470 protein-coding genes, 6 tRNA genes, 1 other RNA gene and 5 pseudogenes (2 of these 482 running past the window's edge) are annotated in these 461,373 nt (G+C 41.2%); 243 read left to right on the top strand and 239 right to left on the bottom strand.

Features of this window, described 5'->3' with window-relative positions:
* The 5 genes from LS71_RS02660 to LS71_RS02640 form a co-directional block, all read right to left on the bottom strand.
* On the bottom strand, positions 1-1,014 hold the 5' portion of the coding sequence (locus LS71_RS02660) for a phage terminase large subunit family protein (protein WP_052058019.1). It extends 702 nt beyond the left edge of the window; the window shows 1,014 of its 1,716 coding nt (coding positions 1-1,014); the start codon lies at positions 1,012-1,014; the stop codon falls past the left edge of the window.
* Complete coding sequence (locus LS71_RS02655) at positions 1,011-1,544, bottom strand: hypothetical protein (protein WP_052058021.1); 534 nt, start codon at positions 1,542-1,544, stop codon at positions 1,011-1,013. The genes LS71_RS02660 and LS71_RS02655 overlap by 4 nt, the downstream gene beginning before the upstream one ends.
* Positions 1,541-1,978 (bottom strand): hypothetical protein, encoded by a 438-nt coding sequence (locus tag LS71_RS02650; RefSeq protein WP_238700279.1) that lies wholly within the window; start codon positions 1,976-1,978, stop codon positions 1,541-1,543. Before LS71_RS02650 ends, LS71_RS02655 begins: the two co-directional genes overlap by 4 nt.
* 61 nt (positions 1,979-2,039) lie before the next feature.
* Entirely contained in the window at positions 2,040-2,225 is a 186-nt protein-coding gene (locus LS71_RS02645) for a hypothetical protein (RefSeq protein ID WP_034354818.1), read from the bottom strand.
* An 845-nt stretch (positions 2,226-3,070) separates the two neighbouring features.
* Complete coding sequence (locus LS71_RS02640) at positions 3,071-3,745, bottom strand: XRE family transcriptional regulator (RefSeq protein WP_034354825.1); 675 nt, start codon at positions 3,743-3,745, stop codon at positions 3,071-3,073.
* Between the two features lie 182 nt (positions 3,746-3,927).
* On the opposite strand from LS71_RS02640, the gene LS71_RS02635 reads away from it, so the two are divergent.
* The 10 genes from LS71_RS02635 to LS71_RS02595 all read left to right on the top strand — a co-directional run bounded on the left by LS71_RS02635 (position 3,928) and on the right by LS71_RS02595 (position 8,431).
* Positions 3,928-4,122 (top strand): helix-turn-helix domain-containing protein, encoded by a 195-nt coding sequence (locus tag LS71_RS02635; RefSeq protein WP_034354828.1) that lies wholly within the window; start codon positions 3,928-3,930, stop codon positions 4,120-4,122.
* A gap of 92 nt (positions 4,123-4,214) precedes the next feature.
* On the top strand, positions 4,215-4,466 hold the full coding sequence (locus tag LS71_RS02630; protein ID WP_034354831.1) for a hypothetical protein: 252 nt from the start codon (positions 4,215-4,217) through the stop codon (positions 4,464-4,466).
* Between the two features lie 9 nt (positions 4,467-4,475).
* Complete coding sequence (locus LS71_RS02625; RefSeq protein WP_034354833.1) at positions 4,476-5,435, top strand: antA/AntB antirepressor family protein; 960 nt, start codon at positions 4,476-4,478, stop codon at positions 5,433-5,435.
* 17 nt (positions 5,436-5,452) lie between these two features.
* The gene (locus LS71_RS02620; RefSeq protein ID WP_034354836.1) at positions 5,453-5,698 is read left to right on the top strand and encodes a hypothetical protein; all 246 of its coding nucleotides are present in this window, start codon (positions 5,453-5,455) and stop codon (positions 5,696-5,698) included.
* Positions 5,699-5,707: 9 nt separating this feature from the next.
* Complete coding sequence (locus LS71_RS02615; RefSeq protein ID WP_034354839.1) at positions 5,708-6,250, top strand: sigma-70 RNA polymerase sigma factor region 4 domain-containing protein; 543 nt, start codon at positions 5,708-5,710, stop codon at positions 6,248-6,250.
* Positions 6,247-6,417 (top strand): hypothetical protein, encoded by a 171-nt coding sequence (locus LS71_RS09420; protein WP_194145646.1) that lies wholly within the window; start codon positions 6,247-6,249, stop codon positions 6,415-6,417. The genes LS71_RS02615 and LS71_RS09420 overlap by 4 nt, the downstream gene beginning before the upstream one ends.
* Positions 6,418-6,425: 8 nt before the next feature.
* Positions 6,426-6,659: a hypothetical protein gene (locus LS71_RS02610; RefSeq protein ID WP_034354842.1), complete on the top strand. Its 234-nt coding sequence runs from the start codon at positions 6,426-6,428 to the stop codon at positions 6,657-6,659.
* Positions 6,660-6,750: 91 nt separating this feature from the next.
* Positions 6,751-7,623 (top strand): hypothetical protein, encoded by an 873-nt coding sequence (locus LS71_RS02605; RefSeq protein WP_052058023.1) that lies wholly within the window; start codon positions 6,751-6,753, stop codon positions 7,621-7,623.
* 102 nt (positions 7,624-7,725) lie between these two features.
* On the top strand, positions 7,726-7,962 hold the full coding sequence (locus LS71_RS02600) for a hypothetical protein (RefSeq protein ID WP_034354845.1): 237 nt from the start codon (positions 7,726-7,728) through the stop codon (positions 7,960-7,962).
* Positions 7,946-8,431, top strand: a complete 486-nt coding sequence (locus LS71_RS02595) for a hypothetical protein (RefSeq protein WP_052058025.1) — start codon at positions 7,946-7,948, stop codon at positions 8,429-8,431. The genes LS71_RS02600 and LS71_RS02595 overlap by 17 nt, the downstream gene beginning before the upstream one ends.
* On the opposite strand, the gene LS71_RS02590 is transcribed toward LS71_RS02595, so the two are convergent.
* From LS71_RS02590 to LS71_RS02570, 5 genes are all read right to left on the bottom strand, one after another.
* Complete coding sequence (locus LS71_RS02590; RefSeq protein ID WP_052058027.1) at positions 8,412-9,485, bottom strand: tyrosine-type recombinase/integrase; 1,074 nt, start codon at positions 9,483-9,485, stop codon at positions 8,412-8,414. The two genes, LS71_RS02595 and LS71_RS02590, sit on opposite strands and share 20 nt — an antisense overlap.
* A 285-nt stretch (positions 9,486-9,770) precedes the next feature.
* A tRNA-Ser gene (locus LS71_RS02585) sits at positions 9,771-9,858 on the bottom strand.
* Positions 9,859-9,892: 34 nt separating this feature from the next.
* A tRNA-Cys gene (locus LS71_RS02580) sits at positions 9,893-9,967 on the bottom strand.
* 26 nt (positions 9,968-9,993) lie between these two features.
* Positions 9,994-10,081 (bottom strand) — tRNA-Leu (locus LS71_RS02575).
* A gap of 93 nt (positions 10,082-10,174) precedes the next feature.
* Positions 10,175-10,249, bottom strand: a tRNA-Gly gene (locus LS71_RS02570).
* A 105-nt stretch (positions 10,250-10,354) separates the two neighbouring features.
* Here LS71_RS02570 and LS71_RS02565 point away from each other — a divergent pair.
* Positions 10,355-10,552: a hypothetical protein gene (locus tag LS71_RS02565; protein ID WP_138109800.1), complete on the top strand. Its 198-nt coding sequence runs from the start codon at positions 10,355-10,357 to the stop codon at positions 10,550-10,552.
* Here LS71_RS02565 and LS71_RS02560 read toward each other — a convergent pair.
* Entirely contained in the window at positions 10,486-11,412 is a 927-nt protein-coding gene (locus tag LS71_RS02560; protein ID WP_034356031.1) for a hypothetical protein, read from the bottom strand. The two genes, LS71_RS02565 and LS71_RS02560, sit on opposite strands and share 67 nt — an antisense overlap.
* A gap of 224 nt (positions 11,413-11,636) precedes the next feature.
* Here LS71_RS02560 and LS71_RS02555 point away from each other — a divergent pair, with 224 nt between their 5' ends.
* From LS71_RS02555 to LS71_RS02530, 6 genes are read left to right on the top strand one after another with little or no spacing between them, the layout of a single operon-like run.
* Entirely contained in the window at positions 11,637-12,791 is a 1,155-nt protein-coding gene (locus LS71_RS02555) for a succinyldiaminopimelate transaminase (RefSeq protein WP_034356034.1), read from the top strand.
* Between the two features lie 8 nt (positions 12,792-12,799).
* The gene (gene murC / locus LS71_RS02550) at positions 12,800-14,119 is read left to right on the top strand and encodes a UDP-N-acetylmuramate--L-alanine ligase (protein WP_034356037.1); all 1,320 of its coding nucleotides are present in this window, start codon (positions 12,800-12,802) and stop codon (positions 14,117-14,119) included.
* Entirely contained in the window at positions 14,119-14,490 is a 372-nt protein-coding gene (locus LS71_RS02545) for a hypothetical protein (RefSeq protein ID WP_034356040.1), read from the top strand. The genes murC and LS71_RS02545 overlap by 1 nt, the downstream gene beginning before the upstream one ends.
* 6 nt (positions 14,491-14,496) lie before the next feature.
* Positions 14,497-16,725 (top strand): endonuclease MutS2, encoded by a 2,229-nt coding sequence (locus tag LS71_RS02540; RefSeq protein ID WP_034356043.1) that lies wholly within the window; start codon positions 14,497-14,499, stop codon positions 16,723-16,725.
* A 48-nt stretch (positions 16,726-16,773) separates the two neighbouring features.
* Positions 16,774-17,505 (top strand): hypothetical protein, encoded by a 732-nt coding sequence (locus LS71_RS02535; protein WP_034356046.1) that lies wholly within the window; start codon positions 16,774-16,776, stop codon positions 17,503-17,505.
* Positions 17,506-17,516: 11 nt separating this feature from the next.
* Positions 17,517-17,813 carry a DUF3240 family protein gene (locus tag LS71_RS02530; protein ID WP_034356050.1) on the top strand — a complete coding sequence of 99 codons (297 nt, stop codon included), beginning with the start codon at positions 17,517-17,519 and terminating at the stop codon, positions 17,811-17,813.
* Positions 17,814-17,925: 112 nt separating this feature from the next.
* Here the strand turns inward: LS71_RS02530 and galE are convergent, their stop codons facing one another.
* The 5 genes from galE to LS71_RS02505 form a co-directional block, all read right to left on the bottom strand.
* Positions 17,926-18,960 (bottom strand): UDP-glucose 4-epimerase GalE, encoded by a 1,035-nt coding sequence (galE, locus tag LS71_RS02525; protein ID WP_034356052.1) that lies wholly within the window; start codon positions 18,958-18,960, stop codon positions 17,926-17,928.
* A gap of 8 nt (positions 18,961-18,968) precedes the next feature.
* Positions 18,969-20,558, bottom strand: a complete 1,590-nt coding sequence (locus LS71_RS02520; protein ID WP_034356055.1) for an anaerobic C4-dicarboxylate transporter — start codon at positions 20,556-20,558, stop codon at positions 18,969-18,971.
* Between the two features lie 186 nt (positions 20,559-20,744).
* A complete protein-coding gene (locus LS71_RS02515; RefSeq protein WP_034356058.1) occupies positions 20,745-21,554 on the bottom strand; it encodes a polysaccharide deacetylase family protein in 810 nt (269 codons plus the stop codon).
* The gene (locus LS71_RS02510) at positions 21,544-23,331 is read right to left on the bottom strand and encodes a Na/Pi cotransporter family protein (RefSeq protein WP_034356063.1); all 1,788 of its coding nucleotides are present in this window, start codon (positions 23,329-23,331) and stop codon (positions 21,544-21,546) included. The genes LS71_RS02515 and LS71_RS02510 overlap by 11 nt, the downstream gene beginning before the upstream one ends.
* Positions 23,332-23,550: 219 nt before the next feature.
* The gene (locus tag LS71_RS02505; RefSeq protein WP_034356065.1) at positions 23,551-24,456 is read right to left on the bottom strand and encodes an AEC family transporter; all 906 of its coding nucleotides are present in this window, start codon (positions 24,454-24,456) and stop codon (positions 23,551-23,553) included.
* A 180-nt stretch (positions 24,457-24,636) separates the two neighbouring features.
* On the opposite strand from LS71_RS02505, the gene LS71_RS02500 reads away from it, so the two are divergent.
* Positions 24,637-25,740 (top strand): Mrp/NBP35 family ATP-binding protein, encoded by a 1,104-nt coding sequence (locus LS71_RS02500; RefSeq protein WP_034356068.1) that lies wholly within the window; start codon positions 24,637-24,639, stop codon positions 25,738-25,740.
* Between the two features lie 248 nt (positions 25,741-25,988).
* The gene (locus LS71_RS02495; RefSeq protein ID WP_034356071.1) at positions 25,989-26,459 is read left to right on the top strand and encodes a tRNA (cytidine(34)-2'-O)-methyltransferase; all 471 of its coding nucleotides are present in this window, start codon (positions 25,989-25,991) and stop codon (positions 26,457-26,459) included.
* Here the strand turns inward: LS71_RS02495 and LS71_RS02490 are convergent, their stop codons facing one another.
* Complete coding sequence (locus LS71_RS02490; RefSeq protein WP_034356074.1) at positions 26,460-27,341, bottom strand: DMT family transporter; 882 nt, start codon at positions 27,339-27,341, stop codon at positions 26,460-26,462. It abuts the gene before it with no gap.
* 204 nt (positions 27,342-27,545) lie between these two features.
* Between LS71_RS02490 and LS71_RS02485 the strand changes: the two genes are divergently transcribed.
* Positions 27,546-29,732, top strand: coding sequence for an LTA synthase family protein (locus tag LS71_RS02485; RefSeq protein ID WP_238700278.1), 2,187 nt, complete (start codon positions 27,546-27,548; stop codon positions 29,730-29,732).
* Here the strand turns inward: LS71_RS02485 and LS71_RS02480 are convergent.
* The 6 genes from LS71_RS02480 to LS71_RS02455 all read right to left on the bottom strand — a co-directional run bounded on the left by LS71_RS02480 (position 29,729) and on the right by LS71_RS02455 (position 34,667).
* Entirely contained in the window at positions 29,729-30,277 is a 549-nt protein-coding gene (locus LS71_RS02480) for a thiamine phosphate synthase (protein ID WP_034353379.1), read from the bottom strand. The two genes, LS71_RS02485 and LS71_RS02480, sit on opposite strands and share 4 nt — an antisense overlap.
* On the bottom strand, positions 30,264-30,944 hold the full coding sequence (locus tag LS71_RS02475) for a F0F1 ATP synthase subunit A (RefSeq protein WP_034353381.1): 681 nt from the start codon (positions 30,942-30,944) through the stop codon (positions 30,264-30,266). The genes LS71_RS02480 and LS71_RS02475 overlap by 14 nt, the downstream gene beginning before the upstream one ends.
* Positions 30,945-31,019: 75 nt before the next feature.
* Positions 31,020-32,096, bottom strand: a complete 1,077-nt coding sequence (locus LS71_RS02470) for an LptF/LptG family permease (protein ID WP_034353384.1) — start codon at positions 32,094-32,096, stop codon at positions 31,020-31,022.
* A 90-nt stretch (positions 32,097-32,186) separates the two neighbouring features.
* Positions 32,187-32,780, bottom strand: a complete 594-nt coding sequence (gene pth, locus LS71_RS02465; RefSeq protein WP_034353386.1) for an aminoacyl-tRNA hydrolase — start codon at positions 32,778-32,780, stop codon at positions 32,187-32,189.
* A complete protein-coding gene (locus LS71_RS02460; RefSeq protein ID WP_034353389.1) occupies positions 32,780-33,316 on the bottom strand; it encodes a 50S ribosomal protein L25/general stress protein Ctc in 537 nt (178 codons plus the stop codon). Before LS71_RS02460 ends, pth begins: the two co-directional genes overlap by 1 nt.
* 67 nt (positions 33,317-33,383) lie before the next feature.
* Positions 33,384-34,667, bottom strand: a complete 1,284-nt coding sequence (locus tag LS71_RS02455; protein ID WP_034353392.1) for a citrate synthase — start codon at positions 34,665-34,667, stop codon at positions 33,384-33,386.
* 274 nt (positions 34,668-34,941) lie between these two features.
* Here LS71_RS02455 and LS71_RS02450 point away from each other — a divergent pair, with 274 nt between their 5' ends.
* Positions 34,942-35,292, top strand: coding sequence for a hypothetical protein (locus LS71_RS02450; protein ID WP_034353393.1), 351 nt, complete (start codon positions 34,942-34,944; stop codon positions 35,290-35,292).
* Positions 35,293-35,392: 100 nt separating this feature from the next.
* On the opposite strand, the gene LS71_RS02445 is transcribed toward LS71_RS02450, so the two are convergent.
* Positions 35,393-36,040, bottom strand: a complete 648-nt coding sequence (locus LS71_RS02445; RefSeq protein ID WP_238700308.1) for a LysE family translocator — start codon at positions 36,038-36,040, stop codon at positions 35,393-35,395.
* Between the two features lie 121 nt (positions 36,041-36,161).
* On the opposite strand from LS71_RS02445, the gene gyrA reads away from it, so the two are divergent.
* Genes gyrA through LS71_RS02430 form a run of 3 tightly spaced genes read left to right on the top strand, consistent with a single transcriptional unit; the run spans position 36,162 to position 40,475 of the window.
* On the top strand, positions 36,162-38,651 hold the full coding sequence (gyrA, locus tag LS71_RS02440) for a DNA gyrase subunit A (RefSeq protein WP_034353398.1): 2,490 nt from the start codon (positions 36,162-36,164) through the stop codon (positions 38,649-38,651).
* Positions 38,652-38,672: 21 nt separating this feature from the next.
* A complete protein-coding gene (locus LS71_RS02435; RefSeq protein ID WP_034353400.1) occupies positions 38,673-39,146 on the top strand; it encodes a hypothetical protein in 474 nt (157 codons plus the stop codon).
* Between the two features lie 3 nt (positions 39,147-39,149).
* A complete protein-coding gene (locus tag LS71_RS02430) occupies positions 39,150-40,475 on the top strand; it encodes a sigma-54-dependent transcriptional regulator (protein ID WP_034353403.1) in 1,326 nt (441 codons plus the stop codon).
* 6 nt (positions 40,476-40,481) lie between these two features.
* Here LS71_RS02430 and LS71_RS02425 read toward each other — a convergent pair whose 3' ends face one another.
* The 15 genes from LS71_RS02425 to LS71_RS02355 all read right to left on the bottom strand — a co-directional run bounded on the left by LS71_RS02425 (position 40,482) and on the right by LS71_RS02355 (position 53,603).
* Entirely contained in the window at positions 40,482-41,849 is a 1,368-nt protein-coding gene (locus LS71_RS02425) for an MBL fold metallo-hydrolase (protein WP_052057885.1), read from the bottom strand.
* On the bottom strand, positions 41,834-43,012 hold the full coding sequence (locus LS71_RS02420; RefSeq protein ID WP_052057887.1) for an alpha-D-ribose 1-methylphosphonate 5-triphosphate diphosphatase: 1,179 nt from the start codon (positions 43,010-43,012) through the stop codon (positions 41,834-41,836). Before LS71_RS02420 ends, LS71_RS02425 begins: the two co-directional genes overlap by 16 nt.
* The gene (gene phnL / locus LS71_RS02415; RefSeq protein ID WP_034353405.1) at positions 43,009-43,695 is read right to left on the bottom strand and encodes a phosphonate C-P lyase system protein PhnL; all 687 of its coding nucleotides are present in this window, start codon (positions 43,693-43,695) and stop codon (positions 43,009-43,011) included. The genes LS71_RS02420 and phnL overlap by 4 nt, the downstream gene beginning before the upstream one ends.
* 19 nt (positions 43,696-43,714) lie before the next feature.
* Entirely contained in the window at positions 43,715-44,560 is an 846-nt protein-coding gene (locus LS71_RS02410; protein WP_034353407.1) for an ATP-binding cassette domain-containing protein, read from the bottom strand.
* Positions 44,557-45,396 carry an alpha-D-ribose 1-methylphosphonate 5-phosphate C-P-lyase PhnJ gene (locus tag LS71_RS02405; protein ID WP_034353409.1) on the bottom strand — a complete coding sequence of 280 codons (840 nt, stop codon included), beginning with the start codon at positions 45,394-45,396 and terminating at the stop codon, positions 44,557-44,559. Before LS71_RS02405 ends, LS71_RS02410 begins: the two co-directional genes overlap by 4 nt.
* On the bottom strand, positions 45,389-46,483 hold the full coding sequence (locus tag LS71_RS02400) for a carbon-phosphorus lyase complex subunit PhnI (RefSeq protein WP_052057889.1): 1,095 nt from the start codon (positions 46,481-46,483) through the stop codon (positions 45,389-45,391). The genes LS71_RS02405 and LS71_RS02400 overlap by 8 nt, the downstream gene beginning before the upstream one ends.
* Complete coding sequence (locus LS71_RS02395; protein ID WP_034353410.1) at positions 46,483-47,022, bottom strand: phosphonate C-P lyase system protein PhnH; 540 nt, start codon at positions 47,020-47,022, stop codon at positions 46,483-46,485. The genes LS71_RS02400 and LS71_RS02395 overlap by 1 nt, the downstream gene beginning before the upstream one ends.
* A 25-nt stretch (positions 47,023-47,047) precedes the next feature.
* Positions 47,048-47,482 carry a phosphonate C-P lyase system protein PhnG gene (locus tag LS71_RS02390; protein ID WP_034353413.1) on the bottom strand — a complete coding sequence of 145 codons (435 nt, stop codon included), beginning with the start codon at positions 47,480-47,482 and terminating at the stop codon, positions 47,048-47,050.
* A gap of 9 nt (positions 47,483-47,491) precedes the next feature.
* Positions 47,492-48,373, bottom strand: a complete 882-nt coding sequence (gene phnE, locus LS71_RS02385) for a phosphonate ABC transporter, permease protein PhnE (RefSeq protein ID WP_034353414.1) — start codon at positions 48,371-48,373, stop codon at positions 47,492-47,494.
* A 25-nt stretch (positions 48,374-48,398) separates the two neighbouring features.
* Positions 48,399-49,253, bottom strand: coding sequence for a phosphonate ABC transporter substrate-binding protein (gene phnD, locus LS71_RS02380; RefSeq protein ID WP_034353417.1), 855 nt, complete (start codon positions 49,251-49,253; stop codon positions 48,399-48,401).
* A gap of 46 nt (positions 49,254-49,299) precedes the next feature.
* Positions 49,300-50,031 (bottom strand): phosphonate ABC transporter ATP-binding protein, encoded by a 732-nt coding sequence (phnC, locus tag LS71_RS02375; RefSeq protein WP_238700277.1) that lies wholly within the window; start codon positions 50,029-50,031, stop codon positions 49,300-49,302.
* A 126-nt stretch (positions 50,032-50,157) separates the two neighbouring features.
* On the bottom strand, positions 50,158-51,072 hold the full coding sequence (locus tag LS71_RS02370) for a hypothetical protein (protein WP_238700276.1): 915 nt from the start codon (positions 51,070-51,072) through the stop codon (positions 50,158-50,160).
* Positions 51,062-52,300: a replication-associated recombination protein A gene (locus tag LS71_RS02365; protein ID WP_034353421.1), complete on the bottom strand. Its 1,239-nt coding sequence runs from the start codon at positions 52,298-52,300 to the stop codon at positions 51,062-51,064. Before LS71_RS02365 ends, LS71_RS02370 begins: the two co-directional genes overlap by 11 nt.
* A 6-nt stretch (positions 52,301-52,306) precedes the next feature.
* Positions 52,307-52,669 (bottom strand): heat shock protein transcriptional repressor HspR, encoded by a 363-nt coding sequence (locus LS71_RS02360; RefSeq protein WP_034353423.1) that lies wholly within the window; start codon positions 52,667-52,669, stop codon positions 52,307-52,309.
* Positions 52,670-52,685: 16 nt separating this feature from the next.
* On the bottom strand, positions 52,686-53,603 hold the full coding sequence (locus LS71_RS02355; RefSeq protein WP_034353426.1) for a DnaJ family protein: 918 nt from the start codon (positions 53,601-53,603) through the stop codon (positions 52,686-52,688).
* A gap of 165 nt (positions 53,604-53,768) precedes the next feature.
* On the opposite strand from LS71_RS02355, the gene LS71_RS02350 reads away from it, so the two are divergent.
* Positions 53,769-56,672 carry a RecB-like helicase gene (locus LS71_RS02350; protein WP_034353428.1) on the top strand — a complete coding sequence of 968 codons (2,904 nt, stop codon included), beginning with the start codon at positions 53,769-53,771 and terminating at the stop codon, positions 56,670-56,672.
* Positions 56,673-56,781: 109 nt separating this feature from the next.
* On the opposite strand, the gene LS71_RS02345 is transcribed toward LS71_RS02350, so the two are convergent.
* Complete coding sequence (locus LS71_RS02345) at positions 56,782-57,621, bottom strand: hypothetical protein (protein ID WP_052057891.1); 840 nt, start codon at positions 57,619-57,621, stop codon at positions 56,782-56,784.
* A gap of 204 nt (positions 57,622-57,825) precedes the next feature.
* Between LS71_RS02345 and metK the strand changes: the two genes are divergently transcribed.
* From metK to LS71_RS02310, 7 genes are all read left to right on the top strand, one after another.
* Positions 57,826-58,986: a methionine adenosyltransferase gene (gene metK / locus LS71_RS02340; protein ID WP_034353431.1), complete on the top strand. Its 1,161-nt coding sequence runs from the start codon at positions 57,826-57,828 to the stop codon at positions 58,984-58,986.
* A 320-nt stretch (positions 58,987-59,306) separates the two neighbouring features.
* Complete coding sequence (gene flgB / locus LS71_RS02335; RefSeq protein ID WP_034353434.1) at positions 59,307-59,741, top strand: flagellar basal body rod protein FlgB; 435 nt, start codon at positions 59,307-59,309, stop codon at positions 59,739-59,741.
* Positions 59,742-59,751: 10 nt separating this feature from the next.
* On the top strand, positions 59,752-60,243 hold the full coding sequence (gene flgC / locus LS71_RS02330) for a flagellar basal body rod protein FlgC (RefSeq protein WP_034353437.1): 492 nt from the start codon (positions 59,752-59,754) through the stop codon (positions 60,241-60,243).
* Positions 60,244-60,292: 49 nt separating this feature from the next.
* Positions 60,293-60,598 carry a flagellar hook-basal body complex protein FliE gene (gene fliE / locus LS71_RS02325; RefSeq protein ID WP_034353440.1) on the top strand — a complete coding sequence of 102 codons (306 nt, stop codon included), beginning with the start codon at positions 60,293-60,295 and terminating at the stop codon, positions 60,596-60,598.
* An 8-nt stretch (positions 60,599-60,606) separates the two neighbouring features.
* Entirely contained in the window at positions 60,607-62,400 is a 1,794-nt protein-coding gene (locus LS71_RS02320) for a peptidoglycan D,D-transpeptidase FtsI family protein (RefSeq protein WP_138109799.1), read from the top strand.
* 142 nt (positions 62,401-62,542) lie between these two features.
* Positions 62,543-63,139, top strand: a complete 597-nt coding sequence (locus LS71_RS02315) for an NAD(P)H-dependent oxidoreductase (protein WP_034353446.1) — start codon at positions 62,543-62,545, stop codon at positions 63,137-63,139.
* 30 nt (positions 63,140-63,169) lie between these two features.
* A complete protein-coding gene (locus LS71_RS02310) occupies positions 63,170-64,102 on the top strand; it encodes an arginase family protein (RefSeq protein ID WP_034353447.1) in 933 nt (310 codons plus the stop codon).
* An 85-nt stretch (positions 64,103-64,187) separates the two neighbouring features.
* Here the strand turns inward: LS71_RS02310 and LS71_RS02305 are convergent, their stop codons facing one another.
* The 4 genes from LS71_RS02305 to LS71_RS02290 form a co-directional block, all read right to left on the bottom strand.
* On the bottom strand, positions 64,188-64,970 hold the full coding sequence (locus LS71_RS02305; RefSeq protein ID WP_034353450.1) for a carboxymuconolactone decarboxylase family protein: 783 nt from the start codon (positions 64,968-64,970) through the stop codon (positions 64,188-64,190).
* A gap of 87 nt (positions 64,971-65,057) precedes the next feature.
* Positions 65,058-65,372: a DMT family transporter gene (locus tag LS71_RS02300; protein ID WP_034353452.1), complete on the bottom strand. Its 315-nt coding sequence runs from the start codon at positions 65,370-65,372 to the stop codon at positions 65,058-65,060.
* Entirely contained in the window at positions 65,369-65,911 is a 543-nt protein-coding gene (locus LS71_RS02295) for a DMT family transporter (protein WP_081946237.1), read from the bottom strand. Before LS71_RS02295 ends, LS71_RS02300 begins: the two co-directional genes overlap by 4 nt.
* A gap of 50 nt (positions 65,912-65,961) precedes the next feature.
* Positions 65,962-66,981 (bottom strand): hypothetical protein, encoded by a 1,020-nt coding sequence (locus LS71_RS02290; RefSeq protein ID WP_238700274.1) that lies wholly within the window; start codon positions 66,979-66,981, stop codon positions 65,962-65,964.
* Positions 66,982-67,064: 83 nt separating this feature from the next.
* Between LS71_RS02290 and LS71_RS02285 the strand changes: the two genes are divergently transcribed.
* The 9 genes from LS71_RS02285 (at position 67,065) to LS71_RS09780 (ending at position 74,093) form a co-directional block, all read left to right on the top strand.
* Positions 67,065-67,577, top strand: coding sequence for a peptidylprolyl isomerase (locus LS71_RS02285; protein ID WP_034353454.1), 513 nt, complete (start codon positions 67,065-67,067; stop codon positions 67,575-67,577).
* Between the two features lie 4 nt (positions 67,578-67,581).
* A complete protein-coding gene (locus LS71_RS02280; protein ID WP_238700273.1) occupies positions 67,582-68,904 on the top strand; it encodes an MFS transporter in 1,323 nt (440 codons plus the stop codon).
* A 97-nt stretch (positions 68,905-69,001) separates the two neighbouring features.
* The gene (locus tag LS71_RS02275; protein ID WP_052057893.1) at positions 69,002-69,805 is read left to right on the top strand and encodes a tRNA 2-thiocytidine biosynthesis TtcA family protein; all 804 of its coding nucleotides are present in this window, start codon (positions 69,002-69,004) and stop codon (positions 69,803-69,805) included.
* Positions 69,806-69,858: 53 nt separating this feature from the next.
* Positions 69,859-70,119, top strand: coding sequence for a tetratricopeptide repeat protein (locus LS71_RS02270; protein ID WP_034353458.1), 261 nt, complete (start codon positions 69,859-69,861; stop codon positions 70,117-70,119).
* Complete coding sequence (locus tag LS71_RS02265; RefSeq protein WP_034353460.1) at positions 70,101-70,442, top strand: CiaD-like domain-containing protein; 342 nt, start codon at positions 70,101-70,103, stop codon at positions 70,440-70,442. Before LS71_RS02270 ends, LS71_RS02265 begins: the two co-directional genes overlap by 19 nt.
* A 355-nt stretch (positions 70,443-70,797) precedes the next feature.
* Positions 70,798-71,478: an acid response regulator transcription factor ArsR gene (arsR, locus tag LS71_RS02260; protein WP_034353463.1), complete on the top strand. Its 681-nt coding sequence runs from the start codon at positions 70,798-70,800 to the stop codon at positions 71,476-71,478.
* 3 nt (positions 71,479-71,481) lie between these two features.
* Positions 71,482-72,762, top strand: a complete 1,281-nt coding sequence (locus tag LS71_RS02255; protein ID WP_034353466.1) for an ArsS family sensor histidine kinase — start codon at positions 71,482-71,484, stop codon at positions 72,760-72,762.
* Complete coding sequence (gene hemB, locus LS71_RS02250) at positions 72,763-73,728, top strand: porphobilinogen synthase (RefSeq protein ID WP_034353468.1); 966 nt, start codon at positions 72,763-72,765, stop codon at positions 73,726-73,728.
* A 239-nt stretch (positions 73,729-73,967) separates the two neighbouring features.
* The gene (locus LS71_RS09780; RefSeq protein WP_275050978.1) at positions 73,968-74,093 is read left to right on the top strand and encodes a hypothetical protein; all 126 of its coding nucleotides are present in this window, start codon (positions 73,968-73,970) and stop codon (positions 74,091-74,093) included.
* Here the strand turns inward: LS71_RS09780 and LS71_RS02245 are convergent.
* Positions 74,090-74,722, bottom strand: a complete 633-nt coding sequence (locus tag LS71_RS02245) for an NAD(P)-dependent oxidoreductase (RefSeq protein ID WP_034353726.1) — start codon at positions 74,720-74,722, stop codon at positions 74,090-74,092. The two genes, LS71_RS09780 and LS71_RS02245, sit on opposite strands and share 4 nt — an antisense overlap.
* 296 nt (positions 74,723-75,018) lie before the next feature.
* Here LS71_RS02245 and LS71_RS02240 point away from each other — a divergent pair, with 296 nt between their 5' ends.
* Genes LS71_RS02240 through LS71_RS02230 form a run of 3 tightly spaced genes read left to right on the top strand, consistent with a single transcriptional unit; the run spans position 75,019 to position 77,421 of the window.
* Entirely contained in the window at positions 75,019-76,224 is a 1,206-nt protein-coding gene (locus tag LS71_RS02240) for an NAD(P)-dependent alcohol dehydrogenase (RefSeq protein WP_034353729.1), read from the top strand.
* Positions 76,225-76,233: 9 nt separating this feature from the next.
* Entirely contained in the window at positions 76,234-76,902 is a 669-nt protein-coding gene (locus LS71_RS02235) for a sugar O-acetyltransferase (RefSeq protein WP_081946242.1), read from the top strand.
* Positions 76,903-76,944: 42 nt separating this feature from the next.
* A complete protein-coding gene (locus tag LS71_RS02230) occupies positions 76,945-77,421 on the top strand; it encodes a cyclophilin-like fold protein (protein WP_238700272.1) in 477 nt (158 codons plus the stop codon).
* A gap of 89 nt (positions 77,422-77,510) precedes the next feature.
* On the opposite strand, the gene LS71_RS02225 is transcribed toward LS71_RS02230, so the two are convergent.
* Positions 77,511-78,437, bottom strand: coding sequence for a D-2-hydroxyacid dehydrogenase (locus tag LS71_RS02225; protein ID WP_034353731.1), 927 nt, complete (start codon positions 78,435-78,437; stop codon positions 77,511-77,513).
* A gap of 65 nt (positions 78,438-78,502) precedes the next feature.
* Between LS71_RS02225 and argB the strand changes: the two genes are divergently transcribed.
* The 4 genes from argB (at position 78,503) to LS71_RS09620 (ending at position 81,610) form a co-directional block, all read left to right on the top strand.
* Positions 78,503-79,396, top strand: coding sequence for an acetylglutamate kinase (gene argB, locus LS71_RS02220; protein WP_052057923.1), 894 nt, complete (start codon positions 78,503-78,505; stop codon positions 79,394-79,396).
* A gap of 23 nt (positions 79,397-79,419) precedes the next feature.
* Positions 79,420-79,881, top strand: coding sequence for a hypothetical protein (locus LS71_RS02215; RefSeq protein WP_034353734.1), 462 nt, complete (start codon positions 79,420-79,422; stop codon positions 79,879-79,881).
* A gap of 68 nt (positions 79,882-79,949) precedes the next feature.
* On the top strand, positions 79,950-81,347 hold the full coding sequence (locus tag LS71_RS02210) for a hydrogenase small subunit (protein WP_238700270.1): 1,398 nt from the start codon (positions 79,950-79,952) through the stop codon (positions 81,345-81,347).
* Positions 81,344-81,610, top strand: coding sequence for a hypothetical protein (locus LS71_RS09620; protein ID WP_238700269.1), 267 nt, complete (start codon positions 81,344-81,346; stop codon positions 81,608-81,610). The genes LS71_RS02210 and LS71_RS09620 overlap by 4 nt, the downstream gene beginning before the upstream one ends.
* Before the next feature lie 27 nt (positions 81,611-81,637).
* Here the strand turns inward: LS71_RS09620 and LS71_RS02205 are convergent, their stop codons facing one another.
* Positions 81,638-82,426, bottom strand: coding sequence for a purine nucleoside phosphorylase YfiH/LACC1 family protein (locus tag LS71_RS02205; protein ID WP_034353737.1), 789 nt, complete (start codon positions 82,424-82,426; stop codon positions 81,638-81,640).
* A 144-nt stretch (positions 82,427-82,570) separates the two neighbouring features.
* Here LS71_RS02205 and nrfH point away from each other — a divergent pair, with 144 nt between their 5' ends.
* The 4 genes from nrfH (at position 82,571) to LS71_RS02185 (ending at position 86,473) form a co-directional block, all read left to right on the top strand.
* Positions 82,571-83,047 (top strand): cytochrome c nitrite reductase small subunit, encoded by a 477-nt coding sequence (nrfH, locus tag LS71_RS02200; RefSeq protein WP_420810247.1) that lies wholly within the window; start codon positions 82,571-82,573, stop codon positions 83,045-83,047.
* Between the two features lie 23 nt (positions 83,048-83,070).
* Positions 83,071-84,924 carry an ammonia-forming cytochrome c nitrite reductase subunit c552 gene (locus tag LS71_RS02195; RefSeq protein ID WP_034353743.1) on the top strand — a complete coding sequence of 618 codons (1,854 nt, stop codon included), beginning with the start codon at positions 83,071-83,073 and terminating at the stop codon, positions 84,922-84,924.
* A gap of 114 nt (positions 84,925-85,038) precedes the next feature.
* Complete coding sequence (locus LS71_RS02190; RefSeq protein WP_034353744.1) at positions 85,039-86,073, top strand: hypothetical protein; 1,035 nt, start codon at positions 85,039-85,041, stop codon at positions 86,071-86,073.
* A gap of 4 nt (positions 86,074-86,077) precedes the next feature.
* The gene (locus LS71_RS02185; RefSeq protein WP_034353746.1) at positions 86,078-86,473 is read left to right on the top strand and encodes a diacylglycerol kinase; all 396 of its coding nucleotides are present in this window, start codon (positions 86,078-86,080) and stop codon (positions 86,471-86,473) included.
* Positions 86,474-86,529: 56 nt separating this feature from the next.
* Here LS71_RS02185 and LS71_RS02180 read toward each other — a convergent pair whose 3' ends face one another.
* From LS71_RS02180 to LS71_RS02125, 11 genes are all read right to left on the bottom strand, one after another.
* The gene (locus LS71_RS02180) at positions 86,530-87,303 is read right to left on the bottom strand and encodes a M15 family metallopeptidase (protein ID WP_081946243.1); all 774 of its coding nucleotides are present in this window, start codon (positions 87,301-87,303) and stop codon (positions 86,530-86,532) included.
* Positions 87,304-87,350: 47 nt separating this feature from the next.
* Positions 87,351-90,419 (bottom strand): efflux RND transporter permease subunit, encoded by a 3,069-nt coding sequence (locus tag LS71_RS02175; protein WP_034353748.1) that lies wholly within the window; start codon positions 90,417-90,419, stop codon positions 87,351-87,353.
* 9 nt (positions 90,420-90,428) lie between these two features.
* Positions 90,429-91,133, bottom strand: coding sequence for an efflux RND transporter periplasmic adaptor subunit (locus LS71_RS02170; RefSeq protein WP_034353750.1), 705 nt, complete (start codon positions 91,131-91,133; stop codon positions 90,429-90,431).
* A 35-nt stretch (positions 91,134-91,168) separates the two neighbouring features.
* A complete protein-coding gene (locus LS71_RS02165) occupies positions 91,169-92,500 on the bottom strand; it encodes a TolC family protein (RefSeq protein WP_034353753.1) in 1,332 nt (443 codons plus the stop codon).
* Positions 92,501-92,635: 135 nt separating this feature from the next.
* Positions 92,636-93,412: a formate dehydrogenase accessory sulfurtransferase FdhD gene (fdhD, locus tag LS71_RS02160; protein WP_081946248.1), complete on the bottom strand. Its 777-nt coding sequence runs from the start codon at positions 93,410-93,412 to the stop codon at positions 92,636-92,638.
* A 13-nt stretch (positions 93,413-93,425) separates the two neighbouring features.
* Entirely contained in the window at positions 93,426-94,421 is a 996-nt protein-coding gene (locus tag LS71_RS02155; protein ID WP_034353755.1) for a formate dehydrogenase subunit gamma, read from the bottom strand.
* Between the two features lie 10 nt (positions 94,422-94,431).
* Positions 94,432-95,064, bottom strand: coding sequence for a formate dehydrogenase FDH3 subunit beta (gene fdh3B, locus LS71_RS02150; RefSeq protein ID WP_034353758.1), 633 nt, complete (start codon positions 95,062-95,064; stop codon positions 94,432-94,434).
* 11 nt (positions 95,065-95,075) lie between these two features.
* On the bottom strand, positions 95,076-97,895 hold the full coding sequence (locus LS71_RS02145) for a molybdopterin-dependent oxidoreductase (protein WP_081946244.1): 2,820 nt from the start codon (positions 97,893-97,895) through the stop codon (positions 95,076-95,078).
* A 20-nt stretch (positions 97,896-97,915) separates the two neighbouring features.
* Positions 97,916-98,131, bottom strand: coding sequence for a twin-arginine translocation signal domain-containing protein (locus tag LS71_RS02135; protein WP_034353769.1), 216 nt, complete (start codon positions 98,129-98,131; stop codon positions 97,916-97,918).
* A 67-nt stretch (positions 98,132-98,198) separates the two neighbouring features.
* Positions 98,199-98,852 carry a molecular chaperone TorD family protein gene (locus LS71_RS02130; protein ID WP_034353772.1) on the bottom strand — a complete coding sequence of 218 codons (654 nt, stop codon included), beginning with the start codon at positions 98,850-98,852 and terminating at the stop codon, positions 98,199-98,201.
* Complete coding sequence (locus LS71_RS02125; RefSeq protein WP_034353775.1) at positions 98,849-100,390, bottom strand: 4Fe-4S dicluster domain-containing protein; 1,542 nt, start codon at positions 100,388-100,390, stop codon at positions 98,849-98,851. Before LS71_RS02125 ends, LS71_RS02130 begins: the two co-directional genes overlap by 4 nt.
* A gap of 308 nt (positions 100,391-100,698) precedes the next feature.
* Here LS71_RS02125 and LS71_RS09415 point away from each other — a divergent pair, with 308 nt between their 5' ends.
* Positions 100,699-100,977 (top strand): hypothetical protein, encoded by a 279-nt coding sequence (locus LS71_RS09415; RefSeq protein ID WP_034353778.1) that lies wholly within the window; start codon positions 100,699-100,701, stop codon positions 100,975-100,977.
* Positions 100,910-101,524, top strand: coding sequence for an FkbM family methyltransferase (locus LS71_RS02120; protein ID WP_194145645.1), 615 nt, complete (start codon positions 100,910-100,912; stop codon positions 101,522-101,524). The genes LS71_RS09415 and LS71_RS02120 overlap by 68 nt, the downstream gene beginning before the upstream one ends.
* Before the next feature lie 27 nt (positions 101,525-101,551).
* Here the strand turns inward: LS71_RS02120 and LS71_RS02115 are convergent, their stop codons facing one another.
* The 41 genes and pseudogenes from LS71_RS02115 to rplI form a co-directional block, all read right to left on the bottom strand.
* Positions 101,552-102,130, bottom strand: a complete 579-nt coding sequence (locus LS71_RS02115) for an anthranilate synthase component II (protein ID WP_034353782.1) — start codon at positions 102,128-102,130, stop codon at positions 101,552-101,554.
* A 28-nt stretch (positions 102,131-102,158) separates the two neighbouring features.
* Complete coding sequence (locus LS71_RS02110) at positions 102,159-104,060, bottom strand: bifunctional chorismate-binding protein/class IV aminotransferase (protein ID WP_034353785.1); 1,902 nt, start codon at positions 104,058-104,060, stop codon at positions 102,159-102,161.
* Between the two features lie 25 nt (positions 104,061-104,085).
* Positions 104,086-104,439 (bottom strand): 50S ribosomal protein L17, encoded by a 354-nt coding sequence (gene rplQ, locus LS71_RS02105; protein WP_034353787.1) that lies wholly within the window; start codon positions 104,437-104,439, stop codon positions 104,086-104,088.
* Between the two features lie 13 nt (positions 104,440-104,452).
* On the bottom strand, positions 104,453-105,457 hold the full coding sequence (locus LS71_RS02100; protein ID WP_034353790.1) for a DNA-directed RNA polymerase subunit alpha: 1,005 nt from the start codon (positions 105,455-105,457) through the stop codon (positions 104,453-104,455).
* Positions 105,458-105,481: 24 nt separating this feature from the next.
* The gene (gene rpsD, locus LS71_RS02095; protein ID WP_034353793.1) at positions 105,482-106,108 is read right to left on the bottom strand and encodes a 30S ribosomal protein S4; all 627 of its coding nucleotides are present in this window, start codon (positions 106,106-106,108) and stop codon (positions 105,482-105,484) included.
* Positions 106,109-106,117: 9 nt separating this feature from the next.
* Positions 106,118-106,510: a 30S ribosomal protein S11 gene (rpsK, locus tag LS71_RS02090; RefSeq protein ID WP_034353796.1), complete on the bottom strand. Its 393-nt coding sequence runs from the start codon at positions 106,508-106,510 to the stop codon at positions 106,118-106,120.
* 11 nt (positions 106,511-106,521) lie between these two features.
* Positions 106,522-106,884 carry a 30S ribosomal protein S13 gene (gene rpsM, locus LS71_RS02085; protein ID WP_034372387.1) on the bottom strand — a complete coding sequence of 121 codons (363 nt, stop codon included), beginning with the start codon at positions 106,882-106,884 and terminating at the stop codon, positions 106,522-106,524.
* Between the two features lie 3 nt (positions 106,885-106,887).
* Complete coding sequence (gene rpmJ, locus LS71_RS02080; RefSeq protein WP_002956266.1) at positions 106,888-107,001, bottom strand: 50S ribosomal protein L36; 114 nt, start codon at positions 106,999-107,001, stop codon at positions 106,888-106,890.
* A 104-nt stretch (positions 107,002-107,105) separates the two neighbouring features.
* Entirely contained in the window at positions 107,106-107,324 is a 219-nt protein-coding gene (gene infA, locus LS71_RS02075; protein ID WP_034353798.1) for a translation initiation factor IF-1, read from the bottom strand.
* A gap of 3 nt (positions 107,325-107,327) precedes the next feature.
* Positions 107,328-108,086: a type I methionyl aminopeptidase gene (map, locus tag LS71_RS02070; protein ID WP_034353801.1), complete on the bottom strand. Its 759-nt coding sequence runs from the start codon at positions 108,084-108,086 to the stop codon at positions 107,328-107,330.
* A 3-nt stretch (positions 108,087-108,089) separates the two neighbouring features.
* Positions 108,090-109,337, bottom strand: a complete 1,248-nt coding sequence (secY, locus tag LS71_RS02065) for a preprotein translocase subunit SecY (protein ID WP_034353803.1) — start codon at positions 109,335-109,337, stop codon at positions 108,090-108,092.
* The gene (gene rplO / locus LS71_RS02060) at positions 109,334-109,735 is read right to left on the bottom strand and encodes a 50S ribosomal protein L15 (RefSeq protein ID WP_034353806.1); all 402 of its coding nucleotides are present in this window, start codon (positions 109,733-109,735) and stop codon (positions 109,334-109,336) included. The genes secY and rplO overlap by 4 nt, the downstream gene beginning before the upstream one ends.
* A 10-nt stretch (positions 109,736-109,745) precedes the next feature.
* Positions 109,746-110,186, bottom strand: a complete 441-nt coding sequence (rpsE, locus tag LS71_RS02055; RefSeq protein ID WP_002956261.1) for a 30S ribosomal protein S5 — start codon at positions 110,184-110,186, stop codon at positions 109,746-109,748.
* 10 nt (positions 110,187-110,196) lie between these two features.
* The gene (gene rplR / locus LS71_RS02050; protein WP_034353808.1) at positions 110,197-110,553 is read right to left on the bottom strand and encodes a 50S ribosomal protein L18; all 357 of its coding nucleotides are present in this window, start codon (positions 110,551-110,553) and stop codon (positions 110,197-110,199) included.
* A 16-nt stretch (positions 110,554-110,569) separates the two neighbouring features.
* Entirely contained in the window at positions 110,570-111,106 is a 537-nt protein-coding gene (gene rplF, locus LS71_RS02045; protein WP_034353811.1) for a 50S ribosomal protein L6, read from the bottom strand.
* 9 nt (positions 111,107-111,115) lie between these two features.
* Positions 111,116-111,511 (bottom strand): 30S ribosomal protein S8, encoded by a 396-nt coding sequence (gene rpsH, locus LS71_RS02040; RefSeq protein ID WP_034353813.1) that lies wholly within the window; start codon positions 111,509-111,511, stop codon positions 111,116-111,118.
* 9 nt (positions 111,512-111,520) lie between these two features.
* On the bottom strand, positions 111,521-111,706 hold the full coding sequence (locus tag LS71_RS02035) for a type Z 30S ribosomal protein S14 (RefSeq protein WP_011115058.1): 186 nt from the start codon (positions 111,704-111,706) through the stop codon (positions 111,521-111,523).
* Between the two features lies 1 nt (position 111,707).
* Positions 111,708-112,253, bottom strand: a complete 546-nt coding sequence (gene rplE / locus LS71_RS02030) for a 50S ribosomal protein L5 (RefSeq protein ID WP_034353817.1) — start codon at positions 112,251-112,253, stop codon at positions 111,708-111,710.
* Positions 112,253-112,489 carry a 50S ribosomal protein L24 gene (gene rplX, locus LS71_RS02025; protein WP_034353820.1) on the bottom strand — a complete coding sequence of 79 codons (237 nt, stop codon included), beginning with the start codon at positions 112,487-112,489 and terminating at the stop codon, positions 112,253-112,255. Before rplX ends, rplE begins: the two co-directional genes overlap by 1 nt.
* On the bottom strand, positions 112,489-112,857 hold the full coding sequence (gene rplN / locus LS71_RS02020; RefSeq protein WP_034353822.1) for a 50S ribosomal protein L14: 369 nt from the start codon (positions 112,855-112,857) through the stop codon (positions 112,489-112,491). The genes rplX and rplN overlap by 1 nt, the downstream gene beginning before the upstream one ends.
* The gene (gene rpsQ, locus LS71_RS02015) at positions 112,854-113,120 is read right to left on the bottom strand and encodes a 30S ribosomal protein S17 (protein ID WP_034353825.1); all 267 of its coding nucleotides are present in this window, start codon (positions 113,118-113,120) and stop codon (positions 112,854-112,856) included. Before rpsQ ends, rplN begins: the two co-directional genes overlap by 4 nt.
* A gap of 2 nt (positions 113,121-113,122) precedes the next feature.
* Positions 113,123-113,311: a 50S ribosomal protein L29 gene (gene rpmC, locus LS71_RS02010; RefSeq protein ID WP_034353829.1), complete on the bottom strand. Its 189-nt coding sequence runs from the start codon at positions 113,309-113,311 to the stop codon at positions 113,123-113,125.
* Positions 113,298-113,723 carry a 50S ribosomal protein L16 gene (gene rplP, locus LS71_RS02005; protein ID WP_034353832.1) on the bottom strand — a complete coding sequence of 142 codons (426 nt, stop codon included), beginning with the start codon at positions 113,721-113,723 and terminating at the stop codon, positions 113,298-113,300. Before rplP ends, rpmC begins: the two co-directional genes overlap by 14 nt.
* A gap of 3 nt (positions 113,724-113,726) precedes the next feature.
* Positions 113,727-114,437: a 30S ribosomal protein S3 gene (rpsC, locus tag LS71_RS02000; protein ID WP_034353835.1), complete on the bottom strand. Its 711-nt coding sequence runs from the start codon at positions 114,435-114,437 to the stop codon at positions 113,727-113,729.
* A gap of 230 nt (positions 114,438-114,667) precedes the next feature.
* A pseudogene (rplV, locus tag LS71_RS09615) lies at positions 114,668-115,027 on the bottom strand (50S ribosomal protein L22); the annotation flags it as partial.
* 9 nt (positions 115,028-115,036) lie between these two features.
* Positions 115,037-115,318 (bottom strand): 30S ribosomal protein S19, encoded by a 282-nt coding sequence (gene rpsS, locus LS71_RS01990; protein WP_034353840.1) that lies wholly within the window; start codon positions 115,316-115,318, stop codon positions 115,037-115,039.
* Positions 115,319-115,328: 10 nt separating this feature from the next.
* Positions 115,329-116,156 (bottom strand): 50S ribosomal protein L2, encoded by an 828-nt coding sequence (gene rplB / locus LS71_RS01985; protein ID WP_034353843.1) that lies wholly within the window; start codon positions 116,154-116,156, stop codon positions 115,329-115,331.
* 10 nt (positions 116,157-116,166) lie between these two features.
* The gene (locus LS71_RS01980) at positions 116,167-116,448 is read right to left on the bottom strand and encodes a 50S ribosomal protein L23 (RefSeq protein WP_034353847.1); all 282 of its coding nucleotides are present in this window, start codon (positions 116,446-116,448) and stop codon (positions 116,167-116,169) included.
* 1 nt (position 116,449) lies between these two features.
* Positions 116,450-117,073 carry a 50S ribosomal protein L4 gene (rplD, locus tag LS71_RS01975; RefSeq protein WP_034353850.1) on the bottom strand — a complete coding sequence of 208 codons (624 nt, stop codon included), beginning with the start codon at positions 117,071-117,073 and terminating at the stop codon, positions 116,450-116,452.
* Between the two features lie 9 nt (positions 117,074-117,082).
* On the bottom strand, positions 117,083-117,661 hold the full coding sequence (gene rplC / locus LS71_RS01970) for a 50S ribosomal protein L3 (protein ID WP_034353852.1): 579 nt from the start codon (positions 117,659-117,661) through the stop codon (positions 117,083-117,085).
* Between the two features lie 21 nt (positions 117,662-117,682).
* Positions 117,683-117,994: a 30S ribosomal protein S10 gene (rpsJ, locus tag LS71_RS01965; protein ID WP_034353855.1), complete on the bottom strand. Its 312-nt coding sequence runs from the start codon at positions 117,992-117,994 to the stop codon at positions 117,683-117,685.
* Between the two features lie 255 nt (positions 117,995-118,249).
* A complete protein-coding gene (locus LS71_RS01960; RefSeq protein WP_238700268.1) occupies positions 118,250-119,029 on the bottom strand; it encodes a beta-1,4-N-acetylgalactosaminyltransferase in 780 nt (259 codons plus the stop codon).
* Positions 119,019-119,339, bottom strand: coding sequence for a hypothetical protein (locus LS71_RS01955; RefSeq protein ID WP_138109796.1), 321 nt, complete (start codon positions 119,337-119,339; stop codon positions 119,019-119,021). The genes LS71_RS01960 and LS71_RS01955 overlap by 11 nt, the downstream gene beginning before the upstream one ends.
* Positions 119,340-119,391: 52 nt before the next feature.
* Complete coding sequence (locus LS71_RS01950; RefSeq protein ID WP_034356951.1) at positions 119,392-122,883, bottom strand: acyl-[ACP]--phospholipid O-acyltransferase; 3,492 nt, start codon at positions 122,881-122,883, stop codon at positions 119,392-119,394.
* A 337-nt stretch (positions 122,884-123,220) separates the two neighbouring features.
* Positions 123,221-124,069 (bottom strand): hypothetical protein, encoded by an 849-nt coding sequence (locus tag LS71_RS01945; protein ID WP_052058194.1) that lies wholly within the window; start codon positions 124,067-124,069, stop codon positions 123,221-123,223.
* 20 nt (positions 124,070-124,089) lie between these two features.
* Positions 124,090-124,956, bottom strand: coding sequence for a hypothetical protein (locus tag LS71_RS01940; protein WP_034356679.1), 867 nt, complete (start codon positions 124,954-124,956; stop codon positions 124,090-124,092).
* A gap of 91 nt (positions 124,957-125,047) precedes the next feature.
* Positions 125,048-126,055, bottom strand: coding sequence for a L,D-transpeptidase family protein (locus LS71_RS01935; protein WP_034356676.1), 1,008 nt, complete (start codon positions 126,053-126,055; stop codon positions 125,048-125,050).
* Positions 126,056-126,080: 25 nt separating this feature from the next.
* Positions 126,081-127,004 carry a GTPase Era gene (gene era, locus LS71_RS01930; RefSeq protein ID WP_138109795.1) on the bottom strand — a complete coding sequence of 308 codons (924 nt, stop codon included), beginning with the start codon at positions 127,002-127,004 and terminating at the stop codon, positions 126,081-126,083.
* A 9-nt stretch (positions 127,005-127,013) separates the two neighbouring features.
* The gene (hslU, locus tag LS71_RS01925) at positions 127,014-128,330 is read right to left on the bottom strand and encodes an HslU--HslV peptidase ATPase subunit (RefSeq protein ID WP_420810246.1); all 1,317 of its coding nucleotides are present in this window, start codon (positions 128,328-128,330) and stop codon (positions 127,014-127,016) included.
* A 22-nt stretch (positions 128,331-128,352) separates the two neighbouring features.
* The gene (hslV, locus tag LS71_RS01920; protein WP_034356670.1) at positions 128,353-128,895 is read right to left on the bottom strand and encodes an ATP-dependent protease subunit HslV; all 543 of its coding nucleotides are present in this window, start codon (positions 128,893-128,895) and stop codon (positions 128,353-128,355) included.
* Positions 128,895-129,347 carry a 50S ribosomal protein L9 gene (gene rplI / locus LS71_RS01915; protein ID WP_034356668.1) on the bottom strand — a complete coding sequence of 151 codons (453 nt, stop codon included), beginning with the start codon at positions 129,345-129,347 and terminating at the stop codon, positions 128,895-128,897. Before rplI ends, hslV begins: the two co-directional genes overlap by 1 nt.
* A 20-nt stretch (positions 129,348-129,367) precedes the next feature.
* Between rplI and LS71_RS01910 the strand changes: the two genes are divergently transcribed.
* On the top strand, positions 129,368-130,078 hold the full coding sequence (locus LS71_RS01910; protein ID WP_238700267.1) for a M48 family metallopeptidase: 711 nt from the start codon (positions 129,368-129,370) through the stop codon (positions 130,076-130,078).
* A 457-nt stretch (positions 130,079-130,535) separates the two neighbouring features.
* Here LS71_RS01910 and LS71_RS01905 read toward each other — a convergent pair whose 3' ends face one another.
* The 7 genes from LS71_RS01905 to napA all read right to left on the bottom strand — a co-directional run bounded on the left by LS71_RS01905 (position 130,536) and on the right by napA (position 137,689).
* A complete protein-coding gene (locus tag LS71_RS01905; protein WP_069723523.1) occupies positions 130,536-131,138 on the bottom strand; it encodes a YiiX/YebB-like N1pC/P60 family cysteine hydrolase in 603 nt (200 codons plus the stop codon).
* A 9-nt stretch (positions 131,139-131,147) separates the two neighbouring features.
* Positions 131,148-131,516, bottom strand: coding sequence for a chaperone NapD (locus LS71_RS01900; RefSeq protein WP_034356359.1), 369 nt, complete (start codon positions 131,514-131,516; stop codon positions 131,148-131,150).
* Between the two features lie 16 nt (positions 131,517-131,532).
* Positions 131,533-132,513 (bottom strand): WD40 repeat domain-containing protein, encoded by a 981-nt coding sequence (locus tag LS71_RS01895; protein ID WP_034356365.1) that lies wholly within the window; start codon positions 132,511-132,513, stop codon positions 131,533-131,535.
* Positions 132,514-132,576: 63 nt separating this feature from the next.
* Complete coding sequence (locus LS71_RS01890) at positions 132,577-133,110, bottom strand: nitrate reductase cytochrome c-type subunit (protein ID WP_034356356.1); 534 nt, start codon at positions 133,108-133,110, stop codon at positions 132,577-132,579.
* Positions 133,107-134,033 (bottom strand): quinol dehydrogenase ferredoxin subunit NapH, encoded by a 927-nt coding sequence (gene napH, locus LS71_RS01885; protein WP_034356354.1) that lies wholly within the window; start codon positions 134,031-134,033, stop codon positions 133,107-133,109. The genes LS71_RS01890 and napH overlap by 4 nt, the downstream gene beginning before the upstream one ends.
* A complete protein-coding gene (gene napG, locus LS71_RS01880) occupies positions 134,030-134,866 on the bottom strand; it encodes a ferredoxin-type protein NapG (protein WP_034356351.1) in 837 nt (278 codons plus the stop codon). Before napG ends, napH begins: the two co-directional genes overlap by 4 nt.
* A 9-nt stretch (positions 134,867-134,875) precedes the next feature.
* On the bottom strand, positions 134,876-137,689 hold the full coding sequence (gene napA, locus LS71_RS01875) for a nitrate reductase catalytic subunit NapA (protein ID WP_034356348.1): 2,814 nt from the start codon (positions 137,687-137,689) through the stop codon (positions 134,876-134,878).
* 264 nt (positions 137,690-137,953) lie between these two features.
* On the opposite strand from napA, the gene LS71_RS01870 reads away from it, so the two are divergent.
* From LS71_RS01870 to LS71_RS01835, 8 genes are all read left to right on the top strand, one after another.
* Positions 137,954-138,619, top strand: a complete 666-nt coding sequence (locus LS71_RS01870; protein WP_034356345.1) for an HAD family hydrolase — start codon at positions 137,954-137,956, stop codon at positions 138,617-138,619.
* Between the two features lie 67 nt (positions 138,620-138,686).
* The gene (gene greA / locus LS71_RS01865; RefSeq protein ID WP_194145644.1) at positions 138,687-139,172 is read left to right on the top strand and encodes a transcription elongation factor GreA; all 486 of its coding nucleotides are present in this window, start codon (positions 138,687-138,689) and stop codon (positions 139,170-139,172) included.
* 9 nt (positions 139,173-139,181) lie between these two features.
* The gene (gene dut, locus LS71_RS01860; protein WP_034356342.1) at positions 139,182-139,622 is read left to right on the top strand and encodes a dUTP diphosphatase; all 441 of its coding nucleotides are present in this window, start codon (positions 139,182-139,184) and stop codon (positions 139,620-139,622) included.
* Positions 139,623-139,644: 22 nt separating this feature from the next.
* Positions 139,645-140,295 (top strand): tetratricopeptide repeat protein, encoded by a 651-nt coding sequence (locus LS71_RS01855; RefSeq protein WP_034356339.1) that lies wholly within the window; start codon positions 139,645-139,647, stop codon positions 140,293-140,295.
* Positions 140,296-140,305: 10 nt separating this feature from the next.
* Entirely contained in the window at positions 140,306-141,361 is a 1,056-nt protein-coding gene (locus LS71_RS01850) for a hypothetical protein (protein ID WP_034356337.1), read from the top strand.
* Positions 141,361-141,981 (top strand): type III pantothenate kinase, encoded by a 621-nt coding sequence (locus LS71_RS01845; RefSeq protein WP_034356334.1) that lies wholly within the window; start codon positions 141,361-141,363, stop codon positions 141,979-141,981. The genes LS71_RS01850 and LS71_RS01845 overlap by 1 nt, the downstream gene beginning before the upstream one ends.
* Positions 141,982-142,000: 19 nt before the next feature.
* Complete coding sequence (hisG, locus tag LS71_RS01840; protein ID WP_034356332.1) at positions 142,001-142,609, top strand: ATP phosphoribosyltransferase; 609 nt, start codon at positions 142,001-142,003, stop codon at positions 142,607-142,609.
* On the top strand, positions 142,606-142,926 hold the full coding sequence (locus tag LS71_RS01835; protein ID WP_034356329.1) for a hypothetical protein: 321 nt from the start codon (positions 142,606-142,608) through the stop codon (positions 142,924-142,926). The genes hisG and LS71_RS01835 overlap by 4 nt, the downstream gene beginning before the upstream one ends.
* On the opposite strand, the gene LS71_RS01830 is transcribed toward LS71_RS01835, so the two are convergent.
* The 8 genes from LS71_RS01830 to LS71_RS01795 form a co-directional block, all read right to left on the bottom strand.
* Complete coding sequence (locus LS71_RS01830) at positions 142,916-144,445, bottom strand: hypothetical protein (RefSeq protein ID WP_194145643.1); 1,530 nt, start codon at positions 144,443-144,445, stop codon at positions 142,916-142,918. The genes LS71_RS01835 and LS71_RS01830 overlap by 11 nt on opposite strands.
* 10 nt (positions 144,446-144,455) lie before the next feature.
* Positions 144,456-145,223 (bottom strand): energy transducer TonB, encoded by a 768-nt coding sequence (locus tag LS71_RS01825; RefSeq protein ID WP_138109793.1) that lies wholly within the window; start codon positions 145,221-145,223, stop codon positions 144,456-144,458.
* A gap of 1 nt (position 145,224) precedes the next feature.
* The gene (locus LS71_RS01820) at positions 145,225-146,166 is read right to left on the bottom strand and encodes a flagellar biosynthetic protein FliO (RefSeq protein ID WP_138109792.1); all 942 of its coding nucleotides are present in this window, start codon (positions 146,164-146,166) and stop codon (positions 145,225-145,227) included.
* A 17-nt stretch (positions 146,167-146,183) separates the two neighbouring features.
* Positions 146,184-146,540: a flagellar motor switch protein FliN gene (fliN, locus tag LS71_RS01815; RefSeq protein ID WP_034351980.1), complete on the bottom strand. Its 357-nt coding sequence runs from the start codon at positions 146,538-146,540 to the stop codon at positions 146,184-146,186.
* Between the two features lie 45 nt (positions 146,541-146,585).
* Positions 146,586-146,990 (bottom strand): chemotaxis protein CheX, encoded by a 405-nt coding sequence (locus LS71_RS01810; protein WP_034351982.1) that lies wholly within the window; start codon positions 146,988-146,990, stop codon positions 146,586-146,588.
* Positions 146,991-147,041: 51 nt separating this feature from the next.
* Positions 147,042-147,728, bottom strand: coding sequence for an endonuclease III (nth, locus tag LS71_RS01805; RefSeq protein WP_238700266.1), 687 nt, complete (start codon positions 147,726-147,728; stop codon positions 147,042-147,044).
* Positions 147,715-147,963 (bottom strand): FeoA family protein, encoded by a 249-nt coding sequence (locus LS71_RS01800; protein WP_238700265.1) that lies wholly within the window; start codon positions 147,961-147,963, stop codon positions 147,715-147,717. The genes nth and LS71_RS01800 overlap by 14 nt, the downstream gene beginning before the upstream one ends.
* 114 nt (positions 147,964-148,077) lie before the next feature.
* Positions 148,078-151,251 carry a DUF3971 domain-containing protein gene (locus LS71_RS01795; RefSeq protein ID WP_069723490.1) on the bottom strand — a complete coding sequence of 1,058 codons (3,174 nt, stop codon included), beginning with the start codon at positions 151,249-151,251 and terminating at the stop codon, positions 148,078-148,080.
* On the opposite strand from LS71_RS01795, the gene mltG reads away from it, so the two are divergent.
* From mltG to waaC, 15 genes are all read left to right on the top strand, one after another.
* Positions 151,199-152,128 carry an endolytic transglycosylase MltG gene (gene mltG, locus LS71_RS01790; protein WP_034352208.1) on the top strand — a complete coding sequence of 310 codons (930 nt, stop codon included), beginning with the start codon at positions 151,199-151,201 and terminating at the stop codon, positions 152,126-152,128. The two genes, LS71_RS01795 and mltG, sit on opposite strands and share 53 nt — an antisense overlap.
* A 106-nt stretch (positions 152,129-152,234) precedes the next feature.
* The gene (locus tag LS71_RS01785) at positions 152,235-153,191 is read left to right on the top strand and encodes a malate dehydrogenase (protein WP_034351986.1); all 957 of its coding nucleotides are present in this window, start codon (positions 152,235-152,237) and stop codon (positions 153,189-153,191) included.
* A 39-nt stretch (positions 153,192-153,230) separates the two neighbouring features.
* Complete coding sequence (locus LS71_RS01780; protein ID WP_034351987.1) at positions 153,231-153,542, top strand: 4Fe-4S dicluster domain-containing protein; 312 nt, start codon at positions 153,231-153,233, stop codon at positions 153,540-153,542.
* 10 nt (positions 153,543-153,552) lie between these two features.
* Entirely contained in the window at positions 153,553-154,677 is a 1,125-nt protein-coding gene (locus LS71_RS01775) for a 2-oxoglutarate synthase subunit alpha (protein WP_034351990.1), read from the top strand.
* The gene (locus tag LS71_RS01770; RefSeq protein WP_034351993.1) at positions 154,678-155,508 is read left to right on the top strand and encodes a 2-oxoglutarate ferredoxin oxidoreductase subunit beta; all 831 of its coding nucleotides are present in this window, start codon (positions 154,678-154,680) and stop codon (positions 155,506-155,508) included.
* Between the two features lies 1 nt (position 155,509).
* On the top strand, positions 155,510-156,070 hold the full coding sequence (locus tag LS71_RS01765; RefSeq protein ID WP_034351996.1) for a 2-oxoacid:acceptor oxidoreductase family protein: 561 nt from the start codon (positions 155,510-155,512) through the stop codon (positions 156,068-156,070).
* Positions 156,071-156,421: 351 nt separating this feature from the next.
* A complete protein-coding gene (locus tag LS71_RS01760; RefSeq protein WP_138109791.1) occupies positions 156,422-156,790 on the top strand; it encodes an aldo/keto reductase in 369 nt (122 codons plus the stop codon).
* A gap of 355 nt (positions 156,791-157,145) precedes the next feature.
* On the top strand, positions 157,146-157,409 hold the full coding sequence (locus LS71_RS01755) for an ATP-dependent Clp protease adaptor ClpS (protein WP_194145655.1): 264 nt from the start codon (positions 157,146-157,148) through the stop codon (positions 157,407-157,409).
* A 10-nt stretch (positions 157,410-157,419) separates the two neighbouring features.
* Complete coding sequence (locus LS71_RS01750; RefSeq protein WP_034352005.1) at positions 157,420-159,666, top strand: AAA family ATPase; 2,247 nt, start codon at positions 157,420-157,422, stop codon at positions 159,664-159,666.
* Positions 159,647-160,426 (top strand): DUF815 domain-containing protein, encoded by a 780-nt coding sequence (locus LS71_RS01745; RefSeq protein ID WP_034352008.1) that lies wholly within the window; start codon positions 159,647-159,649, stop codon positions 160,424-160,426. The genes LS71_RS01750 and LS71_RS01745 overlap by 20 nt, the downstream gene beginning before the upstream one ends.
* A gap of 62 nt (positions 160,427-160,488) precedes the next feature.
* A complete protein-coding gene (locus LS71_RS01740) occupies positions 160,489-161,139 on the top strand; it encodes a DUF305 domain-containing protein (RefSeq protein WP_034352011.1) in 651 nt (216 codons plus the stop codon).
* Positions 161,102-162,010 carry a CvfB family protein gene (locus LS71_RS01735; protein WP_238700264.1) on the top strand — a complete coding sequence of 303 codons (909 nt, stop codon included), beginning with the start codon at positions 161,102-161,104 and terminating at the stop codon, positions 162,008-162,010. Before LS71_RS01740 ends, LS71_RS01735 begins: the two co-directional genes overlap by 38 nt.
* A 27-nt stretch (positions 162,011-162,037) precedes the next feature.
* Positions 162,038-162,793 (top strand): SDR family NAD(P)-dependent oxidoreductase, encoded by a 756-nt coding sequence (locus LS71_RS01730; protein ID WP_034352017.1) that lies wholly within the window; start codon positions 162,038-162,040, stop codon positions 162,791-162,793.
* A gap of 21 nt (positions 162,794-162,814) precedes the next feature.
* Positions 162,815-164,155, top strand: a complete 1,341-nt coding sequence (locus tag LS71_RS01725) for a class II 3-deoxy-7-phosphoheptulonate synthase (RefSeq protein ID WP_034352021.1) — start codon at positions 162,815-162,817, stop codon at positions 164,153-164,155.
* Between the two features lie 159 nt (positions 164,156-164,314).
* The gene (gene waaC, locus LS71_RS01720) at positions 164,315-165,442 is read left to right on the top strand and encodes a lipopolysaccharide heptosyltransferase I (RefSeq protein WP_034352024.1); all 1,128 of its coding nucleotides are present in this window, start codon (positions 164,315-164,317) and stop codon (positions 165,440-165,442) included.
* A gap of 193 nt (positions 165,443-165,635) precedes the next feature.
* Here waaC and ruvB read toward each other — a convergent pair whose 3' ends face one another.
* The 4 genes from ruvB to LS71_RS01700 are packed head-to-tail and all read right to left on the bottom strand — an operon-like array spanning position 165,636 to position 169,966.
* Complete coding sequence (gene ruvB, locus LS71_RS01715; protein ID WP_034352026.1) at positions 165,636-166,679, bottom strand: Holliday junction branch migration DNA helicase RuvB; 1,044 nt, start codon at positions 166,677-166,679, stop codon at positions 165,636-165,638.
* An 8-nt stretch (positions 166,680-166,687) separates the two neighbouring features.
* Positions 166,688-167,482: a 3-methyl-2-oxobutanoate hydroxymethyltransferase gene (gene panB, locus LS71_RS01710; protein ID WP_034352029.1), complete on the bottom strand. Its 795-nt coding sequence runs from the start codon at positions 167,480-167,482 to the stop codon at positions 166,688-166,690.
* Positions 167,483-167,491: 9 nt separating this feature from the next.
* Entirely contained in the window at positions 167,492-168,724 is a 1,233-nt protein-coding gene (locus tag LS71_RS01705; RefSeq protein WP_034352032.1) for a sugar transporter, read from the bottom strand.
* Complete coding sequence (locus LS71_RS01700) at positions 168,725-169,966, bottom strand: glutamate-5-semialdehyde dehydrogenase (protein ID WP_238700263.1); 1,242 nt, start codon at positions 169,964-169,966, stop codon at positions 168,725-168,727. It lies immediately after the preceding gene.
* Between the two features lie 121 nt (positions 169,967-170,087).
* Here LS71_RS01700 and LS71_RS01695 point away from each other — a divergent pair, with 121 nt between their 5' ends.
* Positions 170,088-170,567 (top strand): MerR family transcriptional regulator, encoded by a 480-nt coding sequence (locus LS71_RS01695; RefSeq protein ID WP_052057736.1) that lies wholly within the window; start codon positions 170,088-170,090, stop codon positions 170,565-170,567.
* A 40-nt stretch (positions 170,568-170,607) separates the two neighbouring features.
* Here the strand turns inward: LS71_RS01695 and LS71_RS01690 are convergent, their stop codons facing one another.
* The 4 genes from LS71_RS01690 to ispG form a co-directional block, all read right to left on the bottom strand.
* Positions 170,608-171,429 (bottom strand): ferritin-like domain-containing protein, encoded by an 822-nt coding sequence (locus tag LS71_RS01690; RefSeq protein WP_034352033.1) that lies wholly within the window; start codon positions 171,427-171,429, stop codon positions 170,608-170,610.
* Positions 171,430-172,638, bottom strand: coding sequence for a phosphoglycerate kinase (locus LS71_RS01685; protein WP_034352036.1), 1,209 nt, complete (start codon positions 172,636-172,638; stop codon positions 171,430-171,432).
* Positions 172,639-172,740: 102 nt separating this feature from the next.
* Complete coding sequence (locus tag LS71_RS01680; RefSeq protein ID WP_034352039.1) at positions 172,741-173,391, bottom strand: DNA-methyltransferase; 651 nt, start codon at positions 173,389-173,391, stop codon at positions 172,741-172,743.
* Between the two features lie 27 nt (positions 173,392-173,418).
* Positions 173,419-174,489 (bottom strand): flavodoxin-dependent (E)-4-hydroxy-3-methylbut-2-enyl-diphosphate synthase, encoded by a 1,071-nt coding sequence (ispG, locus tag LS71_RS01675; protein WP_138109790.1) that lies wholly within the window; start codon positions 174,487-174,489, stop codon positions 173,419-173,421.
* A gap of 73 nt (positions 174,490-174,562) precedes the next feature.
* On the opposite strand from ispG, the gene hypA reads away from it, so the two are divergent.
* The 8 genes from hypA (at position 174,563) to LS71_RS01630 (ending at position 182,137) form a co-directional block, all read left to right on the top strand.
* The gene (hypA, locus tag LS71_RS01670) at positions 174,563-174,919 is read left to right on the top strand and encodes a hydrogenase/urease nickel incorporation protein HypA (RefSeq protein WP_034352044.1); all 357 of its coding nucleotides are present in this window, start codon (positions 174,563-174,565) and stop codon (positions 174,917-174,919) included.
* A 12-nt stretch (positions 174,920-174,931) separates the two neighbouring features.
* The gene (locus tag LS71_RS01665; RefSeq protein WP_052057738.1) at positions 174,932-175,384 is read left to right on the top strand and encodes a hypothetical protein; all 453 of its coding nucleotides are present in this window, start codon (positions 174,932-174,934) and stop codon (positions 175,382-175,384) included.
* Positions 175,385-175,404: 20 nt separating this feature from the next.
* Positions 175,405-176,586, top strand: a complete 1,182-nt coding sequence (gene lpxB / locus LS71_RS01660) for a lipid-A-disaccharide synthase (protein WP_034352218.1) — start codon at positions 175,405-175,407, stop codon at positions 176,584-176,586.
* Positions 176,587-176,697: 111 nt separating this feature from the next.
* Entirely contained in the window at positions 176,698-177,462 is a 765-nt protein-coding gene (locus tag LS71_RS01655) for a glycosyltransferase family 2 protein (protein ID WP_138109789.1), read from the top strand.
* A 46-nt stretch (positions 177,463-177,508) separates the two neighbouring features.
* Positions 177,509-179,356: an LIC_10190 family membrane protein gene (locus tag LS71_RS01650; RefSeq protein WP_034352046.1), complete on the top strand. Its 1,848-nt coding sequence runs from the start codon at positions 177,509-177,511 to the stop codon at positions 179,354-179,356.
* A 9-nt stretch (positions 179,357-179,365) separates the two neighbouring features.
* A complete protein-coding gene (locus LS71_RS01645) occupies positions 179,366-180,022 on the top strand; it encodes a class I SAM-dependent methyltransferase (RefSeq protein WP_034352048.1) in 657 nt (218 codons plus the stop codon).
* A gap of 30 nt (positions 180,023-180,052) precedes the next feature.
* On the top strand, positions 180,053-180,505 hold the full coding sequence (locus LS71_RS01640; protein ID WP_052057740.1) for a GtrA family protein: 453 nt from the start codon (positions 180,053-180,055) through the stop codon (positions 180,503-180,505).
* 600 nt (positions 180,506-181,105) lie between these two features.
* Positions 181,106-182,137: a hypothetical protein gene (locus tag LS71_RS01630; protein ID WP_194145641.1), complete on the top strand. Its 1,032-nt coding sequence runs from the start codon at positions 181,106-181,108 to the stop codon at positions 182,135-182,137.
* A gap of 9 nt (positions 182,138-182,146) precedes the next feature.
* Here LS71_RS01630 and LS71_RS01625 read toward each other — a convergent pair whose 3' ends face one another.
* Complete coding sequence (locus LS71_RS01625) at positions 182,147-183,025, bottom strand: EamA family transporter (protein WP_034352056.1); 879 nt, start codon at positions 183,023-183,025, stop codon at positions 182,147-182,149.
* A gap of 209 nt (positions 183,026-183,234) precedes the next feature.
* Here LS71_RS01625 and LS71_RS01620 point away from each other — a divergent pair, with 209 nt between their 5' ends.
* From LS71_RS01620 to LS71_RS01610, 3 genes are all read left to right on the top strand, one after another.
* Positions 183,235-184,695, top strand: coding sequence for a sodium-dependent transporter (locus LS71_RS01620; protein ID WP_194145654.1), 1,461 nt, complete (start codon positions 183,235-183,237; stop codon positions 184,693-184,695).
* Positions 184,696-184,780: 85 nt separating this feature from the next.
* Positions 184,781-186,517 carry a dihydroxy-acid dehydratase gene (ilvD, locus tag LS71_RS01615; protein WP_034352060.1) on the top strand — a complete coding sequence of 579 codons (1,737 nt, stop codon included), beginning with the start codon at positions 184,781-184,783 and terminating at the stop codon, positions 186,515-186,517.
* 128 nt (positions 186,518-186,645) lie between these two features.
* The gene (locus LS71_RS01610) at positions 186,646-187,428 is read left to right on the top strand and encodes a carbon-nitrogen hydrolase family protein (protein WP_034352062.1); all 783 of its coding nucleotides are present in this window, start codon (positions 186,646-186,648) and stop codon (positions 187,426-187,428) included.
* On the opposite strand, the gene recJ is transcribed toward LS71_RS01610, so the two are convergent.
* Complete coding sequence (gene recJ / locus LS71_RS01605) at positions 187,418-188,986, bottom strand: single-stranded-DNA-specific exonuclease RecJ (protein WP_034352064.1); 1,569 nt, start codon at positions 188,984-188,986, stop codon at positions 187,418-187,420. The two genes, LS71_RS01610 and recJ, sit on opposite strands and share 11 nt — an antisense overlap.
* Before the next feature lie 18 nt (positions 188,987-189,004).
* On the bottom strand, positions 189,005-190,627 hold the full coding sequence (gene pyrG, locus LS71_RS01600; protein ID WP_034352067.1) for a glutamine hydrolyzing CTP synthase: 1,623 nt from the start codon (positions 190,625-190,627) through the stop codon (positions 189,005-189,007).
* 144 nt (positions 190,628-190,771) lie between these two features.
* On the opposite strand from pyrG, the gene LS71_RS01595 reads away from it, so the two are divergent.
* Complete coding sequence (locus tag LS71_RS01595; protein ID WP_034352223.1) at positions 190,772-191,995, top strand: M48 family metallopeptidase; 1,224 nt, start codon at positions 190,772-190,774, stop codon at positions 191,993-191,995.
* The gene (gene prmC / locus LS71_RS01590) at positions 191,979-192,809 is read left to right on the top strand and encodes a peptide chain release factor N(5)-glutamine methyltransferase (protein WP_034352069.1); all 831 of its coding nucleotides are present in this window, start codon (positions 191,979-191,981) and stop codon (positions 192,807-192,809) included. Before LS71_RS01595 ends, prmC begins: the two co-directional genes overlap by 17 nt.
* A gap of 6 nt (positions 192,810-192,815) precedes the next feature.
* Here the strand turns inward: prmC and LS71_RS01585 are convergent, their stop codons facing one another.
* Both LS71_RS01585 and rpe read right to left on the bottom strand, forming a co-directional pair.
* Positions 192,816-193,595 carry a 3'-5' exonuclease gene (locus LS71_RS01585; RefSeq protein WP_034352072.1) on the bottom strand — a complete coding sequence of 260 codons (780 nt, stop codon included), beginning with the start codon at positions 193,593-193,595 and terminating at the stop codon, positions 192,816-192,818.
* Positions 193,596-193,600: 5 nt separating this feature from the next.
* Positions 193,601-194,251 (bottom strand): ribulose-phosphate 3-epimerase, encoded by a 651-nt coding sequence (rpe, locus tag LS71_RS01580; RefSeq protein ID WP_081946202.1) that lies wholly within the window; start codon positions 194,249-194,251, stop codon positions 193,601-193,603.
* Here rpe and LS71_RS01575 point away from each other — a divergent pair.
* From LS71_RS01575 to LS71_RS09610, 9 genes and pseudogenes are all read left to right on the top strand, one after another.
* Positions 194,220-195,155, top strand: a complete 936-nt coding sequence (locus LS71_RS01575) for a hypothetical protein (RefSeq protein WP_238700262.1) — start codon at positions 194,220-194,222, stop codon at positions 195,153-195,155. The genes rpe and LS71_RS01575 overlap by 32 nt on opposite strands.
* 75 nt (positions 195,156-195,230) lie before the next feature.
* Positions 195,231-196,070, top strand: a complete 840-nt coding sequence (locus tag LS71_RS01570; RefSeq protein WP_034352078.1) for a class 1 fructose-bisphosphatase — start codon at positions 195,231-195,233, stop codon at positions 196,068-196,070.
* Complete coding sequence (locus LS71_RS01565) at positions 196,063-196,269, top strand: hypothetical protein (RefSeq protein ID WP_034352080.1); 207 nt, start codon at positions 196,063-196,065, stop codon at positions 196,267-196,269. The genes LS71_RS01570 and LS71_RS01565 overlap by 8 nt, the downstream gene beginning before the upstream one ends.
* Before the next feature lie 21 nt (positions 196,270-196,290).
* A complete protein-coding gene (metG, locus tag LS71_RS01560; RefSeq protein WP_034352082.1) occupies positions 196,291-198,273 on the top strand; it encodes a methionine--tRNA ligase in 1,983 nt (660 codons plus the stop codon).
* A 21-nt stretch (positions 198,274-198,294) separates the two neighbouring features.
* On the top strand, positions 198,295-199,335 hold the full coding sequence (locus tag LS71_RS01555; RefSeq protein WP_034352084.1) for an alpha-amylase family protein: 1,041 nt from the start codon (positions 198,295-198,297) through the stop codon (positions 199,333-199,335).
* On the top strand, positions 199,319-200,239 hold the full coding sequence (gene cmoB / locus LS71_RS01550; RefSeq protein WP_034352087.1) for a tRNA 5-methoxyuridine(34)/uridine 5-oxyacetic acid(34) synthase CmoB: 921 nt from the start codon (positions 199,319-199,321) through the stop codon (positions 200,237-200,239). Before LS71_RS01555 ends, cmoB begins: the two co-directional genes overlap by 17 nt.
* 11 nt (positions 200,240-200,250) lie before the next feature.
* Entirely contained in the window at positions 200,251-200,706 is a 456-nt protein-coding gene (locus LS71_RS01545; protein ID WP_034352090.1) for a thioesterase, read from the top strand.
* 156 nt (positions 200,707-200,862) lie between these two features.
* Positions 200,863-201,492 (top strand): annotated as a pseudogene (locus LS71_RS09860) (PDC sensor domain-containing protein); the annotation flags it as partial.
* Positions 201,493-202,545: 1,053 nt separating this feature from the next.
* Positions 202,546-202,956 (top strand): annotated as a pseudogene (locus LS71_RS09610) (methyl-accepting chemotaxis protein); the annotation flags it as partial.
* Positions 202,957-203,008: 52 nt separating this feature from the next.
* Here LS71_RS09610 and LS71_RS09410 read toward each other — a convergent pair.
* The 3 genes from LS71_RS09410 to cysK all read right to left on the bottom strand — a co-directional run bounded on the left by LS71_RS09410 (position 203,009) and on the right by cysK (position 205,038).
* Complete coding sequence (locus LS71_RS09410; RefSeq protein WP_194145640.1) at positions 203,009-203,146, bottom strand: hypothetical protein; 138 nt, start codon at positions 203,144-203,146, stop codon at positions 203,009-203,011.
* Between the two features lie 70 nt (positions 203,147-203,216).
* The gene (locus LS71_RS01535) at positions 203,217-204,182 is read right to left on the bottom strand and encodes a dioxygenase family protein (protein ID WP_194145639.1); all 966 of its coding nucleotides are present in this window, start codon (positions 204,180-204,182) and stop codon (positions 203,217-203,219) included.
* On the bottom strand, positions 204,133-205,038 hold the full coding sequence (gene cysK, locus LS71_RS01530; RefSeq protein ID WP_034352099.1) for a cysteine synthase A: 906 nt from the start codon (positions 205,036-205,038) through the stop codon (positions 204,133-204,135). The genes LS71_RS01535 and cysK overlap by 50 nt, the downstream gene beginning before the upstream one ends.
* A 256-nt stretch (positions 205,039-205,294) precedes the next feature.
* Here cysK and LS71_RS01525 point away from each other — a divergent pair, with 256 nt between their 5' ends.
* Positions 205,295-206,500, top strand: a complete 1,206-nt coding sequence (locus tag LS71_RS01525) for a glycosyltransferase family protein (protein ID WP_034352102.1) — start codon at positions 205,295-205,297, stop codon at positions 206,498-206,500.
* Here the strand turns inward: LS71_RS01525 and LS71_RS01520 are convergent.
* From LS71_RS01520 to LS71_RS01510, 3 genes are read right to left on the bottom strand one after another with little or no spacing between them, the layout of a single operon-like run.
* Positions 206,456-206,671, bottom strand: coding sequence for a hypothetical protein (locus LS71_RS01520; protein WP_034352105.1), 216 nt, complete (start codon positions 206,669-206,671; stop codon positions 206,456-206,458). The genes LS71_RS01525 and LS71_RS01520 overlap by 45 nt on opposite strands.
* Positions 206,672-206,691: 20 nt before the next feature.
* Complete coding sequence (gene lon / locus LS71_RS01515; RefSeq protein ID WP_034352108.1) at positions 206,692-209,136, bottom strand: endopeptidase La; 2,445 nt, start codon at positions 209,134-209,136, stop codon at positions 206,692-206,694.
* A gap of 8 nt (positions 209,137-209,144) precedes the next feature.
* Complete coding sequence (locus tag LS71_RS01510) at positions 209,145-209,786, bottom strand: outer membrane protein assembly factor BamD (RefSeq protein WP_034352110.1); 642 nt, start codon at positions 209,784-209,786, stop codon at positions 209,145-209,147.
* 129 nt (positions 209,787-209,915) lie between these two features.
* Here LS71_RS01510 and fliW point away from each other — a divergent pair, with 129 nt between their 5' ends.
* The 13 genes from fliW (at position 209,916) to LS71_RS01445 (ending at position 222,446) form a co-directional block, all read left to right on the top strand.
* Positions 209,916-210,356 carry a flagellar assembly protein FliW gene (gene fliW, locus LS71_RS01505; protein ID WP_138109786.1) on the top strand — a complete coding sequence of 147 codons (441 nt, stop codon included), beginning with the start codon at positions 209,916-209,918 and terminating at the stop codon, positions 210,354-210,356.
* Positions 210,353-211,204, top strand: coding sequence for a pyrroline-5-carboxylate reductase (locus LS71_RS01500; RefSeq protein ID WP_034352114.1), 852 nt, complete (start codon positions 210,353-210,355; stop codon positions 211,202-211,204). The genes fliW and LS71_RS01500 overlap by 4 nt, the downstream gene beginning before the upstream one ends.
* A gap of 10 nt (positions 211,205-211,214) precedes the next feature.
* Positions 211,215-212,357 (top strand): tRNA guanosine(34) transglycosylase Tgt, encoded by a 1,143-nt coding sequence (gene tgt, locus LS71_RS01495; protein WP_034352117.1) that lies wholly within the window; start codon positions 211,215-211,217, stop codon positions 212,355-212,357.
* Positions 212,347-212,706 (top strand): 30S ribosome-binding factor RbfA, encoded by a 360-nt coding sequence (gene rbfA / locus LS71_RS01490; protein WP_034352119.1) that lies wholly within the window; start codon positions 212,347-212,349, stop codon positions 212,704-212,706. Before tgt ends, rbfA begins: the two co-directional genes overlap by 11 nt.
* 45 nt (positions 212,707-212,751) lie before the next feature.
* Entirely contained in the window at positions 212,752-213,225 is a 474-nt protein-coding gene (locus LS71_RS01485) for a ribosome maturation factor RimP (protein ID WP_034352121.1), read from the top strand.
* Complete coding sequence (ribD, locus tag LS71_RS01480) at positions 213,215-214,243, top strand: bifunctional diaminohydroxyphosphoribosylaminopyrimidine deaminase/5-amino-6-(5-phosphoribosylamino)uracil reductase RibD (protein ID WP_034352123.1); 1,029 nt, start codon at positions 213,215-213,217, stop codon at positions 214,241-214,243. Before LS71_RS01485 ends, ribD begins: the two co-directional genes overlap by 11 nt.
* Positions 214,231-214,989 carry a tRNA1(Val) (adenine(37)-N6)-methyltransferase gene (locus LS71_RS01475; protein ID WP_034352126.1) on the top strand — a complete coding sequence of 253 codons (759 nt, stop codon included), beginning with the start codon at positions 214,231-214,233 and terminating at the stop codon, positions 214,987-214,989. The genes ribD and LS71_RS01475 overlap by 13 nt, the downstream gene beginning before the upstream one ends.
* A gap of 120 nt (positions 214,990-215,109) precedes the next feature.
* Complete coding sequence (locus tag LS71_RS01470) at positions 215,110-216,537, top strand: hypothetical protein (RefSeq protein WP_034352129.1); 1,428 nt, start codon at positions 215,110-215,112, stop codon at positions 216,535-216,537.
* A gap of 241 nt (positions 216,538-216,778) precedes the next feature.
* Positions 216,779-218,968 carry a TonB-dependent receptor domain-containing protein gene (locus LS71_RS01465; RefSeq protein WP_081946210.1) on the top strand — a complete coding sequence of 730 codons (2,190 nt, stop codon included), beginning with the start codon at positions 216,779-216,781 and terminating at the stop codon, positions 218,966-218,968.
* Between the two features lie 42 nt (positions 218,969-219,010).
* Positions 219,011-220,054: an alpha/beta hydrolase gene (locus tag LS71_RS01460; protein WP_052057746.1), complete on the top strand. Its 1,044-nt coding sequence runs from the start codon at positions 219,011-219,013 to the stop codon at positions 220,052-220,054.
* Positions 220,055-220,147: 93 nt separating this feature from the next.
* Positions 220,148-221,047 (top strand): SPFH domain-containing protein, encoded by a 900-nt coding sequence (locus LS71_RS01455; RefSeq protein WP_034352133.1) that lies wholly within the window; start codon positions 220,148-220,150, stop codon positions 221,045-221,047.
* A gap of 6 nt (positions 221,048-221,053) precedes the next feature.
* Entirely contained in the window at positions 221,054-221,479 is a 426-nt protein-coding gene (locus tag LS71_RS01450) for an NfeD family protein (protein WP_034352136.1), read from the top strand.
* Positions 221,463-222,446 (top strand): lipid A deacylase LpxR family protein, encoded by a 984-nt coding sequence (locus LS71_RS01445; RefSeq protein WP_034352137.1) that lies wholly within the window; start codon positions 221,463-221,465, stop codon positions 222,444-222,446. The genes LS71_RS01450 and LS71_RS01445 overlap by 17 nt, the downstream gene beginning before the upstream one ends.
* Before the next feature lie 120 nt (positions 222,447-222,566).
* Here LS71_RS01445 and LS71_RS01440 read toward each other — a convergent pair whose 3' ends face one another.
* Both LS71_RS01440 and metE read right to left on the bottom strand, forming a co-directional pair.
* Positions 222,567-223,478, bottom strand: coding sequence for a methylenetetrahydrofolate reductase (locus LS71_RS01440; RefSeq protein WP_034352140.1), 912 nt, complete (start codon positions 223,476-223,478; stop codon positions 222,567-222,569).
* 46 nt (positions 223,479-223,524) lie between these two features.
* Entirely contained in the window at positions 223,525-225,789 is a 2,265-nt protein-coding gene (gene metE / locus LS71_RS01435; RefSeq protein ID WP_034352143.1) for a 5-methyltetrahydropteroyltriglutamate--homocysteine S-methyltransferase, read from the bottom strand.
* Between the two features lie 302 nt (positions 225,790-226,091).
* Here metE and LS71_RS01430 point away from each other — a divergent pair, with 302 nt between their 5' ends.
* The gene (locus tag LS71_RS01430; RefSeq protein ID WP_034352145.1) at positions 226,092-228,677 is read left to right on the top strand and encodes a hypothetical protein; all 2,586 of its coding nucleotides are present in this window, start codon (positions 226,092-226,094) and stop codon (positions 228,675-228,677) included.
* Between the two features lie 3 nt (positions 228,678-228,680).
* Here the strand turns inward: LS71_RS01430 and LS71_RS01425 are convergent, their stop codons facing one another.
* Positions 228,681-229,709: a phospholipase A gene (locus LS71_RS01425; protein ID WP_081946205.1), complete on the bottom strand. Its 1,029-nt coding sequence runs from the start codon at positions 229,707-229,709 to the stop codon at positions 228,681-228,683.
* Positions 229,710-229,815: 106 nt separating this feature from the next.
* On the opposite strand from LS71_RS01425, the gene glmS reads away from it, so the two are divergent.
* Positions 229,816-231,606: a glutamine--fructose-6-phosphate transaminase (isomerizing) gene (gene glmS, locus LS71_RS01420; protein ID WP_034352147.1), complete on the top strand. Its 1,791-nt coding sequence runs from the start codon at positions 229,816-229,818 to the stop codon at positions 231,604-231,606.
* 185 nt (positions 231,607-231,791) lie between these two features.
* On the opposite strand, the gene LS71_RS01415 is transcribed toward glmS, so the two are convergent.
* The 3 genes from LS71_RS01415 to fliI all read right to left on the bottom strand — a co-directional run bounded on the left by LS71_RS01415 (position 231,792) and on the right by fliI (position 235,678).
* Entirely contained in the window at positions 231,792-232,772 is a 981-nt protein-coding gene (locus tag LS71_RS01415) for an iron-sulfur cluster assembly scaffold protein NifU (protein ID WP_034352150.1), read from the bottom strand.
* 156 nt (positions 232,773-232,928) lie between these two features.
* The gene (locus LS71_RS01410; RefSeq protein WP_034352152.1) at positions 232,929-234,095 is read right to left on the bottom strand and encodes a NifS family cysteine desulfurase; all 1,167 of its coding nucleotides are present in this window, start codon (positions 234,093-234,095) and stop codon (positions 232,929-232,931) included.
* A gap of 236 nt (positions 234,096-234,331) precedes the next feature.
* Positions 234,332-235,678: a flagellar protein export ATPase FliI gene (gene fliI, locus LS71_RS01405; RefSeq protein ID WP_034352155.1), complete on the bottom strand. Its 1,347-nt coding sequence runs from the start codon at positions 235,676-235,678 to the stop codon at positions 234,332-234,334.
* 72 nt (positions 235,679-235,750) lie between these two features.
* On the opposite strand from fliI, the gene tig reads away from it, so the two are divergent.
* The 17 genes from tig (at position 235,751) to LS71_RS01325 (ending at position 252,857) form a co-directional block, all read left to right on the top strand.
* On the top strand, positions 235,751-237,094 hold the full coding sequence (gene tig, locus LS71_RS01400) for a trigger factor (protein ID WP_034352158.1): 1,344 nt from the start codon (positions 235,751-235,753) through the stop codon (positions 237,092-237,094).
* A gap of 10 nt (positions 237,095-237,104) precedes the next feature.
* A complete protein-coding gene (gene clpP, locus LS71_RS01395; RefSeq protein WP_034352160.1) occupies positions 237,105-237,695 on the top strand; it encodes an ATP-dependent Clp endopeptidase proteolytic subunit ClpP in 591 nt (196 codons plus the stop codon).
* Between the two features lie 19 nt (positions 237,696-237,714).
* Complete coding sequence (locus LS71_RS01390) at positions 237,715-238,875, top strand: GGDEF domain-containing protein (RefSeq protein WP_034352163.1); 1,161 nt, start codon at positions 237,715-237,717, stop codon at positions 238,873-238,875.
* Positions 238,844-239,362, top strand: coding sequence for a peptide deformylase (gene def / locus LS71_RS01385; RefSeq protein WP_081946211.1), 519 nt, complete (start codon positions 238,844-238,846; stop codon positions 239,360-239,362). Before LS71_RS01390 ends, def begins: the two co-directional genes overlap by 32 nt.
* A complete protein-coding gene (locus LS71_RS01380) occupies positions 239,363-240,877 on the top strand; it encodes a YifB family Mg chelatase-like AAA ATPase (protein ID WP_034352168.1) in 1,515 nt (504 codons plus the stop codon).
* A 9-nt stretch (positions 240,878-240,886) separates the two neighbouring features.
* A complete protein-coding gene (locus LS71_RS01375) occupies positions 240,887-241,162 on the top strand; it encodes a metal-sensing transcriptional repressor (RefSeq protein ID WP_034352170.1) in 276 nt (91 codons plus the stop codon).
* A 176-nt stretch (positions 241,163-241,338) separates the two neighbouring features.
* A complete protein-coding gene (locus tag LS71_RS01370) occupies positions 241,339-242,763 on the top strand; it encodes an SLC13 family permease (RefSeq protein WP_138109785.1) in 1,425 nt (474 codons plus the stop codon).
* 232 nt (positions 242,764-242,995) lie between these two features.
* Positions 242,996-243,859 carry a substrate-binding domain-containing protein gene (locus LS71_RS01365; RefSeq protein WP_034352173.1) on the top strand — a complete coding sequence of 288 codons (864 nt, stop codon included), beginning with the start codon at positions 242,996-242,998 and terminating at the stop codon, positions 243,857-243,859.
* A gap of 432 nt (positions 243,860-244,291) precedes the next feature.
* The gene (gene pstC, locus LS71_RS01360) at positions 244,292-245,167 is read left to right on the top strand and encodes a phosphate ABC transporter permease subunit PstC (protein WP_034352175.1); all 876 of its coding nucleotides are present in this window, start codon (positions 244,292-244,294) and stop codon (positions 245,165-245,167) included.
* Between the two features lie 22 nt (positions 245,168-245,189).
* On the top strand, positions 245,190-246,053 hold the full coding sequence (gene pstA, locus LS71_RS01355) for a phosphate ABC transporter permease PstA (RefSeq protein WP_052057748.1): 864 nt from the start codon (positions 245,190-245,192) through the stop codon (positions 246,051-246,053).
* A gap of 9 nt (positions 246,054-246,062) precedes the next feature.
* The gene (gene pstB / locus LS71_RS01350; protein ID WP_034352177.1) at positions 246,063-246,818 is read left to right on the top strand and encodes a phosphate ABC transporter ATP-binding protein PstB; all 756 of its coding nucleotides are present in this window, start codon (positions 246,063-246,065) and stop codon (positions 246,816-246,818) included.
* Positions 246,818-247,393, top strand: coding sequence for a phosphate signaling complex PhoU family protein (locus LS71_RS01345; protein ID WP_034352179.1), 576 nt, complete (start codon positions 246,818-246,820; stop codon positions 247,391-247,393). The genes pstB and LS71_RS01345 overlap by 1 nt, the downstream gene beginning before the upstream one ends.
* Positions 247,394-247,444: 51 nt before the next feature.
* Positions 247,445-248,110 carry a response regulator transcription factor gene (locus tag LS71_RS01340; protein ID WP_034352182.1) on the top strand — a complete coding sequence of 222 codons (666 nt, stop codon included), beginning with the start codon at positions 247,445-247,447 and terminating at the stop codon, positions 248,108-248,110.
* Between the two features lie 251 nt (positions 248,111-248,361).
* Positions 248,362-250,062: a sensor histidine kinase gene (locus LS71_RS01335; protein ID WP_034352185.1), complete on the top strand. Its 1,701-nt coding sequence runs from the start codon at positions 248,362-248,364 to the stop codon at positions 250,060-250,062.
* A 53-nt stretch (positions 250,063-250,115) separates the two neighbouring features.
* Positions 250,116-250,316: a hypothetical protein gene (locus tag LS71_RS01330; protein ID WP_034352186.1), complete on the top strand. Its 201-nt coding sequence runs from the start codon at positions 250,116-250,118 to the stop codon at positions 250,314-250,316.
* Positions 250,316-250,426, top strand: coding sequence for a type II toxin-antitoxin system YafQ family toxin (locus tag LS71_RS09605; RefSeq protein WP_238700261.1), 111 nt, complete (start codon positions 250,316-250,318; stop codon positions 250,424-250,426). The genes LS71_RS01330 and LS71_RS09605 overlap by 1 nt, the downstream gene beginning before the upstream one ends.
* A 184-nt stretch (positions 250,427-250,610) precedes the next feature.
* On the top strand, positions 250,611-252,857 hold the full coding sequence (locus LS71_RS01325) for a TonB-dependent receptor (RefSeq protein WP_081946206.1): 2,247 nt from the start codon (positions 250,611-250,613) through the stop codon (positions 252,855-252,857).
* Positions 252,858-253,154: 297 nt separating this feature from the next.
* Here the strand turns inward: LS71_RS01325 and LS71_RS01320 are convergent, their stop codons facing one another.
* The 5 genes from LS71_RS01320 to prfB are packed head-to-tail and all read right to left on the bottom strand — an operon-like array spanning position 253,155 to position 258,590.
* A complete protein-coding gene (locus LS71_RS01320; protein ID WP_034352192.1) occupies positions 253,155-253,832 on the bottom strand; it encodes a hypothetical protein in 678 nt (225 codons plus the stop codon).
* On the bottom strand, positions 253,832-255,124 hold the full coding sequence (locus tag LS71_RS01315; protein WP_034352194.1) for a glycosyltransferase family 39 protein: 1,293 nt from the start codon (positions 255,122-255,124) through the stop codon (positions 253,832-253,834). The genes LS71_RS01320 and LS71_RS01315 overlap by 1 nt, the downstream gene beginning before the upstream one ends.
* Before the next feature lie 56 nt (positions 255,125-255,180).
* Positions 255,181-256,530, bottom strand: a complete 1,350-nt coding sequence (gene ilvA, locus LS71_RS01310; protein ID WP_081946207.1) for a threonine ammonia-lyase — start codon at positions 256,528-256,530, stop codon at positions 255,181-255,183.
* Positions 256,531-256,533: 3 nt separating this feature from the next.
* Positions 256,534-257,460 carry a DMT family transporter gene (locus tag LS71_RS01305; protein WP_034352196.1) on the bottom strand — a complete coding sequence of 309 codons (927 nt, stop codon included), beginning with the start codon at positions 257,458-257,460 and terminating at the stop codon, positions 256,534-256,536.
* 17 nt (positions 257,461-257,477) lie between these two features.
* Positions 257,478-258,590, bottom strand: a complete 1,113-nt coding sequence (prfB, locus tag LS71_RS01300) for a peptide chain release factor 2 (RefSeq protein WP_034352199.1) — start codon at positions 258,588-258,590, stop codon at positions 257,478-257,480.
* Positions 258,591-258,720: 130 nt separating this feature from the next.
* Here prfB and LS71_RS01295 point away from each other — a divergent pair, with 130 nt between their 5' ends.
* A complete protein-coding gene (locus LS71_RS01295; RefSeq protein WP_034353214.1) occupies positions 258,721-259,263 on the top strand; it encodes a porin family protein in 543 nt (180 codons plus the stop codon).
* On the opposite strand, the pseudogene LS71_RS01290 reads toward LS71_RS01295, so the two are convergent.
* The 8 genes and pseudogenes from LS71_RS01290 to LS71_RS01255 form a co-directional block, all read right to left on the bottom strand.
* Positions 259,260-261,464 (bottom strand): annotated as a pseudogene (locus tag LS71_RS01290) (TonB-dependent receptor domain-containing protein). The gene LS71_RS01295 and the pseudogene LS71_RS01290 sit on opposite strands and share 4 nt — an antisense overlap.
* Positions 261,465-261,609: 145 nt before the next feature.
* Positions 261,610-262,200 (bottom strand): YqiA/YcfP family alpha/beta fold hydrolase, encoded by a 591-nt coding sequence (locus tag LS71_RS01285; RefSeq protein ID WP_034353212.1) that lies wholly within the window; start codon positions 262,198-262,200, stop codon positions 261,610-261,612.
* The gene (locus LS71_RS01280) at positions 262,200-262,937 is read right to left on the bottom strand and encodes an RluA family pseudouridine synthase (protein WP_034353210.1); all 738 of its coding nucleotides are present in this window, start codon (positions 262,935-262,937) and stop codon (positions 262,200-262,202) included. The genes LS71_RS01285 and LS71_RS01280 overlap by 1 nt, the downstream gene beginning before the upstream one ends.
* 18 nt (positions 262,938-262,955) lie before the next feature.
* On the bottom strand, positions 262,956-264,233 hold the full coding sequence (gene waaA, locus LS71_RS01275; RefSeq protein WP_081946231.1) for a lipid IV(A) 3-deoxy-D-manno-octulosonic acid transferase: 1,278 nt from the start codon (positions 264,231-264,233) through the stop codon (positions 262,956-262,958).
* Positions 264,234-264,239: 6 nt separating this feature from the next.
* Positions 264,240-264,989, bottom strand: a complete 750-nt coding sequence (locus LS71_RS01270; RefSeq protein WP_034353208.1) for a zinc ribbon domain-containing protein — start codon at positions 264,987-264,989, stop codon at positions 264,240-264,242.
* A 25-nt stretch (positions 264,990-265,014) separates the two neighbouring features.
* Positions 265,015-265,833 carry a Nif3-like dinuclear metal center hexameric protein gene (locus LS71_RS01265; RefSeq protein ID WP_052057861.1) on the bottom strand — a complete coding sequence of 273 codons (819 nt, stop codon included), beginning with the start codon at positions 265,831-265,833 and terminating at the stop codon, positions 265,015-265,017.
* A 36-nt stretch (positions 265,834-265,869) separates the two neighbouring features.
* Positions 265,870-266,751: a homoserine O-succinyltransferase gene (locus LS71_RS01260; RefSeq protein WP_034353207.1), complete on the bottom strand. Its 882-nt coding sequence runs from the start codon at positions 266,749-266,751 to the stop codon at positions 265,870-265,872.
* 182 nt (positions 266,752-266,933) lie between these two features.
* Positions 266,934-268,223, bottom strand: coding sequence for an O-acetylhomoserine aminocarboxypropyltransferase/cysteine synthase family protein (locus tag LS71_RS01255; protein WP_034353205.1), 1,290 nt, complete (start codon positions 268,221-268,223; stop codon positions 266,934-266,936).
* 213 nt (positions 268,224-268,436) lie between these two features.
* Here LS71_RS01255 and LS71_RS01250 point away from each other — a divergent pair, with 213 nt between their 5' ends.
* Positions 268,437-269,480: an AI-2E family transporter gene (locus LS71_RS01250; RefSeq protein WP_238700307.1), complete on the top strand. Its 1,044-nt coding sequence runs from the start codon at positions 268,437-268,439 to the stop codon at positions 269,478-269,480.
* Positions 269,481-269,641: 161 nt separating this feature from the next.
* On the opposite strand, the gene LS71_RS01245 is transcribed toward LS71_RS01250, so the two are convergent.
* Positions 269,642-270,499 (bottom strand): menaquinone biosynthesis family protein, encoded by an 858-nt coding sequence (locus LS71_RS01245; RefSeq protein WP_034353199.1) that lies wholly within the window; start codon positions 270,497-270,499, stop codon positions 269,642-269,644.
* A gap of 95 nt (positions 270,500-270,594) precedes the next feature.
* Between LS71_RS01245 and recA the strand changes: the two genes are divergently transcribed.
* From recA to LS71_RS01210, 7 genes are read left to right on the top strand one after another with little or no spacing between them, the layout of a single operon-like run.
* Positions 270,595-271,632 carry a recombinase RecA gene (gene recA / locus LS71_RS01240; protein WP_034353196.1) on the top strand — a complete coding sequence of 346 codons (1,038 nt, stop codon included), beginning with the start codon at positions 270,595-270,597 and terminating at the stop codon, positions 271,630-271,632.
* A gap of 33 nt (positions 271,633-271,665) precedes the next feature.
* Positions 271,666-272,943, top strand: coding sequence for a phosphopyruvate hydratase (eno, locus tag LS71_RS01235; protein WP_034353192.1), 1,278 nt, complete (start codon positions 271,666-271,668; stop codon positions 272,941-272,943).
* 8 nt (positions 272,944-272,951) lie between these two features.
* Positions 272,952-273,218 carry a hypothetical protein gene (locus LS71_RS01230; RefSeq protein ID WP_034353189.1) on the top strand — a complete coding sequence of 89 codons (267 nt, stop codon included), beginning with the start codon at positions 272,952-272,954 and terminating at the stop codon, positions 273,216-273,218.
* Positions 273,215-273,811: an AMIN domain-containing protein gene (locus tag LS71_RS01225; RefSeq protein ID WP_238700260.1), complete on the top strand. Its 597-nt coding sequence runs from the start codon at positions 273,215-273,217 to the stop codon at positions 273,809-273,811. The genes LS71_RS01230 and LS71_RS01225 overlap by 4 nt, the downstream gene beginning before the upstream one ends.
* A gap of 2 nt (positions 273,812-273,813) precedes the next feature.
* Positions 273,814-274,311, top strand: a complete 498-nt coding sequence (locus LS71_RS01220; protein ID WP_034353183.1) for a shikimate kinase — start codon at positions 273,814-273,816, stop codon at positions 274,309-274,311.
* A gap of 54 nt (positions 274,312-274,365) precedes the next feature.
* Positions 274,366-275,460, top strand: a complete 1,095-nt coding sequence (locus LS71_RS01215) for a DegT/DnrJ/EryC1/StrS family aminotransferase (RefSeq protein WP_034353178.1) — start codon at positions 274,366-274,368, stop codon at positions 275,458-275,460.
* Positions 275,453-276,430, top strand: a complete 978-nt coding sequence (locus LS71_RS01210; RefSeq protein ID WP_034353175.1) for a Gfo/Idh/MocA family protein — start codon at positions 275,453-275,455, stop codon at positions 276,428-276,430. The genes LS71_RS01215 and LS71_RS01210 overlap by 8 nt, the downstream gene beginning before the upstream one ends.
* An 82-nt stretch (positions 276,431-276,512) precedes the next feature.
* Here the strand turns inward: LS71_RS01210 and LS71_RS01205 are convergent, their stop codons facing one another.
* From LS71_RS01205 to LS71_RS01190, 4 genes are all read right to left on the bottom strand, one after another.
* On the bottom strand, positions 276,513-276,791 hold the full coding sequence (locus LS71_RS01205; protein WP_034353172.1) for a type II toxin-antitoxin system YafQ family toxin: 279 nt from the start codon (positions 276,789-276,791) through the stop codon (positions 276,513-276,515).
* Positions 276,778-277,044, bottom strand: a complete 267-nt coding sequence (locus tag LS71_RS01200) for a hypothetical protein (protein WP_034353169.1) — start codon at positions 277,042-277,044, stop codon at positions 276,778-276,780. Before LS71_RS01200 ends, LS71_RS01205 begins: the two co-directional genes overlap by 14 nt.
* 178 nt (positions 277,045-277,222) lie before the next feature.
* Positions 277,223-277,429 (bottom strand): hypothetical protein, encoded by a 207-nt coding sequence (locus tag LS71_RS01195; protein WP_138109784.1) that lies wholly within the window; start codon positions 277,427-277,429, stop codon positions 277,223-277,225.
* 43 nt (positions 277,430-277,472) lie between these two features.
* Positions 277,473-278,495 (bottom strand): glycosyltransferase family 4 protein, encoded by a 1,023-nt coding sequence (locus tag LS71_RS01190; protein WP_138109783.1) that lies wholly within the window; start codon positions 278,493-278,495, stop codon positions 277,473-277,475.
* Between the two features lie 212 nt (positions 278,496-278,707).
* On the opposite strand from LS71_RS01190, the gene LS71_RS01185 reads away from it, so the two are divergent.
* From LS71_RS01185 to LS71_RS01175, 3 genes are read left to right on the top strand one after another with little or no spacing between them, the layout of a single operon-like run.
* Positions 278,708-279,235: a hypothetical protein gene (locus LS71_RS01185; protein ID WP_034353166.1), complete on the top strand. Its 528-nt coding sequence runs from the start codon at positions 278,708-278,710 to the stop codon at positions 279,233-279,235.
* 7 nt (positions 279,236-279,242) lie between these two features.
* On the top strand, positions 279,243-280,712 hold the full coding sequence (locus LS71_RS09600) for a UDP-glucose dehydrogenase family protein (RefSeq protein WP_052057857.1): 1,470 nt from the start codon (positions 279,243-279,245) through the stop codon (positions 280,710-280,712).
* A gap of 30 nt (positions 280,713-280,742) precedes the next feature.
* Complete coding sequence (locus LS71_RS01175) at positions 280,743-281,648, top strand: toxin-antitoxin system YwqK family antitoxin (protein WP_034353164.1); 906 nt, start codon at positions 280,743-280,745, stop codon at positions 281,646-281,648.
* A 3-nt stretch (positions 281,649-281,651) separates the two neighbouring features.
* On the opposite strand, the gene LS71_RS01170 is transcribed toward LS71_RS01175, so the two are convergent.
* From LS71_RS01170 to LS71_RS01130, 9 genes are all read right to left on the bottom strand, one after another.
* On the bottom strand, positions 281,652-282,059 hold the full coding sequence (locus LS71_RS01170) for a hypothetical protein (protein ID WP_034353162.1): 408 nt from the start codon (positions 282,057-282,059) through the stop codon (positions 281,652-281,654).
* Positions 282,056-283,729: an AAA family ATPase gene (locus tag LS71_RS01165; RefSeq protein WP_034353160.1), complete on the bottom strand. Its 1,674-nt coding sequence runs from the start codon at positions 283,727-283,729 to the stop codon at positions 282,056-282,058. Before LS71_RS01165 ends, LS71_RS01170 begins: the two co-directional genes overlap by 4 nt.
* Positions 283,716-284,987 carry a tRNA (N(6)-L-threonylcarbamoyladenosine(37)-C(2))-methylthiotransferase MtaB gene (gene mtaB, locus LS71_RS01160; protein WP_034353158.1) on the bottom strand — a complete coding sequence of 424 codons (1,272 nt, stop codon included), beginning with the start codon at positions 284,985-284,987 and terminating at the stop codon, positions 283,716-283,718. The genes LS71_RS01165 and mtaB overlap by 14 nt, the downstream gene beginning before the upstream one ends.
* A gap of 18 nt (positions 284,988-285,005) precedes the next feature.
* Positions 285,006-286,619 (bottom strand): mechanosensitive ion channel domain-containing protein, encoded by a 1,614-nt coding sequence (locus LS71_RS01155; protein ID WP_138109782.1) that lies wholly within the window; start codon positions 286,617-286,619, stop codon positions 285,006-285,008.
* Position 286,620: 1 nt separating this feature from the next.
* Positions 286,621-287,667 carry a 3-dehydroquinate synthase gene (gene aroB, locus LS71_RS01150; protein WP_034353231.1) on the bottom strand — a complete coding sequence of 349 codons (1,047 nt, stop codon included), beginning with the start codon at positions 287,665-287,667 and terminating at the stop codon, positions 286,621-286,623.
* A 196-nt stretch (positions 287,668-287,863) separates the two neighbouring features.
* A complete protein-coding gene (locus LS71_RS01145; RefSeq protein ID WP_034353155.1) occupies positions 287,864-289,291 on the bottom strand; it encodes a COG3400 family protein in 1,428 nt (475 codons plus the stop codon).
* Positions 289,292-289,353: 62 nt separating this feature from the next.
* Positions 289,354-290,037 carry an MqnA/MqnD/SBP family protein gene (locus LS71_RS01140; RefSeq protein ID WP_034353152.1) on the bottom strand — a complete coding sequence of 228 codons (684 nt, stop codon included), beginning with the start codon at positions 290,035-290,037 and terminating at the stop codon, positions 289,354-289,356.
* 8 nt (positions 290,038-290,045) lie between these two features.
* Positions 290,046-290,303, bottom strand: a complete 258-nt coding sequence (locus LS71_RS01135; protein ID WP_034353151.1) for an HP0495 family protein — start codon at positions 290,301-290,303, stop codon at positions 290,046-290,048.
* Between the two features lie 35 nt (positions 290,304-290,338).
* On the bottom strand, positions 290,339-290,758 hold the full coding sequence (locus tag LS71_RS01130; RefSeq protein ID WP_034353149.1) for an acyl-CoA thioesterase: 420 nt from the start codon (positions 290,756-290,758) through the stop codon (positions 290,339-290,341).
* A 250-nt stretch (positions 290,759-291,008) separates the two neighbouring features.
* On the opposite strand from LS71_RS01130, the gene LS71_RS01125 reads away from it, so the two are divergent.
* Positions 291,009-292,394: a sodium-dependent transporter gene (locus tag LS71_RS01125; protein WP_034353227.1), complete on the top strand. Its 1,386-nt coding sequence runs from the start codon at positions 291,009-291,011 to the stop codon at positions 292,392-292,394.
* Between the two features lie 22 nt (positions 292,395-292,416).
* Here LS71_RS01125 and carA read toward each other — a convergent pair whose 3' ends face one another.
* The 4 genes and pseudogenes from carA to LS71_RS09775 form a co-directional block, all read right to left on the bottom strand.
* The gene (gene carA, locus LS71_RS01120; protein WP_034353147.1) at positions 292,417-293,553 is read right to left on the bottom strand and encodes a glutamine-hydrolyzing carbamoyl-phosphate synthase small subunit; all 1,137 of its coding nucleotides are present in this window, start codon (positions 293,551-293,553) and stop codon (positions 292,417-292,419) included.
* A complete protein-coding gene (locus LS71_RS01115) occupies positions 293,550-294,095 on the bottom strand; it encodes a DUF507 family protein (protein WP_034353145.1) in 546 nt (181 codons plus the stop codon). Before LS71_RS01115 ends, carA begins: the two co-directional genes overlap by 4 nt.
* A gap of 62 nt (positions 294,096-294,157) precedes the next feature.
* Entirely contained in the window at positions 294,158-296,167 is a 2,010-nt protein-coding gene (locus tag LS71_RS01110) for a penicillin-binding protein 1A (protein ID WP_476702752.1), read from the bottom strand.
* 340 nt (positions 296,168-296,507) lie between these two features.
* Positions 296,508-297,648: pseudogene (locus LS71_RS09775) on the bottom strand (methyl-accepting chemotaxis protein); the annotation flags it as partial.
* A gap of 264 nt (positions 297,649-297,912) precedes the next feature.
* Between LS71_RS09775 and fur the strand changes: the two are divergent.
* Complete coding sequence (gene fur / locus LS71_RS01100; protein WP_034353222.1) at positions 297,913-298,368, top strand: ferric iron uptake transcriptional regulator; 456 nt, start codon at positions 297,913-297,915, stop codon at positions 298,366-298,368.
* A 336-nt stretch (positions 298,369-298,704) separates the two neighbouring features.
* Positions 298,705-298,780, top strand: a tRNA-Lys gene (locus LS71_RS01095).
* 57 nt (positions 298,781-298,837) lie between these two features.
* On the opposite strand, the gene hemW is transcribed toward LS71_RS01095, so the two are convergent.
* Positions 298,838-299,926, bottom strand: a complete 1,089-nt coding sequence (gene hemW / locus LS71_RS01090; RefSeq protein ID WP_034353141.1) for a radical SAM family heme chaperone HemW — start codon at positions 299,924-299,926, stop codon at positions 298,838-298,840.
* Between the two features lie 76 nt (positions 299,927-300,002).
* Here hemW and LS71_RS01085 point away from each other — a divergent pair, with 76 nt between their 5' ends.
* Positions 300,003-300,479 (top strand): RNA pyrophosphohydrolase, encoded by a 477-nt coding sequence (locus LS71_RS01085; RefSeq protein WP_034353139.1) that lies wholly within the window; start codon positions 300,003-300,005, stop codon positions 300,477-300,479.
* 140 nt (positions 300,480-300,619) lie between these two features.
* On the opposite strand, the gene LS71_RS01080 is transcribed toward LS71_RS01085, so the two are convergent.
* The 9 genes from LS71_RS01080 to alaS form a co-directional block, all read right to left on the bottom strand.
* Positions 300,620-303,685, bottom strand: a complete 3,066-nt coding sequence (locus tag LS71_RS01080) for an efflux RND transporter permease subunit (RefSeq protein ID WP_034353138.1) — start codon at positions 303,683-303,685, stop codon at positions 300,620-300,622.
* Complete coding sequence (locus LS71_RS01075; protein WP_034353134.1) at positions 303,685-304,761, bottom strand: efflux RND transporter periplasmic adaptor subunit; 1,077 nt, start codon at positions 304,759-304,761, stop codon at positions 303,685-303,687. Before LS71_RS01075 ends, LS71_RS01080 begins: the two co-directional genes overlap by 1 nt.
* A complete protein-coding gene (locus LS71_RS01070) occupies positions 304,758-306,068 on the bottom strand; it encodes a TolC family protein (RefSeq protein ID WP_034353133.1) in 1,311 nt (436 codons plus the stop codon). Before LS71_RS01070 ends, LS71_RS01075 begins: the two co-directional genes overlap by 4 nt.
* 98 nt (positions 306,069-306,166) lie before the next feature.
* Entirely contained in the window at positions 306,167-307,153 is a 987-nt protein-coding gene (locus tag LS71_RS01065) for a hypothetical protein (RefSeq protein ID WP_034353130.1), read from the bottom strand.
* Positions 307,150-308,280: a dihydropteroate synthase gene (gene folP / locus LS71_RS01060; RefSeq protein ID WP_034353128.1), complete on the bottom strand. Its 1,131-nt coding sequence runs from the start codon at positions 308,278-308,280 to the stop codon at positions 307,150-307,152. Before folP ends, LS71_RS01065 begins: the two co-directional genes overlap by 4 nt.
* Positions 308,277-308,897 carry a DNA polymerase III subunit delta' gene (locus tag LS71_RS01055; RefSeq protein WP_034353125.1) on the bottom strand — a complete coding sequence of 207 codons (621 nt, stop codon included), beginning with the start codon at positions 308,895-308,897 and terminating at the stop codon, positions 308,277-308,279. The genes folP and LS71_RS01055 overlap by 4 nt, the downstream gene beginning before the upstream one ends.
* Before the next feature lie 7 nt (positions 308,898-308,904).
* Complete coding sequence (locus tag LS71_RS01050; RefSeq protein ID WP_034353122.1) at positions 308,905-309,468, bottom strand: HobA family DNA replication regulator; 564 nt, start codon at positions 309,466-309,468, stop codon at positions 308,905-308,907.
* 7 nt (positions 309,469-309,475) lie between these two features.
* Positions 309,476-310,681: an aspartate kinase gene (locus LS71_RS01045; protein ID WP_034353119.1), complete on the bottom strand. Its 1,206-nt coding sequence runs from the start codon at positions 310,679-310,681 to the stop codon at positions 309,476-309,478.
* Between the two features lie 81 nt (positions 310,682-310,762).
* Positions 310,763-313,522, bottom strand: coding sequence for an alanine--tRNA ligase (gene alaS, locus LS71_RS01040; protein ID WP_081946230.1), 2,760 nt, complete (start codon positions 313,520-313,522; stop codon positions 310,763-310,765).
* A 90-nt stretch (positions 313,523-313,612) separates the two neighbouring features.
* Between alaS and hsdR the strand changes: the two genes are divergently transcribed.
* From hsdR to LS71_RS01025, 3 genes are read left to right on the top strand one after another with little or no spacing between them, the layout of a single operon-like run.
* Complete coding sequence (gene hsdR / locus LS71_RS01035; RefSeq protein ID WP_034353117.1) at positions 313,613-316,021, top strand: EcoAI/FtnUII family type I restriction enzme subunit R; 2,409 nt, start codon at positions 313,613-313,615, stop codon at positions 316,019-316,021.
* An 11-nt stretch (positions 316,022-316,032) separates the two neighbouring features.
* The gene (locus LS71_RS01030) at positions 316,033-317,505 is read left to right on the top strand and encodes a class I SAM-dependent DNA methyltransferase (protein ID WP_034353114.1); all 1,473 of its coding nucleotides are present in this window, start codon (positions 316,033-316,035) and stop codon (positions 317,503-317,505) included.
* Positions 317,502-319,751: a restriction endonuclease subunit S gene (locus LS71_RS01025; RefSeq protein ID WP_138109781.1), complete on the top strand. Its 2,250-nt coding sequence runs from the start codon at positions 317,502-317,504 to the stop codon at positions 319,749-319,751. Before LS71_RS01030 ends, LS71_RS01025 begins: the two co-directional genes overlap by 4 nt.
* On the opposite strand, the gene LS71_RS01020 is transcribed toward LS71_RS01025, so the two are convergent.
* The 8 genes from LS71_RS01020 to LS71_RS00985 form a co-directional block, all read right to left on the bottom strand.
* Positions 319,748-320,023 carry a type II toxin-antitoxin system YafQ family toxin gene (locus tag LS71_RS01020; protein ID WP_034357146.1) on the bottom strand — a complete coding sequence of 92 codons (276 nt, stop codon included), beginning with the start codon at positions 320,021-320,023 and terminating at the stop codon, positions 319,748-319,750. The two genes, LS71_RS01025 and LS71_RS01020, sit on opposite strands and share 4 nt — an antisense overlap.
* A complete protein-coding gene (locus LS71_RS01015; protein WP_034357149.1) occupies positions 320,020-320,232 on the bottom strand; it encodes a hypothetical protein in 213 nt (70 codons plus the stop codon). Before LS71_RS01015 ends, LS71_RS01020 begins: the two co-directional genes overlap by 4 nt.
* 36 nt (positions 320,233-320,268) lie before the next feature.
* On the bottom strand, positions 320,269-320,736 hold the full coding sequence (locus LS71_RS01010) for a restriction endonuclease subunit S (RefSeq protein ID WP_069723527.1): 468 nt from the start codon (positions 320,734-320,736) through the stop codon (positions 320,269-320,271).
* Positions 320,737-321,022: 286 nt separating this feature from the next.
* Positions 321,023-321,604: a phosphatase PAP2 family protein gene (locus LS71_RS01005; protein WP_034356640.1), complete on the bottom strand. Its 582-nt coding sequence runs from the start codon at positions 321,602-321,604 to the stop codon at positions 321,023-321,025.
* Positions 321,605-321,713: 109 nt separating this feature from the next.
* Entirely contained in the window at positions 321,714-322,643 is a 930-nt protein-coding gene (pdxA, locus tag LS71_RS01000; protein ID WP_034356643.1) for a 4-hydroxythreonine-4-phosphate dehydrogenase, read from the bottom strand.
* Positions 322,637-323,431 (bottom strand): pyridoxine 5'-phosphate synthase, encoded by a 795-nt coding sequence (locus LS71_RS00995; protein ID WP_034356646.1) that lies wholly within the window; start codon positions 323,429-323,431, stop codon positions 322,637-322,639. Before LS71_RS00995 ends, pdxA begins: the two co-directional genes overlap by 7 nt.
* 118 nt (positions 323,432-323,549) lie before the next feature.
* The gene (ilvN, locus tag LS71_RS00990; RefSeq protein ID WP_034356649.1) at positions 323,550-324,023 is read right to left on the bottom strand and encodes an acetolactate synthase small subunit; all 474 of its coding nucleotides are present in this window, start codon (positions 324,021-324,023) and stop codon (positions 323,550-323,552) included.
* Complete coding sequence (locus LS71_RS00985) at positions 324,016-325,722, bottom strand: acetolactate synthase large subunit (RefSeq protein WP_034356652.1); 1,707 nt, start codon at positions 325,720-325,722, stop codon at positions 324,016-324,018. Before LS71_RS00985 ends, ilvN begins: the two co-directional genes overlap by 8 nt.
* A 67-nt stretch (positions 325,723-325,789) precedes the next feature.
* On the opposite strand from LS71_RS00985, the gene LS71_RS00980 reads away from it, so the two are divergent.
* From LS71_RS00980 to LS71_RS00970, 3 genes are all read left to right on the top strand, one after another.
* Positions 325,790-327,067 carry an MFS transporter gene (locus LS71_RS00980; protein WP_238700259.1) on the top strand — a complete coding sequence of 426 codons (1,278 nt, stop codon included), beginning with the start codon at positions 325,790-325,792 and terminating at the stop codon, positions 327,065-327,067.
* Positions 327,068-327,142: 75 nt separating this feature from the next.
* Entirely contained in the window at positions 327,143-327,544 is a 402-nt protein-coding gene (locus LS71_RS00975) for a DUF4878 domain-containing protein (RefSeq protein ID WP_034356659.1), read from the top strand.
* Positions 327,522-328,139 carry a C40 family peptidase gene (locus LS71_RS00970; RefSeq protein ID WP_052058190.1) on the top strand — a complete coding sequence of 206 codons (618 nt, stop codon included), beginning with the start codon at positions 327,522-327,524 and terminating at the stop codon, positions 328,137-328,139. The genes LS71_RS00975 and LS71_RS00970 overlap by 23 nt, the downstream gene beginning before the upstream one ends.
* Before the next feature lie 210 nt (positions 328,140-328,349).
* Here the strand turns inward: LS71_RS00970 and LS71_RS00965 are convergent, their stop codons facing one another.
* From LS71_RS00965 to LS71_RS00950, 4 genes are read right to left on the bottom strand one after another with little or no spacing between them, the layout of a single operon-like run.
* Positions 328,350-329,744 carry an FAD-linked oxidase C-terminal domain-containing protein gene (locus LS71_RS00965; protein ID WP_034354711.1) on the bottom strand — a complete coding sequence of 465 codons (1,395 nt, stop codon included), beginning with the start codon at positions 329,742-329,744 and terminating at the stop codon, positions 328,350-328,352.
* Between the two features lie 2 nt (positions 329,745-329,746).
* On the bottom strand, positions 329,747-330,493 hold the full coding sequence (locus tag LS71_RS00960) for a plasminogen-binding N-terminal domain-containing protein (protein ID WP_034354708.1): 747 nt from the start codon (positions 330,491-330,493) through the stop codon (positions 329,747-329,749).
* Positions 330,494-330,505: 12 nt separating this feature from the next.
* Entirely contained in the window at positions 330,506-331,147 is a 642-nt protein-coding gene (locus LS71_RS00955; protein WP_034354706.1) for an NUDIX hydrolase, read from the bottom strand.
* On the bottom strand, positions 331,144-332,373 hold the full coding sequence (locus LS71_RS00950; RefSeq protein WP_034354703.1) for a peptidoglycan DD-metalloendopeptidase family protein: 1,230 nt from the start codon (positions 332,371-332,373) through the stop codon (positions 331,144-331,146). Before LS71_RS00950 ends, LS71_RS00955 begins: the two co-directional genes overlap by 4 nt.
* A 240-nt stretch (positions 332,374-332,613) precedes the next feature.
* On the opposite strand from LS71_RS00950, the gene LS71_RS00945 reads away from it, so the two are divergent.
* The 7 genes from LS71_RS00945 (at position 332,614) to pseF (ending at position 337,894) form a co-directional block, all read left to right on the top strand.
* Positions 332,614-332,802, top strand: a complete 189-nt coding sequence (locus LS71_RS00945) for a hypothetical protein (protein ID WP_034354700.1) — start codon at positions 332,614-332,616, stop codon at positions 332,800-332,802.
* A 79-nt stretch (positions 332,803-332,881) separates the two neighbouring features.
* The gene (locus tag LS71_RS00940; protein ID WP_034354697.1) at positions 332,882-333,094 is read left to right on the top strand and encodes a flagellar biosynthesis anti-sigma factor FlgM; all 213 of its coding nucleotides are present in this window, start codon (positions 332,882-332,884) and stop codon (positions 333,092-333,094) included.
* Positions 333,095-333,148: 54 nt separating this feature from the next.
* The gene (locus tag LS71_RS00935; RefSeq protein WP_034354694.1) at positions 333,149-333,574 is read left to right on the top strand and encodes a hypothetical protein; all 426 of its coding nucleotides are present in this window, start codon (positions 333,149-333,151) and stop codon (positions 333,572-333,574) included.
* An 8-nt stretch (positions 333,575-333,582) separates the two neighbouring features.
* The gene (flgK, locus tag LS71_RS00930) at positions 333,583-335,403 is read left to right on the top strand and encodes a flagellar hook-associated protein FlgK (RefSeq protein ID WP_034354692.1); all 1,821 of its coding nucleotides are present in this window, start codon (positions 333,583-333,585) and stop codon (positions 335,401-335,403) included.
* On the top strand, positions 335,400-336,104 hold the full coding sequence (locus tag LS71_RS00925; RefSeq protein WP_052058015.1) for an EI24 domain-containing protein: 705 nt from the start codon (positions 335,400-335,402) through the stop codon (positions 336,102-336,104). Before flgK ends, LS71_RS00925 begins: the two co-directional genes overlap by 4 nt.
* A 344-nt stretch (positions 336,105-336,448) precedes the next feature.
* Positions 336,449-337,186: a flagellar basal body L-ring protein FlgH gene (flgH, locus tag LS71_RS00920; RefSeq protein WP_034354689.1), complete on the top strand. Its 738-nt coding sequence runs from the start codon at positions 336,449-336,451 to the stop codon at positions 337,184-337,186.
* Positions 337,187-337,195: 9 nt separating this feature from the next.
* On the top strand, positions 337,196-337,894 hold the full coding sequence (gene pseF / locus LS71_RS00915; RefSeq protein WP_034354686.1) for a pseudaminic acid cytidylyltransferase: 699 nt from the start codon (positions 337,196-337,198) through the stop codon (positions 337,892-337,894).
* Between the two features lie 23 nt (positions 337,895-337,917).
* Here the strand turns inward: pseF and LS71_RS00910 are convergent, their stop codons facing one another.
* The 4 genes from LS71_RS00910 to LS71_RS00895 form a co-directional block, all read right to left on the bottom strand.
* Positions 337,918-338,790 (bottom strand): FkbM family methyltransferase, encoded by an 873-nt coding sequence (locus LS71_RS00910; protein ID WP_034354683.1) that lies wholly within the window; start codon positions 338,788-338,790, stop codon positions 337,918-337,920.
* A gap of 112 nt (positions 338,791-338,902) precedes the next feature.
* A complete protein-coding gene (gene dnaK, locus LS71_RS00905) occupies positions 338,903-340,777 on the bottom strand; it encodes a molecular chaperone DnaK (RefSeq protein ID WP_034354679.1) in 1,875 nt (624 codons plus the stop codon).
* A gap of 21 nt (positions 340,778-340,798) precedes the next feature.
* On the bottom strand, positions 340,799-341,323 hold the full coding sequence (gene grpE / locus LS71_RS00900) for a nucleotide exchange factor GrpE (protein ID WP_034354677.1): 525 nt from the start codon (positions 341,321-341,323) through the stop codon (positions 340,799-340,801).
* A 15-nt stretch (positions 341,324-341,338) separates the two neighbouring features.
* Positions 341,339-342,133 carry an HrcA family transcriptional regulator gene (locus tag LS71_RS00895; protein ID WP_034354674.1) on the bottom strand — a complete coding sequence of 265 codons (795 nt, stop codon included), beginning with the start codon at positions 342,131-342,133 and terminating at the stop codon, positions 341,339-341,341.
* Between the two features lie 290 nt (positions 342,134-342,423).
* Between LS71_RS00895 and LS71_RS00890 the strand changes: the two genes are divergently transcribed.
* The 8 genes from LS71_RS00890 to LS71_RS00855 all read left to right on the top strand — a co-directional run bounded on the left by LS71_RS00890 (position 342,424) and on the right by LS71_RS00855 (position 351,322).
* Complete coding sequence (locus LS71_RS00890) at positions 342,424-343,053, top strand: class II aldolase and adducin N-terminal domain-containing protein (protein ID WP_034354671.1); 630 nt, start codon at positions 342,424-342,426, stop codon at positions 343,051-343,053.
* A 20-nt stretch (positions 343,054-343,073) separates the two neighbouring features.
* Entirely contained in the window at positions 343,074-344,450 is a 1,377-nt protein-coding gene (locus LS71_RS00885; protein ID WP_034354669.1) for a M20/M25/M40 family metallo-hydrolase, read from the top strand.
* A gap of 1 nt (position 344,451) precedes the next feature.
* The gene (gene argC / locus LS71_RS00880; protein WP_034354666.1) at positions 344,452-345,504 is read left to right on the top strand and encodes an N-acetyl-gamma-glutamyl-phosphate reductase; all 1,053 of its coding nucleotides are present in this window, start codon (positions 344,452-344,454) and stop codon (positions 345,502-345,504) included.
* Positions 345,461-346,426 (top strand): metallophosphoesterase, encoded by a 966-nt coding sequence (locus LS71_RS00875; protein ID WP_052058013.1) that lies wholly within the window; start codon positions 345,461-345,463, stop codon positions 346,424-346,426. The genes argC and LS71_RS00875 overlap by 44 nt, the downstream gene beginning before the upstream one ends.
* A gap of 45 nt (positions 346,427-346,471) precedes the next feature.
* The gene (locus LS71_RS00870; protein WP_034354726.1) at positions 346,472-347,401 is read left to right on the top strand and encodes a chemotaxis protein CheV; all 930 of its coding nucleotides are present in this window, start codon (positions 346,472-346,474) and stop codon (positions 347,399-347,401) included.
* A gap of 43 nt (positions 347,402-347,444) precedes the next feature.
* Complete coding sequence (locus LS71_RS00865; protein WP_034354664.1) at positions 347,445-349,820, top strand: hybrid sensor histidine kinase/response regulator; 2,376 nt, start codon at positions 347,445-347,447, stop codon at positions 349,818-349,820.
* A 1-nt stretch (position 349,821) separates the two neighbouring features.
* Positions 349,822-350,316: a chemotaxis protein CheW gene (locus LS71_RS00860; RefSeq protein WP_034354662.1), complete on the top strand. Its 495-nt coding sequence runs from the start codon at positions 349,822-349,824 to the stop codon at positions 350,314-350,316.
* 232 nt (positions 350,317-350,548) lie between these two features.
* Positions 350,549-351,322, top strand: coding sequence for a carbonic anhydrase (locus LS71_RS00855; RefSeq protein WP_238700258.1), 774 nt, complete (start codon positions 350,549-350,551; stop codon positions 351,320-351,322).
* A 70-nt stretch (positions 351,323-351,392) separates the two neighbouring features.
* On the opposite strand, the gene LS71_RS00850 is transcribed toward LS71_RS00855, so the two are convergent.
* Positions 351,393-352,247, bottom strand: coding sequence for a methylenetetrahydrofolate reductase (locus LS71_RS00850; RefSeq protein ID WP_034354659.1), 855 nt, complete (start codon positions 352,245-352,247; stop codon positions 351,393-351,395).
* Between the two features lie 64 nt (positions 352,248-352,311).
* Here LS71_RS00850 and serB point away from each other — a divergent pair, with 64 nt between their 5' ends.
* The 16 genes from serB (at position 352,312) to LS71_RS00770 (ending at position 368,925) form a co-directional block, all read left to right on the top strand.
* Positions 352,312-352,944, top strand: coding sequence for a phosphoserine phosphatase SerB (gene serB / locus LS71_RS00845; RefSeq protein WP_034354657.1), 633 nt, complete (start codon positions 352,312-352,314; stop codon positions 352,942-352,944).
* A 9-nt stretch (positions 352,945-352,953) separates the two neighbouring features.
* Positions 352,954-354,387 carry a mannose-1-phosphate guanylyltransferase/mannose-6-phosphate isomerase gene (locus LS71_RS00840; protein ID WP_034354655.1) on the top strand — a complete coding sequence of 478 codons (1,434 nt, stop codon included), beginning with the start codon at positions 352,954-352,956 and terminating at the stop codon, positions 354,385-354,387.
* A complete protein-coding gene (locus LS71_RS00835) occupies positions 354,368-355,201 on the top strand; it encodes a DNA ligase (protein ID WP_052058011.1) in 834 nt (277 codons plus the stop codon). The genes LS71_RS00840 and LS71_RS00835 overlap by 20 nt, the downstream gene beginning before the upstream one ends.
* 85 nt (positions 355,202-355,286) lie before the next feature.
* A complete protein-coding gene (gene ndk, locus LS71_RS00830; protein ID WP_034354654.1) occupies positions 355,287-355,700 on the top strand; it encodes a nucleoside-diphosphate kinase in 414 nt (137 codons plus the stop codon).
* Positions 355,701-356,054 carry a YceD family protein gene (locus tag LS71_RS00825; RefSeq protein WP_034354652.1) on the top strand — a complete coding sequence of 118 codons (354 nt, stop codon included), beginning with the start codon at positions 355,701-355,703 and terminating at the stop codon, positions 356,052-356,054.
* Positions 356,055-356,073: 19 nt separating this feature from the next.
* Positions 356,074-356,223: a 50S ribosomal protein L32 gene (rpmF, locus tag LS71_RS00820; protein WP_034354651.1), complete on the top strand. Its 150-nt coding sequence runs from the start codon at positions 356,074-356,076 to the stop codon at positions 356,221-356,223.
* Positions 356,224-356,260: 37 nt separating this feature from the next.
* Positions 356,261-357,259 carry a phosphate acyltransferase PlsX gene (gene plsX / locus LS71_RS00815; RefSeq protein ID WP_034354649.1) on the top strand — a complete coding sequence of 333 codons (999 nt, stop codon included), beginning with the start codon at positions 356,261-356,263 and terminating at the stop codon, positions 357,257-357,259.
* A gap of 10 nt (positions 357,260-357,269) precedes the next feature.
* A complete protein-coding gene (locus LS71_RS00810; protein ID WP_194145637.1) occupies positions 357,270-358,256 on the top strand; it encodes a beta-ketoacyl-ACP synthase III in 987 nt (328 codons plus the stop codon).
* 38 nt (positions 358,257-358,294) lie between these two features.
* Positions 358,295-359,131, top strand: coding sequence for a metallophosphoesterase family protein (locus tag LS71_RS00805; RefSeq protein WP_069723508.1), 837 nt, complete (start codon positions 358,295-358,297; stop codon positions 359,129-359,131).
* 261 nt (positions 359,132-359,392) lie between these two features.
* Positions 359,393-361,612, top strand: coding sequence for a heavy metal translocating P-type ATPase (locus tag LS71_RS00800; RefSeq protein ID WP_138109779.1), 2,220 nt, complete (start codon positions 359,393-359,395; stop codon positions 361,610-361,612).
* Between the two features lie 159 nt (positions 361,613-361,771).
* Positions 361,772-361,984 carry a copper ion binding protein gene (locus LS71_RS00795; protein ID WP_034354481.1) on the top strand — a complete coding sequence of 71 codons (213 nt, stop codon included), beginning with the start codon at positions 361,772-361,774 and terminating at the stop codon, positions 361,982-361,984.
* Complete coding sequence (locus tag LS71_RS00790; RefSeq protein ID WP_052058000.1) at positions 361,968-363,710, top strand: ABC transporter ATP-binding protein; 1,743 nt, start codon at positions 361,968-361,970, stop codon at positions 363,708-363,710. The genes LS71_RS00795 and LS71_RS00790 overlap by 17 nt, the downstream gene beginning before the upstream one ends.
* Positions 363,711-363,830: 120 nt before the next feature.
* Positions 363,831-364,604, top strand: coding sequence for a fumarate reductase cytochrome b subunit (locus LS71_RS00785; RefSeq protein WP_034354477.1), 774 nt, complete (start codon positions 363,831-363,833; stop codon positions 364,602-364,604).
* Complete coding sequence (locus LS71_RS00780; RefSeq protein ID WP_034354475.1) at positions 364,601-366,577, top strand: fumarate reductase flavoprotein subunit; 1,977 nt, start codon at positions 364,601-364,603, stop codon at positions 366,575-366,577. Before LS71_RS00785 ends, LS71_RS00780 begins: the two co-directional genes overlap by 4 nt.
* Positions 366,577-367,326 (top strand): fumarate reductase iron-sulfur subunit, encoded by a 750-nt coding sequence (locus tag LS71_RS00775; RefSeq protein WP_034354473.1) that lies wholly within the window; start codon positions 366,577-366,579, stop codon positions 367,324-367,326. The genes LS71_RS00780 and LS71_RS00775 overlap by 1 nt, the downstream gene beginning before the upstream one ends.
* 39 nt (positions 367,327-367,365) lie before the next feature.
* Positions 367,366-368,925 (top strand): phospholipase D family protein, encoded by a 1,560-nt coding sequence (locus LS71_RS00770; RefSeq protein WP_034354471.1) that lies wholly within the window; start codon positions 367,366-367,368, stop codon positions 368,923-368,925.
* Here the strand turns inward: LS71_RS00770 and LS71_RS00765 are convergent, their stop codons facing one another.
* The 3 genes from LS71_RS00765 to glmU are packed head-to-tail and all read right to left on the bottom strand — an operon-like array spanning position 368,926 to position 370,876.
* Entirely contained in the window at positions 368,926-369,318 is a 393-nt protein-coding gene (locus LS71_RS00765; protein WP_034354468.1) for a hypothetical protein, read from the bottom strand.
* Complete coding sequence (gene thiS, locus LS71_RS00760) at positions 369,318-369,521, bottom strand: sulfur carrier protein ThiS (RefSeq protein WP_034354466.1); 204 nt, start codon at positions 369,519-369,521, stop codon at positions 369,318-369,320. Before thiS ends, LS71_RS00765 begins: the two co-directional genes overlap by 1 nt.
* On the bottom strand, positions 369,521-370,876 hold the full coding sequence (glmU, locus tag LS71_RS00755) for a bifunctional UDP-N-acetylglucosamine diphosphorylase/glucosamine-1-phosphate N-acetyltransferase GlmU (protein ID WP_034354464.1): 1,356 nt from the start codon (positions 370,874-370,876) through the stop codon (positions 369,521-369,523). The genes thiS and glmU overlap by 1 nt, the downstream gene beginning before the upstream one ends.
* A gap of 106 nt (positions 370,877-370,982) precedes the next feature.
* On the opposite strand from glmU, the gene fliP reads away from it, so the two are divergent.
* Complete coding sequence (fliP, locus tag LS71_RS00750) at positions 370,983-371,792, top strand: flagellar type III secretion system pore protein FliP (RefSeq protein WP_034354461.1); 810 nt, start codon at positions 370,983-370,985, stop codon at positions 371,790-371,792.
* An 18-nt stretch (positions 371,793-371,810) separates the two neighbouring features.
* Entirely contained in the window at positions 371,811-372,968 is a 1,158-nt protein-coding gene (locus tag LS71_RS00745) for a tRNA (uridine(54)-C5)-methyltransferase TrmA (protein WP_034354460.1), read from the top strand.
* Between the two features lie 33 nt (positions 372,969-373,001).
* Here LS71_RS00745 and LS71_RS00740 read toward each other — a convergent pair whose 3' ends face one another.
* Positions 373,002-373,274, bottom strand: a complete 273-nt coding sequence (locus LS71_RS00740; protein WP_052057998.1) for a helix-turn-helix domain-containing protein — start codon at positions 373,272-373,274, stop codon at positions 373,002-373,004.
* A gap of 130 nt (positions 373,275-373,404) precedes the next feature.
* Between LS71_RS00740 and LS71_RS00735 the strand changes: the two genes are divergently transcribed.
* Together LS71_RS00735 and LS71_RS00730 are read left to right on the top strand one after the other, a co-directional pair.
* The gene (locus LS71_RS00735) at positions 373,405-374,301 is read left to right on the top strand and encodes a hypothetical protein (RefSeq protein ID WP_034354457.1); all 897 of its coding nucleotides are present in this window, start codon (positions 373,405-373,407) and stop codon (positions 374,299-374,301) included.
* A 12-nt stretch (positions 374,302-374,313) separates the two neighbouring features.
* Positions 374,314-374,517 carry a superinfection immunity protein gene (locus LS71_RS00730; protein ID WP_034354454.1) on the top strand — a complete coding sequence of 68 codons (204 nt, stop codon included), beginning with the start codon at positions 374,314-374,316 and terminating at the stop codon, positions 374,515-374,517.
* Here the strand turns inward: LS71_RS00730 and LS71_RS00725 are convergent.
* Positions 374,514-375,680, bottom strand: a complete 1,167-nt coding sequence (locus LS71_RS00725) for an MFS transporter (RefSeq protein ID WP_034354451.1) — start codon at positions 375,678-375,680, stop codon at positions 374,514-374,516. The two genes, LS71_RS00730 and LS71_RS00725, sit on opposite strands and share 4 nt — an antisense overlap.
* Before the next feature lie 154 nt (positions 375,681-375,834).
* Between LS71_RS00725 and LS71_RS00720 the strand changes: the two genes are divergently transcribed.
* From LS71_RS00720 to LS71_RS00675, 10 genes are all read left to right on the top strand, one after another.
* Positions 375,835-376,668 (top strand): peptidylprolyl isomerase, encoded by an 834-nt coding sequence (locus LS71_RS00720; RefSeq protein WP_034354448.1) that lies wholly within the window; start codon positions 375,835-375,837, stop codon positions 376,666-376,668.
* Position 376,669: 1 nt separating this feature from the next.
* Positions 376,670-377,752 (top strand): hypothetical protein, encoded by a 1,083-nt coding sequence (locus tag LS71_RS00715; protein ID WP_034354446.1) that lies wholly within the window; start codon positions 376,670-376,672, stop codon positions 377,750-377,752.
* Positions 377,727-378,149 carry a ribonuclease HI gene (gene rnhA, locus LS71_RS00710; protein ID WP_034354444.1) on the top strand — a complete coding sequence of 141 codons (423 nt, stop codon included), beginning with the start codon at positions 377,727-377,729 and terminating at the stop codon, positions 378,147-378,149. The genes LS71_RS00715 and rnhA overlap by 26 nt, the downstream gene beginning before the upstream one ends.
* A 9-nt stretch (positions 378,150-378,158) precedes the next feature.
* Positions 378,159-378,866, top strand: coding sequence for a ribonuclease III (rnc, locus tag LS71_RS00705; protein ID WP_034354442.1), 708 nt, complete (start codon positions 378,159-378,161; stop codon positions 378,864-378,866).
* The gene (aroC, locus tag LS71_RS00700; RefSeq protein WP_034354437.1) at positions 378,863-379,942 is read left to right on the top strand and encodes a chorismate synthase; all 1,080 of its coding nucleotides are present in this window, start codon (positions 378,863-378,865) and stop codon (positions 379,940-379,942) included. Before rnc ends, aroC begins: the two co-directional genes overlap by 4 nt.
* A gap of 198 nt (positions 379,943-380,140) precedes the next feature.
* Complete coding sequence (gene gatA / locus LS71_RS00695) at positions 380,141-381,481, top strand: Asp-tRNA(Asn)/Glu-tRNA(Gln) amidotransferase subunit GatA (RefSeq protein ID WP_034354436.1); 1,341 nt, start codon at positions 380,141-380,143, stop codon at positions 381,479-381,481.
* A gap of 31 nt (positions 381,482-381,512) precedes the next feature.
* On the top strand, positions 381,513-382,958 hold the full coding sequence (guaB, locus tag LS71_RS00690; RefSeq protein ID WP_034354433.1) for an IMP dehydrogenase: 1,446 nt from the start codon (positions 381,513-381,515) through the stop codon (positions 382,956-382,958).
* A 43-nt stretch (positions 382,959-383,001) separates the two neighbouring features.
* A complete protein-coding gene (xseB, locus tag LS71_RS00685) occupies positions 383,002-383,280 on the top strand; it encodes an exodeoxyribonuclease VII small subunit (protein WP_052057996.1) in 279 nt (92 codons plus the stop codon).
* A gap of 5 nt (positions 383,281-383,285) precedes the next feature.
* Positions 383,286-384,062 carry a flagellar biosynthetic protein FliR gene (gene fliR / locus LS71_RS00680; protein ID WP_034354432.1) on the top strand — a complete coding sequence of 259 codons (777 nt, stop codon included), beginning with the start codon at positions 383,286-383,288 and terminating at the stop codon, positions 384,060-384,062.
* On the top strand, positions 384,031-385,143 hold the full coding sequence (locus tag LS71_RS00675; RefSeq protein ID WP_034354427.1) for a metallophosphoesterase: 1,113 nt from the start codon (positions 384,031-384,033) through the stop codon (positions 385,141-385,143). Before fliR ends, LS71_RS00675 begins: the two co-directional genes overlap by 32 nt.
* Positions 385,144-385,215: 72 nt before the next feature.
* Here the strand turns inward: LS71_RS00675 and LS71_RS00670 are convergent, their stop codons facing one another.
* On the bottom strand, positions 385,216-385,782 hold the full coding sequence (locus LS71_RS00670; RefSeq protein WP_034354423.1) for a phospholipase D-like domain-containing protein: 567 nt from the start codon (positions 385,780-385,782) through the stop codon (positions 385,216-385,218).
* Positions 385,783-385,862: 80 nt separating this feature from the next.
* On the opposite strand from LS71_RS00670, the gene LS71_RS00665 reads away from it, so the two are divergent.
* The 6 genes from LS71_RS00665 (at position 385,863) to LS71_RS00640 (ending at position 391,747) form a co-directional block, all read left to right on the top strand.
* Positions 385,863-388,190 carry a midas domain-containing protein gene (locus LS71_RS00665; RefSeq protein WP_034354420.1) on the top strand — a complete coding sequence of 776 codons (2,328 nt, stop codon included), beginning with the start codon at positions 385,863-385,865 and terminating at the stop codon, positions 388,188-388,190.
* A complete protein-coding gene (gene gmk / locus LS71_RS00660) occupies positions 388,187-388,795 on the top strand; it encodes a guanylate kinase (RefSeq protein WP_034354418.1) in 609 nt (202 codons plus the stop codon). Before LS71_RS00665 ends, gmk begins: the two co-directional genes overlap by 4 nt.
* 85 nt (positions 388,796-388,880) lie before the next feature.
* On the top strand, positions 388,881-389,120 hold the full coding sequence (locus LS71_RS00655) for a twin-arginine translocase TatA/TatE family subunit (RefSeq protein ID WP_034354415.1): 240 nt from the start codon (positions 388,881-388,883) through the stop codon (positions 389,118-389,120).
* Positions 389,120-390,709, top strand: a complete 1,590-nt coding sequence (argS, locus tag LS71_RS00650; RefSeq protein ID WP_034354412.1) for an arginine--tRNA ligase — start codon at positions 389,120-389,122, stop codon at positions 390,707-390,709. The genes LS71_RS00655 and argS overlap by 1 nt, the downstream gene beginning before the upstream one ends.
* On the top strand, positions 390,709-391,413 hold the full coding sequence (locus LS71_RS00645) for an AzlC family ABC transporter permease (protein WP_034354410.1): 705 nt from the start codon (positions 390,709-390,711) through the stop codon (positions 391,411-391,413). The genes argS and LS71_RS00645 overlap by 1 nt, the downstream gene beginning before the upstream one ends.
* Positions 391,403-391,747 (top strand): branched-chain amino acid transporter permease, encoded by a 345-nt coding sequence (locus tag LS71_RS00640; RefSeq protein ID WP_034354408.1) that lies wholly within the window; start codon positions 391,403-391,405, stop codon positions 391,745-391,747. The genes LS71_RS00645 and LS71_RS00640 overlap by 11 nt, the downstream gene beginning before the upstream one ends.
* Before the next feature lie 260 nt (positions 391,748-392,007).
* Here LS71_RS00640 and LS71_RS00635 read toward each other — a convergent pair whose 3' ends face one another.
* Positions 392,008-392,505 carry a flavodoxin gene (locus tag LS71_RS00635; protein WP_034354405.1) on the bottom strand — a complete coding sequence of 166 codons (498 nt, stop codon included), beginning with the start codon at positions 392,503-392,505 and terminating at the stop codon, positions 392,008-392,010.
* Between the two features lie 229 nt (positions 392,506-392,734).
* Positions 392,735-393,079: a hypothetical protein gene (locus LS71_RS00630; RefSeq protein ID WP_138109778.1), complete on the bottom strand. Its 345-nt coding sequence runs from the start codon at positions 393,077-393,079 to the stop codon at positions 392,735-392,737.
* On the opposite strand from LS71_RS00630, the gene LS71_RS00625 reads away from it, so the two are divergent.
* The 4 genes from LS71_RS00625 (at position 392,967) to LS71_RS00610 (ending at position 397,289) form a co-directional block, all read left to right on the top strand.
* Positions 392,967-395,255, top strand: a complete 2,289-nt coding sequence (locus tag LS71_RS00625) for a TonB-dependent receptor domain-containing protein (RefSeq protein WP_338034449.1) — start codon at positions 392,967-392,969, stop codon at positions 395,253-395,255. The two genes, LS71_RS00630 and LS71_RS00625, sit on opposite strands and share 113 nt — an antisense overlap.
* Positions 395,256-395,320: 65 nt before the next feature.
* Positions 395,321-396,112 carry a MotA/TolQ/ExbB proton channel family protein gene (locus LS71_RS00620; RefSeq protein ID WP_034352514.1) on the top strand — a complete coding sequence of 264 codons (792 nt, stop codon included), beginning with the start codon at positions 395,321-395,323 and terminating at the stop codon, positions 396,110-396,112.
* A gap of 9 nt (positions 396,113-396,121) precedes the next feature.
* Positions 396,122-396,517: a biopolymer transporter ExbD gene (locus LS71_RS00615; RefSeq protein ID WP_034352517.1), complete on the top strand. Its 396-nt coding sequence runs from the start codon at positions 396,122-396,124 to the stop codon at positions 396,515-396,517.
* 7 nt (positions 396,518-396,524) lie between these two features.
* The gene (locus tag LS71_RS00610) at positions 396,525-397,289 is read left to right on the top strand and encodes an energy transducer TonB (RefSeq protein WP_052057788.1); all 765 of its coding nucleotides are present in this window, start codon (positions 396,525-396,527) and stop codon (positions 397,287-397,289) included.
* A 49-nt stretch (positions 397,290-397,338) separates the two neighbouring features.
* Here LS71_RS00610 and LS71_RS00605 read toward each other — a convergent pair whose 3' ends face one another.
* From LS71_RS00605 to rnpB, 10 genes are all read right to left on the bottom strand, one after another.
* The gene (locus LS71_RS00605) at positions 397,339-398,193 is read right to left on the bottom strand and encodes a toxin-antitoxin system YwqK family antitoxin (RefSeq protein ID WP_052057790.1); all 855 of its coding nucleotides are present in this window, start codon (positions 398,191-398,193) and stop codon (positions 397,339-397,341) included.
* A 13-nt stretch (positions 398,194-398,206) separates the two neighbouring features.
* Entirely contained in the window at positions 398,207-398,800 is a 594-nt protein-coding gene (locus tag LS71_RS00600) for a toxin-antitoxin system YwqK family antitoxin (protein ID WP_034352518.1), read from the bottom strand.
* 16 nt (positions 398,801-398,816) lie between these two features.
* A complete protein-coding gene (gene murA / locus LS71_RS00595) occupies positions 398,817-400,082 on the bottom strand; it encodes a UDP-N-acetylglucosamine 1-carboxyvinyltransferase (RefSeq protein WP_034352521.1) in 1,266 nt (421 codons plus the stop codon).
* A 16-nt stretch (positions 400,083-400,098) separates the two neighbouring features.
* Positions 400,099-400,512, bottom strand: coding sequence for a hypothetical protein (locus LS71_RS00590; RefSeq protein WP_034352523.1), 414 nt, complete (start codon positions 400,510-400,512; stop codon positions 400,099-400,101).
* Positions 400,512-401,336 (bottom strand): UTP--glucose-1-phosphate uridylyltransferase GalU, encoded by an 825-nt coding sequence (gene galU / locus LS71_RS00585; RefSeq protein WP_034352525.1) that lies wholly within the window; start codon positions 401,334-401,336, stop codon positions 400,512-400,514. The genes LS71_RS00590 and galU overlap by 1 nt, the downstream gene beginning before the upstream one ends.
* A gap of 10 nt (positions 401,337-401,346) precedes the next feature.
* Positions 401,347-402,975, bottom strand: coding sequence for a lytic transglycosylase domain-containing protein (locus LS71_RS00580; RefSeq protein WP_034352530.1), 1,629 nt, complete (start codon positions 402,973-402,975; stop codon positions 401,347-401,349).
* Positions 402,975-403,271: a YggT family protein gene (locus tag LS71_RS00575; RefSeq protein ID WP_034352533.1), complete on the bottom strand. Its 297-nt coding sequence runs from the start codon at positions 403,269-403,271 to the stop codon at positions 402,975-402,977. The genes LS71_RS00580 and LS71_RS00575 overlap by 1 nt, the downstream gene beginning before the upstream one ends.
* An 8-nt stretch (positions 403,272-403,279) precedes the next feature.
* Positions 403,280-404,611 (bottom strand): glutamate--tRNA ligase, encoded by a 1,332-nt coding sequence (gene gltX, locus LS71_RS00570; protein WP_034352536.1) that lies wholly within the window; start codon positions 404,609-404,611, stop codon positions 403,280-403,282.
* Entirely contained in the window at positions 404,611-405,123 is a 513-nt protein-coding gene (locus tag LS71_RS00565) for a flagellar FLiS export co-chaperone (RefSeq protein ID WP_034352698.1), read from the bottom strand. Before LS71_RS00565 ends, gltX begins: the two co-directional genes overlap by 1 nt.
* Before the next feature lie 125 nt (positions 405,124-405,248).
* An RNA gene (gene rnpB / locus LS71_RS00560) (RNase P RNA component class A) lies at positions 405,249-405,667 on the bottom strand.
* Between the two features lie 67 nt (positions 405,668-405,734).
* Here rnpB and LS71_RS00555 point away from each other — a divergent pair.
* Positions 405,735-406,187, top strand: coding sequence for a MarR family winged helix-turn-helix transcriptional regulator (locus LS71_RS00555; RefSeq protein WP_034352539.1), 453 nt, complete (start codon positions 405,735-405,737; stop codon positions 406,185-406,187).
* 267 nt (positions 406,188-406,454) lie between these two features.
* On the opposite strand, the gene rny is transcribed toward LS71_RS00555, so the two are convergent.
* Both rny and LS71_RS00545 read right to left on the bottom strand, forming a co-directional pair.
* Complete coding sequence (gene rny, locus LS71_RS00550) at positions 406,455-408,029, bottom strand: ribonuclease Y (protein ID WP_034352540.1); 1,575 nt, start codon at positions 408,027-408,029, stop codon at positions 406,455-406,457.
* A complete protein-coding gene (locus LS71_RS00545; protein WP_052057809.1) occupies positions 407,941-408,567 on the bottom strand; it encodes a 5-formyltetrahydrofolate cyclo-ligase in 627 nt (208 codons plus the stop codon). The genes rny and LS71_RS00545 overlap by 89 nt, the downstream gene beginning before the upstream one ends.
* Positions 408,568-408,620: 53 nt before the next feature.
* On the opposite strand from LS71_RS00545, the gene LS71_RS00540 reads away from it, so the two are divergent.
* Genes LS71_RS00540 through radA form a run of 3 tightly spaced genes read left to right on the top strand, consistent with a single transcriptional unit; the run spans position 408,621 to position 411,516 of the window.
* Positions 408,621-409,280, top strand: coding sequence for a TlpA family protein disulfide reductase (locus LS71_RS00540; RefSeq protein ID WP_034352545.1), 660 nt, complete (start codon positions 408,621-408,623; stop codon positions 409,278-409,280).
* Entirely contained in the window at positions 409,277-410,170 is an 894-nt protein-coding gene (gene ftsY, locus LS71_RS00535) for a signal recognition particle-docking protein FtsY (protein WP_034352547.1), read from the top strand. Before LS71_RS00540 ends, ftsY begins: the two co-directional genes overlap by 4 nt.
* A complete protein-coding gene (radA, locus tag LS71_RS00530) occupies positions 410,170-411,516 on the top strand; it encodes a DNA repair protein RadA (RefSeq protein WP_034352549.1) in 1,347 nt (448 codons plus the stop codon). The genes ftsY and radA overlap by 1 nt, the downstream gene beginning before the upstream one ends.
* 156 nt (positions 411,517-411,672) lie before the next feature.
* On the opposite strand, the gene LS71_RS00525 is transcribed toward radA, so the two are convergent.
* Positions 411,673-412,950 (bottom strand): glycosyltransferase family 2 protein, encoded by a 1,278-nt coding sequence (locus tag LS71_RS00525; RefSeq protein WP_238700256.1) that lies wholly within the window; start codon positions 412,948-412,950, stop codon positions 411,673-411,675.
* 309 nt (positions 412,951-413,259) lie between these two features.
* Between LS71_RS00525 and LS71_RS00520 the strand changes: the two genes are divergently transcribed.
* The gene (locus tag LS71_RS00520) at positions 413,260-415,134 is read left to right on the top strand and encodes a glucosyltransferase domain-containing protein (protein WP_034352551.1); all 1,875 of its coding nucleotides are present in this window, start codon (positions 413,260-413,262) and stop codon (positions 415,132-415,134) included.
* Positions 415,135-415,188: 54 nt separating this feature from the next.
* Positions 415,189-415,959: an NAD(P)-dependent oxidoreductase gene (locus LS71_RS00515; protein ID WP_081946220.1), complete on the top strand. Its 771-nt coding sequence runs from the start codon at positions 415,189-415,191 to the stop codon at positions 415,957-415,959.
* Positions 415,960-415,974: 15 nt separating this feature from the next.
* Here LS71_RS00515 and LS71_RS00510 read toward each other — a convergent pair whose 3' ends face one another.
* Together LS71_RS00510 and LS71_RS00505 are read right to left on the bottom strand one after the other, a co-directional pair.
* Positions 415,975-417,813: a dynamin family protein gene (locus LS71_RS00510; protein WP_034352554.1), complete on the bottom strand. Its 1,839-nt coding sequence runs from the start codon at positions 417,811-417,813 to the stop codon at positions 415,975-415,977.
* Positions 417,814-420,141 (bottom strand): dynamin family protein, encoded by a 2,328-nt coding sequence (locus tag LS71_RS00505; RefSeq protein WP_034352706.1) that lies wholly within the window; start codon positions 420,139-420,141, stop codon positions 417,814-417,816.
* 175 nt (positions 420,142-420,316) lie between these two features.
* Between LS71_RS00505 and LS71_RS00500 the strand changes: the two genes are divergently transcribed.
* Genes LS71_RS00500 through cydB form a run of 3 tightly spaced genes read left to right on the top strand, consistent with a single transcriptional unit; the run spans position 420,317 to position 423,283 of the window.
* On the top strand, positions 420,317-420,580 hold the full coding sequence (locus LS71_RS00500; RefSeq protein WP_194145636.1) for a DUF4492 domain-containing protein: 264 nt from the start codon (positions 420,317-420,319) through the stop codon (positions 420,578-420,580).
* Between the two features lie 16 nt (positions 420,581-420,596).
* Positions 420,597-422,156 carry a cytochrome ubiquinol oxidase subunit I gene (locus LS71_RS00495; protein ID WP_238700304.1) on the top strand — a complete coding sequence of 520 codons (1,560 nt, stop codon included), beginning with the start codon at positions 420,597-420,599 and terminating at the stop codon, positions 422,154-422,156.
* On the top strand, positions 422,156-423,283 hold the full coding sequence (gene cydB, locus LS71_RS00490) for a cytochrome d ubiquinol oxidase subunit II (RefSeq protein WP_034352563.1): 1,128 nt from the start codon (positions 422,156-422,158) through the stop codon (positions 423,281-423,283). Before LS71_RS00495 ends, cydB begins: the two co-directional genes overlap by 1 nt.
* A 215-nt stretch (positions 423,284-423,498) precedes the next feature.
* Here the strand turns inward: cydB and LS71_RS00485 are convergent, their stop codons facing one another.
* Complete coding sequence (locus LS71_RS00485; RefSeq protein ID WP_238700255.1) at positions 423,499-424,872, bottom strand: YncE family protein; 1,374 nt, start codon at positions 424,870-424,872, stop codon at positions 423,499-423,501.
* 208 nt (positions 424,873-425,080) lie between these two features.
* Here LS71_RS00485 and LS71_RS00480 point away from each other — a divergent pair, with 208 nt between their 5' ends.
* On the top strand, positions 425,081-428,425 hold the full coding sequence (locus LS71_RS00480; RefSeq protein WP_138109774.1) for an efflux RND transporter permease subunit: 3,345 nt from the start codon (positions 425,081-425,083) through the stop codon (positions 428,423-428,425).
* Positions 428,426-428,521: 96 nt separating this feature from the next.
* On the opposite strand, the gene tsf is transcribed toward LS71_RS00480, so the two are convergent.
* The 3 genes from tsf to LS71_RS00465 all read right to left on the bottom strand — a co-directional run bounded on the left by tsf (position 428,522) and on the right by LS71_RS00465 (position 432,275).
* Positions 428,522-429,589 (bottom strand): translation elongation factor Ts, encoded by a 1,068-nt coding sequence (gene tsf / locus LS71_RS00475; RefSeq protein ID WP_034352566.1) that lies wholly within the window; start codon positions 429,587-429,589, stop codon positions 428,522-428,524.
* Position 429,590: 1 nt separating this feature from the next.
* Positions 429,591-430,385: a 30S ribosomal protein S2 gene (gene rpsB / locus LS71_RS00470; protein WP_034352568.1), complete on the bottom strand. Its 795-nt coding sequence runs from the start codon at positions 430,383-430,385 to the stop codon at positions 429,591-429,593.
* Positions 430,386-430,580: 195 nt separating this feature from the next.
* A complete protein-coding gene (locus tag LS71_RS00465) occupies positions 430,581-432,275 on the bottom strand; it encodes a cation:proton antiporter domain-containing protein (RefSeq protein WP_034352711.1) in 1,695 nt (564 codons plus the stop codon).
* Between the two features lie 307 nt (positions 432,276-432,582).
* Between LS71_RS00465 and LS71_RS00460 the strand changes: the two genes are divergently transcribed.
* The 7 genes from LS71_RS00460 (at position 432,583) to LS71_RS00430 (ending at position 438,721) form a co-directional block, all read left to right on the top strand.
* Entirely contained in the window at positions 432,583-433,830 is a 1,248-nt protein-coding gene (locus LS71_RS00460; RefSeq protein WP_052057816.1) for a metallophosphoesterase, read from the top strand.
* The gene (locus tag LS71_RS00455; RefSeq protein ID WP_034352571.1) at positions 433,830-434,600 is read left to right on the top strand and encodes a sulfite exporter TauE/SafE family protein; all 771 of its coding nucleotides are present in this window, start codon (positions 433,830-433,832) and stop codon (positions 434,598-434,600) included. Before LS71_RS00460 ends, LS71_RS00455 begins: the two co-directional genes overlap by 1 nt.
* 285 nt (positions 434,601-434,885) lie before the next feature.
* Positions 434,886-435,707: a HugZ family heme oxygenase gene (locus tag LS71_RS00450; RefSeq protein ID WP_034352574.1), complete on the top strand. Its 822-nt coding sequence runs from the start codon at positions 434,886-434,888 to the stop codon at positions 435,705-435,707.
* A gap of 189 nt (positions 435,708-435,896) precedes the next feature.
* The gene (locus tag LS71_RS09585; protein WP_238700254.1) at positions 435,897-436,025 is read left to right on the top strand and encodes an EamA family transporter; all 129 of its coding nucleotides are present in this window, start codon (positions 435,897-435,899) and stop codon (positions 436,023-436,025) included.
* 72 nt (positions 436,026-436,097) lie between these two features.
* Entirely contained in the window at positions 436,098-437,087 is a 990-nt protein-coding gene (locus tag LS71_RS00440; protein WP_034352579.1) for a FecCD family ABC transporter permease, read from the top strand.
* Positions 437,088-437,867, top strand: a complete 780-nt coding sequence (locus LS71_RS00435; protein ID WP_034352581.1) for an ABC transporter ATP-binding protein — start codon at positions 437,088-437,090, stop codon at positions 437,865-437,867.
* Positions 437,867-438,721: an ABC transporter substrate-binding protein gene (locus LS71_RS00430; RefSeq protein WP_052057798.1), complete on the top strand. Its 855-nt coding sequence runs from the start codon at positions 437,867-437,869 to the stop codon at positions 438,719-438,721. The genes LS71_RS00435 and LS71_RS00430 overlap by 1 nt, the downstream gene beginning before the upstream one ends.
* 17 nt (positions 438,722-438,738) lie before the next feature.
* Here the strand turns inward: LS71_RS00430 and LS71_RS00425 are convergent, their stop codons facing one another.
* The 7 genes from LS71_RS00425 to ribE form a co-directional block, all read right to left on the bottom strand.
* On the bottom strand, positions 438,739-440,406 hold the full coding sequence (locus LS71_RS00425; protein WP_138109773.1) for a methyl-accepting chemotaxis protein: 1,668 nt from the start codon (positions 440,404-440,406) through the stop codon (positions 438,739-438,741).
* A 135-nt stretch (positions 440,407-440,541) separates the two neighbouring features.
* Complete coding sequence (locus LS71_RS00420; protein WP_034352586.1) at positions 440,542-440,859, bottom strand: thioredoxin family protein; 318 nt, start codon at positions 440,857-440,859, stop codon at positions 440,542-440,544.
* A gap of 173 nt (positions 440,860-441,032) precedes the next feature.
* A tRNA-Phe gene (locus tag LS71_RS00415) sits at positions 441,033-441,108 on the bottom strand.
* Between the two features lie 41 nt (positions 441,109-441,149).
* Positions 441,150-442,199 carry a hypothetical protein gene (locus LS71_RS00410; protein WP_034352588.1) on the bottom strand — a complete coding sequence of 350 codons (1,050 nt, stop codon included), beginning with the start codon at positions 442,197-442,199 and terminating at the stop codon, positions 441,150-441,152.
* A complete protein-coding gene (locus LS71_RS00405; protein ID WP_138109772.1) occupies positions 442,192-443,343 on the bottom strand; it encodes an ABC transporter permease in 1,152 nt (383 codons plus the stop codon). Before LS71_RS00405 ends, LS71_RS00410 begins: the two co-directional genes overlap by 8 nt.
* On the bottom strand, positions 443,340-443,621 hold the full coding sequence (locus tag LS71_RS00400; protein WP_034352595.1) for an EscU/YscU/HrcU family type III secretion system export apparatus switch protein: 282 nt from the start codon (positions 443,619-443,621) through the stop codon (positions 443,340-443,342). Before LS71_RS00400 ends, LS71_RS00405 begins: the two co-directional genes overlap by 4 nt.
* A gap of 27 nt (positions 443,622-443,648) precedes the next feature.
* Positions 443,649-444,290 (bottom strand): riboflavin synthase, encoded by a 642-nt coding sequence (gene ribE / locus LS71_RS00395; protein ID WP_034352598.1) that lies wholly within the window; start codon positions 444,288-444,290, stop codon positions 443,649-443,651.
* Between the two features lie 112 nt (positions 444,291-444,402).
* Between ribE and LS71_RS00390 the strand changes: the two genes are divergently transcribed.
* From LS71_RS00390 to LS71_RS00320, 15 genes are all read left to right on the top strand, one after another.
* The gene (locus LS71_RS00390; protein ID WP_034352718.1) at positions 444,403-445,173 is read left to right on the top strand and encodes a TatD family hydrolase; all 771 of its coding nucleotides are present in this window, start codon (positions 444,403-444,405) and stop codon (positions 445,171-445,173) included.
* Between the two features lie 55 nt (positions 445,174-445,228).
* On the top strand, positions 445,229-446,395 hold the full coding sequence (locus LS71_RS00385) for a lytic transglycosylase domain-containing protein (protein ID WP_081946222.1): 1,167 nt from the start codon (positions 445,229-445,231) through the stop codon (positions 446,393-446,395).
* Between the two features lie 35 nt (positions 446,396-446,430).
* Entirely contained in the window at positions 446,431-447,330 is a 900-nt protein-coding gene (locus LS71_RS00380) for a septal ring lytic transglycosylase RlpA family protein (protein ID WP_238700252.1), read from the top strand.
* Positions 447,331-447,371: 41 nt separating this feature from the next.
* A complete protein-coding gene (gene hisB / locus LS71_RS00375) occupies positions 447,372-447,959 on the top strand; it encodes an imidazoleglycerol-phosphate dehydratase HisB (protein WP_034352727.1) in 588 nt (195 codons plus the stop codon).
* Positions 447,956-448,450: a KdsC family phosphatase gene (locus LS71_RS00370; RefSeq protein WP_034352601.1), complete on the top strand. Its 495-nt coding sequence runs from the start codon at positions 447,956-447,958 to the stop codon at positions 448,448-448,450. The genes hisB and LS71_RS00370 overlap by 4 nt, the downstream gene beginning before the upstream one ends.
* On the top strand, positions 448,431-448,964 hold the full coding sequence (locus LS71_RS00365; protein ID WP_034352603.1) for a hypothetical protein: 534 nt from the start codon (positions 448,431-448,433) through the stop codon (positions 448,962-448,964). The genes LS71_RS00370 and LS71_RS00365 overlap by 20 nt, the downstream gene beginning before the upstream one ends.
* Complete coding sequence (lptA, locus tag LS71_RS00360; protein ID WP_034352605.1) at positions 448,964-449,440, top strand: lipopolysaccharide transport periplasmic protein LptA; 477 nt, start codon at positions 448,964-448,966, stop codon at positions 449,438-449,440. Before LS71_RS00365 ends, lptA begins: the two co-directional genes overlap by 1 nt.
* Before the next feature lie 5 nt (positions 449,441-449,445).
* Positions 449,446-450,081: a ribosome biogenesis GTP-binding protein YihA/YsxC gene (gene yihA, locus LS71_RS00355; RefSeq protein WP_034352607.1), complete on the top strand. Its 636-nt coding sequence runs from the start codon at positions 449,446-449,448 to the stop codon at positions 450,079-450,081.
* Positions 450,069-450,539: an N-acetyltransferase gene (locus LS71_RS00350; protein ID WP_034352610.1), complete on the top strand. Its 471-nt coding sequence runs from the start codon at positions 450,069-450,071 to the stop codon at positions 450,537-450,539. Before yihA ends, LS71_RS00350 begins: the two co-directional genes overlap by 13 nt.
* A complete protein-coding gene (locus LS71_RS00345) occupies positions 450,503-450,955 on the top strand; it encodes a hypothetical protein (RefSeq protein WP_034352612.1) in 453 nt (150 codons plus the stop codon). Before LS71_RS00350 ends, LS71_RS00345 begins: the two co-directional genes overlap by 37 nt.
* Positions 450,952-452,739 carry a penicillin-binding protein 2 gene (gene mrdA, locus LS71_RS00340; RefSeq protein WP_034352614.1) on the top strand — a complete coding sequence of 596 codons (1,788 nt, stop codon included), beginning with the start codon at positions 450,952-450,954 and terminating at the stop codon, positions 452,737-452,739. The genes LS71_RS00345 and mrdA overlap by 4 nt, the downstream gene beginning before the upstream one ends.
* Positions 452,740-452,763: 24 nt before the next feature.
* Positions 452,764-453,753, top strand: a complete 990-nt coding sequence (gene pseB, locus LS71_RS00335) for a UDP-N-acetylglucosamine 4,6-dehydratase (inverting) (RefSeq protein WP_034352730.1) — start codon at positions 452,764-452,766, stop codon at positions 453,751-453,753.
* Positions 453,754-453,828: 75 nt separating this feature from the next.
* Entirely contained in the window at positions 453,829-454,320 is a 492-nt protein-coding gene (locus LS71_RS00330) for a ferritin (RefSeq protein ID WP_034352616.1), read from the top strand.
* Positions 454,321-454,378: 58 nt separating this feature from the next.
* Entirely contained in the window at positions 454,379-455,668 is a 1,290-nt protein-coding gene (coaBC, locus tag LS71_RS00325; protein ID WP_034352618.1) for a bifunctional phosphopantothenoylcysteine decarboxylase/phosphopantothenate--cysteine ligase CoaBC, read from the top strand.
* Positions 455,669-455,670: 2 nt separating this feature from the next.
* On the top strand, positions 455,671-456,399 hold the full coding sequence (locus tag LS71_RS00320) for a hypothetical protein (RefSeq protein WP_034352620.1): 729 nt from the start codon (positions 455,671-455,673) through the stop codon (positions 456,397-456,399).
* A 17-nt stretch (positions 456,400-456,416) separates the two neighbouring features.
* Here the strand turns inward: LS71_RS00320 and LS71_RS00315 are convergent, their stop codons facing one another.
* The 8 genes from LS71_RS00315 to ccoP all read right to left on the bottom strand — a co-directional run.
* The gene (locus LS71_RS00315) at positions 456,417-457,697 is read right to left on the bottom strand and encodes an adenine-specific methyltransferase EcoRI family protein (protein WP_034352621.1); all 1,281 of its coding nucleotides are present in this window, start codon (positions 457,695-457,697) and stop codon (positions 456,417-456,419) included.
* A gap of 133 nt (positions 457,698-457,830) precedes the next feature.
* Positions 457,831-458,220, bottom strand: coding sequence for a hypothetical protein (locus LS71_RS00310; RefSeq protein ID WP_034352624.1), 390 nt, complete (start codon positions 458,218-458,220; stop codon positions 457,831-457,833).
* Positions 458,217-458,906 carry a hypothetical protein gene (locus LS71_RS00305; RefSeq protein WP_138109771.1) on the bottom strand — a complete coding sequence of 230 codons (690 nt, stop codon included), beginning with the start codon at positions 458,904-458,906 and terminating at the stop codon, positions 458,217-458,219. Before LS71_RS00305 ends, LS71_RS00310 begins: the two co-directional genes overlap by 4 nt.
* Positions 458,907-458,962: 56 nt before the next feature.
* Positions 458,963-459,322: a hypothetical protein gene (locus LS71_RS00300; RefSeq protein ID WP_238700251.1), complete on the bottom strand. Its 360-nt coding sequence runs from the start codon at positions 459,320-459,322 to the stop codon at positions 458,963-458,965.
* The gene (locus LS71_RS00295; protein ID WP_052057802.1) at positions 459,285-459,863 is read right to left on the bottom strand and encodes a hypothetical protein; all 579 of its coding nucleotides are present in this window, start codon (positions 459,861-459,863) and stop codon (positions 459,285-459,287) included. Before LS71_RS00295 ends, LS71_RS00300 begins: the two co-directional genes overlap by 38 nt.
* Positions 459,864-459,875: 12 nt before the next feature.
* Positions 459,876-460,421 carry a hypothetical protein gene (locus LS71_RS00290; protein WP_238700250.1) on the bottom strand — a complete coding sequence of 182 codons (546 nt, stop codon included), beginning with the start codon at positions 460,419-460,421 and terminating at the stop codon, positions 459,876-459,878.
* Positions 460,422-460,620: 199 nt separating this feature from the next.
* Positions 460,621-460,818 carry a DUF4006 family protein gene (locus tag LS71_RS00285; protein ID WP_034352627.1) on the bottom strand — a complete coding sequence of 66 codons (198 nt, stop codon included), beginning with the start codon at positions 460,816-460,818 and terminating at the stop codon, positions 460,621-460,623.
* Positions 460,819-460,828: 10 nt separating this feature from the next.
* Positions 460,829-461,373 carry the 3' portion of a cytochrome-c oxidase, cbb3-type subunit III gene (gene ccoP / locus LS71_RS00280; protein WP_034352629.1) on the bottom strand. Its footprint extends 325 nt past the window's final position, so the window shows 545 of its 870 coding nt (coding positions 326-870); its start codon lies off the right edge, out of view — the gene reads right to left on this strand; its stop codon occupies positions 460,829-460,831.

The following is a 461,373-nucleotide window of genomic DNA, read 5'->3' as shown; positions in this document are numbered from 1 at the left end:
CTCAAACTTCACACTGGGCGGCTCAAAGCTCTGTGCCTTTATGGTATTTACAAACACTTGAAACTTCGCTGGATTATCTTTAGAATCTAAAAAATCTTTTACAATATCGCGCAGCGTAAAAAATGGTGAATAAAGTGCGTTAAGATGAAAGCCTATTTTTAGATTTTCGCCCTCTTTGGTCGCGCGCCACTCTCCAGTATTCACAGCTTTATTTTTTTCTATCTCACTCCACAGCGCGCCACACTCCACGCAGGCATATCGCACAGAATCTAAATCATGCGTCCCATCTTCTTTTTGCTCCCATTTGATAAATTCAAAACTTAAAACCTGCATAAAACCACAATGCGGACAAGGCACAAAATATTTGCGCTTATCGCTTAGCTCATATTCTGCCTCAATCACGCTGTGTCCTTTGATTGTGGGTGTGCTTACTTTGATTATCTTTCTATCATAATAAGTATTAGTGCGCTTTTGGGCTAAATCAATGCTGTGCCCCTCTTTAGTATTCTCGCACCTATCTACCTCATCAACAATCAGCACTTTTATGGGCTTACTTGCTAGCTTACTTGGGCTGTTACTCCCTACAAGCGCGAGATTACCGCCCTTAAAGTTTTTAATCAAAATAGTATTATTGGATTCTCTGTCATAAATTAAATTGCCTAGCTCCTTGCAGTCCCTAAACATAGGCGTTAATCGCCGCTTTGAATAATCCTCCGCCATATCCTCTGTGGGCAAAAGAAATAAAATAGTGCTAGGATTTTGGTGGATATAATAGCCAATAGTGTTATTTAAAATCTCGCTTTTGCCCAGTTGCGACGCCCACATCAGTATAATTTCGCGGTTTTTCTCATCGCTAATAGCACGCATTGGCTCAATTTGATAGCTTAGCGCCTCAAATCTCCCAAAAAGCGCGCTAGATTCTTGGCTTAAGATTCTATATCTCGCGCTCCATTCATATAAATCAAGCTTTGGTTTTATAAAAATATTTTTAGCAAAGATAGCTCTTAGCTTCATTCTTGCCCTTGTGTGTGAGAGTGTTCTTTGTTACTTTGTGCTAAATCCTGCTGTGATTCTCTTTTAAGCTTAGATTCTAATTCCAGCGCTAAATTAGTGTAGATGTTGGGGTCTTTAAGCTCTTTTAGCGTATTTTCAATCTGCGCATTTAAATCCGCATAGATTTTACTTGATAATTTATGCTTGCGCTGCAGAATTTGTGGCAGTGCGTAGAGCTTATTACTCACCACTATGGCAATATCCTCCAGCTCCCGCGCGATATGCTCCAGTGGCAGCAGCAAACCCATACGCTCTTTATACTGCAGCTCTTTGAGTTTTGCCTCTGCTAGCTCTTTGCGCGCACGTATTTTGCCCAAATCACTACTACTTGCCTCCAAATCTATCTTGTAAATGGTGTAGCTTTGTATGTTTTTAGCCGCGTCCCACGCGTTTTTATCCTCTTTGCTTAAAATGCCTGCTTTTTCTAAATTATAAATATGCCGCTCGGTTAAGCCCAAAAGCTCGCCTAGCTCCGCAGTGGTAACAATCATTTTGCCGCTTTCACTTTCAAACTTACATCAGCGTGCGGCGCACCTGTAAAAGCGCACACGCAAGCGCCTGTTACCACACCCAGCGCACCCTCCCCGCCAAGCTCGATAGAATCTGCCTCAATTTTAGCACTTGTGCATTTGATGTTAAGCTCTTTTAGGCTCTTAATCTCAATCACGCCATTTTTGTAAGAAATGCTTGTGCCGTCCTCGTATGTGATAACTTCGCTTTGCGTATCAATTTGGCTTTGCAAACTTGTTGGTAAAATCGAGCCTAGCACAAAGCCTAGTTTGCCTAGCTTAAACAAAACTACTACCTCATCAACTTGCGGCGGTGTGAAATGCGTTTTAAATCCGCTCGCTGTCTGTAAATATGGCACAAAATCGCTTTGCGTGTCGGTGTATTGCACCTTTACAAGCGCGCCTTTAACTTCCACTATAGTGCCTAAATAGATTCGTGCTTCTCCATGCATGATGTTCCTTTATTATTTAATCATCTTATTTAATCGTACCCACCTGCGCGCTAGGACTGCCCTTTGTCTCCACAAGCGCATTAGTTTGAATGTGTGTAACAATGGCTGTGCTTAAAGATTCTATAAAATCTTTATTTGCCTGCGTCTCCTCAAAGCCTTTTGCTTGAATGAGCATAAGTATTTCTTGTGCAAGTTTTTTAGAATCTAACATATAAACTCCTTATATGAAATGCCTATTTTGCGGATTTCATATAGGATTTTAGTATTTTTAAGAATCACAAAATTTACAAAATGCAATCACACAAAATCACATATTTGCTTACTTATCCCCGACCAATCACAAAGGATAATAAATCTCCAAATAACGCATTTTGCGCTTTTTTATTAGATTCTATATGAATATGAAATGCCCAAATCTTCCTCAAAAATCCCCCAAAATCGCGGTCGCCAACCGCAAAGTGGGATTTTCTTGGAAAGGACCCATAGAGGTTAAGCTCTAGCAATCTTACATAATTTTCCACAAACTCATAATCTCGCACATTCTTATAATATTAGGGCTTATGCAAAATACATGCTATAAAAGTGTTGTCTCCATAAAAAATTAATATTCACTTAAAAGCGCGTTACAAAGCGTGCTATTTTTTGGATACAGATTCTGCAATTAAGAGTTAAGCTTTGCAAAACTCCCCCGCAAAAGCGCGCCATATTTTTGCATTTACTTCGTGCGCTTATATATGCTCACTCCCCCCACACCTCGCGCCTGTAAGCCTGCTATGCAAGATACTAGATTTGTCGGAATTATGCGCGGGTTGTATCTTGTAAATTCAGCGGAGTTTAAGCGTTTGTATCCTGTAAATTTGTCGGACTTTAAGGTTTGGATTCACCCTCTAATTACGCCGATTGTATATGCCATTTTAAGCGGATTTTAAGCATAATATTCCACATAAATAAGTGCCAAAATGAGCATAAAAAGTACAAAATAATCACGCCACAAAACAAAAACAAAAGATAAAAAAGATTTAAAAATAAGAGAGATGAAAAATGAAAGGAGAGAAGTTAGATGATAGCGCGGAGGACTTTGCCAATGATGCACACGATAGTTTGTGTGTCGCACTCTATGCGATAGCTCCTGTAGTCTTTATTGGCGCTAATAATGTCAATGTCGCCATTTGGGAGCTTTTGGAGAAGCTTCACCATAAGTTCATTATCATAGTTAAGCACATAAAGCCCATCGCCTTTCCATGCACTATCCTCCTCAAAAATCACCCAGCTATCGGGCAAAAGCATTGGTATCATCGAGTATCCATCTACTTGAATGATACGCATTTTGTTGATTCTATTCCCTATGCTCTGCGGCGTCTTAAAAAAGGCTTTATCAATGCATATCACCTCCCCGCTCTCATAAGATTCTAGCTCGATAATCTCATTGCCTCCGCCAGCACTGGCTTTAATATTAAGCTTTGGGATAGTGTAGAAGTCGTGCAAATTTTGGCTATTTGCTTTTATAAGGCTACTGCTTGGGAATTCTTGGTGCGTATGTTTATCGGTTTCCGCTAAAAAAACATCTTTGACGTCATTTGCGTTGAGTGCTTTTAAGATTTTTTTCAAAATGCCTATTTGTATAATGTCCTCCTCTTGCTCATATCTACGAATAGTGCGCTCTGATACGCCTATCCTTTCGGCAAGCTCTATTTGAGTGATTCCCCTTTCCTCACGCAGTTCTCTTATCATGTTAATCCTTTCGGCTAAATTTTTCTTATAGCTTGACAATAGGCAAAAAATATCCTAAAATATATAATGATTTGTTTATACTCTACCATAAAAAGAGTAAAGTAACAATAAATCAATGTTCTGTATCGGCTGGGCTGTGGGTATCATACCTCAAAGGATTAACGATAATAAAGGAGTGTGGAATGACACATCAAGAGAGTCTTAGTCAAGTAATGTCCAAAAAAGGTATAAAACTGCGCACTTGGGCAAAAGCCAAGGGCTTAAGTGAAAAAGACATAAGGATACTTAATCAAATATCCTTTGGAGCTATCAAGGGTAAGCGAGGCAGAGCGAGAGAGCTAAAGAATTTGCTTATGCAAGAGGGTTTTATAGCCTAAAAAAATTTGCAAAGTAATAGGACAAAAATAACCTATTAATTAGTCTCACAAAAAACAGGTCAAAATTTTCTTAAAGCCACAAAGGAGCAACAATGAAACACATCGCATTAGATGAATTCACAAAACTTAAGCTAGAGGTGTGCGCTATGGACAAAAAAAGTGTGCAGCTAGAGCATACGCTGCTTATAAGCGCGCTAAGAATGCACAAGCAAAGCATAAAAGTGCTTTTCCCGCACAGGCATTTAAGCACACAGATTGCGCAGCAGCTCAAGCAGCACTTATACTACGCGCGCGCCATACAAAAGCAGCAGAGCTTTCTGCGTGCAAATGAAAATCATAAGTAGGAGGCAAACATGATAAGTTTTTTTAACATCACGCAAGTAGATTTCCAAAATGAGCGAGCAAATGCCATAAATGCGCGCGAGCTGCATGAGAGGCTAGGCATTAAGCGGGATTTTAGCCACTGGATTAAAAGCCGCATTGAGGATTGTATCGCGGTGCAAGGGCAGGACTATATCATCTTAAAGGGTGCGGAGAGCGCAGGGCAAAGCACGCGAAACACACAAGGCACACATGAGCGCATAACACAGGTAACACGAGCGCAAACAATGGAGCAAATCACGCCCAAAGAGCGCACGCTCCCGCGTGTAGTGCCGCTCAAAACACCCCTTAGCGATATGATAAAAGCAGCAGCAAGCCCTCATAAGCACTACGCGGGGTTAGGCAAAAATAAAGCAGATGCCAAAGATTTGCTCGCCAAAAAAGACGAGCAAATAAACAATGAGGCAAAAAGCAATGTGGGTGGTAAAAATAAGATTGACTACATCATCACGCTCGCTTTTGCTAAACACATCGCCATGCTTGAGCGTAATGAAGTGGGCTATGCCATTAGGCAGTATTTTATCGATTATGAGGTGCAGAGTGTGCGCACAAAAAGCTTGGGTGCGAATATTGGCGGGATTTTAGAGCTTATAAAGAGCCAAACGCAAGCCCTAGAGCGAGCAAATGCCCACCTCATCGAGCTTAAACAAGAGGGACAAGCCTTTGATGAACGCATAAGCTTTTTAGAATCCACAAAGCGCCTTGAGGCGTGGCAAGAAAAGGCTTTGAGCGATGAGGTAAAAAGCAAAGTTTATGAGCTGACCGCCTCCTTTGCGCCCACACAAAAGGAAATTTCTATCCACTATCGCGCTATTTATCGGCGCTTGAAGCAAAAATACTATGTAGCGCGCTATAGCGAGATACCCAGCATTAAGTTTGATGAAGCACTGCAGTTTGTGCGCAATCTTAGCATTAGTGATTTAGTGCATTAAATCTTAAAGGAGTGAAAATGAGTAGTTTAAATTTTAATCAGCAGCTTATTATCGCGGCAACACAGAGCATTATTGCGCGCTATGGCATAGCACTAAGCGAGGAGGATTTAGGCTCTATCTTTGGGCTAAATCCCCAAACCATACGCAACAAATTCACACAAGGTGCAAGCGATATGCCACGCTACACACAGCTAAAGGGCAAGCGTGTGGTAATGGCGTGCGATTTGGCAGCCTTTATGGTGGATAATGAGCGTAAATTCTAAGGCAAGCTTATGCGTGAGCCACACAAAGCACTAGAGAGGCTTAAGAGCCTTTATCCAAAAGAAGTAGAGGTGGTGCATACCTTTAATGCGTGGGATAGAAAAATGTATTTTATCTATATTTTGCGCACTCAAGGGGAGTTTTTATCCCCAAGTGATTGGATTTTGCGTAGGGACTGCGCGCAGATGAGCTTTGAGCAAATCGCGCAAAAAATGCACCTAAATCCCAAAGAAGTGCGCAGAATCTACAAAGAAGCCATAGAAAAAATAAGGAGCAATTTAATGGTGAGATATGTCATTATAGCTCATTCGCTCAAGGGCTGGAAGCTCTTTGAATGCGAAGTGAGAAAGGATATTGAGCAGGGAGATTTCAAGGCAGTTTTGCGCAAGAAATGCGATGAGGTCTTTGAGAGGATTGGCGAATGCAATGTGAGCTTTGTGCCAAATGCTATGGGGTTTAATGTGGAATCTTACGCACTTTTGGCACTTTCTACGCCCTCCAATGTCGTAGTGTGGGAAAATAAGCAAAAGGGCTACAAAGGAGCGCTAGTATGAGCAAAATAGGGCTAAAGCGTATAAAGATGATACGAGGGCAAAATGCAGACTATAGCCCGCGATTTTATTTTGTAAGCGGGGGAGCAATCTTTGCGCGCGCTGGCTTTGAATGGGCGTATAAAAATGGCTTTACATATAAATTTGTAGATGTGCTTAAAGATTATTAGGAATAAAAATGATTTTAACAGCGAGACACAAGGAGAATGGCAGAGGATTTAGCGTGATTGTGAGCTATACGGACAGAAAGATTGATTTGCGTGAGCTAAAAAAGATTTTTGCACTAAAGCACAAAGAGCGGAATCTAGAAGCAGGCGCATATGCGATGGTGCTAGAGAAAAGCTGCGGGGATATTGTTTGTAAGCTTGATGCGTGCGAATTTTATTTACAAGATACGCCCATGCTCTGCTAGTTTAGCATTTAGCTAAGCTAGCTCCCGCACGGACATTAGTTTAGCCAATGTGGCAATACATTTAAGACAAAATATAGAAAAGTAGGGGATTATGCGTAAAAAATACAGCATCGGTATAGATTCTTATCGCTTTTGTATTCCCAAGAGTATAGCGCTTAAGTTTCTAAAAAAGCTTGAGCTTTACTCAAAACTACGCAAAACCACACGCAATGCGCAGGTTGATATGTATGTGAAAGATAAATTTAAATCACAAAATCCTAGCGAGCTAAAATATCCGCTAAATATTCGCTATATCAACCTTAAACGCGGTGTTAAGAGCTTGTCAAACACTATTTTAGTGCTAGAAAACACTAAAGAGCTGCACGAGTTAGCGCGCAAGCACAAAAAGAAGCTAGATTATTATGTGATGATTGTCTTTGCGGGGCTACATCAGCCAAGCAAGGATATAGAAAGTTATGTTTTTAGCGTGCTGGCTAAGTTTCTAAGGCGTTTTAAGACTTATAGCTTTGATTTGGCTATGGATTTTGAAAGCGCGCAGGAGGTGAGCTATAAGGCAAAAGAATGGCTCTCTAGCAAGCTTTTAAAGTGGAGCAATGGCAAGATTATAAGCGTGGGCAAGAGTTTGTATGCTAATCACATTCTAGATTCTAGTAAATATTTTAAGCTAAATAAAATTTTGCTCTATGATAAATTCCATAAGCAAAGATTCTATCATAAAGAAAATATCCCGCCCGAGCTTTCGCAGTGGCGCAGGCTGGAGCTTACCTTTAATATTAAGAGCAAATTTACGGCACTTATTGAAAATGAGGGCATAAATGAGGCGATTGATGTGATTAATGACATTGGGCGTGCCATTGGCGCATGCTCTCTTGTGGGCTGCAATATCAATATACTCTCAAAACAAGTGCGTATGCTGCTAGATTTGCGCCATAAATATGTGTTTAAGGCGTGGATTAAAGGGTAAATTATAAAATCAAGTAGCACGGGATTGGGCTATTGCGGCTTATTGTTTATAATGTGTTATTATGCGGTATTTTGTAGTATTAAACTAAATGCGAGGTGTCAAATGGGTAAAAATATAGACCTTGAGCAAGACTTTAGTAGCCTAGACACAAGAGAGTTGGTAGAACAAGCTATAGATGAAGCCTTTGGCGATGATAACGCTAAAAATGTAGGCTCTATTGAGAATCATTGTGATGAGGCGTTGAAAGATTATTACATTAAGCTAGCGGATAACGATTGTAAAGCTAAAGAAAGGCAACGGCATATGTTAGAGAGCTTTAAAAATGATGCAAGATTCTAAAAGCAGAAAAGAGCAATTTTTAAGCCAAGAAAATGTTAAGCTCCTTGAAGCGCAAATCTGTGAAATTTGCGAATTTTATAAAGGCAAATATGGAGCAAGCATCGTGTCTGGTAAATATGTGAAAAACGCCCTCATAGAAACGATAAGGTATTATATAAGGTATCTCAAAGAGTTTGATTGTAGGGTGAGTAGCCTTGATTTTTACAAAACTTACACTTGGCTTGGGTATTTTTTAGCAGAGCAGCTAAAATCCCAAGATATGAGATACAGGGTGCTTTGCGTGGTGGTGTGGAGGTGTGAGCAGGAGTTTAAAAACCACTTTGAGCATAATGAGTTTTTACACAAAATGCTTAAGCTCCTGCAAAATGAGCTTGATGGCAATAGTGAGTTTGGTATAGGCAAAAATGGATTTTATATGATTATGAAAGCCATATCCCTTGCCAAATCCCCTACGCCTCCCACAGCTTAGCCACATACTCCGCGCCACTTTGGGGTAAAAGATGCGCATAACGCATAGTCATTTTTATATCTTTGTGGTTAAGAAGCTTTTGGATAATGTGAATGGGCGTGCCTGCTATGGCAAGATGTGAAGCAAAAGTGTGGCGCGTGCTGTGGATTACGACCTTATTTTTTCTATCATTTGGTGCAGTGTGTTGATTAAAGAGCGTGTTAAGCAGCCTTTGTGCGCGGCGTCTAAAGGTGCGCTCGGGTGTGGTAAAAATCTCATTTTGTGCGCGTTTTTGATATACCTCTAAAGCTTTGCGCGCTTGGGTGTCCAAAAAGCCGCTGTATTTGGAATTATTCTTAAAATCCTGCAGCGCGATAGTGCCGCTTTCAAAATCAATATGCTCTAGCTTGATATTTCTCAGCGTGTTTAGCCGCCCACCAGTGCAAAATGCCAGCGCAAAAAATGCATACATCTCATTATCTATCTTTTGTGCTTCTTTTAAAACCGCACTCACCTCGTCTTTAGACATAAACCGCTCGCGCGCATTATCGACTTTGAGACGCTTTACAGCTTGAGTGGGATTTCTAAAAACCAAATCATACTCATTCTTTGCCCACTCTATGAGATTATTAAGCCTATCGATAAGCTTATTTATGGTTTTGTTGCTTTTATTTTGCGCTAGATGCAGCATAAAATCATTGATATGCTTTGGGCTAATATCTTGGATTTTATACGCACCAAATGCAGGTAGGATATGCAGCTCACACTGCCCTTTGTAGTCTCTATAAGTCTCACTTTTTGTGTGCAGCTCCAAAATGCGCAAATATCGCGGCATAATCTCTTGTATAGTTGGATTTTGCATATTTTTCGCCTCTTTTACTTCCTGTAAAAGCCTAGCGCGCTCAATACTAGCTTTTTTCTCACTGCACCCCTCATTTTTTGTGCCTACCTTGACTTCTTGTCGCTTACCCTCTTTATCCATAAATCGCACATAATAAGCTATATCGCCATTGCTTAGGGCTTTAGAGCGCACGCCCTCATATTTTTTACTAGTTTGATTTTGCTGTTTTTGCATTTCTGTCCCCTTTTGTTTTATAGGGTTTGCTGGGGTATGAGCTTGGAAAGCCCTTAAATATGTGAGTTTGTGACTCTTTTTGGGGCTAATCCTGTCCCCACTCTGTCCCCACTCTGTCCCCAAAACCTTATTTTTTTGCATTATTTTATGTTATTTTAGATGATTCTATGAGAATTTACAAGCCTAGCATTAAAACTTTGAAAGCACGATGCTATGGTTATTTGGTAAGATTTATATTCTGAAAATGATTAAGGGGGATTTTGTAGAAAATGTGTAGAATCGTAATGGCCGGGAGAGAGGGATTCGAACCCCCGGAGGTGTGACCCTCAACGGTTTTCAAGACCGCCGCTTTCAACCACTCAGCCATCTCCCGTTTAGCTTTCTCTCAATTTAATGATAATGCACATTGGAGGCGACACCCAGATTCGAACTGGGGAATCAAGGCTTTGCAGGCCCATGCCTTACCACTTGGCTATGTCGCCGCTTTAGGATAAATGAGAATCTAAGGTGGTGCCCGAGACCGGACTTGAACCGGTACAGACGCAATGTCCGAGGGATTTTAAGTCCCTTGTGTCTACCAATTTCACCACCCGGGCTTTATCATAACACTCAAATAACACTAAGCCCTTATCAAAACAACCAACACACAATGAATAAGATTAAGGGATTTAATAGATTCTATAACAAGTTGGAGCGGGAGACGGGGTTCGAACCCGCGACCCCAACCTTGGCAAGGTTGTGCTCTACCACTGAGCTACTCCCGCATCACTCAAATGTAAAGAGTAAAAGCTGCCATTATAACAATGCTTTACTAAAAAATCAAGCTTTGCGCACTAATTTAAGCATATTTTGCGTAAAAATAGCGCTCAATGCCTACTAAATCCCCCCTAGATTCTGTAAAATATATAGAATCTCGCGCTAGATTCTGTGCAAAAGCTCTGCTCACAGAATCTAAAAAAAATGAAAAAGTGGATTGTGTAAATTTTATAGAATCTAAAGCCTATGGCAGCGTGCCATCAGGCATTCTAAGCAGATTATCGCCCGCATCTATTCTGCCTCTGTTATAGAGCCTATACACAAATCTTTTAGTCCCCAAATTAAAAGCATTTATCAAGCGATAGAGCACAAAATAGCACAGCCACATTATTATAATGACCAGACTCACGGGATTTATAGCAATGGTTAGAGCCAGCAAAAACGCATGCAGCGCAAAATCTACCACTCCATCAAAGAAAATATCCCACAAAGCGCCACAAGTCTTGCTAAAAGACTTTGTATCTTTGGTGAAAAGCTGCACAGATTTATCATACAAAAATATAGAATCTTGCTTAATCTCAATGCCATATTTTTTTAATCCCTCCCAAACGCCTTTTGTATTTTTTACAAAAACGCTCTGTGTGCGCTCAAAAGTTTTAGTCTTATACTCGTAGTTTGCATAAAAATAGCAGGCAAAATAGGCAATCACAAAAGGCAGCACAAAGACAAGAAAAAGTATCAATCTTTTGAGATAAATGGTAGTGTAGAAATAGGCTTTAGCGTATTTTAGAGAGGCTATGCCTAAAGTTCTTGCCCTAGCAAATGTAGAATCTAAAAATTCTTTGCTTGCATATTGCGGCTCTAAGCGACTATGAAAATCCCTCTCCACCACATTTATAGCCTCATTAACCTCGCCTCTTTTTAAAAGAGAATCTATGCCCGAATACGCATCAAGCAAAATCTTAGAATTATGATGCGAGCCGTCCTCACTACTTTCGGGCTGAGCTTGCGGAAAGGTGATAATGCGATACAAAAAGATAAAAAAACTCAACAAAACAAGCACATATTTTTCAAACACAAAGGCAAAAATACTAAGAGAAAAGCTCACCAAACCAAGTCCAATGAGCGCCATAAAAATAAAAACCGCAATGGCAAAGATAAAAGTAAGCATACTACTCCTAAGTAATTTTGATAATGGCTTGTAACGACTTTTTGCTTAATTTTGACTGAGTGAGTATCAAGTGAGCAAATTTATAGAATCTAACCTTAAGAAATGAAGTTGATAGATTTGGCTTATGCCTCAAAGATAGAATCTAAAGCTAAAATATGGTTATTTTGCTATATAATCCCACCTTTGCAAATCTGCAAACTTCCCAAATATTTTAAGGACATATTGTGCTAGATACATTTCAATCCTATCCCTTTGAAAAGCTGCGCGCGCTGCTCTCACAAAGCACAGCACCCAAAGAAAAGCAACTTTTTACGCTCACCATTGGCGAGCCGCAATTCCCCACACCGACAAATATCATTAAAGCTTGGCAAGATAGCGCGCCTTTACTTAATAAATATCCCAAATCAAGCGGCGAAGATGAGCTAAAAAGAGCGCAATTAGACTTTATTCGCGCGCGCTTTGGGCTTGAGCTGCACTTAGGGCAGATTATCCCTACTTTTGGCACGCGTGAGGTGCTTTTTAATTTTCCGCAATTTTACTTATTTGGCAAGCAAACGCCAACTATTGCCTATCCTAATCCTTTTTATCAAATCTATGAGGGAGCTGCCCTTGCGGCAAAAGCGCGCATCGTGCTTATGAATCTTACTCAAAAAAATAACTTTAGCCCACTTCTTAGCGAGCAGGAGCTTAAAGAAGTAGATTTAGTCATTCTTAATTCTCCTAATAATCCCACAGGCAGAATCCTTGATTTGCCCTCTTTGAGTGAATGGGTGCAAAAGGCGCTAGAGTATGATTTTGTCATTATTAATGATGAGTGCTATAGTGAGATTTATGAGCACACTAAGCCTCCTAGCATACTTGAGGCTTGCATTCACGCGGGCAATCCTACTTTTAAAAATATTTTAGCGCTTAATTCTATTTCTAAGCGCTCTTCCGCGCCGGGCTTGCGCAGTGGATTTATCGCTGGTGATGAAAGCATTTTGGCAAAATACAACCTTTACCGCACATATTTGGGCTGTGCCTTGCCCCTGCCATTGCAAAAAGCCGCTACTATCGCGTGGAGCGATATGCACACGCCAGAATCTATACGCCACATTTATGCGCAAAATCTCTCTTTAGCGCGCGAAATTCTAAGCTTGAATAAACAGCAACTCTGCCCTTATACTTTTTATGTATGGCTTGAAGTGGGCGATGATGAGGACTTTTGTAAATTTGCGTATGAAAAATATGGCGTGCTTACGCTGCCGGGCAGTTATTTAGGGCGCAATAGTGAGGGCAAAGGATTTGTAAGAATAGCCCTTGTGTATGATAATGACGCTACTAAAAAGGCACTACTTGCCCTAAAAGATGCACTACATCACTACAAATCATTAAAATAGGGGAATAAATGAAAATACATTTTATAGGCATTGGTGGCATTGGCATTTCGGGTTTGGCAAAGTATTTACGCGCGCAAGGTGTAGAGATTAGCGGTTCAGATATTGCGGAGGGCAATGCCACTAAGTATTTGCGCGCGCAAGGTGTAGAGATTAATATCCCCCATAGCGCGCAAGCTATCACTAATCAAGATTTAGTCATACACTCCGCTATCATTAAGCCAGATAATATCGAAGTGCAAGAAGCGCACAAAAAAGGCATTAAAGTGCTTTCCCGCAAAGAAGCGCTAGCCTTTATCTTAAAAGAAAAGCGCGTTTTTAGCGTATGCGGCGCACATGGGAAATCCACCACAAGTGCGATTTTAAGCAGTCTTTTCCCTCAATTTGGCGCTATTATTGGTGCAGATTCTAAAGAATTTGGCTCAAATGTGCGCGAGGCAAAGAGTGAATGCATTATTTTTGAAGCTGATGAATCTGATAAAAGTTTTTTAAATTCTAACCCCTACTTTGCCATTATCCCTAATGCCGAGCCAGAGCATATGGAGAGCTATAATCATAATTTAACAGAATTTTACGGCGCGTATGATGAGTTTATAAATAAAGCCAAAAAGCGCGTATTTAACCTAAGCGACCCATATTTAAAAAATCTTAAAAATATAGAATCTATCGCCCTTGAGCCGAGCACGGATATTAAAAATATACAATTTTATCTCCACAATGATGAGCCACAAACCAGCTTTGAGCTTAAAGATTATGGCTCATTTCATGTATGGGGCTTTGGCGAGCATACAGCTCAAAATGCGGCTTTAGCGATTTTGTGCGCCATAGATGAGCTAGGCTTAAAAGCACTAGATTCTATAAAGGCAAATTTGGCGCATTTTAAGGGCATTAAGAAGCGTTTTGATATTTTGTGTAAAGGGCAAACGACTATCATTGATGATTATGCGCATCACCCTACAGAAATTACTGCTACGCTTAAAAGTGTGGCTATTTATAATGCGCTTAAGCCTCATGCAAAAGTGATTGCCATTTGGCAGCCGCATAAATATTCGCGTGTGCTAGATAATTTAGAATCTTTTGTGCGCTGTTTTGAAAATGGCTGCGATGAATTGGTGATTTTGCCTGTGTGGAAGGCGGGAGAGGCGCATATTGATATTGATTTTGCTACACTTTTTGCCAAATACAACCCCACATTTGCCACACATCTTAAACTCAATAATGGACATATCGAGCTTTATAATGATAAAGAACATATTAAAACTCTGCAAGATGCGCTTATCATAGGGCTTGGTGCAGGCGATATTACCTATCAATTAAGAGGAGAAAAGTAATGGGCTATGTGATTTTCATACTGACTTTATTGCTTTTTGTGCTAATAGGGCTGTTTATTGGCAAAAACAAAGGGCAATTTTCTAAAAAAACAAAAATAATCCTTGGCATATCGCTGCTTGGCATTGCGCTGCTTATTGGGCTTTATAATATGCTACAAGATACAGAATCTAAAAAGCTAGATTCTATAAAGAATGCTTTTTTAAATCATATGCCCCTGCAGTGCAAAAATGGCACGCAAAGCTTGCAGGTGAGTGGAGAGCATTTCACGCTAAGCTATGGCACGATGAGCTTTCAGGGCAAGGCAGATTCACCCTTTGCGTATGTGATTATCCCGCTGCAAACATGTGAGATAAAAAATAATAAAGACTAATATGCAATGCACTATGAAAATCTCATCTCAAGGCTTGATATATATGATTTTTTAGCGCATTTTGGCTCATATTTTGCGCGCGAGAAATCATTTGTTTTTGAGGGCGATAGGCAGTTTTATGCCACGCTTTTACAAGAGCTTGATAAAGGGCTTAATATAGAGCTTGCTCCACCCCCACTGCTTCCAAAGCTTGACACACCCCTTGTGCATTTGCAAAAATATGGCACTTTAAGGCTAGAAGAGATTTTTGCCTTTGTGCAGCTTGTGGATTATTTTTGCTACCTTAAAAGGACGCTCTTAGAATCTACGCCGCGCGCGCAGGCGTGGCTTGATAAAATCATTATCCCCAAAGCCCTAGATGAAATGCGCGCTATTTTTGATAGTAATGGGCAGATTAAAGATGGCATTTACGCGCAGTTAGATAGCCTAAAGTTGCGCATTAAGCAAAATAAAATACAAATTGATGAGCAAATCTCACGCCTCCTGCACACAAACGCGCTTGCTCCTTATTTGGTGGATAATAACCTGCACTACATTAATCAAAATGAATGCCTTTTGCTTAAAGCTGGCTATAATCACGCTATTAAAGGTATGGTATTAGAGCGCTCAAATAGCGGCTTTTTCTACCTTATGCCAGATTCTATAATCGCACTTAAAAAAGAGCAGAACACCCTAAAAGACACACTAGAGCTTAGCTTGTATGATATATGCAAAGACTTTTCGCAAATGCTTAAAAAACATCATGCATTTTTAAAATTTCTAAATATGGCTTTTGATACTTTTGACCATATTTATGCGCGGCTTAGCTTTGCTAGGGCGAATAATCTCTCATTTATCTACCAAATGGAGCATAAGCAAAAAGATATTATTTTGCATGAGTTTTCACACCCTGCCCTACAGAATCCAAAACCTTTAAGCATTGCCTTTAAAGGCGATGTGCTAATGATTACAGGCGTGAATGCTGGTGGGAAAACTATGCTTTTAAAATCTATTCTTAGTGCTTGCTTTTTATCAAAATTTCTCCTGCCATTAAAAATTAACCCCCACCATTCACAAATCCCCTATTTTAAGCATATTGTGGCTATTATCAGCGACCCACAAAATAGCAAAAATGATATTTCAACCTTTGCTGGGCGTATGCTTGAATTTTCACGCATTCTTAATACGCAAAATCTCTTGCTTGGCATTGATGAAATTGAGTTAGGCACGGACGCTGATGAAGCCGCGAGCCTGTATAAAGTGCTGCTTGAACATTTGTTGCAAAATCAAGCAAAAGTGCTGCTCACCACTCACCACAAGCATTTAAGCGCACTTATGGCGAGCAATCCACGCGTGCAGCTCTGTGCGGCGATGTATGATATACAAGCCCAAAAGCCGCTTTTTAGCTTTCTTGATGGAAGCATTGGGAAAAGTTATGCCTTTGAGAGCGCGCAAATCTATGGCATTCCCTCTTCACTCATCGCGCAGGCTAAGGCGGCTTATGGAGCGGACAAAGAGCGGCTTAATGAACTCATTGAGCGCTCAAGCGAACTAGAGCTTAGTTTGCAAGCCAAACAAAAAGAGCTGCAGGCAAGCATTGCATCTTATGAGCAAAAACTAGAGGGACTTAAAGCACAAGAGTATGCACAAAAGCGCGCCTTTGAGGAGCTAAAACATAATTTAGAATCTACCTACCACAAAGCTACGCAAGCCCTTAAATCCGCGCTTAAGACACAAGATTCTAAACAAATGCACAAAGCCTTTAATAACGCACATCATATTTTAGCCCAAACGCCCAATCCCACGCCACCAAAGCCGCCAAAAAAGCTTAAAGTCGGCGATAGGGTGAAGTATAAAAATACCAAAGGACGCATTCTTAGCATAAATGGCAATATGGGCGTAGTGGAGCTTGATAGTGGCTTTAAATTAAAAGAAAAGTTAGAGCATTTAAGCTTTTCTAGCGCGCCTATAATCACGCCCAAAACGCCACAAATCAAAGTCACCCACAATAAAAGCGCACACATTAAGCTTGATTTGCATGGAATGCGCGGTGAAGAGGCGATTGAAAAACTTGATGAATTCCTCTCAAGCGCGCTCATTGCCGGATATGATGAAGTGCTAGTGTATCATGGCATTGGCTCGGGAATTTTAAGCAAACTCGTGCGAGATTTTCTAAGCACTCACCCAAAAATTTTAAGCTTTGAGGACGCGCCAGCTAATATGGGCGGCTTTGGGGCAAAAATTATTAAACTCTAAGATTTTTGTGCTAAAATCGCTGCTTTATTTTAAAAAAAAGGATTTTTTATGGCACTTTTTCAAGTCAATATGCCGCCACTTCCTGAAAATCAATTTCCCATTCACTATATACACAACACCCCTACATTGCGCAAGGCAAAGAGATTATGGATAGCCTCATTTATTATTATGCTTATAGGAATGTTTGCTATAGGTGCGATGTATGGCGCATTTGCTACAATGGATATGTATGATTATACCGAGCTTAAAACACCTGATATGCTTGGGTATATCATTAATTTTATTAGCACAATATGTATGTTTTTTGCCTATTTTTATATCTCAAAGCTCGCTCTAAGGGCGCGCCTTTTTAAGCTCTGTATCGCGCAGCTTGTCTTTTCACTCATTGGCACTCTTTGCCTAAGCTTGGTGGATACGCCTTATGAACCTGTGGGTGCGCAAGACTGGTTTGTAGGGCTATTTTGTCTCATTGCGCTACCTGTTTTGATATATATTTTTTATCAAATGAATAGAGAATTAAGCTTTATCACCGATGAAAAATGGTTTTTGAAATCCACAAAAATGATGCTTTTTGGTCTAGTGCTGCTGCTTATCATAGGCGTTGGCGCGATAATATTGGCTACCTCTGTGGGAGCAAGCAGCGTGATTGCGGTCATACTTTCACTGGCATTTACTGCCACACTTATTTTTATATTTGTCGCAATTGTTATGTATATCGTGGCTATTTTTAAACTGCGCTTAGTGATTGCCTACGGGCAGAATGTGCCTAATCCACTCTAAAGGATTCTATAATGGGCGAGCCAACTTTTAGTATTGATATTTATTTTAAACATACCTTAAAAGATTCTATCGTCGATATGTTGCTAGAAGATGGATATGATGATTTTTTCTATATCCATTGCGCTAAATACGCCTCAAGCTCGCTTTTAGAGAGTGCCTCCGAGCAGGTAAGCGGCAGGCAAGAATATGGGCTGTTTAAGCTATTTTTGAGTGATGAGCAAAAAGTGCAGTTTATCACCAATAAACTTCTGCAAGCCTTTGGGAGAGAACATATTAGAATCTACGCACATTCTGTTAATCTTTTCTAATCATCTAGCCTACGCCTTGAACGCTTGCTTTAAATACTCAAATACCTCACCACACTAAAAAGCTTTAAGCATACAAAATTTTGCGATGCGAGCGTTTAAGGTAAAACTTCTCTTATGCGAGCGAGCGCTCCCAGTCATACGCACTTTGGACAATTTGCCTAAGATTATTAAAGCGCGGCTTCCATTGTGTGAGGGATAGAATCTTATCATTTTTAGCACTTAGCTCTATGGGGTCTCCCTCACGCCGCGCAGATTCTATCACGCAAAAATCCACCCCACTCACTTCCTTGACTACCTTAATCACCTCTTTCACACTATACCCTTGTGAATAGCCTACATTAAAAATATTTGACTGCCCACCATCTAAATACGCCAAAGCCTCCAAATGCGCGCTTGCCAAATCATCAATATGAATATAATCACGAATGCAAGTGCCATCTTTAGTAGGATAATCCACACCAAAAATACTCATACGCTCCCTCTTGCCACACGCACATTCACACGCGACTTTTATGAGATGAGTGGCATTTTTACTACGTTGCCCTAAACCCTTTTTTGCCTTTAAAATGGCTTGTGTATTATCCATACTCGCGCCAGCCACATTAAAGTAGCGTAATATCACAAACTTAAAGCCCTCATAAGCAAGCGCGCTATCTTTTAATACACGCTCACTCATCATCTTTGAAGCGCCATAAGGATTGATAGGCAAAAGCGGGGCATTCTCATCAATGGGGATAAGCGATATATCAGGCTCGCCATACACAGCCGCTGTGGAGCTAAAAATAAACTTTGGCACTTTATGCGCCACACATGAAGCAATTAAACGCGTGGTATTAAGCGTGTTATTAGTGTAATATTTAAGCGGCTCTAGCACAGATTCGCCCACCACAATGGAGGCAGCAAAATGTATAACCGCCTCAAACTTATAGCGCTCTAATACAGAATCTACTGTGCTAATATCGCTTAAATCGCCCTCTACAAAGCTTACACGCCCTGCAAAGCATTCCTGCAAATAAGCTAAATTCTCTCTAAAACCCGTGCTTAGATTATCAAAAATCACTAGATGATAATTTGTATTTTTTAAAAAACAATAAGCCGTGTGCGAGCCGATATAGCCCGCTGCACCTGTGAGTAAAAGATATGCCATACTGCTCCTTAAATGTATCCTGCCACTTTTGCAAGCACATAGCCAATACAGCAGGAGCTAAACACGCCAATTAGTCCGGGTAAAATAAAACTATGATTAATCACAAATCGCCCAATATGCGTAGTGCCTGTCCTATCAAATTGAATAGTTGCTAAATCGCTAGGATAAGTAGGCAAAATATAATACCCATAGCAAGCCGCCGCAAAGGCTACGATAATGCCCGGCTCCACGCCAATACCCAGAGCGATTGGCACAAATGCCGCAAGCGCTGCTGCTTGAGAATTAACAAATTTTGAAATGATAAGCAGCATAATCGCATAAGTCCAAGGATAGGCTTTCACCACATCGCCTAGTGCCGCTTTCATCATCGGTGTATGCACCGCAAACATAGTCTCTGCCATCCATGAAATCCCAAACACAGCCACAAGCGCTATCATACCCGAGCGGAATATCTCATTTGTGCCAATCTTTTTGGCATCTGTGTTGGTAAAAATAATGATTAAAGCCCCAGCAAGCAGCATAAACATCTGTATGATATGCACCATAGAAATTTTATCCATTTCAGGATTGCCTAGCTTGTCTTTTTTATACAGCTTTTCTGCCTGTCCAGATTCTATAGCCCTCTCTAGCGCGCTCTTGCCATCTTCGCCTTTTTTAGAGCCAAGCCCTATAGAGTTTAAATCTAGCGTGCCTTTATTATCCCCAGCAGGCGTCCATTTAATGCTAATATCACCGCCATTCACACTATGTAAGGTCGCTTTATAATCATACTTTTGTCCCCAAGTAGGTTTTAAGGCATCAAATGCACCAATGAGCGCAACTGCAGCGATTGCGCCTAAAAATATCCACATCGCTACCCAATCTTTTTTAGGCAATTTCACACCGAGCAAAGTTTTAGAATCCCCATACACATATTGTCTAAATTCGGGGTCTTTGAGTTTGGCTTGAAACTCCTCATCTTTATCCAAATCCTTACCCCTAAACCAGCTAAAAATCCCAATCATCAGCACGCCAAAAAGTGTGCTAGGAATAGTGATTTGCAATAAATTTATATACCCATCAAAGCCATGCAGGGGCTTTGGGGCATTAAGCAAAAGCGCTGTTAGACTGACCACCGCCACAGATACAGGAGAAGCGATAATGCCCATTTGAGAGGATACAGAAGCCGCCGCCATAGGTCGCTCTGGGCGTATGTTGTTCTTAATAGCAATATCATAAATAATTGGCATAATTGTATATACCACATGCCCCGTGCCGCACAAAATAGTGAGGAAACAGGTTACAAATGGAGCTAAAATCGTTAAAAATTTGGGATTTTTCCGCAAGATTCTCTCTGCAATTTGTAGCATCACATCTAGCCCCCCGCTTGCCTGCAAGGTCGCACTTGCCACCACCACAGCCAAAATAGTAAGCATCACATCAATAGCGGGCTTTCCGGGCTTTATATGAAAAGCAAAGACAAGCACAATAATGCCAATCCCACCCAAAAGCCCTAGCGTAATACCACCTTTCCTAGCGCCATAGAACAAACACGCCAATACTACAACCAGCTGAATGGCAAACTGCGTGCCTTCACTTAAATCTGTGAGAAAACCCATAAGAACCCCCTTATAAAGCAAGATGGTAGGATTGTATCTTAAAATATGTGTTGTTTAGTTTAAATATCTCATTTTAAATACACAATGCGTATGCAATGTAATTTTAAGAAACAAAATCGCGCTTGCATTTTTCATCACGCTCACTTTGCAGCCCAAAATAAGGCTAGATTCTATAAAATACAGAATCTAGGGTAGCTTTTTAAAGGTAAAGCCCTTCTCCCTAAGCAATGGCACAACCTCTTTAATTCCCTCAAATGTCTCGCTTTGAGGCTGATTTAAATGATAGATAATAATAGAGCCATTACGCGCTTTTTGGGCTTGGTGGATAATGTGCTTTTTAGAAAATGTAGCGCCGCCATCGCCTAGCACATCAAATCCCCCGATTTTGTATCCTAAATCTTTAGCAATGCTCACTGCCACTTCATCATAATATGCCGTGCCAGAGCGGAAATAGCGCGCCCTTTTGCCAGTAAGCTCAAAGATTTTTCTATCATTATCCATAATCTCCTCATACACGCCCTGTATAGAATCTGTGCCTTTGATGTTATAGATAGATTTGCCATTAACGCTTAATGGGCGATGCTTTGTGCCGTGATTTTGGATAGAAAAAAGCGGATTTTGCGCAAGGATTAAAAAATCCTCCAAATGCTTATCAATCCAGCGCGAATTAATAAATAAAGTCGCCTCTACTTGCTGCTCAATTAAATAATTGATTAAATCCCTATCATACGCGCCACTACACGCATCAAAGGTAAGATACACCACAGGCGTTTGGCTATCTGGCAAGAGAGAAGTAATGCCCTCAAAATGCTCGCCCCACTGCTTGGGGCTAGCGTTGGCGTATTTATGCTTAAGCCACTCTAGGCTTGGTAAGACTACCGCTTGACCTACTTGGTTTTCTTTAGGTAGCGCCGATAAATAGGCTCTAATGCCTAGTATAAGCACTACTAATGCAATAGCAAAAGCGATAAAAAAGATAATGTATTTACTCCTCATCAATGCTCCCGCTATCGCTTATAGTATTTATGGCTTCTTCTTCCTCTAAATATGTTTTTTGGATACTAATAATCGCACTAGCTAGCTCTTTGGCGATATTGTGGCTAAATCCTACTGCATTAAGCAGTGAAGTGCCGCTTGGCACGCCTATATCTTTTTTGCTTAGTAAAGATTCTATATGCACGATAGAATCTTTATCAATTTGTTTGAAAGCCTTTTTTTGCGCTTTAAGTTTAATAATAGCCTCTTGAGGGTGGATATTTGTATTATTTATAATCTCCTCAATACTGCGCAAAAGCAGCGCCAAATTCGCCCTTAGTGCGTTATATTGGCTAGAGAGTATTTCATTTGTGGAGAGGCTATTTTTTTTGAGATTTGGCTGCAAAAGCTCCATATTTTTAATCGCCTCCACAATGTGGCGCGAAGCAAGTGTAAGCAAGGAAAATTTATGAATATAAGCAGTATCTTGCGTGTGGGCTTGGACATTGGTTGAAAAATCAAGTATGGCATTAAAAAGCACTTTAATTTTTTTAATATAAAAAATTTCAATATCTATATCCTCCTCTGCCCATATACGCGCTTTTAGAATCTCATTTATATCTGCTTTACTTTTAATATCGGCCCTAGAAAATCCAAGCGCATGCGCGATAAGCTCAAAAGCATTGGCATAAAGATGATATACCTCGTGAGTGAGCGCTATAAGCGATGTATCGGGGTATTCCACAATGGTATTATTAACATAGAGAGGTTTATCAATTTGCCCATCTTTTTGGGTGATATATTTATCCAAAAATAGGGCAAGCTTATCGATAATAGGCAGGGAAAGGAGAATACCCACAAGATTAAAAAGCGTATGAAAAAGTGCAATACGCAGCACACTATGCTCATCTAAGCCTATAAGCATAGCTAGCATATTATTCACCCATATGAAATACTCAAACCCCACAATCACAAGCGCAGCTATGGCAAAATTGAATAAACAATTTGCAATGGCTAAGCGCTTCCCATCAATATTAGTGCTAAGAGAGGCGATTATAGCCGTCATCACGCCACCTATACTCGTGCCAAGCGTGGCTGCTAGTGCGTTTTCATAAGTCATACTCCCAGCAGCAAAGGCAGAAATAATAATAGTAAGTGTGGCATGCGAGCTTTGCACAATGGCTGTCATAAGCGCACCAAGTCCCACAAATAGCAGCACTCCGCGTATGCCCTCCAAAGAATATTTTGAAAAGTCAATCACTTCCTTATAGGCTTCAAATCCCTCCTTAATGTAGCTTACGCCCAAAAAGAAAAATCCAATTCCAATAAGAATCTGCCCCACACCCTTGGCAGATTTAGCATTTTGAAAATTAAATAACACGCCGCCTACGATAAGCGGCAGGGCAAAAGCAGAAATTTTCATACCACTCACCCCAGCAATGAGCCATGAGCCTGCGCTATTGCCCAAATTTGCGCCAAAAATCACACCAATGCCCTGCCCTAAGCTTAAAAGTGAGGCTGACACAAAAGAAATGGATAAGACAGAAACTAAAGAGGAGCTTTGCATGATGGCTGTGGCGATAGTGCCAAAGGTTACGCTTTTAAGCGCAGTATTTGTGGAAGTGGTGAGCAAATTCTCTAAAAATCCGCCATTAAACGCACGAAAACCATTACCAAGACTAAGCATACCAAAAAGCAAAATAGCAAGCCCAGCACTCACGCTTGTAAGCGCATCGCTTGTAGAAATAACATAAATTAATGCAATAATGCACAAAGGTATCAAGTATCGTTGAAACATTTACCCTCCAAATTTATAGAATCTAGCCTTGTAAAACTATACATTGGCTTTTAAAGTGCGCAAACTTTAATTTATAGAATCTAGCCTTTAAAAATCAAGTTGATAGATTAGCTAAAGCTTAAGCTATAACTTTATACTTTAGGCGCACAAATGGGCTTTGCTCATTTGTGTAAGATGCGCGCGGCAAGCTTGCTTGCAATAGCGCGGAATTTATAGATTCTATGTGAGCAGGAGCCACAAAGGCACGCTTATGAAACTAATCAAAATACCAAAAGCCACCGCGCTTACAGCAAGCTTAGCATTTAGTCCAGCGCGGATAACAATAGCCCCAGCGCTCACCACAGGAGGCATTGCCACTTCAATAAGCGCCATACGCCATAAATCATTAAATGAGCCAAAGCACATCAATACCACAACGACTAGCAAAAGCGGCGCAATACACATCTTACCAAATAGCAAAAGCAAAGTAGGCTTCCACGCTTGTTTAATATTTTCTAAACTCATCTGCACACCAATGGCAAAGAGCGCCACAGGTGTGGCAGTTTGGGCTAGGCTTTTTAGCGGAAGGAATAGCTCATCAGGGATACGCACGGGCAGGGCTTTTAATACAAGCGCGCAAAGCAAGGCTAGAAAAAGTGGGCTTTGAAAAAGCCGCATGCCAATGGCTTTAAAGCTAAAGCTCCCCTTCCCCCCAAGGCTCAAAATAAGCGGCGCAAGAAAAGCAATGGGAATGCCTGTAACGATTTGGTCATAAATAATCACTTTGTTTGCATACGCCTCGCCAAGCGCGCCATTTACGATAGGCAAGCCTAGAAAAAGCGTATTTCCAAACGCACCCATAAAACTCATAGTAATGATAGTATTGCGCTCAAGCTTAAATATTTTCCCTATGATAAAAAGCACTAGCCCCCCGCTAATAGAGCATAGAAAGCTCACCAAGCATACATAAAAAAAAGCTAAATCTAAAGTCGCATGATAAGTGCCATTAAAAACTTGCGCGGGCAAGGCAAAATTAAGCAAAAAGCCAAGCAAAATGCCGCTTTGCTTATTCCCCACAAGCCGCAAAAGCTTTGCGATGTAGCCAATACAAATAAATACGCATACACTATAAATAGCAAGAAGCATCGATATGTCCTAGATTCTATAAAATAACAATTAAAGGCGATTTGCGCGCATTTTAGCATATTTTAAACAAGATTTCATATACTTGCGCGGCATTATATGCCCTTAAAGTAGATTCTATAAGCCTTACATTAACCTAAATATGGCTAAAACTCTAACATAACTTCAAATAAAGGATAGAAAATGTCGCCAACTAAAGAGCAAATCACAGATACGCTAAAACAGGTAATTTACCCCAATTTTTCAAAGGATATTGTAAGTTTTGGCTTTGTCAAAGAAGTGAATGTAAGCCCAAATGAAGTATTCATACGCGTAGATATACCCTCAAGCGCCAAAGAAGTACTTGAAAGCCTGCATAATGAGATTACAAACAAACTTGCTCCCCTTTTACAAAATATAAACCTAAAGCTTGAGATTAACCCTCCAAAGCCAGCTCCACAGCCAAAGCCTCAAACTAAAAATCTCGCCCCGCACATTTCGCATTTTGTAATGATAAGCTCGGGCAAAGGAGGTGTGGGCAAATCCACTACAAGCGTTAATCTCGCCATTGCGCTAGCTCAACAGGGCAAAAGGGTGGGATTGCTTGATGCAGATGTGTATGGACCTAATATCCCGCGTATGCTAGGATTAAACGCTAATAAAGCCCAAGTTGATGAAGCGCGAAAGAAGCTTTTGCCGCTCAAAGCCTTTGGTGTGGAGATGATGAGTATGGGCGTGCTGTATGATGAAGGGCAGAGCCTTATATGGCGCGGACCGATGCTTATGCGCGCCATTGAGCAAATGCTCACAGATGTGATATGGAGCAAGCTTGATGTATTAATCATCGATATGCCTCCAGGCACAGGCGATGCACAGCTCACACTAGCCCAAAGTGTGCCTGTGAGCGCAGGTGTGATTGTAACCACACCACAAAAAGTGAGCCTAGATGATAGCGAGCGCAGTTTGGATATGTTTGACAAGCTAAAAATCCCCATAGCAGGAATTATTGAAAATATGAGTGGGTTTATTTGCCCATGCTGTGGGGAAGAATATGATATTTTTGGCAAAGGCACAAGCGAGCAGTTAGCAAACCAATATCACACAAGCGTGCTAGCCCAAGTGCCGCTTGAACCAAAAGTGCGCGAGGGCGGAGATAGTGGCAAGCCCGTTACATTTTTTGAGCCAGATTCTAAAAGCGCAAAGGCTTATATGCAAGCAAGCATCAAGCTCCTTGCATTTTTAGATAAAGTCAAATCAGAACACCTTGCGGATAATAAGGACATTCAGCCCACGCAGATGAAGCATTAGCTTTATAGAATCTAGCCTTAAATGTGAGGTGAGTGGCTTATCATTTGGGCAAGACCGCGCGGGGCTTTAACTCAACAGCATTAGGAAATACAGAATCCAACCTCAAAAAACAAGTTTATAGATGCGTAAGCAGCTATAACTTTATACTTTAGGCGCAAATGCGCGGCTGTGCCGAGCTTATGACAAGACCGCGCGGCTTTTTGTTAAAAAAGCAATAGCGCGGAATTTATAGAATCTACGGAGGGATTATGACATCATTTCATATCGTGCTTGTAGAGCCGCAAATTCCGCAAAACACAGGCAATATCGGGCGACTTTGTGTCGCTACAGACTGCGTATTGCACTTAATCCACCCGCTTGGCTTTAGCACAAATCAAAAGGAGTTAAAGCGCGCGGGGCTTGATTATTGGCAGCACTTGCAAGTATATGAGTGGGAGCATTTAGAGGCATTTTGGCAGCACTATCCGCTTAATATGCAACATTTTTTCTTTAGCACAAAGGCGCAAAAACTACACTTTAGCGCGGACTTTTCACAGGGGGGATTTTTATATTTTGGCAGAGAAGATGCGGGATTAAATGCACAGATTCTAAAAAACTACGCACACCAAACCTACAAACTGCCCATGAAGCGCGGCATACGCAGTATAAATCTTGCCACAAGTGTAAGCGCGGCACTCTATGAGGGCTTAAGACAATCAAGATTCTATGAGCAATTTTAATTAATAATGCTCTCGCTTTGCCAAATACACGCCAAAAATAATAATGCCAATGCCTAGTATTTCAAATATGCCCAAATGTTCGCCTAAGAGGAAAAATCCCATAAGTGCGGCGATAATGGGAGAAAAAAGCAGCAAAAGCGAAGCCATTTGAGAATCTAGCTTGCCCAAAATAAAGCTAAAAAATCCCTGCCCAATAACTTGCCCACAAAGTGCGATAAGCACGATTATCCCCCAATCTTTAGCACCCTTTGGCAGCACAAATCCTTCAAACACACACATCAAAATAAAAAGCATAAAACTTGAGCCAATGCAGGCAAAAAACATAATTTGTAAAGTCCCATATTTACGCCTAAGTGAGTAAATCACCGCAAGAAAGCCGCTATAGCACAGCACGCTTAAAAACGCCATAAAATCACCATATCCGCTTGCCACGCTTAGTTCACCCTTGCCACCCACCAGCAAACACACACCCAAAAATGCCACAATGCCGCCAAAAAGCAGGCTTTTTTTAAATTTTTCTTTAAAAAATAATATACCAATAGGCATAAGAATGAAGCACGCCAAAGAGGCAAAAAGATTGACATTTGCTACACTTGTGTGGCGCAGCGCGATATTAAAAAACAATAAATCAAAGGCAAAGAAAACCCCAGCTAGCAGCATTAACGCCATATCTTTAAGCGGCAAGCTAAAGAGATTGCTTTTACTCTTAGTCTGCGCCATAAGCCAAAAAATGGGCAAGGCAAACATTATCCTATAAAAGCCAAGATTAATAGGAGGCATATCTGTGAGCTTCACAAGCACGCTCGCATAGATAATAAAGCATTCAGCAAAAAGGGCAAGGGCTATAAAAGTAGCGGTATTTTTCGCAGGCTGCGGAGGCATAAAAATCCTTGCGTGTGAAATTTGCGTATGCAATAAAAGCAGATTCTATCACAAGAAATACATAAACATAGCTTAAGCCCTTATAGTGCCTTAAAATCAGCTATCTGCTTACATATTTTAAAAAGTCTTAAAAAATTTTAAGCTACAATGGCGGCTTTTATTTTTTACTTTTTTACATAAATTCATGCAAAGGATTCTATAAGTATGCCTCAACTTACGCCCACGCAATCACTCTTACAACCACTGCCCTTGCCTATTTCGCCCTTAAGGCTTTTAATCCTGCGTGCGCTCATACTAACTGGCGCGCTACTGCTGCTTTGTGAATGCTCAAGATATATTATGCTCACACATTATGTGCCTAAAGACATACAGCAATCGCACTTAAAGGATATCTCCGCAATGTGGTTTATGGGCTTAAGGCTTGATATGCGCAGCATTGGCATCGCTATGCTTATTTTTATAATCATTGAGTATATATCAAATGTATGTCGCAAAATCTTTTTACAATTAACGGGGGGGGGGGTAGAGAGAAAATATAGAATCTGCTGGCATCTTTGCGTAAAGTGCTGCACTTTTTTGCCCAAATGCTATGCCTTTTTACTAGGCTTTGTGTTTATGGTGGCAAGCATTGTCAATTTTTACTACTTCCGCACCTATGGGAGCAAGATTGATGTGTTTATTTTTGGGTTTAAAGATGATGATACTCTAGCGATTATAAAAATTATATGGCAGGATTATCCTCTTATAATTGGTATCATAAGCGCGGTTGCAAGCGGCATAGTAACGCTTTATTTATATAGCATTTCGCCCCGCATTTATCGCTATATTTGGCGTATTTTCCCTTTTCACCGCTTTTTAAGTAAAGCAAATGTGCCTTTACAGATTATTGGGCAATTGCTTTTAATCATTGGCTTTATCATTAGCGCGCGCGGCTCGCTTGGCACTTTTCCATTACGAGAAAGCGAGCATTATGTCTCCACGCTCCCTATTTTTAATCACCTTGCCACAAATCCGCTTATAGCACTCAACTGGGCGTTCAATAACTACAAAGCCGATGCACACTTTAGCCCACCTTCAGCACAAGAGGGACAAAGGCTACAAAATGCGCTTTTCCCACTCCTAAGGCAAAGTGCAGATTCTGTATTTTTGGAGCAAAATCCCCCGCATGTGGTGCTTAACCTTATGGAGAGCTTTGGGAGTAATATGCTTATGTTTGATGATGAGCAGCACACAGATTTGCTTGGCTCATTAAGAAAGCATTTTGAAAAAGATTTTGTATTCTTTCGCTTTTTGAGTGGAGCAAATGGCACAGCGCCTTCATTTGCTGCACTTTTCTTTGAAAGCCCAAATGCGCAAATCTCGCTTGGCACTTCTAAAAATATCAAACTCCCCTACAATCCTTTTGCCATTTATGCAAATGCGGGCTATGAGGTGATTTATATCACATCAGGCTATGGTGCATGGCACGGGCTTGGAGCATTTATCACCACTCAAGGAGCGCATCATATTTATGATGCGATTTATCTTTTAGAGCATTTCCCGCAAAGCAAGGCAGATAAATCCACTTATGGCGTGCCTGATGAATACGCCTATAAACTGGCTTTTGAGATTTTAAAAGAGGCTACAAAGCCCACATTTATCGCTATTCTCACCACGAGCAATCACCCGCCCTACCACCTGCCGCGCACCTACACGCCAAAACCCCTTTCACTCCCGCAAGCACTTGAAAGTAGGATTGAGGATACATCAAGACAAAAATTTACCCTTGCTATCACGCTCTATCAATACGCTAATAACGCCTTTGGGGACTTTATGGATAATATTAAAGATTCTATATTAAGTGAAAATACCATAGTAGCAGCTAGCGGCGACCATCGCTTGAGGGATTTGACTGAAAATCCACATACCGACAAAGCCCTCTTTTATGCTGTGCCACTTTATATGTATGTGCCGCCAAAATACGCCACACAAGCGCATTATGAGCCTTTGCGCGTAGGCTCGCATAAGGATATATTGCCCACACTCTATGAGCTTAGCCTCTCAAATGCGGCATATATGAGCATGGGCGGACGCAATATATTGGCTAAAAATGATAATCCGCTTTATGCTTTTGGATATAACTCATCTGTATGGATTGATGAAAAGGGCATTTATCCAATCCCCACGCAGAGCGGCTATGAGTGGGCAGATTCTATACAGAATCTGCCTTCACCCTTTATGCTGCTCTCCACAGATAAAACATTTGCCCTTGATGAAAAACACAAAGATTTTGCCACGCTTTATAAGGAATTATTTAATTACGCCATTGCCTCACGCGTTTTTAAGGTAGATTCTAGTGCAGATTCTGTGCAAAATATAGAATCTAATGTATTAGATTCTATAAAGCCTTAGAGCTTAAAATAGCTAATAGCTCCAAAGCCTTTGAGATGGAGGGCTTTAAGATGGGGGATATGCTCTGCTTTAATGCCGCCTAACGCAATAGTGCGCGCCCTTAAGGCAGGGGACATACGCTCTAGCACCCCTAAACCTAGCGGTGTGCCTTTGTTTGGAGTTGGAAAAATAGGGCTAAGCGTGCAATAGTGCGCGCCATAAGCAAGCGCAGATTCTATCTCCTCCACACTATGCGCGCTATATCCAATGATTTTATGCGCAAAACTATCGCTAGCTTTAAGTTGCGGGATAGAATCTAGCAAGTAAGATTTTAAATGCACGCCTGCGCAATCTCTAGCTAGCGTGCATATCTCTTGCGCATTTTGAAAGGGCAAATTAAGTAGCAGTTTATGCGCAAACAATCGCACAAAAGCCTCAAGATACTCACTATCTCTATGGCGATACATAATCCAATCTGCAGTGGGGGGAGTTTGGGCTAGATTCTCAACATACGCCTTAGAAATATCTGGCGTAATGAGAAGGGAAATAAATTTAGTGGTCCTCATCGACGACTACTGCGCCGTGAATATAAACATAAGTAAGAATCATAAACACAAAAGCTTGGAGCAGTGCCATAAAAGTCAAAATCGCAAAAGGCGCCACAGGCACAACCCACGGCGCTAGCATAAGCATAACGAGTAAAAACATATCATCGCCCTTAATATTTCCAAACAAACGGAATGAAAGCGAAATGATGCGCGAGAAATGCGAAATAATCTCAACAGGGAGCATAAGAGGAGCTAGCCACCACACAGGACCCATAAAGTGCTTAAAATACTTAAACACACCTTGAGTGCGAATACCTTCAAAGTGATAGTAAAAAAACACTACCAAAGCCAAAACAAGCGTAAAACTCCAGCTTGAAGTAGGGGCTTCAAAACCCGGTATAATGCCTATAGCATTGCTAAAAAAGACTAAAAATGCAATCGTTGCCGCTAGCGGGAAATACTTGCGCGCGATGTCCTCTCCCACGATGTCCTTAGAGAAAGACACAATGCCAGCGATGATATACTCAAATACATTTTGTATGCCACTTGGCACTACTTGCATTTTGTAGGTTGCATATCGTGCAAGAATGAGCAAAATCACCGCTACAAGCAGTGTATGAAAGCCTATGATAAAATCGTGGTTGCCATTAATTAAACCCGCAAGGGTAAAAAGTCTATTGTCCATAAGCGACGCCCCTAAATTGTGATAATGGGCGATTATGCCCACTTTTTCGTAAAATACACTTTAAAATTTACTTTTTTATGAAAACTTTTGATTTAAATGCCAAATATGCCACAAAAATACTAAAAATAATATCCCCATAGGCAACAATAAGCCAATTTCAGGGTATGCAAGCCCAGCGACACTAAGTTGAGATAAAGAGAAAAATACACCCCAAATAGCTAGCGCGCCGATAATGCACACAAAACTAATAAGCGTGAGATTCCCATACCTGTGCAAAGAGGGGATATAATAAGCAATAATAGCAATGCACAAAGGCACAAAAAAGGGGACAATAAGCAATCCATAGAGAATTCCGCGTATTTTATCCGAACTCACGCCTTGCTTTTGGGCGATTCTTAACGAAGCAAACGCATCAATAATCGAAGCGGTGGGCTTATCTTGCGCAATGGTTTCAAGCACTTTTGAGCTAAATCCTTTAAGGATTCTTAGCTCATCACTCAAACTTGTGTGCAAAGCCTTCTTGCCAAGCATGAGATTAGGGGCTATATCAAGACTTTTAGCATTTTTTAAAATCCATTCATTATTTTCAAAAAACGCCTCCTTAGCCTCATGGTAGCCTATCAGTTTACGCTCATCATTTAGCACAAAAATCTTAATCCCCTCCGCCCTTGCCTCGCCATTAAGCAGGGGATAAAGCTTGCGTAAGAAAATGTATTGATTATCACTTTTTAGCAAGAGATTTTCTCTAATATTTTGGGCATTTTGATAAATAATAGCCTCCGCATACTCGCGCGCATACGCAAATGATGTCGTATTTAGCCCAATAAAGCCAAGCGTGAGCAGACTTGAGATAACAAGCAATGGCGCAAGAATCTGCCTTTTAGAATAGCCTAACGCCATAAGTGCGGTGAGTTGCGAGCTTTTAAGAAAAGCCATATAAAACATAATAGAGCAAAGCACAAGTGAAATAGGTAAAGTATAAGTGAGCGCAAAAATCCCATCGTAAAATAAAAATAAAATTAATAAATTGGCAGAATCTGGCAGCTCATCGACATATTTAAGCGTATCAATGGCTAAAAAAAAGCCCTCCAAACCCAAAAAAATAATGAAAAAATATTTTAAATAATAAAATCCCACAAAGCGAAAAACCATTCATCTCCCTTGAAATTTAGAATCTACCCCGCTTGCAACGTAGATTCTGTAAGCCTAAGGCTTTAAAGCCTAAATTTGTGGCTTATCTTATCACCGCGCTTTTAATGTAAAGTTATTTTGCAGCCTTGATAGAATCTGTGCGCTACTCTCTCCACTACACGCCATGTAACAAAAGCTCATAATCGCCTCTTTTGCGTGTGCAAATAATACATCTAGCTCCTCCTGCTCTTTTGGGCTAAAATCACTCAAAACATACTCCACAACCTCTTGAGTAGCGCTCCTGCCGATACCAAAGCGCAGACGCAAATACTCATTCCCCATAACCTTATCAATGGATTTTAAGCCATTATGCCCACCGCTTGAGCCACCGCATTTAAAGCGCATAGAGCCAAAGCTAATATCTAGCTCATCATGCACCACAAGCATTTCTAATATGTCAAAATAGCGTGCAAAAGGTGCAATGCACTCGCCTGAGCAATTCATAAAAGTGTGAGGTTTTAAAAAAAATATTTTATGAGAATCTAGCGTTATAGAAGCAATTTGAGCGTTGAACTGCTTGTTGAAAGTAAAGCTAAACTGCAAAGCTTGTGCCAAAAAGTCTAATACCAAAAAGCCCGCATTATGCCGAGTATTTTGGTATTTGACACCCGGATTGCCAAGCCCTGCGACAAGAAAGCAGGACATTATTTAGCTTTAATTACTCCAACTACGGCTACAGATGAGCCATCAAGCACGCTTACGCCTTTGATTTCTGGCAAATCTCGCACAAGGATAGAATCTCCCACATCTAAATCACTCACATCAAGTTCGTATGCGTTAGGGAGATTTTCCGCTGCGCACTTAACGCTTATGCGCTTTGTGGAGATAAAAAGCACACCTTTGTTTTTAAGCCCTTTAGCACTGCCCTTAATCACCACAGGCACTTTATATTTTGCCACTATGCCCTTTTGTGCAAGCAGTAAATCCACATGCAAAATAGTGTTTGTAACAGGGTCTTTTTGATATTCTTGAATCACCACATCTAAGGTCTTTCCACCTACTTTCACAGGAAAAATCAAAGTTTTTTTATGCTTGACTTCCTTAATGAAATCATTAATCTTAAAAGCGCAGTGGATATTCTCCTGCCCTCTCCCATAGATGTTTGCAATTAGATAACCATCATTCCTCAAAGCCTTTGTTTGAGATTTTGAAATACTCTCTCTAATTTGTCCTTCTAGCATTATTGCAGTCCTTTGAATTAAAATTTAAGGGCGATATTATAGCCAAAAACGCTTAAATGCACTTGAGTTACTCGCCCACATACACTTGACGAGGGCGGGTAATTCTAGTGGCTGGGTCTTTGATATGCTCTAAAAGCTGTGCGCACCAGCCGGGCATACGCCCAATAACAAAAATAGGTGTAAAAAGCGTAGTGGGAATCTTTAACGCTGAAAGAATAATCCCTGAATAAAAATCAACATTAGGATACAAATTTCGCTCCACAAAATAGCTATCATGTAGCGCCACCTCCTCAACTTTGTGTGCTAAATCACTCAAGCGTGCGTCCATTTTAATCCCTTTCGCATCAAGCTCATCTTTAAGCTTTTTTAGAATTTTCGCGCGAGGGTCGTAGTTTTTATACACACGATGACCAAAGCCCATAAGTCTAAAAGGGTCGTTTTTATCCTTTGCTTTATTAATATATTTATCCACATTTTTTACATCGCCAATTTCATTAAGCATATCTAGCACTTTTTCATTTGCGCCGCCATGTGCTGCTCCCCATAGCGCGTTAATCCCCGCACTCAAAGCCGCATAAGGGTGCGCGCCTGTTGAAGCGACATTGCGCACGGTGGTTGTAGAGGCATTTTGCCCATGGTCTGCATGGAGGGTGAAAATTTTATCAAGGGCTTCTATCTCTAAAGATGTGATTTCAGTGGGACCATTAATAGTCTGCTTCATTTTCCCGCCCGGATACGCGCGCAGCATATAAAGAAAATTCTCCACATATCCACGCTCCACATCAGGATAAATAAAAGGTATGCCCAAAGAATGCCTATACGCAAATGCCACAAGCGTAGTGATTTTAGCAATAGCGCGTCGCGCCATCACTTGCTGTTCATCTTCATTACTCATATCTAAATGATGAAAATGAAAAGTAGAAAGCGCAGAGAGCGCAGCGGAGAGATTTGCCATAGGGTGAGCTGTATCGGGAAAAGCACTAAAAATATTAATAAGCCCCTCATGCAAGAAACTACGATGCATAAGCTCAATCTCAAATTCTTTAGATTCTGCGCCATTACTTGGAGCCTTGCCGGTGATAAGTAGCTTGCACACATCTGTAAATTGATATTTTTCCACCAACTTATCAAGCGGAATACCCTTATAAAGCAGCTCGCCCTCTTTGCCATTAATGTAGCTAATAGTAGATTTGCAACCTGCTGTTGAGCCATAGCCGGGGTCATAAGAAAAAATATTGGTGCGCTCAAAAAGTTTAGAAAAATCAACTGCTTTTGGTCCCCTTGTGCATTCAATCAAGTCAAAATCAAAGCTCTCATGTGTTTCATTATTTGTTAGAGTGATGGTTGCCATTAACGCTCCTTTGTGTTTGATAGAATCTAGCGGCTTTCATTATGCACAAACAATTCTTTAAAGTCAAAGAAAAATTAATTTTTTGTATAACTTTAAGCCTAAAAGTGCCAAATGATACATTTTGCGCGCGTGCATAAAAATTATGCCGCATCTTAAATAAACTTAATTTATTCTTAAATTAAGGCTTTTTGGGGCATTTTGCAGATTTTTTTGTATAATGTGCCTCATTCCTTTTAACACCTCATACACTTTATCTTTATTTTAAGGAGCGTCTATGCCAAAGTATAAAATTGTCCTTACCGCGCAAGATAGGGAAGAGCTAGCCCCTTTGCTCAATATCTCAAAGGCTGAAAGAGAGCTTATGCCGCAAGAAATTTTAGACAAGCTTGAGATTCTCGCAAAAGAGCAGGAGGAAGGAGCGTTTCAAGACCTTGAAGAAATTATTACAGAATCTTTGCATATTGTGCAATCACTTGAGCCAAGCACTAATGCTAACTCACTTTATCAAACGCATTCACGCAGGCGTATTAAGCATTATTTGTGGTGGAGGACAAATCGAGAAATATTTTTAGCACGCAGAAAGGCTGCTCGAAGCAAACATAGAAAATCGCTAAAAAATCGCTAGGCAAGTAACAATCCTCACGCTATAAGGATTTTACGCCAAAACTATCCTAAAATGAATTTTCTTTTAAACCGCATTTTAATCATATAGCCTGCGCCATGCTTTACAAAAAGAGTTTCGCACCTAGCTGCCCACACTCAAAGTAAAGTAACCATGCAAAGCCCACAAACAATACACCGCAGATTCTATCAATAATCCCAAAAGTGCGCGCATTAATGTATCCCCTAGCCACATTAGCGCACAATATCACACAAGCAAATGCCATAAAAAGCGAACACCATAGCGCAATAAGCCCTATTTCCATACCCTCATCAATAAAAGGCGTTACCAAAAAGATAAAAAATAAAATTGCCTTAGGATTAGAAAGATTGATAATAAGCCCCTGCATAAAGCCATCTTTAGAATCTAGATTCTCTAAATCCCCTAAAATAGGCTTAATGGTGAGCATGATAAAGCCCAAATAAAGCAAATATCCTCCGCCTACAAGGCTTAGTATAAACTGCACCATAGGCGTATTAAACCAATGGCTTAAGCCCGCATAAATAAGTATCAAATACAAGCACCACCCGCACGCAATCCCGCTAAGCACTTTAAAGCCCTGCCATGCGCCAAAGCGCAAGGTAGTTTTAAGCGTGAGTAAAATGTCTGGTCCGGGAGTAATTGCGCCAAAAAATCCCATAAGGCAAAGCAAAATGCTCTTTTCTATCATATCCATTTGCATATCCATTCGTATCGTTCCATTTTTCGGCACCTCCAAATCTTGAAATATCCTATTTTACGCGATTATACAATATTTTTTGCAAGAAGTAAGGCTATTTTTAGTCAATTTGAGATACAATCCTAAGTTTAATAAAAATAGCTTGGGAGCGACAATGGATAGCCTAATAGAAGAGAGAAATATTGAAGTAAAAATTGATGATTCTATAAAGGAGAGTTATCTTGATTATTCAATGAGTGTGATTGTGGGGCGGGCATTACCAGATGCAAAAGATGGCTTAAAACCCGTGCATAGAAGGATTTTATATGCAATGAATGAGTTAAGTCTCTCTCCACGCCGCCCTTACAAAAAAAGCGCTAGAATCGTAGGCGATGTGATTGGTAAATACCACCCGCACGGCGATACTGCTGTGTATGATGCGCTTGTGCGAATGGCGCAGGATTTTTCTATGCGGCTTGAGCTTGTCGATGGGCAGGGGAACTTTGGCTCTATTGATGGCGATGGAGCAGCGGCTATGCGCTATACTGAAGCGCGTATGACCAATGCAAGCGAGGAAATGCTCCATGATATTGATAAAGACACAGTGGAGTTTGTGCCAAATTATGACAATACCTTGCAAGAGCCTGATGTCCTACCGACTAGGATTCCAAACCTTTTGGTAAATGGCTCAAGCGGCATTGCTGTGGGTATGGCAACTTCTATTCCGCCGCATAGGCTTGATGAGATTGTTGATGCGCTTATTTTTGTGATTGAGCATAATACGCAAAGTGTGGAAGATGTGCTTGATATTATTCAAGGTCCTGATTTCCCAACAGGCGGGATAATCTATGGCAAAGCTGGAATTTTAGAGGCGTATCGCACAGGGCGCGGCAGAATCCGCGTGCGTGCAAAAGTGCATATCGAAAAAACAAAGACAAAAGATATTATTGTCATTGATGAGGTGCCCTATCAAGTTAATAAAGCCAAGCTTGTGGAGCAAATTTCAGAGCTTGCAAAGGAAAAGATTATTGAGGGCATTGCAGAGGTGCGCGATGAGAGCGACAGAGAGGGCATTAGAGTAGTTATAGAGCTTAAACGCGATGCGATGAGCGAAATTGTGCTTAATCATTTATTTAAATCCACCACTATGGAATCTACCTTTGGCATTATCCTGCTAGCCATTAATAACAAAGAGCCAAAGATTTTTAATCTCCTTGAATTATTGCAGATTTTTATCGCTCATCGCAAAACTATCATTATCCGCCGCACTATTTTTGAACTTGAGAAAGCCAAGGCACGCGCGCATATTTTGGAGGGCTTAATCATCGCCCTTGATAATATTGATGAAGTGATTAAAACTATTCGCGCCTCAAAAGATACGGAAAGCGCCAAAGATGCGCTTATGAGTAAATTTAACCTAAGCCAATTACAGGCTAAGGCTATTTTAGAGATGCGCTTGCAACGCCTAACAGGTTTAGAGCGCGATAAAATTAATGAAGAATATGCCCAACTCCAAGAGCAAATTAGCTTTTTAGAATCTATCCTAAGAAGCGAAGACAAACTCAAAGAGATTGTTAAAAATGAGCTATTAGAGATTAAAGAAAAGTTTAGCTCCAAAAGGCGCACGCAGATTGAAGAGGATTATGATGCTATTGATGTTGAAGATTTAATCCCTAATGAAAAAGTCGTTATTACTATGAGCCATCGCGGCTATGTAAAACGCGTGCTTTTAAAGACTTATGAAAAGCAAAATCGCGGCGGCAAGGGCAAGATTAGCGGGAATACGCACGATGATGATTTTATAGAATCTTTTTTCGTGGCAAATACGCACGATACGATTATGTTTATCACCAACAAGGGGCAGCTGTATTGGCTTAAGGTATATAAGATTCCAGAAGCGGGCAGAACGGCTATTGGCAAAGCAGTGGTTAATCTCATAAACCTGCAGCCTGATGAGAAAATTATGGCAAATATCACTACCACAGATTTTAACGAGGATAAATCGCTCGTATTTTTTACCAAAAATGGCATAGTAAAGCGCACTAATCTTAATGAATACAGCAATATCCGCAGCGTTGGCATAAAAGCCATTAATCTTGATGAGCATGATGAGCTAGTGAGTGCGCACATTGTAGATTCTCATGTAAAAGAGCTATTTATCGCCACATATCAAGGTATGTGCATTCGCTTTGCTATTGAAGAGCTGCGCGAAATTGGGCGCGCGAGCCGCGGGGTAACGGGCATTAAATTTAAAGCAAATCAAGATTTTGTCATTGCCGCAACCACTATCACAAGCAATACTGATAAACTCCTAACGGTAAGTGAGCAGGGTATTGGCAAGCAAACGCTAGCGGGCGAGTATCGCTTGCAGTCGCGCGCAGGCAAAGGCGTGATTGTGATGAAGCTCACAGAAAAAACAGGCAAGCTTGTGAGTGTGGTAAATATTAATGATGAAAATGTGGATTTAATGGTGCTTACAAGCTCTGGCAAAATGATACGCGTGGATACAGAGGCTATTCGTGAAGCAGGACGCAATACAAGCGGAGTGAAAATTGTAAATGTGGGCAATGACAAAGTCGCATATGCCAATATCTGCCCTAAAGAAGTAAAAGATGATGAAGACACTGATGAGAGTAGCGCGGAAAATGGCTTAGTGCAGGATTAAAACTCTAGGAGGATTCTATACATGAGAATCTTAGCCCTGCTTTTGTGTATCAATCTTAGTATAAATGTCCTTAAAGGCGCAAATGCACTTGATATGCAGCCCTATAATGATAATTTTGAAAATAAAGAAGTAGAGCTACTCATCTCCTACAAACTTATTAGCAAAGATAATCTCGCGCAAGGTGAGCGTTACCGCGTTTCGCATGTGATGAACTATCAGCATCAAAATGGCTATGAAATCGTAGGAGAATGTGAAATTGATGCGAGCAAATATGCCATTATGGACGATATGCCCTATTTTATTACTTTTATTTTAAAACGAGAAAAAGAGCAGGTGTTAGATTGCCTATATGCCTATGAAGTGCGTGTGCGCGAAAATACGATGAGTAAAAATAATACCACTACTTCGCGCGTGAGCCTTGAGATTACGCCTACAAGGGTGAAAGCAAAGCTTGTAAATAAAAGCATTCTATTATATATTTTATCTAAGGAGTAAGATATGAAAATTGCCATTATCGAAGATGATATCAACTATCGCAAGTCCTTGGAAACAGCATTTGAGGACTATGCGCAATATGAAATTGTGAGCTTTAAAAATCCAAAAGAAGCGCTAAAAAAGCTAGATTCTAGCTTTGAGCTTATTATTACAGATATTAATATGCCTCAAATGGATGGGCTAAGCTTTTTGCAAGAGCTTAATGGACAATATGAAGCCATCGTCATTACCGGCAATGCCTCTGTGCAAAATGCCATAAAGTCCATAAGGCTTGGCGTTAAAGACTTTCTCATCAAAGGTTTTGAGATAGAAGAGCTTATAAAAGCCATACACAGAAGTCACAAGGTGCGTCAAATCACGCAGCAATCCACTAAATCAAATTCGCAAGTAAAGCCACAGCCTACAGATTCAAAAGATTTTATCGCCTCATCGCCCAAACTTGAAGAGCTTAAAACACTGGCTTTAAAAGTGGCAAAAACTGATGCAAGCGTGCTGCTTTTAGGGCAAAGCGGTGTGGGCAAAGATGTATTTGCAAATTTTATCCACAAGCACTCTCACCGCGCAAATGCGCCTTTTATTGCTATTAATATGGCAGCCATTCCTGAACATTTATTAGAATCTGAACTTTTTGGCTATGAAAAAGGAGCTTTCACAGACGCTACAAGCGCAAAACCGGGCATTTTAGAGGACGCAAATGGCGGAAGTGTATTTTTAGATGAAATTGGCGAAATGCCCCTTGCACTGCAAGCCAAGCTCCTGCGCGTCTTGCAAGAAAAAAGCCTCACAAGACTAGGTAGCTCAAAACCTATTAAAATTGATGTGCGCTTTATCTCCGCCACAAACGCCGACATAGAAGCAAAAATTGCCAAACACGAATTTAGAGAGGATTTATTTTTTAGATTACAAACCATTCCCTTACTCATTCCTCCGCTTAAAGAGCGCAAAGAGGAGATTTTGCCACTGAGTGAGTGGAGGCTAGCAGCAGTGTGTGAGCAGTATGGCTTAGAATCTAAGCAATTTTCTAAAGCCGCAAAAGAAGCACTGCTTGCGTATGAATGGTATGGCAATGTGCGCGAGCTGCTCTCCGTCGTGGAGCGAGCGGGGATTTTAAGTGAGGGTAATGAAATTAGCGCGGAGGATTTATTTTTACAATCGCGTGCGCAGGCTTTAAGCGGCAATGTGAATAAAAATAATAGCATTGCTGAATTAGAAAAGCAGCTCATCACGCAAACGCTTGCCCAAACGCGCAATGACTTGCAAAAGGCAAGCGATATATTAGGTATGAGCCTTGAAGTGCTGCGGCATAAAATCGCGCGCTATGGGCTATGACAAAGCTTATAGCACATATTCATAGCGTAAATTTTGGGTAGATAAAGATTGCAAAATACGATGTGAAATATGCATTAGTCGTGCGGTTTTGGGCTTTAGGGTATCGATGATGTGCTGGGCTTCAAGATAGCTTAAATGATTTGGTGAATCCTTTTTTGGCTTTTGTGATAAATCATTAGATTCTATAAATGCGCCCGCGTCAATGTAGCAAATATCGATATTTTTGCTTTTTAAAAAATCCATTGAATCTTTTTTCAAACCAGCGCAATCTGTAAGATACGCGATATTTTCGCTTTTAGATTCTATAAAATAGCCAAAAGTTGGCTTTGAGTGGATTAGTGGCAGTGCAGTAAAAGTTATATGCTTAATTTTCACACTCTCAAATGGCTTTAGGGCTTTATAAATAATATTTTTTTTATGCTTAAATAAATCGCCAAAGCCTTGCTCATCGCTTGGGTGATAGCAAATAATTTTATCTTTACTATACCGCAGTCTTAATAGCCCCAAAGCGTGGTCAGCGTGGAAATGCGTAAGAAAAATCGCAGCAATTTTATTACCATCAAAAATATTACTAATCTCATCAATGCCACAATCAAGCAAGATAAACTTAGAATCTAATGTTAAAAAAGCACAGGTTGAAAGGTTTTTTTTATTTTCTTTTCGATATTTTTCACACGCTTTGCAGTTGCAATTATGCACAGGAATAGCCCCGCTATCACTTGAGCCTAAAAAATATAGAATCTTTGAAGGATTATTGCTTGGTGTAAAAAAATTAAAAGGATTTTTAGAATCTATAAAATCTTGCAAATTAGATTCTATATAATCTTTGCTAAAATCGCTACTAGCGGCAATAGATTGTATTAAATCGCAAAATTTCTTGCCACATTGCGTAAAATTTCTTGCGTTATTAAAGCGAGTTAGATTGCGCGCTTTAACCTTTTTTTTAGCCATTTTTAGCCTGTGTTCTATTTGGTTAGAATCTTCTCGCCCACGCGCTTCAAGTCGCTGTTTAAGAAGTGATAAAGGCACATAAATTTCAATTACATACACATTTTTAAATTTAGATTCAAAATCCTTAATTGCCTCGCGTGAGATAGAAATAATATTTATGCAATTAGGCTTTATAAAATGCTTGGGTATGCCGTAATGATGAGCATTTGCCTCCCATTTACTAATAAAAAAATTATCCAAAAGATTAAAGCTCGCTGTATCTATAAAGAAATTTTTCTCATTATTATCAGGGATTCTATCAATAAATCGCTGCACAAAATTAAAGCTCGCATTATCTTTAAAATGTTTTTTAGCAACATTTAAAAGGCTATCTTTACCAGCGCCACTGGCACCGACAATAAGTATAATTACGCTATTTTGCATGGTTTAGAATCTACTTTGAAATCTTTAATCTTAAAATCAAGTATGCTATATACACTTTTGCCATTTTTTATACACCATAGCACTTCTGGGACTTCGCCCTCTTTTACTACCAAAATATCGGCGTTTTTCCCTTCTTTAATCTCGCCTCTGTCATTTAGCCCTACTGCTTTTGCAGGTGTGGAGCTAATCATTGCATAAGCCTTTTCTAGTGGAATATGTGCATTGTTTTTTGCCACGATAAAGGCACTAAGGAGCATTGAGCTTGGGTGATAATCTGAGCAAAGATAGCTACACGCGCCCTCTTTTATTAAATCTTGCGCGCTTACATTGCCACTTTGAGAGCCGCCGCGCACGACATTTGGCGCGCCCATACCTGTGATGCTGCCTTTTAGTTTAGCGTATTTTGCGACTTCAAGGCTAAGTGGAAACTCTGAAATGCGAATGCCCCATTCTATAAGCATATCAAGCTTTTCTTTGCAGTCATCATCATGGCTTAAAAGCGCTATATGCTTTTCCTTAGCTTTTTGCAATAATGTGTTTATACACTCCCAGTCTTTTTCTTTTATACGCTTTTGCATAAGTTCATTAATTGTATCCTCGCTCCAGCCGTGATGTTTGCGGTAATAATTTGCCAAAGATTCTATACTTTTAAACTGCCCTTGCCCTGGCGTGTGGTCCATTATCGATAAAATATCAATAAGATTAGATTTAAAGCATTCATATAAATCATCTAAAGATTCTAAAGAGCTAATCTCAAAGCGCGCATGGATTAAGTTATCCACTAAAAATTCATTACTTCTTTGCATTTTTGCAAGCAATTCTATTTGCTCTCTTGCAAGTTTTGAATTTCTATGCTTGCTTGGATTTTCCTCAAAGCCTATGGCGTGATACATAGTAGTAATGCCTGCCATGGCTAGCTTTTTATCAAGATTTTTAAATGCAAAAGCAAGCGGGAAATTCGCATTTGGGCGTGGCTCAATTTCTTTTTCTAATGCATCAGAGTGTAAATCTACAATGCCTGGAAGCACCAGATTTTCACCTACATCAATTGCTTCTTTAGCATTATCATAAGGCTTTATAGATTCTATAATTTTGCCTTTAATCTCTATATTTGCTGGGATAAATTTATCATTTACCAATACTTTTTTACTACGAATTATCATTTTATCTCTCCTATATCATAGATATTATCACTAATTGCCTCCATGCTCTCTTTATCATGGAATATGCCTATCATGCTAATGCCCTTCTTTTTAAGCACGCGTAATTGCTCTAGCACTTTGGCGCGATTTTCTTTATCAAGTGAGGCGGTTGGCTCATCTAATAAAAGTAATTTTTTAGGCGCGATAATGCCTTTTGCGATATTAACTCGCTGCTGCTCACCACCGCTAAAAGTAAGGGGCGAAATATCAAATAAAGATTCTTTAATGCCAAAAAAGCTAAGCATTTCTCTAGCCTTTTCTCTAGCCTTATTTTCACTCTCACCTTGCATAATAAGCGGATTTGCTACGATATTTAGCGCAGAGATTCTAGGCAGCACTTGCAAAAATTGCGAGACATAGCCAATGTAGCGCTCGCGTAAATCTAGCACCTCGCTATCACTTGCTTTTGTGATTGAGGCGATAAATGTGCCATTATCATAAAAATCTATATCCCCGCCACTTGGCAAATATGAGCGATAAAGCACCTTTAAAATCGAGCTTTTCCCACTCCCACTTTTACCTGCAATAGAGAGAAACTCGCCTTTTTTCAATGTAAAATTAATATTTTTAAAGCCGCTAATCTCCACGCCCCCGCGTGTGTGTGCGATAAAATGTTTGCTTAGATTTTTGACTTCTAATACCATTGCTTCTCCTTAAAAATACTTACAAAATGCTTGAAACTAAAAGCTGCGTGTAAGCGTGCTGCGGGTCTTGCAAGATTTGGTCGCTTAAACCTTGCTCTATAATTTGCCCATTTTTCATAACAATACATAAATCCGTTAAGTGCTTTATTACGCCTAAATCATGGCTTACTACAATCATTGCAAAGCCAATTTGCTTTTGCAAGGCTTTAATTAAATCTAAAATCTTTGCTTGCACGGATAAATCTAAGCCCGTTGTAGGCTCATCTAATAATAATAATCTAGGATTTGCCGCTAGGGCTTTAGCAATTTGGATTCTTTGCTGCTGACCGCCGCTAAATGTATCAGGATAATCATCAATGCGAGAAGGCGGAATTTCTGTTTTATGCAAATAATTTAATGCTCCATTTCTAATTTCTTCAAAATTTTTACACCCGCTCATAATAATTTTTTCTGCGATATTCCCACCTGCGCTAAAGTAGTAGTTTAAGCCAAGTCGTGGATTTTGATAAATCATTGATAGAATCTTATTGCGTAAAAGGCTTAATTCATTAAGATTAGATTCTAAAATATTTTTATTGCCATCATAAAAATCGCTTAAATAAATCTCTCCGCTACTTGCTTTGACATCTTGATAGAGCAGTTGTAAAAGTGTGCTTTTCCCACTCCCACTCTCGCCTACAATGCCTAGCACCTCGCCACTTTTTAAATCTAAATTGACATTATTTACACCCACCACACTGCCACAATGCGAGCAAATAGAAGAGTTAAAAGCCGCGCCACTTAAATCTAAACAATGCCCACAGATGCCCTTAGCAGAGGGAAATATCTTACTTAAATTGCGGATTTTTAAAATATGCTTTTTCATAATAATCCCTTTTTTTGCAAAGTCTTATCACAATAAGAAGTATCGCTGCAAAAATACTGCTTTTTCCCGTAAGCATCTAAAATCACATCTAAAAATACATCAGTATTTCCACATCTTTGACACGCATGCCCTCCAAAGCTCTCCACTCTAAATGCCCTATCATCAAATTTTAGCGGCTCTACTTTAGTATATGGCGGAATGGCATAGATTTTTTTCTCCCTACCTGCGCCAAAGAGCTGAAGTGCTGCGGAGTGATTTAGCTTTGGCGTATCATATCGCGGAATAGGGCTAGGGTCCATAGCATAACGATTATTTACTATCACAGGATAGCGATTTGAGATTCTACTATCGCCTAAAATGGCAGTATCTTCATATAAAAGCACCCATAACTTAGCATAATCCGCGTGCGCGTGCATTTCCTTAGCCTTAGCGGTATTAGATTCTACAATCTCTAGCACATCAGGGGTTGGCACTTGAAATATTAGAATCTGCCCTTGCTTTAATCGCTCCTCTGGGATTCTATGTCGCGTTTGTATAAGTGTGGCTTGTGTGGTATCTGTGGTAGTTTGCACATCAGTGGTAGCCACGATAAAATTTTTAAGATTTAGCGCATTTACGCTCTCATCGCTACCTTGGTCGATTACTTTAAGCGTATCATTTTCATTAATAAGCGATAATGTAAGCTGCAAGCCCCCAGTCCCCCAGCCCTTTGCCATAGGCATTTCACGCGAGGCAAATGATACTAGATAGCCAGGGATTGCTATGGCTTTAAGTATGCTGCGGCGGATTTCTTTTTTTGCTTCTTCATCTAAAAAGGCGTATTTTGTGTTATTCATCGCTATCCTTTGTTGTGCTAGATTCTATATTTGTGTTATTAGATTCTCTAAATTTCTTAGCATTTTCAAATACTTGCAAAATCGCTTGAAATGTCACATAATGCGGCAGTTTGTAATGATTACTAAAGCCCATAGAATCTACGCCATCAATATGATGTAATATCATCTCGCAGCTTGAGGCAAAGTGCGTGTCATTTTCTCTATGCTTTACCGCATAAAGATTTAAGTCCAAAATCCCCATACAAATTGCCTTTGTCTCATTAAAGCCAAAGCAAAAGCCAAAGCCAGTATTAAGCTTCACACTCCCATCAAGCTGCTTTTCTACCTCGCCCACGCACTCAACCGCACTCACTTCAATTTCACCAATAATTACTTCATTATTAGTAAGTGGGTGGGTAAATTTCACCTCCACACTCCCTAATCTTAAATCACCAATCGTTGGGTGTATATCGCCATAGCCACGCATAGAAGTATAAGCAAAGCCTAGCATTGAGCCACACTCTCCTCTACTCATTGCCTGCATCATCGCACTACGCGAATAAGGAGGATTTGGAAAAGTGCGTGTAATATCATCAGGCTGTTTATCTTTTTGCTGTTTTTTAATAAATCCTAGCTCACGCAGTGCGTCCATAGCGGAGCGTATTTTTTTATCTTTAGAATCTAAATTGCTAGATTCTAACTTAGTAGAATATTTTAAATCTATAGAATCTAAAAGCTTTATTTGATAATCATTACTAGGTCCTAGAATCTGCCCGCCCTCAATATCCTTAAACGCCGAGCTAATACGTCTAACAAGTCGCATATCATTAGTATCAATCATCTTTGCCTCGCCAATTCGCTGACAAGAGCTACGATGCGCACGCAGGAAAAAAGCAGCATTTAGCGTATCGCCACTTGATTTAATTAATGCCTTAGCCGCTAGCTTTTTACTATATAAACTCCCCTCACTCATCACTCTATCCACGCCTAAGCGCATAGATTCTATAATTACATCAATATCTAACTTCTCATTCACAAAGGTATTATTAAAAAACTCTAGTGAATGTCTAATAGCATTCTCACCGCCCTTAATTGCTACAAATCCCATTACACAGCCTCCAGTTTTGTCGTGCGCGATAAGGCTAGTATCTCGCCATTTTGCGTATTAAGGCAATATAGCTCAAAGCCCATAGGAAAATTTGCATTATGCTTTAGAATCTCTTTTATAATCTCATTATCTAATGGATATTTTTGCATACTCTCACCATCAATGCCAGCACCTTTTAGTCTATACTCAAATAATGGCGTATTTAAACCATAGCAATAAATAATACTCGCACTAAACTCAGGGTCTTTAAAACTCCCTTTTTTAATGCTGCTAATCATATTAGAATCTATATTGTGCGTAAATATATAATCTGCATTTTCTATATTTTCTAACTTTGCATTACAAATATTATTTAATAAATAAAAGTCAGAATCTGTCAAATTTATAAAGCTTACCTCGCTATATAAAAGCGTGCTAGCAATTGCTAAAGTGTAAGAATCAAATGCTTTTTGTATCTTATGACTTGTGCCAGGCATCGCTAAAGCATTGCAAATTGCCCTAAAATTATGCCTATTTAAATATGTCAAATCTTTACTCATTTTATTCCTTTTGCCACTATAGAATCTACATTAATTCAAACTGCACTTTTGTAGAATCTATTTTTTTATTTTCCTCTTGTTGTGCTAAATTTATACTCTCTTTTGTTGCCTTTGCTAGATTAAAGATTTCTTTGCTTAAATTATCTTTTAAATCCATTCCTATATATGAGTCAATAATGGCAAGATTTAGTGCGTATTGCGCGTTATCATCTAGCACCATAGCCCAGCCTTGCGCTTTTATAGAATCTTTATGCAAACAAATAAGGCTAGTAGTAACTAGCACCTCCCCACCATAAAAGCTACCATCACTAATAGGGTCTTTTACCGGCAAAAGTAGCATTTGCTGCGTTGGAGCTAATAGTATTTCTACCTTAAAATCCTTTTTTATAGAATCTACAATCTCTAGTATAGAATCTAAACTCGCATTTTGCAAAATAAAATTTAAATCCTCCCTTTTCATTCACACTCCTTAAATATATCTTTTGCGAATAATTGCAGAGATTTTATCCACGATAAATACCACTGCTACGATAATGATTAAAATCGTGCAAACACTGCCATTCTCAAAGGCGCGAATCTTATCAAAAAGATAAAATCCAATCCCACCAGCCCCAACAAATCCTAATATAGAAGCAGAGCGCACATCGCTTTCAAATCGATATAAAATCATGCTGACATAATGCGGCATAGTCTGTGGCAATATCGCATAAATTAGCACTTTAAAAAAGCCAACTCCCATAGATTCTAAAGCCTTAATAGGACCGCTATCAATGCTTTCATTTCCTTCACTTAAAAGCTTTGCTAAAGTCCCTGCAGTATGCACGGCTAGTGCTAAAATCCCAGCCATAGGACCAAGTCCCACAGCAGAGACAAATATTAACGCCCACACGATTTCATTAATGGAGCGGCACACATTTGCAAACAAAGTCGCACAAAAATATAGAATCTTTTTTAGCGCAATAAACACAAAACTTTGCTGAGGGAACATAATCTCTAAAATATTTCTTGAAGCAAACCAAGAGAGCGGCACAGCGATAATAACAGATAGCACAAGCGCAATCACTGCCATTTCCAACGTCTCAAGCATCGCTAATAAATATGTCTTAATCTCACCTAAATCATAGCTAGGGCTAAAATATGAGCTATTTGGTATATCTTTATTCCCAGATAAATAGCTAATCATATTTCCCCAGCCATGAATTAGCGCACTAAAGCTCATCTGCGTATCTATCCAGCTTTGCGCGATTATATAAAGCACCACGACGGCAATAAGCAGATTAAGCGGCTTAAAGGGCGAGGAGCTTTTTTGCAATTCCTTAACATCAGGCAAGAGTTTTGGCTGATTTGACATAGTGCTTTCCTTAAAATGTTTAAGACTATTTGCCCTTAGCTTTCATAAGCTCTCTAATCACATCATAATCGCTGTCTTTACCCACGATAAAGCCACCATTTTTAATGGCATCAAGCGTTTGCTTGTCTTTAATGTTGATAAATGTATTTTGAATTTTATCTTTCAAATCTTGTGGCAAGTCTTTGCGTGCGGCAATAGCAGCGCCTACGATTAAATCTGAAGTCCATATTACATTAAAATCATCTTTTTTCCAGCCTTTGCCTATGCCTTTTTGGAAATCTAAATCATTAGTTGCAGCGCCATCAAGCCTGCCTGCTTTCACGCTAAGGATAGAAGCCTCATGCCCGCCTGAATAAATCACTTTTGAGAAATATTTTTGTGGGTCAATGCCTATTTTTTTGAAATACACGCTTGGCACGAGTGTGCCGCTTGTAGAGTTAGGGTCTGTAAAAGCAAAAGTTTTACCCTTTAATTGCTCTAAGGTAGTAAGCTTACTATCTTTTTTGGTGATGATAATGCTGTGATAGCCCGCTATGCCTTGTGTATTCACTTCTGTAGCAAGCACTTCTGCATTTGCCCTTAGTGCTGCTTGCACATAAGATTCTGGACCAAAATATGCTAGCTGCACATGGTTATACTGCATAGCTGTAATCACGCCCGCATAGTCATTAACAAATTTTAAATTAACTTTCATACCCAAATCTTTCTCTAGCCTTTTTACCACAGGACCCCACATAGCCTCCATAGAGCTAGAGCCAGCCACAGGGATAACAGCAAAGTTTAGCTCCTTTATCTCTTTAGCGTGCAGCGTGCAAGCAAAAAGCATTAAAGCCACTATTTTTACTAAGCCAAAGCCTACATTATAGAATCTAGCAAACATATTTCACCTCACTTGTTAAATTTTAAAATCCACACAGATTCTAAGCCTATTTCTTAGAATCTGTATAAATTCTCTCAATAGCAGCCTCGTTTAAATCCTTAGGCTTCCCATCAAAGATAAGTCGCCCATTATTTAGCCCAATAATGCGTTGGCAATATTCCTTTGCATAATCTAAATGGTGCAAATTTGCAATGATATTAACATGATAGGTTTCATTCACTTTTTTTAGAATCTCCATAACCTTTGTCGCACTTTTCACATCAAGTGCAGATATTGGCTCATCAGCTAAAATAATCTTAGGATTTCCCATAAGTGCCCGTGCAATCGCTACGCGCTGCCGTTGCCCTCCACTTAGCTCATCGCAACGCTTTAGCGAGTATTTTTCAATATCCACAATATCCATAAATTCTTTAGCGCGTTTAATCTCTTTTTCTTTATAATATCGTATGAAAGCGCGTGGCATAGGCAATTCTTTTAGCATACCGCTAATGACATTATCAAGCACACTTAGCCTATCCACAAGACAATATCCTTGAAAAATAATGCCAATTTCCTGCCTTATATGCGTTAGTTCTTTTTTCTTAAGCTTTTTCATATCATGCTTTAAGACATAAAAGCTACCATCAAAGACTTTAATCCCTCCAGCAATGCTCATCAAAAGCGTGCTTTTCCCCGCACCACTAGGACCAATGATGCCAACAAACTCACCTTTTTTGATTTTTAGATTAAAATCCTTTAGAATCTTTTCTTTACGATAGCCTAAGGTTAAATCTTTCATTTCGATTATCATTTGTTGCCCTAAATGTAGGATTTTGGCAGGCATTGTAAAGAAAAGTTGTAAGATAGAATCTATGATTTTGTAAAATCAATGTAATGTTAAAAAGCTCTATTAATGGGTTTAATTTTACAAATTTTGCAGCGGCTCAAGTTCTTGTTTTTTAGTCGCATCAAGGAATACATACCCAAATGAAAGCGAAAATCCCACAAACACATTGCTTCCTAGTTGGTCAATATGTCGCCCCTGCAGCGCGTAATATTTAATAAAAGGCGCTAGAGAGAGCTTTTTATACAGCTTAGTATCCACACGCACTTCAAATTCAAGCTGATAGAGCGGATTATACAAATCATCAGCAGTGCTATGCAGATAGTGGCGGAAGTTGGTGTAATAATAAAGTTTAGAATCTGGACTAAAAGCATACTCAAATCTTATGCCACCCTCCCAACCATAATTCTCCGCACTTCTTTGTAAGCCAAAATCTTTTTCAGTAAAAGCATTCAAATGCAAATCTTTAACATAAATGCCATCAAAAAGCTTCATACCCATATTTAAGCGTGTAATTTGGCGTCTATTTTCAAAGCCTGTTTGATAATTTGCTCGAATAAAAGGACCCACTTCAAAGCCTCCTACAAGTGTAGGCACATACCAGATTCTATGCGTGTAGTCTGTGGAAAGCAAGATTCTATCAATAGTAGTGTTGCTAATGCGCTCATTCCCCCTTACAAGCGTCGTGCGCCCATATTCTGCTAGAGCTGAGTTAAAAAATACAAAGCGTGCTGAGTAAAAATCAAGCCCCATATCAAAATACCCCTGCCCGATAAGTTGAGAATCCCCGCTAATGCGGCTATCTGAAAAACTTGCGTATGCTGTTTGCCCCTCCACCGAAGTAGAGCTAAGATTGATTGCTACGCGCTTAAGCTCGGCATTCCAACCTCTTTTATCTGGATTTATATCAATGCCTACAGGTGCGCCATACACGCCCACTGCGCAGCACATCACAATTAAGCATTTTTTTATGCCCTCACTCATTTTATTTTTCATCTTCTCTCTCATCTTGGGCTTGTTTGGCTTGCTGTGTGATTTTAATAAGCCACTCATTAAGCGTTTTCTCAAAACCTTTTGGGCTAGATTCTATAAATGTTAAGGGCTGCGTGAGATAATCCTGCTGCACCCACCCGCCAAAATCATGCGGATACAAATAATGTTTGCTATCTGGCATAATATGCTCTGGCACATCTAACACACAGCCATTTTTTACAGAATCTAGCGCCTTATTTATGGCATTATACGCGCTATTGCTTTTAGGTGAAGAAGCAAGATAAATCACGCATTGAGAAAGGATAATGCGAGATTCTGGATAGCCAATTTGTCCCACTGCCACAAGCGTGCTAGTAGCGAGATTAAGCGCGTTTGGATTAGCATTGCCAATATCTTCACTAGCCAAAATCACTAGCCTGCGTGCGATAAATTCGGGGTTTTCCGCGCCTGCGATGAGACGCGCTAAATAATAAATGCTCGCATTCACATCACTGCCGCGTATAGATTTAATAAGCGCGCTAATAAGGCTATAGTGCGTCTGCTCATCGCTCGTGCCATCATGGAGCGCATATGGGCGCAAAGCACGCACACACTCAAGCGTAATATGCTTATACCCCGCACTTATAGCCCCATCAAGCAAATTAAGCATAGCGCGTGCATCGCCACCGCTTGAGCTAATGAGATAATCTCTAGCCTTAGATTCTAAAGTGATGTGTTTGTTAAAATGATTTGCCACATACAAAAGTGCGCGCGTTAGAATAGAATCTAGCTGCTTAGCTGGAATGGGTGTAAGCTCAAAGATAAAGCTGCGCGAGCGAATAGCGTTAGTTAGAGTATGAAAAGGGTTATAAGTGCTTGCCCCAAAAATAATCGCGCTATAAGATTCCATAATGGGCAAAAGCACTTCTTGCTGATTTTTGCTTAATCTATGCACCTCATCAATAAAAATAAGCGGCTGATACAAGCTGCCCTCATAGCTTTTTATAAACTGGCGCAAATCCTCGATTTTAAAGCTTGTAGCGTTAAATGAGGCAAATGGCTTATCGCATTGTTTTGCCACAATTTGCGCAAGTGTAGTCTTGCCACTACCCGGAGGTCCATAAAAAAAGCAATGCGCTAGGGCATTATTTTTTAGCATATTAAAAAATGGGCTTTTATCGCATAAAATATGCTCCTGGGCAGCAAAGTCCTCCAAAGTATGAGGACGCAGCAAAGCAGCTAGATTGAGCAAAATATCCTACTTTTTTTGAAATAAAATAATCTCATAAGAGCTTTGATGTGTCTTTAACACATTGCTACTGCCCTTGTGCTTGGCAAGATTTTCTCTTAAATCCCCTGTCATTTTATCAAGCTCATCAAGCCTCTCTTTAAGGCGCAAAATAATATCTACGCCTGCTAGATTAACCCCCATATCGCGTGTGAGGCGCAAAATAGTCTTAATCTTATCAATATCGCGCTGCGAATACAGGCGCATTTTCCCATCTGTGCGACCGGGCTGTATAAGCCCCTCCTTTTCATACTGGCGCAGGGTTTGAGGGTGGATTTCAAGTATTTTAGCCACCACACTTATAAGATACACAGGTTCATCATAGCTATACATTGGCACTCCTTTTATTTCATAGTTGCTCTTGGAGCATTTTTTGAAGTTCTGGACTTAGAGAATCTAAACTTGGCAAAATGATATTTGCCCTCACATACAAATCCCCCATAACTCCGCTTTTGCGATTTTTAATCCCCTTACCTTTAATGCGGAATTTTTGGTTATTTTTGGTATTTGGAGGAATGGTGAGCGTTACTTCTTTATCAAGCGTGGATAATGCCACTTTACCGCCAAAAAGAGCTGTTTTTAGCGGTATGTCAATATTTTTATACAAATCATCTCCATCGCGCTCATATTCTTTAGAATCTAGCACCTGCACTTTTAAAAGTAAGTCTCCACTGCGCCCATTTTGTGAATTTCCCTTGCCTTTTAGGCGAATAGTCTCTCCATTTTTTAATCCTAGCGGAATTTTAATATCAAAGCTCCCACTGCGCCCGCTGTAATGATAGCTCCCGCCTAGTGCTGCGCTCTCAAATGGAATTTGAATGCTCTCTTGCACATCAAGATTTGGCTCATCAAAGCCGCCAAAGCCAAAATTATCCCAACTACTGCCAAACATACCGCCGCTTTTGCCTCCAGCGCCTTTACCACCACCAAAACTAAAACTCCCGCTGCTGCCCGCGCCAAAGCCACCTTGCCCAAAGATAGATGATAAAATATCATCAAGATTGACATTGCTGCCTTGCGCGCGAGAAAAGTCATGGAAATTCTGCCCGCCAAACATCGCATCGCCAAAGCGGTCATACTGCGCTTTTTTGTTTTCATCACTTAGGACTTCATACGCGGCATTAATTTCTTTAAACTTCTCCTCCGCGCCGGGGTCTTTATTAATATCTGGGTGATATTTACGCGCTAATTTGCGATAAGCCTTTTTAATCTCATCGCTTGAGGCATTTTCACTAATTTGTAATGTATCATAAAGACTTTTTGACATATTTGCTCCTTTTGCATCACTTAAGATTCTAAAAATAAATAAATTTAAGTGTTATTCTATCATAAAAGTTTAGCAAAGTGTAATCAAGGTTTAAAATTAAAATTTCATAGGCTATACTTAGAATTTTACTTTGGCATTTTATTTCATTTATTTTAAGGTTTAAATGTGCAAGATACTCACTCACAAAACACACAAGAGCAGTTTCTAGCCCTCAAGGCTTCAGCAGGTAGCGGCAAGACTTTTAGCCTCTCTTTGCGCTTTATTTATCTTTTATTCCAAGGGGCAAATCCGCATCAGATTCTCACCCTCACATTTACCAAAAAAGCTTCAAATGAAATGCGCCATAGAATCTACTTTCATCTAAAAAGCCTTTATGAAAGCATACAAAGGGGGGATTTTGCGCAAAATGATGTATATCAAACGCTTAAAAGCAAAGGCTTAAGCGATGAGATAATGCAACAAAATATCGCGCGCATTTACGCGGAGTTTAAGCAAAGTAATCCGCGCATAGAGACTATTGATGCCTTTTTTAATGCTGTGCTTAAAAAATTTTGCTGGTATGTAGGCATTTCTGCTTATTTTGAAATAGGTGAATTATCCAATCAAGCGCTATATGAGCAGTTTTTAAGCATGCTAAGCGCGCAGGATTTAAGCGATTGCGCGCAACTGTGCTTTTATGATGGGGCAATAAGTTTAAAAAAATTTTTAGAAATGCTAAGCGAATTTTGTTTTTTGCCCCATGAAGTCGCAGCGCAGTTTGCAGATGTAGATTATGATGTGCAAGAGCTAGCACAAATTGAAGCGCAGATTCTAGAAAAAATGCAAGTCATTCATAATTTTATTAATAAGCAGCCTGATATTCACGGGAGGGCTAGAAATTTATTTAATAAATCCTCTGTAAGCAAGATTTTAGAATCTACGCCCAATATGCTCCTGCAGTGGAGAAATCACACCTATTTACAAAAGCTTGCCACATCAAGTTTGCTTGATGACACACGCGATGAGATATTAAATCTTTTAATGCGCTATTTTACTATTAAAGAGGGGCAGCTCTTTGCACGCTATGGCAAGTATCTACAGACTTTTAAACGCGCCAAAACGCATCAAATAAGAAGCCAAAATCTCTTAAGCTTTAATGATGTGATGATACATAATTATGAATTGCTTAAAGTCCATACCGATAGGGATTTTTTCCACTTTCGGCTTGATGATAAAATCGCGCATATTTTGCTTGATGAATTTCAAGACACAAGCATTATGCAATATCAGATTCTAACGCCCATAATTAAGGAGATAACATCTGGTGAGGGGCGCATAGGCGATAGAAGCGTGTTTATCGTAGGCGATGAAAAGCAGAGCATCTATCGATTTCGCGGCAGTTTTTTGGGTGTATTTGAAGCAGCCACAAAAAATATGCACATACAGAATCTGCCCTATAACTACCGCTCAAAACCGCGCGTTATTGACTTTAATAACGCCACATTTGAGCCATATTTTAATCACTACATTCATCAGCAATATCCCTCTAAGCAAGAACATCTAAATGATGGCTATGTGCGTATATTTGAGGCAAGTTTAGACAATCAAGCCCTGCAAGAAAGGGTATATACCGAGCTTATGGCGCTATTAGATAAGGGCGCAAACCCAAATGATATTGCTATTTTAACTTTCAAAAATGATGATATACAAAGCATTAAAGAATATATCCAAGCCAAAAGCGCACATTTAAGCATCATCACAGAAGAAAGTTCCTCACTTTTTGATAAAACAGAAGTAAAAATCCTCCTTTGTGCGCTTGAATATATCACACTGCGCGCTAAAATGCTAGCAGATAATCCCTCATTACATCTTAGTAAAAGCGACATACAAGCCGCGCTAAAACTTTGTGAAAAAAAAATAATAAAGCTCTTAGGTAAGCCCTACGCGCAAGATGTGGCATTAGCCCAGCAATTTCCCTCTCTCACACTGCCTAGCACCACTTTGCCTGCAACTGCTTTGCTTGCTTTGATTGAAGAGTTTAATATCGCGCAAAGCACTTCGCTTAGGCTTTTAGAATTAAGCTGCGCATATAATAACATTGCAGATTTTTTAGATATGTGCTTTTCATCAAGAATTAGCGCGCCTAGCTCAAGTAATGAGGGCATAAAGATGATGACTATTCATAAATCAAAGGGCTTGGAATTTGAATATGTCATTTTGTGCGATAACCTAAGTGGGCAAAGAGGCGATACGCAATCGCTTATTTTTGCCTATGATGAGGCAAAAATCGCGCGCATTTATCGCAAAATTAAAAATCGCGAGCATTTTGATAGCGCATACAAGCAGGCTCTAGAGGAGCATAAAATACATATCCAGCAAGAAAAATACAATCTACTCTACGTGGCATTCACCCGTGCAAAGCATGGACTAAGCATTATAAAAAAGCATCAATCCAGTATGTTTGATATACTTAATCTCTCTCCGCGCTGTGATGAGATAAGCATACTAGATTCTATACCTGCGCAAACTCATATACAAAATCCTCCTCGCATAATTCTTGAGCAAATGCACTCACTTGGCACACAAAGTGATTTCATTAAACAAGATGAGCTTTTGCATAAAGACATCACTACACCGCAGCAGTGGCGCAATATTATCTTTGGATACGCCTTGCATAGCGCCTTTGAGCTATATTTGGGCTATGATATGCCGCGTGTAGATATAGAGCATATTTTATTCAATCGCTATGGCTTTGCACTCAATGCCAAAAGCATAGCTCAAGCCCTACATTACGCAACAACATGCATACAAAATGCTTTTTTTACGCAGCTTAGAAGCGCAAAGGATATTATGTGCGAAGTGAGATTTATCACGCAAGGGCGCTTGTATCGTATAGATACGCTTTTGTGTGGGGAGAAAGAGTGCATTATCCTTGATTATAAAAGTAGCGCAAATGAGCAAGCCCTGCAAGCAAAACAAGTGCAAATGTATATGCAAGTTTTAGAATCTATCTATCAAACAAAGGCTATACGAGGCTTTATTGTCTATCCGCTTAAACATACAAACGAGCAATTCTATGAGGTGCATTAGTCCCGCATTGACACAACTTGGCGTAAATGGATATTATTTGGATTCTATAAAACACGCGAAATTGCATAGATTTACAAAGCCTAAGCCTTGCAAATCTTAAAAAAGCCGCTTATTTCTGTAGTTCTTTTGCTACATCAGTCACCTTACCAGTTTTTAAATCAATGCGATAAATTTCCCTTAGCACATTCCCACTAAAGCCAATCTCCACGATAGAAACGCTATTAAAGCTTGCCTTTATGCCATCTGTAATAACGCCATTTAGCTCATTTGCCAAATCTGTAAGCTCATTTTCAATATTTGCATTTAAATCCATCATACTATAGCTAAGCGTAATATGCGGGCGATACATGCGCTCCTCTTTGCCATTTTTGGTGCGATTAAGCCCACTCACGCCCAATTCTTCAATTTGTGATTTTGCTTCTGGGCTAGAATCCTTATAAATGCTCCCACTCACGCGAGGCAATGGAGAATCTCGTAAAGGTGTTAGAGCCTTAACCGCTTCTGCGTTAAAGGCAGCAATCGCCTCATAGCCCGCATTTTTATCCACATTTATATCAAACCACCAAGGCATACTTGAATTTTTTGATGCTTTTATAAAAGCAAATTTTTTCAGAGTGAGATTAAAAGGTTTTGGTGGCTTTGGCAGGGCTTTAAGCATTTTTTGCGGCAAAGTCGTATCTTTTGTATGCAAATGTAGCACGGTAATATGCGGGATATTTGTGCGATTTAGCGCATCAAAAACCTTGTTTTGCACCAATATTTCACGCAATGGACCATTTGAGACTGAAAGCACCTTTGACATAGGCGCTTCAGGCACTACATAAACAAGCCCATAAGTCTTATAGTGTTTGCCCAAATCACTGCCTTTAAGACTTGAATTATCTACAGCATCTGCACTAAGCGCAAACACACCAAAACCAAATAGGAAAGACAAAAATCTTTTTTTCATAAATGCTCCTTGACTAAAGTGAATGCCACTCTAAGACATTGTGGCTTGCGGGATTGTAGGGCAGCTATGTAAAATGCGCTAAATTTAAACATTAATAGAATGTAAAAATTAATAAAATTCAAAAAATCAAAATTACAATATGTATATTTAAAATTTTGTGCTAATCTTTTCAAATTATTTTAAGTAAAACAAAAGGGCAAAACTATGCAACAATCATTTCTTTTCACTTCGGAATCTGTGACAGAAGGGCACCCAGACAAGATGGCAGACCAAATCAGCGATGCCGTGCTAGACTACATTATCGCGCGCGATAAAAAGGCGCGTGTGGCGTGCGAGACGCTTGTGAGTAATGGCTTTTGCGTGATTGCCGGCGAGCTAAAGACTAGCGTGTATGCGCCTATGCAGGAGATTGCGCGTAAGGTCGTCCAAGAGATTGGCTACACTGACGCGCTGTATGGCTTTGATTATCGCTCTGCTGCGGTTTTGAATGGCATCGGGGAGCAAAGCCCTGATATTAATCAAGGCGTGGATAGGGAGGATGGCGAGATTGGCGCAGGCGACCAGGGCTTGATGTTTGGCTATGCGTGTCGCGAGACGCCAGAGCTTATGCCGCTGCCTATTTGGCTTTCACACCGCTTGGCGGAGGGCTTGGCTAAAAAGCGTAAAGATGGCAGTCTCCCATTTTTGCGTCCTGATGGGAAAACGCAGGTTACCGTGCGATACGAAAATGGCGCGCCAAAAAGCATTGATACGATTGTGATTTCTACCCAGCACAGCCCTGAGACGCAGCAGTCGCACTTAAAGGAAGCCGTGATTGAGGAAATCGTGCAAAAAGTCCTGCCGCCGCAGTATTTAAGCGATAATATCCGCTATTTTGTCAATCCCACGGGCAAGTTTGTAATCGGCGGTCCGCAGGGCGATGCGGGGCTAACCGGGCGTAAAATCATCGTGGATACTTACGGCGGGAGCTGTCCGCATGGCGGCGGTGCGTTTAGCGGGAAAGACCCTAGCAAAGTGGATAGGAGTGCGGCGTATGCGGCGCGATATGTCGCCAAAAATCTTGTGGCAAGTGGCGTGTGCGATAAGGCAATCGTGCAGGTGGCGTATGCTATCGGCGTAGTCGAGCCAGTCTCGATATTTGTAAATACGCAAGGCAGCGGACGCATAGAAGATTCTGTGCTAACAGAGTGCGTGAAACGCGTCTTTCGCCTAACCCCTAAAGGCATTATAGAATCTTTAGATTTACTGCGCCCCATATATCAAAAGACTGCAGCCTACGGACACTTCGGACGCGAACTACCTGAATTCAGCTGGGAGAAGACAGATAAAGTCGAGGAGATAAGGGAGTTTTGCGGCGTGAAGTAAGCAAGCCGCAAAATAACTTATGCCATAGTAGATTCTATAATTTCCACGCTGTTGCTTTTTATAAAAAGCCGCGCGGTCTTGCGTGAGATAAGTAAAGCTCATTTCACGCGCCTAAAGTATAAAGTTATAGCTGCTTAAAGCATCTATCAACTTGTTTTTTAAGGTTAGATTCTATAACTCATATTCATTTGTAATCACATTGTCACAAAAAAGCATAGCAAAGAATAATTTAAGGAAAATGAGTTTGGGTAATATATGCCACTTTGGAATATATTTTGCTTATATCTGTCATATAAAACTCCAAAAGAAAAGGGTTGCAAATGGCTATTGCAGATATCTCAAAAGTTTATCCTGTAGTTTATAAGGCGCTTGACTATCGCTCAATCCGCCAAGATATGATTGCCTCAAATATTGCCAATGTCGATACCCCATTCTATCGCCCTAAAGATGTGAATTTCGAGCAGTATTTGGCGCGAGAAAATAAAAAGATTTTTGGAAGCGGTGAGCGCAGCTATAAGCTTGAACTTGCAAAAACTTCAAGCAAACACCTCGATAGCAGGCGTATTCATAAGGATAGCGCGACTATGTTTTGGCGCGATGGGCATTTGGCAAAAAATGATGGCAATAGCGTGGATTTAGATGTAGAGACAAGTGAAATGGGCAAAAATAGCACCATGTATCAAGCCCTAACAAGCGCGCTCAAGCGCCACAAGGGCATTTTTGCCTACGCTTTAGATTCTGGAAGAAATATTTAAGGAGTGAATGATGTTTTTATCAAGCTTTGATATTAGCGGCTATGGACTTTCTGCGCAAAGGGTGCGCGTTAATACCATTTCGTCAAATATTGCTAATGCCAACACCACGCGCACTGATGAGGGCGGACCATACCGCAGGAGAGAAGTGGTATTCCGCGCGTTTGATTTTAATAAAGTTCTCAACGAAAAATTGGGAAAAAATAACCAACAGCTTAAATACGAAGACCCATTAAATGAGGGCGATTTGGGAAAAGAACCAAAACCTGCTATAATGAGCGTTTATATCCAAAAAATCGCGCGCGATGATAGGGAGCCACTTATGAAATACGACCCAAGCCACCCTGATGCTAATTCTGAAGGCTATGTCGCTTATCCTAATGTTAATCCCGTTGTCGAAATGGCCGATTTGATAGAAGCGACAAGGGCTTATCAAGCCAATGTTGCGGCGTTTCAAAGTGCAAAAAATATGGCAGGTAACGCCATTACGATGTTTCAAGCATAAGGCTTAGAAGCAAAAGAGCGAGATTAAAAGAGTTAAAGAGGAGAGGCAGATGGCTAATCAATTTGGTGTAATCACAAACAACATTCAAAGCATACAAAATAAAGGCGTCGAGCAAGCCCAAAATAAGCAAGATGGGCTTGATTTTATTAACACGCTTAAAAGCTCCATTGAGGAAGTCAATACAGAACAGCAAGTATCTGAAAAGGCACTAGCAGATATGGCAAGCGGGCAAGTGAAAGATTTGCACCAAGCAGCCATCGCCATTAATCGCGCAGAAAGTAGCATGAAAGTAATGCTTGAAGTGAGAAATAAAGCCATTAACGCCTACAAAGAAATCCTAAGAACCCAAATCTAAGGGCGTTTGTGGCATATTATGCAAAAAAGACAGGTGTGCTTATATCTGTCTTTTTGTTAATCCTCCTATGTTTTGTCATTTTCCTAAGTATTGTGTATGTGAAAATGATAACCCCCCGCAAACTCCCCGCTATAAATGCCACCAAGAGCGATACATCAGTGCGCGGCAGCCTTTATACCAGCGATGGTTTTGAGATTGCCTATAGCGATAAGCTCTATAAAGCCAGCGTAAATACCCAAAGTATCGACCCAGATAAAAAAGAGCTATTTATCACACTTTTTTCCATTTATAGCGGCATTCCAAAAGAAGAGATAACTAAAAAACTAAGCCAAAAAGGCTATGTCGTGCTATCCTACACGCTTAATTCTACCGCTGCTACAAATCTAAAAAACCTCAATCTAATCCTTATTCGCTATGATGTATTTCGCGAGTATGAGGACAAAAAAGGGCGTGTCATTCAAAAAATGGGCTTAAGCATTGAAGTGAGCGGAAATAATAGAATCTACACTTACAAAAATATCCTTGAGCCGCTCATTGGCTACACACGCAAGATTGAGAGCCAAAATATCACGCGCGTTGATGGCGTAAAAGGCGTGGAGAAATACTATAATGACATACTCTCAGCCAAACAAGATGGCGCTATCACGGGCAAGCGCGATGTGGGCTTTAACATCATTGCTAACAAATCTGCCAATATCCAAACGCGCCAAGATGGCTTTGACATCACGCTTAGCATTCCGCTTAATTTGCAAAAAAAGATAGAATCTACCCTCGATGAGGCAAAAAAACGCTACAAGGTGCGTGAGATTATCGCAGGAGTTATGGATTCTAAAAGCGGCAAGATTCTAGCCCTTGCCACCTCAAACCGCTTTGACCCCAAAAATATTCAGCAGAGGGATTATCCCCACCTTAACCTTAATGCCATTGAATATTCTTATGAGCCCGGTAGCACCATTAAGCCCATTATTTACGCTATTTTACTCCAAAAGGGCATGATAAACCCAGATGACATAATCGAACTAGATAATGGATTCTATAAGCTTAAAAGCTACACCATACGCGACACGCACCCACTGCAAAGTGCTAGTGCGGAAGATGTCATCGTGCGCTCAAGCAATATTGGCATGGTTAAAATCTCTAAAAATCTAAAACCCAACGAATACCATATCGCCCTGCACGCCTTTGGCTTTGGGGAATTAAGCGGCATTGATTTACCCTATGAAAAAACAGGCTTAGTCCCAAGCCCAAAAACCTTTAATAATGAAGTGTATCGCGCAAGCGTGAGCTATGGCTATGGTATGAGGGCGACTTTTATGCAGCTTTTGCGCTCTTATGCCATTTTTAGCAATGGCGGCTACCTTGTAACGCCGCGTGTGAGCGAGTATGTAACCTCTCCTAGCGGAGAGAAATACCTCCCCAAACGCTTTGAACCCATTGCTATCATTTCGCCTCAAACCACGCAGCAGGTGCGGCACGCGCTTATTGAAGTGGTGAAAAGAGTGATTAAAGTCGCGCAGGTTGAGGGCATCATCACAGGGGGCAAGACAGGCACAGCGCGCATAGCCCTTAATGGCAAGTATGATAGCAAATATAATGGCTCATTTTTTGGCTTTGCCCAAGATGAAAAAAATGCCTACACTATCGGCGTAGTCGCCTTTGAATCAGATATAAAAGATGATTATTATGGTGCGCGCACAGCAGCGCCTATCTTTAGGCGCATTGTAGAGCTAATGCTTGAAGATGGCTATCTCACGCCTATTACAGAATCTGCCCCGCAATCCTCTTTAGAATCTGCACAATAATTTTACTCCCACTATTTTACACACTCCTTTTGGAGAGTATCTTTCTAAAAGGTAAGTATCTTACCTAAATTTCCGTATTGTGCTTTTTTTATATTTCATTTATAATGCGCACTTTCAATTCAAACCCAAAAAAGGAGAGTATATGTCAAAACAAGTGTTATTAATCAACGGCGCTAAGGCATTTGGCGAGTCTAGTGGCAGACTAAATGAGACGCTACAAGGCGTAGCAAAAGAGTTTTTAGAATCTAGTGGCATAAAAGTGGCAGAAACGCATATAGATAGCGGCTATGACGCGGCTAAGGAGGTGCAAAAGTGGCTAGATTCTAACATTGTGATTTGGCAAATGCCAGCGTGGTGGATGGGCGAGCCTTGGATTGTCAAAGAATACATCGATAAGGTGTTTATGGCGGGCTTTGGCAAGTTTTTTAAAAGTGATGGCAGGCATCGTGATAACCCGAATGTGAATTACGGCAAGGGCGGGCTTTTGGGCGGTAAAAAGGCGATGATTAGCGTGACTTGGAATGCCCCGCTTTATGCATTTACTGACAAAAATGAGTTTTTTGAAGGGCTTGGTGTGGAGATGGTGTATTTTCATTTTCGTAAAATCCATGAGTTTATAGGAATGAGTAATCTGCCCACATTTATGTGTAATGATGTGATGAAAAACCCGCAAATACCGCAGTTTATCGAAACTTACAAAGCACATCTCAAAAAGCATGTATTACCGAATTTGAACTAGATTCTAAGATAGAATCTGAAAAGGAAAAATATGCAAGAAAATAGCAAAATTTTGCGTTTAATTTATCCGCAATGGCAGGGCGGCGATATAGCGGGGTGGTTTAAGGATATGGATACTAAAAGTGCGTCGCAAGGCTATATTTTGGGCGCACAGATTCTAAATTTGCTAGTAGATTCTATTAAAGATTCTAAAATGCAATTAGAATCTAAATCGCCTCAAAATATCGTTACTATCGATATTTCACGCGACTTTATAGAATCTAGAAAAGACGCAAAAGAAGGCATAATCGATAAAGAAATTTTGCAAGTCCAAACCCGCCTTGCTTTGGAGATTCTAAACGCAAAAAAGCCACAAAAAATTCTTACACTTGGGGGCGAATGTAGCGTTTCCATCGCGCCTTTTAGCTACTTAGCGCACATTTATAGTGGCGAGTTAGCAGTGATTTGGCTTGATGCACACCCTGATATTGGGCTGCCACACGACACTTTTTATCAAGGCTATCACGCAATGGCGGTAAGCGCGCTGCTTGGCAAACGCAATAAAAACGCGAGATTTGACTTGCAAAAAGACTTTGGGCTACCTACGATTATAGAATCTAGCAAGATTTTACTAGCCGGGCTAAACTCAAATGAGGCTACGCATTTTGCAGAGCGCGTAAAGGACTTTGGCTTAAGCGCGCTAAGTGCCAAAGATGTGAGCCAAGATTCTAACAAAGTGCTATCCTGGCTCCAAAAAAGTGGCGTAAAAAAAGTGGCTATACACCTTGATTTAGATGTGCTAGACGCCAAAGAGCTATATGTGGCGGTGGGCAATACTGGCGCGCTTAGCACTACGCAAGTAGCAAGGCTTATTAATGATGTGGCGAGCGAATGCGAAATTGTGGCACTTACAATTGCGGAGCATTTCCCAAAAGTAGAGATAATGCTAAGAAATTTTTTAGCTAAATTACCGCTAATTAAATAAATATAGAAATTCTATATTCTTTAAATAGGGTGGTGGGAGGCGTAGGTAAAAGTATAAAAAACTTATAGAATTCTTGATTCTGTAATTACCCTTTTGTTACTTCGTTTACCACACTTAGGGCATTGAGCGTGCGTGGATAGCCGATGTAGGGGCAAATAGCAGTAAGCGTAGCAATAAGTATCTGCCTATCATTTTTCATATTCAAATTGCCCTGTGTGTGGGCTTTGAGCTGGTTTTCACACCCACCAAGCGAGGCGATAAACACAAAAGTCAAAAGCTCCCTAAGCCTCAAGCTAAGCCCATTTCGCGTGTAATAATCGCCAAAGCAATTGCTACTTAGAAACTTAAAAATATGCTGCGTATCAGCACTAGCATTCGCACTAGCCCTCCTAAGCGCCTCGCCAAAGATTTGCACCTGAATATCTAACCCTTTTTCATGGCGATTTGCTCTATTTGTGTTGCCCTGCGGCGCCAAAGGCAGCGCGATTTTAAGCTCATTAAATGCGCCAAATATCGCCTCAAAGCCACTATACGCCCTGCCAAATCCCACATAAGGCACACTTTGATACAATATCTCGCGCACCTCAATGGCATTTAGCGCACTACTCTGCATACAATCTTTCACAAACTCTTTAATATACGCACTTTGAGCTGCTATGAGTGCGCCCAAAATGCTTGCTGTGCGCTGTTTGGGATTTAGAATCTGGCTGCTAGATTCTATCTCGCCTAAAAAATGCGTGAAAATCTCGCTAAATTCGCTATCTAGCTTATCTTTTGGGGGTTCAAACGCACTAAGCCTCTGCCCGGAAATACCCATAATCGCGCCTATCATTAATGATTTGCCTAAAAATTTTCGCCGATTTTTCATGACCGCTCCTTAAACTTAGAATCTAAACGCAAGTATAAAGCATGAGATTTACTCTAAGTCAAGGGGTTTTATTAAGAAATATAGAATCTAACTTATAAATTTCAGCCCCACACTTGAGGCTAAAATCAAAAATAAAAAGAAAAGTTTCGCCACACTCGCACTTTCCTTAAAAAATAAAAGCCCCACAATCACGCCTCCGCCAGCGCCAATCCCTGTCCATATCGCATACGCCGTGCCCATCGAAATGCCCTGCATGGCAAGCGAGAGCAACCCAAAGCTTAGGGCAAACTGCGCGATTAGGGCTAGTATGAAAATTTTGCGGCGCGTTTGGGTAAATTTTTTCATTGCAATGACGCCAAAGATTTCCATGCAGCCCGCAAGTAAGAGGTATATCCAGCTCATTTTTGCCCTCCATTTTTGCGCTCACAGGCTGCATTTTTAGATTCTATAGAATCTGTATTTTTAGAATCTATTTGGGCTAATTTTTGCTCTATTTCATCAAGTCCAAAGTCTTTTTCTAAAGTGTCTGCAAGCACGCTAGTATCGGCGTTTTCACTCTCTTTGCTCACTAATTTTAGCCCGATTACCCCAGCTATCAAAATGGCAATCAATCCTACTTTTAAGCTCGAAAACCTTTCATCAAAAAACGCCATCTCGCCTATAACCACCCCAGCCGTGCCAATGCCCACAAACACCGCGTAGCACACGCTAACCTCAATGCGTTTTAACGCCAAAATCATGCAGCAAAATGACGCCGCGATGCCTAGTGCCGTGAGCGAATACTCTAAAAAATTGCTTGAATATTTTAGCCCACTTACCCAAAAGCACTCAATCATGCCGCCTAGTAGCACCATAGCCCACGCAAGATTTGTAGAAATTTTAGGGCTTTTAGATTCTGTATTTTTAGATTTTATACTATTAGAATCTTGCAAATTTTGCATATTTGCTCCTTAAGGATAGGCTAGATTCTATAAACATTACAGAATCTAGCCTAATAAAAGCTAGCGCGTCCATGCATATCTGTAAAAAATCGCTGCCTTTTCTCACCAAGCCTCTGGCAGGCACTTTGCACAAAATTATCATGAATGATTTCTTTATCCTGCACATCACACAAAAAATCTTGTATTACGCTGCGATTGACAAAAACGGGCAGATATTCCACCCCAACCCTGCTCATTATGCCCAAAAACACGCCATTTTTATCATAAAATGCCCGCCCATAGGTGTATTCCTCATAGGAGTCACGCTGTATTTCAAAGCCATAAATCTGCTCTTTTCTGCTCTCAAAATCATAATACGAGGCAAATTTAGCTAGCTCCAAACTCTGCGCGCTAAAGACAAACATACTATTAAGATAGGGATAATACGCCTGCGTGTGCAGCGGGATATTGGCATTTGAGGCAAAAACATCAATACCAAATCGCTTATAGATTCTATCATGATAGTAGCTCTGCGCGCGCGCATTGCAATAACTATCTGCGGATTTTGCAACCTTTAAAAGTGCTAAGCCCGCGTCCAAATCAAGCGCTTTAATATGCAGCTGCGCTACACACATCATATTTTCATGCATATCATCTTGCATTTTTACATAAATGCTCTTAGGGGTGATTTTGCCATTATAGATAACCTCTGAAGAAGTGATGAAAAAGCCATTTTTAAGCAGTGTGGCTAAACCTTTTTTAAAAGAGCCATCAATAAAGTGAGATTCTATAATCGCTGTGCTGTAAATCCACGCGGGATTTATGGGGGGCTTCATATCGCGCGGGCTTAGAGGTCTTGCTGGTGTAGAGGGCAAATCTTGCGTGGGCGCACTAGATTCTATGCTAGATTCTGTATTTTTAGCATTTATAGAATCTGCTAAATCTCCTTGTGGCGCGGCATTATTGGCATTAGATTCTGTAGTAAAAAGCCTCTGAGGACTTTCATAGCCCTCAAGGACTGCCTCTATAGAATCCTCTGAAGCATACAGCGCCACTGCTATGCATAAAATACTAAAGCCCACTCTTAACACGCGCCAAACCCTTTTAAAAAATATTAAATTAATATCGGTAAAATCCGCCAAATTTTTTATTATACAATTTTAAGGAGTGTGCTATGGAAGAGCTTAAAATTTATGAAATTAATGAGCAGGAGCTAAATAAATATAAATATGCCATTATTCATGTCAATTCAAAGGAGGGCAAGCCGCTTGGGGCTATCACGCTTAAACTCTTTGGAGAAAGCGCGCCCCAAAGTGTGATGAATTTTGCTACATTGGCACAAAGTGGATTCTATAATGGATTAAATTTTCATCGCGTGATACCTAATTTTGTGGCGCAAGGTGGCTGTCCTATTGGCAATGGCACGGGCGGTCCGGGCTGGCGCATTAAATGTGAGCTAAGTGATAATAAGCATAAGCACAAAAGAGGTGCGCTCTCTATGGCTCACGCTGGGCGTGATACGGGTGGCAGTCAGTTTTTCATCTGCTTTGCCCCACAACCTCATCTTGATGGGGAGCATACGGTCTTTGGCGGCATTGATGAAAATGATGCACAAAGCTTTAAAGTCCTTGATAGTATCAAAGAAGGAAGTGTTATAGAATCTATACAAATTTGTGAAAGCCTCTAGCATAATGATAAAGCGAATTTTCCCTCTAGCGCTGATTACAAGCCTGCGATTTTTTGGGCTTTTTATCGTATTGCCAATTATTGGGCTTTATGCTGATGCATTTCATACAAGCGCGTTTCTTGCGGGCTTAGCCGCTGGAGGATATGCCATTACGCAAATCATCTTTCAAACGCCCTTTGGGATATGGAGCGATAAATATAATCGCAAGCATATTATTGGCATTGGTTTAGTGATTTTTCTTATCGGCTCGCTGGTGTGTGCGTTCTCTAGTGATATTACTATGCTTATTATTGGGCGTTTCTTACAGGGTGCTGGTGCCATTGGCGGTGTGGTGAGCGCGCAAATTGCAGATTTAGCCAAAGAAGAAGAGCGCAATAAAGCAATGGCGGTGATGGGTGGGGGAATATTTTTAAGCTTTGTGCTAGCTATGCTGCTTAGCCCTATGATTGCTAGTCATTTTGGGTTGAATACGCTTTTTTTGATTACAAGCGTGCTTTGCGTGATTTCACTCATTATCCTTTACTGGAAAGTGCCTAATACGCCAAATGTGCAGTATCACTTCTTTGATGATAGCCTGCAAAGCGTGGTGAAAGATAAAAATTTATTGATTATGAATCTCAGCGCATTTTTGCAAAAGTTTTTGATGATTTTTGCCTTTGTGTGCGTGAGTTTAGCCCTTACACATCATTTTGGCATGAGTGAGGGGGAATTGTGGAAAGTCTATACGCCAGCGGCACTTTTAGCTATTTTGGCTATGGGTCCCTCATCTGTCTTTGCGCAGAAAAAGGGGCAGTTTAAAGCTGTCATGCTCTTTGGTATTTTTGCATTTATGCTAGCGTATTTTCTTATGGCTTTTGCCACAAAGCAGCATAGTCTTGCGCTCTTTGGCTGTGGGGTGCTGGTGTTTTTTGTGGGGTTTGCCATTCATGAGCCTATTATGCAATCACTTGCAAGCCGCTATCCAAAGGCACATCAAAAAGGTGCGGCATTAGGGATTTTTACCACGCTTGGTTATGTGGGTTCAGCACTTGGAGGCGTGTGCGGCGGGTGGCTCTATGATAGAGTTGGGCTGCTTCATTTATCACTTATTATTGGCGTTGTGTGCGTTGTGTGGGCGATATTGCTTGCTGTATTTTTAAGTAATCCCAAAAATCATAAAAATATTTACCTGCCCATTGAGGAGGCAAAAAATCTTAATAATCTTGATAAAGTTCAAGGCATAATCGAGTGGTATATTAACCAAAGTGAGCATATTGCTATTATTAAATATGATGATACTTGCATTCATAAGGCGCAGATTCTATCTTTGCTAAAAGGAGGGGCGTAATGGATACATACGAAAAAGTCATTATTGCTTCTGTAATGGGCTTATACCTTTGCTTTTTAATTTATCAAAATAGAGATTATTTTAAGCGTGATAAAAAATGAATGCACAAGCTCCTATCACTACGCCTAAAGCCACTAAAAGCGCGCCAACTATTAGCAAAAAAATTTTAAGCATTGTGGGCAGATGCAATGCGCAATATGGGCTTATAAAAGAGGGTGATAGCATCTTGCTAGGCTTAAGTGGAGGGAAAGATTCTATCCTTTTGGCTACTATTTTTGCCTATATGCAAAGACATGCGCCTTTTAAATTTACTTTCAAAGCGCTAACGGTGGATTATGGCAGGGGTGGAGAATATGAATATATTTTTGAGTATTGTGAGCGGCTAAAAATCCCCTATGAGCTGTATCGCACAGATATTTATGAGATTTTAGAGCAAAATAAACGCGAGGGGACGATTTATTGCAGTTTTTGCTCGCGTATGCGGCGTGGAGCGCTGTATAGCAAGGCTTTGGAGGGTGGGTTTAATAAACTAGCCCTTGCCCATCACCTTGATGATGCAGCGGAGAGCTTTTTTATGAATCTTACTTATAATGGCAGCCTGCGCTCTATGCCGCCTATTTATCGCGCGGAAAATGGCTTGGAGGTTATTCGTCCGCTTATTTTTGTGCGCGAGCGGCAAATTATTGATTTTATCGCAAGTAATAGCATCTACATCGCGCCAGATTGTAACTGCCCTATTAATTGGCTAGATTCTGATAAAAGACCTTATGCGCGGGAGGCTACAAAGACATTTCTTAAAAATATGGAGCTAGAAAATCCTAATTTTTTTAAATCACTTAAAAATGCTTTTAGCAATCTGCACATTAGCAGCTTTTGCGATGAGCGCTATATAGAATCTTAAACATATTAAGTTTATAGAATCTGCAAGATGACATTTAAAAAAGGAGTGGTAAAATGAGTATTAAAACCACCTTGCTAGCGCAAATCTATGAAATGCAAGGCTTAAAAGAAGATGCACTTAAGATTTATCGCGATATACTTTCAAGTGAGCCTGATAATAGGGAGGCGCAGGCAGCTATTGAACGCCTTTTATCCACAAAAAGGCATTTTCCTTCGCCCAATCTGGCGCAATTAGAGCTTTTTAGCAATCCTCGAAATGAAGAGGATTTACTCCAATTTCAAAGGTGGCTACTAGAATGGACCTCAAAGATTTAATACTTGAAACGCTTAATGAACTCTCTCCAAGCGATACGCCAAAGGAGGCAAATGCCGCGCCTTTGCACATTAACCATAGTGGCAATATCACGCCCATCACACCCGCACAGCTCTCCAATATCCAAAGGGTGAATAAAAGCCATGAAGCACTGCGGGAGGAATGTGAGTTTTTAGAAATGCTCCAAGAGCGGCTTTTGGTGCTTTTTGAGGGATTGAGCGTGGCACAAAATAAAAATATAGAATCTGCTCTAAATATTACGATAAATTTTCTTGAATACGAGCTTAGCATTATTCAAGAACGCTTAGATGATATAAGAGGGTAAATTTACACAGCGTAAAAATGTGCTGTTAAATCTATATTTAAAAATATCTCTTACAATGCCTCCTAGCCTTTGACCCGAAATGAGATAGGGCGAGGTGATGGATTAACCCATTGTGAGCGTCATCTCAAAAAGGAGGTTATCCCCCTCCAACTTCCTCCTTGTTTCCTCTAAAGATGCTCACACCGATAACCAAACTTTTATTGATACCGCTTGAGACCCCCACTTGAGCGGTTTCTTTCTCCATCTCCTCTTTATCTCACTCTCTTTTAGCACAAGGGCTTTAAGCTATCTAAAAAGTGTTTTATTATACAATCCTTGACTTTTTTACATAACACAATGACACAAAGGCTGGGCAATGCTAGAAGTTTTGATGATTGAAGATGATGTTGAGTTAGCAGAGATTATCACAGGCTACCTCAAGCAATATGATATGAATGTAACCAACTATGATGAGCCATACACAGGTATGAGCGCGGTGAATGCTAAACATTTTGATATTTTACTCCTTGATTTGACCCTGCCAAATCTTGATGGCTTAGAAGTGTGCAAGCGCGTAGCTAAGCAAAATAGCATTCCCATCATCGTATCTTCTGCGCGCAGCGATGTTGATGACAAAGTAGAGGCGCTAAAATCTGGCGCAGACGATTATATCTCAAAGCCTTATGACCCAAAAGAACTAGTCGCCAGAATCCAGTCACTGCTAAGGCGCTACAATAAAAAAAGCATTAAAGAGCAAGATAAAGAAAAAGATAGCGTTTTTAGGATTGATAAATACAGCCGACAAGTGTTTTTTAAAGATAAAAAGCTTGAGCTTACGCGCGCAGAATACGAGATTCTTACTTTACTTATTAGTAAAAAGGGGCATGTATTCTCCCGCGAGGCAATTGCTATAGAATCTGAATCAATTAATCCTGAAAGTTCAAATAAAAGCATTGATGTGATTATCGGGCGTTTGCGCTCTAAGATTGAAGAAAATCCAAAGCAACCCCAATACATTATTTCCGTGCGCGGTGTAGGCTATAAACTCGAGGCATAGCCAATGCTGCAATTTCGGCATTCAATCTTTTTTAAAATCATTATTCTTTTTCTATGCGCGCTTCTTAGTTTTTTTGCTATTTCTTATTATTTCATTGAAGACCATATAGAGAATGAAAATCTCCTCTCTGAGCTGCGCTACAAGCAATTTACCGCTACCATTAATGAGATTATGCAATATGGGGGCAATATTGATATTATCAAACAATATTTAAAAAGTATGCAGTTTATTCCAGTTGAAGAGCAAGAAATAAAAAGAGTGCTGCAAGAGATTAATAAAATTCCTAATAATTTTAATGGGCTTTTTGCAAAGGCTGTCAATACCCAAAATGGCATTTATATTCTACTTGAAACACACGATGAAACCACGCTATATAAGGATAATTCACGCCGCTCTTATGAGGATTTTTATGTGATTACTTTTATTGGCATTGTGCTTTTGACTTTTGTGTTTTTTATCGTGCTAAAGAGCCTTATGCCGCTTAAAGTCCTCAAAGGGCAGATTAAGCAATTTGCTGAGGGCAATTTTGATACACAATTTAACCACAACACCAAAGATGAAATTGGTGAATTATATGCCGAATTTCACAAAGCATCAAATAAAATTAAATCCCTAAACGAATCGCGCAGCCTGCTTTTGCGCTCTATTATGCACGAGCTTAAAACGCCCATAACAAAAGGGCGCATCGTGGCTGAAATGGTGCAAGATAGTATGCAAAAGCAGCAGCTTTGCTCGGCTTTTATGCGCCTTAATGAGCTTATTAACGAATTTGCCAAGTTAGAGCAAATTAATTCCAAAAACTACCACCTCAACAAGCAAGAATTCCTCCTAGCAGATTTGATTAGCCACACAGAGGATATGCTGCTCATCGATGGCAATAGCCCCATTACACTTCTCTCGCCAGATGCACTCATCAAAGCAGATTTTGATTTATTTTCTATCGCGCTTAAGAATCTGCTTGATAATGCCATAAAATACAGCAGCGATAATAAAGTGTGCGTATATGCCAAAAATGACAAACTCTACACCAGCTCAAAGGGCGAAATGCTACAATATCGCTTGCAAGATTATTTCAAGCCCTATTTTAAAAATCCCAATAACCCCTCATCACAGGGCTTTGGGCTTGGCATGTATATCATTAAAAATACCCTTGATAATCAAGGCTTTAATTTTAGCTACAAATACGAGGATGGCTGCAATATTTTCATCATTCATCACTGCGTGGTGGAAAATTACTGCCTCATTGATAAAAAACCAAAATTTTATAAAGCAAAAGGAGAATAAATGTTTAGACGCCTTAAACGCACGCGCCTAAAATCTAGCCTACGCGATTTGGTAAGAGAGACGCAACTTCATAGGCAAGATTTTATCTATCCGCTTTTTGTTATGCATGGCACAAATATTAAGCACGAGGTCCCCTCAATGCCGCAAGTCTATCAGCTAAGCATTGATAATGTGTTAAAAGAATGTGAGGAATTATCGAAGCTTGGGCTGTATCATATTTTACTTTTTGGACTGCCTAAACATAAGGATTCTTTTGGCAGTGAGGCTTTGAGTGATGAAGGCATTATCGCGCGCGCGTGCCAAGAAATCAAAAAGCATCACCCACAAATGCTCATAAGCGTGGATTTGTGCTTTTGCGAATACACAGAGCATGGGCATTGCGGGATTTTAGATAAAAAGCTTGATAGCGTGGATAATGATGCCACGCTTGAGATACTTGGGCAGCAAGCCGTAGTGCTTGCCGCAAGTGGCGCAGATATGATAGCTCCAAGTGCGATGATGGACGGTATGGTGACTACTATTCGCCGCTTTTTAGACCAAAGCGGATTTGCGCATATTCCTATTATGAGCTATTCTACAAAGTTTGCAAGCGGCTACTATGGACCATTTCGCGATGTAGCAAACTCTGCGCCTAGCTTTGGAGATAGAAAATCCTATCAAGAAGACCCCGCCAACCGCAGAGAAGCCATTTTAGAGAGCCTAACTGATGAGCTTGAGGGCGCTGATATTTTAATGGTGAAGCCAGCCTTAGCGTATTTAGACATTGTGCGTGATATTCGTGAGCGCACCTTGCTGCCTTTGGCTGTGTATAATGTAAGCGGGGAGTATGCTATGCTCAAATGCGCGCAAAAGGCGGGCTTAATTGATTATGAGCGTGTGCTGCTTGAAACGCTTGTAGGCTTTAAGCGCGCCGGAGCTGATATTATCATTAGCTATCACGCCAAGGAGGTAGCGCAGATTCTATAATACCGCGTTGGCTTTTAGGTGAAAAACGGCGATGTGTTCGCAAAGTGTTTGGTCATTTATATTTAATAAACTCCCTGCACACTTTGCTCCAAAACCCCGTTTTTAACTCTAAAATCCTGCCGCTATTTTCTTATAGAATCTAACCTAAAAATAAGTTGATAGATGCTTTAAGCAGCTATAACTTTATACTTTAGGCGCAAATGTGAGCTTTGCTTACATTTGTAAGACCACGCGGCTTTTTGTTAAAAAAGCAACAGCGTGGAAATTATAGAATCTGCATCACTATCCTGCTTTCTGTCCATATCACTCAATTTATAGAATCTAAGACTAAATTTTATAATACCGCGCTGCTATGCATTCCCTAAATCTCGCTCACTATGCTTACTCTTTGTTTGTTGTGCGTATTAGTATGCGCCATATCCACCACAGCAAGGGCTAAATCAGCATAGCTCCCCTTGCTCTCGCCTTTGGAGTTAGTGAAAAGCTCCTCACCCCCAATAGTATATTTCCCACTTCTTGCGCCATCTGCGACATAGTCAGCCGGCGGACTTACATAAGTCCAGTTAAAATCCTGCTTTCTCAAAAAGTCTAGCGCATCTGCTGTAGCTTGCGCTACGCCTAAGTATTCTTTGGGGAATGTGGGCAAATCTAAAAGACGGGTTTTATGCTCCTTATCCACATACAGGCTGCCCGCACCGCCAATAACTATAAGCCTTGTGTGCGAGAGATGGCTAAATACTTGCGCCAAATGCTGTATATGTTTTAGGTGTAAAGAGAGATTTACCCACTCGCCAAAGGCATCTACGACCACATCAAAGCCAGCCAAATCGCTAGATTCTATATTAAAAATATCTTTTGTAATAATTTTTGCTCCATTTGGCACATTTTGCTTGTTTTGCCGCACGAAGGCGCTCACCTCATCACCCCTTGCCAAAGCCTCTTTCACAACGAGACTGCCACTTTTGCCATTTGCTGATAATACTGCTATTTTCATAAGAATCCTTTCAAAATAAATCAAATCTGCCTCTGCATATTGCAAGGCTTGATTTGTCGTTTGGAATGCTAATAGATTTAGTTAATAAAATCAAGTAGGTATAAAAATATAATGTAGTAATAAATTTATAACTAATACGTATTTTACGATTAAAAATGATATGAAAAAATCTAAAATTCTATAGAATCTAAATTATTTTATGTAGCATTTTTCATAAAATCTACCCAATCCCCCTTGACTTAGAGTAAGTCTCATCTTTTATACTTTCAATTTAGATTCTATCAAAAGGAGAAATTATGAAAAATCAACATCGCAGAGAGTTTCTAAAGCATTCAGGGAAATGGACATTAGCTGCTGTGGCACTAAATGCTGGAGTATCAAATCTTTTTGCAAATACTACAAATGCTACAAGCACTGCAAACGCAAGCACCACAAGCACCATAAAATCCAAAGGCTTAGCTGCCTTTGATAATAGTGGCATTTTGCGCCCTTTTGAGTTTTTTCGGCGCGCCCTTAGCGATAATGACATTTTGATTGACATAAAGTTTGCAAGTATTTGCCATAGCGACATTCATCAAATTAAGGGCGATTGGGGCGCTCAACAATATCCGCAAGTCCCCGGGCATGAAATCGTAGGCATAGTGGCAAAAGTGGGCGCGAAAGTCAAAGGCTTTAAAGTGGGCGATAGAGTGGGTGTGGGCTGCATGTGCGATAATTTTAAGCTGCATAGCGCGCCAAATAGCCTAAAGGGCGGAGAGCAATACGACAAGGACACGCTTTTTACTTATGGCTTTAAGGATTTGCGCGAGCCTAGTGGCATTTCGCAGGGCGGATATTCGAGTAATATCGTGGTAAATGCGCATTTTGCGGTGAAAATCCCTGCGAATCTGCGTTTTGAGGAGGCTGCGCCCTTGCTTTGTGCGGGGGTTACGACTTATTCGCCTTTGATGAAATATAATATTAAAAAGGGCGATAAAGTCGGTGTGGCGGGCATTGGCGGCTTGGGGCATTTGGCGGTAAAACTTGCTGTAAGCAAGGGCGCGAAAGTCTATGCTTTCACTACCACGTCTCTTAAAAGTGCCGATATTAAGGGCTTTGGGGCAAGTGAGGTGATTGTAGTTAAAGACGCGCTAAAGGATACAAGCGCGCTAAATGCGTATAAAGGCAGCCTTGATTATATGATAAGCACGATACCTGCAGCCTTTGATGTGGGGGCGTATGCGGCGTGTGTGAAGCCCTTTGGGACTTTCACGCAGGTGGGTATGCCGCCTAAATTTGAGGTGAGTTTGTCAAATCTAGCCCTTAGTCAATCGCGCGTGAATTACACCGCATCGCTTATTGGCGATATGAAAGAAACGCAAGATGTGATAAACTACTGCGCAGCGCATAATATCCGCCCACAAATTGAGATAATTAAGGCAAATAGCGTAAATTCTGCGTGGCAAAATGTGCTAAACAAACAAGCGCGCTACCGCTATGTCATCGATAGTGGAAGTATTTAAAGGACAAGCATGGATACTAAGAGATTACAGAATCTAGAGCTAGCACAAAGTCTGCCTAGTAAAATTGGGCTTGATAGGACGCATAAAAAGTGGCGCAGCACGCCTGCTCCTACAAGCAAAAGAGATATTTTCACGCGTGATAAAGCAGGCGAGCTAGTGGATATGAATGACCCTGAATGCGAGCAGATTCTAGAAATCATTCGCCGCGCAATGGGCCTTACACATATGCTAAATAGCGTGTGGCACAGCGAAGAGGAGGTGCGCGAGATTTGGAGTGAGATTACAGGGCAGGAGCTAGATTCTAGTGTGTGGATTATCCCGCCATTTTACACAGATTTTGGGCGTAATATCCGCGTAGGGCGCGACTTTTTTATGAATCAAAACTGCACTTTTATGGACCGAGGTGGCATAAATATTGGTGATGGTGTGTTTATCGCGCCAAACTGCCGCCTAACGACTATTAATCACGACTTTGACCCACAGCGACGCAAAGCGACTTTTTGCAAGCCCATAAATATCGGCAATCGCGTGTGGATAGGCATTGGCGCGATTATTTGCCCGGGGGTAAATATCGGTGATAATGCTATTATTGCCGCAGGGAGCGTAGTGACAAAAGATGTGCCAGCAAATGTGATAGTGGGTGGAAATCCTGCAAAGCCGCTAAAAAGGCTTGTATAGGGCGCTAAGTTAAATGCAAAATACTAGATTCAAGGAGAGTATATGAGCTATAGAATCTTAATGCTAACTTTTCTATTTTTAGGTGTGAATGTGCCTGCGCAGGGTGCAAAGATAAATGTAAGTGCAAAAGCAGTGACAAAAGGAGCTAATATGAGCGTGAAATTAATCCTAGAGGCAAATGGTGAAAAACTAAGCACAAATGTGGCGCTAGATTCTAGCCCTGCAGCGTTAGAGTTTGCAAGCCTGCTGCCTTTAAGCTTAAACTTTAGCGATTATGTAGGAAAGGAAAAGATAAGCCCAGCCTTGTCTAAGCGGCTCACAAAACAGGGAAAAAGTGGTTATATCCCGCAAATTGGGGATTTATTTTACTTTTCACCTTGGGGAAATTTAGGCATTTTTTATGAAGCGCAGCCACCACATAGCGGGCTTGTGTTTTTGGGCAAGCTAGAAGATAGTGCGTTTTTAGAGACACTAAAAGCCCAAAGGGGTGATTTTATCTTGCATATTCAGGGGCAATAATTTTACTAAAGCGCAAAATGCGCGGCTCTGCTGCGCTTTGCAAGATGCGCGCGGCTTTTACAAAAGCAATAGCGTGGATTCTATAGAATCTAGCCTAGAAACTCGCGGATATTTTGCGCAGTGAGTGAAAGAAGCTTTGCCCTAGCCTCTTCATACGCCCACGCGATGTGTGGAGTGAGCAGGATTTTAGGCGCGATGGCTTTGTCTAAAAATGGGTGATTTGGTTTCATAGGCTCATTCTCTAGCACATCTGTGCCAAAAAACATAGATTTAGTGCGCAAAAACGCCGCTATATCACGCTCATTCACAATCCCTCCGCGTCCGACATTAATGAGTATGCAATTATCTTTTAATAATGGCAAATTCGTGGCATTAATGAGATTATGCGTATGCGTATTAAGCGGAGCGTGGATAGAGATGATATCACTTTGGGATAGAATCTGCTCTAAGCTTTTATGTGTAATGCTCTGCTGCGTATTTTTGCCGCTTGTGGAGTGATAGCTCACATTCGCGCCAAAGCATTGTGCGAGCCTTGCGACCTCTTGCCCAATATTCCCAAAGCCAATAATGCCCCACTGCAAGCCCTTAAGCTCCCTCATACCGCTATGGATATGCGCAAATACCTTGCTTTCACACCACTCCCCACTTTTGCAATAATTATCATAATAGCTAAGATACGCCAAAAAATGCAGCACCAAGCTCAAAGTATGCTGCGCTACAGAATCTGTAGAGTAGCCCGCGACATTTTTCACCACAATCCCCCTTTGTGCGGCATAATCTAAATCTACATTATTAGTGCCTGTAGCGGTAATGCAAATGAGCTTAAGCTTATTAAGCTGCTTTAAAAGCGCCTCATTAAGGATAACTTTATTAGTAATAATAATATCAGCCTCCCTGCAGCGCTCCAAAGCCTGCGCAGATTCTGTAAAGCCATAGCTCACTACATCGCCCAAAGCCTCTATCTGGCTTAAATCACATTCCCCCAAAGTATCCGCATCAAGAATGACTATATTCATATTCACCTCCTTGCCTTAGAAATTAAGATATAATACATTTCAACTTTGAATAAGGGGTTTAAGTTATGCAGAAAAATGCAAAAGTTGTGAAGATATTGCTAGATTCTCTGCCCTTTATTAGAATCTTTCGCGGACAAATTGTAGTGATTAAATACGGCGGCGCAGCGCAAAGCAGTATTGAGCTAAAAGAAAAATTCGCCCTTGATATTGTGATGATGTATATGCTTGGTATTAAGCCTGTAATTGTGCATGGTGGGGGAAAGCGCATTAATGAAATACTTGAGAGTATGGGCATTGAGAGTAAATTCATAAATGGCTATCGCGTGACCTGCGCAGATTCTATGCGCGTTGTGGAAATGGTGCTAAGCGGGGAGATTAATAAAGAACTCACAGCATTTTTAAACTTCTATGGCGCAAAGGCAGTGGGCATAAGCGGTAAAGATGCGCAATTATTGCAAGCTAGGGCAAAAGATAATGGTGCATTAGGCTACACTGGAGAAATCACAGCGGTAAATCCTAGCTTTTTATTGGATATTATAAATGATGGTTTTGTGCCAATTATTGCGCCCATTGCCACAGGTGAGGGAGCTAGGCATTTGGGCTATAATATTAATGCCGATATAGCAGCCTGCCACATTGCAAAGGCATTAAAGGCAAAAAAGATTATATTTTTAAGCGATATTGCCGGCGTGCTAGATAAGAATAACGCGCTCATCTCCTCCCTTAACCCTTCGCAGATTAAGCAGCTAGAAAGAGAGGGCGTAATTAGCGGAGGTATGATACCAAAGCTTGAAGCCTGCGTAGATTGCGTGGAAAATGGCGTAGAAAAAGCGCATATCATTGATGGGCGCGTGGAGCACTCGCTTTTATTAGAGCTTTTTACTACACAGGGCATTGGCACAGAGATTTATAATAATAATGCAAGCACAGATTCTATAAATGCTACAGAATCTATATGAATCTACATGGGAGGGGGAAGCGCATGGATTTGCAATCTTATCATTATGGATTATTTGAGCGATTGTGGCTTAAGTTTGAGCTGCGCTCTGTGGATAAATATACAGAATCTATAATGAATATTTTGCCCGTGCTGCTTTTTATGCAAAAAGAGCAGCTGCCCAAATGGCTTGATAAGCTACCTAGCATACTTTCACAATACATTAAGCCGCATTTAGTGGCGCGCGTTTTTTCCGCCATTGTGCTAAAACTGCAAGAATACACCAAAAATGAGCAGCTCTTTATCCAAAATCGCCATAAAGCACTTGAATGCATCGCGCAAAATATTCAGCTCTATGGGCTTGTGCTTGATATGCTTAGCCAAGATTCACACAGCCTTAATATCATCGAACAAGTCGTGCGCAAAAAATTTGATAAAGACTATGAATTAAGTAAAGAAAATCTAAGGCTTTTAGCCTATCAGGAGAAGCACTGCGGCGGGGGCTAAAAAGCGTAGATTCTATAATTTAAGTCATACTTTAGTGAAGTATGGAATCTAGAAAAAGGGAGAGATAAATGGATAAAATAGCCATGCTAGAGCGATTGCAAACGCACTTAGATGAGGTAAAAGCAGCTCACCCTACGCCGCGCTTTGAAGCAAATAAGGAGTGGGTATCACAGATTTGCTCCCTGCTTGGAATTCCAAAAGAGGGCGCGGAGATGTGCGCACAGATTCTCACACATAAGCCTCCAACCAACCTTGTATGGCTGCATATGGCAGAATGCACAGGCTGTAGTGAAAGCCTCCTAAGGCTTGATAAACCCGGGCTAGAATCGCTTATTTTTGAGTGCATATCTATAGAATATCACGAAACGATTATGGGTGCAGTGGGCTTTGGCGCGAAAAAGTCCTTGCACGATGGATTAAAGAAGGATTTTATTTTAGTCATTGAAGGCGGCGTGTCTTTGGGCGAAAACGCATACTTTTTAACCTCTGGCGCAGAGAGTATCACAGGCGAAATGGAGTGCAAGGAAGCAGCAGAGCAAGCTCAAGCCATTTTTGCCATTGGCACTTGCAGTAGCTTTGGCGGTGTGCAGGCAGCCTACCCTAATCCCACGCATGCAAAAGGTATAAGCTCGCTCCTTAAACAACGCGTGATTAATATCCCGGGCTGCCCACCTAGCGAAACAAACATCATAGGTAGCCTTATGTATTATATTTTGCTAAAAACCCTCCCGCCTTGCGATGAGCTTAATCGCCCTTTGTGGAGCTATGGCAAAAATTTGCACGATTTATGCGAGCGCAGGGCGAGATTTGAAGCGGGCGATTTTGCCCAAAGCTTTGATGATGAGCGCTTGCAAGATGGATATTGCTTGTATAAAGTGGGCTGCAAGGGACCTTATGTCTCAAATAACTGCCCTAAGGTGAAATTTAACGCTAAAACAAGTTGGCCTGTGCGCGCCGGACATGGCTGTATCGCGTGCAGTGAGCCTGATTTTTGGGATAGTTTTGGGCATATTGAAGAGCCGCTAAATAACGCAAATGCCTATATCACAACGCCAAAAACTTTTAAAACACTCCCCTTTATCCATGATATGAACGATGATTTAAGCACTGAAACGCTTTGCCTTGAGCTTGATACGCATTTGCCCACACGCATTTATAAAACAGAGGGCGAAAATTTACTGCATTGTAGCTTTTCGGCGCATTTGCCTATATTATTACAGAATCTAAGAGGCAGAAATAAGCTTGGCGCGCGCCTTGTGGAGAATTATGAGCAATGGCGCAAAATGCAGCCACATATAGAATCTGTAGATTCTATAAATCACGCACAAGCGGAGATATCGCATAATATGAGCGATATCTTAAAGCTCATAGGCGAGATGTTTGGCGAACGCAAGCCTTGCGCACTTGATACGCTTAAGGCAGCGCAATCATATTTATTTGCGCATGTAAGCAAGCTTGATATATGAAATTAAGCGGGAGCGAGATATGCAGTATTGATGTGGAGAAATCCCTGCGCTTGCCGCTTTGCTACCTGCTTGGAGGGCTAGAAATAGAGGGCGTAGCTTATGGCGCAGTAAGCTCGATATGCGAGATTCTATCCCTAAGCCTTGTAGAGCTTGCAAAAGCCCATAATGTGGAGAAAGTGGTATTCAAAGGCAATCTTATGCACCATAGCCTTATACAAGATAGATTTGTAGCCTATTTGCCAAAATGGCTGCAAATTATCTAAAGTCCTAAGCACAATGGCACGCAGAATCTAAGATTCTATCATCGCTAAAAGCCCAAAGCGCCCAGTTATGCGCTCCTTTCGATATGAATACAACAAAGGCTCACAGCATGAGCAATGCGGACTTATCTCGATATGATTATCCATAATGCCTAGCGCCCTTGCCTGCATTGTGAGACACATAATCAAATCAAGCCTATTGCGCTGCAACACATCGCGCCCAAAGAGTGCTAGCGCTTCATTTTGTATCTCTTTGCCCACCTCATAGCAGCAAGCACGAATAGATGCGCCCACATACATCAATATATCCTGCGCGCGCGTGGCAAAATGTGTGTGCAAATGCTCTAGGGTCGCTTGCAAAATATTGCCAAACACGCCCTTGCGCCCAGCGTGTATGAGCGCAAGGGCGCGGTGGATTCTATCATAGAGCAAAATGGAATTACAATCTGCCACCATAATGAGGGCGAGCTTATGGGGTGTATGCGTGATAATCCCATCAGCCTCGCCCAAACACACGCTTGCGCCACTTATATTTTGACTAGCAAAGGCATCTTCTAATATCAAGCTATGCGTGCTGTGTATTTGATTACAATAATGCACTATGGGCGCTTCTATAGATTGCACATTAAAGCAATTATAGAATCTATGCGCGATAAGTGCGTGATTTTGCGCTACATCGTGTGCCGCATCGCCCACATGATAACCAAGATTAAGCGTGCTAAATGCGCCTTTACTCACACCTCCTAAGCGATGAGTGAGCGCAAAACGCACAGGTTCACTAGCAAAAAGTGCGCTCTCCAAACTTGTATAAAAAAACATATTTCCCCTTTATTTGATATTTATCAAATCATTTTTATAGCAATAATAATAAAATTCTAGCGAGTGTTTTCTTATAGATTCTCACTCGGCAACACAAATAAGGAGGGTTTATTGAGACGAGATAGACAAAATCAGTCGTCCTCTCTGCTGTCAAATATTTTCACCTTTCTCATCATTGCCGTTGTTGTGCTTGCGGGCTATACATTTTACCATGCCAAAGGCACATCATATCTTAGTAATGATAGCGAAGCGTGCAATAATTGCCACATTATGAACGAGGTGTATAACGACTATCTTAGCGCCCCTCACTCTCAAAAAATCGCAGGACAGCCAAGAGCGACTTGCAATGATTGCCATTTACCGCATAATTTTGTATCCAAATGGATTGCAAAGGCTAAAAGTGGCGTTGGACACGCCTATGCCTTTACTTTTGAGCTTGAGACATTGCCCACTAACCTTAGCGCCAATGCCTCAAGTAAGCAAATGGTGCAAGATAATTGTGTGCGATGTCATATCGATTATGTGCAAAATGCGGTTAATCCCACGACCACACCCGGACATAATAACGCTTTAAGCTGTGTTTCGTGCCATGAGGGCGTAGGACACAAGCGAGGATTCTAAAATAAGACTTTAAGGAGGACAAGATGCAGAAAAAAAGAGGAATGCTGCCTATACTGATTGTTGTGGCTGTTGTGGTTATAGTGGCACTTTTGTGGCTTAATCAAGATATTTCATCAAAGCAAGCGGGCAATACTGGCGTTATCTCCAAACAGCTTGTAGAGCTTACAGATGAGAATCCAACATTTGATTTTTGGGGTAAAAACTTCCCTGAATACCTTGATATGTATCTCAAAGTAGAGACAGACACCCCAAAATATACAAATTTCGGGGGGAATTTGTCGTATTCAAAACTTATCCGCTACCCGCAATTAACGATTTTGTGGGCAGGCTATCCATTTAGCATTGATGCAAATGAAGAGCGCGGGCATTTTTGGATTCAAGTAGACCAAATGGACACAGCAAGGAATAATAAAGATTTTCTTAACGCGCATGGTTTTGCAAAATTTGGCGGACAGCCTGCTGCTTGTATGAATTGCCATAGCGGCTGGACTCCGTGGCTTATTAAAAATGCGGCCAAAGGGGATTTTTCTGTATTTAATAGCACAAAATATTGGACTATGATAAAAAATATTCCCGCACGAAATGGCATTCAAGAGGGTTCAGCAGAGCATAGCGGGCCACATGGGGGCAAAAGAATGGGTGTAACCTGCGCAGACTGCCATAATCCTGATGATATGAGCCTAAGAGTAGTGCGCCCTGCGCTCATTAACGCCCTTGTAGGCAGAGGCTATCAAGCCGACCCTGTGCAAGGCGTAAAAGCGGATAGAAAAGAGATGAGAACGCTCGTATGCGCGCAATGCCATGTGGAATACTACTTTAAGCCCACAGGTCAAAAGGTCAAAGTCATGGGTGAATCTATCGCTACTGATACAAGCAAAAAATGGTGGAATGGCACGCAAAAAACTTATGATGAATACGAGCATTGGAGAGAAGGTAATAAGGCTACAGAAATTGAAGTTGATGGCATTAATCTCACATTCCCATGGAGTGCGTGGAAAAAGGGTGAAAACTTTAGAATAGAAATGCTTGATGAGCATTATGATGCTGTCCGCCCTGTATTTAAAGAAGACTGGACGCATAAAGAAACTAAGGCGCCTATGATTAAGATTCAGCACCCAGAATATGAAATGTTTAGCGGCGGCGTGCATGCGGCAAATGGCGTGAGCTGTGCAGACTGCCATATGCCCTACATTAAAGGTGCTGGCGGGAAAAAAGTCACACAGCACAATATCACTTCGCCACTTTTTGATATTAACTCTGCGTGCAAAACCTGCCACGCTCAACCTGAGGAGTATCTAAAGCAACAAATTGCTGATATTCAAAAATCTGTAGCCTTTGATTTAAGAAGTGCGGAATATGCGACTGTTAGCCTTATTTTTGATATTAAAAAATTGCGCGAAGAGCTTGGCAAACTCCCTGCTTACCAAACAGATGGCAAGCCAGATGATGCTAAGATTTCAAAAGCCCTTCAAGAGCCACTAGAGCTTCACCGACGTGGGCAAATGAGAGGCGACTTTGTAGGTGCGGAAAACTCCACAGGATTCCATAATCCTCGAGAGGCGAGCCGTATGCTACTTCAAGCAGTTGAAATGGCAAGAATGGGACAAACTAAACTTGTAGAAATCGCTAACCAAAATGGCATCAAAGGCTTTAAAACCTCAAATCTAGGCTTTGATGATATTCAAAAGTTTAATCCCGGCGAAATTGTCTATAAGATTGATTTAAATGGACATACTGCGGGAGAGCGCTATTACAAACATAAAGAAATCAATGGCGAAGCGCCAAAAGAACTCTTAGAGCTTGATAAAAACACTAAGCCCTATAACTTTAGTGAAGTAGATAAGGTCTCTGCAAGCGCTACTAGTATGAAACAATAAGCCTCGTTTACTAGCCTATCTGCACAAGATGGGCTAGATTCTATACACATCAATAATTATGAATTTATGCTATAATCCCTCCCTTTACTTATCCCATTTCTCCAAAGGACATTTATGAAAAAACTCATCGCCCTTATCTTAGGAATTGGCGCGCTTATCGCCATAGCACTAGGTATTTTTGTTTCATCAAAAACTAAAGAAATGAAAAGCCAAATGGAGCAAACGCTCAACAAACAAATGGAAAATATCACAAGCAAAGTAGCCGCTATTACTAGCTGGGAGCCTTTTGTATGTGAGGGTATCTTGCAAGTGGGCTGTTATAGCAAGCAAATTGTGGTCAATATAGATGATTATGCCAACTTTATCTTGCGCGGTGTGGGCTTTGATATTAATTCACTTGATGAACATTCGCTACAAGCTTTGCTGAATGTGAAAGAAATGAAGCTAGAAACACAAGAACCAGAAGCACAAGAGGATAAGCAAGCTTATGAGCAGATTATGAATGTTGTCCAATCGTTTATCCCTCAAAATGCAGCGTGTGATGTTGCACTAAACCAAAGTGATGATCAACTCATTGAGCAAGTGCATTGCAACATTAAAGCCTCAAATGCCGATTATGAAGTGCAAAATGAGGAGACCTACCAACGCAGCCAATTTAGCACGCAAAACATTGCGCAAATTTTAGAGGAATTTTATGCCAAAATCATGCTCCAAGACACTTTTAATGCGGGCGATGGTGCGGTAGATTCTGTAGATGATATGGGATATAAATACGCTATCAATAAAAGTATGATAAAGACTAGAGATAGAGGCTTTAGCAATGATTTGTATAAATATTTTGAGCTTACTAGCGCGCTGCAAGGTATGCCTGCAGATAGAGAGACTTACGCCCAGTATGCAAAGCAAATAAATACGCTTTTTACCATTGGCGCGAGCCTTATGCTTAATGGTGATTTTTATCAAGATGCGCTTATAAAATTTGGCGATGCCTTAGAATCTTACATGTTAGGCAATACGCACGAGCTAGGCTTTTTATTCTCACATAAAAAAGATAGAGAGCTGCAGTTTGTCTCACCAGAAGTATTTATGGAAGACCCAAATATATCCCACTTTTTTGAAAACTACGAACTTGAAGTGATTTCAAACTAATCTTATGCAAAAAAAGCCAGAGCGCAATGACAAGAAGGGCAAGAGGGGCTTTAAGCGTCTTTATAATGCCTTTTTTTTCTCACTTGATGGCATAAGGGCTGCGTGGCAAGAGGAAGAGGGCTTTAGGCAAGTGCTGCTTATAGGCATTGTCTTAAGTCTTATAGCCTTTTTTCTTGCGCAAAGTTGGGTAGAGCTTGTGCTGCTCGTACTGCCTTGTGTGATGTGTGTTTTAGCCGAGCTTATTAACTCTGCGATTGAAAATGCCATTGATTTTACAAGCCTTGACATTCACCCACTTGCCAAAAAAGCTAAAGATATGGGCAGCGCCTTGCAGCTACTTTCTTGCCTTTTTGTCGCTTTTGTATGGGGCAGCTACCTCATATGGCGCTTTATTTTGTAAATAATAAAATCAAGGCTTTATAGAATCTAGATTCTATAACCCTCTGCATTTTGTCCCTAGTTTTGCGATTTGGTAGCTATGCCTTTGGCGTAGCAGATAATCTCTGGACGATACTCAAAATGCATTGTATCATAATGCCACCATCGCCCACCCCATATAAAGCCCTCCTCCTCAAACGCCCGCACAATCTCTAGTGGGATTTCATTTTCATAATGATACATATCGTGCTGCTTTTTATCCCATAGCCAATATTTAGAAAATTTAGTATTAATATCTAGCGCAATGGCAAAGCTATGCGGGCTAAGATTAGGAGAATCTGCTATATTGCGCCAATAAAATGTATCTTGATACATCAAAAATTTATGATACTCCTTGGGCAATTGTTTAAGCCTTGCTATCACGCGTGTTAAGGCTTTATCCACGCCATTTGCTGTTGTTATTAGCACAAAGTTTTTAGGGAAATTTTCAAACCACGCAAGCGTTACTAGCTGCTTTTTTACTTCAGATTCTGTATGCCCATAAATTTGCTTATAAAACCCCAAATGTCGTATGCGCGAGGTATCCTCATCACGCTTTGTTACAAAGCCGCTTAGAGGATAAGGAGTGCCAAAAGCATCATTCATATCAGGATTTGAGAGCTTTTGCTCATAGCTTTTATCCAATCCATCGTCCCACACAAAGCGGCTGCCATCTTTTAGTATCACTTCATTATTGGCAATCTTAGCTACCTGCGCGTAATGCTTTTTAATGCAAGTTTGAGCTAAAACATCATTTATAGAATCTGCCCTAAGCCCCATACAGAGAGCCAAACACATTATCATCTTGTGCATTTTCTACCTCGCTTTAAATGCCACATTATAACGCGCTTTAGGTATGTTTAAAATTTATCCTCCGCCTTTGGCTTATAGAATCTTTGTATCCAATCATCAAGGGGCGCTAGCAACCTATACATAGCTGGCACAATAAGCAGGCTCAAAAACATTGAAAAAAGCAGCCCGCCGATGATACAAACCCCCATAGGCGACTTCATACCCGCTCCAGAACCACTAGAAATAGCCAGCGGTATCATACCAAAGACCATAGCAATGGTGGTCATAAGAATAGGGCGCAGGCGCGATTCACCTGCTAATATAAGTGCTTCATCGGTGCTATACCCCTCCTTGCGCTTCTCATTTGCTACATCAATGAGTAATGTAGCATTTTTACCAACTAAGCCCATAAGTATCATAAGTCCCATAAGTGAAAACATACTAAAAGGCTGCTGCACCACAAAAAGGGCGATAAACGCACCAGAAAAGCTAAAGGGCAAGGTCATCATAATAATCACAGGCTGCAAGAATGATTCATATAGTGCGGCGAGTATAAGATAAATAAGCACTACAGCCGTTAAGACCGCTACTAAAAATGCTACCATCATTTCTTCTGCATTTTCTGCCTCACCCTGAAGCTTAAAGCTTGAGCCAGGAACTAACCATTGGCTCGCCTTTTGCGCCGTTACATTCATCATATCGCCCAAAGAAATGCCAGAATTTTTCTTAGGATAAGCATACACAATCACAGAGCGTTGCCTATCAAAGCGCGTAATCACCGATGGTGCGCTTGTAGATTCTATCTCTACAAGCCCTTCTAAAAACATTAAATCCCCTTTTGCATTACGCACTTGTAATTTTTTAATATCATTAAGTGAGATTCTATCCCCACTAGGTGCGCGGATAGTAATATCATACTCCTTGCCATTTTCTTTATAATAAGCAATTGCCGCCTCACCAGAGAATGCCCCGCGCACTACCTCGCCTATATCTTTTGAGCTAACGCCGTAGCGATTGGCATTTGCTTTAAGAATTTTTAGGCGGTATTCGGGTGAATTTGGTGCGGTATTTAGGTGGATATTATCTACCTTTCCAGCGAGTAACTCATCATTATTAAGTAACGCAATAAGATTATCTTTAGATGTTTGTAATGCCTCTTCATTAGGGGCTAAAATTGCCACCTGATAGGGCGAATCGTCCCCACCAGCAAAATCTGATACTTCTGATAAAGATAAAATAAACTCCTTGCCCACTGCGCTTGCTTTGAGCCTATCACCAATTTGCTCCATAATCACAAATTGCGATAATTCGCGCTCTTTTATGGGTTTAAGATGCGCATAGATTTGGGCTTTAAAAATATTTCTCTCCGAGTTGTAACCAATTTGCAAAGTGGTAAAATCTACATTTTTATCCGCCATTACAATATCTTGCAAAATGCCCGTTTTTTGCTTCATAGATTCTATGCTAATGCCCGGCTTTGCCTCCATAAACACCTGAAATTCGCTTTTATCATCGGGCAGAATAAACTCCATACCAAGCTTTGCTAGTAGCATTAAAGACAAGAAAAACACGCCAAAAATACCAACAACCACCTTTAATCTATGTCGCAGCACAAAGCCTAAAGTGCGCACATAATAGCTATCAAGGGCTTTAAAAAATGGCTCTGTGCGATAATAGAATCTTGAATGCGTAGGATTTACCACAATGGCAGAAATCATGGGGATTATAGTAATAACAACAATATAAGAAATCCCAATAGCCGCTGCCACAGTAATCCCAAAGCTTTGAAAAAATCTCCCCACAATACCACTCATACTGCCCACAGGGATAAAAACAGATAGTAGCATAGCCGAAATAGCAATGAGCGCAAAGCCTATTTCGCGCACACCCTCATAAGCTGCTTCACGCTTACGCATACCGCTTTCAAGCTTTTTATGAATATTTTCAATCACCACAATCGCATCATCAATAATAATTCCAATGGCAAGGGCTACAGCAAGCAGTGTGAGCATATTAAGCGAAAATCCAAAGAAATTCATAAGTGCAAAAGTGCCAAAAATAGACACAGGAATACTCACAGCCGAAACAAGCGTAATAGTCGCACTACGCAGAAACAAAAACACCACAGACACAGCAAGTATTACGCCCAAAAATACATCAAATTCTACAGATGAAATGGCTGCGCGAATGTGCTGTGTGGTATCTTTAAAGGGCTTAATCTCATACTCTGGGCTTATAGCCTCAATTTGTGGCAAAACTTTCATCACCTCATCAGCAATAGCAATTTCATTTGCACCTGCAATCTTTTGCACTTCAAAAATAACGCCCTGCGTTTTATTGAATGCAGCAAAAGTCCTATCCTCCTCTATGCCATCTTCGATAGTGGCAATATCCCCTAGCCTAACGCCCTCTGCTACGCGGATATTACTCACATCATCTAAATTGACACTTTGCGCATCAGTCACCACAGACCATTCTTGCAGCGCGCCAACGAGCCGCCCGCCATCAATTTCTAGATTCTCTAATCCAATTTTATTCGCAATATCTACATAAGTGAGTGCGTATTTATTAAGCATCGTAGGGCTTACATAGATTCTAATCTGTCGCTGCCTATATCCCCTTAGCTCCACCCCGCCTACACCTGATATTTTTTGCAAAAGCGGCTTAATATTATCCTTAGCATGCCTCATCATTTCTGAAGACTTAACCTTATCGCTAGTCAAAAAAAGTGAGATAATAGGCGAAGATGAGCTATCAAATTTATTAATGCTAGGCGTTTTCACTCCAGAATCTAGCTGCACAGAGCCAACTTTGTCGCGCACATCATTCACAGCCACATCAAGGGGCTTTTCTAGCTCAAACTGCACAATAACCACACTTGTATTGCGCACAGAATTGGAAGTTACACGCTTAATGCCATCAATGCCCATAATGGCTTCCTCAATTTTATCTGTCACTTTTGTCTCAACAATCTCCGCACTCGCGCCCGGATAGCTAGTGATAACAACCACAATGGGAAAATCCACATTAGGAAATAGTGAAGTTGGCATTTTAAACACACCCAAAAAGCCAAAAAACAAAATTGCAAAGGCAAACATAAGTGTAGTTACAGGACGAGTAATGGCAAATTTATACATATTTATGTCCTATTTTGCTTCTGTTACATGGATATAGCCATCGCCAAATGTGCCGGGTATAACATTAGACGCTAAAGCTTCTGCTTTCACCTTGCGCGTGCTAGTGCTAGCGGTGGGATAGATTTTTGATATTTTTACTTCTAGATTCTGTGGCTTACCATCAATCCTAAAGCTAAATAAATCACCCACTTTGACCTTACTTGCGTATTTAAAATCAAACTCAAGCACCAGTTTTACATCTTTGCTAATAATGCGAAACAAATCCGTGCTATTAGCACTCACGCCATCGCCTAGCTCGATATTTTTCTCCGCGATTATGCCATCAAATGGCGCTTTGAGCTGTGTTTTACTAAGCATGGCTTGCTGATAGGCATAATCTGCCTCAAGCTTTTTATACTCAAAATAGTATTTATCAAGCGTATTTTTATCCACAGCCCCGCCAGAGCGTTGGTAGCGCTCATATTGCTTTTTAGCAAATAAATATTGCTGCTGTGTGGATTGCATTTGAGATTGCACATCTTTATTAAAGAGGCTTAAAAGCACATCATTTTCTTTCACCTCACTCCCCACATCTACAAAGATTTCCTCCACAATGCCACTTGTAGCTAGAGTTAATTTAGCATCTTTTATCGCCTCTGCGTTAAAAATCGCATACACATCTTCTGCCCACATATTTACCGCACATAGCAGTGCTAAAAATATTTTATACCGCATAATATCTCCTAAAATTATAGAATTTAATAAGCCTTCTACTCGATATGCGCGCGCAAATCCTGTCCGCTGTAATAAATATAATACGCCTTTTGCATTTCATAATTATTCAAAGCTTGGTTGTAAGTGGCTTCAGCTTCAAATTTTTTGGTGAGTGATTGTAAATAATCTGTGAAATTGAGAATCTGCGCATTGTATTTTTTAGCAATAGATTCAAAAGCAATATTTGCCGAATGTAGCGCGGCTTCAGAGGCTTTAATCTTAGCCACAGCTGTTTCTAGTGCCTTACGATAGAGCTTTTCATCTTTTTTCTGCTCCTCTTTTTTATAGGTCAGCTCTTTTAAAGATTTCAAATAGCCTAATCTTGCGGCTTCATTTTGATGATAAGTGCTAAGCGCATCAAGATGAAGAGTAGCATTAATCATAATTTGATTTTGATTTAAAGGAAATTGCCGTGACATGACACCTAAAAATTGGCTTGTTTCAGCTTGTGAAAGCCCCTTAAATGTGAGCGCACCGCCCTTAGTAATATCACTATTTAGCACATAAGTATCGCTTATACTCACTATGGGCAAGTAGGTATATTGCCGCGCTTGGTATTTTGCGCCCTGTGCTTGAAAATTTAACATATTTAAATCATGGCGATTTTCATCAAGTTTGAAAAGTGGGGCTTTGAGAGTTTTACGCTCTAAAGACTGCACCTCTGTGTTTGATAGGAGTGAAAGCATAAGCTTATTTTTCTCAATCTCCATTTTGATATTAGCAATCTCATGCTCTGTAGCTAGCACTTCTGCGCGCAAAGATTCTACATCATCAATAGTAGTAAGCCCAGAATTGAAAAGCCGCTCCACGCGCTTAATATTAGAATCTAGCTGCAATCGCTTCTGCTCTAAACTTAGAAGCTGCGCGCGATTAGTAAAATAGCCATAATATTGCTCAATCACATTTAAAAATAACTGGTCTCTAGTATTTTCTCTATCCTCGATGCTCGCGCGATAAAGCGAATTTTTCTCTAAAGTTTTATTATAAGTTTTTAAACCGCTAAAAATCTCCCAATTTGCCTTGATGCTACCCGTTCTAGCCTTTAAACGCATATTTGGATTATCAGTCTCTTGATATTGATATGTTCCATCAAGTGTGGGCAAAAACTCGCCATATGCGGCTCTTTTGGTCGCTTGAGCCTGCAAAATGGCTAAGTCTTTAGCCTCGATATTATAATTTTTCTCCGCCCCTTCGATGAGTTCTATTAGGCTAAAAGTCCTCCCACCAGATTCTGTAATCTCTTCTTGTGGCGTGCTTACTATGAAATTAATCTCATCATCTGCGTAAAATACAGAGATTAACGCTAATAAAAGAATGACTTTTTTCATACCCACTCCTTAAAATTTATGAAAATTAGGTTAAAAGGTGGGTATTGTAGCCTAAATGTGTAAATAGTTGCATACGCAACTATTTTAATGTGCTAAGCCTTGCTGTAGATTCTGTAATATCAGTAAAAACAGAATCTATACAATGCGTGAAGGGTGTGTATAAACATTAAATGTATCGCCGCGTGCAAAGCCCACGAGCGTAACGCCTAAGAGCTGCGCAGAGCGAATGCCTAAATTTGTCGTAGCAGAGCGCGAAACCACCATAGGTATATCGCTCATCGCCGCTTTAATCACCATTTCCATAGACAAACGCCCACTCACTAGCAAAATCGCATCGCGCATATCCGTGCGGGAGAGCCTTGCATTGCCAATAACCTTATCAATAGCGTTATGCCGCCCGACATCTTCGCTAATAAAAGTGCGCTCGCATACTAACATCGCCTTATGCACGCAGCCTGTTTGCAAAAAAAGCTCACTAGGTTTAGAAAACTCATCAAGCAGCGCAAAAAGCTCCTTAGCGCTTATACGCATATTTGAAGCGATAAATTTCTGTGTAATCTCGCCATCAAAGTTTGCGCTCACCCCCACGCAGCAGCCTGTTGTAAGCGTTTTTTCCTTATGCAGATGTGCAAGCTTATCTTCTTTAATATGAGCTTGCATATACACACTTAAGCCATCGCTAGCAATTTCTAGGGAGATAATATCATTTATAGAATCTAGCACACCCTCGTTCATCAAAAAGCCCACAAAATGCGCATCTTGATGATAGGGCAAACTCATTACTGATAAAAGCTTTGTGCCATTGAGATAAAAGGCTATGCGCTGCTCCTCAATGACACAATCTTGCGTCATTTGAGATGAGCCATCGCGCGAAATTTTAAGCATACGCAAATTATGCACAAAGTCGCTCAATGCCAAACTCCGCTTAATGCTTTACGCGCATAGAATCTAGCTTGCCTTGAGCTTTTAAATCCTTATAATAAAGGCTATGTAGCATAGAGAGTTCTTCCTCGCCCATTTTGCCATTCAAAATAGATTCTATAGCGCCCTCAATAGCAAACACTGCCATATAAATATGCGTAATCAGCAGTGCCACCACCGCAAATCCTATGACATTATGCAAAATTGCCATTAAACGCAGGGTATTAATATCTGCATATTGAAAAAACATCATAGCTCCGGTAAATACCATAAACGCTCCGCCAACTGTGGCAACCCAAAACCACATCTTCTGCCCTGCGTTAAATTTATGCGCGGGTATTTCGCGATTAACCTTATCAAGGTAGCCGCCAAGGATAAGCATCCACTTAATATCCCATATTCGAAACAAGCAATCTTTCACCCACATGAAAAACATAAGTGTGCCAAATACGGCAAAAAACAAAGTAGCAAACCCATGCACATCACGCGCAAAGCGAATGAGCGCGCCGCCACCTAGTTTATCACCAAAAACCATCATAAGTCCTGTGATACAAAGCATCACAAAAGGCACAGCCGCACACCAATGCACGATGATATTGTATTTAGTAAAAACGACTAAAAAACTATCATGTGAATAGTGGCGCTTGCCTATAATCTTATAATGTCCAAAAAATGCCATTGGCACAAAAATAACAATGAGTAAGAAGATTAGTGCAAAATATTGCCCTTGCAAAATAGTGAAAAGCTCGCCAAAGCCATTTGTCCCGCGGATACCGCCAATTGGCTCACCATTTGTAAGTGGCTGTATGCTTAAGCCTCTATCTGCATCATCTTTAGGTGCGTTAGAATGCAGCCTATCCTCGCCAAAGCCCCAAGTTTTCATCGCCTCAATTTGTGCTGTGCCATAAATGTGCTTATTGACATTAAAATTTACTTCTTCATCTTCGTGCGCATAGGCAAAACCCAAAAGCAAAGCACATACTAATATAATATTTTTCATACTCCCTCCTTTAGATAGTATCGCCATAAGCTTCACGCCACTCAAAAGGCGTTTTTGGCTCTATCTGCTTATGAGATGCCCTATCGCGCACAATAGATTTAAGCTCATCGCTTCCGCCTGCAATCAACGCCTTTGTAGAACACATCGCCGCACATGCAGGCACTTTACCTTCTGCGATACGATTTTGCCCATAGAGTTTGTATTCTTCAGTACTATGTGTTTCTTCAGGTCCGCCAGCGCAGAATGTGCATTTATCCATTACCCCGCGAGAGCCAAAAATATCACTTTTTGGAAATTGTGGAGCGCCAAAAGGACAAGCATAGAGGCAATATCCACAACCAATGCAAGTTTTTTTATTATGCAATACAATGCCATCAGCACGGATATAAAAGCAATCCACAGGGCATACCTGCGCACAAGGTGCATCTTCGCAATGTTGGCAAGCAATGGAGATAGACTTCTCTTTACCCACCATACCTTCATTAAGCGTAATCACGCGCCTGCGGTTCATACCCACAGGTAAGTGATGAGCCTCTTTGCAAGCCACATCACACCCATGGCAATCAATGCAGCGACTTTCATCGCAGTAGAATTTAACGCGCACGCGCTCGCCTATTGCTGTTTGTGTTATATTTTCGCTCATATCCTGCCTCCCTATGCCTTCTCAATGCGGCACAATCCGCACTTTGTCTCTGGACAAGCCGAGTTATAATCAAAGCCATAGCTTGAAATCATATTCGCAGACTCACCTATTGCATACGCTGCTGTGCCTTCTGGATATTTATCTAGGCGGCTTTGTCCCTGCTCCATACCTGAAAAGTTCTGCGGCACCCACACACTATTGACATCTACACGATATGAAAGCTTCGCTTTAATAAGCGCGCGTGTCCCCATTGTGCCATACACCCATACCATATCACCATCTTTAACATTGAGCTCTTTGGCTTTTTCGGGGTGAATTTCTATAAACATCTCGCTATGCACTTCAGCAAGATATTTCGCACTCCGCGTCTCTGTCCCTGTTCCCATATGAGAAACTAAACGCCCGCTTAGCATATTAATTGGAAATTCCTTTGTCCAATCTTTCTCACTCTGGCGCGATTGATACTTAATATTTGCCCTATAGTGATTTGGCTTATCTGGGAAAGTAGGATACTTAGCCACCAAATCAGGTCTTATAGAATGCAATGGCTCTCTATGCAATGGAATCTTATCATACCAATTCCACACTACAGCACGCGCCTTGCCATTACCATAAGGACAAAGTCCCGCTTCTAGCGCTTTTTCAACCAAAATATTATTGCCATAGCCTAGCGCAAATGTACTGCCCTCAATGGCTTTTTTCTCTTCACTTGTAAGTTTTATACCTAAAGATTCTGCATTCGCCGCACTCACAAATGAATGCCCGGCAATTTTCGCATTAGGTAAAGTCCGCGCGGAGAACATACTTTGCCCATCAGGTGAAGTATCACCCCAATTCACCCTAAAGCCCATACCGCCTTTCATAACAGGAATGCTATCATTGTAAAATACAGGTGTGCCGGGGTGTTTATCACTCCAGCAAGGCCAAGGAAGCCCATAATACTCGCCTTCAAATTCTCCTTTGCCTGCTAGAGTTACTTTGTCAAACATATGCCAATTTTCTTGATGAGCCTTTAAGCGTTTAGGACTCATACCTTGCAAGCCTATGCTACGCACCGCTTGAGTAAGCTCTGTGGTCGCATCTTCTGGCCAAATAAATTCTTTACGCCCATCGGCCTGCGCAATTTTATACAAGCTGCGTTGCAACTCCTCTAAGAATCCAAATCGCTTTGCGAAATCAAAGAGTATCTCTTGGTCTTCGCGACATTCAAAGAGCGGTTCCATAACTTTAGAACGCCACTGATAGCTACGATTAGTCGCTGCAACCGAGCCAGAGCTTTCCATTTGCGAAGCTGCAGGCAATAAAAAGATATTATCTGTCTTATCGCTATAAATGGCTAAATCATTCACATATGGGTCGATAAATACGACTAATTCAAGCTTATCCATTGCCTTTTTTTGCAATTCAAGCAAAGATACAGAAGTCATACCTGTGCCAATCACCACAAGCGCGCGAATCATCGTGCCACCATTATTTGCTGCATTCTCCTCATCAATCACGCCAAATTTCCATGTTGAGTGCGCAAAGCCCGGAGATTCCATCATCTTTTTATCTTTAAAGCGTGAAAGCAGCCATTCATACTCTACCTGCCAATGCTTTGCAAAATGTCGCCATGAAGATTCTGCTAAAGAATAATATCCGGGCAATACATCAGGGTTTGCTGCCATATCTGAAGAGCCTTGCACATTATCATGCCCACGCAAGATATTCACGCCTCCACCATTTTTACCCATATTACCCAAAAACATCTGCAAGATTGGCATTATACGCGTGTTGCTTGTGCCAACGGTGTGTTGAGTAAGCCCTTGATTCCATATAAGTGTCGCAGGCTTTGCCTTTGCCATATCCTCTGCAATGTGGCGAATCTCATCAGCTGGGATTCCAGTAATATTTGCTGCTTCTTCAGGTGTGTATTTCATCGCTTCTTTAATGATTTCCTCATATCCATACACACGCTCTTCTAAGAATTTTTTATCATGCAAATCATTACTAATGATATGATGGAGCATACCATACACAAGGGCAATATCTGTCCCACTGCGGATTCTATGATATTCATCTGCTTTGGCTGCAGTTTTACTAAAATGCGGGTCAATCACTACAATCTTTGCTCCAGCCTCTTTAGCGCGCAAAATATGCACCATAGACACAGGGTGATTTACTGCAGGGTTTGCGCCGATAATAAAGATGTATTTTGAAAACATCATATCAGCGATGTGATTTGACATTCCACCAAACCCAAATGTATTCGCCACACCGGCGACTGTTGGGGAGTGTCAAACGCGATTGCAGTGGTCTAGGTTATTTGTGCCAAAAAATGCCGAAAACTTCCGCAAATAGTAGCATTGTTCATTTGAAAGCTTCGCACTTCCTATCCACATTACCGCATCAGGTCCGCTCTCATTACGAATTTCAAGCAATTTTTTGGAGACTTTATCCATCGCACTATCCCAATTTGTGCGCTGCCATTGCCCGCCAACCTTTTCAAGCGGATAGCGCAAACGCGTTTCACTGCGCGCCCTATCGATTAAGTCCGCACCCTTGCAGCAATGCCCACCTTGTGAAATGGGGTGGTCTTGCGCTACTTCTTGTCGCACCCATACACCATCTTGGACTTCAGCAATAATCCCACAGCCCACAGAACAATGCGTGCAAATAGTTTTCACGCGCTTTGCATCAGGAAAATTCTCCCTTAACTCCGCTTCACTAGCTTTTTTAATAACTCGCTCTCCCTCATTTCCAAAAGCACTGCTTACACCAGCCACAGAAGCCAGCGCAGAGAGTTTAAGAAATGAGCGGCGAGCATTGCGTCTGTTATCTGCCTCACTCATCTTTACTCCTTAGAATCTACTTATTTGGCAACTGAAAAATAAGTCTGCCAATACTTTGTATCACCACGATACAGCACTTCTTGCTTTTTGCTTTTGCCCTTAATGACTTCCTTTTGTGTGTGTTCTCCAGAACAACCATTCAAACTAAGCGAGCCTATTGCAACCACAGCACCACCAACCCCAGCAGCTTTCAAAAACTTCCGCCGAGATTGAATTTCTTCTTGCATATTCGACATAGAGCCTCCTCTTGTTTGGACTTTGGGATAAACCCATTTGAGCCTTTTAAAAAAAGCTCAAATCAATCTAGCCTAAAGCGCGCTCTACATTTAAAAAACTCTGCAACAAACTCCCTACACTCGCATAATAGCTTAAATCCTCCCTTTGACTTAACACATTAGTCACAAAATCACCCAAAGGAATGACTAGCTCTTTACTCACTTCAGCACATAATGCTTTGTCCGCCTCATCTTGTGATAGCAGCAAATGCCGCATTAAAAGCAATAAAAAACCCAAATGCTCCTCACTCTCTTTGCATTCTTTAGTATTTAGCCTAAAAGTGCTTTTTTTAGTGAGCTGCCGCGCTTTAAGCAAAGCCTTGCCATTGAGGCAGCCCTCAAGGTAATGCGAAAGATAAAGCATAACTTGCGTATTTTTACGGGGCTGCTTGCCCTTTTTGCGCTTCATTGGCATTTGCTCATGGGCTTTTGGCACACTAAAAGATAAAAGAAAGGTATTGGTGTATTCACGCAGAATCTGCTCCACTCCCCTACGCTCTAGCTCACTTTGCAAAAGTTCAAAATGCACGCTATCATGCTCATTAAAAGCATTTTCTTTTAAGATTTTCACTTGATTTAATAACACGCTAGAGCGCTCGCAAAGCAATTCATACAAGAATAACCCCGCAAAAAAATCATAATACAATGCCCGTGCGCGCGACAAAGAATCTAATGCATTCATGAGCGCGCCTCCTCAAACATTACTTTCACCTTGCAATCCGCACAGCATTCTAAAGTCTTTAGCTTAAGCGGATTTTTGCCAAAGGCTGGGGCTAGAATCTGCTTAATTTTCTCAATGCTTCTGCGTGTGGCAAAAATCTTATCACACTCTACACATCTAAATGGTTCATCTTGCGCGATTTGCGTATATTCAAAACTTTCTTGGGCAAGATTTAGGCTGCTAGATTCTATACTTAGCACATTTTCCGCGCAGCTTGCCACACAATAACCGCAATCTGTGCAAAGCGAAGGCTTATAGAGTAGCTCAAAGCGCGTTTGATTGCTAATGAGTGCTTGCGTATTGCACGCCTCTACACAGCTTAGACACAATGTGCATTTTTGCGCATTAATGCCCAAAATACCAAATCCATTTATGCCCACCTTGCCATAATCCTCTTGCTTTACCCAAAAGCGCATACGTTCAGAAAATATATCCTTGCTTGTTTCAGCACTTGTAGGCGTGTAAATATAATGCGTCTGCGCTATAGGCGCTATGTCCCCTGCGCATATTATAGAATCTGCATAAGTATAAATAGCCTTTTTGCCAAAAATACGATGATAAATACCATTTATAGATTCTATATCCTTGTGTGTATGCTCGCCAAGTGGTGTATAAAGCGCAATGGGCGCTCCACTCTCTTGCAAAAGTGTAAGCAAATAAGTGCTATTTAGCATATCAGGCACAGGCATAACAAAAGGCAAAAATAGAGCATTTTGCGCCCTTAATGCCTTGAAATCTTGCGCAAACTCATCTGTGTTAAAGGCTTGCTTTGAGACAATAAGGGGTATATAGCCCTTATAAAGCCTTGATTTATAGCTAAACGCCTCTAGCCCATCGCCCTCCCTCTGCACGCTCCCTGTAGGGCATACGCTCACACACCTGCCACACGCGATACAATCAATCGCAGAAAGCTCTAGAATACTTAAAGTTTTATCGCTACTTATACCTAAAGTTGGGCATATATCGGCACAGGCATGGCATACACTGCTTCCATCTGCAAATGGGCGGCGCGATTGAAATTGACAATGCGTAGGGTCAAAAATAATATTGCGCGTATATTCATAATCGCCGCATAGGGATAATATAGAATCTAGCATCTCTCGCGCGCTACTATAGTTACTTGGCAAATGCACGCCCTTAAACGCGCGTAGATTCTGTAATGGGGAGAAAGACACCACTTGTGCAGTGGATAGACTTTCTACCCTACCATTAGCATTTTTAAAAGTCAGCTCAAATGCTCCTAAATGCCCTTTAAGACTTACAAAATCCTGTGGCAAAAGATGTAAAAGCTCAAGCTTTGGCGTATGCTCATCATTAATACACATTGCCAAAAACTCATCACATAACTCGCCATAGCCAATCACCACGCATTGAGGCGCCACTACGACTAGCCCATCTTTGCTTAGCGAAGTAAAATCAAGCGTAAGCTCATCATATTCATGTAAAATTGCTCTTTCCTCATCGCTTAACAAAGCTAAGACGCCTACATGTTGCTCCATTCCGTGCCTCTTTTGTAATAATTTGTTGTTTTGTAATTCTTAATTTGGCGCAATAATACAATAAATCGAAAAAATAAAACTATTTTTTAACCAACTCGCAATTATATAAATTTATATATATCCTTTTTGGTAACATTTTACTTAACCAAAGCTTAAAATATTGCACACTATAAACAAGGCAATTTTAAGCCCTTGCTTTGTGTTATATTTTTGCGCCATTTTTAGCCTAAACAGCGCGGATTTAAAGGCAATTCACAGGATTGTATCACTACAATACGCCCACAAACCCCAAAGCCTCAAGGATACATATGCAAGATTCTATACACCCACAAGCGCGCCTATGGCAAAGGACTTGGCGATATGTGAAAGATATATTGCGCCGCGCTAAATATGCCTATGTAGATTCTATAAATAAGCGCGTATCGCTCTCCGCGCAGGTTAAACGCATTAAGGCTGCCAAATATATCCTTAATCTTACGGGGGGGGGGGAGCTATGCACAATATGGGCAAGATTTATTTGTGCAAATCTTCTTTTCACGCCTACCACGCAAGGAGTCATACTTCTTTGTCGATGTGGGCGCAAATGATGGCATAAGCTTTAGCAATACCCTAGCCTTAGAGCAAAGCCAAATTCAGCATTGGCAGGGCATACTCATCGAGGCAGATTCTCAAATGTTTGCCAAATGTGTAAAAAATCGCCCTCACACGCCCGCATACAATGTCGCACTATGCAATAAAGATGAAATGGTGCATTTTATGGCAATTGAGGGCTATGCGCAGATGCTAAGCGGCATTGTGGAGGATTATCACCCAGCTCACCTTGAGCGTATAGAGCGCGAGATAGCGCAATATGGCGGCTCATATAAGATTTTTGAAATGCAGGGCGCGCGCTTTTGTAGCATAATGTCGCACTCCCAACACAAGCATATTGATTACCTCTCCATTGATGTTGAGGGGAGTGAAATGCAAATCCTGCAAGGCATTGACTTTGAGCGCTATGATATCACACTTATTGGCATTGAGGATAATTACCCCACACGCTCTAAGATTCAGTCATTTTTAAAGCAAAAAGGCTATGTGAAGGTAGCAAAACTAGGCGCAGATGTGTTTTTTGCTAAAACACAGAATCTATAAGCGCGCCAAAGTAAAATCACAACAAAATCATAATCTAAGAAAATTGCGCATAATGATTTTGCCTTGCGCTTGCAGGATAGATTCTGGGTGGAACTGCACGCCATAGGTATCAAAAGCGCGCGCTTTAAGCGCCATAAGCACATTTGCTTCACTATATCCTAATGGCTCACAAGCGCCCAATTTAGAGACATATAAAGAATGATACAAGGCTATTTTCACGCCTTGCTTTACGCCCTTAAACAAAGGATTTGGGCTAAAAAATAATCGCCCACTTTTAGCGTGTATGGGATTTTCTAATGGGATAACCTCCCCGCCAAAGGCTTGAGCTATGCATTGATGTCCTAAGCATATGCCTAAAATTTTTTTAGAAGGTGCAAAATACCTAATCGCCTCCAAGCACACGCCAGAATCTAGCGGGTGGCTAGGACCAGGCGAGATGATAAGATGAGAAAATGTATGCTGCTGCAATGTGGCTAAATCTACATCATTTGTTAGCACAATGGGCTGCAAGCCTAGATTCTGTAATAAATAAATGATGTTGTAAGTAAAAGAATCATAATTATCAATCACTAGCACTTTTGCCCTAAATGCGCACTTTTGCCCCATTGCCTGCCTTTATATAGAATCTACAATATCATACAGAATCTGCCAAAGATACTTCTATCACGCCACGCACGGAGTTTATGCACCATATTCGTTGCGCATTTTGCAAATCTGTTAATGTTAAAGACGCCTCCCGCGCTAAATGATTGTCCAACATTAGCGCGCGCAGTGTCCCCCCAAGCAGCCCGCATTTAAGCGCTGGCGTATAGAATCTGTGGTTAATTTCACACACTACATTGCTGCGCGAACCCTCCGTGATAAAGCCCTTATGATTGTAAAAAATCATATCAAAAATACGCGCTTCCTTAATGAGCTCACTTGCCTTAGCAAAATGCGCACGGCTTGTGGTTTTGTGATACACAAGCATATTTTTCGCCTCTTGTGCGGGGGAAAGCACAATTTTGCGTGATTGCACCTCTTGAATGGGCAAAATCGCTACAGCAAGCTTGCCATCAAAAGAGAGCATAAGCCTAATAATGGCGCGATTTGTGGGCATTTGTGTATTAAGATAAGCAAAAAACGCGCTTGCATCTTGCCACAAAGCACTATCTGCCCTATAAGCAAGCGTAGTGTATCGCGCCAAAAAATCATTAAAGGATAGAATCTGCTCGCCCACAGGCGCAATACGCTCGTGCAACGCAGAAAGATAGGCGCAATTAAAGCCTAAATCTTGCGCGCTTTTTAGCATACGCGCGATATGAGCGTGCAGCAAAAAAATATGCCCATGCTCATAAAGCATAGTCTCAAACAATCCATAAGATTCTAAAGACGCACCCAAAAACTGCGCCTTAAGCAAAAGCTCTGCAAATTCATCTTCGCATACAGAATCCCACACCACGCCACTGCCCACACCATAGCGATAAAATGATTCGCTGTGATGTTTAAAAAGCGTGCGAATAGGCACGCATAAGCATGTGTGATGCGCAGAAATCACGCCCAATGCACCACAATACACGCTCCTTGTGCGAGATTCTAAAGCGCTAATAATCTGCATGGTTTTTAGCTTAGGCGCGCCAGTAATGGAGCCGCAGGGGAAAAGCGCTTGCAAAAGTGCCTTTATGGTAGTGTGCTTTTCAAGCCTGCCTTGCAAGGTAGAGACCATTTGATGAAGGCTAGGATATGAGTGTATCGCGCATAACTCCTTTATGCGCAGGGAATGGGGGGCGATAATCTTGCTTAAATCATTGCGCAATAAATCTACAATCATCATATTTTCGCTGCGATTTTTAGCATCTATGCGCAAGAAGGCTTTAAGTTGTTTATCACTTTGCGTGCTTTTATTTATAGAATCTGCACGCCTTATAGTGCCTTTCATAGGCTGGATAGTAATTTTTTGATGTTTTATCTCAAAAAATAGCTCTGGAGAAAAACACAGAATCTGCAAAAAAGCATTGCGCATATAAGCCCTGTAGGGAGTTGGCTGCTTGCATAAAAGCCGCTTGAAGAGCTGCTTTGGCTTTAGCATAGAGTGCAAAAGCAGCTCATTTGTGTAATTGACCTGATAAGTATCACCCTTTGCAATGTGCGCTTTAATAGCATTAAAGCCATTTGCATAGACTTTAGAATCTAAACCCTGCAAAAGTGAGAGTAGCGGGAGAGACGAAGGATTTTTATATTTATTTTTGAATGTGATTTTCACCCGTTGGCTAAAAAGCACAAAATAAAGGAGCGGTTCTCTTTTGCGAGTGATGAGGGCTTGGGTGCGCTGAAAAAGCGTTTGATAACTTTTTGCCTGATAAGTTTGCAGCAACACACCTGCTTCATAGGTGATGTAGCCTACAAAATATAACTCTTTATGATGTTTTTTTAGATGTTGCTTTTTTTGAGAATCTAGCACGCGCTCTATAGAATCTAACGCGCTTAAGACACCCTCCAAATCAAAGGCTACAAGCCTACGCAATGGCTTTTTATAACTAAAAGAGCCATAAATCATTTAGATTCTCTGGCTCACTGTGCGCTTAATCCACAAGCTCGATAATCGCCATTTGTGATGCATCACCCCTGCGGAGTCTTGTGCGGTGGATTCTGGTGTATCCGCCATTGCGCTCTTTATATTTTGGAGCAATTTGGGTTACAAGCTTTTTGGTAGCAGACTTATCTTGCAAGAATGAAAATACATGCCGGTGTGCGTTTAAATCACCCACACGCGCTGCGGTAATAAGTCGCTCAATATAGCTTTGCAATTCTTTTGCCTTAAACACGCCTGTCTCAATCTTGCCATACTCAATGAGCGCGATAGCAAGATTTTTCAATAAAGCCTTACGATGCGCCGATGTGCGCCCTAATTTTCTATATCCGTGTTTATGTCTCATATCTCACTCCCCACTAATTATTTTTTATCTTAGCCATTTTGCGATTAAGCAGCTGCACAATATCATCTGCAAGCTCTGAACCCACAGGATATCCAAGCTCTTCAAGCTTTTCTGCAATTTCATCATAAGATTTTTTGCCCATATTTTTGATATTTTTAAGCTCATTTTCAGTCATTGTAACAAGCTCACCTACATATTTTAAGCCTGACCTATCAAGGCAGTTAAAGCAGCGCGCGCTAAGATTTAGTGTATCAATCTTAATCATTAAAGTTTTAAGCTCGCCAGAATCTTCGGCAATATTTTTAGCCCCGCTAGATGCAGCATTTAAATCCACACCAAAAATACCCATTTGTTTATGCATAATCGCAATCGCCTCTTTAAATGCAGTGAGAGGCTCTATCTGCCCATCTGTCTCAATGTCAAAAACAATCTTTTCATAATTTGGATTATCCTCGACAAGTACATTTTCAATCTCATATACTGCCTTTTTTACAGGCGTGAAATACGCATCAAGTGGGATATAATCTTCTGCTATCTTGCCACGAATGCTCTCACTTGGAACATATCCTATGCCCTTTTGCACGATGAGCGAAAAGCTAATAGTGGCATTTTCATTGATTGTCGCTAAATATGCTTCAGGATTTACAATGCCCACCGCATCATTAGCCAATTCGCTGGCAGTCAAAACCATTGGACCCTTAAAATCATACTGCAACTGCACACTATCCAACTCTTTGTCCTTAATAAAAAAGCGGATATTTTTAAGATTGCTAATAAAATGAGATACATCTTCTACAATGCCACGAATAGAATCAAACTCATGCGTTACGCCTTGAATCTTAAGCGCAGTAGGCGCATAACCAACTGAACTTGAGAGCAGCAGGCGACGAATAGGGTGAGCTAATGTAATAGCGTAGCCTGCCTCAAAAGGAAAGGCACTGATTTTAATTCTATTAGTTGAAATCTCATCAATCTTTATATCCGTGGGGATATAAGGTTCAATTTTAATCATATTCATTTCACAACCCTTATCTTTTATTTCTTACTTAGAGTAAAGCTCAACTATCAATCTCTCCTCGATAGGAATAGCTACCTCTTCTCTTTGTGGAAAGCGAGTAAAAATACCAAACTTCTTATCCTTATCCACATCAACCCAAGGCACAATACCTGTTTGCGCGGTTAAATCAATAGCGCGAATGACTTGAGGATTATTTTTAGTTTTCTCACAAACTTCAACCTTTTGTCCGGGTTTAAGCAGAAATGAAGGGATATTCACACGCTTGCCATCAACAAGAATATGCCCATGAGTAACCAGCTGACGGGCAAAACGACGTGTAGTAGCAAAACCCATACGATACACAACATTATCAAGTCTTTGCTCAATAATGCGCACAAGATTCTCTCCCGTGTTACCATCTTGACGATTTGCCTCCCTAAAGAGTGCGCGGAATTGCTTCTCGCTCACGCCATACATAATCTTAGCCTTTTGCTTTTCGCGCAATTGCAAGCCATATTCAGAGATTTTTCCACGCTTTTGTCCATGCTGCCCGGGACCATAAGGACGCTTATCAAGCGCACTTTTCCCAGCCAATCGTCTCTCACCTTTTAACGCAAGAGATACGCCAAATCGTCTCTCCAATTTCTCAACAGGTCCTCTATATCGTGCCATATTACTCCCTTACACTCTTCTTCTTTTTGGCGGTCTGCAGCCATTATGTGGCAATGGCGTAATATCTTTTAGCCATAACACTTTAATCCCTTCCACTGCGCCCACGCTCTTCACGGCTGTTTCGCGCCCACTTCCAGGTCCTTGCACCTTAATACCCACTTCCTTAATGCCATGCTCCTTTGCTTTCTCCATAGCAGATTCTACGGCTTGCTGCGCGGCATAAGGAGTAGATTTTTTACTTCCTTTAAAGCCTAAGCCCCCAGCAGTAGCCCAGCAAATCACATTACCCATTTCATCAGTAATCGTTACATTTGTGTTATTAAATGAAGCAGATATACACACTATGCCCCTAGCAATATTCTTTTTGATATTTTTTTTCTTTGTTACAGGTTTTTTTGCCATCTGCCCACTCCTTACTTACTACCAACTGTTTTCTTTTTACCCTTGCGTGTGCGAGCATTATTTTTCGTAGTTTGCCCCCGCACAGGTAAGCCCTTTCTATGTCGCAAGCCACGATAACTTCCTAAATCCATTAATGCCTTAATGTCCATAGTTACCTTTTTGCGCAAATCGCCCTCTACCATGTAACTTTCCTGAATCTTCTTTGCAATAGATGACACTTCATCTTCGCTGAGATCATTAACTCGCTTATCAAAAGAAATATTTACGGCATTTAAAATGTCCCTTGAGCTTTTAAGCCCAATGCCATAAATATAAGTGAGTGCGTATTCCACTCGTTTCTTTTTTGGCAAATCTACACCAGCAATTCTAGCCATATTCTATCCTTGTCTTTGTTTATGTTTTGGGGTTGAGCAAATCACTCTCACCACGCCCTTACGCTTAATAACCTTACACTTGTCACACATTTTTTTGACTGAAGGTCGAACTTTCATACCTACTCCTTTTTGCTTCTAACTTTTTTAAGTTGAAACCGAACATTCTATGAAAAAAATATTTAAAAACTACTTATGCAATGCCAAAAACACCGCTAAAAGAACTATTTGTGTCGATAAGTAATCCTCCCTTTATCCAAGCTATATGGCGTAAGCTCAATTTTCACCATATCGCCGGGTAAAATCTTAATATAGTGCATGCGCATTTTTCCTGCAATATGACACAGCACTACATGCCCATTTTCAAGCTGGACGCGAAAAGTCGCATTTGGCAAAGCCTCAATAACTTTGCCATCAACTTCAATCACATCATCTTTTGCCATTTTTTACACCTCCGTTAGAATCTCTGCCTTGCCATCAATAACAGCAATAGTATGCTCATAATGACTGCCATTTAGCCCATCTTTAGCCACCACAGACCATTTATCCTTAAGGATTACTGGCTCACCATCACTATGGGCAATCATAGGCTCAAGGCAAAACACCATTCCCTCTTTAATTTTTGGACCTTGCTTAGGATTAGCAGATTCTAAATAGTTTGGAATTTCTGGCTCCTCATGTGGTTGCCTCCCAATGCCATGCCCACAGAAGCCACGCAAAGGCACAAAGCCACGCTTGCAAATATTCTCCTCTAGCACCAAACTTAGCTCTTTAAAGCGCATACCCACTCGTATTTGCGAAATAGCCTCATATAAAGTATCTTTGGCACAAGCAATCAAATCTTTATCTGCCTTGCTTATTTCACCAATACCAATAGTAACAGCCCCATCACCATACCACCCATCATACTCAACGCCAATATCAATACCAAGCACATCGCCATTCTTAAGGCTATAATCCGTGGGAATGCCATGTATGATTACTTGATTGACAGAAGTGCAGATAGATTCTGGAAATCCATAAAGTTTATAAAATGCCGCGCGCCCACCCTGCGAGGTAATAAAATCTCTTGCCATTGCATTAAGCTCAAGCAAGCTCACACCCTCCTTAGCCTCATGAGATACAAGCTGCAAGGTTTGAGCGACAATTCTATTAGGAATACGCAAAGATTCTATATCTTTTTTACTCTTAATGTTAATTGCCATATGCTAGAGCCCAACGGCACTTAATGTTTGATATTTACTCATATAAACTTGAGCCTCAATGCGTCTCATTGTATCAATGGCAACCTGCACTACAATAAGCACCGCTGTCCCACCAAAGTAAAAAGGTATGCCTGTGAGTTTCACAAGTACCCAAGGTAGAGTTGATACAAGCGCAAGATAGAGCGCACCCCAAAATGTCAAATTGCTTGCAACATTATTAAGAAAATTCGATGTCCCCTCACCCGGTCGTAGCCCGGGGATAAAGCCACCCTGTCTTTTAAGATTATCGGCGATATCTTTTGCATTAAATACAATAGAAGCATAAAAATAAGCAAAGAAAATCACAAATAAAAACATCAATAAATTATAAATATACCCATCAGGCTTTAAAATATCCGCCACAGCTTGAATAACACTATTTGAAGAAGCCTGCAAAATAGTTGATGGAAAAACAAGCAGCGCAGAGGCAAAAATAGGCGGGATAACACCACTTAAATTCATTTTCACAGGGATATAATTCATAATGCGCTTGTTTTGATTTTGCATAACCACCTTACGCGCATAAGAAACGGGTATGCGCCGCTCTGCAAGCTCGATATAAATAATCACCCAAATGGTAACTGCAATGACCACAATAAGCCCTAAAAGCACAGCAACATTAATCTGCCCCGTATTGACAAGATTAAAAGTCTTGCCTATGCTTGAAGGAATAGCTGAAACAATCCCTCCAAAGATGATAAGACTAATTCCATTACCCACGCCGCGTTGAGTTATCTGCTCACCAATCCACATAAGCAACATCGTGCCAGTAAGCATAGAGAAAACAGATACCGCAATAAAAAGATTTAAATCAATCTTAATGGCATTGCCCATACTATTAAGTCCTATACTCACACTCACCGCCTGAATGATAGTAATCCCAATGGTTACATAGCGAATAATTTGCATATACTTTTGCATACCATCGCGCTCTTTTTTCATCTTTGCCAAATTAGGAAATGTAGCAGCAAGAAGCTCCATAATGATAGAAGCAGTAATATAGGGCATAATACCCAGAGAAATAATGCTAAATCGCTCCACAGCGTTACCACTAAACATATTAAATAAACCAAGCGCATTATTGGCATTATCATCAATAAATGATTTAATCACCCCAACATCCACGCCAGGCACAGTGATATAAGCCAAGATTCTATAAACAAATAAAAATGCAAGTGTAATGAGAATCTTATTTACAATGCTTCGTGTCATTCTTTACTTCCACTTGTCTTAATGCACTCATCTTTAATCTTTGATTTTAAAGTTCGCGCTTTCGTGCCAATAAGCTTTACGCTCACCGCATTTTTAGGAATACTAAAATGCTCGCGCAATACTGACATATCAATATGAGCTAGAGAATCAAAAACCTTTGACTTATCGACATTGATTACCACAGGTTTTTGCACATTAGAAGTAAATCCAACCTTTGGTAAGCGCCTCTGGAGCGGCTGCTGCCCACCTTCGAAACCTCTTTTTGCCTTATAGCCTGTTCTAGCAGTCTGTCCTTTGCCTCCACGAGTGGAAGTCTTGCCCATACCGCTACCTTGTCCGCGCCCTACTCGCTTAATATCTCTCGTGCTACCCTCTGCTGGCTTAATCTGCTCTAACATAAAAAACTCCTTAAGCTTTAATTCGCGCGAGCGCGTCGATAGTTGCGCGCACGACATTGTAGGGATTGTTTGAGCCAAGCGATTTTGTCAAAATATCCTTAATCCCCGCAAGTTCAATAACAGGGCGTGTAGAACCGCCTGCGATAACGCCTGTCCCCTCACTGGCTGGTTTTAACAAAATCTTACTTGCGTTATACTTATGCTCAATATCATGCGCAATGGTCGTGCCTTTGATATTTACTTTAATAATATTTTTAAACGCATCATCAATGGCTTTTTTAATCGCATCTGGCACTTCTTTAGCCTTGCCAAGCCCAAAACCAACAAGCCCATTCTTATTGCCCACAACCACAAGCGCGTTAAAGCGAAATCTACGCCCACCTTTAACAACCTTTGTAACTCTGCCAATATTCACCACCACTTCGCTAAATTCTTCTCTATTGATTTCCATAATATTCCCTTTATAACTTTATGCCATTTTCACGCAATGTATCAGCAAAAGCTGCTACAACTCCGTGGTAAAGGTATCCATTTCTATCAAAAACTGCTTCCGTAATGTTAGCTTTCTTAAGTGCGCTCACAAATTCTGTGGCAATTTGTTTAGCATGCTCTTTATTATTTCCTAAGCCTAACTTCCTACCATCTACGCTTGCAAGCGTTACACCCGCTGTGTCATCAATAGCCTGCGCGTAAAGATGCTTATTAGATTTAAACACACTTATCCTTGGCTTATTCGCCACGCCAAAAATTCTGCTCCTTGCACGCAACTTACGCTTTGCTCTTAGAATCTGCTTTTGTTTTAATACTTTATCTGTCATACTTCACGCCCTTACTCTATTTTTTAGAAGTTTTACCCGCTTTGCGAATAATAACTTCATCGCTATACTTAATTCCTTTACCCTTATAAGGCTCTGGCGGTCTAAACTCGCGAATTTCTGCGGCAATCTGCCCCACCTGCTGCTTATCAGTGCCTTTAATAGTGATAGTATTCTTATCAACGCTCATTTCAATCCCCGCAGGAATAGGATACACCACAGGGTGTGAAAAACCCAGAGCCATTTCGAGATTTTTCCCACTCACACTTGCCTTATATCCTACCCCATTAATCTCAAGCACTTTTGTGAAGCCTTGACTAAGCCCAACTACAACATTATTTGCCAAAGCTCGATATGTTCCCCAATATGCACGCGACTGGGCTTGAGAATCTATACTTTCAAAACTCAACAAACCGTCTTGCACATGCACCTTTACTCGCCCATGGGTTTCAAGCTCTTTTTGCTCTTTGGCTCCCTTGAATACAATCTTACTGCCCTGTATTGATACTTCAACGCCCTTAGGAATGCTAATAGGCTTTTTTCCAACTCTTGACATACTTCACTCCTACCATATACTACAAAGTGCCTCACCACCGACATTAGCCCGATAGGCTTCATCGTTGGCAATCACTCCTTTGCTCGTGCTCACTACTATCGTGCCATATCCATTTTTAAAGCGTTTCAGTTCACTTTTACCCTTATACACGCGGCGTCCGGGTTTGCTAATACGCTTAATCTCATTAATTGCGCTTTTACCATGCTCATCGTAAGCAAGCTGCACCATAATAGACTGCTTACCATCTTTATCATTTATCTTATAATCTTTAACAAAGCCTTTTGTCTTAAATACTTCTAAAATTGAAACAACTATTTTGGCATAATACAGCGTTGTAACCTCTAGTCGCCTCATTGAAGCATTACGAATTCTTGTGAGAGAATCTGCAATAATATCATTTACCATACTTTCTCCTTACCAACTTGCTTTACGAAGTCCGGGTATCAACCCCTCATTGCCCATTTTGCGCAGGCACACCCTACAGAGACCAAAATCCCTATACACAGAATGCGGTCGCCCACACACTTGACAGCGCGTATAAGCTCTAGCGCTAAATTTTGCCTTTCTCTTTGACTTTGCAATAATAGATTTTTTTGCCATTTTATCGTCCTTTCGCAAAAGGCATACCAAGCAGCTCAAGCAACTTAAACGCCTCTTTATCACTTTGAGTAGAAGTTACAAAAGTAATATTCATACCATGTGTTACCATAATGTCGTCATACACCACTTCAGGGAACATAAGCTGCTCATTTAAACCAAAGCTATAATTGCCGCGCCCATCAAAACCATTACGCTTTACACCCCTAAAGTCTTTCACGCGTGGCAATGCAATGACGATAAGCTTTTCCAAAAAGTTATACATCATCTTCCCTCGCAGCGTTACTTTCACGCCCATAGGCATACCCTCGCGCATCTTAAAGCCTGCTACAGATTTTTTTGCTATGGTAATCACTGCCTTTTGCCCCGCAATAAGCGAAATAGTATCAGCAATATTTTGCATAATCTTAGAATCTTTAGCATAATCACCAGCGCCCACGCTAATGATAATCTTCTCCAGCTTTGGTAGCAACATAGGATTGCTAATATTAAGCTCGGTTTTGAGCTGTGGGATAATCTCATTTTTATATCTATCTCGAAGAGCAAACATTAGCTATCTCCTTTTGCTTTTTTCACATTTGAAATACTCATAGGCATCTCTTTTGCCACAAAGCCGCCTTTGGGATTTTTCTCACTCACCTTAACCGCCTTTTTGCTCATCTTGCAGCCCTCAACAATCACTTGAGCGGACTTAGGCAATACTTGCAGCACTTTTGCTTCCTTGCCCTTATCATCACCCGCGATGACAATCACCATATCGCCTTTTTTAATCTTAAACTTTGCCACTATAACACCTCCGGGGCTAGGGATACGATTTTCATAAAATTTGCATAGCGCACTTCTCTGCTCACCGGTCCAAAAATTCTCGTACCAATAGGCTCTTTTTTAGAATCTAATATCACCGCTGCATTATCATCAAATCGAACTAAAGAGCCATTGTCGCGATGAATCTCTTTTTTTGTGCGCACAACAACAGCTTTGACAACCTGCCCTTTTTTCACCTTGCCATTTGGAATAGCCTTTTTCACAGATGCGACAATCACATCTCCAACATGCGCATATCTCCTATGACTTCCGCCTAGAATCTTAATGCACATAATCTCTTTTGCACCGCTATTATCTGCAACGCTTAAGCGTGTAAAACTCTGTATCATAGCTCTACTCCTGCGGTAATAATTTCTTTAAATGTAAAAGCCTTCGTTTTAGAAATAGGCTTACACTCTATCGCGCTCACCACATCACCAATTTTGGTGCTATGATTTTCATCGTGGATAGTATATTTTTTAAAGCGTTTAACAATCTTGCGATATTTGGCATGCACGACTTTACGCTCTACCAAAATCACTACACTCTTTTCCCCTGCCCTACTGACTACTTTTCCTTGTATTACTCTTTTGTGTGCCTGCTTTTGCTCCATTTCTAATCCTTCTTCGCGCTTAAGGCTGTGTTAATTCGTGCAATATCCTTACGGATTAATTTAATCTCGCTGGGATTAGTAATTTGCATGGTCCTTAGTTGCAATCTCTTTTCAAAAAGCAACGACTTTTTTTCCTTCAACATACTTTGCAATTCTGCAATATCCTTGTCTTTTAACTCAGTAAATTTCATTTTCACTCTCGCTGGTTATGATTTTAGTTTTAAAGGGAAGTTTGCTTTGGGCTAGTGCTAAAGCCTCTCTTGCTAAACTTTCATCAATGCCTGTCATTTCATAAATCATACGACCGGGCTTAATATTCATCACCCATTTTTCGACGCCCCCTTTACCTTTACCCATTCTTGTTTCAAGCGGTTTGGCTGTGAGAGGCTTATCTGGGAATACTCGTATCCACACCTTCCCTGCCCTTTTAATATGCCTTGTCATTGCAATACGCGCAGATTCTATCTGGCGAGAATCTATCCTGCCATGCTCAACAGCCTTAATGCCAATATCACCAAAGGCTAAAGCATTGCCACGAAAAGACTTTCCGCGGTTGCGTCCTTTCATTTGTTTTCTATATTTTGTTCGCTTTGGCATTAACATAATTTATTGCCTCCCTCTTCTTGTTCTTGTGCGAGCCTCTTTGTCTGCACCTTTGCCCTCATCTTTCTTTTCGGGCAATATACCCTTATGAAGGACTTCGCCTTTAAAAATCCATACCTTAACGCCAATGATTCCATAAGTCGTCATAGCTTCAGCAAAGCCATAATCAATCTTGGCGCGCAATGTATGCAAAGGCACACGCCCTTCCATATACCATTCTGTCCTTGCCATTTCAGCCCCTGCCAAACGCCCAGATACCTTGACTTTTATACCCTTTGCGCCTGCTTTCATAGCCGCTTGCATAACCTTTTTCATAGCGCGTCTAAATGCAACGCGTTTTTCAAGTTGTGTCGCAATATTTTCAGCTGCCAACTGCGCATTTGCCTGTGGGCGCTTTGCCTCTTTTATATTGATAAACACTTCTTTATGTAAAATAGCCTTCAATGCCTCTTTATGCTTATCAATATCCACACCTTTTTTACCAATAATTAACCCCGGACGAGAAGCGATAACAGTCACACGAATCTTATTTGCCGCACGCTCGATAACAATCTCACTCACGCCAGCATAATACATTTCGCGTTTTAAAAATTTGCGTATTTTATGGTCTTCTAAAATATTGGAAGGTGTTACTTGTGATACAGAAAACCATCTCGAAGACCAGTTACGATTGATACCTAATCTTAAACCTATTGGATTGACTTTTTGACCCATTGTTATTTTTCCTCACCTTCAGTTTTTTTCTTAGCTGCTGCCTTTTTTGTAGTCTCACTTTTTGCGGTTGTAGGCTTTGACTTGGGCGTTCTCTCACTTTGGCTGCTGACCTTTGGTTTTGGAGTTTTCGCCTTTGTCTCTTTAGTGCTAGATGCTTTGCTTGCTGGCTTTCTTTGCTGATTAGATTCTGTATTTTCTGCTTTTATTTGAGAATCTTTAGTGCTATTATCCTTTGTCTCCGTTGTTTTTTGAGGATTTTGTGCCTTTTTGACTTTTTTAGAATCTACTTCTACCAAAATATGTGCTGTTGGCTTACGAATGGGGGTAGCCCTACCTTTAGCACGAGGCATAAAACGCTTTAGCACAGGACCGGCATCTACACGACAAGAAGTGATAATAACATCTTGGGCATCATAGCCCCCATTTGCCACCGCAGAAGCTATTACTTTTGAAATAATGCGCGCTGCCTTATTTGGCGTAAATTCTAAACTTGCAATAGCAAGCTCTGCATTCATTCCCTGCACCTCTCTAGCGATAAGGCGCGCCTTTGTCGGAGATAATCGAATATATCGTAATAATGCTTTACTCATCTTAGCCCCTTACTTGCCAATTTTCTTTTGGACACTTCCTTTGTGTCCCTTAAAAGTGCGCGTAGGAGCAAACTCGCCAAGCTTATATCCCACATGATTTTCCGTGATATACACAGGCACAAACGCTCTACCATTATGCACATTAAAGGTAAGTCCTATCATATCAGGTAAAATCGTGCTTCGTCTTGACCAAGTTTTGATAGGCTTATTGTCCTTGCCCTCTTTTGCTTTCTCAACTTTTTTGATGAGATAATCATCAATGAATGGACCTTTTTTAATCGACCTTGCCATATTTCCTACCTTATTTTTTCTTTCTTGAGATAATCAATCTATCACTCGCTTTTTTCTTACGAGTTTTAAAGCCTTTTGCAGGAGTTCCCCATGGAGATACGGGGTGTCCGCTTGAGCCGGTTTTACCTTCACCACCGCCGTGGGGGTGGTCTACTGGGTTCATCGCACTACCTCGTGTTTGTGGGCGAATGCCACGATGACGATTGCGCCCTGCCTTACCAATGGAGATATTAGCATAATCCTCATTACCCACAACGCCAATAGTCGCCATACATTCCTCTAAAATATATCTCATCTCACCGCTTGGCATTCTAAGGATAATGTATTTGCCCTCGCGCCCCATAATCTGCGCGCTCGCACCCGCACTTCGGGCGAGTTGCCCGCCAGCTCCGGGATACATCTCAATATTATGCACAATCGTTCCAATAGGTATGCTTTTGAGCTTCATAGCAAAGCCTACTTTAATATCAAGCCCAGATTCTGCAGAAGAAATAATATCTCCCACTTTTAAGCCGCTAGGTTGAATAATGTAGCGCTTTTCACCATCAACATAATGCACAAGAGCTATGCGACAATTTCTATAAGGGTCATACTCAATAGTAGCAACCCTACCTTCAACATTAAATTTATTGCGCTTAAAGTCAATAATTCTATAAAGTTTTTTTGCTCCACCCTCTTTGTGACGGCTTGTAATACGCCCTCTATTATTCCGCCCCGCACTCACAGGCAATTTTACAAGTAGGCTCCTCACACTTGGCTTACTTGTAATGTCGCTTGAGCTTAGATTGCTCATAAACCTGCGGCTTGGGGTATAGGGCTTATAAGTTTTAACTGCCATATCCTACTCCTTATACAGATAGCGCGTCAAGTTTCGCGCCCTCTGGAACTTTTACATAAAATTTCTTAGATGAAGCTCTCTGCCCTATTTTGCCTCTAAATCGCTTTACTTTGCCCTCTTGTCGTAAAGAATTAATCCTAACAGGCGTAATTCCAAAATATTCTTTAAAAATCTCTTTAAGCTGATTCTTGCTCACATTTGCTGCTGTTTGCACGACCAAAACGCCGCTTTCTTTAAGTGCGAGAGATTTTTCTGTATAGAGGATTGATTTTATATCTGTAATATCTGCCATCTTACTCCCCCTTCTTTTCTGCAATAATTTCATCAAACACAGCCTTTTCAATCACAACAGAGCGAAATGCTGCCACCAAATACGCATTAAGCTCGTTTGCATCGGCTAAATAACACTCTTGCAGATTTCTAAAGGCTAAAAATGTTCGTTCATCGCTCATCTGTGTAACAAATAGCGTGCTGCGTTGTTTAAGTCCCTTAAACAGTGCATACGCATCTTTTGTCTTGCCACTTGGCATAGCAAGCGATTCTATAATGAATAATTTACCCTCTTGTGCCTTTTGATGAAGCGCACACTCAAGGGCTAAACGCTTTTGTTTTTTATTAATCTTAAGGCAATAATTCCTATCATTACCTGGACCATGTGAAACACCGCCGCCAACAAATACTGGAGAAGTAATGCTCCCTGCACGAGCGCGTCCGCCACCTTTTTGATTCCAAGGCTTTTTGCCCCCACCACTTACTTCACCGCGTTTTTTTGCTCGCGCAGTATTTGCTCGAAGCGATGCAAGATAAGATTTCACATACAAATACAAATTATGCTCCTTGATTTGTGCGTATCTCTCTGGCAACGCAATCTCACTGCTATGCTGGAGCTTTTTATCTAACAAAATTGCTTTACTCATATTGCTGCCTTACTTTATGATTTGTATTCTACCAAATGCGCCATTAAAGCCTGCCACAGAACCCTTAAGCACCAAAATAGCACTCTCTTTATCAAAAGAGATAACATCATTTTTTGCACTCACCAGCTCGTTGCCATAATGTCCTGCCATTTTCTTGCCCGGCTGCACTCGTCCCGGCCATTCGCGGTTACCGATAGAACCCACGCGCCTATGGAATCTACTCCCATGCGCGCCTGGACCACCTTGAAAATTCCACCGCTTCATCGCACCGCTAAAACCACGCCCCTTTGTTTTAAGCCTTACTTGCACGCGCTTTGCCTCATTAAGTGCGCTCATATCTAGCTCACCTACTTCTTTATTGCCAACTTTAAGTGTAGCAAAGCGGTTAAACTCTTTGCTTAGGCTATATTTTTTTTGCTGTCCAGCGATTGCTTTATTCATGGCTTTTCCACGCACATAAGCCACCAAAGCCTTCCCATTATCGTGCAGCTCGCACACCTTTGCCCCAAGCACACGCAGCAGCGTAACTGCCTCGCTCTTAGTGCCTATGGTGCGGCTCATACCAATTTTTTCAACTATAAATTCCATAACTCAAATCCTTAAACACTTCTATTTGCTCATAGACATTACTTCAACATCAACCTCTGGAGCCAAATCAAGCTTCATAAGGCTATCTACCGTATCGGGAGTAGCCGATATAATATCAATGATACGATGATGCACTCTAATTTCAAACTGCTCGCGAGAATCTTTATTAATATGTGGCGAGCGCAAAACAGTATATCGCTTCTTTTTGGTAGGAAGTGGCACGGGACCCCTTATTTCTGAACCTGTCCTCTTAACTGCTTCTATGATAGACGAAACTGACCTATCAAGAACCCTATGGTCATAAGCTTTAAGCCTAAGTCGTATTCTTTCCATAACTCTTATCCTCACTTAAAGAACACATCAACTTTGATGTTTTTAGCGCGCCATTATAATCAATTTTAAAAAATAAAGTCAAGAGTTTCGCCTATTTTTCGACATTTTTTATATTTTTAATATCCTTTTAAAAAGGATAAAAATATTTCCAATGACAGAGGTAGATTCTATAAAGTTTTACACATTGATATATAAAGATTATAGAATCTGGCCCCAAAATTCCGCTAGATTCTATCTTTTCAATCCACTGCGCTTTTAAGCCTTTTCAAACTCACTCACAAATCCCCTAAGCACACTATTATGCTCATCAAGCATTACAGAATCTACACGCACGCCCCTTTCATCGCTCTGCCAAGCAGAGAGTTCTATCCATTGTTTTTTCGCGCTCAAAGCCCTGCGAGAACACTTTTCGTAGGGAAAATGCCAAGAGGGCATTTCTGTGGATATTAAATGATTTGTATGCGGCACCAGCTGCTCATATTCAAGCCACTCAATAAATTTTAAACCAAAATTATTTACCAGCCAATGGTCGCCTTCAAATACACCTTTGCAAGCATTATCAATATAGATTCTATGATTTTCATACAAAAAATCTATACGCGAATGCAGCACCATATCCCACACTTTTTGCGCGAGATAAAAGCTCTTAAAAAGCTTGCCTGCCTCATAAATATGGTCAATATCAATTTTTACAAGCCACTGATGTTTGGGGATAACTTTAAGCACATATTCATAATATTTATAGAGCTTATTCTCCTCCCTTGCAGGATTATGAATATCCACATGGTAGGGATATTTCACGGGTATAAAGCTAGGAAAAGCCGCGCAAAACTCTAAAATTATTTCTTCGCTCCCATCATCACAATCATTGTAGCCTATCACACCCCTTTGCACAGCTGGCAAAATCGAATATAAACTGGCTCTAAGCGTGTTTGCTTCATTTTTTACGCGGATATAGCCCCACGGATTGCGCGGGCTAAAAATATCTTGAGCTTCTTTGTGGGCGCTAAAATATCCTGTATGTTTAATATGCAAATGTGCTTTTTGAGCAAGATTCTGTAATACTTCTAGCGCAATGGGGGGGGGGGGCAGAATGATTTTGCGCGCGCAAAATATGCAGTGGCGCGGGGTGTAAAATGGCTTTGTATGAGGGGAGAAAATCTAGTGGCGAGCGAGCCTTTATAGAATCTAAAACTGCTTGTGGCACATATTTATCCACATCTTGTAGCAATACCATTTGCTTGCCAAATCCTAGCTCACTCCGCAGCGCTAATCGCCATTTTTTGCGCGGCACAAAGCAACAAAGCACTTTTACTAAAAATCGCTTTATATAAAATTCAAACATTTACTCTCCTTAGATGGCACCAAAAAGATTCTATCATATTTGTGCATCTACACTATTGCGCACTTAGGAGACTTTGGGCTAAATCTTTTGCGCCCTTTAAATCCACCTTGCCCGAGCCAAGCAGTGGTATAGAATCTACGCGCAAAATTTTAGAGGGCTTAAAGAGTGCAGGAATTTGAGCTTGTTTGATACTAGATTCTAACTTTTGGCATTCACCCTCATCGCCGCTTACTAAAAGCACTACCATTTCGCCCTTTTTGCTATCCTCCACGCTCACAGCGCTATATTTTAGCCCCTCATCAATCTCGCTTTTTTTAATAATTTTAGCAATTTCCTCTTCAATGCCACCCAAGCTCACCATTTCGCCGCCAATTTTAGCAAATCGTGAATATCTATCCACAATATGTATAAAGCCATCAGCGTCTAAATGCCCCTTGTCACCGCTCTTATACCACCTAATGCCATCAATTTCTACAATGGCATCTTTGGTTTTTTGCTCATCATTGAGATAACCTAGCATGACTTGATGTCCGCCAATAAGAATTAAGCCATCTTCGCCCACAGGCAGCTCCTCTATAGTGTTTGGGTCAACTATCCTTATAGCACTTCCGGGCAGAGGCATACCTACACTGCCTTCTTTGCTTGCCTTATGCAGCTCCCAATTGGCTGAATCAAACTCACTAGGCAAATTCACACTTGCCACAGGGGTGGTTTCTGTCGCACCATAGCCCTCATAAATCTCTTTATTAAACTTCATCACAAAAGCTTCTTTGACATCTTTTTTAAGCTTTTCTGCTCCAGCTACCACTAGCCGCAAAGAATCAAACATCATCTTATCCACCTTAGGGCTGCGCGCGTAAATGCCTAAAAATGTCGAAGTCGCGCACATCACACTTACTTTATTTTTTGCTACCGCTTTTGCCACACCTAGCGCGTCTGTTGGGTCGGCGTGCGTTACACAAAGCATACCATCTATGAGCGGCATAAGGGTCGTTACGGTCAATCCAAAGGCATGGAATGGCGGCAAAGACGAGAGAATAGAATCTCCATTGCGCGCGTGGATTACATCTGAAATCTGCAAAATATTGCTCATAATGTTAAGATGAGAGAGCATAACACCCTTTGGCTTGCCCTCACTGCCGCTGCTAAAGAGAATTGCGGCTACATCTGTATTTTGCTGTGGCTTCACATACAGCCATTTAAGTATAAACGCAGGGTATAAAATCGCCTCCACCATAGCATAAACAAAGCCTAATTTATTGCTCTTCACACGCTCAATTAAATCTTCCATATAAAAGATATTCACACTATCAGGAATGGCTAGCTCCACGCCCTTATCTGTGAGCTTTTGCATAAATTGCTTTGAAGTATAAATGCTTTTAATCTCTGCAGATTCTATAGCAGCATTAATAGCCCGTGCGCCTGCGGTAAAATTAAGATTTACTACACTTTTTGCCGCTAGGAGCAAAGAGATATTGCAAAGCGCACTAGCCAAGCTAGCAGGTAAGATAATGCCTACATTTTTCTCCCGCGCTTGATGCTCAAATATTTTTGATAAAATAAATGTAAGGGCTAGCATTCTAGTATAGCTCATAGAGCCGCTTAGGCTATCTACAATCGCTATTTCACTATTCCACTTTTTTGCACTATCTATCCACGCCGCACCAATAGTTGGCAATGCCTCACATTGTGCTTTCCACGCACTAAAAGAAAGCTCAAAGACTTTTGCTTTGACACGCTCCGCACTTGAGTGAATATCAAGACACTCGCCAAAAGCAATAGTAATATTACGCTTTGCAAAGCTTTTGCGTCGCTCTTGAAATCCCTCATGACTGCGAGAAAACGCGCTCCCCCACAGCCCGCGAATATAAAAGGGCAAAATCACAGCTTGATTACTTTGGAGCTGCTTTGCTGCTAGCTCAAAGCCACCCTTAAAGGTATTTAAATGCCCATGTCGTGAGATAGCGCCCTCTGGAAAAAGACAAACCATATGCCCCTCTAAGAGTTTATTGGCAATAGATTCTAAAGCCTTTTTACTCCCTGCATTTGAAACAGGAATAACGCCAAACATATCTAAAAATATGCGGATATACCACCTATCATAATAGCTGCGCTCCATAACAAAATACACCTTTCGAGGTAGCGCTAACTGAATCATTGCCCAATCAATAAAAGAAATATGATTCCCAAGTAATAGCACACCGCCCTGCTCTGGCACATTTTCAAAGCCTTCAACATTAAGGCGATAGCGCTGAAAAAATGCAAGCGTTACAAGCATTCTAACAAGCGAAAAAGGCAAAAGTCGCACGACATAAATCGCGCCTACAAACGCCACAATCATGCAAAAATAAAATAAATAGCTGACATCAATATCCCACAAAGATGCCAAAGTGCCAATGCACAAAAAGCCTAGCATACCGACATTTTGCACAAAGTTATTGCCCGCTAGCACTTTACCTAGCTCGCCCTCTTTAGCGTGAAACTGAATGAGGGCATTAAGCGGAATAATAAAAAGTGCGCCGCCTAAACCAAATAAGAAAAACACTATCGCATAAGGCATAAGACTTGAGAAGCTTAAAAGCAGCAAACACATAAGGCACACAAGCGCAGCGCCCAAAGGGATAAGCCCTGTTTCAATATAATTTTTTGAGAATCTACCCGCAATAATTGAACCCACAATAATGCCAAGACCCGAACAGCCAATGACCATTTGCACCTTAAAAGTATTTAGCTCAAAAAATGTCGCCTTTGCATAAGTAGGAAAAGAGGCTAAAAGCAGTTGGGAAATAGACCAAAAGATAGTAATGCCCACCACCGCAAGCCAAATATTTTTATGCGAAGTAAGTATGCCTAGATTCTGTTTTAATAGCGTGCCTTTCATGTAGGCGTCTTTATCAAACACTTCTTGTGTGCTTTTTGTGAGTGTGGGAAGTCTGTAGCAAAAATACAGCTCACACACCGCGCACAGCACTAGCACAAATCCTAAAGGTGCGACACTTTGCAAAATCTCATCTTTTTGGGCTAAAAACCCTAAATTGCTACTAGCATATATCATTTCAAAAAATAATGAAAATACGCTCATTCCGGCTAAAATAGCCACAATCGCTGTTGCTTGCATCGCACCATTACCCCAAGCAAGCATATCTTTGCCTACTAAATCCTTAATAAAGCCATATTTTGCAGGCGAATAAATGGCTGATTGCATAGCCATAAGCAAAGTGGCTATAAATGCTAGCCAAAACCAGCCCATAAAGTAACAAAATGTGATAAGTAATGTAAGAGCCACACCAACCCATGCACACACACGCATAACGATATTTTTAGGATATTTATCTGCTAGAAATCCAGAGGGCGTAAAAAGCAGAATAAAAGGCAGTAAAATAAGTGCATTAACAATGCTAACAAGCAATGTCAAATCACTGCCATCATAGACTTTATACAATGTATTTTGAATGGTAATTTTATGCCCCAAATCCACAAAGGCATTAATAAAAGCCACAATAATAAAGGCGCTAAAGCCTTGAATTTTCCATAATTCTCGCATTTACACTCCTTAAAATCTTAAAAACAATTTGCTAGATTCTATAATTCCGCGCTGTTGCTTTTTTAACAAAAAGCCGCGCGCATCTTGCAAATGCAAGCAAAGCTCACATTTGCGCCTAAAGTATAAAGTTATAATCTGCTTACGCAGCTTATCAACTTATTTTTTAAGGCTAGATTCTATAATTTCTACGCTGTTGCTTGTGTGTCTATCAACTTCGTTTCTTTTCTTAATGCTAGATTCTATAATACTTTAGATTCCTATATATTGTAACACAGAATCTAAAATCCACTCATTTAAGAGTTTCTTGCATTGATGCTAAGATGACGCGCATACGGGCTTAAAAAATAAAGCTATATTGTAAGAAGATTCTATGCGTTGCATTTTGCGGCTCGTGAATGCCCACTGCATTGCCGCTATTTGTAGCTATGGTGCGCATAGTATCACCCTCGCCAATACGCCAATACTCATACACAATGCGCGCTTGTCTAAAGCCGCCATCTTGCGCCCTAAAGTTTGCACCTATAAATGCGCTCACGCCAAAGCCTTGCCTTTGTGTAGTAGAATAGTCATTTTCCACGCCATATTTACTCGCTGCGGAGAAGTGATTGCCAAAAATCAAATGCCGATAGCCTCCGCCATAATTTAGGCACACTTTTGGATTAAGCACTAATTCGCCCTCTATTTCAAGCGGCACATACAAATAGCCCTGCAATCTATCCATAGTAATAAATTCTGTGCGACTAAAATAATAGCCCACACCTGTTTGCACATAAAAGCTTGCCATTTGATTGGCGCGCAAAAAATTATAACCTGCCTTTAGCTCACTATCAGTGTTAAACGCTCCTGTTAGGCTCTGCACTCTTTGACCAAGTGAGCCATCATATCTATCAGGATTATCCACCTCTAGCACATGCCCTGTATAAACGCCCATCGCAAAATTTGTGCGCAAAGTCCCCTCTAGCTTAATTCCACTGCCATAAACCGCGCCAAGCTGCCCTGTAAGCCCAAAAAATAAGGTATCAAAGTGCATAAAATGCGCGCCATTATTGTCAAACTCACCATAGCGATAATAGCCCATCATATAGCCAAGCGATTTATACACGCCTTTTTTAAGTAAGCCTAGATTCTCATTAGCTAGGGCATTTGTAAGCATTAAACTTATGCAAATAAAAATAAATTTTCTCATAACATTATCCTTTATAGAATCTAAAATCCATAGCCTATGCGAATACCCGCCTGCGTGGTGTGGCTAGCAGGATAATATACATCTGTGCTTACATTAGGGAGGATAACCTGCTCTGTGGTGGTGGGCGCGGTGGTTATGCGCCCGGTACTTGATTGTCCCCAATGTGTGTAAGAAGCAATGATTTGGGCAAAAAAGTAAGCCTTATTGCTCACATAATAACGCGTGCCAAGTGCGAGGCTAATCCCATAGCCTTCAGTAATTTTAAGCCTTCTGCCCTCTAAGATATTATCTGTCTTTGGCACATTTACGCTTGCATTTAGTAAGGGACTAAAGGCGATAAAATACTCAAAATCAAGCTTTGGCTGAAGCGCGATTAGCCCACTTGCCTCGATATTTGCATAAAAGCTTGTAAGCTGCGGAAATGTAGGAGAGAGGCTAGATAGCGTGCTATTAGTTAGCATACGAATGCCAAGACTTAAAGCAAATGGCGTGTCATACTCCCTTCTTAGCACATCATAGCCTAGCCGCAGCGTTAAATCTATGTCAAGATTTGTCCCTCCGCGCGGGCGGTAGGTGGTGAGATTATTCATACCTACAAGATGATAAGCGTGATTAATATTTGATGGCGAACTCCCCACACTCGCGTTTGAGCCATAAAAGATATGATTAGAGAATATATTCTTGCCCTCATAATAAAACGCTACCGCAGGGCCGGAGCTATTTGCACTCACAGCCAAATGAGTAGCATGCGTATAAGAGAGTATATTTATGCCTACTTTTGTGTCAAGCTCATTTTTTTCAGCACGGCTCAAAAAGCCTTCCGCATGGGTAAATTGCCATAAACCAAATACCCATAAATAAAGCAAGTTGCGTATAAATCTTTTCATAATGTCTCCTTATATTCCACACCACTAGTATAGAATCTAAATGCCAGATTCTATAAATTCTATGTGGCTGCATGCTACAGGGGCTTTACAATTATTTTTCGCTTAGAATCCTTATATGTGCGTTTTCAAGCACTACATACATATCTTTTTTGCCCATAGAGCTAAAATTTACCTTGCCATTAAGATAGGCTTTATAATCTTGCACAAAACTAATGCGATACATATTGCGATTTGCCTCATTTGGGTAAATTGAAACATTAATATTTGAAATGCGTATGACCTTATCTTCATTTTTAGCAAATATATTTTTCTTATACTCCTTAAATGCCTTAAAGCTCATACCATCGGGACGATAGAAATCCTTTTCATCATAAAAATTTAAATAACTTGCTAAATCACTCCTTTGCCACGCATCTTTCCACTGATAAAGCTGTGAAAGCACGATAGATAGCTCCTCTATGCTTGCACTCTTAAATGCGCCTTCATAAGTGATAAGCATAGTTTTTTTCCAGTCAATGAGATTATCATATTTTTTAAGCAGCTCATTCTCAATGGCTATGCAGCCGCGCGTATTCAAATCCTGCCGATTTCCATTAAGCGGCAGCCCGTGAATCCAAATACCACTGCCTGTTTTTTTGAGCGATTTATCATACACATTAGGATAGTCTGTAGGAAAAGCAAGCGGTCCATAGTATTGGTCTAAACCTGTAAGCCGCCCGGTTAAATCATAGCTGCCAATGGGTGTGGTCAAATCACCCTCTTTTCGCTTATTACCCTTGCCCTTTGCCACAAGAGCTGGCGAATCGCCAATGAGCGTAAGCTTTAAATCCGCGACTTTATAGAGCTTAAGACTAGGCGCACTTTTATCTGCGACAAATAAAAATGATAAATCCTCAAAATATCCATATTCTGTGGCATTTTCTTTCAAATAATCCGCCCAATACGCGCTACTTGTTAAATATTTATCAAATGTAGATTCTATAGATTTTATACCATGTTTTCTGTATTCATTTACTAGCTCCACGACCTGCGCATCAAGTGCGTAAAGTCCGCTTACACTCCACACCACGCACAAAAGCCACTTTCTAAATCCGCTCATAGCCTCTACTCCTTGAATGCTTGCTTTACTGCGCAAAATCATACCCTATTTTTTTCAACACATCTTTGTGTTTGCTCCAGCCTTTATGCACCTCTACATCAAGCTTTAAAAATATATCTTTGGGGCTAAGTGAGGCAATTTTGTGCCTTGCACATTGACTAATGCGCTTAATGCTACTCCCGCCTTTGCCGATAACTACTCCCTTTTGGCTTTGCTTCTCTACAATAATATGCGCATAGATTCTATCACGCCGCACACCCTCTTCAAAATGCTTAATCACCACATCGGCTTCATAGGGGATTTCATCACTTAGATTCTCAAATAGACTTTGTCGTATCATTTCTTTATAAATCTCTTTAAGCGAAGCGGGCGTAAGTAGCTCATCATCGTAAAAAAAAGGCGCATAGGGCAAATGTGAAGCAATACACGCTAGCAACTGCTCCCTTTGAAAGCCTTTTTTAACGCTTATAGGCAAAAGCGCTAGAAAATATTGGCTAAAAGCTTGATACTGCGCTATTTTTGCTAGTAGCTCACTTTGCGTGCATGTGTCAGTTTTAGTCAAAAGCAAAATATGCGCTTTATGCTCATAGAGGCGCAAAAATGCCTCATAATGCTTTACATCATCACTCACTGGAGCTAAATACATTGCCAAATCACAATCACTCATTGCCTTTAAGGCTTGGGAGAGCATATATTGATTGAGTAATTTCTCTTGATGATGAATGCCCGGCGTATCTACAAAAATAATTTGCGCCCTAAGCGGCGCGTAAGGCACGATAAGCTGTAGCTGCTTGCGTGTGGCATTTGCTTTGTGCGACACGAGCGCGAGATGCTCGCCTAAGAGATGATTAAGAAGTGTTGATTTGCCAGCATTTGGTCTGCCAAGTGTCGCCACAAATCCCGCTCTAGTTGGCTCATGGCTTTGTTGCGTGTCTTTATTTTCTGCCATAATTAACATTTATAGAATATAGCGCGCCAAATCGATATTCTCCACCAAATCCCCTAGCCGCTCGCGCACCATTTCTCCTGTCACCTCTATTTCCTTACCCGCGTAAGTATCCACATCAAAGCTAATATCCTCCAGCACGCGCTCAATAGTTGTATGCAAACGCCTAGCGCCAATATCCTCTGTGCGTTCATTAGCACTATGAGAAAGCCTAGCAAGCTCCCTTATAGCCTCATCGCTAAACTCAAGTGTAATATTTTCAGTATGGAGCAGTAATTGATATTGACGCAAAAGCGAACTTTTAGTCTGTGTAAGAATTTGATACAAACTCTCTTCATTTAAGCTTTGTAGCTCTACACGCAGGGGAAATCGCCCTTGTAGCTCGGGGATTAAATCACTAGGCTTGCTAAAGTGAAACGCGCCCGCTGCGATAAATAAAATATAATCTGTTTTAATCTGTCCATATTTTGTATTCACCACACTGCCCTCAACAATAGGCAACAAGTCGCGCTGCACGCCCTCTTTACTGGGGTCTTGACGCGAGCTATCTTTGCTCCCAACGGCTACTTTATCAATCTCATCAATAAAAATTACACCATTTTCCTGCGCGCGCCGCAAGCCCTCCGCGCGTATAGAATCTGCATCTAGCACAGATTCTGTAGCCTCAAAGGTAAGAGCTTCTTTTGCCTCTTTGACGCTCATTTCTTTTTTAATTTTATCTTGTGTGACATTTAACACTTTAAAAATAGATTCTTGCACTTTTATCATATCAGGCGGGAGGTTTTCATCATTAACTTGAGGCTTTTTGCTCACTTCTACTTCAATTTTTAAATCATCAACCTCGCCTTTTATCACGCGCTGCTTCATTTTGGCAAAACTTATATCATACTCATTTTTCTTTGCCTCACTCACGCCACTTGGCAGAGGTGGGAGGAGCTTTTGAGTGATTTTTTCAATAATATAATCATTAATTTGTGCTTGCGCGCGCGCCCTATGCTCATTCTCTACCAAATTTACACTTGCTAGCACCAAATCACGCACCATAGATTCTACATCGCGCCCCACAAAGCCCACTTCAGTATATTTGCTCGCCTCTACTTTCACAAAAGGCAATCCCATCATCTTTGCCATACGGCGAGCGATTTCAGTCTTTCCTACGCCCGTTGAGCCAATCATCAAAATATTTTTGGGCGTAATCTCATCTTGCACCTCTTTATCAAGCCTTAAGCGCCGATAGCGATTTCTAAGCGCAATTGCTACAGCCTTTTTAGCCTCATGCTGCCCGATGATATAGCCATCAAGATATTCCACAATCTGCTTTGGTGTCATATTTTCTTTCATTCCCTCTCCGTTATAATGCTAAAATTTTAATATTTGTATTAGTGTAAATGCATAGCTCACCAGCTATTTTCAAAGAATGCTCTACAATTTCGCGCGGTGAGAGCTGGCTATGGGCGTCCAAAGCACGCGCTGCACTTAGGGCATAATTTCCTCCGCTGCCAATAGCGGCAATCTTACCATCTTCTGGCTCCACCACATCGCCCGTGCCGCTTAAAATATAAATATGCTCGCTATCTAGCACAATCATCATCGCTTCTAGTTTGCGCAAATACTTATCTTTGCGCCATTCTTTGCTAAATTCTAGCACGCTGCGCACTAAATCGCCCTTGCGCCCTTCTAAAATACGCTCAAACATATCAAATAAACTAAACGCATCTGCTGTGCTGCCTGCAAAGCCGCTTAAGATTTGCCCATTATAAAGCGTGCGGATTTTAGTGGCGTTATTTTTTAGCACGCAATTGCCAAATGTTACTTGCCCATCACCACCAATAATAGCACACTTTTTGCCCTTATACTCGCCCTTGTAGCCTAGTATGGTTGTCGCTTCAAACATTAAGCTTCCTTTAGCGGCTCTATAGTGAGCTTCAAAGTCGCATTAATGCCGTGCCCTAGCTTTATTTGCACATCAAATGCACCTATGTGCTTGATAGCATGTGCGATTTCAATATGCTTTTTGTCAAGCTCGATTTTATGCTCCTTAAGCACTTGGGCGATTTCCTCTTTTGTGATTGAGCCAAAAAGCGTATCATTTGCGCCCACTTTTTTATGCAAAGTAAGATGGATAGATTCTATATTTTTTTTCATTTGCTGCATTTGAGCAATCTCTAGTGCGGCTTGCTCCTCTGCCTTTTTTTGCTGGGCTTTATATTTATTAATCACCTCATTTGTAGCGCGCGCGGCTTTATTTTTAGCGATTAAAAAATTCTGCCCATAGCCGTCTTTGACTTCAACAATCTCACCCTTTTTCCCTAGCCCCTGCACATTCTCCAAAAGCAACACTTTCATATTTTCTCCATTGCGTTATAATGGCTGAAATTATAACTAAAAGTGTCAATATAATGTTAAAAACCCTGCAAAAATCTTATGCAAAAGCCTCTAGCATTTCTCTTGAGCGCAAAAATATCAAATATCCGCGCATTGTGATTAAAGCAGATTTATCCCTTTTTGTGCGCGTGCCAATGGGCTTTTCTAGCACTGAAGTGCAGCAATTTATTAACACACATCATTTGTGGATACAATCTCACCTTGATAGGCTATCCAAGCACACTTCCTCCACGCATTCGCTCCTGCAATCTCATCATAATGAAATACTTATCTTTGGCGTATGGCAGCATTTAGATTCTGTGCGTATAGAATCTAGCACGCTTTTTACCCCTACGCTAAAAAAGGCGCTTCAGCAAAGGCTTTATGATTATATTATCCCGCGTGCGCAGGAGTTTAGCGCGCGTATGAATTTAGCTTACAAAGCCATTAAAATCACCAACGCCACTTCGCGCTTTGGCAGCTGCACTTATGATAATCGCCTCTTTTTTTCATTTATGCTTATTTTTGCGCCGCATTCACATATTGATTATGTTATTATCCATGAACTAGCGCATATTAGGCATAAAAATCATTCATTTAAGTTTTGGAATCTTGTCTTGCAATATTGCCCAAATGCTAAAACTATCCGCAAAGATTTGCGCGAGCAGGCTAGAATCTACCCATTTTTGCTTGAAAAGTTATCTCCACGCTAAAGCGTGTAGCCCAATTTATAGAATCTAGGTTAGATTCTATCATGTCCGCGCTGTTGCTTTTTTGACAAAAAGCCGCGCGCATCTTGCAAATGCAAGCAAAGCTCACATTTGCGCCTAAAGTATAAAGTTATAGCTGCTTACGCATCTATCAACTTGGTTTTTGAGGTTAGATTCTATCATGTCCGCACTTGTTGCGCTTACGCGCGGTGCGGTCTTACAAATATGAGCAAAGCTCACATTTGCGCCTAAAGTATAAAGTTATAGCTGCTTACGCATCTATCAACTTGGTTTTTGAGGTTAGATTCTATCATGTCCGCACTTGTTGCGCTTACGCGCGGTGCGGTCTTACAAATGCAAGCAAAGCTCACATTTGCGCCTAAAGGATAAAGTTATAGCTGCTTACGCATCTATCAACTTAGTTTTTGAGGTTAGATTCTATAAATGCCACTAGCAATGCTCAATCTTTTTTAAGCATTACAAGTGCGCTAGATTGGGACATATCGTTTGGATTTGTGCCTAGCTCTCCTTGTGGCACGCTTTCTCCAAGTTTGGCAAATAAATCTTGCCAATATTTGGGCAATGAGCCATCGGGCGCGTAAAAATTCATAGGCTTTGCCTCAAAAATATGCCTGCCCTGCTTATCAAGATAGGATTCATACACCAGCTCGCTGCAATACATTCTGCCATTATTCACGCCATAATAATCATCATAAGGCTGCCCTAAAAATGTCTTTGCCCTGCGAATAATGGTATTTATATCTTGAGGCTGCTTTAATCGCATCACATCATAAGAGGGATTTTCTGCCTTAAAATCGCTCCATTCGCTCCTTACTACGCCTTTTTGCGGGTGGGCTTCTAGCACATAGATTCTATGTTTATCCACTTCGATAATGCCCACATGCGTGTAGTTTGTCATCTTTTTTTGCGTGGCTGCCACAATGGCATCATCAAATACAGAATCTGCTGCATGCACAAAGACCAAATCCCCGCTTTGCACATTCTTTTCATTCCCATAGCTTAAGCCACACAGCATACACACGCACAATAAAAGACATCTCATCTTTGCTCCTTAGTGTTTATGCTTTAGGCTTTCTGCCATAATGTGCGCAATAGAGCCAGAATATGCGATATGTTCAGCTGGGATAGAATCATCATTCAAAAATTCATATCCACCATCTTGCATAGCCCTTAGCTGCGCATTTAGCTCATTTTCCTGATAAGTGTAGTGCATATTAGCACTCATGACACCCTCTAGAGTCTCTAAATATTTATTTAACGCCATTTCTTCGCCTGCATTGGCTGCTTCAATCACTACAATAATATGGCTAGATTCTCTATCTTTAAGGTAAATTTCACAGCCCTGCAAACCCATAATCGCGCGCTCCACATCATCAAATGCCGCTTGTGTAGTCTTTACCACAATGCTTGAAATATTCATATCCTAACTCCTTAAGTTAAAATCGCCAAATCACAAAACTCTTATCATCATTGCCCGAAATGAGTGTATGCTCATCATAAAACAGCAGTGTATTTACAAGCGAGCTAGAGCCTTTAAGCACAAAATACTCTTGCATATTATCAAGTCTTACAAGGCTTATATCATTTTGCTCATTTTTTGTAAAAGCCGCCCACTGCGCTTGTGGCGAAATCCCCACCGCATAGATGAGAAATTCACTCCTTAAGCTTGTGGCACGCTGCAGGGTAAAACCTATTGTATCTTGTTTTTTAGAATCTGCAAAGGTAAAAATTGCCATTTGTTTATCCACGCCAGCGGTTAAAATGGTGTGCTTAGCAGATACTACTTGATAGTTATTGTCTTTATTTATCGCAAGTCTTTGCAATAAAGCACCACTTTCTGCATTGAATACATTCACAATGCCAGATTCATCAGTGCTAAAAATATAGGGCATATTCACGCATAAGTCCGAAAATCGCGCCACACTTGCATGCGCAGTGTAGAGAAAGGTTTGTTTATTTAAATCATAAAGCTTAATTTCATTACTTAAAAATCCCAAAACAAGCCTATCTTTACCCGCTGTGCGCATACGCTTAGGCGCGCTTGTGGTGGTCAAAACAACTTGCACATTTTTAGTATCCTTAAGATTAAGCTTTAGAATCTGCCTTTTGCCTAGTGAAGCCTCACATAGGATAAATAGCTCCTTACCATCAAAAGTAGCCACATCATACACACGCGAGGGGTGTTTATTCCCAAAATAATCCTCAATTAAAGGTAAATTGATACTAGCAACTTTGCGCGCGTGCTCGGCACTATTGAGTGTAAAAATATCTATGCCACCCTCTGCATTGCCTGCAAAAATCTTATCATCAAATAAACTAATATGCGTAAGAATGGCGTCTATATGGATAACTTGCGCATCTTTAGCATAAATGCTAGTAGATTCTATATTTTGCGCTACAACATCTTGCGCCCCCAAAAATGGGCTTAGAGCGCATATAAAACATAAGATTTTTAATGTGTGCCAATACGCGTGCAGCAACTATTTCACACCTTCATTAAGCACATCAAGCAAATTTGAAGCGCTCTTGCCATCTTGTGTGCGGAAAGTGGGCGAAAAAGTATTGGCAATAGCTGGAGCTACATTGGCTTGAGGCGTGTGGCATAGCACGCAGTTAAAGCGCGCATGAGCCACTTCATTTAATTTCTTATCTGTGCGCAAATCATAAGTATGCGAAGCAGGCACAGGAATTGCCCCAATGTCTGCTGCAATAGCGGGGTCATGGCAGGCTAAGCATTGATTATTATCCGCTGTAATAGGCAGCATATCATCAATATTGTGCGGTATCATGGGCGGGGCATTCTCATAAGAGCGCTCAATTCTAGTGCTTTCGCCTGCTGATGCGGTAGGATACTCATACTGCAGCAATTTCACATCTTTTTCATCTTCTAAATCTACCTTTCTTATCCCAATATCCGTATCTGCTACCTCCTCTTTTGCAGATTTAGAATCTGAACAAGCAAACAATGCTAACCCAAGCAAGCCAATCATCAAACCTCTAGCGTATTTTTTCATTTTCTCTCCTTAAGTGTCAAATTTAAGATACTAAATGTTAGTGCATTATCATCGCACGCCTCAATACATCTCCCACAGCGCAAACAAGTCATCGTCTTAAACGCGCCACTTTCCTTGCCAATAGGCTTTAACACCTCTGGTTCTGGGCAAATCTGCACACATTGCATACATTTTGTGCAATTTGCTACATTATGAGAAACGCGCAAAAGTGCAAATTTCCCTATAAGCGAATACATCGCACCTAGCGGACAAATATGCCCACAAAAGCCATTTTTCACCATAAATAAATCAAATAAAAACACCGCCACAATAGCAAATACACCAAATCCCATACCAAAAACTACGCCACGATGCAGCATAGAAATAGGGCTAAGTAGCTCAAAGGCTGCCACACTAAAGATAGCACTTAGCGCTAAGCCCAAAGCTAAAATCACAAATCGCGTTAAGCGCGAGAAAAACAGCTTACGCGGGGCGCGGTTTAAGCCTAGTTTTGTGCGCAAAAAACTAGCCAAATCTGTAACTAAATTAATAGGACACACATACGCGCAATACGCCCTACCCAAAAACACACCATAAATAATTACTACAAGCGCCACGCCCAAAAGCACATCAAGGGCTAATCCACCTCCGGCTAGAAAAATTTGCAACGCACCTAGCGGGTCTGCTAGGCTAAAAAGCCCATTAAACCACTTTGAATAGCTTAAATTCCCTTGCACAATGCTACTTATCGCACTTGGTGTTTTAGCCAAAACAGAGCTAGAATCACCGATGTAAGATTCTATATCACCACCAAAAATGCCTATTTCCTCCACATTTTGCACATTTTTAAATGTAGCGATAGAATAATTCCCTAGCACAAACAAAATAAGAATAGCAAACTGGCAAAAGCGTCTCAAAAGAAGATATTTCATCTTTCTCATCATAAATCCTCTAATGAGTTATTAAGATAATCTAAGCCACCGCTTGCTGGTGTATTTTGCGGCTTTTGTTGAGAATCTTTAACCTCAAAAAGGCGAGATTCATCACTTTTATCCCAACCTTTAATGTAGTTTGTCCCCATTTTGCCTAGCGCCACACTACGCGGCAAGACAATAATCGTAGGAAGTTCTGTCACGCAAGCCTTTTCGCACATACCGCAGCCCGTGCAGTAATCACTATCCACCACAGGGAGCAAAAAGCCATGTTTGCCTGTGCGCTCATTACGCTTATACTCAAGCTTAATAGCCTTATCTAAAAGTGGGCAAGCGCGATAGCACGCATCACACTGAATCCCAGCATACGCGATGCAATGTTTAGAATCTACCACAGCCACGCCCATTGTGGCATTATTAATATCTGCTTGCGTGTAATTTACGCCCTCTTCGTGCTTTTTAGGCTGATACAATCGCTTTAAATCAAGTGCATTCGTAGGGCAAGCCGCCGCGCAAGGAATATCCCTGCACATATAGCAAGGCACTTTGCGCGCTTCAAAAAAAGGTGTGCCAATGACTGTGTCATCATTTGGTGTAGCAAGCTTTAGCGTATAAAATGGGCAAGCCTCCACGCAAAGACCGCATTTAATGCAGCTAGCGATAAACTCCGCATCATTTTTACTCGCCCCAGGTGGACGCAAAATATTTGCATTGCCTGCTTTTGCCACATTGATATAAGCCCCCCAAATAAGCGCGCCAAAGAGAGCAAAGCCTGCGTTCTGCCCTATTTTTACTAATGCTTCGCGCCTTTGTGGGTTAAACAATGTCGGTATTTTATGTGACACATATTATCCTTATGCTTTATAGACTTTCACGGCACATTTTTTAAAATCTGTCTGCTTAGAAATGGGACAAGTCGCATCTAAACAAACTTTATTAATAAATACATTTTCATCAAACCAAGGCACATAAATAAGCCCTTTTGGCGGACGATTTCTACCACGCAAATCAAGCTTAGCCTTAACTTTTCCGCGCCTAGATTCTACCCAAACTACATCATTTTGCGCAAAACTATGCGCATTTGCATCTTCAGGGTGCATATAGCAGAGCGCTTCAGGCACAGCGCGATAAAGTTCAGGCACACGCATAGTCATTGTCCCGCTATGCCAATGCTCCAGCACACGCCCTGTGCAAAGCCACATAGGATATTCCTCATTTGGCATTTCGCAAGGGTCCATATAAGGGCGTAAAAAGATTTTTGCCTTATTATCAATGCTCACTTTTGCTTCACTAGGCGCATTAAGCGAACCAGATGGCATATCTTTGCCTTTGTTTCCATAGAATGCAAATGCCTTGCCATTGCCATATTTTTGGGCGTAGTAATCATACTTTGCATTAAATCGCCATTGTGTTTCTTTGCCATTCACCACAGGCCAGCGCAAACCTCTTACTTGATGATAGGTATCAAAATCTGCCAAATCGTGTCCATGCCCTAAGCCAAACTGACGATACTCCTCCCACAAATATTTTTGAATAAAAAATCCATAGCCCTTAAATGTCTCTCCACTGCCATCTGTAACATTGCGGTAATCGCCAAACACCTCTGTATTTAGCTCATCTTTCAATACAGAATCTTGCGCACTAAAAGCCTTTGCGCTTTTATTTGCATACAGCACATCATAGAGCGTATCATCGGCTTTATAGCCCATAGCCTTAGCAGATTCTAACACAGGCTTTAAGCCAAGTTCGCTATATTCTTTCCCCCATACTTCGCTTAATTTAAAGCGCTTAGCAAATTCCATCATTTGCCAAATATCAGGCATAGCCTCACCGGGCGCTACAACTTGTTGCTTCCAATGCTGCGTGCGTCTCTCCGCATTGCCATACGCGCCCCATTTTTCATAAATCATAGCACTAGGCAAGATTAAATCCGCTACTTTAGCACTCACGCCCGGATAGCAATCACTCACCACGATAAAATTATCTAATTCTCTAGCTGCGGCAATCCAGTGATTTGCATTGGCTGTATTTTGCCATGGATTATTTACCTGCACCCACGCCCATTTGATTTTGCCATCTTCTAAATCGCGCATAATTTTAAGATAAGGCGAGCCAATTTTGCCATTTAATGTGCCAGCGGGCAAATTCCATATTTTTTCAGTAACTTCACGATGTTTTGGATTTGCCACTACCATATCTGCGGGTAATCTATGAGCAAATGTCCCCACTTCTCGCGCTGTGCCGCAAGCACTTGGTTGCCCTGTGAGTGAAAATGCACCATTGCCGGGCTTTGCCTGCTTGCCAAGTAGCATATGCACCATATAGCTTTGCTCATTCACCCAAGTGCCTCTTTGGTGTTGGTTCATACCCATTGTCCAAAAGCTCACTACCTTGCGATTTTTATCGATGTAATAATCAGCTAGATTCTGTAATTTTTGCTTAAAAGACTCCAAATCCTCATCAGGATTGCCCTTTGCAAGCTTTGCGACAAAATCAAGCGTATAAGGCTCTAAGCCCTTCTTAAAATCCTCAAAGCTAATGCCCCAGTGATTACCAGCAGCGCCTGCTTTGTCCATTTTCATTTCATCGCCTGCTTTTATGCCTAGATATTGCAGCGTTACGCCCTCATCATCACTCATAATTTTTGATACCTCTTTAGCGACAATATCGCGCTCTTGAGGTTTAAACTTGGGGTGATTTGGATTATTTCTCATACCATAGCCAATATTGACAAAGCCTGTGCTAAAGACACAATTTTCTTGCACAAACTCATTATCAATAGCATTGCGCTTCACAATTTCGCGCGCAATAAAGTTCCAAATGGCTAAATCTGTGTGAGGTTTAAAAATAATCTCAATATCGGCTAAATCCGAGGTGCGGTTGGTGTAGGTTGAGAGATTTATGACTTTAATTTTATCATGGCTTAATTTTCTATCTGTTACGCGACTCCAAAGCACAGGGTGCATTTCTGCCATATTTGCTCCCCAAGTGACAAAAGTATCAGTAAGCTCAATATCATCATAGCAGCCCGCTGGCTCATCAATACCAAAAGTCTCCATAAAGCCAACAACCGCGCTTGCCATACAATGCCGCGCATTAGGGTCGATGTTATTGCTTCTAAAGCCGCCTTTAATAAGCTTAACAGCTGCAAATCCTTCAGGGATAGTGTATTGCCCAGAGCCAAATACGGCTATGCCCGTTGGTCCTAGCTCATTGTAAGCTTTTTTAAATTGCTTTTCCATCTCATCAAATGCCCTTTTCCAGCTCACAGGCGCGAACTTGCCCTTTTTATCAAACTCGCCCTTGCTATTTACGCGCAAAAGTGGTTGGGTAAGCCTATCTGCGCCATACATAATTTTGGCGCAAAAATACCCCTTAATGCAGTTTAAGCCACGATTTACAGGAGCTTCTGGGTCGCCTTTCACGGCTACGATTTTGGCATGCCCATTACTATCTTTTTGCGTGGCTACCATAATGCCACAGCCCGTCCCACAGAATCTACACACTGATTTATCCCACTTCCAAAGCTTTTGAGCATTTTGCGCTTCTGCGCTCATCACGCTTGGAACGCTTAATCCCACGCTTGCTGCTGCTGAAGCGGCGGCTGCGCTTTTGATAAAATCTCGGCGCGAAAGTGCGGATTTGCTTTTTTCAATCTTGCTTGTCATAAAACCTCCTTAAAGTTGTAGCGCTAAAACGCTGTAGATTCTATAATTAATTCTCATTTTGGCGTTTTGATAAAAATCAATCCAAGTTAAGTAAAAATTGTCTTTATACCCCCAAGCCTTTATACTTTAAAATATATAAGCAGCGATGTTTTGTCGGCGTGTTTTGTAAAGTTTATCTGCCAAATTGTTGGGGCGCTATTGTGCAATTATGTAGAAACATCTGCCATAATGGCTCTTAGATTCTGTGCTACTTCAAGGATATGTATGAAACAACACATTGTGCTTTTTGATTTAGATGGCACGCTTATAGATTCTACGCAAGCCATTTATGAGAGCTTTTGCAAAGCCTATGAAGCAATGGGGCAAACCCCGCCATCATTTGAGCAAACAAAGGCTTGTATCGGGCATACTTTAGAGAATATGTTTTTGCAAAATAATGTAACAAGTTTCAATGTAGATAAATATGTCAATCACTACAGAATCTACTACCGCGCGCTTATGGAGAGCGGCACACATTTGCTCACCCACGCAAAAGAGGCAATCATAGAGGCTTATAATTTTGCATATCTTGGGATTGTAACCACAAAGCGCGGAGATTTCTCGCAGATTCTGTTAGAAAAATTAGGCGTATGGGAGTATTTTGAAACCATTGTCGGTATAGAATCTGTAAGCAGCCCTAAGCCTCACCCACAGCCTATTTTAATGGCATTGCAGCAGTTTCCTCAACAAGCGCGAAACATTCCCAAAGATAGAATCTACATGATAGGCGACACGCCCCTTGATATACAAGCAGCACAAGAAGCGGGGATTAATCCCATAGGCGTGCTATGTGGCTTTGGCAAAAAAGAGGATATGCAAGCTTTTGGCATACCTCTGTATGAGCATACATTGCAGGCAGTGCAGGCTATTGCGCAAAAATGCAGCATTTAGCCCTTGTTTATTTTACTTTAGCTATGATTAGCAATTTTGTTTGAAATCACTATTTATAGGGAGACAAATGGCAACAGAACCCATGACCAATTACGGCTATGAAAAGCTTGTAGCAGAATTAAAAAATTTAAAAGAAGTGCAGCGTCCAAATATCGTAGTAGAAATCGATGTGGCACGCTCGCATGGAGATTTGAAAGAAAATGCAGAATACCATGCTGCGCGCGAAAAACAGGCTTTCATAGAGGCGCGCATTAATGAATTAGGGCTTATGCTAGCAAATGCGCAGGTGATTGACCCCTCCACGCTGCCCCATGATAAAATCAGCTTTGGCTCAAGTGTTAAAATCCTTAATCTTGATACGGATAAAGAATTTATCTACACGCTTGTTGGCTCAATGGAGAGCAATCCATCGCAAGGCTTAATCTCTGTGTCCTCACCTATTGCTAAGGCTCTCATGGGCAAAAAGCAAGGCGATGAAGTGAGCATTATGCTGCCAAATGGCGAAAATGAATTTGAAATCCTTGAAGTATTTTATAAAGATATTGTTTTTTAGGATTATATTATGAAATACGTCACGCTAAAGATTAAAAAACTGCATAAAGATGCCATAATCCCTGCTTACCAAAGCCCGCAATCAGCAGGCTTTGATTTGCATGCTATTGAAGATTATGAGCTTCAAGCTGCACAAAGAATGCTAATTAGCACAGGTTTAGCCTTTGAGATAGAATCTGGCTTTGAAATTCAAGTGCGTCCAAGAAGTGGGCTAGCGCTTAGAAATGGCATAAGCGTGCTAAATACGCCCGGCACGATTGATAGCGACTATAGGGGTGAAATTAAAATTATCCTTATTAATCATTCAAATGAGACATTTTTTATTAAAAAAGGCGATAGAATAGCCCAAGCTGTGATTAATGAGATTTATCAAGCTGTGTTTCAAGAAGTGGTAGATTTAAGCGATACAGAGCGCGGAAGTGGGGGCTTTGGCTCTTCTGGCGTGAGCTAAAATATCAATAAAAGGAGATTGTATGGATTTGCAGACAAATCTTAAAGGCATTAAAGAATCATTTGACAATGACGAAAAAATGCTAGAGAATGCCTTTAGGCTAGAGCGATTATGGAGGAAATACCGCACTTTTATTATCGTGCTAGTGCTGTGTATTATTGGCGCGCTCATATACTGGCAAGTGGCGCAATATCTAGATTCTAAACGCGCGCAAGAGGCTAGCAGTGCTTATGATAAGCTCACACAAAATGCAGAGGATAAAGAGGCTTTGCAAACCTTAAAGCAATCTAGCCCGCAGCTGTATGATTTATATCAATATTTTAATGCACACGGCGATAGGGCAGTGTATGAGGGGCTTTTAGATTCTCAAAATGACTTTGTGCGTTTGCTCGCGCAATATGAAATGGCTTCTTTGCAAGCAGGTGCGATACTAGAGGCAAACGAGGCGAGCAAGCCAAATGAGGATATAAATGCGCTCTTGCAGCCTCTAGATTCTATAAAATCTGCAAATCTTAAAGATTTAGCCACTCTGCAAGCAGCCTACATACTCTTTAAAGCCAACAAAATAGACCAAGCCCACCAAAAGCTTATGCTTATCCCTCAAGATTCGCCACTAAGAAATGAGGCAACTATGCTTAAGCATTATGGCATTGATAATAAGCCATCATCATAGCGGAGCGTATATGAGAGAGCAAAAATATGTGTTTTTATGGATTATCTGCGCGCTATTGCTCATAAGTGGCTGTAGCTCAAAAAAGCATTTTGAGCCAAAGCTCATAAGCGGTGAGATGCCCTTTAAAGGCACACTTAGCGCGCCTCTGCAGAGCGTAACAAGACAGGGAGCTACGCTTAAGGATAATACACTTATAAGCTTTTGGCAAGGCATTACGCCTTTAGTGCTGCAGAAAGGCTATACTTTCCTCACGCAAGATAATCACACTTATGTCGTGCAGAAAGCTTGCGGCGAAATTCTCATTATAGAATCTAGCACGATAGAATCTAGTGCGCAAAATGCGCGTAATGCACCGCAAAGTCATCAAAGCATTTTGCACACGCTGCCTTTTGATAGCTGTGTGATTTCTGCAAGCCTAAAGGGCGATAAACTCGCTCTTGTGATGATTGATAACACGCTTATTTTTTATGATATAAGCGCGCAAAAAGAGATTTTTTCACAAAAATACCCCCAAGCCATTGCCATTAACGCCTACCTTGCCGCGCCTCAAATCACTAATGAATATGTGATTTATCCCGACTTAGAAGGGAAAATCCTCATATATAGCATCGCGCAAAATAAAATTATTAAAGATATTCTCATAAGCAGTGATAAATTTTTTAATAATGTGATTTATATGTATGCGCAGGGTAATTACTTGCTAGCGGCTACTGCAAAGCGTGTGAGCGCCATTATTGATGATAAGAATTTCAAATATGATGTGGATTTGCGCGATGTGCTGTTTGCTAATAACAAAGTGTATGTGCTAAGTATTGAGGGCGAAATTTTAGAGCTTGACCATACTTTAAAACTTTTGCGTAAAACGCGCCTGCCTTTTGCGGTGCTAAGTGGGCTTATTATCCATAATGACACGCTTTATACGCTTGAAAAAGGCGGCTACACTATCGCTATTAATCTTAGCGATTTTACGCCATTAGTGTATAAAAATAAGCTCCCTAAGAAAAAAAGTCTTTTTTATACCAAAGATACTTTTTTCTACGATAGGGCATATACAAGGTTTGAATAATGCTTTTGTGCGATGTGGGCAATACTTTTTTGCATTTTTATCATAAAGGGCGCATTTGGAAAGAAAAGCCCTACGCACTCACAAAAAAAAAAGAGAATCTGCCCATTTATTACATAAGCGTAAATGAGCGATTTGAGCGATGTTTGCTCGCTTCGCACCCTTATTGCATTAATGTGGGAGAGTATATTGAGCTAGATACGCCCTATGAGGGCTTAGGTATAGATAGAAAGGCCGCTTGCAAAGCCATTAGCGATGGTGTAATTATCGATGCAGGCAGTGCTATTACTGCTGATATTATGCATGAGGGTATCCATATGGGTGGCTACATTATGCCCGGGCTTGCTGCGTATAAAAAAATGTGTGCTGATATTTCGCCCGCGCTCAATAAAGAGCTAGAGCCGGGCGTAAATCTTTATGAATTGCCCAAAAACACCACAGACGCGCTAAGCTTTGGCGCGATAAAAAGCGTGATATTAATGATTAAAAATACTTCGCGCACTAAAAAGTTATATTTTACTGGCGGTGATGGCAAATTTTTTGCGCGTTTTTTTGAAAATGCCATTTATGATAATACACTGGTATTTAAGGGCATGCAAAAAGCCCTAGAAAAACATATCTAGATTCTATAAAGGAGGCGATATGATAAAGGTAGCCTTACCCAAAGGGCGCATAGCAAATGAAAGCCTAGCATTATTTGAGCGGCTGTATGATACGCAATTTGTCTTTGATGATAGAAAGCTGATTTTAGAGCATAAACATTTTACTTTTATGCTAGTGCGTAGCCAAGATGTGCCTACTTATGTTACTCACAAAGCCGCTGATGTAGGTATTGTAGGGCTTGATGTGATAGAGGAGCAGCAGGCAAATGTAGTAAGATTATTAAACCTAAACATTGGCAAATGCAAGGTAGTAGTAGGCTCTGAAGTGGGCAAAAGCCTAGATTATCAAAAGCCTCAGCTTAAAATCGCTACCAAAATGCCTCATATCACGCGCCAACACTTTGCGAGCAAGGCTGTATCTATCGAGGCGCTAAAGCTTTATGGCTCTATTGAGCTAGCTCCGCTTGTGGGGCTAAGCGATGGAATTGTGGATATTGTGGAAAGTGGCAATACGATGAGGCAAAATAATCTTAAAATCGATGAAGTTATTATGGAATCTAGCGCATATTTAGTCGCCAATAAAAATAGCTTTTATGAGAAAAAAGAGCTTATCTTAAGCCTTTATAATCGCCTAAAGGAGATAGTATGAGATATATAAAAGTAGCATTATGCGCATTATGTGTGAATATCGCGCTTGCTGGTGAATGGGTGATGTTTAGCGATGGGAAAGATACTTATATTTACTCAAGCAATACAGGTGAAATCTACATTCGCCACAGTATGGGCAAGAAAAATTATGAAGATGTCTTTGTGAAAATGCCGCGCGGGCAGCAGCCCACTGAAATAAAAGGCAAAAGCGCAGCCAACATTCCCCAACCGCAGCTACCCGATAGCCAAGCATTTAAAGATATGCAGCTAAACGCCCTTAAAAAATCACAAGAAATGCTAAACACCGCTATTGAGTAGATTCTGTTTGTAAAACATACACTTGCGCGGGGAGTTTAAAAATATTGCCCTTGTTGCTTAGATGGTGTTTTACACCTGCATTTTGCAAGCCCCACGCGCCAAGACTTAAAAGATTATAATAAGGCATATATCCCCAATTATCACTAGCAAATAACACCTTATGCGAGGCAAGTATAGAATCTACAAAGGCGTTATCAATAAATATATCCGCATAATTACTAAGCACCAAAATATCCGCGCCATTTATAGAATCTACAATCTCAAAATTACGCACATTATAAAAAGTTGGCAAAACACTATACCAATGCGGATACATCCATTCATTATAGCCACCCTTTACAAAGCCCACAAAATGTATTTTGTAAGTTTTCTGCGGGGATTGCTTCAAAAAATCAGCCAAAAAGTCCATAGCCTCATTATAGCTATATGTTTGAATTTTATTTTGCCCATAGTAGTGCAAGCCCTGCGGAAAGGTGCTTGTAAGCCAAATAAATCCCATAACTGCCACACTTAGCTTGGTAATCCACGCTTTTTTAATACGCTCCCTATAAGTGCGCCAGAAAAATATCCCATATAAGCATACAAGAACGCTAGGCGGGACAAAATAATGAAAGCTTGCCATACCTAATACCAAATACGCTATCACATACAGCGCCGCTATGCATAAAATACTATCCCAAAATGCGTTTATGGCATCTTTACGCACTAATACGCCATAGATTCTATAAATAAGCATAAGCGGGAGGGCAATACTTACAAAAGGCAGCGCAAGCAGTAGCACCACAAGCGTGCGCAGCGGGGAGAAAACACCATTTTCTGCATAGCTACTACTTGCCTCGCGCGTAAAATACATATACAGCACTAAAAACAAAACCGCACACAGCATGCATAGCAGAGAAAAAATAAGCTCTTTTTTACTTAATGTCTCTTTGGCATATATTTTAAACGCGCAATAAAAAAATCCAAATCCACCGATAAAAATAAAAGATACTTCTTTAAGATAAAGGCATGCATTGGCGCATACTAAGCCAAAAATTGCATAGATTAAACTTTGTGTAGAAAATAATTTATACGCGCAAAGCAAGAAAAGCATAAGAAATAGAATCTGCGTAGTTTCAGGGAAAGTAATTTGTGTCATAATTTTGACAAAGCCCACACTTAAAGCCACCAAAGCAAAGCTTATAAGTATATAGTGGTGCGGCACATCTAAGCTTTTAGCCAATATATAAAAACTTAAAGCAATGCCAAAGACACTTAGAGCATTAATAAACATAAGCGCATAAGGGTCAATAGATATATATGCCATTAAAGTCAAAGCCCAGCCTGCTAGAGGGAAAAATCGCCCATTGCCAAAAGCTAGCCCATGCCACGCGCTTTTATCCTGCACAAGCTGCGTATAAATGCTCATATCATCGCCACCCATAAGAGGCATGCTCGACTTATACACAATGGCTATGATATAAAGGCTTACAAATAGCCAATACCCCCCCCCCCCTCGTAACAATATCTTATCTATCATTTTTACTCCTTTAATATCCATAGTAATAAAGCCCATAGGTCACAAAAATACGAATTTTTGTCTTGCTCACTGGGCGCGGATAGTCTTTATATGCAATCTCAATCGTGCGCTCGCTATTGCGGTCTAAGAGCATATATTGCGATGAAATGATAATCTTTAATCCGCTAATATCGCCATTTGGGTGTAGATAAAACTCCACCGCACTCACACCCTCTTGCCCTAAGCGCGCCGCACTTGGTGGATAGCGCAAGTATCTTTGCGTAATGCGCCCAATATCGCGCAAATTATTCACTAAAAATTCTTGCTCCGCTAGCCCATAGTCCCCAAACTCCGCGCCATAAAGCTCCTCAATATCTCTTCTTGCGATATTATCAATGCCCGGAAATTTAGCTAGCGCCTTAAGGCGGCTTTTGGGCTTTTGATTTTGCTTAGCCTTGCCGGTGTTATTATACAAGCTTAAGGAGCTTAAATCAAATGTGGGCGGGCTAGATTTGGCACTTGGCGTTTGCGGTTTGGGAGGGGTTGGCTGTGTGAGATTACGCAATGGCGCGGCGACTTGAGTTTGGGCATTATCACTCTCCTGCACCTCCCCACCTCCTAGAATCTGAAAGCCTGCAACTTTCATCTGTGGATTACTCGAAGTGCCTTTTTTAAACTGCAAACCCTGAAATCGCACAAAAAGCAAGGCCAAAATAAGCAGATGAATGATTAAGGAGACAAGTAGCCATAGCCGCAAATGCGAGTGAGTCTGCGCATTAAGCCCTATATTTGCTTGCATACTATTTCTCATCATGGATATATTGAGAAAGTCGCTCTTGCTTTTGCTCTAAGAGTTTGGCAAACTGGTCATCAAGGCGCAATTGCTCCTCTTTGCTAATACTTTGCGGGATAGGATAGCGGTCAATAAGCGTAGTGCCCGATAAACCAATAAGGATTAAATACCGATAGCCATTAGATTCTATAGTTAAGATTCTGTGTTTAGAATCTAGATTTTTCTGCGAGATAATCTCTATCTTTGTGGGGTCAAATGCCGCTTTTTTGGGCGTGGAAAAATAATGCCCAAACTGCTTTTTATGCACTACATATCGCTTGACTATCCATAGCACCAACACAAGCACGCCCATAACGCCTAGCACAGCCACATATCGCCAAGTATCAATGCTTAAATCATTTTTAAATGGCAGGAGATTCTGGTTTGTTTGCGCAGATGTGGGCTGTGTGGAAGCGGACTGCATTGGATTTGGCGTTTGGGCAAGCGCTGCTTGCGCGGGGTTAGATTGGCTATTTTGTATCTCAATAGTTGGGATATTGGCATTATGGGGCGTTTGGAGCAATTTATCAAGCTCACTTTGGGGTGGGGTAGCGCGACTAAATGTGATTTTTAGCGCATTGGGCGCTCTACCCACATTCACACTCATAAAGCGCGAATCGCCTATCCCTAGCACATAGAGCTTATCTTGGACATTAAACACTTGTATTTGACTGATAAAAGTTTGCTTGAAGTTTTCATTTTTAGAATCTGCTTTAAGATTCGGGAAAATCACACCTTTATAGCCCTCATCTTCTGTCAAACTAGGGGCTTTATCATACGCGCTATCAAGCGTGAGGATAAGCTCAATGCTTTGACTTGTTTGATTAAAAGTAAAATCCTTTACTTTTACATTAGCCCAAAGCACACTAACACACAAAGGCAGCAAACATACAAAAATTATCTTTTTCATATTTGTGATAGTCTAAACTACTTTTCATTCTCACGCGTGAGATAATACACAATGGCATTAGAATCTAAAATTTCATTAATACGAATAGCCAAATTGCGCTCATACACCATAACTTCACCCTTACCTATAACGCGCCCATTAATAAATGTCTCAATGCTCTCCCCTGCAGGCTTTCCTAAATCAATAATAGAGCCTTTCTCAAAGCGCAAAATCTCGCCAAGCGGTATTTTGGTATTACCTAGCTCGGCATTAAATAGCACTTCCATATCTAAAAGCCCGGTATAGTTTTTCATCATATCCTCAAGATATGTGGCAAGCTCTATTTCTTTGGCTGTGTGAATGCGCTGTTTGTCTAAAATAGTCTCTCCAGCCATAAGCCGCTCCTTTTATAGAATCTGATACACCATAGAATCTACAGCCTACCTCACGCGGCGCATATAAATACTGCATCGCCCGCGCGATAGCCTAAAATGTAATCCATGGTCATAATTTTTAATCAAACGATAGCCTAAATACTCCGGTGTTGAGATATTAAAATTTTTGCCTAATTCTTGCGTCATCACCTTTGCCCTGCCTACGACAAGATTAGCAAGTTCCCTTGCCATATCCTCCAAAGATTGCTCGCTAGGATTCTTATCCCCTAAAAAATCGGCACAAAAAATACGCAAAAAAGCCTTATTAAATAACAAAAACACATCATTATGCGTGCCAAGCATACTAATCTTGCTCAAATACCCCTTTTTAAGCGGCATGATAGAATCATGAGGCGTCTTACTAATGCTATTTTGCACAATATCAAAAAAACTACTATGAATGATGTCCATAACTCACCACCTTTTTACAGAATCTAGCGCATATTATATAACATTTTGCGGCTAAGTGGGCTTGAAATTGCACTTATTTTGACAAAACGCACTCACAAAGCAGCTTTCACACATAGGTTTTAGCGCCTTGCAAGTATAGCGCCCAAACAGCACAAAAGCTTGATGAAGCGTAGAAAGCTGCGTTTTAAAGAGCTTTGTAAGCTCCTTTTCCGTCTCTAAAGCACTTTTTGCTCCACTTAAGCCCAAACGATGTGAGACGCGAAACACATGCGTATCCACCGCCATATAATTTTGCTCAAAAAACTCAATAAGCACCACATTAGCTGTTTTCTGCCCCACCCCTGCTAGGCTTTTTAGCTGCTCTTGCGTGGTGGGGATTTGCCCATTAAAATCCCTCATCACTTGATTTGCCATAGCATGCAGGTGCTTGGCTTTATTATTAAAAAATGACACAGATTTAATAAAGCCCTTTATCTCCTCAATATCAGCCCCTGCTAGGCTTGCGACATTAGGATAGGCTCTAAAAAGTGCTGGAGTAACGATATTTACGCGCTTATCTGTGCATTGAGCGGAGAGCATAACGCACACAAGCAATTCATATAGATTATGATAAATAAGCTCTGTTTTTGCATCTCCAAAATGCTCCAAAAACAATGCCTTAATGGCTTGCACATCTTTTTGCTTGCATTTTTTAAACTGGGGCGCGCTTTTAGAATCTGCCATTTCAATTTGGCTCATGCCTAAGCGGCTCAACTACGATAAGTCTGGCTTCAGAATCTCTTAGCGCCACTTGCGTGCCATCTATCATTATTGCCACCGCTAGCCGCCCTAGCGAGTAGCGCATGACCTTACATATTTTATCTTTTACAATACCAAAGGACATAAGCCTATCTTTAAGCGCGCTATCTTGGCTCTCGCAGCGCACGATTTTGCACACATCTCCCAATGAGCAATCACAAAGCGTCATTTTCATATCCTTAATGTTGGTAATAATTTTTAAGGAGCGCAAGTATAGCGGAGTTTAGATAATAAGATTCTATCCCACTGCGCTATAAATTTTATTAATTAATCTCATACAGGCTCGTACTTATGGCGCTTCCACTTGCGGGAGGTTTGGCTCATTTATAGAATCTGGCTCTTGTGCGGGGCTTTGGGCAGATGGGCTAGATTCTAAATTCTCTTGTATTCCTTGCGGTGTTTGTGATGCTGGCATCTCTTGTGATTGAGATGTTATAGAATCTGGCGCGGGAGCGGGTGCGGATTGTGTAGGATTAGATTCTGTAGTGTTTGCAGATTCTGTAACATTTGTAGATTCTATAGCATTTATAGCATCTAGCTCCTCGGATAAAGCTGGCTCAAAGTATGGCTCTGGCTTCTTTAATGGACTAGATTCTACACTTTCATTAAGCGCGTTTGATAAGCCGCTAAGTAGCGTATCCACAGGCTTTAAGATTCTGCCTACCATTTCAAATGGGCTAAGCAAAATATCCTCTGCAGTATTTACCTCACTCTTTGGATTATCTAGCGTGCCTTTGAGGGCGATTCCGGTGGTGAATTTGCCATCACTGCCCAAAATCACATAGCCCACAAGCGGGATTTTATCAATAATATCCGCCAAAGTTTTCAAAGTAGAGGCTTTTAAAATCACATCAATTTCTTTTGATTGTAGCCTAATAAGCCCTCCGCCCTCCACATCAATAGAGCTTCCCACTAAATCGATATTTTCAAGCACTAAATATTCGTCATTTAAGACAAAATCCACTTTCCCTTGCTTAATCTCATAGCCATTTGCGCCAAGTCCGGGCTTGCGGAAAGTAAGCAAGGCAGGGATTGTATCAATAAGGGCTAAAATATTTTGCACAATGGCTAAGTCTTTATAAGTGGTATTTTGCATACTTATTTCGCCCTTAAGCACGCCCTCATCATAAATGCCCCTAAAATTAAACAAGCCGCCACTCACAATATCACGCTTCCACACGCGGTTTAAAAACACATCGCTAAAGTTATTGAGCCGCACATTAGCACGCGAATACGCCACATCGACATTAGCCACACCATTGCCATAAGTAGCATCAGCGCGTATTAAGCCATCGCGCATAGAAACAGATGCCATATCTGTGGGAATAATATAATCATTTAAGTAAAAATCCATATTTCGCGCTTCAAGGTAAGTAATATGCGGGGAGAGCTTGTGCTGGCGCTCGTATTGTTGCTTGGCTTTAATGAAAGCTTCTTGTGCTTGGCGCTCTTGTGGGCTTAGGGCTTGACTGGTTTTACTCTCTTCATTAATTTGCGCAAGGGCTGGGATTTGACTATTTAAAAGCTCATCAATGTTTAAATCATAGCCATTAAGCATAAGCTTTATTACATTGCCTTCTTTCACAAATAAAAATTTTCTATTTTGTGAGCCGATAAAAATACCCCGCTCATCGATTAGCCCCTCAAGCACAAAGCGCGCTAATTGATTAGATTCTTTATCATAAAGCGGATAGGTAAGATTACTCACCTCGCCACTTAAGCCAAACTTCTTAAAATCTTTAGTAGAGAGCCTCATATATCCATTTGGTATGCCAAAATAGCGCAATATGGGAGAATATGGATAAATTTTTGCAATATCACTTAGCTCAAAGACACTTTGCTCACCTATATAAACATTTAGTCCAAAATCTGGCAAGGATATGACTTTATCATCTTGGCTTAAATGCCCTTTAAAGTGGATTTTTTTAAGCTCATTAGGATTAATTTTTAAAATCTCCTCGCTAAATCCTTTTTGAGAATCTGCATAAATAGCTTCAATAATGCGCTTTGTAAGCTCATCACTCCCCTCTGGCACAGCAGGCATACCTGCATTTTGTGATAAAGCCTGCGAGCTTAGTGCAAAATGCTCAATGAGCAAATCCCCTTGTAGCGAAGAATCCTCTAGATTCCATATTGCATTAAGGATACCTTGTATATTTTTCGCATAATCAATCTTAGTATTTAGTAGCTGCACATAGCTTTTAGAGGGCTTTTGAGAGAGAATTACATTAACATCGCTCATATCTAATCTTAAGCCTGCGATACTAAGGCTAAGTGTGGGCGCGCTTATATTGCCATTAGCTAGGATAGACATTTGCTTATTTTTATCCTGCTGCATATCCACATCAACTTTTAAGCGTAATTTAGAATCTACGCTGCGCACCGGTATATTGATGTCATAAAAACGAAGTATATCCGCTAGCTCATCACTAAGCGTGGCATTATTAGAGCGAATGGCGATTTTTATACCCATAGGCTGCGTGAAAACATTGCTTATTTGCACTTCAGAGCCTTCAAGCTTAGTGTCTGTAAAAGATGGCTCTTTAAATAAAAAGCTTAGATTCTCTTCGCGCATATACACAATCACGCGCGTGGCTTCAATGGGCTTAAGGTGGGGAGCAAAATAGACTTTAGGAGATTCTATAGCTAAATCAAGGGCTAAGCTCTGCTGGAGCTTGGCAAAAAAATTCCTATCAAGCGTGCTTTGAAACCTTAGTGAATGCACTTTCATCACATCATATTGCACATTTTTAAAAAGCCAATTATTGAGCATTTTATTGTTGAGCTTTAGCACATAGGGCTTAATTGTATCAAGGTTGTAAAGGTGTGTGGAGGAGGCCTCCATCTCGATGCGATAAAAATCTGTAATACCCTTTATATAAAGTGTGGGCTGCTCTTTATCGTTTGTAGGCTCTTTGGGAGAGAGTGAAATATCCATTTCGAGCGTTTTTTTCACATTTTGATACACAAACTGCCCTTGTATCTGCAAGCCAAATCGCAAAATCTCAAGCTCATGGATAAGCAGCTGCGTATTTTTGTGATTATCCTCAACGCCAAATTTAGCCACAAACTCTGGCGCAGAAATCTCATATTCTCTGCCATCATAATGCACACTGCGCTTTAAATTATCGCTAAAGACGATGTTTTGTATATCAAGCTTTTCAAAATATGAAATCACAAATAAACATCGCTTAATCCAAGTGAGGATTTCATCAGCACTTATAGAATCTGCCTCATCATCTTGCCCTTTATTTTGAAGCGCAGAGACATCAAGGCTTTGTATCTCTAAAATGAGCTTGTTATTTAATCTAAGATACAATCCATCGATATGGATTTGTCCAATGCTAAGAGATTGGCTATGAATGCCATTGGATAGAATCTTATATCCCATAAGAGAAAGTGTGAGTAAAATGCCTAAAAAGATGATGATACTTGCGATATTTTTAGATTTTGTTTTCCTCATTACAATAACCATTTTATTTTATTTACTCCAGCCTATGCAAACTGAACGCATAATCAACCTGCCCAAAGGCTCATTGCCCAAAATTATAGCATACTTAAATGATAATGGTGCGCATCTTAATAAGCTTGATGCGCTTTTTATACGCTTTTTGGGGCAGCCTCAAAGTGGGTTTATTGATATGGGAGCGCAGAGATTGCCAAAGGGTGCGTTTTTAAAAGCCCTAACAAGCTCCAAAGCCGCTACCAAAGAAGCCACACTGATACCGGGCGAGACTTTGTATTATTTTATCCGCATACTCGCAGAGCGCTTTAATCTCTCACCTGATATGCTCCAAAGTGCCTATGATAAGTATTTCCCATATCCTGATGGCGTAATATTCCCTGATACTTATCATCTCCCGCTAGGTATTAAGGAAGATGAGATGATGAAAATGCTCTATGAACTCTCCATAGAGCGCCACAAGCAAAGTGCCATAAAACTGCTTGGGGAGTATAATCAAGAAGTATGGTTTAAACATGTCGCCACTGCCTCCATAGTGCAGAAAGAAGCGGCAAATAATGATGAAATGCCTCTCATTGCTGCTGTTATCTTTAATCGTATCAAGCAAAATATGCCCTTGCAAATGGACGGCTCACTTAATTATGGCGCATACTCGCACACTAAAATAACACCAGATAGAATCCGCAATGACAATAGCCCTTATAATACCTACAAGCATAAAGGTGTGCCACCCTATCCTGTGGGCAGTGTGAGCTTACCAGCTATTGAGGCAGTGCTAAAACCTGCCAATGTAGATTATTTGTATTTTGTGCGCGATAGAAGCACGGGGACGCATAAATTTAGCAAAACTTACGAGGAACACCGCAGTCATTTTTAATTTTAATTCATTTTTAAGTTAAATTGTTTCATAGTTAGCAAGTTAAAATTTTTGTTTAACTTTTGCAGATTTTAAGTTAAAAAAGACAAATTTTATCGAGGGAAAAATGCTACAAAAAATCGCTATCATCGGTGGTTCTGGGAATGTTGGCTCGCATATTGCGTTTTTGGCGGCTATGGGCAAAATGGCTAGGGAGATTTTGCTTTTTAGTATTGACTTGCCACGCTGTAAAGGTGTGGGGCTTGACATTTCTCAAGCAGCCGCTGTGTTTAATCTCCCCGTTTTTGTCAAAGGCTGTGAATCTTATGAGGAGTTAAGCGGAAGCGAAGTTGTTATCATCTCTGCAGGATTCCCACGAATGCCAGATATGAGCCGCGATGATTTGCTCCTAAAAAACGCTCACATTATGAAAGAAATTGCCCAAAACATTGCTAGGGTAGCGCCGCAATGCTTAATGATTGTAGTATCAAATCCACTTGATGTTATGTGCCTTGTAGCAGAGCATTGGAGCGGCTTTCCTAAAAAGCGTGTAATGGGAATGGCAGGCATACTCGATGGCGCAAGGCTTGCGTATGAAAGCAAAATAAGGCTTAATAACCCCGCACATCATATAGAATCTTATGTCATAGGCGCGCATAGTGATTTTATGCTACCCCTGCTTAGGCACTCTTTATGCGATAATAAAAGCTTAATGGAGCAATTTACGCCATTTGTGCAAGAAGAGCTGATTGAGCAGACCAAAAATGGTGGCGCAAAGATTGTGGGCTACTATCAGCAGGGCTCGGCATACTTTGCTCCAGCAAGTGCAGTTATTAAAATGCTTGAACTTATTATGAATGATACAGATGAAATAGTCGTATGCAGCGTGTATGCGCAGGGCGAATATGGCATTAAAGATATCTATATTGGCTTGCCCATTAGGCTTAATCACAAGGGAGTGAAAGAGATTATCACATTGCCGCTTAATGACCAAGAACGCGATATGCTCCACATGTCTGCTCAAAGCATTAAAAAACAAGTTGAGATTCTCAAAAATAACGAATTGTTAAATTATAGAATCTAAGATTGTGCATTTTCAATTAAACACAAGAAAGGATAAGGAATGGGAATAAAAAAAGCGCCACAGAATGTGCCTGTGTGGGTTGATGAGAAGCGTTGCAAAGCATGCGATGTGTGCGTTTCACTCTGTCCCAGCGGTGTGCTAGGTATGAAAAAAGATGAGCATAAAATACTAGGTAAAATTATTTCTGTGGCTCACCCAGAGAGCTGTATAGGCTGCAGAGAGTGTGAATTGCATTGCCCTGATTTTGCTATTTTTGTGGCTGATAAAAGTGAATTTAAATTTGCAAAATTAAGCAAGGAAGCCCAAGAGCGCGCTATAAAAATTAAAGAAAATAAATTTATGGTGATATGAAGGAGAGAAGATGCGTGAGTTAATTACAGGAGGAAATGAGCTTGTTGCGCTTGCTGCGATAGAATCTGGCTGCCGGTTTTTTGGTGGGTATCCTATCACTCCATCAAGTGAAATTGCGCATGAAATGAGTGTGGAGCTGCCAAAAATTGGGGGGAAATTTATCCAAATGGAAGATGAGATTAGCGGGATTGCTGTAGCCTTAGGCGCTTCAATGAGCGGCGTTAAGGCTATGACTGCTACTTCTGGTCCGGGCATATCGCTTAAAGCTGAACAAATCGGCTATGGCTTTATGGCAGAAATTCCGCTTGTGGTGGTTGATGTTATGCGAGGAGGTCCATCTACAGGACTGCCCACGCGTGTTTCGCAAGGCGATATCAATCAAGCCAAATCACCAAGTCATGGCGATTTTTGCTCTATTGCTATTGCTGTTGGCAATCTTGAGGAGGCTTATACACAAACTATCCGCGCTTTTAATATTGCTGAAAAGTATATGACGCCTGTTTTTCTCCTCCTTGATGAAACCGTTGGGCATATGCATGGCAAGGCGCTTATCCCTGATTTGGAGGATATTAAGCCCACTATCATTAATCGCCAAGTGTTTCAAGGTGCGCCAAGTGATTATCAACCCTATGGCGTGCCTCAAGATAAGCCCGCTATCCTTAATCCGTTCTTTAAAGGCTACAAATACCACATCACCGGGCTGCATCATGGCGCAAGCGGCTTCCCTACAGAAGATGAAAAGCTCTCACAAAATCTCATCGATAGATTGTTTAATAAGATAGAGTCTCACCTAGATGACATTGTAGAGTATGAAGAATACATGCTAGAAGATGCGGAGATTCTCATTATCGCCTATGGTTCTGTCTCACTAGCGGTTAAAGAAGCTATCCATACTTTGCGCAAAAATAATATAAAAGTGGGACTTTTCCGCCCCATTACGCTATGGCCAAGCCCAGCTAAAGAGCTTAAAACCTTAGGACAAAAATTTGAAAAAATTTTATTAATTGAGCTTAATAAAGGGCAATACAGGCAGGAAGTAGAGCGCGTTATGCAAAGAGATGTGCAATTTTTAGGCAAGGCTAATGGTCGCAGCATATCGCCCACAGAGATTATAACGACAATTAAGGAGATGTAAATGGCTTTTAATTACGAAGAATATTTGCGAATGGATAAAATGCCCACACTTTGGTGCTGGGGCTGCGGCGATGGTGTGATTTTAAAAAGCGTAATCCGCGCTATTAACTCACTAGGCTGGAATATGAATGATGTGTGCATTGTGAGCGGTATTGGCTGCTCTGGGCGCTTTTCATCTTATGTTAATTGCAATACCGTGCATACTACGCATGGCAGGACTATGGCGTATGCCACAGGCATAAAGCTAGCCAACCCCGATAAAAAAGTCATTGTCATTTCAGGCGATGGAGATTCTATGGCAATTGGCGGTAACCACACTATCCATGCCTGCAGGCGCAATATTGATTTAAATTTAGTGATGATTAATAATTTTATCTATGGGCTTACTAACTCTCAAACTTCGCCCACCACACCAAAGGGCTTTTGGACGGTTACAGCTCAATATGGCAATATCGACCCTAATTTTGACCCCTGCGAAGTGGCAAGCGCTGCGGGAGCAAGCTTTGTAGCGCGTGAAAGTGTGCTTAATCCTAAAAAACTTGAAAAAGTGCTTATGGAGGGCTTTACGCATAAGGGCTTTAGCTTTTTTGATATTCATAGCAACTGCCACATCAATCTAGGGCGCAAAAACAAAATGGGAGAAGCCACCTCTATGCTTAAATGGATAGAATCTAGACTAGTGTCTAAAAGCAAATTTGAGACCTTGCCTCCAGAAGAGCGCGTAGATAAATTTCCAACAGGCGTTTTAAAACACCAAACCGATAAGATTGAGTATTGTGAGGCGTATGATGAAGTGATTAGAAAAGCCCAAGCCGCGAAAGGAGGGCATTAAAATGATGCACCAGCTGCGATTTACGGGTGTGGGGGGGCAAGGCGTGCTTTTAGCAGGTGAAATCCTAGCCGAAGCGCAGATAAAAGACAATGGCTATGGTGTCAAAGCCGCTACATACACAAGCCAAGTGCGCGGAGGACCTACAAAGGTGGATATTTTGCTAAGTGATGAGGAGATTTTGTATCCTTATGCCAATGAAGGGGAAATTGAATTTATGCTTTCAACCGCGCAAGTGAGCTATGATGCATTTAAAAGCGGCGTGAAAGAAGGCGGCGTGATAGTCGTAGAACCTAATCTTGTGCAGCCTAGCCCAGAGGATTTAAAGAAATTTAAAATCTATGAAATCCCAATTATTACCATTGCTAAAGAAGAGGTGGGCAATGTCGTAACGCAATCTGTCGTAGCCCTTGCTATCACCACAACACTCACACAATGCGTAAATCGCGACCTAGTGTTTGAAACCATGATAGAAAAAGTCCCGCCAAAGGTGCGAGAAGCTAACAAAAAAGCTTTTGAACTAGGGGAAAAATACGCCAAAGAAGCCAAAGTGATAGAAGCCTAGATTCTATCACCCCTACTTTTATACTCCCCACTCCCTCATCACACCACTTTTACAAATAAGCCAACCCACACACATTTGCACTTAAATTCTTAGTTATAGAATCTAGATTCTATATTTTAATCCCAACGCCCACCTATTGCCCTTTTTCAACATTTTTTGCAAAAAGCTCTTGACTTAGAGTAGCTATCATCATTTATACTTGCATTTAGATTCTAAGAATCTAAGTTTAGTTTAAGGAGATTGAATGTTTGATTTGCAAAAGATTTTGAAAAGGCACTGGAAAATCCTGCCTTTTGTTTGCCTTAGCATTATTGGCGGGCTAAACGCACTAAAAAACACAAAGGAGGCAAAATGAAAACGCGCAAATTAGGCAATTTGGAGGTTTCATCACTAGGGCTAGGCTGCATGGGGCTAAGCTATGGCTATGGCAAAGGCTTGGAGAAAAGTGAGGCAATAAAGCTCGTGCAAAAAGCCTATGATAGCGGCATCACGCTATTTGACACAGCGGAAGCCTATGGGACGCTAAATGAGGAAATCGTAGGCGAGGCGCTGCAAAGTGTGCGCGACAAGGTAACCATCGCCACAAAGTTTGGAATCTATATGCAAAATGGCACTCAAGTGCTAGATTCTAAGCCAGAGCGCATTAATAAAAGATTAGATTCTATAGAAATAAAAGGCGATAGATACCCGCCAGAGCTAGCCAAACGCGTGGGGAAATAAGGAAGCAAAATAAAAACGCGAGAATTTATAAAGACAAGTGGACTAGGAATCTAAACGTAGGAAACGATAGGCAAACCCTCCTTGCAGTAATCACTGCTCTAATCCCCTGCATCGGCTACTTCCGCGCCATAAATGCGCTAAATGAGGTGAGCAAGGGATAAGTTTTCTAAGCCTTTAGACTTTGCAGCAGGGCTATATGGGCTTTTTAAAGGCTAGATTCTATCATTTAACGCAAATTTATCTCGCGCGCTTATAAGAGTATGTTTTATTATTTTTGCTAAAATGCGCAAATTATTTATTTTTATTTTAAAGGATTCTCTTGGCGCACACAGCATTTGAAACAAGCATAGAGAGCATGCTTGAAGAACCAAAACTCTATCGCGTATTAATTTTAAATGATGATTGGACGGCTATGGATTTTGTCGCGCAGATTCTTATGGAGGTCTTTGATAAGACTTCTGATGAAGCCACTGCTATCACGCTCAAAGTGCATAACGATGGCAAAGGCGTATGTGGCATTTACCCCTATGATATTGCCGAGCTAAAAACGCAAATCGTAAGCCAAAAGGCAAAGCAGCACGGCTATCCCTTACGCGTCATTACAGAGGAAATGCCCTAAAGGAGTATGAATGATAGGACAGAATCTCACGCTTATTTTTAATGAATCTATCGACATCGCGCGCGAAATGCGCCATAATATTCTCACCACCGAGCATCTTTTCTTAGCCACACTTAACAACACGCAAGGCATAAGTATCTTGCAAAAATGCGGGGGCAATATCCAAGAAATGCGCCGCGTTATCAATCTCTACTTGCAAAAATATGTGCCATTTTCCCATGAGCTTACCCAAAAGCCACGCCAAACCCCAGCGCTTGATAGAATCATCGAAACTATGGTCAAGCATGCCGAAAATAGCAATCGCCAGAATATCGATGTGGGCGATTTGCTCGCCTCGATTATGGAGGAGAGCCAGAGCTTTAGCACGCAGATTCTCAAATCGCAAGGCATTAATCGCTTAAATGTGCTTGAGGTCATCACTCAACAAGAGCAAGACTATAAAGAACAAGAGCAGCAGGATACAAAAGAGGCAGGAGAGAGCTACCTAGCCAAATACACTAAAAATCTATCTATGCTTGCAAAAGAGGGTAAAATCGACCCAGTTATTGGGCGTGAGGAGGAGATTTGGCGTGTGAGTGAAATTCTTGCACGGCGCAAGAAAAATAATCCTATCCTTGTGGGCGAACCCGGTGTAGGAAAAACAGCTATTGCCGAAGGGCTAGCACTTGAGATTTATCATAAAAAATTGCCAAAAGCCCTGCATAATGCGCAAATTTTTGCCCTTGATGTGGGGGCTATGATTTCAGGAAGTAAGTATCGCGGGGATTTTGAAAAACGCCTTAAGGGTGTGCTTAAAGAAATTACACAAATGCCTCATGGCGTGCTTTTCATTGATGAAATTCATACCATTGTAGGCGCTGGAGCGACTTCTGGCTCAAACCTTGATGCATCAAATCTGCTCAAACCTGCCCTTGCTAATGGCTCACTGCGCTGCATTGGTGCGACTACATTTGCAGAGTTTAAAACGCATTTTGATAAAGATAAAGCCCTCTCACGCCGCTTTAGCAAAGTAGAAGTAAAAGAGCCAAGCCTGCAAGATTGCTATCAAATTTTGCAAGGCTTAGCCCCAATTTATGAAAAATATCATCATGTCAAATACAGCAAGGGCGCACTTGAAGCCTGTGTCAATCTCTCTGCAAGATATATTAGTGATAAATTTCTGCCCGATAAGGCGATTGATTTGCTTGATGAAGTGGGCGCAAATATGCGAATCTACCGCGCAGATTCTGTAAATCACCCCACCATCACCATTAAAGATATAGAATCTACCCTAAGTAAAAGTGTGCATATCCCCAAAAGCTCTATTAGCAAGGACGAGGGCAAGGCGCTTATGCATCTTGCCTCAAAACTTAAAGAGCGTATATTCTCGCAGGATAAGGCTATCGATGAGCTAAGTAATGTGATTAAAACCAATAAGGCGGGCTTGAGCGAAAGCAATAAGCCCATAGGCAGCTTTGTATTTGCTGGACCAAGCGGTGTGGGGAAAACAGAGCTAGCAAAAGAATTAGCAAAGATTTTAGGCATTGCATTTATCAAATTTGATATGAGTGAGTATATGGAGCCTCATTCTATATCTCGCTTAATTGGCGCGCCTGCTGGATATGTGGGCTTTGAGCAGGGTGGGCTGCTTGTTGATGCGGTGCGCAAAAGTCCTCATTGCGTGCTGCTGCTTGATGAGATTGAAAAGGCTCATCATGATATTTATAATATTTTGCTGCAGATTCTAGACGCGGCGAGCCTTACGGATAATGCAGGGAATAAGGCTGATTTTAGAAATGTTATTGTGATTATGACAAGTAATGCTGGCAGTCAAGAGGCAAATACGCTAGGCTTTAATGCCAATATGCAGGGCAAGAACGCCACCGCGATAAAATCACTTTTTTCACCTGAACTCCGCAGCCGCATTGATAGCATTATCCACTTTAATCCACTAGGCTTGAAAGAATATACTCTCATTGCCAAAAAATACATTAATGACATTGCCACACTGCTTAAGGCACGCCACATTAGCCTAAGCATTGATAATCAAGCATTGCAATTCCTCGCCTCACAAAGTATGGATAAAGCACTGGGCGCAAGGGAGCTAAAAAAGATTATTGATAGCCAAATTAAGCTTGCATTGAGTGATGAAATTCTCTTTGGCGCGCTTAAAAAGGGTGGCAGCGTGAAAGTAAGCCTTTTACAGAATCCAACTCCGCACATCACGCTTAAATACAAAAGCGCACAGAGCAAGAAAAATGCCACCAAAGCTCTTTAATTTTTCATGGGAAGAGCATTTAGCCTGCGTCTATCGCCCTAAATTTGAGGACTTTGGCGGGTATTTTAAGCCTATTAAAGCACTGCAAGCGCCTACCAAACTCATTGGCTTAGAAAATGAAATGAGCGCACTTACTCACAATACAAAAGCCCTCATACAAGGTAATAGAGCCTCTCACGCGCTCCTTTGGGGTGCTAGGGGCTGTGGGAAAAGCTCATGTTTGCAATATGTGCTAAGCTCGCTACTTGCTTTTGATAGCCCTTTGCGCGTGGTGGAAATTGCTAAAGAATCGCTAAGCCTTTTGCCTATATTGCAAGATGCCTTGCGCGAGCTGCCTTATAAATTTGTCATTGTATGCGATGACTTATCATTTAACGCTTTTGAGGATGGCTATAAGGGGCTAAAGAGTTTGCTTGAAGGCTCGCTTGAGGCAAAGGCACAAAATATTGCATTCTACACCACTTCAAACTATCGCCATTTGATTATAGAATCTTACCCACAAGACACGCTGCACATGAATGATATGCAAGATGAGATTCTATCCCTTAGCGATAGATTTGGGCTTACTTTGGGCTTTTATACTTTGGGACAGGCGGAGTTTTTAGCATTTTTACAAACGCTTTTTAAAAAGCCTTTGAGCGAAGCGCTAAAGCTCCAAGCAGTGCAATTTAGCACGCGCAAAGGCTCTTATAATCCGCGCATAGCACATGAATTCTACACCCTCTGCCAAAACGCCATTGTGCGAGATGAGAATGGCTAATTTACACAAATTGCAAACTTTTTTGTTATGATTGTAATCCACTTAATTTATAAGGAGATTTTATGCATATTAAGCTCTTACTTAGCGCGCTAGCCCTTAGCTTTGCCCACCTCTTAGCACAAAATGCCCCAGCCCACACCATGCAGCATCACCAAGAAATGCTAGATTCTAAAGCGCCTTCGCTCTCTACGCAAATACTTAACGCCATGCATGAACCAATGATGAAAGCGGTATTTTTAGAAGATGATAATTTGGATTTAAATTTTTTAACCAATATGATACCTCATCATCAAGGCGCTATAGATTCTGCAAAATTACTCCTTGAACATTCTAAAAATAAAAAAGTGCGTGCCATTGCACAAAATATTATTAAAGCGCAAGAGGCTGAAATCGCGGAATTTGAAGCCCTCTTACCGCCGCTCAAAGAGCAAAAAAAGCTCTATAGCCCAAAAGAAGTTACGCTTTTTAATAATCAAGCCAAAGCCGATATGGAGGCTATGGGCAAAGATATGAGCAGCATTAAGCTTACACACAAGATTGATAAAGATTTTTTATTAGGTATGATACCTCATCATCAAGGCGCGGTTAATGCCTCTAAGCAGATTTTGCAATATACGCAAAATGAGGATATAAAAGCTATCGCCCTGCGCATTATTAAAGACCAAGAGCAAGAAATTGAGCAGTTCCAAACCCTCCTTAAAACCATGCACTAACACAGAATCTGCCATTATTATAGGCAGAGTGCAAAAGCTCTATATCGCCAGATTTAGCGCGCATGGAGCGTATTTGCGCGCGAAAGAGGCGCAGATTCTATCATCACATTTATCTTATACGCACGCTACAGAAGTGCTTTTACCAAAGAAATTTCTAACCCCCACGCACGCCATAAATGATGAAGTAGAGGCATTTATCCTTACAGATTCTAGCGATAGATTAGTGGCAACCACACAAACCCCAAAGGCACAATATGGCGATATAGCACAACTTGAAGTGGTAGGCTATGCGCCTTTTGGCTGCTTTTTGGATTTAGGCTTAGACAAACATATTTTTATGCCAAGCAAAACTCCTCATAAATTTAGCCTAAAGCAAAAAGTCTGCGTATTTATCACCCTTGATAAGCAAGGGCGGCTCATTGCTAAGCAAGGCATTAAATCTTACCTTAAAAGCGCACGCCCTGCACTCTATGCGCCGCATACGCTTACTAAAGCCTTTGTCTTTGAGCAAACACCTCTTGGCTTTGGCTGCGCGATAGATAATGCCTATTATGGGCTTATTTATAAAAATGAATTGCCCAAAAGTGCTGAAAATCTTACCTTAGGCGCATCTATTAATGCCTACATTAAAGCCGTGCGCAAAGATGGCAAGATAGACTTAACACTTTATCCGCCAAGCAGCCATAATCAAAAGGCGATATTGCTTGAGAGTATGCCGCTTTATCTTAATTTTTCCTCCTCACCGCAAGCCATTTTTGATGCCTTTAAAATGAGCAAAAAGCTCTTTAAGCGCCTCATTAATGAGCTTGTGAGAGAGGGGAAAATAGAGTTTGTAGCGCATAGGCAGACTTTTGAGCTTTGCACACATTAACATCACACTTAAACTAAAGGAGTTCATATGACAGCACTTATTACAGGCGCATCTTCGGGGTTTGGAGCAGATATTGCAAAGATTTTTGCTCATAATGGGCATAGGGTGATTATTCTAGCGCGCAGGGAGGAGAGGCTCATAGCTCTTAAAAACGAGTTAGGCGCGCTGTGTGAAATGATTGTGGCTGATGTGCGCGATACACAATTTATAGAATCTGCCCTAAAAGCCCTGCCCGAAGCATTTCAAAATATTGATATGCTAGTCAATAATGCAGGATTAGCTCTAGGCTTAACAAGCGCAGATAAAGCCGATATGGCCGACTGGCAACAAATGGTAGAAGTAAATGTGCTAGCTCTAATTAAACTCACTCACCTGCTTTTACCTCAAATGGTCGCGCAGGGCTATGGGCATATTATTAATATCGGCTCTATTGCTGGGACTTATCCTTATCCGGGTGGGAATGTGTATGGCGCGACAAAGGCATTTGTGAAGCAATTTAGCCTGAATTTACGCGCGGATTTGTATGATAAAAATATTCGCGTTACAGATATTGAACCCGGACTTTGTGATGGGAGCGAGTTTTCACAAGTGCGATTTAAGGGCGATGTGCAAAAAGCCAAAAGTGTATATGCAGACACCACGCCGCTTATGTCAGCAGACATCGCTCAATGCGTGTTTTGGGTAGCAAGCCTGCCTCATCATGTAAATATTAATCGCCTTGAGATTATGCCCACCACTCAAGCCCCCGCTGCACTCAATGTGTATAAAAATCACAAACAATAACACAGCATTTAAGGAGGATTTATGCAATGGAATGCAAAAAGTTGGCGCACTAAGCCCATTAAGCAGCACCCTACTTACAAAAATACAGCACTTTTAGAATCTGTAGAGGCGCAGCTTAAATCTTATCCGCCGCTTGTCTTTGCTGGCGAGGCACGAGCTTTGCAAGAGAGATTGGCTAAAGTGTGTAGGGGAGAGGCGTTTTTACTACAGGGCGGGGATTGTGCGGAGAGCTTTTCGCAATTTAATGCTATCAATATCCGCGATTTGTTTAAGGTGATTATGCAAATGGGCGCAATCCTCACATTTGGGGGATTATGCCCTATAGTCAAAGTGGGGCGCATTGCGGGGCAGTTTGCCAAACCACGCTCAAGCGATACAGAATCTTATAATGGCGTGAGCCTGCCTAGCTATCGCGGCGATATGATTAATGATATGGCTTTCACGCAAGAAGCGCGCGAGCATGACCCTAGTCGCCTACTGCAGGCGTATAATCAAAGTGCTGCTACGCTTAATCTCTTGCGTGCGTTTGCACAAGGAGGATTTGCCGACTTGCATCAAGTGCATAAATGGAATCTAAGCTTTGTGAAAAACAATGCCTTTGGGCAAAAATACGAGGAGCTTGCCTCGCGCATCACGCAAGCACTTGATTTTATGAAAGCTTGCGGGATAGATTCTAAGCATACGCCTACTTTACGCGAAACAGAATTTTACACCTCTCATGAAGCCCTTGTGCTAAATTATGAGGAGCCGCTCTGTCGCGAAGATTCACTCACTGGAGAATGGTATGACTGCTCGGCGCATATGCTGTGGATTGGCGAGCGCACAAGGGGGCTTGATGAGGCGCATATCGAATTTTTGCGCGGGGTGAAAAATCCTATTGGTGTAAAAATTGGACCAACGGCTACAAAGGCTGATATTATGGGACTTTGCGATATCCTTAATCCCCATAATCAAAGCGGTAGGCTAAACCTCATCGTGCGTATGGGCGCGGATAAGATTAAGGCACATTTCCCCAAACTTTTAGAATCTATAAACCGCGAGGGGCGCGAGATTCTATGGAGTTGCGACCCTATGCATGGCAACACCATAAAAGCGCATAATGGCTACAAGACACGCGTGTTTGATAATGTGCTTGATGAGGTAAAGAGCTTTTTTGAAATCCATAAGGCATATGGTAGCTACGCTGGGGGCGTGCATTTAGAGATGACAGGTATGAATGTAACAGAGTGCGTGGGCGGCTCGCAGGACATCACAGAGGAGGGCTTGGCGTGCAACTATAACACGCAGTGCGACCCGCGCCTAAACGCCACACAAGCTATGGAAATGGCATTTCTCATAGCCGATATGATAAAAAATCGCTAGGGGTTTTTACAAAATAGATAGCATTTATTTTATTATGGTTTTTTTGTATTTTATGTAGTCATAATAGGAATATTTTATTATTTTTAGTATTTCATAGATACAATCACAATAAAGGGTTTTAATCTGATTTTTTACAAGTTGAATAGTTAAAGAGGTAGTGTGAAAAGGGTGGCGATTGTGCGTCTTAGTGCGCTTGGCGATGTGATTATTAGTGCGAGTTTTTTGGGCTTTTTAGGCGAGATAAAAAAGGCTTTTTTGACGCATAAGGGCGAGACGCTTAGAATTGAGTGGTTTATTGATAAAAGATTTGCGGATATTTTGGTGGATTCGCCTGTGATTGATTGTTTGCATGTGCTTGATTTTAAAAAAAACTTAAGAAGTATTAGCGGACTTTTGAGCCTTAAAAAATATTGTAAAAATTGCGGGGAGTATGATGTTGTGCTTGATTTGCAGGGTCTTATTAAATCTGGGATAGTTACTAAAATGCTAGATTCTAAAGAATTTATCGGTTTTAGCTTTAAAAGCGCTCGTGAAAGCCTAGCTAGTTTTTTTTATTCTAAAAAAATTCATATTAGTTATCACGCTAATATTTTGGAGCGAAATTTTAAGCTTATTATAGAATCTATTAAGATTTTAGAGCCTGAAAATGGGCATTCAAATCTTTTGCAAAGCGATTTAAAAACTGCGTTAAGACTGCGTAAAAATGGCTTTTCTTACAATAAAAATACGCTAGATTCTACCCTTTTTAAAATACTAGAAAACAAGTGTTATAGAATCTTATTTGTGCTTGAGGCATCTATTAAAGAGAAAATTTATCCAGCTAAACAATTTATTGAATTAGCTAGGAAAATTAATACTTTAGATTCTATAAATACTACATTTTTCCTAACTTTTAAGGATAATATTGATAGTGCCAATGAAATTTTTAATGCTTTAAAGTTAGAAAATATAGAATGTATAAAGCTTCATAACCTTGATTTTAATAGCTTAAAATATATGCTAAGCAATATGAATTGCGCTATTGGCGGAGATACGGGGCTAACTTATCTTGCGTGGGCTCTTGGTGTGCCAACTATTAGCCTTTATGGGAATAAAGATTCTAAAAATACAGAATCTAAAGATTCTAAAAAAAATAAAAAAAGCTCTAAGAATATGCGAAATACAGAGCTTTCACGCATACTTTTAGGCAACCCTTACCTTGTCTCACAAAGCGATAATTTCGAGATAGAATCTATTAGTCCAAATGATATTTTTAATGTATTCAAAAATGAGATTTTAAAGATTTAAAGCGGAATTAAAAGATGTATTTAAAAGCGCACAAATAGCCATTTACCTATTTCATTGCATAAGGTTATAAAAAGCATTGTTTTGTAGCTTCAGCTGGAGCCGCACAATTATGCCTAAAATATAAAGTTATAATCCACTTGTACAGTCTATCAACTTCATCTCTTAAAGTTAGATTCTATAATTTCTACAGAACCTACTCAAAAAGTCCCTTTTGCTCCAAAAAAGGAATGCGCAGGAGTTCATAAGTCTTTGGGCTTGCTATGCGCCCTTTTGCCGTGCGCTCCAAATAGCCATTTGCCAGCAAATAAGGCTCAATCACATCTTCAATAGTCGCCTCGTCCTCGCTCATCGCCGCAGCAATGGTATTTAAGCCTATTGCCTTCCCCCTAGATTCTGCCAAAATGGCCAAATAGCGCAAATCCAGTTCATCAAAGCCAAGTTCATTCACACCAAGTTCATTAAGCGCGTAATTCACGCATTGCAAATCAATCTCCCTATCAATCCCCCCATCACTCACATCAGCAAAGTCCCTCACGCGCCTCAAAAGCCGCAATGCGATACGCGGTGTGCCACGCGAGCGGCGAGCAATCTCATCTGCTCCATTATGCGCAAGATTTCTCCCAAGCTTTTTAGCAGCGCGTAGCACGATATTTGCAAGCTCTTTAGGCTCATAAAACTGCAGACGAAAACTCATACCAAATCTATCGCGCAGTGGATTTGAAAGCATTCCCGCGCGCGTTGTCGCGCCAATAAGCGTAAATGGCGCTAAATCAATCTTAAGCGTCTGCGCAGCAGGTCCTGAACCAATAATAATATCAAGCCTAAAATCCTCCATCGCAGGATACAAAATCTCCTCAATAGCAGGGCTTAAGCGGTGTATCTCATCGATAAATAAAATATCCCCCGCGCTAAGATTAGTTAAAATCGCTGCTAAATCGCCAGATTTTTCAATCATGGGCGCAGCACTTACTTTGATATTGCTCCCCATTTCATGCGCGATAATATGGCTAAGCGTCGTCTTTCCAAGCCCGGGCGGTCCAAAAAATAAAATATGGTCGAGGCACTCTCCACGCTTTTTGCTTGCCTCAATAAACACTTTTAGATTTTTCTTAATTTTTTCCTGTCCGATATATTCCTCCCACACACTCGGGCGCAGTGAGGCTTCTTGCGCGGATTCAAAACTAAATTTCTCTACCTCTACGACGCGATTGGTTTCTGCTAGTGTGAGCTTTTCCATTGCTAATCCTAATAACTCTCGCTCTCACTTGGAAAAGCCCCATTTTTCACATCTCTCACATAAGAATCTAGCGCGCCTTGCAGCAGCTCTTTGCCATTTAGATAATGGCGCACAAATTTTGGCTTAAAAGTATCAAAAAATCCAAACGCATCGCTCCACACTAGAATCTGCCCATCACAGCCGCCCCCAGCGCCTATGCCAATGGTAGGAATGCTAACGCTTTGCGTAATTTTACTTGCCACTTCACTTACCACGCCTTCAATCAGCAAGCCAAACACGCCCACTTCCTGCAAATTTCGCGCCAAATCAATGAGACTTTGCGCCTCTGCCTCACTTTTGCCCTTCACCTTAAAGCCCCCATCAAATCGCATAAACTGCGGCTTTAGCCCAATGTGCGCCATTATCGCCATTCCCTCATCGCACAGCGCACGCACGACTTCAAGTTTATCCGCCCCCACCTCGAGTTTTAGCGCGTCAATCTCGCAAGATTTATAGAATCTAAGCGCGTTTTTTAGCGCGACTTCCTTGCTAGAATAGCTGCCAAAGGGCATATCCGCGATAAGAAAGGACTTTTTTACCGCGTGACTTACCGCCTTTGCGTGATAAATCATCTCGCCCACACTCGCACCAAGCGTGCTGCACTCCCCACCAAAGCTCATTTTTAGGCTATCGCCAACCAAAATCATATCCACGCGCCCATCAAAAATATGCGCCATAAGAGCGTCATACGCCGTGATAGCCGCGATTTTTTCTTTATTTTTTTTCGCTTTAAAGGCATTTAGTGTGAGTTTTTTATCTAGCATTTGCTCTCCTTAATTCTCATTTGTCCATCTATTAAACACCCTTGCAAAGGGCATTTTAAACACAAAATAAAGCCCAGCTAATAAAGCCAAAAGGCTGGCTGCTAAGCCCACATACGCTATGCCAAGGTGATTAACCACAGCGCCGCCAATCATCGCTCCGCTAGCTATGCCGACATTATAAATGCCAGAGTAAATTGACATAGCTATCATGCTTGCCTCTTTGGATATGGCAATGGTTTGAGACTGAAACACCAGCCCAAAAAACATAATACACATTCCCCAAAATGCACAAAGCATAATTACTGCTATTTTATAAGATTCTATCAAATATAGCCCACCAAAGCTAATCCACAGCCCAAACAAACAGCCAAAAACAAAATATTTATGGAATCTATCATAGTATTTTGAAAAAAGCACGCTAGATATTATGCCCATAAGCCCAAAAAGCACAAGCACAAAAGTGATAGCACCATCGCTAAAGCCGCTTACTTGCGCTAAAAGCGGCTCTATGTAGGTGTAAGCTGTAAAATGCGCAGTGATAAAAATCATAGTCAAAAAGCAGATTCTTAAAAACTTTTCATTTTTAATAAGCATTAAGAGATTAGCCGCCCACGCAGCATGCCTATGTTTAGAATCTAGCGGATTTTGCGTAGGGTGCGAAGTCTGCAAAGGCTCAATAGTAGGAAAAACGACATAAAACAAAATACCAATGAGCAGCGCAAACACGCCAATAACGCCAAAAGTCGTGCGCCAATCAATATATAGCCCAATCACTCGCCCAAGCGGCAGCCCAGCAACCATAGCAAGCGAAGTGCCAGTAATTATAAAGCCTAGAGCCATACTTTGCTTGCCTTTTGGCGCGACATTCACAGCCATAGGCGAGGCAATAGACCAAAAAAGCGAATGAGAGAGTGCTACGCCAATACGCGAAACCATAAGCATATAATAGCCGCTAGAAAACGCAGAAAGAAAATGAGAAAGCGTAAAAAGTGCAATCACGCAAAGCATAAGCCTTTTTAACTCCACACGCGAGCATAAAAGCATTAAAGGCAAAGAAAACAAAGCCACCACCCACGCATAAATGCTAACAAGCAGCCCTGCGTGCGCCTCACTCATATGAAAATCACTCGCAATAGCGTTCAAAAGCCCAATAGGCACAAATTCCGAAGTATTAAACACAAACGCCGCACATGAGAGAGACACTACAGGCAGCCAAGTTTTAAAAGGCGCACTTGCTCGCATTTAACGCACCTGCCCATTACCATAGATACAATATTTATAACTTCGCAAGGATTCTATCCCCATAGGACCGCGCGCATGAAACTTAGAAGTAGATATGCCAACCTCCGCGCCAAAGCCAAACTCCCCACCATCACTAAAGCGCGTAGAAGCATTAAGATACACGCATGCCGCATCAACTTCTTGCATAAAGCGCGTGGAGGCTTGCTCATCACTGGCAATTATAGATTCTGAATGCTTTGAACCAAAGCGCGCAATATGGGCTAATGCCTCATCTATGCCATTCACCACCTTAAGATTAATAATCTTATCGCCCCACTCTTTTTCATATATGGCTAAATCATCGCCCTGCGCGCCATATTTAGTAAGCCATGTCGCATCTTCAAACATCACGCGCACATCGTTTTTATGCAGCACATTAAGCAAATGTGGTAAAAATGTCTCAACCAATGCTTTATCAAGTAGCACACATTCGCACGCATTACACGCCGCAGGATAGCCTAGCTTTGCATTAAGGATAATTTCCTCTGCCATGCGCAAAGACGCGCTTTTATGGATATAAGTATGGCACACGCCTTTATCGTGCTTGATGATAGGAATAGTGGCATTGTGCTTCACAAACTCAATAAGTCCCTCACCCCCGCGAGGTATGAGCAAATCCACATATGCGTCCATTTTAACAAACTCCAACACCGCCTCGCGCGAAGTATCCTCTATCATGCTTATGCAGTGCTTTGGAAGAGCATGCTTCTCTAGTGCGCACTGCAAGGCTTTATAAATAGCCAAATTTGATTGATAAGCCTCTTTTCCGCCTTTAAGCACACACACATTTCCGCTTTTAAAGCACAGCGCGGCAACATCGCTTGTAACATTAGGGCGAGATTCATAAATCACGCCAATTACCCCAAGTGGCACGCTTATTTGCTTAATCTCTAAACCTGCTTTATTCGTCCATTGCCTCATCACCTGCCCTACCACAGCGGGCAAAAGCGCAATATCGCGGATAGAATCCGCCATAGCGCGCACTTTTTTGTCATTTAATTCAAGTCTTTTTTGCATATTTATGGGCAAATGGTGGGCTTTTTGCACATCTTTAGCATTTTGCGCGCAAATAAAGGCACTTTGAGCCTCAATCTCATCTGCCATACTCCTAAGCACAGCATTACGCCTATCCTCGCTTAAAGTAATGAGCGCATTTGAGCTTTCTTTGGCTCTGTTAAGCATATCTTTCATCATTTGCTTCATTTTCCAATCCCAGCGTTATTTTTAAGCGCATTATAGCATAAACCCTTAAGCTGATACTATTAACGCTTTTTTGCCATAATTTCGGACTTAAGAACTACACTTGAAGCACAAAGGAGTAAGTATGGCTTATACGATTAAAGAAGTGGAGAAAAAAACAGGTATTTCAGCCCATACGATTAGATTTTGGGCTAAAGAGGGGCTATTTCCTTATGTTGAGCGTGGTGGTGCAGCGAGCGTGCGCTACTTTAGTGATAAAGATTTAGAGTGGGTGGCTATCGTGCATTGCTTGCGCAGAGGTGGGCTAAGCATTGAGGCAATCAAACATTATGTGCATTTGTGCCTTATGGGCGATGAGACTTTAGAGCAGCGGCTTGAAATTATGCAGGCGCAACGGGAGGAGACATTAAAAATTATAGAATCTTACCAAAATGCCCTTGATAAGCTTGACTGCAAGGTGAGATTCTATAAAGATGCTATCGCAAAGCGTGATAGAGATGTCTATAATCCTGCAAAGGATAATAACGCGCTAAGTGATTACTTTGAGCGAGTGCAGGGCTATGAAAATTTTGATAAAAATATGGCAAAAAAGATTGCCAACTAAGCCTACAAGCACACTTTTGGGCTAAGGCTACTTAAAAGATTTAGCCCTGCCCATGAGATTTAACTCCACTTATAAGATTTAATTCTTCTAAACTAAATCCCGCGGCAAGCCTTGCGTCTATGTTTAGAATCTTTGGCATTTGACATAGATAGTTAAACTTTTTAAGAATGGCTATAAACTTTTCTGGCGTGGCATTTGAGCTAGCATATCTCCACCATCTATCGCCTTTTTTGACATGCTCTATCTCATCGCGCAAAATAATATGTAAAGATGAGAGGATATGAGGCGTTACACTATGCTCAAAAGTGGCTATTTTACTCGTAACAAAGGGATTAGCATCAAGCCCATTTGCCTCTAAACCACGATGCAAAAGAGCCATTCGCTCGTACAAATGAGGTGTAGCCACTTGCGCGTCAAAAAGCTGCGTATGCACAGGGAAATCGCCATACTCATAGCCAAGCGATTGCAAGCAAGTGCGCAAAAGCTCAAAATGCTCTGCCTCCTGCAGTGCCACACTTAGCCAATCACTATAATACTCCAAAGGCATATGTCTAAAACGATAGAGCGCATCAAGGGCTAAATCAATCGCGCTATACTCAATATGCACGATAGAATGCAGCACTTTTGCCACAGATTGAATGCTTTTAAGATGTTTAGGGCGGCGGATTTTAGTGGGGTGAGTGATAGTGCAAAATGTAGCATAGGATGGCATTTTGGGCGTATGGAGCGATTGAGAATCCACAAAAGTTATGCGCTCTAGCAGCATTTGCCCATTTTGGCGCAAAACTTGCATTAAAGCAAGCTTAGATTCTATATTGCTTGCTTCTTGAGCCTCAAGGCAAAGGGTAAAAAAATCATTCATTTATTTGCGCTCAAGCACCTCAAATGCAGGCAAAACTTTCCCCTCAAGCAGCTCCAAACTCGCGCCCCCACCTGTTGAGATAAAGCTCATATTATCGCGCTCCCCTGCTTTATCAATCGCATCAGCTGTATCCCCTCCGCCAATGAGACTAAAAGCATAGGTATCGCTTAGCGCGTGGGCTAGATTAAATGTGCCACGTGAAAAGGCTTGAATTTCATAAACCCCCAAAGGTCCATTCCAAATAATAGTTTGAGAATCTCTCACCACTTCACTAAATAGCTTACTTGTCGCAGGTCCCATATCCACTGCCATAAAGCCCTCTGGCACATCTTGAGCGGGCGTGATTTTAATATTATGATGCTCTTTTATATTATCTGTGCTTACCACATCAACGGGCAAATAAATTTTGACATTTTTTTCTCTTGCATGCTCCAAAATCTTGCGCGCTTCGGCTACGAGATTATCCTCTACAAGCGATTTTTGCATATCAAAGCCACAGGCTTTAAGGAATGTATTGCTCATCGCCCCGCCGATGATAATTTTATCCACGACATTAAGAATATTATATAAAAGTGCGAGCTTTGAGCTTACCTTACTCCCGCCAACGATAAGCAGCACAGGCTTCAGCGGATTTGTCATTGCCTTAGCAAATGAATCAATTTCTTTTTTTAATAATAGCCCCGCTACGCGCTCTTTGGCAAATTCAGCAATGCCACAAGTGCTAGCATGCGCGCGGTGGCTTGTGCCAAAGGCATCATTAACATACACATCGCACAAAGAGGCAAGCTTGCTGGATAGCTCTTTGCTATTTTTTTCCTCACCCTCATAGAATCTAATATTTTCTAGCAAAATCACCGCCCCATCGCTGCTTTGCTCTTGGAGTTTTTGCACATCTTCAATATTTTGCCCAAAAGCTATATCACGCCCCAAAAGTCGCTCCACACGCTTAAGCACATGTTTGAGTGAGAATTGCCAATCGCGCTCCTTTGGTCGCCCTAAATGGCTTACAAGCACAATATTTTTAGCGTGATTATCAATGCAGTAATTAATCGTAGGCAATGCCTCGCGAATACGCGTATCATCGCTTATGTCAAAATCCTCGTCCATTGGCACATTAAAATCCACGCGGATAAGCACTCTTTTACCTTGAATATCAATATCGCGCACGCTTTTTGTGTTTTTCATTAACTCTATGCCAGCCTCTTTCATGCCTGCTCCTTTGGATAATTATTTAGATTCTATAAAAGGGATTTTAGCACACATAAAATAACTATTATTCCTGCATTGCTACTCCTATGCTGCTCTTTGCGCTTATTTGGGACTTAAATCACAGCCTATAAAGTTGCGCTCTAGCTCAAGGCAGCATTCAAGCACGCTAAAGCTCCCACTAGCTGGGTCTAGCACTAGCTCACCTTTATGTGTGCAAGATTCTATCAGTGCCTTTTGCAATCCCTTTGGTTTCGCGTGTGGGTGGAGTTTTTGCACATCTGTAGGAATTTTTTCACTCCACACATCACGGATATTATGCGCATACCAAGTGCCTTTAGCCTTGCACGGGGATTTTTGGAGGATTAAGAGATATTCGCTTTGCTTTCTTGTGCGATAACCCATACCCATTTTGCCCTTATCCCAAGTGATTAAATCCACAATTTTTAGCTCTAGCCCATCTATCCACGCTCCAACACCCTCGCACAAATGAAATTTATCAATCCATAGCATAAGATAGCTGCTAGATTCTATCACGCGATAAATTTCTTTTATGAATGCTATAATCGCCTCTTGGCTCATTTGAGCTAGCTCGCTTCTACCCTTTTGCCGCTTTCCCTCATTGCCATATCTCATTTTATCAAGCACACCGCGATACTGCGGGTCAAAAAAGCATAACTTCACGCTTTGAGCAGGCAGATTCTGTAATAAATCTAAGCCATTCATTTTTAGTCTTTTATTATATAAGTGCTGCATGCTTTTTGCCCTGTAAGCCTTAGCCCTTTACGCCTCCTCGCGCTCTTTAGCAAGTGTTTCCACTTCAGCAATAAAGCGCTCCAAAAGCGCATCTTCTTTTAATTTACACAGCACCTTGCCGCCTTTAATAATAAGCCCATCGTGATTGCCAAAGGCAATGGCAATATCAGCGTGCTTCGCCTCACCTATAGCATTAACCGCACAACCCATAACGCTCACTTGTAGTGGGATTTTGATATGCTTTATGCGCGTTTCAACTTCTTGCACCATTTTGACCAAATTTGCCTCTATGCGCCCACAAGTAGGGCAAGAAACAATAGTAACCCCGCTTTTTTGCCGCCCAGAATACTGCAAAATCATACGCGCGACTTTGATTTCCTCTTCTAGCTCGCCAGTGATTGATACCCGCATCGTATCGCCGATGCCCTCCATAAGCAAACCACCTAGTGCCATAGCGCTTTTTACCATAGAATGCGGCAATGTCCCAGCCTCTGTAACGCCTAAATGAAAGGGGTATTCAACCAAAGGGCGCAGCATTCTATACGCCTCCATTGTGCGCAGCACATCGCTTGCTTTTAGTGAAACTTTTAAATTTGTAAAGCCAAAATCTTCTAACAATTTAATATTATAAAGCGCAGATTCCACCATTCCCTTAGGTGTTGCGCCATATTTTTCATCAAATTGCTTCTCCAAACTCCCGCCATTTACACCGATGCGAATGGGTATGCCGCGCTCTTTGCACGCATCTGCCACTGCTTTAATCCTATCTTTTGAGCCAATATTTCCGGGATTAATGCGGATACAATCCACACTTTCAGCCGCGATGAGCGCGTAACGATAGCGAAAGTGAATATCTGCAATTAATGGCAGAGGCGAGATAGCCTTTAGGTCTTTAAGCGCATTAGCATCTTCACCGCAAGACACCGCCACGCGCACCATATCCGCTCCAGCAAAATACAATCTATCTAGTTGGGCTTTTGTCGCTTCAATATCGCGCGTTTTGCTAAAAGTCATACTTTGCACAGAAATGGGCGCATCTCCACCCACAGGCACAGAACCGACAAAAATTTGTTTTGTTTTTACTCTTTGCACAATCAAACCTTTATGAAATTTTTGCTTATTTTATCACTTCTTAGGTAAAATTCCACCCATAACTTGCGCAAGGATAAAAATGCACGAATATTCTATTATCACCTCTTTAATTGAAATGTGTGAGAGCCACGCTAAAGCCAATAATGCTATCTCTGTGGCAAAAGTATGTGTTGCCATAGGTGAGCGCAGTGGCGTGGATAGCGCACTTATAGAAAGTGCGTTTGAAACTTTTAAGCTAGATTCTGTATTTATGCAGCAAGCCAAACTTGAGCTAAGCTATCAGCCAGTGATATTACAATGCCAGCAGTGTGAGCAAAGTTTCCAATCTAGCAATCTTTCCTACAGCACTTGTCCGCATTGCCAAAGCCAAGATGTGATTATTACACAGGGCAAGGAGCTGCATCTTTTAAGCCTTGAGCTTGATATACCATCTTAAAAAAGGACAATTATGAAAAAGCAAGCAAAGCCACTAGCCCAAAAGCTCGATGAGCAGGTGTTTGAAAAACTTTTGAAATATGATGCTAATACACAGAATCTATGGGATATTGTGGGCATTTTTGAGCATGAGCGCGCCAAGCTAAGGCTTGAAGTCGCCCAATATGAGGAGGACATCACAAATTGCAAAACCACGCTTAAAACACTGCGAGAGCAGATTAAAGCCGCTCAAGACATACTAAAAGGCCTTGAAGAGAGGCTTTCCTCAATGCCCACTTTGCCAGCAGATAGCGAGGCTTTGGGGCTAAAAATCACCGAGCTTGAGCTTGAAAATTCCAAACTACGCGTGGAGATAAGGGATTTAAAAAGTGAATTTCAGCTTGAAGAAAATCTCGCGCAAGCGCGCGTAGATTCTAAACATACAGAATCTAGCAAGCCTTCATCTAAAAATGCGCCCAAAGCTTAAAGGCATAAAATTTGAAACCTATAGAATCTACAGAATCCACACTCTCTACACCAGCGCAAAAATCGCTTTTTGTAAGCGCATGCGAGCCTAGCGCAAATGTGCATTTAGCCTATCTTGCAAAGCACCTTGATACATCATTGCGCATTTGTGGAGTGTTTGAACCTGAAGTATTTGCCGATTTTAAACATGCGCAGCCCTCATTTACGCTTAAAGACTTTGCTATTATGGGATTTTTTGATGTGTGCAAAAAGCTTTTATTCTTTAAGCGCGCTGTGCAAGAGATGAGCGAGCTTGCAAAGAGTTGTGATGTCGTGCTTTTGCTTGATAGCTCAAGTTTTAATCTGCCCATCGCTAAGCGCGTGAAACAATCTAACTCCAAAGCGCGCGTGGTGTATTATATCCTGCCTCAAGTGTGGGCGTGGAAAGCGTGGCGCGCTAAAAATATAGAATCTAGCTGCGATTATTTGTGCGCGATTTTGCCTTTTGAGCTAGATATGTATCCGCGCGCCCTACAGGAGCAGCGCATAAAGTATGTAGGACACCCGCTCCTTGATGAAATTACGCATATGAAATCTAAGCCGCTAAGTCTCAAAAATGGCAAAATAGCCTTTATGCCCGGCAGCCGCAGGGGCGAGATTAAGCGAATTTTTCCTATCTTTGCCGCACTAGCAAAAAAGCTTAATAATCCAAAAATTTTAATCCTGCCAAAGCATTTTCAAAAGCTTACCCCGCAAGCGCTCACAGAGCTTTATGGAGAAGCGATAAAGGATTTTGAAATAAGCTTTGATACTAATAGCGCACTTATAGAATCTAGCTTTGCTTTTGTGTGTTCAGGTACTGCCACGCTTGAGGCCACACTCATTGGCACGCCGCTTGTTCTAGGCTACAAGACACGCGCACTTGATGTGCTTATCGCACGTGCATTTGTGCGGCTTAAACACATTGGGCTTGCAAATATTTTTTATAATGCGCTGCATTTTGGGAGTCCAAAAGTGGGCAATATGCAAATTCACCCTGAATTTATCCAATCCCAGCTCACTACGCAAAATTTGCTCAAAGCCTATGAGCAATATGATGTGGAGGATTTTTTCAATAAGGCTATGCAAATCCGCGCGTATCTCAAGCATGGCAGCGCCAAAGAAGTGGGTGCGCTACTTACAAAACTGCTCAATGAAAGCATTGCGCGAGATTCTTATGGCTAGATTCTATAAAATTACAGAATCTACAAGTTTGCAGCACTTGCGCGAATAACTATTTTTAAGTTTATTTTTATTAAAATCGCGCATTTTATTTTATATATTTTAGGAGTTTTAATGGATTCACAATTAGCTAATGGGGGGGGGGCAAAGCAAGATTTATCGCCACATTTATCTGGCGCGAATACACTTCATAAACTCTCAATCATCATTCCTTGCTTTAATGAAAAAGCCACGATAAAAAATATTTTACAAGTGGTGGATAATGTCGCGCTGCCCTATGAAAAAGAAATCATCATCGTTGATGATTGCAGCAGCGATGGCACACAAGACATTCTTAAATCCTTAGAATCTACATATAAAATCATCTATCATACTAAAAATCAAGGCAAAGGTGCAGCCCTTAGAAGCGGCATAGCACAGGCTAGCGGGGATATTGTGCTTATCCAAGATGCGGATTTAGAATACGACCCAAACGAGTATGCAAAGCTATTGGCGCCATTTGAAAAGGGCGTGGCGGATGTGGTCTTTGGCTCACGCTTTGTGAGTGGTGATTCTCATCGCGTGCTGTATTTCTGGCACAGAATGGCAAATGGTATGCTCACCTTGCTTTCAAATATGATGACAAACCTTAATTTGACTGATATGGAGACTTGCTACAAAGTCTTTAGGCGCGAAATCATTCAAAGCATCACGATAGAGGAAAATCGCTTTGGCTTTGAGCCTGAAATCACGGCAAAAATTGCAAAAATTAAAGGCATTAGAATCTATGAAGTGGGCATTAGCTACTATGGGCGCACTTATGAGGAGGGTAAAAAAATTGGCGTAAAGGACGGCTTTCGCGCACTTTGGGCGATTGTGAAATATAGGTTTAAGGATTAATAACTACACAAACTTAGATTCTAAAAATATTTAAGGAGAATAAATTATGGGCTGGTTTATTACCAACTTACTTATTGCTTGCGTGCTTTTAGCGTGGATTGCAAGCGTATATGGCTATGGTGGGTTGGCACTGCATTATTTTACGCGCTATGTAAAGGGAGGGGATATATTTAAAAGCATTTTACCTTTAAAACTACTTGCAAGCGCTCTTTTGGGTGTTTTCTTTTTAAGTTTTATAGTGCAGATTCTAAATTTCTTTTTGCCTATTTCATCATTTATTTCAATTGCCCTCCTTGTGTGCGGTATAGGACTTTTTATTTATTTTTATAGAATCTACTGGCGTGATGTGTGGCTTATTGCGAGTGCGGCTTTTGCGTTTTGTATGGTTGCACCACTTAGTATGATAAGTGATTCTGTGGGTGATAGTGTGAATTATCATATACAAATTGTTACTTGGATACAGCAAAGCCCTGTGATTTTCGGACTTGCAAATATCCATAGCCGACTAGGCTTTAATGGGCTTATTTATAATTTTTACGCACTAAGTGATGTAAGTCAAATTATCCCACATTTAAGGGCATTTATTGGCAATGAAATCGTGTATTTTGGCTTAGCTTTTAGTGGGATTTACATCTTTTTAAAGCGAGAATTTACACATTTTTATTATGTATTTTTGGGCTGCTGCTTATTTGCTTTGCCTTTTTTGATGATGTGGGGTGAGTTTCAAGGGCTTTATTGTGAGGGTATTGGCGCGGTTATGGGTATTTGTGTATTTTCTCTGCTTTTTGCTGGTTTTGAGCGTAAAAATAGCGCAATATTTATCCTTTGCTTTTTTATAAGCCTATTTGCCATAATGGTAAAAATTGCTAATGCCGCGCTCATAGTTAGCGTGATATGCTGCTTTATTGTGCTTTTTAGGGCTTATATTTTTACAAAATCTTTTATAAAAACTTATGTGATTATAGGCATTTGTGCGCTTATTTTGGTGCTACCTTGGGCGATAAAGGGCATAATGACTACAGGCATGATAGCCTCTCCTGCGCCCATTGGCTTTATACAAAGTCTGCCTTGGGCGATGAGTGAGAGTGTAAGGCAAAGTGATGTGTGCTGGATTATGAGCTGGGCGCGCGCACCGGGTAAAGACTGCAGAGAAGTGCTAGCAGATTCTATGTGGCTTATAGATTGGCTTAAAATGAAGCCGCATTATTTTGGCTATTTTAAACATTTTTGCTACGCGCTTTGTGTGTCCTTAATCATTTTTGCACTTGTTAGATTCTGTAGAATCTATGGCGCAAAAGTTTATATAAACGCAAATAGCGCACTAGATTCTATGCCTCGCTTTGGATTTGTGAGTGTGTTTTGCTCTATTTGCATAGGTATTATTTTTTGGTTTCTCACAGGTCCTGACCCACGCTTTGGAATGGTGTATATCGTGCCTTTACTTGGATTTTTCTTTGCCTATAATGTTTGCGCGATAAAAGGGTTTGATGATGGCTTTGTAAAATACGCACTATATTTGCTTTTTCTTATAAGTGTGATATGTTTGTTTAAGTCCGAACGTGCTGCTTTTGTGCTTGTATGGGCGGTTTTACTGCTACTGCCTAAAGGCATAAATTATAGAATCTATGTATCTCTTGCCATTATCTCACAACTGTTAGCTATTCCAAATCTCTATCGCAATCAATATGTTGCTATAAAAGAAATACCAAAGGTGCGCCCTATTTTTATAGAGGAGCAATTTACAGATTATGGCGTTAAAATATATGTGCGTCGTGACAATCCCACTGATAAAACTACACCATATGACTATGAGCCGCGCCCTAGCGGACCTTATCTTATGAAAAATGTAAAAGAGAGCAGCATTGGTGGCAGAAAGGCATATATTATTAAATAAAGGACACAAATGAAAGAAGCGATTTTAGAGCCGCTATTGCGAAAAATGAGACTTGCTAGAGTGCTGCCTTACATACAGAGCTTTGCAAATCCAAAAGTCTTAGATATTGGCTGTGGGTGGGAGGCTAGACTTTTGCGCGAGATTGAGCCTTATATTTCAAAAGGTGTGGGCATCGACTTTAAAGCCCCAAAAATTAGCACACCAAAGCTTGAGACTTTTGCCTATTTTTTTGAACAAAAAGAAGAAATTACAGAATCTAGCCAAAATGCTTTCACTTTTAACGGGGGGGGGGGCAATGCAAATTTATCAACCAAACATTGCCACTTACCTTTTGAAAATGAGGAATTTGATGTGGTAACGCTTTTGGCAGTCTTAGAACATTTAAACCACCCCAAAGAAATGCTGCAAGAAATTGCACGCGTGCTAAAACCAAATGGCATTTTGCTGCTCACTGTGCCTAGCCGCGCGGCAAAACCTGTGCTAGAATTTTTATCTTATAGGCTTAAAATTGTAAGTGAAGCGGAGATAAGAGACCACAAACGCTACTACAACAAGGCTGATTTAGCAAATCTAGCTCACCAAGTGCCAAACCTTTGCTTACAAAAGCATAAATATTTTCAATGCGGTATGAATAATTTTGCCCTCTTACGCAAGGTGCAAGCATAATGCCGAGCATGCAACACAATTGAGCATACTATGAAGCCCGCGCTATCACACAAATGCTACGATTTGCTTACGCACATACGCTCAAAGCAATTTCTTGTGAAATTTGTTAAATACCTGCTTGTTGGCGGGTCGGCAGCACTTATTAATTGGCTTATTTTTTATACTGCCATTACATTTAATATGTGGTATATCTATGCGGGGTTATTAAGCTTTGTGCTAGCAACTTTGTGGAATTTTATTTTAGCTAGACTTTTTATTTTTAAAGCCTCACAGCACTCATTGCTTAAAGAAAGCACGCTAGTGTATTTGGTAAGCCTTGGGGGATTATTAATTGATATAGGCATTTTATTTGTGGGCGTGGATTTACTTGAATGTAATGCCATGCTAAGCAAAATCATCGCCACAGGTGTGGCTTTTATCTTTAATTTTAGCCTGCGCTATGGCGTGATTTATAAATCTCACATCTCACATAAAGGAGCATAATGCAAACTCACCCTACACAAACTTATCAGCGCCTTATAATTTGGGGCTATTTTTTGGCGCTATTTGGCGCACTTTTGTTGTTTTATGGTTATATGTATCCTGTGGTGGTCTTTTGGGGTGATGATTGGCAAATGCTAAGCGGCGAGCCTAGCCTTAGACCAAAGCCGCATTCGTGGATTCCCGCTAGAATCTTGCCCGTGTATTTACAAAGCTTTATAGGCAGCTTTGGCAATTACATAATAACGCCCATTGTAAGCCTTTTTACGCCTATTAGCTTTCTAGATTCTATAAGCCTTAGTGTCGCGCTTATTTGCGCAAGCGCGTTTAGCGCGCTAAATTTTGCACTCTATATACTTACGCGCGCCCTTACACAAAGGCATATATTTAGCCTGCTTTGCCCCACACTTTTCACACTTGGCATTTTTGTGGCTATGCGCGCGCATTTAATGCCACTTGCCTATCCTGCAGATTTAGAAGCAGAGGGAATGGGCTATGTGCTAACTGTTATGTGCTTTTACACACTGCCTTATATCCTTAATCTCTGCCTTGTGATATTTTTCCTGCTGGTGTTTTTGGGATTTGTTACACAAAGGCAATTAGTTGTATTTATTAACGGGGGGGGGGGCGATACTCATATTTTTGAGCCAATTTTCAATGACCACAGCAAGTTACATTTTGGCAAGCTTTGCTGGGCTTTTGCTTTGCTTTACGCTCTATCAACGCCTAAAATTAAAGATTATAGAATCTAGCCCTACAACATCGCGCACTATAGAATCTAGTGTGCCAAAACGCCCTATTACAAAGCACTTTGCAACATTTTTAAGCACTTTTAAGCACTTTGGCGCGCTTGAATACACGCTCCTTGCTATTATCGCACTTTGGGTAAGTGCTGCTATTCTTGATATGGGTAGCGGGAGGGCGCAATATTGTGGTGATTTTCATCTATCAAATGGACTAGCATACGCCACGCATTCACTTCAAAGCACAACAAGTGGCTTTAAAATATTGTGTTTGCTCTGCTTTGCTATTGCACTTTTTGTGGCATTTAGGGATAAAAAATATCGAGTTTTGCTCTATGGTGGCGTGATTTGGCTTGTGCTTATGCTTATTTTTTATACGCTGGTAGTCTCAAAATGCGGCGCGAAATACTACCTTATGAGCGGCTTTTATTTGAGCGTGCTTTGCGTAATGTGCGTGTGGGTGAGCATAATTATTGCTAAAAGTCGCACTTTGGGCTATCTTAGCTTATGCTTTACTCTCATTGCTGCCTTGCAAAGCTCAAATTATTATAAGGAGCGTCCAAGGGTGGCATATCATCATATTAAAAGCTACTCTAGCGCGTGGGTTGCGCAGGCTCAAGCCTTTGACAAAGCCCTAGATTCTAAAAAAGCAGCATCTCATAGCGCAGATTCTATAATTACAGAATCTAGCGGCACACCCTCCGCACAATCCATAGAATCTAGCACACAAAATAAGCCCACAAAGCCAACACTTACAATCACTATCCCCGCCTCCTTTCCGCATTGGCGATGGGAGAGCTGGTTTTTCCCGGGCTTTACGCATACATTGCGCGTATATGGGCTAATCAAAAATGATTTTGACATAATCTTTATGCCAGAGCCTGCGCCATAAATGTAGCCCTTATTTGCGCCCCTGTCGCGCTATAATCTTATAATGCCACCAAAGCGAGATAAGAATAAGGCTAGAGCCTGCGCAAAATTGCCCAAAATGCTCGATTTTCTCACCCCACACCAAATAATTTGCCACAATCGCTAAGGGGATAAGCACATTATTCATAATCGCCAAAACTCCGCTATCCACCGCGCAAGCACCCCTATTCCATAAAAAATATCCCAAACCTGAGGCAATTACGCCAAGATAAATAAGAATAAGCCACTGATATAGCTCTCTTGGGAGATTCTGCGCGTTACCAAAGATTACAAAACTCACTATCCCCACGCACAGCGCGCCCACATAAAAGTAGCCAAAAATATGCTCCTGCTTTAAATGTCCATAAGATTGCATCACATACTTATACGCGCTCTGCCCTATCCCAAAGCACGCATTCGCGCCCTGAATCCACAAAAACCCCACCAAAAAATCATCGCTCACATCACCCATTTTAATAATATACGCCCCAAGAACAGCTAGCGCGATACTTGGCAAATATCGCCAACGCATATTACGCATACATAAATCATAAAATACGCTCACATAAAATGGCGTAAAAATCGTAAATAGCGCCACTTCGTGAATACGCAAATATTTAAATGATTGATAATAGCACACATACATAATGCCAATTTGCACTGCGCCTATGGCAATAAGCGAACATTTAAGCTTCATATCCACGCCCCTCCAGCGCATAAATGGCGCAAATACCAATAGCGCTAGTCCAAATCTTACCACAATGATAAAATAGCTATCCACAGGGTGCGCTACACTGCGCCCAACTAAATAATGTCCAATAAGCGGAAATGAAAACGCCCAAATAATGCTCACAATAACTAAATACCGCACCTATGCTCCTTTTAATATCTGCTATAAATAATTCCAAAAATTTCCATGCATTTAAAACAAAATCCTAGCTTAATTCAGTAATATTTAATAAATCCTTAAGTAATATGCCTTTTTTAAGCGCAGCCTTCATACTCTTATATGCGCTCTTATGGCAAATAATGGACAATCTTTGTAGATTCTATAAAGACACAATATGCAAAAAGGTTAAGATAGTGAATAATTTTAGTAAAATCGGCTTTATCCTTGCCGCTCTAGGCAGCTCTATTGGTTTGGGACATATTTGGCGATTCCCCTACATTGCTGGGACAAATGGAGGCAGTGCTTTTGTGCTGCTGTATTTGTTTTTAGCCCTAACTATAGGCATTGCTATGCTTATTGGCGAAATGCTCATCGGCAATAAAGGTGGGGCAAATGCAGTCAAAAGCTATGAGAATCTAGACCCAAATCCCGCCAAAAGATGGCGCTGGGCTGGGCTTAGCTTAATTGGCGGTCCTATTATTCTTTCATTTTACTCTATCGTGTTAGGCTGGGTGTTTTACTATCTCTTTGTCGTAAGCTTTAGCCTGCCGCACAATATGGCAGATTCAGATGCTATATTTAACGCTCTCTATGAAAAAGGCTTTGTGCCACAACTGCTAGGATTATTGTTTGTTATGGGCGCAACGGCGTGGATTATCTCACGCGGTGTAAAAAAGGGCATTGAAGCGCTAAATCTTATCCTTACGCCATTACTTTTTCTTATCTTTTTTGGCTTATTGCTCTATGCAATGAGTATGCCCTCTTTCCCTAAGGCTCTAAATTTTATGCTAAACACCGACTGGGCAAAAGATAGTATCGCAAGCCTTACGCTTGGCGATATAGCGCAAGCTAAGCAAACCTTAAAGCAAGTATTTAATCTTAATGTCTTAATAGATTCTCTAGGGCAGGTATTTTTCTCACTCTCCCTTGGTATTGGCATTATTATCACTTATGCAGCCTCCTCCGCACCCAATCAAAATCTCCTTAAAAGCTCTCTATGGGTGGTGCTTTCTGGCATTGTAATTGCTATCATGGCAGGGCTTATGATTTTTACACTCGTATATGAATACGGCGGCGAAGTGGGCAGCGGCACAGGACTTATTTTTAAAACACTGCCCGTTATGCTCTCTCACCTCGGCATTTGGGGAAATATCATTGCATTTCTTTTCTTTGCTGCATTTAGCTTTGCAGGCATTACTTCGACCATATCGCTTTTAGAACCTGCTGTGATGTATGTGTGTGAAACCTACAAATGGAGCAGAGCAAAAGCCACTTGGACGCTTACTCTTGCCATTGTCCTGCTTGGTATAGTGATTATTTGCTCCATTTGCACGCCTGCAAAAGATTATCTCACCTTTAAGAGCAAATCACTTATGGATATTATTGATTTTCTCTCTGCAAATGTGATTATGACGCTAGGGGGTCTTGTAGCAGTGATTTTTGTGGGCTGGGTGATACCAAAAACGCGACTAAAGGAATTTAGCGCTTCATTTTTTAATAATTTTGGCTTTAGCGTGTGGTATTTTATCGTGCGCTATGTTGCTCCATTTATTACAGCCATTATCCTTATAGCCGTGTGCGTGAAGTTTTTCACAGGGCAAGATGTGATTTCACTCCTGTTTGAAGATGCTCCAGATTCTCTCTCACAATAATTTGAGCCATTTATAAGAATCTCAATAAGTTAGCCTATAATACGCGCTTAGCACAAAATAAGGGCAACGACATAAGGAGGAGTGTATGCGAAGTGATATTATTAAAAAAGGCTATCAAAGAGCGCCGCACAGAAGCCTTTTGCGCGCCACAGGTCTAAACGATAGCGACTTTGAAAAGCCCTTTATCGGCATTGCAAATAGCTATATTGACATAATTCCGGGGCATTTTTTCCTAAATCATTACGCAAAAATCGTGAAAGATGAAATCCGCAAGGCTGGCGCTGTGCCTTTTGAATTCAACACGATTGGCGTTGATGATGGCATTGCGATGGGGCATGATGGCATGCTGTATTCGCTGCCTAGCCGCGAGCTAATCGCTGACTGCATAGAATCTGTGATGAACGCGCACGCGCTGGACGCCATGCTGTGCTTGCCAAACTGCGATAAAATCGTGCCCGGAATGCTTATGGGCGCGCTGCGTGTGAATGTGCCTGCGATTTTTGTAAGCGGCGGTCCTATGAGGGCTGGGCAGCTTAGTGATGGCACAATTTTGGATTTAAGCTCGGCTTTTGAGGCGGTGGGCGAGTTTGCACAGGGCAAAATCACAGAATCTAGACTGCATGAAATCGAGTGCAAAGCCTGTCCGGGCGGGGGCTCTTGCAGTGGCATGTTTACTGCAAACTCGATGAATACGCTATGTGAAGCCATGGGCGTGGCACTCCCAGGAAATGGCACAATCCCGGCTTTAACGCCTGAGCGCGAAGAGCTACTGCGTCGTGCGGCAAGGCGAATCGTAGAAATCGCGCTAGATTCTAATTTAAGCGAAAAATTTAGATTTCGCAATATTTTAACCAAAAAAGCCGTGCATAACGCATTTGTCGTGGATATGGCGATGGGGGGCAGCACAAATACCGTGCTACACATGCTTGCAATCGCTAAGGAGGCAGAAGTTGATTTCAACTTAGAATCTATCAATGAAATCGCCCAAAATGTCGCACATATCGCTAAAATCGCCCCGGCGTTAAGCACTATTCACATGGAAGACATTAATCGCGCGGGGGGCGTGTCTGCCGTGATGCACGAAGTTTCAAAGCGAAATTCGTCTCGCACGCACGAAATTTCAACACCAAACACAGAATCTAATCCCATAATTCACCTAGACGCCCTTACCATTACCGGCGAGACTTTGGGGGAGCGCATAAAGGAAGCGGCGATTTTAGATTCTAATATTATCCATAATAATGAGAATGCTTACTCGCAATTTGGCGGCTTAAAGATTTTGTATGGCAACATCGCAAAACAGGGCGCGGTTTTGAAAGTCGCCGCCGTTGATGAATGTATGAAAGAGTTTAGCGGCAAGGCAGTGTGCTTCAACAGCCAAGATGACGCGCTTAAGGGAATCGCAGGGGGCAAGGTGAAAGCCGGGAATGTCGTAGTCATTCGCTATGAGGGACCAAAGGGCGGTCCTGGAATGCAAGAAATGCTTGCGCCCACGAGCCTTATCATGGGCATGGGGCTAGGGGATAGCGTGGCGTTAATCACTGATGGGCGATTTAGCGGGGCTACGCGCGGGGCGTGTATTGGGCATATTAGCCCTGAAGCGGCTGAAGGTGGCGAAATCGCACTTATTGAAGATGGCGATATTATCGATATTTCGGTATCTCGTGGCACTTTGGAATTAAGAGTAGATTCTAAGATTCTAGAAAAAAGACGCAAAAATTGGCAGCCAGTGAAAAAAAACATCAAAAGCAAATGGCTAAAACGCTACTCCCTATTAGTCTCAAACGCCTCTAGCGGCGCCATTCTAAAAACGGAGCTTTAGATTCTATAATTTAGTGCAGGGCAAAACTTATGCTACAATAACGCCCTTAATAAGCTTAGCTATTGCAAATAGTTATCACAAATTTAGCGCATTGCGCGCTTAAATGTTTTAAATTTTAAGGATATTGTATGAATATTGCCCTCCTGCAGCTTCCAGAACTTACAGCGCCATGCACACCGCTACTTGAGAAATATTTTCAAACTTGCAAAAAGCAAAAAGTGCAGATTGTGGCATTTGGCGAGTATATTTTTAATCCCTTTTATCACAAACTTTGCGCGCATAAGCCAGCTGCTCAAATTGCCCACACAAGCGCGCATACGCTTGATATACTCCATACGCTCTCCAAAGCACATAAGCTTGATATCATCGCGCCCATCGTGCTTGAGAAAGAAAATAAACTCTACAAAACTATAGCGCTCATTCAAGGCAGCAAGTCGCGCTTTTACTATCAGCAGAGGCTTATAGCCTATCCGCATTGGAATGAAAAGGCATTTTTTGCTAACCCCACGCCAAAGCACCCCAAAACGCCGCTTATTTTTAAGAAAAATAACTTTAAAATCGCTGTAATAGCAGGATTTGAAGTGCATTTTGATGAAATATGGCTTAAACTTAAACAATCCCAAGTGGATATAGTGATTTTGCCTTGCAGCAATACTTTTGCCTCCAAAATACGATGGCGGCGATTGTGTCAAATGCGCGCCTTCACAAACTCTATGGCGATTTTGCGCATTAATCGCATAGGCAATGAGCATTATGAGAAACTTGATTGGCAGTTTTATGGCGATAGTCTTTGGATTGACGCAAATGGCGATATTGAGGAGAGTTTAGGCGATAAGGAGGGCATGCTGCTTGCAAGCCTTGAGCTTAAGCACCTTAGAGCATTGCAGCAAGAATGGGGCTTTAGGGCATAAAATCCTTAATTTTTAGCGTTGGCATACCGCTAAAATCATCGCGTATAAGCTCAAAACTCACATTTGCGCTTTGCCCTATTTGGCGCGGGTGTGGTGCGAAAAACTCTATGGCGCGCAAAGTGATATTATTGCGCTTATCTTTTAATGTGTAGCTAAAATGCGCACCTGCTTTGCCTAGAGGCTTTATAGATTCTATATTTAAATCCTCACACACAAAAATAGGCTTAGGATTCCCACAGCCATAAGGCTCAAACGCCTCGCATATATCTAATAGCTCCATATCAATATCACAACTCTCAAGCACGCCCAAAGCCGCGCTCTCCTGTGTTTCCTCTGCATACACAAGCGTAGATTCTAAAGCCTGCACAAAATCTTGTATATGCTGCACCTCTAAACTCAAACCCACAGCGCCGCTATGCCCACCAAAAGTGAGCAATATCTCACTAAGTGGCGTAAGGCTTGCGATGAGATTAAGCTCGCCATTACTGCGCCCGCTACCTTTTAGAATCTGCTCATCTTGGCTTAAAACAAACGCGCTTTTCCCCATCTCTTGAGCAAGTTGCGCCGCCACAATGCCTAGCACGCCCTCATGCCAGCCTCTAGCATAGCTTATAACAAAATGCTTAGATTCTATAATATTTGCGCGCGCGGATTCTAAAATCATCGCTTGCAGTGCCTTGCGCTCACTATTTAGGCTACTCAAACGCTCATAAGCAAGATTAGCCGCGCTTATACTTGGTGCAAGCAAAAGCTCTAAAGCAAGATTAGCATGCGCTATGCGCCCAGCGCAGTTTAAAAGCGGCACAAGGCTAAAGGCAAGATTTTGAGCATTTAACATTTTGCACTTTGCGCGTGTGAGGCTAGCAAAAGGCGTAGATAAGCTCTTAAGGCGCTTTATGCCACTTTTTACAAGCATACGATTAACCCCTACAAGCGGCATAACATCGGCAATCGTGGCAATGGCTAAATATTCTAAAAATATGCTCATATCTATGTTGGCTTTTAGAATCTGCTTGAGTGCGGCGCAAAAATACCATGCCACCACTGCGCCACAAATTGCCTTTGGCTCAAAGGTGCATTGTGGCAAATAAGGATTTATAATCACGCTCGCTTCAGGCAAGGTATCTGTGGGCGTGTGATGGTCAGTAATAATGAGCGCTACACCCCTTTGCTTACACCAAGTAGCCGCGCTTAGCGCGGTTATGCCATTATCTACGCTTATGACCACAGCGGCATTATGAGCGTATTTGTCTAAAAGCGCGGCACTCACGCCATAGCCATCTTCAAAGCGATGAGGGATAATAAGCCTAAAATGCGCATAGCCTAAATGCTCAAAAAACTTTATCATCACCGCACTCGCGCACACACCATCAGCGTCATAATCCCCAACGACTAGAATTTCTTGCCCTTTTTGCATAGCCTCACTCACTATCTGCGCGCCTTGTAGGGCAAAGGTAAGGCTTGAGGGCAGTGGCAAATCGCGCAAGGAGTGAATGCCAGATTCTATATCACGGCTTTGTAAAAGCGCGCGCAGGCTTTGTTTATTGAGCTTTTGCATACTTACTTTTACGCCGCTTTAAGCTTTTTTATGGGCTAAAGTATGCTTCACAAAATCTAGGATAATGGGATTTGGATTTTGCAATCTTGAGGTAAATTCGGGGTGAAACTGCACGGCTACAAACCACGGGTGATTTTTAAGCTCAATAGATTCTATAAGTCCATCGCTTTCACCGCTAATAATCATACCTTTATCCTCAAAAAGCGTGCGATAGCATGGATTTGCTTCATAGCGATGGCGATGTCGCTCTCTAATGAGTGATGTGCCGCCGTAAGCCTTAAAAAGCTTAGTATCCTTTTTAATGTGGCATTCATATTCGCCTAAGCGCATAGTCCCGCCCATAGGGGAAATATGCGTGCGTAGCTGCTTATTGCCCTGTGTGTCGATAAAATCCTCAATCAAATACACTACCGGCTCTGTGGTATGGGGGTCAAACTCTGTAGAATTTGCCTCTTTTATGCCAAGCACATTGCGCGCAAACTCAATGAGAGCAAGCTGCATACCTAGACAAATGCCAAGCATGGGGATATTATGTATGCGCGCATACTTTATGGCCTCTAACTTACCAGCAATGCCGCGCTCACCAAATCCGCCGGGGATAAGGATAGAATCTACATCATGTAAGAGTGAAAGATTTTCGGCTAACTCCTCACTATCAATCCATTTGATATTCACGCGTGTATCGGTATTTGCCCCTGCGTGAATAAGAGATTCTATAAGGGATTTATATGATTCTTTTAAGCTTAAATATTTCCCCACAAAGCCAATGGTGATTTGAGATTTTGGAGCGATAATTTTTTTAACCAGCATATCCCAATTATCCATTTTAGGTTTTAGCTCGCCTAGCTCCAAAAATCTCGCAATAGGCGTTAAAATACCCTCCTCTAAAAAATTAAGCGGGCATTTATAAATACTTTCTGTATCTTCAGCCACAATCACGCTATCATCATCTACATCGCAACTCATGGCTAATTTGCACTTTAACTCCTTATCAAGTCCCCTCTCACAACGCGCCACTAGAATCTGCGGTGAAATCCCTATACGACGCAACTCCTGCACAGAATGCTGCGTGGGCTTAGTTTTTAGCTCACCAGCAGCGCGCACAAGGGGAATAAGCGTTACATGAATAGAAATGACTTGCTTGCTGCCTAGTTCATGCTTCATTTGCCGCATTGCTTCTAAATAGGGCATTCCCTCTATATCGCCAACCGTCCCACCTAGCTCCACGACCAAAAAATCACTTTCACTTCCTGCGAGCTTAATGCGAGATTTAATCTCATCAACAATATGTGGCACGATTTGAATGGTTTTGCCCAAATACTTGCCCTTGCGCTCATTTTCAATCACAGACATATAAATCTGCCCTGTAGTAAAATTATTAGTCTTATAAAAATTCTTATTCAAAAATCGCTCATAATGCCCTATATCTAAATCTGTTTCCGCGCCATCGCAGGTTACAAACACTTCTCCATGCTCTAAAGGACTCATTGTGCCTGGGTCTACATTAATGTAGGGGTCAATTTTAAGAATAGACACGCTATATCCGCTGTGCTGAAGTAAAGTAGCAATTGATGAAGAGGTAATGCCCTTGCCAAGCGAGCTTAGCACACCTCCTGTTACAAATATATATTTCACTGACATCATGCAATCCTTGCTCAATTTTTGCTCTAATGATAATAAATGAGTGGTTAAAAGCTCGTTAATTTACCTTTTTTTGTGATTTCTGCCTTATGATTTTGCCGCGTAATTCATAAGTTTATTACATATCTTAAAGGAGTATAAGTGATATTATTTATATTTATTGGATTATTTGTGTGTTTATATGCGCTACCAAGCATTACACTCGCACTTTTGCAAATAAGACACATTAAAAAAGAATTACAAAAACCAGCCATTTTATTAGAATCTGAAGATTATTTGCAAGCAGGGGCGTATGCCATTGCCTCACTACGATTAAATATCATCTCCACTTTGCTTGAGACTATCCTTTTTAGCGCGTGGGTGTGCTTTGGCTTAAAGCTTTTAAATCATGAGCTCACACTGCTCTTTCCCCAAACGCTTAATCCCCTATGGCAAGGTGTGGCTTTAATTTTAAGCTTTGTGCTGCTTGGGAGCATTATCGAGCTGCCTTTGTCTATTTATAAAACTTTTGGACTAGATAAAAAGTTTGGATTTTCAAAGCAAAGTCCGCAGCTTTTTATGATTGATTTATGCAAACATCTGCTTTTAAGCCTTATTATTGGCGGCGTTATTGCGGCTTTGCTTATTCTTATTATCGAAAATGTCGCGCTGTGGTGGATTGTGGGATTTATTGTTTTACTTTGTATAGTGATTTTAGCAAATCTCATCTACCCCACACTTATCGCCCCACTCTTTAATAAATTCACTCCCCTAGAAGATGACAATCTCAAAGCTCGCATAGAATCTTTACTCAACACCATAGGCTTTAAAAGTAATGGCGTGTTTGTCATTGACGCAAGCAGGCGCGATGGACGATTAAATGCGTATTTTGGCGGCATTGGCAAAAGTAAGCGAGTGGTGCTATTTGATACTTTGCTAGACAAAATTAGCGCCGATGGGCTTATTGCTATTTTAGGGCATGAGTTAGGGCGTTTTAAACACAAAGATATATTAAAAAATATTTTAATCATTGCTTGCTTGCTTTTTGTGCTATTTTTTGTGGTGGGGCATTTGCCTGCAAGCCTTTTTAGCGCACTTGGGCTAGCGCAAAATGGCGCGGGAGTGATTATTGTCATGCTGCTTATATCGCCTGTGCTTACCTTTTGGTTTATGCCATTGGTGGGATATTTTAGTCGCAAAGCAGAATATGCTGCAGATGCTTTTGGTGCGAGCTTATCAAGCAAGCATTGCCTTGCAAATGCCCTTGTGCGCCTTGTGAATGAAAATAAAAGCTTCCCAAGCTCTCACCCTGCTTATATTTTCTTTTACTACACGCACCCTCCACTTTTGCAGCGCCTTAAAGCCTTGGATTATGACATACAGCATTGATAGAATCTTATTAGATTCTATTGCTAAGCTGACTAAAGCGCCATTTGCGCTTAAAGCGCGCTATGAAAGCGAGCTACTCCTATCCTTTGTCTTAAATAAACCTCGCGTGTTTTTGCACGCCCATAGCGAGCAAATTATAGAATCTAGCCTAGCAGAGCAGTTTTTTTTACTCATTAATGAGCGCGTAGAAGGCAAGCCCATTGAGTATATAACGCAGAGTGCGAACTTTTATGGGCGCGCATTTTATGTAAATCCCTCCGTCCTAATCCCGCGCCCTGAAACAGAAATATTAATCGACACAGCAAGCCATATCATTAAAAAACACAATATTAAATATATCGCAGAAATAGGCATTGGTTCGGGGATTATTACTGCTACATTAGCGCTCCTGCACCCACAATGCGTATTTTTTGCCACAGATATTTCAAGCGCTGCCCTTGAAGTAGCGCACAAAAATATTGCTACACACGCTCCAAATGCACAAATTGAGCTGCAGTGCGGCTCGCTGCTTGCAGATTCTATAAAAAAATGCGAACTTATTGTGAGTAATCCGCCCTATATTAGCACAGACTATCCCATAAGCCTGCCGCTTTCTTTTGAGCCAAAAATCGCGCTTTTTGCAGGGAGTGAGGGCTTAGATGTGCTGCAAGATGTGATTATAGAATCTAAAGCCCGCCGCGCTAGGCTTATTTGCGAAATAGGCTATGAGCAAAAAGACAAGCTCTTGCCCCTGCTTAAAGACGCCAAAGAAGTGCAATTCTATAAAGATTTGAGCGGTTTTGATAGGGGATTTAGTGCGAATTTTGGGGATTAGCGCGATTTATATTGAGTGCTGTGCATAGCCAATGCGCCCTTTTGAAAAATCAAGCAAATCCTGCACGCTTTTAACATACAAAGGCAGCATACAGCACGCCACTTCAAATACTTTAAAGCTTGTGAGCGCATCAGCATACGCGCGGTGGGCAATGGGTGTATTAATACCCAAAAATGTATTTAAATACGACAACGCATAGCGCGTAGTAAGAATGGTCTTTCTAGCCAAATCAATCGTGCAAAGCTTAGGATTTAATAGCCCAAAAAGCCCGCACTGACGCAAATGATAATCCAAAAAGCCATAATCAAAGCTCACATTATGCGCCACAAACACCCCATCATCTAAAAAATCTCTAAAACGCCTTAATACCACTTGCTTAGGCGGCGCTAGGGCAATATCAGCTTGCGTAATACCTGTGAGCTGCGTGATATTCTCTGGCACGATGCTAGCATACACATAGCTTTCAAATCGCTCAATAATTTCGCCATTGCGCACTTTAAGCGCGCCAATCTCTATAATCTCGCAGCTTTGAGGCTTTGCGCCATTTGTCTCAATATCCACAAATACCAAATCACACTCCTGCCATAGCCTGTGCGTGGTATTAAGGCTAAAGTAAATCTTGCCATCATATTCTTGCTTGCATATAGGCGCACCCGCACCTTTGAGCAATTCTAATTCAGATTCTATATCTGCATAAAGTCCGCCAATATTTTTCACATACATATAAAATTGCTGCTCGCTTAGGGGCATTTCACGCATTTTCTCAAACAGCTGGGAATAAGTCATAGAATCTAGCGCAAAGACGCAATAGCTTTGGCGTAATCATTTGAACTAAAAATAAAGCTCCCCGCCACCACCATATCAATCCCTGCATTTTTTAAAGCAGCAATATTTTTATCACTCACCCCGCCATCAATTTCTAAAAGGCATGCAGGATTAAGCCTATCGCGCATAATTTTTAGCCTTTTTAATTTCTCTAAACTCTGCGGGATAAAGCTCTGCCCACCAAAGCCCGGATTTACGCTCATAAGCAATACTAAATCAATATCTGGCAAGATATATTCTAATAACTGCTCGCTCGTGTGGGGATTAAGTACCACGCCTGCTTTTATGCCATTATCTTTAATATGCCAAATAAGTCGGTGCAAGTGCGTAACTGCCTCAATATGCACGCTTAAAAATGCTGGCTTTATATCCATAAATAAATCCACAAAAAATGGCACATTTTCTACCATAAGATGCACATCAAGCGGCTTAGTAGCGTGATTTGCGATACTTTTTACAATATCAGGTCCCATGGTTAAATTTGGCACAAAATGCCCATCCATTACATCAATATGCACAAAATCACAGCCCGCCGCGCAAACGCGCTCCACCTCATCGCCTAAGCGCGCAAAATCCGCTGATAGCATGCTAGGAGATACAAGCACTTGCTTTGCCATTATTATCCTTCAAATTATAGAATCTAGCCTTAAGAAAAAAGTTGATAGGCTGCATAAGCAGATTATAACTTTATACTTTAGGCGGCGCAGGGCAATTCACTTGCCCAGAGATAAGACCACGCGGCTTTTTATAAAAAAGCAGCAGCGTGGCGTTATAGAATCTAGCCGCCATTGTAACACAATCATTTTGTATTGCACTTTAAGGAATGCTATGCGCGCTTATAAATTCTATTGGCTGCTTTCTCCCTTTGTCCCTACTCTCATCTATCCGCGCGCACTTTTGCCAAAGCCGCCCGCTCTTTTTAAACCCTATGGGATTAATATCCCCGCACAAAATACAGAATCTAAAAATATAGAATCTAGCCTAGATTCTATAAAAAATTATAAAGCCATTGTGATTTTTGTCGGTGGATTTTGTGATACGATTATTAGGGCTGTGTATAGGGAGTTTGCGCATTTTGATGAAGCACATGTGATAAAAATCTATGTAAGCTTTAAATGCACGCATCTCTTTACTTCTTCGTGGCTCTCTATGCTCAATCAAACGCAGTTGCCGCTTTTTATTATCGCGCATTCTTGGGGGGCTAGCAATGTGCATAAAGCCTTGCAGAAAAATCTTTTTGCTCCTACCCTGCACTACTTACTTACCCTTGATGGCGTGGGATTAATAAAGCCCAAAGCGCGACTTTTAAATGTGCAAATATGGGAAAATGTATATATTCAAGATAAGCTTAATAATCCGCGCCGCGTAAATCTCATAGCCCTACTTGGTAGAGCGTGGGATAAACTAAATGTGAGTGATTATAATGCTAGCCTCTCACGCCCTTTTCACCATGCAAGCATTCATCAAATGATAGCCCACTCGCATTTTTACAAAGAGCTAGCAAAAATATGCAAAGCTTAATCCTAAAATGTTATAATCGCGCTTTAAAAACACAACACATCACAAGCCACGCATTTACCACTACAAGGAGCATTTATGATTAGCGTTATTTTTGATACTCTAAAAGAATCTGCCCTCCGCATAGATTCTCTACTAAAAAGCACGTCCGCGCAGTATTTGCAAAGCACCAATACTAGCGGAGATATGCAGCTTGAAGTTGATGTGCTAGCCGATAAATTATTGCAAGAAAGCCTGCTTATGCTGCCTTGTGTGAAAGGCATTTGTAGTGAGGAGCAAGCAGATATAGTGTATTCTAGCCACACGCAAGCGCCTTATATGATTGCCTATGACCCACTTGATGGCTCTTCGCTCATTGATAGTAATCTAAGCATTGGAAGTATTTTTGGTATCTACAATCACAGCCTGGAGGCAAAAAACCTCATCGCAAGCGCGTATATCATTTATGGACCAAAGCTTGAAATGCTTATCGCTCAAGAGCAACCCCTGCACTATCGCTATAATGGGCAGACTTGGCATAATCTAGGCGCACTGCAGCTTAAAACTAAAGGCAAGATTAACGCACCCGGCGGCACGCAAAAGCATTGGGAGGGTAAGCATAAGGCGATGATAGAATCTTTATTTGCTCAAGGCTATCGCTTACGCTATTCGGGGGGAATGGTGCCTGATTTGCATCAGATTCTTATTAAAGGTGGAGGGCTTTTTAGCTACCCTGCGACTAGTGATGCGCCTACAGGAAAGCTGCGCAAACTCTTTGAGGTATTCCCTTTTGCATTCATTTATGAAAAGGCTGGAGGCTATGCAACTAATGGCACACAAAGGCTTTTAGAACTTGAAGTGGCACATTTGCACGATAGCACGCCCTGCTTTTTTGGCAGCGAATATGAAATTAAGCTAGTAAAGGAAGTCTATGAGTGAAGTATTACATGAAAATGACATCTACACACAGAATCTAGATACGCAAATCACGCTTTTGCAGCAATGCCAAAGGGATAAAGGCTTCACTTCTTGTCTAGCTTGTAAGCAGCTCATTGGCTGTGAAGTGCGGCAAGCCTATGTCAAAGCCGTGTATGAGAGTATGTCAAAAGGGCAGCAAGGCGGCTTTGACTTTAACTAGATTCTATACCAAAGGAAATATATGCAAGAAAAAGTATTTATCACCTCCCCTATTTATTATGTCAATGATATTCCCCATATTGGGCATGCCTACACGACTATTTTATGCGATATGCTGAAAAAATTCTATGCACTGCAGGGTAAAGATGTGCTATTTCTTACCGGCACAGATGAGCATGGGCAGAAAATTGAGCAATCTGCCAATAAACACCACCAAAGCCCGCAGAGCTATGCAGATTCTATAAGCTTGCGTTTTCGCGAGTTATGGGATAATTTTGGGCTAGATTATGATATTTTTGTGCGCACCACTGATGCAAATCACTGCCTATGCGTGCAGAAAGCCTTTGCATTTATGTATGATAAGGGCGATATTTACAAAGGTAGCTATGAGGGGCATTACTGCATATCGTGTGAGAGCTTTTTTACCCAAACGCAGCTAGGGAGCGGTAATACCTGCCCAGATTGCGGCAAACCTACGCAGGTTGTGCAAGAGGAGAGCTATTTTTTTGCCCTAAGCAAATATCAAGAGCGCCTTTTAGCCCATTATGAGGCTAATCCCCATATGATTGCGCCCTCATTTCGCCAAAATGAAGTCATAAGCTTTATTAAAGAAGGGCTAAATGACTTATCTATCACACGCACAAGCTTTGAATGGGGTGTGCCGCTGCCGCAAAATATCGCGCAAAAAAATGACAAAAAGCATGTGATGTATGTATGGCTTGATGCGCTTTTAAGCTACATAAGCCCGCTAGGCTATATGCAAGATAATGCACAAATGGCGTATTGGCACAATGCTACGCATTTTGTGGGCAAAGATATTTTGCGCTTTCATGCAGTCTATTGGCTTGCATTTTTAATGAGCCTTGAGCTGCCCTTGCCGCGCCATATTTATGCGCATGGTTGGTGGACAAAAGATGGCGCAAAGATGAGTAAAAGCATTGGCAATGTGATTAATCCACAAGAAGTTGCTAGCGCGTACGGTATAGAATCTTTTCGCTATTTTCTTATGCGTGAAATGCCCTTTGGGCAAGATGGTGACTTTAGCCAAAAGGCATTGATTGAGCGCATTAATGCCGAACTTGGCAATGATGTGGGCAATCTGCTTAATCGCTTGCAAGGTATGAGTGAGAAATATTTTAACTTGCAGCTAGATTCTAAAGACATACCTGCTTATTTTAATGATGAGCTTAAAAAGCTTTATGCGCTCACTCAAAGCGTGCAAGAGAAAATGCCCCAAATGCAGCCACACCGCTACATTGAAGAGCTATGGAAAATCTTTAAATTGGGCAATCATATCATTACACAATATGAGCCTTGGGCGCTAGTCAAAGCCAATAAAGATAAAGAGGCTATGGCGCTACTCGCGCTTGTGGCAAATATCTTAGCGCAAGGTAGCCTTTTGCTTTATCCTATTATGCCAGAGACGGCTAGCAAAATCGCACTCGCGCTAAATATTGAGATAAATGCTAAAAACTTCGCGCACTTTATCACGCATAAAGCACTGCTTGAGCCTTTTAGCCTAAATAAAACACCCATGCTTTTCCCGCGCATAGAATCTCCGCTCATTATAGAATCTAGCGCGGATTCTAAACTAGATTCTATAAACGCCAAAACCCCTAACACACAAGCTGCGCGCCTAGATTCTATAAATACCTCCCATACGAGTGAAGAGGGCGCAAATATTGTAGATATTAAAGATTTTAGCAAGCTTGATATACGCATAGGCACGATTGTAGAATGCACAGCCCTAAAAAAAAGCCAAAAACTTTTAAAGCTTTTAGTCGATATTGGTGAAGCAAAGCCGCGGCAGATTCTATCAGGCATTGCGCAGTATTATTCGCCAACTTCACTCATAGGCAGGCAAATATGCCTTATTGTAAATCTCAAACCCGCCAAGCTTATGGGCGAGCTAAGTGAGGGAATGATACTTGCTAGTAAAGATGAAAATGGCTTATCCTTGCTAGGTATAGACAGCCCAAGAGCCAATGGGAGTAAGGTGAGCTAAATTCTTAAACAAGGACTTTATGTGAGAGTAAATGAAGTCGTAGAAATCACCAAAGGGGCATTGCTCACCACGCCTTCTATCACTGCCTTTTTGCGCATTGTGTGCGATGCAAGGGTGGTGCAAAAGGGTGATTTATTTATCGCCAAAGATAAATCCCAAATCCCCCACGCTATCGCTGCTGGCGCATATGGGATTATTTGCACTCCTCATACTGAAGTGAGTGACGCAGAAATTGCGTGGATAGTGGTTGAAAATATGCAAGAGTGCTTAACGCGCCTCATACGCTACAAACTCCTTGCTAAAAACATTACTACCATTTATGTAAGCGCCATTGAATACGCCATAGCAAAAGAAATTGTGTGCGATGAGCGGGCTAGATTCTGTAATGAGGATTTGTATGCTTTTATTGAGTTATTAAATGATGAGATTGCTTTTATTTTTACGCATAATGAGCAGATTTTAGAGCTTAGTTTTGAAGCGCTAAAAGCTCATATACCCAACAAACGCCCATTTTTAGTGCTATCGCATACGCTTTTTGATAGCACGATTTTTTATAAAAGCGCGCACTATCGCATTAATCTACCCAAATTATTTTTTAATGAATTAAGCGCTGTGCTTAATGTATGCGAAAATAAGCAAATCCAATACGCCCTAAGCCACTTTAAACATATCCCATTTTTTAAACCTAATTTTTTAAACAGCTTGGGGCAAGTTATTGAATATGGGCAAGCCTCAAAAGTCGCCATTGCTGAAAAAGATATTGAGCAGTTTAAAAAATATATGGCTTATATTGCTAATAATGCCACTTGGGGAAGGATTTTATTCCTTGTGCCGCTTGTGTATTTGGAGCTTTTTAATCAAATCGGGCAAACTTTTGCTTACAAAACAGATGATGAATTATGTGAATATATCCATAATGAAAATTTTAATTTTGCTTTGATTTTAGGCATTGATGATACAAGCTTAATGCACGCCTTAAGCACGCACCGCAAGCAAGTTATTGAGCCAAATTTATTTTCAAATATGCTAGAAGATGCCCCAGTTTATGAGCGACTTTTTTAAATACGCAAGAGAGAAATCTGCGCGCATTCAAGGGGCTAAACATATTGCTAGATTCTATGAGCAGCTAGCCCTTTTGCCGCGCATTCCTGCGACTTTTTATGCCAAAGATGGAATCCACATTCAAGCACTTGCAGCAGATATGGTAGCAACACACCATGACATGCTTTATGATATGGCTATACAGCTAAAACCATGGCGCAAGGGACCATTTTTTTTATTTGATATACACATTGATAGCGAGTGGCAGAGCTTTATGAAATGGCAGCTGCTCGCTCCGCATTGTAATCTTAAAGGCAAGCATATAGCAGATGTAGGCTGCAATAATGGCTATTATATGTTTGAAATGCTCTCCCACGAGCCAGATTCTATAATAGGCTTTGACCCAAGCGGGCTGTTCAAGGCGCAATTTGATTTTGTTAATCACTTTATAAACGCGCCTATTAACTTTGAGCTACTAGGTGTAGAGGATTTATTAGCCTACACGCAAGCGCATAAGCACAAATTTGATGTGATATTTTGTTTGGGTGTGCTGTATCATCGTCTTGAGCCTATAAGCACGCTAAAGATTTTGTCGCAGTCTTTGCAAAGCGGGGGAGAAGTGATTTTAGACACACTTATTTATCAAAGTGAAGAGGAAATTTGCCTAAGCCCTGCTAAAAGCTATGCTAAAATGTCAAATGTCTATTTTATCCCTAGCATTAGTGCGCTTAAAGGTTGGTGCGAGCGGGCAAAGTTTAGCCATTTTGAAATCCTAGCCCTAAGCCCCACCACCACTAAAGAGCAGCGCGCGAGCAAATGGGTAGATTCTCAAAGTTTGGCTGCATTTTTAAATGAGAGCCAAACCCTCACTATAGAGGGCTATCAAGCACCTATACGAGGATACTTTAAATTGAGAAAAGATTGAAGGAGCAGGCCATGCCAGATGATGGATTAAATGAAGAAGTAGTAAATATCCCACTTGAAAATAGTGATTTAGAAGTCTGCACAAGTATGCCTGCAAATATTGTGGGCGAGCTTGTGGAGCTGTATCGTCATAAAGCTGTTGTGAAATTTGTCCCCAATGAGCGTATGATAATGGATGAGAGTAAAATGATACACGCAGGCTTTGTCTTTAACTCTGCAAGCTATGCTGCAATGGCTGCGATTAATAAAAAATATAGCGTGCTTATTGCCTCTGATGTGAAGTTTCTAGCGCCTATTGAGCTAGGGCATGAGGTTATTTTTAAGGCCGAAGCCATTCAAAGCGATACTAAAAAATGTGAAGTTAAGGTTGAGGGCTACTTGCTTGATATTAAAATTTTTGATTCTATCTTTCACATTGCTGTTTTTGATAAAAAAATATTTAAACTTCGCTTCAAAGATGATGAGTGATTTAAGTCCCATAAATACGCTCATCTAATCTCCAAATCCCCCACAGCACTTCCCTAAAATCCGCAAAAATAATGGATAGGCTTAAGCTTATATTTCTCATTATTTTGCTAAAAATGCGCTTTGTTTTTGTTGATTTAAGCTCAAACTAAGGAAGGTATGATGCTAAAACATTTTTCACTTGGGACAAAGTCAATTCTTAGTATTGTGGGTATATTGGCAATATGTATGGCGATTATGATATCTGTGCTAGTTACGCAAAGCACAGATATTGCCAGAGAAGATGCAAAAGTGCTTATCTTTAATGCTTCCCAGCGCGTGGCAAATGAATATCAAGGGCGTATCCATGAAAGCCTAGTCGCGCTTAAGTTTTTACAGCAAAATATTTCAGGACTTATCCAAGAGAAAGCCGATATGGGCTTTATGGCACGCACAAGAGCAAGGCTTAGCGACGCACTAGATAGCACTGCATACATTGAAAATGGCTTTTTACTCATTAAAAAAGAGGCACTAAGCAAATTTCAAGTAGAACCAGAGCATATCGTAAATGGCGATTTATTTTTATACGCCCATGATGAAAATCCACTTGCTAAAGGTGGCATAACATTCACTCCAGAAGATACTTCCGTGCTTTCACTAAATCAAATATCCCAAGCTATGCAAAATGGCAAGATTGCTATCAGCAAGCCCTACCCCTCAAAGCATAGCGGCGCGAATACGGCTGTATTTGATATTATCCTGCCTATTTTTGATGAAAACGGTAAAGCTCAAGGGGTCGTAGGTATGGGCATAAATCTTGATTGGGTGGGCAAGGAGCTTTTGAGTGAGAATTACTCTGTGTTTGAAGATGACTATCGCTGGGCTATGGATAATGAGGGCGTTATCGTAAATAATACCGATTCATCGCGCCTATTCCACAAACTCACAGATATTAATCATAATGAAAATGCTAAAATCATCACCGCGCTTGCTGCTAAATGCCAATCAGGCGTGTATGGCTATGAAAATGTCAATGGCATAAGCACCACTTCGGGTGTGGCGAGCTTCCGCATTGATGAAGATAGCGATGTATGCTACACCACACTTGTTACGGCTATTGATGATTCTGTATATGCCTCTGCTTCAAAGATTGCTACGATTGCTATTGTGGGTGTTGTTTTAACGCTTATTGTATCGGCTGTTTTTATCGCGCTGTATGTGAGAATTAGCATTCTTAGGAGGCTGCATAATATCTCTAGGACGCTCTTTGGCTTTTTTGATTATCTTAATCACAAAACAGATACTAGCCCAAAGCCGCTTAAGATTCTGGCCAATGATGAGCTAGGCAAAATGGGCACAGCCATTAATGAAAATATCGCCCGCACGCAGGAGGGCTTAAAGCTTGATAGCGAACTTATTAGCGAAGTGGTGCATATTGTTGATGAGGCAAAAAAGGGGCGCTTTGGTAAAAACATTGAGCAAAATAGCTTAAATCCGCAAATTAATGAACTCAAAAAAGTGATTAATGAAATGTCTTTGGCATTATTAAACTTAGTGGGCGATGATTTGAGTAAAAATAGGCGCGTGTTTCAAAGCTATTCTAAAAATGATTTTACAGATAGGGTAGAAAATCCGCGCGGTATGGGCGTAGCACTCAATGAATTAGGAGAATCTATTACCAAAATGCTCCAAGATTCTATGCATTATGCCAAAGAGCTTGATAGTAAATCAAAGGCTTTAGAATCTGCAGTAGATGAGCTTACACAAGGCTCAAATTCGCAAGCTGCAAGCCTTGAGCAAACCGCTTCTGCCATAGAGCAAATCACAAGCTCTATGCAAAATGTAAGCGGCAAAACTAATGAAGTTATCAACCAAAGTGAAGATATTAAAAATGTAATAGGCATTATTAATGACATAGCCGACCAAACAAATTTGCTAGCGCTCAATGCCGCCATTGAAGCCGCGCGCGCAGGCGAGCATGGGCGTGGCTTTGCGGTGGTGGCAGATGAAGTGCGCAAGTTAGCCGAGCGCACACAAAAAAGCCTAAGTGAGATTGAGGCAAATACAAATTTATTACTTCAAAGCATTAATGATATGGGAGAATCCATACGAGAGCAAACCACAGGCGTGGCGCAAATTAATGAGGCTATCATGCAGCTTGAAAGCCTCACGCAGCAAAATGTAGAAATCGCCCACCATTCTCAAGAAATCAGTAATGCCCTTGATAATGTGGCAACTACTATTCTAGAAGATGCCAATAAAAAGAAATTCTAGATTCTATCGCGCGGACTTTGGAGCTTTGTAACGGGGTATTAATGGCGTAAAGCTAGTCAAAGTTATAGAATCTAGCCCCAGATTCTATAATTTCCGCGCTGTTGCTTTTGTAAAAGCCGCGCACATCTTGCACAAATGAGCAAAGCCCATTTGAGCCCTCAAAGTATAAAATTATAGCTGCTTTAAGCATCTATCAACTTAGTTTTAGAGGTTAGATTCTATAAATGCTGCAGCTACTTTTAAGCATAAACTTGCGCGCATTAGCTTAAAAACACCCCCTCAAAAGCGCTAGATTCTGTAAAAATATATGAAGTCATAGCAAGTGCGCCAAAATTATATGCCTCATTAAAGACAATTATCTTATCTTGCGCTTCACTCGCCCCAAGCGCAATAAGCAGCGGAATAAAATGCTCTAGTGTAACAAAGCTTTTATTGCTGCCTTTAAGTGTCTTATAATCCACAACCGCATTAAAATCGCGCCTTAAGATACAATGCTTAATGCCCACATCAAATGCCCTAGCCCACTCATAGCCCTCATTTTGCGCCGTCCAAGACAAAAGCGCTAGATTATGCACGATATTTCCACTTGCCAAAATTAGCACACCCTTTTGGCGCAAAAAGCGCAACACCTCACCAAGCCTTAATTGCTGCGCTAAGCTTATATTAAGATTTATACTTAGCGGAATGATGGGCGGTGTGTGAATATTTATAGAATCTAGCGTATGCGCAGACTTGTGTGAGGGCTGTGGATAGATTCTGCATAGCACACTCCAAAGCCCATGGTCTAGTCCCCAAGTATTATCAACGCGTATTTCCCAATCCTTAAGAGAGTGCATAATTATCTGTGCGATTTGCTCATCGCTACTTGCCTCGTATGTGAGGTCATACAACGCCTGTGGGAAGCCATACATATCATAAATTTGCCTAAGGTGTGGGCTATTATTGATAAAAAGCCCATTTGTAGCCCAATGCGCGGATATACCAAGTATAGCACGTGGCGCAAAATGCTGCCTTAGAATCTGCCCCAAACGCTCCCAATTCTGCGTGGTAAGATGAGATTCTATAGCATTCATAGGAGAGCCATGCCCTATGAATACAACGGGCATTTTTTGTGTAGATTCTATCATTACACATGCATCGCTGTTTTTAAGAACTAACGCGAAATGGCGATAGAATCTAGAGCGTATTGAAAAGGTCGGTTGATAAATATCGCTCAGCTGTGTCATTAAGCACGGTAAGCACCGTTTTATCAGGGTGGGCTTTAGCAATTTTGCGCGCGATAGCCACATTGCCACCGCTTGAAATACCAACCATTATGCCCGCTCTCCCTAACTCCTGCGCTGTAGCGATAGCCTCATCATTTTCCACGCATTCAATAGCGTCTATCACATCGCGATTTAAAATACCCGGGATAAAATTCGCCCCGATACCTTGAATCTTGTGCGGTCCTGCCTGTCCTTTGCTCAAAAGCGGTGAAGCCGCTGGCTCTATGCCAATGATTTGAATGCCTTTAATCTTTTCTTTTAACACTTCGCCAACGCCGCTAATCGTGCCGCCTGTGCCAAATCCTGCCACAAAATAATCAAGTTTGCCCTCAAAGCTCTCATAAATTTCAATAGCTGTCGTGCGCTTATGCATTTCTTTATTGGCTAGATTTTCAAACTGGCTTGGCATAAAGGCATTTGGCGTAGATTCTAAAATCTCTTGAGCGCGATTAAGTGCGCCTTTCATTCCTTCACTTGCGGGTGTTAGCACAAGATTTGCGCCAAAAAAGGCTATCATTTTGCGCCGCTCAATACTCATAGATTCTGGCATGGTGATAGTGATTTTTAGCCCAAGCGAAGCACAAATCATCGCTAGCGAAATACCCATATTCCCGCTAGTGCATTCCACAATAAGCGTATCTTTATTAATTTTACCATCATCAAGTGCTTGCTTAATCATACCAAATGCGGGTCTGTCTTTAACTGAATGGCTAGGGTTTAAAAACTCGCATTTGCCATACAAATTAGGTGCGAACTGATGAAGTCGTAGGATAGGGGTGTTACCAATAATGTCTGTGATGTTACTTGCAATTTTCATAAGCAATCCTTTGTTGTTAAATAAACGCCTATTTGTCTGCCTGCGGGCTTACTCGCGAGCAATTTAGGCGCGCAAAGAGTAGCAATATTTTTATTTAAAGTCAAGCATATTTTTATGGCGCGCTCTATTTATTTTGCCGCTTGCTGCGCATTTATATAATCATTTAACACACTTTTTTGTCTTAGATTCTATAAGGTAAAATAGGGCAAAATGCGGCGATGAATTTATAGCAATAATTATAAATGAGAGGATTATTATGTGCGAGATTTGCGTGATTTGTGACCATGATATTACTAAAAAACCCCGTTCAAGTCGTATGCTAAAGCTCCTAGATATGCTACGCCACAAGCATAGAGCGAAGATGCACCTTAATGTCATCTCCAAAGCCTGCGAGCAAGGCGATTTTAAAGCCCTCCATATACAAGCCCATTTGTTAAATTTCCCTAGTGATAAATCAAGCAAGCAGCGCACAAAAGCAGAAAATGAAATGATTATAAAATATTGCGAAATAGGTGATTTTAAGCCACTTATTTTTACCCAAAATCGCCAAATCCTGCCTACATTGCTTGATAGTCTAAATCCCCAAGATGTGCTGATTGTAGAGGATATTACACTTTTGCCCTTTGCAGTATCGTATAAAAATACGCATACATCTTGTAAGATTTTAATTGATTTGCGCGAATTTTATCCGCTTGAATATGAGAATGATACAGAGTGGCTGCGCTCTTTTGGGCGATTTTTTAGCCATTTGTGCCAGACATATTTGCCCTATGTAGATTTAGCCATAAGTGTGAGTGAAGGGCTGTGCGAGCGATATAGGAGCGAATTTCACATTATATGTGATATTTTCTACTCCCTGCCGCCTTTTTTTGACATAACACCCAAAATCCTCCAAGATACAAAGGAGATTAAAATTTTATATCATGGCTTTATAAGTCCAGATAGAAGCAGTATGGAGCTTTTAGAGCTAGCAGAGCTGCTGTGCGGGACGCATTATAGGCTTTACATAATGGCTCTTAGCAATCAAAGGGGCTTTTTGGAGGAGTTTTGCAAAAGGGCAGATTCTATCCCCACGCTCACCATGCTAGCGCCTGTAAGGCTGCCAGATATTATCCCAACTAGCGCGCAGTATGATATAGGGCTTATTCCCTTTAAGCCTACGACCTTTAATCTTGCTCATTGTATGCCAAATAAACTCTTTGAGTATATTCAATCAAGGCTTGCTATACTCACTACCCCACTGCAAGATGTAAGTGCATTTGTGCAAAGCCACAAATGTGGGGTAATTACTCAAGGCTTTGAGGTGCAAGATATAGCGCAATCTTTGCTTAATTTATCCATAGAAGATATTAATATATATAAAATGCAAGCGCAAAAAGCCGCGCAAAAATGGCATTTGGAGGCAAATTTAAGTATATTAGAGAATCTGCTTTGCAATAAATTGGGCATTAGCATAGAGTGAAAGGCTAAATCCTGCGACATTAATAATTACCAAAAACACAAAAAGCGCATAATGGTATTTAGCACGCATAATAAAAAAGAGGCTCAAAGGGAAGAGCAGCACGCCTAAGCCGATAAATATCCAGCCTAGTGCGCATAAAATAATGCCTATATAGAATCTAGCTTGCACCATGCAATCTCATCTTGCGCATTTCACACCACAAGGGCAAGATGAAGCACCTCTTTAATATCACTCACACCAATAATTTGTAGTTTTTCAAGCACCTCTTTTGGTATATCTTTCAAATCCCGCTCATAGTTTTTCTGCGGAATAAGTGCTGTTTTAATGCCTGCTTTATGTGCAGCGATAAGCTTTTCACGCAAGCCGCCAATAGGCAACACATTACCTTGTAATGTCAGTTCGCCCGTCATTGCCACACTTGCATAGATTTTAGATTCTGTCAAAATAGAGGCTATCACGCAAGCCATAGCAATGCCCGCACTTGGACCATCTTTTGGCGTAGCACCCTCTGGCACATGCAAGTGAATATCATAATTTTGATAAATAGGTGTTTTGCCATGCTCTTTGACTTTTAAAATCTTTTTATCAATCAGCACTTTTACCACAGAATGCGCGATGTGTGCAGATTCTTTCATCACATCACCAAGGCTGCCTGTGAGTGTGAGCGCACCTTTACCTTTAATCTTAATGGCTTCAATCTTTAGCACATCACCACCCACACTCGTCCAAGCTAAGCCATTGACTATACCGATAAGATTTTTCTTATCCGCAGGCGAGATTTCAAAGACAATTTTATCAAGGAACTCCCCAAGATTGCGCGGCGTGATATGCACAGATTGACTTCCTTGCAAGATAAGTTTGGCACTTTTGCGCATAATTTGAGCAATTTTGTGGCGCAGATTTCTCACGCCCGCTTCACGCGTGTATTTTTCAATCACTTCTTTAAGCGCACTTACACTTAGCTTTATATCCTGCGCGCTTAAGCCATGCTTTTGCAGCTCTTGTGGGATAAGATATTTTTTAGCAATTTCTAGTTTTTCTTGCGGCGTGTATGATGAAACGGCAATAAATTCCATTCTATCGCGCAAGGGTGCGGGGATTGTAGATATATCATTTGCTGTTGCAATAAAAATTACTTGCGATAAATCAATATCAAAATTTGTGTAATAATCCCTAAAAGCGTGATTTTGCTCCGGGTCTAAAATCTCAAGCAGCACGCTTGTAGGGTCGCCGCGATAGCTCCTGCCTACCTTATCTACCTCATCAAGCACAATGACAGGATTCATCTCCTTTGCCTCAATTAAGCCCTGCACGATGCGCCCGGGCATAGCGCCAATATAAGTGCGGCGATGTCCGCGTAATTCATTTACATCTTCTAAGCCGCCAAGTGCTATGCGCACAAGCTGGCGCTTAATGGCTTTGGCAATGGAGTTTGCAAGGCTTGTCTTACCCACGCCCGGCGGTCCATAAAAGCATAAAATCGTGCCTTTTTCATATTTGCTTATGTCTTTAGATTCTATATGTTTTTTATCCGCGCGTTTTCTAGATTCTATAACGAATTGGGCTTTAGATTCTGTATGTCTCTCATTTATAGAATCTGCGCGCTTAGCGATAAGCTCGCGCACGGCAAAATACTCAATAATGCGCTCTTTTGGCTTTTGCAAAGAATAATGGTCTAAATCCAACTGCTTTGCCACTTTTTGAATGGATAATTTTTCCTTAGCATATTTATCAAAGGGGATTTCAAGCACCCATTCGATGTAATTTTGCAAAATATTAGCATCACCACTATCTTGATGCATGCGAGAGAGACGCTTAATCTGCTTATGCACTTCTTTATAAGCATTCTCGCTCATATAGGGCTTTAGGGCATTTAATTTTTCTTGATACTGCTCCATTTCCTCATCGCGCACATTGTCTGTGCCAAGCTCTTTTTGAATCTGCTTGAGCTGCTCTTTTAGGAAATATTCCTTATTGACTTGCTCCATTTTATTATGCACTTTATTTTTAATCTCTTTTTGCAACTTTTGGGCTTGCGTCTCCTCGATGATATACTCAATAAGCCCTAGCACGCGCTCTTCTACATCATCTTTAGCAAAAAGCTCATAGGCTTGCTCTTTTGAGAGGCGCATAGCAGAGGCGATTAAATCAACAATGCGATTAGGCTCGTGATTTTCCTCAATGCTTTTTAATAAATCTGGCGGGAAATGCCCATCAAGATTAGCCAAATGCCGCACTTTCTCGCGCAAAACTTGCAGGAGCGCATTCATTTTATTAGCATCATATTCTTTATAGCGAATCATATCCACTTCCACCTGCAGCGGCTCTTTGGGCGATTGGATAAGTTTTAAAATCTTACCTCGATATAAGCCTTTAAAGAGCAGCTTCACGCGCCCATCGGGCAAAGCAACTTTGCGCATAATCGAGCCTATCACGCCCACATTATAAAAAGCCTGCGCATTGTCGCTGCGTGTGGAGCTAATAAATACAAGGCTATTGCCCTTTATGGCTTTATCCGCAGCCTTTATATTACTATCATCATTAATAAAAAGCGGCGCAATCATAAAAGGATATATAAATAGCTCATCTTCTACGAGAAGCGGTATAGTCATGGGAAAATTATCATTCAAATTCATTTATGCTCCTACCAATTAAAGATTCTCACATACCACGGAATGTGCGAAGGTCTAGGTTTAAGATTATCATACAAATCCCCATCGATGCGGCTTAAATACTCCTCTTGCGCTGCAATTTTGCCTTGACGCTTATACACATTGGCAATGGAGCGATTAAGCTCGATTTGCCCTAATTGGAATTTGAGATAAATATACTCTACATAAGGCTTATAGCGGCTTTTAGGATAAGCCTGCAAAAAAGATTGTGTATCTGCTATGCTTTGGGCGATAAACTCTTGGTCTTTGCTATAATTTTTAAACCCATAAAAATTTGTTAAAATCTTTAAAAAACGCACATAATCTTGATTAGCAAGTGAAGAATAACGCTTTAAATATTCATCAAAATAAAAGGCTGCCAAAATATATTCATCTTTCTCCATATGCGCCTGCCCTAAGATAAACATCGCCTCTGGCACAAGCGGGGAGTTAATATGCTCACTTTGCAGCGATGAAAAATATCCATCAGCGCCCTCTAAATTACCAAAATTAATCTCTTTGATAATAGACTCATACCAATAAGCAGCGGGTTTATTGTATTCTACCTCCTTTTTTGCACAGCCAAAAAACATAAAAAATGCAAATAAAAGACACACTAATGCGCGAATTCTCATTAAAAACCTTTAATTTTTGAAAATAAAAATGTATTATACACATTACATTTTACGATTTAGTATAAAAATACGGATTTGTGTTATAATCTATAAAGTTATGTTTTATCTAGCTAAATTTTGGAGCAAAATATGATTTTTGAAGTCAAGTCGCCGATTTTAGGATTTGAGCAGGTCACAAAAATGAAGCTTGAAAAAGTTGATGATTTGTTTATGAAACTTTATAATGTCGATGATGAAGTGCCGCATTTCACGCTTGTAAATCCATTTTTGTTGCGAGAATATGAATTTGATGTCCCCTCGAGCATTAAAATCCTGCTTGATTTAGATAATGCCAAAAACCTGCTCATTGCCAATATTATGGTTATCCAAAAGCCTATTGAAAATTCTACCATTAACTTTCTTGCTCCACTTATTTTTAACTTTGATAATCACACCATGGCGCAAGTAGTGCTTGATAGCACGCAATATCCTATGTATAGCCTAAGTGAATCCATTGGCACATATTATAACAAAGAAGAAGCCCAAAAAGGCGAGCAAGCCGCGCCGGTTAGAGATAATTCAGCCCAATGAAGCGCGATTTTGTCGTTGTGGGCTATGGCAATATGGCTCAAGCCATACTCGCACACAATGATTTTTTAACCACACACTACAATCACATTTTCATCATCGGTCGCCATTTAGAAAAAGCCAAAGCCTGCATAGCAGAGCATAATCTTAAAGCCAAAGCGCTGCAGGCTAGCCTTGTAGATTCTAAAATATGCATTGATATAGAGGGCAAAGATGTGCTTTTATGCATTAAACCTAAGGGGTTAGAGAGCTTTATATTCACAGGTGAAGCCCATAGCGTCTATAGCGTGCTAGCGGGCGTGCCTACGCTTAAGCTTACAGAGCATTTAAAGGCACATTTTTATGTGCGCCTTATGCCTAATATCGCAGCATGGAGCAAAGCCTCATCAACAGCATTTTATTGCCTAAATGCCAAGCCTTGCGCAGATTTTGCCGATGTAGTCCAAAAACACATTCTCCCCTTTATTCAATCCTTTGGCGAGGGCGTGCAAGTTAATGATGAAGCACTTATAGAATCTAGCATAGCTACTAGCGGCAGCAGTATCGCCTTTCTAGCCATTATTGCAGAATCTTTAATCGATGCAGGCGTGCTTGAGGGACTTAGCCATGAGCAAAGCGCGGCGTTAGTGCAGCAAACTTTTGCAGGCTTTGCTAAGATACTTGCCCACACAAGCCCAAGCGAGCTAAAATATGCCATTTCAAGCCCAGCAGGCACGACTATTAGAGGATTAGCACTCTTAGAAGAACGCGGCTTACGAGGCATTTTGATAAAGGCTGCTCACACTTCAGCGCAATATGCGCGAGATTATATGAAAAACATAGCAGAGCAAACAAAGCCGCATAAAGCCTAAGGCAGATTCTATGCAGGTTACTCTCAAGGCGCAAGATGATAGAGCCAGAGTGCTTGAGCTTACACTCCCACACAGCACGATACAAACGCCCATTTTTATGCCCGTTGGCACGCAGGGCTGCGTAAAAGCGCTAGATTCTATAGATTTATCACATATTTTGCACACAAAGCTTATCCTTGCAAATACCTACCATATGTATTTGCGCGTGGGATTAAAGCGGCTTAAAGCCTTTGGCGGCGTGCATAAATTTGCTAACTTTCATGGCAGCTATCTTAGCGATAGTGGAGGCTTTCAAGCCTTTAGCCTTGGCAAACATGTAAAAATTATAGAATCTGGCATAGAGTTTAAATCCCACATTGATGGCTCAAAGCATTTTTTCTCGCCCGAATTTGTGCTAGATATTCAATACGCGCTTAATAGCGACATTATGATGGTGCTTGATGATTTAGTAGGGCTGCCAGCAAGCACAGAGCGCATTGCAGATTCTATACAGCGCACTAGTGCTTGGGCGCAAAGAAGTCTTTTATATCATGAGGCGCAAAAGGCGCAGGGCAAGGGCTTAGACAATAATCTTTTTGCTATTATTCAAGGCGGCACAGATAGGCATTTCCGCGCGCTCTCCTGCAGGCAGCTCACAGAAATGGGCGATTTTGATGGCTTTGCCATTGGGGGCTTAGCTGTTGGAGAGGACACACAAGAAATGTATGATACAATTAATCACCTAACACCGCTTATGCCCCCCCACAAGCCGCGCTATCTTATGGGCGTAGGCACGCCGGAGAATATTATAGAATCTATCGCGCTAGGGGTGGATATGTTTGATTGTGTAATGCCTACTAGAAATGCGCGAAATGCGACACTTTTTACGCATTTTGGTAAGATTAATATTAAGGCTGCGAGTTTTATAAACGACACAAAGCCCATTGATGAGGCGTGCGACTGCTACACCTGCACACACTACACGCGCGCGTATTTATGTCATCTTTTCCGCGCGCAAGAAATCACCTATCATCGCTTAGCGACTTTGCATAATTTGCATTATTATCTTACTCTAGCAAAAGGCGCAAGAGAGGCGATTTTAGCAGGTAACTTCAAAGATTATCGCGCCGCATTTTATGCCAAAAGAGCAATGGAGGTGCCAGATGAATATTAAACAGCAGCGGCTAGAATCACTCCTGCAAGAAGTACTAAGCCAAGCGCTTGCCGAGCTTGCAGATTCCCACATTAATCATCTCACTATCACAGGCGTGAAAGCAAGCAGCAAGCAGAGCGCGGAGGTGTTTATCGAGGGGACAGATATTCCCCCACAGGAGCGCAAAATAATTTTAGAGCGCCTTAAAAAAGCGCAAAATATTCTTAAAGATTATGTGCTAAGCGCGACAGAGTGGTTTCGCGCGCCAGAGCTTAGCTTTAGCTTTGATGATAGCTTGCAAAACGCCAATAGGCTTGAGCATATATTCGCCCAATTAGCCAATGAGCAGAAAAATCAAACCAAAAAATAAAAGCAAATAATTGCTAAAATATAGAATCTAAATCAAAGGAATGCCATGCTTTCGCCCGCCACACAAGGAAAAATCGAGCAGCTCGCCACAAGTTTAGGGCTATATGTGTATGATATTGAGTTTTTAAAAGAGAATAATCACCCAATTTTGCGCATTTCTATCACGCGCAAAGCCCCTATGCAAATACTAGATTCTAAACAAAACATGCTAAGCCTGCAAGATTGCCAACATTTAAGCGAGCTGCTCTCTCCTCTGCTTGATGTGGAGGATATAAATATAGAATCTTACGCACTTGAGGTAAGCTCACCCGGGCTAGAGCGCGTGCTTAAAAAGCCTAGACATTATGTATTCTCACTCGGCGAGCAAGTAAGCATAAAGCTTATGGATAAAAGTGTAATTGAGGGTATTTTGCAAGATTTTAGCGAGCGTGATGGGCGCGTTGAGATAAGGCAAGATAATCAAAATATTAGCCTAAACATAGCAGATATTAAAAAAATAAAGGTGATATTTGAATTGTGATGAAATTTTACTCAACCATTGCTGCAATCTCGCGTGGCAAACGCAGAGCCTAGCGCTGCCAAATCCTAGCGTTGGCGCTATGGTGGTCGATAAAAATGGCAATATCTTAGGGCAGGGCGTGCATAAAATCGCAGGCAGCCCGCATGCTGAAGTGCTAGCCCTGCAAGAAGCCTACTATACGCTAAGCCGTGATGAGCGCATTTTAGCCCTTAAAAAGAGTGATGATATTCACGCTTTTCTTTTGCAAAATCATAATCAAATGTTTAAAGAATGCGCGCTATATGTGAGCCTAGAGCCTTGCAATCATAAGGGCAAAACACCTCCTTGTGCGCATTTGCTTGCGCAATTAGGCTTTGCAAAAGTGTGCATTGCCGCACTTGATAATCACGCGCTTGCCGCAGGTGGCAGGGAATATCTCATCTCGCATGGCATTAATGCCATTTTTGTGCAATCCCCCGCACTACAGGAGGCTGCGCATAATTTGCTTTTGCCTTTTGAGACACTTAGGCAAAAGGGGAGATTTGTGCTTTTTAAACTTGCTCATCGCCTTGATGGTAGCTACACGCAAGGGCGCATTTCATCACAAATCTCACAAATTTTTACGCATAATCAAAGGAGTGTTTGTGATTGGCTATGTATTTCGGGCAAGACTTTAAACACAGACAATCCTAAGCTTAACGCCCGCTACGCTCTGCCGCCTTATGATAAAACACATTTGCCCCAAATTGGCATTATCTCGCGCCATGTAGATTCTATAAGTGAACATTTAGCCTCGCGCGCGCGTATTATTAAGGATATAGAGGCATTTAGGGCTTTAGGTGGATTTATCATTGTAGAGGGGGGCTTTAATCTGCTCTCTATGCTTAAAGATGAAATAGATATGCTACTCATTCACGCAGCCTTTTGGTGTGATGGCGCGCATAATAATGCGCATTTTATCCCGCATAATCTCAAAGCACATTTCAAACTTATCCACACTATGCCGCTAGGCGAGGATTTAGCCATATGGCTGCGCTAGAGATTTATCAGCTTGAAAATGGCTATTGCTACAACACAGATAGCTTAATCCTTGCCTACTTTGCGCGTAATTTTTTAAAAAAACATATGCGCATACTTGATGTAGGCGCGGGAAGTGGGATTTTGGGGATATTATGCGCTAGAGAAATATGCAATCTAGGCGGTAAAGCCGAGCTGCATTTGGTAGAAAAAGATGAAGCTATGAGCATATTGGCGCGCAAAAATGCACAGAGTTTTGGTGGCATGGTGCATTGCGTTGATTTTTTAGATTTTGAAACACCCTCTAAATTTGATTTTATCATCACTAATCCTCCATTTTATACCAAAGGCGCGCTGCATGGGCAAAATACGCGCAAAAATCTCGCACGCCAAAGCTGTTTTTTACCGCTGCATGATTTACTCACACACATAAAAAGAGTGCTTAAGCCAAATGGCGTGCTGTGTATGTGCTATGATGCAAGGCTATGCTATGAGCTTTTTTGTGAATTTGGCGCGTGTGGGCTGCATATTGATGAAGTGTGCTTTGTGCATTCTTTGCCTAGTAGAGAATCTACACTTGTTGTGCTTAAGGCTAAGATTCAAAGCAAATCTCCCTTGCGCATTTTGCCGCCTATTTTTACCCACCAAAGCTCTAAACAAAGCGACAATACTAAAGAGCTAAAAGCTATTTACGCATGGGCAAAAACAAAAAGCATTAAAATAAAAACACTAAGTGCGCTAGATTCTATCATGCCCCTACAAGTATGACTTAAGGCGAACTTAAAATGCTAGATTCTATGCTAGATTCTCTATCAAACAAGTTGCCATTGCATTTAAAGCTTAGCAAGGTATAATAACGCCTTAAATTTTAGATATTTAGGATAATTAATGCTATATGGAAAGATTATTAGTGTAGATTCTCAAACGCAGCGCGCGCAGGTGGAGCAGGATTTAAATAAGCGTGTGTTTGACTTTCCCTTTGATGTGTGGGAAGATGAGCTAAGCGATTTAAAAAAAGGTATTGAAGTAGAATTTATCGTAGAGAGCAAGCTTGTTACTAAAATCCATGTAAAGCCAAAGCCCATAGACCCCGATGAAATCCCTGTAACAAAGCCCGCAAAAGTGTGTATTGAGGAGTATTTCGCGCATGAAAATGAAATTTTAAGCGCGTATAAAGACTTTGTCTCAGGGCATTTGAGCCTTGATTTTATCCGTATGCGCCGCTTTTTGCTCACTGCCTATAATGATTTATGTGCCATGGACGCTAATATTGAAAATGATGTGTTAAAAAAGCTAAAAAGAGAGATTATTTATTTATCCAAAGAATATGAGGGATACTACAAAAAGACGCAATACGCGCTTAACTACGCCTTTGAAATGATATTTCTCGCCCGACAAGTGGAATATAATAAAACTGTTACGCATATTGATGAGATTCAAAGCTCACTTGCAAACGCTCAAGCCCAAACAAATGCCCTAAGCGGCACGCTCGCTGCAGAGGAGAAAAATCTAGGAAAGCGCGAGGATAGAGGCAGCAAGGAATTTGCAGAGGCTGAAAAAGAAGTCAAGCAAATGCGCAAGCGCTATGTAGATTTGCTCAACTTTATTGGCAATCAAAAAGATGCGCTAGTTACTGAAAATGCACGCTTAAAGCGATTTAAAGAAGAGCATTTTGAAGCCTTTAGCAAAGTATATACGCCCATGACGCAGGATATTAAAACGCGCTTTATTGCCCTGCTTGACACAAAGGCGTATGATTTTGACACTACTTTATGGAGTAGAGCAAAATATAGCCAAGCAGTGAAGCAGTTTTTTCGTAATTCGCGCATTGAGGGGAGCTTTAGCTCAAAAACATTTTTGCGATATTTTTTACGCGGACTTGATAAATCTAAGCTCTCCGCGCGCTCAAAGGAACTTTTTGACCTGCTGCATTATTTAGAAACCACCAATCGCAAGAGTCTGCTTATCGTGCGTGAAACCATGGTAAATATCCTCAAATACCGCCAAGTGATTGAGAAAATTGACTCAAGCCTGCTTATCACTATGAATAATGACCCCATTGATGCGCTAAAGAGCCTTATGCAAACGCCGCAAGATATTATTGTCATTGATGAAAAAATAGGCAATGTCACCGCGCTAGGCTTTATTAAAACCTACAAAGAAATGCCAAAAGCCAATCCAAAAACCGTCTTTTGCGTGATTGTCCATGAGCTTCCCGCTTCAGAAATCATCTCTAAGGGCAAGTTTATGGGCGTGGAGTTTGTGCCAGAGCAGAATATGGATATGCTCTATGATTGCATTCGTATGGCGCTGTAAGTATGTGGGTAGGTATGTAGATTCTATATCGCGCTAGGTTTTAAACCAAAATAAACCCTACTAGATTCTATAAATACACATAGCGCGCTTTGGCAATATCTTAGCTTTTATGTTATTTTTAGTTTTATTTATTATAATCGCAAGTCGCTCTCATTATTTTTATCTTAAGGATATGCTATGAAATATTTACTCGCATTTGGTTTGGGTTTAGCACTTCTCTCCTCTCATGCGCTTGTTGCTGATGAGGCGAATAATTCTACGGGGGGGGGGGATAAGTCAAACATCTTTAGAATCTAGCGCAGATTCTAAGGTGAAATCTTCCTCACAATCTCCCCGCAAAGTCAATCTCACTCGCTCTGTGGTAACCGCTGCAGGATATGAGCAGGATATTAAAAACGCGCCCGCTTCTATTGCTATTGTTGAAAAAGAGGAGATTCTCACTCGCCCTGTGCGCGACATTGGTGATATGGTGCAAGATGTGCCGGGCGTGTATATTGAAAAAACGCGCGTGGGCAGTAGCGAAATCTCTATGCGTGGGCTAGGCTCGGTCTATACGCTTATTCTCATTGATGGCAAGCGCCAAAATGTGGATAGGGATTTTGACTACACTGGCTGGGGTGGGACATTCTCAAGCTTTATGCCACCACCCTCTATGATAGAGCGTGTGGAAGTCATACGCGGTCCTGCCTCCGTGCTGTATGGTAGCGATGCAATGGGTGGGGTGATAAATATCATTACTAAAAAACATAGCGATGAGTTAAGTGGTGGCGTGCAGCTAGATTCTCAAATAATGAGCGATGCGCGCTTTGGCAATATCTTTGGAGGCAATGCCTATATGAATATCCCACTCATTAAAAATATGCTTTCTCTTAATCTACGGGGGAGTTATAAAGCCGGTGGGCGCAATGCCTATGAAAAACCTGCAGGCTTAAAGCAGTGGCGCAATGGGCAAATCATAGACCAAGATTATAGTAATCCCTACACTGGCTCTACTGCTTTTACTAACTGGAATGTTGGTGGGCGATTAAATTTTACACCAAATAAGAATAATTATATCTATTTAGATTCTGAACTCTACTTTGCGCGCACAGGCTCGTTAAGCGGCTTTGGTGGTGGAGCGAGTGCGCGAGATTTTTATAAACTCAATAATGTACTTAATCACGAGGCAGATTATGACTGGGGTAAGCTTACAAGCTATGTGCAGTATTCATATATGACTTGGGGCAATCATAAACAAAATAATGGCAGTAATATCCCTATCGGTGGAAGCAAGGGTGATAAAGTATTATGGGGAAATAAAGGTGATGGGCGAACAGATAATATGCTAATAGCCCAAAGCAGCTATTTTAAAGATTTTAGCTTGGGCAATGCTGGAAATATCCTTTTTAATGGCGGCGTGCATTACATCTTTGAGCAATTAGCTATTCATGCCATAAGCCCTGATAATCGCATTACCGAGCACACTAATCAAGCCGCTCTCTTTGCTGAGGGAGAATATTTGATTAATGAATACATAAGTGCAACTTTGGGAGGGCGATATAATTATAGTGATAAGTTTAAAACTACACCAAATCCACGCTTTTATGTCAATATTAACCCAACAGAGTGGCTCACATTCAAAGGTGGCATTACAAGTGGAGTAAAAATCCCTGCAATAACACAGCTCTATAATTATGTTAATGTTTTTGATGTAGCGTATTTTGGAAACCAAAATCTACAAACAGAAAAAAGTTGGAACTATGAGTTAAGCGCGGTTTTAGACTTTGAGCCTACTATGCTTATCCTCACAGGCTACTACACAGATTTTAAAGACCAAATTATATCCACATCAACACGAATGGCAACCGACCCCACCTGTGAACACAATTTTTGCTGGCGATACAACAATGCCTCAAAATCCTATATGAGCGGCGTAGAACTCTCACTCAAAGTAAAGCCTATGTATGGATTTTCCCTTGATGCAAACTATGGCTTTACCCACACAGAAGTGCTAAAAGCCGCGCCGGGCTATGCCTACCAAGAGGGAGAAGCAGTAAATAATATCCCTCGCCACACTTTTACACTCACCCCACGCTATGCGTATAAAGATTTTAGCGCGTATCTGCGCTGGAGCGGCAAGTATCAAACACCAACAGACGCAGCAAGCACAGCTAATGCCATAAGTTACGCTACAAGCACACGCGGATTATTAGGGAAATATTATAAAGACTATCAGCTAGTAGATATTGGAGCAAGCTATAAATTCAAGCAATACACGCTCACACTAGCGGTAAATAATGTGCTTGATGTAGATTTTTGGGACCCGATGCTCTATACAACCTATGGAGCTAACAACATCAATAATCCTGTGGCAAATGGTGGCTATATCAACCCCTATCAACGCGTTATGCCAAGCCGCAGCTATTGGCTTAGTGTAAGAGCAGATTTTTAAAGGTTAGATTCTATAAAATACAATTTATTTGAAAGGTCAAAAATGAAAAAGATTGCCATAATTTTTAATGCCAATATGATGTGGATTCTTGCTGCCCTGCTAGCGCTTTGCACGCAAAGTTTTAGCGCACCAAGCCTTGAAATCCCAAAAATTGACAAGCAAGCGCAAGAATTATTTAAAATTGAGCGCATAAAGCTAAAGAGCGATTTTAGTAAAGAGCGCAGTTATTATCTCTATATCGCACTCCCAAAGGCAGCATTAGAGAGAGTAAAACAAGACCCAAAAGTCCTAGCGCGCGAAAATGGCGTGTATTACACCCTTGATGGCAATGGATTTTTTCCGCGCTTACTTAATTTTATCGCAGCAGATTCTAGCCTGAATAACACGCGCACCTTAGAATCTATGCCTATTTTTGTAAGCATAGGACACGATAGCGAGCTAGCCTATGATAGGGCGCTGCGCACTTATGATTATCTGCCAAATATAGATACTAAGCTAGATAAAGATTTGCAAGATACTTTTCAAGGCAGCGGCGGTGTGGAGGCGTTTTTAGACTTTATCACAAAGCAAGTGCAGCCCTTTATCCATAAAAAATTTGACAAACCTCGCAAGGAGCTGCTCTTAGGGCATTCATTTGGCGGTATGTTTGTGCTTTATACGCTTTTAACAAAGCCTGATAGCTTTAGCCACTATGTGTGCGCTTCGCCCTCGCTTTGGTGGGGAGAGGGGCGCTTTGTCGCGCGCGGGATTAAGAATCTAAAGCCTCATAGTCTTAATGTGCAAATTGACTTCACGCGCGGCGCGCTAGAAAATCCTGCCAATCAAAAAAATGCGCAAACCTCACCGAAAAGCACGCCAAAGCAAGCAAACCCCACAAATACAGAATCTAAAAAATCTGCACAACCCGCGCAAGCCCAAAGAATGCCGCGCAAATCCATAATAAATATAGAATCTATCGTGAGTGCTTTCCAAAATGCTGCGCTAGATTCTAAAAATGTGCGCTTTACAGAATTTGCTGGGCAAAGTCATGGCAGCTCCGTGCCTTATGCAATGGAGCTAGGGCTTAAAAACTTTATGCACGAGTAGCTCCTAAAATCAATTTAGAAAAAAATGCTACAATCGCGCGGTTTTAGTATTTAGATTCTATAAGCGCGATTGCGCTTATCGCAAGGAGCATAAATGGTAGGGCTTATCTTTGCAATAGTGGTGCTAGCGCTCTGCGGCGTGGTGCTGTTTTTTGGTATAAAGATTATTTCACAAACTGACATTGCCATTGTCGAGCGGCTTGGTAAATTCCACAGGGTGCTTGATGGGGGGATTGCATTCATCGTCCCTGTGATTGATAGAGTAAGCGCAGTGGTGAGCGCGCGCGAGCAGATGATAGACATCGGGCGACAGCAGGTTATTACCAAGGATAATGTAAATATTAATATCGATGGTATCGTGTTTTTAAAAGTATTTGATGCAAAATCTGCCGTGTATAGCGTAAATGATTACAAACAAGCTATTGCAAATCTCGCTACAACCACACTTCGCGGAGAAATAGGGCGCATTAATTTAGATGATTCACTCTCTTCACGCGATAGGCTCAATGCCGCGCTGCAAGCAGCACTTGGCGATGCGGCAAATAATTGGGGAGTAAAAATTATGCGCGTGGAGATTAGCGAAATCTCTGTGCCCAAAGATATTGAAGCGGCGATGAATTTACAAATGAAAGCTGAGCGCGAAAAAAGAGCAGTAGAGCTTAAAGCTCAAGCTGAAAAAGAAGCCCTAATCCGCAATGCCGAAGCCCTAAAGCAAGAAAAAGTCTTGCAAGCTGAAGCCATTGAGCGTATGGCAGATGCGAAAAAATATGAGCAAATCGCGCTCGCTCAAGGGCAGAGTGATGCTATTGAGCTTATTGCCAAACAAATGGCGCAAAATGCCAATGCTGCGGAGTTTTTGCTAGTCAAAGAGCGTATTAACGCCTTTAGTGAATTATCCAAAAATCCTAGTAAAGATAAAGTCATTATCCCCTATGAAGTGAGCGAGTTTATCGGCGCACTAAGCGTAGTGGGCGATTTTTTGAAAAAGCAATAAAACTCTATGTCCGCGCTTATATTACTTATCGTTGGCATTTTTGCTGTGGTGGTGGAGATATTTTTTGCTTCATTTTTTCTGCTTTTTATCGGTATAGGATTTTGTATCACTGCCCTTTTAGAGTATTTTTTGGAGTTTGAGCGTTTTGGAAATCCGCTTATGTGGCAATCTGTGAGCATTTGTGCATTCTCGCTTATCTCTTTAGTCCTCTTACGCAAGCCTATTAAATCTTGGTTTCACCGCTCGCAGCACTATAAAGATAATCTTTTTGATGAGGGTGTGGGCGAAATAAGGGAAGGTATGGTGTATTTTAAAGGCACTTTATGGGCGTATGAGACAAGCTCTCAAAACTTTACGCCAAAAGAGGGGGATAAAGTTAAAGTTGTGGCAATCAAAGGAAATAAGGCAATTATTGATGCGAAAGCACCTTAGATTAGCGTGCTTTCTGGCTTTTGTGTGGAATATCGGCTATGCGCAGCCCTATGGAAAGCATACACTTTCATTTATCCATGAAAATGATGTATTTACCATAGAATCTGCTGATAGATACTATACTGCCGGCTCTGTGCTGGTGTATGCCTCAAAAGAATATGATTTATGGCGCAATAAGCATTTACTATCTTTTATGCGCTTTTTAGACCCGTTGGCGCTAAGTGGTGATAACAGCAATTTCACGCGCTTTCAGCTTGGCATTACACAAAAAATTTACACACCCTCCATACGCTCCAATGGTTTTTTACGCGATAATAGACCCTTTGCGGGTATGCTTGCTGGATTTTTTGATGTGCAGCATCGCAGGGCGCACTCTTTAGAGAATCTAGCCTTATGGATTGGCGTAGTGGGCGAGCAGGCACTGGGTGGGCAATCGCAAAACCGTCTTCATCACATTATTGGCGCGCCCATATGGAGTTGGGAACATCAAATACCAAATGATTTTTACTTCCTGCTTTCATACAGCTATATGCACCGCCTGCACGCAATGTCAAGGGCATTTTTTGATGTGGATTTGCTGCCTTTTGGTCATATTGATGTAGGTAATTATAATGGCAATGCGCAAGTCGGGAGCTACGCGCGCATAGGCTATGGCTTAGAGCAAAATCTCATACCCTCAAGGCTTAATTATGGAATTTTAAGCGCAAGTGTGGGAAATGGATTTTTTATGTATGGATATGCTAGCGCGCGGGCGATGTTTGTAGGCTATAATAGCCTCATTACAGGCAAACAAAGCAGCTTTAATGATTTGCACTTAAGGCATATTAACTATGCACTTGAAAGTGGCTTTGCACTAGGATACAGGGGCTTTGCGCTTATGGTAAGTTGGGTGTATCAGGGCAGGGAGTTTAAAGAGCAGGCGCAAAATAATACCTATGGGAGTATAAGCCTAAGCGTAGCATTTTAAAGGCTATCACTTGCGCTGCTTGCATTATTTGCACTATTTTTATTATTTGTGCCACATTTTGCACGCGGCTTTGCATTGGCTTTTTGCTCAAGGTTTTTGTAACAAACCTAGTTACAGAATCTAGATTCTAAAATACTCCAACAAGCTAGGCTTATTAGCGCTCATAAAATGGAATTTGTTGTGCAATTTTTTTAAGGATTCAAAAAGCGACAAGGACATCTCTAAGCCCACTTTTTGCTCCTCTACAATGCCTTTGGCGTGAGCAGTATGAAGCTTATCTACCCATGTATCAGGGATATACACACCCGGCAGTTTGTCGCGCAAAAAAAGTGCGATTTTATAACTCATAACGGGGAAAAATCCAAGCACCAGCGCGCAATCTAGCTCATATTCAGCATTAATTTCTTCAAGACTTTTAAGTAAAAACTCCGCGCCCTCAAGCGAATAAACAGGCTGTGTAAAAAGCGCACTTAGCCTATTTGAGCTTAGCTTTTTGCGGATTTTGTGCTTTAAAGATTGCAAATTATTAGCATAAGAATTTATAACTTGAAAGTTATAAATGCGCTCTATTGGCTCTTTTAGTGGCTTGCCATTAACCGCGATGCCATTATTTAGCCCATCAATAATAGCGCCAAGTTTTAGCGAATTATCCTCAAAGACGCCCTTTGCGCCCACGCAATCACCATTTTTTATAGAATCTCCTGTGAGTGTCAAAAACGCGCGCAAGCCCATTTCATTAGCGGCTAAAATATCGCCGCACAAGGCAAGCGAGTTTCTATCTCGCATGGAGAGGGTGCAAATTACTGGCTTTTGCAAGGCATTTTGAAACTTAATGGAGCTAAGGATTGATGAAGGCTTAAAGCGCGCCAAAGGCGAATCTGTGCATACAAAGCCATCTACGCCTTTTAGGCTTTTTAGCTCATTAATAAACTCCACATCAAGCCTACTGCTAAGACTTGGAGAGATTTCTAGGCTTAAAAACGCCTCCTTAGAGTGCAGTTTTGCCACTAAAGATTCTATATTTATCTCCATATTTGCCTGCCTTGCTTGTTTTATGTATCGCCAATGCGTTTAAGCCCTACAAGCTAGCGCGCACCTTTTTGACAGCCTCAACAATATGCTCAAGGCTAGGTTTGACTTCTTCCCATTTTCTAGTTTTTAAGCCACAATCTGGATTAATCCACAATTGCTCCTTAGGCAGAACTTCAAGAAGAGCCTTGATTTGACGTTCTATCTCCTCCACACTTGGGATTCTAGGACTATGTATGTCATACACGCCCGGTCCTACTTCGTTTGCGTAGCCTACTTCTTTAAAGATTTTAAGCAATTCATTACCGCTTCTAGCTGTTTCAATGCTTATCACATCAGCATCAAGGGCTTCGATAGTTTTAATAATATCATTAAACTCGCTATAGCACATATGCGTGTGAATCTGCGTTTGCGGCTGGGCTATGGCAGTTGATGTCTTAAAGCATTCAAGCGCCCAGCGCTCGTATTCTTTAATATTTTCAGCCCTTAGCGGATAGCCCTCTTTAAAGGCAGCTTCATCTACTTGAATAATCTTAATGCCTGCCTTTTGCAAATCATCAATCTCATCAGCAATACACAAAGCCAATTGCTCACATACCGCACTTCGTGGCAAATCATCGCGCACAAAGCTCCAATTTAAAATCGTAACTGGACCCGTGAGCATACCTTTCATCACCCTGCTTGTAAGGCTTTGCGCATAAGTAATCCAATCCACAGTCATAGGCTTAGGGCGCGCCACATCACCAAAAATAATAGGTGGCTTCACACAGCGGCTACCATAGCTCTGCACCCACGCATTTTGGCTAAATACAAAGCCCTCCATTTGCTCGCCAAAATACTCCACCATATCATTACGCTCTGGCTCGCCATGCACAAGCACATCAAGCCCGATTTCATCTTGGAACGCCACGCAATCTTTAATGTAGGCTTTTATGCCCTCATCATATTGTGCTTTATTAATTTCACCCTTTTTATACCCTAGTCTAAGAGCGCGGATTTCGCTTGTTTGCGGGAAAGAACCAATCGTAGTAGTGGGCAAAATAGGCAAATTAAGCAACTCTTTTTGAATCTTAATGCGCTCTTTAAACGACTCTGCTCTTTGCTTGTGCGGATAGTTTTTCACGCGCTCACGCACGGCTTTATTATTTGTCTTATCTGAATTTTTACGCGCTGCATTAATGGCTTTATTTTCTTGCAAAAACGCTAGTGCGGCGCTATCTTGTCCTCTAAAGAGTTTATCCAAAAAAGCAATTTCTTGCAGTTTTTCACTAGCAAAACTAAGCCATAAGAGGATTTGAGAATCTATTTTGCTTTCGCCTGCTTTACTAAAAGGCACATGCAAAAGTGAGCAAGATGCACTTATTTTAATGCGCTCTTTTGGCACGAATTTATTTATAGAATCTAAAAGGGCAAGCTTAGATTCTAAATCCGCCACCCAAATATTGCGCCCATCAATTACACCTGCATACAGCACTTTATCGCTTTTACCAATAGCTTCTAGGCTCTGCTCATTCTTGCTGCCCGCGACAAAATCAAGCCCAATGCCATACACCTTAGTGCGCAAAAGCAGCTCTGTAAATTCATTGCTATGCTCAAAAAATGTGCTTACAATGGTCTTTATGCCCTTTTCTGGAATCACATTATAAATACACTCAATGGCTGAAGTGCCAAGCAAACAGCGCAAATTGCCCAAAGTCTCATCATTTCCGCGCACAAAAATAGCCTCGCTAAATTCAATCACCACTTCATCATCAATTTTTACTAGCTCATCAATTAAATCAAGATACGCGCTTTTAACCTTTTTAAACACATCAGCTGGCTCGCCCTTAATAATCTTACTTAGTCCAAAAAATGTAAAAAGCCCAACAAGGCTAATCTTAGGCTTATAGCCTAGCGCTTTTGCTTCATTATATTGCGCGATAATATTGCTCGCATCGGCTTTATATTCATCATCAATGCTAAGTTCTGGCACGACATAGTGATAGTTGGTATTAAACCACTTTGTCATCTCGCAAGCTACGCCATTTTTATGCCCCCTCGCCATAGCAAAGTAACCCTCCAAACCGCTTAAATCTTTAAATCTTTGAGGCTTTGCATTAATGGCATACGCCACATCTAGCACATTATCATACAAACTAAAATCATTTACACACACATAATCAAGGTGTTTTTGTAGCTCCCAATGCTTTGCACGCAAATCTTTGGCTACAGATTCTAACTCCTGCTGGCTACACTTACCGCTCCAATAGCTTTCCAGCGCCTTTTTTAGCTCTCTATTTTGTCCAACGCGTGGAAATCCTAAAATATTACTCATACAATGCTCCTTTAAAATATTTTTTCGTATTTTTGCATAAATTTATAAATACAATATGTAATTTCATTTTTTTATCAATATTTTTGCGTGATTTTAGATATTATGCGACATGCATCGTAGGCAAAGGAAATTTAGGGTAGATATAAAATAACCAAAATGCAATATGAATTTGCTTCGTGGAAGTTTGTTCGATAATTTTAGGCAGGATTACTTGTTAACTTGATTGTGATCCGTTACGTAATTTTTATTGATTAATCATTTTTTTTTGATAGGCTTTAAAATATCTAAATTGGGAAGGCTGTATGAGTTTGATAGCATTAAAGATTTTAGGATTTTTAGTAGTATTATTTTTGCTTTGTGTAAAATTTCTAAGGATCGGTAAAATTTTATTTATATTATTTATTGCTGTATTTGTGTGGAGTATATACGATAGGGAAGGCCTGAATGCGAATTTTGTTTGGTTATGCGGTATTTGGTTACTTATAGTACTATCGTTTAGCGCAGATAGATTGGCTATAAGGATTCGCAAATGGGGTAAAAATAATTTTGCACATAAAGCATTGTTTAGTAATATTTACAAGTTTAATTTCTTATTTTTAGTTGGCCTTGTGGCATATTTGTATGTACGAGAAGAGTATCGTGATTATGATGCATATGTTGCCTTTGGGGTATTCTGTATTCTTTATGATGTATATGTACGGTTAAAATTTATTACAAATACAATTAATATCACTACGGGCTGGGCCAAAAATATTGAACCAAATACTTATGTACTTGTTGGCGCTGTGCTTGAGAAATTTACAAAAAAACAAAGTGAAAAAAAACTAGAAAAACTTATGGAAATTGCTCAAGCTTCACTTGATGCTTTGGCTGAAAATGGAGAAATCCATAAACGTAGGCTCGGTAGTTTAGAATATATTTTTGGAGAGGAGTATTTTAATAGACTGATAGCGTATGCAATCAGTCTAGCACATAGCAGTGATAGAATCTCTGCCAAGAATGCTTTAAGTAGACTAAAGGAAGTCATAGAAATAGAAAATATGGGTGTTGAGGATTTATTTATTTTAACAGATTGTGTGGGTAAGTATATTTTCGGCACAAATGAGTATTATATACATAGCGTTCATTTGGATAAATTTATGTTTTGTGAATGTTGCGGTGGTGCAACGAGACGCACAGATAAATATGAAGAGATTGAATGGTATTGTAGTGATATGTGCAGAGATATCGAGTTTAAATGCTTGGCATTAAGTGAGGCCTTAAATCCTTTCATGCTAGAAAGTGAAAGTAAAGAAGAGTATAAAAATAGAGCTATAATGCAACAAGAAGAATTCATTAGGTTATTCAAACACCGAGAACACTACAACGAAAAATATTCACTACAAGAAGCACTCAATGATGTCGCAAGGCAGTATAGCAAGAAAATATCGAGAAAAAATATCACACAAAACGAACAAGTGAGTAATGCAGCTACTGCTACGATTGCGAGTATGGATATAAGCAAGACTTGGGGAGAGAATTATAAGGCATTATCTAATCCAGCAGCAGGACATGGAGATATGGCAGAATTACTTAATCATCAGACAGATTCGTTGAATCCTCTTAAAAAAGCGGAGCTCATAGGCAAAGATAATGCGTCAAGTGGTGCAGATAGAATCGTCAATGGACAAGAGATTCAGACAAAATATTGTGCGACGGCCACACGTTCTGTAAATGCAGCATTTGATAATGGACAATATAGATATTATGACAAAAATGGAAAACCAATGCAACTGGAAGTTCCAAGTGATCAATATGAGAAAGCAATTAGCGTCATGGAAAAAAAAATAAGCAATGGCGAAGTTCCTGGGGTAACCAATCAAGATGAGGCTAAAAACATCATAAGGAAGGGTAGCTACACATTGCAAGAAGCAAAAAATGCTTGTAAATTTTTTACAAAAGAGAGCTTAGAGTATGATGCTGTAAATGCCTCGATAGTAGCACTTAAAACTGCTGGAATTTCATTCGTATTAAATACTGCAATGTGCTATTATAGAAACGGAAATATTAAGGAAGCTATAAGACAATCATTTATAGTTGGGTTACAAACAGGGGGCAAGACATTTGCGGTATATATGATAGGGGCACAATTACAAAGACTACCTGCTTTCAGTAACTTCATGCAAAGAATAATAAACATTAATTTTTCAAAAGGTAGCTATATAGGTGAAGGATTGGCAAAAATGGCGGGAAGGCAAGCAGGCGATAAAACTATAAGTGTAGGCAATGCTGCAAATAGCACGTTGCGGGCAACAGTAATAACAGCAGCAGCGACAATAGCTGTTACTTCAAGTATAGAAGTAATTCAAATGGCGAGGGGCAAAATTTCCAGCATGCAATGTGTAAAAAATATTTTCGTTAACACTGGGGGTATAGTAGGGGGTGCGGCCGGTGCTGTAGCCGGGGCTATTGCATTGTCATTTATTCCTGTGGTCGGTACTTTTGCGGGTGGCTTACTCGGCGGTATGGTAGGCGGTATGTTGGGCGGTGGAGCTACTAAAAAAGTAATGGATAACCTTATAGAAGATGATATAAGCAAAAAATATAGAATTTTTTATGGGCAAATGGCACGCTTGGCTATGCTTTTTAAATTGTCAGGTGAAGAAATGGATGAATTTAGCAAGATGGTAGATTCCATGATTAGTGGGGATTCTGAATTTTTTGGCAATGAATTTAGTGCTAAAGAAATGCTGCCATACGCAAATTCAATTTTGAAACCGCTTGTGGTGATGGTAGTTTCAAAGCGACCAAAATTGCTACCAAGCGAATTTAATAATGACTACATACAAGAAGTGATACAGCAAGAAGTGCAAGAGATAACAGAAATAGAAGAACTAAAAAGTGCTTAAAGCTTATTTATTCCACAAGCGGAAGCCCACGCCTATGCGCCTTGCGTATTGCTGATATTCAAACATATTATCCCCATAGCCGTTAATGTATTGGCAGTATAGCCCTAGATTCTCACTCACCCTTAGCGTGTAGCCTAGCTCAAAAAATGGATAATACCTCGCCGCAATGGGCGGACGCGCGTAAAATTCAAGCAAATGGCGATTACTCTTATAATACAGCCCTATATCATTATATCCGCGATACAAGGGCAAGTCGCCATTATCATGGATAAAGCCCGGCACATGCTCGCCTATATACGTCCACACGCCAAGTTTTATGCCAAATGTGCCTATATGCTGCGTCTCATATTCCCAGCGCATATTGAGCAAAATGCGATTTTGCGTGCGTGAGCGCAACTCTCTTTCGCCATTTGAGATGTGATTATACCCTAGTGTGATTTCTTTAAATGCCCCGCCTAGGAAGCTTAGAGGGTATTTATAGCTATAAAAAAATTCTGGCTGATAATCAAAGTCCCTAAAGGGGCGCGAATCCATTTTATTGTAGTTTTGAAACCATGCTGTTTGCGTGTAGGCAAAGTATAGTGCGCCATAGGGCGAAAATAGCTCTTTTATAAGGCGCATTCTAAAGCTAAATTGGAATTTAGATTCTGTATCTTTATCGCCTAAAGCGGGCTTTGTAAAGCTATGGTAAAGGGGGAGAAAATACACTGATTTATGTGGATAGAGCGCCATATAAGATTCTGCAATAGCAGGCTCTGTGATAGCTTTGGGCGGCTCTTTTGGAGCATTTATAGAATCTAGATTCTGTATTTGGCGAGGATTTATAGAATCTGCTTGAGCGGGCGATACATTTGGAAGGTCTGTAGTTTCTGTATTTGTAGATTCTGTATTTATAGAATCTAGCGCGGGGGATTGTGCATCAAGTGGCGCATTTTGTGCTATGGGCGAATTTATTTTGGCTAAGTCTTGCTTTACTTCTTGCGCGCACAATATATGCACGCATAATCCTAACGCAAACCCCACATAACGCATTATCGCTCCTCTTAAAGTAAAATGATTAAAACTTGTAAAATATGTGAATAATTTTATAGTAAAATGTGCAAATTTTACATTAATCCTTAAATCAAGGAGTTATCTTATGTGCGGAATTGTCGGCTACATCGGGGATAAAGAAAAAAAGCAGATTCTATTAAATGGCCTAAAAGAGCTAGAATATCGCGGCTATGATAGTGCGGGCATTGCGGTATTAAGCCAAAATGAGTTGCAGACATTTCGTGCTGTGGGCAAATTAGAGAATCTAGCATCTAAATGCAGGGATTTTACTTCAAATGGCTTTGGTGTGAGCATTGGGCATACGCGCTGGGCGACACATGGCAAGCCCACAGAGGCAAACGCCCACCCACACATCGCCGCTTTTAGCAATGTCGTGCATAATGGTATTATTGAAAATTATCAAGAAATTAAAAATACTCTAGAATCTAAAGGGCATACTTTTCTCTCACAAACTGACACAGAAGTGATTGTGCATTTATTTGAGGAATACACAAAGCAGCACAAAGATTGCCTAAGCGCATTTAAGGCTACTATCGCAGATTTAAAGGGTGCATTTGCGATTTTGCTCATCACCAAAAAAGCGCCAGATTCTATATTTTATGCCAAAAATTGCTCGCCTTTAATTATTGGCGCAAGTAGTGATGGTGAGATTTATTTTTCAAGCTCTGATGCGCCGCTTATTGGGCTAGTTGAACATGTCGTGTATCTGCAAGATGGCGATGTGGGCTGTATGAAAATAGGCGCTTTTAAGGCGCTAAAAGGCGCTAAAAAGCTTGATAGTACAAGAGGTTATGCGCAAAAAGAGGGCTATCGCTACTTTATGGAAAAAGAAATTTATGAGCAGCATAAAGTGCTACTAGAAACGATGATGGGGCGCGTAAGCGAGGGTGATATAAATTTAAGCGAGATAGAATCTAGCTTTTTTGATGATGTGCAAAGCCTGACTATTTGTGCGTGCGGGACGAGCTATCACGCGGGATTAAGTGCGAAATATCTCTTTGAGCGATTGGCAAAGATTAAGACAAATGTGGTGATTGCAAGCGAATTTCGCTACGCGCAGCCGGTTATGAATACAAATGAGCTTTTTATTGTCATTTCCCAAAGCGGCGAGACTGCCGATACGCTTGAAGCCCTGAAACTCGCTAAAAAGCATGGATTAAAAAGTTTAGCAATTTGTAATGTCGATAATAGCTCCATTGTGAGAGAATCTAGCGCCTCACTGCTCACGCGCGCAGGCATTGAAAAGGGTGTGGCAAGCACAAAAGCCTTTGCTACGCAAATGATGCTTTTGTGGATTCTAAGCGTGTATATTGGCAAAATACGCGGGCATATTCGCAAAAATGAGCTTAAAGCGCATATCGCGCAAATGGTAGATTCTGTAAAAAGCACGCAGGTGGATATTCACTTGCATGAGCATATCAAACGCCTCTCCAAGCGCTATTTGCATGGGCATGGATTTTTCTTTATCGGGCGGGATATTTTTTATCCCCTAGCACTTGAGGGCGCGCTCAAGCTTAAAGAGATTAGCTACCTGCATGCGGAGGGCTATCCAGGCGGAGAAATGAAGCATGGACCTATAGCATTAGCCGATGCGGAGCTTTTTACCCTAGCACTTATGCCAAAACACTTGCTTTTTGATAAGATTAAGAGCAATGTAGAGGAGCTAAGCGCGCGTGATGCGACTATTTGCGCAGTAAGTGAGGAGCAGATTAAAGGTGTAGATGATATGATTATGATTGCGCCAGCGCAGAGCTATATGGAGGAGTTTTTTGCCATGATGGTAGCACTGCAGCTTTTTGCACTTGAAGTGGCGGTGCGCTTAGGCAATGATGTGGATATGCCGCGCAATTTGGCTAAAAGCGTCACGGTGGAGTAGATGTGGATAAAGTGTATTTCTATCCACCTAAAATAAAATCGCACAAAGTGCAAACCTTAAAGGCATCGTCGGAGCGGAGGTGAGCGGTATATCTGGCGACTTCACCTGATGTGGCGAAGCAAACTCACACTTACACATTCAAGCTCCTCCCCCTTGCGAAAAAAGAACAGAACCTAGATTCTAAATTATATCGGCAAAACACGAATGTGAGAATCTAGTCGCTCTTGCAGCACAGATTCAATGGCAAAAAGCGTGCCAGTCGCAGCAGACGCACAGCCATTGCACGCGCCCATGTAGCGAATATACACATCAGTAAAGCCATCGCTTGTATCCTTAATATCCAAAATCTCCATATCGCCGCCATCCATCATCAGCATCGGGCGAATGTTATCATCGATAGTCTTATCGATTAGCTTCACTTTCTGCACGGTCGTCATATCCTTAAACGCTAGAATGCCGCTAGCCGCTTCCGCAGCTTTTGCTTTCAAAGTCTCAGCCTCCATTTCAGCGCGCACATCAGCCAAAATATCCACTAAGTAATACTCGCGTTTCTCATGCCCGCCAGGACGCACGCAGCTTTTGCAAAAGCCGCCAGCCTTCGTGTATTGCGTGATTTCCTCCACGCTTTTCAAATCATTTAGCCGTATCACTTCCTTAATCGTAGAAAGGCTCACGCGCGCGCACTCACACACGATAATCTCGTCCTCAAAATCCTCCGCACTCTTGCCAAGATACAGCCCTGCCGCCTTTTTAATGACATCATACGCCATCACAGAGCAGTGCATTTTCTGCCCAGGCACTGCAGGCGTATTAGGGTCGTCACGCAGGGCGTGTTCCACATCTAGATTTGTGATTTTTACGGCATCTTGCACCTTTTTGCCAAGGCAGAGTTCCACCATCATATCGCTGCTCGCAATAGCCGTGCCACAGCCAAAACTCTTAAACTTCGCATCGATAATCACATCGTTATCATCGACAAGCCAATACAGCCGCACAGCGTCCCCGCAGGACTCAGCGCCGTAGTCTGCCACGATTAGCTTTGCATTTTTCGCGTCTGCGTCCTTTTGCGTTAGGACGCCCAAATGCGTGGGATTATCCATTCGCTCACTTACTTTTTTTGAGTAGGCGTCCCATAACGCCCCGCCGATTAAGTCATTCTTTGCCATTTTTTATCCTTTTTGTTGTTAAAATGTAGCGTTTATCACTATTTTGCTTTAAGTTTTCTTAAAAACGCTTACATTTTTAGAATCTACATATCAAATCACTGCCCACCCTACCACCATAGATTCTATAAATTTTAATTTTGGCTAGGATCAGCTCTACTAAACCTCATACGAACTTGAAATATTCCTTAGTCTTTTCACGGCTTTGTTAAAAATCTCGATTGTGTAGTCAATCTCTTGCTGCGTGGTAAAGCGGCTAAGTGAGATTCTAATCGCTGTGTGTGCTAGCTCCTTATCCGCGCCAATTGCCACCATCACAGGATTTGCCTCCAAATCCTCACTCGCACACGCACTGCCCGTACTCGCCGCAATGCCAGCCTTATTCAAATCCCACAGCATCGCCTCGCCCTCAATCCCACGCACGCTAATCAAAGTCGTGTTTGGCACGCGATTTTCACGCGTCCCCACGACAAACACATCAGGAATCTCAAGCAGTTTATCCTCCAAATAATCACGCAGCTTCTTTACCATAGACAGCTCAAAGTCCAAAAACTCATTTGCTAGCCGCATAGCCTCGCCCATCGCCACGATATAAGGCACATTTAGCGTCCCGCTACGCCGCCCACGCATATGCTCCCCACCATGCAGCAGCGGAGTAAGCTCTACGCCCTTGCGAATATACAGCGCGCCAATGCCCTTTGGTCCGTGAAACTTATGCGCGCTAAAGCTCAAAAAATCCACGCCCGCAGCCATCACATCAACGGGAATCTTGCCAATCGCTTGCACCGCATCGGTATGGAAAAGCACGCCACGCTCCTTGCAAATCGCGCCAATCTCATGAATGGGGAAAATTAGCCCAGTCTCATTATTCGCCCACATCACGCTTACAAGTGCGGTATCATCACGCATAGCCTCCTTTACTTGCGCGGCACTTATATTACCCTGCGAGTTTATCGGCAGCCTTGTCACCTCCACGCCAAGCGTCTCTAAAAAGCTACAAGTCGCCCCAACGGCTGGATGCTCGACCTCAGTGGTAATAATGTGCCTCTTGCCCTTACGCACAATCTCATCAAAATACACGCCTTTTAGCACCCAGTTATTCGATTCAGTCGCACAGCCTGTGATGATAATATCATCGTTGCTATCCGCATTTATGCCGTTATATAGCTTCTCCAAAGCGTCTTGTATAGCAGGGTGCGTCTCCGTGCCAAACTTATGCAGGCTATTTGGATTGCCGTATTTCTCGCAAAAAAACGGCTCCATAAGCGGCAGAATGCTTGGGTCTAGCATCGTTGTCGCGTTATTATCAAGGTAAATTCGTTTCATATTTTCTCCCTTAAAATTGTCATTTTTGTGTTTGTTGCGATTTGCAATTGTAAAAAAGTAAAGTTTTTATTGACTTTACTTGCTAAAGCACTGGATTGTATCATTTTATAATTAATTAATATGTTTAGAATTTTGGGAATGTAAAAGAATTTGCTAAAAATTACAAGAAGCAAGGGGCATAAAATGGCAGGCTGCTAGGCTATTTGGTGAATGCTAGATTCTATAAATTTGTAAAGTCACTCATTCATAATGTGCAACAGCTCATTCACAGAGCGTTGAAAGTCCCATTTTTCTGTGCTTTCTTGTTTTAAAAACGCCTCCATTTGTGGTTTTTTAGCAATGGCTTCATCTAGCTGCTCATCAGCACCCCTTTGATACGCACCAATGCGGATAAGCACCTCGTTTTCTTTAATAAGCGCGTATAATCGGCGGAATTTTCTCACAGCCTGCAAATGCTCGGGTGTAACAATATCATTAATAAGCCTTGAAGCGGAATCAAGAATATTAATAGGTGGATAAATACCCATATCAGTCAAATCTCGATTAAGCACAATATGTCCATCAAGGATAGAGCGGCTTTGGTCGGCAATTGGGTCGCTTAAATCATCGCCCTCAACAAGCACAGTAAAAAACGCTGTGATAGAGCCTACACCATCTTCTTTGCCCGCTCTCTCCATAAGTTGGGGCAAAAGTGTGAGTGTCGAGGGAGGGTAGCCCTTGCTAGTTGGCGGCTCGCCTAGCGCTAAGCCGATTTCTCTTTGCGCCATAGCAAAGCGCGTTACAGAATCCATAATAAAAAGCACATCATTGCCTAGAGATTTAAAATACTCTGCAATCGCCATAGCGCTAAATGCTCCATATTTACGCATAAGCGGAGAGTCATCGCTAGTAGCCACGACAAGAATGGTATTAGTCAAATCATTATTGAGATTTTTATAGATAAATTCAGGTACTTCGCGCCCACGCTCGCCGATGAGTGCGATTACCTTAATTGGCGCATTTGAGCCACGCACTATCATACCCATAAGCGTTGATTTGCCCACGCCTGAACCAGCAAAAATGCCCATTTTCTGCCCCTTGCCACATGTGAGGATTGCATCAATGGACTTCACGCCTACTTCAAACACCTCATCGATTAGCCCTCGCTTTAGCGCCCCTATAGGCATACGCATAAGCGGTGTGCTGTGATTTGTATGCAACACGCCCTTATCATCAATAGGCTCTCCCAAAGGATTTACCACACGCCCAAGCAATGCCTCGCCCACTGGAATTTGCAATCCATGATGTAATATCTGCACTTTATCGCCTGATTTATGTCCCTCCACAAAGGAAAATGGGCTAATAAAAAAATGCTCTCCCTCAATGCCAATCACCATACCCAAGCTGTATTCTAACCGCGTAGATTCTGTATCTTGTTCAGAATCTAGGAGGCTTGATTGTGGCAAGATTTTCACAATATCGCCCACAGAGGGCTTTACGCCATTAGCCACAAGCATATTTTGCATAACCTTCACCAAATGCCCATAGCTGGGGGAAAGGTTTATATTATCTTGAAGTTTTTGCTTGATTTGGGATAATGACATTACAAAACCTACTTTTAAGATTTTTTTTTATAGAATAGCAAATTATACTTTTTATTTTATTTAAGGATTGGTATGAATTTCACGACACAACGCACAGATAACGCTAATGCCCTAGTCAAAGGAAGCATTGCACTTCATAAAATTGAGGAGAAATTTGATAAAGCCATTAAAAAAATTGCAAAAAGTGTGAAGCTTGATGGGTTTAGAAAGGGCAAAGTGCCAGCGCAAGTGATTAAAACACGCTACAAAGAGCAGGTGGAGCAAGAAGCAGAACAGGAGGCTATACAAGACTTGCTCAATAGCGCGCTAAAAGAGCTTGGACTTGAGCCAAATAGCCTTGTGGGCAGCCCTATCATCTCCAAATTTGATAAATCAAATGACAAAATCGAACTTGAAATTAAGCTTGGCATTACGCCGCAATTTGAGATTGAAAATATAGAATCTTATGTGCCAGAAGTGAAGCTTAAAGCCATAAGTCAGGCTCAAATTGATGAGCGTTTGGAGGAAATTGCTAAAAGTCGTGCGCCATTAGTTGAAATAACGCAAGATAGGGCATTACAAAAAGATGATACAGCAAATATTGACTTTGTGGGCTTTGTCGATGGGGTAGCGTTTGAGGGAGGCAAGGGGGAGAATTATAACTTACTTATTGGCTCAAATCAGTTTATACCGGGCTTTGAGGACGCACTCATCGGTATGAAAAAGGGCGAAAAGCGCACTATTAAAGTTACTTTCCCTGCAGATTATCAAGCGCAGCATTTAGCGGGCAAAGAGGCGAGCTTTGATGTTACACTTCATAAGATTTTGCACAAAGATTCTGTAAAAATTGATGATGCCTTTGCTCAAAGCATTGCCGGCACAGAATCTAACCTCCAGTCGCTTAAAGATATGGTCAAAGAGCAGCTTGAAATGGAGCAAAAAACCGAGCTTTACAACAAAGAATTGAAAGAAAAGCTAGTGGAGGCGCTTTTAGCACATATCACTTTTGATTTGCCTCAAATTATTGTCGAGCAAGAAATGGATATTTTATTTAGAAACGCTCTAAGCAAACTAAGTAGGGAGGAATTTGAAAAAATAAAAGATAATCAAGATGAAGCCAAAAAAAGCCGCGAAACTCATCGCGATGACGCCCAAAAAAGCGTGCAAATTACCTTTATTATGGACGCATTGGCAAAAAAATATAATATTGTCATTCAGGATAATGAAGTTATGCAGACTATTTATTATGAAGCGATGATGACAGGACAGGACCCGCGCGCGACTTTGGAGCATTATCAAAAAAATAATCTTATCCCCGCCATTAAAATGACTATGATTGAAGATAGAGTGCTGCAATACTTGCTTGATACAAAATTTGAGCAAAATAAAAAGTCAAAGCCCGCTACAGAATCTACGCAAACTACATCATCTCATTAAAAGGATACAAATGAGCAGTTATATCCCTTATGTTATTGAGCGCACAGGGCGCGGGGAGCGCAGCTATGATATTTATTCGCGCCTTCTTAAAGACCGCATTATCCTCCTAAGCGGCGAAATTAATGATTATGTCGCCTCCTCCATTGTCGCACAGCTCCTATTTTTAGAAGCTGAAGACCCCGAAAAAGATATAAATTTTTATATCAATTCACCCGGTGGCGTGATTACAAGTGCTTTTAGCATTTATGATACGATGAATTATATCCGCTCAGATATTAGCACGATTTGCATAGGACAAGCCGCTTCTGCAGGAGCATTTTTACTAAGCTCTGGCACAAAAGGGAAGCGATTTTCCCTCCCTAATTCGCGCATTATGATACATCAACCACTTGGCGGCGCGCAAGGGCAGGCGACAGATATTGAAATACAAGCAAAAGAGATTTTGCGACTTAAAAAAACGCTCAATGACATTATGGCGCAAAACACAGGGCAAAATATTAAAAAAATCACGCAAGATACGGAGCGCGACTTTTTTATGAGTGCAGATGAGGCTAAGGCGTATGGGCTTGTTGATGAAATTCTTACTAAAAGTTTAAAATAAAGGCAAAGCGAGGTGTGATGTGGATTTAAGCGGCTTAGACTTAGACCTTGGGAATAATGATTTTTTTGGGAATCTCGATGTTGCAGGGCTTGAGAGTGGCGATAAGAAGCAAGATAAGCCAGTAAGCAAGGCAGAAACTCCCTCCACTGATACCACGCAAAAACTAAATTCCATTTCAAAACAGGCTATGGAGGCTCTTGAAAAAGATGCGATTTTGCCTCTGCCGGAAAATTTTGAAGCCTATTTTGAAAAAACGCTCTCACAAGAGCAAGATGAGCATATGCGCGAAAAAATTAAGGCTATGGTTGAGAGTGCTAATCACGATTCAAGGCTTATTGCGCTGGAAAAAACTTTTAATGATAATTTTGCCATGCTTAAATCTGTGCTAGAGCATTTGCTCATACTCTGCAAGCAGCTCTCTGCTATGGAGAGCAACACCGATAAACGTCTAGCAGAAATCTCCTCTATCACTAACCCGCTAGGGGCGCAAAATGCCATTAAGGTGCTGGTAAATGAGCTAAAAGGCTTTCATAAGCAGTTTGTCACGCAGGCTGATATTATCTCGCGCGCCTATCGCCAAATGTATGAAAAATCCTCCATAGCAAAGTCTGGGGCGATGTATGATACAACACTTGGTATTCATAGCAAATCATTTTTCACGCACGCGCTAGAGTTAGAATGCAAAAATGGTAAAGATTTCCCTAGACACTGCGCGGTGGTTGTTTTCTCGCCCTCAAAGGAGCTTGGTGCGCAACTCAATGAGCAAAATAAGCTTGTTACTACCTTTAAGAATATCGCTAGAATTGTGTCAAAAAATATTGGCACAAAGGACATTGTCTCATATTTGGGTGGAGGGCGCTTTGGTATGCTGCTCAAAAATGTGCAAGAAGATGCGGCTATCGCGCTTTGCGAAGAGGTAATCAAAAAATGCAAAGCGACTAATATTTTTATTGGCGATTTGGAGCTGCATTTAAGTATCGTAATGGGCGGCATTGTGCTAGATGTAAATAAAACGCCAGAATCTATGCTCCAAGAAGCAAAAAAAATGCTAGATGAAGCCTTTAGTGAGGGTAAATCGCTTAAATTTGCTAGCGCAAGCAGCGCAGATTCTATAAATACAGATGATAAACTCGATGGGGGAGATGATTTTGGCAGTCTTGACGATTTTGAAATATCCTAATGCCAAGCTGCGCGAAAAATCCACGCCTGTGGAGGAGTTTGATTGGCATCTCCACCAATTCCTTGATGATATGTATGAAACGATGATGCAAAGCGGAGGTGTGGGGCTAGCGGCTATCCAAGTGGGCGAACCAAAGCAAGTGCTTATCATTAATATTCCCCGCGAAGAAGATAATACGCAGCATAAGGCTGATTTGTTAGAGATTATAAATCCTACTTTTCTCTCTCAAGAGGATAGCATTGAGTGGGACGAGGGCTGCTTGTCTGTGCCTGATTTTTATGAAAGCATTAAGCGATTTGATAAAGTAAGTATCGCTTATAAAGACCGCTATGGGAATGATAAAATTCTAAAGGCTCAAGGCTTTTTAAGCGTGGCTATCCAGCATGAAATCGACCATTTAAATGGTATTTTATTTGTTGATAAACTCCCCATTTTAAGGCGCAAAAAGTTCGAAAAAGAGCTTAAAAAACTCAAAAAAGAATCTTAAATGGTCAATACAATCCTAACTGCTACCAGCTTTGGCACAAGTGCAAAAGTGATTGAGGTTGAGGCTGCATTCATACGAGGCTTGCCGGGCTTTAATATCACAGGGCTTGCGCATAGCTCTATTCAAGAATCTAAGCAGCGCGTGCAGTCCGCGCTTGCTAATAATAATATCACCCTCCCAGCCTTAAAAATTAATATCAATCTTTCCCCCTCTGATATGCCAAAAAGCGGCGGGCATTTTGATTTACCCATTGCGCTCGCCTTGCAAAAGTCTATGGATAACACGCAAGAGTGGTTTGCCTTTGGTGAATTAGGGCTTGATGGAAGTGTGAAATATGTAGATTCTATATATCCGCTTTTGCTTGATATTGCACTCCTACACCCGCAGGCAAAGGCTATTGTGCCTTCCTCTGCAAAGGCTCTGCTAAGCCCTATTCCCAATGTGCAGCTATATTTTGTGCAGCATTTGCAAGAAGCCATTGAAGTGATAAATAATCCCTCTCCCCCAACTGCTCATATAGAATCTACTAGCCAAACGCACTTTGGCTTTAAATATATTGAAATTGAGGGCGAGCAGTATTTTTATGATGATAGTTTTTTGAATGATTTTAGCGAGGTTTTAGGACAAGATATGGCTAAAAGAGCCGCACTCATCGCTGCTGCAGGATTTCATAATTTCCTCATGGAGGGTTCTCCGGGCTGTGGAAAAAGTATGATTGCCAAAAGGCTTTTGTATATTTTGCCTCCTAGTTCGCTGCAAGAAATGCTAGAAAATGTCAAACACCAAGCCTTAAATAAGCAAAGCACGCATTACACGCCATTGCGCCCTTTTAGAAACCCTCACCAAAGTGCGAGCAAATCAAGTATATTAGGCTCTGCGACACAATTTGAAATAAGACCGGGCGAAGTGGCACTAGCACATAATGGGATTTTATTTTTTGATGAATTGCCTCATTTTAAAAAGGAGGTTTTAGAATCTTTGCGCGAACCTTTGGAGAATAATCGCCTAGCCATTTCGCGCGTGCATTCTAAGCTTGAATATGATACGAGTTTTTTATTTGTTGGCGCGCTTAATCCCTGCCCATGCGGAAATTTGCTAAGTAAAAGTAAAGAATGCCGCTGCCAAGATAGAGAGATTAGCTCTTATAGGGCGCGTTTGAGCGAGCCTTTGCTTGATAGGATTGATATTTTTGTGCAAATGAATGAGCAAGAAGAGCAAAAAGCTAGTCTAGATTCTAAACATATGCAAGATATGGTCTTTGACGCGTTTAAAATGCAAAAGCAAAGGGGGCAAGCTATGCTAAATGGCAAGCTTGATGAGAGAGGCATTGAGACATTTTGCGCCCTTGATAATGAGTGTGCAAATTTGCTTAATCAAGCCACGCAGCGATTTTCACTCTCCTATCGCGCGCAAAATAAAATTAAAAAAGTCGCGCGCACGATTGCGGATTTGGCGCAGCAAAGCCACATTGATAAAGCCCATATCCTTGAGGCTTTAAGTTATCGGCGCATATAAGGAGGCAGTATGCTTGAGATACAACAAAGGCAGAATATCCACAAGCGGCTTAAACGCATTATCGGGCAGCTTAATGGCATTGATAAAATGATAAATGATGACGCGCCCTGCACTGATGTGCTAATCCAGCTTAATGCTGCAAAGTCTGCCCTGCATAAAGTGGGGCAAATCGTGCTAGAAGGGCATATCAATCATTGCGTGCGCGATAGTATTAAGGCAAATGATATTGATGAAAGTCTAAATGAGCTAGCAAGTATGATTGAGCATTTTGCGCGCATGAGTTAGGTTAGATTCTATAATTTCCACGCTATTGAGCTAAAGCTCCGCGTGGTCTTACAAATGCAAGCAAAGCTCACATTAGCCCTCAAAGTATAAAGTTATAGTTGCTTACGCATCTATCAACTTGTTTTTTATAAGGTCAGATTCTATAAATGGTCGCAAAGCAAACATAAAGGAGAAGTGTGCAGAAGCATATAAACGAACTAGATTCTATAAATGAGGCAGCAGATACGCCAAAACCAGAGCGCGCGCTAAAAATCATCATAGGCGTGGGCTTGGCTATTATTTTGGGATTTATTGCGGCAATTTTGGCGCGATTTTATCTTGAGGCTTCATTTAAGGTATCAGCCCTACTTGGCATTATTGCGCTACTTGTTACACTTTGGACAAATAAAGCCTTGCCGCTAGGAGTTGTCTCGCTTTTGCCCATAATCCTTTTCCCTAGTTTTGGAATCCTTGACACCAAAAGTGCCACCGCCAATTATGCTAATCCTATCATTTATTTATTTTTGGGCGGCTTTATGCTTGCCACCGCTACTGAAAAAATTGGCTTGCACCGCATTATTGCCAAAAAATTTCTAAGCCTTTTCCCCGCCACGCCAAAGGGTGTTATATCCGCGCTAGGGCTTGCCTCTGTAGTGCTTGGCACAGCTCTTTCAAACTCCACCACAGCCATTTTGCTCCTGCCTATCGCGCTATCAATCACGCAAGATTATTTTTTAAAAATGCGCTTTTTGCTTGCTGTTGCCTTTGGTGCAAGCATTAGCGGGATTACCACGCCTATTGGCTCGCCGCCTAACCTTATCTTTTTGGGCTTTTTAGAATCTCAAGGGATTGAGGGCATTAGCTTTACGACTTGGATTGTGATGATGGCGCCGCTTACTTGCCTTATGCTCTATGCGATGATTTATATCCTTTCACGCAATACAAGCGAGCATTTTTTGGAAGTGGGCGCGTTTGATGATGTAAAGATTACGCCTGCGCATAAAAGGTTATTGTGCTTTATCGCGCTTTTACTAGTTGTGCTTTTTCTTAATTCGCCCATTAAGCCCTTTTATAGCGGGCTTGGACTTAATGAAAATGTGATTTTGCTTGCCTTTGGACTGCTTATGTTTGTGCCAAAGATTGGCTTTTTGGATTGGGACGATTCTAAATCTATCCCTTATGAGCTAATCTTTTTGTTTGGTGCGGGCTTTTGCATTGCTATGGCTTTTTCGCAATCTGAACTTGGTGGGGCTTTTGAGGGATTTTTCAAACAATTTGAGGGATTGCCTTTTATTGTATTTTTGTTCCTTGCGTGTATTTGTGCGATTATTGCTACTGGTTTTTTAAGCACTACCGCGCTTATAGCCATTTTACTGCCTATTATTTACACAGCCACACAATCATTTTTAGATGTAGATGAATCTGCTATCACTATGCTTGCTATCACCATTTGTGCAAGCTTTTCATTTATGATACCCATATCCACGCCGCCTAATGCCATAGTCTTTGCCAAAGGCAATATTAAAGCATGGGATATGGTGCGCTTTGGCTTTTTGCTCTCCATTGTTGGCATTGTTGCAGTTACGCTATTTGCTTTTATATACTGGCGCTGGTTTTTGTAGATTCTATATGCCCCGCTGTTACTAGTGCCATATTAACGCTCCTTTAATTTTTTATACTTACTCTCCGCGCTGTAACTTAAACATTTTACAAATTTCATAGCCTAAAAGCCCGCAAAAAAGGGCTGCAAACCGCTTTACATTTATTTTACTTTACACACAAATGCTTTTTACATATCTCTACTAAACTGCGCGTTGTCAAATATTGACAATATCATTCTGTAAGGAAGACACTATGAAAACTGCATCACTCACAAACAGAATCTTAGCCTTATGCTTCGTTGCTTTGGCAGTAGTTGGCGTGGCTGTTGGCTCTATGAGGGCTGATGATAATATCCACCCCATTTCACGCGAAGATGGTTCTGGCACAAGGGGCGCATTTGTCGAGCTTTTTGAAGTATTTCAAAAAGTAAAGGATAAAAAAGTGGATAATATCTCTAAAAAAGCAGAGATTACTAATTCCACAGCGGTTATGCTAACAACCGTTTCTAAAGATGAAAGCGCTATTGGTTATGTTTCACTTGGCTCGCTCAATAAGTCTGTAAAGGCTGTTAAAATTGATGATATTGAGCCAAATGTAGCGAATGTGAAAAGCAAGAAATACGCTATTTCTCGTCCTTTCAATGTTATCACAACAGGCAATGAAAACGAATTAGCAAAAGATTTCCTAAGCTTTGCAACATCTAAAGAAGCTCAAGAAGTCATCACAAAAGCAGGCTATATTCCTCTTGATACAAAGAGCTTTAAACCTGCTAAACCTGCTGGAAAAATCGTTATAGCTGGCTCAAGCTCTGTAACTCCGCTTATGGAAAAGCTCAAAGAAGCCTACCTCAAGCAAAATAAGCAAGCTAAAATCGAAATCCAACAATCAGACTCAACTACAGGTGTGAATTCTACACTTCAAGGCATTGCTGATATTGGTATGGTGAGCCGCGAGCTTAAAGAAAGCGAACTTAGCAAAGGCTTAAAAGTGCAAGTGCTTGCTATTGATGGACTTGCAGTGATTGTAAATCCAAAAAATAGTATAAACTCTCTTAAACCTGAGCAAGTAAAAGCGATTTTTGAGGGCAAAACAACTAAATGGAGCGAAGTCAAATAAGGCTTTGCCCAACCTTTACACTTAAAAACACTCTATCAAATTCTTCTCCTTAAACTTTCACCCTCTTTAGATTTTACATAAATTTAAAGAGGGAATTCTCCTAAAATACGAGCTTTCTCATACTTTTTACATTTTTTTTACATTTGAACTTGTGTGATTTTACATAGTGGCTTTAAGATTTCATTTATCCGCACTATTGCACTTCGTGCCGTGCGGTCTTGTCTAGGGCAAGTAATTGCCCTAGCCGCCTAAAGTATAAAGTTATGGCTTGCTTCGCATGCAGTCGCTTAAGCGACAAGTCCATGCTCGCAAATCCATAAACTTAAGCTCTAAGGTGAGATTATCCGCAACCATTGCGCTTCGTGCGGTCTTGCAATCAACTAAGAATCTAAGCCGCTAGCTTTAGATTCTATAAATTTTAAAGGATAGCTCGTGGAGATGATAAAAGCCAAAAGCTTAAAATCTGTTTTTTTAGAGAGGTTTATGCAAGCACTTTTTGCGCTGTGTGCGCTTGTGTGCGTGCTAGCCGTGGCAATGATATGTGTCTTTTTGTTTGCAAATGCTATTCCTACCATCGCAGAAATAGGCTTTGTGGATTTTGTCTTTGGCAAGGAGTGGAAGCCAAATTCAGGGCTATTTGGTATTTTCCCTATGATTGTGGGCAGTCTGTATGTAACAGCTCTTGCGATTTTGTTTGGTGTGCCGCTTGGGATTTTATCAGCTATTTATCTTGCGTTTTTTGCAAGCAAAAAGGCTAAAGCCCTAATCACTCCAGCTATTGAGCTATTAGCTGGTATTCCTAGTATTGTGTATGGATTTTTTGGGCTTATTGTGATTGTGCCTTTTTTAGCCCCTATTCTTAATACAAGTGGTAAGGGACTTTTGGCAGCTTCTTTACTGCTTGGCGTAATGATTTTGCCAACAATCATTCTTGTGTCTAAAACAAGCTTGGAGAGCGTAACGTCCACATATTTAGAGGGTGGTTTAGCGCTTGGAGCGAGTAAAGAGCGCGTGGTCTTTTTTGTTATGCTGCGCGCGGCGCAAAGTGGCGTGTTGGCAAGTGTGATTTTGGGCGTTGGGCGCGCTATTGGTGAGGCTATGGCTGTGATTGTCATAGCGGGTAATCAGCCTATCATTCCAGAATCTATTCGCGATGGCGTGCGCACACTCACTACTAATATCGTGCTTGAGCTTGGCTATTCTGCGGATTTACATAGAGAAGCCCTTATCGCTTCAAGCGTAGTGCTTTTTGTCTTTATCTTGCTCATCAACCTCTGCTTTAGCGCGCTTAAAAAAGAGCAACAATAGAATCTAGACACAAGGAATAACAATGAGCCAAACTATTCGCACTTATTTTGAGGAGCTTTCCCACAAAGACAAGCTCTCATTGTTTCTTTACTGCATTGTGCGCTTAGCTATTTTTACAAGTGTGGCGATGTTTGCTTTTCTCATAGGCTATATTTTATTTAATGGCGTGCAGTATCTCACACCTAGCCTATTTGAATGGCAGTATAATAGTGAAAATGTCTCTATGATGCCCGCCATTATAAATACTATCACTATGGTGTGTGCCTCCTTGCTTGTGGCTACGCCTGTGGCTATTTTTGGCGCGATTTTCTTAGAGGAATACACTAATTCTCAATCATTTGTCGTGCGTGTGATTGTGGTTGCTGCTGAGACGCTAACAGGTATTCCTAGTATTGTGTATGGGCTATTTGGCTATTTAGCCTTTACGCTGTATTTTGGTCTTGGGACAAGCATCATTTCAGGTGTGCTAACCCTTGCGATTATGATTTTACCGCTCATTTTGCGCAACACACAAGAAGCCATTAAAGCTGTGCCGCTCACTTATAAAGAAGCTTCCTTTGGTTTAGGCGCTGGAAGATTGCGCACGGTGTTTGTTATTATTTTGCCCTCCGCCATTAGTGGGATTTTAGCCGGTGTGATTTTAAGCGTTGGGCGCATTATAGGGGAGAGCGCGGCTCTGCTCTATCCTGCTGGCACAGTGGCGCAAGTGGCTGGGCTATTTGATTCTGGGCGCACATTGAGCGTGCATATGTGGTCGCTCTTAAGCGAGGGGCAGTTTATTGAGCAAGCGTATGCAACAGCGGTAGTGCTGCTTGTGGTGGTGATTGGCATAAATCTCATCTCTAATCTCATCGCGCGCTATCTCAATCCAAACAATCTTAAATAGGGGATATGTATGAATGATGTAACATTTGATATTAGCAATATGAACCTTCACTATGGGGATTTCCACGCGTTAAAGGATATTAATCTAAGCTTACTGCGCAACGAAGTGAGCGCGTTTATTGGACCTAGCGGTTGTGGGAAATCTACTTTGCTCAAAAGTCTTAATCGTATGAATGATTTAATCCCTGATTGCAAAATACAGGGGCGCATTTTGCTAGATGGGCAAGATATTTATCAAAACTGCGATGTGAATGCACTAAGAAAGCGCGTAGGAATGGTGTTTCAAAAGCCTAATCCTTTCCCTATGAGCATTTATGATAATATTGCCTTTGGTCCCCGCACGCATGGCATTAAAAAGAAAAGCGAGCTAAATGAGATTATAGAATCTTGCTTGAGGGGCGCAAATATCTGGGAAGAGGTAAAAGATAGATTGAATAAATCAGCGCTTGGGCTTAGCGGTGGGCAGCAGCAGCGGCTATGTATCGCGCGCGCGCTAGCTGTGCAGCCCGAAGTGATTTTAATGGACGAGCCTACAAGTGCGCTTGACCCTATTTCAACGCTTAAAATTGAAGATTTAATTAATGATTTAAAATCAAAATATACTATCATCATCGTTACGCATAATATGCAACAAGCTACGCGTATATCTGATAAAACAGCATTTTTTCTTATGGGAGAGGTGATTGAATTTGACACAACTGATAAGATTTTTACTTCACCCAAAGAGAAAAAAACTCAAGACTATATTACAGGGAGGTTTGGCTAATGCGTGAAGTATATCTTACTCAACTTGAGGAGTTACAAACTCAATTTAATACCATGCTCACACTTACAGAGGATTGCCTACATTATGGCGTTTGCTTTGGTAAAGTGCAGAAAAAACTAGAAGAAATCCAACTCATCGTAGAACGATTAGTTACCCTTGAGAAAGATATTTTTCACTCTTGTGAGATTCTTATCCTTAGGCAACAGCCTGTAGCGCAGGATTTGGAGTTTATTACACGCACTATTAAGCAGATTCTAGACTTACGCCGCATAGGCGAGCTTTCACTCAATAGTGCCAAAATTATTTTCCAAATGCCTAGAGAATGTATGCTAGAGCTTTTGGAGCAAATGGCGAAGCTACTTTTTGAGATGTTTGATGCCTTTAAGCAAAATAACCTCAAACGTGTGCAAGAAATTGAAAATATTATGGATTCATGTTTTAAACAAATTAAAGAGCAAATCGCCCAAAGGCTAGAAGATTCTTATCAAAATGCACATTGGTGGCTTGAAATTTTAATGCTTTCAAAATATTTTGAGAAAATAGCTGACCATATCATAGCCATGGCACACGCTTAAGTTATGATATAATTTATAGTATTTATTTTTATTTTTTATAAAGGATACGAAGTGATTTTTATACTTGAAGATGATGAGGGTATTTTAAGTCTTGTAATGTATGCGCTAAGCTCTGCTAACCTCAAAGCAAAGGGCTTTGGCACGCCAAAAGAATTTTGGGACGCTATGAGTAAAGAGCTGCCCTCCTGCATTGTGCTAGATGTGATGCTCCCTCAAGAAGATGGCTTAAGCATTCTGCGCAAAATCCGCACCAATCATAAAAGCAAAAATATCCCTATAATCCTACTCACTGCGCTAGGAAGCGAGTTTGATAAAATTAAAGGCTTAGATAGTGGGGCTGATGATTATCTCACAAAGCCATTTAGCGCACTAGAGCTTATCGCGCGCATTAAAGCACTTTTGCGCCGCAGCAACACAAATGGCAATTTAGAAATTAATTTTCTTGATTTAAAATACTCCAAACTAAGCCATAGCGTAAGTATCAAAGATGAGCCTATACATCTTACTTTGAAAGAATTTGAGCTTTTAGGGCTGCTTATGAGTTCGCCAAATCGTGTCTTTAGCCGCGAAGAGCTTTTAGAAATCATTTGGGGATACAATATTTCTGGCACGCGCACTATTGATATTCACATAAACACCCTGCGCAATAAGATTAAAGAGTATAGCTCATATATCAAAACTATTCGCGGCGTGGGCTATCAATTTAGCGCCAACTAAGTCTGCGCGTTACTCATTTTATAGAATCTAGCCTCTCACAGAATCTGCGCTGCGCACTCATCGCACTTTCAAAGCAAAAACGCAAAAGCTAGATTCTATAATTTCCGCGCTGTTGCTTTTGTAAAAGCCGCGCGCATCTTGCACAAATGAGCAAAGCCCATTTGTGCGCCTAAAGTATAAAGTTATAGCTGCTTTAAGCATCTATCAACTTAGTTTTTGAGGTTAGATTCTATAAATCAAAGGAGCTTTACTTGAAAAAAAAGATTTTTTATGCGATTTTTCTGGGCATTTTTAGCGTGCAGATTCTAAGTATGTTAAGCATTATTTTTATGCTTGATAATGTAATAAAAAATCTCGCTTTCTCACGCCTTAATCACGCTCTAAGCGAGCTTACCTCGCAAGATATTGCCAATATTTTGCTGCATAAAGATAGCATTATCCCCCTCACCTATCGTCTAAGCCTCATTTCCACGCAAGGTGAAGTGCTGTATGATAGTCAGGCTGATATTAATAAGCTTGATAATCACCTCTCCCGCCAAGAAGTGCAAACTCTCCTTAAAGATTTTAATAAGTCCAAGAGTGAAAGCGTGCGCGTGCAGCGAGAATCTAGCACATTAAATGAGCAAACGCTCTATGTGGCAAATATGACTATTATAGAATCTACGCCCATTATCGCGCGCCTAAGTGAGCAGAAACGCGCTATTGGCGTGCTGCTCGTTGATTTATTGCCTTATTTGTGCGCGCTGCTATTCTTTGGCTTTATTTTAAGCATTGTCCTTGCGCTTATTTTGAGTAAAAAAATCATTACCCCCATTCAAAATATCGATTTATCCCACCCTGTGAGGACAAACCCCTACCCCGAATTACAGGTGTTTATGGAGCGAATTGCTAAGCAAAAAAAGAAAATTAAAAAGCAAGTCGCCCTAATCCAAGCGCGCCAAAGGGAAAATGAAGTGATTATCCAAAGTATGCACGGAGGCTTTTTGCTTATTAATAACCAAACGCAAATCCGCTCTTGCAATCACACCGCACTTGAGTATCTACACATCACCGCCCAAGATTCACTTTTTAAAATCCCGCATTTAAAGCCGCTCATTAATGAGCTAGAGCGCATTAGCAAAGAGCCAGCCGAGCAAGCAAATGAGCAAGATTATAGCTTTGAATGCGAGATACAAGAGCGTAATTTATACTTTATCGCCCTACCCGCGTGGGTAAAAAACCAGCTCCAAGCCATTGCGCTTATTATTTTTGACAAAACTACTCAAAAGCAAGCCCAAGATTTTAGAAAAGAATTTAGTGCTAATGTTACCCACGAGCTAAAAACGCCGCTATCTATTATCCTAGCAAGCAGCGAAATGCTAAAAAGCGGTCTAGTCAAAACAGAGGATAGAGCGGAGTTTGTTAATAAAATTTATACAGAATCTCAACGCCTTTTAACGCTTATTGATAAGATTTTGCGCCTTTCATTTTTTGATGAAAACTCACTAGAGCTAGAGAAAACGCCGCTTGATTTGCTAGAGATTTTGCGCAGAGTGAGCAAAAATGTAGCCCCGCTAGCGCTTGAGAAGCATATAAAAATCGTTATTTCCCCCCAAACGCGTGAAGGCAAGATTTGGGGCATTAGCTCGCTTATTGAAGATATGGTATATAACCTCATCGAAAACGCCATAAAATACAGCCACGATAACTCCACCATCACACTATCTATCACGCACAGCGGGCAAAATATCATTATGAGTGTGAAAGATGAGGGCATAGGCATACCCAAAAATGAGCAAGAGCGCGTGTTTGAGCGCTTTTACTGCGTGGATAAAAGCCATAGTAAAAAGCTCGGTGGTAGTGGGCTTGGGCTATCTATAGTGAAGCATATTGCTAAAATCCACAATGCAAAAATCCGCCTTGTCAGTCAAGTGGGCATAGGGACGACTATAAGCGTGGAGTTTAGAGGGTAGATTCTATAAATGCGTTATAATGACGCAAAATTTACACGCAAAAGGAGTAAAAAATGACTTTAGTTGTAAAAAATGCTAATAAAGATTTAGAAAAGCTAGTCAAAGCTGCTGCAAAACTTGCAAATGCAAGTGTGAGCGTAAAAAGTGAAAAAAATGACAAGCTAAAAGAGGCGATAAGTGAATATGAGCGCGACAAGAAAAATGGCAAAATCACGCGATACACAAGCTTTGCAGCCTTTGAAAAAGATATGTAATGTATAGTTTTGAGCCTTCAAATCGCTTTAAAAAGCAATACAAAAAGCTAAGCAAGAGCGATAAAGTCAAGGCAAAAGAAGTTATAAATAAGCTTTTAAAAGACAAATAAAATTTGCATAAATTTGATATTTATCAATTACTATCACGCTATAAAAACACGCATTTTAAGCATATTTTGCAAAAATCCTGCCGCAATTTTTATCATTTAAAAACAATTCTCATATTTTTTATAATACTTTAAGTGTAAAGGCTTTATGCTTGCAGGCGTAAATTTTCAATACAAAGGATACAAAATGAGGAAATACGCACTCTTTTTCCTAGCTTTGGGTATGGTGCAAGGAGTATTTGCCGATGAGCCAAATACCCAAACCAACGCCAGCCAAGTCAATGCCGACCAAGAAGTCGCCAAAAGCATAAGGCTTAATAAATCCATAGTTACCGCTAGTCAAATGAATACGCGGCTTGATGAGCTTAATCGCAATGTATATGAGATTGATAAAGAGAGCATTATCGATAAAGGCTACCGCTCAAGCGAGGATATTTTCCGCTATACGCCTTTTGTAGGGCTAGCAAATGTCGGGCTAGGGAGCAATTTAGACTTACGCGGTCAGGGCAATCGCGCCAATACCTCCGTGCAGGTGCTAATAAATGGTATATATTCAAATATGCTAGATTCTAGCCACGGCGTTACGCCGCTAAATACGCTTGACCCAAATAGTATAGAATCTATTGAAATCCTGCCCGGTGGGGGTGCAGTGATGTATGGTAATGGCACGCGTGGGGGCGTGGTCAATATCATCACACAAAGACGCTATGAGCAGCCATTTTTTAGCGCAGGGCTAGGATATAGCAATATTTTGGCAAGTGAGGGGGATAATTATAATGCAAATGCAAAGTTTGGTGGCAAAATCGGTGAGGGCACATATCTATCACTCGGCGCGGCGTATATTAATCGCGGGGGACCAAGAGTTGGCGATAAAACTAGCGGCGCACAAGCAAATCTCGGGTTAATTTATGACATTACAGCGGGGGGGGGGCAGAGTATAAGCTTTGATGTGGATTACTTTAATGGTGTGATTGACACAAGTCCTAATAACTCTTTTCAAGATATTGCTAACCCTAGTAAAGATAATAGAAAGACTGCAGGTAATGGCGATTATCATAATAAACAACAACGCCTTGATGTGAGCATGGGATACAAAGGCGAAGTGAGTGAGAATAGCACCTTTGATGTGAAATTGTTTTATCATTTAAATAAAATTAAGTATGTGGATTCTGTAACGCGACTTAGCAGCTATATGTATAATGGTATGGTAAATCTAGCCAATACCGATGCCGACCAAAGCGGCTCACTCTTTGATGACCAAAAAGCTGGATTAATAGCTAAATATGATGCTAAGCATACAAGCGGGCGATTTTTGCTTGGCTTTGAATCTATTTGGAATCGCGGCAAGCGCGTAATGGACCAACATATCACATGGACTGGTAGTGTAACGATGATGGGGCAGCAAGTAAGAGGCTATGACCACAGAATGTATATCCCAACTATTGGCACAAAATGGACAAACTCTATTTATGCTATAGAGAAATATGATTTTACTAAAAGCTTTTCTATCACAGGTGGCGCGCGCTATGAAAATGCACAATATGATGTAGATATGACTTATGCTAATGATATGACTATCACTATGCAAGGTTTCACACCGCCATCTACGCCCTACACTAAAAACGGCACGCTTAAAGATTCGCTTAATAACTTTGCGCTAGAGGTAACGCCTAATGTTAAATATTCAGATTCTGGAAATGTGTATGCCAAATATGAGCGCGGTTATTTCTCCCCTGCACCAAATAATATGATGAGGCGATACAACCCCGCAAATGGGTCATCTTCTGGCTCTGCAGCCGAATACATACCTACAAATCTAAAGCAAGAAACTTACCACACCTTTGAGCTAGGGTTAAAAGACTATATAGGCGATGTGGCAAGCTTTAGCGCGAGTGCGTATTATACTTTGACAAATAATGAATTTTACACTATTGGTAACGCCCACTCTGCTAGCGGCGTGCAGTATGGGAATTATGATAAGACACAAAGAACAGGCATTGAACTCTTTAGCGAGCAATTCCTCTTTGGCGGCACGCTAAGCTTTAGCGAATCTTTTACCTACATTGATGCAAGAATCCTACGCAATAATGGCTCAAAGATAACAAATAACAACCATATCCCCTATGTGAGCAATTATAAAGGCACCATTGGCGCTAATCTCTCCCTTGGCAAAGTCTTTAGCCTCTGGACGCAAAATACCTTCTATGGCACAAGCTATGACATCACACAAGAGAAAATCGACCCCTATAGCCTAACAGACATCGGCGTTAATGCGCGCTTTGGTGATTTATCACTTAGTGCTGGGGTAAGAAATGTCTTTGATACATTCTATTATAGCTACTATAACCACGATGCAAGCGATGTTATCGCGGGCTATGCGTTTTTGATTGGGCAGGGGAGGTCAGCGTTTATTGAGGGGCGCTACACTTTCTAGCCTTGTCTGCGTAGCAAGCTTTTGCGCGTTGGCTTTTTGGCTAAAAACGGCGATTCTGCCGGCGCGTGTATATCGCGCTAGCGGATTCTATACTCTTGCGCTCAAAATCGCACTCCACGCCTCTATCACAAACTCCTTGCGCCGCTAGATTCTATAAATTCCGCGCTATTGCTTTTTTGACAAAAAGCCGCGCGCATCTTACAAATGCAAGCAAAGCTCACATTAGCCCTCAAAGTATAAAGTTATAATCTGCTTACGCAGCTTATCAACTTGTTTTTTAAGGTTAGATTCTATATTTCAACACTCCACAAGTGCGCCGCTCTGTGGCAAAATACATAGGCTTTTGGTGTTTGCATTTTTTACAAGCGTGATTTTAAAAGCAGAGCGCAAAGGTGTGGGTATCTTGCCACAATGTGGCGCGCCATATCTGTCAAAATAAATGCGCGCGCTCTCACGCTCCTTGCAAAAGCTATCAGATTCTATAAATATATTTTCTATGCCAAAATGCTCGCCCAAACGCACTTGAGAGAGGGCATTATTCCTGCATTCTATGGCGGTATTGGTATTATTATACGCGCTTAGGCACTTTCTATCCATATTTTTAAAGATAATATCCCCCGCCATTGGGCGACTATCAAAATGCGTGCTGCTCGCACTTCTTGGCGTATCCACATAAATGCTATAACTATGCGTAGTATAGACCTTGCCTAAATGAAATTGCATTTGCCACAGCGCGTTTGGGTGGTGTGAAAGTAGCTTTTGCGCACTTATAGCCGGATAGACACTAAACATATCGCGCGCAGATTCTAAATGCACATACGCGCTATCATCGCTTAGCGATAGAATCTGCAGCATTTTAATATGCGCGCTTAGGCTATTTAAGGCAGATTCTAAAGTATGATTAGTTTTAATAGGCGCAAATAAAAATAGCACAAGCACTAAGCCTAATGCCACAAGCATTTCTAGCAGTTTCATTAAGGGCTAGGCTTTGACTTTGGCTTAGACTTTTTGACTTGTGCGGCTTGCGTGGTAGTCATAGGGCTTGTGCTACTTGTTGGCACAATGGCAAAGGAAGCCACCTTTTTGCCCAAATATATTACAGGAATTTCATTGACATACTGCTCATTAAGATTAGTGAGCGGCTTTAAATAGGGCTTATCCCCCTCGCTAATGCCATAAAATTTTAACGCCAAAGCAAGCTTATGATTGCCCACTTTGATAGAAGTGATACCCTCCTCTTTAAGCTTTTGGGCTACATCTTTGCTAATGTAATATGAGCTTGCGAAGTGATTTTCCACGCCAAAGAGATATAAAATCTTATTGGCATATAAAATAAAAGTTTGCATAAAAAGTAGCGCCAAAACAAGCCCAAATCGCCACACATAGCCTAGCCTAAACATAGGCAGCCGCACGCGCATATCGGAGAAAAACTGCCTAATCGCCACAGGCAGCGCCACCACGCTCATAGGGAAAAATGTCTGCAAATCCACATCTTGCCGCAAAGAAAGCAAAAGCACAAAAAATAACGAAGTCGCACCAATATCCACTAGTATATTATTTTGCTTTTTTAGTCCATTATAAAGCGTGTAAGTGTAGTAAATAAGCAGCAGCGGGGAGAAATAAAGCGCCATTTTGCCTAAATTTGGTAAGAAATGATTGCGCGGAACGCCTGAAATATCAAGCCCGCCCACATACATACTCAGCGCAAAAAACAATAGACAAATAAACATTCCTAGCGTATTTTTATTTTTAAGCGTGTAAAAGAAAAGTGCAAAAAATAAAATCGCAAAGCTCTCATCAATAAACACCGCTATAAACATAATAAGATAGGGCATTTTGTGATATTTCATTTGAAAATAGCAGCACAAAAGCGTGATACAAATAATTAAGCCACTTTTCACCACAAAGAGCGCGCTAAACATCACTCCGGGCAGCAGCGCATACACTAAAATCACCACAAGCGCATCACGAGGCTTTTTAAGGTAGATTCTAGAAATCCTATACAATAAAAACATATTGCAAATATGAATGAGTATAAAAGGCAGGCGCAGCGCATAATCATTCTGCCCAAATAGCTCTATACTAAAGCGCGCGATTTTAAAGGCTAAATCTTTGGAGTAAAACACCCCAAAGGCTTCTTTAGAATGAATGCTCATATCGCCGCACGCTAAGAGCAATAAGCCCACATTCACGCATAAAATAACGCCAAAAAGCACATTGGTGCGCAGATTAGAATCCCTATATGCCTCCCAAAATTGTTTTAGCATTGGCTAGCCTCTCTTTGTTTTATTTTACGCCAGCTATTCCTGCAATGCGCAGCACTTTAAGTGATTTCATTAAAATGATAATTATGCGCGCTTAACTGCTTGCGGATAAGCTCCTTATGCTCTGCTCCCTTAGTCTCTAACGCCATAGTAACTAGCGCATCGCCATATTTAAGCATAACAGAAGTTCTATCATACTCAATTTGCACAATATTTGCATCTACTTTGCTTAAAATATTTGTAAGCCCCTGCAGGCTGCCGGGCTTGTCGATAAGCACCACTTCAAGCCTCATTTTGCGATTAGATTTAAGCAAACCCTTTTCGATAATGACATTAAGCATAGTAATGTCAATATTCCCCCCGCTTAGCACTAATGCGACTTTATCCTTAGGACTTAGGCTAAATTTTTGATGCAGCACGCTTGCCACACTCGCCGCTCCAGCGCCCTCTACGACAAGCTTTTGCCGCTCAAGCAAAAATAAAATCGCATTAGCAATCTCCTCATCATCAACGCTCACAATCTCATCAACACACTGCTGCACGAGCTTAAAATTATCCATATTCACATCTCTTACAGCAATGCCATCAGCAATAGTGCGCACAGATTCTATCTTTTGAATTTTAGCGCTATCAAATGAAAGCTTCATCGCATTTGCACCACTTGCCACCACGCCAATCACGCGCACATGCGGACAAAGATGCTTATACACGCTCCCTATGCCATTAATCAGCCCGCCCCCGCCAATAGGCACGACCACCACGCTTATATCCTTATACTCCTCAATCATTTCAAGCGCGATACTGCCCTGCCCAGCGATAACTTCCCTATCAGCAAATGGGTGGATAAAGGTTAAATCCTGCTCCTTGGCTAACTCTAGCGCTTTTTTATACGCCTCATCATAATTATCCCCACTTAGCACGACCTTTGCGCCTAATGCTTTTGTCGCGCTTACTTTTAGCAATGGCGTGGCTTCAGGCATAACAATCACAGCCTTTATGCCAAAGTGCTTTGCCGCGTATGCCACGCCCTGCGCGTGATTCCCCGCACTTGCAGCAATCACACCTTTGATTACAGAATCTAGCGCTTTATGTTTTGGCGCGCTAGATTTTACAGCGGATTTTGTAGCACTAGATTCTATATTTGCAGATTCTGTAGCGGCTTCTACAAGAGCGGCGATTTTATTAAACGCGCCGCGAATTTTAAACGCGCCTGTGAGTTGGAGATTTTCTTTTTTTAAATAAATCTCTGCTTTGCTTATGTGAGAGAGTGTAGGCGCATAACTTAGCGGAGTGGGGATAAGGATAGATTCTAAACGAGATTTTGCCTTGAGGGCTTGTGTGTAAATGTCTTTTAGCTTTTGTGGCGCTAGATTCTGTGTTTTTGTATTTTTGGAGCTTTGCTTTTTCATTCCTTAATCCTTTGTGTTGTTGTGGCTCATTTGTTTGTGGCGTCTAATGTCTGCTAGCAGCACGGGCAAGCCAACGCCTATGCCGGAGAGGATAATAAGCATTATGCCCACACTTGTAGGCGCATTTGGCAGGCTATCACCTAAAAGCACGCCCAAAAATACGCTAAAAACTAAGCGCGTATAATCAATAGGCGCGACAATCCCCGCAGGTGCTATCATATAAGCCTTTGTCAAATACTGCTGCGCGAGCGTGCCAAACACGCCTAGCAGCACCACATGCAGCCATTGCATACCTTGAGGCACAACCCAAGGCGCGTCAAAAAATGGCACATCACACCAGCTTGCCACAAGTGAAATAAGGCTCATCGCCACGCCTGTGGAGAATACAGCCACCCATGAACTAAAATAATCCTTTAATGCGCGCAAATTTAAAAATGCAATCGCCATAAATAGCGCGCTTGCGATACCAAAGATAATATTTTCTATGCCCAAATTATTAAGGCTAGGATTGCAAATAAGTAAAATTCCCACAAATCCCACAATCGTGGAGATAATTACACTTAAGCGCACGCGCTCTTTTAGAAAAATAATTGATAAAACCACCACATACAAAGGCATACTTTGTGCAAATGCGCTCGCTGTGCCTAAAGAAATACTAGCAATATTATAAAAAAGCGCCACAAAACTAAGCCCTCCGCACATTGCGCGGCTTATGAGAATCCACCAGCCGCCCTTTTTGTGATAGGGCATTTTAAAAGGTTTGCGTATGAGAATGGGCAGCAAAATAAGCACCATAAGGAATGCGCGAAAAAAGGCTATCTCCATAGAGGGCATATCTGTGGATAGAATCTTAGCTTCAGCATTCATAAGCGCAAACAAAAAAGATGAGAGTAGCATAGCCAAAATGCCACGCGTGAATTGCTGCTTCATTTATAAATTACTCCAAATTAATTTTGCTCCTGCTTTTGGGCGTTCTGCCATATCATCACAGATTCTATAATAGAATCTATATCGCCATCAAGCACAGCAGTAGTGTCGCTTGTAGCAAAATTACTGCGCAAATCTTTTACCTGCCGATAGGGCGCTAAAACATAGCTTCTTATTTGATGTCCCCAGCCGATTTCGCTTTTATCTGTATTAGCATTAGCATCTTCAAGCTTGGCGCGCTCTAGCTCATAGAGCTTTGATTTTAGCATTTTTAGCGCGGTAGATTTATTTTTATGCTGACTTCTATCATTTTGGCACTGCACGACAATGCCAGTGGGGGTGTGCGTTATGCGGATAGCAGATTCTGTCTTATTCACATGCTGCCCGCCTGCGCCACTTGCGCGATAAGTGTCAATGCGAATATCTTTATCTTCAATCACAATATCAATATCATCATCAAGTTCAGGGCTTATCTGCACGCTAGCAAAGCTCGTGTGGCGATTAGCATTTGCATCAAAGGGCGAAATGCGCACAAGCCTATGCACGCCATTTTCACTCTTAGCATAGCCATAGGCATTCTCTCCCTTTATCAAAAACGCCACGCCTTTAATGCCCGCCTCCTCGCCATCTTGATAGTCTAAAAGCTCCACTTTATAGCCCTTACGCTCACTCCAGCGCAAATACATTCGATAGAGCATACTTGCCCAGTCTTGAGATTCTGTCCCGCCTGCGCCGGGCTGAATGGTAACTATGGCATTTGCGCTATCATGCTCGCCATTAAGCATGGTGGAGAGTTCTACACTTTGAGTGTGTTTCTCTAAAAGTGCGCTTTGCTCAAAAAGCAGCTCCAAAGTTTTAGAATCTGCCTCATCTAGCGCGATTTGGTAGAGTTCTTGCGCGTCATCTAACTCATTTTTGAGATTGGTATAAGTCTCTAGTGTGCGCTCATATTGGCGCTTTTGCTTAGTGATATTAGCAGCATTTTGCGCATCTTGCCAAAAGCCTTCATCATTTTCTAGTGCTTCAATCTCAAGCAATCGAGCTTTGAGCGCGGTGGGATTAAGAATTTTTGCAATATTCTCGCATTTTGTCTGCAAGGTTTTAAGCAATTTGCTATATTCATAAGAATCCATTCAGCGCGCCTTATCGTGGAAAAATAAAGCCAAAATTGTAACACATATTAATAACTATCCCTTGACTTTACAAAAAAAAAAAAACGATACCATACGCGCTTACTTTAAAAAAGACAAAAAAGGAGTTTATATGAAACATACGCGCTATTTTGGAGCGTTATTGCTAGGGGTTTTTATGGCCACAGCGTCGTTAAATGCTGCAGAAAAAAGCAAAGATGATAAAATCTTTATAGGAGGCGAAATTGGACTTGGTGGCTTAGGAGATTATGGCGTTGGCTTTATGGCGGGCTATCAGCATTATTTTCCAAAAGAATATTATATTGCAAATCAATTTAGACACGGCGTTCGCGGATTTTTTAATGCCAACTACACTTCCATTGGCTATAGCTATTTTGGTCGCTCATATAATTATGGTGGGTTTTTTGCTTCCATTGGCGCGGATTATTTATTTGATTTTAATCCACAAGATAAAGTCGTGTGGGGCGTGTTTGGCGGGCTTGGGCTAGGATATGTAAAAGTCTTTAGCAATGATTGGTTTTACACAGCTCCTGCAAGCATTGGCTTTGATGTGCGGCTAGGTGGAAGTGTGGTGATTGATAATACACATCGCTTTGAGCTAGCGCTAGGCAGTGGATTTTCAACCCTTGCGCTGCGCTATTTATTGTTATTCTAAAAGTCCATATTAAGGCTTAGCCAATATCGCCTGCCCTCATAAAGCAGGGCATACATATTTTGGCGATTGGTATCTGTGCCATTTACATTATAGTATTCCCTAAAATCTGCAAAGTCTTTATTTAAAAGATTATATACGCCAAAGTTTAGCTTCCACTGCTCATTAAAGCGATAAGTCGCGCCCACATCAAGCAAGAAAAATGGTTTATAATAATTACCCATTACAGCAATGCTACGATAGTTTCTAACCGGGTCCCAACCGCGGAATCGCTCCCCTTGCCACTCACCGCGCACATACATAAATAGATTCTGTGCGTTTTTAAATTTAATGTTATAGCCTAGTCGCGCATTCACTCTATGCTTTAGCACATCGCTTAATGGATAGCCTTTTAGGCTTGGCGTTTGCGTATTTTCTAGCTGTTTAGAATCTATAAAAGTGTAACTTGTATCAAGGCTAAAGTTATAAATATTTTTAAGCGAAGTGAAAAGCTCCACCCCTTGCAAGTAGCTTTCATCTACATTTACCGCTTATGAGCAGGAGGTAACATTGCAGAGTGTGGAAGCTTGGTTATTTGGCAGCCCTTTCACATCAATTTTATCCCAAAAGAATGTGTAAAAATAAGTCGCACCCGCATCATAGTAATCATTACCGCTTAAGATACTAAACTCGTAATTCCAGCTCTGCTCGGGCTTTAGGTCTGGATTCCCATAGCGCGCGCCTGTGCCTGTGGAATTCACGCCATACACGCCTTCTACGAGTTGATTTAGCCCCGGATTTTTATATCCCATAGCAAAGCCTGTTTTAAAAATCAAATAATCCTCAATAGCCTCATACATCAAATGCGCCTTAGGCGAAGTATGATAGCCAAAGCGCGCACTCCAGTCCTCTCTTACGCCAAGAGTGAGCTTTAAAGATTCTGTAATATCCCACTCATCTTCTGCAAAAAGCGCGATGATATGGTTATTAAAGGCATTTGGCGCGATTTTATCCGAAAACCAAGTAAAATAATAGCTCCCACCAACGCTTAGCGAATTATGCTCGCCCATATCGATAAATGCCTTAGATTCTAAAAGCACATCTTTGCCCTGTATGTCGCGGTTTTGACCTACATTAATAGGGCTTATGTATGACACTCTGCGCCCATAATTCCAACTTTGGTTAAATTGAATAGAATTATCTACGCTAAATTTATCATATATCCCCTTGTGCGCAAGGATATAGTTATTACGATAGACGACATAAGTGGGCATATTACTCGCAGGACCGCGATATCTGCCATTATTCGCGTAAGATTCTATCTCGCCTAGCTGCCCTTTACTATTATCATACCACTGCTGCCCGCCCTGCACATCAAAATAGATATGGTTATTTGCGTTAGGATTATATAAAATCCGTCCGCCCACATCGTAAGTATGAGCCTTTGTAGGGCTACCTGTGTAGCGTGGGCTGCCTGTTTGTGGCACGCCTTGAATGTCGATATAACTATAAGTTACATCGCTTGGCTCGCGGAATAAATACCGCCCGCGCAATTGCAATCCTAGAGTGTCTTTAATAATAGGAATCGTGCTAAAGGCATTGGCGATGTAAGTGCCGCCAAAGTCGCGATTTTCATTTTGTATCGTCTCTAAACCTAAGCTTAGCCCATATTTATCGATATTTTTCTTAGTAATGATATTAATCACACCACCAATGGCATCGCTCCCATAGAGCGTGCTCATCGGTCCTCGTATCACCTCAATGCGCTCAACCGCGCTTAAAGGCGGCATAAAGGCATAATCTGTCTGCGCCCAGCCGGGATTATCTGTGTGCATATCGCCTGCTGGATTCTGTCTTTTGCCATCAATAAGGATAAGCGTATATTGGCTAGGAAGTCCGCGTATAGTTACCTTTAATCCCCCTACTTTGCCCTGCTCGCTTGATATATCCACCCCGGGAATATCGCTTAAGGCTTCGGCTAAATCGCGATGTGGCTTATTCTCCAAATCCTCCCTACTAATCACCGTAATAGACGCGCTCGCGTCCTTTAATAACTGCTCTGTCCCCTTAGCAGTGGTTACAATTTTCCCCAATGTGTAAGTGCGCTCCACCCCATCATTTTCCGTATTTTCTTTTAGCGGGGGGGGGGTAATACTATCCGCTAGAGCAAAAGTTGCTAACACAAAAGTTGTTAGCGCAGTTTGGGCTAAATTTTTCACTTTCATTACAACTCCTTTACGAAAATCTTACTTTTTAAAGATTTAAAGTGCGAATTTTTTCATAAAAAAGATAAGAATGAGTATTGAAAGTCTAAAAATTTAAAATTTTTTTGTATTTTGTTACAAATTTTCCTTAAAATATGCTGAATTATTATTTTGTAAGTAATGGTGAAAGTAAGTGCGAAAATGGCGCAAAATCTGCAATCACATGCCCACCCTCATGCTCTATGATATGCGCATACTGCTGCCAATAAGCGCGGGAGAGCTCTACATCGATAAGTTCATCGTTTTTAGATAACACCACATAGCATTGTATGCTTTTAGGCAATGGCGTGCGCAGGGCAAGTGCATAGCTCTCCCACCGCGCGCGCGATAAAGTAAAGGGCGTGTGTGTGGTGGCATTCATTTGTGGTTTGTCAATGTATTTTTTAAGCTGGCTTAGTGGCTCTAGCACGGGGTTAAAAAGCACTAAATAGCGAGGCAAAGGCAAATTTAACGAATTAGCAAATAAACTTAGCTGCCACAAATAAAATGCGCCCAAGGAATTGCCAATGAAGCCAAAATCGTTGCGCGCATTAAGCACGGATAGAATCTGGTGCGCGCAATGATTTAAATTTAGGCTAAAGTCTCCGCCATTATCATAAATAACTTGCTTAGGCGCAATGTTTAAGCCCACACATAAGCGCTTATATGCCTCGCAATCAAGGCTAGAGTGAAATCCATGCGAATAAAATAAAAGCATTAATCAAACTCTTTGGGCAATGGCGCGCTAAACTCATACCCTAAAAGCGCGATTTTGTGCGCGTGTAGCATAAGGCGTTTGGCGCTATCAGGCTTGCCATAGATTCTATCGCCTAAAATGGGGTGATTGATACTTTGACAATGCACACGGATTTGGTGCGTGCGCCCAGTGTGGATAATAGCTTGCAAAAGCGTTTTTTTACCTATAATGCTAAGGGGAGTGAGCTGCGTGCTAGCGCTTAGCCCATTTTTATCAATGCGCGATTTGGCAAAGCCCTTTTTTATGGTGGAAATGGGTTTATTAATCGTTATAGAATCTGCAAGCATACCATGCACAAGGCAGATATATTCTTTATACACAGCTTGATTTTTAAAGGCTTGCTTTGCTTGTTTTTCAAACTCACTTTTGTCTTTAATGAGTAAAATCACTCCGCTTGTCTCTCTATCAAGCCTGTGCAGTAAAGTCCAGCCCGCAAACATATCGCTTAACTCATAAGATTCTATAAACGGCGGCTTATTGATAGCTAGAATATGCTCATCTTCAAAAATAATATGCGGCTTTGGGGGCTTTAGAATCTCAAAAGTGCTGTTTGTTGGGATTTCAAGGCGCGCGATGTGCAGTTTTCTCCCTCCGCTTAGCACGAGGGATTTATCAATGAGGCTTTTAGCTTCTTTATGCGAGAGATTATGCGCGCGCGCTAGGACTTTGTAGGCTTTATCAGTTGCAATATCTTTCATAAATTCCCCTCACAGATTCTATGTATGGGTGATTTTATGTATAAGTGTAGAAAGTTTATCGCTACTTGCCTGATTACACGCACTTTGAGGCAGCTGCTCCCATCGCAAAAGTGTGTCCTTAAGGCTCTGTGGTGGGATTAGCACATAGTTTGTAACCGCCTCAAAAAGCGCGTATTGGTTAAAAATATGCTCCCCGCTTATAAGTTTGGTGTGAAAAAATGCTGGCTCAAGCGGATTATGTCCGCCTACATTTTGCACAAAACTCCCACCAAGTATGACTACATCGCTTATAGCATAGAGATTATTAAGCTCGCCTAGCGCGTCAATTAAGATAACTTCATGGGCTGGCTCTAAGTTTGTTTGCGAAAAAAGTGTCGTGCGCGGATAAAAGCTTTGGGCTACTTCATAGACTTCTTGAAATCGCTCCGGGTGGCGCGGTGCAAGGAGCAAGAGCGGCTTAGATTCTGTATTTTGATAACGCTCATAAAGGCTTTGAAAGGCTTGCAAAATGAGCTTCTCTTCACCCCTATGCGTGCTTGCCGCTGTAAAAACTATGCGCTTAGGCTTAGTGTAATGAGCGCTAAGCACTGGGGTATTAAGCGTTTTTAGATTCCCAAAGACGCTTATATGTTTAGCGCCCAAATCCTCTAGCCGCTCTTTATCCATCTGGCTTTGGGCTAGCACCTCATCAATAAGCGCAAAAATGCTTGCATATAATCCTTTAAAGCGCTGGTAACTTTTAAGCGAGCGATTAGAAATGCGCGCATTTATAAGAAATGTGCGCGCCTTGCACACTTTGCCCACATAAAAAAGCATTTTCCACATCTCCGCTTCTGTAACGATGAGCGCTTGGAGATGGCGACAAGACTTTATCCACAAGGGCAGAAATATTTCAAAAGGCAGGTAGCGCACGCATACGCGGATTTTAGAATCTGGGCTTTGATAGAGTTTTTTGGCTTCCTCAAAGCCTGTGTGCGTGATAGTGGTGATTAAAATAGTGCGCTTAGATTCTGTAGATTCTGTATGATTTATAGAATCTAGGGCTTTAATAATGGGCTCTAAAGACCTTATCTCGCCAAATGAGCAGGCGTGAAACCACAAATGTGGCTCGCAATCTAGCCCTTTTAAACATTGCGGAGGGAAAAAGCGCGCTGGGAGAGAATACTTGTGCTTTGGGCGCAGCGAGCTAGCAAATAAAAGCGGCAAGGCAAGCACATAAAGCAGCAAGCATGATAGGAAATAAAAAAATGGGAAAGTGGGCGCAGAAATGTGCTTTTTATGAGATACTCGCGCCATTTTTGTCTAAGCCTTTGCTTTTGCCTTTTCTTCGCTTTTAGACGCTTTTTGTGGCTTTGGCATATAGAGGATTCGCCCGCAATGTGGGCAGTTAATAATATCATTGCCCTTACAAATTTCATTATAAATCGTGTCATTAAGCTTAATAAAGCAGCCTCCGCAGGCTTGCTTAAACACAGAAACTACGCTTGTATTTTTCGCCCAACGCCTAATTTTGGCATAAAAACTAGTGATTTTGCTATCCATTTTAGCCACAAGCGCTTCTTTTTGGTGGAATAGCTCCTCTTGGGCTTTTTTAATCTCTTGCACTTGGCTTTGCGTTTTTTCCTCAAGCCCTTTGATTAAGCCCTCTAACTCCTCAAGCTTTGGGCTAAAGGAGTTTTTTTCCTCAAGTTTAGTAGCCTTTAGCGCCTCAAGGCGGGCAATTTCATTATTTGAATGCGTCATATTTTCTTTAGCAATATCAGATTCTACATCTAAAGCGCGCATTTCTTTTTCTGTCTTGACTTCTTTTTGCTTTTTGGCAATCTGCTCAAGCTTAGTGGAGGCATCTTGGATATTGCGCTCATGATGAGCGATTTCAAGGTCAATACTATGGGCTTCTTGATTGAGCGATTGGGTGGTTTTAATAATCTTCTCTTTTTGCTTAATTTTTTCATCAAGCTCATGGCGCACTTGGTGAATCTTAGGCTCTAAGTCATCAATTTGCTTATCAAGATTAGCTACTTGTATGAGTTCTTCTAAATGCTTATTCATGGGTTTCCTTTGTGGTTTATAGAATCTAGCAAACACAGAATGGATTTTTGCAGTCCGCAATTATAGCGTTATATCCTGCATTTTGCAAAATAGATTTAAAAATTTCTACAAAATACTTTTCACTCTCATAATGCCCCATATCAATAAGACTTATGCCCATACTCTTAGCAATCATCGCATCATGGTGCTTTACATCGCTTGTGATAAAGCAAACTTCCGCGCTAGGCTTAATGTGAGAGAGTAGCGAGCAGCCACTGCCGCATACGACATAAATTTCACTCACTTTATGTGCTTTTAGATTCTGTATAGAATCTACGCCCAAATGCGCCACATCATCGCCCACAACATAACTTATATGCTCGCTATTAAGTTTAGTGCGCACATACTGGGCAAGCTTATGCAATGGCTGTGGCGGCAGTGTGCCATACATAAAAAAATTATCTTGCACAAAATCCCGCCACTGCAGCACATTATGCGTAAGGTAGGCATTAAGATGAGATATATCAAAATGCGTATGCAGGCTTAAAAGCGTGCAGTTTTTGCGCACTAAAATAGCAGCGATATTGCACGGATAGGATTGTGTATCAAAGGTATTTATCGGGCGAAAAAGCAAGGGGTGATGGCTAATAACTAGCGTATTTGGCTTTAGTGCGTGCGCTAGGGGCATACTCACTTCAAGGCACACCACTATTTGCTCACATACAGAATCTAAACTACCAATATTTAAGCCGCTATTATCCCATGACTGCTGCGTGTGAAAGGGCGAAATGCTATCGCACAGCTCATATATATCCTTTACCCTTATGCCTTGCTCCAAATGGCTTAAACCCGCTAAATGCGCCATATTTATCCTTTCAAATTTATAAAAAGCAAAAGGTTATTATAAAATAAAAGGAGAATCTTGATACACAGAAAAGTTAAGCCAATTTGAAAAAATCATACTCGCACTTGATTTCCAAGTAAGCACAGGCACGCCCTCATCGTTTAAATAATGCAGCGGAGGCGCAATCTCTAAGCCCTTTTGCTTATCGCGCTCATATTCTAATAAAAGCGTGTTTTTGGCATATTCGGGGTGGGCTAGGATAAAAAAATCTTTCTCATCTTTCAGCGCGCTAATGCCGCACATATCGCCTTCTAGCAAGATTTTAAGCCCAGAATTTCTAGCCTGTGCCTCATCAATGCCAGAATGCCTTGAGTGAGGGATTTTAATGATTTCATCTAAGCCGCTAAGGAGTAAATCATTTTGCACAATATAATGAGAAAATATGCCAAAAATCTTTTGAGGCAGGGAGACTTTTGCAATTTTATGAAAATGATACAGCCCAGCCATTGCGCCCCAGCAGAGATAGAGCGTGCTTGTGCAATGCAGCTTTAAATAATCCATAATGTGAGAAAGCTCCTGCCAGTAGGCAACTTCCTCAAATGCTAAATGCTCAATGGGCGCGCCTGTAACAATAGCGCCATCAAAATTACGCCCCTTAATATCGCTAAAATTTACATAAAATCGCTCCAAATGGCTTCTTGGCGTATTTGTGCCGATATAACTAGCCGTAGCAAGCAGCGTGATATTCACCTGCAGGGGCGAATTAGCAAGTAGTGATAGAATCTGATTTTCTGTTTCAATTTTGCTTGGCATTAAATTAATGATTAATACTTCTAATGTTCTAATATCTTGATGTTGCGCCCGCTTGGCACCCATAATAAACGCATTTTGGTGCAAAAATGTATAAGCGGGTATATCTTCGGGTATGACAAGTGGCATAATCGCTCCTATGTGATTAAATGTGCGGCAATTTATAGAATCTAACCTCAAAAAACAAGTTGATAGATGCTTAAAGCAGCTATAACTTTATACTTTGAGGGCACAAATTCGCGGCTTTGCCGTGAAATTGTAAGACCGCGCGGCTTTTTTACAAAAAGCAACAGCGCGGAAATTTATAGAATCTAACCTAAGGCTTGCTTTAAATCATTGATTAAATCATCTGCAGATTCTAAACCAATGCTTAGCCTCACCGTGCAGGGCGTAATTCCAGCGCTTTGCAGCTCTTGAGTGCTTAGTTGAGAATGCGTCGTGGAGGCAGGGTGAATGATGAGCGATTTTGAATCGCCAATATTTACCACCATAGCAAAAATATGCGTGCTATTGCAAATGTGTTGCGCGTCTTCAAAACTTTTAGCCTCAAAGCTAATAAGCCCAGAGGCTTGCGCATCTGTGTAATATTTTGTAAGCAATTTTTTGTAAGGATTGCTTGAGAGTGCGGGATAGGAGACGCTTTTCACTTTTGGGTGAGATTCTAAAAATTCTGCAATTTTAAGCGCACTGCTTGAATGCCGCTTTATGCGTAGCTCTAAAGTCTCTAAGCCCTGCAGTAAAATCCACGCAGAATGTGGAGAGAGTGTCGCGCCCACATTCCTTAGCCACTCTGTAAGAATGCGAATGCTGAAAATAGGCAAGGGCAAATCCGCATAGATAAGCCCATGATAGCTTTCATCAGGGGTATTAAACGCTGGATAGCGTGGATTATTTTTAATAAGCTCATTTAAGCCCGCACGCTCTATGATTGCCCCACCTAGCGCGCTGCCTTGCCCATTTACATACTTACTCAAACTATGCACGCTAATATCCACACCATAGGCAAAAGGCTTATGCAAAAACGCTGTAGCAACGGTATTATCACAAATGCTAATGATTTTATGTTTCTTAGCAATGCGCGTGATAAGCTCTGTATCAGCGATACTAATTTGAGGATTAGAAATGCTCTCAAAAAAGATAGCCTTTGTGTTAGAATCTATCGCAGATTCTAAACTAGCCTCGATATTATCAATATCAAACACCCTAGCCTCTATATTAAATCGCTTCAAGGTATGCACAAAAAGCGTTTGCGTGCCGCCATAAATTTTATTAGCATACACGATATTATCGCCCGCTTGCGCGCAATTAACAATCGCATAAAAAATAGCTGCCGTTCCGCTTGCTGTAGGCACGCCAAACACTCCCCCCTCTACTGCTGCTAAGCGCGCGCCTAGCACATCGGTGGTAGGATTAGATAAACGCGTGTAGATATTGCCTAATTCCTTTAAACCAAAGCGTGCAGCGGCTTGAGCGAGACTTTCAAAACTATAAGCTGTGCTTTGATAGATTGGCACGCTCATTGTGCGCTGTGAATCATAATGATAGCCCGCGTGTAACGCAAGTGTGTCTTGTGAAAAATTATTATGAGGTAAATTTGCCATGTTGTATCCTTTGAAAATAAATTTTAAGGGATACTATCACAAAAAAATAAGATTACAATATGTATTTTAAAAATATTGCAAAAAATATAGAGCAATGTTACTTTTTTGCAAATACATATTGTATTTTCAATTTTTTGTAAAAAATATGCGATTATTTACAGAATCTGCTACAATTTTGCCTATTTATTCGCGCAAGGAGCAAGAGTGAAAGCAATGACATTTTTTTGGATAGTGTTTGGCGTAAGCGCGTATGTGATGTATTTTGTATATGCGGCATATCTTATGGATATTCTTATTGCCTTTTTGCTTTATATCGCTACTTATGGCTTAAATAATTGGCTCTCAAAATACATTAAATACCCTTCCATTTGCGCGCTTATTAGCGTATGCTTTCTCATTCTTTTGCTTGTGGTGCCGCTCTTTTTTTTGATAAAAACCACTATTTCTACAGCCACCGAGCTTAATCCCACTGCTTTTAGCGCATTTGTTGATGGGAGCAAGGAGCAGATTCTATCCTTATTCACTTCATTTCCAGAGATAGAATCTAAATTGCGCGATATTTTAAGCAGCATTTCTGCTTCATCGATTTTAAGCTATATGCTTAATTTCAGCTCACAGCTTGGCAAATCAAGCCTAGATTTTATGATAGATACGGGCTTTATTGTGGTATTTTTATTCTTTTTCTTTCTCTATGGCAAGCAGGCGTATGAATACATTATGGAGCTTATACCTTTTGATAATATCCAAACCGCAGATGTGCTTGATGAAGTAACTAGCGTAGTTAAAGTGGTGTTTTACACTTCGCTTGTAAATATTATCCTGCAGGGTGCTGCCTTTGGCGTGATGATAGCGTTTTTTGGCTATGATGGAGTGTTTTTTGGTATGCTCTATGGGCTTTCATCAATCGTGCCAATAGTTGGCGGTGGGCTAGTGTGGCTGCCTTTGGCTGGATATGAATTTTATTTGGGCAATACGCAAAATGCACTTATCATCGCCCTATATGCGCTTATTGTGTGCGCGGTGATTATTGATAATATCATTAAGCCATTCCTCATAGGCATTATCAATAAAAAAGTGCTTAAAACTTCGGTGCATATTAATGAACTACTCATCTTTTTTGCTATTTTAGCCGGGCTTACAAGCTTTGGATTCTGGGGAATTATCATCGGTCCAGCCATTACAGCACTTTTTATCTCCCTGCTTAGAATCTACCGCAAGCAAATCGCGCCCTATCAAAGACAATCGCTTAAAAAGTAGATTCTATCATTTCTTACGCCGCTCAACTTTGCTTCTTAAAGGTAGATTCTATAAAAGAGCCTCGCGATAGGATTTTAAAGCTAAAACGGGGCTTGTGAATGTAAAACCTTTGAAAATGAAGTTTTTTTTGAGACAAGGCAACAGCGTGGCATTATGTGACATTATGTAAAACGCAAAGAGGTGTATTCTGTAGGGATAAGATAATCTTGTGCATTTATACACTGCGGATAAAAGTGCGCATTATACCCTAGCTCAAACAGCTTATCTAGCGCGCGCAGCTCGATTTCACTCATGGATATAGAATCTGCGTTGGCATAAAGATTAAGATAAGTCTCAAGCTCTTGTTCATTCACGCGGATAATGCCTCGCTCAAGCAACATTTGACTAAGGATATATTTATTATGCACAGCTAATTGCACAGCTTTTGTGAGCATTTGCTCGCATTCTATGGCAGTTGTGAGCGTTAAAGAGCGGCGCAAAGCCATACCGCCTAGAGGCAAGGGGAGATTTTGTTTATTTAAATCCTGCCAAATATCCCATATTTCAGCTTCCACCTCAAGCTTAGGGCTAAAGTTTAAAATAGATTCATGAATAAGCACGCCCGCATCTACCTCGCCATTTAACACGCTAGATTCTATATCAAGAAAATGCTTATAAATAATGCGCGCATGAGGATACGCCATTTTAAAAATCATCGCATTTGTCGTGTGCTGCCCACTTAGCGCGACTTTAAAATGTTGCTTTAAACTTTTACCTTTTTGCTTAATAAGTTTTGGTCCATAGCCATTGCCAAAGCTCACTCCCGTGCGCAAAAGCGCGTAATCTTGCGCAATATGCGGATATAGGGCAAATGAAATGGCGCTAATATCATATTCACCGCGTATGGCTGCAACATTTAAACTCTCAATATCCTTTGCAACATTGCTAAAACGTAAGTTTGTAGAATCTACCCACCCAAAAACAATGGCATAATACATAAATAAATCATCTGCATCAGGGCTATGCGCGACACTTAGCATCACTTATCCTCTCTATTTTTGCGCAAAATTATAAGGTTAATTTAGTCAAACTTAGATAAAATCTCGCTATTTTGTAATTCACAAAAAGGATAACAATGGTAGATGAGAAAAAGCAAAAGGCAATAGAGCTAGCCCTCAAGCAAATCGATAAAGCATTTGGCAAGGGTGCTTTGGTGCGCTTAGGCGATAAACAAGTAGAGAAAATCGATAGTATCTCCACAGGCTCGCTAGGGCTTGATATGGCTTTGGGCATTGGCGGCGTGCCTAAAGGAAGGATTATTGAGATTTATGGTCCAGAATCTAGCGGCAAAACAACGCTAAGCTTGCAAATTGTTGCAGAATGCCAAAGAAATGGCGGTATTTGCGCCTTTATTGACGCAGAGCACGCCCTAGATGTGTATTATGCAAAGCGTTTGGGCGTGGATACAGAAAATCTGCTTGTATCCCAGCCTGATACAGGCGAGCAGGCATTAGAGATTTTAGAAACACTCACACGCAGCGGGGCTGTGGATTTAATCGTTATAGATTCTGTAGCAGCCCTTACTCCAAAAGCAGAGATTGAGGGCGATATGGGCGACCAGCATGTAGGATTACAAGCGCGCCTTATGAGCCATGCGCTGCGCAAAATTACAGGCGTGCTGCATAAAATGAATGCGACATTAATTTTTATTAATCAAATTCGTATGAAAATTGGCACAATGGGCTATGGCAGCCCTGAAACAACTACAGGGGGCAACGCGCTAAAATTTTATGCTAGTGTGCGCATTGATGTGCGCCGCATTGCTACTTTAAAGCAAAATGAACAGCAAGTTGGCAATCGCACAAAGGCAAAAGTAGTCAAAAACAAAGTAGCTCCGCCATTTCGAGAGGCTGAATTTGATATTATGTTTGGTGAGGGCATTAGCAAGGAGGGTGAGATTATTGATTATGGCATTAAGCTTGATATTATCGATAAAAGCGGTGCGTGGCTAAGTTATAATGACAAAAAGCTAGGGCAAGGGCGCGAGAATGCAAAGCTGCTTTTGAAAGAAGATAAGGCTTTGGCTGAAGAGATTACAGCAAAGATTAAAGAGCAAATTGGCTCTAAAGATGAGATTTTACCTTTGCCAGATGAGCCAGAATCTGAAGTGTAGATTCTATAAATATGTTACTTGAAGGAGTGAGTTATGGTATATATTGAAGCAATGGACGCACATGAGGTGCTAGATAGTCGGGGTAATCCCACCGTTAGGGCAATGGTTAGGCTAAGTGATGGCACGCGCGCAGCTGCTATCGTGCCAAGTGGGGCAAGCACAGGCAAAAGAGAGGCTTTAGAACTGCGCGATGGCGATAAAGAGCGGTATTTAGGTAAAGGTGTGCTTAATGCTTGTGCGAATATTAGAACAGAAATCGCTACGCAGCTTAATGGTGTCTCTCCTTATGACCAAAGCAAAATTGATTTAATTCTAAAAAAAATTGATGGCACGGATAATTATTCTAAACTTGGCGCAAATGCGGCTTTGGGCGTGAGTATGGCGATTGCTAGAGCAAGCGCACAATCTTTGAGATTGCCTCTATATCGATATTTGGGTGGGAGCAATGCGCTTACATTACCAGTGCCTATGCTCAATATTATTAATGGAGGCAGTCATGCCGATAATACGGTGGATTTTCAAGAATATATGATTATGCCTCTTGGCTTTGATAGCTTTGCTGAAGCCTTGCGCGCCGCAACTGAAGTCTATCATCATCTTAAAGTAATCTTAAAAGATAGCGGGCATATTACTAGCATTGGCGATGAGGGCGGCTTTGCCCCTAATTTAAAAAATAATGAAGAGCCTATTGAAGTTATCCTAAAAGCCATAGAAAAAGCGGGCTATAAGCCGCTAGAGCAAATCGCTATCGCGCTTGATGTCGCTAGCAGTGAGCTTGTGGAAAAAGGTGGGAAATATAATCTCGCAGGAGAAGGCAAAGTGCTTGATAGCGCGGGTATGATTGAGTATTATGAGCATCTGGTGGCAAAATATCCCATTGTGTCTATAGAAGATGGGCTAAGCGAAGATGATTGGGAGGGGTGGAAGCTCCTTACCCAAAAGCTTGGGCATAAGATTCAGCTTGTGGGCGATGATTTATTTGTAACAAATAAAAAAATCTTGCAAGAGGGCATTGATAAAAATATCGCTAATGCTATTTTAATAAAGCCTAATCAAATTGGCAGCGTGAGTGAAACTATGCAAAGCGTGCGTTTAGCACAGCGCAATAATTATAAATGCGTAATGAGCCATCGTAGCGGAGAGAGTGAAGATGCCTTTATCGCTGATTTTGCTGTAGCACTTAATACAGGCGAGATTAAAACAGGCTCAACAGCGCGCAGTGAGCGTATCGCAAAATATAACCGACTGCTTGAAATTGAGCGAGAAGTGAGCGATACAGAGTACATTGGTAGAACTTTACTTAAAAGATGAGGGCATGCATGAGCCTTGATACGCAAGAACTACTAGCAAAGCCCTCAAAATTAACGCGCTTTTTTTACACCAACCGCGTGTGGCTGGTGGTGTTTGGCGTGCTAGCGTTAGTGGGGCTTTATGTAGGATATTTGCTCTTTGGCAGTAATTCTGTTGAGGTGCTTATGCGATTAGAGGCACAAAAAAAGCACCTTGTGCAGGAAGCTAAAGGCATAGAGGAGCAAAACGCGCGCTTACAAAAGCAAATTTTTGAATTAAGGGGACTAAAGCCGTGAAGAAATTAATATATTTATGGCTTTGTGCGGGCTTGCTTGTTGCTAGAGAAAATCCTTTTCAATCTGTGATTACACCAAAAGCAGAAGAGCATAAGCCGCCAAGCCTACATCAAGAGCCACTTTCAAGCATTGATTTTGTCCTGCCTAGCACAGCTAGAATCTTAAAAAATGTGCAAATTACTTACCAAAACCTTGATGGCTCCATTGAGCAGAAAACTATCCAGCTTGATGAGAGCATTGATTGGCACTACCCTTTGTCAATACTCCAAAAAGCTCAAGGTGCGAAATACAGCGCAGAAAATCGCTTTAAGTTAGGCGAATTTGAACTTGTAGTTAATCAAAGCGCTATTTTTATCGCCACGCGCAAAAAAATGCTGCGCGATTTTGTTTTGCCAGAGCCTTATCGGCTCGTGCTTGATATTGAGGGCGTAACAAATAATGAGCATCAAAAAATTACGCTCAACAAAAAGTATTTTAGCGATGCGGAAATATCCACACATGAGGGATTTTATAGAATCTCCATAGGGCTTGATGGGCGCTATAAGCATATTATCACGCCTCAACGCGATGGATTTGTGATTACTTTGGAGTAAATTTGGAAAATATTGTCTTAATTGGTTTTATGGGCAGTGGGAAAACCACCATCGGCAGGGAGATTGCGCTACTTGGAGGGCGTTTTTTGCTTGATACAGATAACTTAATTGAACAGAATATGGGCAAAAGTGTGAGGGAGATTTTTCAATCTGTGGGGGAGAGTGGGTTTCGTCGTATAGAATCTCAACTGATTTTGTGGATTTCTGCTAATGTCAAAAATGCTGTGATTGCCACAGGCGGAGGTATGCCTATTTATAATGATGTGAGTTATTTGGGGCGTGTGTTTTGGCTTGATGTGGGCTTTGAGCAAATTTGTGAGCGGCTAAATGCCAGACAAAGGGAGCAAAGACCGCTTTTTGCGGATATGACAAAGGCAAGAAGACTTTATCATGAGCGCAAAGATATATACGAAAAGCAGGCCAAATATGTCGTAGGTGGAGGAGGCTCGCCTGTGGAGATTGCGCGAGAGATTGTGGCTTGCGTGGATAAAGCGGAGTAGGCGTTGTTTAGCGTATTTTGCTATGATATGCCACTTTTTATAGTGGGGTAAGCAATGGAATTTATTAATCTTAAAGCGCAGTATAAGCATTACAAAGCACAAATTGACACAGCCATACAAGCAGTCTTAGACTCTTCGCAATTCATTATGGGTAGTGCGGTGGCAGATGTAGAATCTAGCCTAGCTGCTTATACAGATTCAAAGCATGCTATTGCTTGCAGCAGTGGGACAGACGCACTTATTTTAGCACTTTTGGCACTTGAGGTAAAAGCAGGCGATGAAATTATCACTTCTCCATTTAGCTTTATTGCAAGTGTGGAGGCAATTATGCTACTGGGCGCAAAGCCCGTGTTTGTAGATATTGATGAGAAAACCTACAATCTTGATAGCACAAAGCTCGCCGCTGCGCTTACTCCACGCACAAAGGCGATTATCCCTGTGTCTATTTTTGGGCAAATGGCGGATATGGCAAGCATTAATGCCATTGCCCTAGCGCATAATATTGCTGTAATTGAAGATGGTGCGCAAAGCTTTGGAGCAAGCCAAATGCAAAATGGCAAGCTTGTTAAATCTTGCAATGCAAGTCCCATGGCTACAACAAGCTTTTTCCCTAGCAAGCCTTTGGGCTGCTATGGCGATGGTGGGGCGGTTTTTGTAAGTGATGATGCTCTAGCGCATAAAATACGATGTTTGCTTAATCATGGTCAAACAAAGCGATACGAGCATAGCTTTATAGGGCTTAATGCGCGCCTTGATGCGCTCCAAGCAGCAGTGCTTAGCGTGAAACTTAAATTTTTAGATGATGAAATACAAAAAAGACAAAAAATTGCCCAAATATACAATACTTCACTCAAAAATGTCATCACGCCTTTTATTGCACAGGGCAATATAAGCGCGTATGCGCAGTATTCTATCCGCGCTAAAAATCGCTCACAACTCATACTATCTTTAGAAAAAGCCAAGATTCCATACGCGGTGCATTATCCTATTGCACTGCACTTGCAAGAAGTGGTCTGCAAGCAGTATCAGTATAAGAGAGGGGATTTCCCCATAAGCGAAATGGTGTGCGATGAGATTCTATCCCTGCCATTTAGCCCATTCCTCACAGACGAGGAGCAAGCACGAGTGATAGAGGTAGTCAATGGATAAGCCAATTAGAATAGCCCTTTTTGGCATAGGCAAAATGGAGCAAAATCATTTGAGAATCTTAAACATGCTCAAAAATGTAGAAATTGCCTTTTTGTATGATACAAACCTAGAATTATGCCAAAGTTTAAGCAAAGCCTTTGATATTAAAATACTAGAAAATCTTGATACAGATTTAAAAAGCTGCGATGGTGCTATTATCGTAACGCCCACTTTTACGCATTTTGATTACATAAATAAAGTGAGCGATTATGTCAAAAATATTTTTGTTGAAAAGCCCCTCACTAATACTTTAGAATCTACGCAAGTTATTGTTAATCTCGCGCGCGAAAAGCACTTAAATATACAAGTAGGCTTTATTGAGCGTTACAATCCTGCAGTACTGACACTTAAGCATATTTTGGCACACAATAATCATAAGATTATTAATATTGATTTTATCCGCACAAATAAGATGAGTTCGCGCATTACAGACTGCGATGTGGTGATTGATTTAATGATACACGATGTGGATTTGGCTCTAAGCATAAATGGCGATGTGCGGGATATTTACGCGCATGGCGTGGTTATAGGCGATATGATAGAGTATGCTAGAGCGTGCATTATCCACACTAATGGCTCATTTTCCAATATCGTAGCCAGTCGCATTACCGAAAAGCGCCGCAGGCAAATTAGTATCACTACAGAAAGTGAGTATATTGATTGTAATTTGTTGCGCAAAGAAGTATTTGTGGATAAGCAAAGTGTCGAGCAGCGATTGGATAATGTCTCAATTAGCGCAAATACCGAGACTATTGAGGTAAGAGGACAAGAATCGCTACTTTCAGAACTCATAGACTTTGTGAATATGTGTAAGAATATGCCATCTGTAAATGGCAATCGCCCCAATCAAGACGATGGCATGAGGGCTATGCAAATCGCCCATAAAATTCAAGATATTATTCATTCCCAAGCAAAGCAGGGAGTTAAATAGAATCTAGATTCTATATGACGCCTATGAATGGAGTATTGTTGATTTTTGCACGCTGGCAGATTTTTTGTGTAATCTTTTTGGGTTATTTCTTAAAAATCTCACTATGAGTATTTATACGCATAGCGGTGATAATTAAATTTTGCCCATCTTTTTGATAGATTAAAACTAAATCAAACCTCACATGGCAGTCCCTTAAACCGCTAAGATTCCCACTTAACCCGTGGTCTTTATGTTTAGATTCTAAAGTTTCGCCATTTTCTAGCTTTTCTAAAACCTTATCGACTTCATCTTTTAGTCTTGAGCTAAGCTTTTTGTATTCTTTGCGAAAAAGTTTTGTTTGAAGTAGCTCAAATTTCGCCATTATCGACAGCCTTTCTAAATTCATCTGCACTATACGCCTTAATTTTCCCTGCTGCGTAGTCTCGCCTTGTTTCCTCTAGCTCCCTTAAAAGCTCCATTTCAAACTCCTCCGTAAAGCCATTAACTGTGAGCTTCTGCCCTTTAGAATTTTGCCTTTTTACCTTAAGCTTTGATTGCGGATACAGCCTCACTACGCCTTTCAATGCCTTTAGCAAATTCTCATCAGCATTTGTAATCTCTAATTGCAATACCATTTGTGTCTCCTTACTCAAAATTCCTCATAATTATAGCTTTTTATTTTTTATAATGAAATATTGCCTGCACAAGCGACAAGCGTGAAAAGACACAGATTTGGACACATTTTAGTTTTTAAAAATCTTTAAAGCCCTATTTTACGAGGCTATGATAACGACATTTGTAGATTTACCCAATCTACGAAGTGGTGTTTTCCATATGGCGCAAGCGTTTTAAGCGCAAAATCTCTGCCACACAGCCTGACAAAGTGCATTTGCATATGCTTATTTTTAAGCGCATAACTCGCTCAAATACCCTTACTTCGCTATTTTTGCTCGTATTTAATCTACCATTTGTGATTTTAAGTATATATTTTTGCAATAATAGTGCGATGCTTGTGGGCATTTGCGCGCTTTTTGTGGTGTGCTATCATATTTTATACGCAAGGTTAGTGCGTTTTTGCCTTTAGTTGTTTATATACAAGCGTGTAAAGTAGCGTAAATACCGCAATTTCACACATAAGCGCGCCTGTGTTTGCATAAAAAATAATGCTGAAACACACAAAAGGCATATAAAGCATTAAAAGTGTGCTTGAAGTCATAGCATTGCGTTTAAGCACTCTAAAAATAAGCGTGTGTAAGTGCAAGCTATCGGGCTTTGTAGCATTTGCTCCAAACCTCTTGCGCCGCCATATGGAGAACACCACCTCGTAGATTGGGTAAATCATGATAGAAAGCCCAAAGAAGGCACTTACAGCCTCACTGTGTCTTTGAGTGAGACACATAAGCAAAAAGCCCAAAATAAAGCCTAAAAAATACGCTCCTCCATCTCCTAAAAATATACGCCCAAAGGGAAAATTGCACACAAAAAAGCCCAAAATCGCGCCCAAAATCGCTAAAGCGCAATAATAAATTTGCATATCCCCCACATCATACGCCACATACACAATACCTGCAAGGACCAGCATACACACGCCACTTGCTAGCCCATTAAAGCCATCGATAATATTTATGGCATTACTCACCCCGACTAAAGCAAAGGTGCTAAAGCATAGCGCGATAACATAAGGCAGCATAACACCTATTGACAAATCTCTTAACATCACATCAAGCAGCGCGCAAAGCCCAAAAGCAGCAATACACTGCATGACAAGCCGCACTTTTGGTGATAACTGCCCACTAAAATCCTCTATAAGTCCGCTTGCAAAGATAACTCCGCAGCCTAGTATAATAATTGCACTCTCATCATACAAATGCGCACACATCACGCAAAATGCTACAAAAATGCCAATCCCTCCAGCACGTGGCGTAGCGCGTGTATGGAAGCGTTGAGGCTTATGCGAAGTGCCACTATCCATAAAAATCTTAAAATATTTGGTGAGAAAAATAATGCCCACGCACAGCACAAAACTTATAATAAAACTTATAGCAAAGTATGTATATGCCAAGGAGGGCAAGCCCAATGTCTGCATAATGCTCCTTATGTCCAAATGCTTAAAAGTGCAGATTCTACACAAACATCACTGAATCTTTACAAAGCCCTTATCACTTTGCGTTGATTGCAAAAGCCAACTAGCTTAAACACGCTTAATTCCCTACTCTATGCCAAAAGCGTGCAAACTCATTGCGATTTTAGAATCTTTAAGATAAAATCGAGCCATTTTTAATTTTATAAGGAGTTTTTATGAAATATTTAGCTCTTGTTGTGTGGGCTTTTTTGGTATATGGTTGCTTTTCAAATACGCCAGAGCCGCAAAAACGCGTTGAGATTCAAAAAATTTGCGCTAGCACGCAGTATCCTATCACATTTGGTAAAATTCAAGCAAGTGCGGAAAATATGCTTTCAAAAAAGGAATTTAAAGCTATTTTAGACGATGCTTTGGTGGATTGTGGCTGCTTTGAAGTCGTGCAAAAACCCGATGAAAATACCTATGTGCTTGATATTAAATATGATTTTGTGATTGATGAAGTCAAAGAAAATACAAGCGCCATTAGCTCTAAAGATAGCGCCACGCTTAAAAGCAGTATCCGCTTCACGCTCAATAATAAGGCAAAAACTATCCAGCAAAGTGCCACCAGCACGCTTAAATTAAGTGAGAAAAAATATCTTGGGGTAGGAGATGATTTACAAATCACACGAGAGCAAAAAGAGGAGTTAGTTAAGCGCTCGCTCAACACGCTCTTTAGCAATCTCTCAAATATGCCACGCTAGAGAAAATATGCGTATAACAATCGTAGGTAGCGGCTATGTCGGGCTTGTGGCGGGGGCTTGCTTTGCTGAGAGTGGCAATGAGGTGGTTTGCCTTGATGTAGATTCTAAAAAAATTGACGCGCTAAAACAGGGCGTGATACCAATCTATGAGCCGGGCTTAGAATCTATGATAAAAGAAAATGTGAAAGCCGCCCGCCTAAGCTTTACCACTGATAAAAAAGCCGCTTTGAGAAATGCGGAGGTGATTTTCATCGCCGTTGGCACGCCTATGGGCGAGGATGGCAGCGCTGACTTGCAGTATGTAAAGGCTGTGGCGCGCGATATTGGCGAAAATATAGAATCTAAATATGTCGTGGTGGTCGATAAAAGCACGGTGCCAGTTGGCACGGCGCGCATTGTGAAGGGCATTATAGAATCTAAACTTAAGGCGCGAAATTGTAAGGCGAATTTTGATGTGGTTAGCAATCCAGAGTTTTTAAAAGAGGGCGTGGCGATTAAGGACTTTTTAAGCCCAGATAGAGTGGTAATCGGCTGTGATTCGCAAAAGGCACTAGAAGTGATGAAAGCGCTGTATTCGCCATTTTTAATCAAAAGCGACCGCTTGATAGCCATGAATATAGAATCTGCGGAAATGACCAAATACGCGGCAAATGCGATGTTAGCCACAAAAATTAGCTTCATAAACGAAATGGCACAAATCTGCGAGCGCGTCGGCGCAAACATTAATGATGTGCGGCTTGGAATTGGCTCAGATTCACGCATTGGATATAGCTTTATATATCCAGGCTGCGGATATGGCGGCAGCTGCTTCCCTAAAGATGTGCGCGCATTGGAAAAAACGGCGCTAGACTACGGCTACAAGGCTAGAATCTTACATGCGGTGCAAGGCGTAAATGAGAGCCAAAAACTGCTATTAGTGGAGAAGATTCTAAGGCATTTTTGTGGATTAGATTATTGTCACGCTGAGCAAAACTCCCCTCGTCATGCTGAGCGCAGCGAAGCATCTTTTTTAGAATCTAAACTAGATTCCATTATAGAATCTAAGCCATTAAAAAATAAAACCTTCGCAGTTTGGGGGCTTAGCTTTAAGCCAGAGACAGATGATATGCGCGAGGCTAGTGCGATTGTGCTAATCGCGCATTTAGTGCGAGCCGGGGCGCGCGTGAATGCCTATGATAGCAAGGCGCAGCATCAAGCAAAATATTATTTGAAAGAATATTTAGATTCTATAAATTTGGTGGATAGCAAGTATGACGCGCTGAAAAATGCGGATGCGCTATGCCTTGTGACTGAATGGCGTGAGTTTAGAAGCCCTGATTTTGATGAAATCGCAAAGTTGCTAAAATCGCCTGTGATATTCGATGGACGCAACATTTACCAGCACCAAAACTTAGAATCTAAAGGCTTTACATACTATCAAATTGGCGTAGGCAATCACACCAAATGCGAGACAAATCCAAAAAATACAAAAACATGAAAGCACCAAAGATAAAACTAAGGATAGAAAATGCGTTTTAAAATATTATTATTTTGTATGAGTTTGGGCGTTTGTGCGCTAGGCGCGGAGTTAGAAATACGCACCACGACTATGGGCACTATTGGCGAAATCGTGCAATTAAAGGTAAGCTATATAAAAGGCACAGATATTAAGCATGGGCGCGAGGCTTGGTATGATGAGGAGGGGCATTTGCTCAAACAAATGCATTTTGTCAATGGGCGCAAAGAAGGGCGTGAGATACGATATTCGCCCGATGGCGATGTGATTTATGATGCGCTGTATAAAAATAATAAATTACAAGGTATAGTGCAGGAGTTTTATCCCCACAATGTGCTAAAAGCTGAAATGACTTATGATGAGGATAAGCTCGTTGGCAAAGCGAGGTATTATCACCCAAATGGTGCGCTAGCTAAGGAGGCGGAGTATAATGATGGCGTGCCCTCCGGCAAGATGATAGAATACTATGAAAATGGCAAGGTATCGCGCCAACGCACATATAAACAGGGCAAGATTGAGGGTGTAGAGCGCGCATACTACCCTAATGGCAAGATTCAAGAAATAGTAAATTATCAAAATGGCTTAAAAAATGGCGATATGAAGCAATATGGTGAAAATGGCATTGTGCGCTTGGAGGCAAGCTTTAGCGATGATAGAAAGGTGGGCGTGGAGCGCAGCTTTGATGAGAATGGCACAAAACTCACAGAGCGCGTATATAGCGATGATACACCCCAAAAGGTGGAGGTGAGCTGGTTTTACCCCAATGGCAAGCTTAGAATGCAAATGCTCTATGAAAATAATCAAGCCATATGGCAAAAATCTTATAATGAGCTAGGGGAGAGCATTTCAAGGATTGATTGTAAAGCACAAGACTGCCTATCGGGCTTAGGCAAGCTTAATCCACAAAGGCTTGAATAGAATCTAAAATCTACAATTTTTATACACACTCACCACACTTGTGGGTAAAGTAGAAATTATAGAATCTAGCACAGATTCTATAATGGCTATATCCACTCCTTGCGCGCTTATATAAATATCTACATTAATATCCCCCACATCGCGCCCTATGCGCTCAAACGCGCCAGATTTAAGCATATCTCGCCATACATTATATGATGCAATGAGCGTTAGATTCTGTAATCGCGCGCGCTGCTTTATGCGTATTTGCGCTTGGCTTAAAGCTTGAGAAAGCGGAGGGAGCGACATATTTTGATAGGCTAAGCCACCCTCTCCATAGCCTATAATCGCGTAAGGATTATGTATAAAGCGCGTTATAATCCCCTCTAGCACGCTTTGAGCCAGTGGCTCTAAGTCATCAAAGTTTGTCATAAATGCACATTTTCATATATCTCTTTAATCTCTTCTTTGCTCAATCGCTCGCGCATAAGCAGGGCTTTGGCGATTTTTAAAAGTGCGGCTTTAGAATTAGTGATAAAATCTTGCATTTCTTTTTGTGCTTCCTCTAAAATATGCGCCACATCGCTTGTATCGCCCAAAAGTCGCTGCGCCATGCCATATTGCTCACACATTTGCGTAGCGATTTCTTTGGCTTGCGCAATATCATCTTTGGCATTACTAAAAGTCTGCTGATACACGAGCTGCACGGCAATATTTCCAGCTAGCGCCACTTTAATCTTACTCATAAGCTCTTGCTTGCTCACAAGCTCCTTATCCACCTGCCTAAAGCTCTCATTCACAAGCCCAATTTTGTCAAAATCCACCTCTAGCCAATACGCGCTCAAAGCCTTTGCCGACTGATAGAGGGCTAAAATCTCCTTTTCTTTCTCGCTTAAACTCAAAGCCTTTTTCTTCCCCACTAGCACCTTATCTTTAGTGGCAAGAATATCCTCTTTTTGAATGATGGGCGATTTGCGCCTAAGGGCATTGAGCGCTGATTCATTAACTAACGCGCTTAGTGCCGCGCCGCTAAAGCCCACACACAAACGCGCAATCTCTTGTATATCAAGCTCGTGCCTTTTGCCCTTTAAATACAGCTCCAAAATATGCTCGCGCTCACTTAAATTTGGCAAATCCACATAAATGCGCCTATCAAAGCGCCCACTTCTTAAGAGCGCTTCATCAAGCACCTCGATTTTATTAGTCGCGGCGATAACAATCACACCACTAGAATCTTCAAAACCATCCATTTCGGTCAAAAGCTGATTGAGCGTAGCTTCGCGCTCATCACTGCGTGTATTACCCCGCGCTTTGCCCACTGCATCAATTTCATCAATAAAAATAATGCTAGGAGCTTTTGCCTTAGCACGCATAAATAGCTCCCTTACACGCTTTGCACCCATACCAACATAAATTTGCACAAAGCTTGAGCCACTTTGATAAAAAAATGGCACGCCAGCTTCACCCGCTACAGCTTTTGCTATCATGGTTTTGCCCACGCCCGGCGGACCAATAAGTAGCACGCCCTTAGGCAGCGCAATGCCCAAATCCTCATAATGCTTAGGATTTTTCAAATAATCAATAATCTCTAATAATTCCTCTTTTACCTCGCTAATGCCCGCCACATCTTTAAAGCGCACAGCACTTGCCATTGGCACATAAGGCGCGCTAGATTCTGTAACGGGCAAAGATTCTATATCGCGTGAGATTTCAGGTTTTTTACTTGTGGGGGAGGGCTTAAAAAACATAAGTCTAATAGCCTGCAAAAGCACCACTAAGCCCAAAAATAGCACAATCACAATGCCAATCTCGCCCAAAATATCGCTTATAAAATGCGTCTTTTTTGCCACCACTGAAAAATTCCAGCTCCATATACGAGGAGAGAGGCTATCGGCATACACGCGATAGTGCTTATTGTCGGCGTTAAAATATACATATTCGCCATCACTTTGCACTTGCGTAATTTCTGCGTTTAAAAAGAGATGTTCTGCCTCCTTAGCGCTCACTAGCTGCGTGCTGTCTCTTAACACAAAAATAACGCTTAAAATCACAGCCAGCACAAGCGCGCTAATGCCAATCACAAGACTTCTAGATTTTGCCATAATTGCCATCCTTGCCAATATTATACGCATCAAATGTAAGCCACTGCCCCTCTAAATGTGCGTTTTTACTCTCAAAGCGTATGCGGTTAAAAAACTGGTCTAGCCCACTATACACAAAGCCTTCGCTAGATTCTATACCATGCTCACACAGCACATATAACACACCATTATTGGCTTCACGAAAGGCATAATTATTACTCGCCACAATGCTTTTTAGCGTATGCAGGCGCTGCTTGCTCACATCGCCCTTTATAGAATCTTTCATCACGCTAGAAGGTGTGCCATCGCGCTTTGAGTATATAAAGGGGTGTAAATGCGTAAGCGGAAAGGCTTTAAAATTAGCAAGCGCCTCTGCCCACACTGCCTCGCTCTCACCCGGGTGTCCTACGATAAAATCACTCCCTAAGCAAAAGCCTCTTTTAGCAAAGTATGAAAAAAGCTCCAAATCGCTCTCCACGCGATTGTGACGATTCATAATCGCAAGCATAGCATTACTTGTGTGCTGCAAAGCAATGTGCAAATGCTTCTCCATAAGCGGCAATTGCAGCACTTCTTTAAACTCGCTATCAATTTGACTAGGCTCAAGGCTGCCTATGCGCAGGCGTTTAAGCATTTTTAGAGAATCTATATCTTTAATGAGGCGCGCGAGATTGTATTTGTGCAAATCCTTGCCATAGCTCCCCACATTTGTGCCTGTAAGCACCACTTCACTCACGCCATTTTCGCACAAAGAGCGGATTTGTGATAGAATCTTCTCCTTTTCATACGAGCGCGCAGACCCACGCACAGAAGGAATAATGCAATAACTACACGCAAAATCGCAGCCCTCTTGGATTTTTAAAAACGCCCTTGATTTACCTGAAAAATGCGTAACTATAGTGCTATCAAGGTGCATTGGGGCAGATTCTGCATAAAAAAATCGCTCATTATGGCTTAGAAACTCGCCCACGCGCTCCTTAAAACTATGGGCAAATACGCCATGCGCTAGATTATTATTAAACACCTCTTCACCTTTTGTCCCCACACCACAACCTGTGAAATACACTTTTTTATTGAGTTGGCGCATTTTATTAAGATAGCCTCTAACGCCCGCATCTGCGCCATTTGTAACCGTGCAGGAATTCACCACCACCACATCGGCTAGCTCCTCATTCTCCACACATTCAAAATGCAACAGATTGCTTTTCATCACCTGCGTGTCAAAGAGGTTTGTGCGACAACCAAAGGTTTTAAAATATACTTTTTTTATTTCGCTCAAATTATCCCTTTTAATTTACTACATTTGTGTAGCCCCACCGCCCAAAATAGCTTGTGTTTGGGCTGAAGATGACGCTAAAGTTTGCGCAGATTCTATAATTTTAGAATCTGCCCTATCGCCTGTGCCATCGCCGCCTGTGGCGACTACCTTTGTCGTAGGATAAGCAATATGAATATCGCTCTCTTTTAGAATCTGCTCGATAATCTCACCTGAAATAGTGCTACGCAGGGCAAGTGTGGCATAAGAGTTTGTTTGATACCATAAAGAAATTCTAAGCCCATTTGGCTCAATCATACAATAGCTGCGCACCTCTAAATTAGGATTGCGCAAGGAGTATTTATCGCGCATACGATGCACCTGCTGGCGCACCATTTCTGTATAACCTTTGGCGTATTTTTTGCCTATGTCTGTGGCGATTTTTAATGCCTTTTTGTAATTGCTATCAAAAGTGATAGTAAAGTCTATGCCATCCCACACTGCTTTTAGCCCGCCATGCGTGTAGTTTGCAAACATAGTGGTAAAAATATAATTATTTGGCACAAAAATAATACGCCCTGCGCGGCGATTTTCCATATAGCTTGTGAGCGTTACATCTTCAAAAAGCGTAATTCTTAGCACCGAAATATCAAGCACATCGCCCACATAAGTGCAGCCCTCTTTCACTACGCGCACTCTATCACCTACATGCACGCTGCCTCCAAGGATTATCACAAACCAGCCTAACACACTCATAAATAAATCTTTCATAGCAATAGCAAGCCCTGCTGATGCAAAGCCCACAATCGCCACAAGGTAGCTTACATTCTCCATATATGCAAAAAGCAAAATAAGCACAATGATAGTGATATTAATAAAATTAATAACCTTGCTTGCGGTGTAGATTCTATCCACATCTAAAATATACTTGCGCAAAGTAAGCTTTAATAAAAACGCCAAAAGAATACTTATAAGCACGGCTACACCGATATAGAGGGCTTTAAAAAATTGATTTTTAATTTGATTGGTGAGCTTAGTGATAGTGTTTTCGCATTCTTGATTATAAATATCTATAGAAGTTTCTAAAATCTTTTGCACACTCTCAAACTCCTCAATCATTCGCTGCGTGCGGAATATATTTTGTGCCACGCTTAAAGATTTATCCGTTTGGGCAAGCTGTGTGTAGAGCATATATTCCTCATTAATAATGGCAAGCAAATCTTGCAGGCTTTCTTGATTAGCCTTTAATGCATTTTGCCGCTCTTTGAGCTGCTGGATAAATGAATAACCTGTGAGGATTAAAAAAGGATTGGTAATTTGTGGCACTTCCTCAATGTGCTTCACCTCTAAAAGTGTGCTGTAGGGGTTTTTTACAGAATCTTTGAGCAATTCTTGCTGGCGTTGCAATGTCTCAAGGCGATGAGTGAGCGAGCGCGGCGGGGGAGATTGAATTTCTATCTCTTTTTTAATAGTGGCAATTTCTTTAGTGAGCTCATTATAATTTTCCAAACTCATATAGTGCTTAAGCCACACATTATGGCTCTGCTCAAGGCTAGATTGAAGTGCTTTAATCTGCTCTTGAATGACTGCATTTTTATCTTCGATAGCAGCAAAAAGGCTAGTAACAAAGCATAAATAATATATAAATAACTTCATATTAAGACTGCTTAAAATGTGATAGGACTTTTAACACTATTTCTTTTGGCACATCTTCACGCAAGCACACATCGCCTATGCCGCGTGGGAGGACAAACATAATCTTAGAATCCATACTCTTTTTATCCAAAAAAAACTTTTCATAAAATGCCTCTACATCTTTGATAGCAAATGATGTGGGGAGATTATAAGATTCTAAAAGTGCGCGTATATCTTGAGCCTGCTTCTCCTCGAGCAATCCCAAAGCGCAAGCTAGTGCATTTGCCATACATATCCCAATGCTCACCGCCTCGCCATGCAAAAAGTGCGTATAATGCGTGAGATGCTCAATCACATGCGCAAATGTATGCCCATAGTTAAGCGCAGCGCGAATGCCGCTTTCTTTCTCATCGGCATTGACTATGCGGGCTTTAATGGCGACACTTTTTATAATAGCTTGTGTAAGATGCTTTATAGAATCTAGCCTATGCTTTTGCAAAAATGCAAAAAACTGCGCATCAAAGCACACTGCCATTTTTATCATCTCCGCCACACCTGCGCCAAACTCACGCGGAGGGAGTGTATCAAGCACTGCTGGGTCAATATACACTGCCTTTGGCTGATGAAATAATCCAATGAGATTTTTACCAAAGGCGTTATTAATGCCTGTTTTGCCGCCAACGGAGGCATCAACTTGCGCTAGGAGCGTAGTTGGGATTTGCACAAAATCAATGCCTCTTTGATAAATCCCGCTCGCAAAGCCCACCATATCGCCTATCACACCTCCGCCTAGCGCTATCATAGTCGATTTTCTATCAAGACGATGTGAAAATGCGCATTCAAGGATATATTCAATACTTTGCATATTTTTATAAGACTCTCCATCTGGCACGATACACACATACACTTCAGGCGCTTTGAGCAAAGATAGAATCTGCTTTAAATATAGCCCCGCGACCTTTGGATTTGAGACAATGAGTACTTTATGCTTAAAATTAAGCGCGCCTAGTGAGCCAATATGCACAGGATAAGCGGTATGCGGGATTTGAATGAGCAGAGTTTCTGTCATTTGTGTGGTTTGCTTTTGCATGCCGCATTCTTGCAGAGCCTCCTCTAGGACTTTATTTTCTTTTAAAGCCTTTACTACCTCATCTATCATTTCATTTTGTAATTCGTCTATAGTTTTGCACTTTTGGGTTTTATGCTTGTGTGTCTCGTTTTTTTGGCTCATTTGCTCCCCTTAAATCGTGTAAAATTGCGCACTATCATCTTTGCTCTTTAGGAAGTGGGATAAAAATTTGAGGATTTTTATTATTCATAGATTCAATCTTATGCACATCTGTGGAGATGAAAGAAAAAAACTTAGTGCGCGAAATATTGCGCTCAAATGGCACAAAGCACAAATAAGGTGTAAAGCTATCTTGCAAGTAAAGAATGGGATTTTTAGAATCTGTTTGAATAGCGTGCATTTTGCGCTCAAAAATACGCGAAAGCTCCTCATAGCTTTGCATAATCTCATCATGATAAGACGCATCTGCATCATAATCATACACATCTACTTCAAGATTAAGCTGCTTTGAGATATCAAATACTATAGAGGCGACATTCTCGGTATTGCCCATATTTTTGGTTAAAATCACAAAACTCTTTTTGCATTCATCAATATACTCCCAACCCGTCTTAAGCACAGGGATAGAAAGCTCAAAAAGCACGCGGCGATTTTTACGCGAAGCAAAAATATCTTTATTAATAATCACAAGCCCAAAGCGCTTTTGAGCATCTTGGGTAATTTTATCCTTAAAGCTCGCCCTTGTGTAATCAATCCTAACGGCTACATTTTTAGATTCTAAAGCTTTGATATTATCAAGCAGCTCAAAGGAGCAGGGATTAAGCACGTGGATAAAGAGTTTATTATTTTTCAAATGTTTATTCAAAAAGAGGGCATTTTGCACATCGCTCCAGATTCTATGTTCATTTGAGAGCGACATATCCACATATAAAAATATATCGCGCCCAAAGGGAGCGGGAAACTGCCCTATATCGCTCTTTATCTGCTTATAGACATCATTAAGCGTTTTTGGCTCACCAGCAATAAGCAGGCTATCATTTGGCTGAATAATCATAGAATGCGAGCTTAAAAGCAGCTCGCCACGCCTATACACGCCCACAATGCGCCATTTTTTCTGCTGGATTGAGCCAATATGCCTGTAGGCAAAAATGCTTCCCGCAGGGATAGCCACTTCCATAATCTCACCCTGCCCTAGCCCGAAACTGCGCGGGATAAGCGGGACATTAGGCAATCGTTCAATAAATTTATTAGCAAAAATAAGCTTTTGGTTAAGCATAACAAGATTGCTATCTGCTTGCATTTCTGGCGTGCTTTGCTCAATGGCTGTTACAATGCGCGTTTTTTTACTCATCTCTCTTAGAATCTTATAAGTGGCAATAATTTCACTTTCATCATCAAGCACAAGAAAAATATTCACAATATCATCATTAACTACTTGTGAGATTCTATAAGCTGAAGTGTAATCAAAAATGTGAAACTCAAATGAGCTAGGCACTTTTGGCGGTATAAAACTCTCATCTTTAGCTATTACAACATAATAGTCATTGCTAAAATATTTATCCAAAATAGTATCAAGCACGAGCTTTGCAACATCGCCTTGTGCAATGATGAGGGTTTTTTTCACGCGTTGCCTTTTGTGGTGAATTTAAAGGCGTTGATTATAACTAAGAAGTAATAACACTCCTTTTAAAAACGCGCAGGTTTTTTAATGCCTTTTAAACGCGCAAGCGCATAGAATCTACGCAGCGCCAAAAGCTCTTTTTTGCCTAGTCGGTAATGAATATGTTTAAGATAGGCTTTAATATCTTGCGGAGCAATATGGCTTTGCTGTGCGCGTGCCTGCAGTATGTAATGCGGGATTTTAATAGGCTTTGTAACAAAGCTTTGGGCTAGACGTGTGTAAAAGGTGGCATATTTATTAAAGCATAATCGCCCAAAAACAAAGCCTAGATGATGTCTCTCCCACCATTTCTCGCCCAAATCCACATACTCCTTGCCGCTTAGCTTATAGCGCAATGCTCTATCGCCAATTAACACTTCGCCATTTATGCCTAAAATCTTTGCTAGCGCATTAGAGGAGGCTGATTGATAATCATCTTTTTGCGCTTTGGGCAAAGCTATCACGCTCCAAACCGCGCCTTTAGCGATAATAGCAGCATTTGTGGCTTTATGCTTTTGCATAGATTCAAAGCCTGCAAATGATGAGATAAAGCCCGCATCAATATATTTTTTCAAAAATTGCTGATTTAACTGCGCAGGATAGGACTTTTTTAAATCTAAAAATTTTTTAAAATGCGCAGGTGTAGGATATTTTTTAATAAACATATCAAAGGGTAATAAGTTAAGATAAGCAATCTTGCCAAAGCGCATTAGCTGCCTTAAATAACCATTTTCACATCTTTACTTGCTTGAAGCTTGGCAAAAATGCTATTGCGCTCCTCCTCATTTTGCACCTCAATAATTGCATACACGCTCACAAAATGCCCACTTGAAGAGCGCTTGCCAGACTGCACCTCATATTCGCGCGGCATTACTTCAAAAATAAGCTCTTTTAATTTCTCCTCATTCTCGCCAATCACGCGGTATTCCCACTTGCAGGGATATTTAATCACAGGTTTTTGCACATCTAAATCCATTTTTACTCCTTTATGTTAAGCTTTAGCCTTTAGTGCTATTTTGCTTGCAGGGCGCTTAGAATCTCGCGCATAAAGGGCGGAATCTTACAAGGTTTTGCTTGCGCGACATCAATAAAAGCAAGCGTAATGCACGCTTTAAAGACTAAATCTTCGCATGCTGCCTGTTCTTTGGCATTATAGATTCTATAAATCTCTTGATGAATGCTTACAGAGGCGTTTTTAAGCGTATCCACATAACTTCTCACTTCAAGCAAATCCCCCAAACGCGCGCTTGAGATAAAATCTGCCTGCAAATGTTTAAGCACAAAGCCGCTTGTATCCATAAAAGGCTGCATATCATGGGCGAAAAATATCTCACTGCGTGCGCGCTCACAATATTTAATATAGTTTGTATGATAAACAATCTGCCCGCAGTCTGTATCCTCAAAATATACTCTTACACGATAATTATTCACTTTTACTCCTTTATCACGCTTCTGTGCATTGGCTTAAAAGTATGCGCTCATTTGCACGCAAAAACTTTATATATTGTAAGGCTAGATTCTATATCTCGCTATAGGCTCAATATGATTGTAGCAAAATTCCACCAACTCACATAAACACCACCATTTTAAGCCCCAAAAGCTTGCAGAATTGCATATTTTAGCTAGAATTTTGGCTTTATCACAAAATATTGGCAAAAACATCTCATGGAGAGAATCTGGCATGAATAACTTTAGTAAAATTGGCTTTATTTTAGCGACATTAGGGAGTTCCATTGGGCTAGGACATATTTGGCGATTCCCATATATGACAGGCGCAAATGGCGGCGGGGCATTTGTAATTTTCTATCTCATTTTAGCCCTTTGCATTGGTGTATCTATGCTTTTAGCTGAAATGCTCCTTGGCAATAAAGCGCGCAGCAATCCTTTAGATAATTACATTATCCTTGATAAGCTTAATTCCCTGCCTGCAGATTCTATCCATAACGCTCATCAAATTATTGATAAAAATGCGAATAAATCGCTTATGTGGCTTGGGATTAATGCTGTGGCTGGTCCTATTATTTTAAGCTTTTATGCGGTGGTTATGGGCTGGATTGTGTTTTATCTTATCTATGTGAGCTTTCATCTGCCAAACGATATGGAGCAGGCTAAAAAGCTTTTTGAGGATATTAGCGCGCATTCTATTTGGTGGCAAACGCTTTGCTTTGGGTGTATTATCGCGCTCACTGCTCTTATTGTCGCGCGCGGGATAAAAAAGGGGATTGAGAGCCTTAATCTTATCCTTATGCCTTTGCTTTTTTTGATTTTTATAGGGCTTTTGGTCTATGCTTCAAGTTTGCCTGAATTTCACAAGGCTTTAGATTTTATGTTTCAATTTGAGCCTACAAATATCACCACAAAAACTATTATAGAATCTCTAGGACAAGTCTTTTTCTCACTTTCACTAGGCGTTGGCACCATTGCGGTATATGCCGCAAGCGCAGATAAAAGCGAAAATCTCTTTAAAAGCGCTGTGTGGGTGGTGCTAAGCGGGATTGTAGTATCACTCATTGCTGGACTTATGATTTTTGCTTTTATTTATCATTTTGGAGGCGAGCCAAGCGATAGTGTAGGCTTATTATTCATATCTTTACCGCTAGCTTTTAATGCTTTGGACAGTAGCGGGCAAATAGTGAGCTTATTATTTTTCATCGCGGTGCTATTTGCGGGCATTACTTCTACGATTTCTATGCTGGAGCCGGGTGTGAGTATTTTGCGCGATAAGTTTTCCCTCTCTCAAGCCAAAGCCTCATATTTACTTAGTTTTGGTGTATTTGTGCTGGGATTTTTGGTGATTTTATGGGCAAATGCGGATATGGCTTTGCCTAAAATTTTTGGCAAAAGCCTCTTTGGCGCGCTAGATTCTATCACTTCATCTTTGCTTATGCCGCTAGGTATGCTTACTTTACTACTCTTTGTGGGCTGGCGCGTGAAAAGGACACACCTTCAAGCATGGACGCCCTATCTGCCAAAGTGGCTTTTTAGAATCTGGCTATGGATTATACGCATTATCGCGCCTATGGTGATTGTGATTATTCTGCTTTCACAATACATTAATCTAGCATAGCTGCTATATTTTCCTTTATAGATTACATCTGCTCGCACAGGCGCGCAAATTCCTCAAAAAGCACGCGCGCCTCTTTTGGTCCTGGGCTAGCTTCTGGGTGATGCTGCACAGAAAAAATGGGCTTATCTTTATACCGCACGCCCTCAATGGTGCCATCAAATAAATTTCTATGCGTGATAGTAGCAACTTGCGCAATAGATTCTGGCACGCAATAATTGTGATTTTGGGCTGTGATTTCTATCACGCCACTTTGCAAGTTTTTAATAGGGTGATTGCCCCCATGATGTCCAAACTTAAGCTTATGCGTAGGATAGCCATGCGCAATGGACAATAACTGATGCCCTAAGCAAATCCCAAAAATAGCTATACCTGCGTTTATGAGCTTTTTTATCTCATTAATCTCATCTTGCAGCACCAAAGGGTCGCCCGGGCCATTAGATAAAAACACGCCTTGAATTTCTTTATTGGCAAAACGCGCAATAATCTCATCAGCGCTAAAATGATGTGGCATAACCTCCACTTCTAACCCTACATTGACAAGCTCATTAAGAATATTGCGCTTTAGCCCAAAGTCGATAGCCACGACTTTAGCGCGCTTCTTAGGCGGCTTAGCATAGCCAAAATGCGTAAAATCAAATACAGAATCTGTATGCGTATAGGGCGCTTTGGTTGAAACATCATGAATAAAATTTATATGCTCAATGCTAGGCGCAGATTCTAAAGCAGCCTTTAGCTCATCTGGGTTTGTCATCTCTGTGGAGGCAATCATCATCATAGCGCCCTGTTTGGTGAGCATTTGAATAAGCCCGCGCGTATGGACATTGCAAATGCCCATAATATTGCGCGCCTTAAGATAATCGCTCAAAGTCTCTGTAGAGCGAAAGTTTGAGGTATAATCATTGTATGATGAAACAAGGACACCCACGCAAGAGGCGTCTTTAGATTCTCTATCATCATCATTTGTGCCTACAATGCCAATTTCTGGCATACTAAAGACAACAAACTGCCCCGCATAGCTTGGGTCTGTGATGATTTCTTGATAACCACTCATTGAGGTGTTAAACACCACCTCGCCTACAAAGCTACCTCGCGCCCCAAAGCTCTTAGCCTTAAGATACAAGCCATTAGCAAAGTAAAGATGCACATCTTCTAAATTCATAAAAGCCCTCTTTTGCGCAGCTCCTCTTCATAGAGTTTGCTAAAAACAATCTCATATTCTTCTGTGCCATAAGTAAGCTTGCGCTTATATTTTTTAAGCTTTTCAAAAACGGCTTCTTCGGCTTTATCATAGATTTTAGAATATTCATTAATAGCTTTAAAAATAATATTTTTAATAATAGTTTCAGACACTTCAAAGGCAATAAGAGAATCTAGCTGCGTAAGAATTTGATGTGAGACATCGCTGCATCTATCCTCCCATGCAAGATAAAAGTTTTCTTCCCGCGCCACTTGCTTTTTACACATTCTAAAAAGCTCCCGCTCGTCCATACCAAAATCCTCAATCTCATCGCTGCGCTCCTCTAAAATCTCGCGCACTTTTTCATCAATGGCTAATTCCTTTTGGATATTTTCTTTGAGACATTCTAAGGCGCTTTGAGCGATATTTTGGATAGGCACTAAAGGCTTAATATGCGGCGAGTTGCCCAAATCGATACTAATTTTATTTGCAATATAAGGGGCATGCTGGAGCTTCAATCTCATAATATATCCTTTTTAAATTTTTGACATTGTAACTTGTTTTAAGTAAAAATGGATTTAAACCCCTAAAACCAAATATCCTCATTCATATCAACCATAGGCTTTTTAGTGGGCAAGGGCGAATCATCAGTATAATAAAAATCGCCATAATCAAGCGTTTTTAAGCGCACGCCCTCTGGCACTTTAAACTTTCTAGTAATAGCTGGGTCAAAGGTTAGCACCTTAGAAAACAAATAAGCAAAGGCAGGAGGCGCTACTACTCCGCCTGATTCATGTGGTCCTATGGGCGTATTATCATCGCGCCCATACCACACAATGGCTTGCACATCTGGCGTAAATCCACAAAACCACCCATCTATATTTTTATTAGAAGTGCCTGTTTTGCCCGCCACTTCCAAGCCATTCACGCGCGCACGCGCTCCTGTGCCGCGATTTACCACATCTCGCAAAATATCAATGGTCAAAAACGCCTGTGCTGCGGTGGTAATATGCCTAGATTCTGTGGGTGAGCTATATACATTTTCGCCATTTTTGTTAATTACAGAATCTACAAGCACAGGCTTTACAATCGTGCCATAATTAGAAAACATCGAATACTGCTGCGCTGTCTCAAGTGGGGAAAGCTCAAAGCTCCCCAACACAATGGACATATTTTCAGGCAAATTATTAAAGCCATCTTTTTTTAAAGATTGATACACTTTGCTAAAGCCGATAATTTGGTCTACAAGATTAATCGTCGCAAGATTGCTTGATGTGCGCAGTGCGTCTTTTAAGGTCATAAATCCATTATATTTTGGCGTATAATTTACAGGGCTCCATGCTTCAGATTCTGTCTCTTTTGTCGTATCACTTGCTGCCTCTGCTGCACCTTTGGTAACAAACTTGCGCGGCACATCTGGCACAAAAGTAGCAGGAGAATTCCCCCTATCAAACGCACTTTGATAAATAAAGGGCTTTATAGAGCTACCAAGCTGCCTTCTCGCCTGTGTGGCGCGATTAAATTTAGATTTTGTATAATCCACGCCGCCCACCATAGCTAAAATATCTCCCGTGTGCGTGTCTGTAACCACCATAGCACCATTTAACGTATCATTGCTCAAATCCTCATTAAAGCTTTTAGGATAGCGCTCCTTTAGGCGCTTATTAATCTGCTCATAGCCATAAACAAGAGCTTCTTGCGCAGCGAGCTGATAATCTACATCAACCTTAAGCTTAATATAATATCCGCCCGTTTTTAAATCCTCTATATGCCCAAGCTCGCGCAGCACCTCATCAACCACATAAGGAGCGATATTTTGCGTCAAGGTTTGATTATATACCTCTGGCACTTCCTTAATGGCCCCATCATGCTCCTCTTTAGAAATCCAACCAATATCATAAAGCCTATCAATGATGTCATTGGCGCGCGCCATAGAGAAATCTTTATTTTTTGTAGGGTCATAAAAACTTGGCGCCTTAGGCAAGCCCACGAGCATACACATCTCTTTTAATGTAAGCTGGTGCAAAGTCTTATGAAAATACCCCATAGCCGCTGTTTTAATGCCATGATAACCATGCCCAAAAGAAATGCGATTAAGGTAAAGCTCTAAAATTTTTTCTTTACTCAAATGCCGCTCGATGTGAATGGCTAGCATTGCCTCTGTGAGCTTGCGCTTAAGCGTTTTTTCTGGACTTAGGGCGATATTTTTAATAAGCTGCTGTGTGAGCGTGCTGCCGCCCTCCACATAGCGCATACTTTTAATATTTTTAAGCATAGCGCGCGAAATAGCATCAGGGTTAATCCCTACATGCTCAAAAAATAATGTATCCTCCACCGCAAGCAGCGATTCTATAAGCCGTGGGGGGATTTCATCAAAGGTAGCATAGAATCTAAAATTTTCATCAGTAAAAACATTAGCAATCAGTCTATCTTTCCTATCCACAATCTGCGAGGCAAGTGCAAAGCGATAATTTTTAATCTTACTCACCTCTGCTTCCACCTCATAAAAAAGCTTGACAAGATACGCTACAACCGCGATACCCAAAACAATACAAATAACAAAAAAACTATATCTAATCCCGCGCACTGCTAGCAATTCCCTTACTTTTCTTGCTCTTTAGCCTCTTGTGCGTGCGGCTCGTGAGATTCTATTTTAGATTCTGTTTTACTCTCCCCTTTAGATTCTGTCTTAGATTCTATTTTAGTCTCATCTGGCTTTTTAGGCTCACTATGTGCGCGTGCAGCATTAAGCGCAGGAGTATCATGCGTCATTTCGCTCTCAAGCTTTTTGACCTCACTTAGCACTTCTTCGCGCTTTTCATTATACATTTCCACAATGCACTTCATAACGCCATCAGAATTTTGCTCCATAGCCAAAATCTTACTATTAATAAAGCTCTTAGGGCAAGCCTGCTGCTCATTAGCAAAAGTTTGCGCAAGCGTGATAGCCTCTGTATGCACGCCCGCATGATAAGCGTCCAAAGCCTTATAGCCTTGTGTATTAGCAAATATTTTCTTACCATCGCCTTCAAAATACCATTTGCCCAAGCGGCAGTTGTGATGGTCGACGCAATTAAAGCTATCTTGCAAGCCAAAGATATAAGAATAAAGATTATTTTTATACACCACATGGTCAAGCTTTGCAAGCACACAGAAGATTCTATTGCTCAAATTAAAGGTGCTAAATTTAGTTACAAGACTGCCAAGTTTGAGATTATTAATAATGCTATGCAGCTTTGAAACGCCATCGCGCACATTGCTTGTAGCTTCGTTTGTCTCCTCTGTGCTAGTTTGAATATCATTTGCCTCTTGCTGCATAGATTTAACCACCACCGCAATTTCTTTGGTGGCTTTTTGCGTTTTTTCTGCTAGTTTGCGCACCTCATCTGCCACCACAGCAAAGCCTCGCCCATGCTCGCCTGCGCGCGCTGCTTCAATAGCAGCATTTAAGGCAAGGAGATTTGTCTGCTCTGCGATATCATCAATGAGTGAAATAACGCTTGTAATCTCATTGCTGCGCTGGGTGAGCGAGGTTACTAAATCTGATGCCACTTGCATTTTTTCATACAGCACTTCAATTTGCTCTAGCGCGTTTGCGCTCATTCCTAGCCCGCTTTCAGCCGAATGAGCAGCCTCAATAGAGTGCTGGGCTACGCTATTAGATTCTGTAAGCACATCTTGCAAGGACGCTTGCGTCTCTGTAACGCCTGTCTTTAGGCTCTTAGTATAAACTTCAAATAAATTTACGCCATCTGCGTCGTTTGTTAGGTGATTAAGCGGCACAATGGAGTAATACACCACATCATCTACGCGCGTATTTTTGACGCTAAATTCGTGGCGATGACTACTAATGCTATTTACATGCTCGCCTAATTGGGGAATGAGCGTGCTAAGACTATCTAATTTTTGGGCAACATCATTTTTATAGACCACTTCGCCGCCCTTAATGCCTACAATCGCCTCCACTTGAGAGAATCCAACAAGGAGCTTATAAGTCTCAAGCTCCTTTGAAAGATGAGCTATCTGCGCATCTTTCTCCATCATCTGCCGCTGCAATGCCTTATTGGAACCAAACATACATGCTCCTTTGAAATTGGTTTATAAGTGGCATTATGCCATTTTTTCGCATAAATTAAACGCCTCTTGTATGGATATTTGTGTAAATATCGCTCAAGGAGCGTAGTTTTGTTAAAAATTTGCACATTTTTTATAGCAAAAATTATTTTTTATTATGGTAGGCTTTCTCATTTACATTTTTTTGGATTTTTATTGCTATAATATGAGTAAAAATGAGAATCCAAAATCTCACATTTTACCACATTACAGGAGGACACTATGAATATGAATTCCAATCACCGCGTGGAGACACTAGATTCTATCCTTGAGCGACTAAGAAGCTCTATCAAAAAAAATGGGTTGAAAAATTCTAAGCAGCGAGAGGAAATCATTGCTGTGCTGTATAAAAGTGGCACGCACCTAAGCCCAGAAGAGATTACAAACATTATCAAAATGACGGATAAAAATGCTAGCATTTCATCTGTTTATAGAATCTTAAGCTTTCTTGAAAAGGAGCATTTCATCACCGCATTAGAGGCGGATAAGAGCGGCAGACGCTATGAAATTGCGGCAAAAGAACATCATGACCATATTATTTGCCTCACTTGCGGAGATATTGTGGAATTTGTCGATGATGATATTGAGCGCTTGCAGCTTGATATTGCCCAGCAATTTGGTGCAAAGCTCATAAGCCACGATATGCGGCTATTTGTGAAGTGCTCTAAGTGTCAGGGCTTGTAGATTCTATCATGTCCGCACTTCTTGCGCTTACGCGCTGTGCGGTCTTGTCTGCGGGCAAATGAATTGCCCTTCGCCGCCTAAAGGATAAAGTTATAGCTTGCTTTGCAATCTATCAACTTGTTTTTTGGGGTTAGATTCTATATATCTCCACGCTGTTGGGCTAAAGGCTCCGCGTGGTCAAGCCTTGCGGGCAGGGGTTAGATTCTATAATGCCGCGCTATTGCGAGTAGCCTGCACACTTTAATAAAAAACTAAAATTTTTTTATGTATAATCGCGCCTTTTGCGCTCACATAAGCTTGATATACTTCGCGCTTAATGTGTTCTTGCGCACAAATGGACGCGTAGCTCAGTTGGTAGAGCAACTGACTCTTAATCAGTGGGTCCAGAGTTCGAGCCTCTGCGCGTCCACCACTTCTTTAGTTTTCATCTTACAAGCCACTTTATAGAATCTAGCCTTTTTCTTATTTATTAAAGCCTCCTAAGCAGCCAAGTGGTAATCTCATCGCTCAAAAATAACTCATTTGCCACCAAGAATGTGCCATTTTCACGCTCCTCAATGCGACATTTGCGCCCATCAATGAGGCTTTGTATCACACTTCTTTCATCTAGCGTAAAAAGCGACATATCCACACCTTGAATACATCTAAGCCCTAGCATAATGGATTCTGTGCGCAAATCACTTTGCTTTAATGCCTCCTGCACCCTCTGCAAGGGATAAGCGATATAGCGGCTTAAGTGCGCGTAAGCTTGAGAGCGTATCTGCCCTACCCTCCCCACCGCAGAAGCCCCACAGCCCAAATACTCACACCCCTGCCAATAGCCCAAATTATGCTTGCAGGGGGTATTATTCTTAGTATAATTTGAAACTTCATATTGACTAAAGCCCGCATCTTGTAGCACATCACGCGCATAAAAGCTTAAAAATTCACTCTCACTTGCATCAATACTTGTCATTTTTTGCGTAGCAAAGCGCGAGCCTTTATCAATGCTTAGCGCATACACAGAGATGTGATTAATGGGCAAAGTCCGCGCGCGTGCAATATCAGATTCTATAAGCTGCATAGAATCTAGGGGCGTGTCAATAATCAAATCACAGCTCAAATTCTTAAAGCCTGCATTATACGCATTTTCCATACTTTTGGCAATTTCTTGCGCGCTATGCTCACGCTCTAAAAAAGCAAGCTTATGCTTATTAAAGCTTTGAATGCCTACACTCAAGCGATTTGCGCCAAAGCCTATCATATCCTTACACCACTGCAAGCTTAGATGATTGATGTTTGCCTCAAGGCTTATTTCACAATCCCCACTCACGCGCGCATACGAATGAATAGTGGCAAAAATGCGCTCATAAAATCTAGCAGGCATAAGACTAGGCGTGCCGCCGCCAAAAAATATAGAATCTAGAGTGCTATCCTTGTGCGTAGTGAGGCTATGGGCTATGTCTTGGCATAGGGCATTCACATAAGAGGGCATATACGCCTCCTGCCCTACAAAAGAGCTAAACGCGCAATACCCGCACTTGCTGGTGCAAAAGGGTATGTGAATATACAGCAGCATAACACTCCTTTTTGTTGTATATTATACTTTATAATGCGCAGCCGAAGTGAAATTAATCTTTATAAAAGGTAACATAATGAATGATACTCCCAAAAAATATCGCCCAAATGTCGCAGCCGTAATCCTATCAAGTGTGTATCCGCGCGAATGCCGATTTTTCATCGCGCATCGCTTAGACATTAAAGGCGCGTGGCAATTTCCACAAGGGGGTATTGACGCGGGGGAAAGCCCAAAAGATGCGCTACTGCGCGAGCTAAAAGAGGAGATTGGCACAAACGAAATACAAATTATTAGCGAATGTCCGGAGTGGATTCAGTATGATTTCCCCAAAGGCGTTACAAAGAAAATGTATGCGGGCTTTGCCGGGCAGGTGCAAAAATATTTTCTTGTGCGGCTTAAAAATGATAAGGCGGTAAATATCCAAACACCAGAGCCTGAATTTGATAAATATGAGTTTGTGGATACTAAAGAGCTTTTTGAGCGCGTAACACACTTCAAAAAAGAGGTGTATAAGCGCGTTTTAGGGCATTTCCGCAAGGAGGGGTATATATAGTTTATCATGCCGCGCTATTGAGCTAAAGCTCCGCGTGGTCTTACAATTTCACGGCGCTTACGCGCTGTGCGGTCAAGCCTTGCGGGCAAATGAATTGCCCTGCGCGCCCTTAAAGTATAAAGTTAGATTCTATATTTTTGCTACACGCCAAATTTGCGCACCACAATCCTAAAAAGCGGCGGCAATATCAGCAATGTAAGCATAGATGATGTTATAAGCCCGCCTAGCACGACTATAGCAAGAGGTTTTTGCACTTCACTGCCCACACCTGTGGAGAGTAGCATCGGGATAAGCCCAAGCCCCGCGATAAATGCAGTCATAAGCACTGGGCGCAAGCGCCTTTTTGCGCCAATAACAATCGTATCATCAAGGCTGTAGCCCTCTTTAAGTAATTGTAAGAAATATCCCACCATTACCACGCCATTAAGCACAGCAATACCAAAAAGAGCAATAAAGCCAACAGAAGCAGGCACAGATATGTATTCACCTGATAAGAAAAGCGAAATAAGCCCTCCTGTTACGGCAAAAGGGATATTTAGCAAAATGAGCAAAGATAGCGGAATAGATTTAAAAGTAAAAAATAAAATAAAAAAGATAGCCAAAATACTTAGCGGAATAACTGTGCCAAGCCGCTTATTTGCCCTTTGCTGATTCTCAAACTGCCCGCCATAAGTGATAGAATAGCCATCTGGCAGCTGGACTTGCTCGGCAATTTTTTGCTTTGCCTCCTGTACAAACCCGCCCAAATCACGATTAATCACATTGCTGCGCACGACACTATAGCGCTTTGACTGCTCCCTTTGAATCTGCACAGGTCCATCAACCTCCTCAATCTCAGCAATGGAGCTAATAGGCACAGGATTGCCATCAAGAGAACTCATCTGCAAGCTTTTAAGTTTAGTAATATCTGAAGCAATGCTCGCATCTTGCCGAATAATAACAGGAATGCGCGCAAAGCCCTGTGGAATGTAAGTAACGATAATCCCCTCAAGGCTAGAGCGCATAAATTTGCTAAATTCATCGCTTGAAATGCCTGTGTTTGCCATAATAGAATGCTCTGGCGTTACATAGAGATAATTTACGCCTTTATTGAGCGTGGTAAAGACTTCCGCCGACCCCTCTATGCCTTTTAGAATCTCAACAATTTGCGAGCTAAGATTATTTAGCTCATCAATCTCAAGTCCAAAGATTTTAATCGCCAAATCCCCTCGCACGCCCGTTAGCATTTCAGAAATCCTCATATCAATAGGCTGCACAAGGGCGATATTCATTCCCTTAAAGTCCGCCACAACCGCGCGGATTTTATCTTCAACCTCCTCCATACTCTTTGCTTCCCACTCTTCTTTGGGCTTAAAAGAAACAAATGCATCGCTTTGATTAGGACCAGATGGGTCAAGCCCCACTTCATCTGTGCCTGTGCGCGTAACCACGCTTTTAATCTCACTCACGCGGGAGAGCAGCTCTTTTTGCATAAGCAACATAATATCTCTATTTTGCTCAAGCGAAATAGATGGGCTAGATTCTATATTTAATACAATATCGCCCTCCTGCAGTGTAGGCATAAACGCGCTACCAATGAATGGGAATAACGAGAAGCTAAAAATAAGAAAAGCAAGCGCACCGAGCAAAAGTAGCTTTGTTTTGGTAATGGCAAAATGCAGCATAGGTTCATACATTTTATTAAAAAAGCGCATGATTTTTGTTTCATGATGTTGCGTGGCTTTAAGCACAAAGGAGCTAATCACAGGAATAAGCGTCATTGAGAGAATGAGCGAGCCAAGCAGGGCAAATACAATAGTTTGCGCAAGGGGGACAAAGAATTTTCCCTCCAAGCCCTCAAGCGTAAGAATGGGGACAAAAAATATGATAATAATAACAATCCCGCTAAATACAGATACAGAAATTTCCTTGCAAGCACGATAAATCGTGTGCAGTTTGGGCGAATTTTTAGCTAAGCTTAGCTTTTCAAAGGCATTTTCAACCGTAACCACTGCAGAATCCACTAAGATTCCAACCGCAATGGCTAATCCCCCTAAGCTCATAAGATTTGCCGAAATCCCATAATGGCGCATCATCACAAAAGCCACAGCAATGGCTAGCGGCAAAATAACGCTCACAGCCACAGCCGCGCGCACATCGCCTAAGAATAAAAAGAGTAAAATAACTATTAATACTACCGCTTCAGCAAGGGTTTTAATAACATTATTCACCGCTTTTTGCGTAAGCTGCGAGCGGTCATAAAATACACGCAATTCAAGACTTGGTGGCAGCGAGGATTTAAGCTCCTCCATTTTTGCCTTAATCTCTGTAATGGCGTCACGCGAATTTGCACCCTTTAGAGATAGCACTAAACCTTGTGTCGTTTCACCCTTGCCATCAATGGTTACAAGCCCAAGCCGCGTCATATGGCTCTCCACTACACTACAAAAATCCCCTATACGCACAAAGCCAAATTTAGTGATAATAGGGATACTGCGAATCTCTTGAATACTCATAGAGCCTGTTTGCACTTTTACAAGGAAGCTTTCGCCATCGCGTGATACACGACCTGCGCCGTCATTTTTAAGATTAGCATCAAGCACATCTTGTAATTGACTAATACTAATGCCAAGCCGCGCCATATCATCAAAATCAGGCACAACAGCTATAGCCTTAGCATACCCGCCCAAGCGATTGACATCAGCCACACCTTTAATATTGCGCAGTGCGGGGCGAATGGTAAAATCTAGAATCTGGCGTTTTTGCACTTCAGAAATAGAGCCATCAAGGCTTTCAAGTGTGAACATAAACATATCGCTAAGTGGCGTAACAATAGGCGCTAGCCCCCCGCTTATGCCCGTAGGCAAATCGCCCATAGCAAGAGAGAGCTTTTCATTCACCATATTACGCGCAAGATAAATATCTGTGCCATCATTAAAATCAATAGTAATATCAGCAATGCCATATTTTGAAAGGCTACGGAGGCTTTTTTGATTGGGTAAGCCAAGCAACTCTAGCTCCAAAGGGCGCACGACACGATTTTCTACTTCTTCTGGCGCCATACCGGGAGCTTTTAATATAATTTTTACTTGTGTGGAGGATACATCAGGGAAAGCATCAATAGGGATAGTAAAAAATGAATACACCCCAAAAGCAAAGAGCATAATTGCGCTAAGCACGACAATCATTCGCTGGCGGAGTGAAAATTCAATAATCTTAGCTAGCATTATTCGCTCCCAAGTCCATCTATCATACCCTTAAGAATAATAATATTACCTGTGGCGATATTCATTTTATTATTTAAACCTTTTGGATTCACCACAAAACTATTATCTCGCTCCTCGACTTTATCGATTTTCACAGGCTGGAAGCCGCGTGGGCTTTGGACGAAAATAAGGTAGTCATTATCATTTTTTACCACCGCTGATGAGGGGATAAGAATAGTGCCTTGCGGGAGCAAGCCATCGATATATACTTCTACCATTTCACCTACTTTTAAATTTGTGTCGCGGATTTTTGCTGTGGCGGAAATGGTATTTGAAGTCCTATCAATCACCACCGATATGGTTTCAATCTCGCCAATTCTATTGCCTTTTTCATCAAAAATAGGCGCGCCCTTTTGGATACTGCGCGAAAGCTGGATAGGAATTTTAATACGCCCAAGCAATGTATTGCCATCTGTGTTTTTTGAGATTCTCACATAAGGCGTAAATGCGCCGATTTTCTCCCCACTTTGCTTTGGCGCTACAGATAAAATACCTGATGCTTTTGCCACAACAGGAAAGCCATATCTGCCTTGCGGTCCGTGATTAATAAAATGCGGGTCAATGCCTAATAAATCAAGCTTTGATTTAATCTCATTAAGCTTTAATCTTAGCTCATTCATCGCTAGATAGCTTAACTGATAATCCCTTTTAGAAATAACGCCTGCTTGATAGAGCGATTTATCCTTGCGCTCATTTTCTGAGGCGATTTTAAGCCGCTCTTGCGTGTTTGTAAGCTCAAAAAAGAGTGCGCTTAATTCATTGGAGCTAATATCGCAGATTAAATCACCCTTTTCAACGCTCTCCCCCGCGCGTTTGTAAATATTTACCACGATGGTTTCAAAGCTTGAACTTTGCGTGACTGAAGTTTTATCATCAAAATCAATAAGCGTATTAAATGGCACGCCTTTAGTATTAAAAGCTTGATTGAGTGGAATGACCTTAATGCCATTTTTTGCCATTTCTTCTTGGGAAATAATAATCTCATCAAAGCTAAAAGCAAGGCAAACAAAAGCAAGTAAGCATAGATATTTTTTCACGATTCTTCCTTTCTTGGATTGGTGGAGGGGGTGAGGTTAAGCACAGAGCTTAGCGTCTCTTCAAGTTTAGCAAGGATTTGAATATAATTGCGCTTTGCCTGCGTGGTGGCAATCATAGCATTTAAATGCTCATTTTTTACGCTAAGATATTCAAACGCGCTTGTTTTCCCCGCATCATAGCCAATGCGTGCTATTTCACTAAGTTTGGCACGATTATCCTCATTATCCACAGCTAGAGAAATAATCTCTTCTTGCGTGAGCAGCTGCTGGAGGTAAGATTGCGCGCTCACTAGTAGAGAATCTTTTAATATTTCACTTTCACGAATAGAGCCACTCTGTAGAGCCAAAAACATTGCTTTTTGATTGCCATATTTAGTGGTGAGCGGGATAGGGACTTTTACTCTAAACATCACGCCATCGCTACTTTCAGCCTTGCTAATGCCCCCACCAATCTCAAAGCTATCAAAGCGGCTCTGTGAAGCCACACTCGCACTATATTGATAATCTTTAATATCAAGCGCAATAATATCCAAATAAAGGCTTTGGCTTAAGGTCTGCTCAATATTTGCCTTATCAAGGACAAGAAAATCAAAAATAAGCCCTTCAATAATTAAATCACTATCTTCAGCTGTAACGCCAAGTATGACTTTAAGCGCATTTAGTGCATCAAGCATATCTTTATGAGAGGTTTTAAGCCCAATTTCTGTGGTAAGAAAATCGCTTTTGAAAAAGAGAAATTGCGATTTGCTAATGCGCCCTACTTCATATTGAATCTGCGAAAATTTGAGCTGATTTTTGGCATTTTCATAGCGACTTATATAAATTTGATATTGCTCTTTTAAGATAAGATAGTCTAAATACAGCCTTTTAGCGGCAATGAGTGCAAGTCTTTTGGTGAGTTCATAAGATTTTTCTTGCCTTAAAATCTTATTTTGATAACTTTGCGCAAGCGTGTAAGTAACCCAGGGCAAACGCGGAGCTAGCATAAGCACAATATTGCTCTCCATCTGCGTGCCTCCACCGGGAGCTTTTATATTATTAGATTCAGCTTCGACATATGAGCTATTCCACGCGCGCATAGATTTGCCCTCATAGAGCAGGCTTTGCGCCATTGCGCGAGATTTAGCAAGATTAATGGAGTTTCGCTCCACACGCTCGCTAAATTCATCAACATTCATAGTTTGCTTATTTTTAAATGTATGCAAATGAAATTCTGTCTCTAATTTCTTAAAATCCACAAATTCAGAAAATTCAGAATCTCCACACATCACACTTACACACAGCGCGATAACGCGTAGATATTTCATTAGTAATAATCCTTAAATCTTTGGTTTGCAAGCTTTCATTATAGGATATTTTTCTATGTTTTTGATAACCTTTAAAAATATTTTACATTCTTTTATATCTAATGCTTTGTATTTTTTGTAAAATCGCGCAGTAAAGTATTAAAGCGATTTACATAAATGGGATTTTTTGCATTTAAATATTCGCTTATCATAAGAATCTGCTTTTGGTTACAGCTTGTTATAATTTTCACACACACATCGCTAAACTCCTGCTCATCGCTTCCATACATTGATTCATCAAGCATTTGCGTGTATTGGCTAAATATTTTTTGGTCTCGCTCATCACGCTTTTTATCCTCAATAAGCTTTTCTTTCATCTCTTCTAGCTCTTCTGTGGGCAGATTTTTGAGATAATTTTTAGAATGCATACCTGTGAGGGCTAGCACTTCGCTCACAAGTTTAAGCTTTTCAGGCGTGTTGTTAAGATATTCTTTATAGGTATCATTAAAAATATCTTTGGGCATAAAATGTTTCACAATATCAAGCTTAAAGTGCGCCATATTCAGAATCTGCTCGCGCTTTGTTTCATCGCTTAGCTCTTGGATAGTGTCTTTAAGCCTGTGCGTATTATCGCGGATTTTTTCATAATGATTCATCATCACTTTATATTCCTCAATGGGCAACTCTTGAAGCTTTAGGGAAATTTTATCAAGTAAAATTTCTTGAAACTCACGATAAGCAATGCGCAGGATTCTCTGCAATTTATGCGTGGAGATATTTTTCACACTTAGAGTAAGAATATCTGCTATATCGCTGTAGCTAAAGTCATCAAATCCCTCTTTAATAATATCAATAAGCAAAAGCGTATCGGTGATATTGTCTCGTATTTTTTGCTTAAACTGACCAATATCAGCCTCATCAAGCGTGCTTGTAATCGCAAAACTATCCTCGCTCATATAGTGCAAAAAATTAAGCGTGTCTGTGCGTGTATCTTTCTCATAGAGCTGTATAATGCCTTCTCTATCGAGTTTTGCTAGCTCCTCATTAGTATGCCCATGACGGAGCAAAAATGCCTTAATAGGCTTTAAATCGCTTCTTTCAGTCATTGCATTGCCTCAAATATCTTAAGCATATCCATATGCGCCTCCTCATCATGCACGCGCAAAATACTCGCCCCATTTTGCAGGGCAAAAAGATGCAAAATAAGCGTGCCATAAAGCCTATCCTGCACTGGTTTGCCTGTGATATTACCAATGGTATTTTTGCGGCTAGCTCCTACAAGTAGGGGTAGATTAAAATGCGTGAAATGCTCTAAATGCTTAATTAAAGCAAGATTTTGCGCATCATCTTTAGCAAAGCCAAATCCAATATCAAGGATAATATCCTCTATCCCCACTTCGCGCAAAAGTGCAATTTTATGCTCAAAAAAGCTATCTATATCGCCAAATAGATGCGTATAAGTGTGCGTAAGCTGCTGCATGTCCTTTGGCGTGCCTTTGGTGTGCATTAAAATCACTTGAGCCTTGTGGGTTTTTGCCACATTTGGCATATCATCATGAGCTAATCCACTCACATCATTTATAATCCTAAATCCTTTATCTAGCGCATAATCAGCTGTTTTTGGATTATAAGTATCGATGCTAAAGGTAGCATTTTTATAAAGATTATGCGCATAAATATGCTCAATAATAGGCTCTAAGCGCGCTATTTCGTGGCTAGATTCTATCAATTCACTGCCTGGGCGCGAGCTTGCCGCACCAATATCAATAATGCCTATGCCTTTTTGCAAAAGCGTGTAGATTCTATCAATAGCACTTTGCGCGCTCTGGCGGCTTTGCTCATAAAAACTATCGGGTGTAGCATTAATAATTGCCATAATGCTAGGCGGATAAGTGCGCGCATGTATAGAATCTGCAAGCTTTTTGGCGATAGTTTTTAGCCCAAAAGGCTGTATAGAAAGCTTGGTGATTATGCGTTCAAGCACTGCTTGAGTGGCAAAAAGAAGCGCAATATGCTCGCCCTTATGCGCGATGCAGCCGCGAGGTGTGGCGCACTCCCCGCCCGCACTCAAAGCCTCTTGCTTTAAAATATTCATCGCCTCAAAGCTTAAATCTCTAATCTCAAAAGCATATATTTGCGCTTTTTTGCTCATAATTTTTACACCCATAGAATCTGCGCCAATGTCAATAATGCGCTGCTTAATGGCGTTATGATTAATCCTAAAAATAGTCATTTCGCGCCCTTTTGCTTTTGGTAGATTCTAAGCAGTAGCGGTAAAAAGATATAGTTTTCCTTTTCAGTAGCGTCATTTTGATTAAGGGCTATGGCTTTGTCAAAAAGTGCTAACTCCCTTTGAGTGAGCCTAATGCCCGCATCAAAAAGAGCAAAGAGCAAGGATTGAATGCGCACTTTTATTTCCTCCTTGCTGTGTGGCGCGCTGTCATTATGCTTGCAAAATGTATAAATATCCTCCAAACTTAGCTTTTTTACATCAAGCGCAAATGCCTCTATGGGCTTTGATACTTTATGCGAAATAAGCCGCATACGAGAGCGTATAGTGGGAAGTAGGGCATTTTTATTCTTAGCAATAATAATAAACTGCACATTTTGCGGCGGCTCCTCAATAATTTTTAAAAGTGCATTTTGCGCCGCGCTATTATATTTATTTGCGCTCAATATAATGAGCGTCTCTTGCTCGTATGTGAGGTAGCTTTGGGCTATAACTTCTTTGGCATTATCAATCTTAAATTCCTCGACTTCAAAGATGTGATAGAATCTAGTATCTCTATCTAGCGTAAGCTCGCTTATAAGCTCTTTGGCAAAGGGTGTAATATGGATAATGCCAATCATACATCACTCATATTTCAAGCGAGATTTTATTAAGCATAGAAGCGATAATAGCGCGCTCAAAGACTTTAAAAAGGCTTATTAGCTTGTAATCTAACTTCTCATCAGTAGAGCTTAGGAAATTTTCAGCAGAATGTATATTCTCATCAAATATCCAATACCAGCCCTCACCTTGATACCTCGCAAAATCCGCGCGCGCATTTTTCTTGCCAATATACCAAAAGCGATAATTTGGACACATCATATTGAGCATATCGCCGATGAGTTGAAAGCCCTGCATACCGCCCTCTTTGGTATTAGAATCTATCATATCATTTAGGTGTTTAATTTGCACAATGGGAAAAAATGGACGCCCTTTGTGCGGCTGATTAATATGCGCGGTAACATAATCTCCAAACCACTCCCGCGCGCTATCTGTAAGCACAATCACGCTCCCACCTTGCAAAATATGCCCTATAATGCGCGCCATATGAGGCAGGAGCAAAAATCGCTTCTCCTCAATCCACCCGCTCATCACGCCGCGCTTTTCATCTTCGCGTATGGTGTTTAAAAGCCAATCGCTAATATTCTCCATAAGATGCTCACTGCTCAAGATGATACACGCTATGGAGCTTTCTCACAGCCGTTTGGGCAAACTCTGCTTTAATAATCATAGAAATTTTAATTTCGCTCGTGCTTATCATCATAATATTAATATTATCCTCCGCTAATGCCCTAAAAGCGGTGCTTGCCACGCCAGAGTGCGACTTCATACCCACACCCACTATAGAGACTTTAGCAATATCATCATCATATTCAATACTTCCCAAATCATCTCTAAATTTTTCCAGCACTTGCTGCGTTAGGGCTACTTCTGTTTTAGGAATAGTAAAATCAATATCCGTCTTGCCATCGCGCCCAATAGTTTGCACAATCATATCCACATTAATATTGCTCTCCGCCAAAAGTCCAAAAATATCCGCCGCGATGCCCGGTCTATCCTGCACATCAGCCATGCTTACACGCGCTTGATTTTTATCCAGTGCCACACCGCTTACGATTGGTTTTTCCATTATATCCTCCTCTTTGGTAATAAGCGTGCCTGCTTCTTGACTAAATGAGCTTGCAGAAATAAGCTTGACATTGAGCTTTTTAGCTAACTCAACAGAGCGATTAAGCAAGACTTTCGCGCCCATAGAAGCTAGCTCTAACATTTCATCATAGCTAATTTTTTCTAATTTTCTAGCCTCTTTTACAATGCGCGGGTCGGTAGTATAAATGCCATCAACATCGCTATATATCTCACACACTGCCGCATTAAGCGCACCTGCCAAAGCCACAGCAGATAAATCACTCCCACCGCGCCCAAGTGTAGTAACCTCGCCATTTTGCGATATACCCTGAAAGCCTGCCACCACCACGACATAGTCATTATTAAGCAATTGAAAAATCTTAGTGGTATCAATGTAGGCTATGCGTGCTTTGGTGTGAAACTCATCAGTAATAATGCCAGCCCCGCGCCCGCTAAGAGAAATCGCCTTAACGCCCATAGATTCTAAAGCAATAGCAAGTAGTGCCGCTGTAATGCGCTCACCCGAGCTTAGCAGCATATCGACTTCGCGTGTATTTGGCAATGGAGTGAAATATTGAGCAAAACTAAGCAGCCTATCGGTATCCCCGCTCATCGCAGAGACTACAACCACAAGGCTATGCCCCTTTGCCTTAGCCTGCAAAACTTTTTTGGCGACATTGTGGATTCTATCACAATCCCCCATACTCGTGCCGCCATACTTTTGAACAACTAGCATACTAACACCCTCGCGCGTAATTTAAAAGGGCGATATGATAAGCTATTCTTGCTTAAAATACTATTCCTTAGATTCTATAATCTACACTTTTAAATATTGCATGGCATAAGTTTTTGCCTTGTTTATGGCGGGTTGCAGGGCGGTTTTTATAAAGTTAGATTCTATGTGATTTATAGAATCTTTAGATGTTTTAGAATCTGCTTTAGATTCTATAGAATCTAGTTTGTTAGAATCTTTAAAATCTACGCTAGATTCTATGTTGATTTTTCCGCCGGCGGTAGCAAAGTCATCGCGTCCGCCGCCATTCCCGCCTAGCATTTGTGCCACTTCTTTTACCCATAATCCTGCTTTAAGATTTAAAACGCCCTTTACACCGGCTGTGATGGCTACTTTTCCGCTATTTTCATCGCAGGTAAGCAGTAAAATTGCCACGCTTTCATTCTCATTTTTCGCCTTATCGACTAGCTCTTTTGCCCCTTTTGCGTCGCTAGATTCTAAAAACGCAACGATTAGCTTTGTGCTGCCTATCATTTCAAAGTCCAAATTTGCCGCGCTAACGCCACTCACAGCGCGACTTTTAAGCTCTTTTATCTCGCTTTTTAGCTTCGCTACCGCCGCGTTTATATCCTGCGTTTTTAGCTCGGTTTTTAGCGATTTTATAGAATCTAGTGCCGCCTTTCCGTGCAGATACGCCGCCGTGCCGCAGACTGCCTCAATGCGCCGCACACCGCTACTTACGCCACTTTCTTTCACAATGTAAAAACTGCCGATTTCCGCAGTATTTGCCACATGAATGCCCCCGCAAAGCTCCACGCTCTGCCCAAAGCTAATCACGCGCACGCTCTGCCCGTATTTCTCGCCAAAAAGTGCCATCGCGCCCTTTCTCTTAGCACTCTCAATGTCCATAATCTCGCAGATTTGCGCGCTAGAATCCGCAATTAGTTTATTGACAAGATTTTGTATTTGCTCGATTTCTTCGTTACTTAGTGCCGCTGCGTGCGAGAAGTCAAAGCGCAAACGATTAGATTCCACAAGGCTGCCTGCTTGGGCGATGTGAGTGCCTAAAACTTGCCTTAGCGCGTAGTGCAGTAAATGTGTGGCGGAGTGGTGCTTGGCGATTTCGTGACGATTAGAATCTACTTTTGCAATCACGCTTTGTCCGGCGGTTAGATTCTGTAAGGCGTGAATTTGCGAAAGATTTAGTCCAAAGTATTTTTTTGTGTCTGTGATATTTGCCAAAATATTAGATGCTTCGCTTCGCTCAGCATGACGACTACACAAGATTCCCTTATCTCCTATGGGTCCTCCGCTTTCTGGGTAAAATGGCGTTTGATTCAAAAAAACATATCCTTCCTCGCCCTTTTTTATAGAATCCACACGCTTAAAATTAGAATCTAAAATCGCTAAAATCTGCGAATTAGATTCCATATTTTTATAGCCTATAAATGTATTTTCGCCAAACTCCGCTAGTAGCTCCTTAAAATCGCCATTAAGCTTGCTATCACCGCTGCCTTTCCAGCTTGCCTTGCTACGCTCTTTTTGCTCCTGCATACAGGCTTCAAACGCCGCAATATCCACATTTAACGCATATTCGCGTAGCATATCTTGTGTCAAATCCAAAGGGAATCCATAGGTATCATACAACTTGAATGCAGTTTCGCCACTAAACACGCTAAGCTCAGCTTTTCGCATAGAATCTAGCTCTGTTTTAAAAAGCTGCATTCCAGATTCTATCGTCTCAAAAAACCGCTCCTCCTCAGCCTTGCACTGCTTTTGTATAGAATCTTTTTTCTCATTTAAGTATGTATAATGCGACCCCATAGAATCACACACCGCGCCCACCACTTCGTAAAGAAACGCCTTGCGTAAGCCCAAAAGATAGCCATGCCGCAGCGCGCGACGCAAGATTCTACGCAGGACATAGCCACGCCCCTCTTTGTCGAAATTTACGCCTTGTGCTAGCAAAAATGCGACCGAGCGCGAATGGTCAGCAATCACACGAAAAGACGCCACGATATTAGAATCTTGCCTATCCTTTTCATCATCGCCATAATATTTTAGCCCCGTAAGATTCTCAATGCAGCGCATCAAAGGCGCAAAAAGCGAAGTATCAAAGTTATTTATTTTGCCCTCGAGCAGTGCTACGACGCGCTCTAAGCCCATTCCAGTGTCAATACTAGGCTTTGGCAGTGGCTTTCGCACGCCATTTTGCTGCTCATATTGCATAAAAACTAGATTCCATATTTCTAAAAATCTATCGCCCTCACCGCCGAAATAATCCTCACTCGTGTGAAAAAACTGCTCCCCTTGGTCGACATAAATCTCACTGCAAGGACCACAGGGACCGCTGTCGCCCATCTGCCAAAAGTTATCTTTATCGCCCATTTTTTTAATGCGAGAGGGCGCGATATGCTCGCTCCACAGGGCAAACGCCTCATCATCGCTCTCATGGATTGTCACATACAAAACGCTTTTATCAAAGCCCAAAACCTGCGTGACAAACTCCCAAGCGTAAGCAATCGCCTCGCGTTTAAAGTAATCGCCAAAGCTAAAATTGCCAAGCATCTCAAAAAGCGTGTGATGGCGCGCGGTGTAGCCGACATTCTCAAGGTCATTGTGCTTGCCACCTGCGCGGATACAAAGCTGCGAACTAGTCGCGCGCGGCGGACTAGGAATGGGGATTTTGCCTGTGAAAATATCCTTAAACTGCACCATTCCAGCATTTGTAAAAAGCAGGCTAGCATCATCAGGCACAAGCGGCATCGAGCCATAGACCTTATGCCCCTTTTTAGCGAAAAAATCAAGGTATGCAGCACGAACATCAAGTATTTTCTTACTCATATTTTTCCTTTAAATCTTGCGTTGAAAATCTAAAATTATACAAAAAAATAGACTATAATTGTGTCTTTCATAGAATCTAAAGGTGCGAATATGACAGAAGAAGAGGTCAAATTAAGGCTTATCACGCCAGCATTACAGCAAGTAGGGTGGAATGTATGGCGCATAGGCATGGAGCAAATGCCTAGTAAAAGGATAGTTAGGCAGGATTATGAATTTAGCGATGGGCAGATTCTATTTGAGGGCGATAAGATTAAAAGGGGGAATAAAAAGAAATGCGATTATGTGCTGTATAGCTTTGAGGGGCAGCCTCTAGCAATTATTGAGGCAAAAGGTGATAGCTATACGATACGCGATGGGATTCAGCAGGCAATGGAGTATGCAAAAGGCTTTGGCTGTTATTTTGCGTATTCTAGCAATGGCAGTGGCTTTGTAGAATATGATTTTTTCACTGGTAAGCAAAGGGATTTAAAGAGAGATGAATTCCCAAGTGAGAGCGAATTACTAGCTAGATTCTATAAAGGTAGCGGCGATAAAGATTCTATACAAGAGCTTCAAAAGCAAGAAAATAACGAGTTTCTAACCCCGCGAGAATCTATCCCTTTAGAATTTCAAAATCTCATTTCTCAGCCCTATTTTTTAGAATCTAAATTCCCGCGATATTACCAAGCCGCCGCGGTAAATAAAGCCATAGAAGCCATAGCCACAGGACAAAAGCGCATTTTACTCGTTATGGCGACAGGCACAGGCAAGACTTACACGGCTTTTGAGCTTATTTACAGGCTTTATAAGGCAGGAAAAATAAAAAAGATTTTATATCTAGCAGATAGAAACAATCTCATCGACCAAACGATGGCAAATGATTTTAAGCCTCTTTTAAAAGAATCTACAAAGATACAAAATAAGCAAATTGATGAGGCTTATCCGCTTTGCTTCGCGCTTTATCAGCAGTTTATTACCTTTAAAGATGATGAGATTATTAAAAATTTTGAAAACTATGCAAAAGACGCATTTGATTTTATTTTAATTGATGAATGCCACCGAAGCAGCAGTAAAGAAGACTCAGCTTACAGAGAGATTTTAGAGTATTTTAGCCCTGCCATTCAAGTAGGAATGACGGCTACACCAAAACATAATGAAGAAAGTTCAAATTTGGATTATTTTGGCAAACCTGTGTATATGTATAGCTTAAAGCAAGGCATTGAAGATGGCTTTTTAGCTCCCTATAAGGTCGTTCGCTATGGGTTTAATATAGACTTAATGGGCTACCGCCCCGAGCAAGGCAAAAAAGATAAGCATGGTCATATTGTCCCTGATGATGAGTATTACCGCAGTGATTTTAATCGCGTCCTTTATATTGATGAGCGCACCAATCTTGTCGCCAAAATCATTAGCGATTTTTTAAAGCACACTTTAAAAGATAGATTTGCTAAAACAATTGTTTTTTGCCAAGACACTAGACACGCAGCAATAATGAGAGAAGCGTTAATAAATGAAAATAGCGATTTAATGAAACAAAATAGTAACTATATCGTGCGCATCACAGGCGATGATGAAGTGGGCAAAGACCAGCTTGAAAATTTTATCGCCACAAATAAAACTTTCCCCGTTATCGCCACGACCTCCAAGCTCTTATCCACAGGCACAGATACAAAGATGGTCAAACTTATCGCCCTTGATATGACAATAAACTCACTCATAGAATTTAAACAAATCGTAGGACGCGGCACAAGAATCAATGAAAAATTAGGCAAAAGCTATTTTAGCATTTTGGACTTTTCAAATGCGACAAGACTTTTTGCGGATAAAGACTTTGATGGAGAAACCTTTGCTCCTATTGAAAGAGATATCAGCTCTAAAGATGAAGCTAAAATTGAAGTTCAAGAGCATATAAAAAGCGATGATTTCCCTACACAAAAGCCAGACATTGATGATGCAAACACGACTAAAAAATTTGAAATCAACGGAGTTGAAGTGCAGCTCATTCACGAACTACACCAAATCTTAGATGCTAGCGGTAAGCTTATCACAAATGACTTTATCGCCTTTTCAAAACAAAATATAAACTCAAATTATCAAAGCCTAGAGCTTTTTTTAAAAGAGTGGCAAAATGCAGATACAAAGTCTAGTTTTATACAAGAGCTTGAACACAAAGGTATCTTAATCGAAGAGCTAAGAGCTATGCCAGAGTTTAAAGACAAAGACGAATTTGATATTTTAATCTCTCTAGCCTTTAATCAAAGGGCAATTTCTCGCAAAGAGCGCGCTAAAAAAGCAAATAAGATTCTAAATAAATTTGAAGGTAAAGCACGCGAAGTGCTAGAGATTTTGCTTGAAAAATACGCCCAAAATGGAATCACAGATATAGAAAATCCTAAAGTATTTCAAACACAGCCTTTTGATTTTGTAAATATAAACTCGGCTTTAGAAATCTTTGGCGGTGTGGAAAATTATTTACAGATTCTAAAAGAAATTAAAAAAGAGCTATATGATATAGCCTAAAAAGGATAAAAATGACACTAAACATAAAATCCCTGCAAAATATTATGCGAAATGACGCTGGAGTAAATGGCGATGCCCAAAGGATAGAGCAAATCGTATGGATATTATTTCTTAAAATCTATGATTTATACGAGAAAAACTGGAAAAGTGAAGCTAAGTTAAAAAATACAAGCTACACAAGCATTATCCCGCCTAATCTTGCATGGGATAAATGGGCAAAAGATACAAAAGATTTAACGAGCGATGAATTATTAAATTTTGTAAATAATGACCTTTTCCCTGCGCTTAAAAACCTGCAAATTACGCCTGATACACCGCTAAATAAAAAAATAGTCAAATACGCCTTTGAAGATGCAAATAATTATATGAAAGATGGAATCTTACTTAGAAAAATCATTAATGAAATCGATGAATTAGAAATAAAACAAATGAAAGATAGACAAGAGCTATCGCGCATTTATGAGACTTTTATAAAAGATTTGCAAAATAATAAGCACTCAGGCGAGTTTTACACTCCGCGTGCTGTAACAGATTTTGTTATAGAATATTTAAATCCAAATATTAATGATAAAATAGCCGATTTAGCCTGTGGCACGGGCGGATTTTTAACCTCAGCCTATCATTTTTTAGAATCTAAAATTAACACAGCAAATGATAGAGACATAGCAAATTCATATTTCACAGGCATCGAAAAAAAGCAGCTGCCTTATATCCTAGCCGTCACTGGCTTTTTAATAAATGGCATTGAAAATCCAAATTTAAAGCATGATAATACCCTTGAAACTCACTATAACGACTTATATACATTAGAATCTTTTGACATCATCGCTATGAATCCACCTTTTGGCGGCAATGAAAAAGAGCAGATTCAAGCTAATTTCCCAACTGAGTTTAAAAGCAGTGAAACGGCTGATTTATTCATGGCAGTAATTTTAGAGCGACTAAAAGTTAATGGAAAAGCCGCAGTAGTGCTGCCTGATGGCTTTTTATTCGGGCAAGATTCAGCAAAAATTAATCTTAAAAAAAGGCTATTAAATGAATTTGATTTACATCTAATTTTACGCCTGCCGCCTAGCGTCTTTGCCCCTTACACAGGCATTACTACAAATATTTTATTTTTTAATAAAACTCCTAGCGGCACGCAAAAAACTTGGTTTTACCGCCTTGATATGCCACCAAATATTAAATCTTTTGGCAAGACTAAATCTATGAAACTAGAGCATTTTGACCCTTTTAGGCAATGGGATAAAAATCGAGTTGAGCTAAGTGATGATAATAACAATTTTAAAGCAAAATCTTTTAGTAAAGATGAGCTTATAGCGCGTGAATATAACTTTGATTTATGCGGCTTTGTAAGCGAGCAAGAAGAGATTCTAGACCCATTTTCTCTAATAAAGCAAATAAAAGAGCAGCGAGATAATCTAAACACAACGCTAGATTCTATAATGTCGCAAATCTCAGCCATTATTAAGGAAAATCAGTGAAAACAAGTATTTTAAAAAAATCCATTTTAGACTATGCGATAAAGGGCGAATTAAGCGCGAGATTCCGCCGTGAAAATGCAAATTTAAATGCTTTAAGCGAGATAAAAAGTTATAATGCTGATATTTTAATAAAGCGCGAAAATTTACAAAAAGAGTTAAAGATTCTAGAATCTAATCTCAAAAAACTTACTTCGTCATCAAAAGGGAGCAAAACGAGCCACACTCCGTCATTGCGAGGCGAAGCCCAAGCAATCCACACTCCGCCATTGCAAAGTAAAACAATCTCCTCCCCGTCATTGCGAGCTAGTGAAACGAGCGAAGCAATCCACACGAACGCACAAGAAATAAAAGCCCAAATCCAAAGCATTAAAAAAGACTTGCAAAATTGTAAAATCATAACGCCTTTAAATATAGAATCTAAATTTACAGAATCTAATTTCAATCCACCCTTTGAAATACCACAAACTTGGGCTTGGGTGCGCCTTGGGGATATTTGTGATGTAAGAGATGGAACGCACGAATCACCAAAATATTATGAAAAAGGTATCCCATTGATTACTAGCAAAAATTTAAAGAATGGCGCTTTGTCATTTGATAATATTAGTTACATATCGCAATTGGATGCCGACAGAATTAATCTGCGCTCAAAAGTGAATATAAACGATATTTTATTTGCAATGATAGGCACTATAGGAAATCCTGTCTTAATAACTCAAAAACCAGACTATTGTATTAAAAATGTTGCGTTATTTAAAAAATATTATGGTAAATTAGATATGAAATTTCTATTGTATATTCTTTTATTTTTTCAAAATTTAATGCAAAATAGCAGTAATGCTTCTGTTCAATCTTTTGTATCATTAAAATATTTAAAAAATTTCGCAATCCCCCTGCCGCCATTAAAAGAACAGCAAGAAATCGCTAGAATCTTAGATTCACTAATTTCACTTGCAAATGAATTTGACAGCATTAAAGAGGAATTAAAGAGGATAGAAAAGAGGATAGAAAAGAGTTTGCTTAAATTAGCCCTTGAGGGCAATTTAAGCAAAGGCTATCGCCGTGAAAATCCGCACATAAACGCGTATAGCGAGATAGAATCTTATAATGCTAACATTCTAACAAAGCGCGAAAACTTGCAAAAAGAGCTAAAGTTTCTAGAATCTAAACTTAAAAAACTTACTTCGTCATCAAAAGGGAGCAAAACGAGCCACTCTCCGTCATTGCGAGGCGAAGCCGAAGCAATCCACACGAACGCAAAAGAGCAAATAAAAGCCCAAATCAAAGAGCTAAAACAAGAGTTAGAAAAATGCAAAATTATAACGCCACTAGAATCTAGCATTGAAAATTGTAGTTTTCAATATAAATTTATAGAATCTAAAACGCCAGATTCTATGGATTCTAGCAAGTTAGATTCCACCCCGTCATTAAGTGGCGATGAAATCAATGCGGCGACCTCCTCTCCGTCATTAAGGGCAAGTGAAACAAGTCATAATTCGTCATTGCGAGCGAGTGAAACGAGCGAAGCAATCCACACACCATTACCAAATGACAAAGAAAAAACAATGGATTGCCACGACTTTGCTTACGCAAAGTCTCGCAATGACGCAACGGACCTCACGAATTGCTATCATAAGTCTCGCAATGACGTAACTTACGTCACAAATTGCTATAATAAGTCTTATAATGACGCTTTCACACCTCCCTTTGAAATCCCTTCAACTTGGACTTGGGTGCGCCTTGGGGATATTTGCGAGATTGTATTAGGAAAAACGCCAAAAAGAGAAGTTAAAGAATATTGGGAACCTAAAGACTATAAATGGGTAAGTATTGCTGATATGAAAGAGCGGGAAAGTATTTTTAGCACAAAAGATTCTATAAGCGAACTAGCTAAACAGGAATGTTTTGGCAATTTTATTTTTAAAAAGGGAACTTTGATTCTAAGTTTTAAATTAACGATTGGCAAAACTAGCATTTTAGGATTTGATGGCTATCATAACGAAGGAATCGCGTCTATTATTCCAAAATTTCACAAAGAAAATGAAGAGATTTTTAAACATTTTTTACTTTTATTGTTGAGCGAATTTACGCAGTTTATAGAATCTACGGGAGCTATAAAAGGCGAAACGCTAAATAAAGCAAAGTTAATAGAATTGCCAATCCCCCTGCCACCCTTAAAAGAGCAAGAATTTATAAGCAAAGAATTAGAAAAATTATTCACTCTTACTAAAGGTTTAAGAGTTGATTAAAATAAATCACTATGAGAGCCAATGGCAAGGCAAATAAGCACTAAAATTTGAGAATCTTTTTTATATATTAGCAACAAATCAGGCTTTATGTGGCATTCTCTTAAATCTTTATAGTCGCCTTTTAGCTTGTGGTCTTTATATTTTTCATCTAAAATCTCATCATTTGCTAATTTATCAATAACGCTTTGTATCAGCTCTAGCGTTTGTTTGTCGTGCTTGTATTTTTTAAGCCCTTTTTTAAACTCATTTGAATATTTAATTTCATATTTCATTTTAAGCAGTCTTTTATCATATCTTTTGCTGTTTTATAGCTTTTGTATAAATGCGGATTTGCCTCTATTTTTTTTAGCTCGTTTAGGGCTTTTTGCAGTGGGCTTTTTGGGGGCGATTTTTTAGTTATTATCGTTGCGTTTGCTAGTTTTGCCATAGTTTTTAGAGCTTTTATAAGCTCTTTATTATCACTTTTTATGGTAATTGTCATTTATTTTCCTTTGTTTAAATGTGAAATTATAGCGCATTATTCCACCCTTAAGCCTTTGGTGAGTGTAAAAAGCGATTCCAAGACTCTAGCGATTACTTCTTGTTCTTTAAGGGGGGGTAGAGCAAGTGAATAATCAAAAAATAATTTTCTATCTAAATGCGGTATAGCCGCACCTTTTTTATTATCTTTTAAAAAATCTTTTATAGATAAAAGCAAAAAATCCATAAATTTTATACTGACAATTTGCTTATAAATAATCTTTTTCAAAGTGCTTCCTAAATATCCATTTTCTCTAGCTATGAAAATTTCGCCTGAGTTTTCACCATCCATCAAAATCAATCTATCATTTATTGAAACAAAATTGCCACTATCGCCAAATTTTTTATCACCTAAATTTCTTAAATACTTCACGTCTAAAATAGGTAGCTTACCCACTGCGATATTTTCTGTATTTACTATTTCACAAATATCCCCCAACCTTACCCAAGTCCAAGTTGAAGGGATTTCAAAAGGCGGAGTAAAATTAGATTCTGTAAATTTATATTGAAAACTACAATTTTCAATATAAATTAAAAATTACTCTAGGCAATCTTAAAAACACAAATCATATTTTCATTTATTCAAATTTTTTGCACTAAAATAAATCACAAAAAACTACAACCCTACAAGGAGCAACATAGAGCATACAATCGAAACTCTCAACAATATCCCCTATTTTTCAAAATCCCACAAAGCCACACACACAAAATAGCACCACACTCGCAAAAGCAATAAAATACCTCCACATACTTTAGAATCTATACAAAATATTCAAACTTACTTGCGGATTTCCATGCATATCAGTCTCGATATTTGGCGTAATAAGCGTATTTTTTGGCACATATTCACTTGTAAAAACCCACGCAAACCCCCATGCTAGCAATGCTCCAACGCTCACTTGCAAAATAGAATGCTTTTTTGCCTCCACTCTTGAGGCGGCTGTAAGCGCAGCAAGCGCACCTACAGGCAATGCCGCTTTCCACCCATAGCGATAATACACAAATCCCGCCGCACTAAATGCCCCGCTCGCATGCCCGCTTGGCATTCCCTGCCAGTTATCACAACATGGGCGTTTAGCAAATTTAACCGCATAACCATTATCGTGCATTGCCTCAAAGCCCTTTTTCATACCCTCTGTGGCAAGCTGCGTGCTAAGCGCGCCAAGTGTAAGCTGCCCCACGCCCTCATAGTCCTCTAATCCCAAAGAGACAACCATCACATACAGCGGCAAAAAGCGAAAAGCATCACCAAAGCGCTCAAATTCACTCCGCGCCTGCATACAGCACAGCACAAGGCTCAAAATACACACAGCGCGCACAAAAACTAGCTTCATTATTATCCTTTATACAAAGTAAGGGCGTTATTATAAGATTCTATTCTTAAAATTTTTGCCGCTTCATAGAATCTACACTTTAACCCTGCAACATTAAATCCCATAGATTCTATAAACCTCCTTGTGCAGCGTATTTTGCAGCATTAATATAGCTTGTTAAGCTAATATCTTGCTGGGCTTTATATGCCTTATCAAATGCCACGCCATGGTCTACTGAAGTGCGCAAAATAGGGAGATTAAGGCTTACATTAATACTCTGCTCAAAATAGAGCGCCTTGAGCGGAGCTAGCCCCACATCATGATACATACTCACAAAATACCTAAAGCGCTTGCGATTAAGTGGCGAAAACGCGCTATCTGGCGGATATGGTCCAAAAAATAGCTCATATTTGAGTGTATCATTTGCTGCCTGCACGGCTTTGGCGATATAGGCATCTTCATTGCCCATAATACCGCCATCGCCGCAATGTGGATTAAGCCCTAGCACGCAGCAAGGCTCACTAAGTTTAATTGCGCGTGCAAAGGTAAGCAAAAAGCCCAAAACTCGCGCCTTATCCACATAGCCGCTCACAGATTTAAGCGCGACATGGTCGGTAAATAGGGCTACAAACAATTCCTCACAGCCTAGCATCATTATAGAATCTACGCCAAAGTGTGATGAAAGCGCGTGTGTATGCCCTATAGATTCTATACCTGCCTTATGCCACGCGCCTTTGTGAATGGGCAGTGTAACTAGCGCGCTGCACACATTTGCTTCGCACAATCTCACACCCTGCATAAAGCTATCAAAGCTGTATTTGCCACTTTTAGCACAAATTTGCGCAGGGTGGATTAAATCCTTTGTATCCGCTGCAAAATCCGCCACACACTCCATATCCTCGCACATCGTAAGAGGATAGCCCAAAAGCGCGCAGGCAGATTCTAAAACTTCTCTATGCACGCAATAAAGCGGCTTTGAGAATCTAGCAATCTGCTTGTGCGCCTTTAAGGCAATCTCAAGCCCTATGCCATTGACATCGCCAATACTTATGGCTAGCACATGGCATCTTTCATTTGTATAATCGCGCGCTCTAGTCCCACAAATACCGCACGTGCGATAATGCTATGCCCGATATTTAGCTCGCTAATTTGCGCAATATTAGCTATATTTGATACATTAAAATAATTTAGTCCATGCCCCGCAAAGCACTCTAGCGCGCGTGTATCTGTGCCAGAAGTAGCAAGCCTAGCGCAAAGAGCGATATTCTCAAGGCTTTTATTAATCTCTTCTTGCAGTGCCTGTGGGGGCATATTCATCTCCATAATGGCGCGATGCGTGCGAGAAAGATTACTATATGCCATAAGCATAAGATTAGCATAGCGCCCAGTATGCAGCTCTACAGCGCTTGCGCCTAGCTCCCTAGCGAGAAAAATGGCTTCTTTTTTAGGCTCGATAAAAAGCGCGCTCGCAATGCCCTTAGCCTCAAAGGCTTTAATCACATCGCGGATAGAATCATAATGAGATTCTATATCTAAGCCGCCTTCTGTAGTTACCTCCTCGCGCTTTTCAGGCACAAGCGTAATGCGCTGCGGGGCAAGCGATATTAAATAATCAATAACGCGCTCATCTAGCGCAGATTCTATATTCACAGGCAAGGGCGAAGACTGCACAATGCGCCGCACATCGCTATCATGGATATGTCGCCTATCCTCGCGCAAATGCAAAGTGATTTGGTGCGCGCCCGCATTTTTAGCAATAAACACCGCTTCAAGCGGGTCAGGCTCATAAATTGCCCTAGCCTCGCGCAAAGTAGCGATATGGTCAATATTTACGCCTAGTCTTGTCATATTTGCTCCTTCAATTTTACTCTAACACTATTTGCCAAACTTGCGCGCCTATGTAAATACCGCGCCTGGCAAATTACAGAATCTAGATTCTATAAATGCCCATATGGCGCATATAAGGCTACTTTTCCATAGCAATCACGCCGCTTCGTATGATTTCTTTGGGATTAAAGATTTTTAAAGCGGCGATAAACTGCTCAATGCGCGCAGGCTTATCTGTGGCAATGATAATGATATACTTTTCACTTGCATTAGCAATTTTGCCATTATAGGCTTTGCACAAAGCCTCGATATCAGCTAGTCGCTCGCTTAGCGGAATTTTGGCTAGCACGGCTTCTTTTTCAAGCAAATTATCGCTAGAAATCACGCTCACCACCGGCACAAGCTTATGCAGTTGTTTAATGATTTGCTCAATCACTACTTCTGAGCCTTGCGTAACAATCGTAATGCGCGAGAGATTGCTATTTGGAATAGGAGCTGTGGTAAGAGATTCTATATTATATCCGCGCGCAGAAAATAGCCCAGAAATCCGCGCCAGCACGCTATGCTCATTAATCACATTCACGCAAATGCTCTTTTTTAGTTCCCTATCCATTGCTCGCCCCCTGTTTATTTGGAAGTATCATTTCATAAATCGCCTTGCCACCGGGCACCATAGGCAGCACATCTTCATACCTATCAATAATAACCTCCACAAATGCCACTTTTTTAGCCTCTAGTGCGCTTTTTAACGCCTCATCAAATTCACTTTTGCGCTCCACTCTAAAGCCCACGCCGCCAAAAGATTCTATAAGCTTAATAAAATCCGGCTGCAAGCTTAAATCTGTGTGAGAAAAACGATGCTCATAAAAAAAGCTCTGCCACTGCCGCACCATACCTAAGTAATTGTTATTTAGTATCACGCTAACTAGCGGAATATTATACGCCACGCAAGTCATAAGCTCTTGAATATTCATTAAAATAGAGCCATCGCCGGTGATATTTATAATAGTTTTATCCTCGCGTGCGATTTTTGCGCCAAATGCTGCAGGTAGCCCATAGCCCATAGTCCCAAGCCCGCCGCTAGTCAAAAATTGGCGCGGAAAGCTAAAGGGATAAAACTGCGCTGCCCACATTTGATGCTGCCCCACATCTGTAGTGATGATAGCACGCTCCCCTAGCTGCTCGCCTATCCTTTGGATAACCCATTGGGGCTTTATAGAATCTAGACTATCCTCATAGATAAGCGGATAATCGCACTTGTAAGAGCGTAAATGCTCTCTCCATTTGGCAATGCGCGCGCTATCAAAAGCACTAAGCTCAATCATCATATCACTCACAATATGCTTTAAATCCCCGACAATAGGATAGTCTATGCCTACAATCTTGCCAATAGAACTAGGGTCAATGTCAATATGCGCAATCTTTGCGTGAGTAGCAAAGGCGCTAAGCTTGCCTGTTACTCTATCATCAAAGCGCGCACCAAGGCAGATGAGCAAATCACACTCACTCACTGCCATATTTGCCGCATAAGTGCCATGCATTCCAAGCATTCCAAGCAAATTCTCATCATCATGCGCCAATGTGCCAATCCCTAGCAATGTTTGCACGCAAGGAATACCTGTGCAGCGCACAAGCTCGCGGATAATCTCGCTTGCATTTGATAAAATCGCTCCCCCACCTATATAAAATAAAGGCTTGTGAGATTCTAAAATGGCTTTGCAAAGCTTTTTAATTTGTCGTGGATTGCCTTTAATGGTGGGCTTATAGCTCTGCAGCGCGATAGAATCTGGATAGTTAAATACGCCCATTGTGCCTGTAATATCCTTTGGAATATCCACTAGCACCGGTCCGGGACGCCCACTGCGCGCGATATAAAAGGCTTCTTTTAAGATTCTGGGCAGCTCTGTGATATTGCGCACTAAAAAATTATGCTTTGTGCAAGGGCGAGAAATGCCCACCGCATCGATTTCTTGAAATGCGTCTGTGCCAATTTGGCTAATAGGCACTTGCCCGCTAATAACTACAAGCGGTATAGAATCTGTAAAGGCTGTGGCAATGCCTGTAATGGCATTAGTAAAGCCCGGACCTGAAGTGATAATTGCCACACCCACATCGCCGCTTGCGCGCGCATATCCATCTGCTGCGTGCAGCGCGCCCTGCTCATGGCGAGAGAGAATATGTGAAAAATAATTTTGTTTGTAAATCTCATCATAAATGTGTAACACCGCACCGCCCGGATAGCCAAAGACAACCTTCACACCCTCAAGATGCAAAGCTTGAATAACCATTTGAGCCCCTGTCATTGTTTTCATCAATTCTTCCTTAAAGTAAAACTCCATATTATTTAAAAAACGCACATCATACCAATTTTGCCTGATAATGCAATTAATATGCGTGTGCGAAAATGAGATTTTTCAAATATTTATCCTTAATTTATACAATGCCCTAAGGCTTGGAGGCTTTGGATTATCGTTATTTGGAGGATTTAAGTCATTGAATGCGCGCAAAAAAATCTTTCTTATAAATTTACTGCCTGTTGTGCTTATTAGCCTTAATCTACGCGCACCTATCACGGCTGTATCGCCTGCTATTAACATCATACAAGATTTTTATCATCTAAGTGCGGCTCAAGCTGGTGCGCTTATTTCCCTGCCACTGCTTGCTTTTGGGAGCATTTCATTTCTGGTAGCATACTTCCACCCTGCGCGCTTAATGTTTGTAGGGCTTTTATGTATCATTATAGGCGAGCTTGTGCGCTCAAGTGGTGGAAGTGTGGCACTATTTATTGGCACTGGCATTATGGGAAGTGGCGTAGCGGTGGCAAATGTGCTGCTGCCAAGTTTTATTAAAGCCAAATTTCCGCGCGATATACCCAAGATAATGGGGCTTTATAGCCTTGTGCTTAATCTCTCTAGCGCGCTTGGCGTAGCGCTTATCTTGCCACTTTTGCATATTGCTTCTGTGCCTTTAGCTATGATGAGTTGGGCAATCTTAGCTATTTTAGCTATCCTTAGCTATCTGCCTCAAATGGCAAATTATAGAATCTGGCGCGCACACACAAAGCGGCAAGTTAAAGGCTCACTATTTTGCAATAAAAATGCGTGGGTGATTACGCTTTTTATGGGGTGCTGCAGTAGCCTTGCGTATAGCTTTTTTACTTGGTATCCTAGCTTTATTATGGACATTAAATATTCTGCGGCATTTGCATCAAATATGATGCTGCTCTCTCAAGCTACTATCATACCTTGCGCATTTCTTGTGCCTTTTGTATTTGGCGCGATGCGGCAAAAGTATAAATATGTATCAATTGGAGGCATTTGCGCGCTGTATGTGATAAGCTTTGTAATACTGCTATGTGCGCAAAGTGTAGGGCTTATCATACTGGCTTCAATTCTTATTGGTATCCCTGTGGGTGGGCTATTTGGCATTGCTTTGCTTTTTATCTCAAGCAAAAGTGCTAATGCACAAGTGGCTACGCAACTATCGGCTATGGCACAAGGTGTAGGCTATCTACTCGCCTCAAGCGCACCTGTTATCATAGGCAAAATCTATGATATATACTCCCACTTTACTTACGCACTTATAGCGCTTGTGTGTATGAGTGTTGTGCTTAGCATTATAGGCTTTTTCGCGCTCAAAGCAGAACTAATCAAATAAAGGCATAACACTTGATTTTAGCCTAGAATTTAATTATTATGCGCATTTTATTTTATGAATTGGAGGTTTTCTAAGATGAAAGGCTTAAAGACATTAGGATTAGCTCTAGGGGCGATAATTATAAGTGTATTTTTGACAGCTTGCGGAGAGAATACACCTAAAGATGTAGCTGTAGCGTTTATGGAAGATGTATATAAAGGCAATGGCGATAAGCTATTAGGATATATTGATTTACCAGAAAAGGCTGAAGAAGTAGGTATGAAAGAAATGCTTGAGGGCAAACTCAAAGCAGGCGCAGCAGAGGCAAAGCAAAAGGCGCAAAATGCTGGTGGGCTTAAAAGTGTTGAGATGATTTCTGAAGATATTAAAGAAAAAACAGGCGTTGTCGTGCTACGCATAAAATTTGAAGATGGCAATGAGGATACCGAGCAAGTAAAAGTCATTAAAGTTGATGATGAATGGAAAATTAAGCTCTAAGCTCCTTATTCTTATTAGCAGCATTGGTGGCGTGCTAGCCCTTGTGCTGCTTTTTCTCCCTACACTCTCTGCAGAATATTCACACACACTTAGCCCAAAGCAGCTCTATAATCTCCCCGCACTTGAGGTTGGCGATATTATCTTGCGCAAAGGCGTAGGCATAGAATCTGCAGTCATTGAAAAGCTAAGCCACCACGATTATACGCATATTGGCTTAGTCATCTCCACGCAGCCCATTATTATCCTGCACGCTACACCTGATGACAATCCTAAAAAGCCAAATCAAGTAATCCTTAGCTCATTTGATGAGTTTCTCTCCCATGCGCGCAAAATTGCCATTAAGCGATTTGCGCTCTCCACGCAGCAAAGAGATAAAATCGCGCTCGAAGCGCCCTTATGGCTTGGAGAGAGCTTTATTTTAAGCACAGATGCTAAAGCACTCTATTGCACTACACTTTTAGAGCGCATTTTTGCCCCGCATATTAAGCTAAATTTAGCCTATGATTACATTGATGTGCCTGCTTTCAAAGGTGCGTATCTATTCCCAAAAGCATTTTATGAAAATACGCAATCTTATGTTATTTTCACGCACTAGATTCTATAAAGCCGCATTTGTGAGTTAGCTTTAAGCCAATTATGGGTTAGAATCTGGCACTAGATTCCATGATTCCCACGCTGTTGCTTTTTTAACAAAAAGCCGCGTGGTCTTACAAATGTAAGCAAAGCTCACATTTGCGCCTAAAGTATAAAGTTATAGCTGCTTTAAGCATCTATCAACTTATTTTTTTAGGTTAGATTCTATAAATCACTCCATACAAAGTCCCATTTTGCCGGGATTTAAAATATTATTTGGGTCAAAGGCTTTTTTGATATTAGCAAATAAATTCATTTCCGCCTCGCTAAAAGCTAGTCGCATAAAAGGCGCTTTTGAAAGCCCTATGCCATGCTCCCCGCTAAGCGTCCCCTCTAATGCAATAGCCACTTTAAAAATCTCCTCTATGCACTCATAGCCCTTTTTTAGATTCTCTACATCGCTTGGGTCTGGCACCATCACATTTACATGCACATTTCCATCACCTGTATGCCCAAAACAAGGGATTTTAAAGCCATATTGCTTGCTTAATTCCATAATGCGCGATAACAATTCTGGCAGAGCAGAGCGTGGCACGGTAATATCTTCATTAAGCTTTTTTTTGCCATAAATAGTAATACTTTGGCTTACATTGCGCCTTGCAAACCACAAATCCGCCGCCTCTTGCTCATCTTGCGCGATTTTAAAATGCGTGCAGCCATTTTCTTTAAACCGCTGCTCCAAAATACTAAGCGCAGAATCTAGCTGCTCACTCAAATCCCCATCGACTTGTGTAATGAGGATAGCGCCCGCATCAGTGGGCAAGCCTTTATGAAATTTCTCCTCCACTGCGCGAATGCTTAAATTATCCAAAAACTCCATTGCCACAGGTGTAACGCCGCTTGCCATACTTTTATACACCGCATTCATCGCAGATTCTATATCATTAAACACGCCCATAGCCGAGCGGGTAAGCTTTGGCTTAGCAATAAGTTTTAGCGTGATTTCTGTAATCACAGCAAGTGAGCCTTCACTAGCTATCAAAATCCCTGCCACATTAAAGCCTGCCACATCTTTAATAGTCTTTTTACCCGCGCGGATTATATCGCCGTTTGGCAGCACCGCGCGCAACGCCATCACATAATCTTTAGTAATGCCATACTTTGCCGCGCGCATACCGCCGGCATTTTCGCTAACATTCCCACCAAGCGTGCTATAATCTTGGCTCGCAGGGTCTGGCGGATAGAATAATCCACGCGCTTCGACAGCCTCTTGAAAAGCCTTATTCACCACACCGGGCTGCACGCGCGCGATGAGATTTTTCTCATCAATTTCTAAAATCTTATTAAAATATCGCTCCATAGCTAGCACAATGCCTCCGCGTACAGGCAATGCCCCACCTGTGAATCCACTGCCCGCACCTCGTGGGATTATGGAGATTTTTTGGTCATTGCAATATGATAAAACAGCGCTCACATCTTGTTCATTACGCGGAAATACCACTGCATCAGGCTCGTAGCGTTCGCGTGTAGCATCATAGCAATACGCTACCAAATGCGCCTTATCATCATAGCAATTCTCTATCCCAACCATTTGCTTAATGGCTTGTATATGGCGTTTGTGCAGCATGTTCACTCCTTATGCGTAAGCTTGTAGGCTCTAAGGCTAGGGGAGAGCAAATCATCATAGTAGCTAAAATATTGGCGCGATTTTTTCGAGCGTAATTTACTAGCAAGCGAGCCGGTGTTGATATTGGGAATGCGTGAGAAAAATGGAGCTTGTGTTTGCTTATCTTGCACATCTTGCGCGCTTAGAACTTCAAGAATGGCAAAACTCTGGCAATCAAGCACATTAATGCCATTTGAGGCAAATACATACACTAAACCTATACTATAGGCATTACAAAATGCGCGCAAATGCTTGGGCTTTGGGTCATTGATGCCATCTTTGGCTAAAAACGCTGCAAATAAATCAATGTGAGAAAAGCTCACATTGCTTGCACTAGATAGAATCTTATTATAGCTTTCTTGATTAGGCGCAATGGCAATGGCTCTATTATAGAATCCACCAAAGATAACTTTATCGCCCTCTTTGGGACTAGCTTGGGGCGTGGGCAGATATTTTTGCTCAATATTACTAAATGGCGCGATACTCGCATACGCCCTATCACCCTCAATGCGCGTAATCACAGCTGAAGCGATAATCATCTCATATCCTTGCTGCTCTGTAAGCACAATGCCGCTCTCTCCTACTTTAAGCCTATTTGCATAAAAGCTAATCTCTTTTGCATTCGCGCTCTCTATACGCTCATTCACAGGCGCAGTATCAATGCCATAAAGCAAAGACAAGCACAAGAAGGATATATTGAAAATCCGCATGCACGCTCCCTTTTATATTTTCTTTAATCTCTCATAATGACGCAAAAACCACAGCACGCCAAAGCCTAAGCCCGGTGTTTTAGTAATATGCGCATTTTCTATAAAAGATTCCAATTCGCTCACTGGCACAAAGATATTTTCTATCACCTCACCATCAATGCCACCACCCTCACTTACCCTATCTACCTCGCTAATGCTTGCATAAAAAAGCGTTTGCTTAGCCCCACTATGCCCTACTGCGGTAACAAACGCGCCAATTTTCTCCAAAGCGCGCACACAATAGCCACATTCCTCCTGCACTTCCTCTTTAGCAATCTGCTCTAAACTTTTCCCCGCCTTATCCACAAGTCCCGCGCATAGCTCAAAAGTATAGCCAGATTGCAGCATATCTTGGGTAAGCTCTTGGATTGCATTATAATTTTCTAGCGTGCGCACAAACACGGCTGGGCGAAACTGCTTCACAAAAAGCAGACTATCTTTTTGCCTATGATAAAGCACAATGGCTACAGAATCTAGGCTGTGAATAAAATCCCACGAGCGACTTATACCATTTTCACTATAGAGCATGCGCAGAGCTTTTACATACTTAGAATCTACGCACTCACAAAAACTTACATTGCTGATATGAGAAAGTGGGGAGAGAAGATGTTTCATGGCTTATCTTGAGTAGGGATTTGAGAATCTAGATTGGTTTGATTATTTGGATTTTCTATCATTTGCTCTGGCTCATTTGGAGTATTAAGATTCTCGTTTGCGCTAATAGTATTAGTCTTATTTTCTAGGGCATTTTGCAAAATGGGCGTGAAATGCGAAACAAGCGCATTAAAGGCTTGCTTATCCTTGCCTTGTAGCTCTTTGCTTACAGATTTAACGCTTGAGAGGGGATTAATTGGCACATTATTGCGATAAAGCCCAAAGTGTAAATGCGGTCCTGTGCTTAGCCCCGTTGAGCCAACTCGCCCAATAAGCTGCCCTCTTTTGACTTTTTTACCCACCCTTATGCCCGCAGCAAAGGAATTCATATGCGCATAGAGGGTTTTAAGGTTATTTCCATGCACAATCTCAATAAGATTGCCATATCCGCCCCTTTTGCTTGCATAAATCACCACGCCATCGGCAGCAGCCACGATGGGTGTGCCTTTAGGAGCGGCATAATCCACGCCATAGTGTGGGCGAATCGTGCCAAGTATGGGGTGTCGCCTACCAAGTGAAAATCTTGAGCTTATTCTAGCGCCTGCTACGGGAGTTTGGAGCAAAAAGCCCTGAATCTCCTTGCCCTCTTTATTGTAATAGCGTCCATTGAAGCTAAAGATATAATGTAATTTTTTATTAATCTCTACCACCGCAGCCTTTACTCTTGCGTTTTTCAAAGGCTTGCCAAGGCGATACTTGCGCTCATAAATTACTGCTAATCTATCATTTTTTAACATATTTCTAAAATTGACACTATTTTTATAAGCGTTAAGAAACTCGCTCACCAAGCCGTTATCATTAGTCATTTCAAGCAAATCTTGATAGGGGGACTTCTGGATAGAGAGGCTTATGGTTTGCTCTTGCTCAAAATAAATCATAGGCGTGAAATCAAGCACATATTCGCCATTGCGCTTGAAAATGTGGATTTGCATACCATCACCTATGGGAATGAGCGCTTGCAGCAAGCCTCCATTATCATCTAAAAGCGTGTAGTAAGTAACGCCCGCATACACTTCTGAAATAAGCTCCCTATCTTTGGCTGAAAGATTATAATAGACACTTGTTGGGATATTGTATTTTTGAAAAAAAGCAAAGAATGTATAGCCCGCCCCCCAAGCCTGGCTATGCGCAGTCGCACCAAAGCATAAAGTGCCGCATATACTCATAAGGAAAAATAGTTTTTTCATTTGTGATTAATACCTTTAGATTGTCTTATTTTGAGCTAAAAGCGCAGATTCTAATATAAAAATTTTAATAGAGATGTTAAAATACTCCCTTTGCAATCCTTTGGCATTGTTTTTGCTATGCTTTGGGCGTGGCTGCTTTAAGCATCTATCGACTTGTTTTTTTTGAGGTTAGATTCTATAAAAATAGCGATGATAAGCCCGATTTATAGAATCTAGCTTTTTATATTTTTAGGAGGTTGTATGAACACGAATTTAAAAAACTGGCTTTGCCCTACACTTAGCTTTGTGGCGCTTTTATATGCGCTCTTGCTGCTTGGGATTTGGACTTATCGCGCCGATGCAAATAAGCCACTTTTTAGCTCAGAAACCCCTAAAAATGTCACAACGCTTAAAGACTTTAAGCAAGAAATGCAAGGATATGTGAAATAATGAAAAATTATGCTCTAAAGACTAAAGTTTTTTATAATTTAGTCGATTTGGCATTAAATCACTTAAAAAGGAGTGTCCTATGGTAAATGGTGTAAATACGGGCGTGCAAGCCGCAACAATCCTCAACAGAGACGCGCTTAATAAACAAAATGAAAGCAATGAAGTAAAAGAAAAAGAGGAAGTGCAGCTCTCAAAAGCAGAGCAAATCAAAGAGCAAATCAAAAATGGTGAATACAAGATTGATTTGCAGCAAACTTCCGAAAAAATGGCATCAAATTTGCTTAACCTATAAAAATCTTATCCACTTCTAGCATCATTATGCTAAGTGGAGTATTTAGGATAGGCTATGCTACACACTTACATTAATGGTGCAATCGCTGATTTAAACGCACTTATAGAATTAACCCAACTTGACAATGCCGATATACAAGTGGCAAACCATGAAGCCATTTTTGCCCGCATTGCGCAAAAAGATGAGCTTGTGAAGGCATTTGAGGCTAAAAAGTCGCTGCTACACCAAGAAATGCTTATGCTATGTGAGAAAAATCCTCATAAAACGCTCAAAGAACTCCTCGATGATGAGGCAAGCGCGCTCTTAGATTCTATGCGAGATAGCCTTGAGCGACTTAAAGAATTAAATGCAAATTACGCTAGAAGCGCCTTTGCTGTGGCAGAGTTTTACAACTCACTCATACAAAGGGTTATACCGCATGAAAATGACGGCTATGAGCATCATAGACCTCAAAGCCACTTGCTTAAAATCCAAGCCTAAGGACTGATATGGGCGGTATTTTATCTTCTCTTAATACTTCTTACACGGGGTTGCAAGCTCATCAACTTATGGTTGATGTAACAGGCAATAACATCTCAAACGCAAGTGATGAGTTTTACAGCCGCCAACGCGTGCTTGTGCGCCCTGAACGCCCGCTATATTATCAAGATTATAATCTTGGTAGAGGCGTGAGCATAGAGACTATACAGAGAATCCATGATGAATTTGTCTTTAATCGCTACCGCAAAGCCGCTGAAGAAGCACAGTATTATGATACGCATTTTACGACACTGCGGGAGGCTTCGGCATTTTTTCCTGAAGTTGATGGCGTGGGAATTTATAATGATTTGGAGGAATATTTTAATGCATGGAAAGATTTGGCTAAAAACTCCACAGACCCCGCACAAAAGCAAGTTCTAGCCAAAAATGCGCAAGTATTAAGCACAAATATTAAAGATACGCGCGCTAGACTTGTGAGATTGCAGCAAAAAGCAAGCGAGGAATTAGAAGTAACGATTAATGAAGTCAATCGCATTGCTAAAGAGATTGCCCACATTAATGGCAAGCTCAAAGAAATGGAAGACCAAAGGGAGCTTAAGCAAGCCAATGAGCTGCGTGATAGGCGCGATGAGCTAGAATACAATCTCCAAACGCTTGTAGGCGCTAATGTTTTTAAAAATCATCTAGATTCTAATGCCTCAATCCACCCAAAGCTTGCTGATTTTGATGATGAATATGTACTAAATATCGGCTTTGGCTTTAATATCGTTGATGGGGCGATGTATCACCCCATCGTGCTTAAAAAAGATGATAATCATCTAAACCTTAACCGCGTGTATTTTCAAGGCGATGATTTTAAAACTGTTGAGATTACAGATAAAATCGTGCAAGGCAAGGCTGGCTCGCTCATTAGCCTATATAATTCTGGAGCAGATGGCACGCGCGTGGGGAAAATCCAAGATTATATTAATCATCTTGATATTTTTGCTAAAGGCTTTATTGAGGCGACAAATAGCATTTACTCTCAAAGCGCGGCTAATCAAATCCGCAGCGACAAGCTTGATGTGTGGAGCTTAAATGCGCTAGTGGATAGCAATTATAATATTAAAGAGGGTAGCTTTGATATTGTCGTGTATGGCACGCAAGGAGATGAAATCGCGCGCAAAACGATAAATATTGATAGAATCACCACTATGCACGATGTAGTGAGGCAAATTAATGCCAATACGGATGATAATAAAGACAATAACGCCCTAAATGATGTCGATGATTACTTCCGCGCCTATTATGATAATGGCACGCAGGAGTTTAATATCCTAGCCAAAAACCCTTCACAAGGGCTATATGTGGCTATTCAAGATAAGGGCAGTAATTTTACAGGCGCATTTGGATTAAATAAATTTTTTGAAGGGCAAGATGCGCATGATATCGCCCTAAGCCGCGAATATGCTAAAGACGCCACGCTTATCCGCCCATGGCTCACGCCTGTGAATGGAAACTTTGATGTGGCTAATATGATGCAGCAATTACAATATGATGATGTGGATTTTTATGTGAATAAATACGAAAAGCAACAGATGAGAATCCCTGAATATTTTCAATTCTTAGCCGGACGCGTGGCTAATCAAACAGAAGCCGCCCAACGCACCAAAGAAACTAAAGATGCCGTGCTATCGGCTGTAAAAAAAGAGCATTTGGCTATATCGCAAGTAAGCCTTGATGAAGAAATGGTAAATCTTATTAAATTTCAAGGCGGCTATGCGGCAAATGCAAAAGTCATCACTACCATTGATAGAATGATAGAAACTCTGCTTGGTATCAAACAATGAGCGATATTTTTACAAGAAGTTTGAGGGATTTTTTTAGCCCACAGATTCTATTACTCACGCTTTTGCCTTGCCTGCTTGGTATGCTTGTGTGGTTTGTGCTATTTGTAACCTTTGGAGTGGCGATTAAAGAATGGGCGCTCTCTTTTGTGCAAGAGTGGAGTGCAGAAGATAGCATGGTGCTAAGCTTTCTAGCGCCGCTCATTACGATTTTGGCAAAAGTCATCATCTATACAATATTTGGTGCGACTTTTTTTGCCATAATTTTGCTGCTTAATCTCCTTGTAGCCGTGTTTTACGCGCCTATAATCGTAAGCTTTGTGCATAAAAGATATTATAAAGATATACCAAAAGGCGGCTTTGATAATCTCGCTCAAAGTCTGTGGTGCTTTATCAAAATCGCATTTTTATTCCTTATAGGTTTTATACTCTGCCTTGGCTTATCGTGGGCTTTGCCTGTTATCTCGCAGGTGCTTTTGATACTGCTTACTTATTGGTTTTTTAAAACTACACTTTTTTATGATGTGGGCAGCTCTATGATGGATAGAGCGCATTTTTTAGCACTTACAGAATCTGCGCGAGGGAAAAACCACGCTATAAGCATTTGTGCGTATTTGCTTAGCCTTATCCCGTTTGTAAATTTTTTCATGCTGCCTTTGCAAATTTTATTACTCACACACTACTGCTTTTATCGTATAAAATAAATTCTACAATGCCCTTGCTACTGCCACGCCGCAAGGTGAGATTCTATAATTCCCGCGCTATTGCTTTTTTAACAAAAAGCCGCGCGGTCTTGCAAATGTAAGCAAAGCTCACATTTGTGCCCTCAAAGTATAAAGTTTAGCTGCTTTAAGCATCTATCAACTTGTTTTTTGAGGTTAGATTCTATAAATACCGCATTTGTGCGCTAGCTTTAAGCTAATTATGGGCTAGAATCTGGCGCTAGATTCTATAATTCCCTGCTACTTCCCCATTGCGCGTATTTATAAGTATGGAATGCCCTTTGCTTGAATTCATACATAGAATCTCATAAGCACAAAGGATTGTTATGCTTACCAAACACATAGGATTGTCTCTCATTGGGATTTTGACCATTTTTATCCTCGCTCTTTTCCCACACCAAAGCTTTGGCTTTGAGCCTAGCATTGATTTTAACGCACCTGATTGGGTTGAGGAGCGGGAGTCTGCGGATAATGATATACCTGATTTGCCCCGCGCAGGAAGCCTCTTTGGCAGTGGGGACAAGCCGCTTTTTAGCGATAGGCGCGCGATGAAGCCTGATGATTTAATCACGGTTGTCATTGCAGAGAATGCTAATGCTAATTTTACGACAAACAAAAACTACAATGGCGCAAGTGGTGGAAATGTTACGCCCCCCTCCATTGCCTACACAGGCAATAATCCCGAGCAGCAGCAAATCACGCAAGAGCTAAATGACTTAGCAGCCTACAATCTCACAAAGGCTAATAATACTTCAAACTTTCAAGGTGGGGGCGCGCAAACGCGTAATGAAGCCCTAAATGCCACGCTAACTGCGCGTATAGTCAAAGTGCTAGATAATAATACCTACTTTATTCATGGGCGGCGCGAAGTGCTTGTCGATGGGGAAAAGCAGATTTTAGAGCTTAGCGGCGTGGTGCGCTCCTTTGATATTAGCAAGGATAATGTGGTGCAAAGCAAGCATATTGCTAATGCCAAAATCGCCTACACCTCGCTAGGACCCATTAGTGATACCAATCGTAAAAAGCCTGTGAGCGATGGCATAGAATCTTTATATCCATTCTAGAGTGCAAGTATGAAAAAAGTAGCCCTTATCCCCGCACGTGGCGGGAGCAAACGCATACCAAATAAAAATATCAAGGATTTTTGCGGCAAGCCCATTATCGCTTATCCTATCTGCACGGCTTTAGAATCTAGCCTATTTGATGAAGTGATTGTAAGCACAGATTCTCATCTCATCGCGCAAATTAGTATTGATTATGGTGCAAAAGTGCCTTTTATGCGCCCAGATTCACTAAGCGATGATTTTACACCTACCATTCCTGTGGCGCAGCACGCTATCAAGCAGTTGGAGTTGGAGAAAAATGATTTGCTCTGTGTAATTTACCCAACCACGCCGCTTTTGCGCGCCCAAACGCTTGCAAATGCGCTTGAAGTGCTACTTAGCTCGCCTAATAACCACTTTTGCTTTTGCGCTGTGGCGTATGATTACAATCCTTTGAGGAGTTTTTATTTTAAAAATAATGAAATTAATATGCTTTTCCCAGAGCGCTATGGTGCGCGCTCGCAGGATTTAGAGCAAATTTTCCACGATGGAGGGCAGTTTTATTGGGGGCGTGTGAATGCGTGGGAGGCGGGATTGCCTATATTTGGCGCGCATTCTAGTGCAATTATTGTAAAAAACTATGAAGTGCAAGACATTGATACAATAGAGGATTTTGCGCTAGCAGAAGTGAAATATAAACTTCAAGCCTCACTTAGCTCAGCTTCATAGTATAGCGCCATCAAAGTATAAGTCTAGCCCTTTATAAAAATATAATTGTCATGCAAGCGTTTGTGTGGCTTAAGGTGGTAGTTGTAAGATTTTAGAATCTTAATAATCTCTTGGAGTTTTTGCTTATTCCAAATTTCTACAAAAATCACAGGGCTAAAATGCGTAAAAAACGCCTTCCCGCCCAAAAATACTCTCTCTTCAAAGCCCTCCACATCAATTTTTACAAAATCAATGTGGCTAGATTCTGTAAAATACCCTTGCGCTAAAAGTACATCAAGCGAGGTAATATCTATACCCCCCCCCCCCCCCACAGAATCTTCACAAATGCTCGTTGCACCAATATTAAAAGAGTATGCCTGCGCCACGCTACCCTTACTCACTTTCTCGCCTAATGCGACATTGCTGGCTTTGATTATAGAATCTAGGGCATTTAGTGCGATATTGCGCTCTAGCATGTTAAAGGTAGTTTTGATAGGCTCAAAGGCGTAGATTCTATGTGCGCGACGTAGTTTTGCCCAATAAATGCTATGATTGCCGATATTTGCGCCAATATCCAAAATATGCGCACCTGTCTTAATAAATGCATCAATCTTTTTAAGGATAGGCAATTCATAAAAGTTAAGGGTTTTAAAAATATGGGATTGAATCACATCTGTGCGCCAATGGGGCAGATAGAAGTGGATTTGCCCCATTTCTCCCATCTGCAAGCCCTCTTCAAATTTATAATTATCTAGCCCATTATTTATACTTAGCACATTATCTGGCAACAGCACAGAAGCACTTGCGGCGTAAATATGAGGCGCGAGCTGCTCCTCTTGATATTTCATATATTTTTCAATCCTAAAAGGACTTTTAAGCCTTCTACAAAGCCCTTTTAACGCTGCTAGAATACGCATTTACTCTCCTTTTAAGTTATGACTATGTCCATGCCCGCACCATAGAATCTGGCTAGATTCTATCATATTCACGCAGCTTGCTAACTTTTATGTCTTAGATTCTATGCCTCAATTACTCCACTTCCGCATCGATGACATCATCATCTTTTTTGCCACCTGCATTGTTTTGCGCGCCACTTTGCTCTTTGGCATAGGCTGCTTGGGCGAGCTGCTGGCTTGCTTCTGTAAGTGTTTTAATCTTAGCCTCAAGCTCCTCTTTAGATACATTTTCATTTTTCAAGCTCTCTTCTAGCGCGTTTATGGCATTTTGAATCTTTTCTACTTCGCTAGATTCTATCTTATCCTTAAACTCATCAAGGCTCTTTTTAGTTTGATACACCAAAGAATCTGCACTATTTCTAAGCTCGATAATTGCCTTTTTCTTAGCGTCCTCTTCTTTGTGTAACTCTGCTTCTTTCACCATTTTTTCAATTTCAGAATCTGAAAGCCCGCTTGAGCCGCTAATTTTAATTTCTTGTGACTTGCCTGTGGCTTTATCTTTAGCCGAAACGGTAAGGATACCATTAGCATCAATATCAAAGGTTACTTCAATTTGTGGCACACCGCGCGGAGCTGCTGGAATACCTGTCAAGTCAAATCGCCCAAGCGACTTATTATCGCGCGCTAGCTCACGCTCACCTTGCAATACATTAATGCTTACAGCGGGTTGATTATCCTCATAGGTAGAAAATACTTGCGCTTTTTTCGTAGGAATAGTCGCTCCGCGCTCAACTACCTTTGTAGAGATACCTCCAGCCGTCTCAATGCCCAAAGATAGCGGTGTCACATCAAGTAAAAGCACATCTTTTACATCACCCTTTAACACGCCACCTTGAATAGCCGCACCTACAGCCACGACCTCATCGGGATTTACAGATTTATTTAAATCCTTGCCGATAAAGGCTTTTACGCGCTCTTGCACCTTTGGAATACGCGTAGAGCCGCCCACCATTACCACTTCGCTAATATCACTTCGATTAAGTCCAGCATCTTTAATCACAAAATCTATTTTCTTAATAGTATCCTCAATCAAATCATCAATAAGGCTTTCAAACTTCGCACGCGTAATCTTTTTCACCAAATGCTTAGGACCGCTGCTATCGGCTGTAATAAAGGGGAGATTAATCTCTGTTTCTTGTGCGCTACTTAATTCTTTTTTCGCATTTTCTGCCGCGTCTTTAAGGCGTTGCAATGCCATTACATCTTTTTTTAAGTCAATGCCCTCATCATTTTTAAACTCCTCTGCTGCCCAATCGATAATGCGATTATCAAAGTCATCGCCACCCAAAAAGGCATCACCACCTGTGGCTAGCACTTCTACGACATTATCGCCAGTCTCTAGCACTGTTACATCAAATGTGCCTCCGCCCAAGTCATACACCATAATCTTTTCGGATTCTTTTTTATCAAGCCCATAAGCAAGCGCAGCAGAAGTTGGCTCATTAATAATACGCAATACATTAAGCCCTGCGATAGTGCCTGCCTCCTTTGTCGCCTTGCGTTGAGAGTCGTTAAAATACGCAGGCACGGTGATTACTGCTTCTGTCACATCTTCGCCCAAATACGCCTGCGCGTCCTCTTTAAGCTTCATAAGGATTTTAGCCGAAATCTCTTGAGGCGTGTAAATCTTATCGGCTATTTCCACCGCACATGCGCCATTTCTATCCACGATATTATAAGGGAGACGCTTTTCGGCTTCTTTTGCCTTATCTTCATTAAACATAAGCCCCATAATGCGCTTTATAGAATAAATCGTCTTTTTGGGGTTGGTTACTGCTTGCCTTTTGGCTGGCTCGCCAACTAGCACTTCGCCCTTATCGGTAAATGCCACGATTGAAGGTGTGGTGTTTTTACCCTCTTTATTAGCGATGATTTTTGCTTCATTGCCCTCATATACTGCCATTGCCGAATTTGTTGTTCCTAAGTCAATTCCAATTACTTTAGCCATAGTATTCTCCTTTGTGTAAGATTAATTTTTAACCACGCTCACCATTGCTGGGCGTAGAATTCTCTGCTTGTATGCAAAGCCTTTTTGCAGCACCTGATGAATGTCTCCATCATTTTTTTCTGCATTAGGCGCGTGCATGAGGCATTCATGCTTATTGGGGTCAAACTCGCCATCTGTGGCGATAACCTCCACTCCGTGCTTATTTAATACCTTAATAAAACTATCAAGCGTGAGTTGCAAGCCCTCTGCAATAGCTTGGGCTTGGGGATTTTCCTGCGCGCTTTGCAATGCTTTCTCAAGCGTATCAAGCACAGGGAGCAAATCATTCATAATGCGCTCGTAGGCATATTCCAAACTTTGATTTTTATCACGCTCAAGGCGTTTTTTGGTATTCTCAAAATCTGCAAATGCCCTTAAATACTGCTCTTTTAACTCATTATATTTAGCTTCATAATCCTCTTTAGCAGATTCTATCTCACTCTGCTCTTGCTCGCAATCTTGCGATATATCTGGATTACTGGCTTGTTGATGTTCTTGCTCGTCCATATATCACTCCTTTTTCTAAGATTGTACATACTCATAAAAATGAGTAAAATCCCTATCTAGCGCCCCGATACAAAGCATTCTTGCCTTTTTATCAGGGTGGGTTGCTAATGTCATATCTTGCATAATCGCTATATAGCCCTTCGGTAGCACCTCCTCACAATACATACCACTTTCCAAGCAGTCAAACACGCTCCCATCAACGATAGAATAAAAGCTTTGCTCATCGCTATTGTGCCTGTATGCTTGTAGTATCGCTCCCACGCCAAAACGCGTAAGATTTCTACTCTGCACGCAAGAGAGCGCATCGAGCAGATTCTGTGCGCGCACTTGATGAGCAATCTTGCGCACATCAATAATCTCTAAGCCTTTTAACTCGTGTAAAAACCGCTCCAAAGCACTTGAAAAAGGCAAAGTAATGCCCAAATGCTCAAAAGAAAGCAAAAGCGTATTGTCATCTAGCTGCCGCACATCGCGCAAACGATTGCTCTGCTCAATGCAAAGCGCACAAAACACATCGCACAAAAAGCAAGCCTCTTTGATACGCTCCATAGAATCTACTTCTATCACAGACTTTACATCAAGCTGTTTATACCAATATGATTTTAAAGCCCTAAGTGTAGGGATACGCCCACCGCTAATGTGTGGCTGGAATAATAACCCCTCATCTGCCAAAGCCTTAAAATAATTGCGAATGGTGGCTGATGAAATTTTAGTATTCATAAGAGTTTTTAGAGATTCTGAACCGATAGGCTCTTTATGCCTCAAATACTCTACAATCACGCGCGAAAGAAGTAAATCTTTCCTACTCATAGCCACCTCTTGTATCACAACTTGATGTTATCTCATTTGAGAATTGTATTTCTATATTTAAATGCAAAGTTTCTTTTAGATTTCTTATGGATTTCTTAAACGAAACGAGGAGATTATATCACAAAATGGCAAATAAATTAGCAAATAAATAAAAATATTGCTAAAAATAAGCAAACTTTAGTCTATTACTATAAATTTATATAAATGAAATCATTTAATAAATCTACAAAAATTGGTTTATACCTCTGCTTTTGTCCGCTTATTATTAACAAAGTGCTACAATCCGCGCTATGAATATACATATTAATCAAATCAACACCGAGCTTATTGAGAGTATGGCAAATATATCACTCTCTATGTTTAGAAAGAATTTTTTTGGCATATTTCATGGCGCGATTTCCGCACGCGTGGCGAAAAATCGCTTTATCATCAATAAGCAGCATGCCATTTTTGATAGGCTTAATGTAGATTCTATGATTATGCTCTATCAAAAGCAGGATTATAGATGGAATGAAGCCAGCCTGCATGCGCCCATTCACGCGGCTATTTACGAGGAGTTTTCAGAAGCAAAATTTATAGCCTATGCTATGCCCCCCTATCTTGTATCCTACTCGCTCAAATACCCCACACTAGAGCCTAAAGATTACTTTGGCTATAAGTTTTTAGCCCCTCAAATTGATATTTTTGACCCTAAGGATTATGAGAGTTGGGCAGAGCGCGCAGATACAGATATTCCTAGATATTTTAGAACACATGAGCATTCTTTTATGCTTATTAAAGGCTATGGCGTGTATGTATATGCGCGCGATATTTATACGCTAGCAAAGATTATCGCACTCATTGAAAATTCGTGCAAGATTTTGCATTACAATGCCGATTTGGGCGATATTTTCCAAACAAGCCCAAAATATGATATTTGAGCGCATTTTGAAGGATACATATGAATGATTTTGCCGCGCGCACATTAGCAGAGTTTGAAGCACTTTGCGCTATCCCTCATTGCAGCTTTCACACACAGGATATGTTTAGTTATCTCTGCACCCAGCTTGCGCAAAAAGGCTATGAAGTGCTAAGCGATGAGGCAAAAAATATCTATGCCAAAAAGGGTAAGCCCAAAGTGTGCTTGCAAAGCCATTACGATATGGTGTGCGTAGGAGATTCTATGCAGCATAAGGGCGTGCAAATCATACAAAAAGATAATTTTTTATACGCTAAAAACTCAAGTCTTGGCGCAGATAATGGCATTGGAATGGCGTGCATGCTCGCACAAGATATGACTGATATAGAGCTGCTTTTTACTAACGATGAGGAGGTGGGCATGATTGGGGCTAATCATTTAGCCCTAAATATAGAATCTAGCCTTTTGCTTAACCTTGATAGCGAAGATATTACAGAAATCGTGCTTGGCTGCGCGGGTGGAGCGGATATTGAAATAAGCCTTACTTTGCCCCTAGAGCCTATAAACCAAAAAACGCACCCCTATATGTATCATATTCGCGCTGAAGGCTTTCAAGGCGGGCATAGCGGCATTGAAATCCATAAAGACAAAGAAAATGTAATCAGCGAATTTGGCTTTTTTCTATCCACCATAGAGGCATATATAGTGAGCTTAAATGCAGGGGAGAAGCGTAATTCTATCCCAGTGGGGCTAGATTCTATAATCCTCTGCCCCACGCCTTTAAGCACGGATAATAAGCCATTTATTTACACCACGCCCAAAAAGGCATATTTTCACATCACACCCATTACAGAATCTGCCTTGCATTATGCCTATGCTAAAGATAGTGTTCAAGCACTTTTGTGCACCATACATAGCGGCGTGTATGCGGCATCTCATCAAGGCATACTCTCCTCACTCAATCTCTCTATTCTTAGTCAAAAAGATAATGTGCTAAAGCTCATTATAATGGCGCGCGCAAATACTGATATGCTCTTAAAGCGCACCATTAAGCGCTTAGAGATTATGACTTCACTTTATCCCCACTGCGACATACAAGTAAGTGGCTACTATAGCCCTTGGGAAAAAAGTATAGATGATAATCACCCAGCCCTTAGGCATTTATGCCAGTTGTATGAAAAGCACAATATCTCCCCTCATCTCACACAAATCCACGCAGGACTTGAATGTGGGATTTTAAAAAAGCAGATTCTGCTCCAGCGCAAGCAAAGCGGGCTTTGTAATACAGAGCTTAATATCATCTCCATAGGACCTACCATACACGCGCCACATAGCGAGTATGAACGTCTTGATTTGGCGCATTTTCAAACATTTTGTGCGATTTTGTATGATTTTATTCACTCATATCAAGGAGTATGATATGACACAATCTATTAAAGTTGGAATTATCGGTGTGAGCGGCTATACAGGCTTAGAACTCCTCAAACTGCTGCTCTCTCACCCCATTTTTGAACTCTGCTATGTGGCAAACACGCAAGGGCAGGCAGTAATTAAAGATATACATCAAATGCTTTATAAGACGCGCTTTGCTGATTTAAATGTGCAGGTAGCTTCTGCGAAAATAGCCGCAGAGCAATGCGAAGTGATATTTTTAGCACTTCCGCATAAAAGTGCTATGGAAATGACACGCGAGATTCTAGCATATGCAGCTCAAGTGGGCAAAAGCATTAAAATCATTGATTTATCGGCGGATTATCGCTTAAGCGCTAAGCATTATGAAGCCAACTATTGCCCGCATATTGATAAAGAAAATCTAGCCCACGCCATTTATGGGCTGCCTGAATACAATCGCGCACTCATTAAAAATGCCGCCCTTGTAGCAAATCCGGGCTGCTATCCCACCGCTACGCTGCTAGGCTTACTCCCCTTTGTGCCATACATCAATGCTAGAGAGCATGTATTTATCGATGCTAAAAGCGGTGTGAGCGGCGCGGGGAGGAGTTTTAGCCAAAATACGCATTTTTCGCATATTAATGAAAATCTATTCAGTTATTCGCCACTTGCTCACCGACATCAAATTGAAATTATAGAGAAATGCCACACCATAGGTAAAGCAGCATTGAAAATCCACTTTGTCCCTCATCTTTTGCCCATTACGCGCGGTATGCTTGTGAGCGTTTTTGCCACACTGCACAAGCCGCTTTCACAGCAAGAGGCGCAGCAGATTCTATATGAGGCTTATAAAAATGAACCATTTGTGAGAATCTGCGCCCAGCCAGTGAGCATTGCACACACTGCAGGAAGCCACTTTTGTGATATTTTTGTCGCCACGCAGGATAATGCTCTTTTTATTAGCTCATCTATTGATAATCTCCTGCGCGGGGCTAGCTCGCAGGCTCTTATGAATGCTAATATTATGTGTGGCTTAGATGAGGGGCTTGGTATCCCGCACATTCCTTATGGGCTATTTTGAGACTATGCGCGCGCTGTGGGAAGGAGCAGATTCTATAAATACTGATGCGATATTTATCGCTGATGCGCATTTTATACCTCCGCAAGATACGCTCGCGCTAGATTCTGTAGTAAATTCCATGTCAGATTCTGCATCAAATTCTATAGCAGATTCTATGTTGGATTGCGCGCCAGATTCTATACAGAACACGCAAAGCAATAAGGCTGCTAAAGCTCTGCTTAGCCTTTTACAGAATCTATTAGATAATCCCAAAAATACGCCCTCACAAGTGTTTCTTATGGGTGATATTGCTCATTTGTTGCTAGGTGGGGTTAATACAAGCATTAAATATAATCACACACTTTTAGCCCTTATAGAATCTATAAGCCAACGCACACAAGTATGGTGGTTTGAGGGCAATCACGACTTTGGGCTTTGCGCGTTAAGCGGTGCATATGCGCATTATTTAAAACATGTAAAAATTATCCCGCGCACCCAGCAGCCACTCCCATTTATATATATGCATAATAATACTCAAAAACGCGTGCTGCTCGCACATGGGGATATATTTTTAAATACCAAATATGAGCTATATATTCGCCTAATGAATGCGAGCTTTACGCGCTTTGTTCTGCATATGCTTGATAGTGTAACTTTTGGTAATCTTTATAAATATGTGGTGAAAAAGGTAAATCATAATGTTATTAAAGAGGGCAAAGTAGCCATTGCTCCCTTTGCGCAAAGGCGCATTAGCGCTTATAAAGCCTTTGTGCAAAAATATACACATAATGCCTATGATGTGCCAAATATGGTAGATATGATTATTGAGGGGCATTTCCACATCGGCAAAACCTACAATCACAATGACACTTTGTATATTTCACTTCCCTCGTTTTATCTTAGTAGAAGTATTTTTGGTATAGAATCTGCGCTCACAAAGTAAGCACATATTGAAGGAGCCATATTGAAGACAGACAAAGTCGATATAATGCGCATTGCAAGCAATGAAATGGAGCTTGTGGATTTTAGAATCTATGAGGATAAAAATGGCGAAACTTATGAGGGCGTGTATGGGATTAATGTCGCTAAAGTCAATGGCATCGTCGCTTATCCTAATGAGATTTTTGAATCACCGGGCAGCCCTGATTATATGCTAGGTATGTTTGATTTGCGCGGCGATATACTGCCACTTATTGATTTGACAAAGTGGATGAATATTAAGCCTAAAGAAGATGTTGTGCGCGAAAAAAAGGTGATTGTGACAGAGTTTAATAACAAACAACTTGGCTTTGTCGTGCATGCTACAAGGCGTCTAAGGCGTATAAGCTGGGCAGATATAGAATCTGCGATGTTTAGCCTAAGCAATGACGACCAACGCGGCAAAATTACAGGCACTACACGCATTGAAGATGGGCGCACGCTGCTCATTTTGGATTTAGAGGGGATTATTGATGACCTCGATTTCCATATGCCCACAAATGGTGGAAATAATGATGTCGAACACTTCAAGCCCTTGAAAAAATTTGAAGGCACGGTGCTTATCTTAGATGATAGCTCAATCGCGCGCAAGCTCCTACGCAGCACACTAAGCAGTATTGGCTTTGAAGTAGTTGATGCCATTGATGGAGAGGCGGGATTAGAGCGCTTAGAAAAGCTCTATGAGCGATGGGGCAGCGATATAGATAAGCATTTAAAGCTCATTATCTCCGATGTCGAAATGCCAAAAATGGACGGATTTCACTTTGCTGCACAAGTTAAAAATGATGCTAGATTTAATAAAATCCCGCTTATTTTCAACTCCTCCATTAGCGATAAGCTTAGCGCAGAAAAGGGCAAAGAGATAGGAGCAGAGGCATATTTAGTCAAATTTGACGCAAAATTATTTTATGATGAAATTAGTAGAATTTTATCAAAATAAATAGTAGAATACTTTTTCAAAATTTAGCACGAGAGGATTTACAATGGACGATATGCAAGAGATAATGGAAGACTTCCTCGTAGAAGCCTTTGAAATGATAGAGCAACTAGACCAAGATTTGGTAGAGCTTGAAAATAATCCTGAAGACCTTGACTTACTGAACAGAATCTTTAGAGTAGCCCACACCATTAAGGGTTCAAGCTCGTTTTTGAATTTTGACATTCTCACGCGCCTTACGCATAATATGGAAGATGTGCTAAATAAAGCCAGACGCGGTGAGTTAAAGATTACGCCTGATGTAATGGACGTGGTGCTGCACTCTGTGGATTTGATGAAAGCCCTCCTTAATGCTATACGCGATAGCGGCACTGATGCAAATAGCGGTATTGAGATTGATGATACTGTTACGCGCTTGCAGAGCATTTCTAGCGGTGGTGCGTCAGATTCTCAAGCTCCAGCACAAGAAGCCAAAGCCCAGCCAGCCCAAGAAACTCCAGCTCCGCAAGCTGCCACTCCTGCGGCTAATAGCAATAATCCTCTCGCAGATGAACCAGAGCTTGACTACTCGCATATGAGTTCTGAAGAAGTTGAAGCCGAAATTGAAAGATTGCTCAAAAAGCGTCAAGAAGCTGACAAACAAGCGCGTGCCGCTCAAAAAGCAGAAGGGAATGCCCCCGCAGTGCAAGCTCCAAAAGCTCCAGATACTGCTCCTAAATCTGCCGCACAGAGCGCCACTAAGCCTGCTGCTAAAAAGGGAGGCGATGAGAAAGCACCTGCAGCCAGCGTAGAACAAACTGTGCGCGTTGATGTGAAGCGACTAGACCATTTGATGAATCTCATCGGTGAGCTTGTGCTTGGCAAAAACCGCTTGCTTAAAATTTATGGCGATGTAGAGGAGCGATATGATGGGGAAAAATTCCTAGAGGACCTTAATCAAGTCGTGGCGTCTATCTCATCAGTTACCACAGATGTGCAGCTTGCAGTGATGAAAACGCGTATGCAGCCTGTGGGCAAAGTGTTTAATAAATTCCCGCGTATGGTGCGCGACCTCTCACGCGAGCTTGGCAAAAATATTGACCTTGTCATCACTGGAGAAGAAACAGAGCTTGATAAATCCATTGTAGAAGAGATTGGAGACCCGCTTGTGCATATTATCCGCAACTCTTGCGACCATGGTATTGAAAAACCAGAAGAGCGCGTAGCCGCAGGTAAGCCAGAAACAGGCACAGTTACGCTTAAAGCCTATAACGAGGGCAATCATATCGTTATTGAAATTTCTGATGATGGCAAGGGCTTAGATGCCGAAATGCTTAAGCAAAAAGCCATTGAAAAAGGCGTTATTAGCGAGCGAGAGGCTGATTCAATGAGTGAAAAAGAGGCTTTTTCTATTATCTTTAAGCCTGGATTCTCAACAGCGGCTGCTATCACAAATGTTTCAGGGCGCGGCGTTGGTATGGACGTGGTGAAAACAAATATCGAAAAGCTCAATGGTATCATTGATATAGAATCTGAAAAGGGCGTAGGCACTACTCAAAAGCTTAAAATCCCCCTCACACTTGCTATTATTCAAGCCTTGCTTGTGGCTGTGCAAGAGGAATATTATGCTATCCCACTTTCATCAGTTATTGAAACAGTGCGCGTAAGTCAAGATGAAATTTACACTGTTGATGGCAAGAGCGTGCTAAGGCTGCGCGATGAAGTGCTTTCAATCGTGCGTTTAGCCGATATTTTCAAGGTAGATTCTGTATTAGAAAATACTAATGAAGTCTATGTCGTTGTTATTGGCTTAGCAGAGCAAAAAATGGGTGTGATTGTGGATTACCTTGTAGGGCAAGAAGAAGTGGTTATTAAATCACTTGGCTACTATCTCAAAGGCACTGAAGGCATTGCTGGCGCGACTGTGCGCGGTGATGGTAAAATCACTATGATTGTCGATGTGGCCGCGATGATGGAAATGGCAAAAGAAGTCAAAGTAAATATCACTAAACTTGCCGAAGAAAATGCTGTATCAAAGACAAAACATTCGCCGAGCGATTATGTCGTGCTTGCCATAGATGATAGCAACACCGATAGAGCGATTATGAAAAAATGCCTTAAAACACTTGGTGTTACTGTGCTTGAGGCGTCAAATGGCTTGGAGGGACTTGATATTGTTAAAAATGGTGATAAGCAGCTTGATGCGGTGCTTGTGGATATTGAAATGCCAAAAATGGACGGATACACCTTTGCTTCGGAAGTGAGGAAGTATAATAAATTCAAAAACCTCCCGCTCATCGCCGTTACGAGCCGAAATAGCAAAACAGATAGAATGAGAGGCGTAGAATCAGGTATGACGGAATATATCACAAAGCCCTATACACCCGAATATTTGGCAAATGTGGTAAGGCGTAATATTAATCTCACAACAGATGGAGAATAACATGAGCGATAATAAATTAAAAGAAGTCCTAGAAGGGCAGCAAAATAAAGCAACTGAAGCAGTAGCCGTAGAGGAGACACTCCACATTATAGGCTTTATGGTGGGTAATGAAGAATTTGCCGTGCCTATCCTCAATGTGAAAGAAATCATTAAGCCTATTGAATATACGCGCGTACCAGCTGTGCCTGATTATGTGCTAGGCGTGTTTAACCTACGCGGCACCGTGCTACCACTTATAAATATGCGCTTAAAGTTTGGCTTACCCGCTATTAAGCAAGATGGCGATACACGATTTTTGGTTATTAGTCAAAAAGATGAGATGATTGGCTTTATGATTGATAAACTCACAGGCGCGGTGCGCATTCCAGAAAGCGACATTGACCCCATTCCAGAATCTTTTAACGAAAATCAAAACCTCTTGCAAGGCATTGGTAAAAGAGAGGATAGGCTAATCACCATCTTGCGAGTAGAGAATCTCCTTAAACGCACTTTTTAATCCGCCTATTTTCCTGCCTTACCCCAACTCCCAGCCTCTAGCCCTCAATCTTAGAGGGCCACACTTTTATCGACATAAAATTTTTTATCAATACAGATTCTATATTTATAAAAAATTCTAATCTAACACTTTAGGCTAGATTCTATAAATTACAGAATCTAGCGTCGTTATAAATTGAGATACCTTATTTGAATAGCATTGCGTTTGCAAATTTAATATTAAGGAGAAAGTCATGTTTATGACAAATAAGTTTTTGAAGTTTGTGTGTGCGGGCTTCATTGCCAGTAGCGCGGCGTTTGCGGGTGTGGATACGCCTGATAATGGCGGGCATCATGAGGGCGTGCATTGGGGCTATGGCGAGGAGAATGGACCTAAGCAGTGGGGTAAGCTAGGCTTTGAGACTTGTGCGAATGGCAAGGCGCAATCGCCCATAAATATCATCGTAAAAGACACAAAAAAGGCTAAAAATGCTTTGAGTTTCGCGTATAAAAGTGATTCTCAAAATATCGTAAATAATGGGCATAGCCTGCAGGTAAATTTTGATAAGCAAGGCACGATTACTTTTAAAAAGAAAAAATACAATCTCGTGCAGCTGCACTTTCACACGCCTAGCGAAAATCACATCGATGGCAAGGAATATCCGCTAGAAATGCACCTCGTGCATGCAAGCAGTGATAATAAATTTCTCGTAGTTGCGGTGTTTTTCGATGAGGGCAGGGCAAATCAAATCCTGCAAGATGTCGTAAATACCGCGCCTGCACAGGTTGATAGCACAAATGATTTGACAAATCTAAATGTGGGTGCGCTGCTGCCTAAAAGCCACTCATACTACGCATTTATGGGCTCGCTGACTACGCCTCCTTGCACGGAGGGTGTGCAGTTTGTGGTGCTAAAAGATTCTGTGCAGGCATCAAAAGAGCAAATTGAGGCGCTGCATGCAATCTTGCATGATGACGCAAGGGAGCCGCAAGCCCTAAATGGCAGAGTGGTGGAATTCGCCCAATAAGGGGTGTAAGTGCAAATCTAAAAGGCTAGATTTGCACTTATTGGTATTTTGCGGCGTGTAGATTCTATAATTACTTTTCCCACTGCCCAAAAGCACGCAAGTCATTATGTTTTGGCGTGCTAAGATACAAATGCGCGCCGCATTCAAAAGCCAAAGTGCGCATATCTGCCCATAGTCTCTCAAAGCTTGCCCTGCCCTCAAAGCCGCCATTACAAGATTCGCACATAGAATCTACATACGCCTTAGGGATTTTAAAGCCCAAATGCGCGCTATTTATACTAAGGGCGGTATGCACGCTAAATACGCCAAATACATTAAAATAAAGTTTTGCTTGATATTGTCGCCCCAAAGGCTCAAACTCACGCGCAAACAAACGCGCCTCATCAATGCAAAAAATAGGCTGCGTGATAAGCACATTTGCCCCTGCTGTGAGCTTTGCCTTTAGTCTAGGTATGGCGCTTTTGTGAGCGGGCGTGCCGCTTATTAGGCAGATTCTATCTCCTAGCACCTCTCGCGCTAATTGCAGCATTTGCACCCCATCGCCGCCATCGCCTCCAATAAGCGCAAGGGAGGAAAACCCCGCATATTTCACAGCCAACATTTGTGAGAGAATCTGCGCTTTATTCACCATGCCTTTGCTTGCTTGATTGCTATATGTTGGGCTATGGCTTTTTACCCCACCGCTATTTGCCGCGCTACTGCTTAATGCCCCGCTAATAGTTGGCACAAACTCCACGCTAGATTCTATTTGCCTTAAAGCATAGCTCGCTAGGATAGAATCTACACTGGGCTGATTTCTAGGATTTGCAGGGATTAGGATAAAATCTGTCTTTACGCCTAAATGCAAAGCCGCGCGCGCTATCATTTGCTTTATGCACGCTGTGTCTGCCTCTAAGCTATGCGGCAAAAACTCAAAGCCAAACATAATGCCTCCGCTTGCTAATTTATCACCAAATGCTATAATCTTAGCATTTTTTTTAGGATAGTTTATGAAATTAGCGGTTTTTGATTTTGACTCAACGCTTATGGACGGCGAGACCATTGACATACTGGCTCAAGCCCATAATGTGAGCGAGCAGGTCGCAGAGATTACGCACAAAGCGATGAATGGTGAGCTTGATTTTTATGAAAGTTTAAAGCATAGGGTGGCGTTGCTTAAAGGCTTGCAGGTGTCAAAAGCAGAGCAAATCGCTCACAATCTCCCCCTTATGAATGGCGCAAAAGCCTGCATACAAGCCCTAAAAGCGCACTCTTACAAGGTGGTATGCTTTAGCGGAGGCTTTCACATCGCCACAGATTATTTTCAGCACATACTAGGATTAGATGCTAATTTTGCCAATACTTTGCACCATAAAAATGGCACTCTCACAGGCGAAGTGGGCGGGGAGATGATGTTTGCATACTCAAAAGGGCAAATGCTGCAAACTTTACAGAATCTACTAGGCATTACGCGCGCGGATTGCGTTGTGGTAGGCGATGGGGCAAATGATGTGAGTATGTTTGCCCATGCTGATGTGCGTATAGCCTTTTGCGCCAAAGATGTGCTAAAAAAAGAGGCAAATATTGTGATTGATACAAAGGATTTGCGTCAAATCCCACAAGCCCTGCATCTTGCAGTCTAAGGAGTAAATATGACTATTTCCATACTTTGTGGCGGCTCTGGAACGAGGCTTTTTCCGCTATCGCGTGAGCTTTTACCCAAGCAGTTTGCCGCTATTTTACCCCCACTAAATGCGCAAACGCCCTCCCATTCGCTCTTTCAAGAAACACTTTTGCGCAATCAATTTTTATGCGATACGCATAATGCGCATTTTCAAATTATTACTAACGAAAATCACTATTTTATCGCACAAGAGCAGGCTCATCAATGCCACATCACTTTGCAAGATTTTATTTTAGAATCTATTGGCAAAAATACCGCGCCAGCCCTTACTTTTGCCGCGCTTAAGGTGGCAAGTGAGTATGAATTAGGGCGCAGCGATGATGATATTATCCTAGCGCTGCCAAGCGACCATCTCATCAAAGATTCGCCTGCGTATCGCCACGCCATAGAGGAGGCATTGAATCTAGCGCAAAAAGGCTTTTTAGTTACCTTTGGCATTAAGCCTACAAGCGCACATACGGGCTATGGCTACATTAAATCTAAAAATCATTTGGTTGAAAAATTTATCGAAAAGCCCTCTTTAGATGATGCGCAAATGTATCTTAATGAGGGCGGATATTTGTGGAATAGCGGTATGTTTTGTATGCGCGCACAAGTATTTTTGAAAGAGTTAAAAGCACACAGCCCTGAAGTGTATGAATCTTGCAAGCTTACTCTTGAGGCAAGTAAGGCGCAATTAAGCGAGCATTTTATTCGCCTAGATTCTATAATGAGTAAAAATCTGCCTGAAATTAGCATTGATTATGCCCTTATGGAGAAAAGTCAAAAGGTGGCTTGCGTGGAGGGGGATTTTGTATGGAGCGATGTGGGGAGCTTTGAATCCCTAAGCCTTGAGTATCCTAGCGATGAGCAAAATAATGCGAGTAAAAATACATTTATTGGCAAAGATTGTAGTAATAATTTTATTATCGCTGATAAGCTAGTAGCGGGCATTGGGCTAGAAGATTTAATGATTATTGATGAGAGTGATTGTCTTTTGGTGGCTAAAAAAGGGCATTCGCAGCAGATTAAAGACATTGTAGCCACACTCAAACACACACATAGCGAGATTACAAAAGTGCATAAAACTGCCCATCGCCCATGGGGAAGTTACACGGTTTTACTAGAATCTCAAAGCTATAAAATTAAACAAATTATTGTTAAGCCCAAAGCCCGACTAAGCCTGCAAAAGCACTATCACCGCAATGAACATTGGATAGTGGTGAGCGGGTCAGCCTATGTGAGCATAGGAGAGCAAAAAAGCTTCCTTAAGGCTAATCAATCCACTTATATCCCTATGGGCGAGCTGCATAGGCTTGAAAATCCCGGCGTGCTTCCGCTTGTGCTTATTGAAGTGCAAATGGGCGAGTATTTGGGCGAAGATGACATTGTGCGCTTGAGTGATGATTATAAGCGCCATTAGAGTAAGCCTAGCCCTATTTTTCCTCACACAGGGCTTGTATGGGGCTTTTTTCAAGCCCTTGCTTTTAAGCGAATTTAACCCCGAAATTATAGAATCTAAACAATGGCTTGTGAGCCAAAAGCTCGATGGTGTGCGCGGGATATGGGACGGAGAACAGATGTATTTCCGCAGTGGCAAAGTAATGCCCCTACCCAAAGATTGGATAGCGCATTTTCCGCCTTTTGCGCTTGATGGGGAGATTTATAGCCCGCATTTGCACTTTTCTCACATCATCTCTATCCTAAAAAATACACAGAAAAATGATTTTAAAGCATTGCAATATTTTGTCTTTGATGTGCCTTTTGCAGAGGGTAATGGGCTTTTAGAACGCCTTAAGACATTAGAGACTTATTTAGATTCTAAGCCGCGCACTTCTATTGTGATACTGCCGCAAGAACCTATGAAAGATATACAATCTCTTTATGCTCATTTGCAAAATGTGATTGAATCTGGTGGCGAAGGGCTTGTGCTGCGTGAGGCGGAGGCAGATTATGAATCTGGGCGCAGTAAGAGGGCGCTAAAGCTTAAAGTTGCTCAAGATGCGGAATGTGAGGTCAAAGCCCACACACAAGGCAAAGGCAAATACACAGGGCAGTTAGGTGCGCTAGTGTGTGAGTTTAATGGTAAAAGTTTTAAAATTGGTAGTGGCTTTAATGACGCACAGCGCGCAAATCCACCGCCCATAGGCTCGATTGTCACTTTTAAATATTATGGCTTAACGCATAATGGTATTCCTAGATTCCCTATCTTTTGGCGTGTGAAAATTATCGAATAAGTGCTTATTTATGTTAAAGCAAGTTTTCTTTAGATAGAATCTAGACTTTTTTAAAGCTGTATCCACAACAACAGAAAGGACAAACATGGAACAAACACTTTCAATCATTAAGCCCGACGCGGTAAAAAAGGGTGTCATTGGTAAAATCATTGAGCGATTTGAAAGCAATCATTTGCACATTGCTGCGGCGAAAAAAATCCAGCTTTCCCGCGCAGATGCAGAGGCTTTCTATGCTATCCATAAGGAGAGACCATTTTTCAAAGATTTGGTTGATTTTATGATAAGCGGACCGGTGGTTGTTATGGTGCTTGAGGGGGATAATGCGGTGTTAAAAAATCGCGAGCTTATGGGTGCAACAAATCCCAAAGAGGCTGCTGCTGGCACGATACGCGCTGATTTTGCCCAAAGCATTGATGCTAATGCTGTGCATGGAAGCGATAGCCTTGAAAATGCCAAAAATGAAATTGCATTTTTCTTTAGCACAAGGGAGATTTGCTAGTTGAAAATTGCTATGAAAAAATGCACGCCAACGCCTAAAGATGTGGCTTTAAGCATTGGGAATGTGCATTTGCAAGCGAGACTTTTTCGCGTAGATTCTCAAATGCTGCGTTTGGATGGTAATATCTCTGGCGAGCTAGAGCTTACCTGCGATGTGAGCGGCGAGGACTACACGCAGAGGCTAGATTATCCTTTGGTTTTGTATATTGCAGATGGATTGTGGAGTATGCAAAGCCAAAGCAAAAAGCTTGATAGCTTTGAGGTTATTGAGTTTTTTGATGGCTTTGTGGATTTGCATTATATTTTGGAAAGTGAGATTGAATCCATAAAGAGCGATTATCACACCAAAGACTAAATTTTAAAAAGGAGTAAATATGGCAGTTCCCAAAAGACGAGTAAGCAAGACACGAGCGGCAAAGAGGCGCACACATTACAAAATCGCTCTTGCAAAGCCTATCAAAGATAAAGATGGCAGCTGGAAAATGCCTCATCATATTAATAAATTTACAGGCAGCTACAAATAATCCTAAACCTTACAATCCTACGCTTTAAGGAGTGAAAATGCTAAAAATTGCCATTGATGTTATGGGCGCGGACAATGGTATAGCCCCTATCGTTCAAGGAGTGGTGCGGGCATTGAAAAATCGTGATTTTATAGCCGTGATTATTGGCGATGAAGCGCAAATCACTCCGCTTATTCCTACGCATTTGCGCCAAAAGGTAGAGATTGTGCATTGTGCAGATTATATTCGTATGGAGGAATCTGCTGCAAGCGCGACTAAACGCACGCAGTCCTCTATCTTTAAAGCCATAGAATTATTGCAAAATGACGCTGTGAGCGCTGTAGTCTCCCCCGGGCATAGCGGAGCAAGTATGAGTTTAGCCACTTTAAAAATTGGGCGCATTAAAGGCGTTTTACGCCCTGCGATATGCACAACTATGCCAACTACTAGCGATAAGCCAAGTATGATACTTGATGCGGGCGCAAATACAGACTGCAAGCCTGAATATTTGGTAGATTTTGCCATTATGGGCTATGAGTATGCTAAGCATGTTGTTGGCTTAGAAAATCCACGCGTTGGGCTATTATCTAATGGTGAAGAGGATAATAAGGGCAATGAACTCACAAAAGCTAGCTTTAAAATGCTAAAACATTTTGATTTTTTCAAAGGAAATGTCGAGGGGCGCGATATTTTTAATGGCAGTGTTGATGTAATTGTGTGCGATGGCTTCAGCGGCAATCTTGTGCTAAAGGCGAGCGAGGGCGTAGCAAGTGCGATTAACTCCGTGCTTAAAAAAGAAATCAAATCCTGCCTTTGCTCTATGTTTGGCGCACTTTTCCTACGTGGTGTGTTTAGGAAGCTTAAACAAAAAATGGACCATAGTGAATATGGCGGCGCGCCTTTACTTGGGGTGCAAAAGGTGGTGATTATTAGCCATGGTAGCTCAAATGCGCGGGCGATTGAATGCGCGATTTATCAGGCTTTACTCGCTATAGAATCTGATATTTGCGCCAAACTTGCACACACTTTTGCCAATAAAGCGCCCATTCAAGAATAAGGATTCTATAATGTATGCCTCCTTAAAATCCATAGCCTCGTATATTCCGCCCATTTGTATGCATAACACCGATTTTGAAAAAATACTTGATACAAGCGATGAGTGGATTACAAAGCGCACAGGCATTAAAACGCGCCATTTTGCTAACGCCTCGCAGCAAACAAGTGATTTAGCCTATGAAGCGGGCAAAAAAGCTATTGAGCGCGCAGGGCTTAGCCCAAATGATATTGATGCGCTTATTGTAGCGACTTTAAGCCCTGATTATCTCACCATGCCTAGCACAGCGTGCGTAACTGCCCATAAACTTGGCATTGAGAATAAGGCTGCATTTGACATAAGTGCGGCGTGTAGCGGATTTATCTATCTTTTATCATTGGCAAAAGCATTTATAGAATCTGGCACATTTAAGCATATTCTTATTATCGGTGCGGAGAAGGTAAGCTCTGTGCTGGATTTTAGCGATAGAAGCACTTGTGTGCTTTTTGGCGATGGGGCGGGGGCTTGTGTAATTGGTAGCACAGAGGATAGGAATGCTAGTATTATTGATGTGCATACTAGTGCTAATGGCAAACATCAAGATTTTATCTGCACGCCGCGTGAGCATTCAGCCTTTGGCGCGCAAGCAAAGCACACGCCATCGCATCTGCAAATGAAAGGCAATGAAACTTTTAAGCTCGCGGTCAAAACGCTTGTGAGTGATGTCAATGATATATTGCATAAAAATCATATCGCCCCTAAAGATATATCATTTTTTATCCCTCACCAAGCTAATTTGCGTATTATTAACGCTGTGAGTGAAAATCTTAGCTTTAATGAAAGCCAACTCGTGCTAAGTGTGCAAAAATATGGCAACACTTCTGCGGCTTCTATTCCTATGGCGATGAATGATATTTATGAGGAAAAAAGGCTAAAATATGGAGATTTAATGCTCCTTGATGCCTTTGGCGGTGGCTTGACTTGGGGTTCAGCCCTTGTGCATTTTGGCGCAAAAAACTAATCTAAAAATTAGCTCAAAAAATATTGAAAGATAATACTATGAAAGCACAAAAAGCAACTAGATTCTATATTTTTGGTGATACGCATGGCAGGACAGACATTGGCAAAGTTTTCACGCCAGCGCTGCTTAAAAAATATAGGCGCAATGATTATATCGTGGTGTGTGGGGACTTTGGCGTGATATGGTGTGATGAAATAGATGAGAGAGAGCATGCCATTATGGAAAAGATTAAAAAACTCCCCTGCCCACTTTTATTTGTCGATGGCAATCATGAAAATTTTAATCGCTTTGAAAAACTCCCTCAAGTCAAAAAATTTAACGCCACTGCCGGAGAATACATTAAAAACAAAAGCTATCATTTAAAGCGTGGAGAGATTTATGAAATTGCAGGCAAGCGTTTTTTCACTATGGGCGGCGCGCTCTCTATTGACAAATATCGCAGAACGCTCAATCAATCATGGTGGCCACAAGAAGCCATAAGCGATGAGGAATTGGCTTTAGGGCTTAAAAATATTTATAATTGTGCGGAAAATATTGATTATGTCATAACGCACACTATCCCTGAAATACTTTTGCACGAGCTTTTTAGACACATGAATATACATCATAAAATACATGATGAAAATCCCAAAAAGCTCACACAAATTTTTAATGCCCTGCAGGAAAAAAAGCATGATGTGAAAGCGTGGTTTTTTGGGCATTGGCATGATGATTTAAAGCTTAGTGTGCCTTATCTTGATAGGGAGCTTACATTTTATCTCTCTTATAATAATGTGCGAATTTTGGATATAGAGACAGGCGCTATTACCAATCAAGCCACAGATTCTTATGAATATAAAATGCTTGAAAAATATCGCTTATTAGGGCTTACATAAGCCCTGCTATGTATCGCATAAATACGTTTAACAAAAAATACGCATCGCGCTTAAAATGTATTTTTAAAGATTCTATAAAATAGCGCCGCTAAATGTTCTAGATTAAATTTATAGAATCTAACCTAAAAAACAAGTTGATAGATGCTTAAAGCAGCTATAACTTTATACTTTAGGCGCAAATGTAAGCTTTGCTTACATTTGCAAGACCACGCGGAGCTTTAGCTCAATAGCGTGGAAATTATAGAATCTAAAAGGCAAAAAATGAAAGAAGCACATTTCTATATTGACCAAATGACTTGTCAAGCTTGCTCTAGCGGAATTGAGCGGGCATTATCGCGCAAGAAATTTTGCAAAGAAATACAGGTTAATCTCTTAAGCAAAAGAGCGCGCATAGTGTATGATGAGAGCCAAGCAAGCCTTAAAGATATTTTTGCTTTGATTGAAAAAATGGGCTATGAGCCGCATTTAGATGCTAATCCTGCCCAAAGTGCGCAAAATACGCGCAACACTCACTCGCTTAATGCCATTATAGAATCTTTTGACAATCGCTTTTTGCCTCAAAAACTAAGGCTGCCTCTTAGCATTACTGCTACGATTATTGTGCTTATTTGCTCATGGGGAGAGATGTTTAATTTATTCACACTCCCCTATATGCTTAATTACTGCATTTTGCTTATTTTAAGCCTTATAGTTATGCACATTGGCAGAGGATTCTATGTGCGCGGTTTTAAAGGGCTTTTAGCGCGCAGTCCAAATATGGACTCACTCATCGCCATAGGCACAACAAGTGCATTTTTATACAGCCTGCAAGGATTTTTTAATCCACACAGTCACGCGTATTTTGATAGTGTGTGCGTGATTATCACACTTGTGCTAGTTGGCAAAAGTATTGAGGATAGGAGCAAAAAAGACGCCCTTAGTAGTGCTTCCTTGCTTTTAGAGCTTAATCAAAAAAGCCTCCAAAAAGTAGTAGATTCTATAAATTTACCACAAGATAGTCTCACACAAGCCAAGTGCGAGCCTATTCTCGCCCAAGATGTCAAAGCAGGGGATATTTTAAAAATTTTACCCGGTGAGATGATAATCGTAGATGGCATCATTTGTGAGGGTAGCTCTAGCCTTGATACTGCAGCCATTAATGGCGAATCTGTCCCACTTGCAGCCAAAAGCGGTGATAAAGTCTTCTCCGGCAGCATCAACCTTGATAGCGTGCTTTTCATGCGCGCACAAAAAAATGCTAGAGAATCTACACTTGCGCAGATTCTATCCCTTGTGCAAAATGCTCAAGATAGCAAAGCGCCCATTGCATCGCTTGCCGATAAAGTCGCGGCTGTGTTTGTGCCGCTAGTGATATGTTTAGCCACAATAGCTGGGGTATTTTGGTGGGGTTTTAGAGATTTTGAATTTGCCTTAAGCATTTTTATTGCTACACTTGTGATTTCCTGCCCTTGCGCGCTGGGACTAGCCACGCCAATGGCGATTTTACACGCACAAGCCATTGCCAACAAAATGGGCGTATTTTTTAAAGATGCTAAAAGCATTCAAGCCTTAAGTGAGATTACACACATTGCCTTTGACAAGACAGGCACGCTCACACAAGGGCTAGAGATAGTAAGCATTACTAAGCTTAGTGCGCAAAAAAGTGAGCAAGAACTCTTTAATCTTGCCTATTCTTTAGAATCTACAAGCACACACATCATTGCTAAAGCCTTTAAAACGCATACATTATCGCCCACAGCCACACTTTATCCGCTAGAAAATGTAGAGCAAATCACAGGCAAAGGCATTAAGGCTTCTATTAATAATGTCTCATACACGCTAGGCAGCGCGGCTCTGCTCCCGCCGCATTTGCAGCCACAAAATAATGAAGATAAAATCACGCTCTATCTTTGCGATGAGGGGCAGATTCTAGCCATTTTTAGCCTGCAAGATTATATCAAGCCCGATGCGAGTGTGGCTCTCTCTCACTTCAGGCAAAGGGGTATCAATGCCACGCTTATAAGCGGTGATAATGCTACAAATACGCAAAAAATAGCAAGCCTACTTGGCATTAGTGATTTTCACGCCAAAGCCCTCCCACAAGATAAAATGCAGATTCTATCCGCACTAAGTGCGTGCCAAAAAGTGCTTATGGTGGGCGATGGGATTAATGATGCGCCAGCATTAGCGGCGGCATATACTTCTATTGCCTTTGCTTCAATGCACGATATAGCCACGCATAGCGCGGATATTGTAATTTATAATCAAAAAGTAATGAGTATTTATAACGCATATGCACTTTCTAAAGCGAGTATTTTAAATATTAAAGAGAATCTTGGCTTTGCTTTTTGTTATAATATAGCCTTTATCCCCTTAGCAATGGGCGTGTTTGGGGGATTTGGAATCTTCTTGCACCCGATGTTTTGCGCATTGGCTATGAGTTTATCTAGCCTTAGCGTGGTAGGCAATGCAGCAAGGCTTAAGCGCTTTAAGATTCTATAATTCCGCGCTGTTGCTTTTTATAAAAAGCCGCGCGGTCTTATTTTTGGGCAAGTGAATTGCCCTGCAACGCCTAAAATATAAAGTTATAGCTGCTTAAAGCATCTATCAACTTGTTTTTTTAGGTTAGATTCTATAAATTTATATTCTAAGGAGTGATGAATGTATATTACTTTATCTGTAGGCGGTATGAACTGCGGTAAATGCGTGGATAAGATAGAAAAGTTTGTTGGTGAAATTGAGGGTGTGAGCCTTATTGATGTGGATTTAAAAAATGCGCAAGTTAAAGTAGAGTTTAACCCACCTGCCACACAAGAATTGATTACAGAAGCAATCCTTGATGCAGGTTTTGAAGTAAATGCGCACCATTCTTGATTTTTTTAAAAAGTTTTTTCCCTATATCAAAGGTCATTATCTTACCTTTGCCATAGCCATTTTGGCTTCGCTGGTGGTGGCTTTATGCAGTGCTGGCACGGCTTATCTTATTGAGCCTTTGCTAGATACGCTCTCTGGCAAAATCCCGCGCGCCAACCCGCTTTTTAGCTTTGAAGAATTAGCAGAAAACACAAGCATAGCGTTTGTGATGATGGCTTTAATCATTGCGGTGTATGCTGGAAAGTCCATTGGCACCTATGTGCAAGCTTATTTGATGAATCTCATCGGGCAAGACATCGTGCGGCAAGTGCGCGATAGAATGCTAAAGCACATGCTCTCGCTTGAAATGGCGTTTTTTAATAAAATGCGCGGGGGCGAGCTCATTGCGCGCATCACTAATGATATTGGCGTCATTCGCTCTGCGGTTTCAAACTACATCACAGAATTTGTGCGGGAGAGCATTACGATTATAGCACTTGTTGCGGTGGTCATTTATCAAAGCCCAAAATACGCGCTTATCGCACTTGTCATTATTCCTCTAGCACTTGTGCCGCTCAATTTTATTATTAAAAAACTCAAAAAATACTCCCGCACCATTCAAGAGAAAAATGCCGACATTACAGCAAAACTCAATGAAATTTTTAATAACATCGAAGTGATTAAAGCAAGTAATGGCGAAAAAGTTGAATATGAAAATTTTAAATTACAGAATCTGCACTTTCTCAAAATGAATATGAAAGCCGTGCGTGTGGGTGAGCTAAGCACGCCGCTTATGGAATTTTTGGGCGCGATAATGCTTGCGTGCGTGATTTATATGGCAATTGTTGATATTTCTGAAGGCGAGCTAAGCGCGGCACGCTTTTCATCGTTTGTGGGCGCGCTTTTTTATATTTATACGCCATTTAAACGACTAGTGAATATTTATGCGCAAATGCAGTCTGCTATCGTGGCAAGTCAAAGGATTTTTGAGATTCTAGACCAAAAGCAGCAAATCCACGATGGCTCGCTGCGGCTGCAACCCCCCATAAATGAAATAAGACTAGCCAATGTGCATTTTCACTACAATAAAGAGGTGCATGCGCTTAAAGGTGTGAGCCTTTGCTTAGAGAAAAATAAAATTACAGCCCTTGTGGGCAAAAGTGGCAGCGGTAAAAGCTCTATTATTAATCTCATTTTGCGCCTGTATGAGGCTAATAGCGGGGAGATTACTATCAATAAACGCGATATTAAGGATTACACACAAAAAAGCGTGCGAGATAATATCGCGGTGGTAACGCAGAGAATCTTTATCTTTAATGATAGTATTTTAAATAATGTTGCTTATGGTAGCACTGCTGATGAAAAGCGTGTGATTGAGGCACTAAAATACGCGCACGCGTGGGATTTTGTCCAGAAAATGCCTCAAGGGATTCACACTATCTTAGATGAATTTGGCACAAATCTAAGCGGCGGACAGCGGCAAAGAATAGCCATTGCGCGCGCTATTTACAAAGACCCAGAAGTGCTTATTTTTGATGAAGCCACCTCCGCGCTTGATATGCAAACTGAAGAAGCCATAAAAAATAGCATTCAAACCTTAAGGCATAATAAAATCATCATTATCGTAGCCCACCGCCCTAGCACCATTGAGCTTGCTGATGAAATTTTGCATTTTCAACAGGGGAGAATCATCAAAATAGAATCTAAAAATCCTACAGATTCTCAAAAAGGCATAAAAGAAATTTAATTAATCTTTTTCTATAATGGTTATAGCCTTTTTTAAGAATGCTGCAAGATAAGTTTAAAAAAACTTAAAGTTCTTGCGCAAACTTTACACAGAGGTCAAACCACAAATAGAGGAGGATATATGCTAGAGGACAAAGTCATTGAGAGTTACACGGGAGTAACGCCTCAAAGAAAAAAGAGCAAAAATCCGGCACGATTGGATTTTTGGCAAAGTGCAACGGGGTTATTTTTAGGTTTGTTTATGCTAGCGCATTTGCTGTTTGTCTCAAGTATCTTAATTAGCCCAGAGGCTATGTATAAGGTAACAAAGTTTTTTGAAGGCAGCATGATTTTTGGCGAGGAGGGCAAGCCTATTATTGTGAGTGGTGTGGCTGTAATTGTGGGGATTGCCTTTGTCGTGCATGCATTTTTAGCGATGAGAAAATTCCCCATAAACTACAAGCAATTCCGTGATTTAATGGTGCATAAAAAGCTTATGAAACATAGTGATACAAGCCTATGGGTTATTCAAGCAGGCACGGGATTTGTGATGTTTTTTCTTGTTATGCCCCATTTATTTGTAAATCTCACACAGCCTGAAAATATAGGACCATTTGCGTCATCTTTCCGCTTTGTGCAGCAAAATTTTTGGATTCTCTACATCTTTTTACTTTTTGCAGTGGAGCTACATGGCTCGATTGGATTGTATCGCTTGTGCATTAAATGGGGGTGGTTTGAATCTCTAGGATTAAAAAATCTTAGAATTATCAAATGGCTGCTTTCGATATTCTGCATTATTTTAGGTATTTGCTCATTTATTGCCTATGTGCAAATTGGCAAAAACTTAGATGAAAGTAAAGGCATAGAAGCATACAGAATCCAAGATGCAAAAACTTATGGGGGAGGATTGAAATGAGAGTAATTTATAGTGATGCTTTAATTATTGGCGGAGGATTAGCGGGCTTGCGCGCCTCTATTTCAGCAAAACAAGCTGGGCTTAATACTATTGTATTAAGTCTTGTGCCTGTGAAAAGAAGCCACTCTGCAGCCGCACAAGGTGGTATGCAAGCAAGTCTTGGCAACTCTGTAAAAAGCGATGGGGACAATGAGGATTTACACTTTGCCGATACGGTAAAAGGAAGCGACTGGGGCTGCGACCAAGATGTAGCAAGAATGTTTGTAACCACCGCACCAAAGGCAATACGCGAACTAGCAGGCTTTGGTGTGCCATGGACTAGAATCCAAAAAGGCGATAGACCCGCTGTCATTAATGGTGAAAAAGTAATCATCACCGAAGATGACTTTAGGCATGGTTATATCCACTCACGCGATTTTGGTGGTACTAAAAAATGGCGCACATGCTACACAGCAGACGCTACAGGGCATACGATGCTTTATGCTGTGGCAAATGAAGCCTATAAGCTTGGCGTTGATATTCAAGATAGAAAAGAGGCTATTTCTATTATCCATGAAGATGGCAAGTGCTTTGGCGCGGTGGTGCGTGATTTAGTAACTGGCGAGCTTATCGCGTATGTGGCAAAAGGCACGCTTATCGCTACAGGCGGCTATGGCAGAGTGTATCGCAATACCACAAATGCTGTCATTTGCGAAGGAATAGGCGCGGCAATCGCTATGGAGACAGGCATTGCTAAATTAGGCAATATGGAAGCTGTGCAGTTTCACCCTACACCACTTGTGCCTAGCGGCATTCTGCTCACAGAAGGTTGCCGCGGTGATGGCGGGATTTTACGCGATGTTGATGGCTATCGCTTTATGCCTGATTATGAACCAGAGAAAAAAGAGCTTGCAAGCCGTGATGTGGTATCACGCAGAATGCTTGAGCATATTCGCAAAGGTAAAGGTGTAAAATCCCCCTATGGCGACCATTTGTGGCTTGATATTTCAATCCTTGGGCGCGCGCATGTGGAGCGAAATTTACGCGATGTGCAAGATATTTGTAAGACTTTTGCAGGCATTGACCCTGCTACACCCGGTGTTTGGGCGCCTGTTAGACCTATGCAGCACTACTCTATGGGCGGTATTCGCACTAACTACAAAGGAGAATCTTACCTTAGAGGCTTATTTGCCGCAGGTGAGGTAGCCTGCTGGGATTTGCATGGCTTTAATCGACTTGGCGGAAACTCTGTAAGTGAGGCTGTAGTCGCGGGTATGATTATTGGCGAGTATTTCACAGAATATTGCCAAGATGCGAGCATTGATGTGCAAACAAGCACTTTAGAAGCTTTCATTAAAAAAGAGCAAACATACCTTAGTGATTTGCTTAATAGCACAGGAAATGAAGATGTCTATGAGCTAAAGAATGCAATGAAAGATATTATGGATAATGATGTGGGTATTTTCCGCGATGGCAAGGGCTTACAAGAAGCAGTAGATAAGCTTGAGGAGCTTTATAAACGCAGTAAAAATATCCGCGTGCAAAATAAAAAGCTCCATAGTAATCCAGAGTTAGAGGACGCTTACCGCACGCCAAAAATGCTTAAAATCGCCCTATGTGTGGCTAAAGGTGCGCTTGATAGGACAGAATCTAGAGGCGCGCACACAAGGGAGGATTATCCTAAACGCGATGATTTAAATTGGCTCAAGCGCACACTTACAAGCTGGGAAGACCCTAATCAAACATTGCCTACAGTAACCTATGAGGATTTGGACATTATGAAAATGGAAATTGCGCCCGGATTTAGAGGCTATGGAGCTAAGGGAATGATTATTGAGCACCCAAATAGCGCCATTAGACAGGCTGAAATTGACAAAATCACGCAAGAAGTCCAAGCCAAAGGCGGCGATAGATATGCTTTGCAAGAAGCTCTAATGCCCTTTAACCTCCAACCAGAATTTAAAGCAAGAAATCAACGACTAGGAGACAAATAATGAGTGCGACAACACAACAAAAAGGACGGACAATCACCATTCGAGCATTAAAGTTTGACCCACAAAGCGCGGTTTCAAAGCCTCATTTTAGAGAATACAAAGTCGAGGAAGCCCATTCCATGACAGTATTCATCGCTCTAGGTATGATTAGAGAGAGCCAAGACCCAGATTTAAGCTTTGATTTTGTGTGCAGGGCGGGGATTTGCGGCAGTTGTGCGATGATGATTAATGGTCGCCCACGCCTAGCGTGCAAGACGCTCACACAAGACTTTCCCGATGGCGTTATTACGCTTATGCCGCTGCCTGCATTTAAGCTTATAAAGGATTTAAGTGTAAATACAGGCGAGTGGTTTGAAGGTATGACTAAGCGCGTGGAGAGTTGGATTCACACGCAGCACAAGCCTGATATTTCTAAGCTTGAAATGCCAATCGAGCCACAAGTGGCTGATGAAGTCTTTGAGCTTGATAGGTGCATTGAATGTGGGTGCTGTATCGCAAGCTGCGCGACTAAGGTTATGCGAGAAGACTTTGTGGGCGCTGCGGGTATGAATCGCGTCGTGCGCTTTATGATTGACCCGCACGATGAGCGAAGTGATGCGGATTATTATGAGTTAGTGGGGAATGATGATGGCGTATTTGGCTGTATGAGCCTTATAGCCTGCCATGATACTTGCCCTAAAGAGTTGCCACTGCAAAGCAAAATCGCGTATTTACGCCGCAAAATGCTGAGTGTGGGTATGAAAAAATAGTCTCCCTGCCCTTCATACAAGGGCAGCCTATGGTATAAAATGCAGTTTATTCAATCTTTTATCTTTTCATCTACAAATATCGCGCTACTTATCCTTGTATGCCTTTTTATCTTTGCTGGTTGCTCCTCGATTGTAGCTTCTACCAAAGATGTTAAAGATTTAGCCTCCTTGCATTCAATCCCCGCACCTACCTTTGATACATTGCAAACTAATATTGCCCTACCCTATAATGATAAGCTTAAAAATACTACGCTCACGGGAGCCTTGCTGCTTAATGATGGTATTGAGGCGTTTTTGAGCCGCGCGGCTCTAGCGCGTATGGCGCAAAAAAGCATTATCCTGCAAACTTATATCTATAAAAACGACATCGCCTCGCGCCTGCTTATGCACGAAATTTGGCTAGCGGCTCAAAGGGGTGTGGTGGTAAAAATTCTTATTGATGATAATGGGCTAGATTCTGATTTTAGCGATATTGTGGCGCTAGATTCTCATGCTAATATCGAAGTTAAGATTTTTAATCCCTATAAAAATCGCTCTAAAATCCTGCGCTATCCCGAAATGGTCTTTGATTTTAATCGCATTAATCATCGTATGCATAATAAACTTTTTATCGTTGATGATATGGCTCTAATCATCGGCGGGCGCAACATTGCCGATAATTATTTTGATAGAAATCAAAATGTCAATTTTGTAGATACTGATGTGCTTTTTATAGGTAGGGCAGCACATGATGCGCGCGATAATTTTTATGAATATTGGGACTTTCATCGCTCTATTCCTGTTTCACTTCTCCCGCTTAAAATGCCGCTCAAAAAATTTAAAGCCTCTATTGCAAATCTCAAAGCAAACGCGCAGTGGGAGCAATATGAGGAAGCTATACACACTATCAAGCAGCGCTATCATAACAAATCGCTTGAAATATATTGGGGAAATGCTGTCTTTATCGGTGATAGCCCACAAAAGATAGAAAATCCAAACGCCCCAAAGCCCATAGCCCAAGCGCTAGGCAAAATTCTTAATTTCACGCATGATAATCTTTACATCTCCGCTGCATATCTCGTGCCTAGCAAAGATGGTATGAAACATTTTGAGAATCTACTAGATTCTGGAGTGAATGTGCATATTCTCACTAACTCCCTTGCCTCGACAGATTCTCTAGTAGTCTATGGCGCGTGGGAGCGTTACCGCAATAAACTTATACAAAAAGGAGCGCATATTTATGAATATCAATATCAAGGTGTGGGCAAATCAAAATTGCGCGATAAAATACCTAAATCCAAAGCCTCGCTGCATAGTAAAAGCATCGTGTTTGATGATAGTATCACTTGGATTGGCAGCTTTAATCTCGACCCGCGCTCAGTGTATTTAAATACAGAATCTGTAGTGATTTTTGATAATCCACAATTTGCACAAGCTTTAAAAAATGATTTAATCAAAGATATGCAAAGCGCTTGGCGCGTGTATGAGAAAAAGGGTAAAGTGTATTGGGAGGGCTGGCATAATGAGCGCGAGCAGACTTTTAGCTATCCGCCCGATACTGGCATTTGGACTAGGATTTTAAAAAGCCTCTCAAAATTGCTCCCTGAAAATCAAATCTAGCTATTTTAGTCCCTCCAAAGTGGGCAAAGTAGGCATAAGCCCATCGCTAAAGTTTTTTAAACTTTTTTGAAACACCCCTTCACCGGTATTAATAGGCGAAGTAGAAAGCTGCGAATGGCACTGAATGCAGGCATTAATCACATAATGTTCTTTAGCTAAGGCTTGAGCTTGCACTTTTTGTATATCATGGCAGGCAAAGCAGTCTTTCCCACAGCCACCCATATCAATTTGCGCCATTTTCGCATCTGTATGGCAGGTTTTGCATTCAGTCATAGGGCGATGGCGAATATCATTTTGGAAATCAAGATTTTGATGACATGCCTTGCAATCACCTGTGCAAGCCCACAATGCGCCCACAAATATCACATATAAAGCTAAGATTCTATACACCATCACCCACCGCCGACAAAATCCAAAATCTCCACTTCATCGCCATTTTGCAGCACAAAAAGCGCCCATTGCGATTTTTGCACCACTTGCGTATTAACTGCAATCGCCATTGCCTTGTGTGTAATCTCTAAGCCCTCTATAAGCGATAAAATCGTGCTATTTGGCGCTATCTCATAATCTTTTCCATTAAGCAAAACTGAAGCCATTACTGCTCCTTTTTTACAGAATCTAGATTGAAAAATTTAAAATATCCATTCTCAATATGCTTCTGTGGCGTGCGCGAAAGCACTAAATCTCCGCTTTTTACATGCTTTGTAATAGTGCTGCCCGCGCCAATTAGCGCATTAGATTCTATATTCACAGGCGCGATGAGCTGCACATCGCTGCCCACAAAGACATTTTGCCCAATGGTTGTTTTATGCTTTGCCTTGCCATCATAATTACAAGTGATAACGCCCGCGCCAATATTGCTCCCGCTGCCTATCTCACAATCGCCTAAATAACTTAAATGCCCCGCTTTTACGCCATTAAGCGTGCTTGATTTAGTCTCTACAAAATTGCCAATATGCGTATTTTTAATCACACTCTTTGGGCGAATATGCGCCAAAGGTCCTATATCGCTAGATTCTATAATGCTAGATTCTATAACGCTATGGGCTTTAATATGCGCATTTTTAATCTCACTATTACCTAGAATCTGCACGCCCTGCTCGATAATGCACTCTCCGCTAAAGCGTGTTAGGGCATCTATATAAATTGTATGAGGCAAATGCATAATCACGCCTTGTTCCATTGCCTTATCGCGCAGCCTTTGGAGCATAATCTCTTGCGCGCAAGCAAGCTGCACCTTAGAATTTACCCCCATAAACTCACACTCCTCCACCACAATGGCTGCAATCTCTACATTATCGTGCTGCGCGTAAAAAACCACATCGGTAAGATAAAATTCGCGTTGATTATTGTGATTTTGTATGCGCGGGAGATAGGCTTGCAAAATAGATTTATGAATCTTATAAACCCCTGCATTTACACTTTGTATGCGCACTTCTTCTGGCGTGGCGTCCTTTTGCTCCACAATCTTTACTACCTTTTTATTATCCATAATCACGCGCCCATAACCATAAGGATTAGCTAGCTCTAATACGCTCATCACTATTTTTGCGGGATTTTCACACATCTCTTTTAGGCTTTGTGCGCGAATGAGTGGCATATCGCCATTAAGGATAAGCACCCAATCGTATTTAAAATCTAGTGGCGCTTTAGCGCTCTGTGTGCTGCCTTGCATAAGCGCACCGGCTGTACCCGGATAGTCTTGTGCGTTTTGGATATGGAAATGCAGCCTGCCCTGCGCGCAAGCCTCTGCATACGCGCTCATAACGCTCTTCTTTATTAAATCTTTCTCAAAATATAGCACGATATGCACATCATCGCTTACGCACAATGCCTCATCAATGGCAAAAAATAGCATTTCTCGCCCACAGATTCTATGCAGCACTTTGGGCGTGGCTGACTTCATACGCGTTCCAGCCCCAGCTGCCAAAATCACCACTGATACGCCCATAAGCACTCCTTAAAATAGACAATTTGCTTGATTTATGTAATTTTAACACACTAAATTTTATAATTCTGCCCTTTAAGCTTTATTTATTTTTAATTTTGGAGTCATTTTGAAAAAGATATTATGCCTTTTAGGCTTGTGCATAGCTCTTATTGAGCCTATTTTTGCCCTTGATGAGAATCGCACTCCAGCACTGCCTGCACCCTCAAATGTGCCATCTATCCCATCACTACCTAGAAATCCTGTGCTGCCCTCTGTAGATTTATCGCTAACCACGCCAAAAGAGCCTACCGAGCTTGTCGCAACGCTTAATATTGTGCTTATCATCACGCTACTAGTGATTGCGCCCTCACTCGTGCTTGTGATGACTAGCTTTACGCGCATTGTGATTGTTTTTGCCTTTTTGCGCACCGCACTTGGCACGCAGCAGTCCCCGCCCACACAAGTGCTTGTGAGCTTAGCGCTTGTTTTGACATTTTTTATTATGGAGCCTGTGGCGACTAAAAGCTATGAGGTAGGCATAAAGCCCTATATGGATAAAAAAATCTCCTATGATGAGGCGTTTGAAAAGGCTATCGTGCCTTTTAAGGATTTTATGATTACAAACACTCGTCAAAAAGATTTAGCCCTATTTTTTAGAATCCGCAACCTTGATAATCCAAAAACTATCGATGATGTGCCGCTTACTGTGCTTATTCCGGCGTTTATGATTAGCGAGCTAAAAACGGCATTTTGGATTGGATTTTTACTCTATCTGCCTTTTTTAGTGATAGATATGGTCATTAGCTCCGTGCTTATGGCAATGGGTATGATGATGCTCCCACCGGTGATGATTTCGCTGCCTTTTAAAATCTTAGTCTTTGTGCTAGTTGATGGGTGGAATCTGCTCATTGGCAATCTCGTGCAGGGCTTTAAGTAGCGTAGATTCTATATATTTATGACTTGTGCGCATTTTCACATTTGTGGCGGGTGTAATAATCCGCTAAGCCCCTATAAAGCGCAGCTTGAAGCAAAGGCTCTCTCTACGCTAGATGAATTTAGAGCCTTTTTGCAAGATTTATCATCGCCCTTTGCACTTTTTGCCTCACCTAAGCAAGCCTTTAGAGCAAGGGCGGAATTTAGATTCTATAAAAGTGAGCAACTAGATTTTGCAATGAATACCCTGCATAAAAACGCGCGTGTGCCTATTTCCAAATGCCCTATTTTGCTACCAGTCTTGCAGGCAATAATGCCGCTTTTAATACAGAATCTGCGCCTAGATTCTGTATTACACACCAAACTTTATGCGTGCAATCTCCTCTCCAGCCTGCAAGGAGAGGCTATCATTACGCTCATTTATCATAAAACACTAGATAGCGCATGGCAGGAGCGCGCGCGTATTTTAGAATCTTATCTCTCTAGCGCGCTTAATGCGCATATCCACATCATAGGGCGCAGCAAACATCAAAAGCTTATACTTTCACAAGACACGCTCCTTGAGCAGCTCACACTCTTTGAGGGTAGTGAGAAAAAGCGCATATATCGCTATTATAAAAAGGAGGCGCAATTCTCCCAGCCCAATCCTTTTATCAATGCCAAAATGCTTGCCTTTGTCTTTAGCGCGCTGCAAGATTTAGGCGTAAATGGCGATTTGCTTGAGCTATATTGTGGGAGTGGGAATTTTAGCATTATGCTTGCTCCACTTTTTAGAGCAGTGCTCGCCACTGAAGTGGTAAAATCTGCTATCGCCCTACTGCACGAAAATATTAAGCTAAATCATACTTACAATATCACGCCTGTGCGCCTTAATGCCTTTGAGTGCATAGAGGCGCTAAGCCTTAAGCGCGCATTTTTTAGACTAAAAGATGTGTCTTTGCATAATTTTGCCTTTGATTGTGTGCTAATCGACCCGCCGCGCAGTGGGGTAAAAGATAGGGAGATTCTGCACTTTTTGGAGCGCTTTAGGCTTATTGTGTATGTCTCTTGCAATCCAAAATCGCTGCTAGAGGATTTGCAGATTCTATCTCTTACGCATAAAATGACGCGATTTGGGCTATTTGACCAGTTTCCGCACACACACCATAGAGAGTGCATTGCTATTTTGCACAGAATCTAATTCCACGCTATTTGCGCAGTGAAGCTCTTAGGTTTAATGGCAGGCTTTAGATTCTATAAGCGCCCTTGCTTCCTCTAAAGTTGGTAAAAGCTCGCTAGGCTCTAACTCAAAGGCTTTGGCAATGGCATAGAGGTGGTGGAGATTGTAATTTGCTCCTTGCTTTCTTGTCTCAATTTTTGCAATGTAGTTGGGTGATTTATGCCCTAAAATATGAGCAAGCTCAAGCTGCGAGATATGCCGCTTTTTGCGCAATAGCTTGATATGCAACACTATGGCATCTAAATAATCTTGCTCACTTTTCTCCAACGCACACACCTATAAGTTTTTATCGCAAAATAAATCACTTTCGTGCGTAGCGCAAACACCTATGGGTGTTTGATAGCAGCCAAAGAGAAATAATAAAATCCACGCTTTAAATTCTAAATTAGGGGGCAAAATGGCTATCAAATTTGAAAAAAAGGTAATACTTGGCTCAATTACGAGCTTTTTAGTAGCGGCAATAGGCATTATCGCGGTGTTTTTCCCAAGTGTGTTTAACCTAGAGAAAAAGAAAATGCAAGAGCTTAGCATAACGCTTAAAAATGCCGATGATGCGCTAGAGATTTGGAAATTTTTAGAAAAAAATCAAGGCAAGGTTGTGGCACTTAATATAAATTTTTCTGACAATAATGGAGAGTTTTTTAAAGAATACATGGTAAATAAAAAAGACAAGGAGGATAGAATCCTCTGCGGAAGTGGGAAATTAAAATTCAAAAACGGAGGATTTTACGAAGGATTTTATTTTGAAGAAATTCGCCAATATAAACACAAAACCGGTGAGTGCAGCGATAATCTTAGCGAGAATGTTTATGGAGACAAAAACTATAACTACGAAGCAGAGATTATAAAACACTTAGGGAAAGCAAATTTAGATAGGGATTTTGATGATTCTGCACTAGACAAAAAGGCTATGAAAGCACAATTTGATGTCCTTGTGGGAGGCGTAGCGGAAATTGCACAAACAGCCGACGATGGGTTTTTGGGCTATGATTTCCCGCAAGGAGGAGAAATAGCCTTTTGTAACTTCTTTGTATTGGCTGATGAGTGGGGCGAATCGCAGCTCTGCCACACTATTATGATACCACATGCTACAAATAATGGTAAAAAGTATATGTTTAGTGGTGAGCAGTTAAAAGGTGTATTTTTTGTAAATGATTTTGAGTCCATTGTATATACGCCAACAAATATAGAGCAACTCATACAGGCGAGCTCATCTGGAGAATCAAAAATGCTATACCAAAAAGCAGTGCTAGACCCATTTGACAAAAAAGACCTCGAAATGCGTAATTATTAGCGAGATTCTATAATGGACGCATACGATGCAGGTAGGACATTTGGAGAATCTATAGGCTGGATACTGATATTTTTATATATGCTGCCCACCTTTATAGCCCTCGTGCGCAAGCACCCCAATGTCATTATCATAGGACTTTTAAATTTCTTTTTAGGTTGGAGTGTGATTTGCTGGTTTGTGTGCCTTATATGGTGCTTTATAGGGAGCAAAAGCTAGCTTTTAAGCACCAAAAGAAGTGCGGGCAGGGCAAAAAGCGAAGCAAAGAGGGGATTAAACCCGATGCCCAAAAATGGCGCAACTACCACCAATCCACCGATTTGATTAGCTAAAGCAATGCCTACATTAAAGGCAGCTTCATTCACACTCACTGAGCTATCCATAGAATCTGGCGTGCATTTGCGCGCGGCATTCATCGCATTGATTTTGAGCGCTGGGATTGAGGAGAATGATAGAAAACCCATAAGCGCCAAATTTATCACCACAAGCACTTGAGAATACGCACTTAAGCTTACAAGCGCATAAAATACAACTTGCATAAATAAAATGATTTGCAAAGCGCGGATAGAGCCTTTGTTATCAGCAAGCCTGCCGCCAAAGAGATTGCCCAAAATAGCAAATCCCCCATACAACAGCAAAATATACACAATACTTTCTTTCTCAAAATGGCTTTTTTCCACCAATAAATCACTCACATAAGTATAAAGCACAAATGCCCCGCCACAAGTGCATACCGTAATAGCATAGGCTTTAAGCAGGGGTTTGTGCAAAAAGGCTTTAAAAAGGGTAGAAATATGCGTTTGACTACCCTGCAAGTGTCCGGGCATAAACACAATGGCGCAAAAAAACGCGCACAGCGTGCAAAGGCAAATAAGCAAAAAAATAGCCTTAAAGCCAAAAAGCTGCCCGATAAATGTCCCTAGCGGCACACCGCTCACAAGCGCAATAGTAAGCCCTGAAACCATAAGGGCGAGATTGCTAGATTCTCTTTCTTTGGGGGATACTTGAATGGCTGTAATGGTAGCAATGACAAAAAACACTCCATGCTGCGTGCCTGCGATAAAGCGTGCAAGAGCTGTGAGCCAAAAGCTATCGCTTATAAAAATTACAAAATTTGCCACCGCAAAAACGCCTAAATTTAAAAGCAGCTGGAATTTGCGATTAAAGCTACTAAAGGGAATAGTTAAAATCGGCGCACCAATGACCACACCCACTGCGTATAATGTCGTAAGCAAGCCGGCTTTATTAGAATCTATATCAAAATATACTTTCACATCTTGCAAAACGCCTGCGATAATAAACTCCGTAACGCCCATGCAAAAGGCGCTCAAAGCTAGCACAAAAATAGTTTTAGTAACCTCATCAAAATGTATTTTTTTCATCACCCCTCCCCTATGGCTAGATGTTGTTGTGATTGCTGCTTGCGCGCAAGTAATACACGAATAAATAAAGCGCGCAATTCTACTCTAAATTGCTTTGAATATGATAAAATGAAATCCAAACTAGCATCTTATTAAAAGACCAAAAGGATACAAAGTGAAAGCGATATTGTGTGTTTTATGTATTTTAAGCATAGTGAGCCTACAGGCAGAAATCATAGCCGGTGTAGCTATCCGCGTAAATGGGCATGCTATCACGCTACATGAAATCGCCGCGCTGCAAGATAAAATGCATATTTCTAAAGATGCCGCTATTGATTTACTCATTAATGAGCGATTAAAAGATGATGAGATTGAGCGATTTAAAATTAGTATTGAGGAACTTAAAATTGATGAGGAAATCGCGCTTTTAGCAGCAAATGCCAACCTAAGCAAAGATGAATTTTTAAGAAAAGTAACGCGCAATGGACTAAGCCTGCAAGAATACCGCACACAGATTAAAAAGCAGCTCCAAACTAAAGAGCTTATGCAAAGAATCTTAGCTTCTAATATCTCCATTTCTAGCGAAGATGAAATGCTCTCCTACTACACTAAGCATAAAAAAGAATTCCTTATGCCATCATCTGTGCGCGTGGTGCGCTATATGGCGCAAAGTGATGAAAGCTTGCAAAAAGCAATTGCTGCGCCTAAGCAAAATATACAAGGCGTGGAAAAAATAAGCGAGACTATCGCGCTATCCTCGCTCACACCTCAAATTGCCCAAATTTTTATCCACACGCCAAATAATGAATTCACCCCTGTGCTGACCACTGGCGGCAATGGCTTTGTGAGCTTTTTCATCAAAGAAAGACTAGGAGAAAAGGCTATAAGCTTTGAAGAGGCAAAGCCTTTAATCAATCAAAAAATTATGGCGCATAAAGAGCAGAGTATCATCACAGAGCATTTTAATAAAATCCGCTCAAGTGCAAACATAGTAACCCTTAGGGAATGATATGTTTTATTCCGACCCACTTTTTGGCATTATTATTTTAGTTTCAATCATCGCCCTAGCCGCGCTTATTGACTATTGGCGCAATCGCTATAAGGATAAACAAAAAGAGCGCTCGCTCAAAAATCTCGCTAAATCTTATGAATTTGTGGGGCTTACGCAAGGTGTGGAGGAGTTTCTAGCCCTATCGCATAATCCTATTCCTACCTTGCAGTTTATTGCTAATGCCTATATCCAAAGCGGCAATACGCAAGAGGCTATAAAAATCTATCTTAGCATTTTAGAAAATCTCAAACACACCAAAGAGAGTGCCAAATCAAGAATTGAAATATTACAGAATCTAGGCACAGCCTACTACACTGCGGGCTTTTTGCAAAGGGCAAAAAATATTTTTTTAGAGATTTTAAAAAATTATCCTAAAAATCCGCAAGTGCTTATCTATTTGCTCAAAACCTATGAAAGCCTCAATGAATACAAAAACGCTATTAACGCCCTTGAGTGTATTGAGGAGATTTATGATAGTGAGATGAGCGCTACAATGGCGCAAGAGCGATTTTTTAATGCCATTTCACTCAATAAAGCCTATCTTAGCACGCTTTTACTCATTAATCACCACGCTATGCAGCTCTCTACTAAGATTCAAAAGCTTAATGACATTAAAGCCAAAGAGCCAAGATTAGAAAAAATCATTTTGCAGTATTTTAAAGATGTCAATCGCTCGCTTTTTTGGGAGGAGATAGAAAAAAGCAAGCGCATAGCTGGCATGATTGATATATTATGGCATTTTGAGCGCGAGAGTGTACCACTAGATTCTATAACAAACCCGCAAATCCTTGATGTGTATCGCGCTAAGGGCTGGATAAATGATAATCAAAGTTGCAAAATTTTTGCTTTAGAAAATATGCGCATTTTAAAGCAGTATTCGCATATTCAAGTGGATTTAGACTTTGAGTATCGCTGCCATAGTTGCAAGCATATTTTTCCATTTGAGAACGCACGCTGCTCAAATTGCGGAGAGTTATTAAATACTGATGTTTTATGTAAAATAAGGAATATTGCCGATGAAGCAAGTTACCCTCTATTGTGATGGCTCCTCACTTGGTAATCCCGGTGCAGGCGGCTGGTGCGGCATACTCTCCTTTCAAGGTAAGCAAAAAATTCTCACCGGTGGAGAACCCCACACCACAAACAATAGAATGGAGCTTTTAGCCGTTATAGAATCTCTTAAAGCCCTTAAAGAGCCTTGTATCGTGGATATTTATAGCGATTCAAGCTATGTGTGCAATGGCATTAATATGTGGATTGATAAATGGCAAGAAAAGCAGTTTAAAGATATAAAAAACCCTGATTTATGGCAAGCCTACTTGCAAGCTGCAAAGTCCCACCAAATAAGCGCGCACTGGATAAAAGGACACGCAGGACAAGAGCAAAATGAATTATGCGATAGGCTAGCCAAACTTGCCGCGCAATCTTTTAAAAAATAAAGGATAATTATGGCTCACACTCTACCCAAACCACCGCATTTACTCGAACATAAACTAGGCTACACATTTAAAAAACAGCAGCTCCTCCTAGAAGCCCTCACGCACAAAAGCTACAAAAAGCCCTATAATAACGAGCGGCTTGAGTTTTTAGGCGATGCTGTGTTAGACTTGCTTGTGGGAGAGTATTTATTTAAGAAATTTCCGCACGCAAAAGAGGGCGAGCTATCAAAGCTGCGCGCGTGTATTGTGAATGAAAAGGGCTTTATGAAACTCGCACAATCCATTGATTTAGGCGCATTTTTATATATTTCACAAAGCGAGGAGCATAACAAAGGGCGGCAAAAAGCCTCAATCCTCTCAAATGCCTTTGAAGCACTCATTGGCGCAATTTATTTAGAATCTAGCCTAAAACACGCCCAACGCATTATTAACGCGCTCCTTGAGGAAAATTACACTAAAATTGATTTAGATTCTTTATTTATGGATTATAAAACTGCCCTGCAAGAACTCACACAAGCCCTCTATGGCGTAATCCCCACCTACACGATTTTAAATGAAAGCGGACCTGACCATAAAAAAAGCTTTGAAGTAGCGCTAAGCATACAAGGCAAAGAATATGCTAGAGCCTCTGGAGGCTCAAAAAAAGAAGCACAGCAAAAAAGTGCGCACAAAGCCTATGAGATATTGCGCCACCTCACCAAAAAGGAGCAAGAATGAATACCTTTGGCACTGCTTTTCGCGTAACTACCTTTGGCGAATCACACGGCGCGGGCATTGGCTGCGTGGTAGATGGCGTGCCTGCGGGATTATACATTGATGAAGCATTTATAGAATCTAATATGCATCGCCGCGCCCCGGGTAAAAACGCCTACGCCACAGGGCGCAAAGAAGCCGATAAGGTGCAGATTCTAAGCGGGGTATTTGAGGGATTAAGCACAGGCGCGCCCATTGGTATGTGGATAGCTAATACCAACACCAAAAGCAGCGATTATACAAATATCAAAGATATTTTTCGCCCAGGTCATGCGGATTTTACATACTTTAAAAAATATGGCATACGCGATTATCGCGGTGGAGGGCGCTCGAGTGCGAGAGAAAGTGCAGCAAGGGTGGCAGCAGGTAGCATTGCACAAATGCTTTTAAAAACATTTAATATTAGAGTGCAAAGTGGTATTTATGCTATAGGCGGTATTTGCGCGGATAATATTGACTTTAATTATGCGCTAAATAGCGAGATTTACGCTCTTGACGCAGCGCGCGAAGAGGAGCAAAAGCAGCTTATTAAACAAGCCAAAAAAGCACATAATAGTATAGGTGGCGTAGCACTTATATGCGCAGATGGGCTGCCTGCGGGGTTAGGAGAGCCGCTGTATAATCGCCTTGATGGCGCACTTGCGCTTGCGCTTATGGGTTTAAATGCTGTAAAAGGCGTAGAAATAGGTGATGGTATAGAATCTAGCGCGCAATATGGCAGCGAGCATAATGATGAAATGGATAAAAAAGGCTTTAAGACTAATCATAGCGGCGGGATTTTAGGGGGTATTAGCAATGGCAATACACTGCTTGTGAAAGCACATTTCAAACCCACTCCTAGCATATTTCTCCCCCAACACACGCTTGATACTGCAGGAAAAGCACAAATATGCCACATCAAAGGGCGGCATGACCCTTGCGTAGCGGTGCGCGGCAGTGTAGTAGCAGAAGCTATGGTTTCACTTGTGCTAGCGGATATGCTTTTGCTGCATAGCACTTCGCAGCTAGATTTTTTGAAAAGAGTGTATGAATGTTTATAGCTTTTAAAGCAATAAGATTCTATAATTTCCGCGCTATTGCTTTTTTATAAAAAGCCGCGCGTGTCTTGTCTGCGGGCAAGTGAATTGCCCTGCGAGCCCTCAAAGTATAAAGTTATAGCTGCTTTAAGTATCTATCAACTTATTTTTGAGGTTAGATTCTATAATTACCGCGCATTTAGCCTATTTCTAGGAGCATAGATGATAACATTAAAAGAAGCATTGAATAAAACAGAGGGCGAGCTAAAAGAGATAAAAAGTGACATAAAGCAGCGCGCTAAAGAGTATGCAGAGCTTAATGCCTACATCGGTGAGATTGAGGAGAGTGGTGAGGGCGTGCCTATTCTTATTAAAGATAATATTAATGTTAAAGGCTGGGAGATTACTTGTGCAAGCAAGATTCTAAAAGGCTATATCGCTCCATATAACGCAAGCGTAATTGCAAAACTACACCAAAGTAAAATGTGTGCCTTTGGGCGCGCAAATATGGACGAGTTTGCTATGGGCAGCACTACAGAATCTAGCTGCTATGGCAGGGTGAAAAATCCCCTTGACACCTCGCGTGTGCCCGGTGGCAGCAGTGGTGGGAGTGCCGCAGCAGTGGCTGCTGGTATTGCCATTGCTTCACTTGGGAGCGATACAGGCGGTTCTATACGGCAGCCGGCTGGATTTTGCGGCTGTGTGGGGCTAAAGCCTAGCTATGGGCGAGTAAGTCGATATGGCTTAGTGGCATATAGCTCAAGCTTAGACCAAATTGGACCTATTACGCAAAATATAGAGGATGCCGCGATTTTACTGGACAGCATTAGCGGATATGATAGCCTAGATTCTACAAGTGCAAATCTCGCGCCACTGCAAACTTTTAAAGAATTAAATCCAAATATACGCTACAAAATTGCTGTGTTAAAAGATTTTCTAAAAGACGCCACGCCTTGTGTGCAAAAAGCCTATGAGAAAACCATTAAAACTTTAGAATCTATGGGACATACCATTGTGGAAAAAAGTATGCTTGATACGCGCTTTCATGTCTCTACCTACTACATTATCTCCACCGCAGAGGCTAGCTCAAACCTTGCGCGCTTTGATGGCGTGCGCTATGGCACAAGGGCGCAGGCAAATAATCTTAAAGAGCTATATCTCAACACACGCTCTAGCCTATTTGGCGAGGAAGTCAAAAGGCGCATTTTGCTAGGAAGCTTTGTGCTAAGTAGCGGGTATTATGATGCGTATTATCTTAAAGCGCAACAAGTGAGGCAGCAAATCTGTGCAGATTATGCACAGATTTTTAAAGAATGCGATGTGATTTTGCTCCCTGTAGCGCCTAGTGTGGCAACACCATTTGGCGCGGCTCAATCGCCTTTGCAAATGTATTTAAGCGATATTTACACCATTGGAGTTAATCTTGCAGGCTTGCCTGCGCTCTCCTTGCCTGCGGATAAAGATGAACATAATTTAAGCATTGGTATGCAATTTATTGGCGCGCGCTTTGCAGAGCAAACTATTCTTAATGCCGCTTATGGGCTAGAAAAGGAACTCGCCTAAAATTTATGCAAATCTGTTACAAGGAGTGAATATGAAAATCAAGCAAAAAGCCCTTACTTTTGAAGATGTCTTGCTTATCCCCGCTTATTCAAGCATTCTCCCTCAAGAGGTAAGCACGCAAACTATGCTTAGCAAAAATATTTCGCTCAATATCCCCCTTATAAGCGCGGCTATGGATACGGTTACAGAATCTAGCACCGCTATTGCGATGGCGCGCTGCGGAGGCATTGGCATTATTCATAAAAATATGGACATTACCTCGCAGGTAGAGCAAATTAAGCGTGTGAAAAAAAGTGAAAGCGGCGTGATAGTAGACCCCATTTATATCCGCGCTGATAGCACGCTTGCTGATGCAAAGGCTATTACAGATAATTATAAAATCTCTGGTGTGCCTGTGGTTGATGAATATGGCAAGCTCATTGGGATTTTAACTAATCGCGATGTGCGCTTTGAGCAGGATTTAAATAAGCGCGTAGGCGAGCTTATGACTAAAGATTCGCTTGTTACAGCAAAAGTTGGCACGACATTAGAAGAAGCCAAAGAAATTATGCACAAACATAGAATCGAAAAGCTGCCCATTGTCGATGAGCATTACACGCTTAAAGGGCTTATTACCATTAAAGACATTCAAAAACGCATAGAGTATCCAAATTCTTGTAAGGATAGCTTTGGGCGATTAAAGGTTGGAGCGGCTATTGGTGTGAAGCAATTTGAGCGTGCAGAGGCATTAACTGATGCTGGAGCCGATGTGCTGGTGCTAGATTCTGCGCATGGGCATTCTATTAATGTGATTAAGACTTTAGAAAAAATTAAATCAAAACTTGCCATTGATGTGATAGTGGGCAATGTCGTAACCGCCCAAGCCACGCTTGATTTAATCAACGCTGGAGCTGATGGCATAAAAGTAGGCATAGGACCGGGCAGTATTTGCACTACGCGCATTGTAGCAGGTGTAGGAATGCCTCAAATTTCTGCCATTGACGCCTGCGCGCAGGTAGCACAAAAGCATAATGTGCCAATTATTGCCGATGGCGGGATAAAATATTCTGGCGATATTGCTAAAGCGCTTGCTGTTGGCGCTTCTGCGGTGATGATAGGCTCACTACTAGCAGGCACAGAGGAAAGTCCGGGCGATTTAATCATCTATCAAGGCAGACAATACAAAAGCTATCGCGGTATGGGCAGTATGGGGGCTATGACACGCGGCAGTGCAGATAGGTATTTTCAAGAAGGCACAGCACAAGATAAGCTTGTACCCGAAGGTGTGGAGGGCAGAGTGCCGTATCGCGGAAAAGTGCGCGATGTCATTCATCAACTCATCGGCGGGCTAAAATCATCTATGGGCTATCTAGGCAGTCAAGATATTCCTACATTGTGGGAGAAAGCAGAGTTTGTGGAGATTACTTCTGCAGGACTTAGGGAATCGCATGTGCATGATGTGGATATTACTAAAGAAGCGCCAAATTACCACGGATAGGCAAATATAGAATCTAGATTCTATAACACACTAAGGAGTTATAATGAAAAAGCATACTTCAGCAGATTCTATAAATAATCCCATAAATGCCTCTGTAGCAGAATCTCACACGATAGAATCTAGCACAGAATCTAACGCAATAGACATAGGCGATTTTGAAATCCTAATTGATAAAGCAAAGGCGACACTTAGCAAACTAAGCGCGCAAGAAATTACGCTAAAAGAATCGCTTGCATTATACGAAGAGGGCTTAGCCAATCTCAAAAAAGCACAAGATATTTTAGAAAAAGCCAAACTGCAATATCAAGAGTTTAAAGACTAGATTCTATGGAGTTTGTAGCCTATATCACGCAGCCAAATAGTGTAGCGGTATTCTTATTACTTTTGGCGCGATTTGGCGGGGTGTTTGCATTTTTTCCTTTTTTTGATAATCAGCTCATTAGCGTGAATGTGCGCGCGGCAATGGTGTTTTTTATGAGTGTTGCATTCTTTCCGCTAGCAAACTACACTTTGCCCGATATGAGTATGGTAGAGTTTATGATTGCTGGGCTTTTTGAGATTATGCTAGGCTTTCTTGCCTCTATTTGCTTGCAAATTGTCTTTGCGATGCTTAGTTTTGGCGGCGAAATTATTAGCTTTACTATGGGGCTTACTATGGCAAGCGCATATGACCCCATAAGCGGCACGCAAAAGCCCATTATCGCGCAACTCATTGCACTTTTGGGTTTGCTTGTAGCGCTAAGCTTAGATTTTCATCATACGATTTTTCTCATAATCTCTCATAGTATAGAATCTACGCCGCTTGGGAGCTTTGTCTTTGAGCCTAAAAGCACGGAGTATTTTATTAAAGCCTTTGGGAATATCTTTGCTGTGGGCTTTTCTATGGCTTTTCCCATTTTAGCCATTATTCTATTTTCAGATGTCATTTTTGGTATGATTATGAAAACTCACCCGCAGTTCAATCTCCTAGCCATTGGCTTCCCTGTGAAAATCGCCATTGCTTTTGTGGTGCTTATTTTGACTATTACCACTATCATTTACACTTTCAAAAATCAGTTAAGGGAGGCGTTTTTTGCCGTGGGGAAAATCTTTTTGCAGCACTAAACCTACCCAATGCCAACTCACTTCACCTGCGCGCCCACAAAGGCGCATAAAGCGCATAAGTTTATGTATCTTGCTTTTATGCGCGTGCCTGCTTACATTCAGCGCGCTCTATGCGCCACTTACGGAGCGATATTACATTATAGAATCTCCAAAGATTAGCGCGCCTGTTAATATCGCGCTTTTAAGTGATTTGCATTCGGGCAGATTCTATCAAGCGGATATTTTAAGGATTTTGAGGGACAAAAAGCCCGATATTATCGCTATGAGCGGCGATATGGTCGATGATGAGGCAGATATTCAAGGCGCTATAGCATTTTTTAAAGCACTCAATGATGGCAGCCTGCGCGAAATTCCAAAATTTTATGTAAGCGGCAATCACGAGTTTTGGAGCGAGCAGATTATGGATATTAAAGCCATGATACGCGCGCAAAATGTGCAAGTTTTAGAATCTAGCATGGGCTTTGTAGCGCTTAGCTTGGGGGATAATACGCTGCTACTTGGCGGCGTTGATGACCCTTATGTTATGGTGTATGGGCTAGATTCTAAGCCACATAAACTGCGCCCAAAAAATATCAGCAAAAGCGCGTTTGAGGAGGCATTCACCAAAGATTGGATAATGCGCTCTATTGCAGATTTAGGCAAGCCAAATGGTGAGTATTTTAGCATTCTGCTTTCGCACCACCCAGAATCTATAGCGCTTTTTAGGGCTTTGGGGGTTAATCTTATCTTAAGCGGGCATACGCACGGCGGGCAAGTGCGCATACCATTTTTACTTAATGGCTTATACGCGCCAAATCAAGGGCTATTCCCCACTTATAGCGGCGGCATATATGGGCTAGATTCTATAAATGTGCGGCATACAGATTCTGTAAATCCCACAAATGCCGCGACAAAAAATTCTATGAAAATTATAGAATCTAGCACAGAATCTAGCGCGATTTTTGCGCAAAACAAGTCATCTTTGTATGAGCAAATTTTGCTTATCTCGCGCGGGCTTAGCCTCAATGTGCTTTTGCCTCGTATTTTTAATCCCCCAGAAATAGTATTTGTAAAGCTCACTCCCCAATCATTCCCACAATAGCCCACTGCCCTACAATCTAGCGGCGTAATGCTCGCCAATGCGCGCATTTATAGAATCTAGCCTTACCTTGCACTAAAACCTAGCGCAGGTATTTGCCATTTTTTCATAAGCCTGCAAGGCTTTATCAATAAGCGCGCTATCATAAGTTACAAGCAATGTTTCAAAGCTATTTTCAAAGGCATTTTTTGTCCAATTTGCCGAGCCTAGTATAAGGATTTGCTTATCAATAATTGCCATTTTTTGGTGCATAATGCCATAGTAACCGCCTTTCTTCGCGCGTATGCCGCTAAGTAGGCATACAGAGATGTTATTATATTTTGCTAGATAGCCAATGGTTGATTTTTTATTATGCTCATTGCTTTCTTTGTCATAGATGATAGAAATTTTCACGCCCCTTGCCGCACTATCGCGTAGCACTTTTGCAATATCACTATGCGTGAAATTATAAATGCTAATTTTAATTTCACTCTTTGCGTGTTGCAATGCCTCTTTAAGCGCGCTAAGGGCTTGTGTCTGCTCATATGGCAGCATATATAAAACCGCAGGCTTGCTACTTTCTCCATAGGCAAGGCTAGCAAATATATGAAATATCCCTAAAACTAAGCAGATTCTAAATAATTTTGCATATTTTTTGCGCATTTTATTCCTTTTGTATCGCGGATTTAGCTATAATTTTAGATTACTAAGATAAAAAAAGCAATAAAACATTGGGAGATTGTATGAAATTTCTGCTCATCAACACAAACCAAATTGTGCAAAAACTCGTAGAAATCACGGCAAAAAAGGCAGGAGCAGAGCTAACTAGCATTAGCGAAGCCTCTCAAATGGGAGATTTGGGGCAGTATGATTATGTGATTATTGATGATAATTGCCTTTTGCTTGATAAGCAAACTTATCTTGATGCGCTTAAGGGCAAGCGCAAATGCCTTATTTACGATAAGCAAGGCGAGCGCATAGAGGGCTTTGATAATTATGTGCAAAAGCCCTTTTTACCCACATCTATCTTAGATATTTTTACAGCCGAGTTGCAGCGAAATGCCTCTCACGCGGCACAATCTCACCCACTAGATGAAACAAACACACTAGAGGCAGATAGCGCGCCTAACCTTAGCCTTGATAATTTAGATGAGCATTTAAGCCATATAGATTCTTTACTTGCAGATGATATAGAGCCAAAGGAGGCAGGGGATATAAAAGATACACATGAATCCCAAGGCGTGCCAGAGCCAACGCATGATGAAGCGCAAGCAGCCCATGCGCAAGGAGCAGATTCTGTAGATTCTATAGAGACAGATTCTACGCAGCCCGCCCATACAGACGCGATAGACACACCAGCTGCTAGCGCGGAGGCAGCAAATGAAAGCGTGCTTGATAAAGACTTAGATGTAGAGCTTGATTTAAGCAATTTGGATAATCTTGAGGGCTTTGCAGATGAGCAAGCAGATAAGTTAGAGGGCGAGGAGCAAGAGGCGCAAAGCAAGGCAGAGGACGAAGCGCACTTGAGCGAGGAAATCGACAGCGGCGAGAAAGGTATGCCCCAAGATGCTCACGCAGGGGATATAAGCGAGGATATGCTAGATAATTTAGATGATTTGGGAGATTTGGGCGAGTTAGGGGATTTGGGTGATTTAAGCGAGGAGCATACAGAATCTAGCGCGCAAGATAGCCAAAATGAGCAAGATGCTAAGCAAGCCCAGAAAACAAATGATGAGGCACATGATGAGGCAAATCAAACGCATGAGCAAACGCACGAAAATGAGGCGCATAAAGACACAGATGAGGCAGCAAGCACAGAAAATACACAGAATCTAGCGGAGATAGCAGATTCTAAAGCGCAGAGTGAAGCGGCACAAACGCACGAAGTAGCCCAAAATGATGAGATAAATTTAGATGATTTAGGCGACTTGGGGGATTTAGGAGATTTGAGCCATTTAGATGAGCTTAATGCAAATAAAGATGAAGCGCATAAAGATGAGGATTTGGCGCATTTAGATAGCCTTGATGAGTTGGGAGATTTAGGTGAGCTAGGGGATTTGGGCGATTTAGACGCATTAGCAGATGTGGGCACACAAGACACAGAATCTAGCGCGCAAGATAGCCAAAATGAGCAAGATGCTAAAGATGACACGCACGAGGAAGCAGCCAACAAGATAGAATCTGCGCCCAAAGAAGTATCCCAAAGTGCTAAAACAGATGTATTAGATGAGATAGACACAAACGAGCCTATACAAGAAAGCACGATAGAATCTAAAGAAACACATAAGGAAGCAAGCCTAGCCACAGAACCCGCGCAAGCAATGCACGATGAGCAAATAGCGCACGAGGCGGCAAGCGAAAATGAAACAAGCCTTGATGATATGGATAATGTAGATGATATAGATGATTTGGGCGATTTAGGGGATTTAAGCGAGCTAGATAGTTTAAGCCATGAAAGTGAGGCAAGCGTAGATTCTATAAATACCAAAGACACGCATGAAGCGCATGATGAAACACACGAGCTACATGATGAGCATAATGAACACCATGCGGAAATACCGCTTGATGAGGACTTTTCACATGAGGGATTATTGGAAAATGATTTGCTTGAGCATGCGCATGATACTCACAAAGAGCCTGTGCTTGATAAGCAGCAAGTGAGCGAGGTTACACAAGCCCTTAGCGCGCTTAGCCCGCAAGCAGATTCTAATACAGAATCTGCGAATGATTTTGCCTCGCTCAAAGAACCTGATGTCGCGCAGGCTTTGGGAGAGGAGATTGCCCTGCCTGCAGAATCTGCGCCATCTGCACAGAACGCTACAGAATCTACACACACAGAAGAACCCGCACATATAGAGCCAGATTCTATAAATGAGGCGCTAGATTCTATAGATTCTATAACGCCAGAGCCAGCAAGCGCGCAAGATAGCAAGGCTCAAGAGATTGTGCAAAATGTAGTGGCAAACTCCGTGCAAAGCAGCATTGCAAGCCTTAGCTCCTCTAATATTAAAACTATGCTCGATGGGCTTGAAGTTACCATAAACATTAGCTTTAAGGATAAGAGCAAATGAGGCAAGGTGCGGTGCTTATCATCTCCGGTCCTAGCGGCTGCGGCAAAAGCACATTAACCAAATCTTTATTAGAAACTATGCCTGAAGTGTATTTCTCTATCTCTACCACAACGCGCCCTATACGCGAGGGTGAGCGCGATGGCGTGCATTATCACTTTGTGAGTAAAGAGCAGTTTTTGCAGGATATAAAGGATAATGTTTTTCTTGAATGGGCAGAGGTGCATACTAATTATTATGGCACTTCTTTAAAGCCTGTCAAACAAGCGCTAGCAGATGATAAAATCGTGCTTTTTGATGTCGATGTGCAGGGGCATAAGAGCATTAAGGAGTATTTTGGCGATTTTGCAAAATCTGTGTTTATCACAACCAAAAATAAAGATATTTTGCGCCAGCGCTTGAGTGATAGACAAACTGATGATGCGCAAACTATCGAGTTTCGCCTCATTCAAGCACATAATGAAATGCAGCATATTGGGAATTTTGATTATGTGATTATTAATGATGATATTAATGCTTCAAAGGACGCGCTTATCGCTATTACGCGCTCTTTAAAGCATCAGCAGTTTGAGCGCTTTGCGCCTATTATCCAAAAATGGCAAGACTAGCGCGCAAAGAGCAGTCGCAAGAAGTTAGTAAGTTTTAAACAAAAGAGGATTATAATCCTGTAAGTTTTAATATTAAGGAGTATGTATGGGAGCGTTTAGTGTTTGGCATTGGGTGATTGTGCTTGTGGTGGTTTTACTCCTCTTTGGTGGGAAAAAAATTCCAGAGCTTGCAAAGGGCTTAGGCAGCGGGATTAAAAATTTCAAAAAAGCGGTCAAAGAAGATGATGAGGAAGAGGCAAAAAAAGAGCCTGAAGCCTCATCGCAAATCAAACAAACGCACGCGGAGCAGGCAAAGCCACAAGCAGATTCTACAAAGCAAGATTAATGTATTCTCATATCAAATCCCTCCTTGCGCGCCTTTATAGTGTGGATTTTTCAAGCATCGTGCTTGAGAAGCCCAAAAACAAGGATTTAGGGCATATCGCCACACCACTTGCCTTTAGCCTTGCAAAGATTAAAAGGGCTAATCCCCACGCCATAGCCCAAGAGATTGCCACCAATTTGGCTCAATACAGCGAGTTTGATAAGGTCGAGGCGCTAAATGGCTTTGTCAATTTCACGCTCGCAGCGCCATTTTTGCAAGAAATGTCGCATAATCTCATAAAAAAACACAAAAATGCGCAAAAAGATGAAAGCATACTCATTGAATTTGTGAGCGCTAATCCCACAGGTCCTCTGCACATAGGACATACAAGAGGTGCGGTGTATGGCGATGTATTAGCGCGTGTGGGGGAATTTCTAGGCTATAAGATTTGCAGAGAATACTACATTAATGACGCGGGCGCGCAGATTAATAATCTTGGCTTATCTATTTTCTTAAGTGGGCAGGAGCATATTTTAAAGCAAGCGGTGAGCTACCCCAAAGACTGCTACAGAGGCGAATACATTATAGACATTGCGCTTATGTGCGAAAAACACTTTGGCAAAGATATTTTTAAGCATACAGATTCTATCTCTAAGCTTGCTGAATTTGGCAAAAATGCTATGCTGCAAGAGATTAAAGATAATCTCGCGCAAGTGGGCATTGAGTTTGATAATTTTGTGAGTGAAAAGGCGATGTATGAGCATTGGCAGGATACGCTAAATGCTTTAGAATCTAGCAAGAGCGTTTATGAAAAGGATAATAAAATATGGCTTGCCTCATCGCGCTATGGCGATGAAAAAGACAGAGTGATTGTGCGCGAAAGCGGCGAGCCAACATATTTGGCAGGCGATATTATTTATCACGCCTATAAATTTAAGCGCCACTTTAATCACTACATTAATATTTGGGGTGCAGACCATCATGGATATATGCAGCGTGTGAGGGCGGCTATACACTTTCTAGGCTATGATGAGACAAAACTTGAAATCCTGCTTTCGCAAATGGTGAGCCTCCTTCGAGGTGGGCAGCCCTACAAAATGGGCAAGCGCACAGGGAATTTTATCCTTATGAAAGATGTTGTAGATGATATTGGCGCGGACGCTGTGCGCTTTATTTTCCTCTCCAAAAAGGCGGATACACACCTTGAATTTGATGTGAATGAGCTAAAAAAGCAAGATGTGAGTAATCCTATTTATTATATTAATTATGCCAATGCTAGAATCCACACTATTTTTGATAAAGCGGGCGTAAATATGCAAGATATGCAGCACTCTACAATCCCCCTTGAGCTACCACTTGAAGCCAAAGCCCTACTCTTTGAGGCGCTATGTGTGGAGCATATTATAGAATCTGCATTCCGCGATAGGGAGATGCAAAAAATTTGTGATTACCTAAAACACCTAGCCGCTTGCTTGCATAGCTTTTATAATGCCCATAAGATTTTGCAATCCCCACATGAAAAGAGCCTGCTTTATGTGCTTATGGTGGTAAGCCACAGCCTAACCCTTGGGCTAGCGCTACTTGGCATAAAAGCAAAGACAAAAATGTAATGCGCTCACACCTCCTCCCCGCACTCAAAGACGCCTTTCCGCACACTATCCCTATTATGCTTGGCTATATTTTTATGGGTATGGCATTTGGCATTTTACTGCAAAAAGAAGCCGGCTATGGCGCGCTATGGGCGCTTATGATGTCCATTATTATTTATGGTGGGGCTACGCAGTTTATTAGTGTAGGGCTTATAGCAGGGGGCGTTGGGCTATGGGAAAGCTTTGTGATTGTCTCTATGATTAATGCGCGGCAGATTTTTTACTCCATTAGCATGCTAGAGCATTTTAAGCAAATGGGCAAACTGCGCTATTATATGATTTATTCGCTTACTGATGAAACGCTAGCTCTGCTTAATCTCAAAACCCCAAAGCAAGGCATAAATAAATCATATTTTGAATTTTTCATCTCATTTCTCAATCAAATCTATTGGATAGTGGGCTGTGTGCTTGGCGCGCTGGTGGGTAGTAGCGTGGATTTTAATCCACAAGGGCTTGATTTTATGATGGGAGCTATTTTTATTGTAATTTTCATTGAGCAATGGCGTAAGAAATCCATGCGCAAAAGTGCGCTTATCGGCATTGGTGTGAGCCTTATTTGCCTCTATATCTTTGGTGCGCAGCATTTCTTAATCCCCTCACTTATAGGGATTTGCCTTTCACTTATGCTATGCAGAAAACCTATGGAGAAAGCCCTTGAGTCCTGAACTCCACTCCGCGCTGCTTATCCTTGTGATTGGCTTAAACACACTTCTAAGCCGCTTTTTGCCTTTTATTATCTTTGCTAAAAGCACGCCAAAATCTATACTCTTTTTGGGCAAAGTCCTGCCTAGTGCGATTATGGCTATGCTCATTGTGTATTGCTTTAAAGACACGGATATAGCGCATTCACCTTATGGGCTTAATGAGCTTATTGCGTTTATGGTGGTGAGCCTTGTGCATATCGCGTTTAAAATCGCAGTCTTAAGCATTGTGTGCGGGACGATAGCGTATATGATACTGGTGCAAAATGGTGGAATTTTACATATTTGTGGATTTTAGCTGCGGATTTTGGCGCTATTTTGGCAATTAATAAAGCGCTAGATTCTGTAATTATAGAATCTAGCCTCAAAAAATAAGTTGATAGATGCTTAAAGCAGCTATAACTTTATACTTTAGGCGCACAAATGGGCTTTGCTCATTTGTGTAAGATGCGCGCGGCTCTTGCGCTAACAAAACGAAGTTTCTTTGAGACAAAGCAACAGCGCAGATTTATAGAATCTAGCGCCAGATTCTAAGCAATGCTCTTGCAAGTTGGAGACTTACGCGAATGCGCCCTTTATCGTATCCACCCATGCATTAATTCTATCATTGCTCAAATCTTCTTGATTTACCTCATCAATCACAAGCCCCACAAACTTGCCATCTACCACAGCCGTGCTGTCATCGAAAGTGTAGCCATCTGTTGAAGTCTGTCCTATGATTTTGCCTTGCTTTGAAGCCACTTCATAAATATGCCCTATGCCGTTACAAAAAGTATCAGCATAAATGTCTTGGTCGCCTAAGCCCACAAGAGCGATAGTTTTCCCCGCGAACGCACCCTCACCAGCTTTTGATAAAAATGTATCCCAATCATCTTGCAAATCACCAGCACCATAAGTAGGCGTGGCAAGGATAAGATTTTCAAACCCCGCTAAATCCTCCACTTTGCAAGAGGCGACATCAAACACTTGGCAATCCCCTATTTTATCCGCAATCCTCTGCGAAATCTCCTGCGTTGTGCCGCCATCGCTACCATAGAACAAACCAACTTTTTTCATAATACACTCCTTACGATTAAAATATAAAATTTTTAGCTTATAGCATAAAAGATAATAAAAAGTAAAACTTTTTTGCATAATTTTTTTGTATGATAAAATAAGAGTGATTTTTATGATATATTAAGTTTATAGCGGCTATAAAATAACAATATTTTTCAACAAAAGGTAAATAATGAAAATGGATTTTATATCTGCTAGAAATTTGCTCCTCAATTTGTCCTTGCTCTTGCTAGCTAGTAGCGCGCTTTGTGTAGATTCTATCGCGCAGGATTTCACGCCACAGCATTACGCTGCACAAGACACGCAGGATTCTACAACTAGCACCCCCCCCCCCGCAAACGCAAGTAAATAGCGCAGATTCTATAAATGCACTAGATTCTAAAAATACAGAATCTAGCACAGAATCCACCTCCACACAAAATGCACAAAATAATAATGATGATGAATTAAGCTTTGGCAGCATTGATATTTCTGGGCAGCAAATCAAAAATGAGCAAAAGCCCTTTACCACGCCCGGTGCGGTAAGCACTCGCGAGGGTATAAGTGGCTCGACACAAAATATTGATAATATCATACGCAGTATTCCGGGCGGCTACACGCAAGCAGACCCATCGCAAGGCACTATTTCGGTTAATATTCGTGGAATGAGCGGCTTTGGGCGGGTAAATACCATGGTAGATGGCGTGCCACAAACCTTTTATGGCACAAGCGAGACGCAAGGCTCGTGGTGTCACCCTCTTGGCGATTGGTGTGCTGATAATGCGGGCGGGCGCATTCAAGCAACTTCAGGTTTTGGCGCAACTATTGACCAAAATTTGCTTGTAGGTATAGATATGCAGCGCGGCACATTTAGCGGTGGCAATGGCAATGCACTTATGGGAAGCGCGAATTTACGCACCATTGGCGTAAATGATGTCGTTATGGAGGGAGAATCTTATGGTGTGCTAGCACGCGGCTCGTATGGCTCAAATGCGCTAGGATATAGCTACATGGGTGCGGTGTCTACAAAAGTTAAGCTTGAAAAGGGCTATATTGGCTTGCTTGCGGCATATAGTGGGCGCAAAACTTCACAAGATTATAAAATTGGTGGCTCGCACAATACCATTAGCCAAAGCAGTAATGCCGCCTTTGACCCCATAAATCTCACACAAAAGCCTAAAAATCAGCTCCTCAAACTAGAATTTGAAAATGGTGCGCACTCTATTTTGGCTCAATATCGCACCTATGATAATACGCTCGCTGGGCGTAACACACAATCCCAAACAAGCCAAATCAGCTACCGCTTTAAGCCCAATTTGCCCTTTATTGATTTTAATATTTTAGCGGCGCGCACTAATAATGAGCAAATTTATGGGAAAAATGCACGCGTGATGAGCTTCCCTATTGGGAAACTCAATGGCAGGACTAAAAATACTGCACTCAACCTTGATGTGCATAATACGATATTTTTAACATTTTCACCAAAAACAAATTTTAGCAGCACTTTGGGGGTGAATTTTTTAAACAATAATTACACAAGATATTTTGATGAGTTTGTGCGCGATGAGTTTGGGGACATTATTTATCCACCAGAGACGCCAAATGGACCCATTGATATGGATTATTACTTCCGCTTTGGATTCTCTCCAGAGGGTAGGCAAAAACTTACAACCATTTATCTTGATAATGAGCTAAATTATGGAATTGTAGGGATTAATGTGAATGCAAATTACCTCTCTTATGAAATTAGCACAGACAGAAAAGCTCCTTGTGAGGAGGCTAATGCCTACTGCTCGCCAAAAGAGGCGGGATTTTTTAGCAAAAAAGGCAATGCATTTAATATATCAAGTATGCTTAGTCTATCATTAGATGAGCTTTTTAGCCCCTTTGTTAGCCTATCGCGCACACATAGAATCCCAACCCCGCAGGAAATGTTTTATTCAGCAACTTACGCAGATAGTGACCCAAGCTGGCCATCACTTTATCAAAACATCAATACAAATCTCAAGCCAGAATCTGCAACCACCTATCAAATTGGCTTTAATAGCTTTAAACGCGCACTTTTTACACCTAATGATACCTTTGGTTTTAAACTCACATACTATCACAGCCAAATAGATAATTACATATATGATAATTATATTAAATACGCGCAAAGCTCAGATTCGTGGATATTGTTGCCACTTAATGGCAAGGCAACATTTAAGGGTGTGGAGCTTGAAGCTTCCTATGATGCGCGTATTTTCTTTGTGCGGCTTAATTATACACACCAAGATACAGATAGAATGCGCTCCGCCACAGAGGCAAATGCTCACAGCTCTGGACCCGGAGGCTCTTTATCTACAGGGCAAACACCTTTTTCAGAGCTACCACAAGATTATGGCACGCTTGATGCTGGTGCGCGCTTTTTTAATGCCAAACTGGCGATAGGCACACTTATAAAATACACAGGCAGAGCGAAGCGCACAGGATTTAATAATATTTTATGGGGTATTCCGCCAACTGGTGATACCACCCAAGATGGGCAAGAAATGTATCAACTTAATAGTGAATACCTGCCTAGAATGCCGCTTTTATGGGATATTTACACCACTTTTAGCCCAACAAAATATTTTGATATAAAGCTAGAAGTGCAAAATCTTATGGATAAACGCTATGTAGACCCCCTTTATGCCTTTAATGCAACGCTATATCAAGGGCGTGGCGCTGGCGTTATGAATAATTATGCACGAGGGCGCACATATGTAGCAAGCGTAATGTTTAGATTTTAAGGTTTCAGCAGACTTTGGGAGGTTTATTTACATCAATCAACATCATTTAAGGAGAAAAAGTGAGAATGTTATTTGCTTTGTTTTTGTGCGTATTTGCCTATGCTAATACACCACAAGATAGCGCGCAAGATAGTGTTACAAAATCTTTGCCCATTACAGAATCTAGCGCCATAGAAAATAGTGCAAATCAAAATGATTTATCAATTTTAGGGCTATACAAAAATGCAGATTCTATCGTGAAATCCGTTATATGCGTGCTTATAGCGTTTTCTGTGCTGACTTGGGCTGTGTTTGCAGCAAAATGCGTGGAATTTAAGATGATATTTTCATATTGCAAAAATGATTTGCATATACTTAAACAATTTAATGGGCAAGCACAAGAGCAAAGCCTGCAAAAGACGCATTTTGCAAAGATTTTATATGATGAATCCCTCCAAGAAATACGCCAAAGCAGCCTTAATGATAATAATCTCAAATCTCGCATTAAGTATCGCTTAGAACATCGTGCCAGCATACTGCTAGCAAATGCCAAAAAATGGATTGCTATTCTTGCTAGCATTGGCTCTAGTGCGCCTTTTATTGGGCTTTTTGGCACGGTGTGGGGGATAATGGATTCATTTATTGGCATTGCAAAAAGTGATAATACCTCTCTAGCCGTTGTTGCGCCCGGCATCGCCGAAGCACTCTTTGCCACAGCATTTGGGCTTATTGCGGCAATTCCTGCGGTGCTATTTTACAACGCGCTTATCCGCCTAAGTGTGAGTCTTAATGCACAAATAAGTGAAATCCTAACGCACATTTACTGCATAGCCGAGCGTTCTATTTACACTATGCAGGCAAATACACAAAAAAACTAGAGGCAAATTATGCTTGCAAACGAGGAGCAAAAGGAATTAAGCGAAATCAATGTAACGCCCTTTATTGATGTAATGCTAGTCTTACTCATTATCTTTATGGTGGTTGCGCCTATGATTACAAGTTCAGTCAAGCTTGAATTACCCAAAAGCACCGCCGCGCAAGATAGTGAGAAAAAACCTATAATTTTATTTATCAATTTAGAGGAAATAAGCGTAAATGAGGAAAAAGTAAGCCTGCAAAGCCTAGGCGCGCTCATAGATTCTAAAACAAAGGGCGATAAGCAAAGCATTATTTACTTTTATGTGGATAAAGCTGTGCCTTATGAACGACTAGTAGCTATCATTGATGCAGTGAAAGTAGCGGGCTTCCATAAAATCGCGCTATCTCAAGAAGTGGCAAAATAGGATAGTAATGAAATGGGCTTTTGGCTTTGGCTTCTCAATTATGTTGCATGGCGTATTTGTGGCGTGGATTCTATACAAAAAGCCCGCGCAAGATATAGACACAGGTGGAATGAGCGGAGAAATAGCGCAAAGTTTTGCAAGTGTGATGACTTTCACCACTTTGCCCATTGGCGAGCTTAAAAAGCAAACTACAGAATCTGCTGTGAGCGCGGTGAGCGCAAGTAAAAGCATTAAAACCCCACAAGCCCTAGCTAAAGAAAGCCTCACGCAATCAAATATTGCCCTGCGTGCGGATAAAAAGATAAATATCAAGCAAGAGCAAAAATCACAAGTTAAGCCCACAAATGCGCAAGTAGCGCAAGATGTAGATTCTAAAACGCAAGATACTTCGCTTTCTGCACCCAAAGCAAGCACACAAGATAAAGTGACAAGCCCTGTTAGCGGGGATTCTCAAAATATTATAGAAACTTATCAAGGTTTGCTCGCCGCACATATTAGCAAATACAAACAATATCCTAATGCCTCAATCCTTGCAAATGAGGAGGGCACAAGCGTTGTGGCGATTCGCATTGATGAAAATGGCAATGTCTTATTTGTCGCCCTGCGCAAAAGTAGCGGATATGGCGCGCTAGATTCTGAATCTGTTGCACTTTTTAAGCGCGCTTCTCCCCTGCCTAAGCCGCCTAATGATTTGCTTAATGGCAAAAGCGTGCTTTCATTCACGCTGCCTGTATATTTTGTCATTAATAAATCCGCAAATAAGGGATTGTGAAATTTGCACTTTACACATATTCACGCGCAATATGTGTAAAATATAGAATCTAGCGCTTTACCTCCACATCATCTTTGTAAAAAATCTCGCGCACCAGCTTGCCCTGCTCATCAAACTCCCTTGCTGCGCCCTCTTTCTTGCCCTGCTTGTATTGCAGGCTATGCCATAGCTTGCCGCTTGGGTAATACATATTCATATCGCCCTCTTGCAGCCCATTTACAAAGTGCATTTCGCTCTTTAAGCGCCCGCTTGCCACATCAAAGAGGCGGCACAAGCCATCAAGCTGCCCATTTTTGTAATGCGCCTCATAGATTAAGACACCCTGTTGGCTAAACATTTGATATAGCCCCTCACGCTTGCCATCGACATAAAACGCCTTTTGCGCGATGCTTCCATTGAGATAATACAGAATCTCGCTGCCATGCTTGATTTTCGTGCCTGCCTTGTAGGTAATAGCCGCCCTGTAAGTCTGCCCATTTTCTTGCACTTCCTCTTGCGTTGTTTCGCCTGCCTCTGCCTCCTCTATTGCCTCTTTGCTTTCTTCTTGCGTGCTTATTTCCTCTTTCACTTCCTCATTTATTTCTCCACTTATTTCCCCGCCCATTTTCTCTGGGGCTTGAGTGCTTGCTACTTGCGTATCGCTTTGCGCTATATTTTGTTGAGATGAGTTTTTAGGCTCTGGAGCGGGCTTTGGTGTGGCTTTGGTGTTTTGAGGTTTTGGCTGTGGTTTTTGCGGCAATGATTTTTGCGCGCGCGCAGATTCTGTGCGTATAGAATCTGCAGTTAATTCTTTATGTGGCTTTGGCGGCGTAGATTCTCTATTTGAGCTTGCTTTGGGGCTTGGCGCTTGCTCCACGCAGCCTATAAGCGCTAGGGCTAAACATAGCATATATATTTTATACATAAAAGCTCCTTTGCTAGTAGCAGGCTTCATAGCGGCAATTCTGCTCTTTTATGACCTTGCCTTGCGCGTCATAGTGCTTGAGCCACTGCTTTCTACCGGCTTTATAAAATGTCTCATACATAAGTATGTTTTGCTTGCTAAACTCCTGCTGCACGCCATCACGCATATCATCTTTGTAATTTACCTGCATTTTTAGCGCACCATTTTCATAGAATTTCTTGCCCACGCCCTCGCGCTTATTTAGCTTATAATCCTGCTGTGCTTGTATCGTGCCATTAGGGTAGTAAAGCACGCGCTTCCCCTCCTCTTTGCCCACATTATATGTGCGCTCCTCGCGTATTTTGCCATTAGGATAATAACTCTTTACCGCGCCATCGTATTTGTCATCTACATAGCGCGCTTTAAAAATCACAATGCCCGCACTAGTGGTTTTTGTCTGTGTGCCGCACTTCATAGTCGTGCCTTTGCAATAATGCGTTTTAATGGTTATGGGTGCTTTTTTATCGCCTGTGTAGGAGATTCGTAAATCATATTCCATACTTTTTGCTTGCGTTTTATCCGCGCCAAAAACGCCCACGCATAATAAAAATATGTAAAAATATTTCATCACGCTCCTTTGTCCTTTAGCTCTTTAGCCTTTGTATATTTACGCCAATGGCTCTAAGTTTATGCTCAATGCGCTCATAGCCCCTATCAAGATGATAGATTCTATGAATATTAGTAGTCCCCTCGCTCACAAGTGCGGCGATAATAAGAGCCGAGCTAGCGCGCAAATCTGTTGCCATAACATCAGCGCCAATAAGCTGCGTAACGCCTGTGATGCTAGCATGATTGCCTTTAAGTGAGATATCCGCGCCTAAACGTTGCAGCTCGCTTACATGCATAAAGCGATTTTCAAACAAACGCTCCTCAATCACGCTTGTGCCTTCACATTGCGTGGCTAGAGCCATAAACTGCGCTTGCACATCAGTAGGAAAGCCCGGATATTCAGTAGTGATAATCTCAAAGGATTTAAGCTTTTGAGCAGGCAGCAAAGTGAGGGAATGCTCATCTTTTTCAAAACTAAAGCCAATCTCCTCTAGCTTATCCATAATCGCGCCAAGATGCTGGGGCTGGACATGCGTGAGCGTGAGTTTTGATTGCGTAATAGCTCCTGCGCACAAATAAGTGCCTGCTTCGATTCTATCAGGTATAACCGTAATAGGTGCAAAATCAAGCAGCTCACCACCTGTGCCATATATCACAAGCTCATTGCCGCCAATACCCTCAATCTCCACGCCGCTTTGAGATAATATCTCGCAGAGTTGCACCACTTCTGGTTCTTTTGCCGTATTAATAATGCGCGTTTTCCCATGCGCTAATGCCGCTGCCATAATAACATTTTCACTGCCTGTAACGGTGATTTTATCAAATAAAATATCCGCTCCTTTTAGCCCATGCTTTGCCTCCGCAGTGATATAGCCACCTTTAATGTCAATCTTTGCGCCCATTTTTTCCATAGCCTTAATGTGCAAATCCACAGGGCGCGCACCAATGGCACAACCACCGGGCAGGCTTACCTCACAATAGCCAAAGCGCGTGAGCAAAGGACCAAGCACTAGCACAGAGGCACGCATTTTACGCACAATATCATAAATGGCTTTAGTATGCACAATGTGTTCTGCCTGCGCAGTTAGGCTATTTGGATTATGCCAAGTGATATTTACGCCCAAATGCTCTAATAATTTGGCTAAAGTTTTCACATCAGCCACATCGGGCAAATTGCTAATGCTCACTGGATTTTGGCTTAAAAGTGTCGCCGCAAGAATAGGTAGGGCAGAGTTTTTCGCTCCAGAAATAGCAATACTGCCTTTAAGGTTAGGGCTTTTACTGATTTGCAAATAATCCATAACATCAATCCTTTGTCTATTTTTGCTTATTTTCGCGCTTTTGCAGGGCTTTGCCTATGGCTTCTTTAATGCTTGGCTTGCTTTCGGGATTAGCGCTCTCAAGCGTATCTTGGAAATTCACCACCTCATCAACCTCCATAAGATTCATATTCACCGCAAAGCGCGAGATAATATCAAGCCACAGGCTGTATTCCTCCCCATCTTTTGGGTAGGTTTTGTAGGTTTTTAAAAACTCATCAAGCAAGGCTTTTAGCTTTTCTTTATTATTAGCGTATTCATCAAGCTCGCTTGATAGTGTGCTTAGACGGCTTGGTTGGTTATCTTGCTTGTCATTATCAAGGGCTACTGCTAAAAGTCCGCTAAAAATAACAGGCAAGCAGAGCAGGAAAAATGACAGCCAGCAAACGACATAAAAGCTAAGATTAAACATTAATGTTTAAGCTGCTCATAAAACTCTAGTGTGGCTTTGACATAGCCATCTATGCTTCCGCAGTCATAGCGCTTGCCTGCGAATTTATATGCAAGCACTCTACCTTGCTTTGCCTGCTCTAAAAGCGCATCTGTGATTTGGATTTCACCCTTTTTGCCCGGCTTTGTAACGCGCAAAATATCAAAAATATCAGGTGTTAAAATATATCTACCGATGATGGCAAGGTTACTTGGGGCGCTATTTTTGCTAGGCTTTTCTATCATATCACTCACACGATATACGCTAGATTCTATCTCTTCGCCTTGTATAATCCCATATTTATCCACTTCATTTTTATCCACTTCCTCAATAGCGACAATAGAGCAGCGATATTTTTTGTATAACTCCACCATTTGAGCAAGCACGCCCTTGCCCTTAGGATTAGCACACAAGTCATCAGCTAGCACCACAGCAAACGCCTCCTGCCCGATGAGTGTTTCACCTGTAAGGATAGCATGCCCTAAGCCGCGCATTTCATTTTGCCTTGTATATGAAAATGTGCAAGAGCTTGTAAGCCGCCTAATGCTTTCAAGCAATTTTTCTTTATCTGTGCCAGATATTTGATGCTCTAACTCATAGTTTATATCAAAATGGTCTTCAATGCTCCGCTTCCCGCGCCCTGTAACAATTCCTATATCATAGCAGCCAGATTCTAAAGCCTCCTCTACGCCATATTGAATGAGCGGCTTTGTCAAAATAGGCAACATTTCTTTAGGCATAGCCTTTGTCGCGGGCAAAAATCGTGTGCCATAGCCTGCAGCTGGAAAAAGACATTTGTGTATCATAAAAGCTCCTTTAATTGATAAGCGTTTGCTTAAGATGTTCTTCAAGGTTGATATGATTCCCAAAACTTGCTTGATAAACAATATAATTTGCTAAGACTCTAAAACCATAATCGCGAGATTCACTATAAGGAATAAGCTCCATAGAAAGCCAAGGCTCATAATGGCGATTTTTAATAAAAAGTGTTTTAGTTTTTAAAGTGCGGCGCAAAAAGCCCGGTCCTCCATTATACGCATAAGACACAAAAAGTGGATTTTTAAATTCTTTGGTTAAATCATTAAGATAATATGTGCCAAACTCAAGCGCGGTTATGGGATTAAACATATCTTCTAGCGTGATATTATCTTTTTTCAATGCACGCGCAAAGGGCTGGACATTAAAGGGCATAATCTGCATCATACCAAGCGCGTAAGAAGTGGAGATGAGCGCGGGTAAAAGCATACTTTCTTGCTTTGCAATAGCATAAGTAAAAGCCTTTTCATGCGCACTTTGCCAAGTGATTTTATCGCTAAAAGGCGTGATAAAATAATGTATCTTAAATTTATTTATGATGTTTAGCACATACGCTAAATGTGCGCTTGTGTCCTCATAGGCAAAATGCTTACTTAATGCTTGCAAATCTTTATCATCTTTAATTTGCGCGAGATTATCTTTTAAAAGCTGCCATTGAAAAGGGTCTTTGATGTCAAAATCTGGCTTTTTGCTTGAGAGCTTGCCCAAATCTGTTACAACTTCATAGCTAGGCGCAACATTGAGCTTTTGATTGGCGTAAATAGTATATAAATCTATGGAGGTGCTTTGGCTAAGCTGCTGCAATACTTTTGTATCTTTGCTTAGATAATACTGCCAAAATAGCGCGCGATTTTTTTCCATAGCATTATTAGCGCGCGCATATGAGTGCTGAAAATATATAAGTGCAGCCTTTGGCTTTTTATGCATAGCTTCATTTAGCCCTAGCATAAAGAGCGTGTAAGCGTCTGTGTGTGTAATCTTTGCCCCTAGAAGCGATTTTTTAAACTTCTCATAGCTTTTATCTTGTGTAACGATAATTTTTTGCAGCATAAGATTAAAAGTTCTATTATTCTCATCGGCAAGGCGTTTAAGCGATTGGGGTTTAATGCGCTGATTAATAATGCGCTCTTTTTGCTTTATGCTTAATGCATTAAAAATAGCAGCAAATGTCTGTGCATCGCTATTTAGCATACTTGTTAGAATCTGCTTGGAGCTTAGAATTTCAATGCGCTTTCTCATACTTGCGTCATTTTGAAAGGTTTTAAGCAAAAATGCCCTATCTTGTGGCGACATAGTGGGGATACTTGCTAAATTTAGCCCAGCTTTTATGCAAGCAGCATCTTCTTTTTTTAGCGCTTCAAAGCTAAGCCTTTGGCAATGCAGCCTGCGTGGTAGCTCGCTTACTTTGCCCTTAGCGCTCATTAGATTATCAAGCTTTGCATTACTGCGATAAATGAGATTATAAGCCTTAAGCGCATCTTCTAGCGAAGTTTGCTCATTTGATAAAAACTGCCAAATATAAAAATCGCGCGCCAAGCCTTTGGGCTTAGATTCTAAAAATGCAAGCGTGATGTCACCATGCGCGCTAGCAACACTAAAACCTATGAGCAAACAAAGCAAAATTCTCATTAGCCCAATCCATGAGCGTATGCGGCAAGCAAGCGGATAAAAAATAAATCAATAAATTTTAATATCACAGCAATGATAAGCGGTGAAAAGTCAATGCCCCCTATGGTAGTTGGCATAATAGCGCGCAGTTTAGCATACACAGGCTGTGTAAGGCGATAAAGCACCTGCACGATAGGATTATATGGGTCGGGGCGCACCCAGCTCACCAACGCAGCAATGATAATAATCCACACATACGCATTAATAAGCATACTTAAGATATACGCTAGCGCGCTAAGAAAAGTGCCAAGTATCATATTAATCCTTAATTTGAAGCATCTAAACGCACAATATCGCGCAAGAAAAAGCGCAAATATGGATACATTTGATTTAATTCTAGCCCATGAGTGTGATTAGTGAGTAAGATTCTAAGTGGCTTAAAAAATTGCTTGCCCTTAAGCTTTGAGCGCTGCATAAGTGCGTTTTTTAGGCTCTCATAATCTTGCAAATCCTCGCTATTAGATTCTATCATTTCACATAAATGCGTATAGAGTATGCGGCATTGCTCCTCAAAGCTTTGATTGTCCTCTACTTGCGTAATGCATTTTGGGCTAAAGATAGAATCTAGCTTAGCGCGGATTTCATTTAATGTGCTAGCCTCTTGTAAAAATAGCTTGCCTAGCGCGCCAATAGAGCTATCTTTGCTATCAAGTAAGAGCGCAAATTCTTGCTCATTAAGTAGTTTTAAATGCTCCCTATTCAAAAATCTTAGCCTCTTTATGTCCCATTTTACTGGTGATTTAGCGATATTTTTTATATCAAACCACGCATAAGTATCCTGCAGTTTAAACACCTCTGTAGGCGTGTGATTACCCATAGAGACAAGATAATTAATAATAGCTTGAGGTAAGAAGCCCTCCCCCAAAAGCCACGCTACTGATGAAGCACTATCGCGCTTGCTCATTTTGCTGCCATTTTCACCCAAAATAATGGGCAAATGCGCATAGCCTAGCTCCTTTTCATAGCCCAAAGCGCGCTGGATTAGAATCTGGCGCGGCGTGTTGCTCACATGGTCTTCGCCGCGCACGATAAAGCTTATATCATAGAGCATATCATCAACCGCGCAAGCAAAATTATAAGTAGGCACGCCATCTTCTTTTAAAATCACAAAGCTATCAAGCTCTTGAGGCTCAAAATCAAGTCTGCCTTTTATAGAATCTACAAAGCTAATGGCGTTGCGCGCACCCTTAATGCGCACCACAGGCTTAGGATTGCTACTCTTTTCTAGCTCTGCCCAGCTATCATCATAGCGAAAAGCTCTTTTTTGCGCCTTTGCCTCCTCGCGCTTAGATTCTAAAAACGCCTTAGAGCAGTAACAATAAAACGCCTTCCCCTGCGAAATAAGATATTCTGCTAATTGGCGATGACGCGCAAAATTATCGCTTTGATAGACAAGATTATCCCACAAAAGCCCAAAGAGATTTAAAAGACTTAAAATCTCTTTATCCTTGCCCTCTATATTGCGCGTAGTGTCGGTATCTTCAATGCGGATTAGGAATTTTTGGTTAGTTTGTTTGGCGATGATGTAATTAAAAATAGCCGCCCGGAGGTTACCAATGTGCATATCCCCCGTAGGAGATGGAGCAAAGCGCAGCATTACTTGCCTTTAAGCATTTGGGCAAACGCCTGAGGATTAAAGCTATTAAAATCATATTGACTTTGGCTAGGCTCGCTTAGCGCTTCACTTAGGCAGATGAGCATTTGGGCGATTTCTAGAGATTTATCCTCCACATAGGCGATGAGATTACAAAGGGGATTTATAGAATCTGCGCTAGATTCTATAGCAATATCCTGCGGGATAAGCGGCAAAGGGCTGTCGATGCTTAGCTCATAAGTTTTGCCATTAAGCCTTGTAGAAAAATGCGTATCAAAGAGCTTAACGCCCATAAAAGACGCGCTTTGCACGATTTCTTGTATGGCTTGCACAGATTGATTTGCATTCTCTTGTGCATTTTTAAGAATCTTTTTTAGCGCCACAGACGCGCTTTGCAAAGCACCAATAAACTCATTAGCCCCCTTTATATCCTCGCTAAATTTATGCAAGCTTCTCTCTTGCGTGGGGAATGGCTCGCCTATGTGCTTTTGAAAAGTGGATAACATATCTTGCATGCTCACCTCTATTTTTGGAGTATTTGTTGTGTTAAAAGCACCTTTTGTTCCAAATTAATGCAAAAATCTCTTATAAAATAAGTCTTTAAAATCTTAAAATATCACAAAGCAGTCAAAATAAAAAATACTTAGGCATAGCGATAAGCCGAGTTCTGTCGTGGGTGGCTATTTATCTAGGATATGTTTCGCAACATACCTCAAGCGAAGAGTTTAACTTTAAGACCTTAACCATACTCTTCTTGCTACGGATTGGGTTTGCATAGCATTTTGCATTGCTGCAAAATCGGTAGGCTCTTACCCCACCTTTTCACCCTTACCGCGCTAGATTCTATAACACTACAGAATCTAACTTAGATGTGCCACCTAGATTCTATAAATGCTCGCTATGATTTATAGAATCTAGACCACATCTCACTTTTACGCGGCGGTTATTTTCTGTTGCACTTTCCCTTAGGTTACCCTAGCCATTTGTTAAATGGAATCCTGTCTTTGTAGCTCGGACTTTCCTCTTTTGTATCCCAAAAGCAACCACCTACTATGCCTAAGTGCAAATTATATCAAAATTTGCTATAATACCGCTACACTAAATGTCTCAATTTAAAGGCTTAAACTTGCAATGTAATCAGCATTTTATAGGACATCACATAGGTAAAACAGCGCGTTGCTTTCAAGTGTTTTTCATTAATGAACTAAAAGCGTATAATTTAGGCTTTGAGCAGGGCATTATATTATTTATTATTGCGGAAAATCCCCAAGCGCATATTAATTTTGTCGCTGAAGAATTACATAAAAATAAAGCCACCATTTCGCGGGAAGTGAATTCGCTCATTTCAAAGGGATTTTGCCTTAAAAAACAAGCGCCAAATGATAAACGCACTATGCTCCTTGAACTCACGCCAAGCGGGAAAAATGTGCTAAATGTCATAGAAAATAAGCGCAAAAAGCTAGAAGCTCAACTGCAAAAAAATCTCTCCCAAGAAGAAATTGACACCTGCATTGATGTGCTTGAGTGTATGTACCAAACCATACAAGATAATCTTAAAGAATCTCCGCGCTGCAATTAAAGCTATATTTTATAGAATCTAGATTCTATAAATCCGCGCTGTTGCTTTTTTATAAAAAGCCGCGCGGTCTTATCTTCGGGCAAGTGAATTGCCCTGCGCCGCCTAAAGTATAAAGTTATAATCTGCTTATGCAGCTTATCAACTTGTTTTTTGAGGTGAGATTCTATAATTTTGGTTTTAGCACGCTGCGAAATTTATAGGCTAGATTCTATAGATGCTAGCGCTTAATGCTATGATTTTTAGGCATTTTAAAGCGAGCAAAACAAACTATCGCGCAAACTCAATAGCGCGGATTTCGCGTATGACGCTTACTTTAATTTCACCCGGATACTGCAGCGTAGATTCTATCTCTTGAGCAATTTCTCTCGCTAACACCACGCTTTTTTCATCACTCACCAAATCCGCGCGCACAATTACTCTTAGCTCCCGCCCAGCATTAATCGCATAAGCTTGCTTTACGCCAATTTTATCCATAGCGATACTTTCAATATCTTGCATTCTTTTCAAAAAATTCTCAAGCACTTCTCTCCTAGCGCCCGGACGAGCAGCAGAGAGCGTATCTGCTGCGCATACTGCGGCGCATTCAATGCTTTGAATCTCCTCATAGCCATGATGAGCTTTAATAGCATTAATCACCACAGGGTGTTCTTTATAGCGGCTACACACCTCCACGCCTAAATCCACATGATTACCTCCTAACTCTTGTGTAAGGGCTTTGCCAATATCGTGCAAAATCCCAGCTCTGCGCGCTAGCTTTTCATCTCCACCTAGCTCACCTGCAATAATAGCCGCAAGATTTGCCACCTCGATAGAATGCCCTAGCGCATTTTGCCCAAATGAAGCCCGATAGCGCATTTTGCCTAGCAAAAATTTCAATTCAGGGTGCATATACCCAAGCCCCATATCAAGCACGATATTTTCGCCATCTTGCGCGATTTGCTCGTCCATTTCATTTTTCACGCGCTCATACATCTCCTCAATGCGTGAGGGCTGAATGCGCCCATCTTCGACTAGATTTTCAATAGTTTTTGTCGCAATGGCGCGCCGATAAAGATTAAATGAACTAAGAATAATACTACCTGGCGTATCATCAATAATCACATCAACCCCGCTTATCATCTCTAGAGCCTTAATGTTGCGCCCTTCTTTGCCAATAATGCGCCCCTTTAGCTCATCATTAGGGAGATTAATGACATTTACTAATCGTTCATTAGCAAACTCGCCCGCATATCTGGTAGTAGCTTGCGCAAGGATATAATTTGCGCGCTTTTTAGCCTCATCACGCGCCTCTTTTTCATAGCGGCGTATGAGATAGGCTTTCTCTTCAGCCAAGTCCTCTTCAAGGTGGGAGAGCAAAATCTGTGTCGCCTCCTCCTTTGTCATTTTCACATATGAAGAAAGGGTGTTGAAAATATCTTTTTTTGCTTGCTGATATTCTTGCTTAATCTTATCTTGCTCGCCTTGTGTGCGCAAGATTCTTACCTTTAATTCAGCAATTTCTTGCTTTTCTTTCTCTAGCTGATGTCGTTGATTATGAAACTGCGTTAAGCGCGCCTGCTCCTCTTTATCAAGCTTATTATGGCGCACTTCATAATCTTTATGCAATTTGTGAGATTCTAGCTCGTAGTGTTGTTTAAGCTGTAATTGCTCCTCTTTCATTTGGAGCTTGTGAGTTTGAAGGATTTTTTGCGCCTCATACTCAATGGCTTTTGCTTTGGCTTTAGCCTGCTCGATGATGATTTGAGAATTGGAGTTAAATACCTTTTTGGTGATAAGATACACGCTCACGCCGACTAATATGCCAAAGATTATACTTCCTATCGCATACCATACTTCCATTATGTTTCCTTACGCACAAAGCTGATGGGGTGAAAAAGCAATCTCCCCGCACATCATAATGCTGTGTAATCACGCTTGATATATAATTTGGGCTTCTTGCTACAAAAATAATATGAGCTTTGCCCTTGAGAGAGGGGATAAATCTATCATACATACCCTTCCCAAAACCTATTCGTTTAAAATTTTTATCAATACCCAAAACAGGGATAATCACCGCATCAACTTTTATTAAACTCAATATAGAATTATTTGACTCATAAATACCAAAGGCATTTTTGCGCAATGGCATTCGCAATGGTATCATTTTAAAGCTAAGTTCTTGTATATAAGGTATGAAAATACGATACTTTCTTTTACGCAAAGTAAAGATAAGCGGCGAAATATCCACTTCATTGCCAAAAGGCATATACAACAAGATATTATAGAATCTACGCCGCTTAATGTAGCCTAGCAGCGCGGCATTAAGCCTTTTATCTGCAAAATGGGGGCGTTTATCTAATCGTGCCTTTGCGGCGCGCCTAAAGTCTTGTTTGGTAATCATTAATCCTTTTTTTGTGTATAATGATATAAAAATAGAATGAATGGAGAGAGGCAATGAAAGGGATAAAACTCCTTATACTTGTGCTTTTGCTAGCTTTGGGATTTCACGCATGCAGCGATGAAGTGGATAAAGATAAAGATGTATTTGGCTTTGAAGGTGGCAGCAAGGATAAAATTCTAAGTATTGAAGTAGTCAATACACAAAATGAATCATTACGCTTTAAAACCAACCAAACCCAAAGCATTTTCCAAAGCGACACTAAACGCCCCACATTACTTTTTTTTCTCTCCAAAACCTGCCAAGAATGCCAAGATGAGCTATTGCACATTCTTGATTTGCACAATAAATATCAAGAATTTATCTCTATTATCGCCATTAGTCCAAAAGATGAGCTTGTGCATTTGCAGCAAGAAATTGATAAGATTAATCCCCGCTTTAAGCTCTACGCGCCAGCAGATGACAAAAATTTGCTTAATTTCCTTAATAAAGATGACAAGCAAAGCTATATGGCCCTCTATGACAAGCAAGGCGAGAAAGTCATTGACTACATAGGCTTAGTGCCAGAAGAGATGATAGAGCTAGATATTCGCTATCAAATCCAAGACCAGCTTGATGCCAAAGCCCAAGAGCAAATGCAAACCTTGCCGCAAGAGGATTTAGAATCTAGCCTTGAGAATGATACACAATCCACAAAGCCGCAAGTTGCCCCATGATTTCTGCCCTTGCTAAAACCCTACACAAAACCACCCAGCACGTCACCTCTATCCTTAGCTCCAAAAAAGATAAATGCGCCAAAGAGGAGTTAGAGGAAATTTTAATAGAATGTGATATTGAATATGAGCTTATAGAATCTATCCTTGAGCCGCTGCCCAAATACATTTCACGCGATATGCTAAAAGGCGCGCTGCTGCCACTGCTGCAAATTAAGAGCCAACATATAGAATCTACCTCCGCGCAAGGTGCAGATTCTATAAAACCACTTGTCACTTTGATTGTAGGCGTAAATGGTGCGGGTAAAACCACAACCATTGCCAAACTTGCCTATCTTGCCTCATCGCAGGGCAAAAAGGTGATGATGGCAGCGGGTGATACTTTCCGTGCTGCTGCTATTGAGCAGATTAAACTTTGGGGTGAGCGACTTCACATACCTGTGATTGCCACGCAGCATATGCACGACCCAAGCGCGCTAGCCTTTGATAGCATTAATGCCGCGCGCGCAAGGGGTATTGATGAGCTATACATCGATACAGCAGGGAGACTACACAATCAAACTAATCTTAACAACGAGCTTTTAAAGATTGTAAGAGTGAGCCAAAAGGCTTTAGGCGAGCTGCCTTTGCGCAAATTTCTCATACTTGATGGCACGCAGGGGAGTTCTGCTATCAATCAAGCCAGTGCATTCTCGCAACATATTGATTTTAATGGCATTATCATCACAAAGCTTGATGGCACAAGTAAGGGAGGTGCGATTTTTAGCATTGTGCAAAGGCTGCATATCCCTATTTGCTATATTGGCGTGGGTGAGAGGGCGCAAGATTTAGTGCCTTTTAACGCGCAAGAGTATGTTGAAGTGCTGCTTGATAGCATTTTTGAAGGGCAATAGTGGCAAAAAAATCCTCTATCTTTGAGTGTCAATTTTGCGGTTGGCAAAGCCCAAAATGGCTCGGTAAATGCATCAATTGCGGCAGTTGGGAAAGTTTGGTTGAGCTTAAGGCTGCTCAAATCCAAACGCTAAAAGAGAGCAAAATATTGCAGCAAAGCACGCAACCCACGCCTATCACGCAAGTAGATTTTGAGACTTTAGAACATTTTACCTCCTATGAAGAGGAATTTGACATCGTGCTAGGTGGGGGTATTGTGCCAGGTGGGCTATATCTTATCGGCGGAAGCCCGGGTGTAGGTAAATCCACGCTTTTATTAAAGGTAGTGGGCGAGATTGCCAAAAAGACGCCAAAGCAGATTCTGTATGTGAGCGGTGAAGAGAGTGCTGGGCAAATCAAAATGCGCGCTATGCGGCTAAATGCCATAAGCGAGCGGCTTTTTTTGCTTAATGAAATTGATTTAAGTATTATTACAAGCGCGCTAAATAGCCAATCTTACGCCATGTGCGTGATAGATTCTATCCAAACTATCTATTCGCCCGACATTACTTCAGCGCCCGGCTCTATCTCGCAGGTGCGTGAGGTTACTTTCGCACTTATGCGGCTAGCAAAGGAGCGCAATATTAGCATTTTTATCATCGGGCATATCACTAAAGAGGGCGCGATTGCCGGTCCTAGAATCTTAGAACATATGGTGGATTGTGTGCTGTATTTTGAGGGCGACCCAAGCAAAGAACTAAGAATGCTAAGAGGCTTTAAAAATCGCTTTGGCACCACAAGTGAGATAGGCATTTTTGAGATGAAAGAAAATGGCTTAGTGAGTGCTAAAAACGCCTCAAGACTTTTTTTTACGCAAAAAAATGCCCAAGCGGGTAGCGCCATTGCAGTGATTTTGGAGGGAAGTCGCGCGCTTGTGATTGAGATTCAAGCGCTTGTGAGTGAATCTAGCTATCCCAAGCGCTCATGCACAGGCTTTGATACTAATCGCTTAAATATGCTCCTAGCTCTCTTAGAGCGCAAGCTCGAGCTACCTTTGGGGCGATATGATGTGTTTGTCAATGTTGCTGGTGGCATTAAGATTAATGAGCCAAGCGCGGATTTAGCCGTGATTGCTAGCATAATTTCTAGCTTCCGCAATCGTATTTTAAGTGTGAAAACTGCCTTTATCGGCGAAGTCTCGCTTGTGGGCGACATACGAGAAGTAAGCAATATTGATACACGTCTAAAAGAACTGCAAAGCTATGGATTTGAGAAAGTCATACTTGCCAAAAAGCCTAGCAATGCCCCCTCCAGCCTTAAGTGTTTTGAAGCAAATGAGGTAAGCAAGATTTTAGAATGGTGCAGATAGTGAAGTGAGCAGATATAGGGCGCTCTTAGCCTTTGTGCCTACTCAATATCCTGCTGTCTAGCTGCTTATTGCCTCACACTCTAGCTTTTGCTGCGCGCTTTTATTGCTTGTGCCGCTTGGCTGCTTATTTTTTGTAGATTCTATAGAATCTACACTCTACGCCTTTTTATCCTCTGAATTCTCACTTAAGTTTTCTAAAATATATATCGGGCGGTTTTTCACTTGCTCGTAGATTCTGGCGATGTATTCGCCGATGACGCCTAAGAGTATGAGCTGTATGCCGCCGATGAATGTGATTATCACAATAAGGCTAGGGTAGCCAGGCACGAGATTGCCATACATTAGCGTGTAAATGAAGCGATAAAGCCCATAGCACAGCGAAATCGCACTAATCAAAAAGCCAAAAATAAACGCAAATCGCAGCGGCGTCGTGCTAAAGCTCACAATGCCCTCAATCGCGTATTTAAACAGCTTCCAAAAGCTCCAGCTACTCGCCTCCTTAAAATGCGGGATATACTCGTATTCAAGGCATTGGCGTTTGAAGCCAACCCACGCAAACATCGCCTTTGAAAAGCGGTGATACTCGCTCATATTTAGCAGCGAATTGATGACCTCCCTATCCATAAGCCGAAAATCGCGCACGCCACTCTCAATCTTAACCTCGCTAAGCGCGTTACTCACGCGATAAAACTGCTCGCTAAGAAATGCGCGAATCTTGCTCTCCCCCGCACGCGTTGTGCGCCGCGCATAAATCACTTTGGTATCGCGCTTAGAATCTAGCCAAATATTTATCATCTGCGGTATTAAATTAGGAGGGTCTTGCAAGTCCGCATCAAGCAGGATTACGCCCTCGCCCCTAGCTTGTTTTAGCCCGGCTAGAATGGCGGCTTCCTTGCCAAAATTGCGCGAAAAGGAGAAAATGCGAATGGTGAAGTCACTCTCTTTGAGAGTAGCAGAATCTACGCTATTTGCGGCACTAGATTCTATATTTTTAGAATCTACAAAATCTGTGCTTTTAGATTCTGCATTCACGCTTTTAAAACTCGCTTTTTGAGTATCTACACTTTTATCCACATTTTTAAGTAAAAAGCCCTGTATATCGCTATTTTTATACGAGACTCTCATCTCTTTTAAAAGCTCTAAAGTCCTATCTTTACTGCCATCATTCACAAAGATTAGCTCATAAAAAGGGCTACTAGATTCTAGCCCAAAATAGCCCCGCACTTTTGCACCCATGCTACTCATCGTGCGCGTTATCTCATTAAGAAAGCGAGGCAAACTAACCTCCTCATTATAGCAAGGCACGACAATAGAAATTTTTGGTAAGATTTTCATACTTTGGCTTGCTTCATCTCCTGCGGCGTTGCTGGATTCTATGTTTTTAGAATCTGCGCCACCCAAACGCTCTGTATGCTCACTTCGCTCGCTTTGCACGGCAACTCCTTACATAAAACTACATTAAGTGCATATTTTTACAAAGATAAATTAACACTATGACAATCAGCCCCCCACTCTGCACAAAGCCCCAAAAGTGCCTCAAATGCGCCCAACTTCATTGAGCAAATATAAAGTTTAACGCAAATTTTACAAAGCTCTCAATTTAAGCATAAATAATTATAAATCTCAAAATTTAGTCGCTTAATTTTACTTTCAATTTTGCTTAGATTTAAGTTTTTAACCTACAATGCGCTCAATTTAGGCTCTTTTTAGTCAAATTCGGTGAGCGCTAAGAAAGGATAAATTATGGCACATCAAACATACACCCAAACAAATCAAAACAATACAGGCAACGCACCTCGTAAAAACCTCCTACTCCAAACTTGGAGCGACTTTAAAGCGGCGGCTGGGGCGTTTTATCGCACGGAGGGCTTTTGGAAATATTTATGCTTTGCGTTTTTTATTTACCTGCTTGGCATCACTGCCATTATCCGCGCTGATGTGTATTACATCGATGATTGGGGGCGCGGCGTCATTGGCTATAAGGAATGGGATAATTTTAGCCGCTACATTAGCTACTATCTCTCTAGCCTTATGCACATGGACGTCGTGCTTAGCGATATTGCGCCACTTACGCAATTTGTAGCGATTGGCTTTCTTAGCCTTGCCTCTGTCATTGTCGTGTGGAGCGTGCGTGAAGTGATATGGAAAAATGAGACTAGCCGCTGGGAAGCCCAAGAGATTCCGCATAAAAAGCGTTTGACAATTCTTGGCATCATAGCCTCCATTCCTATCGGGCTATCTCCTTACTTTTTAGAGGAGCTAAGCTTTCGCTTTGACTCGCCTTATATGGCGTTATCTGTGTTATTTAGCACGATTCCATTTATTTTTATCCATCACATTCGCGCTTATATTCCTGTTTCGTTTTTGTGTTCTTTAGGTATGTGTATGACTTATCAGGCAAGTAGTGGCATTGAGCTTATTATGGTGCTGTTTTTTGCCTTTATTATGCTAAATCAAACGAATGCTGGGATTAAAAAGACTTTTATTTTCATCTGCGTATCGCTATTTAATTATGCCCTTGCACTTGGTGTGTTTAAGTTTATCGTAATGCGTCCTTTTGCGCATAAGCAGGCTAGCACGGAGACGCTGAAGCCGGATAATTTTCTTAGTGGATTCTATGAAAATATCGATATGTATTTAGACTTTTTGTGGAATGACTTTGGTAGTAATGATATAGGCTGGAGCGGGCTTAAGATTTGCTTTTTAGCGATACTCGTGCTATTTTTGATTTCGGCGATGTATCAGGGGCGTAGTCCATTTGGCGTGAGTGGCTTTGGCGGGCGTGTGCTGTCTCTTATTCTAAGTGCGGCGGTGCTAAGTATCGGCATTCCTATTAGCTATGGGACTTATCTTTTGCTAGAGCAGCCGCTTACGCGTCCGCGCGCATTTATTGGCATTGGAATCTTTGCTGCGATTTTGTGTATTTATGTGGTTAGCTCGTGGCGTGGCTGGGCGTATAAGAGCAAGGATACTTCGCGCACAAACTCAAATGAGCTAATCTCGCGCAATGCGGGGCAAAAGGGGCTTTTTATGCTTAGCTCGCTTTTTGTGTGCCTTTTCACTTGGTCGCTAATAGTCTTTGCAAATGCCTATGGTAACGCGTTAGCAAAGCAAAAAGAGTATCAAGATTTTAGAATCACAATTTTGCTGAATGACTTAGCAAACGCCCTGCCAAAGCAGGTAAATTACGATGATTATCTTTTCCGCGTAAAAGGCTGGGTTACGAGTTCGCCTGTCTTGGAGAATTCAAGCAAAAGCAATCGCATTATGAAGCGTCTCGTGCTAATCACAGATGGCAAATATTGGATTAGAATGGTGATGAAGCACTATGGCTGGGGGAATATCCCTGAAGAGCAGTGGATAGAGCTGCCCGATAACGAGGACCCTGAGAAAATTAAGGAAAATCCAAAGTGTATCCCGGCTACTGCGGGCAAATTGCTAAAGAGCGTAAATAATATTTACCATAAAATCGAAGTGTATCCGCATTGTGCGATTATCACATTTAAGGGCAAAGAAAAATATACATATAAAGAGCAAGAAGATGAAAAAACAACGCTTAATAACGCCACAGCAGCGCAAAATGAGCCGACTGAAAAGGTGATAGAATCTGCTCACTAGGCAGGCTCTTAAAAAACAAGACTAAGCAAATTCTTTAAAGCACAAGGAGCATGTATGAATAGACGAAATATACTTAGAATAGCCTTTGTAGGGCTTATTATAAGCGTGCTAAGTAGCCCCGCGCTTGGAGAATCTAAACAACCCCTTAAAACAAAAAATACAGAATCTAAACCCCTAAAGGTTGCTATCTTAGCGGCAAGTGGCAAAGCTGGGTTGCTTATCACTAAAGAGTGTGTGAATGCGGGATTTGAGGTTACTGCAATAGTTCGAAATGCGCAAAAAATGCAGGATTTGGCGACTAAAAACAAGCTAGATTCTATAAAAATTGTGCAGAAAGATATTTTCAAGCTAGAATCTAGTGATTTGCAAGGCTATGATGCCATTGTCGATGCCTTTGGCGAATGGCGCAATTTGGAGCTTTACAAGACGCACATTCAGCATTTAAGCGGTATTTTGCAAAATAATGCTGCGCGTCTTATCGTCGTTGGTGGCGCAGGCAGCCTGTATATGGACAAAAGCCATACTACGCGCCTTATGGATAGCCCGGACTTTCCGCGCGAGTATTTGCCTGTGGCAAAGGCTACTGCGGAGGGTTTAGCGTATTTACGCACACAAAAGTCGCTAAATTGGGTGTATGTGAGCCCGCCTGCAGACTTTATCTATGAGGGCGCAAGGACTAAACGCTATAAGATTATTGGCGAAGAGTTTGAGGTAAATGCTAAAGGCGAGTCAAAGGGTAGCTACGCAGACTTTGCGTTAGGAATTGTGGATATTATTAAAGATTCTAAGATTAATAAAATGCGCGTGGGAATTATTGGGCTTTAGGCTAGATTCTATGCTTCAAACTTTTAAGTATTTTAGCTCCTTGAGCAATGCTTTAAGGCTCATAAAACTCTCATTGTAGCGCTTTTTGTAGTCGTGAATGAATGTAGATTTTTCCGCAAAGAGTTGTTTGTATGCATGCTCAAAATGCCACATACTTTTAGTGTGCAAGGGCTGTGTTTGTAAATTTGCCTGCAAGATATGAAAGTGAAAGCCATATTTTAGCTCATCAAAGATATTTTCTAGGCTTGGATTAAAAAGCGGCAAGGCTGCGTTTGAGCGATGTTTTTCAAGCGATTCTTCTATCCTTAGCGCGAGTGTGTTTAAACAAAAATTAAGGGATAAATCATAGTTAAGATGCAAGATTTTTTGCAATAAAAAAAGGTGGGATTTCAGGTCGGCATAATGCGTATCCGCAAGGCTATTAAAGGCATTTACCATCTCACTTAACTGCGTGCGCAATAGTGGATTTTGCAATTGGGGGATAAACTGCTCATACCATTGATTTATAAATGCCTCCATAGGCTGTAAATGCGCTTCTAGCAATTCTTTAAACTCCTCTGCGGTGTGCATTATCTCAAAGCCTAGCTGCGTAAAATGACAAGCAGTTGGGGAGTTTGTATCACTTAATGTGCGCGCTAGGTGCTTATAGGGGAGGCTTACAATCTCTTTTTGCTCCACATATTTTGCATTTAAGCCAAATTTTTTATGCGTGCGAGTAAAAGTGTGAGAAGTTTTTTCTAAGGCATTATAAATATGCTGTGTGAGTGCGTAAAGCGCGTCATTTAGGCTATCAAAGAGTGTAGGAAAATGTTTATAAAAAGCACTTTGCAAAGCATTATGCGTGAGCTGCTGCAATGTGTGTGAAAAATATGCCTCTAAGCTTGATAAACGCAAAAGTGCGTGGAGATTAAGCCTAGCAAAGCGTAATGTGTAGGCGCGCAAATGCCTTTTAATCCTATGTGCCTTTGCCTGCGCGGCAAGCGGGGCGATATGTAATTGTAAAAAAGCCATAACAGAATCTATATTAGAATCTGCCCTCAAAGCCTGCGCTTGGCTAGATTCTATCGTGCCAGATTCTATGCTGTGAGCTAAAAGAGCATTCTTAGCCGAAATGGCAATAATATCCTCAAAAAGCCCATTAAACGCCTTTTTAGCATAAGAAAGGCTAGTATTTACCTCATCTGCGCTTTTACACCTATCTTTTTGATTAAGCACACAAAGGCTCTTACTCGCGTAGCGCTTGATATGCAGGGCAATAGTGTCTTTCTCGCTTTGCTTGCCCACATTATCAATGAGTGTGAGCCAAATAATGCCATCAACACTCTGTAAAATCGCATTTGTCGTCTCTGTATCACTTTGGTTTTGCGAGTTAAAGCCCGGCGTGTCAAGAAAGCTTATATGTTTAAGCAACATAAGCGGCACATAGAGCTTGTAAAAGGCAATTGTAGCGTTCTGTGCATCGCTTATATGATGAAAAAAATCAATAGGCTTTGAGACAATAAGCCCATTTTTATAATGCAGCTCAAGACTATAATCCGCGCCATACACGATATGGCAAACCTTTGCGGTTATGGGGATAACGCCACTTGGCAAAATATCTTTCCCCAAAAGTGCGTTTAAAAATGTCGATTTGCCGCTACTAAACTGTCCGATGATAGCCACTTTTATTGGCTCTTGTATGCTTTTGGTAAGATTCTCAAAGGTATGTGTCATTTGAGAATCTAGGGGCATAAATGCACCTAAAGTCTCCCGCACATTATCAATAAGAGCATAGAGCGGATTACCCTCACGAATGGCTTTAGCCTTTGCCTGCGCATATTGCTTAAGAAACATATCTAACATATCTTGCGCCATTTAGTCTCCTTGCATAGTATGCAGTGCGTAGGAAAGCTCATCTATAATGCTTGCAAGCTTTGTTTGTTTCTCTTGCAAGATATGTTTAGCCTGCTCATTGCTGCTTTCATCTTGGTTTTGCATACTTTGCTCTAAAATCTGCTCTTTATGGCTTATCTGCGCGTTTATATGCGCAATTTGGGCTTGTGTAATATCATCAAAAAAGGCAAGAAAAATCGCGCTTATCTCTTTATTTTTTGCATTCAAAAGCATTTTAAACGCACTAGTTAGGCTACCAAAAAGCTCATCAATGCGCGATTTTAGCCTATTTTTATGCGTTTTTAAAAGGCTTGGCAATGCGTGCAGAACCCCTTGCAAAAGCTTAGCAATATCACTTTGGGTAAGCTCAAAGTGAATAGGAGGCAGCTTTGCCTCGCTTTCAAGCTTGAGTGTCTGTTTTAGCTCCGCTACCTTTTTGCTAAGCTGATATTTGTATTCGCGCCCTACATCGCCAAAGCAGTCTTTGAGCGCAAATTCAATCATTTTTTGTATATGCTCTTCTTTCATACTGCCATAGCTAATATCCTCAAAGATTCTATCTTTAAGCAAAGTAGTGGATTTATTGAGTGCATTGAGACTAAGCACCTCAAGGGATTGCAAAAATGCTAAAAGCTCGCTATGCAGGTCTTTAAGATGTGATTTTAGATTCTGTAATGTTTTTAGAAGTGCTGTATTTTGGGCTTTAATCTGCTCTATAAACGCCTCTAGCTTGGCTTTATCACTTGAGAGAAGCTGCATTTCTAAATGCAATATTTCCTCTAATTCCCGTGCCACGCTCAAAGTGCCTTTATACGCAAGATAGAGCATATCGCGTGCCTTTAGACTATCATGGCTAAGAAGCATTTTATGCAAGTAAGATTCTATCTCAAGGATACCACTCTGCTCTAGGCTTATTTGATTACTTGTATCCCCACCTGTGCGATGAAGCAGTGCCGCATAGCCCGCAAGTGTCAAAAAATCAATGCGATTAATGATGGCTTGAATATCGCCTTTATAGTGGGCATTTTTAAGCTGCGCAATAAGGCTTGATTGCGTGTAATCAAGGCAAGCGGCAATATCCTTACTCTCCAATAAATCAACGCGCGTAAGTACCACAAGCATACGCGATATATTTTGCTCAAGCAAAGATTCTAAAATAAAATCAATATCTTTTTGTGTCGCCGCACAGCTGGCATTCATCACATGTATAAGCATATCACAATGCCCCAAAAATTCGCGCGTAATCTCCTCGCGCTTAGCGATTGGGTCATCAAGCCCGGGCGTATCGACAATCTCTACGCCATGTTGCAAAAACGCCAAAGGCACGCTAAGCTCAACTTTTTGGATAAGATTGCATAATTTGCTGGGGTGATTTGCTGAAGTATAAGCACTAAGCTCGCTTATATCAATTACTTTTACAAGGCTAGGCTGCGTGATAAAAGATTCTATACTCTCTCCAAAATGGCTATAAGTCTCATCAATAAATGCCTTAAGATGCGCACTAAAGGCACTTTGTGCGCATAAATCCGCCCATTGCTCTTTACTCCAAAAATACACTTTCGCACTTTGCTTATCCCCATAGCGCAAAATGGTAAGATTTGCTGTCTCTGGCACACTTGAGCTGCCTAGTATGTCTTGGGATAAAAGCGCATTTAAAAATGTAGATTTGCCCGCGCTAAGCACGCCTGTAACGGCAATGCAAAAATGCTGCTGCGTGTATTTTTGCGCTATTTTTATAAGCATATCTTTTAAATAATCTTGATTGACAAGCGCTAAAAGCTCGCTATGCAGGGGCAAAAACTGCTCCCTTAAAGCATCAAAACTTTTTATAGGCTTTATAGAATCTGCTGTCTTTTTAGTGGCTTTAAGCGTAGAAAAAAGCTCTAATTGCGCCTTATTTATCACATCACCTAGCTCAAGGCGCGCAAAAATAGGCAAACACTCCTCAAAAATAGCAGGATTTTGCTCAATAATATAGGCTTGCAAAGTAAGCAAACTATCAAAAAATCGCTCCTCTTTTGATGTTTGGGCAGTTTCCAAAGTGGCTTCTAAGGATTCTAAAGTAAATTCTAGGGCAGATTCTATGCTAGATTCTATATTTGGCATAGAATCTAAAAATAAATCCATAAAGCTTGGGCATTGCATAAAAAGCGCAAGATTATGCCTATTGGCGCATAAAATGATAGCGAGAGCGGGTGTGTTTTGTAGCGTGTCTTGCCATAGTGGGGATTTAAGCAAGGGGTGCATAGAATCTAGGGAATTCACAGGGGGTGAAAGCTTGTGAAAGCCGCTAAAATACTGCTCTAACATATCTCCTCCATATTTAGATTCTAAAACCTCTCCACAAATGCGCGCGCCAAAAATCAAATACACAAAAATAAAACTGCTATTGTTGCACCAAAAAACCAAAAGTAAAATAAATTAATAATTATTACCCCAAAGGCTTTAAGAAATTTGTGCAAAAAACATATTTTGCGCGTATAAAATGCTAAGAAATTTGATAGAATCGCTCATTTTTATTCAAAGGGAATGCGTGGGATTCTGGAAAAGGGCAATTATGCTGTATGTTGATGGATTTAGAAACCTAAAGCTTGGCAAAGTGCTATGGAGGGTGATTATTATAAAGCTCCTTATCATTTTTGCCCTGCTTAAGGTATTTGTGTATGATAAAAATCTCTCACACATTGGCGATGAGCAAGCAAAGAGCGCTTTTGTCATGGATAATCTTACCAAATCTACAAACAAATAAGGAGAAATTTATGGATATGCTCAATGATTTATCAAGCGTGAATTGGGCGCGCGCGCAGTTTGCCTTGACGGCTTTATATCATTTTTTGTTTGTGCCTTTGACTTTGGGACTTTCTTTTATCGTGGCGATTATGGAGAGCATTTATGTTAAAACTGGCAATCCACAATGGCGCAAAATCACGCGCTTTTGGCTCACGCTTTTTGGGATTAATTTTGCTATTGGCGTGGCTACTGGGATTATTATGGAGTTTGAGTTTGGCACGAATTGGGCAAATTATAGCTGGTTTGTGGGCGATATTTTTGGCGCGCCTTTGGCAATTGAGGGCATTATGGCGTTCTTTTTGGAGGCTACATTTTTTGCTGTAATGTTTTTTGGCTGGGATAAGGTCTCTAAAAAATTCCACCTGCTCTCCACTTGGCTTGTGGCTATTGGCAGTAATTTATCAGCCTTTTGGATTTTGGTAGCAAATGGCTGGATGCAATATCCCATTGGCACCATTTTTAATCCTAATAGCGCGCGTAATGAAATGAGTAGCTTCTGGGAGGTAGCGCTCTCCCCTGTGGCTGTGCCAAAATTTTTACACACTGTGGCAAGCGGCTATGTGATTTCTGCGCTTTTTGTTATGGGTATTTCTGCGCTATATTTGCTCAAAAATCGCTTTAGAATCGAAGCCAAAAAGAGCCTTATTGTAGGCGCTAGCTTTGGCTTTATCACTTCTATGTTTTTATTTTTTAGCGGCGATGAAAGCGCGTATCAAGTTACACAACACCAACCAATGAAACTTGCAGCTATGGAGGGGATTTATAAAGGTGAAAATCGCGCGGGCATTACAGCCTTTGGAATCTTAAATCCACAAAAACAAATAGGCGATGACAAAGATACTTTCTTATTTAACATAACTATCCCTTACGCGCTTTCAATTTTGGGCAATCGCAATCCAAATAGCTTTGTGCCGGGTGTGGAGGATTTGCTCTATGGGAATTTAGATAAAGGCATAACGGGCATAGATTCTAGAATCCAAAGCGGCAAGCTCGCTCTTAATGCCCTAAAGGACTACAAAGAAGCAAAGGCGCATAACGACACAGAGCGTATGAATATCGCTCAAGGCATTTTAGAATCTAATATGCCCAATTTTGGCTATGGGTATTTTGACAAGCCAGAAGAGATAATACCGCCTATTGGGCTTACATTTTATAGCTTTCACATCATGGTGGCTTTGGGCAGTGCGTTTTTTGTGCTATTTATCGTGGTGCTGTATTTGTCTATGGCAAATAATATTGAAAAATTCCGCAAGATTCTATGGCTGTGCGTGATTGCCATACCTTTTGGCTATGTGGCAGCAGAGGCAGGCTGGATTGTGGCTGAAGTGGGCAGGCAGCCATGGGCAATACAGGATTTGCTCCCTGTGGGCATTGCCTCCACAAAGCTTTCAAGCCTTAATATCCAAATTTCTTTTTTCATTTTTGCTGTGCTTTTTACTACTTTGCTTTGCGCAGAAATTGGCATTATGGTGCGCAGTATCAAAAAAGGCTTTGAAGATGAGCATCATATAGCAGCGCTAAAAGGAGGCAAGTGATGTTTTTTGGACTTGATTTAGCGGGATTGCAGATATATTGGTGGGTGATTGTAAGTTTATTGGCAGGCTTGCTTGTTTTTATGTTTTTTGTGCAAGGTGGGCAAAGTCTGCTATTTGTGCTAGCTAAAGATGAGTTAGAAAAAACTATGCTCATTAACTCACTAGGGCGCAAATGGGAGCTTGGCTTTACTACTTTAGTCATGTTTGGCGGCGCGTGCTTTGCGGCGTTTCCATTGTTTTATAGCACAAGCTTTGGCGGCGCGTATTGGGTATGGCTAGCGATTTTGTTTTGCTACATTATTCAGGCTGTAAGCTATGAATACCGCAAAAAAGAGGGCAATGTGCTTGGGCAGAAAGCCTATGAGATATTTTTGTGGATTAATGGCGTTTTTGGCGTGTTTTTAATCGGTGTAGCGGTAAGCACATTTTTTAGCGGCTCGCATTTTGTGCTAAATGAGCATAATTTCGTGCAATGGAGTGTTGTAACGCGCGGACTAGAGGCGTTATTAGAGCCTGCAAATTATCTCTTAGGATTAAGCTTAGTGTTTTTGAGCCAAATTTTGGGTGCGAGCTATTTTTTAAATAATATTAATGATACAAAAATTGCTAAACGCGCTAGAAAGGCTATTTTAATGGCTACACTTGCGTTTTTGCCCTGCATTCTTGGCTTTTTGGCGTGGATTTGCTGCAAAAGTGGCTTTTATGTAGATGAAAATGGCGTAGTCGCGCTGCAACCTTATGTGTATTTGCATAACTTTCTCTCCATGCCTTATTTGATTGTTGGGCTGCTTTTGGGCGTGGTATTGGTGCTTTTGGGGATTTATCTTAATGTATTTAAACAAAGCACAAAGGGTATATTTTTCTTAGGCAGCGGAAGCGTGCTTGTGGTTATGTCGGTGTTTTTAAATGTGGGCTTGGGACAGAGTGCATTTTACCCATCAATTGCGGATTTGCAAAGCTCGCTCACTATACAAAATGCTTCTTCAAGCTACTACACGCTTTCTGTAATGGGCTATGTATCCCTGCTAGTGCCTTTTGTGCTAGCATATATCATTTATGTATGGCGCGCGCTTGATAGAGTGAAAATCACACGCGATGAAATGAGCAAAGACACTCACGCGTATTAATTTTTCAAGGAGTAACAATGGGAAGTGCAATTTTTATGCTTATTTTGTGGCCAGTGGTGATATTTATCGCCTATAAATTTATCGCGCTTAATATCTCACACACAGAAGAAAAAGAGAAATAATCTTGCTTTAACGCGCAGGACGCCTTTAAAAGCATAAATTATAGAATCTAGCCACATAATCCGCGCTAGATTCTATAAATTTAGATTCTATAATTATTTATAATCCACCCTATAAATATCCACCGCGTTGCCGCCACCATATTTTGCCTTGCCTTGCGAAGTGGTATAAACAAACTTCCCATCAGCGCTCACATCAAGCCCCACAGGAAAAGAATCTGCATCAATTTGCAGAATCTGCACCATTTTATCACTATCTACCACAGCTACTTTAGATACGCTATTACACGCCACAAAAATATATTTGCCATCAGGGCTTAGCGCGATAGTCCTAGCGCCAGCGCCCACCTTTGCATTTTGCCAATTTTTAAATGTAGTTTGCTTTGTTTTGCCATCTAAGTGCTTAACAGATTCTATAAAGTCACTCATCTTAGCCTTTTGCACATAGCCGTCTTTATTAATGCTAAGATACAAATATCCATTTTTTACGACCAAATGCCGCACATTTGGCATCATTCCTAGCACTCTGCCAAGATATTTAGAATCTTGCAAGTCAATGATAGCAATGCCCCCACCTCCGCCCATGCAGCCAATAAGCATATATCTGCTATCTTCGCTAAATGCCATGCCTCTAAGCGCGTATCCGCTGCCAGTATCTCTATCTACGGATTTATCTAGCGGATAGTTTAAAGGCAAGATATAATCGACCACGAGCCGCTTTATATGCTTCCAATCATTAGGATTATCGCTGCTAATGTCAATGAGTGCGATAGTATTATCTCCCCAGTGCGAAATGGCTATCATCTTCCCATTAGGCGTGGTAGTAATCATCTTAGGTAGCGTGCCTGTCTCCATAAGCTTAATAATCTTATTGCTTTGCGTATCAATAACCGCCACAGCAGAGGGGTCTTGCGCGTTTAAGTCATAGGAGCGCTTGTAGTATGGCACCCACAAATATCTGCCATTGTGCGAAAAGGTAGATTCTACAGGTTTGCCCTTGAAGTGATTATTTTTTGGATAATGTGTAAATTTATAGATTCCAGAATCTTCACTCCATAAATTATCGTGTGCCGCGCCTATATTGTGACTAATGCTAGCGATTTTATTATTCGTCTTTGCATCAAAGACAATAGTCGTGCCACCCTCCAAAGAATTAACATAATATCTGCTGCCATCAGGGTGGATATTCACACTTTTTGGCGAATATATCGCACTCTCACGAGTGGCGCCCCCAGCGTAATTTTGCCGCTTATCAATGAGAGTTAGCGTAATAGAGCCATCTTTTGCGCTCACAGAAGTGCCAATTTTTGGGTGAATAACTTGCAAATTAGTTTCTTTTGTGCTTTCCTTTGAGTTTTGCTTTGTGCTATTTTTTGCACTATTATTTGTCGCGCCAAAGCCTTGCGAACATATAAACATAGATATTACTAAAGCAGATAGCTTTTTTATGTGTGTAAATTTACTCGCCATTTTTCACCTTTCACATTGCAGATTCTATAAAAGTTAATTGTATCGATATTTTATTAAGATTATTGGATTTGATATGCCACCCTGCCTGCGCTTTTTTGTATTTTCCTATCATTTCCCCCTTGACTTAGAGTAAGTCTAATGCTTTACAATTCTAATTTCAAATTTTTTAGAATCTAGATTCTATAAAACCACAAAAAGGAAAAGCAAAATGTTCTCGCAGTTTTTTATTAAAAGGCCGGCGTTTTCTGCCGTGATTAGCATTGTTATAGTGATTGCTGGGCTGCTTTGTATGGATAATCTGCCAATCGAGCAGTATCCAAAGGTTACGCCGCCGCAAGTGATGGTGCGCGTTAGCTATCCGGGCGCGTCTGCGGAGGTGGTTAGCAATAGCGTGATGAGTGTGCTAGAATCTGCCATAAATGGCGTAGAAGATATGATTTACATGCAAACAAGTGCCAATTCTAGCGGTGAATCGACTATTAGCATATTTTTTAAGCAAGAGGCAAATCCTGATATGGCGGTAGTAAATGTGAATAATCGCGTCCAATCCGCCATTTCACAGCTCCCAGAGGAAGTGCAGCGGCTTGGCATTGATGTGCGAAAGCAAAGCTCTGCAGTCGCCGGATTCTATCAATTTTACTCTACAAATCCCGCGCATAACCAGCTATTTATCGCAAATTACTTGCTTTTAAATGTGATTGATGAGCTAAATCGCATTAGTGGCATTGGCGATGTGCAGTTGTGGAGTCTTGAAAAATACGCAATGCGGATATGGCTAAATCCTGCGAGTTTGCAAAATCATAATTTATCGCCCTTAGAAGTTATAGAAAAGATAAGGTCGCAAAACGCCCAGTTCGCCCCGGGTAAGTTTGGTGCTGAGCCTATAAACCACAGCGAATTCACTTACACCATTACCACAAAGGGCTTACTAAGCACTCCAAGCGAGTTTGAAAACATAATTATAAAGGCAAATGATGATGGCTCTACTCTGCGGCTAAAAGACATTGCGCGAGTGAGTTTGGGCGCGCAAGATTATGTCACGGATAATTATTATGATGATATGCGCTCTGTCCCCATACGCGTATCTTTGCAGCCGGGTGCAAATATGCTAGAAGTAAGCAATGCGGTCGATAGCGTGATAGAATCTTTAAGCAAAAAATTCCCAGATGGACTGCAATATGCTAAGCCTTTTGCGCCAACAGAGTTTATTTTAGCCTCTATTAGCGAGGTGAAAAAGACATTTTTTGAGGCGATAATTTTGGTAGTTTTAGTAATTTATTTGTTTTTAGGCAGTTTTCGCGCTATGATAATACCAGTGATTGCCATACCAGTAAGCCTTATAGGCACTTTTATAGGGCTATATTTTTTGGGATTTTCTATCAATTTACTAACTTTATTTGGGCTTATTCTAGCCATTGGAATAGTCGTAGATGACGCAATTATAGTGATAGAAAATGTCGAGCGGATAATGCACGAAAAAGGCTGTGACGCAAAAGAAGCCACGATAGAATCTATGAAAGAGATTAGCGGTGCAGTCGTGGCTATCGTGCTAGTGATTGCGGCGGTATTTTTGCCTGTTAGTTTCATAAGCGGATTTAGCGGTGAGATTTATCGGCAGTTTGCCATTACCATTGTCATTTCTGTGGTAATTAGCGGGCTTGTGGCTTTGAGCCTTACACCTGCACTTTGTGCGATGTTTTTAAAGCCACATAGTTTGCATAAATCTCTCCCCCAAAAGTATATTTTAAATCCATTTAACGCCCTATTTGATAAAATCACGCATTCTTTCACTCGCAAAGTGCGAACTAGCATAAAACGTGGTAGCATTATGCTAGTGCTTATGGGCGCGATGCTGTATTTGACTTATGACTTATTCCAAAGGACGCCTAAAAGCCTTGTGCCTAGTGAAGACATGGGCTTTGTATTCGTGCATACGATTTTACCAGAGGGCGCTAGTCTAAATCGCACAATTGAAGTGCAAAAAGAGCTAATTAATGTGATTAGTCAAAAGCCCTATATTGCGGCAATGCAGACTATTTCAGGCTATAGTTTTCTAGCGCAGGGCTTTAAGTCAAATGCGGGCATTGGATTTCATAAGCTTGTGCCTTGGCATGAGCGCGATATTAGCGATAGGCAGGCGATTGCTTTGCTTAGTGATGAATTAAGTGGCAATGAAAAGGCGCATTTTGTGCTAACTCAAGCGCCAACGATAATAGGGCTAGATTCTAGCGGTGTGAATTTTTTTATACAAAGCAAAGAGGGCGGAAGTCTAAATGATTTAAAAAAATATACTGATTTGCTAATTGAAAAAGCGCGAAATCGCCCAGAATTGCGCAGTGTCGTAACGAGTTTTGCCGCTGATACGCCACAATATGAAGCGCGCGTAAATCGCGAAAAGGCAGCGGCTATGAATGTGGAGATAAACGATGTGTTTAATACCATGCAAGTGGCGTTTGGTAGCTTTTATGTGAATAATTTTGAGGCGTTTAATCGCACATTTAGAGTTATCGCACAAGCAGATTCTAACTATCGCTCAAATCCGCAAAATCTAAGCGATATTTTTGTGAAATCAAGCAGTGGCGCGCTTGTGCCTTTGAGTTCGCTTGTAAGCGTGGAGCGAAAGATTGGCGCAGAAATCGTAAATAGATTCAATCAATTCCCAGCCGCACAAGTGATAGGGCAGCTAAATTTTGGCTATTCAAGCAGCGATGCGATGAGAGCGATAGAAGAGGTCGCAAGCGAAGTGCTGCCTAGCGGCTATGACATCGCATTTGCGGGGGCGAGCTATCAAGAGCGCGCAAGCTCTAGCAGTGGCGGCGTGGCGTTTGCCTTTGGGCTTTTATTTGTGTTTTTGATTTTAGTGGCGCAATATGAGAAGTGGCTGCTGCCTTTAGCGGTGCTGTCTGCTGTGCCTTTTGGCGTGTTTGGGGCGATTGCATTTACTTATATTAGCGGACTTGAGAATGATGTGTTTTTTCAGGTGGGACTTTTAGTCTTAATCGCCTTATCCGCCAAAAACGCCATTTTAATCGTGGAATTCGCCGAGCAAGAAAGGCACAAAATTGTGGATTCTATCATGCGACAAGGCACGCCCTTGTCGCCATTAAATACCAATGGGCGCGAAGCGCAAACTTTGGAAGCGTCGTCGGGGTGGGGGATTTTTAAGGGGGAGGGAGCGACTTCGCAATTTAAGCCCCTCCCCCTTAAAGAAAAAAATAACTTACCAATGTTGCAAGAATGCTCTAGGGATTCTACTAGTTTGCAAAATCTAGATTCTAAAACTATGCGAAAAATCATTATAGAATCAAGTGTGCGAGCCGTAAAAATGCGCTTTCGCCCCATTGTAATGACTTCATTAGCATTCACTTTAGGCGTATTGCCTTTGGCTTTTTCAAGTGGCGCAGGCGCTTTGAGCAGGCATGCAATAGCCACAGGAGTAATCGGCGGAATGCTAGCTGCCACATTCATCGCCATATTTTTCATACCCATTTTCTACACACACCTCGCCACCCTTAGCAACTGGATAAAGACAAAATTTCACATAAACATATAGAATCTAGATTCTATATCCCGCGTGGATATGTGCCACTTCAAGCTTAAATGCCGCACAAAGTGGTGGATTTAAGTTTCAAAAGACAAAATTTAAGGCTTATTGCATTTGTGCGGCCACTTCAGCGGCAAAATCCTCCACCTTTTTTTCAATGCCCTCACCCAACTCAAAGCGCACATATTCGGTGATTTCAATATTATCATTAAGCTCTTTAGATTTCGCCTCTAGCACTTGAGCGATAGTTTTCTTATCGTCCATTACATAAAATTGCCCAAGCAGCGTCATTCTCTGGTCAAGCAATGTGCTATCTGCCACAAATCGCTCCATTTGCCCGGGCAAAATCTTATCCCAAATCGCCTCTGGCTTGCCTTGCGCCTTTAAATCTGCTCGTAGCTTTTCTTCTTGTGCTCTCAACACAGATTCTGTAAGCTCGCTGCGGCTAATATATTCAGGGATTTTGTGCAATGGCTTACCAAGCCGCGCAAATTCCTCATTTTCCTTTTTAAGCTCGGCGATAATGGCTACCTTTTCTTTTTGGATAAAATCATTGCTAAGCTCGGTGTAGCTTAATACTTGAGGCTTCATTGCTGCAGCATGCATACAAATATTTTTAGCTAACTCCACGCACGCACTTTTTGAGCTATCTTTAGTATATTTCATACCAATAAGCACGCCCACGCGCCCATTTGAATGCACATAGCCATTGACTATACCGCTGCCTTGCACCTTGAGGCTAGAAACGCGTCGCACCACGATATTTTCACCAATTTTAGCAATATTTTGCTGCAAATATTCCTCAAACTTTACAGAATCTACATTCATCGTATGCAAAGATTCTATACTGGAGAGCGTATGCTCATAAACGATTTTTGCAGTCTTTGCCACAAGCTCTTTAAAGGTGTCATTTTTAGCCACAAAATCTGTTTCGGAGTTAATCTCAATAATACTTGCTTTGCTATAATCGCTTGCTACCTCAACGCTCACAACGCCTTCACTTGCGATTCTATCAGCCTTTTTGGCAGCCTTGCTCAAGCCCTTTTCTCGTAAATACTCAACAGCCTTGTCAATATCGCCATTAGTCTCTACAAGCGCCTTTTTGCAGTCCATCATACCCGCGTCGGTCATTTCGCGGAGTTGCTTTACAAGCTGTGCTGGAATATCTGCCATATTATTCCTCCTGTATGGAATCTTGTGCAACCTCAAGGGCTACTTCTTCAAGGATTTCTTGCTTTTCTGCCTCTGTTGCAGGCTCTACTAGCTCACCTTGCTCATTTTGCTCATCTTTGCTCTCCGCTCGCCCCTCTAAAATAGCTTCAGTCATTTCCTTGCAGAAAAGCTGAATAGAGCGAATCGCATCATCATTGCCCGGAATGGGATAATCCACCATATCGGGGTCGCAGTTAGTATCAAGCGGCGCTACAACGGGGATTCCAAGTCTTCTAGCCTCTGCTACAGCAATCTTTTCTTTTGCTGCATCAATGACAAAAATCATATCTGGAGCCTTTTTCATATGGCGCACACCGCCCAAATATTTATCAAGCTTTTCTTTTTTTCGCTGCAACATTAATTTTTCTTTTTTGGTGAGCAAGTCAATCTGCCCGCTAGATTCCATCTCTTCGATAATCTCAAGCTTGCGCACAGATTTTTTAATGGTGCTAAAGTTAGTGAGCATTCCACCTAGCCAGCGATAATTCACATAAGGCACATTCACAGATTCTGCATATTGCTTTAATGTCTCGCTCGCTTGCTTTTTTGTCCCTACAAACATAATGACTTTACCCTCGCTCGCGGCTTCTTTAACGATATTGTAAGTGTAGCGGAAGTAGCGCAAAGTCTTTTGCAAATCGATAATGTGGATATTTTTGCGAACGCCAAAAATAAATTTTTTCATTTTTGGATTCCAACGGCGCGTTTGATGTCCAAAATGCACGCCGCACTCAAGTAAATCTTTCATAGTTACCATGTGGTGTCTCCTTAGTTAGTAATTGGTTTATCCTCCATACCCCTTAACAACGCTTGTTGCAACCTTACAAGGATTGGTATGTGTGAATTGCTGCGCATTTTTATAGAATCTAGATTCTATAAACAAGCCATTTTGCGCAAAACAGAGGGCGCGATTGTAACTTATAAATATTAAAAGTTTGCTTATTTAATGTCTTTAACTTTTAGATTCTATATGCGTCTCTGCTATGGCTTGCAGGGCTAAATCGCTTAGAATCTTTGCTATCTCGCGCCGCTCATGCACCACGCCATAAATGCCTTGAGACTTCATCTGCGCGGCAAAGGCTGAATTTTTTGTCTTAAGAATAATCTTGCACAAAGGCGCTAGAATTAAAATTTCTTGACAAATAGCCTGAATACTCTCCATAGAATCTATGGCAATAATCACTGCTGCACACTCTTTCACACCCAATCGCTCAAGCATATATCTGTGCGTTACATCACCAAAAAGCACATTATGATTATCCTTAATACCCTGCTCCACGCGATTATAGTTTTTATCCACTGCGATACAAGTGGCATCACAGCCCTGAAAATATTGCACAATATTGCGCCCTAGCTCCCCATAGCCGCATACAATAATATGCCCTTGCATATCCTCGCGCTCATAGACCTGCACGCTCTCATCTTCTGTCTGCGGCTGTGCTTTTTTAAAAGGATTAATCCGCCCTATACACGCAAGAAGAAAATCTGTGATTTTATCGAGTTTATCAAGGATAAAGGGCGTAGCAATCATAGAAAAAATCACCATAAGGGTTAGGAATTGATAAATATCTTGCGAAGTGAGATGGGAGAAAAATGCCTGCCCAAAAATAAATTTTAATATCCCGCCATCAAGGTTAAGATTTAAAATCTTATGCTGGCTTGCGAGCAAAAATATAGCAAATGAAAATTCTCCAATTTGTGAGAGCGAGAGTGCCACGCGCAAGCCTACGCGCTGCCCTTTGAAAAAGGATAAAAATACAAAAATAAGCAAAGTCTTTGCCCCCATCATCAACGCCACAAGCACAATAATGACTAAGAAATATTTAAATAAAAATATCACATCAACTTGCATACCAACTGTGATAAAAAATACGCCCAAAAGCATATCGCGGAAATGCACAATCACGGAAGAAACTTGATATTTATAGGGTGTGTTTGAGATTATCATACCTGCTAGAAATGCGCCAAGTGTGAGCGAAAAGCCAAAAGATTTGCTAATGTATGCCGCTCCTAGCACGATTAAAAACACTGCGCCTACAAAAATTTCATCAGTTTTCATATTTGCCGAAAAGCGCAAAAAGAGCTTTGCTACAATGCGTCCGGGCAGCACAAGCACGACTAAAAGGATAATGGCTGAAAGCAATGTAGTAAGGATTAGCGCCCATAGGTGAGAATCTTTATCGCTTAGAAGCTTAATCATAAGCAAAATAGGGATAACTGCAATATCTTGGAAAATTAAAATGCCTATTGAAGCCTTGCCATAGGGCGTTTTGGTTTGCGAGGTTTCATTTAAAAATTTAAGCACAATTGCCGTTGATGAAAGGCTTACCGCACTAGAAATAATAATAGAAGTGGCAAAATCAAATCCCAAACAATACGCACACGCCATAAAGAAAAAGGCAATAGAAATGCCAATTTGCAATCCACCAAACACCAGCACTTCTTGCTTCATCGCGCTTATGCTTTTAAAACTAAAATCAAGTCCTATCATAAACATCAAAAACACGATGCCAAGTTCAGCAATACTGCTTAGAGAATCCTCCAAATGAAAGCCAAAGATATACGCACTAAGCACGCCTGTGAGAATGTAACCGATGATAGTTGGGATTTTAAGCCAGCTTAGCACGATGCCTGAAATCACAGCCATTGCCAATACGCACAATACAACTAAATACGGGTCGATAAGTCACCTCTTTGTATGAATTTTAAAAATTGAAAAATAAACGCGCCATTATATATGAGGAAAGTAGTTTGTGCGTTTAAAAATATTTAATAATGATTATTTTGAATGTGAAATAATTCTGCCTCCAATAAAGGCAAATAAGGCTATTTAAGGCGTATAAATTTTATTTTATAGAATCTAGATTCTATAAGTTGCGATGTATTTTTAAGGGGTGAGGGTGAAAGTTTTTATATTATTATTGATAGGAATAATTTTCATTGTTCTAAATCTTATGAAGCTCTACATTTACAAGCGTTTTATTCGCCATAGCCTCCTTGTGCGCAAATGGGCATTTACAAAATGGATTTTTATCGCGCTGCTTTTGCTTTTGGCTATCGGGGAAATATCGATGTTTGCGGTAAGAGATGTGCATTTTAGCCCGAGCGGATTTTTGCTCATTGGCTCTTGCGTGATTTTTACTTATTGTTTGTTTATGGCGTGTTTGTGCGTGGATTGTGTGAGAATCTTAGTGCGCAATGGAGTGCCTAAATCCTGCTGCAGCCCCACTTCCTGCTGTAACCAAACTCAAAAAGTATGCCTAGATTCTATAAATCCCTCACAAAATGCTCTATCCGCTTCGCCCAAACTGCAAAGCGCTTCAAATGCCTCGCCACTCACGCCGCGCCGCAAATTTTTGCAAGGTATGATTGATACAAGCATTGCGCTTTTATTTGTGTGCTTTAGCGTGCAGGGTTTTAAGAATGCCCTCACTATCCCACCCGTGAAAGAAGTGCGCATAAAGCTAGCTGGCTTAAAAAAGCCAAAGCGCATAGCGATGATAACTGATGTGCATATTGGCAAAACTTTGGGATATGCTTTTCTTGCAGATGTGGTGGCAAAGATTAACGCCCTAAAGCCTGATTTGGTAGTAATTGTGGGGGATTTAATCGATGATAAGATAGAAAATATTAAAGCAGATTTAGAGCCGCTTAAATCCTTGCAAAGCACAGAAGGCGTGTATTATGTGGCGGGAAATCATGAATATTATCATGGCGTAGAGCCAATTTTGGCGCATCTGCAGACCTTAAATCTTAATATTTTGCACAATAAACATATTGAGCTAGCTGATTTAAACTTAGCAGGAGTGAGTGATTTAAGTGCCGCGCGCTTTGGGTATGAAGAGCCTAATTTAGCAGCGGCTAAAGCGGGTTTAAATACGCAAAAGCCAAGCGTGCTTTTAGTCCATCAGCCAAAATTTGTGCGACAAAATGATGTGAGTGATTTTGATTTAGTGCTATGCGGGCATACACACGCAGGACAGGTATTTCCGCTCTCATTTTTTGTGTGGCTTGAGCAACATTATGTGCATGGACTTTATAAACTCCCACAACATACACAATCTACGCACACATCTCAAAATATAGAATCTAAACCTCGCCAAACGCAGCTTTATGTAAGCAGCGGCGTGGGATTTTGGGGACCTGCGATACGATTTTTAGCTCCAAGTGAAATTGTGCTTTTAAAACTAGAGGGGGAATGATGAGTGTTGCATTTTTAATTATTTTAGGCTGCATAAGCGGAGCGGCGGCTGGATTTTTTGGTATAGGTGGAGGTGTTATCATCGTGCCTTGCTTGCTTTTGCTGGGATTAGATATGGAGTATGCCATTGGTATATCCATTATGCAAATGGTATTTTCCTCCACATTTGGCTCAATCATCAATATTTATCAAAAAAAGCTTGCCATACAAGATGGCGTATTTGTAGGTTTAGGAGGGCTTATAGGCGCGGCATTTAGCGGCATTATCGTAGATAGCCTCTCCTCTCAAACATTGCTTTTATGCTTTTTGCTGCTTTCTTGCGTGAGTTTTTATAAATATATCTTTGATGTGAAAACCACCGCAAACCCTACTCCGCCTATCACAGAGCCTAAAAAACAAAAAATGCTTATGATTGCAGCAGGCTTCATCACAGGCATTTTTGCTGTGAGCTTAGGCATAGGAGGAGGGCTTATTTTAGCGCCTATTTTGGCGTATTATTTGGGCTTTAATTCTAAAAAGGTGGTGCCTATTTCGCTCTTTTTTATCATTTTTGCTTCCATTTCTGGAAGTTTATCACTGGCTGCACATAATCTTATTGATTTTAAAGCGGGCATTATTTTAGGCATTGCCTCGATGTTTGGCGTGGCGTTTGGTATTTATCTTATAAGTAAAATCACGCTCAAAAATCACCGCTACGCGCTTATTGGCATATATGCGTTTTCTATTGCGCTCACATTGTGGAAAGTAGCGCAGACCTTTCATCTCATATAATTTTTATATGTCGTAGGCGCGCAAAATTAAGGTAGAAATGAAAATAATTAAAATCTTAATAATTAAGAATGGTTATTAATTTATATTTAAGCTTTGATGTATTATAATCACACTCGTTTTTAAGATGAACTTTCTAACAAAGTCGTTTCTTTAGCGATTTGGTAGGGCTGGGTGGGTTAGCAAAGCATCTTTTTCCTTCCTTATTTGTTGTTTGATTGCATAAATAGGCTATCTTAATCCCAAAGGTAGCCTCTGTGCAACCTTAATCTTTCTTAAGGAGCAAATATGAATCCCCAGAGTATCATTCAGCATATGAACGACCATCACCAAGCCGAACTTATTGGGCTATGTAAAAAATATGGCGAGCCTAGCGCACTCATTAATGGAGAAGTGCAAAATGCTGTGCTTAAAGGTGTGGATTTTGAGGGCTTAGATATTGTGTATAATGATAATGTTTCTTTGCGTGTGGAGTTTCCGCAAAAAGCGAGTGAAAGCACACTCAAAGATGCAATTATCGCTCTATGCCAGTGGGCAGAAGCCCCCAATGCTAGCGCGGTAGCTCAAGAAATTGCAGAATTCAAAAAGACATTTGGTTCAATCATCATCGCTAGTATTGATAAAAGCGACAATGCACTTATCTCGTATGCACCGCTTATTCAAATTGATAATAAAGCCTATATTTACATAAGCGAAGTAGCCGACCACTATCAAAGCATTTCTGCAAATCCTAACAAAATTGAAGTGATGTTCCTTGAAGATGAGTGCAAGGCAAAGTCCGTTATCTTACGCAAACGCTTGAAATATCGTGCGCATGCACGCTTTGTCGAGCGAGAAAGTCAAGAATTTGAGCATGCGCTCAATGCTTTAGAATCTGCCATGGGTGGAGCTGGTGGGGTGAAAACCATTCGCCAAATGACAGACTTTCACCTTGTAGAGCTGCAGTTAGGTTTAGGTCGCTTTGTTAAAGGCTTTGGGCAGGCGTATGATATTCTGCCAAGTGGTGAAATTAAGCATGTGGGTGGCAGTGGGGGTAATCCACACTCTAAGGCACCTCATGGACATGGTTCGCCTCACGGGCATGGTGGGCATAATCCGCATAAGCACTAATCATAAATTGCTAGCTTTTTACAATAATCACCATCTGTGAAAACAAAATGTGGCTTGTGTTTGCTATTTTGTCGGCTATTTTTGCCGCTCTCACAGCAATATTAGCAAAACTTGGAGTTGATGGCATAAACGCTAGCATGGCTTTGCTATTTTAAGGCTCTCCAACTTGGCGAAGTAAGCAAAATAGCAGTGATTGACAAGCTTAGCGTGGTTATTACTATAATTTTTGCGCTCATATTTTTGGGTGAGAGCCTCGATACAAAGGGCATCATCGCTACGATTTTAATCACTGCTGGCGTCATTCTCATGGCGATATAGAATCTAGATTCTATAAACACAAAATAGCGTAGCATTACAAGCCAAAAAGCGGGAGTATTATCAAGGCTTATTATGAAACAAAAAAATCGATATATCATTTTTATCCTTTTTGTGCTTGGCGCGTATGTGATAGCTGTGGCTGTGGCAATGGCGCTAGGCGATGAGGTGTGGAGCATAGGAAGACTTTTTGCCGTGCTGTGCGGGGGTGGTGAGGAGGTAGATAGGCAGATTCTATATGATTTGCGCCTGCCGCGCATAGCCATGGCAATTCTTATTGGCATGCTGCTTGCCTCCTCTGGCGCAGTAACGCAAAGCATTTTTGCAAATCCTATTGCTGACCCCTATATCATAGGCATTGCTTCTGCGGCGAGCTTTGGCGCGGTAGTAGCCTATATCTTGGGGCTAGCGGATTTTTACTTTGGCATATTTGGCTTTGTATTTTGCGTAGTGTTTAGTCTAGTGATTTTTAAGCTACAAAAATATGCCAATATCACTACACTGCTCATCATTGGCATTGCGATTTCTTCGTTTCTTGGCGCGCTTACTTCGCTTTGTATCTACTACATTGGTGAGAATTCTTTTAAGATTGTGGCGTGGCTTATGGGGTATTTGGGGCTTGCCTCATGGGATAAGGTGGGCTTGCTGCTTGTGCCGCTTGTGGTGTGTATGGGCTATTTTTATGCTAAACGATATGAGATGAATATTATCCTTAGCGGCGATGAGGAGGCGCGCAATCTTGGCGTAAATGCCAAAGTGCTTAAGCGCAATCTGCTCATTGCCTCATCACTTGGTGTGAGCTTTGCGGTGGCATTTAGCGGGCTTATTGGCTTTGTGGGGCTTGTGATACCCCATATCGTGCGATTGCTTGTCAAAGACTATAATAACGCCATTGTGCTGCCCCTTTGCACGGCTTTAGGTGGGGTTTTCTTGCTCTGTTGTGATACCCTAGCGCGCAGTTTGCTTAATGTCGAGCTGCCCATTGGCATTATCACGGCATTTTTTGGTGCGCCTGTGTTTTTATACCTTGCCTTACAGACAAGGCGCGTTAGCGTGGGCGTATAAATGAGTGTAATTAAGGTAGAGAATCTAAGCTTTCGCATAAGAGGCGCGCAGATTCTCAATAATATTAGCTTTAGCGTGGGCAAGGGCGAGTTTGTGGGGATTTTAGGACCAAATGGCTCAGGCAAAAGCACGCTTTTAAAGCATATTTTAGGTATTTTACCTGTGCAGAGCGGGAGTATTTCGCTTTTTTCTAAGCCTATTGCAACTTATAGCATTAAGCAGCTCTCCCAACTTATAGGCTTTGTGCCGCAAAAATCCCATATCACGCTGCCGCTTTTGGTGCGCGATGTGCTGCTTATGGGGCGATATAGCGCGCTTAAAGGCTTATTTGCTAGCTATTCAAGCACAGATTTATTAGACCTAGAGCAAGTAGCCAAAGCACTCAATATAGAATCTTTTTTAAATCGCGATGTGCTTTCACTAAGCGGCGGAGAGTTTCAGCGAGTGCTTTTAGCGCGTGCCTTGCTTAAAAAGCCAAAGATTCTCTGCCTTGATGAGCCTACAAGCGCGCTTGATGTGAATTTCGCCCTAGAGCTTTTAGGGCAATGTGAGGCATTTATTAAAAACGAGGGCATTAGCGTTGTGGCGGTGCTGCATGATGTCAATCTTGCCGCGCTTTTTTGCCATAGAATCTTGTTTTTAAAAGCAGGCAGGTTGCGCTATATGGGTGCGAGCGAGGAGCTTTTAGAATCTAGCATTTTAAAAGAGATTTATGGTATAGCATGCGAGGTGATTACGCATAAAAGTAAGCCTCATATCATCATTTCAAAGGAGTGTTAATGAATGTAGTTAAGATTTTAGGGCTTGTGTTAAGCCTTGTGTGTGCGGTGGTGGCAAAAGAGCGGCTAGTGGTGCTAGACCCTGCAAGTGTAGAGATTATCTACGAGCTAGGCAGTGGGGAAGAAATTGTAGCCATTGCACATCTGCAGCAAAGTCAAATCGCGCCTGTGGAGAAAACAAGTAAGCTTGCAAGTGTGGGGAGCTTTTCAAATCCTTCTATTGAAAAGATTGTAGCACTTAAGCCTACGCTTGTGATTGTGAGCAGCTATTCACTAGGCTTGCAGGATAGATTAAAGCAGTTAAATATTAAAACACTTTATTTAGAGGCAAATAGGCTTAGTGATTTACAAAAAAATATTACCGAGCTAGCTAAGATCTTGCATAAAGAGCAAGCAGGTGAAGAGCTAAAAGCGCGTGTAGAAAAAGAGCTAGCCGCGCTCTCACAAAATCCGCTTAATAAAAGCGCGGTATTTTTATTTTCTAGCAATCCGCTTATGGGCTTTGCTGATAATTCGGTGATTGCTGATATTTTGCGCGTGATTGGCGTGAAAAACCTCACCCCAGAAAGTCAAGTGGCACGCCCTATTATTTCAAGTGAGTTTATTTTAAAAGCAAAGCCTGATATGCTTATCCTTGGCATTGAAGCAAGGGATTCTAAGACCTTGCTTGAGCAAAACCCCGCATTACAGAATCTAGACGCGGCAAAAAATAATCAAATCTTTTTCTATCCGCAAACGCACTCTTTAATGCGCGTAAGTCCTAGCATTGTAGAAAAGATTAAATCCCTGCGCTGCTTTCTTGAAAATAGCTGCCCTGCTAATGCGCCTAGCGCGCGTCATACACAGGCGCACTAGTTAGTCTAAAGTGGTGTTTATATTTTAAAGTAAGCCATATATTTTTTTAGCGCGTTTGAAATGCTTTCAAGCTCATCAATGGTCTTGCTGGCATTTTCAAGCGATAGGCTGGTTTCTTGTGAAAGGGAGGAAATGCCCTGCATATCGTCTGAAATGCTTTGCATGGTGCTTTCTTGCTGACTTGATGAAGAGGCTACGGATTTGGCTTGCTGGAGTGAATCTTGAGCTTGAGTTTGGATTTCTTGCAATGTCTGCACAGAATCCATAATGAGCTTTTGCCCCTTATCAATTTGAGGCACAATAGCTTCGATAGCATCAACAGAAGTGCCTATGCTATCTTGAATAAGTTTAATCATATTAGCAATTTCAGCTGTGGTTGAAGCAGTGCGCTCTGCAAGCTTTCTCACCTCATCTGCCACCACCGCAAAGCCTCGCCCATGCTCGCCTGCGCGTGCGGCTTCAATAGCAGCATTCAAGGCAAGCAAATTTGTTTGGTCTGCAATTTCTGCGATGAGATTAGCGCTGCCGCCAATTTCCATAGACTGCTGCTGAAGTCCGCGGATATTATCGGCTGAAGAGCTAATCATCTCTGTGATTTTGCCAATTTCTTGCGCGGTAACATTAATGATTTCCACACCTTTGGTAGAGATTTCCACACTTTTTAGTGAGTTTTGCTCTGTTTGCTTAGCGATATTTGATACTTCAATCACTGAATTATTCATCTGCCCGATTTTCTCAACTACCTGCTTTGAGCCTTGCATTTGTGTATGTGCTGCGTCTTGAGCTTTATGCGAGGCTTGAGATACTTTGAGGGCTACATCATTGATTTGATGCGATGAGTGCGTGATAAATTCTACAATTTCTTTGAGTTTTGCCTGCATTGAGGCAATAGAGGCAAGCATAGAATCTTCGCCCTTATACGTCACTTTTTCGGCTAAATTTCCGCTAGCAATCCTTGCAATAATGCTTGAAGCCACGCGTGGTTCGCCACCTAGCATACGCAAAAGCTGGCGTATAATCACAATAGCCAAAATCACACCAAACACAATACTACACGCTAAAAGCCCTAGAAGTAAGATTCTAAACTCCACCACATCACTTCTTAGATTTTGCGTAAGCTCCGTGTTTGCACGCTCCTCATAATTGATAAATTGATTGATATCAAATAGCCATTGCGTAAATTGAGGAGAGAGCGTTTTTAAAATCTCTTGAGCCTTTGTGATATTCCCCGAAAGTCGCGCTTGTAGCACTTGAGTGATGAGCGGCATACTCTTAGCCTGCACAGATTCTATATTGTGCAGCATAGTAAGCTCATCTTGATTAAGCATATTGGTTTTTACAAATTTTTCTTTCATGTTATCTTCAGCGCTTTTATAGGACTTCTCCAAACTACTAATTTGCTCCAAAAGCTGCTGCAAGCCCTGCTTATCCTCATCACCAATAAGCACCACATCGCGCACAGCAATCGCCCTATCATGCACACTGCCACGAAAATCAATAGCATATCTTTGCGCCACAGCGTTAATGTCATTAATTTGTGTGAGCGAAGTATTAATACTATTCACGCGATTAATACTTATAAACACCATAACGCAGCAAAATACGATTAAAACCCCAAAGCCAAATCCAAGCATAAGTCCTACGCTCGCCCTCTTTTTTGGCTTAACTGCTAATTCATTAGACATCATTGTCTCCTTAATGTATTAAAATTGAAGGATTGTATCTTGTAAAAGTATATTATTAATAAATATTATCCATTTATGAAAGATAGCTCAAAGCGGCTTATTTGCTTACTTTGAGCCAAATAGTTGGAATGCGTGTTAGCTAATGAGTGCATTAAAGGCTGCTCTAATGCTATCTATAGAGCGCGGCTCAATCAAGCGCTCGCCCACCTCTTTGGCATTTTTGTAAAATATAAGCGTGGGGATTTTGCGGATATTTAGTTCATTTTTAAGGGTAGATTCTGTATCAAAGCTTATTTTATAAATGCTCACTTTCCCAGCAAATTCTTTGTCTAATATCTCAAGCATAGGTTCAATATGCCTGCAGTCAGGACACCAAGACGCGCTAAAATCCACCACGCAACACCCCTGCTTAATCACCTCATAGAATCTAGTGCTATTAATATTTTCTATCATATACGCTCCTTAGGATAAAGTATGAAAGCATAGTGCATAAATCTAACGCGAGGTAAATTTGTGAGGTGATTTAGATTCTATAATTTCCACGCTATTGAGCTTAAGCTTTAGCTAATCTATCAACTTGTTTTTTGAGGTTGGATTCTATAAATTTAAGTTGAGGAGTTAAAGAATGGTGGCTCGAGGCGGAATCGAACCACCGACACGGAGATTTTCAGTCTCCTGCTCTACCGACTGAGCTATCGAGCCACAAAAGAGGCGCATTATACCTTAATACTTTAAATTCTTGCTTAAAACCTCCACATAAGCGACACATCGCTTTGAATATTTAACTCATAGTAGGAGAGCATATAGCCTATATTCGTGCGCGCGATGAGATGAAAGTGCTTAAAGCGCAAAATCCCAAAGCTTAGCTCGCTAAATATCCCATTGCTCACGCCATCGCTATCATATACAATGTTGCCATTGGCTAGCACGCCAACGCTATTGCCAGAAATATTAAAATCGCTCAAAGCCCCCATATTTAATCCTAACTCAAGCCATTTTGTATCCCATATGTGCTTTAGCCCAAAAATAGCATTCATACCCCCATCAATGCGACGATGAAAGTTACTGCGCGCGGCGCGATTAGGGAAAAATACATAGCTTTCCACGCGCAAGTATGGGATTAGCGTATAAAGCCCATTTATAAAGCCATAGCCATATTCAGCATTGAGCATAAGCGAATGTTCATCAAACTCGCTCACACCTCTTATGCTGCTCGCACTGCTTTGTCCTTTTAATCCTGTGGAGTAGCCAAAGTCAAAGCTTAGAGCATGATAGCCTTTGTGCGTTTGATTAAACAGCATATCAAGTGTGGCAAATGTGCCTAAAATAGAGCTTTTATCCCGCGTAGATTCTATAGAATCTACACCCATTAAGCCCATATTGCTATTTGAAATATTATAAGGAGCGTTGCGCGGGCGTAAGGAGGCATTGGCAACATTAAAATTATAGCTTAGCACGATGTCGCTTTTTGGGGTATTAAGCAAAATAGTGTTGTATTCTAGCGCTAGCCCATGGAGAGTTATATCAAAATGTTTGTGGCGCATATAGCCATTAAGATAATGCAGCGATAGGCTAGAAGTGCTAGCATTTTGCTTAGCAGATTCTGTATCTGCTTGCGCGGAGGGAGGTAATATAGAATCTAGATTTAAAAAATCTAAAAACTCTTCAATGTCCATATAATCATCATCTCTCCCAAATGCCTCATCATACAAGGGTATAATAATATCCGCGCCAAAAGCAAAGTTTGCAGTAAAAATAAGGGGTGAGAGCCTTAAAAAAAGCGATTTAATCAATATGCTCCCTTTTTCTATACACGATAATCCCAAAAGCAAGAAATAGCACAAAAGGCAATATCTCGCACATCGTGCGCGCCACGCTTGCAAAGTCTAAGCCATAGTTTGCCACCTGCACATACAGCTTTAAATAGTGGCTAATGGGCAAAATACTATGCCAAAAGCTTGCAAAAGCTCCCATTGAATTTACCGGAAAGGTTAAACCTGCAAAGGCAAAGCTAGGCGCGCAGTAAATTGCAGCCGCAGAAAGCGCACGCGTATGGTCTCTTAGCACCGCATAGGCAAACACTCCCACCCCACCATAGGCAAGCAGTGTTAAAAACATACCGCAATACAGCGTAGCATAGCTTCCTCGACATTCAAAGCCAAGTGAGGCAAAAAACATCATCATCACCGCCCACCACAGCGAAAAGATTGCCACATACGCAAATACTTTGGTTAGAATATACACTCGCGCACCCACCTCTGGCATTTGAGACTTTTTGCCTTTGATAAAGCCTACATCTTGCTCATCACGCGCTAGCGCATTAATCACGCAAGTAATCATAAGCATAATAAGTGAGCAGGGCAGAATGCCTGTAAGCAAAAACTGCAAGTAGCTATTATTGATATTATAAAGCGGCGTGATTTGGCTAAGAATGGGCGAGCTTTTAGCAATGGCGGCATTGAGATTGTAGGTATGAATGAGATTTTTAGCAAGCTTTGCTTTGACATTGCTTGTGAGGATTAGCTGCTTAAATGAAGCCTCAATAGCTTTTGCAATAAGGATTAGCTGTGCGTTGTAGTAGATAGGAATTTCAGTTATTACGCCCTTTTTGCTATGCATTTCAAGCCCTTTAGGAAAGACTACTACAGCATAAATTTTGACACTGCTTATATCTGCTTTAGCCTGCTCTAAGCTCTCATAGTTTCGCGATACACTAAGGGCAGGTATGGCATCAAGATTCTGTGCTAGCTCCCTGCTCAATGGGCTTTTGTCTAAATCCACGATACCAATAGGCATATTCCGCACAAAACTTTGGTTAAAAACTCCCCACATAAACAGCCCAATAAGCAAAGGCGCGAGCGTGCAAAGGAAAAGTGAAAATCTATCATTTATAAATCCATTAAGCTCACGCTTAAAAAAATGTATAAAATTTTTCATACATCTATATCCTTGCTTAATTGCGCGTTTTTTTCACATTTTAAAAGCCATACAAATACTTCTACAACGGCATTATACATATCTGGCGGGATTTGAGAATCTAAGGGCAAAGAAAGCAGCGAATCCACAAGCAAGGCATTGCAAAAAAGCGGCACATCAAATTCTTGCGCTTTTGCGATAATGCGCAATGCTAGCTCATCTCTGCCCTTTGCCACGACCCGCGGGGCATTGTCATTTTGTGCATTATAGGCGAGTGCCACAGCTTTTTTATTTGTCATCATAATCCCTTATAGAATCTAGAGCCTTTAAAATCCTAGTGAAATGCTATCAATCTCCCGCCAAGTAAGGCTTGCATCATTTGTAATACCTCGCGTATCAAGGATATGCTTAAGCGTGCTTACCACACTGCGCGTGATAATATCTGTCTCAATATTTACGCGCCGCCCTACTTTAAAGTCCCCAAAAAGCGTGTGTTGCAAGGTATGCGGGATAAGTGTGAGCTTAAAGGCATTGTGCGTAGATTCTGTAATAGTTAGACTTATGCCCTCCACGCATATTGAGCCTTTAGGCACGATAAAAGATAGAATCTGGCTGCTAGATTCTATCCAAAAATCACTCGAATGCGCATAATGCTTGATACCACTCACGCGCCCTACGCCATCAATATGCCCCTGCACGATATGCCCATCAAGCCTATCGCCCACCTGTAGCGCTGGCTCTAAATGCACATGCTGCCCTTGTGCGTAGTTTTCAAGCGCGATAGTTTGCTGCGTGTGTTTGCTTAGCTCCATTGCTATGCCACCTTTAAAAAAATCTATGGCTGTGAGGCATGCGCCATTGATGGCAATAGAATCTCCGATACGCGCTTTGTGTGTGGTTATAACTGCAAGGGTATTGCGCGAAAAGCTTTTTACTTGCGCGATTTCTCGAACCAATCCGCTAAACATTTAAAAATCCTTAAATTTTATAAAGATAATTATGATAGAATCTTGCCTTTTATTTTAACATAAATCAGCATAACATAAAGGATTTTTGCACGCGATGAGCCACTTTGATTATATGATAGACACGCATTGCCATCTTGATAGTGAGCAATTTGACAATGATTTACAAAGTGTCATCGCGCGTGCCAAAGCTAGCAATGTGCGTAAAGTCATTATCCCCGGTGCGGATATTACCACACTGCCCAAAGCTCGGCGCATAGCTAGTGAGTATGCGCATATATATTTTGCTGCGGGCATTCACCCCACTGATATTAATGGCTTTGATAAGACAAAAATTATAGAATCTGCGCAGGATAAAAAATGCGTGGCTATCGGCGAGTGCGGCTTAGATTATTACTATTTGCCAAAAGAAGGCACGCAAGCAGAAATTGAGCATATAAAACAGGCACAAAAAGAGGCGTTTATAGCCCAAATTGAGCTATCTATAGCTTTAAAAAAGCCTTTAATTGTGCATATTAGGGAGGCAAGCGCTGATGCGTTTGATATTTTGCAAAACTATCCACAAGCTTATGGCGTGCTACATTGCTATAACGCCGATAGAATCTTGCTCAATTTGCAGGAGCGGTTTTACTATGGCATTGGCGGTGTATGCACTTTTAAAAACGCGCGGCGACTTATTGAGGTGCTGCCACTTATCCCAAAGGAACGCATTGTGCTTGAAACAGACGCGCCCTATCTTACGCCTCACCCTCATCGAGGCACACGCAATGAGCCGCACTATATTCCACTTATTATGCAAAAAATCGCGCAAGTGCTAGAGACTAGCGAGGCAGATATTATAGAATCTAGCACGCGCAATGCTTTAGAACTCTTTGGAGCATTATAAATGCGTGGGGAATGTATGGGGTCAATAAAGTGGCGTAGGATTCTAAGGAGGAGAGATGCTTAAAACACTTTGGAATACAAGCCTTTGGAGCATAAGTAGGGGAAGCTTTTATAAGCGGGCATACAAACATTGTCTTGCGTGGATTTTTCTTAGCTTTTGCGCACTAGTGGCGGTGGCGGAGGATAATGACTTTTATCCTATGACTTATAATGCTTATACTAATAATGTGCTTAACTCATTTGGCGTGCGTGCGAGCTTTATCACCGCTATTGCCGATAATGCAAAAGCACAGAGAATCCAAGATAAATGGCAGTATTTCGCCCAACGCTTTGAGCATAGCTATGAGTTTATCCCCACGCTTAAAAATATGATTGCAAAGGAGCAAATCCCACAAGAATTCCTCTTTCTTGCTATGGCAGAATCTGAATTTAATGCGAGCGCTAAAAGTAAGGCAAAAGCCATAGGGATTTGGCAGATTATGCCTGCTACGGCGCGGGGATTGGGGCTAGAGATTAGTGATTATATCGATGAGCGCAAAGACCCTATTAAAAGCACAGAGGCGGCTATAAAATATTTAAAATACTTATATGAATCTACAGGCGAGTGGTATCTGGCTGCGATGGCGTATAATTGTGGGCTAGGGCGATTAAAAAGAGGTATTGAGGAGGCTGGCGGAGATAAAAGCATAGAGACGCTCTTAGATGATGAAGCGCAATATATCCCGGCTGAAACGCGCAATTACATACGCACGATTTTGGCTATGAGCTTGCTTTTTAATGATGTGGATTTTTTAAAATCACAAAATATGGACTATTTGCTTAATCGTGGCGCGACAGATAGCATTGCAAGCGTGAGTGTCAAAGGAGGCATTTCTCTAAGTAGCATTGCAAAGAGTGCGAAAATCTCTTTAAGTGAATTGCAAAAATACAATCGCCATTTCACGCGCTCTATTTTGCCTCCGGGGAATAAGCGCTACAATGTGTATTTGCCCTATGATAAACTGCGCACTTTTAAGCAAAATTTTGATGAGAGCAAACAAAAGCAATCAGTATTTATCACGCATATTGTGCAAAAAGGTGAGAATCTAGGCTCTATTGCGCGCGCTTATAAGACTTCAGTCAAAGAGCTGCAGGCGGTAAATAATATTAAAGGCTCGCGTATTGTGGCTAATCAAAAGCTTACTATTCCTATTATGAAGGCTAAACTTGCCGATAGACGATAGTGGGCGATAATATTGCTAAAGGAGTATGAAAGCATATGAAAGCATATATGAGATTTTGTGTATTTGCTCTATGTTGTGGTGTTTTGGGCGCGTTTTTAGGCTGTGCGGAGAAAAGCACGCCATGGGGGCAAGAGAGCGGCACAAAGGCGAAAGGCTTTAATGATAGTTTTGATGATTTAGATGCGTTTAATCAAGGTATTACGCCAAATATTGGTGGCACATCAATGAGAGAATCTCCTGCCATACAAGAAGCCACTATGCGCCCTTATCAAGTGGCAGGCAAGTGGTATTATCCTGAAAAAGTGAGTCTTGGAGATAAGTTTGATGGCTATGCGAGTTGGTATGGACCTGATTTTCATGCAAAGCAAACTTCAAATGGCGAAACTTACAATATGTATGCCCACACAGCTGCGCATAAGACTTTCCCTATGAATACAGTCGTAAAAGTGCTCAATGTCGAAAATGGCAAAAGCACCATTGTGCGCATAAATGATAGAGGTCCATTTGTGGAGGGACGCATTATTGATTTAAGCAATGCCGCCGCGCAAGATATTGATATGGTAAAAGTTGGCACGGCTAAAGTGCGACTAGAAGTGATTGGCTTTGGCGGGGTGATTAATAAAGAAAGCAATGTGCAAAATGTGCAGAGTGATGATATTATCGGCGGTGAATTTAAAGTAGATAATACGCCAAAATCTGTAAGCGGAGGGGATTTTGCTATTCAAGTGGGTGCATTTAGGCGCAGTGAGGGTGCGCGCATAACGCAAGAGCGATATTCACATATGCCGCCATATCAAAGTGTAATGAAAGAATTTGAGCTTGATGGCGCGCCTATTTATCGTGTGTTTTTGCGAGGATTTAAAAGCGAGCAAGAGGCACGCGATTTTTTAAAGAAAAATACGCAGATTCAGGGGGGATTTTTTATCCGTGATTAGAATCTAGGACAACTAAAGGAGCGATAATGCACAATGCAGATGTGATAGAGCTTACACGCAAAACCAAAGAGACAGATATTGCGCTTTCACTTTCAATCTATGGCAGTGGCAATGCGCATATACAAAGCGGGGTTGGATTTTTTAATCATATGCTAGAAGCACTCACTAAGCATTCGCTTATGGATTTAAATTTGCAATGCAAGGGTGATACGCACATTGATGGACATCATAGCGTAGAGGATTGTGGCATACTCTTAGGGCAGGCATTAGCTCAAGGGATTTATCCGGTGCAGGGCATTGAGCGATTTGGCAATGCAAGTGTAGTAATGGACGAAGCATGCGCAGAGTGTGATATTGATGTGAGTAATCGGGCATTTTTAGTCTTTGATACGCATGCGTATAAATTGCCCTTTAAGGGTATGGTAGGGGAGCTTGATGTGGAGCTTGTGGAGGAGTTTTTCCGTGCGCTAAGCTTTAATGCGCACTTAAGCGTGCATATTGTGCTAAAAAGGGGTAAAAATTTGCATCACATTATTGAGGCGATGTTTAAGGCTTTTGGCGTGAGTTTGCGCCGCGCGCTGACTTTAAATCCTAGAATCCTCACTCCATCGACAAAAGGTGTATTATGATTAAGCTTTTAGTATTTGATGTAGATGGCACATTAAGCGATGGCAAGGTGTATTACACGCAAAGTGGGGAGGAGATAAAGAGCTTTGATATACGCGATGGGTTAGCTATTAGCGTGTGGAATCGTTATCTAGCGCGTCCAAGTGCTATTATCACGGGCAGAGATTCTCAAATCGTGCGCAAACGCGCTGCTGAAGTGGGTATAGAACATATTTTTATGGGTGTGGAAAATAAGGCAGAAGTGCTAAGAAATCTATTAGCACAACTTAATCTTGCAGATTCTGAAGTGGCGTGCATAGGCGATGATTTGAATGACTTAGGTATGTTTAGAATCTGCAAAAAAGCCTATATGCCAAGTAATGGCGCAAAGGCTTTAAAAAAATATGCCTATAAGATTCTCAAATCGCGCGGCGGAGATGGCGCTGTGCGCGAAATGATAGAAGATGTGCTAAAACTCAATGGAGACAAAAAGCTTGAAAAATATTTCTTATAGAATCTACGCATTTTTTATAGCACTACTTGTTGCAAGTTTAGCCAGCATTGTATTTTTCACGCAAGAAAATGCCACACACAAGGCTATTGGCAAAGAAGTACCAAATATTGAAATATCAAATTTCACACTTTATATGCTTGATACGCAGTATTGTCGGGCGATTTCGGAGGGGGTTAGGGCGTTGCGATTTGAAAACCATGAGGAAATTTATGACATTTTTGTTAATCAAATCAATAATAAGCTCAATGAATACATTTACGCGCCCTTTGTGTTAAGCAAAAATGGACTTTATACCTTTTCTCAAGGGGCAAATTACTTGCGCATTGATGGATTAAGCTTTTGGAGTAAATGGGGAGTGTATGACTATCAAAGTCGTAGTTTTAAAGGCAGAGGGGATTTTGTCTTTGCTAATGAAAATACGCAAGCCACAGGGCAAAATATTTATTATGATACGCTTAAAGGCGATATGCGCGCAGATTCTGTAATCGCAGATATGGCAATGGGGGGCAAGTAATGCGCAAAATATGCTTGATATTATGGCTATGTGTAGGTGCTTTGGGAGTAGAAGAAAAGCTTGAAGTGAGTGCAAAAAGCTTCCAAAGTGATTTAAAAAAGGGCGTTACAGAGCTTAATGGTGAAGTGGTGGTGGTTAAGGGCGGGGATAAACTATGGGCAGATAAGGTCATTATCCAAACAGATAAAAAAAATCAGCCGCAAAAATACACCGCCATAGGCAATGTGAGATTTCACACCAAAATGCCCGACAAAGAAATGAAAGGCAAGGCAGCAAAGGCTATTTATGATGCGCTTAAAGATGAGTATCAGCTCATTGATAATGCCATTATCGAGGAAGTAGGCAAGCAAAATACCATTAAAGGCAATATTATTGTGTTTAATCCAAAAACTCAAGAGGCTTTCATTAAAGGCTCTAACCAAAAGCCGGGCATGATTACTTTCATTATGGAATCTAAAGACAAAACCAGTGAGTAAAGCATATGATACAAGTGGTGCAATCTCATTTTCTAAGCAGCGCGAGCAGCATTTTTAATGCCCCGCCGCCTGTAGATTCTGAAATTGTCTTTTTAGGGCGCAGTAATGTAGGTAAAAGCACGCTTATTAACGCACTCTTAAATAAGCCATTGGCTAAAAGCTCCTCTACTCCGGGCAAAACACAGCTTATTAATTTTTTCTATTCGCTTTGGACTTTAGATAAGCAGCCCTTACCCCTTACTTTGATTGATTTGCCCGGCTTTGGGTATGCAAAGGTAAGCAAGACTTTGCAAAAGCAATGGCAAAAACATCTTATGGATTTTTTGCTCGCGCGCGGCTCTATTAAATTATTCTTGCATTTGCTTGATGCGCGCCATACGCAAATGGAGATTGATATATCTGTGGGACAAATGCTTGAGCGTATCTGCCATAATGACCAATATATTTTGAGAATCTACACTAAAGCCGATAAGCTTAAGCAAAGCGAGCTAAACGCGCTTAAAGGGCATTTAGCACAAGATAAGGCGCATAGGGCTTATATTTTTAGCGCGACAAAAACTCATCATAAAATGACTTCTATCACGCAGCTGCGCGAGGGTATTGCGCAGTATGTGTTAGGATTAAGCACATGGAATTTGTAATCACAAAGCCCACATTAGCTGATATTGAGCAAATGCGCGCCATTGTTAGCATTGAGGTAAAAAATGGTGTGATTTTAGAGCGTAGCGAAGATGAGATGGCAAATGCTATCCGCTCTTATCATTTAGCGCGCTATAAGCAAAGTGGGGAGATAGCGGGATTTTGCGCTTTGTATGTATATTCTAAAGATTTAGCCGAAGTGCGCTCGCTGGTAGTCAAAAAGGAGTTTAGGGGCTTTGGGCTAGGGAGTAAATTAGTGCAGAGCGCGTGCGAGGAGGGCAGGCATTTAGGCTTGAAAGAGATTTTAGTGCTTACCTATGAGGCTAATTTATTCCAAAGGCTAGGTTTTGTTATAATAGAGAAATCACTTTTACCAAATCAAAAAATATGGGCGGATTGTATCAAATGCAAACATTTTCCAATATGCGACGAAGTGGCGCTTATAAACAAACTCTGCTAGCTTTAGCGCTTTTTCTTGCGCTATGTGTTTATGAGAGTGCAGCAGGTATGCTGCTGTGGCTGCCCCCACTCATTGGCGTGTGTCTTAGTTTATTTATGCGCTTTGATAAGGAGGATAATTTTTATGGATTTTTAGCCATACTGGCGGGTATGGCGCTTATTGAAGCAGAGAATGGGCTGCCTATGGGTATGATTTTAGGCTTATTCTTAGTGCTATATGTGCTTATTATCCCACGCATACAGGCTGTGCTAAATACTCCACGCATCGCTAGGGCAACTTATGTAAGCTTAGCATATGTGGGCTTTTATCTATTATCTTGTGTGCTAGATTCTATGTTGGGGAGCAATATCACGCCTAGTGTGTGGATAATGCTTTATTATATGATAATTGAAATATTAGTAGCGATGTTTATATGAGCCTGCGTTATAGAATCTTAATTTTGTTTTTTGTGCTAGTGTGGCTTATTATTAGCATACGCCTTTTTGTGGTGAATGTCATAAACCACGAATATTATGAAAAGCTCGCAGAGAAAAATGCGCTAAAAACCCAAGTGCTTGTGCCAATGCGCGGGCTTATTCTCGATAGAAATAATGAGCCTTTAGCCATTAATGAAATAGGATTTTCCATTTCGCTTATGCCAAAAATACGCAGTAAGCAAGTAATAGAATCTGAAATTACGCGCATTGTCTCTTTTTTGCCTGAACTTGATAAAGATAATCTCCTTGCCATTTATACAAAAAATAATCACGCCTATAATCATGTGCCTGTGGAGCTTGTGCCGTTTGTGCCTTATGCGCAAATGCTAAGTATTTATGCGTATTTGAAGCGCTCTCCGTATGTAATTGTAGCGGCAAATACGAAAAGATTTTATCCCAATGAAAGCGCGGCATCGCATGTGATTGGCTATGTGGCAAAGGCAAATAATAAAGATATTGAAAAAAATCCGCTTTCACAATTTAGCAAAGTCATTGGCAAAGAGGGCATAGAAAAGACCTACAATAACTACTTGCAGGGTGAGGCTGGATATAGAAAATCTCAAATTAACTCTTTGTATAAAGAAATTAAACTCCTGCAAGAAGATAATGTCTCAAAGCGCAATGATTTGCGGCTTTCATTAGATTTAAAATTACAAGAAAGCATTGATGCGGAGTTTATTAATCGCTCTGGGGCTGTGATTGTTATGAATGTGCATAATGGCGAGATTTTAGCTGCGGGGAGCTATCCGGAGTATAATATTAACTATTTTGTAGATGGCATAAGCCGTAAAAACTGGCAAGAATTAACGCAAAATGTGCATAAACCGCTTATTAATAAGCTTGTCTATGGGCGCTATCCACCCGGCTCTGTGATTAAAATGGGTATGGTGCTAGCTTTTTTAGAGTTTGCCAACATTAGTGAATACACCACTATCCAAACGCCTCCTTTTATTGAGTTTGGCAATCGCAAATTCCGCGATTGGAAAGCTTCTGGGCATGGGAGTTCGGACGCTATTAAAGCCATTAGAGAATCTGTTGATGTGTATTTTTATATTCTCTCCCAACGCACGGGTATTGAAAATATCGCTAGCGTATTGCGCCAAATGGGTATAGGTGAGCCAACAGGCGTTGATATACCAAATGAGGTGAGCGGCATATTACCCACACCTGAATGGAAATTGCGGCGATATGGTGAGCAGTGGTATGGAGGGGATACGATTACTACTTCTATCGGGCAGGGGTATTTTCTCTCCACACCTATGCAAATTGCGCGCTACACAGCTCTTATCGCTTCTGGTAAGCTTGTAACACCGCATTTTGCTAAGGATTTTAATGGCAAGCCTGCGGATTTTCCTACAAAAGATGTGCTGAATGATTTGCAAAAGTCAAAACTTGAAGTTCTGCGCAAGGGTATGTATCAAGTCTGCTCTATTCCGGGAGGGACGGCGTATTTTCGCACACAAGGCACAAGAGTAAGCCTAGCGTGCAAAACAGGCACAGCTCAAGTGGTGGGTATCCCTCAAGATGTGCAGAAGCGTATTAAAGAATCTGAAATGGAGTATTTTCATCGCTCACACGCATGGATTACAGCATTTTTACCTTATGAAAATCCGCAATATGCCGTTACTATTTTAGTAGAGCATGGCGGTGGCGGTGGAGTAGCAGGAGGACCTATACTTGTAACAATTGCTAATAAGCTTAAAGACTTAGGCTATGTTAAATAAAATAAAGGAGCATATATGTCGCATTTGGTAGATTCTAAAACGATTTTGGTTACAGGCGGCACGGGGAGCTTTGGCAAGAAGTTTGTCGAGCGTGTTTTAAAGCAGCATAATCCTAAAAAAATCATCATTTACAGCCGCGATGAACTTAAGCAATATGAGATGGCACAAGTCTTTAAGGATAAACGAATGCGCTATTTTATCGGCGATGTGAGGGATAAAAGCCGCCTTGAGGTTGCGCTAAATGGGGTAGATATTTGCATTCATGCCGCAGCGCTCAAGCATGTGCCCATTGCAGAATATAATCCTATGGAGTGTATAAAGACTAATATCGATGGCGCAAGCAATGTAATAAGCGCGTGTTTAAGCAATAATGTCAAACACATTATCGCGCTAAGCACGGACAAAGCAGCCAATCCCATTAATCTCTATGGCGCGACAAAGCTATGCAGCGATAAGCTTTTTGTAACAGCAAATAATATTAAGGGGAGCAAAGATTCTAAATTTAGTGTAGTGCGCTATGGCAATGTCGTGGGTTCGCGCGGCTCGGTCATTCCATTTTTTCAAAAGCTTATAGAGCAGGGCGCAAAAGAGCTACCTATCACTGATGAGCGTATGAGCAGGTTTTTTATCACTTTAGAATCTGGTGTAGATTTTGTGCTAGAAAATCTTGAGCGAATGCATGGCGGAGAGATTTTTATCCCTAAAATCCCAAGTGTGAAAATCACGCAGCTAGCCACTGCACTAGCCCCAAACCTGCCGCATAAAATCATTGGCATACGCCCGGGTGAGAAATTACACGAAGTGATGGTGCCGCGAGATGATTCTCATTTATGTGTAGAATTTGAAAAGTTTTATATCATTATGCCAACTATCAATTTCCAAACGCCTGTTAATTATCATAAAACTCTTAAAAATGAGTATGGTAAAGATGTTGAATCAGGCTTTGAATATAGCAGCCAGACGAATTCTTGGTGGCTTAGTAATGATGATATTCTCAAAATAATACAAAAATGATAAAATTTTAAGGATAATTTTAGGAAATAGAATCTACAATTCCGTCGTTTTTAAATTCTCATTAAAGGACGGAAAATGATTTCAAAAGAAGTTGTAAAAATGCTCAACGAGCAAGTGGCAAAAGAAATGTATGCAGCAAATCTCTATTTGAGTATGAGCTCTTGGTGCTATGAAAATAGCTTTGATGGTGCGGGGTTATTTTTGTTCCAACACGCAGGTGAAGAGAGCGACCACGCAAAACGTTTAATCACTTATCTTAATGAAACAGATTCTAAAGTGAGCATTGGGCAAGTGGCAGCACCTGAAACAAAGTTTAAAGGATTGCTTGATGTGTTTGAAAAAACTTACGCGCACGAGCTAAAAATCACGCAATCTATTAATGATTTAGTGGATTTCACATTGCAAAGCAAGGATTATGCGACATTTAATTTTTTGCAATGGTATGTCAAAGAGCAGCATGAAGAGGAGGCTTTATTCCGCGGCATAGTGGATAAAATTAGGCTTATTGGCTCTAATGGCAATGACCTCTACCACGCTGATAGATTTATTAAAGACCAAGTGAAATAACCTCAAAATAAGCTCCCTTATGCTAGATTACAGAATCTAGATTCTATAAGGGAGAGCAATGCGGCCTATTTTTACCCATCAAAAAATCCTAATCCTCATAAGCGGCTCAATCGCTGCATATAAAATACTTGATTGCATCTCCCAGCTTAGAAAGTATGGCGCACATATTAAGGTGGTGATGAGTAGTGAGGCTTGCAAATTTGTCCAACCCTTAAGCTTTGAAGCCCTAAGCGGCAATGTCGTTTTATGCGAGCATAATCAATCATGGAGCAATGATGTTAATCATATTGGCTATGCAAAATGGGCAGATGTGGTGCTTGTCGCTCCTGCTAGCGCTAATACGATTGCTAAAATTGCCATAGGTGCGGCTGATAATGTCCTGCTCGCCACACTTTTAGCTAGTCAAGCTAAAAAAATCATCGCTCCAGCTATGAATACTACCATGCTCTATGCTCCCCAAACACAGGAAAATCTGCATAAGCTTGCGGGTTTAGGATATGAGATTATCCCTCCTCGCGCAGGGTTACTTGCTTGTGGTGATGAGGGTGAGGGCGCGCTTGCAAATGTGCAGGAGATAATATTTAGGCTAGGCAGAATCTTACATACTAAAACGCGCTCGCTTTGGCACAATAGAGCCGTGATTGTTACAGGTGGTGGCTCAAAAGAGAGCATAGATTGCGTGCGCTACATTTCTAACTACAGCAGCGGCAAGCAGGCAAGCTATCTTGCTATCGCGCTCTATATGCTAGGCGCTCAAGTAAAGCTCATCGCAAGCAGTGCATTAGAGCTGCCTTTAGGGGTGGAATATGTGCAGGTGCAAAGTGTGCAAGACTATGCACGCGCCACAAACGAAGCACTAAATGTGCGCCTAGATTCTATAAATGCCAAAAATGCAGATTCTAAAACCTCTAAAACGCGCCCAAAAGCATCTCATAGCCTAGATAAAGCACATAAACATATTGTGTTTATGGCAGCGGCATTAGCAGATTATGCGCCTAGATTCTATAATGGCAAGCTAAAAAAGCAGCAAGTGGGCGATGTATTAAAACTACAATGCTTCAAAACACCAGATGTGCTAGATTCTATCCCTGCGCATAGTGCTTTTAAAATTGGCTTTAAGGCTGAAAGCGATGAGGCAAGTGCGCAAGATTACGCGCGCGATATGCTAGCAAAAAAGCATTGTGATATGGTGTGCTTAAATGTCATTGGCGCGGATAATCCCTTTGGCAGCGAGGAAAATCACATACAAATTATCACACAAAATAACATTCAAGCAGTGAGCGGCTCAAAATTTGATGTGAGTTTAGCCATTGCTAGCGCGTTTGAAAGATTCTATGATGAGCTTTAAATATGATAGAAAAGCTTCAAAAAATCGCCGCTACGCTTAAAAGCGCGCAAACTCCAACGACCTATAATGCTTCACTGCCTATGCTCATTAAGGTTATGGCTAAGCTTAAGGGTGATTTGTATCTTTTGCAAATTGGCGCGCAGCAAATCCAAACCAAAAGCCATAAAGAGCTTATCGTTGGGCAGCGCTATTGGGGGGAAATGGGGCGCAGTAGTTTGGGGCATATTGCCTTGCGCAATGTCATTGCGCAGCCTAAAATCTTAGAATCTTTTGCCCACGCGCCGCTTAAATTTAGCCTGCAAGATTTAGAGGAGCTAGGCAAAAATAACGATATATTTGAGGGATTTAAGGATTTTGTGGCGGATAAATTAGCGCAAGCGCAAAGCAAAGAGGAGTTTTTGTTTTTAAGTAATCTCCTGCTTGGGCTTAAAAATGGCGTGCTGACTTTGGTGATTAACCAAAAAGATGAAGTCTTGCAGCTTAAAAAAATAAGCAAAAATAAGATACGCTTTAGCGCGATAATGCCGACTTTAGGGATTATCGAGGGTGAAATTGGTGTGTTTAAAGAGGGCAATACACTTGATGTAAAAGTGCTATATGAAAGCACAAAGGCAGTGCTAGAGAAAAATCTTTCTTTGCTCCCACATTTTAAGGTAAGCAATATTGTGGTTGATGCACATCTTAAGCCATTGTATGAGTTTAGAGAATCTTTGCTTGATGTCCGCGGATAGAATCTAGATTCTGTAAGTTAAGCCTCTGCATCTATTTTTTGTATCAAAACACGTGTAAATTGTTTTTTCTCATTTATATAAGGTACATATTGCGTAAGTTGCACGATTTTATATCCGCACTCTAGCACACCATTTAGAATCTGCCTTGCGGACACGGCAAAAGGCTTGTCATAATCTATTGGAATGTAGCTATTATTCACTAGCAGAGTCCCGCTATCATCATATTTTTTAAATACATCTGGTATTTCATTTAAAGGCAGGAATTTTAGCCGCTTGATAGTCGGTCTATTTTTGATAGTAATATTTGTGAAAAAATGCCCAGCAGCCTGCACTAACTGCATTTTTGGATTTAAATACCAATCTACGCGATTATATCCCGCCCACGCTTTTTTATTTGCAAAATATGGTATAAACCCAGTATTTACACAATTTGTAATATTTGAGATAATGATAAATTTCTTTTTACTTTTAATTAATAGTTGCCAATATTCTGTCGCTTTAGAAAAAGGCGGATTCGTGCAGACAATGTCCGCCTCCTCATTTAGAATCCTAACTGATTCTTTCTCCTCAAAGCTACCTGTGTAATTTGGCGGCTCATTTTTTATCTCTTTAAAACCATCTTTTGTAAATATATAGCCTGTCGCCCTAGTATTAAAAAGGTCTATTCCGCCACTATAATGCGTGCAAATTAGCTTTTTTAATTTCAAACGATGAAAATGCTTTAAAAAATATAGCGCAAATGCTGATGAATCTGTATGGTCGCGCTTTTGCCCCACTGGGTCATCGCAATTGCAAAATACGCATTTATCTTTCCATATTGTTAGAGGATATTTTGCAAATTCTTTTTCTACATCTTCGTAACGTGTGTAAAATTCATCATTTGGGTAACGCATAGCTTTATCTAATAATAATTTTCTTGTAACACCCCTATCTTGCATACTACGCGTTGTAAGCGGCTTCACTATTTTTTTATCTTTTGGCGGCTTGTAATCGAGTCTCGCAATAAAGCAAGCATGAGATGATATAAAATCCACATACATATCAAACAAACTTGGATTGTAAAAATAAATTTCCCTATTTTCTTGCTCTCTAAAGCCTATGAAATGATTTTTTATATCTTGCTCGATTTTTCGCATATCGCTTACTTCACAAGTAAAAAGGTAGCTATATGTGTTCTCCGCAGATGTGCCTGTGATGGCGTTGTATTCTTTTAGCCGACGATTTAGGTCGTTTGTAATGCCGATTTTGCACTTACTTTTTTCTAAAGATGACTGCACGATATAAAGATACTGCTTCATTTTAAGTCCTAAAAATTTTACTTATTTTATAAAAAATTTATAAAAATTATAGAATCTAGATTCTGTAAATGATGTGCAGTGTGCATTATTTTTGCCAAAATGGGGCTTTTGGTGTAAAAATAGAATCTAGATACTATGGGGTAATGAGTATGTAGCGTTTGGTAATGCGCGTGATGTTTGTGCTGGAAGGGTGCGTTACATTGCCATGTATGTCAAGCAAAATAGTGTTTGCAGTGAGGCTTGTAAGGGCTGTGCGGAAGTGATAGCCATTGGGGAAAAGAAAGGCTTGGCGCTCGCAGGTATGAAAATCGCGCGCTTTTAGGCAGAGTATATTCATCTCTTTTAAACTGCGCGCGTAGAGGTGAAGCTGGACTTTTGCATGCAAACTTGCATGCGTAAAGGAGCGATGATGTGATTCGCGCACATAAAACGCACACGCAATCCCCATAGAAACGATAAACAAAACCGCATAGATGATATAAAATCCATTGCGCTTTGCTTGCCAAATACGTGCAGCGCTCATAGTATGGCTACCATTTCATCAAGCCACACGCCGCCCATTTCACAATGTGCATTTATCGCGCAAATCTCCACTTCAAGAAAAGTGCCTTGTGCAAACGCGTGAGGCGTAATAGAAAAAGAGGTTATATTAAATATAAGCGGCGCGTTATCAAGCCATAGCGTGTTTTGAGTAAATTTTAGCGTATGCATACTGATAGGAAGGGCTAAAAGCGCCTTTGTGGGCAAGGGTTTATCAAAAGTAAGCGAAGCAGAAGTAGTATGAGTGATGTAATAGGGCGTGAAAGGCGCTTTTGTTTGCGCAAAAATATAAAGCGGCGCGCCAATATGCCAACTATGTGAAGTGGCAAAATACAACGTGCTATCATGGGAGCTTTCCACGCTTATGGGGACAGAGGGCAGCAATGTATCATTTTGTGTAGCTGGTGTGGTGTTTTTAAACCCGCCACCAAAGAGTAGATTCTGCTCAATGCTAGCAAAGTGGAGCGATGAGGTAGGCGCACTAAGAGGCTTATTATGTTCATCAAGGATAGAATCTATGAGCGCATTTTGGAGGAGATTTTCTATCTTTAAAAGGGCTATGGTTATGCTTGTGTCGTTGCTTGCGCGCGAAAAAGAGATATTTTTACTAATATTAAGTAGCATAGAGCTACAAATAATGCCTAAAATGCCTAATATCACAATACTCACACTTGCTTCAAACAGCGAGAAAGCTCCTTTTGTGCGATAAAGATAAGCGCGCAGCATTAGCGGATTTGTGTGGGCGAGTAAAAACGCAAAAATTCCCCATTGCTCCCTTGAAAGCTTTGCTCTATGACATCATAAGTTAATGAGGGCTGGGACTGCGTGCTAATAGAGGTTGTAAGCGTGTTGGGACTTAATAAAAGCTGCTTATATATGCGATATGTGGAGGGTTTGGGCGTGGGAGTAAGCGCGTAAAGAAAGCTAAAGCCAAGCGCGAATGCACTTGCACAAATGCAAATTCCCATAGCCGCATCAATGAGCATAAAAGCGGGTGCAGTGCGTGCAGTGGGCAAGGTAGATATGGTAGATAAAGGCAAATTAGGCTTACTCATCGTGATTTTCAACAAAGATTTCAGATTCAAAATACGCGCTTTTATCATTATCATAGGTGATTTTAAGCACTAATTTCCACCGCCCTTGCGGCAGGTGCAGTGCGCCGCTTGTGTAGAGATTATCTGCTTCTTTTTTTAAAATCCCTAAATCCTGCAATTTATTAGCCTCATGCATAGAATCTAAGTAGAGATGAAAGATAGGAGGAGCTTTATCTGTGTTAGTTTGCAGAGCTATATGGAGCGTTATATCCTGCGGGAGGGGTTTGGATTTAGAATCTGGCGCATCTGGCGTGTGTGCTGGAGCCATATAGGGAAAGATAAAAGGATTATGTGCTAGCTCATTGGCATTTTTATCAAGGATTATAGGCTTAATGGTGTAGAGGGCATTAAAGTGATTTTGCTCTTTTATGATGTCATTAATATGCCAATCTACATCGCGTTTTTTGCCAAAGTAGGTATTTTCATCTTGAATAGGATTTTTAAGTGCTATGGTGATAGAAATGCTCACCATGACTACACCAAAAAGCAAAATGGCGATGATGGCGTGGGGCCAGTAGTTTTTATTTTTCATGTAAAACTCCTCTTATTTTCTGCGTGTGAAATAAATAAGCGCTAGGATACCAAACATAATAAGCAGCATAATATACATACTAAAGCGCACAAACTCTTGCCCACCGCTTTCATCGACTTTCATATTATGCTCAAGCTTCACATCAAAATGCGCAGCTATCATATCAGCAGCCTGCGCATAGCCATTCAGCACAATGGCTGATATGCGCTGTGGTGTGAGTGCTTCATCTTTTTGTTTGGGTAAAAGCGGCACCATATATTCAAAATACACCTTTTCTTCATCAAGATAAGTTTGTGGCTGCGAACTGATAATATCCATTTTTTCATCATTTTTCATAAATACAATAAGCGTATAAGGTGGGGAAAGATGCTTGGTAAGGCTTTGTTTGTAATGCTCGCGCGAGGCTTTAGAATCTAGATTAAGTGATGCATCTTGTGGGGTTTTATCCACAAGGGCGACATAAAGGGAATAGCCAGTTTTAGTAAAAAGCTCATTTGAGAGCGTCTGCACAAATGCCACACTTTTGGGGACTAAAAGCCAATCAGGATTATCAAGCACATAATTCTTTGGAGAAGATGAAGCATAAGAAAGCGTGCATAAGAGGCTAGCAAAGGCTAACCTCTTTAAATGTAGGAACATTCTAAACCAAATGCAAAAAGAGATTAGGAACAAAGGGAATGATGATAGTCATAGCAATGGTGATGATGATGAGGGTTGCAAGAACCTTTTCAATAAGTGTAAATTTCATATTCCCTCCTTATTTGCTCACGCGATGTTGCGCGTTTTGCGTATCAATTTGCTTGATTGAATCTATATGCTCAATTTTATAATAATGTGTCGCCTCTGCTTTTTGTATGAGGATAGCGCAAGTGCCTAGCCCAGCAACAATGCTTAGTAAAAGCACCACAGCAACGATAAAGCCTGTTAAACCATTAATTCCAAATAGTCCATTCATACAATCCTCCTTATTCTGCTTGAGATTCTAAAGAGCGAATAAATACATTTAACGCCTCTTTTTGACTGGGGGCAAAGTTTGCGTAATTAAATGATGGCATAGAGCCGATTAAGCCTTTTTTACCTTTGTTAAGCACTTCGGTTAAAAACTCTGTTGTGCCATATTTGCTTAAATCTGGTGCAAAGCCATCTACTCCAGCGCCATTACCTCTGCCCTCATCGCCATGGCATGAGGCACAATACATTGCAAAGACTTCTTTGCCTTTGGCTGCTTCAAGTGGATATTTTGTAGCTTTCACTGCTGAAATATCTTGCATAATATATGCCGCTACAGCCTTTGCCTCCTCATCACTTATCTCTAGTGCTGCCATTTCTCCAGCCATATATTCTAAGCCCTTGCTTCCATGCTTGATAACTTCGATAATGCCATCTTCTTTTGCCCATTTTGTCAAGTCTCTTGCTTTGCCATTCATACCTTCAGCAGTAATTCCATGGCATTGCGCGCATTGGACAAGGAATATACTTTTTCCCATATTGCTTAGCTCATCTTCGCTAA

The organism is Helicobacter jaachi (genome assembly GCF_000763135.2).
In the GTDB taxonomy this organism is placed as follows: Bacteria; Campylobacterota; Campylobacteria; order Campylobacterales; family Helicobacteraceae; genus Helicobacter_C; species Helicobacter_C jaachi.
The sequence above is the reverse complement of the archived record's forward strand: the minus strand, read 5'-3'. Positions and strand labels throughout refer to the sequence as shown.

Coding starts and splice junctions, on each gene's coding strand:
- LS71_RS02655 (WP_052058021.1), bottom strand. CDS start 1,544: ATGATTGTTACCACTGCGGAGCTAGGCGAGCTTTTGGGCTTAACCGAG.
- LS71_RS02645 (WP_034354818.1), bottom strand. CDS start 2,225: ATGTTAGATTCTAAAAAACTTGCACAAGAAATACTTATGCTCATTCAA.
- LS71_RS02640 (WP_034354825.1), bottom strand. CDS start 3,745: ATGATAAGAGAACTGCGTGAGGAAAGGGGAATCACTCAAATAGAGCTT.
- LS71_RS02635 (WP_034354828.1), top strand. CDS start 3,928: ATGACACATCAAGAGAGTCTTAGTCAAGTAATGTCCAAAAAAGGTATA.
- LS71_RS02630 (WP_034354831.1), top strand. CDS start 4,215: ATGAAACACATCGCATTAGATGAATTCACAAAACTTAAGCTAGAGGTG.
- LS71_RS02625 (WP_034354833.1), top strand. CDS start 4,476: ATGATAAGTTTTTTTAACATCACGCAAGTAGATTTCCAAAATGAGCGA.
- LS71_RS02620 (WP_034354836.1), top strand. CDS start 5,453: ATGAGTAGTTTAAATTTTAATCAGCAGCTTATTATCGCGGCAACACAG.
- LS71_RS02615 (WP_034354839.1), top strand. CDS start 5,708: ATGCGTGAGCCACACAAAGCACTAGAGAGGCTTAAGAGCCTTTATCCA.
- LS71_RS09420 (WP_194145646.1), top strand. CDS start 6,247: ATGAGCAAAATAGGGCTAAAGCGTATAAAGATGATACGAGGGCAAAAT.
- LS71_RS02610 (WP_034354842.1), top strand. CDS start 6,426: ATGATTTTAACAGCGAGACACAAGGAGAATGGCAGAGGATTTAGCGTG.
- LS71_RS02605 (WP_052058023.1), top strand. CDS start 6,751: ATGCGTAAAAAATACAGCATCGGTATAGATTCTTATCGCTTTTGTATT.
- LS71_RS02600 (WP_034354845.1), top strand. CDS start 7,726: ATGGGTAAAAATATAGACCTTGAGCAAGACTTTAGTAGCCTAGACACA.
- LS71_RS02595 (WP_052058025.1), top strand. CDS start 7,946: ATGATGCAAGATTCTAAAAGCAGAAAAGAGCAATTTTTAAGCCAAGAA.
- LS71_RS02590 (WP_052058027.1), bottom strand. CDS start 9,485: ATGCAAAAACAGCAAAATCAAACTAGTAAAAAATATGAGGGCGTGCGC.
- LS71_RS02565 (WP_138109800.1), top strand. CDS start 10,355: ATGCCTACTAAATCCCCCCTAGATTCTGTAAAATATATAGAATCTCGC.
- LS71_RS02560 (WP_034356031.1), bottom strand. CDS start 11,412: ATGCTTACTTTTATCTTTGCCATTGCGGTTTTTATTTTTATGGCGCTC.
- murC (WP_034356037.1), top strand. CDS start 12,800: ATGAAAATACATTTTATAGGCATTGGTGGCATTGGCATTTCGGGTTTG.
- LS71_RS02545 (WP_034356040.1), top strand. CDS start 14,119: ATGGGCTATGTGATTTTCATACTGACTTTATTGCTTTTTGTGCTAATA.
- LS71_RS02540 (WP_034356043.1), top strand. CDS start 14,497: ATGCACTATGAAAATCTCATCTCAAGGCTTGATATATATGATTTTTTA.
- LS71_RS02535 (WP_034356046.1), top strand. CDS start 16,774: ATGGCACTTTTTCAAGTCAATATGCCGCCACTTCCTGAAAATCAATTT.
- LS71_RS02530 (WP_034356050.1), top strand. CDS start 17,517: ATGGGCGAGCCAACTTTTAGTATTGATATTTATTTTAAACATACCTTA.
- galE (WP_034356052.1), bottom strand. CDS start 18,960: ATGGCATATCTTTTACTCACAGGTGCAGCGGGCTATATCGGCTCGCAC.
- LS71_RS02520 (WP_034356055.1), bottom strand. CDS start 20,558: ATGGGTTTTCTCACAGATTTAAGTGAAGGCACGCAGTTTGCCATTCAG.
- LS71_RS02515 (WP_034356058.1), bottom strand. CDS start 21,554: ATGAGGAGTAAATACATTATCTTTTTTATCGCTTTTGCTATTGCATTA.
- LS71_RS02510 (WP_034356063.1), bottom strand. CDS start 23,331: ATGTTTCAACGATACTTGATACCTTTGTGCATTATTGCATTAATTTAT.
- LS71_RS02505 (WP_034356065.1), bottom strand. CDS start 24,456: ATGCTTCTTGCTATTTATAGTGTATGCGTATTTATTTGTATTGGCTAC.
- LS71_RS02500 (WP_034356068.1), top strand. CDS start 24,637: ATGTCGCCAACTAAAGAGCAAATCACAGATACGCTAAAACAGGTAATT.
- LS71_RS02495 (WP_034356071.1), top strand. CDS start 25,989: ATGACATCATTTCATATCGTGCTTGTAGAGCCGCAAATTCCGCAAAAC.
- LS71_RS02490 (WP_034356074.1), bottom strand. CDS start 27,341: ATGCCTCCGCAGCCTGCGAAAAATACCGCTACTTTTATAGCCCTTGCC.
- LS71_RS02485 (WP_238700278.1), top strand. CDS start 27,546: ATGCCTCAACTTACGCCCACGCAATCACTCTTACAACCACTGCCCTTG.
- LS71_RS02480 (WP_034353379.1), bottom strand. CDS start 30,277: ATGAGGACCACTAAATTTATTTCCCTTCTCATTACGCCAGATATTTCT.
- LS71_RS02475 (WP_034353381.1), bottom strand. CDS start 30,944: ATGGACAATAGACTTTTTACCCTTGCGGGTTTAATTAATGGCAACCAC.
- LS71_RS02470 (WP_034353384.1), bottom strand. CDS start 32,096: ATGGTTTTTCGCTTTGTGGGATTTTATTATTTAAAATATTTTTTCATT.
- pth (WP_034353386.1), bottom strand. CDS start 32,780: ATGTCCTGCTTTCTTGTCGCAGGGCTTGGCAATCCGGGTGTCAAATAC.
- LS71_RS02460 (WP_034353389.1), bottom strand. CDS start 33,316: ATGCTAGAAGGACAAATTAGAGAGAGTATTTCAAAATCTCAAACAAAG.
- LS71_RS02455 (WP_034353392.1), bottom strand. CDS start 34,667: ATGGCAACCATCACTCTAACAAATAATGAAACACATGAGAGCTTTGAT.
- LS71_RS02450 (WP_034353393.1), top strand. CDS start 34,942: ATGCCAAAGTATAAAATTGTCCTTACCGCGCAAGATAGGGAAGAGCTA.
- gyrA (WP_034353398.1), top strand. CDS start 36,162: ATGGATAGCCTAATAGAAGAGAGAAATATTGAAGTAAAAATTGATGAT.
- LS71_RS02435 (WP_034353400.1), top strand. CDS start 38,673: ATGAGAATCTTAGCCCTGCTTTTGTGTATCAATCTTAGTATAAATGTC.
- LS71_RS02430 (WP_034353403.1), top strand. CDS start 39,150: ATGAAAATTGCCATTATCGAAGATGATATCAACTATCGCAAGTCCTTG.
- LS71_RS02425 (WP_052057885.1), bottom strand. CDS start 41,849: ATGCAAAATAGCGTAATTATACTTATTGTCGGTGCCAGTGGCGCTGGT.
- LS71_RS02420 (WP_052057887.1), bottom strand. CDS start 43,012: ATGATAATTCGTAGTAAAAAAGTATTGGTAAATGATAAATTTATCCCA.
- phnL (WP_034353405.1), bottom strand. CDS start 43,695: ATGGTATTAGAAGTCAAAAATCTAAGCAAACATTTTATCGCACACACA.
- LS71_RS02410 (WP_034353407.1), bottom strand. CDS start 44,560: ATGAAAAAGCATATTTTAAAAATCCGCAATTTAAGTAAGATATTTCCC.
- LS71_RS02405 (WP_034353409.1), bottom strand. CDS start 45,396: ATGAATAACACAAAATACGCCTTTTTAGATGAAGAAGCAAAAAAAGAA.
- LS71_RS02400 (WP_052057889.1), bottom strand. CDS start 46,483: ATGGGATTTGTAGCAATTAAGGGCGGTGAGAATGCTATTAGACATTCA.
- LS71_RS02395 (WP_034353410.1), bottom strand. CDS start 47,022: ATGAGTAAAGATTTGACATATTTAAATAGGCATAATTTTAGGGCAATT.
- LS71_RS02390 (WP_034353413.1), bottom strand. CDS start 47,482: ATGAAAAGGGAGGATTTAAATTTTATTTTGCAAAATGCGAGTTTAGAT.
- phnE (WP_034353414.1), bottom strand. CDS start 48,373: ATGTCAAATCAGCCAAAACTCTTGCCTGATGTTAAGGAATTGCAAAAA.
- phnD (WP_034353417.1), bottom strand. CDS start 49,253: ATGTTTGCTAGATTCTATAATGTAGGCTTTGGCTTAGTAAAAATAGTG.
- phnC (WP_238700277.1), bottom strand. CDS start 50,031: ATGAAAGATTTAACCTTAGGCTATCGTAAAGAAAAGATTCTAAAGGAT.
- LS71_RS02370 (WP_238700276.1), bottom strand. CDS start 51,072: ATGAAAAATAAAATGAGTGAGGGCATAAAAAAATGCTTAATTGTGATG.
- LS71_RS02360 (WP_034353423.1), bottom strand. CDS start 52,669: ATGTATAGCTATGATGAACCTGTGTATCTTATAAGTGTGGTGGCTAAA.
- LS71_RS02355 (WP_034353426.1), bottom strand. CDS start 53,603: ATGTCAAAAAGTCTTTATGATACATTACAAATTAGTGAAAATGCCTCA.
- LS71_RS02345 (WP_052057891.1), bottom strand. CDS start 57,621: ATGAAAAAAAGATTTTTGTCTTTCCTATTTGGTTTTGGTGTGTTTGCG.
- metK (WP_034353431.1), top strand. CDS start 57,826: ATGCAACAATCATTTCTTTTCACTTCGGAATCTGTGACAGAAGGGCAC.
- flgB (WP_034353434.1), top strand. CDS start 59,307: ATGGCTATTGCAGATATCTCAAAAGTTTATCCTGTAGTTTATAAGGCG.
- flgC (WP_034353437.1), top strand. CDS start 59,752: ATGTTTTTATCAAGCTTTGATATTAGCGGCTATGGACTTTCTGCGCAA.
- fliE (WP_034353440.1), top strand. CDS start 60,293: ATGGCTAATCAATTTGGTGTAATCACAAACAACATTCAAAGCATACAA.
- LS71_RS02315 (WP_034353446.1), top strand. CDS start 62,543: ATGTCAAAACAAGTGTTATTAATCAACGGCGCTAAGGCATTTGGCGAG.
- LS71_RS02310 (WP_034353447.1), top strand. CDS start 63,170: ATGCAAGAAAATAGCAAAATTTTGCGTTTAATTTATCCGCAATGGCAG.
- LS71_RS02305 (WP_034353450.1), bottom strand. CDS start 64,970: ATGAAAAATCGGCGAAAATTTTTAGGCAAATCATTAATGATAGGCGCG.
- LS71_RS02300 (WP_034353452.1), bottom strand. CDS start 65,372: ATGAGCTGGATATACCTCTTACTTGCGGGCTGCATGGAAATCTTTGGC.
- LS71_RS02295 (WP_081946237.1), bottom strand. CDS start 65,911: ATGCAAAATTTGCAAGATTCTAATAGTATAAAATCTAAAAATACAGAA.
- LS71_RS02285 (WP_034353454.1), top strand. CDS start 67,065: ATGGAAGAGCTTAAAATTTATGAAATTAATGAGCAGGAGCTAAATAAA.
- LS71_RS02280 (WP_238700273.1), top strand. CDS start 67,582: ATGATAAAGCGAATTTTCCCTCTAGCGCTGATTACAAGCCTGCGATTT.
- LS71_RS02275 (WP_052057893.1), top strand. CDS start 69,002: ATGAATGCACAAGCTCCTATCACTACGCCTAAAGCCACTAAAAGCGCG.
- LS71_RS02270 (WP_034353458.1), top strand. CDS start 69,859: ATGAGTATTAAAACCACCTTGCTAGCGCAAATCTATGAAATGCAAGGC.
- LS71_RS02265 (WP_034353460.1), top strand. CDS start 70,101: ATGGACCTCAAAGATTTAATACTTGAAACGCTTAATGAACTCTCTCCA.
- arsR (WP_034353463.1), top strand. CDS start 70,798: ATGCTAGAAGTTTTGATGATTGAAGATGATGTTGAGTTAGCAGAGATT.
- LS71_RS02255 (WP_034353466.1), top strand. CDS start 71,482: ATGCTGCAATTTCGGCATTCAATCTTTTTTAAAATCATTATTCTTTTT.
- hemB (WP_034353468.1), top strand. CDS start 72,763: ATGTTTAGACGCCTTAAACGCACGCGCCTAAAATCTAGCCTACGCGAT.
- LS71_RS02245 (WP_034353726.1), bottom strand. CDS start 74,722: ATGAAAATAGCAGTATTATCAGCAAATGGCAAAAGTGGCAGTCTCGTT.
- LS71_RS02240 (WP_034353729.1), top strand. CDS start 75,019: ATGAAAAATCAACATCGCAGAGAGTTTCTAAAGCATTCAGGGAAATGG.
- LS71_RS02235 (WP_081946242.1), top strand. CDS start 76,234: ATGGATACTAAGAGATTACAGAATCTAGAGCTAGCACAAAGTCTGCCT.
- LS71_RS02230 (WP_238700272.1), top strand. CDS start 76,945: ATGAGCTATAGAATCTTAATGCTAACTTTTCTATTTTTAGGTGTGAAT.
- LS71_RS02225 (WP_034353731.1), bottom strand. CDS start 78,437: ATGAATATAGTCATTCTTGATGCGGATACTTTGGGGGAATGTGATTTA.
- argB (WP_052057923.1), top strand. CDS start 78,503: ATGCAGAAAAATGCAAAAGTTGTGAAGATATTGCTAGATTCTCTGCCC.
- LS71_RS02215 (WP_034353734.1), top strand. CDS start 79,420: ATGGATTTGCAATCTTATCATTATGGATTATTTGAGCGATTGTGGCTT.
- LS71_RS02210 (WP_238700270.1), top strand. CDS start 79,950: ATGGATAAAATAGCCATGCTAGAGCGATTGCAAACGCACTTAGATGAG.
- LS71_RS09620 (WP_238700269.1), top strand. CDS start 81,344: ATGAAATTAAGCGGGAGCGAGATATGCAGTATTGATGTGGAGAAATCC.
- LS71_RS02205 (WP_034353737.1), bottom strand. CDS start 82,426: ATGTTTTTTTATACAAGTTTGGAGAGCGCACTTTTTGCTAGTGAACCT.
- LS71_RS02195 (WP_034353743.1), top strand. CDS start 83,071: ATGCAGAAAAAAAGAGGAATGCTGCCTATACTGATTGTTGTGGCTGTT.
- LS71_RS02190 (WP_034353744.1), top strand. CDS start 85,039: ATGAAAAAACTCATCGCCCTTATCTTAGGAATTGGCGCGCTTATCGCC.
- LS71_RS02185 (WP_034353746.1), top strand. CDS start 86,078: ATGCAAAAAAAGCCAGAGCGCAATGACAAGAAGGGCAAGAGGGGCTTT.
- LS71_RS02180 (WP_081946243.1), bottom strand. CDS start 87,303: ATGCACAAGATGATAATGTGTTTGGCTCTCTGTATGGGGCTTAGGGCA.
- LS71_RS02175 (WP_034353748.1), bottom strand. CDS start 90,419: ATGTATAAATTTGCCATTACTCGTCCTGTAACTACACTTATGTTTGCC.
- LS71_RS02170 (WP_034353750.1), bottom strand. CDS start 91,133: ATGCGGTATAAAATATTTTTAGCACTGCTATGTGCGGTAAATATGTGG.
- LS71_RS02165 (WP_034353753.1), bottom strand. CDS start 92,500: ATGAAAAAAGTCATTCTTTTATTAGCGTTAATCTCTGTATTTTACGCA.
- LS71_RS02155 (WP_034353755.1), bottom strand. CDS start 94,421: ATGAAAAATATTATATTAGTATGTGCTTTGCTTTTGGGTTTTGCCTAT.
- fdh3B (WP_034353758.1), bottom strand. CDS start 95,064: ATGAGCGAAAATATAACACAAACAGCAATAGGCGAGCGCGTGCGCGTT.
- LS71_RS02135 (WP_034353769.1), bottom strand. CDS start 98,131: ATGTCGAATATGCAAGAAGAAATTCAATCTCGGCGGAAGTTTTTGAAA.
- LS71_RS02130 (WP_034353772.1), bottom strand. CDS start 98,852: ATGAATGCATTAGATTCTTTGTCGCGCGCACGGGCATTGTATTATGAT.
- LS71_RS02125 (WP_034353775.1), bottom strand. CDS start 100,390: ATGGAGCAACATGTAGGCGTCTTAGCTTTGTTAAGCGATGAGGAAAGA.
- LS71_RS09415 (WP_034353778.1), top strand. CDS start 100,699: ATGCAAGATTCTATACACCCACAAGCGCGCCTATGGCAAAGGACTTGG.
- LS71_RS02115 (WP_034353782.1), bottom strand. CDS start 102,130: ATGGGGCAAAAGTGCGCATTTAGGGCAAAAGTGCTAGTGATTGATAAT.
- LS71_RS02110 (WP_034353785.1), bottom strand. CDS start 104,060: ATGATTTATGGCTCTTTTAGTTATAAAAAGCCATTGCGTAGGCTTGTA.
- rplQ (WP_034353787.1), bottom strand. CDS start 104,439: ATGAGACATAAACACGGATATAGAAAATTAGGGCGCACATCGGCGCAT.
- LS71_RS02100 (WP_034353790.1), bottom strand. CDS start 105,457: ATGAATATGATTAAAATTGAACCTTATATCCCCACGGATATAAAGATT.
- rpsD (WP_034353793.1), bottom strand. CDS start 106,108: ATGGCACGATATAGAGGACCTGTTGAGAAATTGGAGAGACGATTTGGC.
- rpsK (WP_034353796.1), bottom strand. CDS start 106,510: ATGGCAAAAAAACCTGTAACAAAGAAAAAAAATATCAAAAAGAATATT.
- rpsM (WP_034372387.1), bottom strand. CDS start 106,884: ATGGCTAGAATTGCTGGTGTAGATTTGCCAAAAAAGAAACGAGTGGAA.
- rpmJ (WP_002956266.1), bottom strand. CDS start 107,001: ATGAAAGTTCGACCTTCAGTCAAAAAAATGTGTGACAAGTGTAAGGTT.
- infA (WP_034353798.1), bottom strand. CDS start 107,324: ATGGCAAAAGATGATGTGATTGAAGTTGATGGCAAAGTTATTGAGGCT.
- map (WP_034353801.1), bottom strand. CDS start 108,086: ATGGCAATTAACATTAAGAGTAAAAAAGATATAGAATCTTTGCGTATT.
- secY (WP_034353803.1), bottom strand. CDS start 109,337: ATGACACGAAGCATTGTAAATAAGATTCTCATTACACTTGCATTTTTA.
- rplO (WP_034353806.1), bottom strand. CDS start 109,735: ATGTTAGAGCAGATTAAGCCAGCAGAGGGTAGCACGAGAGATATTAAG.
- rpsE (WP_002956261.1), bottom strand. CDS start 110,186: ATGGAAATCAATAGAGAAGAATTTAGCGAAGTGGTGGTGAATATTGGC.
- rplR (WP_034353808.1), bottom strand. CDS start 110,553: ATGACAGATAAAGTATTAAAACAAAAGCAGATTCTAAGAGCAAAGCGT.
- rplF (WP_034353811.1), bottom strand. CDS start 111,106: ATGTCAAGAGTTGGAAAAAAGCCTATTAGCATTCCTAAGGGCGTTGAA.
- rpsH (WP_034353813.1), bottom strand. CDS start 111,511: ATGGTAAATGATATTATTGCAGATTCTCTCACAAGAATTCGTAATGCT.
- LS71_RS02035 (WP_011115058.1), bottom strand. CDS start 111,706: ATGGCAAAAAAATCTATTATTGCAAAGTCAAAGAGAAAGGCAAAATTT.
- rplE (WP_034353817.1), bottom strand. CDS start 112,253: ATGTTTGCTCTTCGAGATAGATATAAAAATGAGATTATCCCACAGCTC.
- rplN (WP_034353822.1), bottom strand. CDS start 112,857: ATGATACAGAGTTTTACACGCTTAAGCGTTGCAGATAATAGCGGTGCA.
- rpsQ (WP_034353825.1), bottom strand. CDS start 113,120: ATGGAGCAAAAGCAGGCACACAAAAGAGTAATACAAGGAAAAGTAGTC.
- rpmC (WP_034353829.1), bottom strand. CDS start 113,311: ATGAAATTTACTGAGTTAAAAGACAAGGATATTGCAGAATTGCAAAGT.
- rplP (WP_034353832.1), bottom strand. CDS start 113,723: ATGTTAATGCCAAAGCGAACAAAATATAGAAAACAAATGAAAGGACGC.
- rpsC (WP_034353835.1), bottom strand. CDS start 114,437: ATGGGTCAAAAAGTCAATCCAATAGGTTTAAGATTAGGTATCAATCGT.
- rpsS (WP_034353840.1), bottom strand. CDS start 115,318: ATGGCAAGGTCGATTAAAAAAGGTCCATTCATTGATGATTATCTCATC.
- rplB (WP_034353843.1), bottom strand. CDS start 116,156: ATGGCAGTTAAAACTTATAAGCCCTATACCCCAAGCCGCAGGTTTATG.
- LS71_RS01980 (WP_034353847.1), bottom strand. CDS start 116,448: ATGGCAGATATTACAGATATAAAATCAATCCTCTATACAGAAAAATCT.
- rplD (WP_034353850.1), bottom strand. CDS start 117,073: ATGAGTAAAGCAATTTTGTTAGATAAAAAGCTCCAGCATAGCAGTGAG.
- rplC (WP_034353852.1), bottom strand. CDS start 117,661: ATGGAATTTATAGTTGAAAAAATTGGTATGAGCCGCACCATAGGCACT.
- rpsJ (WP_034353855.1), bottom strand. CDS start 117,994: ATGGAAAGAATACGACTTAGGCTTAAAGCTTATGACCATAGGGTTCTT.
- LS71_RS01955 (WP_138109796.1), bottom strand. CDS start 119,339: ATGTTTGAATTTTATATAAAGCGATTTTTAGTAAAAGTGCTTTGTTGC.
- LS71_RS01950 (WP_034356951.1), bottom strand. CDS start 122,883: ATGCGAGAATTATGGAAAATTCAAGGCTTTAGCGCCTTTATTATTGTG.
- LS71_RS01945 (WP_052058194.1), bottom strand. CDS start 124,069: ATGAGAAAATTTATTTTTATTTGCATAAGTTTAATGCTTACAAATGCC.
- LS71_RS01940 (WP_034356679.1), bottom strand. CDS start 124,956: ATGAAAAGATTTATACGCAACTTGCTTTATTTATGGGTATTTGGTTTA.
- LS71_RS01935 (WP_034356676.1), bottom strand. CDS start 126,055: ATGAGCGGATTTAGAAAGTGGCTTTTGTGCGTGGTGTGGAGTGTAAGC.
- era (WP_138109795.1), bottom strand. CDS start 127,004: ATGGCAGAAAATAAAGACACGCAACAAAGCCATGAGCCAACTAGAGCG.
- hslU (WP_420810246.1), bottom strand. CDS start 128,330: ATGACACCAAAGCAGATTGTGGAATATCTTGATGGCTATATCATCGGG.
- hslV (WP_034356670.1), bottom strand. CDS start 128,895: ATGTTTGAAGCGACAACCATACTAGGCTACAAGGGCGAGTATAAGGGC.
- rplI (WP_034356668.1), bottom strand. CDS start 129,347: ATGAAAGTGTTGCTTTTGGAGAATGTGCAGGGGCTAGGGAAAAAGGGT.
- LS71_RS01910 (WP_238700267.1), top strand. CDS start 129,368: ATGGCTGAAATTATAACTAAAAGTGTCAATATAATGTTAAAAACCCTG.
- LS71_RS01905 (WP_069723523.1), bottom strand. CDS start 131,138: ATGAGATGTCTTTTATTGTGCGTGTGTATGCTGTGTGGCTTAAGCTAT.
- LS71_RS01900 (WP_034356359.1), bottom strand. CDS start 131,516: ATGAATATTTCAAGCATTGTGGTAAAGACTACACAAGCGGCATTTGAT.
- LS71_RS01890 (WP_034356356.1), bottom strand. CDS start 133,110: ATGAAAAAATACGCTAGAGGTTTGATGATTGGCTTGCTTGGGTTAGCA.
- napH (WP_034356354.1), bottom strand. CDS start 134,033: ATGATGAGAAAGATGAAATATCTTCTTTTGAGACGCTTTTGCCAGTTT.
- napA (WP_034356348.1), bottom strand. CDS start 137,689: ATGACAAGCAAGATTGAAAAAAGCAAATCCGCACTTTCGCGCCGAGAT.
- LS71_RS01870 (WP_034356345.1), top strand. CDS start 137,954: ATGAAACAACACATTGTGCTTTTTGATTTAGATGGCACGCTTATAGAT.
- greA (WP_194145644.1), top strand. CDS start 138,687: ATGGCAACAGAACCCATGACCAATTACGGCTATGAAAAGCTTGTAGCA.
- dut (WP_034356342.1), top strand. CDS start 139,182: ATGAAATACGTCACGCTAAAGATTAAAAAACTGCATAAAGATGCCATA.
- LS71_RS01855 (WP_034356339.1), top strand. CDS start 139,645: ATGGATTTGCAGACAAATCTTAAAGGCATTAAAGAATCATTTGACAAT.
- LS71_RS01850 (WP_034356337.1), top strand. CDS start 140,306: ATGAGAGAGCAAAAATATGTGTTTTTATGGATTATCTGCGCGCTATTG.
- LS71_RS01845 (WP_034356334.1), top strand. CDS start 141,361: ATGCTTTTGTGCGATGTGGGCAATACTTTTTTGCATTTTTATCATAAA.
- hisG (WP_034356332.1), top strand. CDS start 142,001: ATGATAAAGGTAGCCTTACCCAAAGGGCGCATAGCAAATGAAAGCCTA.
- LS71_RS01835 (WP_034356329.1), top strand. CDS start 142,606: ATGAGATATATAAAAGTAGCATTATGCGCATTATGTGTGAATATCGCG.
- LS71_RS01830 (WP_194145643.1), bottom strand. CDS start 144,445: ATGATAGATAAGATATTGTTACGAGGGGGGGGGGGGTATTGGCTATTT.
- LS71_RS01825 (WP_138109793.1), bottom strand. CDS start 145,223: ATGCAAGCAAATATAGGGCTTAATGCGCAGACTCACTCGCATTTGCGG.
- LS71_RS01820 (WP_138109792.1), bottom strand. CDS start 146,166: ATGAAAAAGATAATTTTTGTATGTTTGCTGCCTTTGTGTGTTAGTGTG.
- fliN (WP_034351980.1), bottom strand. CDS start 146,540: ATGGCTGGAGAGACTATTTTAGACAAACAGCGCATTCACACAGCCAAA.
- LS71_RS01810 (WP_034351982.1), bottom strand. CDS start 146,990: ATGGACATCATTCATAGTAGTTTTTTTGATATTGTGCAAAATAGCATT.
- nth (WP_238700266.1), bottom strand. CDS start 147,728: ATGAGCCAAATTGAAATGGCAGATTCTAAAAGCGCGCCCCAGTTTAAA.
- LS71_RS01800 (WP_238700265.1), bottom strand. CDS start 147,963: ATGAAAATGACGCTTTGTGATTGCTCATTGGGAGATGTGTGCAAAATC.
- mltG (WP_034352208.1), top strand. CDS start 151,199: ATGCCTAAAAAGATGATGATACTTGCGATATTTTTAGATTTTGTTTTC.
- LS71_RS01795 (WP_069723490.1), bottom strand. CDS start 151,251: ATGAGGAAAACAAAATCTAAAAATATCGCAAGTATCATCATCTTTTTA.
- LS71_RS01785 (WP_034351986.1), top strand. CDS start 152,235: ATGCTACAAAAAATCGCTATCATCGGTGGTTCTGGGAATGTTGGCTCG.
- LS71_RS01780 (WP_034351987.1), top strand. CDS start 153,231: ATGGGAATAAAAAAAGCGCCACAGAATGTGCCTGTGTGGGTTGATGAG.
- LS71_RS01775 (WP_034351990.1), top strand. CDS start 153,553: ATGCGTGAGTTAATTACAGGAGGAAATGAGCTTGTTGCGCTTGCTGCG.
- LS71_RS01770 (WP_034351993.1), top strand. CDS start 154,678: ATGGCTTTTAATTACGAAGAATATTTGCGAATGGATAAAATGCCCACA.
- LS71_RS01765 (WP_034351996.1), top strand. CDS start 155,510: ATGATGCACCAGCTGCGATTTACGGGTGTGGGGGGGCAAGGCGTGCTT.
- LS71_RS01760 (WP_138109791.1), top strand. CDS start 156,422: ATGAAAACGCGCAAATTAGGCAATTTGGAGGTTTCATCACTAGGGCTA.
- LS71_RS01755 (WP_194145655.1), top strand. CDS start 157,146: ATGCTTGAAGAACCAAAACTCTATCGCGTATTAATTTTAAATGATGAT.
- LS71_RS01750 (WP_034352005.1), top strand. CDS start 157,420: ATGATAGGACAGAATCTCACGCTTATTTTTAATGAATCTATCGACATC.
- LS71_RS01745 (WP_034352008.1), top strand. CDS start 159,647: ATGCCACCAAAGCTCTTTAATTTTTCATGGGAAGAGCATTTAGCCTGC.
- LS71_RS01740 (WP_034352011.1), top strand. CDS start 160,489: ATGCATATTAAGCTCTTACTTAGCGCGCTAGCCCTTAGCTTTGCCCAC.
- LS71_RS01730 (WP_034352017.1), top strand. CDS start 162,038: ATGACAGCACTTATTACAGGCGCATCTTCGGGGTTTGGAGCAGATATT.
- LS71_RS01725 (WP_034352021.1), top strand. CDS start 162,815: ATGCAATGGAATGCAAAAAGTTGGCGCACTAAGCCCATTAAGCAGCAC.
- ruvB (WP_034352026.1), bottom strand. CDS start 166,679: ATGGAAAAGCTCACACTAGCAGAAACCAATCGCGTCGTAGAGGTAGAG.
- panB (WP_034352029.1), bottom strand. CDS start 167,482: ATGCTAGATAAAAAACTCACACTAAATGCCTTTAAAGCGAAAAAAAAT.
- LS71_RS01705 (WP_034352032.1), bottom strand. CDS start 168,724: ATGCGAGCAAGTGCGCCTTTTAAAACTTGGCTGCCTGTAGTGTCTCTC.
- LS71_RS01700 (WP_238700263.1), bottom strand. CDS start 169,966: ATGAAGCAAATGATGAAAGATATGCTTAACAGAGCCAAAGAAAGCTCA.
- LS71_RS01695 (WP_052057736.1), top strand. CDS start 170,088: ATGGCTTATACGATTAAAGAAGTGGAGAAAAAAACAGGTATTTCAGCC.
- LS71_RS01690 (WP_034352033.1), bottom strand. CDS start 171,429: ATGAATGATTTTTTTACCCTTTGCCTTGAGGCTCAAGAAGCAAGCAAT.
- LS71_RS01685 (WP_034352036.1), bottom strand. CDS start 172,638: ATGAAAGAGGCTGGCATAGAGTTAATGAAAAACACAAAAAGCGTGCGC.
- LS71_RS01680 (WP_034352039.1), bottom strand. CDS start 173,391: ATGCAGCACTTATATAATAAAAGACTAAAAATGAATGGCTTAGATTTA.
- hypA (WP_034352044.1), top strand. CDS start 174,563: ATGCACGAATATTCTATTATCACCTCTTTAATTGAAATGTGTGAGAGC.
- LS71_RS01665 (WP_052057738.1), top strand. CDS start 174,932: ATGAAAAAGCAAGCAAAGCCACTAGCCCAAAAGCTCGATGAGCAGGTG.
- LS71_RS01655 (WP_138109789.1), top strand. CDS start 176,698: ATGGATTCACAATTAGCTAATGGGGGGGGGGCAAAGCAAGATTTATCG.
- LS71_RS01650 (WP_034352046.1), top strand. CDS start 177,509: ATGGGCTGGTTTATTACCAACTTACTTATTGCTTGCGTGCTTTTAGCG.
- LS71_RS01645 (WP_034352048.1), top strand. CDS start 179,366: ATGAAAGAAGCGATTTTAGAGCCGCTATTGCGAAAAATGAGACTTGCT.
- LS71_RS01640 (WP_052057740.1), top strand. CDS start 180,053: ATGAAGCCCGCGCTATCACACAAATGCTACGATTTGCTTACGCACATA.
- ilvD (WP_034352060.1), top strand. CDS start 184,781: ATGCGAAGTGATATTATTAAAAAAGGCTATCAAAGAGCGCCGCACAGA.
- LS71_RS01610 (WP_034352062.1), top strand. CDS start 186,646: ATGAATATTGCCCTCCTGCAGCTTCCAGAACTTACAGCGCCATGCACA.
- recJ (WP_034352064.1), bottom strand. CDS start 188,986: ATGCAAAAGCTCAATAAACAAAGCCTGCGCGCGCTTTTACAAAGCCGT.
- pyrG (WP_034352067.1), bottom strand. CDS start 190,627: ATGTCAGTGAAATATATATTTGTAACAGGAGGTGTGCTAAGCTCGCTT.
- prmC (WP_034352069.1), top strand. CDS start 191,979: ATGACATACAGCATTGATAGAATCTTATTAGATTCTATTGCTAAGCTG.
- LS71_RS01585 (WP_034352072.1), bottom strand. CDS start 193,595: ATGACTTATTCCCAGCTGTTTGAGAAAATGCGTGAAATGCCCCTAAGC.
- LS71_RS01575 (WP_238700262.1), top strand. CDS start 194,220: ATGCTAGGAGATACAAGCACTTGCTTTGCCATTATTATCCTTCAAATT.
- rpe (WP_081946202.1), bottom strand. CDS start 194,251: ATGGCAAAGCAAGTGCTTGTATCTCCTAGCATGCTATCAGCGGATTTT.
- LS71_RS01570 (WP_034352078.1), top strand. CDS start 195,231: ATGATTAGCGTTATTTTTGATACTCTAAAAGAATCTGCCCTCCGCATA.
- LS71_RS01565 (WP_034352080.1), top strand. CDS start 196,063: ATGAGTGAAGTATTACATGAAAATGACATCTACACACAGAATCTAGAT.
- metG (WP_034352082.1), top strand. CDS start 196,291: ATGCAAGAAAAAGTATTTATCACCTCCCCTATTTATTATGTCAATGAT.
- cmoB (WP_034352087.1), top strand. CDS start 199,319: ATGAGCGACTTTTTTAAATACGCAAGAGAGAAATCTGCGCGCATTCAA.
- LS71_RS01545 (WP_034352090.1), top strand. CDS start 200,251: ATGCCAGATGATGGATTAAATGAAGAAGTAGTAAATATCCCACTTGAA.
- LS71_RS09410 (WP_194145640.1), bottom strand. CDS start 203,146: ATGCTTAAAGCAGCTATAATTTTATACTTTGAGGGCTCAAATGGGCTT.
- LS71_RS01535 (WP_194145639.1), bottom strand. CDS start 204,182: ATGACACAGCTGAGCGATATTTATCAACCGACCTTTTCAATACGCTCT.
- cysK (WP_034352099.1), bottom strand. CDS start 205,038: ATGAAAATTGCAAGTAACATCACAGACATTATTGGTAACACCCCTATC.
- LS71_RS01525 (WP_034352102.1), top strand. CDS start 205,295: ATGTGCGAGATTTGCGTGATTTGTGACCATGATATTACTAAAAAACCC.
- LS71_RS01520 (WP_034352105.1), bottom strand. CDS start 206,671: ATGGTGCAAGCTAGATTCTATATAGGCATTATTTTATGCGCACTAGGC.
- lon (WP_034352108.1), bottom strand. CDS start 209,136: ATGAATTTGAATGATAATTTTCCCATGACTATACCGCTTCTCGTAGAA.
- LS71_RS01510 (WP_034352110.1), bottom strand. CDS start 209,786: ATGAGAATTCGCGCATTAGTGTGTCTTTTATTTGCATTTTTTATGTTT.
- fliW (WP_138109786.1), top strand. CDS start 209,916: ATGATTTTTGAAGTCAAGTCGCCGATTTTAGGATTTGAGCAGGTCACA.
- LS71_RS01500 (WP_034352114.1), top strand. CDS start 210,353: ATGAAGCGCGATTTTGTCGTTGTGGGCTATGGCAATATGGCTCAAGCC.
- tgt (WP_034352117.1), top strand. CDS start 211,215: ATGCAGGTTACTCTCAAGGCGCAAGATGATAGAGCCAGAGTGCTTGAG.
- rbfA (WP_034352119.1), top strand. CDS start 212,347: ATGAATATTAAACAGCAGCGGCTAGAATCACTCCTGCAAGAAGTACTA.
- LS71_RS01485 (WP_034352121.1), top strand. CDS start 212,752: ATGCTTTCGCCCGCCACACAAGGAAAAATCGAGCAGCTCGCCACAAGT.
- LS71_RS01475 (WP_034352126.1), top strand. CDS start 214,231: ATGGCTGCGCTAGAGATTTATCAGCTTGAAAATGGCTATTGCTACAAC.
- LS71_RS01470 (WP_034352129.1), top strand. CDS start 215,110: ATGCTATATGGAAAGATTATTAGTGTAGATTCTCAAACGCAGCGCGCG.
- LS71_RS01465 (WP_081946210.1), top strand. CDS start 216,779: ATGAGGCGAATAATTCTACGGGGGGGGGGGATAAGTCAAACATCTTTA.
- LS71_RS01460 (WP_052057746.1), top strand. CDS start 219,011: ATGAAAAAGATTGCCATAATTTTTAATGCCAATATGATGTGGATTCTT.
- LS71_RS01455 (WP_034352133.1), top strand. CDS start 220,148: ATGGTAGGGCTTATCTTTGCAATAGTGGTGCTAGCGCTCTGCGGCGTG.
- LS71_RS01450 (WP_034352136.1), top strand. CDS start 221,054: ATGTCCGCGCTTATATTACTTATCGTTGGCATTTTTGCTGTGGTGGTG.
- LS71_RS01445 (WP_034352137.1), top strand. CDS start 221,463: ATGCGAAAGCACCTTAGATTAGCGTGCTTTCTGGCTTTTGTGTGGAAT.
- LS71_RS01440 (WP_034352140.1), bottom strand. CDS start 223,478: ATGGAGATAAATATAGAATCTTTAGTGGCAAAACTGCACTCTAAGGAG.
- metE (WP_034352143.1), bottom strand. CDS start 225,789: ATGAGTAATATTTTAGGATTTCCACGCGTTGGACAAAATAGAGAGCTA.
- LS71_RS01430 (WP_034352145.1), top strand. CDS start 226,092: ATGAGTTTGATAGCATTAAAGATTTTAGGATTTTTAGTAGTATTATTT.
- LS71_RS01425 (WP_081946205.1), bottom strand. CDS start 229,709: ATGCGTTATGTGGGGTTTGCGTTAGGATTATGCGTGCATATATTGTGC.
- glmS (WP_034352147.1), top strand. CDS start 229,816: ATGTGCGGAATTGTCGGCTACATCGGGGATAAAGAAAAAAAGCAGATT.
- LS71_RS01415 (WP_034352150.1), bottom strand. CDS start 232,772: ATGGCAAAGAATGACTTAATCGGCGGGGCGTTATGGGACGCCTACTCA.
- LS71_RS01410 (WP_034352152.1), bottom strand. CDS start 234,095: ATGAAACGAATTTACCTTGATAATAACGCGACAACGATGCTAGACCCA.
- fliI (WP_034352155.1), bottom strand. CDS start 235,678: ATGTCATTATCCCAAATCAAGCAAAAACTTCAAGATAATATAAACCTT.
- tig (WP_034352158.1), top strand. CDS start 235,751: ATGAATTTCACGACACAACGCACAGATAACGCTAATGCCCTAGTCAAA.
- clpP (WP_034352160.1), top strand. CDS start 237,105: ATGAGCAGTTATATCCCTTATGTTATTGAGCGCACAGGGCGCGGGGAG.
- LS71_RS01380 (WP_034352168.1), top strand. CDS start 239,363: ATGGTCAATACAATCCTAACTGCTACCAGCTTTGGCACAAGTGCAAAA.
- LS71_RS01375 (WP_034352170.1), top strand. CDS start 240,887: ATGCTTGAGATACAACAAAGGCAGAATATCCACAAGCGGCTTAAACGC.
- LS71_RS01365 (WP_034352173.1), top strand. CDS start 242,996: ATGAAAACTGCATCACTCACAAACAGAATCTTAGCCTTATGCTTCGTT.
- pstA (WP_052057748.1), top strand. CDS start 245,190: ATGAGCCAAACTATTCGCACTTATTTTGAGGAGCTTTCCCACAAAGAC.
- pstB (WP_034352177.1), top strand. CDS start 246,063: ATGAATGATGTAACATTTGATATTAGCAATATGAACCTTCACTATGGG.
- LS71_RS01345 (WP_034352179.1), top strand. CDS start 246,818: ATGCGTGAAGTATATCTTACTCAACTTGAGGAGTTACAAACTCAATTT.
- LS71_RS01330 (WP_034352186.1), top strand. CDS start 250,116: ATGACTTTAGTTGTAAAAAATGCTAATAAAGATTTAGAAAAGCTAGTC.
- LS71_RS09605 (WP_238700261.1), top strand. CDS start 250,316: ATGTATAGTTTTGAGCCTTCAAATCGCTTTAAAAAGCAATACAAAAAG.
- LS71_RS01325 (WP_081946206.1), top strand. CDS start 250,611: ATGAGGAAATACGCACTCTTTTTCCTAGCTTTGGGTATGGTGCAAGGA.
- LS71_RS01320 (WP_034352192.1), bottom strand. CDS start 253,832: ATGAAACTGCTAGAAATGCTTGTGGCATTAGGCTTAGTGCTTGTGCTA.
- LS71_RS01315 (WP_034352194.1), bottom strand. CDS start 255,124: ATGCTAAAACAATTTTGGGAGGCATATAGGGATTCTAATCTGCGCACC.
- ilvA (WP_081946207.1), bottom strand. CDS start 256,530: ATGAAAAAGCAAAGCTCCAAAAATACAAAAACACAGAATCTAGCGCCA.
- LS71_RS01305 (WP_034352196.1), bottom strand. CDS start 257,460: ATGAAGCAGCAATTCACGCGTGGCATTTTGGCTATGCTACTCTCATCT.
- prfB (WP_034352199.1), bottom strand. CDS start 258,590: ATGGATTCTTATGAATATAGCAAATTGCTTAAAACCTTGCAGACAAAA.
- LS71_RS01295 (WP_034353214.1), top strand. CDS start 258,721: ATGAAACATACGCGCTATTTTGGAGCGTTATTGCTAGGGGTTTTTATG.
- LS71_RS01285 (WP_034353212.1), bottom strand. CDS start 262,200: ATGCTTTTATTTTATTCGCATGGATTTCACTCTAGCCTTGATTGCGAG.
- LS71_RS01280 (WP_034353210.1), bottom strand. CDS start 262,937: ATGAAAGATATTGCAACTGATAAAGCCTACAAAGTCCTAGCGCGCGCG.
- waaA (WP_081946231.1), bottom strand. CDS start 264,233: ATGGCGCGAGTATCTCATAAAAAGCACATTTCTGCGCCCACTTTCCCA.
- LS71_RS01270 (WP_034353208.1), bottom strand. CDS start 264,989: ATGAATAAGCATTTAGAAGAACTCATACAAGTAGCTAATCTTGATAAG.
- LS71_RS01265 (WP_052057861.1), bottom strand. CDS start 265,833: ATGGCGCATTTAGCGGGTTTAAGCCATTTGGAGCAAGGCATAAGGGTA.
- LS71_RS01260 (WP_034353207.1), bottom strand. CDS start 266,751: ATGCCACTTGTCATACCCGAAGATATACCCGCTTATACATTTTTGCAC.
- LS71_RS01255 (WP_034353205.1), bottom strand. CDS start 268,223: ATGGCAAATTTACCTCATAATAATTTTTCACAAGACACACTTGCGTTA.
- LS71_RS01250 (WP_238700307.1), top strand. CDS start 268,437: ATGACATTTTTTTGGATAGTGTTTGGCGTAAGCGCGTATGTGATGTAT.
- LS71_RS01245 (WP_034353199.1), bottom strand. CDS start 270,499: ATGCTAAGTGTCGCGCATAGCCCTGATGCAGATGATTTATTTATGTAT.
- recA (WP_034353196.1), top strand. CDS start 270,595: ATGGTAGATGAGAAAAAGCAAAAGGCAATAGAGCTAGCCCTCAAGCAA.
- eno (WP_034353192.1), top strand. CDS start 271,666: ATGGTATATATTGAAGCAATGGACGCACATGAGGTGCTAGATAGTCGG.
- LS71_RS01230 (WP_034353189.1), top strand. CDS start 272,952: ATGAGCCTTGATACGCAAGAACTACTAGCAAAGCCCTCAAAATTAACG.
- LS71_RS01215 (WP_034353178.1), top strand. CDS start 274,366: ATGGAATTTATTAATCTTAAAGCGCAGTATAAGCATTACAAAGCACAA.
- LS71_RS01210 (WP_034353175.1), top strand. CDS start 275,453: ATGGATAAGCCAATTAGAATAGCCCTTTTTGGCATAGGCAAAATGGAG.
- LS71_RS01205 (WP_034353172.1), bottom strand. CDS start 276,791: ATGGCGAAATTTGAGCTACTTCAAACAAAACTTTTTCGCAAAGAATAC.
- LS71_RS01200 (WP_034353169.1), bottom strand. CDS start 277,044: ATGGTATTGCAATTAGAGATTACAAATGCTGATGAGAATTTGCTAAAG.
- LS71_RS01195 (WP_138109784.1), bottom strand. CDS start 277,429: ATGCCCACAAGCATCGCACTATTATTGCAAAAATATATACTTAAAATC.
- LS71_RS01190 (WP_138109783.1), bottom strand. CDS start 278,495: ATGCAGACATTGGGCTTGCCCTCCTTGGCATATACATACTTTGCTATA.
- LS71_RS01185 (WP_034353166.1), top strand. CDS start 278,708: ATGAAATATTTAGCTCTTGTTGTGTGGGCTTTTTTGGTATATGGTTGC.
- LS71_RS09600 (WP_052057857.1), top strand. CDS start 279,243: ATGCGTATAACAATCGTAGGTAGCGGCTATGTCGGGCTTGTGGCGGGG.
- LS71_RS01175 (WP_034353164.1), top strand. CDS start 280,743: ATGCGTTTTAAAATATTATTATTTTGTATGAGTTTGGGCGTTTGTGCG.
- LS71_RS01170 (WP_034353162.1), bottom strand. CDS start 282,059: ATGACAAACTTTGATGACTTAGAGCCACTGGCTCAAAGCGTGCTAGAG.
- LS71_RS01165 (WP_034353160.1), bottom strand. CDS start 283,729: ATGGCAAAATCTAGAAGTCTTGTGATTGGCATTAGCGCGCTTGTGCTG.
- LS71_RS01155 (WP_138109782.1), bottom strand. CDS start 286,619: ATGAAGTTATTTATATATTATTTATGCTTTGTTACTAGCCTTTTTGCT.
- aroB (WP_034353231.1), bottom strand. CDS start 287,667: ATGACAGAAACTCTGCTCATTCAAATCCCGCATACCGCTTATCCTGTG.
- LS71_RS01140 (WP_034353152.1), bottom strand. CDS start 290,037: ATGCGCTTTGGCAAGATTGCTTATCTTAACTTATTACCCTTTGATATG.
- LS71_RS01135 (WP_034353151.1), bottom strand. CDS start 290,303: ATGGATTTAGATGTGCAAAAACCTGTGATTAAATATCCCTGCAAGTGG.
- LS71_RS01125 (WP_034353227.1), top strand. CDS start 291,009: ATGAATAACTTTAGTAAAATTGGCTTTATTTTAGCGACATTAGGGAGT.
- carA (WP_034353147.1), bottom strand. CDS start 293,553: ATGAATTTAGAAGATGTGCATCTTTACTTTGCTAATGGCTTGTATCTT.
- LS71_RS01115 (WP_034353145.1), bottom strand. CDS start 294,095: ATGAGATTGAAGCTCCAGCATGCCCCTTATATTGCAAATAAAATTAGT.
- fur (WP_034353222.1), top strand. CDS start 297,913: ATGAATTCCAATCACCGCGTGGAGACACTAGATTCTATCCTTGAGCGA.
- hemW (WP_034353141.1), bottom strand. CDS start 299,926: ATGCTGCTGTATATTCACATACCCTTTTGCACCAGCAAGTGCGGGTAT.
- LS71_RS01085 (WP_034353139.1), top strand. CDS start 300,003: ATGAATGATACTCCCAAAAAATATCGCCCAAATGTCGCAGCCGTAATC.
- LS71_RS01080 (WP_034353138.1), bottom strand. CDS start 303,685: ATGCTAGCTAAGATTATTGAATTTTCACTCCGCCAGCGAATGATTGTC.
- LS71_RS01070 (WP_034353133.1), bottom strand. CDS start 306,068: ATGAAATATCTACGCGTTATCGCGCTGTGTGTAAGTGTGATGTGTGGA.
- LS71_RS01065 (WP_034353130.1), bottom strand. CDS start 307,153: ATGACTGAAAGAAGCGATTTAAAGCCTATTAAGGCATTTTTGCTCCGT.
- folP (WP_034353128.1), bottom strand. CDS start 308,280: ATGACTATTTTTAGGATTAATCATAACGCCATTAAGCAGCGCATTATT.
- LS71_RS01055 (WP_034353125.1), bottom strand. CDS start 308,897: ATGATTGGCATTATCCATATTACACCCTTTGCCAAAGAGCTTATAAGC.
- LS71_RS01050 (WP_034353122.1), bottom strand. CDS start 309,468: ATGGAGAATATTAGCGATTGGCTTTTAAACACCATACGCGAAGATGAA.
- LS71_RS01045 (WP_034353119.1), bottom strand. CDS start 310,681: ATGCTAGTTGTTCAAAAGTATGGCGGCACGAGTATGGGGGATTGTGAT.
- alaS (WP_081946230.1), bottom strand. CDS start 313,522: ATGAGTAAGAAAATACTTGATGTTCGTGCTGCATACCTTGATTTTTTC.
- hsdR (WP_034353117.1), top strand. CDS start 313,613: ATGACAGAAGAAGAGGTCAAATTAAGGCTTATCACGCCAGCATTACAG.
- LS71_RS01030 (WP_034353114.1), top strand. CDS start 316,033: ATGACACTAAACATAAAATCCCTGCAAAATATTATGCGAAATGACGCT.
- LS71_RS01020 (WP_034357146.1), bottom strand. CDS start 320,023: ATGAAATATGAAATTAAATATTCAAATGAGTTTAAAAAAGGGCTTAAA.
- LS71_RS01015 (WP_034357149.1), bottom strand. CDS start 320,232: ATGACAATTACCATAAAAAGTGATAATAAAGAGCTTATAAAAGCTCTA.
- LS71_RS01005 (WP_034356640.1), bottom strand. CDS start 321,604: ATGAAGCTAGTTTTTGTGCGCGCTGTGTGTATTTTGAGCCTTGTGCTG.
- LS71_RS00995 (WP_034356646.1), bottom strand. CDS start 323,431: ATGACAAGACTAGGCGTAAATATTGACCATATCGCTACTTTGCGCGAG.
- ilvN (WP_034356649.1), bottom strand. CDS start 324,023: ATGGATAGGGAACTAAAAAAGAGCATTTGCGTGAATGTGATTAATGAG.
- LS71_RS00985 (WP_034356652.1), bottom strand. CDS start 325,722: ATGAAAACAATGACAGGGGCTCAAATGGTTATTCAAGCTTTGCATCTT.
- LS71_RS00980 (WP_238700259.1), top strand. CDS start 325,790: ATGCAATTAATATGCGTGTGCGAAAATGAGATTTTTCAAATATTTATC.
- LS71_RS00975 (WP_034356659.1), top strand. CDS start 327,143: ATGAAAGGCTTAAAGACATTAGGATTAGCTCTAGGGGCGATAATTATA.
- LS71_RS00970 (WP_052058190.1), top strand. CDS start 327,522: ATGAATGGAAAATTAAGCTCTAAGCTCCTTATTCTTATTAGCAGCATT.
- LS71_RS00965 (WP_034354711.1), bottom strand. CDS start 329,744: ATGCTGCACAAACGCCATATACAAGCCATTAAGCAAATGGTTGGGATA.
- LS71_RS00960 (WP_034354708.1), bottom strand. CDS start 330,493: ATGCGGATTTTCAATATATCCTTCTTGTGCTTGTCTTTGCTTTATGGC.
- LS71_RS00955 (WP_034354706.1), bottom strand. CDS start 331,147: ATGAAACATCTTCTCTCCCCACTTTCTCATATCAGCAATGTAAGTTTT.
- LS71_RS00950 (WP_034354703.1), bottom strand. CDS start 332,373: ATGAAAAAACTATTTTTCCTTATGAGTATATGCGGCACTTTATGCTTT.
- LS71_RS00945 (WP_034354700.1), top strand. CDS start 332,614: ATGAACACGAATTTAAAAAACTGGCTTTGCCCTACACTTAGCTTTGTG.
- LS71_RS00940 (WP_034354697.1), top strand. CDS start 332,882: ATGGTAAATGGTGTAAATACGGGCGTGCAAGCCGCAACAATCCTCAAC.
- LS71_RS00935 (WP_034354694.1), top strand. CDS start 333,149: ATGCTACACACTTACATTAATGGTGCAATCGCTGATTTAAACGCACTT.
- flgK (WP_034354692.1), top strand. CDS start 333,583: ATGGGCGGTATTTTATCTTCTCTTAATACTTCTTACACGGGGTTGCAA.
- LS71_RS00925 (WP_052058015.1), top strand. CDS start 335,400: ATGAGCGATATTTTTACAAGAAGTTTGAGGGATTTTTTTAGCCCACAG.
- flgH (WP_034354689.1), top strand. CDS start 336,449: ATGCTTACCAAACACATAGGATTGTCTCTCATTGGGATTTTGACCATT.
- pseF (WP_034354686.1), top strand. CDS start 337,196: ATGAAAAAAGTAGCCCTTATCCCCGCACGTGGCGGGAGCAAACGCATA.
- LS71_RS00910 (WP_034354683.1), bottom strand. CDS start 338,790: ATGCGTATTCTAGCAGCGTTAAAAGGGCTTTGTAGAAGGCTTAAAAGT.
- dnaK (WP_034354679.1), bottom strand. CDS start 340,777: ATGGCTAAAGTAATTGGAATTGACTTAGGAACAACAAATTCGGCAATG.
- grpE (WP_034354677.1), bottom strand. CDS start 341,323: ATGGACGAGCAAGAACATCAACAAGCCAGTAATCCAGATATATCGCAA.
- LS71_RS00895 (WP_034354674.1), bottom strand. CDS start 342,133: ATGAGTAGGAAAGATTTACTTCTTTCGCGCGTGATTGTAGAGTATTTG.
- LS71_RS00890 (WP_034354671.1), top strand. CDS start 342,424: ATGAATATACATATTAATCAAATCAACACCGAGCTTATTGAGAGTATG.
- LS71_RS00885 (WP_034354669.1), top strand. CDS start 343,074: ATGAATGATTTTGCCGCGCGCACATTAGCAGAGTTTGAAGCACTTTGC.
- argC (WP_034354666.1), top strand. CDS start 344,452: ATGACACAATCTATTAAAGTTGGAATTATCGGTGTGAGCGGCTATACA.
- LS71_RS00875 (WP_052058013.1), top strand. CDS start 345,461: ATGAGGGGCTTGGTATCCCGCACATTCCTTATGGGCTATTTTGAGACT.
- LS71_RS00870 (WP_034354726.1), top strand. CDS start 346,472: ATGCGCATTGCAAGCAATGAAATGGAGCTTGTGGATTTTAGAATCTAT.
- LS71_RS00865 (WP_034354664.1), top strand. CDS start 347,445: ATGGACGATATGCAAGAGATAATGGAAGACTTCCTCGTAGAAGCCTTT.
- LS71_RS00860 (WP_034354662.1), top strand. CDS start 349,822: ATGAGCGATAATAAATTAAAAGAAGTCCTAGAAGGGCAGCAAAATAAA.
- LS71_RS00855 (WP_238700258.1), top strand. CDS start 350,549: ATGTTTATGACAAATAAGTTTTTGAAGTTTGTGTGTGCGGGCTTCATT.
- LS71_RS00850 (WP_034354659.1), bottom strand. CDS start 352,247: ATGTTTGGCTTTGAGTTTTTGCCGCATAGCTTAGAGGCAGACACAGCG.
- serB (WP_034354657.1), top strand. CDS start 352,312: ATGAAATTAGCGGTTTTTGATTTTGACTCAACGCTTATGGACGGCGAG.
- LS71_RS00840 (WP_034354655.1), top strand. CDS start 352,954: ATGACTATTTCCATACTTTGTGGCGGCTCTGGAACGAGGCTTTTTCCG.
- LS71_RS00835 (WP_052058011.1), top strand. CDS start 354,368: ATGATTATAAGCGCCATTAGAGTAAGCCTAGCCCTATTTTTCCTCACA.
- ndk (WP_034354654.1), top strand. CDS start 355,287: ATGGAACAAACACTTTCAATCATTAAGCCCGACGCGGTAAAAAAGGGT.
- rpmF (WP_034354651.1), top strand. CDS start 356,074: ATGGCAGTTCCCAAAAGACGAGTAAGCAAGACACGAGCGGCAAAGAGG.
- plsX (WP_034354649.1), top strand. CDS start 356,261: ATGCTAAAAATTGCCATTGATGTTATGGGCGCGGACAATGGTATAGCC.
- LS71_RS00810 (WP_194145637.1), top strand. CDS start 357,270: ATGTATGCCTCCTTAAAATCCATAGCCTCGTATATTCCGCCCATTTGT.
- LS71_RS00805 (WP_069723508.1), top strand. CDS start 358,295: ATGAAAGCACAAAAAGCAACTAGATTCTATATTTTTGGTGATACGCAT.
- LS71_RS00800 (WP_138109779.1), top strand. CDS start 359,393: ATGAAAGAAGCACATTTCTATATTGACCAAATGACTTGTCAAGCTTGC.
- LS71_RS00795 (WP_034354481.1), top strand. CDS start 361,772: ATGTATATTACTTTATCTGTAGGCGGTATGAACTGCGGTAAATGCGTG.
- LS71_RS00790 (WP_052058000.1), top strand. CDS start 361,968: ATGCGCACCATTCTTGATTTTTTTAAAAAGTTTTTTCCCTATATCAAA.
- LS71_RS00785 (WP_034354477.1), top strand. CDS start 363,831: ATGCTAGAGGACAAAGTCATTGAGAGTTACACGGGAGTAACGCCTCAA.
- LS71_RS00780 (WP_034354475.1), top strand. CDS start 364,601: ATGAGAGTAATTTATAGTGATGCTTTAATTATTGGCGGAGGATTAGCG.
- LS71_RS00775 (WP_034354473.1), top strand. CDS start 366,577: ATGAGTGCGACAACACAACAAAAAGGACGGACAATCACCATTCGAGCA.
- LS71_RS00770 (WP_034354471.1), top strand. CDS start 367,366: ATGCAGTTTATTCAATCTTTTATCTTTTCATCTACAAATATCGCGCTA.
- LS71_RS00765 (WP_034354468.1), bottom strand. CDS start 369,318: ATGGTGTATAGAATCTTAGCTTTATATGTGATATTTGTGGGCGCATTG.
- thiS (WP_034354466.1), bottom strand. CDS start 369,521: ATGGCTTCAGTTTTGCTTAATGGAAAAGATTATGAGATAGCGCCAAAT.
- glmU (WP_034354464.1), bottom strand. CDS start 370,876: ATGGGCGTATCAGTGGTGATTTTGGCAGCTGGGGCTGGAACGCGTATG.
- LS71_RS00745 (WP_034354460.1), top strand. CDS start 371,811: ATGACTTGTGCGCATTTTCACATTTGTGGCGGGTGTAATAATCCGCTA.
- LS71_RS00735 (WP_034354457.1), top strand. CDS start 373,405: ATGGCTATCAAATTTGAAAAAAAGGTAATACTTGGCTCAATTACGAGC.
- LS71_RS00730 (WP_034354454.1), top strand. CDS start 374,314: ATGGACGCATACGATGCAGGTAGGACATTTGGAGAATCTATAGGCTGG.
- LS71_RS00725 (WP_034354451.1), bottom strand. CDS start 375,680: ATGAAAAAAATACATTTTGATGAGGTTACTAAAACTATTTTTGTGCTA.
- LS71_RS00715 (WP_034354446.1), top strand. CDS start 376,670: ATGTTTTATTCCGACCCACTTTTTGGCATTATTATTTTAGTTTCAATC.
- rnhA (WP_034354444.1), top strand. CDS start 377,727: ATGAAGCAAGTTACCCTCTATTGTGATGGCTCCTCACTTGGTAATCCC.
- rnc (WP_034354442.1), top strand. CDS start 378,159: ATGGCTCACACTCTACCCAAACCACCGCATTTACTCGAACATAAACTA.
- aroC (WP_034354437.1), top strand. CDS start 378,863: ATGAATACCTTTGGCACTGCTTTTCGCGTAACTACCTTTGGCGAATCA.
- gatA (WP_034354436.1), top strand. CDS start 380,141: ATGATAACATTAAAAGAAGCATTGAATAAAACAGAGGGCGAGCTAAAA.
- guaB (WP_034354433.1), top strand. CDS start 381,513: ATGAAAATCAAGCAAAAAGCCCTTACTTTTGAAGATGTCTTGCTTATC.
- xseB (WP_052057996.1), top strand. CDS start 383,002: ATGAAAAAGCATACTTCAGCAGATTCTATAAATAATCCCATAAATGCC.
- fliR (WP_034354432.1), top strand. CDS start 383,286: ATGGAGTTTGTAGCCTATATCACGCAGCCAAATAGTGTAGCGGTATTC.
- LS71_RS00670 (WP_034354423.1), bottom strand. CDS start 385,782: ATGCGCAAAAAATATGCAAAATTATTTAGAATCTGCTTAGTTTTAGGG.
- LS71_RS00665 (WP_034354420.1), top strand. CDS start 385,863: ATGAAATTTCTGCTCATCAACACAAACCAAATTGTGCAAAAACTCGTA.
- gmk (WP_034354418.1), top strand. CDS start 388,187: ATGAGGCAAGGTGCGGTGCTTATCATCTCCGGTCCTAGCGGCTGCGGC.
- LS71_RS00655 (WP_034354415.1), top strand. CDS start 388,881: ATGGGAGCGTTTAGTGTTTGGCATTGGGTGATTGTGCTTGTGGTGGTT.
- argS (WP_034354412.1), top strand. CDS start 389,120: ATGTATTCTCATATCAAATCCCTCCTTGCGCGCCTTTATAGTGTGGAT.
- LS71_RS00645 (WP_034354410.1), top strand. CDS start 390,709: ATGCGCTCACACCTCCTCCCCGCACTCAAAGACGCCTTTCCGCACACT.
- LS71_RS00635 (WP_034354405.1), bottom strand. CDS start 392,505: ATGAAAAAAGTTGGTTTGTTCTATGGTAGCGATGGCGGCACAACGCAG.
- LS71_RS00630 (WP_138109778.1), bottom strand. CDS start 393,079: ATGATATTATCAATATTTTGTGTCGAGCCACTTATACCCTCGCGAGTG.
- LS71_RS00620 (WP_034352514.1), top strand. CDS start 395,321: ATGTTATTTGCTTTGTTTTTGTGCGTATTTGCCTATGCTAATACACCA.
- LS71_RS00615 (WP_034352517.1), top strand. CDS start 396,122: ATGCTTGCAAACGAGGAGCAAAAGGAATTAAGCGAAATCAATGTAACG.
- LS71_RS00610 (WP_052057788.1), top strand. CDS start 396,525: ATGAAATGGGCTTTTGGCTTTGGCTTCTCAATTATGTTGCATGGCGTA.
- LS71_RS00605 (WP_052057790.1), bottom strand. CDS start 398,193: ATGTATAAAATATATATGCTATGTTTAGCCCTAGCGCTTATAGGCTGC.
- LS71_RS00600 (WP_034352518.1), bottom strand. CDS start 398,800: ATGAAATATTTTTACATATTTTTATTATGCGTGGGCGTTTTTGGCGCG.
- murA (WP_034352521.1), bottom strand. CDS start 400,082: ATGGATTATTTGCAAATCAGTAAAAGCCCTAACCTTAAAGGCAGTATT.
- LS71_RS00590 (WP_034352523.1), bottom strand. CDS start 400,512: ATGTTTAATCTTAGCTTTTATGTCGTTTGCTGGCTGTCATTTTTCCTG.
- galU (WP_034352525.1), bottom strand. CDS start 401,336: ATGATACACAAATGTCTTTTTCCAGCTGCAGGCTATGGCACACGATTT.
- LS71_RS00580 (WP_034352530.1), bottom strand. CDS start 402,975: ATGAGAATTTTGCTTTGTTTGCTCATAGGTTTTAGTGTTGCTAGCGCG.
- LS71_RS00575 (WP_034352533.1), bottom strand. CDS start 403,271: ATGATACTTGGCACTTTTCTTAGCGCGCTAGCGTATATCTTAAGTATG.
- gltX (WP_034352536.1), bottom strand. CDS start 404,611: ATGCTGCGCTTTGCTCCATCTCCTACGGGGGATATGCACATTGGTAAC.
- LS71_RS00565 (WP_034352698.1), bottom strand. CDS start 405,123: ATGCAAGATATGTTATCCACTTTTCAAAAGCACATAGGCGAGCCATTC.
- LS71_RS00545 (WP_052057809.1), bottom strand. CDS start 408,567: ATGATTACCAAACAAGACTTTAGGCGCGCCGCAAAGGCACGATTAGAT.
- LS71_RS00540 (WP_034352545.1), top strand. CDS start 408,621: ATGAAAGGGATAAAACTCCTTATACTTGTGCTTTTGCTAGCTTTGGGA.
- ftsY (WP_034352547.1), top strand. CDS start 409,277: ATGATTTCTGCCCTTGCTAAAACCCTACACAAAACCACCCAGCACGTC.
- LS71_RS00520 (WP_034352551.1), top strand. CDS start 413,260: ATGGCACATCAAACATACACCCAAACAAATCAAAACAATACAGGCAAC.
- LS71_RS00515 (WP_081946220.1), top strand. CDS start 415,189: ATGAATAGACGAAATATACTTAGAATAGCCTTTGTAGGGCTTATTATA.
- LS71_RS00510 (WP_034352554.1), bottom strand. CDS start 417,813: ATGGCGCAAGATATGTTAGATATGTTTCTTAAGCAATATGCGCAGGCA.
- LS71_RS00505 (WP_034352706.1), bottom strand. CDS start 420,141: ATGTTAGAGCAGTATTTTAGCGGCTTTCACAAGCTTTCACCCCCTGTG.
- LS71_RS00500 (WP_194145636.1), top strand. CDS start 420,317: ATGCTAAGAAATTTGATAGAATCGCTCATTTTTATTCAAAGGGAATGC.
- LS71_RS00495 (WP_238700304.1), top strand. CDS start 420,597: ATGCTCAATGATTTATCAAGCGTGAATTGGGCGCGCGCGCAGTTTGCC.
- cydB (WP_034352563.1), top strand. CDS start 422,156: ATGTTTTTTGGACTTGATTTAGCGGGATTGCAGATATATTGGTGGGTG.
- LS71_RS00485 (WP_238700255.1), bottom strand. CDS start 424,872: ATGGCGAGTAAATTTACACACATAAAAAAGCTATCTGCTTTAGTAATA.
- LS71_RS00480 (WP_138109774.1), top strand. CDS start 425,081: ATGTTCTCGCAGTTTTTTATTAAAAGGCCGGCGTTTTCTGCCGTGATT.
- tsf (WP_034352566.1), bottom strand. CDS start 429,589: ATGGCAGATATTCCAGCACAGCTTGTAAAGCAACTCCGCGAAATGACC.
- rpsB (WP_034352568.1), bottom strand. CDS start 430,385: ATGGTAACTATGAAAGATTTACTTGAGTGCGGCGTGCATTTTGGACAT.
- LS71_RS00465 (WP_034352711.1), bottom strand. CDS start 432,275: ATGGCTGTGATTTCAGGCATCGTGCTAAGCTGGCTTAAAATCCCAACT.
- LS71_RS00460 (WP_052057816.1), top strand. CDS start 432,583: ATGAAGCTCTACATTTACAAGCGTTTTATTCGCCATAGCCTCCTTGTG.
- LS71_RS00455 (WP_034352571.1), top strand. CDS start 433,830: ATGAGTGTTGCATTTTTAATTATTTTAGGCTGCATAAGCGGAGCGGCG.
- LS71_RS00450 (WP_034352574.1), top strand. CDS start 434,886: ATGAATCCCCAGAGTATCATTCAGCATATGAACGACCATCACCAAGCC.
- LS71_RS00440 (WP_034352579.1), top strand. CDS start 436,098: ATGAAACAAAAAAATCGATATATCATTTTTATCCTTTTTGTGCTTGGC.
- LS71_RS00435 (WP_034352581.1), top strand. CDS start 437,088: ATGAGTGTAATTAAGGTAGAGAATCTAAGCTTTCGCATAAGAGGCGCG.
- LS71_RS00430 (WP_052057798.1), top strand. CDS start 437,867: ATGAATGTAGTTAAGATTTTAGGGCTTGTGTTAAGCCTTGTGTGTGCG.
- LS71_RS00425 (WP_138109773.1), bottom strand. CDS start 440,406: ATGTCTAATGAATTAGCAGTTAAGCCAAAAAAGAGGGCGAGCGTAGGA.
- LS71_RS00420 (WP_034352586.1), bottom strand. CDS start 440,859: ATGATAGAAAATATTAATAGCACTAGATTCTATGAGGTGATTAAGCAG.
- LS71_RS00405 (WP_138109772.1), bottom strand. CDS start 443,343: ATGAAAAATTTTATACATTTTTTTAAGCGTGAGCTTAATGGATTTATA.
- LS71_RS00400 (WP_034352595.1), bottom strand. CDS start 443,621: ATGACAAATAAAAAAGCTGTGGCACTCGCCTATAATGCACAAAATGAC.
- ribE (WP_034352598.1), bottom strand. CDS start 444,290: ATGTTTAGCGGATTGGTTCGAGAAATCGCGCAAGTAAAAAGCTTTTCG.
- LS71_RS00390 (WP_034352718.1), top strand. CDS start 444,403: ATGATAGACACGCATTGCCATCTTGATAGTGAGCAATTTGACAATGAT.
- LS71_RS00385 (WP_081946222.1), top strand. CDS start 445,229: ATGCTTAAAACACTTTGGAATACAAGCCTTTGGAGCATAAGTAGGGGA.
- LS71_RS00380 (WP_238700252.1), top strand. CDS start 446,431: ATGAAAGCATATATGAGATTTTGTGTATTTGCTCTATGTTGTGGTGTT.
- LS71_RS00370 (WP_034352601.1), top strand. CDS start 447,956: ATGATTAAGCTTTTAGTATTTGATGTAGATGGCACATTAAGCGATGGC.
- lptA (WP_034352605.1), top strand. CDS start 448,964: ATGCGCAAAATATGCTTGATATTATGGCTATGTGTAGGTGCTTTGGGA.
- yihA (WP_034352607.1), top strand. CDS start 449,446: ATGATACAAGTGGTGCAATCTCATTTTCTAAGCAGCGCGAGCAGCATT.
- LS71_RS00350 (WP_034352610.1), top strand. CDS start 450,069: ATGGAATTTGTAATCACAAAGCCCACATTAGCTGATATTGAGCAAATG.
- LS71_RS00345 (WP_034352612.1), top strand. CDS start 450,503: ATGCGACGAAGTGGCGCTTATAAACAAACTCTGCTAGCTTTAGCGCTT.
- mrdA (WP_034352614.1), top strand. CDS start 450,952: ATGAGCCTGCGTTATAGAATCTTAATTTTGTTTTTTGTGCTAGTGTGG.
- LS71_RS00330 (WP_034352616.1), top strand. CDS start 453,829: ATGATTTCAAAAGAAGTTGTAAAAATGCTCAACGAGCAAGTGGCAAAA.
- coaBC (WP_034352618.1), top strand. CDS start 454,379: ATGCGGCCTATTTTTACCCATCAAAAAATCCTAATCCTCATAAGCGGC.
- LS71_RS00320 (WP_034352620.1), top strand. CDS start 455,671: ATGATAGAAAAGCTTCAAAAAATCGCCGCTACGCTTAAAAGCGCGCAA.
- LS71_RS00315 (WP_034352621.1), bottom strand. CDS start 457,697: ATGAAGCAGTATCTTTATATCGTGCAGTCATCTTTAGAAAAAAGTAAG.
- LS71_RS00310 (WP_034352624.1), bottom strand. CDS start 458,220: ATGAGCGCTGCACGTATTTGGCAAGCAAAGCGCAATGGATTTTATATC.
- LS71_RS00295 (WP_052057802.1), bottom strand. CDS start 459,863: ATGAAAAATAAAAACTACTGGCCCCACGCCATCATCGCCATTTTGCTT.
- LS71_RS00285 (WP_034352627.1), bottom strand. CDS start 460,818: ATGAATGGACTATTTGGAATTAATGGTTTAACAGGCTTTATCGTTGCT.